Annotated in this window: 415 protein-coding genes, 3 tRNA genes, 3 rRNA genes and 9 pseudogenes (2 of these 430 cut by a window edge); 244 read left to right on the forward strand and 186 right to left on the reverse strand. The window is 71.2% G+C overall.

Annotated features, from left to right (window positions below; all coding sequences use genetic code 11):
* Positions 1–74: the 5' end (the start) of an arsenate reductase ArsC gene (locus tag BLW14_RS16240; protein WP_093707986.1), read on the reverse strand. It extends 334 nt beyond the left edge of the window; 74 of the gene's 408 nt are visible here — the first part of the coding sequence; its start codon is at positions 72–74; the stop codon falls past the left edge of the window.
* A 67-nt stretch (positions 75–141) separates the two neighbouring features.
* Here BLW14_RS16240 and BLW14_RS16245 point away from each other — a divergent pair, with 67 nt between their 5' ends.
* Together BLW14_RS16245 and arsB are read left to right on the forward strand one after the other, a co-directional pair.
* Positions 142–450, forward strand: coding sequence for an ArsR/SmtB family transcription factor (locus tag BLW14_RS16245; RefSeq protein ID WP_093707987.1), 309 nt, complete (start codon positions 142–144; stop codon positions 448–450).
* Entirely contained in the window at positions 441–1,523 is a 1,083-nt protein-coding gene (arsB, locus tag BLW14_RS16250; protein WP_093707988.1) for an ACR3 family arsenite efflux transporter, read from the forward strand. The genes BLW14_RS16245 and arsB overlap by 10 nt, the downstream gene beginning before the upstream one ends.
* Positions 1,524–1,548: 25 nt before the next feature.
* On the opposite strand, the gene BLW14_RS16255 is transcribed toward arsB, so the two are convergent.
* Together BLW14_RS16255 and BLW14_RS16260 are read right to left on the reverse strand one after the other, a co-directional pair.
* Positions 1,549–2,043, reverse strand: coding sequence for a GNAT family N-acetyltransferase (locus BLW14_RS16255; protein ID WP_093707989.1), 495 nt, complete (start codon positions 2,041–2,043; stop codon positions 1,549–1,551).
* Positions 2,040–2,420 carry an ArsR/SmtB family transcription factor gene (locus BLW14_RS16260; protein WP_093707990.1) on the reverse strand — a complete coding sequence of 127 codons (381 nt, stop codon included), beginning with the start codon at positions 2,418–2,420 and terminating at the stop codon, positions 2,040–2,042. The genes BLW14_RS16255 and BLW14_RS16260 overlap by 4 nt, the downstream gene beginning before the upstream one ends.
* 130 nt (positions 2,421–2,550) lie before the next feature.
* Here BLW14_RS16260 and BLW14_RS16265 point away from each other — a divergent pair, with 130 nt between their 5' ends.
* Positions 2,551–3,921: an FAD-dependent oxidoreductase gene (locus BLW14_RS16265; RefSeq protein WP_093707991.1), complete on the forward strand. Its 1,371-nt coding sequence runs from the start codon at positions 2,551–2,553 to the stop codon at positions 3,919–3,921.
* Between the two features lie 299 nt (positions 3,922–4,220).
* Here the strand turns inward: BLW14_RS16265 and eno are convergent, their stop codons facing one another.
* Complete coding sequence (gene eno, locus BLW14_RS16270; RefSeq protein WP_093707992.1) at positions 4,221–5,501, reverse strand: phosphopyruvate hydratase; 1,281 nt, start codon at positions 5,499–5,501, stop codon at positions 4,221–4,223.
* Between the two features lie 184 nt (positions 5,502–5,685).
* On the opposite strand from eno, the gene BLW14_RS16275 reads away from it, so the two are divergent.
* Positions 5,686–6,108 (forward strand): MarR family winged helix-turn-helix transcriptional regulator, encoded by a 423-nt coding sequence (locus BLW14_RS16275; protein ID WP_018522162.1) that lies wholly within the window; start codon positions 5,686–5,688, stop codon positions 6,106–6,108.
* Between the two features lie 53 nt (positions 6,109–6,161).
* Here BLW14_RS16275 and BLW14_RS16280 read toward each other — a convergent pair whose 3' ends face one another.
* Together BLW14_RS16280 and BLW14_RS16285 are read right to left on the reverse strand one after the other, a co-directional pair.
* The gene (locus tag BLW14_RS16280; RefSeq protein ID WP_093707993.1) at positions 6,162–6,710 is read right to left on the reverse strand and encodes a DUF1062 domain-containing protein; all 549 of its coding nucleotides are present in this window, start codon (positions 6,708–6,710) and stop codon (positions 6,162–6,164) included.
* Between the two features lie 273 nt (positions 6,711–6,983).
* Complete coding sequence (locus tag BLW14_RS16285; RefSeq protein WP_177153997.1) at positions 6,984–7,886, reverse strand: D-alanyl-D-alanine carboxypeptidase family protein; 903 nt, start codon at positions 7,884–7,886, stop codon at positions 6,984–6,986.
* A gap of 290 nt (positions 7,887–8,176) precedes the next feature.
* On the opposite strand from BLW14_RS16285, the gene BLW14_RS16290 reads away from it, so the two are divergent.
* The 4 genes from BLW14_RS16290 to BLW14_RS16305 all read left to right on the forward strand — a co-directional run bounded on the left by BLW14_RS16290 (position 8,177) and on the right by BLW14_RS16305 (position 11,092).
* Positions 8,177–8,497: a hypothetical protein gene (locus tag BLW14_RS16290; protein WP_093707995.1), complete on the forward strand. Its 321-nt coding sequence runs from the start codon at positions 8,177–8,179 to the stop codon at positions 8,495–8,497.
* Between the two features lie 23 nt (positions 8,498–8,520).
* Positions 8,521–9,021, forward strand: a complete 501-nt coding sequence (locus BLW14_RS16295; RefSeq protein ID WP_093707996.1) for a GNAT family N-acetyltransferase — start codon at positions 8,521–8,523, stop codon at positions 9,019–9,021.
* 71 nt (positions 9,022–9,092) lie between these two features.
* Positions 9,093–9,785 carry a GntR family transcriptional regulator gene (locus tag BLW14_RS16300; protein WP_093707997.1) on the forward strand — a complete coding sequence of 231 codons (693 nt, stop codon included), beginning with the start codon at positions 9,093–9,095 and terminating at the stop codon, positions 9,783–9,785.
* Positions 9,782–11,092 (forward strand): MFS transporter, encoded by a 1,311-nt coding sequence (locus BLW14_RS16305; RefSeq protein WP_093707998.1) that lies wholly within the window; start codon positions 9,782–9,784, stop codon positions 11,090–11,092. The genes BLW14_RS16300 and BLW14_RS16305 overlap by 4 nt, the downstream gene beginning before the upstream one ends.
* Before the next feature lie 73 nt (positions 11,093–11,165).
* Here the strand turns inward: BLW14_RS16305 and BLW14_RS16310 are convergent, their stop codons facing one another.
* On the reverse strand, positions 11,166–11,990 hold the full coding sequence (locus tag BLW14_RS16310; protein ID WP_093707999.1) for a maleylpyruvate isomerase family mycothiol-dependent enzyme: 825 nt from the start codon (positions 11,988–11,990) through the stop codon (positions 11,166–11,168).
* A gap of 178 nt (positions 11,991–12,168) precedes the next feature.
* On the opposite strand from BLW14_RS16310, the gene BLW14_RS16315 reads away from it, so the two are divergent.
* Positions 12,169–12,954, forward strand: coding sequence for a carbon-nitrogen family hydrolase (locus BLW14_RS16315; protein WP_093708000.1), 786 nt, complete (start codon positions 12,169–12,171; stop codon positions 12,952–12,954).
* A 68-nt stretch (positions 12,955–13,022) separates the two neighbouring features.
* Here BLW14_RS16315 and BLW14_RS16320 read toward each other — a convergent pair whose 3' ends face one another.
* The gene (locus BLW14_RS16320) at positions 13,023–13,514 is read right to left on the reverse strand and encodes an LURP-one-related/scramblase family protein (protein WP_026243016.1); all 492 of its coding nucleotides are present in this window, start codon (positions 13,512–13,514) and stop codon (positions 13,023–13,025) included.
* Positions 13,515–13,578: 64 nt separating this feature from the next.
* On the opposite strand from BLW14_RS16320, the gene BLW14_RS16325 reads away from it, so the two are divergent.
* The gene (locus BLW14_RS16325) at positions 13,579–15,384 is read left to right on the forward strand and encodes an NHL domain-containing thioredoxin family protein (RefSeq protein WP_093708001.1); all 1,806 of its coding nucleotides are present in this window, start codon (positions 13,579–13,581) and stop codon (positions 15,382–15,384) included.
* A 4-nt stretch (positions 15,385–15,388) separates the two neighbouring features.
* On the opposite strand, the gene BLW14_RS16330 is transcribed toward BLW14_RS16325, so the two are convergent.
* The 4 genes from BLW14_RS16330 to BLW14_RS16345 form a co-directional block, all read right to left on the reverse strand.
* Positions 15,389–18,535, reverse strand: coding sequence for an AfsR/SARP family transcriptional regulator (locus BLW14_RS16330; protein ID WP_093708002.1), 3,147 nt, complete (start codon positions 18,533–18,535; stop codon positions 15,389–15,391).
* 111 nt (positions 18,536–18,646) lie between these two features.
* The gene (locus BLW14_RS16335; protein ID WP_073966566.1) at positions 18,647–18,865 is read right to left on the reverse strand and encodes a DUF6458 family protein; all 219 of its coding nucleotides are present in this window, start codon (positions 18,863–18,865) and stop codon (positions 18,647–18,649) included.
* 112 nt (positions 18,866–18,977) lie between these two features.
* A complete protein-coding gene (locus tag BLW14_RS16340; RefSeq protein ID WP_093710752.1) occupies positions 18,978–20,276 on the reverse strand; it encodes a M18 family aminopeptidase in 1,299 nt (432 codons plus the stop codon).
* Between the two features lie 129 nt (positions 20,277–20,405).
* A complete protein-coding gene (locus BLW14_RS16345; RefSeq protein WP_093708003.1) occupies positions 20,406–22,232 on the reverse strand; it encodes an acyl-CoA dehydrogenase in 1,827 nt (608 codons plus the stop codon).
* 148 nt (positions 22,233–22,380) lie between these two features.
* On the opposite strand from BLW14_RS16345, the gene BLW14_RS16350 reads away from it, so the two are divergent.
* From BLW14_RS16350 to BLW14_RS16360, 3 genes are all read left to right on the forward strand, one after another.
* The gene (locus BLW14_RS16350) at positions 22,381–22,821 is read left to right on the forward strand and encodes an SseB family protein (protein ID WP_018522179.1); all 441 of its coding nucleotides are present in this window, start codon (positions 22,381–22,383) and stop codon (positions 22,819–22,821) included.
* A 210-nt stretch (positions 22,822–23,031) separates the two neighbouring features.
* Complete coding sequence (locus BLW14_RS16355) at positions 23,032–23,988, forward strand: pirin family protein (protein WP_093708004.1); 957 nt, start codon at positions 23,032–23,034, stop codon at positions 23,986–23,988.
* Positions 23,989–24,122: 134 nt separating this feature from the next.
* Positions 24,123–25,184, forward strand: a complete 1,062-nt coding sequence (locus tag BLW14_RS16360; RefSeq protein WP_093708005.1) for an AI-2E family transporter — start codon at positions 24,123–24,125, stop codon at positions 25,182–25,184.
* Between the two features lie 45 nt (positions 25,185–25,229).
* Here BLW14_RS16360 and BLW14_RS16365 read toward each other — a convergent pair whose 3' ends face one another.
* Positions 25,230–27,359, reverse strand: coding sequence for an ATP-binding SpoIIE family protein phosphatase (locus BLW14_RS16365; protein WP_093708006.1), 2,130 nt, complete (start codon positions 27,357–27,359; stop codon positions 25,230–25,232).
* A 151-nt stretch (positions 27,360–27,510) separates the two neighbouring features.
* Here BLW14_RS16365 and aspS point away from each other — a divergent pair, with 151 nt between their 5' ends.
* The 4 genes from aspS to BLW14_RS16385 all read left to right on the forward strand — a co-directional run bounded on the left by aspS (position 27,511) and on the right by BLW14_RS16385 (position 32,288).
* Positions 27,511–29,292 (forward strand): aspartate--tRNA ligase, encoded by a 1,782-nt coding sequence (gene aspS / locus BLW14_RS16370; RefSeq protein ID WP_093708007.1) that lies wholly within the window; start codon positions 27,511–27,513, stop codon positions 29,290–29,292.
* A gap of 203 nt (positions 29,293–29,495) precedes the next feature.
* Positions 29,496–30,341, forward strand: coding sequence for a hypothetical protein (locus BLW14_RS16375; protein ID WP_093708008.1), 846 nt, complete (start codon positions 29,496–29,498; stop codon positions 30,339–30,341).
* A 100-nt stretch (positions 30,342–30,441) separates the two neighbouring features.
* Entirely contained in the window at positions 30,442–31,095 is a 654-nt protein-coding gene (locus BLW14_RS16380) for a response regulator transcription factor (protein ID WP_191134337.1), read from the forward strand.
* Positions 31,092–32,288 (forward strand): sensor histidine kinase, encoded by a 1,197-nt coding sequence (locus BLW14_RS16385; RefSeq protein WP_093708010.1) that lies wholly within the window; start codon positions 31,092–31,094, stop codon positions 32,286–32,288. The genes BLW14_RS16380 and BLW14_RS16385 overlap by 4 nt, the downstream gene beginning before the upstream one ends.
* Here BLW14_RS16385 and BLW14_RS16390 read toward each other — a convergent pair.
* On the reverse strand, positions 32,237–33,766 hold the full coding sequence (locus tag BLW14_RS16390) for a VWA domain-containing protein (protein WP_177153998.1): 1,530 nt from the start codon (positions 33,764–33,766) through the stop codon (positions 32,237–32,239). The genes BLW14_RS16385 and BLW14_RS16390 overlap by 52 nt on opposite strands.
* 268 nt (positions 33,767–34,034) lie before the next feature.
* On the opposite strand from BLW14_RS16390, the gene BLW14_RS16395 reads away from it, so the two are divergent.
* Positions 34,035–34,442 carry an RNA-binding S4 domain-containing protein gene (locus tag BLW14_RS16395; RefSeq protein ID WP_093708012.1) on the forward strand — a complete coding sequence of 136 codons (408 nt, stop codon included), beginning with the start codon at positions 34,035–34,037 and terminating at the stop codon, positions 34,440–34,442.
* A gap of 12 nt (positions 34,443–34,454) precedes the next feature.
* Here BLW14_RS16395 and BLW14_RS16400 read toward each other — a convergent pair whose 3' ends face one another.
* A complete protein-coding gene (locus BLW14_RS16400) occupies positions 34,455–35,420 on the reverse strand; it encodes an NADP-dependent oxidoreductase (protein ID WP_093708013.1) in 966 nt (321 codons plus the stop codon).
* 44 nt (positions 35,421–35,464) lie between these two features.
* Positions 35,465–36,370, reverse strand: a complete 906-nt coding sequence (locus tag BLW14_RS16405; RefSeq protein WP_093708014.1) for a hypothetical protein — start codon at positions 36,368–36,370, stop codon at positions 35,465–35,467.
* A 121-nt stretch (positions 36,371–36,491) separates the two neighbouring features.
* Here BLW14_RS16405 and BLW14_RS16410 point away from each other — a divergent pair, with 121 nt between their 5' ends.
* Positions 36,492–36,890, forward strand: coding sequence for a hypothetical protein (locus BLW14_RS16410; protein WP_093708015.1), 399 nt, complete (start codon positions 36,492–36,494; stop codon positions 36,888–36,890).
* Between the two features lie 93 nt (positions 36,891–36,983).
* Positions 36,984–38,108: a MerR family transcriptional regulator gene (locus BLW14_RS16415; protein ID WP_093708016.1), complete on the forward strand. Its 1,125-nt coding sequence runs from the start codon at positions 36,984–36,986 to the stop codon at positions 38,106–38,108.
* 57 nt (positions 38,109–38,165) lie between these two features.
* Here BLW14_RS16415 and BLW14_RS16420 read toward each other — a convergent pair whose 3' ends face one another.
* The 7 genes from BLW14_RS16420 to BLW14_RS16450 form a co-directional block, all read right to left on the reverse strand.
* Entirely contained in the window at positions 38,166–38,588 is a 423-nt protein-coding gene (locus BLW14_RS16420; RefSeq protein ID WP_093708017.1) for a universal stress protein, read from the reverse strand.
* Between the two features lie 125 nt (positions 38,589–38,713).
* A complete protein-coding gene (locus tag BLW14_RS16425) occupies positions 38,714–39,367 on the reverse strand; it encodes an FMN reductase (RefSeq protein WP_093708018.1) in 654 nt (217 codons plus the stop codon).
* A 2-nt stretch (positions 39,368–39,369) separates the two neighbouring features.
* The gene (locus tag BLW14_RS16430; protein ID WP_093708019.1) at positions 39,370–40,455 is read right to left on the reverse strand and encodes an LLM class flavin-dependent oxidoreductase; all 1,086 of its coding nucleotides are present in this window, start codon (positions 40,453–40,455) and stop codon (positions 39,370–39,372) included.
* Positions 40,456–40,661: 206 nt separating this feature from the next.
* The gene (locus tag BLW14_RS16435; RefSeq protein ID WP_093708020.1) at positions 40,662–42,608 is read right to left on the reverse strand and encodes an NAD-binding protein; all 1,947 of its coding nucleotides are present in this window, start codon (positions 42,606–42,608) and stop codon (positions 40,662–40,664) included.
* 30 nt (positions 42,609–42,638) lie between these two features.
* Positions 42,639–47,525 carry a DNA repair ATPase gene (locus BLW14_RS16440; protein WP_093708021.1) on the reverse strand — a complete coding sequence of 1,629 codons (4,887 nt, stop codon included), beginning with the start codon at positions 47,523–47,525 and terminating at the stop codon, positions 42,639–42,641.
* A gap of 131 nt (positions 47,526–47,656) precedes the next feature.
* Entirely contained in the window at positions 47,657–49,756 is a 2,100-nt protein-coding gene (locus tag BLW14_RS16445; RefSeq protein WP_093708022.1) for a flotillin family protein, read from the reverse strand.
* 131 nt (positions 49,757–49,887) lie between these two features.
* Entirely contained in the window at positions 49,888–50,535 is a 648-nt protein-coding gene (locus BLW14_RS16450) for a hypothetical protein (protein ID WP_093708023.1), read from the reverse strand.
* 308 nt (positions 50,536–50,843) lie between these two features.
* Between BLW14_RS16450 and BLW14_RS16455 the strand changes: the two genes are divergently transcribed.
* Both BLW14_RS16455 and BLW14_RS16460 read left to right on the forward strand, forming a co-directional pair.
* Positions 50,844–51,929 (forward strand): PucR family transcriptional regulator, encoded by a 1,086-nt coding sequence (locus BLW14_RS16455; protein WP_093708024.1) that lies wholly within the window; start codon positions 50,844–50,846, stop codon positions 51,927–51,929.
* A 96-nt stretch (positions 51,930–52,025) separates the two neighbouring features.
* Positions 52,026–53,513, forward strand: a complete 1,488-nt coding sequence (locus tag BLW14_RS16460) for an MFS transporter (RefSeq protein ID WP_093708025.1) — start codon at positions 52,026–52,028, stop codon at positions 53,511–53,513.
* Between the two features lie 6 nt (positions 53,514–53,519).
* Here BLW14_RS16460 and BLW14_RS16465 read toward each other — a convergent pair whose 3' ends face one another.
* Positions 53,520–54,032, reverse strand: a complete 513-nt coding sequence (locus tag BLW14_RS16465) for a nitroreductase family deazaflavin-dependent oxidoreductase (RefSeq protein ID WP_093708026.1) — start codon at positions 54,030–54,032, stop codon at positions 53,520–53,522.
* A gap of 131 nt (positions 54,033–54,163) precedes the next feature.
* Between BLW14_RS16465 and BLW14_RS16470 the strand changes: the two genes are divergently transcribed.
* On the forward strand, positions 54,164–54,709 hold the full coding sequence (locus tag BLW14_RS16470) for a MarR family winged helix-turn-helix transcriptional regulator (protein ID WP_093708027.1): 546 nt from the start codon (positions 54,164–54,166) through the stop codon (positions 54,707–54,709).
* A 90-nt stretch (positions 54,710–54,799) separates the two neighbouring features.
* Here BLW14_RS16470 and BLW14_RS16475 read toward each other — a convergent pair whose 3' ends face one another.
* The 6 genes from BLW14_RS16475 to BLW14_RS16500 form a co-directional block, all read right to left on the reverse strand.
* Positions 54,800–56,035 carry a cation:proton antiporter gene (locus BLW14_RS16475; RefSeq protein WP_093708028.1) on the reverse strand — a complete coding sequence of 412 codons (1,236 nt, stop codon included), beginning with the start codon at positions 56,033–56,035 and terminating at the stop codon, positions 54,800–54,802.
* Positions 56,036–56,037: 2 nt separating this feature from the next.
* Complete coding sequence (locus BLW14_RS16480) at positions 56,038–56,508, reverse strand: cation:proton antiporter regulatory subunit (RefSeq protein ID WP_018102023.1); 471 nt, start codon at positions 56,506–56,508, stop codon at positions 56,038–56,040.
* A gap of 184 nt (positions 56,509–56,692) precedes the next feature.
* Positions 56,693–58,132, reverse strand: a complete 1,440-nt coding sequence (locus tag BLW14_RS16485) for a flotillin family protein (RefSeq protein WP_177153999.1) — start codon at positions 58,130–58,132, stop codon at positions 56,693–56,695.
* Between the two features lie 69 nt (positions 58,133–58,201).
* On the reverse strand, positions 58,202–58,711 hold the full coding sequence (locus BLW14_RS16490; protein WP_093708030.1) for a hypothetical protein: 510 nt from the start codon (positions 58,709–58,711) through the stop codon (positions 58,202–58,204).
* Between the two features lie 108 nt (positions 58,712–58,819).
* Entirely contained in the window at positions 58,820–59,305 is a 486-nt protein-coding gene (locus BLW14_RS16495; protein WP_093708031.1) for a peroxiredoxin, read from the reverse strand.
* Positions 59,306–59,388: 83 nt separating this feature from the next.
* Positions 59,389–60,600, reverse strand: a complete 1,212-nt coding sequence (locus BLW14_RS16500) for an MFS transporter (RefSeq protein WP_093708032.1) — start codon at positions 60,598–60,600, stop codon at positions 59,389–59,391.
* Between the two features lie 74 nt (positions 60,601–60,674).
* On the opposite strand from BLW14_RS16500, the gene BLW14_RS16505 reads away from it, so the two are divergent.
* Positions 60,675–61,433 carry an AraC family transcriptional regulator gene (locus BLW14_RS16505; RefSeq protein WP_093708033.1) on the forward strand — a complete coding sequence of 253 codons (759 nt, stop codon included), beginning with the start codon at positions 60,675–60,677 and terminating at the stop codon, positions 61,431–61,433.
* Between the two features lie 102 nt (positions 61,434–61,535).
* Complete coding sequence (locus tag BLW14_RS16510; RefSeq protein WP_093708034.1) at positions 61,536–63,239, forward strand: SpoIIE family protein phosphatase; 1,704 nt, start codon at positions 61,536–61,538, stop codon at positions 63,237–63,239.
* Between the two features lie 29 nt (positions 63,240–63,268).
* On the opposite strand, the gene BLW14_RS16515 is transcribed toward BLW14_RS16510, so the two are convergent.
* Genes BLW14_RS16515 through BLW14_RS16535 form a run of 5 tightly spaced genes read right to left on the reverse strand, consistent with a single transcriptional unit; the run spans position 63,269 to position 67,067 of the window.
* A complete protein-coding gene (locus BLW14_RS16515) occupies positions 63,269–64,117 on the reverse strand; it encodes a GNAT family N-acetyltransferase (protein WP_093708035.1) in 849 nt (282 codons plus the stop codon).
* 51 nt (positions 64,118–64,168) lie between these two features.
* A complete protein-coding gene (locus BLW14_RS16520) occupies positions 64,169–64,765 on the reverse strand; it encodes a hypothetical protein (RefSeq protein WP_093708036.1) in 597 nt (198 codons plus the stop codon).
* Complete coding sequence (locus BLW14_RS16525; protein ID WP_093708037.1) at positions 64,762–66,009, reverse strand: MAB_1171c family putative transporter; 1,248 nt, start codon at positions 66,007–66,009, stop codon at positions 64,762–64,764. The genes BLW14_RS16520 and BLW14_RS16525 overlap by 4 nt, the downstream gene beginning before the upstream one ends.
* A 47-nt stretch (positions 66,010–66,056) precedes the next feature.
* Positions 66,057–66,617, reverse strand: coding sequence for a toxin (locus tag BLW14_RS16530; RefSeq protein ID WP_093708038.1), 561 nt, complete (start codon positions 66,615–66,617; stop codon positions 66,057–66,059).
* 3 nt (positions 66,618–66,620) lie between these two features.
* Positions 66,621–67,067: a hypothetical protein gene (locus BLW14_RS16535; protein ID WP_093708039.1), complete on the reverse strand. Its 447-nt coding sequence runs from the start codon at positions 67,065–67,067 to the stop codon at positions 66,621–66,623.
* Between the two features lie 552 nt (positions 67,068–67,619).
* Here BLW14_RS16535 and BLW14_RS16540 point away from each other — a divergent pair.
* The 3 genes from BLW14_RS16540 (at position 67,620) to BLW14_RS16550 (ending at position 70,444) form a co-directional block, all read left to right on the forward strand.
* The gene (locus BLW14_RS16540) at positions 67,620–67,958 is read left to right on the forward strand and encodes a MerR family transcriptional regulator (protein ID WP_093710753.1); all 339 of its coding nucleotides are present in this window, start codon (positions 67,620–67,622) and stop codon (positions 67,956–67,958) included.
* Between the two features lie 315 nt (positions 67,959–68,273).
* On the forward strand, positions 68,274–68,477 hold the full coding sequence (locus BLW14_RS16545; protein ID WP_018522223.1) for a cold-shock protein: 204 nt from the start codon (positions 68,274–68,276) through the stop codon (positions 68,475–68,477).
* A 428-nt stretch (positions 68,478–68,905) separates the two neighbouring features.
* Positions 68,906–70,444, forward strand: coding sequence for a DEAD/DEAH box helicase (locus tag BLW14_RS16550; protein ID WP_093708040.1), 1,539 nt, complete (start codon positions 68,906–68,908; stop codon positions 70,442–70,444).
* Positions 70,445–70,505: 61 nt separating this feature from the next.
* Here BLW14_RS16550 and crcB (BLW14_RS16555) read toward each other — a convergent pair whose 3' ends face one another.
* From crcB (BLW14_RS16555) to crcB (BLW14_RS16565), 3 genes are read right to left on the reverse strand one after another with little or no spacing between them, the layout of a single operon-like run.
* A complete protein-coding gene (gene crcB / locus BLW14_RS16555) occupies positions 70,506–70,880 on the reverse strand; it encodes a fluoride efflux transporter CrcB (protein WP_093708041.1) in 375 nt (124 codons plus the stop codon).
* On the reverse strand, positions 70,877–71,236 hold the full coding sequence (locus BLW14_RS16560; RefSeq protein ID WP_093708042.1) for a DUF190 domain-containing protein: 360 nt from the start codon (positions 71,234–71,236) through the stop codon (positions 70,877–70,879). The genes crcB (BLW14_RS16555) and BLW14_RS16560 overlap by 4 nt, the downstream gene beginning before the upstream one ends.
* Complete coding sequence (gene crcB / locus BLW14_RS16565; RefSeq protein ID WP_093708043.1) at positions 71,233–71,652, reverse strand: fluoride efflux transporter CrcB; 420 nt, start codon at positions 71,650–71,652, stop codon at positions 71,233–71,235. Before crcB (BLW14_RS16565) ends, BLW14_RS16560 begins: the two co-directional genes overlap by 4 nt.
* A 308-nt stretch (positions 71,653–71,960) precedes the next feature.
* Between crcB (BLW14_RS16565) and BLW14_RS16570 the strand changes: the two genes are divergently transcribed.
* The 5 genes from BLW14_RS16570 (at position 71,961) to BLW14_RS16590 (ending at position 77,540) form a co-directional block, all read left to right on the forward strand.
* Positions 71,961–72,752: a peptidoglycan recognition protein family protein gene (locus BLW14_RS16570; protein ID WP_093708044.1), complete on the forward strand. Its 792-nt coding sequence runs from the start codon at positions 71,961–71,963 to the stop codon at positions 72,750–72,752.
* Between the two features lie 46 nt (positions 72,753–72,798).
* Positions 72,799–73,383 (forward strand): GNAT family N-acetyltransferase, encoded by a 585-nt coding sequence (locus BLW14_RS16575; protein ID WP_093708045.1) that lies wholly within the window; start codon positions 72,799–72,801, stop codon positions 73,381–73,383.
* A 130-nt stretch (positions 73,384–73,513) separates the two neighbouring features.
* Complete coding sequence (locus BLW14_RS16580; RefSeq protein WP_093708046.1) at positions 73,514–75,703, forward strand: MMPL family transporter; 2,190 nt, start codon at positions 73,514–73,516, stop codon at positions 75,701–75,703.
* Between the two features lie 5 nt (positions 75,704–75,708).
* Positions 75,709–76,899: a sensor histidine kinase gene (locus tag BLW14_RS16585; RefSeq protein ID WP_093708047.1), complete on the forward strand. Its 1,191-nt coding sequence runs from the start codon at positions 75,709–75,711 to the stop codon at positions 76,897–76,899.
* On the forward strand, positions 76,896–77,540 hold the full coding sequence (locus tag BLW14_RS16590; RefSeq protein ID WP_093708048.1) for a response regulator: 645 nt from the start codon (positions 76,896–76,898) through the stop codon (positions 77,538–77,540). Before BLW14_RS16585 ends, BLW14_RS16590 begins: the two co-directional genes overlap by 4 nt.
* Positions 77,541–77,571: 31 nt before the next feature.
* On the opposite strand, the gene BLW14_RS16595 is transcribed toward BLW14_RS16590, so the two are convergent.
* The 15 genes and pseudogenes from BLW14_RS16595 to BLW14_RS16660 form a co-directional block, all read right to left on the reverse strand.
* Complete coding sequence (locus BLW14_RS16595) at positions 77,572–77,910, reverse strand: P-II family nitrogen regulator (RefSeq protein ID WP_093708049.1); 339 nt, start codon at positions 77,908–77,910, stop codon at positions 77,572–77,574.
* Entirely contained in the window at positions 77,907–79,217 is a 1,311-nt protein-coding gene (locus BLW14_RS16600; RefSeq protein ID WP_093708050.1) for an ammonium transporter, read from the reverse strand. Before BLW14_RS16600 ends, BLW14_RS16595 begins: the two co-directional genes overlap by 4 nt.
* A gap of 176 nt (positions 79,218–79,393) precedes the next feature.
* Positions 79,394–80,938, reverse strand: coding sequence for a hypothetical protein (locus tag BLW14_RS16605; RefSeq protein WP_093708051.1), 1,545 nt, complete (start codon positions 80,936–80,938; stop codon positions 79,394–79,396).
* 175 nt (positions 80,939–81,113) lie between these two features.
* Entirely contained in the window at positions 81,114–82,028 is a 915-nt protein-coding gene (locus BLW14_RS16610; protein WP_093708052.1) for a glycosyltransferase family 2 protein, read from the reverse strand.
* 102 nt (positions 82,029–82,130) lie between these two features.
* Positions 82,131–82,889: an SDR family NAD(P)-dependent oxidoreductase gene (locus tag BLW14_RS16615; RefSeq protein WP_093708053.1), complete on the reverse strand. Its 759-nt coding sequence runs from the start codon at positions 82,887–82,889 to the stop codon at positions 82,131–82,133.
* Between the two features lie 144 nt (positions 82,890–83,033).
* Positions 83,034–83,618, reverse strand: a complete 585-nt coding sequence (locus tag BLW14_RS16620) for a TetR/AcrR family transcriptional regulator (RefSeq protein ID WP_093708054.1) — start codon at positions 83,616–83,618, stop codon at positions 83,034–83,036.
* Positions 83,619–83,804: 186 nt separating this feature from the next.
* Positions 83,805–84,542, reverse strand: coding sequence for a GOLPH3/VPS74 family protein (locus tag BLW14_RS16625; protein ID WP_093710754.1), 738 nt, complete (start codon positions 84,540–84,542; stop codon positions 83,805–83,807).
* 698 nt (positions 84,543–85,240) lie between these two features.
* Positions 85,241–85,450, reverse strand: coding sequence for a hypothetical protein (locus tag BLW14_RS16630; RefSeq protein WP_093708055.1), 210 nt, complete (start codon positions 85,448–85,450; stop codon positions 85,241–85,243).
* Between the two features lie 549 nt (positions 85,451–85,999).
* The gene (locus BLW14_RS35165; protein ID WP_256333041.1) at positions 86,000–86,383 is read right to left on the reverse strand and encodes a hypothetical protein; all 384 of its coding nucleotides are present in this window, start codon (positions 86,381–86,383) and stop codon (positions 86,000–86,002) included.
* Positions 86,384–86,441: 58 nt separating this feature from the next.
* Positions 86,442–87,100: pseudogene (locus BLW14_RS34005) on the reverse strand (nucleotidyl transferase AbiEii/AbiGii toxin family protein); the annotation flags it as partial.
* Positions 87,097–87,540, reverse strand: a pseudogene (locus BLW14_RS35170) (transcriptional regulator). The pseudogenes BLW14_RS34005 and BLW14_RS35170, both read right to left, overlap by 4 nt.
* A gap of 269 nt (positions 87,541–87,809) precedes the next feature.
* Entirely contained in the window at positions 87,810–88,133 is a 324-nt protein-coding gene (locus BLW14_RS16645; RefSeq protein WP_256332805.1) for a hypothetical protein, read from the reverse strand.
* Complete coding sequence (locus BLW14_RS16650) at positions 88,130–88,495, reverse strand: hypothetical protein (protein ID WP_093708057.1); 366 nt, start codon at positions 88,493–88,495, stop codon at positions 88,130–88,132. Before BLW14_RS16650 ends, BLW14_RS16645 begins: the two co-directional genes overlap by 4 nt.
* Before the next feature lie 28 nt (positions 88,496–88,523).
* Positions 88,524–88,709 (reverse strand): type II toxin-antitoxin system Phd/YefM family antitoxin, encoded by a 186-nt coding sequence (locus BLW14_RS16655; RefSeq protein ID WP_093708058.1) that lies wholly within the window; start codon positions 88,707–88,709, stop codon positions 88,524–88,526.
* 160 nt (positions 88,710–88,869) lie between these two features.
* Positions 88,870–88,943: transfer RNA gene (locus tag BLW14_RS16660), tRNA-Gly, on the reverse strand.
* Between the two features lie 470 nt (positions 88,944–89,413).
* Here BLW14_RS16660 and dcd point away from each other — a divergent pair.
* Positions 89,414–89,989, forward strand: coding sequence for a dCTP deaminase (dcd, locus tag BLW14_RS16665; protein WP_018102070.1), 576 nt, complete (start codon positions 89,414–89,416; stop codon positions 89,987–89,989).
* A 7-nt stretch (positions 89,990–89,996) separates the two neighbouring features.
* Positions 89,997–90,497 (forward strand): phosphoribosyltransferase, encoded by a 501-nt coding sequence (locus tag BLW14_RS16670; RefSeq protein WP_018522251.1) that lies wholly within the window; start codon positions 89,997–89,999, stop codon positions 90,495–90,497.
* Between the two features lie 68 nt (positions 90,498–90,565).
* Here BLW14_RS16670 and BLW14_RS16675 read toward each other — a convergent pair whose 3' ends face one another.
* The 3 genes from BLW14_RS16675 to BLW14_RS16685 all read right to left on the reverse strand — a co-directional run bounded on the left by BLW14_RS16675 (position 90,566) and on the right by BLW14_RS16685 (position 94,755).
* Positions 90,566–91,474, reverse strand: a complete 909-nt coding sequence (locus tag BLW14_RS16675; protein WP_093708059.1) for a Yip1 family protein — start codon at positions 91,472–91,474, stop codon at positions 90,566–90,568.
* Between the two features lie 204 nt (positions 91,475–91,678).
* Positions 91,679–93,946, reverse strand: coding sequence for a (Fe-S)-binding protein (locus BLW14_RS16680; RefSeq protein ID WP_093708060.1), 2,268 nt, complete (start codon positions 93,944–93,946; stop codon positions 91,679–91,681).
* Positions 93,947–94,083: 137 nt separating this feature from the next.
* Complete coding sequence (locus BLW14_RS16685; RefSeq protein ID WP_177154000.1) at positions 94,084–94,755, reverse strand: sugar transferase; 672 nt, start codon at positions 94,753–94,755, stop codon at positions 94,084–94,086.
* A 250-nt stretch (positions 94,756–95,005) separates the two neighbouring features.
* Here BLW14_RS16685 and dnaK point away from each other — a divergent pair, with 250 nt between their 5' ends.
* The 4 genes from dnaK (at position 95,006) to BLW14_RS16705 (ending at position 99,280) form a co-directional block, all read left to right on the forward strand.
* Entirely contained in the window at positions 95,006–96,862 is a 1,857-nt protein-coding gene (gene dnaK, locus BLW14_RS16690; protein ID WP_018522255.1) for a molecular chaperone DnaK, read from the forward strand.
* On the forward strand, positions 96,859–97,515 hold the full coding sequence (gene grpE, locus BLW14_RS16695) for a nucleotide exchange factor GrpE (protein WP_093708062.1): 657 nt from the start codon (positions 96,859–96,861) through the stop codon (positions 97,513–97,515). Before dnaK ends, grpE begins: the two co-directional genes overlap by 4 nt.
* 132 nt (positions 97,516–97,647) lie before the next feature.
* Entirely contained in the window at positions 97,648–98,832 is a 1,185-nt protein-coding gene (gene dnaJ / locus BLW14_RS16700) for a molecular chaperone DnaJ (RefSeq protein ID WP_093708063.1), read from the forward strand.
* Between the two features lies 1 nt (position 98,833).
* Positions 98,834–99,280, forward strand: a complete 447-nt coding sequence (locus tag BLW14_RS16705; protein ID WP_018522258.1) for a heat shock protein transcriptional repressor HspR — start codon at positions 98,834–98,836, stop codon at positions 99,278–99,280.
* A gap of 30 nt (positions 99,281–99,310) precedes the next feature.
* On the opposite strand, the gene BLW14_RS16710 is transcribed toward BLW14_RS16705, so the two are convergent.
* The 4 genes from BLW14_RS16710 to BLW14_RS16725 all read right to left on the reverse strand — a co-directional run bounded on the left by BLW14_RS16710 (position 99,311) and on the right by BLW14_RS16725 (position 103,427).
* Entirely contained in the window at positions 99,311–100,318 is a 1,008-nt protein-coding gene (locus BLW14_RS16710) for a helix-turn-helix transcriptional regulator (protein WP_093708064.1), read from the reverse strand.
* Positions 100,315–101,283 (reverse strand): helix-turn-helix transcriptional regulator, encoded by a 969-nt coding sequence (locus tag BLW14_RS16715; RefSeq protein WP_093708065.1) that lies wholly within the window; start codon positions 101,281–101,283, stop codon positions 100,315–100,317. Before BLW14_RS16715 ends, BLW14_RS16710 begins: the two co-directional genes overlap by 4 nt.
* A complete protein-coding gene (locus tag BLW14_RS16720; RefSeq protein ID WP_093708066.1) occupies positions 101,283–102,260 on the reverse strand; it encodes a LuxR C-terminal-related transcriptional regulator in 978 nt (325 codons plus the stop codon). The genes BLW14_RS16715 and BLW14_RS16720 overlap by 1 nt, the downstream gene beginning before the upstream one ends.
* Positions 102,261–102,443: 183 nt before the next feature.
* On the reverse strand, positions 102,444–103,427 hold the full coding sequence (locus tag BLW14_RS16725; protein ID WP_256332807.1) for a helix-turn-helix transcriptional regulator: 984 nt from the start codon (positions 103,425–103,427) through the stop codon (positions 102,444–102,446).
* Positions 103,428–103,782: 355 nt separating this feature from the next.
* Between BLW14_RS16725 and BLW14_RS16735 the strand changes: the two genes are divergently transcribed.
* Positions 103,783–104,103 carry a Rieske (2Fe-2S) protein gene (locus BLW14_RS16735; RefSeq protein WP_018522262.1) on the forward strand — a complete coding sequence of 107 codons (321 nt, stop codon included), beginning with the start codon at positions 103,783–103,785 and terminating at the stop codon, positions 104,101–104,103.
* Positions 104,104–104,210: 107 nt separating this feature from the next.
* On the opposite strand, the gene BLW14_RS16740 is transcribed toward BLW14_RS16735, so the two are convergent.
* On the reverse strand, positions 104,211–104,615 hold the full coding sequence (locus BLW14_RS16740; protein ID WP_093708069.1) for a pyridoxamine 5'-phosphate oxidase family protein: 405 nt from the start codon (positions 104,613–104,615) through the stop codon (positions 104,211–104,213).
* A gap of 213 nt (positions 104,616–104,828) precedes the next feature.
* Between BLW14_RS16740 and clpB the strand changes: the two genes are divergently transcribed.
* The 3 genes from clpB (at position 104,829) to BLW14_RS16755 (ending at position 109,628) form a co-directional block, all read left to right on the forward strand.
* The gene (clpB, locus tag BLW14_RS16745; RefSeq protein ID WP_093708070.1) at positions 104,829–107,423 is read left to right on the forward strand and encodes an ATP-dependent chaperone ClpB; all 2,595 of its coding nucleotides are present in this window, start codon (positions 104,829–104,831) and stop codon (positions 107,421–107,423) included.
* 297 nt (positions 107,424–107,720) lie between these two features.
* The gene (locus tag BLW14_RS16750) at positions 107,721–108,986 is read left to right on the forward strand and encodes an MFS transporter (protein ID WP_256332808.1); all 1,266 of its coding nucleotides are present in this window, start codon (positions 107,721–107,723) and stop codon (positions 108,984–108,986) included.
* Between the two features lie 81 nt (positions 108,987–109,067).
* Positions 109,068–109,628, forward strand: coding sequence for a YbjN domain-containing protein (locus BLW14_RS16755; protein WP_093708071.1), 561 nt, complete (start codon positions 109,068–109,070; stop codon positions 109,626–109,628).
* A gap of 57 nt (positions 109,629–109,685) precedes the next feature.
* On the opposite strand, the gene BLW14_RS16760 is transcribed toward BLW14_RS16755, so the two are convergent.
* Positions 109,686–110,864 (reverse strand): pyridoxal phosphate-dependent aminotransferase, encoded by a 1,179-nt coding sequence (locus BLW14_RS16760; protein WP_093708072.1) that lies wholly within the window; start codon positions 110,862–110,864, stop codon positions 109,686–109,688.
* Positions 110,865–111,666: 802 nt separating this feature from the next.
* On the opposite strand from BLW14_RS16760, the gene BLW14_RS16770 reads away from it, so the two are divergent.
* The 15 genes and pseudogenes from BLW14_RS16770 (at position 111,667) to BLW14_RS16840 (ending at position 127,649) form a co-directional block, all read left to right on the forward strand.
* A complete protein-coding gene (locus BLW14_RS16770; protein ID WP_093708074.1) occupies positions 111,667–112,185 on the forward strand; it encodes a DUF2617 family protein in 519 nt (172 codons plus the stop codon).
* Between the two features lie 84 nt (positions 112,186–112,269).
* On the forward strand, positions 112,270–113,868 hold the full coding sequence (locus BLW14_RS16775; RefSeq protein WP_093708075.1) for a polyamine aminopropyltransferase: 1,599 nt from the start codon (positions 112,270–112,272) through the stop codon (positions 113,866–113,868).
* Positions 113,869–113,950: 82 nt separating this feature from the next.
* Complete coding sequence (locus BLW14_RS16780; protein ID WP_093710756.1) at positions 113,951–115,036, forward strand: SRPBCC domain-containing protein; 1,086 nt, start codon at positions 113,951–113,953, stop codon at positions 115,034–115,036.
* Between the two features lie 21 nt (positions 115,037–115,057).
* A complete protein-coding gene (locus BLW14_RS16785) occupies positions 115,058–115,855 on the forward strand; it encodes an aldose epimerase family protein (protein ID WP_093708076.1) in 798 nt (265 codons plus the stop codon).
* 80 nt (positions 115,856–115,935) lie between these two features.
* The gene (pyrE, locus tag BLW14_RS16790; protein ID WP_093708077.1) at positions 115,936–116,475 is read left to right on the forward strand and encodes an orotate phosphoribosyltransferase; all 540 of its coding nucleotides are present in this window, start codon (positions 115,936–115,938) and stop codon (positions 116,473–116,475) included.
* Positions 116,476–116,675: 200 nt separating this feature from the next.
* Entirely contained in the window at positions 116,676–117,698 is a 1,023-nt protein-coding gene (gene fbaA / locus BLW14_RS16795; protein ID WP_093708078.1) for a class II fructose-bisphosphate aldolase, read from the forward strand.
* An 80-nt stretch (positions 117,699–117,778) separates the two neighbouring features.
* Complete coding sequence (locus BLW14_RS16800) at positions 117,779–118,945, forward strand: MalY/PatB family protein (RefSeq protein ID WP_093708079.1); 1,167 nt, start codon at positions 117,779–117,781, stop codon at positions 118,943–118,945.
* 47 nt (positions 118,946–118,992) lie between these two features.
* Positions 118,993–120,519 (forward strand): MFS transporter, encoded by a 1,527-nt coding sequence (locus BLW14_RS16805; RefSeq protein ID WP_093708080.1) that lies wholly within the window; start codon positions 118,993–118,995, stop codon positions 120,517–120,519.
* 88 nt (positions 120,520–120,607) lie between these two features.
* Complete coding sequence (locus BLW14_RS16810) at positions 120,608–121,021, forward strand: DUF3151 domain-containing protein (protein WP_018522275.1); 414 nt, start codon at positions 120,608–120,610, stop codon at positions 121,019–121,021.
* 143 nt (positions 121,022–121,164) lie between these two features.
* Positions 121,165–122,013 (forward strand): tryptophan 2,3-dioxygenase family protein, encoded by an 849-nt coding sequence (locus tag BLW14_RS16815; protein WP_093708081.1) that lies wholly within the window; start codon positions 121,165–121,167, stop codon positions 122,011–122,013.
* A complete protein-coding gene (kynU, locus tag BLW14_RS16820; protein WP_093708082.1) occupies positions 122,006–123,202 on the forward strand; it encodes a kynureninase in 1,197 nt (398 codons plus the stop codon). The genes BLW14_RS16815 and kynU overlap by 8 nt, the downstream gene beginning before the upstream one ends.
* A gap of 212 nt (positions 123,203–123,414) precedes the next feature.
* Complete coding sequence (locus BLW14_RS16825) at positions 123,415–124,290, forward strand: alpha/beta hydrolase family protein (RefSeq protein ID WP_093708083.1); 876 nt, start codon at positions 123,415–123,417, stop codon at positions 124,288–124,290.
* Positions 124,291–124,393: 103 nt separating this feature from the next.
* Positions 124,394–125,703 (forward strand): annotated as a pseudogene (locus BLW14_RS16830) (sensor histidine kinase).
* Positions 125,700–126,377, forward strand: coding sequence for a response regulator (locus tag BLW14_RS16835; RefSeq protein WP_093708084.1), 678 nt, complete (start codon positions 125,700–125,702; stop codon positions 126,375–126,377). Before BLW14_RS16830 ends, BLW14_RS16835 begins: the two are co-directional and overlap by 4 nt.
* Before the next feature lie 48 nt (positions 126,378–126,425).
* Positions 126,426–127,649 carry a cytochrome P450 gene (locus tag BLW14_RS16840; RefSeq protein WP_093708085.1) on the forward strand — a complete coding sequence of 408 codons (1,224 nt, stop codon included), beginning with the start codon at positions 126,426–126,428 and terminating at the stop codon, positions 127,647–127,649.
* 31 nt (positions 127,650–127,680) lie between these two features.
* On the opposite strand, the gene BLW14_RS16845 is transcribed toward BLW14_RS16840, so the two are convergent.
* Positions 127,681–128,532 (reverse strand): diacylglycerol kinase family protein, encoded by an 852-nt coding sequence (locus BLW14_RS16845; RefSeq protein WP_093708086.1) that lies wholly within the window; start codon positions 128,530–128,532, stop codon positions 127,681–127,683.
* Positions 128,533–128,718: 186 nt separating this feature from the next.
* On the opposite strand from BLW14_RS16845, the gene BLW14_RS16850 reads away from it, so the two are divergent.
* The 4 genes from BLW14_RS16850 (at position 128,719) to dnaN (ending at position 133,458) form a co-directional block, all read left to right on the forward strand.
* Positions 128,719–130,002: an adenylosuccinate synthase gene (locus tag BLW14_RS16850; protein WP_026243029.1), complete on the forward strand. Its 1,284-nt coding sequence runs from the start codon at positions 128,719–128,721 to the stop codon at positions 130,000–130,002.
* A 193-nt stretch (positions 130,003–130,195) separates the two neighbouring features.
* A complete protein-coding gene (locus tag BLW14_RS16855) occupies positions 130,196–131,086 on the forward strand; it encodes a glycoside hydrolase family 19 protein (RefSeq protein WP_177154222.1) in 891 nt (296 codons plus the stop codon).
* Positions 131,087–131,272: 186 nt separating this feature from the next.
* Positions 131,273–132,166 (forward strand): glycoside hydrolase family 19 protein, encoded by an 894-nt coding sequence (locus tag BLW14_RS16860; protein ID WP_093708088.1) that lies wholly within the window; start codon positions 131,273–131,275, stop codon positions 132,164–132,166.
* A gap of 149 nt (positions 132,167–132,315) precedes the next feature.
* Positions 132,316–133,458 carry a DNA polymerase III subunit beta gene (dnaN, locus tag BLW14_RS16865; RefSeq protein ID WP_093708089.1) on the forward strand — a complete coding sequence of 381 codons (1,143 nt, stop codon included), beginning with the start codon at positions 132,316–132,318 and terminating at the stop codon, positions 133,456–133,458.
* A gap of 71 nt (positions 133,459–133,529) precedes the next feature.
* Here dnaN and BLW14_RS16870 read toward each other — a convergent pair whose 3' ends face one another.
* Together BLW14_RS16870 and BLW14_RS16875 are read right to left on the reverse strand one after the other, a co-directional pair.
* Positions 133,530–135,521, reverse strand: coding sequence for a hypothetical protein (locus BLW14_RS16870; protein ID WP_093710757.1), 1,992 nt, complete (start codon positions 135,519–135,521; stop codon positions 133,530–133,532).
* 158 nt (positions 135,522–135,679) lie between these two features.
* On the reverse strand, positions 135,680–137,881 hold the full coding sequence (locus BLW14_RS16875) for a serine/threonine-protein kinase (RefSeq protein ID WP_093708090.1): 2,202 nt from the start codon (positions 137,879–137,881) through the stop codon (positions 135,680–135,682).
* A 142-nt stretch (positions 137,882–138,023) separates the two neighbouring features.
* Between BLW14_RS16875 and BLW14_RS16880 the strand changes: the two genes are divergently transcribed.
* Together BLW14_RS16880 and BLW14_RS16885 are read left to right on the forward strand one after the other, a co-directional pair.
* Complete coding sequence (locus tag BLW14_RS16880; RefSeq protein WP_093708091.1) at positions 138,024–138,740, forward strand: GntR family transcriptional regulator; 717 nt, start codon at positions 138,024–138,026, stop codon at positions 138,738–138,740.
* A 126-nt stretch (positions 138,741–138,866) separates the two neighbouring features.
* Positions 138,867–139,517 (forward strand): hypothetical protein, encoded by a 651-nt coding sequence (locus BLW14_RS16885; protein ID WP_093708092.1) that lies wholly within the window; start codon positions 138,867–138,869, stop codon positions 139,515–139,517.
* Positions 139,518–139,550: 33 nt separating this feature from the next.
* On the opposite strand, the gene BLW14_RS16890 is transcribed toward BLW14_RS16885, so the two are convergent.
* A complete protein-coding gene (locus tag BLW14_RS16890) occupies positions 139,551–140,333 on the reverse strand; it encodes an SLATT domain-containing protein (protein ID WP_093708093.1) in 783 nt (260 codons plus the stop codon).
* 389 nt (positions 140,334–140,722) lie between these two features.
* Between BLW14_RS16890 and BLW14_RS16895 the strand changes: the two genes are divergently transcribed.
* From BLW14_RS16895 to BLW14_RS16925, 7 genes are all read left to right on the forward strand, one after another.
* On the forward strand, positions 140,723–141,061 hold the full coding sequence (locus tag BLW14_RS16895) for a YbaB/EbfC family nucleoid-associated protein (protein WP_093710758.1): 339 nt from the start codon (positions 140,723–140,725) through the stop codon (positions 141,059–141,061).
* A gap of 79 nt (positions 141,062–141,140) precedes the next feature.
* On the forward strand, positions 141,141–141,740 hold the full coding sequence (recR, locus tag BLW14_RS16900) for a recombination mediator RecR (protein ID WP_018514171.1): 600 nt from the start codon (positions 141,141–141,143) through the stop codon (positions 141,738–141,740).
* A gap of 89 nt (positions 141,741–141,829) precedes the next feature.
* On the forward strand, positions 141,830–142,489 hold the full coding sequence (locus BLW14_RS16905) for a DUF5063 domain-containing protein (protein ID WP_093708094.1): 660 nt from the start codon (positions 141,830–141,832) through the stop codon (positions 142,487–142,489).
* A gap of 213 nt (positions 142,490–142,702) precedes the next feature.
* The gene (locus BLW14_RS16910; RefSeq protein ID WP_018520354.1) at positions 142,703–143,974 is read left to right on the forward strand and encodes an aspartate kinase; all 1,272 of its coding nucleotides are present in this window, start codon (positions 142,703–142,705) and stop codon (positions 143,972–143,974) included.
* The gene (locus tag BLW14_RS16915) at positions 143,971–145,035 is read left to right on the forward strand and encodes an aspartate-semialdehyde dehydrogenase (RefSeq protein WP_093708095.1); all 1,065 of its coding nucleotides are present in this window, start codon (positions 143,971–143,973) and stop codon (positions 145,033–145,035) included. Before BLW14_RS16910 ends, BLW14_RS16915 begins: the two co-directional genes overlap by 4 nt.
* Before the next feature lie 383 nt (positions 145,036–145,418).
* Positions 145,419–145,994: a SigE family RNA polymerase sigma factor gene (locus BLW14_RS16920; protein ID WP_093708096.1), complete on the forward strand. Its 576-nt coding sequence runs from the start codon at positions 145,419–145,421 to the stop codon at positions 145,992–145,994.
* A complete protein-coding gene (locus BLW14_RS16925) occupies positions 145,991–147,163 on the forward strand; it encodes a hypothetical protein (RefSeq protein ID WP_093708097.1) in 1,173 nt (390 codons plus the stop codon). Before BLW14_RS16920 ends, BLW14_RS16925 begins: the two co-directional genes overlap by 4 nt.
* A gap of 63 nt (positions 147,164–147,226) precedes the next feature.
* Here the strand turns inward: BLW14_RS16925 and BLW14_RS16930 are convergent, their stop codons facing one another.
* Positions 147,227–148,090, reverse strand: a complete 864-nt coding sequence (locus BLW14_RS16930) for an SURF1 family protein (RefSeq protein WP_093708098.1) — start codon at positions 148,088–148,090, stop codon at positions 147,227–147,229.
* A gap of 72 nt (positions 148,091–148,162) precedes the next feature.
* Positions 148,163–150,049 (reverse strand): S9 family peptidase, encoded by a 1,887-nt coding sequence (locus BLW14_RS16935; RefSeq protein WP_177154003.1) that lies wholly within the window; start codon positions 150,047–150,049, stop codon positions 148,163–148,165.
* A gap of 70 nt (positions 150,050–150,119) precedes the next feature.
* Here BLW14_RS16935 and BLW14_RS16940 point away from each other — a divergent pair, with 70 nt between their 5' ends.
* Positions 150,120–150,956: a class I SAM-dependent methyltransferase gene (locus BLW14_RS16940; RefSeq protein WP_093708100.1), complete on the forward strand. Its 837-nt coding sequence runs from the start codon at positions 150,120–150,122 to the stop codon at positions 150,954–150,956.
* A 76-nt stretch (positions 150,957–151,032) separates the two neighbouring features.
* On the opposite strand, the gene BLW14_RS16945 is transcribed toward BLW14_RS16940, so the two are convergent.
* The 6 genes from BLW14_RS16945 to BLW14_RS16980 all read right to left on the reverse strand — a co-directional run bounded on the left by BLW14_RS16945 (position 151,033) and on the right by BLW14_RS16980 (position 156,763).
* The gene (locus BLW14_RS16945) at positions 151,033–151,839 is read right to left on the reverse strand and encodes an SGNH/GDSL hydrolase family protein (RefSeq protein ID WP_093708101.1); all 807 of its coding nucleotides are present in this window, start codon (positions 151,837–151,839) and stop codon (positions 151,033–151,035) included.
* A gap of 1,180 nt (positions 151,840–153,019) precedes the next feature.
* On the reverse strand, positions 153,020–153,358 hold the full coding sequence (locus BLW14_RS16955; protein ID WP_093708102.1) for a MerR family transcriptional regulator: 339 nt from the start codon (positions 153,356–153,358) through the stop codon (positions 153,020–153,022).
* A 659-nt stretch (positions 153,359–154,017) separates the two neighbouring features.
* Complete coding sequence (locus BLW14_RS16965; protein ID WP_093708104.1) at positions 154,018–154,323, reverse strand: SCO5918 family protein; 306 nt, start codon at positions 154,321–154,323, stop codon at positions 154,018–154,020.
* 46 nt (positions 154,324–154,369) lie between these two features.
* A complete protein-coding gene (locus BLW14_RS16970) occupies positions 154,370–154,669 on the reverse strand; it encodes a CBS domain-containing protein (RefSeq protein WP_371128075.1) in 300 nt (99 codons plus the stop codon).
* Between the two features lie 61 nt (positions 154,670–154,730).
* Positions 154,731–156,203 (reverse strand): DEAD/DEAH box helicase, encoded by a 1,473-nt coding sequence (locus tag BLW14_RS16975; RefSeq protein WP_093708106.1) that lies wholly within the window; start codon positions 156,201–156,203, stop codon positions 154,731–154,733.
* A 356-nt stretch (positions 156,204–156,559) separates the two neighbouring features.
* Positions 156,560–156,763 (reverse strand): cold-shock protein, encoded by a 204-nt coding sequence (locus BLW14_RS16980; RefSeq protein WP_055566644.1) that lies wholly within the window; start codon positions 156,761–156,763, stop codon positions 156,560–156,562.
* 360 nt (positions 156,764–157,123) lie between these two features.
* Here BLW14_RS16980 and BLW14_RS35175 point away from each other — a divergent pair.
* Positions 157,124–157,270: pseudogene (locus BLW14_RS35175) on the forward strand (LacI family transcriptional regulator); the annotation flags it as partial.
* 337 nt (positions 157,271–157,607) lie between these two features.
* Here the strand turns inward: BLW14_RS35175 and BLW14_RS16990 are convergent.
* Positions 157,608–157,681, reverse strand: a tRNA-Pro gene (locus tag BLW14_RS16990).
* 94 nt (positions 157,682–157,775) lie between these two features.
* Positions 157,776–158,717, reverse strand: coding sequence for a metallophosphoesterase (locus tag BLW14_RS16995; protein ID WP_093708107.1), 942 nt, complete (start codon positions 158,715–158,717; stop codon positions 157,776–157,778).
* 79 nt (positions 158,718–158,796) lie between these two features.
* Between BLW14_RS16995 and BLW14_RS17000 the strand changes: the two genes are divergently transcribed.
* The gene (locus BLW14_RS17000; RefSeq protein WP_093708108.1) at positions 158,797–159,261 is read left to right on the forward strand and encodes a GatB/YqeY domain-containing protein; all 465 of its coding nucleotides are present in this window, start codon (positions 158,797–158,799) and stop codon (positions 159,259–159,261) included.
* Between the two features lie 87 nt (positions 159,262–159,348).
* Here BLW14_RS17000 and BLW14_RS17005 read toward each other — a convergent pair whose 3' ends face one another.
* Positions 159,349–161,586, reverse strand: a complete 2,238-nt coding sequence (locus tag BLW14_RS17005; protein ID WP_093708109.1) for a transglycosylase domain-containing protein — start codon at positions 161,584–161,586, stop codon at positions 159,349–159,351.
* A gap of 519 nt (positions 161,587–162,105) precedes the next feature.
* On the opposite strand from BLW14_RS17005, the gene BLW14_RS17015 reads away from it, so the two are divergent.
* A complete protein-coding gene (locus BLW14_RS17015; protein WP_018520371.1) occupies positions 162,106–162,456 on the forward strand; it encodes a WhiB family transcriptional regulator in 351 nt (116 codons plus the stop codon).
* Positions 162,457–162,495: 39 nt separating this feature from the next.
* Here the strand turns inward: BLW14_RS17015 and BLW14_RS17020 are convergent, their stop codons facing one another.
* Together BLW14_RS17020 and BLW14_RS17025 are read right to left on the reverse strand one after the other, a co-directional pair.
* Complete coding sequence (locus BLW14_RS17020; protein WP_093708110.1) at positions 162,496–163,878, reverse strand: ATPase BagB; 1,383 nt, start codon at positions 163,876–163,878, stop codon at positions 162,496–162,498.
* The gene (locus BLW14_RS17025; RefSeq protein ID WP_093708111.1) at positions 163,875–164,864 is read right to left on the reverse strand and encodes an ATPase BagA; all 990 of its coding nucleotides are present in this window, start codon (positions 164,862–164,864) and stop codon (positions 163,875–163,877) included. The genes BLW14_RS17020 and BLW14_RS17025 overlap by 4 nt, the downstream gene beginning before the upstream one ends.
* 82 nt (positions 164,865–164,946) lie before the next feature.
* On the opposite strand from BLW14_RS17025, the gene BLW14_RS17030 reads away from it, so the two are divergent.
* The 4 genes from BLW14_RS17030 to BLW14_RS17045 all read left to right on the forward strand — a co-directional run bounded on the left by BLW14_RS17030 (position 164,947) and on the right by BLW14_RS17045 (position 167,456).
* Positions 164,947–165,105, forward strand: a complete 159-nt coding sequence (locus BLW14_RS17030) for a Sp36 family protein (RefSeq protein WP_093708112.1) — start codon at positions 164,947–164,949, stop codon at positions 165,103–165,105.
* Positions 165,105–165,575 carry a RidA family protein gene (locus BLW14_RS17035; RefSeq protein ID WP_093708113.1) on the forward strand — a complete coding sequence of 157 codons (471 nt, stop codon included), beginning with the start codon at positions 165,105–165,107 and terminating at the stop codon, positions 165,573–165,575. Before BLW14_RS17030 ends, BLW14_RS17035 begins: the two co-directional genes overlap by 1 nt.
* Positions 165,576–165,699: 124 nt before the next feature.
* A complete protein-coding gene (locus BLW14_RS17040) occupies positions 165,700–166,629 on the forward strand; it encodes an NUDIX hydrolase (protein ID WP_093708114.1) in 930 nt (309 codons plus the stop codon).
* Positions 166,626–167,456 carry an MBL fold metallo-hydrolase gene (locus tag BLW14_RS17045; protein ID WP_093708115.1) on the forward strand — a complete coding sequence of 277 codons (831 nt, stop codon included), beginning with the start codon at positions 166,626–166,628 and terminating at the stop codon, positions 167,454–167,456. The genes BLW14_RS17040 and BLW14_RS17045 overlap by 4 nt, the downstream gene beginning before the upstream one ends.
* A gap of 69 nt (positions 167,457–167,525) precedes the next feature.
* On the opposite strand, the gene BLW14_RS17050 is transcribed toward BLW14_RS17045, so the two are convergent.
* On the reverse strand, positions 167,526–168,200 hold the full coding sequence (locus tag BLW14_RS17050; protein WP_014046869.1) for a Crp/Fnr family transcriptional regulator: 675 nt from the start codon (positions 168,198–168,200) through the stop codon (positions 167,526–167,528).
* Positions 168,201–168,453: 253 nt separating this feature from the next.
* Here BLW14_RS17050 and nth point away from each other — a divergent pair, with 253 nt between their 5' ends.
* The 3 genes from nth (at position 168,454) to BLW14_RS17065 (ending at position 171,687) form a co-directional block, all read left to right on the forward strand.
* A complete protein-coding gene (gene nth, locus BLW14_RS17055; RefSeq protein ID WP_371128076.1) occupies positions 168,454–169,485 on the forward strand; it encodes an endonuclease III in 1,032 nt (343 codons plus the stop codon).
* Between the two features lie 62 nt (positions 169,486–169,547).
* Positions 169,548–170,384 (forward strand): NUDIX hydrolase, encoded by an 837-nt coding sequence (locus BLW14_RS17060; RefSeq protein WP_093708117.1) that lies wholly within the window; start codon positions 169,548–169,550, stop codon positions 170,382–170,384.
* Positions 170,385–170,481: 97 nt separating this feature from the next.
* The gene (locus BLW14_RS17065; protein WP_093708118.1) at positions 170,482–171,687 is read left to right on the forward strand and encodes a MarP family serine protease; all 1,206 of its coding nucleotides are present in this window, start codon (positions 170,482–170,484) and stop codon (positions 171,685–171,687) included.
* An 85-nt stretch (positions 171,688–171,772) separates the two neighbouring features.
* On the opposite strand, the gene BLW14_RS35180 is transcribed toward BLW14_RS17065, so the two are convergent.
* From BLW14_RS35180 to BLW14_RS17095, 6 genes are all read right to left on the reverse strand, one after another.
* Positions 171,773–171,976 carry a hypothetical protein gene (locus BLW14_RS35180; protein WP_093708119.1) on the reverse strand — a complete coding sequence of 68 codons (204 nt, stop codon included), beginning with the start codon at positions 171,974–171,976 and terminating at the stop codon, positions 171,773–171,775.
* A gap of 106 nt (positions 171,977–172,082) precedes the next feature.
* A complete protein-coding gene (locus BLW14_RS17075; protein ID WP_093708120.1) occupies positions 172,083–173,108 on the reverse strand; it encodes an alpha/beta fold hydrolase in 1,026 nt (341 codons plus the stop codon).
* The gene (locus BLW14_RS17080) at positions 173,105–173,635 is read right to left on the reverse strand and encodes a phage holin family protein (protein WP_093708121.1); all 531 of its coding nucleotides are present in this window, start codon (positions 173,633–173,635) and stop codon (positions 173,105–173,107) included. The genes BLW14_RS17075 and BLW14_RS17080 overlap by 4 nt, the downstream gene beginning before the upstream one ends.
* A 39-nt stretch (positions 173,636–173,674) precedes the next feature.
* Entirely contained in the window at positions 173,675–175,081 is a 1,407-nt protein-coding gene (gene nhaA, locus BLW14_RS17085) for a Na+/H+ antiporter NhaA (protein WP_093708122.1), read from the reverse strand.
* Between the two features lie 221 nt (positions 175,082–175,302).
* Positions 175,303–177,300 (reverse strand): acetate--CoA ligase, encoded by a 1,998-nt coding sequence (gene acs, locus BLW14_RS17090; protein WP_093708123.1) that lies wholly within the window; start codon positions 177,298–177,300, stop codon positions 175,303–175,305.
* A gap of 231 nt (positions 177,301–177,531) precedes the next feature.
* Entirely contained in the window at positions 177,532–180,360 is a 2,829-nt protein-coding gene (locus BLW14_RS17095; protein ID WP_371128077.1) for a bifunctional SulP family inorganic anion transporter/carbonic anhydrase, read from the reverse strand.
* 282 nt (positions 180,361–180,642) lie between these two features.
* Between BLW14_RS17095 and BLW14_RS17100 the strand changes: the two genes are divergently transcribed.
* A complete protein-coding gene (locus BLW14_RS17100) occupies positions 180,643–181,950 on the forward strand; it encodes a polysaccharide deacetylase family protein (protein WP_093708125.1) in 1,308 nt (435 codons plus the stop codon).
* Positions 181,951–182,050: 100 nt separating this feature from the next.
* On the opposite strand, the gene BLW14_RS17105 is transcribed toward BLW14_RS17100, so the two are convergent.
* Positions 182,051–183,046, reverse strand: a complete 996-nt coding sequence (locus tag BLW14_RS17105; RefSeq protein WP_093710759.1) for an ATP-binding protein — start codon at positions 183,044–183,046, stop codon at positions 182,051–182,053.
* A 102-nt stretch (positions 183,047–183,148) separates the two neighbouring features.
* On the opposite strand from BLW14_RS17105, the gene BLW14_RS17110 reads away from it, so the two are divergent.
* The gene (locus BLW14_RS17110; RefSeq protein ID WP_093710760.1) at positions 183,149–183,973 is read left to right on the forward strand and encodes a Fic family protein; all 825 of its coding nucleotides are present in this window, start codon (positions 183,149–183,151) and stop codon (positions 183,971–183,973) included.
* A gap of 380 nt (positions 183,974–184,353) precedes the next feature.
* On the opposite strand, the gene BLW14_RS17115 is transcribed toward BLW14_RS17110, so the two are convergent.
* Complete coding sequence (locus BLW14_RS17115; protein WP_093708126.1) at positions 184,354–185,193, reverse strand: HAD family hydrolase; 840 nt, start codon at positions 185,191–185,193, stop codon at positions 184,354–184,356.
* A gap of 567 nt (positions 185,194–185,760) precedes the next feature.
* On the opposite strand from BLW14_RS17115, the gene ssd reads away from it, so the two are divergent.
* The 7 genes from ssd to BLW14_RS17150 all read left to right on the forward strand — a co-directional run bounded on the left by ssd (position 185,761) and on the right by BLW14_RS17150 (position 190,898).
* On the forward strand, positions 185,761–186,822 hold the full coding sequence (gene ssd / locus BLW14_RS17120; protein WP_093708127.1) for a septum site-determining protein Ssd: 1,062 nt from the start codon (positions 185,761–185,763) through the stop codon (positions 186,820–186,822).
* The gene (locus tag BLW14_RS17125) at positions 186,819–187,967 is read left to right on the forward strand and encodes a TadA family conjugal transfer-associated ATPase (RefSeq protein WP_093708128.1); all 1,149 of its coding nucleotides are present in this window, start codon (positions 186,819–186,821) and stop codon (positions 187,965–187,967) included. The genes ssd and BLW14_RS17125 overlap by 4 nt, the downstream gene beginning before the upstream one ends.
* A gap of 35 nt (positions 187,968–188,002) precedes the next feature.
* A complete protein-coding gene (locus BLW14_RS17130; protein WP_177154005.1) occupies positions 188,003–188,848 on the forward strand; it encodes a type II secretion system F family protein in 846 nt (281 codons plus the stop codon).
* A complete protein-coding gene (locus BLW14_RS17135) occupies positions 188,845–189,684 on the forward strand; it encodes a type II secretion system F family protein (RefSeq protein ID WP_256332810.1) in 840 nt (279 codons plus the stop codon). The genes BLW14_RS17130 and BLW14_RS17135 overlap by 4 nt, the downstream gene beginning before the upstream one ends.
* Positions 189,685–189,752: 68 nt before the next feature.
* Positions 189,753–189,959 carry a DUF4244 domain-containing protein gene (locus BLW14_RS17140; RefSeq protein ID WP_343238918.1) on the forward strand — a complete coding sequence of 69 codons (207 nt, stop codon included), beginning with the start codon at positions 189,753–189,755 and terminating at the stop codon, positions 189,957–189,959.
* Positions 189,946–190,440, forward strand: a complete 495-nt coding sequence (locus BLW14_RS17145) for a TadE family type IV pilus minor pilin (protein ID WP_256332811.1) — start codon at positions 189,946–189,948, stop codon at positions 190,438–190,440. The genes BLW14_RS17140 and BLW14_RS17145 overlap by 14 nt, the downstream gene beginning before the upstream one ends.
* A 71-nt stretch (positions 190,441–190,511) precedes the next feature.
* On the forward strand, positions 190,512–190,898 hold the full coding sequence (locus BLW14_RS17150; RefSeq protein WP_371128122.1) for an Rv3654c family TadE-like protein: 387 nt from the start codon (positions 190,512–190,514) through the stop codon (positions 190,896–190,898).
* On the opposite strand, the gene BLW14_RS17155 is transcribed toward BLW14_RS17150, so the two are convergent.
* Complete coding sequence (locus tag BLW14_RS17155; protein WP_256332813.1) at positions 190,786–193,317, reverse strand: DEAD/DEAH box helicase; 2,532 nt, start codon at positions 193,315–193,317, stop codon at positions 190,786–190,788. The genes BLW14_RS17150 and BLW14_RS17155 overlap by 113 nt on opposite strands.
* Before the next feature lie 78 nt (positions 193,318–193,395).
* Here BLW14_RS17155 and BLW14_RS17160 point away from each other — a divergent pair, with 78 nt between their 5' ends.
* The 14 genes from BLW14_RS17160 (at position 193,396) to BLW14_RS17225 (ending at position 211,532) form a co-directional block, all read left to right on the forward strand.
* On the forward strand, positions 193,396–193,749 hold the full coding sequence (locus BLW14_RS17160; RefSeq protein WP_003967428.1) for an STAS domain-containing protein: 354 nt from the start codon (positions 193,396–193,398) through the stop codon (positions 193,747–193,749).
* A gap of 306 nt (positions 193,750–194,055) precedes the next feature.
* A complete protein-coding gene (locus tag BLW14_RS17165) occupies positions 194,056–194,526 on the forward strand; it encodes an ATP-binding protein (RefSeq protein ID WP_093708131.1) in 471 nt (156 codons plus the stop codon).
* Between the two features lie 295 nt (positions 194,527–194,821).
* Complete coding sequence (locus tag BLW14_RS17170) at positions 194,822–195,466, forward strand: small secreted protein (RefSeq protein ID WP_093708132.1); 645 nt, start codon at positions 194,822–194,824, stop codon at positions 195,464–195,466.
* 108 nt (positions 195,467–195,574) lie between these two features.
* Positions 195,575–197,125 (forward strand): DUF7059 domain-containing protein, encoded by a 1,551-nt coding sequence (locus tag BLW14_RS17175; RefSeq protein WP_093708133.1) that lies wholly within the window; start codon positions 195,575–195,577, stop codon positions 197,123–197,125.
* Entirely contained in the window at positions 197,122–198,129 is a 1,008-nt protein-coding gene (locus BLW14_RS17180) for a helix-turn-helix domain-containing protein (RefSeq protein ID WP_093708134.1), read from the forward strand. Before BLW14_RS17175 ends, BLW14_RS17180 begins: the two co-directional genes overlap by 4 nt.
* 81 nt (positions 198,130–198,210) lie before the next feature.
* Positions 198,211–199,263, forward strand: coding sequence for an ABC transporter ATP-binding protein (locus BLW14_RS17185; protein ID WP_093708135.1), 1,053 nt, complete (start codon positions 198,211–198,213; stop codon positions 199,261–199,263).
* Positions 199,260–200,051 (forward strand): ABC transporter permease, encoded by a 792-nt coding sequence (locus BLW14_RS17190; protein WP_093708136.1) that lies wholly within the window; start codon positions 199,260–199,262, stop codon positions 200,049–200,051. The genes BLW14_RS17185 and BLW14_RS17190 overlap by 4 nt, the downstream gene beginning before the upstream one ends.
* A gap of 79 nt (positions 200,052–200,130) precedes the next feature.
* A complete protein-coding gene (locus BLW14_RS17195; protein ID WP_093708137.1) occupies positions 200,131–200,970 on the forward strand; it encodes an ABC transporter permease in 840 nt (279 codons plus the stop codon).
* A gap of 99 nt (positions 200,971–201,069) precedes the next feature.
* Positions 201,070–201,267 carry a hypothetical protein gene (locus tag BLW14_RS17200; RefSeq protein ID WP_093708138.1) on the forward strand — a complete coding sequence of 66 codons (198 nt, stop codon included), beginning with the start codon at positions 201,070–201,072 and terminating at the stop codon, positions 201,265–201,267.
* Positions 201,268–201,603: 336 nt separating this feature from the next.
* On the forward strand, positions 201,604–204,432 hold the full coding sequence (topA, locus tag BLW14_RS17205; protein ID WP_093708139.1) for a type I DNA topoisomerase: 2,829 nt from the start codon (positions 201,604–201,606) through the stop codon (positions 204,430–204,432).
* Between the two features lie 339 nt (positions 204,433–204,771).
* Complete coding sequence (gene tmk, locus BLW14_RS17210; protein WP_177154007.1) at positions 204,772–208,161, forward strand: dTMP kinase; 3,390 nt, start codon at positions 204,772–204,774, stop codon at positions 208,159–208,161.
* Positions 208,162–208,505: 344 nt separating this feature from the next.
* Positions 208,506–209,711 carry a DNA polymerase III subunit delta' gene (locus BLW14_RS17215; protein ID WP_093708141.1) on the forward strand — a complete coding sequence of 402 codons (1,206 nt, stop codon included), beginning with the start codon at positions 208,506–208,508 and terminating at the stop codon, positions 209,709–209,711.
* Between the two features lie 99 nt (positions 209,712–209,810).
* Positions 209,811–211,358 carry an alpha/beta hydrolase gene (locus BLW14_RS17220; RefSeq protein ID WP_093708142.1) on the forward strand — a complete coding sequence of 516 codons (1,548 nt, stop codon included), beginning with the start codon at positions 209,811–209,813 and terminating at the stop codon, positions 211,356–211,358.
* Positions 211,359–211,458: 100 nt separating this feature from the next.
* Positions 211,459–211,532: transfer RNA gene (locus BLW14_RS17225), tRNA-Thr, on the forward strand.
* A 128-nt stretch (positions 211,533–211,660) separates the two neighbouring features.
* On the opposite strand, the gene BLW14_RS34525 is transcribed toward BLW14_RS17225, so the two are convergent.
* Entirely contained in the window at positions 211,661–211,858 is a 198-nt protein-coding gene (locus BLW14_RS34525; protein WP_093708143.1) for a hypothetical protein, read from the reverse strand.
* A 191-nt stretch (positions 211,859–212,049) separates the two neighbouring features.
* Between BLW14_RS34525 and BLW14_RS34240 the strand changes: the two genes are divergently transcribed.
* Positions 212,050–212,847 (forward strand): hypothetical protein, encoded by a 798-nt coding sequence (locus BLW14_RS34240; RefSeq protein WP_143052010.1) that lies wholly within the window; start codon positions 212,050–212,052, stop codon positions 212,845–212,847.
* A gap of 87 nt (positions 212,848–212,934) precedes the next feature.
* Here BLW14_RS34240 and BLW14_RS17235 read toward each other — a convergent pair whose 3' ends face one another.
* From BLW14_RS17235 to BLW14_RS17255, 5 genes and pseudogenes are all read right to left on the reverse strand, one after another.
* Positions 212,935–215,370: a hypothetical protein gene (locus BLW14_RS17235; protein ID WP_093708144.1), complete on the reverse strand. Its 2,436-nt coding sequence runs from the start codon at positions 215,368–215,370 to the stop codon at positions 212,935–212,937.
* Positions 215,367–215,708, reverse strand: coding sequence for a helix-turn-helix domain-containing protein (locus BLW14_RS17240; RefSeq protein WP_177154008.1), 342 nt, complete (start codon positions 215,706–215,708; stop codon positions 215,367–215,369). Before BLW14_RS17240 ends, BLW14_RS17235 begins: the two co-directional genes overlap by 4 nt.
* Positions 215,708–216,829: a tyrosine-type recombinase/integrase gene (locus BLW14_RS17245; RefSeq protein WP_093708146.1), complete on the reverse strand. Its 1,122-nt coding sequence runs from the start codon at positions 216,827–216,829 to the stop codon at positions 215,708–215,710. Before BLW14_RS17245 ends, BLW14_RS17240 begins: the two co-directional genes overlap by 1 nt.
* Before the next feature lie 64 nt (positions 216,830–216,893).
* A pseudogene (locus BLW14_RS17250) lies at positions 216,894–218,419 on the reverse strand (tyrosine-type recombinase/integrase).
* Positions 218,416–219,117, reverse strand: a complete 702-nt coding sequence (locus tag BLW14_RS17255) for a helix-turn-helix domain-containing protein (RefSeq protein ID WP_093708147.1) — start codon at positions 219,115–219,117, stop codon at positions 218,416–218,418. The pseudogene BLW14_RS17250 and the gene BLW14_RS17255 overlap by 4 nt, the downstream one beginning before the upstream one ends.
* Positions 219,118–219,196: 79 nt before the next feature.
* Between BLW14_RS17255 and BLW14_RS17260 the strand changes: the two genes are divergently transcribed.
* The 6 genes from BLW14_RS17260 (at position 219,197) to BLW14_RS17285 (ending at position 225,650) form a co-directional block, all read left to right on the forward strand.
* Positions 219,197–219,442, forward strand: coding sequence for a hypothetical protein (locus BLW14_RS17260; RefSeq protein ID WP_371128078.1), 246 nt, complete (start codon positions 219,197–219,199; stop codon positions 219,440–219,442).
* 232 nt (positions 219,443–219,674) lie between these two features.
* The gene (locus BLW14_RS17265) at positions 219,675–220,985 is read left to right on the forward strand and encodes a DUF3631 domain-containing protein (protein ID WP_093708149.1); all 1,311 of its coding nucleotides are present in this window, start codon (positions 219,675–219,677) and stop codon (positions 220,983–220,985) included.
* A 363-nt stretch (positions 220,986–221,348) separates the two neighbouring features.
* Positions 221,349–222,257 (forward strand): DUF2637 domain-containing protein, encoded by a 909-nt coding sequence (locus tag BLW14_RS17270; RefSeq protein ID WP_371128079.1) that lies wholly within the window; start codon positions 221,349–221,351, stop codon positions 222,255–222,257.
* A gap of 345 nt (positions 222,258–222,602) precedes the next feature.
* On the forward strand, positions 222,603–223,169 hold the full coding sequence (locus BLW14_RS17275; protein ID WP_093708151.1) for a MobC family plasmid mobilization relaxosome protein: 567 nt from the start codon (positions 222,603–222,605) through the stop codon (positions 223,167–223,169).
* Complete coding sequence (locus tag BLW14_RS17280) at positions 223,166–224,728, forward strand: relaxase/mobilization nuclease domain-containing protein (RefSeq protein WP_256332814.1); 1,563 nt, start codon at positions 223,166–223,168, stop codon at positions 224,726–224,728. The genes BLW14_RS17275 and BLW14_RS17280 overlap by 4 nt, the downstream gene beginning before the upstream one ends.
* Before the next feature lie 157 nt (positions 224,729–224,885).
* Positions 224,886–225,650 carry a hypothetical protein gene (locus BLW14_RS17285; RefSeq protein ID WP_093708152.1) on the forward strand — a complete coding sequence of 255 codons (765 nt, stop codon included), beginning with the start codon at positions 224,886–224,888 and terminating at the stop codon, positions 225,648–225,650.
* A 71-nt stretch (positions 225,651–225,721) separates the two neighbouring features.
* On the opposite strand, the gene BLW14_RS17290 is transcribed toward BLW14_RS17285, so the two are convergent.
* The 3 genes from BLW14_RS17290 to BLW14_RS17300 are packed head-to-tail and all read right to left on the reverse strand — an operon-like array spanning position 225,722 to position 229,519.
* Complete coding sequence (locus tag BLW14_RS17290) at positions 225,722–226,123, reverse strand: DUF6262 family protein (protein ID WP_093708153.1); 402 nt, start codon at positions 226,121–226,123, stop codon at positions 225,722–225,724.
* Positions 226,110–228,404, reverse strand: a complete 2,295-nt coding sequence (locus BLW14_RS17295; RefSeq protein ID WP_256332815.1) for a tyrosine-type recombinase/integrase — start codon at positions 228,402–228,404, stop codon at positions 226,110–226,112. The genes BLW14_RS17290 and BLW14_RS17295 overlap by 14 nt, the downstream gene beginning before the upstream one ends.
* The gene (locus tag BLW14_RS17300) at positions 228,401–229,519 is read right to left on the reverse strand and encodes a tyrosine-type recombinase/integrase (RefSeq protein WP_256332816.1); all 1,119 of its coding nucleotides are present in this window, start codon (positions 229,517–229,519) and stop codon (positions 228,401–228,403) included. The genes BLW14_RS17295 and BLW14_RS17300 overlap by 4 nt, the downstream gene beginning before the upstream one ends.
* A 116-nt stretch (positions 229,520–229,635) precedes the next feature.
* Between BLW14_RS17300 and BLW14_RS35755 the strand changes: the two are divergent.
* From BLW14_RS35755 to BLW14_RS17310, 3 genes and pseudogenes are all read left to right on the forward strand, one after another.
* A pseudogene (locus BLW14_RS35755) lies at positions 229,636–229,824 on the forward strand (mobilization protein); the annotation flags it as partial.
* A gap of 74 nt (positions 229,825–229,898) precedes the next feature.
* Positions 229,899–230,336, forward strand: coding sequence for a hypothetical protein (locus BLW14_RS17305; protein WP_093708155.1), 438 nt, complete (start codon positions 229,899–229,901; stop codon positions 230,334–230,336).
* A gap of 67 nt (positions 230,337–230,403) precedes the next feature.
* A complete protein-coding gene (locus BLW14_RS17310; RefSeq protein WP_093708156.1) occupies positions 230,404–231,264 on the forward strand; it encodes a hypothetical protein in 861 nt (286 codons plus the stop codon).
* Here the strand turns inward: BLW14_RS17310 and BLW14_RS17315 are convergent.
* From BLW14_RS17315 to BLW14_RS17330, 5 genes are all read right to left on the reverse strand, one after another.
* Positions 231,252–232,109: an aldo/keto reductase gene (locus tag BLW14_RS17315; protein ID WP_093708157.1), complete on the reverse strand. Its 858-nt coding sequence runs from the start codon at positions 232,107–232,109 to the stop codon at positions 231,252–231,254. The genes BLW14_RS17310 and BLW14_RS17315 overlap by 13 nt on opposite strands.
* The gene (locus BLW14_RS17320) at positions 232,043–233,254 is read right to left on the reverse strand and encodes a JmjC domain-containing protein (RefSeq protein ID WP_093708158.1); all 1,212 of its coding nucleotides are present in this window, start codon (positions 233,252–233,254) and stop codon (positions 232,043–232,045) included. Before BLW14_RS17320 ends, BLW14_RS17315 begins: the two co-directional genes overlap by 67 nt.
* 96 nt (positions 233,255–233,350) lie before the next feature.
* Complete coding sequence (locus BLW14_RS34530; protein ID WP_177153847.1) at positions 233,351–233,521, reverse strand: hypothetical protein; 171 nt, start codon at positions 233,519–233,521, stop codon at positions 233,351–233,353.
* Positions 233,522–233,614: 93 nt separating this feature from the next.
* Positions 233,615–233,911: a hypothetical protein gene (locus BLW14_RS17325; RefSeq protein ID WP_256332817.1), complete on the reverse strand. Its 297-nt coding sequence runs from the start codon at positions 233,909–233,911 to the stop codon at positions 233,615–233,617.
* A gap of 44 nt (positions 233,912–233,955) precedes the next feature.
* Positions 233,956–234,447 carry an ATP-binding protein gene (locus BLW14_RS17330; protein WP_256332818.1) on the reverse strand — a complete coding sequence of 164 codons (492 nt, stop codon included), beginning with the start codon at positions 234,445–234,447 and terminating at the stop codon, positions 233,956–233,958.
* Between the two features lie 233 nt (positions 234,448–234,680).
* Between BLW14_RS17330 and BLW14_RS17335 the strand changes: the two genes are divergently transcribed.
* From BLW14_RS17335 to BLW14_RS17345, 3 genes are all read left to right on the forward strand, one after another.
* Positions 234,681–236,042 (forward strand): NsdA family TPR-like regulatory protein, encoded by a 1,362-nt coding sequence (locus BLW14_RS17335; protein ID WP_093708161.1) that lies wholly within the window; start codon positions 234,681–234,683, stop codon positions 236,040–236,042.
* 76 nt (positions 236,043–236,118) lie between these two features.
* Positions 236,119–237,291 carry a serine hydrolase domain-containing protein gene (locus BLW14_RS17340; protein WP_093710766.1) on the forward strand — a complete coding sequence of 391 codons (1,173 nt, stop codon included), beginning with the start codon at positions 236,119–236,121 and terminating at the stop codon, positions 237,289–237,291.
* Positions 237,292–237,837: 546 nt separating this feature from the next.
* Entirely contained in the window at positions 237,838–239,787 is a 1,950-nt protein-coding gene (locus BLW14_RS17345) for a DNA cytosine methyltransferase (RefSeq protein WP_093708162.1), read from the forward strand.
* Positions 239,788–239,881: 94 nt separating this feature from the next.
* Here BLW14_RS17345 and BLW14_RS35185 read toward each other — a convergent pair.
* Positions 239,882–240,253: pseudogene (locus BLW14_RS35185) on the reverse strand (very short patch repair endonuclease); the annotation flags it as partial.
* 48 nt (positions 240,254–240,301) lie between these two features.
* On the opposite strand from BLW14_RS35185, the gene BLW14_RS17355 reads away from it, so the two are divergent.
* Positions 240,302–240,496, forward strand: coding sequence for a hypothetical protein (locus BLW14_RS17355; protein WP_256332819.1), 195 nt, complete (start codon positions 240,302–240,304; stop codon positions 240,494–240,496).
* A 63-nt stretch (positions 240,497–240,559) separates the two neighbouring features.
* Here BLW14_RS17355 and BLW14_RS17360 read toward each other — a convergent pair whose 3' ends face one another.
* The 7 genes from BLW14_RS17360 to BLW14_RS17390 form a co-directional block, all read right to left on the reverse strand.
* Positions 240,560–242,569 (reverse strand): AIPR family protein, encoded by a 2,010-nt coding sequence (locus BLW14_RS17360; protein WP_093708163.1) that lies wholly within the window; start codon positions 242,567–242,569, stop codon positions 240,560–240,562.
* On the reverse strand, positions 242,562–243,572 hold the full coding sequence (locus BLW14_RS17365; protein WP_093708164.1) for a PD-(D/E)XK motif protein: 1,011 nt from the start codon (positions 243,570–243,572) through the stop codon (positions 242,562–242,564). The genes BLW14_RS17360 and BLW14_RS17365 overlap by 8 nt, the downstream gene beginning before the upstream one ends.
* Positions 243,569–246,346 (reverse strand): Z1 domain-containing protein, encoded by a 2,778-nt coding sequence (locus tag BLW14_RS17370; RefSeq protein ID WP_093708165.1) that lies wholly within the window; start codon positions 246,344–246,346, stop codon positions 243,569–243,571. Before BLW14_RS17370 ends, BLW14_RS17365 begins: the two co-directional genes overlap by 4 nt.
* Positions 246,347–246,408: 62 nt before the next feature.
* Positions 246,409–247,884 carry an ATP-binding protein gene (locus BLW14_RS17375; protein WP_093708166.1) on the reverse strand — a complete coding sequence of 492 codons (1,476 nt, stop codon included), beginning with the start codon at positions 247,882–247,884 and terminating at the stop codon, positions 246,409–246,411.
* A 301-nt stretch (positions 247,885–248,185) separates the two neighbouring features.
* On the reverse strand, positions 248,186–249,730 hold the full coding sequence (locus tag BLW14_RS17380) for a hypothetical protein (protein WP_093708167.1): 1,545 nt from the start codon (positions 249,728–249,730) through the stop codon (positions 248,186–248,188).
* Between the two features lie 108 nt (positions 249,731–249,838).
* Positions 249,839–251,737 carry a hypothetical protein gene (locus tag BLW14_RS17385; RefSeq protein WP_093708168.1) on the reverse strand — a complete coding sequence of 633 codons (1,899 nt, stop codon included), beginning with the start codon at positions 251,735–251,737 and terminating at the stop codon, positions 249,839–249,841.
* The gene (locus BLW14_RS17390; protein WP_177154010.1) at positions 251,737–255,189 is read right to left on the reverse strand and encodes a helicase-related protein; all 3,453 of its coding nucleotides are present in this window, start codon (positions 255,187–255,189) and stop codon (positions 251,737–251,739) included. Before BLW14_RS17390 ends, BLW14_RS17385 begins: the two co-directional genes overlap by 1 nt.
* Before the next feature lie 438 nt (positions 255,190–255,627).
* On the opposite strand from BLW14_RS17390, the gene BLW14_RS17395 reads away from it, so the two are divergent.
* Positions 255,628–256,641: an HNH endonuclease gene (locus BLW14_RS17395; protein WP_256332820.1), complete on the forward strand. Its 1,014-nt coding sequence runs from the start codon at positions 255,628–255,630 to the stop codon at positions 256,639–256,641.
* Between the two features lie 31 nt (positions 256,642–256,672).
* Here the strand turns inward: BLW14_RS17395 and BLW14_RS17400 are convergent, their stop codons facing one another.
* Complete coding sequence (locus BLW14_RS17400; protein WP_093708170.1) at positions 256,673–256,903, reverse strand: hypothetical protein; 231 nt, start codon at positions 256,901–256,903, stop codon at positions 256,673–256,675.
* Between the two features lie 319 nt (positions 256,904–257,222).
* On the opposite strand from BLW14_RS17400, the gene BLW14_RS17405 reads away from it, so the two are divergent.
* The 4 genes from BLW14_RS17405 to BLW14_RS17420 all read left to right on the forward strand — a co-directional run bounded on the left by BLW14_RS17405 (position 257,223) and on the right by BLW14_RS17420 (position 259,899).
* Positions 257,223–258,209 carry a TIGR02391 family protein gene (locus BLW14_RS17405; RefSeq protein ID WP_143052011.1) on the forward strand — a complete coding sequence of 329 codons (987 nt, stop codon included), beginning with the start codon at positions 257,223–257,225 and terminating at the stop codon, positions 258,207–258,209.
* 393 nt (positions 258,210–258,602) lie between these two features.
* Positions 258,603–259,013, forward strand: a complete 411-nt coding sequence (locus tag BLW14_RS35190; protein ID WP_256332821.1) for a hypothetical protein — start codon at positions 258,603–258,605, stop codon at positions 259,011–259,013.
* Between the two features lie 24 nt (positions 259,014–259,037).
* A complete protein-coding gene (locus BLW14_RS17415) occupies positions 259,038–259,550 on the forward strand; it encodes an Imm50 family immunity protein (RefSeq protein WP_093708172.1) in 513 nt (170 codons plus the stop codon).
* The gene (locus tag BLW14_RS17420; RefSeq protein ID WP_093708173.1) at positions 259,537–259,899 is read left to right on the forward strand and encodes a hypothetical protein; all 363 of its coding nucleotides are present in this window, start codon (positions 259,537–259,539) and stop codon (positions 259,897–259,899) included. Before BLW14_RS17415 ends, BLW14_RS17420 begins: the two co-directional genes overlap by 14 nt.
* Before the next feature lie 27 nt (positions 259,900–259,926).
* On the opposite strand, the gene BLW14_RS17425 is transcribed toward BLW14_RS17420, so the two are convergent.
* Both BLW14_RS17425 and BLW14_RS17430 read right to left on the reverse strand, forming a co-directional pair.
* Positions 259,927–260,229 carry a hypothetical protein gene (locus BLW14_RS17425; protein WP_093708174.1) on the reverse strand — a complete coding sequence of 101 codons (303 nt, stop codon included), beginning with the start codon at positions 260,227–260,229 and terminating at the stop codon, positions 259,927–259,929.
* Positions 260,226–260,630 (reverse strand): DUF4345 domain-containing protein, encoded by a 405-nt coding sequence (locus tag BLW14_RS17430; protein WP_093708175.1) that lies wholly within the window; start codon positions 260,628–260,630, stop codon positions 260,226–260,228. The genes BLW14_RS17425 and BLW14_RS17430 overlap by 4 nt, the downstream gene beginning before the upstream one ends.
* Before the next feature lie 84 nt (positions 260,631–260,714).
* On the opposite strand from BLW14_RS17430, the gene BLW14_RS17435 reads away from it, so the two are divergent.
* A complete protein-coding gene (locus BLW14_RS17435; RefSeq protein WP_093708176.1) occupies positions 260,715–261,341 on the forward strand; it encodes a TetR/AcrR family transcriptional regulator in 627 nt (208 codons plus the stop codon).
* Here the strand turns inward: BLW14_RS17435 and BLW14_RS17440 are convergent.
* Together BLW14_RS17440 and BLW14_RS17445 are read right to left on the reverse strand one after the other, a co-directional pair.
* Positions 261,338–262,846, reverse strand: coding sequence for a glycoside hydrolase family 43 protein (locus BLW14_RS17440; RefSeq protein ID WP_093708177.1), 1,509 nt, complete (start codon positions 262,844–262,846; stop codon positions 261,338–261,340). The two genes, BLW14_RS17435 and BLW14_RS17440, sit on opposite strands and share 4 nt — an antisense overlap.
* Positions 262,847–262,981: 135 nt before the next feature.
* On the reverse strand, positions 262,982–263,758 hold the full coding sequence (locus BLW14_RS17445; protein WP_177154224.1) for an SDR family oxidoreductase: 777 nt from the start codon (positions 263,756–263,758) through the stop codon (positions 262,982–262,984).
* 384 nt (positions 263,759–264,142) lie between these two features.
* Here BLW14_RS17445 and BLW14_RS17450 point away from each other — a divergent pair, with 384 nt between their 5' ends.
* Complete coding sequence (locus BLW14_RS17450) at positions 264,143–264,730, forward strand: DUF2165 family protein (RefSeq protein ID WP_093708179.1); 588 nt, start codon at positions 264,143–264,145, stop codon at positions 264,728–264,730.
* A gap of 163 nt (positions 264,731–264,893) precedes the next feature.
* Positions 264,894–265,835, forward strand: a complete 942-nt coding sequence (locus BLW14_RS17455; protein WP_256332822.1) for a UbiA family prenyltransferase — start codon at positions 264,894–264,896, stop codon at positions 265,833–265,835.
* A gap of 60 nt (positions 265,836–265,895) precedes the next feature.
* Here BLW14_RS17455 and BLW14_RS17460 read toward each other — a convergent pair whose 3' ends face one another.
* The 3 genes from BLW14_RS17460 to BLW14_RS17470 all read right to left on the reverse strand — a co-directional run bounded on the left by BLW14_RS17460 (position 265,896) and on the right by BLW14_RS17470 (position 268,102).
* On the reverse strand, positions 265,896–266,576 hold the full coding sequence (locus BLW14_RS17460; RefSeq protein ID WP_093708180.1) for a response regulator: 681 nt from the start codon (positions 266,574–266,576) through the stop codon (positions 265,896–265,898).
* Positions 266,573–267,682 (reverse strand): sensor histidine kinase, encoded by a 1,110-nt coding sequence (locus BLW14_RS17465; RefSeq protein ID WP_093708181.1) that lies wholly within the window; start codon positions 267,680–267,682, stop codon positions 266,573–266,575. The genes BLW14_RS17460 and BLW14_RS17465 overlap by 4 nt, the downstream gene beginning before the upstream one ends.
* 114 nt (positions 267,683–267,796) lie before the next feature.
* Complete coding sequence (locus BLW14_RS17470) at positions 267,797–268,102, reverse strand: putative antibiotic biosynthesis monooxygenase (RefSeq protein WP_093708182.1); 306 nt, start codon at positions 268,100–268,102, stop codon at positions 267,797–267,799.
* Between the two features lie 189 nt (positions 268,103–268,291).
* Here BLW14_RS17470 and BLW14_RS17475 point away from each other — a divergent pair, with 189 nt between their 5' ends.
* From BLW14_RS17475 to BLW14_RS17485, 3 genes are all read left to right on the forward strand, one after another.
* On the forward strand, positions 268,292–268,891 hold the full coding sequence (locus tag BLW14_RS17475; RefSeq protein ID WP_018102204.1) for a TetR/AcrR family transcriptional regulator: 600 nt from the start codon (positions 268,292–268,294) through the stop codon (positions 268,889–268,891).
* A 182-nt stretch (positions 268,892–269,073) separates the two neighbouring features.
* On the forward strand, positions 269,074–269,877 hold the full coding sequence (locus tag BLW14_RS17480) for a response regulator transcription factor (protein ID WP_093708183.1): 804 nt from the start codon (positions 269,074–269,076) through the stop codon (positions 269,875–269,877).
* 8 nt (positions 269,878–269,885) lie between these two features.
* Complete coding sequence (locus BLW14_RS17485) at positions 269,886–270,680, forward strand: HAD family hydrolase (protein WP_256332823.1); 795 nt, start codon at positions 269,886–269,888, stop codon at positions 270,678–270,680.
* Here the strand turns inward: BLW14_RS17485 and BLW14_RS17490 are convergent.
* Positions 270,649–271,311, reverse strand: a complete 663-nt coding sequence (locus tag BLW14_RS17490; protein ID WP_093708185.1) for a 4'-phosphopantetheinyl transferase family protein — start codon at positions 271,309–271,311, stop codon at positions 270,649–270,651. The genes BLW14_RS17485 and BLW14_RS17490 overlap by 32 nt on opposite strands.
* Positions 271,312–271,619: 308 nt before the next feature.
* Here BLW14_RS17490 and BLW14_RS17495 point away from each other — a divergent pair, with 308 nt between their 5' ends.
* From BLW14_RS17495 to BLW14_RS17530, 8 genes are read left to right on the forward strand one after another with little or no spacing between them, the layout of a single operon-like run.
* Positions 271,620–272,963 (forward strand): ANL family adenylate-forming protein, encoded by a 1,344-nt coding sequence (locus BLW14_RS17495; RefSeq protein WP_093708186.1) that lies wholly within the window; start codon positions 271,620–271,622, stop codon positions 272,961–272,963.
* A complete protein-coding gene (locus BLW14_RS17500) occupies positions 272,960–273,712 on the forward strand; it encodes an SDR family NAD(P)-dependent oxidoreductase (protein ID WP_093708187.1) in 753 nt (250 codons plus the stop codon). The genes BLW14_RS17495 and BLW14_RS17500 overlap by 4 nt, the downstream gene beginning before the upstream one ends.
* Positions 273,706–273,987: a phosphopantetheine-binding protein gene (locus BLW14_RS17505; RefSeq protein WP_018102210.1), complete on the forward strand. Its 282-nt coding sequence runs from the start codon at positions 273,706–273,708 to the stop codon at positions 273,985–273,987. Before BLW14_RS17500 ends, BLW14_RS17505 begins: the two co-directional genes overlap by 7 nt.
* A gap of 45 nt (positions 273,988–274,032) precedes the next feature.
* Positions 274,033–274,797 carry an AfsA-related hotdog domain-containing protein gene (locus BLW14_RS17510; protein ID WP_093708188.1) on the forward strand — a complete coding sequence of 255 codons (765 nt, stop codon included), beginning with the start codon at positions 274,033–274,035 and terminating at the stop codon, positions 274,795–274,797.
* 53 nt (positions 274,798–274,850) lie between these two features.
* The gene (locus tag BLW14_RS17515) at positions 274,851–275,159 is read left to right on the forward strand and encodes a YciI family protein (protein WP_093708189.1); all 309 of its coding nucleotides are present in this window, start codon (positions 274,851–274,853) and stop codon (positions 275,157–275,159) included.
* Positions 275,156–276,694 carry an FAD-binding oxidoreductase gene (locus BLW14_RS17520; RefSeq protein WP_093708190.1) on the forward strand — a complete coding sequence of 513 codons (1,539 nt, stop codon included), beginning with the start codon at positions 275,156–275,158 and terminating at the stop codon, positions 276,692–276,694. Before BLW14_RS17515 ends, BLW14_RS17520 begins: the two co-directional genes overlap by 4 nt.
* Before the next feature lie 53 nt (positions 276,695–276,747).
* Positions 276,748–278,328 (forward strand): acyl-CoA carboxylase subunit beta, encoded by a 1,581-nt coding sequence (locus BLW14_RS17525; RefSeq protein ID WP_371128124.1) that lies wholly within the window; start codon positions 276,748–276,750, stop codon positions 278,326–278,328.
* Complete coding sequence (locus tag BLW14_RS17530; RefSeq protein ID WP_093708192.1) at positions 278,325–278,534, forward strand: acyl-CoA carboxylase subunit epsilon; 210 nt, start codon at positions 278,325–278,327, stop codon at positions 278,532–278,534. Before BLW14_RS17525 ends, BLW14_RS17530 begins: the two co-directional genes overlap by 4 nt.
* Here BLW14_RS17530 and BLW14_RS17535 read toward each other — a convergent pair.
* Both BLW14_RS17535 and BLW14_RS17540 read right to left on the reverse strand, forming a co-directional pair.
* Positions 278,524–279,165 carry a response regulator transcription factor gene (locus tag BLW14_RS17535; protein WP_093708193.1) on the reverse strand — a complete coding sequence of 214 codons (642 nt, stop codon included), beginning with the start codon at positions 279,163–279,165 and terminating at the stop codon, positions 278,524–278,526. The genes BLW14_RS17530 and BLW14_RS17535 overlap by 11 nt on opposite strands.
* A 2-nt stretch (positions 279,166–279,167) precedes the next feature.
* Positions 279,168–280,451, reverse strand: a complete 1,284-nt coding sequence (locus BLW14_RS17540) for a sensor histidine kinase (RefSeq protein WP_177154011.1) — start codon at positions 280,449–280,451, stop codon at positions 279,168–279,170.
* A gap of 131 nt (positions 280,452–280,582) precedes the next feature.
* On the opposite strand from BLW14_RS17540, the gene BLW14_RS17545 reads away from it, so the two are divergent.
* Positions 280,583–281,317 carry an ABC transporter ATP-binding protein gene (locus BLW14_RS17545; RefSeq protein ID WP_093708195.1) on the forward strand — a complete coding sequence of 245 codons (735 nt, stop codon included), beginning with the start codon at positions 280,583–280,585 and terminating at the stop codon, positions 281,315–281,317.
* Complete coding sequence (locus BLW14_RS17550) at positions 281,311–283,767, forward strand: FtsX-like permease family protein (RefSeq protein WP_093708196.1); 2,457 nt, start codon at positions 281,311–281,313, stop codon at positions 283,765–283,767. Before BLW14_RS17545 ends, BLW14_RS17550 begins: the two co-directional genes overlap by 7 nt.
* A gap of 6 nt (positions 283,768–283,773) precedes the next feature.
* On the opposite strand, the gene BLW14_RS17555 is transcribed toward BLW14_RS17550, so the two are convergent.
* Positions 283,774–284,457 carry a phosphotransferase gene (locus BLW14_RS17555; protein WP_177154012.1) on the reverse strand — a complete coding sequence of 228 codons (684 nt, stop codon included), beginning with the start codon at positions 284,455–284,457 and terminating at the stop codon, positions 283,774–283,776.
* 210 nt (positions 284,458–284,667) lie between these two features.
* On the opposite strand from BLW14_RS17555, the gene BLW14_RS17560 reads away from it, so the two are divergent.
* Entirely contained in the window at positions 284,668–286,020 is a 1,353-nt protein-coding gene (locus BLW14_RS17560) for an alpha-lytic protease prodomain-containing protein (RefSeq protein ID WP_093708198.1), read from the forward strand.
* A 112-nt stretch (positions 286,021–286,132) separates the two neighbouring features.
* Positions 286,133–287,005 (forward strand): dioxygenase family protein, encoded by an 873-nt coding sequence (locus BLW14_RS17565; RefSeq protein WP_093708199.1) that lies wholly within the window; start codon positions 286,133–286,135, stop codon positions 287,003–287,005.
* Between the two features lie 131 nt (positions 287,006–287,136).
* On the opposite strand, the gene BLW14_RS17570 is transcribed toward BLW14_RS17565, so the two are convergent.
* A complete protein-coding gene (locus tag BLW14_RS17570) occupies positions 287,137–288,822 on the reverse strand; it encodes a bifunctional 3'-5' exonuclease/DNA polymerase (RefSeq protein ID WP_093708200.1) in 1,686 nt (561 codons plus the stop codon).
* Positions 288,823–288,939: 117 nt separating this feature from the next.
* On the opposite strand from BLW14_RS17570, the gene BLW14_RS17575 reads away from it, so the two are divergent.
* Both BLW14_RS17575 and BLW14_RS17580 read left to right on the forward strand, forming a co-directional pair.
* A complete protein-coding gene (locus BLW14_RS17575) occupies positions 288,940–290,097 on the forward strand; it encodes a DUF2786 domain-containing protein (RefSeq protein ID WP_093708201.1) in 1,158 nt (385 codons plus the stop codon).
* A gap of 68 nt (positions 290,098–290,165) precedes the next feature.
* Positions 290,166–292,304, forward strand: coding sequence for an FUSC family protein (locus BLW14_RS17580; RefSeq protein WP_093708202.1), 2,139 nt, complete (start codon positions 290,166–290,168; stop codon positions 292,302–292,304).
* Positions 292,305–292,306: 2 nt separating this feature from the next.
* On the opposite strand, the gene BLW14_RS17585 is transcribed toward BLW14_RS17580, so the two are convergent.
* The gene (locus tag BLW14_RS17585) at positions 292,307–292,807 is read right to left on the reverse strand and encodes a hypothetical protein (RefSeq protein WP_093708203.1); all 501 of its coding nucleotides are present in this window, start codon (positions 292,805–292,807) and stop codon (positions 292,307–292,309) included.
* A gap of 249 nt (positions 292,808–293,056) precedes the next feature.
* Here BLW14_RS17585 and BLW14_RS17590 point away from each other — a divergent pair, with 249 nt between their 5' ends.
* Entirely contained in the window at positions 293,057–293,293 is a 237-nt protein-coding gene (locus tag BLW14_RS17590; protein WP_018102227.1) for a DUF397 domain-containing protein, read from the forward strand.
* A 130-nt stretch (positions 293,294–293,423) separates the two neighbouring features.
* Here the strand turns inward: BLW14_RS17590 and BLW14_RS17595 are convergent.
* Positions 293,424–293,923: pseudogene (locus BLW14_RS17595) on the reverse strand (ATP-binding protein).
* Positions 293,924–294,252: 329 nt separating this feature from the next.
* On the opposite strand from BLW14_RS17595, the gene BLW14_RS17600 reads away from it, so the two are divergent.
* The 3 genes from BLW14_RS17600 to BLW14_RS17610 all read left to right on the forward strand — a co-directional run bounded on the left by BLW14_RS17600 (position 294,253) and on the right by BLW14_RS17610 (position 297,319).
* Positions 294,253–295,134, forward strand: coding sequence for a helix-turn-helix domain-containing protein (locus BLW14_RS17600; protein ID WP_093708204.1), 882 nt, complete (start codon positions 294,253–294,255; stop codon positions 295,132–295,134).
* A 54-nt stretch (positions 295,135–295,188) separates the two neighbouring features.
* A complete protein-coding gene (locus tag BLW14_RS17605) occupies positions 295,189–296,646 on the forward strand; it encodes an aldehyde dehydrogenase family protein (RefSeq protein ID WP_093708205.1) in 1,458 nt (485 codons plus the stop codon).
* A 67-nt stretch (positions 296,647–296,713) separates the two neighbouring features.
* Positions 296,714–297,319: a PadR family transcriptional regulator gene (locus tag BLW14_RS17610; RefSeq protein ID WP_093708206.1), complete on the forward strand. Its 606-nt coding sequence runs from the start codon at positions 296,714–296,716 to the stop codon at positions 297,317–297,319.
* A 9-nt stretch (positions 297,320–297,328) separates the two neighbouring features.
* On the opposite strand, the gene BLW14_RS17615 is transcribed toward BLW14_RS17610, so the two are convergent.
* Positions 297,329–298,753, reverse strand: a complete 1,425-nt coding sequence (locus BLW14_RS17615) for a glutamate decarboxylase (protein ID WP_093708207.1) — start codon at positions 298,751–298,753, stop codon at positions 297,329–297,331.
* A 97-nt stretch (positions 298,754–298,850) separates the two neighbouring features.
* Positions 298,851–300,128 (reverse strand): ion channel protein, encoded by a 1,278-nt coding sequence (locus BLW14_RS17620; RefSeq protein ID WP_093708208.1) that lies wholly within the window; start codon positions 300,126–300,128, stop codon positions 298,851–298,853.
* 129 nt (positions 300,129–300,257) lie between these two features.
* On the opposite strand from BLW14_RS17620, the gene BLW14_RS17625 reads away from it, so the two are divergent.
* Positions 300,258–301,016 carry a MerR family transcriptional regulator gene (locus tag BLW14_RS17625; RefSeq protein WP_093708209.1) on the forward strand — a complete coding sequence of 253 codons (759 nt, stop codon included), beginning with the start codon at positions 300,258–300,260 and terminating at the stop codon, positions 301,014–301,016.
* A 100-nt stretch (positions 301,017–301,116) separates the two neighbouring features.
* Complete coding sequence (locus BLW14_RS17630) at positions 301,117–301,815, forward strand: DedA family protein (RefSeq protein WP_093708210.1); 699 nt, start codon at positions 301,117–301,119, stop codon at positions 301,813–301,815.
* 64 nt (positions 301,816–301,879) lie between these two features.
* On the opposite strand, the gene BLW14_RS17635 is transcribed toward BLW14_RS17630, so the two are convergent.
* Both BLW14_RS17635 and BLW14_RS17640 read right to left on the reverse strand, forming a co-directional pair.
* Positions 301,880–303,577 (reverse strand): threonine/serine exporter family protein, encoded by a 1,698-nt coding sequence (locus tag BLW14_RS17635; RefSeq protein WP_093708211.1) that lies wholly within the window; start codon positions 303,575–303,577, stop codon positions 301,880–301,882.
* A gap of 142 nt (positions 303,578–303,719) precedes the next feature.
* Complete coding sequence (locus BLW14_RS17640) at positions 303,720–304,214, reverse strand: inorganic diphosphatase (protein ID WP_018520452.1); 495 nt, start codon at positions 304,212–304,214, stop codon at positions 303,720–303,722.
* An 86-nt stretch (positions 304,215–304,300) separates the two neighbouring features.
* On the opposite strand from BLW14_RS17640, the gene dacB reads away from it, so the two are divergent.
* The 6 genes from dacB (at position 304,301) to folE (ending at position 311,956) form a co-directional block, all read left to right on the forward strand.
* On the forward strand, positions 304,301–305,785 hold the full coding sequence (dacB, locus tag BLW14_RS17645; protein WP_093708212.1) for a D-alanyl-D-alanine carboxypeptidase/D-alanyl-D-alanine endopeptidase: 1,485 nt from the start codon (positions 304,301–304,303) through the stop codon (positions 305,783–305,785).
* A 143-nt stretch (positions 305,786–305,928) separates the two neighbouring features.
* On the forward strand, positions 305,929–307,062 hold the full coding sequence (locus tag BLW14_RS17650; protein WP_093708213.1) for a zinc-dependent metalloprotease: 1,134 nt from the start codon (positions 305,929–305,931) through the stop codon (positions 307,060–307,062).
* Positions 307,063–307,250: 188 nt separating this feature from the next.
* Positions 307,251–308,336, forward strand: coding sequence for a tRNA lysidine(34) synthetase TilS (tilS, locus tag BLW14_RS17655; protein ID WP_093708214.1), 1,086 nt, complete (start codon positions 307,251–307,253; stop codon positions 308,334–308,336).
* Positions 308,337–308,441: 105 nt separating this feature from the next.
* Positions 308,442–308,981 carry a hypoxanthine phosphoribosyltransferase gene (hpt, locus tag BLW14_RS17660; RefSeq protein WP_037777945.1) on the forward strand — a complete coding sequence of 180 codons (540 nt, stop codon included), beginning with the start codon at positions 308,442–308,444 and terminating at the stop codon, positions 308,979–308,981.
* 195 nt (positions 308,982–309,176) lie between these two features.
* A complete protein-coding gene (gene ftsH, locus BLW14_RS17665) occupies positions 309,177–311,201 on the forward strand; it encodes an ATP-dependent zinc metalloprotease FtsH (RefSeq protein WP_093708215.1) in 2,025 nt (674 codons plus the stop codon).
* 149 nt (positions 311,202–311,350) lie between these two features.
* Positions 311,351–311,956 (forward strand): GTP cyclohydrolase I FolE, encoded by a 606-nt coding sequence (folE, locus tag BLW14_RS17670; RefSeq protein ID WP_093708216.1) that lies wholly within the window; start codon positions 311,351–311,353, stop codon positions 311,954–311,956.
* Positions 311,957–312,005: 49 nt separating this feature from the next.
* On the opposite strand, the gene BLW14_RS17675 is transcribed toward folE, so the two are convergent.
* The 6 genes from BLW14_RS17675 to BLW14_RS17700 form a co-directional block, all read right to left on the reverse strand.
* Positions 312,006–312,491: a DUF3180 domain-containing protein gene (locus BLW14_RS17675; protein ID WP_093708217.1), complete on the reverse strand. Its 486-nt coding sequence runs from the start codon at positions 312,489–312,491 to the stop codon at positions 312,006–312,008.
* A gap of 59 nt (positions 312,492–312,550) precedes the next feature.
* The gene (gene folK / locus BLW14_RS17680; RefSeq protein ID WP_093708218.1) at positions 312,551–313,162 is read right to left on the reverse strand and encodes a 2-amino-4-hydroxy-6-hydroxymethyldihydropteridine diphosphokinase; all 612 of its coding nucleotides are present in this window, start codon (positions 313,160–313,162) and stop codon (positions 312,551–312,553) included.
* Positions 313,159–313,518, reverse strand: a complete 360-nt coding sequence (gene folB, locus BLW14_RS17685; protein ID WP_018520460.1) for a dihydroneopterin aldolase — start codon at positions 313,516–313,518, stop codon at positions 313,159–313,161. The genes folK and folB overlap by 4 nt, the downstream gene beginning before the upstream one ends.
* Before the next feature lie 211 nt (positions 313,519–313,729).
* Positions 313,730–314,209, reverse strand: a complete 480-nt coding sequence (locus BLW14_RS17690) for a nuclear transport factor 2 family protein (protein ID WP_093708219.1) — start codon at positions 314,207–314,209, stop codon at positions 313,730–313,732.
* Positions 314,206–315,003: a dihydropteroate synthase gene (gene folP / locus BLW14_RS17695; RefSeq protein ID WP_177154225.1), complete on the reverse strand. Its 798-nt coding sequence runs from the start codon at positions 315,001–315,003 to the stop codon at positions 314,206–314,208. The genes BLW14_RS17690 and folP overlap by 4 nt, the downstream gene beginning before the upstream one ends.
* 87 nt (positions 315,004–315,090) lie before the next feature.
* The gene (locus BLW14_RS17700) at positions 315,091–316,932 is read right to left on the reverse strand and encodes a phosphatidylglycerol lysyltransferase domain-containing protein (RefSeq protein WP_177154013.1); all 1,842 of its coding nucleotides are present in this window, start codon (positions 316,930–316,932) and stop codon (positions 315,091–315,093) included.
* A gap of 138 nt (positions 316,933–317,070) precedes the next feature.
* On the opposite strand from BLW14_RS17700, the gene BLW14_RS17705 reads away from it, so the two are divergent.
* Positions 317,071–318,192: an alpha/beta hydrolase gene (locus BLW14_RS17705; protein ID WP_093708222.1), complete on the forward strand. Its 1,122-nt coding sequence runs from the start codon at positions 317,071–317,073 to the stop codon at positions 318,190–318,192.
* Between the two features lie 19 nt (positions 318,193–318,211).
* Here the strand turns inward: BLW14_RS17705 and BLW14_RS17710 are convergent, their stop codons facing one another.
* Entirely contained in the window at positions 318,212–319,399 is a 1,188-nt protein-coding gene (locus BLW14_RS17710; RefSeq protein ID WP_093708223.1) for an ABC transporter ATP-binding protein, read from the reverse strand.
* Between the two features lie 131 nt (positions 319,400–319,530).
* Here BLW14_RS17710 and BLW14_RS17715 point away from each other — a divergent pair, with 131 nt between their 5' ends.
* From BLW14_RS17715 to BLW14_RS17730, 4 genes are all read left to right on the forward strand, one after another.
* Complete coding sequence (locus tag BLW14_RS17715) at positions 319,531–320,232, forward strand: ABC transporter permease (RefSeq protein ID WP_093708224.1); 702 nt, start codon at positions 319,531–319,533, stop codon at positions 320,230–320,232.
* Position 320,233: 1 nt separating this feature from the next.
* On the forward strand, positions 320,234–320,908 hold the full coding sequence (locus BLW14_RS17720) for an ABC transporter permease (RefSeq protein ID WP_093708225.1): 675 nt from the start codon (positions 320,234–320,236) through the stop codon (positions 320,906–320,908).
* Between the two features lie 98 nt (positions 320,909–321,006).
* Positions 321,007–321,984 carry an ABC transporter substrate-binding protein gene (locus BLW14_RS17725; protein WP_093708226.1) on the forward strand — a complete coding sequence of 326 codons (978 nt, stop codon included), beginning with the start codon at positions 321,007–321,009 and terminating at the stop codon, positions 321,982–321,984.
* Between the two features lie 230 nt (positions 321,985–322,214).
* Positions 322,215–323,138 carry a coiled-coil domain-containing protein gene (locus BLW14_RS17730; protein ID WP_093708227.1) on the forward strand — a complete coding sequence of 308 codons (924 nt, stop codon included), beginning with the start codon at positions 322,215–322,217 and terminating at the stop codon, positions 323,136–323,138.
* Positions 323,139–323,225: 87 nt separating this feature from the next.
* Here BLW14_RS17730 and BLW14_RS17735 read toward each other — a convergent pair whose 3' ends face one another.
* Both BLW14_RS17735 and BLW14_RS17740 read right to left on the reverse strand, forming a co-directional pair.
* Positions 323,226–324,368, reverse strand: a complete 1,143-nt coding sequence (locus BLW14_RS17735; protein WP_018520470.1) for an NADH-quinone oxidoreductase subunit D — start codon at positions 324,366–324,368, stop codon at positions 323,226–323,228.
* A 56-nt stretch (positions 324,369–324,424) separates the two neighbouring features.
* Positions 324,425–325,405, reverse strand: coding sequence for an SAM-dependent methyltransferase (locus tag BLW14_RS17740; RefSeq protein WP_177154015.1), 981 nt, complete (start codon positions 325,403–325,405; stop codon positions 324,425–324,427).
* Positions 325,406–325,500: 95 nt separating this feature from the next.
* Here BLW14_RS17740 and BLW14_RS17745 point away from each other — a divergent pair, with 95 nt between their 5' ends.
* Together BLW14_RS17745 and BLW14_RS17750 are read left to right on the forward strand one after the other, a co-directional pair.
* Complete coding sequence (locus tag BLW14_RS17745; protein WP_093710771.1) at positions 325,501–326,718, forward strand: sensor histidine kinase; 1,218 nt, start codon at positions 325,501–325,503, stop codon at positions 326,716–326,718.
* 25 nt (positions 326,719–326,743) lie between these two features.
* Complete coding sequence (locus tag BLW14_RS17750; protein ID WP_093708229.1) at positions 326,744–327,418, forward strand: response regulator; 675 nt, start codon at positions 326,744–326,746, stop codon at positions 327,416–327,418.
* A 12-nt stretch (positions 327,419–327,430) separates the two neighbouring features.
* Here the strand turns inward: BLW14_RS17750 and BLW14_RS17755 are convergent, their stop codons facing one another.
* Together BLW14_RS17755 and BLW14_RS17760 are read right to left on the reverse strand one after the other, a co-directional pair.
* Positions 327,431–328,549, reverse strand: coding sequence for a DUF5937 family protein (locus BLW14_RS17755; RefSeq protein WP_093708230.1), 1,119 nt, complete (start codon positions 328,547–328,549; stop codon positions 327,431–327,433).
* Between the two features lie 155 nt (positions 328,550–328,704).
* Entirely contained in the window at positions 328,705–329,901 is a 1,197-nt protein-coding gene (locus BLW14_RS17760) for a threonine aldolase family protein (RefSeq protein ID WP_093708231.1), read from the reverse strand.
* Between the two features lie 166 nt (positions 329,902–330,067).
* Between BLW14_RS17760 and BLW14_RS17765 the strand changes: the two genes are divergently transcribed.
* The 10 genes from BLW14_RS17765 to BLW14_RS17810 all read left to right on the forward strand — a co-directional run bounded on the left by BLW14_RS17765 (position 330,068) and on the right by BLW14_RS17810 (position 338,159).
* Entirely contained in the window at positions 330,068–331,048 is a 981-nt protein-coding gene (locus BLW14_RS17765; protein WP_093708232.1) for a Rossmann-like and DUF2520 domain-containing protein, read from the forward strand.
* Positions 331,048–332,061, forward strand: coding sequence for a pantoate--beta-alanine ligase (gene panC / locus BLW14_RS17770; RefSeq protein WP_093708233.1), 1,014 nt, complete (start codon positions 331,048–331,050; stop codon positions 332,059–332,061). Before BLW14_RS17765 ends, panC begins: the two co-directional genes overlap by 1 nt.
* Positions 332,058–333,791 carry an L-aspartate oxidase gene (locus BLW14_RS17775; protein WP_093708234.1) on the forward strand — a complete coding sequence of 578 codons (1,734 nt, stop codon included), beginning with the start codon at positions 332,058–332,060 and terminating at the stop codon, positions 333,789–333,791. The genes panC and BLW14_RS17775 overlap by 4 nt, the downstream gene beginning before the upstream one ends.
* A gap of 2 nt (positions 333,792–333,793) precedes the next feature.
* Positions 333,794–334,825 carry a carboxylating nicotinate-nucleotide diphosphorylase gene (gene nadC, locus BLW14_RS17780; protein WP_093708235.1) on the forward strand — a complete coding sequence of 344 codons (1,032 nt, stop codon included), beginning with the start codon at positions 333,794–333,796 and terminating at the stop codon, positions 334,823–334,825.
* Positions 334,825–335,622: a type III pantothenate kinase gene (locus BLW14_RS17785; RefSeq protein ID WP_093708236.1), complete on the forward strand. Its 798-nt coding sequence runs from the start codon at positions 334,825–334,827 to the stop codon at positions 335,620–335,622. Before nadC ends, BLW14_RS17785 begins: the two co-directional genes overlap by 1 nt.
* 138 nt (positions 335,623–335,760) lie before the next feature.
* Positions 335,761–336,333 carry a hypothetical protein gene (locus BLW14_RS17790; RefSeq protein WP_093708237.1) on the forward strand — a complete coding sequence of 191 codons (573 nt, stop codon included), beginning with the start codon at positions 335,761–335,763 and terminating at the stop codon, positions 336,331–336,333.
* Positions 336,334–336,376: 43 nt separating this feature from the next.
* Positions 336,377–336,556, forward strand: a complete 180-nt coding sequence (locus BLW14_RS17795) for a hypothetical protein (protein WP_093708238.1) — start codon at positions 336,377–336,379, stop codon at positions 336,554–336,556.
* A 124-nt stretch (positions 336,557–336,680) separates the two neighbouring features.
* A complete protein-coding gene (locus tag BLW14_RS17800; RefSeq protein ID WP_093708239.1) occupies positions 336,681–337,112 on the forward strand; it encodes a BlaI/MecI/CopY family transcriptional regulator in 432 nt (143 codons plus the stop codon).
* A 9-nt stretch (positions 337,113–337,121) separates the two neighbouring features.
* On the forward strand, positions 337,122–337,679 hold the full coding sequence (locus BLW14_RS17805; RefSeq protein WP_093708240.1) for an amino-acid N-acetyltransferase: 558 nt from the start codon (positions 337,122–337,124) through the stop codon (positions 337,677–337,679).
* A gap of 144 nt (positions 337,680–337,823) precedes the next feature.
* The gene (locus tag BLW14_RS17810; RefSeq protein ID WP_093708241.1) at positions 337,824–338,159 is read left to right on the forward strand and encodes a histone-like nucleoid-structuring protein Lsr2; all 336 of its coding nucleotides are present in this window, start codon (positions 337,824–337,826) and stop codon (positions 338,157–338,159) included.
* On the opposite strand, the gene BLW14_RS17815 is transcribed toward BLW14_RS17810, so the two are convergent.
* On the reverse strand, positions 338,138–338,749 hold the full coding sequence (locus BLW14_RS17815) for an SCO3374 family protein (RefSeq protein WP_093708242.1): 612 nt from the start codon (positions 338,747–338,749) through the stop codon (positions 338,138–338,140). The genes BLW14_RS17810 and BLW14_RS17815 overlap by 22 nt on opposite strands.
* Before the next feature lie 441 nt (positions 338,750–339,190).
* Here BLW14_RS17815 and BLW14_RS17825 point away from each other — a divergent pair, with 441 nt between their 5' ends.
* The 3 genes from BLW14_RS17825 (at position 339,191) to BLW14_RS17835 (ending at position 344,355) form a co-directional block, all read left to right on the forward strand.
* Positions 339,191–341,719 (forward strand): ATP-dependent Clp protease ATP-binding subunit, encoded by a 2,529-nt coding sequence (locus BLW14_RS17825; protein ID WP_093708243.1) that lies wholly within the window; start codon positions 339,191–339,193, stop codon positions 341,717–341,719.
* A 299-nt stretch (positions 341,720–342,018) separates the two neighbouring features.
* Positions 342,019–343,212: a PQQ-binding-like beta-propeller repeat protein gene (locus tag BLW14_RS17830; protein ID WP_093710772.1), complete on the forward strand. Its 1,194-nt coding sequence runs from the start codon at positions 342,019–342,021 to the stop codon at positions 343,210–343,212.
* Positions 343,213–343,629: 417 nt separating this feature from the next.
* Positions 343,630–344,355 (forward strand): M23 family metallopeptidase, encoded by a 726-nt coding sequence (locus BLW14_RS17835; protein ID WP_177154016.1) that lies wholly within the window; start codon positions 343,630–343,632, stop codon positions 344,353–344,355.
* A gap of 33 nt (positions 344,356–344,388) precedes the next feature.
* Here the strand turns inward: BLW14_RS17835 and BLW14_RS17840 are convergent, their stop codons facing one another.
* The gene (locus tag BLW14_RS17840; protein ID WP_093708245.1) at positions 344,389–344,973 is read right to left on the reverse strand and encodes a TetR/AcrR family transcriptional regulator; all 585 of its coding nucleotides are present in this window, start codon (positions 344,971–344,973) and stop codon (positions 344,389–344,391) included.
* A gap of 125 nt (positions 344,974–345,098) precedes the next feature.
* On the opposite strand from BLW14_RS17840, the gene BLW14_RS17845 reads away from it, so the two are divergent.
* The gene (locus tag BLW14_RS17845) at positions 345,099–346,682 is read left to right on the forward strand and encodes an MDR family MFS transporter (RefSeq protein ID WP_093708246.1); all 1,584 of its coding nucleotides are present in this window, start codon (positions 345,099–345,101) and stop codon (positions 346,680–346,682) included.
* Positions 346,683–346,744: 62 nt separating this feature from the next.
* Here the strand turns inward: BLW14_RS17845 and cseC are convergent, their stop codons facing one another.
* The 5 genes from cseC to BLW14_RS17870 all read right to left on the reverse strand — a co-directional run bounded on the left by cseC (position 346,745) and on the right by BLW14_RS17870 (position 351,289).
* Positions 346,745–348,103 carry a two-component system sensor histidine kinase CseC gene (cseC, locus tag BLW14_RS17850; protein ID WP_093708247.1) on the reverse strand — a complete coding sequence of 453 codons (1,359 nt, stop codon included), beginning with the start codon at positions 348,101–348,103 and terminating at the stop codon, positions 346,745–346,747.
* A complete protein-coding gene (cseB, locus tag BLW14_RS17855; RefSeq protein WP_093708248.1) occupies positions 348,100–348,804 on the reverse strand; it encodes a two-component system response regulator CseB in 705 nt (234 codons plus the stop codon). The genes cseC and cseB overlap by 4 nt, the downstream gene beginning before the upstream one ends.
* A gap of 10 nt (positions 348,805–348,814) precedes the next feature.
* On the reverse strand, positions 348,815–349,534 hold the full coding sequence (locus BLW14_RS17860) for a hypothetical protein (RefSeq protein ID WP_093708249.1): 720 nt from the start codon (positions 349,532–349,534) through the stop codon (positions 348,815–348,817).
* Positions 349,522–350,070, reverse strand: a complete 549-nt coding sequence (locus tag BLW14_RS17865; RefSeq protein WP_093708250.1) for a SigE family RNA polymerase sigma factor — start codon at positions 350,068–350,070, stop codon at positions 349,522–349,524. Before BLW14_RS17865 ends, BLW14_RS17860 begins: the two co-directional genes overlap by 13 nt.
* Positions 350,071–350,386: 316 nt before the next feature.
* A complete protein-coding gene (locus tag BLW14_RS17870; RefSeq protein WP_093708251.1) occupies positions 350,387–351,289 on the reverse strand; it encodes an HhH-GPD family protein in 903 nt (300 codons plus the stop codon).
* A gap of 333 nt (positions 351,290–351,622) precedes the next feature.
* Between BLW14_RS17870 and BLW14_RS17875 the strand changes: the two genes are divergently transcribed.
* Entirely contained in the window at positions 351,623–352,399 is a 777-nt protein-coding gene (locus BLW14_RS17875; protein WP_093708252.1) for a hypothetical protein, read from the forward strand.
* A 50-nt stretch (positions 352,400–352,449) separates the two neighbouring features.
* On the opposite strand, the gene disA is transcribed toward BLW14_RS17875, so the two are convergent.
* Together disA and radA are read right to left on the reverse strand one after the other, a co-directional pair.
* Positions 352,450–353,574, reverse strand: coding sequence for a DNA integrity scanning diadenylate cyclase DisA (gene disA, locus BLW14_RS17880; protein ID WP_026171409.1), 1,125 nt, complete (start codon positions 353,572–353,574; stop codon positions 352,450–352,452).
* A 145-nt stretch (positions 353,575–353,719) separates the two neighbouring features.
* Complete coding sequence (gene radA / locus BLW14_RS17885; RefSeq protein WP_018520499.1) at positions 353,720–355,132, reverse strand: DNA repair protein RadA; 1,413 nt, start codon at positions 355,130–355,132, stop codon at positions 353,720–353,722.
* 135 nt (positions 355,133–355,267) lie between these two features.
* On the opposite strand from radA, the gene BLW14_RS17890 reads away from it, so the two are divergent.
* Entirely contained in the window at positions 355,268–357,106 is a 1,839-nt protein-coding gene (locus tag BLW14_RS17890; protein WP_093708253.1) for a sigma-70 family RNA polymerase sigma factor, read from the forward strand.
* Positions 357,107–357,119: 13 nt separating this feature from the next.
* Here BLW14_RS17890 and BLW14_RS17895 read toward each other — a convergent pair whose 3' ends face one another.
* Positions 357,120–357,893, reverse strand: a complete 774-nt coding sequence (locus BLW14_RS17895) for a DUF3109 family protein (RefSeq protein ID WP_371128125.1) — start codon at positions 357,891–357,893, stop codon at positions 357,120–357,122.
* 140 nt (positions 357,894–358,033) lie between these two features.
* Here BLW14_RS17895 and BLW14_RS17900 point away from each other — a divergent pair, with 140 nt between their 5' ends.
* The 20 genes from BLW14_RS17900 (at position 358,034) to BLW14_RS18000 (ending at position 379,136) form a co-directional block, all read left to right on the forward strand.
* Complete coding sequence (locus tag BLW14_RS17900) at positions 358,034–358,984, forward strand: Ppx/GppA family phosphatase (protein ID WP_093708255.1); 951 nt, start codon at positions 358,034–358,036, stop codon at positions 358,982–358,984.
* Positions 358,985–359,066: 82 nt separating this feature from the next.
* On the forward strand, positions 359,067–359,894 hold the full coding sequence (locus BLW14_RS17905) for a sugar phosphate isomerase/epimerase family protein (RefSeq protein WP_093708256.1): 828 nt from the start codon (positions 359,067–359,069) through the stop codon (positions 359,892–359,894).
* On the forward strand, positions 359,891–360,514 hold the full coding sequence (locus BLW14_RS17910) for a TetR/AcrR family transcriptional regulator (protein WP_093708257.1): 624 nt from the start codon (positions 359,891–359,893) through the stop codon (positions 360,512–360,514). Before BLW14_RS17905 ends, BLW14_RS17910 begins: the two co-directional genes overlap by 4 nt.
* A 212-nt stretch (positions 360,515–360,726) precedes the next feature.
* A complete protein-coding gene (gene ilvD / locus BLW14_RS17915; RefSeq protein WP_093708258.1) occupies positions 360,727–362,577 on the forward strand; it encodes a dihydroxy-acid dehydratase in 1,851 nt (616 codons plus the stop codon).
* Positions 362,578–362,661: 84 nt separating this feature from the next.
* Positions 362,662–363,198, forward strand: a complete 537-nt coding sequence (locus tag BLW14_RS17920; protein WP_093708259.1) for a hypothetical protein — start codon at positions 362,662–362,664, stop codon at positions 363,196–363,198.
* Positions 363,199–363,231: 33 nt separating this feature from the next.
* Positions 363,232–364,020: a class I SAM-dependent methyltransferase gene (locus BLW14_RS17925; protein WP_093708260.1), complete on the forward strand. Its 789-nt coding sequence runs from the start codon at positions 363,232–363,234 to the stop codon at positions 364,018–364,020.
* A gap of 39 nt (positions 364,021–364,059) precedes the next feature.
* Positions 364,060–364,827, forward strand: a complete 768-nt coding sequence (locus BLW14_RS17930; RefSeq protein ID WP_093708261.1) for an ABC transporter ATP-binding protein — start codon at positions 364,060–364,062, stop codon at positions 364,825–364,827.
* Positions 364,824–365,588: an ABC transporter permease gene (locus BLW14_RS17935; protein WP_093708262.1), complete on the forward strand. Its 765-nt coding sequence runs from the start codon at positions 364,824–364,826 to the stop codon at positions 365,586–365,588. The genes BLW14_RS17930 and BLW14_RS17935 overlap by 4 nt, the downstream gene beginning before the upstream one ends.
* Before the next feature lie 67 nt (positions 365,589–365,655).
* A complete protein-coding gene (gene proC / locus BLW14_RS17940; protein WP_093708263.1) occupies positions 365,656–366,465 on the forward strand; it encodes a pyrroline-5-carboxylate reductase in 810 nt (269 codons plus the stop codon).
* Between the two features lie 697 nt (positions 366,466–367,162).
* Positions 367,163–368,688: ribosomal RNA gene (locus tag BLW14_RS17950) — 16S ribosomal RNA — on the forward strand.
* A gap of 302 nt (positions 368,689–368,990) precedes the next feature.
* Positions 368,991–372,116 (forward strand): 23S ribosomal RNA (locus tag BLW14_RS17955).
* Between the two features lie 77 nt (positions 372,117–372,193).
* Positions 372,194–372,310 (forward strand): 5S ribosomal RNA (rrf, locus tag BLW14_RS17960).
* Together the 16S, 23S and 5S rRNA genes form the textbook arrangement of a ribosomal RNA operon.
* Before the next feature lie 71 nt (positions 372,311–372,381).
* Positions 372,382–373,026, forward strand: coding sequence for an HAD family hydrolase (locus BLW14_RS17965; protein WP_093708264.1), 645 nt, complete (start codon positions 372,382–372,384; stop codon positions 373,024–373,026).
* A gap of 42 nt (positions 373,027–373,068) precedes the next feature.
* Entirely contained in the window at positions 373,069–374,274 is a 1,206-nt protein-coding gene (locus tag BLW14_RS17970; RefSeq protein WP_093708265.1) for an MFS transporter, read from the forward strand.
* A complete protein-coding gene (locus BLW14_RS17975) occupies positions 374,243–375,415 on the forward strand; it encodes an acetoin utilization protein AcuC (RefSeq protein ID WP_093708266.1) in 1,173 nt (390 codons plus the stop codon). The genes BLW14_RS17970 and BLW14_RS17975 overlap by 32 nt, the downstream gene beginning before the upstream one ends.
* A 112-nt stretch (positions 375,416–375,527) precedes the next feature.
* Entirely contained in the window at positions 375,528–376,343 is an 816-nt protein-coding gene (locus BLW14_RS17980) for a phosphatase (RefSeq protein ID WP_093708267.1), read from the forward strand.
* A 127-nt stretch (positions 376,344–376,470) separates the two neighbouring features.
* A complete protein-coding gene (locus tag BLW14_RS17985; protein ID WP_018525026.1) occupies positions 376,471–376,683 on the forward strand; it encodes a helix-turn-helix domain-containing protein in 213 nt (70 codons plus the stop codon).
* Positions 376,684–376,793: 110 nt separating this feature from the next.
* Positions 376,794–376,892, forward strand: a complete 99-nt coding sequence (locus BLW14_RS17990; protein WP_003948845.1) for a 30S ribosomal protein bS22 — start codon at positions 376,794–376,796, stop codon at positions 376,890–376,892.
* A 135-nt stretch (positions 376,893–377,027) separates the two neighbouring features.
* Positions 377,028–378,101, forward strand: coding sequence for an NAD-dependent epimerase/dehydratase family protein (locus tag BLW14_RS17995; RefSeq protein WP_093708268.1), 1,074 nt, complete (start codon positions 377,028–377,030; stop codon positions 378,099–378,101).
* A 15-nt stretch (positions 378,102–378,116) separates the two neighbouring features.
* A complete protein-coding gene (locus tag BLW14_RS18000; RefSeq protein ID WP_093708269.1) occupies positions 378,117–379,136 on the forward strand; it encodes a lysophospholipid acyltransferase family protein in 1,020 nt (339 codons plus the stop codon).
* Positions 379,137–379,166: 30 nt separating this feature from the next.
* Here the strand turns inward: BLW14_RS18000 and BLW14_RS18005 are convergent, their stop codons facing one another.
* The 3 genes from BLW14_RS18005 to BLW14_RS18015 all read right to left on the reverse strand — a co-directional run bounded on the left by BLW14_RS18005 (position 379,167) and on the right by BLW14_RS18015 (position 382,594).
* On the reverse strand, positions 379,167–380,369 hold the full coding sequence (locus tag BLW14_RS18005) for a DUF5667 domain-containing protein (RefSeq protein ID WP_093708270.1): 1,203 nt from the start codon (positions 380,367–380,369) through the stop codon (positions 379,167–379,169).
* A gap of 228 nt (positions 380,370–380,597) precedes the next feature.
* Positions 380,598–381,374, reverse strand: coding sequence for an ECF subfamily RNA polymerase sigma factor, BldN family (locus BLW14_RS18010; protein ID WP_093708271.1), 777 nt, complete (start codon positions 381,372–381,374; stop codon positions 380,598–380,600).
* Between the two features lie 287 nt (positions 381,375–381,661).
* Positions 381,662–382,594: an HAD family hydrolase gene (locus BLW14_RS18015; protein WP_093708272.1), complete on the reverse strand. Its 933-nt coding sequence runs from the start codon at positions 382,592–382,594 to the stop codon at positions 381,662–381,664.
* Between the two features lie 105 nt (positions 382,595–382,699).
* On the opposite strand from BLW14_RS18015, the gene BLW14_RS18020 reads away from it, so the two are divergent.
* From BLW14_RS18020 to hemB, 6 genes are all read left to right on the forward strand, one after another.
* The gene (locus BLW14_RS18020; protein WP_093708273.1) at positions 382,700–382,975 is read left to right on the forward strand and encodes a glutaredoxin family protein; all 276 of its coding nucleotides are present in this window, start codon (positions 382,700–382,702) and stop codon (positions 382,973–382,975) included.
* 272 nt (positions 382,976–383,247) lie between these two features.
* Positions 383,248–384,012: a redox-sensing transcriptional repressor Rex gene (locus BLW14_RS18025; RefSeq protein ID WP_019521240.1), complete on the forward strand. Its 765-nt coding sequence runs from the start codon at positions 383,248–383,250 to the stop codon at positions 384,010–384,012.
* Positions 384,009–385,403 (forward strand): glutamyl-tRNA reductase, encoded by a 1,395-nt coding sequence (locus BLW14_RS18030; protein ID WP_093708274.1) that lies wholly within the window; start codon positions 384,009–384,011, stop codon positions 385,401–385,403. Before BLW14_RS18025 ends, BLW14_RS18030 begins: the two co-directional genes overlap by 4 nt.
* Complete coding sequence (hemC, locus tag BLW14_RS18035; RefSeq protein WP_093708275.1) at positions 385,400–386,362, forward strand: hydroxymethylbilane synthase; 963 nt, start codon at positions 385,400–385,402, stop codon at positions 386,360–386,362. The genes BLW14_RS18030 and hemC overlap by 4 nt, the downstream gene beginning before the upstream one ends.
* Positions 386,359–388,026, forward strand: coding sequence for a bifunctional uroporphyrinogen-III C-methyltransferase/uroporphyrinogen-III synthase (locus tag BLW14_RS18040; RefSeq protein WP_026243272.1), 1,668 nt, complete (start codon positions 386,359–386,361; stop codon positions 388,024–388,026). The genes hemC and BLW14_RS18040 overlap by 4 nt, the downstream gene beginning before the upstream one ends.
* A gap of 111 nt (positions 388,027–388,137) precedes the next feature.
* Complete coding sequence (gene hemB, locus BLW14_RS18045; protein WP_093708276.1) at positions 388,138–389,133, forward strand: porphobilinogen synthase; 996 nt, start codon at positions 388,138–388,140, stop codon at positions 389,131–389,133.
* 31 nt (positions 389,134–389,164) lie between these two features.
* On the opposite strand, the pseudogene BLW14_RS18050 reads toward hemB, so the two are convergent.
* Positions 389,165–389,585, reverse strand: a pseudogene (locus BLW14_RS18050) (PIN domain nuclease).
* A gap of 427 nt (positions 389,586–390,012) precedes the next feature.
* Between BLW14_RS18050 and BLW14_RS18055 the strand changes: the two are divergent.
* Positions 390,013–391,020, forward strand: a complete 1,008-nt coding sequence (locus tag BLW14_RS18055; RefSeq protein WP_093708277.1) for a MarR family transcriptional regulator — start codon at positions 390,013–390,015, stop codon at positions 391,018–391,020.
* 19 nt (positions 391,021–391,039) lie between these two features.
* Here BLW14_RS18055 and BLW14_RS18060 read toward each other — a convergent pair whose 3' ends face one another.
* Both BLW14_RS18060 and BLW14_RS18065 read right to left on the reverse strand, forming a co-directional pair.
* On the reverse strand, positions 391,040–391,279 hold the full coding sequence (locus BLW14_RS18060; RefSeq protein WP_093708278.1) for a DUF397 domain-containing protein: 240 nt from the start codon (positions 391,277–391,279) through the stop codon (positions 391,040–391,042).
* Positions 391,276–392,061, reverse strand: a complete 786-nt coding sequence (locus tag BLW14_RS18065; RefSeq protein ID WP_371128080.1) for a helix-turn-helix domain-containing protein — start codon at positions 392,059–392,061, stop codon at positions 391,276–391,278. The genes BLW14_RS18060 and BLW14_RS18065 overlap by 4 nt, the downstream gene beginning before the upstream one ends.
* A 152-nt stretch (positions 392,062–392,213) precedes the next feature.
* Between BLW14_RS18065 and BLW14_RS18070 the strand changes: the two genes are divergently transcribed.
* Entirely contained in the window at positions 392,214–392,648 is a 435-nt protein-coding gene (locus BLW14_RS18070) for an ATP-binding protein (RefSeq protein ID WP_093708280.1), read from the forward strand.
* On the opposite strand, the gene BLW14_RS18075 is transcribed toward BLW14_RS18070, so the two are convergent.
* Positions 392,623–392,967 (reverse strand): hypothetical protein, encoded by a 345-nt coding sequence (locus BLW14_RS18075; RefSeq protein WP_093708281.1) that lies wholly within the window; start codon positions 392,965–392,967, stop codon positions 392,623–392,625. The two genes, BLW14_RS18070 and BLW14_RS18075, sit on opposite strands and share 26 nt — an antisense overlap.
* Positions 392,968–393,057: 90 nt before the next feature.
* On the opposite strand from BLW14_RS18075, the gene BLW14_RS18080 reads away from it, so the two are divergent.
* On the forward strand, positions 393,058–393,471 hold the full coding sequence (locus BLW14_RS18080; RefSeq protein WP_093708282.1) for a DUF3224 domain-containing protein: 414 nt from the start codon (positions 393,058–393,060) through the stop codon (positions 393,469–393,471).
* Here BLW14_RS18080 and BLW14_RS18085 read toward each other — a convergent pair.
* On the reverse strand, positions 393,465–394,169 hold the full coding sequence (locus tag BLW14_RS18085; RefSeq protein ID WP_093708283.1) for a DUF4232 domain-containing protein: 705 nt from the start codon (positions 394,167–394,169) through the stop codon (positions 393,465–393,467). The genes BLW14_RS18080 and BLW14_RS18085 overlap by 7 nt on opposite strands.
* A 342-nt stretch (positions 394,170–394,511) precedes the next feature.
* On the opposite strand from BLW14_RS18085, the gene BLW14_RS18090 reads away from it, so the two are divergent.
* Complete coding sequence (locus BLW14_RS18090; protein ID WP_093708284.1) at positions 394,512–395,867, forward strand: helix-turn-helix domain-containing protein; 1,356 nt, start codon at positions 394,512–394,514, stop codon at positions 395,865–395,867.
* A 42-nt stretch (positions 395,868–395,909) separates the two neighbouring features.
* On the opposite strand, the gene BLW14_RS18095 is transcribed toward BLW14_RS18090, so the two are convergent.
* Positions 395,910–397,172 carry a choice-of-anchor A family protein gene (locus tag BLW14_RS18095; RefSeq protein WP_093708285.1) on the reverse strand — a complete coding sequence of 421 codons (1,263 nt, stop codon included), beginning with the start codon at positions 397,170–397,172 and terminating at the stop codon, positions 395,910–395,912.
* Between the two features lie 143 nt (positions 397,173–397,315).
* On the opposite strand from BLW14_RS18095, the gene BLW14_RS18100 reads away from it, so the two are divergent.
* Positions 397,316–398,551 (forward strand): phospholipase D-like domain-containing protein, encoded by a 1,236-nt coding sequence (locus BLW14_RS18100; protein WP_093708286.1) that lies wholly within the window; start codon positions 397,316–397,318, stop codon positions 398,549–398,551.
* Positions 398,552–398,624: 73 nt separating this feature from the next.
* Here BLW14_RS18100 and BLW14_RS18105 read toward each other — a convergent pair whose 3' ends face one another.
* A complete protein-coding gene (locus BLW14_RS18105) occupies positions 398,625–398,996 on the reverse strand; it encodes an ATP-binding protein (RefSeq protein WP_093710773.1) in 372 nt (123 codons plus the stop codon).
* A gap of 236 nt (positions 398,997–399,232) precedes the next feature.
* Here BLW14_RS18105 and BLW14_RS18110 point away from each other — a divergent pair, with 236 nt between their 5' ends.
* Positions 399,233–399,661 (forward strand): hypothetical protein, encoded by a 429-nt coding sequence (locus BLW14_RS18110; RefSeq protein WP_093708287.1) that lies wholly within the window; start codon positions 399,233–399,235, stop codon positions 399,659–399,661.
* Between the two features lie 68 nt (positions 399,662–399,729).
* Here the strand turns inward: BLW14_RS18110 and argS are convergent, their stop codons facing one another.
* Positions 399,730–401,499: an arginine--tRNA ligase gene (argS, locus tag BLW14_RS18115; RefSeq protein ID WP_093708288.1), complete on the reverse strand. Its 1,770-nt coding sequence runs from the start codon at positions 401,497–401,499 to the stop codon at positions 399,730–399,732.
* 132 nt (positions 401,500–401,631) lie between these two features.
* On the opposite strand from argS, the gene lysS reads away from it, so the two are divergent.
* Positions 401,632–403,392, forward strand: a complete 1,761-nt coding sequence (gene lysS, locus BLW14_RS18120; protein WP_093708289.1) for a lysine--tRNA ligase — start codon at positions 401,632–401,634, stop codon at positions 403,390–403,392.
* A 58-nt stretch (positions 403,393–403,450) separates the two neighbouring features.
* Here the strand turns inward: lysS and BLW14_RS18125 are convergent, their stop codons facing one another.
* The 3 genes from BLW14_RS18125 to BLW14_RS18135 form a co-directional block, all read right to left on the reverse strand.
* On the reverse strand, positions 403,451–404,782 hold the full coding sequence (locus tag BLW14_RS18125) for a DUF2637 domain-containing protein (RefSeq protein WP_093708290.1): 1,332 nt from the start codon (positions 404,780–404,782) through the stop codon (positions 403,451–403,453).
* A 160-nt stretch (positions 404,783–404,942) separates the two neighbouring features.
* Positions 404,943–405,788 carry a DUF3558 family protein gene (locus BLW14_RS18130; RefSeq protein ID WP_093708291.1) on the reverse strand — a complete coding sequence of 282 codons (846 nt, stop codon included), beginning with the start codon at positions 405,786–405,788 and terminating at the stop codon, positions 404,943–404,945.
* A gap of 191 nt (positions 405,789–405,979) precedes the next feature.
* Positions 405,980–406,873, reverse strand: coding sequence for a hypothetical protein (locus BLW14_RS18135; protein WP_093708292.1), 894 nt, complete (start codon positions 406,871–406,873; stop codon positions 405,980–405,982).
* A 171-nt stretch (positions 406,874–407,044) separates the two neighbouring features.
* On the opposite strand from BLW14_RS18135, the gene BLW14_RS18140 reads away from it, so the two are divergent.
* Positions 407,045–408,238, forward strand: a complete 1,194-nt coding sequence (locus tag BLW14_RS18140) for an RtcB family protein (RefSeq protein WP_093708293.1) — start codon at positions 407,045–407,047, stop codon at positions 408,236–408,238.
* 28 nt (positions 408,239–408,266) lie between these two features.
* On the opposite strand, the gene BLW14_RS18145 is transcribed toward BLW14_RS18140, so the two are convergent.
* On the reverse strand, positions 408,267–409,025 hold the full coding sequence (locus BLW14_RS18145; protein WP_093708294.1) for an SDR family NAD(P)-dependent oxidoreductase: 759 nt from the start codon (positions 409,023–409,025) through the stop codon (positions 408,267–408,269).
* Between the two features lie 69 nt (positions 409,026–409,094).
* A complete protein-coding gene (locus BLW14_RS18150) occupies positions 409,095–409,430 on the reverse strand; it encodes a YnfA family protein (RefSeq protein WP_093708295.1) in 336 nt (111 codons plus the stop codon).
* A gap of 145 nt (positions 409,431–409,575) precedes the next feature.
* Here BLW14_RS18150 and BLW14_RS18155 point away from each other — a divergent pair, with 145 nt between their 5' ends.
* Positions 409,576–410,058: a MarR family winged helix-turn-helix transcriptional regulator gene (locus tag BLW14_RS18155; protein WP_093708296.1), complete on the forward strand. Its 483-nt coding sequence runs from the start codon at positions 409,576–409,578 to the stop codon at positions 410,056–410,058.
* A gap of 13 nt (positions 410,059–410,071) precedes the next feature.
* Here BLW14_RS18155 and BLW14_RS18160 read toward each other — a convergent pair whose 3' ends face one another.
* The 6 genes from BLW14_RS18160 to BLW14_RS18185 all read right to left on the reverse strand — a co-directional run bounded on the left by BLW14_RS18160 (position 410,072) and on the right by BLW14_RS18185 (position 414,155).
* On the reverse strand, positions 410,072–410,806 hold the full coding sequence (locus BLW14_RS18160) for a Mut7-C RNAse domain-containing protein (protein WP_093708297.1): 735 nt from the start codon (positions 410,804–410,806) through the stop codon (positions 410,072–410,074).
* 42 nt (positions 410,807–410,848) lie between these two features.
* On the reverse strand, positions 410,849–411,688 hold the full coding sequence (locus BLW14_RS18165) for an NAD(P)H-binding protein (RefSeq protein WP_093708298.1): 840 nt from the start codon (positions 411,686–411,688) through the stop codon (positions 410,849–410,851).
* A gap of 253 nt (positions 411,689–411,941) precedes the next feature.
* Positions 411,942–412,481 carry a GNAT family N-acetyltransferase gene (locus tag BLW14_RS18170; RefSeq protein ID WP_093708299.1) on the reverse strand — a complete coding sequence of 180 codons (540 nt, stop codon included), beginning with the start codon at positions 412,479–412,481 and terminating at the stop codon, positions 411,942–411,944.
* A 37-nt stretch (positions 412,482–412,518) separates the two neighbouring features.
* A complete protein-coding gene (locus BLW14_RS18175) occupies positions 412,519–413,340 on the reverse strand; it encodes an AraC family transcriptional regulator (RefSeq protein ID WP_093708300.1) in 822 nt (273 codons plus the stop codon).
* An 11-nt stretch (positions 413,341–413,351) separates the two neighbouring features.
* Positions 413,352–413,618 carry a hypothetical protein gene (locus BLW14_RS18180; protein WP_093708301.1) on the reverse strand — a complete coding sequence of 89 codons (267 nt, stop codon included), beginning with the start codon at positions 413,616–413,618 and terminating at the stop codon, positions 413,352–413,354.
* Positions 413,619–413,768: 150 nt separating this feature from the next.
* Positions 413,769–414,155: a MerR family transcriptional regulator gene (locus tag BLW14_RS18185; RefSeq protein WP_093708302.1), complete on the reverse strand. Its 387-nt coding sequence runs from the start codon at positions 414,153–414,155 to the stop codon at positions 413,769–413,771.
* 68 nt (positions 414,156–414,223) lie between these two features.
* On the opposite strand from BLW14_RS18185, the gene BLW14_RS18190 reads away from it, so the two are divergent.
* Positions 414,224–415,435, forward strand: a complete 1,212-nt coding sequence (locus BLW14_RS18190; protein WP_093708303.1) for an MFS transporter — start codon at positions 414,224–414,226, stop codon at positions 415,433–415,435.
* 15 nt (positions 415,436–415,450) lie between these two features.
* Here BLW14_RS18190 and BLW14_RS18195 read toward each other — a convergent pair whose 3' ends face one another.
* Complete coding sequence (locus BLW14_RS18195) at positions 415,451–415,990, reverse strand: hypothetical protein (RefSeq protein WP_256332825.1); 540 nt, start codon at positions 415,988–415,990, stop codon at positions 415,451–415,453.
* A gap of 30 nt (positions 415,991–416,020) precedes the next feature.
* The gene (locus BLW14_RS18200) at positions 416,021–416,617 is read right to left on the reverse strand and encodes a hypothetical protein (RefSeq protein ID WP_073865012.1); all 597 of its coding nucleotides are present in this window, start codon (positions 416,615–416,617) and stop codon (positions 416,021–416,023) included.
* 130 nt (positions 416,618–416,747) lie between these two features.
* On the opposite strand from BLW14_RS18200, the gene hemL reads away from it, so the two are divergent.
* From hemL to BLW14_RS18240, 8 genes are all read left to right on the forward strand, one after another.
* On the forward strand, positions 416,748–418,064 hold the full coding sequence (hemL, locus tag BLW14_RS18205) for a glutamate-1-semialdehyde 2,1-aminomutase (protein ID WP_093708304.1): 1,317 nt from the start codon (positions 416,748–416,750) through the stop codon (positions 418,062–418,064).
* Positions 418,061–418,756: a histidine phosphatase family protein gene (locus tag BLW14_RS18210; RefSeq protein WP_093708305.1), complete on the forward strand. Its 696-nt coding sequence runs from the start codon at positions 418,061–418,063 to the stop codon at positions 418,754–418,756. The genes hemL and BLW14_RS18210 overlap by 4 nt, the downstream gene beginning before the upstream one ends.
* Before the next feature lie 180 nt (positions 418,757–418,936).
* The gene (locus BLW14_RS18215) at positions 418,937–420,202 is read left to right on the forward strand and encodes a polysaccharide deacetylase family protein (protein WP_093708306.1); all 1,266 of its coding nucleotides are present in this window, start codon (positions 418,937–418,939) and stop codon (positions 420,200–420,202) included.
* Positions 420,203–420,269: 67 nt separating this feature from the next.
* Entirely contained in the window at positions 420,270–420,878 is a 609-nt protein-coding gene (locus BLW14_RS18220) for a TlpA family protein disulfide reductase (RefSeq protein ID WP_093708307.1), read from the forward strand.
* A gap of 25 nt (positions 420,879–420,903) precedes the next feature.
* Positions 420,904–421,644 (forward strand): cytochrome c biogenesis CcdA family protein, encoded by a 741-nt coding sequence (locus tag BLW14_RS18225; protein ID WP_177154226.1) that lies wholly within the window; start codon positions 420,904–420,906, stop codon positions 421,642–421,644.
* A gap of 6 nt (positions 421,645–421,650) precedes the next feature.
* Positions 421,651–423,372, forward strand: coding sequence for a cytochrome c biogenesis protein ResB (locus BLW14_RS18230; protein WP_093708309.1), 1,722 nt, complete (start codon positions 421,651–421,653; stop codon positions 423,370–423,372).
* Entirely contained in the window at positions 423,369–424,457 is a 1,089-nt protein-coding gene (gene ccsB / locus BLW14_RS18235) for a c-type cytochrome biogenesis protein CcsB (protein WP_093708310.1), read from the forward strand. The genes BLW14_RS18230 and ccsB overlap by 4 nt, the downstream gene beginning before the upstream one ends.
* Positions 424,458–424,596: 139 nt before the next feature.
* Positions 424,597–425,034: a cytidine/deoxycytidylate deaminase family protein gene (locus tag BLW14_RS18240; protein ID WP_093708311.1), complete on the forward strand. Its 438-nt coding sequence runs from the start codon at positions 424,597–424,599 to the stop codon at positions 425,032–425,034.
* Between the two features lie 26 nt (positions 425,035–425,060).
* On the opposite strand, the gene BLW14_RS18245 is transcribed toward BLW14_RS18240, so the two are convergent.
* On the reverse strand, positions 425,061–425,444 hold the full coding sequence (locus BLW14_RS18245) for a PLD nuclease N-terminal domain-containing protein (RefSeq protein WP_093708312.1): 384 nt from the start codon (positions 425,442–425,444) through the stop codon (positions 425,061–425,063).
* Positions 425,445–425,533: 89 nt separating this feature from the next.
* On the opposite strand from BLW14_RS18245, the gene BLW14_RS18250 reads away from it, so the two are divergent.
* Positions 425,534–426,991: a menaquinone biosynthesis decarboxylase gene (locus BLW14_RS18250; protein ID WP_093708313.1), complete on the forward strand. Its 1,458-nt coding sequence runs from the start codon at positions 425,534–425,536 to the stop codon at positions 426,989–426,991.
* On the forward strand, positions 426,988–427,905 hold the full coding sequence (gene mqnP, locus BLW14_RS18255; RefSeq protein WP_093708314.1) for a menaquinone biosynthesis prenyltransferase MqnP: 918 nt from the start codon (positions 426,988–426,990) through the stop codon (positions 427,903–427,905). Before BLW14_RS18250 ends, mqnP begins: the two co-directional genes overlap by 4 nt.
* Here the strand turns inward: mqnP and BLW14_RS18260 are convergent.
* On the reverse strand, positions 427,895–428,488 hold the full coding sequence (locus BLW14_RS18260) for a rhomboid family intramembrane serine protease (RefSeq protein ID WP_093708315.1): 594 nt from the start codon (positions 428,486–428,488) through the stop codon (positions 427,895–427,897). The two genes, mqnP and BLW14_RS18260, sit on opposite strands and share 11 nt — an antisense overlap.
* 100 nt (positions 428,489–428,588) lie before the next feature.
* Here BLW14_RS18260 and BLW14_RS18265 point away from each other — a divergent pair, with 100 nt between their 5' ends.
* A complete protein-coding gene (locus BLW14_RS18265; protein ID WP_093708316.1) occupies positions 428,589–429,254 on the forward strand; it encodes a UbiX family flavin prenyltransferase in 666 nt (221 codons plus the stop codon).
* Positions 429,255–429,262: 8 nt separating this feature from the next.
* On the opposite strand, the gene BLW14_RS34535 is transcribed toward BLW14_RS18265, so the two are convergent.
* On the reverse strand, positions 429,263–429,400 hold the full coding sequence (locus BLW14_RS34535; protein WP_177154017.1) for a hypothetical protein: 138 nt from the start codon (positions 429,398–429,400) through the stop codon (positions 429,263–429,265).
* 132 nt (positions 429,401–429,532) lie between these two features.
* Here BLW14_RS34535 and BLW14_RS18270 point away from each other — a divergent pair, with 132 nt between their 5' ends.
* The 6 genes from BLW14_RS18270 (at position 429,533) to BLW14_RS18295 (ending at position 434,787) form a co-directional block, all read left to right on the forward strand.
* Positions 429,533–429,988, forward strand: a complete 456-nt coding sequence (locus BLW14_RS18270; RefSeq protein WP_018524971.1) for an Lrp/AsnC family transcriptional regulator — start codon at positions 429,533–429,535, stop codon at positions 429,986–429,988.
* Positions 429,989–430,035: 47 nt separating this feature from the next.
* The gene (gene mqnE / locus BLW14_RS18275) at positions 430,036–431,199 is read left to right on the forward strand and encodes an aminofutalosine synthase MqnE (protein ID WP_093708317.1); all 1,164 of its coding nucleotides are present in this window, start codon (positions 430,036–430,038) and stop codon (positions 431,197–431,199) included.
* A gap of 123 nt (positions 431,200–431,322) precedes the next feature.
* Positions 431,323–431,847 carry a GNAT family N-acetyltransferase gene (locus BLW14_RS18280; protein ID WP_177154018.1) on the forward strand — a complete coding sequence of 175 codons (525 nt, stop codon included), beginning with the start codon at positions 431,323–431,325 and terminating at the stop codon, positions 431,845–431,847.
* Between the two features lie 133 nt (positions 431,848–431,980).
* Positions 431,981–432,235 carry a DUF4229 domain-containing protein gene (locus BLW14_RS18285; protein ID WP_019521237.1) on the forward strand — a complete coding sequence of 85 codons (255 nt, stop codon included), beginning with the start codon at positions 431,981–431,983 and terminating at the stop codon, positions 432,233–432,235.
* Positions 432,236–432,672: 437 nt separating this feature from the next.
* On the forward strand, positions 432,673–434,016 hold the full coding sequence (locus BLW14_RS18290; protein ID WP_093708319.1) for a dicarboxylate/amino acid:cation symporter: 1,344 nt from the start codon (positions 432,673–432,675) through the stop codon (positions 434,014–434,016).
* Between the two features lie 150 nt (positions 434,017–434,166).
* Positions 434,167–434,787, forward strand: coding sequence for a TetR/AcrR family transcriptional regulator (locus BLW14_RS18295; protein WP_093708320.1), 621 nt, complete (start codon positions 434,167–434,169; stop codon positions 434,785–434,787).
* Here the strand turns inward: BLW14_RS18295 and BLW14_RS18300 are convergent.
* Positions 434,777–435,586: a MaoC family dehydratase gene (locus tag BLW14_RS18300; RefSeq protein WP_093708321.1), complete on the reverse strand. Its 810-nt coding sequence runs from the start codon at positions 435,584–435,586 to the stop codon at positions 434,777–434,779. The genes BLW14_RS18295 and BLW14_RS18300 overlap by 11 nt on opposite strands.
* 4 nt (positions 435,587–435,590) lie before the next feature.
* Positions 435,591–436,910, reverse strand: a complete 1,320-nt coding sequence (locus tag BLW14_RS18305) for a 3-oxoacyl-ACP reductase (protein WP_093708322.1) — start codon at positions 436,908–436,910, stop codon at positions 435,591–435,593.
* Positions 436,911–436,986: 76 nt separating this feature from the next.
* Here BLW14_RS18305 and BLW14_RS18310 point away from each other — a divergent pair, with 76 nt between their 5' ends.
* Together BLW14_RS18310 and BLW14_RS18315 are read left to right on the forward strand one after the other, a co-directional pair.
* The gene (locus tag BLW14_RS18310) at positions 436,987–438,285 is read left to right on the forward strand and encodes an acetyl-CoA C-acetyltransferase (RefSeq protein ID WP_093708323.1); all 1,299 of its coding nucleotides are present in this window, start codon (positions 436,987–436,989) and stop codon (positions 438,283–438,285) included.
* Between the two features lie 174 nt (positions 438,286–438,459).
* Positions 438,460–440,373, forward strand: a complete 1,914-nt coding sequence (locus BLW14_RS18315) for an AMP-dependent synthetase/ligase (RefSeq protein ID WP_093708324.1) — start codon at positions 438,460–438,462, stop codon at positions 440,371–440,373.
* 7 nt (positions 440,374–440,380) lie between these two features.
* Here BLW14_RS18315 and BLW14_RS18320 read toward each other — a convergent pair whose 3' ends face one another.
* Complete coding sequence (locus BLW14_RS18320; RefSeq protein WP_093708325.1) at positions 440,381–441,103, reverse strand: helix-turn-helix domain-containing protein; 723 nt, start codon at positions 441,101–441,103, stop codon at positions 440,381–440,383.
* 262 nt (positions 441,104–441,365) lie between these two features.
* Here BLW14_RS18320 and BLW14_RS18325 point away from each other — a divergent pair, with 262 nt between their 5' ends.
* From BLW14_RS18325 to BLW14_RS18350, 6 genes are all read left to right on the forward strand, one after another.
* Positions 441,366–442,034: a DUF4097 family beta strand repeat-containing protein gene (locus BLW14_RS18325; protein ID WP_093708326.1), complete on the forward strand. Its 669-nt coding sequence runs from the start codon at positions 441,366–441,368 to the stop codon at positions 442,032–442,034.
* Positions 442,035–442,073: 39 nt separating this feature from the next.
* The gene (locus BLW14_RS18330; protein WP_093708327.1) at positions 442,074–443,060 is read left to right on the forward strand and encodes an ATP-binding cassette domain-containing protein; all 987 of its coding nucleotides are present in this window, start codon (positions 442,074–442,076) and stop codon (positions 443,058–443,060) included.
* The gene (locus BLW14_RS18335; RefSeq protein WP_093708328.1) at positions 443,057–443,833 is read left to right on the forward strand and encodes an ABC transporter permease; all 777 of its coding nucleotides are present in this window, start codon (positions 443,057–443,059) and stop codon (positions 443,831–443,833) included. Before BLW14_RS18330 ends, BLW14_RS18335 begins: the two co-directional genes overlap by 4 nt.
* A gap of 346 nt (positions 443,834–444,179) precedes the next feature.
* Positions 444,180–445,457, forward strand: coding sequence for an MFS transporter (locus BLW14_RS18340; RefSeq protein ID WP_256332826.1), 1,278 nt, complete (start codon positions 444,180–444,182; stop codon positions 445,455–445,457).
* 194 nt (positions 445,458–445,651) lie between these two features.
* The gene (locus tag BLW14_RS18345) at positions 445,652–446,482 is read left to right on the forward strand and encodes an LLM class F420-dependent oxidoreductase (protein ID WP_093708329.1); all 831 of its coding nucleotides are present in this window, start codon (positions 445,652–445,654) and stop codon (positions 446,480–446,482) included.
* Between the two features lie 66 nt (positions 446,483–446,548).
* Positions 446,549–447,154, forward strand: coding sequence for a hypothetical protein (locus tag BLW14_RS18350; protein ID WP_093708330.1), 606 nt, complete (start codon positions 446,549–446,551; stop codon positions 447,152–447,154).
* Positions 447,155–447,165: 11 nt separating this feature from the next.
* On the opposite strand, the gene BLW14_RS18355 is transcribed toward BLW14_RS18350, so the two are convergent.
* Both BLW14_RS18355 and BLW14_RS18360 read right to left on the reverse strand, forming a co-directional pair.
* A complete protein-coding gene (locus BLW14_RS18355) occupies positions 447,166–448,644 on the reverse strand; it encodes a hypothetical protein (protein WP_093708331.1) in 1,479 nt (492 codons plus the stop codon).
* A gap of 34 nt (positions 448,645–448,678) precedes the next feature.
* Positions 448,679–449,404, reverse strand: a complete 726-nt coding sequence (locus BLW14_RS18360; protein ID WP_093708332.1) for a class I SAM-dependent methyltransferase — start codon at positions 449,402–449,404, stop codon at positions 448,679–448,681.
* Between the two features lie 206 nt (positions 449,405–449,610).
* On the opposite strand from BLW14_RS18360, the gene BLW14_RS18365 reads away from it, so the two are divergent.
* A complete protein-coding gene (locus BLW14_RS18365) occupies positions 449,611–450,243 on the forward strand; it encodes a DUF4333 domain-containing protein (RefSeq protein WP_093708333.1) in 633 nt (210 codons plus the stop codon).
* 49 nt (positions 450,244–450,292) lie between these two features.
* Here BLW14_RS18365 and BLW14_RS18370 read toward each other — a convergent pair whose 3' ends face one another.
* Both BLW14_RS18370 and BLW14_RS18375 read right to left on the reverse strand, forming a co-directional pair.
* Positions 450,293–450,538, reverse strand: coding sequence for a DUF397 domain-containing protein (locus BLW14_RS18370; protein ID WP_093708334.1), 246 nt, complete (start codon positions 450,536–450,538; stop codon positions 450,293–450,295).
* Positions 450,535–451,401, reverse strand: coding sequence for a helix-turn-helix domain-containing protein (locus BLW14_RS18375; protein ID WP_093708335.1), 867 nt, complete (start codon positions 451,399–451,401; stop codon positions 450,535–450,537). The genes BLW14_RS18370 and BLW14_RS18375 overlap by 4 nt, the downstream gene beginning before the upstream one ends.
* 133 nt (positions 451,402–451,534) lie before the next feature.
* Here BLW14_RS18375 and BLW14_RS18380 point away from each other — a divergent pair, with 133 nt between their 5' ends.
* Positions 451,535–451,954: an ATP-binding protein gene (locus tag BLW14_RS18380; RefSeq protein WP_093708336.1), complete on the forward strand. Its 420-nt coding sequence runs from the start codon at positions 451,535–451,537 to the stop codon at positions 451,952–451,954.
* 5 nt (positions 451,955–451,959) lie between these two features.
* On the opposite strand, the gene helR is transcribed toward BLW14_RS18380, so the two are convergent.
* Positions 451,960–454,155 (reverse strand): RNA polymerase recycling motor ATPase HelR, encoded by a 2,196-nt coding sequence (helR, locus tag BLW14_RS18385; RefSeq protein ID WP_093708337.1) that lies wholly within the window; start codon positions 454,153–454,155, stop codon positions 451,960–451,962.
* A 248-nt stretch (positions 454,156–454,403) separates the two neighbouring features.
* On the opposite strand from helR, the gene BLW14_RS18390 reads away from it, so the two are divergent.
* Together BLW14_RS18390 and BLW14_RS18395 are read left to right on the forward strand one after the other, a co-directional pair.
* On the forward strand, positions 454,404–455,771 hold the full coding sequence (locus BLW14_RS18390; protein WP_093708338.1) for a serine/threonine-protein kinase: 1,368 nt from the start codon (positions 454,404–454,406) through the stop codon (positions 455,769–455,771).
* A 36-nt stretch (positions 455,772–455,807) separates the two neighbouring features.
* A protein-coding gene (locus BLW14_RS18395; protein WP_177154019.1) for a bifunctional FO biosynthesis protein CofGH crosses the window boundary here: on the forward strand, positions 455,808–456,547 show its 5' portion. The gene runs 1,843 nt beyond the window's last position; only the first 740 of its 2,583 coding nucleotides appear in the window; it begins with the start codon at positions 455,808–455,810; the stop codon falls past the right edge of the window.

Consider the following 456,547-nt stretch of genomic DNA (forward strand, 5'->3'; position numbering starts at 1 on the left):
AGCCAGGCGGCGGCCATCTGGGAGCGGCCGGCGTTGTGGACGCAGACGAACAGGACGGACGGCTTGTCGGCCATGGTGGGCGGGCCCTCTTCTCGCTGGAGGCCATTACATCAGCGCGCGCTGATGTGACAGTATCAGCGCATGCTGACTTCAGTCGATCCTGATGTGATCCGGGCGCTGAGCGATCCGCTCCGGCTGCGGATCGTGAACCTGCTGGCGCGCGAGACGCTGTGCACGACCCATCTGGTCGAGGAGACCGGGGCCCGCCAGACCAACCTGTCGAACCACATGAAGGTGCTGCGCGAGGCGGGGATCGTGGAGACCGAGCCGTGCGGCCGCTACACCTACTACAGGCTCAGGCCCGAGGTGCTGGCCGGGCTCTCCGAGCAGTTCGCCGCGCTGGCCGCCTCGGCGCGCGGGGTCGGCGAGAACAAGCGGGCGTGTCCGTGACCGCCACGCACCCCTCGGTCGTCGGGAGGCTCTCCACCCTCGACCGCTACCTCGCCGTGTGGATCCTGCTGGCCATGGGCGCCGGGCTGGGCCTCGGCCGACTGGTCCCGGGCATGGGCGACGCGCTCGCGAGGATCGAGGTCGGCGGTGTCTCCCTGCCGATCGCGCTCGGCCTGCTGGTCATGATGTACCCGGTGCTGGCCAAGGTCCGGTACGACCGGCTCGACCGCGTCACGGGCGACCGCAGGCTGATGGTGTCGTCGCTGGTCGTCAACTGGCTCGTCGGGCCCGCCGTGATGTTCGCGCTGGCGTGGATCTTCCTGCCGGACCTGCCCGAGTACCGCACCGGCCTGATCATCGTCGGGCTGGCCCGCTGCATCGCCATGGTCATCATCTGGAACGACCTCGCGTGCGGCGACCGCGAGGCCGCGGCCGTGCTGGTCGCGCTCAACTCGGTGTTCCAGGTGGTCGCGTTCGGGCTGCTGGGCTGGTTCTACCTCGATCTGCTGCCGAGGTGGCTGGAGCTCGGCGACGGTCAGGGCCTGGACGTGTCCGTGGGGCACATCGCGCTCAACGTCGTCGTCTTCCTGGGCATCCCGCTGCTGGCCGGCTTCCTGACCCGCCGTGTCGGTGAACGCAGGCTGGGACGCGCCGATTACGAGGAGACGTTCCTGCCGCGCATCGGCCCCTGGGCGCTGTACGGGCTGCTGTTCACGATCGTCGTGCTGTTCGCCCTCCAGGGGCGGGCGATCACCTCGCAACCGCTGGACGTCGTCCGGATCGCGCTGCCGCTGCTCGTGTACTTCGCGCTGATGTTCTTCGGCACCTTCCTGCTCGGCAAGGGCCTCGGGCTCGCGTACGACCGGACCGCGACCCTGGCGTTCACGGCGGCCGGGAACAACTTCGAGCTGGCCATCGCGGTCGCCGTCGCCACCTTCGGCGTCACCTCCGGGCAGGCGCTGTCCGGGGTCGTCGGCCCGCTCATCGAGGTCCCGGTACTGATCGGCCTCGTGCGCGTCGCGCTCGCCTGGCGGCGGAGGTTCACGGCCGACGCGTTGGCGACGGCCCCCTGACCCCGGATGGGCGGCCGCCCGCGGGTCAGGTGATCGCGGGGCTGCGGCGCTCCACGAGGACGACGTCGCGCCAGACGCCGTGGTGGCGGCCGATTCGCTCCCGGGTGCCGATGACGCGGAAGCCGGCGCGCCGGTGCACGGCGAGGCTGGCGGTGTTCTCCGGGAAGATTCCGGACTGGACCGTCCAGATCCCGGCCCGGTCCGTGGAGTCGGTCAGCGCCCGGAGCAGCGCGGAGGCGACCCCGCGGCCCCGGGCGTCCGGGTGGACGTAGACGGAGTGCTCGACCACACCCGCGTACGCGCAGCGGTCGGAGACCCGGCTCGCCGCGACCCAGCCCAGCACCGTGCCCGCCCCGTCCAGGGCGGCGAAGCGGTGGCCGGGGAGTTTCGCGGTGTCGAACGCCGCCCAGGACGGGGCCTCGGTCTCGAAGGTGGCGTTGCCCTCGTCGATCCCCGCCCGGTAGATCGCGAGCACCTGCTCCGCGTACTGCGCCGTCAGGGGCTCGATCACCGGGCTCAACGGCTTCCTTCCGGGGCGGAGGGCCCCAGCAGGCGGCCCATGCCGGCCAGCACGGACGGCTCGACGCGGTAGTAGACCCAGGTGCCGCGCCGCTCGGAGGTGAGGAGCCCGGCCTCCTTCAGCTTCTTCAGGTGGTGCGAGACGGTCGGCTGCGAGACGCCGACATCCGAGATGTCGCACACGCACGCCTCGCCGCCCTCGTGCGAGGCCACGGCGGAGAACAGCCGGAGGCGGACCGGGTCGCCCAGCGCCTTGAACATCCGCGCCGCGGTCTCCGCCTCCTCGGCGGTCATCGGACGCTCGGTCAGCGGCGGGCAGCACGGCACCACGCCTCGGCCGTCGGCTTCCAGTAGCGGCAGCGCGTTCGTGTTCGACATGTGTCTATGTTGACACACTTCGAATCAGAGAGGGCTGATTCGATGGAGGTCTATGTTGACGGTTATCGATGCAAGTGCCACTCTGGTCCGTGTAGCCATCGACAGACGTCGAAACACGCAAGGAGTCGCCATGCACGCGCCCGCCGAGTTGCCCGTCGTCGTCATCGGGGCCGGTCCCACCGGCCTCGCCGCCGCCGCCCACCTGGCCGGCCGGGGCATCGAGCCCCTGGTTCTGGAAGCCGGGCCCCGGGCCGGTGCCGCCGTGCGCGCGTGGTCGCACGTGCGGCTGTTCTCCACCTGGGCGGAGGTCGTCGACCCGGCCGCCGAGAAGCTGCTCGCGCCCACCGGCTGGACCCGCCCCGACCCCGCCTCCTACCCCTCCGGCGGCGACTGGGCCGACCGCTATCTGGAGCCGCTCGCCGAAGTTCTCGGCGACCGCGTCCGCCTGGGAGCCACGGTCACCGGGGTCTCGCGCGCCGGCCGGGACCGCGTCGTCGACGCCGACCGCGAACGGCAGCCGTTCGTCGTCCGGTTCGTCCACGCCGACGGCCGTGAGGAGCAGCTGCTCGCCCGGGCCGTCATCGACGCTTCCGGCACCTGGGCCACGCCGTCCCCGGCCGGCGGCAGCGGCCTCCCCGCCCTCGGGGAACGGGCGGCGGCCGACCGGATCGGCTACCGGGTCCCGGACCTGAAGGACCCCGCGGTCCGCGCCCGGTACGCGGGCAGGCGCACCGCAGTCATCGGTTCCGGGGCCTCCGCCTTCACCGCCCTCGCGTACCTCGCGGACCTGGCGAAGTCCGATGACGGTGCGGGGACGCACGCCACGTGGATCCTGCGGCGCGGGCTCTCCGGCTCCACCTTCGGCGGCGGCGCCGCGGACCAGCTGCCCGCACGCGGTGCCCTGGGCCTCGCGGCGAAGGCCGCCGTGGAGGAGGGGTACGCGGACGCGGTCACCGGTTTCCGCACCGAGGCCGTCGAGCGGGACGCCGAGGGCCGCGTGGTCCTGGCCGGTGAGGACGGGCGCCGCCTGGACGCCGTGGACGAGGTGATCGTGCTGACCGGGCTCCGCCCGGACCTGTCCTTCCTGGGCGAACTCCGCCTGGGCCTGGACGAACGCCTCCAGGCGCCCACCGCCCTCGCCCCGCTCATCGACCCGAACCAGCACTCCTGCGGGACGGTCTACCCCCACGGCCACCGCGAGCTCTCGCATCCCGAGCCGGGCGTCTACCTGGTCGGCATGAAGTCCTACGGCCGGGCGCCGACCTTCCTCGCGATGACCGGCTACGAGCAGGTCCGCTCGGTCGCCGCAGCCCTGGCGGGTGACACGGAGTCCGCCGACCGCGTCGAGCTCACGCTGCCGGAGACCGGTGTGTGCGGCGGCGCGGGACTGTTCGACGCCCCGGCCGGGAACGAGGCGGACGGCGGCGGCTGCTGCGCGCCCGCCCCGCAGCTCGTCCGGCTCGGGGCGCCCGCTCAGGCGGAGGGCTGCTGCGGCTCGTGACGGGACCCGTACGGCAGGATCCAGCGGCGTCGGTCCAGCGGGCGCGCGAGGAGCCCGAGGTCCGAACCGCCGCGGTCAGCGGCCGTTCCCGCGGCCCCCCGTGAACGCCGAGACGATCCAGACCACCAGCAGGGCCAGAAAGACGACGACGATGATCGTGGGAAGCGCTGACATCCTGGTCCCCCTCGGGGTCGGGTGGCCGTAACTCCCATGGCGCACGGGGCTCATGGGGCTCACGGGGCCGGGGCCGACCGGATGTTACGCGCCTGCGGCGAGGGCCGCCAGGGTTCCGGCAGGCCCTACCGGGCGCGCAGCGCCTCCGCCCCCGCGTACCTCGCGCCCGCCCCCAGCTGCTCCTCGATGCGGATCAGCTGGTTGTACTTCGCGGTGCGGTCGGACCGGGACAGGGAGCCCGTCTTGATCTGGCCGCAGCCCGTGGCGACGGCGAGGTCCGCGATCGTGGTGTCCTCCGTCTCGCCGGAGCGGTGGGACATGACGACCGTGTAGCCCGCGCGGTGGGCGGTGGAGACGGTGGTCATCGCCTCCGTCAGCGTGCCGATCTGGTTGACCTTCACCAGGATCGAGTTGGCGACGCCGGATGCGATGCCCTCGCGGAGCAGGGTGTCGTTGGTGCAGAACACGTCGTCGCCGGTGAGCTGGCAGCGGTCGCCGACACGGGCGGTAAGTTCGCGCCAGCCGTCCAGGTCGTCCTCGGCCATCGCGTCCTCGACCGAGACGACCGGGTAGGCGTCGATCAGCTTCACCAGGTAGTCAGCGTGCTCCGCCGGGGTGCGGCGTACGCCCTCGCCCGCGTAGTCGTACACGCCGTCGCGGAAGAACTCCGACGTCGCCGGGTCCATGACCAGGCCGATGTCCGTGCCGGGCCGGTACCCGGAGCGCTCGACGGCGGCCACGACGAAGTCCAGCGCCTCCTCCGCCGTACGGAGGGACGGCGCGAAGCCGCCCTCGTCGCCGACGCCCGTGGAGTGGCCGGCGGCGAGCAGGTCGCCGCGCAGGGTGTGGAAGATCTCCGAGCCCATGCGGACCGCCTCGGCGAAGGTCTCCGCGCCGATCGGGGCGATCATGAACTCCTGGAAGTCCAGCGGATTGTCCGCGTGGGCGCCCCCGTTGACGATGTTCATCATCGGTACGGGCAGCAGCCGGGCGTCCGAACCGCCCAGGTAGCGGTAGAGCGGCAGGCGGTGCGCGGCGGCGGCGGCCTTGGCGGCGGCCAGGGAGACGCCCAGGATCGCGTTGGCGCCCAGCCGGGACTTCGTGGCGGTGCCGTCCGCCGCGTCGAGGGCGGCGTCCAGCCCGGCCTGGTCCTCCGCGTCCCGGCCGATGACGGCCTCGGTCAGCTCGGTGTTGACGTGGTGCACGGCCCGGTCGACGCCCTTGCCGTGCCAGCGGGTGGGGTCGCCGTCGCGCAGTTCGACGGCCTCGCGGGCGCCGGTGGAGGCGCCGGAGGGGACCGCGGCGCGGCCGAGCGAGCCGTCCGACAGCTCCACGTCCACCTCGACGGTGGGGTTGCCCCGGCTGTCCAGGACGCGGCGGCCGGTGACGGAGGTGATGGCGGTCATGGAAGTGGTCCTTCCCGTTGTCGCGTGCCGCGGTCCGGCTGCGACGACGGTGGCGCGGGACCCGGCGACGCAACTCTACAGCAATGCTGTTCAGCGCGGCTGTTTAGCCGTGCTGTTCAGTTTGGCTGTTCAGGTCTGCTGCGCAGTCCATCGGCCTGATTCCGCCCCCGCGCTAAAGTGCGGTATGCCCCTCCCGGAATCCGCCTCCATCGCCGCCGAGCTGCGCACAGCGATGGGCAAGCTCACCCGCCGTGTGAAGCTTGAGGACCAGATGCCGCTAGGCCAGGTGGCCGTCCTCGGCGAGCTGGACCGCAACGGCGCCCTGACGACCAGCGAGCTCGCCGCCAACCAGCGGGTGCGGCCGCAGTCCATGGCGCGGGCCGTCGGACTGCTCATGGACCAGGGGCTGATCACGCGCCGCGCCCATCCCACCGACGGCCGCAAGAGCCTCGTCGAGCTGTCGGGCGCCGGGCGCACGCTCCTGGAGGAGGAGCGGGACCGCCGCGCCGACTGGCTCGCCCGCGCGATCGACGCGGAACTGAGCGAGGAGGAGCGGGAGTTGCTGGCACGCGCGATCGGGCTCGTCGGACGGCTGGCGGCGCACTGACGGTGGTACGGGTGGTGCGGGGGCCGGTCCGCCGGGGGCCGGCCCCCGCCGCCTCACCGCTTCAGCAGGAAGCCGAAGGCGCCGGACGTCCGGCCGGTCAGGCGCGTAGCCGAGACGAGCTTCCCCTCGGCCAGCAGGCGTTCCGCCTCGGCCCGTGAGAGGCCGAAGCCGTCCGCGACCAGGCGCAGCGGACGGACCGGTATCCGGGCCCCGAAGCGGACCGACACGTCGATCGCCTCGTGGTCCGGGAGGGCGTCGCCCCCGGTGTCCAGGCGCCACGCGCCCGTCCAGTCGAGGGCCACATGGTTGCGGCGCCGGATCACGCCGTCCTGGAGGAGTTCGCCCGCCAGGGCCGGGTCGTTGGCGTGCATCCGGTCCAGCAGCTCAGGGCGTACGGAGCGGACGTGCGCCCGCTCCAGGACCGTGAGCTTCGTGGTGTCCCCGCACCCCGTGCAGAGCGCGAGGAGCCAGGCGTCGAGCAGCTTGTGGTTCGCGTTGACACGGAACTTGCCGTGCGGGCGGAAGCTGCCGGACGCGCACGCGTGGCAGCGGCGCAGGACGAGGGGCAGGCGTGTGGGCACGACGGCCCAATGGGTGAGCACAGGAGTACACCGGTTTCAGTGTGAGAAATCCGCAGCAGGAAGCAGCGCGGCGCACAACGGGCGCGACGCGCGACAGATCAGCAGTGGGGAGGTCTCACGCGATGTACAACGGAACGCCCTTCCGGCGGACGGCAGATGCGGGGCCGCGCCGCGAACGGCGGGGCCCGGCTGGACGGTAGCGGCGCCGGCCGGTGGGCCGCCACCGGATTTCGGCCGGACACGCGAAGGGCCCCGCACGGGTTGGTGTGCGGGGCCCTTCCTCGTACAAGAGGGTTACTTCTTGAAGCCGTAGTCCATCAGCTTCTTCGCGTCCGCCGTGCGGTTCGCCTCGGACGACGAGGTGAGGACCGTGCCGATCACCGTCTTGCCCTTGCGGGTCGCGGCGAAGACCAGGCAGTACTTGGCCGCCGGGCCGGAGCCCGTCTTCACGCCGATCGCGCCGCTGTACGAGCTCAGCAGCTTGTTCGTGTTGGTCCACGCCATGTAGCGGTAGCCACCGCTCTTCGTCGTGACCTTCTGCTTCGTCGACTTCGTCTTCACGACCGTGCGGAACGTGGAGTACTTCATCGCGCTGCTCGCGAGCTTCGTCAGGTCGCGCGGGGTCGAGTAGTTGGACCCGTTCCCTATGCCGTCGAACGAGTCGAAGTGCGTGTTCTTCAGGCCCAGCGTCTTGGCCGTGCTGTTCATCTTGCCGATGAACGACTTCACCCGCGCCGCACGCGTCGAACCGGAACCGAACTTGTCGGCCAGCGCGTAGGCGGCGTCGCAGCCCGACGGCAGCATGAGGCCGTAGAGCAGCTGGCGGACGGTGACCTTGTCGCCCACGATCAGACGCGCCGAGGACGCGCCCTTGGAGACGATGTAGTCGCTGTACGCCTTCTGGATCGTGACCTTGGAGTCCAGGTTCAGGCCCTTCTGGGCCAGCACCACGCGGGCGGTCATGATCTTCGTCGTCGAACCGGTGGAGCGGCGGGTGTCCGCGGCCTTGCTGAACAGCGTCTTTCCGGTGCCGTTGTTCATCACGAAGCCGCCCTTGGCGACGATCGAGGGCGCCTTGGGTGCGGCGGCGGCCTGTGCCGTGGAGGCGAACGCGCCGCCCGCGATCAGGGCGCCCGTCGTGAGGGCCACCGTGGCGGTTGCGGATCCGCGCCTTATGCCCTTAATGCCGAGTTTCAACTTAAACGCTCCAAATGCACCTGGAATGCGGCCACATGAGGGTGCCGCGCGCTGATAAGACGACTGACCGCGCCTCTTGGTTGTAATCCATGCGGGGGTGATTTTTTACGACATCCGGGCCCGGGGAACGGGCTTTCGGCTTCCGCGAGGCGATCTCACCCCGTGACCAGGGGCTAACATCGGCGTCACATCCGAGCCCCGGTGCGCGAGGTACGGCACGGGGATCGGCGAGCCGGCCCGACGTACCGCGACGACAGGTGCGCCGAGCGCCCCAGAGGCCGGAGGTATCCGTGGACGATGTCGTACGTGCGCAGGAGTCCGTCAGGGCATATGGCGAGCTCCTCGCCCTCGCCGAGCGTCTCGAGACGCTGCGGCAGTTGGGGGAGGACGGCGTCGAGGCGCACACGACGGCCGCGCTGCACGCGGTCCGGTTCGCCGCGACGATCCTGTGGCGGACCGTGCCCGACGTGCCGTCGCCGGACTACCGCCAGGACGACGAGCGCCTGCTCGAACTGGCCGCGCACTGGCGCGAGGCGGCACTCGGACTCGGCGAGTTCGCCCCGCAGCGCCCCACGTTGCGGCTGGTGGAAAACGACGGGCCCTCCGCCTAGGGGCCGGTATAGCGTCCCTCGGCATGACGCCTTCCCTGCGCAGCGAACGCCTGCTGCTCGAACCGTACGTGCCGGCCGACGAGGAGGACTTCGTCGCCCTCTTCGGTGACGAGCGGGTCTCCCGCCACATGGGCGACGGCCCCGAACCCGAGGACAGCACCCGCGCCCTCTTCGCCCGCGTCTTCACGCACGTGTACGAGCCGGCGGCCTTCGACGTCTGGGCCGTGCGCCGGGACGGGGAGTTCGTGGGCCACGCCGAGATCAAGCCGTCGAAGGCCGTCGAGGGCCATGAGCTGATCTACGCCCTCGCGCACGGGGCGTGGGGGCAGGGCCTCGGCACCGAACTCGCGCGCAGAATCGTCGCGTACGGCTTCGAGACGCTGGGCCTGGAGCAGGTGTACGCGACCGTGGCGGAGCCGAACGCGGCCTCGCGGGCGGCCCTGCGGAAGGTGGGCTTCCGGCACGTCAGGGACATCACCGAGGAGGACGGCAGCACGACCGTTCTCCTGGTCTGCGGGCGGTAGCGCACCGGCTCCGCCGCTCACATCGTGGACGCGGGCGGTGCTTGCGTGCATGTTGTATCTATGCTGTACGCATGTCAGCCCCCGCCCCCGCCACGTCCCCCGGACCCGCCGTCGTCCCCCCGCCCGCGAAGCAGCCCCCGGCCGCCGAGCGCGTCTACGCACACGTCAAGGACGCGGTCCTGGACCGCCGCTACGAGGGCGGCACCCTGCTGACCGAAGGCGGCCTCGCCGAGGCCGTGGGGGTCTCGCGCACCCCCGTGCGCGAGGCGCTGCTGCGCCTGGAGGTCGAGGGGCTGATCAAGCTCTACCCGAAGAAGGGCGCCCTGGTGCTCGCCGTCTCCGCGCAGGAGATCGCGGACGTCGTGGAGACCCGGCTGCTCGTCGAGGAGTTCGCCGCCCGCAAGGCCGTGCCCGCGTCCCCGCAGCTGATCAGCCGGCTGGAAGGGCTCCTGGAGGAGCAGCGGCGGTTCTCCGAGGCCGGCGACCTGGCCACCGTCTCCGTGAAGGACCGCTGCTTCCACGCGGAGATCGTCCGCCACGCGGGCAACGAGATCCTCTCCCGACTCTACGACCAGCTCCGCGACCGCCAGCTGCGGATGGGCGTCGCCGTCATGGAGGCCCACCCCGACAGGATCGCCGCCAACATCGCGGAGCACAGCGAGCTGCTGGAGGCGATCAGAGCCGGTGACGCGGAAGGCGCCGCCCAGGTCGTGCGCCGCCACGTCGGCCGCGTCAAGGTGCTGGTCAGGGGTGAGGACCGGTGAGTTCCGCCGCCGCCCCCACCCTGCCCCTGCCCGGTGACCCGCCCGGCGGCCGGCGTGCCGTCAGGATCTGGGGCATCGGCGTCGCCGTCTACTTCGTCGCCATCATCTTCCGGACCAGCCTCGGCGTCGCCGGACTCGACGCCGCCGACCGGTTCGACGTCAACGCCTCGGCGCTCTCCACCTTCTCGATCCTCCAGCTGCTCGTCTACGCGGGCATGCAGATACCCGTCGGCCTGATGGTCGACCGGCTCGGCACCAAGCGGGTCCTCACCCTCGGGGCCGTCCTGTTCACCCTCGGCCAGCTCGGCTTCGCGCTCTCCCCCTCGTACGGCACGGCGCTCGCCTCCCGCGCGCTGCTGGGCTGCGGCGACGCGATGACGTTCATCAGCGTGCTGCGGCTGGGCTCGCGCTGGTTCCCGGCCCGGCGCGGACCGCTGATCAGCCAGGTCGCCGCCCTCTTCGGGATGGCGGGGAACCTGATCTCGACGCTCGTCATCGCCCGCGCCCTGCACGGCTTCGGCTGGACCACCACCTTCGTCGGCAGCTCGCTGGCCGGAGTCGTGGTGCTGGTGCTGCTCCTGCTCTTCCTGAAGGACCACCCCGAGGGATACGAGCCGCCCCCCGTGCAGCACGCCGGCGGCACGTACGTGCGCAAGCAGATCGCCGCCGCCTGGCGGGAGCCCGGCACCCGTCTGGGGATGTGGGTGCACTTCACGACACAGTTCCCGGCCATGGTGTTCCTGCTGCTGTGGGGCATGCCGTTCTTGGTCGAGGACCAGGGGCTCGGCCGGGGGACCGCCGGTGAGCTGCTGACCCTGGTGGTGCTCTCCAACATGACGCTGGGGCTCGTCTACGGGCAGATCATCGCCCGCCACCAGACGGCCCGGGTCCCGCTCGCGCTGGGCACGGTCGGCACGACGGCCGCGCTGTGGGCCGCGGCGGTCTTCCACCCCGGGGACCACGCGCCCATGTGGCTGCTGGTCGTCCTGTGCCTGGTGCTCGGGGCGTGCGGACCCGCCTCGATGATCGGCTTCGACTTCTCCCGCCCGGCCAATCCGCCGGAGCGCCAGGGCACCGCGTCCGGCATCGTCAACATGGGCGGCTTCGTCGCCTCGATGACCACGCTGCTGGCCGTCGGCGTGCTGCTGGACGCGACCGGCGACAACTACCGGGTGGCGTTCTCGTCCGTCTTCTTCCTGGAGGCGCTGGGCATCGCGCAGATCCTGCGGCTGCGCGTGAAGGCCGCGCGCCGGGAGCGCGAGTACCACGTGGTCAGCCGGGTGGAGGCCGTGCACGTGCCCGCCTGACCGGTCCGGAAACGCGGCGCGCCCGTCCCCCTCGTGGGGGCGGGCGCCGCTGTGAGCCGGGGTGCCGGCGCCGTTACGGGGTGACGGCGAAGTGCTGGAGGATGGAGTCGGCCAGCTCCTGGTCGCCCTCGGCCTTGATCCGGTCCGCGACCGCGGCGGGCCGCACCCGCCCGCAGGCCAGCCGTACGTATGTCTCCCAGTCCATGGACAGCGTCACGACCGGCCCGAGCGACGGGGCGACGTCCAGCGAACCGCGCCCGTCGGCGTCGACCCGTACCGTACGCATGAACTCCAGTGGCCCGTGCACGTCCAGCACCACCGCCGAGTTGACCGGCGCGCCCGCGCTCTTGGCGACCACCTTCGGCAGCCCGAGGAGCAGGATGTCGCGGGCGACCACGGCGCCGGGGGAGTCCAGGTTGCCGGGCTTGCCCAACGTCGTACGCAGGTCCTGCTCGTGCACCCAGACGTCGAACGCGCGCATCCGCAGCGCGGTCTCCAGGGTCTGTTCGGCGCCCAGCGGCGCCCGCACCTTCGTCTCCGGGTCACGCGTCTCGTTGCGCAGCTGCCGGGAGCGGCGAATGATCGTGTACTCCAGCTCGGAGGTCATCTCCGGCGCGGTGTGGTGACGCCTGACGTCGACCTGCATCTCCATGTAGCGGGCGAAGTCGCTCTGCACGTGGAAGAGGTCGCGTGGCAGGGTGTGGATCGGCCGCGGGTCGCCGAGCTGTTCGCACTCCATGCCGATGATGTGCGACACGATGTCGCGCACGGACCAGTTGGGGCAGGGCGTACGGCCGTTCCACTCCCCCTCGGCGAGCGGGCTCACCAGCTCGGCTATCGACTCGATGGAGTGGGTCCAGGCGTCGGCGTAGGTCTGGAGGCTGGGATGGACGGTCACGGGACCCCTCGTGCGGTTCTGCGGTGCATGGGCAACTGGGCGCGGACGGTCGGGCTGCGGCTGTGAGCGGCGATGAGGTTCGGTGGCTAAGTTACGCTGCGAGCAGGCACCCCGGCAGTGCTTTCGTGTGACGATCGTAGGCCCGTGTTGACGGCTCGAATGCCAGGACGGTGGTAGTGTGCGCGCCTCCCTCATCCAGATCGCAGTAGACCCGGACGAACCCGTCGAATCCCGCAGGCAGCGTGCCGCTTCCCTGGTCGTGGCCCAGCGGGGCGCCGATCTGGTGGTGCTTCCCGAGCTGTGGCCGGTGGGGGCCTTCGCGTACACGGCGTTCGAGGACGAGGCCGAGCCCCTGACGGGCCCCACGCACGAGGTGATGGCCAAGGCCGCGGCGGAGGCCGGGGTCTGGCTGCACGCCGGCTCCTTCGTCGAACGGGCCGCCGACGGCACCCTCTACAACACGACCCTCGTCTTCTCCCCCGAGGGCGAACGGGCCGCCTCCTACCGCAAGATCCACCGCTTCGGCTTCGACCAGGGCGAGGCGGTCATGATGGGCGCCGGTGAGGACTTGGTGGCCGTTCCCCTCCCGGAGACCACGCTCGGCCTCGCCACCTGCTACGACCTCCGCTTCCCCGAGCTGTTCCGGGGGTTGGTCGACGCCGGCGCCGAGACCCTGGTCGTCGCGGCCGGCTGGCCCGAGCGCCGCCGCGCCCACTGGACCCTGCTCGCCCGGGCGCGCGCCGTCGAGAACCAGGCGTACGTGCTGGCCGTCGGCTCCGCCGGCACCCACGCGGGCGTCCAGCAGGCCGGGCACTCCCTCGTCGTCGACCCCTGGGGCGAGGTGCTCGCGGAGGCGGGCGCCGGCGAGGAGGTGCTGACCGTGGAGCTGGACCCGGCCAAGGTCGCCACGGTGCGCGAGCAGTTCCCGGCCCTGAAGGACCGGCGGCTGGGCCGGACCCCGTAGAGGGACCATGCACGCCGAAGGGCCCGTGTTTCACGTGAAACACGGGCCCTTCGGCGTGCGTGGCGCGGTCAGTCGTCGTGGTCCTTCTCCGCGAGTACGATCACGCACACCGCGACCGCGATCAGCAGGGACGCGTCGGCGTCGTCCCGCACGATGTCGATGCCGTACGTGTCCCGGATGGACAGCCAGCGACGGGAGATCTGGGCCAGGAGTTCGCCGTCGTAGTCGATGGCGAACTCGCGGTCCAGGATCTTGCCGCTGACGTCCAGCTCGGTGCCGTCCGCCAGGGTCACGCGGTAGTGGTTGCGGAGCAGCGACAGATGCTTCTTCTTGACCTTGGCGAGCTGTTCGCCGTCCCGTTCGATCAGCATCGTGTCGCGCAGGCTGAGCAGCTTCTGACGGATCTCGACGAGGATCCGGCCCTGCGCGTCCTTCAGCTCGAAGGTGTCCCGCACCCGCATGGCCTTGCCGTCGACGAGGAAGACCTTGTGGCCGTCCGCGTCCTCGATCCAGTAGTCGTCACCGATGCCGAAAATGCGCTCGCGCACGAGAAGTCTCATGGCTCACAGGTTCCCCGAGGCACCTGTGGAATGCGGGGACGCCACGGTGATGTTGACTGGTCTCATGGCAACACGTGCGCGCGTCAGGGCCCCCGAACTCATCGGCAAGGGCGGCTGGCTCAATACAGGCGACCGGCAATACACCCTCGCCGACCTGCGAGGACGCATTGTGATCCTCGACTTCTGGACCTTCTGCTGCGTGAACTGCCTGCATGTTCTCGACGAGCTGCGCGAGCTGGAGGAGAAGCACCGCGACACCGTCGTGATCATCGGGGTGCACTCGCCGAAGTTCGTCCACGAGGCGGAGCACCAGGCGGTCGTCGACGCGGTGGAGCGGTACGAGGTGCACCACCCGGTGCTCGACGACCCCGAGCTGGCCACCTGGAAGCAGTACGCCGTACGCGCCTGGCCCACGCTCGTCGTCATCGACCCCGAGGGCTACGTCGTCGCCCAGCACGCCGGTGAGGGGCACGCCCACGCCATCGAGAAGCTGGTCGAGGAGCTGGAGGCGGAGCACGCGGCGAAGGGCACCCTGCGGCGCGGGGACGGGCCCTACGTGGCGCCGGAGCCGGTGGCCACGCACCTGCGCTTCCCCGGCAAGGCGCTGCTCCTGGCCGACGGCGGCTTCCTGGTCTCCGACACCACCCGGCACCGCCTGGTCGAGCTCGACCCGGACGGCGAGACCGTCCGCAGGCACTTCGGGAGGGGGGAGCGCGGGTTCGCCGACGGCGGGCCCGACGAGGTCCGGTTCAGCGAACCGCAGGGCCTCGCCCTGCTGCCCGACGGGCGGATCGCGGTCGCCGACACGGTCAACCACGCCATCCGTGCGCTCGACCTCACGACCGGGGCCACGACCACCCTCGCCGGGACAGGCCGCCAGTGGTGGCAGGGGGCGCCCACCAGCGGCCCGGCCCGCGAGGTCGACCTCTCCTCGCCGTGGGACGTCGCCTGGTTCGACGGGCGGCTCTGGATCGCCATGGCCGGCGTGCACCAGTTGTGGACGTACGACCCCGAGGACGACGCCGTGCGGGTCTCGGCCGGGACCACCAACGAGGGCCTGGTCGACGGGCCCGGCGACGAGGCGTGGTTCGCCCAGCCGTCCGGGCTCGCCGCGACCGAGGAGCGGCTGTGGGTCGCGGACTCCGAGACGTCGGCGCTGCGCTGGGTCGACCACGAGGGTGCCGTGCACACCGCCGTCGGCACCGGCCTCTTCGACTTCGGCCACCGGGACGGAGCCGCCGAGCAGGCCCTGCTCCAGCACCCGCTGGGTGTGACCGCCCTGCCCGACGGGTCCGTGGCCGTCTGCGACACCTACAACCACGCACTGCGCCGCTACGACCCGGCGAGCGGCGAGGTCACCACCCTCGCCACGGACCTGCGGGAGCCCAGCGACGCCGTGCTGGTCGACGGCGACCTGGTCGTCGTCGAGTCCGCCCGGCACCGGCTGACCCGGCTGCGGCTGCCCGAGGAGGCGGTACGCGTCGCCGAGCAGGCGCACCGCACGCAGCGGGCGGCCACCGAGATCGCCCCCGGCGCGCTCCGGCTCGACGTCGTCTTCCAGGCTCCGGCCGGGCAGAAGCTGGACACCCGGTACGGTCCGTCGACCCGCCTGCTGGTCTCCTCGACCCCGCCCGAGCTGCTGGCCCAGGGCGAGGGCGCGGGCACCGACCTCTTCCGTGACCTGGTCCTCGCGGACGGTGTCACCGAGGGCGTCCTGCACGTCTCCGCGATGGCCGCGTCCTGCGACGACGACCCGGCGAACGAGTACCCGGCGTGCCACGTCCACCAGCAGGACTGGGGCGTCCCGGTCCGTGTGGTGGATGGCGGGGCGGGGCGGCTGCCGCTGGTGCTGGCCGGGATGGACGCCTAGGGCCTCAGCCGTCCGCCGTGAGGCGGCGGGCGGCCTCGGCGTGGCGGCGTACGTAGTCCGGGCCCGCCGTGACCCGGAGCAGCGCCTCCAGGGCGCGGACCGCGCCCTCGTCGTAGCCTGCGGCCTCCGCCTCCGTGGCGGCCTGGTCCAGAAGGCGGATGCCCTCCTCCTCCGCGCCGAGGGCCAGGCGGGCCTCGCCGCTGACGGACAGCAGCAGCACCCGGCGGGCCGCCTCCTCGTGCTCGGGGCCGAGGTCGAACGCGGTGCGGGCGGAGTCCAGGGCGTCCTGCGGGCGGCCCGCCGCGAGCTGCATCCGGGCCAGGTGCTGGAGCGCGAGCATCTCCGTGTGGGCGTCGGGCTCCTTCGCGGCCAGTGCGCGGGCGCGCTCGCAGCCCTCCATCGCCTCGCGCAGGCCCCCCTGCTCGGCCTGCACGATGGCCAGGTTGATCAGCGCGGTCGCCTCGCCGAGCCGGTCGTCGGCGCGCCGGGCGAGGCCGGGCGAGGGTTCGAGCATGGCGACGGCCTCGCTGGTCCTGCCCTCCTCCGTCAGGACCCAGCCGAGCAGATTGCGGACCCGGGACTCGGCGTACGGGTCCTCGCGGGCGACGGCCGCCGCCAGGGCGAGCTCCAGCATCGGGGTCCAGCCGTCCCGCACCCGCCACACCACGTGCGGCCACTGGAGCAGGATGATCCGCCAGGCGCGGTCGTCGAGCCCCGCGGACCGGGCGGCCGCGGCGGCCAGGGTCAGGTCCTCGCGTTCGGCGGCCAGCCAGCTCATCGCCGTCGCCCGGTCCGTGAAGTCCCGGGTCGCGGCGGGCGCGCGGAAGTCGTCGGGCAGCACGAAGCAGGGCTCGCCGCCCGGTTCCGCCGTGTCGGCGGCGGCGAGCGCGGTGGCGATGTAGTGGTCGAGCACCCCGATGAGCGCGTCCGGCCCGGCCGCCGGGTCGAGCCCGCGCGCGTACAGCCGCACCAGGTCGTGGAGTATCCAGCGCCCGGGCCCGGCCTCCGAGACCAGATGGGCGGCGGCGAGCCGTTCCAGCGCGGCCCCGCCGGCGACCGGGTCGCTGCCTGCGAGCGCGGCGGCGGTGTACGGGTCGAAGTGGCCGCCCGGGTGGTGGCCGAGCCGGGCCAGGTGGTGGACGGCGTCCGGCGGCAGCTGCTGCACGGTGAGCCGCAGGGCGGCGGAGACACCGGTGTCCTCCACGTCCAGGTAGGACAGCCGGCTGCGCTCGTCCGCGAGTTCGTCGGCCATGGCGGCCAGCGTCCACTGCGGGCGGCCGGCCAGCCGGGCGGCCGTGACCCGCAGGGCGAGGGGCAGTCCGCCGCACAGTTCGGCGAGCCGCCGGGCCGCCACCGGTTCGGCGAGGACCCTTTCCTCGCCGAGGACACCGGCCAGCAGCGCGGTGCCGTCCGGCGGTTCGAGTATGTCCAGGGGGACCGGGACGGCGGCGTCCGAGGCGATGAGCCCTTCGAGCCGGCGCCTGCTGGTGACCAGCGTGACGCAGTCCGCTCCGCCCGGCAGCAGCGGCCTGACCTGGGCGGAGTCGCGGGCGTTGTCGAGGACGACGAGGAGGCTGAGCCGGTCGGTCAGCGAGCGGAACAGGGCCGCCGCGCCCGCCACGGACTCCGGTACCCGGCGGGGCGCGACGCCGAGCGCGAGCAGGAACTCCCGCAGCACTTCGAGCGGGGTCGGCTCGGCGCCGTCCCCGAACCCGCGCAGGTCCGCGAAGAGCCGCCCGTCCGGGAACGCGGCGGGGGTCCGCCGGGCCCAGTGCAGCGCCAGCGCCGTCTTCCCTACCCCGGCAGGGCCGGTGACCAGGCAGACGGGGGCCTCCCCGGCCGCGGCCCGCGAGAGCGCGGTCAGTTCGGCCCCGCGCCCGTGGAACCCGCGCGGCGCACGGGGTAGCAGATCGGCGGCGGGCGCGGATGCGGTGTAGGGGGAGGGCGGGGCGTGCGTGGCCAGGACGGCCGCCCGGGGCGCGACGGCCTGCGGCCTGTCGGACAGGTGCGGTGCGGCAGGGCCGCCCTGCGTCCCGCCGGACGTGGCGGCCGCCGAGCCAGACGTGTCGGCCGGTGCCCCGCCGGTGCCGGGTGCCCCTGCGGGCGACGGGTGGTTGCCCGTTCCACGCGTACCGGCTCCCGGCACGTGGGCCGAGCCGCCCGGCCCCGCTCCGGGGCCGAAGGATCCGGCCCCGCCGGCCGGCACCGCCCCGGCCCCGCCGGCCGGCGCGTCACCGGTAGCGGCGGCCCCGCGCGCAGGCGCACCCGGGTCCTCCGTGCCGCTCTCTGCGCCGGCGCCGCGGGCGTGTACTGAGCCCCCGGGCTCGCTGCCCGGTCCGCCGCGCCCCCCGGGCCACCCCGTGTGTTCGGGTGCGCCCCGGCGACCCGCTCCGACGGGCGCCTCCGCGCTCCCCTCCCCCCGCAGGATCCGCGCGTACGCGTCGGCCAGCTCCCGGCCCGGGTCGATGCCGAGTTCGTCGGCCAGCAGGCGGCGGGTGCGGTGGAACCAGTCCAGGGCCTCGGACTGGCGGCCCGAGAGGTACAGGGCCGTCATCAGGCCCGCCGCCAGGGATTCGCGCATGGGGTGGGCGACGGCCTCCGCGCGCAGGACCGCCGCCGCGCGGTGGTGTTCGCCCAGCTCTCCGTACGCGCGCGCCAGCTGTTCGACCGTCGAGAGGCGGGACTCCTCCAGCGCGTGGGCCGCCGCCTGCAGCGGGGCGCTCGCGTAGGTTCCGGTGAGGGCGGGGCCCTGCCACAGGGACAGGGCCTCCTTCAGCATCAGCACCGCGTCGGCCGGGTCCCGCTGCTCGCGGGCGAGCATCAGCAGTTCCTCGAACCGCTGGGAGTCCAGCAGGGTCTCCGGCGCCCGCAGCACGTACGCGTCGCCGAGCGTCGCCAGCTCGACCCCGTACGCCTGCGAGTCCGCGCCCATCAGCAGGGCGCGGAGCCGGGAGACGTGCCCCTGGATGACCGTGCGGGCGTGGAGCGGTGGTTCGTCGTCCCAGAGGCAGTCCGTCAGCCGGGCCATGGAGACCGGGGTGTTGGCGTGCAGCAGCAGGGCCGCGAGCAGGCTGCGGCGCTTGGCGGGGCCGAGGGGCAGCGGCCCGGTCAGCGTATCGACGCAGACGGTGCCGAGCAGCCGGAACTCCACGAGCGGCTCCCCTTCCGGGTCTGACGCGCCCGGTGCCGGGTCACGGACAAGTGCCCAGAATATCGGGGATTCCGCCGCGGTGGTTCAGGGGTGTGGCCGGATCGCGCCCGGTCACAGGTGCCGTTCGTCGTCGGACACCACCGTCGTGGTGGGCGGCACGACCATGCGGCGGCGCCGGATGACGCTCGCGTAGACGAAGACGCCGATGACGCCGACGATCATCATGATCCAGCCGACCAGGTCGACGTTGACGCTGTCCATGTGCCAGTCGGTCGCGAAGGCCAGGATGGCCCCCACCCCGATGAGGAGAATGCATCCGCCGAGTCCCATGAGTTCCGCCTCCTAGGCGGCCCGGGGCCTCCGGGCCGTGTACGGAGCGCGTACCCGGCCCGGCAACGAGCATGCCTGGGCGGGAGGTTGACGCGTCCTCCCGCCCGGGGGATCAGCCCGTCAGGAACGCCGACAGCGCGTTCGCCAGCAGGTACGGGTCGTCGGCGCCGCACAGCTCACGGGCGCTGTGCATGGACAGGATGGCGACACCGATGTCGACGGTCTTGATGCCGTGCCGGGCCGCGGTGATCGGGCCGATCGTCGTGCCGCAGGGCATCGCGTTGTTGGAGACGAACGTCTGCCACGGCACGCCCGCCTTCTCGCAGGCCGCGGCGAACACGGAGCGGCCCGCGCCGTCCGTCGAGTACCGCATGTTGACGTTGACCTTGAGGATCGGTCCGCCGTTGACGACCGGGTGGTGCGTGGGGTCGTGGCGCTCCGCGTAGTTCGGGTGGATCGCGTGGCCGGTGTCGGAGGAGAGGCAGACCGTGCCGGCGAAGGCGCGGGCGCGGTCCTCGTAACCGCCGCCGCGGGCGAAGACCGAGCGCTCCAGGACCGACCCGAGCAGCGGCCCGTCCGCACCGGTGTCGGACTGCGAGCCGTTCTCCTCGTGGTCGAAGGCGGCCATGACCGGGATGTACGGCAGCTCGGCGTCGGGCTGTCCGGCGACGGCGGCCAGCGCGGCGGTCGCCGCGTGCACCGAGAGCAGGTTGTCCATGCGCGGGCCGGCCACCAGCTCGCGGTCGCGGCCCAGGTAGGACGGCGGCTCGACGGGGTGCGGCATCAGGTCCCAGCCGGTGATGTCCTCGGCGTCGACGCCCGCCTCCTCGGCGACGAACCGGATGAGGTCGCCCTCCTCGACGTCCCCGAGCCCCCAGATCGGCTGCATGTGCTTCTGCCGGTCCAGCTTGAGCCCGTCGGTGTTGGACGACCGGTCCAGGTGGACGGCGAGCTGCGGTACGCGCAGCAGCGGCCGGTCGATCGAGACCAGCCGGTCGCTGCCGTCGCGCAGCGAGATCCGGCCGGCGAGACCGAGGTCGCGATCCAGCCAAGTGTTGAGCAGGGTGCCGCCGTAGATCTCCACGGCGATCTGGCGCCAGCCGTACGCGCCGCTGTCGGGCAGCGGCTTGACCCGGAGGTTCGGTGAGTCGGTGTGCGCGCCGACGATCCGGAACGGGGTGTGCGCCCCGGCTCCCTCCGGCACGTACCAGGCGACGATCGCGCCACCGCGCAGAACGTACCGGCCACCCGTGGTTCCGTCCCAGGCCGCGGTCTCCTCCACCTGCCGGAATCCGGCCTTCTCCAGACGTGCGGCGGCGCTCGCCACGGCGTGGTACGGGGAGGGGGAGGCCATCAGGAAGGCCATCAGATCGTCGGTGTGCCCGCGGTCGAAGCGGGGGGAGGAACTCATGTTCTTCACTGTAGCCAGACGTGGCCGAAAGGATTCCCTGTCGCCCCCCGGCCCGGACAGCTCATCGTACGGCCGCCGCCGCCCGGACGGGGGTCCGGGCGGCGGCGGTCCTCGATCGTGCGGAGCGTCCTAGAACGCGGCCTCGTCCAGCTCCATCAGGGAGTTGTCGACGGCCTCGGCGAGGGCGCGCTCGGCGCCGACGCCGGGGAGGACGTTCGCGGCGAAGAACTTCGCGGCGGCGATCTTGCCCCGGTAGAAGGGGACGTCCTTCGCGGAGGCGGTCGGCAGCTTCTCGGCGGCCACGGCCGCGCCCTTGAGCAGCAGGTAGCCGACGACGACGTCACCGGAGGCCAGCAGCAGGCGGGTGGTGTTGAGGCCCACCTTGTAGATGTTCTTGACGTCCTCGCCGGTCGCGGTGAGGTCGGTGATCATCGTGCCGACGATCGCCTCCAGGTCCACCGCGGCCTTCGCGAGGCTGTCCAGCGCGCCGGACAGCTCCTCGTTGTCCTGGGCGCCCGCGAGGAACTTCTTGATCTCCTCGGAGAGCGCGTTGAGCGAGGCGCCCTGGTCGCGGACGATCTTCCGGAAGAAGAAGTCCTGGCCCTGGATGGCCGTGGTGCCCTCGTACAGGGTGTCGATCTTGGCGTCGCGGATGTACTGCTCGATCGGGTACTCCTGGAGGTACCCGGAGCCGCCGAACGTCTGGAGCGACTGCGCCAGCTGCTCGTACGACTTCTCGGAGCCGTAGCCCTTGACGATCGGGAGCAGCAGGTCGTTGAGGCCGTGCAGCGCCTTGGCGTCCTCGCCCGCGGCCTCCTTCTCCTGGATCGCGTCCTGCACCGAGGCGGTGTAGAGGACGAGGGCGCGCATGCCCTCGGCGTACGCCTTCTGCGTCATGAGGGAGCGGCGCACGTCGGGGTGGTGCGTGATGGTGACCTTGGGCGCCGTCTTGTTCATGAACTCCGACAGGTCGGTGCCCTGGACGCGCTCCTTGGCGTACTCCAGCGCGTTCAGGTAACCCGTGGAGAGCGTGGCGATGGCCTTCGTGCCGACCATCATGCGGGCGAACTCGATGATGCGGAACATCTGGCGGATGCCGTCGTGCTTGTCGCCGATGAGCCAGCCCTTGGCGGGGTGGCGGTCGCCGAACGTCATCTCGCAGGTGTTGGACGCCTTGAGGCCCATCTTGTGCTCGACGTTCGTCGCGTACACGCCGTTGCGCTCGCCCAGCTCGCCGGTGGTCCAGTCGAAGTGGTACTTCGGGACCAGGAAGAGGGAGAGGCCCTTGGTGCCCGGGCCGGCGCCCTCGGGGCGCGCCAGCACGTAGTGGAGGATGTTCTCGGACATGTCGTGCTCGCCCGAGGTGATGAAGCGCTTCACACCCTCGATGTGCCAGGAGCCGTCCTCCTGTTCGACAGCCTTGGTGCGGCCGGCACCGACATCGGAGCCGGCGTCCGGCTCGGTCAGCACCATCGTCGAGCCCCACTGCTTCTCGACGGCGATCTCGGCGATCTTCTTCTGCGCCTCGTTGCCCTCCTCGAAGAGGATGCCGGCGAACGCCGGGCCGGAGGAGTACATCCAGACGGCCGGGTTCGAGCCGAGCAGCAGCTCCGCGTAGCCCCAGATCAGGGAGCGGGGCGAGGTCGTGCCGCCGATCTCCTCGGGCAGGCCGAGGCGCCAGTACTCGGAGTCCATGAAGGCCTGGTACGACTTCTTGAACGTGTCCGGGACCGGGGCGGTGTTGGTCTCCGGGTCGAAGACCGGCGGGTTGCGGTCGGCGTCGGCGTAGGAGTCGGCGAGCTCGTTCTCCGCGAGGCGCGCGACCTCGTCGAGGATGCTCTTCGCGGTGTCGACGTCCATCTCCGCGAACGGTCCGGTGCCGTACAGCTTGTCGCGTCCGAGCACCTCGAAGAGGTTGAACTCGATGTCGCGGAGATTCGACTTGTAGTGCCCCATGGGAAGGCTCCGTAATCAATAGCAGTGGCGCGCAGCGCCCCGTGGAGGGGTGGCCCGGACGTATCAGCTGACCCCTACGATGATGCTACCCGTCAGTAATAAGGCGCAACCCCCCGAGCCATACATGTGGCCGATTACTCTTTGCCCCATGTACGGCTACGACCAGAACCAGGGCGCACAGCAGCCGATGGGTGGCGGCTACGGCGAGCAGCCGCTGTATCCCGAACCCTCGCCGCCCTCGCTGGGCGACGCGGTACGGGCCTTCACGACCGGCTCGCTGGCCGCCGAGGACTTCCAGCAGATCTTCGCGACCTCGAAGGTCTACTGTCCGCGCGGCGACAATCCCGGCTTCCTCGCGCTGCACAACACCCAGCAGCCGGTGATCCCGATGTTCACCACGCTCAAGGAGCTGCGGCTCTACGCGGGCAAGGAGTCCAAGTACTTCGTGATCACCGGCGCCGAGGTGATCGACCTGCTGCCCACCGGCTACGGCTTCGTCCTGGACATGGAGGGCGAGCACCGGATGGTCTTCGACGCGAAGGCAGTCGAACAGATGGTCGATTTCGCGATGCGTCGCATGTATGGCTAGACGCCATTGCCGCGCAGGCGGCTGGACGTCATCGCCGCGGACGACTGATCCGCCACCCGCTCTCCCCAGGCTTCCGGAAGGGGCCCGTACCGCCGTCGGTACGGGCCCCTCCTCGCTGTCCGGAGTGCCGCGGGAATGGATGGCGCCTTGCGGGATGTTCACCATTCAACTAAATTGATGGCAGCACAGTCCCCCACGGAGGTGGCTCCCATGCCCGCAGTGACCGTCGAGAACCCGCTGACCCTGCCCAAGGTGGCCGCTTCCGGCGACGCCGCGGCCCGTCCCGTGCTCGCCGTGACCACGGCGCCGAGCGGCTTCGAGGGCGAGGGCTTCCCCGTCCGCCGCGCCTTCGCGGGGATCAACTACAAGTACCTCGACCCGTTCATCATGATGGACCAGATGGGTGAGGTGGAGTATGCGGCGGGCGAGCCGAAGGGAACGCCCTGGCACCCGCACCGCGGCTTCGAGACCGTGACGTACCTGATCGACGGCACCTTCATCCACCGCGACTCCAACGGGGGCGGCGGCACCATCCAGAACGGTGACACCCAGTGGATGACTGCGGGCAGCGGGCTGCTCCACATCGAGGCGCCGCCGGAGTCCCTGGTCATGTCGGGCGGCCTCTTCCACGGCCTCCAGCTCTGGGTGAACCTTCCCAAGGCCGACAAGATGATGGACCCGCGCTACCAGGACATCCGCGGCGGCCAGGTCCAGCTGCTCGCCTCCCCGGACGGCGGCGCGCTGCTCCGCGTCATCGCCGGTGAGCTCGACGGCCACGAGGGCCCCGGCATCACACACACCCCGATCACGATGATCCACGCCACCGTGCGCCCCGGCGCCGAGGTGACGCTGCCCTGGCGCGAGGACTTCAACGGCCTCGCGTACGTGCTCGCCGGACGCGGGTCCGTCGGTGCGGAGCGCCGGCCGGTCCACATGGGCCAGACCGCCGTCTTCGGTGCAGGCTCCTCGCTGACCGTGCGCGCGGACGAGAAGCAGGACGGCAACACCCCGGACCTGGAGGTCGTCCTGCTCGGCGGCCGTCCCATCCGGGAGCCGATGGCGCACTACGGGCCGTTCGTGATGAACAGCCAGGCCGAACTGAAGCAGGCCTTCGAGGACTTCCAGGCCGGCCGCCTCGGCACCGTCCCCGCCGTCCACGGCATGTGATCCGCCGGCCGGGCCCGTGCCGCTGTCGTGCGGCGGGCGCCCGGCCCTGCCGCCCGCGCCCTCGTGTGACGCCCCGTCACTCGTACGGCGCGCGCGGGCGGGACACCGCCCCCGGGCCGTGATCGGCTGGCAGGGTGCAGACCCCGAAGCCACTCCTGCCCGACGCGGCACGCCGGACGGCCGCCTGGTGCGGTGTCGTCCTGCTGGTCACCGGTGTCGCCGCCGTCGCCGTCTGGCTGTGCGTCGTCTTCAAGACCGCCGTCACCCCGGTGCTGCTCGCGCTGCTCGGTACGGCGCTGCTCGGCCCGGTCCACCGCCGGATGACGAACCACGGGGTGAACCGCTCGGTGGCCGCCGGGGTCACCTGCGCGCTGCTGCTCGCCGTGGTCGGCGGCGCCGCCTACATCGTCGTGGCCGCGCTCGTCGACACCGGGGACCAGATCGTCCAGTCGCTGAAGGACGCCGGGCAGTGGGTCGTCGACCACTTCCAGGTCGCGGACGACCTGAGTGTGGACGACCTGGAGGCCAACGGCCGCAAGCTCGTCGAGAAGTTCGGCGCGAGCGCCGCGGGCGGGCTGCTCACGGGCATCAGCATCGTCGGCTCCCTCGTCGCGACCGCCGTCCTCTCGCTGCTGCTGACCTTCTTCTTCCTGCGCGACTCCGACCGGGCCGTGAAGCTCGCCCACACCATCGCCCCGCGCGGTACCGGGGACATGGTCGAGGCGATGGGCCGGCGGGCCTTCGAGGCCGTCGAGGGCTTCATGCGCGGGACGACGCTCATCGCCCTGATCGACGCCGTCTGCATCACGGTCGGCCTGCTGATCCTGAAGGTGCCGGGCGCGGTGGGGCTCGGCGCGCTGGTGCTCGTCGGCGCCTACATCCCGTACCTCGGCGCGTTCATCTCGGGGGCCGTGGCGGTCCTGGTGGCGCTCGCGGACCGGGGGTTCGTCATCGCGCTCTGGGCGCTCGGCGTCGTACTCGCCGTGCAGGTGCTGGAGGGCCACATCCTCCAGCCGATGATCCAGAGCCGCACGGTCCAGATGCACCCCGCGATGATCCTGATCGCGCTGACGGCGGGCGCGAGCGTGGCGGGCATCCTCGGCATGCTCCTCGCGGTCCCGCTGTGCGCGGCGGCCTTCGGCATCCTCGGCGAACTGCGCAAGGGGGGCGCGGAGACGCCGGAGGAGCCTGCCTGAACGGTTCTACGGGGGTGCCTCAGAGGTCCTCTCTACGGGGGTGCCTCAGAGGTCCTCGAAGGCGTCCAGGTCCGGCGCGGCCGGTTCCGGCCGCTCGCCCTCGCCCTCGTTCAGCTCGAACCAGATCGACTTGCCGGCCCCGCGCGGGTCCACCCCCCACTTGTGCGCGAGCATCTCCATCAGCACCAGGCCCCGGCCGCTGGACGCCATCTCCCCGGGCCTGCGCTTGTGCGGCAGTTCGTCGCTGCCGTCGGCCACGTCCACCCGCAGGCACCGCTCCCCCGGCGACCCGGTCGCCCGGGCGACCATGAACGCGTCGCCGTCCGTGTGCACCAGGACGTTCGTGGCCACCTCGGAGAGCAGCAGCACCGCAGCGTCGACCTGGTCGGGGTCCGCCCAGTCGTGCAGCAGCTCCCGCAGCAGCCCCCGGGCCGCCGAGATCCGCTCCGGTTCGGCCTGGGCGATGGTCAGCGCGGTGCGCCGGGACACCGAGGGCTGCGCGACGGAACCCTCGCGGCGCAGCAGCAGCACCGCGACGTCGTCCTCGCGCCGGTCGGCGAGCGGCCCGGTCGTGTAGTGCGAGCCGGGCCCGTGCACGGCCTGCACCAGCGCGTCCGCGAGCTTCTCCAGGTCGCCGGTGTGCCGCTCCAGGATCGGCCGGAGCCGGGCCCAGCCGGTGGCCAGGTCGTGGCCGCCGGTCTCGATCAGCCCGTCCGTGCACAGCATGATCGTTTCGCCGGGCTCCATCACGATCCGGGTCGTCGGATAGTCCGCGTCCGCCTCGACGCCCAGCGGCAGCCCGCCCTCGGTCTGCCGGACGACGGCGGTGCCGTCGGCGGTCATCACCACGGGATCCGGATGGCCCGCCCGCGCGATGTCCAGGACCCCGGACTCCGGGTCGGCCTCCGCGTACAGGCATGTCGCGAAGCGGGCCGCCGTGCCCTCGTCGTCATCGCCGGGGGCGGTGAGACCGGACAGGAAGCGCGAGGCGCGCGCCAGCACCGCGTCGGGTCGGTGCCCCTCGGAGGCGTACGCGCGCAGGGCGATCCGGAGCTGGCCCATCAGGCCCGCCGCCCGCACGTCGTGCCCCTGGACGTCACCGATGACGAGGGCGATGCGGCCGCTGGGCAGGGGGATCAGGTCGTACCAGTCGCCGCCGACCTGGAGGCCCCCGCCGGTCGGCACATAGCGCGCGGCCACGGTCATTCCCGGGATGCCGGGGCCGAGCGAGGGCATCATCGTGCGCTGGAGGCCCAGCGACAGCTCCCGCTCGGTGTCGGCGGCGCCGGCCCGGGCCAGCGCCTGGGCGAGCATGCGGGCCACGGTCGTCAGCACGGACCGCTCGTCCGGCGAGAACGACACCGGGTGGCGGAAACCGGCCATCCAGGTGCCCATGGTGCGCCCGGAGACGGTCAGCGGCAGAAAGGCCCAGGAGCGGCGCCCGAACTGCCGGGCCATCGGCCAGGTGGCCGGGTAGCGGCTGCGGTAGTCGTCCGGCGTGGGCAGGTAGATCGCCCGGCCCGTCCGTACGACCTCGGTCGCCGGGTAGTCCGTGTCCAGGGGCATGTCGGAGAACGGGCCCTCGTCGCTCAGCGAGTGCCCGTGCTGCCCGACGATGGTCAGCCGCTCGCCCTCGACACCGAAGACCGCGAGGCCGTCCGGCGAGAACCCGGGCATGGACAGCGAGTACGCGACCCGCAGGACCTCCGTCGTCGACCCGGCCTCGGCCAGCGCCCGTCCCGCGTCCAGCAGGAACGCCTCGCGCGAGCGCCTCCAGTCACCGGTGATCGCGGTGCCCGACCCGCCGGCGCCGGGCCGGGGCTCCGCGACCTCCTGGAGGGTGCCGACCAGCACGTAGTCCCCGTCGCCCTCACCACCGGGGACGGGTTTGGAACGGCTGCGCACTGTACGCAGTACCCGGCCGCTGTCGTCCACGATCCTCAGCCTCGCCTCGGCGAGGGTGCCCTCGGCCACGGCGAGGCCGATGACCCCGGCGATCTCGTTCCAGTCGACGGGGTGGAAGCGGGAGCGAACCTCCGACTCGCGGAAGACACCGGGCTTCGGGGGGAGCTCCAGCAGACGGGCGGCCTCCGCGTCCAGCGTGACCGTCCCGGCTCCGTTGTCCCAGCGCCACAGCCCGGTCGCGGTCGCGGCCAGCACATCCTCGGTGCGCATTGCCCCACTTTAGACCGCCATGTGGGCGGAAGGCAGTGGCGCGGGCCCACGGACGATCTTGGTGCGGGCAATGACAATGAAACCCTCCGGTCGCGGGCGGTAGCCTGGGAGGGCTATTCAGCCCCCAACCGCGAAGACTGGATGAACGACGATGCATCGGTACAGGTCCCACACCTGCGGCGAGCTCCGCGCCTCTGACGTCGGCACCGACGTCCGGCTGAGCGGCTGGCTGCACAATCGCCGAGACCTGGGCGGCATCCTCTTCATCGATCTGCGCGACCACTACGGCCTGGTGCAGCTCGTCGCCCGCCCCGGCACCCCGGGCAACGAGGCCCTGGCGAAGCTGACCAAGGAGACCGTCGTCCGGATCGACGGCAAGGTCTCCGCGCGCGGCACCGAGAACGTCAACCCGGACCTGCCGACCGGCGAGATCGAGATCGAGGTCTCAGACGTCGAGGTGCTGGGCGAGGCCGGCCCGCTGCCCTTCACGATCAACGCCGAGGACGGCGTCAACGAGGAGCGGCGCCTGGAGTACCGCTTCCTGGACCTGCGCCGCGAGCGCATGCACCGCAACATCATGCTGCGCTCCGCCGTGATCGCCTCGATCCGGTCCAAGATGGTCGCCCTCGGCTTCAACGAGATGGCGACGCCCATCCTCACCGCGACCTCCCCCGAGGGCGCCCGTGACTTCGTCGTCCCGTCCCGGCTGAACCCCGGCAAGTTCTACGCGCTGCCGCAGGCCCCGCAGCAGTTCAAGCAGCTGCTGATGATCTCGGGCTTCGACCGGTACTTCCAGATCGCGCCCTGCTTCCGTGACGAGGACGCCCGCGCCGACCGTTCGCCCGGCGAGTTCTACCAGCTCGACGTCGAGATGTCCTTCGTCGAGCAGGAAGACGTCTTCCAGCCGATCGAGAAGCTCATGACCGAGCTGTTCGAGGAGTTCGGCAACGGCCGCCACGTCACCTCGCCGTTCCCGCGCATCCCGTTCCGCGAGTCGATGCTGAAGTACGGCAACGACAAGCCGGACCTGCGCGCCAAGCTGGAGCTCGTCGACATCTCCGACGTCTTCGCGGACTCGGGGTTCAAGGCGTTCGCCGGCAAGCACGTCCGCGCCCTGCCGGTGCCGGACACGGCGGGCCAGTCCCGCAAGTTCTTCGACGGCCTCGGCGACTACGCCGTGCAGCACGGCGCCAAGGGCCTGGCCTGGGTCCGCGTCGGCGAGGACGGCACGCTGGCCGGTCCGATCGCCAAGTTCCTCACCGAGACCGACGTCAAGACGCTCACCGAGCGCCTCTCGCTCGTCCCGGGCCACGCCGTCTTCTTCGGCGCCGGCGAGTTCGACGAGGTCTCCAAGATCATGTCCGCCGTCCGCGTCGAGGCCGCCAAGCGGGCCGGCCACTTCGAGGAGGGCGTCTTCCGGTTCTGCTGGGTCGTCGACTTCCCGATGTACGAGAAGGACGAGGAGACCGGGAAGATCGACTTCTCCCACAACCCCTTCTCGATGCCCCAGGGCGGCCTGAAGGACCTGGAGGAGAAGGACCCGCTGGACATCCTCGCCTGGCAGTACGACATCGTCTGCAACGGCATCGAGCTGTCCTCCGGCGCCATCCGGAACCACGAGCCCGAGCTGATGATCAAGGCCTTCGAGATCGCCGGCTACGACCGCGAGACGGTCGAGAAGGAGTTCGCGGGCATGCTCAAGGCCTTCCGCCTCGGCGCCCCGCCGCACGGCGGCATCGCCCCGGGCGTCGACCGCATCGTGATGCTGCTGGCCGACGAGCCCAACATCCGCGAGACCATCGCCTTCCCGCTCAACGGCAACGCCCAGGATCTGATGATGGGCGCGCCCACCGTCCTGGAGGAGACCCGCCTCCGCGAGCTGAACATCCAGCTCCGCAAGCCGGCCGCGCCGGCGAAGGACGCGCAGAAGTAGTTCCACCTGTTTCACGTGAAACAGCCCCCGGCCACCTCCGGCCGGGGGCTGTTCGCGTGACGGGCCCCCGGCCGGTTCCGAATAGGCACACGAATCACCTGAACAGCTACGGCCGGATGGGCTGTGCCACGGATTGGGCGAGGGCGCGGGCGGCAATGACTGGGTGGGCCGACACCGGCGCATTGACTGCTGAGGAGCCCTCCGTGCCCGTGCCCCCTTCGCGTGCTCCCCTGCGCCTGCCGCACGTCGTCTGCTCCTTGCTCCTGCTCGTGCTGCTCGCCGGGTGCGGTGCGGGCGGCCTCGCCGGTACGGAACTGAGCGGTCCCACCACGGAACACACGCCGGTCCAGGGCGTACCGGGCCCGCCCGGAGCCGCCGCGTCCGCCGCCGGGGCGCCGTCGGGCGAGGTGCCGGTCCCGCCCTCGGTGCCCGAGCCCTCGCCGCTGCCCACGGAGATCCCGGGCCTCGGACCGAAGACCCGGGCGGCGATCCCGGCCACGGCGCGGCAGGCGTTCGTGGTGACCGGTGAGGGGCCGGACTCCAACCGGTCGACCGCCGTCCTCTACACCCTGGACGGGCCCGCCGGACCGGGCTGGCGCCCCGCGCTGGGGCCCTGGCCCGCGCACAACGCCCTCAACGGCTGGACCGGCGAGCACTGGGAGGGCGATCTGCGCTCACCCGTCGGCGTCTTCACGCTGACCGCCGCCGGCGGTCGCCTCGATCCCCCGGACACGGCGCTGCTGCCGTACGACCTGAGCCCCGACTTCGCCGTGACCGGCGAGGGGTTCCACGGGGAGCCGCTGGAGGGCTCCTTCGACTACGTCGTCGCCATCGACTACAACCGGGCCCCCGGCACCTCCCCGCTCGACCACACCCGCCCCCTCGGCGAGGAGCGCGGCGGCGGCATCTGGGTGCACGTCGACCACGGGGGGCCCACCCAGGGCTGCGTCTCCGTCACCGAGGACCGGATGAAGGAGCTCCTCGGGGCGCTCGACCCGGAGCAGCGGCCGGTCATCGTGATGGGCGACGCGGAGTCGCTGGGCCGCTGAGCCGCCCCGGGCCGGAGAGCTTTGCGAAACGTCCCTTCCCGTATCAAGGACGCATCCTGGGAGGGAGTGGACACGCATGCACGAGGCAGGGGACATCACGATGCGGGTACTGGTCGCCGAGGACGAGGAGATCCTCGCGGAGCTGGTCGCCACCGGACTGCGGCGGGCCGGCTTCGCCGTCGACACGGTGTACAGCGGTGACGCCGCCCAGGCCTACCTCGGACTGCACGACTACGACGTGGTCGTCCTCGACCGCGATCTGCCCCGGGTGCACGGCGACGACGTGGCGCGCGGACTCGTCGCCTCCGGCTCCCGCACCAGGATCCTGATGCTGACGGCCGCCGGGTCCATGGAGGACCGCGTCGCCGGGCTCGACCTGGGCGCCGACGACTACCTGGGCAAGCCCTTCGAGTTCCCCGAACTCGTCTCACGCGTACGCGCCCTGCGGCGGCGCAGCGCCCGGCCCGTACCGCCGCAGCTGGAGCGGTACGGCATCCGGCTCGACACCGTACGCCGGTCCGCGACCCGGGACGGGCGGGACCTGGACCTGTCGCCGAAGGAGTTCACCGTGCTCCAGCTCCTCCTGGAGGCGGACGGCGGCACGGTCAGCGCGGAGGAGCTGCTGGAGCGGGCCTGGGACGCCAACGCCGACCCCTTCACGGGCGCCGTCCGGGTCTGCATGAGCAAGCTGCGCGGCAAGCTCGGCGAGCCCGCCGTGATCCGGACCGTCCAGGGCGTGGGGTACGCCCTGTGAAGCGTCCGCCCCTGCTGCCGCACTCCACGATCAGGACCCGCATCGCCCTCGTCTACGGCGGGGTCTTCCTGATCCTCGGTACGGCCCTGCTCGCCACCGTCAACCTGGCCTCCCGCGCCGGTACGGACTCGCAGGCCCGCGCCATCGCGGAGACCGCCGTCGTGGTCCAGCCCGGCTACGCGGTCAACGGTCCGCTCGTCAGTCGCCGCCGCCTCGGTCCGCCGACCGTCTACGACCTCACCGACCACGTCAGCGACGCGGCGGGCCACCAGCTGCTCATCTGGTCGGCCGCCGCCCTGCTGGTGATGACGGCGTGCGCGGTGGGCGTCGGCTGGTGGACGGCGGGGCGGGTCCTGCGGCCCGTCCACACCATGACCGCCAAGGCCCGCCAGCTCTCCGAGCACACCCTCCACGAGCGGATCGCCGCCGGCGGGCCCGACGACGAGCTGAAGGAGCTCGGCGACACGCTCGACGCGCTGCTCGCCCGGCTGGAGCGGGCCTTCGACAGCCAGAGGCGGTTCATCGCCAACGCCTCGCACGAGCTGCGCACCCCGCTGGCCACCCAGCGCGCCGCGATCCAGATCGGTCTGGACGACCCGACGCCCGACGACCTCGTCCGCACCCGGCAGACCCTGCTGGACAACAACCGCCGCAGCGAACGGCTCATCGAGGGGCTGCTCGTCCTGGCGCGCAGCGAGCGGGGGCTGGCCAGGAGCGAGCGGGAGCCGGTGGACCTGGCCCGGGTGGCGGCCGAGGAAGCGGCCGGGCACCGGGGCGTCCGGCTGGACACCCGGCCCTGTCAGGTGCGCGGGAACCGGCTGCTGCTGGCCCAGCTGGTGTCGAACCTGCTGGCCAACGCGGTGACGTACAACGTGCCCGGCGGGAGCGTCGACGTGTCGGTGGTCCCGGCCGGCGGCGGGGTCCTCCTGGAGGTCCGCAACACGGGGCCCGTGGTGGACGCGGCGGACGTCCCCGGGCTGTTCGAGCCGTTCCGGCGGGGCGAGGGCAAGGACCGGATGGGGCCGGGCTCGGGGCTCGGCCTGTCCATCGTGCGGTCCATCGCGCTGGCCCACGACGGTACGGTCACGGCGGTGCCGGGCCCAGGGGGCGGGCTCGCCGTGACCGTACGCCTGCCGGCGGTTCAGGAACGCGCGGCCACCCACGCGGGGAGCGCCGCGAGCAGCTCGCGGTAGAACGCGGTGTCCGGGACCTCGCGGGGGGCGGGGCCCGCGTGGAGGAAGCCGGTGTTCGGGGCGTCCAGCTTCCGCAGGAAGTCGAAGCCCTTGCCGTCCTTCTCGCCGAACGCGACGAACTGGAAGAACAGCGGCAGCCGGGCCGCCTCGTCGATCGCCTGACGGGCTGCCTGGCGGACGTCCGGCGGTCCGTCCGTCTGGAAGACCACCAGCGCCGGACCGGTCGATCCGGACGCCTCGTAGTGCGCGACGACCTCCTCGACCGCGCGGTGGTAGTTCGTCCGGCCGAGGCGGCCGAGGCCCGCGTTCAGCTCGTCGATCCGGCCCTCGTGGCCGTCCAGCTCCACCGTGCCGGTGCCGTCGATGTCGGTCGAGAAGAACACGACCCGCACGGTGGCGCTCTCGTCGAGGTGCGCGGCGAGCGCGAGCGTGCGGTCGCCCAGGTGCTGGGCGCTGCCGTCCTTGTAGAACGGACGCATGGAACCGGAACGGTCCAGGACCAGGTAGACCGTGGCCCGCAGCCCGGTCAGCCCGTGCGCCTTGAGTGCGGCCTGCGCGGCCTTGTACGCCCCGGCCAGCTCGGGCGCGCGTGCCTTCACCTTGGCGAGGCCGAGGGCGGGCTTTCCGGTGGTGACGGCGTTGGCGGCGGTGGCGGCCGGGGCCGCCTGGAGGGGTTCCGGGTCGGGCTCCGGGTCCATGTCGATGATGATCGCGGAGGGAGCGGCGGGGGCCGCGACCGGCTCGGGCGCGACGGCGGCCTCGGGCTCGGGGGCCGCGACCGGCTCCGGTGCGACGGCGGCCTTCGATTCGGGGGCTGCGACCGGCTCCGGCTCGACCACGGCCTCCGGCTCGGGGGCCGCTACGGGCGCGGGCTCGGCGACCGGCGCGGGCACCGGCGTCTCGCTCGCGACGACCGGCTCGGGCTCGGGGGTCTCCGAAGCGGTGACCGGCTCCGGGGCCGCGACGGGCTCGGGGGCGACGGCGGCCTCGGGCTCGGGGGCCGGCGTGGCGGCGGGTGCGACGACAGGCTCGGGCTCGACGGCCTCGGCAGCCGGCTCCGGCGCCTCGGAATCCGCGACGGGCGCGGCCGGTTCGGGCGCGACGGTCTCCGCGACCGGCTCCGGGACCCCGGGCGCAGCGGACGCGTCCGGTTCCACAGCGGCCACCGCGTCCGGCTCGGCGGCCTCGGCGGCCCCTCGCGGCCCCTGCCCCTGGGCCGGGACCGTCGGCGTGACCGGGTTGTCGAAGGCCGCGGCCACCAGGTCGGACGCCTTGGCGTCCTCGTCCGAGGTCGCGGGGGCCGGTACCGAGATCCTGACGGGCTGTTCGCCGTCCGCTGCGGGCTCGTCCACCGCGACCGACTCGGACTCCGCGGGCACGGAGCGCTCGCCCTGGGGCGGGACCGTGGCCGTCGTCGGCTCGTCCAGTTCCGTGCGGTCACGGCCGAACACCTTGCGCAGCAAGCTCCGAATGCCCATGGGCGAGGCCTTTCGCGTGAGTTGGGTGCGATGAATGTCCGTACTGCGGGAATTGATCCCTGGCCAGGGCGGATACGTAAGGTTAGCGGCCGGATCAGGCCTGTCGGCGGCATGTCCCGCCTGTGGGACAACTGAGCCGCAACCGAGCCCTGACCGAGTCCCGGGCGCCCGTACGGACGTTCACCGCACCCGCACTTCACCTGCGCCGCAGGGGCGCCGAGTTGACGCGGGGCCGTACCGTCCCGCCGTACGGCATACAGTCGGACGCATGGTTTCCGGTGAGGCTCCGCAGACGGAGGGCAGCGTCCGGGTCGATGTCTGGATCTGGTCGGTCCGGCTCACGAAGACCCGTGCGCAGGCCGCTGCCGCCTGCCGTGCGGGTCATGTGAAGGTCGCCGGCGAACGCGCCAAGCCCGCGCAGCCGGTGCGCGTCGGTGACGAGGTACGGCTGCGGCACGCGGGCCGGGACCGGATCGTCGTCGTGTCGAAGCTGGTGAAGAAGCGGGTCGGGCCGCCCGTGGCCGTCGAGTGCTTCGTCGACAACAGCCCGCCCCCGCCGCCCCGCGAGGCCGCGATCCAGGTGCCGGTCCGGGACCGGGGCGCGGGCCGCCCGACCAAGCGGGACCGGCGCGAGATGGACCGGCTGCGCGGGAAGGGGCCCGGCCCGGAGGAGTGAGGCGAGGACGCCTCAGCAGCGTCCGGGGGCGCGCACCACGATCACGGTCTTGCCGCGCGCACCGCCCGCCCGGTTGCGCTCCAGGGCCTGCGGGGCCTCCTCCAACGGGAGTTCGGCGTCGACGAGCACGCGCAGGACACCGTCCGCGGCGCCCGCCGCCAGCACGTCCAGCAGGACCGGGCTCGGGTCGAGCCGGAAGTCGACGCCCCTGACGCCCTCGGGCAGCCGGGCCCCGGCGGCGGCGCCCCGGGTGGAGAGCGCGATACCGCCCGGCCGGACCGCCGCCGCGTGTCCCGCGAACGCGTCCGGGGCCGCCGACGCCAGGTCCGCCAGCGCGTCGATGCCGTCCGGGCAGGCGTGCGACAGGGCGTCGGCGGACGGACCGGCCGTCAGGTCGACCGTGGCGGCGGCGCCCAGCGACCCCATCCGGGACCGCTCGTCACCGCGCACCGCCGCGATCACCCGGACGTCCCGGGCGCGGGCGAGCTGGGTCAGACAGCAGCCGACGCCGCCCGCCGCCCCGACGACCAGCAGGGTGTCGTGGCCGCGCGGCTCCACCGCCTCCAGGATCTGGGCGGCGGCCATCCCGGCGGAGGGCAGCGCGGCGGCGGCCCGGGGATCGAGCCCGCGCGGGACGAGGGTGATCGCGGAGTCCTGCGGCACGCACAGGTACTCGCCGTACGACCCGCACGTGTCCGTCACCCCCGCCCGCCCGAACACCGCGTCGCCCACCCGGAAGCGGTTCTCGCCGCCGCCGATCATGTCTACCCGGCCCGCGTAGTCGACGCCGACGACGAACGGGAAGGACTGGGGAGCCGGGGCGAGGTCCCCCGCCGAGCCGTCCAGGACCTGCCAGTCCAGCGGGTTGAGCGAGGCGTATTCGACGCGCACCCGGACCTCGCCGGGCCGGGGTTCCGGCTTGGGCAGCTCGACCAGCACCGGGTCGCCCCGCAGCGCGCCGACGGCGATGGCTCGCATCCGTACACCTCCCTGTCGTGCCGCTCCACCGGGAGCGGCCCCCGTCACTCCGCCGTTTCCGCCACCGACGGCGCCGGCAGCACCCGCTGGGCCCAGATCCGGGCCGCCACCGCGCACACCGCGACGGCCAGGCCCAGGCCGAGGACGACCCACACCGTGGTGCGCAGCGAGGAGGTCAGCGCGTCGTAGACGGCCGCGGCGGCGCCGGTGTCGCTGTCCGGGACCTCGTCCAGCACCCGGTCGCGGGCCAGCGCCAGCACCCCGCGCAGCACCAGCGCGCCGAGCGCGAACCCGGCGCCGGTCACGGCGGTGGCGGAAAGCGCGGCCAGGGCCCGGAACCGGCGGCCCGGTCCGCCGCACACCCAGGCGAGCACGATCGCGAGCAGCGCGAACACCAGGGTGCCGACGGCCGGCCACACGCTCGCCGAGCGCAGCCACCGGAAGCTCTGCCGCAACTGGTCCGCGCGGTCGGCGGAGACCAGCTGGATGTCGGTGTGCTGGACGGGGATCCGGTCGGCGAACGGCACCCCGTTGTCCACCAGGTTCTGCTTCACCTGCTCCGTGACGGGTGCCAGGTCGATCGTGACGCTCTCGCCGCTCTGCCCGTCCAGCGCGCCGGTGACCGTCTCGTGGGCGGTGCGGTTGGCGGCGGTCCAGGCGTCCTGGAAGGCCTCGGTGGTGGTGAACGACCGCACCGCCTGGTGCAGGAAGTCGCGGACGGTGCCCTGGAGCGGCCCGACGTCGATCTGCTTCATCGCGTTGTCGGTGATCAGGTCGGCGACGGTGTTCTGCACCTCGGGGTCGTCGGCGAGCGGGGCGACGGCGGACACGTAACGGTCCGTGTCGTCGATCTCCAGATCGACCCACGCGGACAGCGCGCTCAGCGGCACCAGGACGGCCAGCAGCACCACCAGGACCGCCGAGAGAGCCACCGAGAAATACGTCCGCACCCCTCAAGGGAATCCCGGATGGCGGCGGCGCGCCCCGGGCCGTGGGCCATCCGAGTTGCCGGGCGGCGCGACCGGGTGTGCCCTGGAGGGAAAGCGGGGGCGACGGAAGGAGCTTTCTGCCATGGCCGCACACGCTTCGGTGCCGGCACGCGGGAGGCATGCGACGCCCGCCCGGCACCGCCCGGTCCTCAGCTGGGCGATCCCGGTCACGCTCGGCGTGATCATGGGCTGCTACGCGACCGCCATCGTCCGGGGCGGCGGGGTGCTCACCGGCACCAGGCTGGCCCTCGGGCTCGTCTCCGGCGCCGTGCTCGCGGTGCTCTGCTTCGGGCTCGGCCGGATCCAGAACCGGCTGCCGCGCGAGCTGCGGGCCGCCGCGTACGGGGTGCTGACCGGTGGTTCGATCGGCTTCCTCTACAGCCTGTCCGGCGCCAGCATCCTGTCCGCTTCGGTGATCGGCGTGATCCTCGGCCTCGGCGGACTGCTCGTCTCGTACTACTACTTCTATACGCGGGAGTGAGCCCCGCGCCGACCTCGCGCGTCGCCGGTCCTTGACCTTCTCCACGGGGGAAGGCCAAGGATCGAGTGTGCCGGGGCGGGAAGTCCGCCCGGTATGAGGAGGCGTGCGGTGACGACGGACGACGGGCAGGGGCGGGGTCCCGGCGCGGCACTGGTGACGATCGGGGCGTTCGCCCGGCTGTCCCGGCTGTCCGCCAAGGCGCTGCGCCGCTACGACGAGCTCGGTCTGCTCCCGCCGGCCCTGGTCGACCCGGTGAACGGCTACCGGTACTACGACCGGGCCCAGGTGCGGGCGGCCCGGCTGGTGGCCTGGCTCCGCCGGATCGGGATGCCGCTCGCCCGGATCAGGGAGGTGATCGCGCTGGAACCCGGCGCGGCCGCCGCCGCGATCCGGGTGTACTGGGCGCGCGTCGAGGCGGAGACGGCGGCTCGCCGTGATCTCGCGGCCTTCCTCATCGACCAGCTGTCGACGGAGGACGTCATGACATCGGTGGGCACACTCGGAATCCGCTATGCGGCCGGCACCGATACGGGAGCGGTGCGGGAGACCAACCAGGACGCGGTGTACGCCGGTGCCCGGCTGCTCGCGGTCGCCGACGGGTTCGGCGCGGGCGGCGCGGGGGCCAGCACGGCGGCGATCGAGGCCCTGAAGCCGCTGGCGCCCGGCGGGGTGCCGGCGGCGGAGCTGCTGAACAGCCTGCACGACGCGGCGGAGCGGGCCGCGCACGCGGTACGGGACGCGGTCGCGGCGAGCGCGGCGCCGGAGGAGTCCGGCACGACGCTGACGGCGATGGTGTGGACGGGCTCCCAGCTCGGCCTGGTGCACATCGGGGACTCGCGGGCGTATCTGCTGCGCGGGGGCGAGCTGTTCCGGATGACGCACGACCACAGCCTGGTCCAGTCGATGATCGACGACGGCTCGCTGACGGAGGAGGAGGCGTTCTCGCACCCGCAGCGGGCGATGCTCCTGAAGGTGCTGGCCGGGGACGGGACGAGCGGCTCCGGGCCCGATCTGGACGTCCGGGACGCGCGGCCCGGTGACCGCTATCTGCTCTGCTCGGACGGGCTCTCGGCGGTCGTCGACGGCGGTGAGCTGGCGCGGGTGCTGGCCGGGGCGGACGAGCCCGGCACCGCCGTGCGCGAGCTGATCGCCCTCGCGGAGGCGGCCGGCGCCCCGGACAACGTGGCCTGCGCGGTCGCGGACGTCGTGGAGCTGTGAGTACGCGGGAGGGCCCCGCACCACGCGTGGTGCGGGGCCCTCCCGGCTGTCCGGGGGTCAGGCGCGGACGACGGTCACCGGGCACGAGGCGTGCTGGGTGACGTGCAGGCTGACCGAGCCGAGCAGGGTCGCCTTGAAGCCGCTGTACCCGCGCGCGCCCACGACCAGCAGGTTCGCGCCCTCGGCCCGGTCGAGCAGGGCCTGCGCCGGGTTACCGATCACGACGACCTTGGAGACGGCGGCGGCGCCCTGGGCGCCCAGCGCCTCCTCCAGCGTCTCGGTCAGCGACACCGTGGCCATGGCCTGCGGGTCGAAATCCTCCGGCAGGCCCGGCATCATCGACGCCCAGCTGGTGGCGGGGTACTCCCAGCTGTTGACGGCCTCCACCGTGTCACCGGTCAGCTCCGCCTGGCGTACGGCCCAGTGCAGTGCCTTGACCGACGACTCGGAGCCGTCCACGCCCACCACGATCCTGCCCATCTCTGCCTCCAGCTGGGTTCTGCGGTTGTGCTCGGTTCGTGCTCGCGTCACGTCTTCCCGTACGACTCTAGTCAAAACGGGCGAAACGGCGATTCCCGCTGGTCCGGCCGGATCGACCGGTCCGGTCAGGCCGGGCGCAGGGCGGCGAGCTGCTGCTCGAAGGGGACCACCTCGTCGTCCAGCCCGGGGGCGCGTGACGCACCGGAGACGGCGCGGCCGCCCGAGACGGCCCCGGCCAGCTCCCCGCCCGCGCGCCGGATGCGGGCCGGCAGGCCGTCGGCGTACGCGTCGCCCGCCGCGCCCCAGTCCTCCGACGCCGCGTACACCGAGGTCGGCAGCGTGACGGCGCGCAGATAGGCGAAGAGCGGGCGCATCGCGTGCTCCAGGACCAGCGAGTGCCGGGGGGTGCCGCCGGTCGCGGCGACGAGCACGGGCTTGCCGGTCAGCGCGGTGTTCTCGACCAGGTCGAAGAACGACTTGAACAGGCCGCTGTACGAGGCAGTGAACACCGGTGTCACCGCGATCAGCCCGTCCGCGCCCGTCACCGCCGCGAGCGCGTCCTCCAGGGCGGCCGACGGGAAGCCGGACACCAGGTGGCCCGCGATGTCCACGGCCAGGTCGCGCAGTTCGATCACCCGGACGTCGACCGCGCGGTCCTGCGCGGCCTCCAGCTGCTCCCGGGTGGCGGCGGCCAGCCGGTCGGCCAGCAGCCGGGTCGAGGACGGGTTGCTGAGGCCGGCCGAGACGGCGACGATCCTCAGGGGTTCGGTGGCGAACACGGTCAGCTCTCCTTCGTGACGGTGGCGGCGAGGGCGGGGTGCAGCGGCGCGGTCTCGGGGACACCGGCCGGGCGCAGGGCGGCGAACTCCTTGCGCAGGACGGGGACGACCTCCTCGCCGAGGATGTCGAGCTGCTCCAGGACCGTCTTCAGCGGCAGGCCCGCGTGGTCCATCAGGAACAGCTGACGCTGGTAGTCGCCCACGGCGTCCCGGAAGGTCAGCGTCCGCTCGATGACCTCCTGGGGCGATCCCACGGTCAGCGGCGTCTGCTGCGTGAAGTCCTCCATCGACGGTCCGTGCCCGTAGACCGGCGCGTTGTCGAAGTACGGACGGAACTCCCGTACCGCGTCCTGCGAGTTCTTCCGCATGAACACCTGGCCGCCGAGGCCGACGATCGCCTGCTCGGCGGTGCCGTGGCCGTAGTGCGCGTACCGCTGCCGGTACAGCCGCACCATCTTCTTCGTGTGCTCGATGGGCCAGAAGATGTTGTTGTGGAAGAAGCCGTCGCCGTAGTACGCGGCCTGCTCGGCGATCTCCGGCGAGCGGATGGAGCCGTGCCAGACGAACGGGGGCACGCCGTCCAGCGGGCGCGGGGTGGCCGTGAACGACTGGAGCGGCGTACGGAACTTGCCCTCCCAGTCCACGACGTCCTCCCGCCACAGCTTGTGCAGCAGGGCGTAGTTCTCGATGGCGAGCGGGATGCCCTGGCGGATGTCCTTGCCGAACCACGGGTACACCGGGCCGGTGTTCCCGCGCCCCATCATCAGGTCCACGCGACCGTCCGAGAGGTGCTGGAGCGTCGCGTAGTCCTCGGCGATCTTCACCGGGTCGTTGGTGGTGATCAGCGTCGTCGAGGTCGACAGGATGATGTTCTTCGTCTGCGCGGCGATGTAACCGAGCGTGGTGGTCGGTGACGAGGGGACGAACGGCGGGTTGTGGTGCTCACCGGTCGCGAAGACGTCGAGCCCGACCTCCTCGGCCTTCCGCGCAATGGCGACCGTGGCCTTGATCCGCTCGTGCTCGCTCGGCGTCGTACCGGTCGTGGGGTCGGTGGTGACGTCCCCGACGGTGAAGATCCCGAACTGCATGGCGTCCGCCTCCTGCGCTTTTTGTTGAACGTTGAACTAAGTGAACGCATCGTACAACCGGGGGCATGGGCGGCATATTCCTTCCCGGCCACGCGTGCCCCGGTCCGGCGCCGAGGGTTCGTCCTCAAGCGCCGGACGGGCTGGTTTGCCCCGGGTGGGGCGGGTACGCGGCGCCCGGCCGACGGGCTGGACGGCGGCCGGGGCATTCAGCGGCGCGTCAGCGCCCGGCGGCCCATCAGTTCCGCGAGGCCCCGTCGTGTCGCGGCGATGATCACGCGGTCCGTCGGGCGGAGCACGTAGCCGGGGTGGATGTTCCACACGAGGGCGCCCTCGCCGGTGGAGGCGGGCCCGGTCGGGGCCACGTCCAGGGCCAGGACGCGCCACGCGCCCGCGCGGAACGCCTGTTCCACCGTACGGCCCTCCAGCTGGGGATGCCCGGCGACCTCGATCGCGGCGAACAGGAGCACCTTCCGTTCGACCGGGATCGCGCCCAGGATCTGCCGGCCCATCATCGCGACGGCGAAGGACGGCCCGGCCAGGTGGGAGACCGAGCGGGAGCGGGTGATCGCCTGCGGGTGGGCCGTGCGCAGGGTGCGGTAGACCGCCGTGGCGAACTCGTCGTCGAAGAGCCGCACCGTCACCCGCAGGTTCGGCTTGAGCGAGCGGGCGTAGAGCGCGGCCTCCAGGTTCGTCGTGTCGATGCTGGTCAGCGCGAGGAGCCCGCGTGAGCGGCTGATCTTGGCCGCCTCCAGCACCCCTTCGTCCGTGACGTCACCGAGCACCACCGGCACGTGCAGCCGCCGGGCGACGGGGATGCCCCGCGCGTCCGGGTCCTCCTCCACGCACACCACCGGGATGCCCAGCTCCCGCAGGTGCACCAGGACCCGGGTGCCGATCTTGCCGAGGCCGAGCAGCACCACGTGCCCGGACAGGCCGCGCGGCGGGCGCCGCAGCGAGGACGCGGTGCGCAGCGAGCCGAACGCCTCCAGAACACCGGCCACCAGCAGGGGCAGCAGCATCAGGCCCGCGATGCCGGAGAGGATCTGGATGATCTGGCGGGGGGTGGGGTCACCGATCGCCGGGTCGCCCATGGCGAACAGGTCGAGCAGGGTGAGATACGTGGCGTGCAGCGGGTTGTCGCCGGTGGTGATCGTGGAGGCCACCGCGAGCCCGAGGACCGCCAGCCCGACGCCGAGCGCCGACCACCGCAGCCGCCGCGAGAAGAACTGGCTGAGCGGCGCGCTCCGGCCGCTCATCCGGACCTTCGGGGCGGCCGGCCCGGACTGCGTGACGGCCTCCAGGACGACCGCGCCGCGCCCGGCCGCGGCGGCGATCTCCGCCGGGTCCGGGAGCAGTTGCGGCCCCTCCGCACCGCTGCTGTCGGAGCCCTCCGCACCGGCCGGGTCGTGGGTGGTGGAGGACAGCAGGGCCAGCGTGCACAGCCCGGGGTCCGCGACCTGGCCGCCCCGGGGCGGGGTGCGCTCGGCGGCCCGCAGGAACAGGCCCTCCGCCCGGATCACCCGCGTCGACCCGGCGAGCGCGGTGGCCGCGAGGGCGGGCGCGGCGGTGTCGGCGTCGGACAGGACCGTGGTGGAGGCGTCGATCGCGGCCTGGTCGAGCCCGGGGGACGCGACGGCGGCGGCCTGGTCGAGCAGGGTCTCCAGATGCTGGCCGAGCTTGCGGTTGTAGAGCCGGATCACCAGCCGGACACGGGGGTTGAGCCGGCGGGCGGTCAGCGCGGCCCGGATGTTGCGCTCGTCGTCGTCGTAGACGAGGGCGACCGCCGCCGCCCGGCCGATGCCCGCCTCCTCCAGCGCCTCGTCGGACGGCTCGGCCGCCTGGAGGATGCGCACCGCCTCCACTCCGGCGTTGGTGTCCCCGTCCGAACCGTGCGGCAGCCCGCCCCCGTTGCGGTTCATCGCGGACGCCATCCGCCCGAACAGCGCGGCTGCCCTTCCCCGTCCGCTCAGCGGCTCGTCCGGTCCGGCCGTGCCCGGGCCCGGCGGTACGACGAGGGTGACCCGCTCCCCGTAGACGTACCGCAGCTCCACGGCGAGCCGCTGGGCGAGCGCGTCGTCCCCGCAGACGACCATGTGGCCCGTGAACGGGGAGGGTTGGGGTTGCTGGGGGAATGAGGACACGTGTCCCAGCATGCCTTGCTCCCTTCCGGAAGATCGATACCGTCAGCGGCCCTCGGGGTGTCTCGCCAGCAGGTGGCGCGGGTCCGCGGCGCGGCCGATCGCCGTCTCCACGGCGGCGATCCGGTCCGCGAGCAGCCCGAGCGCGGCCACCGCGCGGGTCATCGGGTCGCCCTCGGGACCGCCGAGCGCCTGATTGCGGACGTACGACGAGCAGAGCGCCGCCCAGCGCTCGGCCCGCGCCGGCGTGAGCGTGCCACGCAGGGCGGCCAGCTTCAGCAGGGCCGCCTCGGCGCCGTTGGTGAGCGTCTGCGCCTCGCCCGCGTAGTGGTCGTCGACCACGGCGGACAGCTCGGCGTCGTTCATCACCGGCGCGATCCGCTCCGCGATCCGGTTCATGTTGCGGTACGAACCCTGGAGCCGGAACGGCGGTTCGGTGCGGGTGGCGTCCGTCTGCGCGGCGGAGGCGATGTACGCGGCGTTGACCGCGAGCACCGTGTCCCGGGCGCGTAGCAGATGGCGCAGGACGGCGGTGATCCGGTCCACCTCGGCGGGCGCGTAGGGGTGTTCGAGCTGTTCCGGGCGGGCCGTGGGGTCCTCGTCGGCGAGCCGCAGCAGCAGGGCGAGGTCGTCGCGGGAGCGGCCGGCGAGCGGGGCGAGGACCGGGTTGGCGGTCAGCGCGTTCTCGACGAAGCTCAGCGCGAAGACGTCCTCGCGGCCGGACAGCACCTCGCCCAGGTTCCACACGTCGGCCCGGTTGGCGAGCATGTCGGGCACCTGGAACCGCGCGCCGGACTCGGTGTACGGGTTGCCCGCCATGCACACCGCGAACCGCTTGCCGCGCAGGTCGTAGGTGCGCGGTTCGCCGTCCCGTACGCCCTCGATGCGGCGGGTGGCGTCGCAGAGAGGGATGAACTTCTGGAGGAGTTCCGGCGAGGTGTGCTGGATGTCGTCGAGGTGGAGCAGCGTGTTGTTGCCCGCCTCGAGCGCGAAGTTGATCTTCTCGATCTCCTGGCGCGCGGTGGCGCTGCCCGCCTGCGCCGGGTCCAGCGAGGTCACGTCGTGGCCCAGGTTGGGGCCGCTGATCTTGACGAGGACGAGCCCGAGCCGGTCGGCGACGTACTCCATGAGCGTCGTCTTGCCGTAGCCGGGCGGGGACACGAGCAGCAGCAGGCCCTGCGAGTCGGTGCGGCGGTCGGCGTCGGCGGTGCCCAGCTGCTTGGCGAGGCTGTCGCCGATGAGCGGCAGGTAGACCTCGTCGAGCAGCTGGTTGCGCACGAACGCGGACATCACACGGGGGCGGTGGTCGTCAAGCCGCAGCCGGGTCCGCTCGGCGGCGACCAGGGCGGTGCGCCGTCGCTGGTAGGCGCGGAAGCCGGGCACGACACGGGCGCGGAACTCCTCGGTCCGGAAGAGGAGTTCGTCGATCCGTACGGTGAGCCGGCCGCGCTCGATACGGGGGTGGACGCCGAGGAGCCCGTCGACGGTCTCGGTGAGCGGCGCGTCGGCCTCGTAGCGGGTGAGCAGCGGCTCCGGGCACAGCTCCACGGCGACGGCCTCCGCGAGGTCGCCCGGTTCGATGCCGGTGCCGCTCGCCTCGGCGTACGAGGTGAGCCAGCCCTCCACGAGCTGGCGGCGGGCCGACAGGTCGTCCGCGAGCGCGGCGAGGTCGTCGTCGTACGCGGAAGTGCCGATGGCATGCCGGAACTTGTCCAGGAACGCGCGCACGGAGGCGCTCGTCGCGAAGCCCTCGGGGCCGCCGGACAGCTCCTCGAAGAGGTAGGCGGCGACGGTCCGGGGGCCCTCGCCACCGATCACCGACGCCCACTCCTCCTGGAGCGCGGCGACCGCCGGGGCCAGGCCGAAGGTCTCCCGGGCGCGGGCCAGCGAGCGGGCGCGGCGCGTCCAGGAGGCGCGGCGGGCCTCGTCCGCCTCGTGGGCCCAGAACAGCTGGGCGGCGGCCCGGACGGCGGGCGGGAAGCGCAGCAGCCCGGCGCCCGCGTGCAGCCGCAGCAGCGCGGCCAGGATCGCGGTCGCGTCCTCGTCGTGCACCCCGCGCTGATGGCCCTCGTCGTACGCGGCCGCCGCCGACTCCCGTACGAGCCCGGCGAGGCCGTCGTCGTCCAGGGCGGCCAGGCGGTCCGCGCCGTGCTCGTCGAGGAGGCGGGCGGCCAGGTGCTCGCCCCGGTAGACGGCCCGGGACTCGGACGGCAGCGTCTGGTCCCAGTACGCGCGGGTCGCCGCGAACTCCGGGTCGGTCACCGGCATCCGGTAGTCCGTTCCGGTCACGGCGAACGAGAGCCCGTCGTCCTGCGGCACCAGCGTCAGCTCGAACGGCTGGGTGTTCACCGCGAACCGGTGGCGCCCCAGCCGGATCACGGACCCGCCGTCCGCGTACAGCTCGCTGCGGTCGCGCAGGGCCCGGCCCGCCTCCTGGCGGGCGGCGAGCAGCTGCCCGTCCAGCTCCTCCGCGCGCACGGTGTCGCCGAGCGCGCGCAGCTCCTCGGCGGTGCGGCGGACCTTGGCGACCATCGGGTCGGAGGCGAAGTAGGTGTGGACGGCGTCCGCGTCCGGAAGGGCGGCGCTGCGGCGCGCGACCGTCTCCAGGACGCGCGCGGCGGAGTCCGCGAGGCGCTCGGTGCGGCGGGCCAGCTCGTCCTGGAGGCCCTGCCTGCGGGCCGAGAACGCCTCGTACACCTCGGTCCGGCGCACACCGAGGTCCGCCAGGAAGTCGTCGAACTCGGCGAACCGCGCCTCCAGGTTCTCCAGTTGGAGCAGCAGCCTGGCCAGCTGCTCGTCGCAGGACTCCGGGGTGCCGGCGGCGGCCAGAGCGGCCGTGACGGCCTGCCCGAGCAGCGCGGACTCGGCGGCGAACTCGGCCCGGCCCTCGTGGTCCGCGAGGGCGCGCCGGCGGGCGTCGAGCGTGGCGCGGGCCCGGTTGACGGCGCCCAGTACCTCCGCGATGCGCTCCAGGATCGACGTACGGACCACACCGTCGCCGATGTCGAGACCGGCCACGACGTCCGTGACCGTGCTCAGGCCGTCCGTCATGGAGGCCAGCCGGCCCCCGAGCGCGGCGGCGTCGGTGACCGTGTCGAGTCCGGCGGCCTCCTCGGTGAGGCGGGCGATGTCCTCGTGGTAGCCGGCGAACGCGTCGTCCCTGGCCAGGAAGGCGACCGCGCGGCGGCCCGCCGCGTCGATGTCCTCGGCGGTGGCGGCGGTCAGCTCCGCGATGCGCTCGGTGTCCGCGTACCGCATCTCGGTGAGCGTCGCCAGGTGGCCGTGCGCGCCGCGCAGTTCGGTGAGCCGGTCGACCCAGTCGGCGGCCGTGCGCGGGGCCTCGCCGCGGACCCGGCGGACCAGGGTGGTGATGCGGTCGGCGGTCTCGGTGAGCGCGTCGGCGGCCTGCCGGGTCAGCTCCTGGACCGTCTCGAACTCCGCGACGACCTGGCGCGCGGTCTCCCGCAGCGCGCCCAGGGGCTCGGCCAGGCCGCCCAGTTCGGCGTCGTCCAGCCAGTGGTAGCGGTCGCCGGCCCGCACGCAGTCCGCGACCAGCCGGTCGTACACGGCGGCCGTCGGCGTCGTCTCGGACGCGGCGTGCGCCAGCGCCAGGCAGTCGGAGATCCCGCGCACGAGGTCGGCGTTGCCGACCCGGGCCAGCGGACCTTCGCCCGCCGGGCGGGACGCGGCATAGGTGTCGGAGACGTACGGGGTCTGCCAGCGCTGCAACGGGTGGACGCGCGCCGCGCCCCCGTCGCCGCCCTCCACCGGGTCGCGCAGCACGATCAGCGTGCCGTCGTCGAGCAGCGCGTGGCCCCTGCCCTGGAGCGGGGTCGCCACCTCCTGGCGGATCACGTTGTACGGCAGGAGCAGGCTCCGGCCGTCCTGCCGGGACCGGAAGACGTAGAGCACGTCCTCGCCGTTCGGGGAGCGGACGGCCTCCTCGAAGACCGGGTCGGTGAGCGGCTGCGCGATGTCGAAGGTCCGGGCCTCGCCCGTGGTCAGGTAGAACCCGCCGGGGAAAATGATCCCCTGGTCCTCCGGGAGCCGCTGACAGGCGGGGCCGATGCCGTCGAGGCGGGTGACGGTCCCGAGCAGCGCGTTGAAGACGAGGTGGCGCCTCGCCTCCTCCTTGTACGGGCGCACGCGCAGCAGCACGAGCGGGCCCAGCTCCGCGTACTCGACCTCGGCGTCCGCGAGCGACTGGAGCGGTTCGGTGACCGGCTCCTCGTAGATCCCCTCCGAGGTCTCCGTGTCGTTGACGGTCTTCACCGTGAGCGTGCCGCCGAGCGTGTCGACGTACAGCTCGGCCTCGCAGCCGACGGCGATGTGCGGGTGGCGGCCCGCGACGTGGGACTCGCGCCCGGCGGTCGTCCAGGAGAAGTCGTGCGACGGCGGGAACACGTGGTCGCGCTCGCCGCGCGCGTCGAGGAAGGCGCCGGGGGAGCCGTCCGGGTTCAGCGCCCAGCGCAGGACCCGGATGTCCTTCGCGGTCTCGCCGGTACGGAAGACCGCCAGCAGGCGGCCCTCGGTCCGGCGCAGCCGCAGCAGCCGGGCGTCCCTGAAGTAGCGGTGCAGGCCGTCGAATTCGCGGACGAACGAGGCGTCCGTGAGCGGGGTTCCGGTGCCGGGCGTGAGGTCGGCGGCGTACAGCGCGAGCACGTCGTCGACGGCGGGTGCGCTCTGCTGGCCGGGCCCGCGCTCGAAGCCGAACAGCAGCTCGCCGCCGAGTGCGACGAGGTCTCGGGGGACGGAGGGGCGGGCGGTCCGGATCTGCTCGCTGCCGAGCAGTTGGAGACCGGTGGCGCCGAACGCCTCGGTGCGGCGGGCGTTGAGGGCGGTGGCCCTGCCGGCCAGCTCGGTGGCGTGGGTGCGGAGGCGGCGCCGCAGGACGTCGTAGTCCCCGGCGGTGGGGGTGGTCACGGTGTCCACTGGGTGCTCCTTGCGGTGTGGCTTGCGGCGGTGTCCTCAATCGCCGGACGGGCTTGAGGAGTCCGCCCCACCCAGCCCGCCCGGGGATTGCGGACGGACGGCGCTGGGTGGGGCGTGCGGGCAACGGACCCCTACGACACCGGCGTACCGTTCAGGCCCGCCGGAGCCGGGCCGGCCACCGGGACATCAGCGATCCCCAGCGACTTCGCGTGATCCAGCAGCGCGCGGACCTGGTCCGCACCGACCCCCGCCGACGGCGAAGCCATCATCCGCATCAGCAGCGCCGACACCGTCAGGTTCTGCACGTCACCCGTGGACACCGAGGACAGCACCCGCGTCAGGTCCTCCGTGAACGAGGACTCGCCGTTCAGCCACGGACCGGCCAGGGCCTGCGCCGTGTCCGAGTTCGCGACGAAGCCGTCCAGGCTCTTGCCCATCGAGATGGACGAGACCAGCCGGTCGAAGAAGACCGACTCGCCGCCGACGATGTCGATGTCGGCGTTCTCCAGACCCGTGGCCAGCACCGTCGCCTGCGACTCGGCGACCTGCCGCTGCACGTCCAGCCCGGCGAGCCGGATCTCCTTCTCGGCGGCCAGCCGCAGCCGGTACTCCTCGTGCCCGCGCGACGCGTCGTCCAGCGCCGCCATCGCGGCCGCCTTCTCCGTGAGGCCCGCGGCCTCCGCCTTCAGCTTCTCGCCGATCATCGCCGCGTCGGCCGTCGCCTGCGCCTGCGTACCCTCCGCGTCCGCGAGGGCCTTGAGGCGGGCACCCTCGACCTCCGCCTTGAGCCGCGCGGACGTGGCCTCGGCCTCGGCGAGCCCCGTCTTCTCGATCACCTCTGCCGCCGCGTCCCGCACCTGGACGTCCGCGAGGCCGGGCGCCGCCGACTCCGCCTGAATGCCCTCGGCCAGCCGCAGCTTCGCCTGGGCGTCGAGATCGGCGGTCTTCAGCCGGGCCTCGGCGAGGGTGAGCTGCTCGGCCGCGCGGTGGGTGGCCGCAGCCTCCGCCGCCTCGGCCGCCTTGATGTCCTTGACCAGCTGCTCCTGAGCCTCCGCCTCGGCGGCGATGATGACCGACTTGCGGGTGCGCTCGGACTCCTCGACGGACCGGAGCGTCTTGATGGACTCCTCCTGCTCGGCGACCGTACGGTCCACCGCGATGCGCTCGCGGATGACGTCGGCGACCTCGCGGCGCTCCGCCTCGACCTCCTTCGTCGCGGCGATGCGGTTCAGCTCGGTCTCGCGCTCGCGCCCGATGACCTCCAGCATCCGGTCCTTCTCGATGCGCTCGTTCTCCACGGCGATGACCCGCTCGCGGTTCTTCTGCGCGACGGCGATCTCCCGGGCCTGGTTCTCCCGCTGGATGCCCAGCTGCTCCTCGGTCTTGATGAACGCGGCCTGGGCGCCGAGGCGTTCCTCTTCCTGGACCCGGGCGGTCACGGCCTCCTCGCGGGCCCGCAGCGTCTCGACCTCGCGGCGCTGCTTGATCTCGGCCTCGGCCTGCCGGCGCTCCAGCTCCAGGATGGTCTCCCGGGCGTCGACGTCCTGCCGGGTGATCTCCTTCTGCTCCGTGCGCTGGAATTCGTTGGTGCGCACGTGCTCGATCGCGGTCAGCTCGGTGATCTTCCGGATGCCCTGCGCGTCCAGGATGTTGGCGCCGTCGAGCTGCGCCATCGGCGTCTGCTCAAGGAAGTCGATCGCCGCGTCGTCGAGGTGGTAGCCGTTCAGGTCGGTACCGATGACGCGGATGATCCGGTCCCGGAACTCCTCGCGCTTGGTGTACAGGTCGACGAAGTCCAGCTGCTTGCCGACGGTCTTGAGCGCCTCGGAGAACTTCGCGGCGAAGAACTCCTGGATGGCGACCTTGTCGCTGGCGCGCTCCGTGCCGATGGCCTGGGCGACCTTGATGACGTCCTCGACGGTCTTGTTGACCCGGACGAAGAACGTGATGTGGATGTCGGCGCGGATGTTGTCCTGGCAGATCAGGCCCTCGCGCCCGGTGCGGCGGATCTCGATGGTCTTCACCGAGATGTCCATGGACTCGGCCTTGTGCAGCACCGGCAGGACGACGGCGCCGGTGAAGGTCACGTCGACCTTCTTGGTCTTGGAGATGATGAGCGCCTTGCCCTGCTCCACCTTGCGGAAGAGCCGGGTGACGATCAGCAGCACGGCTACGGCGATGAGCAGGACCACGGCGATGAGCAGGCCGAGGCCCAAGGAGATGGCTTCCATGACAGTCCTTGGCGGCTGAGATGAGGGAAATGAGCGGTTTCACGTGAAACACGGCGCGGCGGCGCACAGCGTCCGGGCAGGCCGGACGGGCACACCGCGCCGGTGCGAGCGGTGATGCGGGCGGCGGAGCCTCAGGCCGTACGGCCGTGCGGCGGCAGCGTGGCGGGCGGCGGACCCGGGTCGAGCGCCTGGTCGTAGGACGAGACCCAGAAGAACTCGCCGGCCTCGTCGTACGCGTACAGCAGCCCCGAGCTTCCCGAGGTCAGCTCCGCGTCGACGGGCTCCAGTTGGCGCACCTGGACGATGGCGGTCGACCCGTCGGCCGCGGTCACCTCGGCCTGGCCGAAGTCCGTGCCGACGGAGCCGGTGCGGATCGTGCAGACCCGGCCCAGGAAGTCCTGGCGCGATGGCGGAGGCTGGTCGGGGAAGTAGCGCCGGAAGTGGTGGACGAGCAGTCGCACCGCGCCCCAGGCGAGCAGCAGCGCCCCGGCCAGCACCGCGCAGGCGAGCGTGGCGCGGACGGCCCCGGTGGTGCCCGATCGATGCACCAGGACCGAACCGGTCAGAGCGGTGAACCAGCCGACGGCGACCATCAGGGACACCGAGACGGTGACCGGTACGCCGCCGACGCCCGCGAGATCGGTGTCGAGGTCCGTGTCGAAGGAGTGGTGGTCGGCCGCGCCGACCAGCACCAGCAGCCAGAAGGCGATGACCACGACGAGCGCCGCGGCGAAGAGTACGGCCGGGAAGGACAGTGCCGCGTCCAGGAACTCCCGCATCGGTTTCCACCCCCTGCCGGTCCCGCCGGCCGTGCTGCCGGCGCCTTACGCGCGGGCCGGCGGCGACCCCGGTGCCGCGGCGCCGCCCAGGGCGGCGCCGCGGCATCCGGGTCTTCCCCCGATCCCCCGTGCACCCCCCGTAGGTCCCCCGTGGTCCCCGGTCGGTGCTGACAGGATCGTGTCATCAGGGGGCGCCCGATCGCATTGCCGGAACGCGGCAACGTTCGCCACTCCTGGATGCCGGGCACCGGCACCGGCCCCCGTGCGTTGGGCAGATGTCGGCATGGAACAGGAACGGAGGCGGACGCGTGGCGGAACCGTTGATTCCCGACAGCTTTCTGGAGGGTTACGCCCACATACTGGGCGAGGCGGCCGCCTCGGGCCGACGGCTGACCCGCGAGGAGCTGGACTCCCGCCGCGACCTGGGCCGGCGGGCGGCCGAGGCCGGACACCAGCTCCGCGCCCTGGTCCGCATGCACCTCGCCGAGACCCGCAACGCCTGGCCGTCCCCCGCCCCCGGCGCCACCCCCGCCTCCGTCGCCGCGTCCACCGACAGCGTCCTGGCCGCCGCGGAACAGGCGGTCGACGCGTTCGCCGACGGCTTCGAGCGCGCCCAGCGCCTCACCGTGCGCCGCGAGGAGGCGGCCAGACGGGAGTTCATCGACGACCTGCTCTACGGGCGCAGCGACCTGGGCCGCCTCGCCGAACGGGCCACCCGCTTCGGGCTGCGCCTCTCCCGCGCCCACGCCGTCGCGGTGGCCACGGGCCCGGAGGCGTACACCGAGACGGACCAGGTCCCGCGGCACGTGGAGTCGGCGCTGCTGGCCCGGTTCAGCGGGCGCAAGATCCTGCTCACGACGAAGGACGGCCGGATGGTGTGCATCGCGCCGGGCAACCAGCCCGACGTCCTGCGCCACTTCGCGAAACAGGCGCACGCGGCGACCGACGGCGGCCGGGTGGCGGTCGGCCGCGCCCACCGGGGCCCGGGCGGTGTCGTCCAGTCGTACGACGAGGCGCTGGACGCACTGGACCTGGCGGACCGGATGGACCTGGACGACCCCGTTCTGTACGCCGCCGACCTGCTGGTCTATCCGGTGCTGACCCGGGACCGGCAGGCCATGGCCGACCTCGTGCGCAGTGAGCTCGGCCCGCTCCAGAAGGCCAGGGGCGGCGCCGAACCGCTCCTGAAGACGCTCGCGGTGTACTTCGACGCGGGCTGTGTCGCCGCCGAGACCGCCCGCCGCCTCTCGTTGAGCGTCCGGGCCCTCACGTACCGGCTGGAACGCATTCACCAGCTGACCGGCTCCGACCCCTCCGACCCCATGCACCGCTACACGCTCCAGACCGCGGTGATCGGCGCCCGGCTGCTGGACTGGCCGGCCAAGGAGGTCTAGGGCCGGCCGGCGCTCCACATGCGGGGACGGCGGCCTCCGCCTAGCGTGATCGTCCGGGGGAGTCCGGCGGTGTGCGCAGCGAGGGAGAACCGCAGCATGGCCCGTGAAGCAGTCGCCCGCAGAGCCAACCCCCGCGAGGAGGGCCCGTCCCATCGCTGGTGGGTGCTCGGGGTGATCGGCCTGGCCCAGCTGATGGTGGTGCTCGACGCGACGATCGTGAACATCGCGCTGCCCTCCGCCCAGCAGGACCTCGGCTTCAGCGACGGCAACCGGCAGTGGATCGTGACGGCGTACGCCCTCGCCTTCGGCTCGCTGCTGCTGCTCGGCGGACGCATCGCCGACCTGGTGGGCCGCCGGGTGGTCTTCCTGACCGGCCTGGTCGGCTTCGCGGTCGCCTCCGCGATCGGCGGCGCGGCCCCGAGCTTCGAGATCCTGGTGCTGGCCCGTGCGCTGCAGGGCCTGTTCGGGGCACTGCTCGCCCCGGCGGCGCTGTCCCTGCTCACCACGACGTTCACCGTGCCGAAGGAACGGGCCAAGGCGTTCGGGATCTACGGCGCCATCGCCGGGGCGGGCGGCGCGGTGGGGCTGCTGCTCGGCGGGGTGCTGACGGAGTACCTGGACTGGCGCTGGTGCCTCTACGTCAACCTGCTCTTCGCGTTCGTGGCGTTCATCGGCGGCTGGCGGCTGCTCGCCCCCGGTGCGCCGGCCGACCGCCCGGGGCTGGACATCCCGGGGACCGTGCTGGTCTCGGCCGGTCTGTTCTGCATCGTGTACGGGTTCTCGGAGGCCGAGTCGCACGCCTGGAGCTCGCCGCTGACCTGGGGGTTCCTGGTGGCGGGCGCGCTGCTGGTGGCGGCGTTCGCGTGGTGGCAGACCCGGGCGGCGCATCCGCTGCTGCCGCTGCGGGTGGTGCTGGACCGGGACCGGGCTGCGTCGTTCCTCGCCATGTTCATCTCCGGTGGCGGGATGTTCGGCGTCTTCCTCTTCCTCACGTACTACCTGCAGAAGAGCCTCGGCTATTCGCCGGTCTCCACCGGTCTCGCGTTCATTCCGATGGTCGCCTGCATGATCGCCTCGTCGGTGACGACGACGAATGTGCTGCTGCTGCGATTCGGCGCCAAGCCGATCGTCCCGACCGGGATGGGCATCGCGGCCGCCGCGATGGTGTGGCTGACCGCCCTGGACCTGAACAGCAGCTACGCCGCCCATGTGCTGCCGCCGTTGCTCTGCCTGGGCATCGGCCTCGGCGCCGTCTTCGCCACGGCGATGAACCTGGCCACCGCGGGGGTCGGGCCGCGGGACGCCGGGGTGGCCTCGGCGACGGTGAACACCAGCCAGCAGGTGGGCGGCTCCATCGGTACGGCCCTGCTGAACACCCTCGCCACCAGCGCGGCCACGAACTACCTGGTGGGCCGCAGGCCGACGCCGCCCGCTGTGGCCCAGGCGCAACTGGAGAGCTACTCGACCGCGTACTGGTGGTCGGCGGGCTTCTTCGCCCTCGGCCTCCTCGTCACCCTGTTCCTGTACCGGCCCGGCGCCCCGCGCCCGCACCCCGTGGGGGAACCCGAGCCGGTACACGCCTGAGCGGCCTCAGCGCTTCGCGCCCTCCGTCAGCCGGACGAACGGAATCGACTCGCCCACCCTGCGGTAGTCCTCCGCGCCGCCGTCGACCGTGAACCCCATGTACGCGCAGAGCCGGCGGGCGACCCGGGGGTGGCGGGGTGCGTACCGCGCCATCAGCTCGCCGCCCTCCTCGGCGGTCAGCACCTGCGCGGTGACGGCGTGGTACCGGCGGCCGACCTGGACCGTGGCGTGCGGGGTCTGCCGCAGATTGCGGAACCAGTCGGCGCCGGGGCCGAAGCCCGACGCCACGGTCCAGCACGCCCTGCCCTCGTGGGTGCCCGCCTCCACGACCTCGACGGCGGTACGGCGCGACAGACCCGAGACGCGGCCGGTGTGCACGAGCAGCAGCAGCCGCCCCCCGAAGAGCGGTCCGAGCCCCATGCGGAACATGTGGACGGGCAGCCGGAAGGCGGCCCGCCGCCAGCTGGTCGGCGGGTCCGGGCGCCGGGGAGCGGGCGTAGCCGCGGGTTCATCCGTCACTGTGCAAACGTTGCACAATCCAAAGGTTGTCGCCAGTGCTCACCGCTGTCGTTCCGGTACCGGTTGGGCGGCGGTTCGGCATCGGATCGCGGCCGGTTCGAGTAAGTCCTTCCCGCGCGGTAAAAAGGGGCATGGCCGCGCACGGACAGGCATCCGATGACCCACCGACCGCCCCGGACCGGGACGACGTCGACGCGGTGACGCGCGCGGTGCTGACGGCGTCGAGACTGCTGGTCGCCGTGTCCGCCCGGTCCCTCGCGGCGGTCGAGGACCGGGTGACGCTGCCCCAGCTCCGGCTGCTCGTGGTGCTCTCCACGCACGGGGACGCCAAGCTCGTGACGCTGGCCGAGCGCCTCGGCGTGAACCCGTCGACCGCGATGCGGATGCTCGACCGGCTGATCGCGGCGGGCCTCGCCGAGCGTCAGGTCAACCAGGCCAACCGCCGCGAGACGGTGCTGCGGGTGACGCCCGAGGGCCACCGGCTGGTCGCGGAGGTCACCGCGGGCCGCCGCCGGGAGGTCGCCGCCATCGTCGAACGCCTCACGCCCGGGCAGCGCGCCGCGCTGATCGACGCGCTGCGGGCGTTCACGGACGCGGGCGGCGAGGCGGCGGCCCCGGCGGAGGGCGCGGACGCGTACCCGCTGGGCTGGACCCCGGACCTGCCGACGGGGGCCTGACCCCGCACGGCCGCTCGGACGGCCGCTCGGACGAGGCGGGCCCTGGCACCGCACGGCTACCCGGGCGAGGCGGGACCTGGCCCCACGCGCCTACTCGGACGAGGCGGAGACCTCTTCCCGGGCCGGGGGGACCGGTGCGGTGCCCGCGGGCGCGGCGGACGCCGCGTCCTTGCCGCGCCACTTCTGGACGCGTTCGACCACCGGCTGGGTCCAGCGCGCGGTGAGCGGGCCGACGATGACCAGGATCAGGACGTACGCGGTGGCGATGGGGCCGATGCGGGGCTCGGTCGCCACGGCCAGACCGGCGATCACGATGGAGAACTCGCCGCGCGCCACGAGCGTGCCGCCCGCCCGCCAGCGCCCGCGCGGTCCGATGCCGGCGCGCCGGGCCGCGTACCAGCCGGTCGCGATCTTCGTGAAGACGGTGACGACGGCGAGCAGCGCGGCCGGCAGCAGCACCGGCGGGATCTCGGCCGGGTTGGTGGAGAGCCCGAAGAACACGAAGAAGACGGCGGCGAACAGGTCCCGCAGCGGGGTCAGCAGCTTGCGGGCGCCCTCCGCGACCTCACCGGACAGGGCGATGCCGACGAGGAACGCGCCGACGGCGGCCGACACCTGGAGCTGCTGGGCGACCCCGGCGACCAGGACGGTCAGCCCGAGCACGACGAGCAGCAGCATCTCCGGGTTGTCCGAGGACACCGCGCGGCTGATGAGGCGGCCGTGCCGGAGCGCGAGGTAGAGCACCAGGCCGACCGTGCCGAGCGCGATCAGCAGGGCCACACTGCCGCCGGCGAGGCCGACGCCCGCGAGCATCGCGGTGAGCAGCGGCAGGTAGACGGCCATCGACAGGTCCTCGATGACCAGCACCCCGAGGATGACCGGGGTCTCCCGGTTGCCGAGGCGTCCGAGATCGGCGAGGACCTTGGCGATCACACCGGAGGAGGAGATCCAGGTGACACCGGCGAGCGCGACGGCTCCGACCGGGCCCCAGCCGAGCATCAGTGCGGCGACCGCGCCCGGGGTCGCGTTGAGCACGAAGTCCACGGCCCCGGACGGGTACTGCGTCTTCAGGCTGGTGACCAGCTCGGACGCGCTGTACTCCAGGCCGAGCAGGAGCAGCAGCAGGATGACGCCGATCTCGGCGCCGACGGCGGTGAACTCCTCGCTGGCGCCGAGCGGCAGCAGCCCGCCGTCACCGAAGGCGAGCCCGGCCAGCAGGTAGAGCGGGATCGGCGAGAGTCCTATCCGGCCGGCGAACCGCCCGATGATGCCGAGTCCCAGGATGACGGAGCCGAGCTCCATGAGCAGTGCGGTCGTGTCGTGCACGGTCAGCCCTCCGCGATGATCTCGGAGAGCGTGTCGACGCCCTCGCGTGTTCCGACGGCGATGAGCGTGTCGCCGATGGCCAGCCGGAAGTCCGGCCCGGGTGACGGATGCGCGCTGTGGGTGCGCAGCACCGCCACGATCGAGGCGCCGGTCCGGGTCCGCGCCTTGGTGTCGCCGAGCAGCCGGCCGCCGTACGGCGAGCGGGTGCCGAGCGGGATGTGCTCGGTGACCAGGTCGATGCCCTCGGTCCGTACGGCGTCGATCGGCGCCGCGTCGATGAGGTGCGCGAGCCCCGTCGCCTCCTGCGGTGTCAGGGGTACGGAGAGCCGGCACGAATCAGGGTCGTCCTGGTCGTAGAAGCCGATGAACCGCCGCCCGTCGTGGTGGACGACCACGGAGATGTGCTGCCCCGATTCGGTGGTGTAGTCGTACTGGACGCCGACTCCGGGCAGCGTGGTGCGGTGGGTTCCCATGGCTTCCTCCAGAGGGGCGCGGTCCGCGCGAGGCACTTGGTGATCTCTTTAGACCCGCATTACCTTATCCGGAGGTCCGAGCCGCCTCCGAGGGGCGAGTTCCGGCCACCCTCCGGAGCCCGGCACACGCGTGCCCGGCCGGTTGCGCAACCGGCCGGGCACGCGATTCGGGTCGTGCGGTGGATCAGTCGCCGATCTCGATCTTCCCGTTCTTCTCGGCCGCGGCCGCCGGGGCGACCGGCTCGGCCGGCTTCGGCACCGCGCCCTTGAGGTTCTGGAGCAGTGCGGCGAGGTCGACCCCGGTGGTGGAGCTGAGCAGCTCCATGCCCTGGGCGACGTTGTCCGTGACCGTACGGGACAACTGGCTGGCCCCGTCCGTGGAGATGACGGTCATCTTGTCGATCGCGCTCATCGGCTCGGCGGCCTTCGCGACGACCTGCGGCAGCACCTCGACGAGCATCTGGAGGACGGCCGCGTCGCCGTACTGCGCGAAGGCGTCGGCCTTCTTCCGCATGGCCTCGGCCTCGGCCGAACCGCGCGCCGCGATGGCCGCGGCCTCCGCCTCGCCCTCGATGCGCACCGCCTCGGCGAGCGCGGAGCGGTGCAGCTTCTCGCCCTGACCGGTCAGCCGGGCGCGCTCGGCGGCCGCCTCGGCCTCCTTGACCTGGGCGATGCGGCGGGCCTCCGCCTCCTGCTCCGCCTGGTAGCGGGCGGCGTCGGCGGGCTTGCGGACCTTGGTGTCGAGCTCGCGGTCGGTCAGCGCGGCCTGGCGCTCGGCGACCTTCTCCTGCTCGGTGAGGACCTCCTGCTGACGGGCGGCCTCGGCGAGCGGACCGGCGGCGTTGGCCTTGGCGGCGGCCGCCTCGGTCTCGGCCTTGATCTCCGCCTGCTTCAGGTAGAAGGTCCGCTCGGCGATCGCGATCTCCTCGGCGGCCTTGAGCCGGGCCTGCTCGGAGGCGCGGCGGGCGATGGCCTCCGCGATGTCGGCCTCCTGCTTGGCGCGGGCGGCCTCGGGGCGGCCGAGGTCCTCCAGGTAGGAGCCCTCGGTGGTGATGTCCTGGATCTGGAAGGCGTCCAGGATCAGGCCCTGGCCGGACAGGCTCGCCTCGGCCTCCTCGGCGACCTGGCCGGCGAACGCGGCGCGGTCGCGGATGATGTCCTCGACCGACATCCGGCCCACGATGGCGCGCAGCGCGCCGGAGAGCACCTCCTGGGTGAAGCCGACGATGCCGTCCTGCTGGCGCAGGAAGCGCTGGGCGGCGGCCCGGATGGCGTCCTCGCTGCCGCCGACCTTGACGATCGCGACGCCTTCGAGGTGCGCCTTGACGCCGCGCAGGGTGACGGCACCGCGCACGGCGACCGGGATGTGCCGGCTGGACAGGTCCAGGGTGAACTTCTGCTGGACGAACGGCACGACGAAGACGCCGCCGCCGACGACGACCTTCTGGCCGCTGTTGTCGATGCTGGTCCGCCCGGTCACCGGGTCGACGGACTTCTTGCCCCGGCGGCCGGTGATGATGAACGCCTGGCTGGGGCCGGCCACCTTGTAACGGGTGATGACGGCGAGGGCGAGCAGGAAGAGGAGTACGACGACTCCGACGATCGCGATCATTACGGGACTCATGCGGTTTCCCCCTCTGCCTCCGGACGGGGGCAGTTGTGAGACGAGCGGTGGTGGGGCCGGCGTACCGGGTCAGCGTTCGACGGGGCGGACCGAGACCGAGGTGCTGGAGAGGGCCGCCTCGACCCAGATCTCCGCACCCCGGGCGACCGGCACCGTGCTCCTGGCCGACAGCTTGACGAGCTGCCCGCCCAGTCGCAGCAGTACCTCGCCGTAGCCGTCGGCCGGAATGGCGGTGACCACGGATCCGGACGTGCCGACCAGGTCCTCGTTGCGCGGGGTCGCGTCGGTCTGGTCGCGCATCAGGGCCCTGCTGAACCTCCAGGTCAGCACGGCGGCGACCAGTCCGGCCGCGACCCCGGCCACGGTGGCCACGAGAGTGCCGGCACCGGTCGTGCCGAGCACGATGGCGCCGCCGAAGCCGAGCATCGAGAGGAAGCCCGCGATCACCGGAAGGGAGACGAGCCCGCCGAACAGGCCCTCCAGGAGACCCCCGAAGAGGCCCTCCAGAATCCCGTCGAAGACCAGGGACAGGGCGAGCAGGGCGACCCCCGCGATGCCGAGACCGAGGAACAAGGTCACGTGATCACCCCTCCCGGCCCCGTCGACCCGCGTGCTGCTTTTCCGTCGAACTGGCTGGATGGTCCCATACGCACCCCCGAAGCAACATTGCCGGAACCCGGCAATCTTTTACTTGTTGTTGATGCCGGAGAGACGGTCGGCCAGGGTGTCCAGGGACTGGAAGGTCGCCCCCAGCAGCGCCACGTGCTTCCACCGCAGCACCCCCTCGCCGTCGATCAGGAAGACCGCGCGCCGCACCCCGATCCCCGGCGCCGCGACGCCGAAGGCCCGGGCCGCCTCCCGGCCAGGGTCCGCCAGCAGCGGCATGCGCAGCCCCTGGGCGCGCGCGAACGACTCGTGGCTGTCCACGCCCTGGGGGCTGATCCCCCACACCTCGGCGTCCAGCTTCTCGAAGGTCTCCATGCCCGAGGAGTACGAGCACAACTGCTTGGTGCACACGGAGGTGTTGTCACCCGGGTAGAAGGCGAGGACCAGGGCCCGGCCGCGCGCGTCCGCGAGCGCGTAGTCGCGCCGCTCGAAGGAGTCCCCGGCGAGCACGCCGCCCGGGAGCGTGAAGTCCGGTACGGGTGAGCCGATCTGCGGTGACGATCCCATGGGCGTGCCCTTCGGTGTGCTGCGCCCGGACGGCGGTGGTGCCGCCCGTGTCGCGTACAGCATGCCTCCGTGACAGGGGACGGTCAGCCACCCGGGGACGGTTCCGGCTCGGTGAGGAACAGTCCGAGGAACAGGGCCAGTACGGGAATGGCGCACAGAATCGTGAACACGCCCTGCGGCCCGTACGCCTGCGCCGCCGCACCCAGCGCCGGGGCGATCAGGCCGCCGATGCTGACGGCCAGGCCGAGCGTGACCCCGGCCGCCGTGCCGGGGCGCCCCGGCAGGTAGTCCTGGCCGAGCTTCACCAGGACGGCGAACGGCACGTTCAGCGCGAGTCCCGCCAGGACCGCGAACACGAGCGGCGGCAGGGTGCCGGGGGTCACCCGCAGCGCGATCAGGGCGGGCACGGCGGCGACACCGCCGAGTTGCACCGTACGGACCATGCCGACGCGGTCCGCGATCCGGCCGCCGAGCAGCGTGCCGGCGACCCCGCCGATCAGGAAGCAGGCGAGCGCGACGCCCGCGACGCCCCGGCCGGAGTGCAGATGGCGGATCCAGAACAGCTCGATGAAGGTGATCGCGCCGAAGAACGCCACCGAGCGCACCACTTCGATCCCGGTCAGGAAGAGGAACGGCCGCCACCGGTCCCGCCCCGTGCGCCCGGCCCTGCGCGCGGGCGCGGCGGCCGGGCGGTGCCGGAGCAGGACGACCGCCATCAGGACGGCGGGCGGGATGAAGAGGGCCGTCGCGCCTACGCCCATCGCGACGAGCGCCGGGGTCGCGAGCACCGGGGCCAGGAAGAACCCGACGCTGCCGCCCGCCGCGAAGATGCTCATCGCGGACGCGCTGTCGCCGGCCGCCTGCCGGGCCGCCTTGCCCGCCGCCGGGTGGAACATCGCCACGCCGAGACCCGACAGCAGGATCAGCAGCCACACGGCGGCGTACGGCCGCACCAGGCCCGACAGCCCGAGCCCCACCCCGGCGACGGCGAGCCCGGCGGGCGCCAGCCGGGGCAGCCGGTAGCGGTCCACCGCGAGGCCGATGAAGGGCTGCGGCACCGAGCTGCCGAGCGCCGCCGCCAGGGTCAGCCCGGACGCGGCGACATAGCTGTAGCCCCGGTCGAGCACGAAGTACGGGACACAGGCGGGCACCAAGCCCTGGTAGAGGTCGTCGACGGCGTGCGCGGCGCCCCACATCCGCATCCGCCGCCAGGCGGAGACGGGGGCGGCGGCAACCCCGGCGGGAAGGGCGTCGGCGGGCGGGACATCGGCCCGGTGGGCCTTGTCGGTGGTCATGCGGGCTCCTTGCTGGGGTCCCTTCGAGGATTCCGGCCGACCAGGGCAGCGGGCTAGCGATAATCTGCCTGCTTATGTCGCCAACCGGCCGAACCCTGCACGGCCCCGCCCGGGTCCCGCTCGCGCACCAGGAACGCATCGAGAGCCACCACCACCTGGAGCACCAGCTCGTCTGCCCCTCGCGCGGGGTGCTGGAGGTCGCCACACCGCTCGGCGTATGGGCCGTGCCCCCGCACCGGGCGGTCTGGATCCCGGCCGGCGTCGTCCACGCCCACCTGGCGTACGGCCCGACCGAGCTGCGCGCCCTCAGCTTCGCCCCGGCCGACAACCCGCTGCGGCTCGACCGGCCGACCGTCCTCGCCGTCACCCCGCTGCTGCGGGAGGTCGTGGCCTGCCTGACCGACGACACGGAGCCGGCCGGCGACGCACGGCAGCGGCGAAACCTGGAGCGGGTCGCGCTCGACCAGCTGCGCCGGGTCGAACCGCTCGGCGTCTGCCTGCCCTCCCCGGCCGACCCCCGGCTGCGGGACATCGCCCGCATCCTCCAGGACGACCCGGCGGACGGCCGGACCCTCACCGAGCTGGGCGCGGCCGTCGGCGCGTCGCCCCGCACCCTGAGCCGGCTCTTCCGCGCGGAGACCGGTATGTCGTTCCCGCAGTGGCGCACCCAGCTGCGGCTGCACCACGCGCTCACCCTGCTGGCTTCCGGCGGCTCGGTCACCTCGGTGGCCGTGGCCTGCGGCTACAGCGGGCCGAGCGCGTTCATCCAGTCCTTCCGGCACGCCTTCGGCACCACCCCGGGGTCCTACGCGGGCGCGGTCCCGGCACGCTGAGCCGCGCGGTCGGAGCCGCTGCGGATGCGGGAGCGGGCGGGGCGTCCGAGGATGAAGGGCCGGGCAGTGTGGCGGCCCGCGCCCTGCCCCAGGAGGTTTGCCTTGCCGGTGCACGCCGACCATCCGCCGTCCATCGACGTCACGGCGCTCGCCGCCGTGCTCGACGGCACGACGGCGGGCGTGGCCGTGTTCGACACCGAGCTGCGCTACCTGTACGTGAACCCCTCGCTCGTACGCCACAACGGCATCCCGCCCGCCGCGCACATCGGCCGCCGCCCCAGCGAGGTCATGCCCGACATCGACGCCCGCGAGGACCTGATGCGCGCGGTCCTCGCCGACGGCCGGGCCCGCGAGGTCACCTCAAGCGGCCGGCTGCCCGCCGCCTCCGGGACCGCCCGCTGCTACTGGCACGGGGCGTACCACCGGCTGGAGATGGACGGCCGGGTCGTCGGCGTCGTCGGGATCGTGCTGGAGGTGGTGGCCTCCGACGAGGACCAGCGGCAGCTCGCCCAGGCCCAGCGCCACCTGTCCCTGCTCGACAGCGCCAACACCCGCATCGGCACCACCCTCGACATGGACACCACCTGCGCCGAGCTGGCCGACCTCGTCGTGCCCGGCCTCGCGGACGTCGCCGTCGTGGAGATCTTCCCGAGGGACGTCGCCCCACCGGTCCGCCCCTCCCCGCCCGGCGTCGTACGGCTGCGCCGCGCGGCGATGTCGGCGGTACGGGGGCTGAGCGGAGGCATCGCCCGGTTCGGCACGGCCGGTGACTACGTGGACCACCAGGAGGGCGCCGCCGTACCGCGCTGCCTGGCCGGCGACCAGCCCGTCGTGGAGAACCTCACCGACGACGAGCAGGTGGACCGCTCGGCCCCGACCCCGGAGCTGGCCGACGCGTACCGGGCGCTCGGCCTGCACTCGGTGGTCGTGGTGCCCGTCTCCGTGCGCGGCGCCCCGATAGGAGTGCTCGCGCTGTTCCGGGCGGGCGGTTCGCCGGTCTTCTCGGACGACGACGTGGTGGTGGCCCGGGAGCTCGCCGGGCGGGCCGCCGTCCACCTCGACCACGCCCGCCGCTTCACCCACGAGCACACCATCGCCCTGGAGCTCCAGCGCTCCCTGCTCTCCGAGCCCCGGCCGCCCCACCCGCACATCGAGGTCGCCACCCGCTATCTGCCGGCCGATCGCAGCGTCCTGGTGGGCGGCGACTGGTTCGACGTGATCCCGCTGCCCGACGGGCGGCATCTCAAGGCCATGGGCGACGTCATGGGCCACGGCGTCGAGGCGGCCGTCGCCATGAGCCACTACCGCTCGCTGCTGCGGCTGCTGGCCGACGAGGAGCTGCCCCCGCACCGCATCCTGGAGCAGCTGGACCGGATGGTGGAGCGCTCCGGGATCGACCGGGCGGCGACCTGTCTGCTGGCGGTGGTGGACGCGGACGGCGGGATGTGCGAAGTGGCGAGCGCGGGCCACCTGCCGCCGGTCTTCCTCGACCCGGGCGAGGCCGGCACCCGGATCTGCGACGTCCCGGCGGCCCCGCCGCTCGGCACCGGCTTCGGCGGCTACCGGTCCACGGTGATGGAGTGCGGCCCGGGCACGGTGCTGTTCATGTACACCGACGGGCTCGTGGAGCGGCGCGACGAGGACATCGACGCCTGCGTCGCCCGGCTCGGCGAGCTGACCCTGCCGGCCGGCGGCGACCTGGAGACCCTGCTGGACCAGGTGCTCGAACGCTTCGCGCCCGGCGCCGAGGACGACATCGCGGTCATGGCCTCGCGCACCCGGTGCGACGCGGACGACATCGCCTGAGGGCCCGCCCGGTCACCCCGCCCGCCCGGTCACCCCAGTTCGAGGCTGGTGATCCCGTACAGCCCGGCCAGGTCGACCTCCGGCGCCGGACCCGTGTACATGCGGGCCGTCTCGAACGACGGGGTGAGTCCGAGCCGTTGGACGAGCCGCACCGCCGCCGGATTGGCGTCGGGAACGTCCACCGCGACCGGCGCGGCCGGGTCGCTCGCGGCGAGCGCGCTCACCAGGGCCTCGGCGATCTCCGGCGTCTCCGCGTACAACGGGCCGATCCGCGAGGACGTACGGCAGGCGCGCAGCACCCCGAGCCCCCGCACCTCGCCCTCGTACAGCGCGACGAGAGCGGTGCGGCCCGGGGCGGTCGTCCACGCGGCCAGGAAGCCGTCGCGCTCGGCGGGGAAGAAGCGGCGGTCGTAGGCGGTGACCAGGCCGAACGGCAGCGTCCGCACGTCCACGAGCGTCACGCCGGCCGGCGGCGCCACGTCCAGCGGGGCCAGGCCCTCGTGGCGGATGTTCGTCCAGGCCGGACGGAAGCCGGACTTCCGGTAGTTGGGCTGCCGCTCCACCACCCCGTCGAGGCCGGTGAGCCGCCCCGCGAGCCGCTCCGTCCCGGCGGCCCACAGCCGGCTCCCGTACCCCTGCCCGCGCAGCTCGGGGCGGGTCAGGTAGAAGCCCAGGAAGCCGAAGCCGGGGCCGTAGCGGACCACGGAGACGCAGGAGACGGGCGTACCGTCGAGCCGGCCGGTGAGGAAGCCGCACGGGTCGGCGGCGAAGAACGCCTGACCGTCCGTCAGGCCCGGGTTCCAGCCCTCGGCATGGGCCCAGTCCGCCATCATCCGGAGGTCGTCCGCGCTCGCTGTGGTGATCTCGAAGTTCGGCACCCGTACACCATGGACCGCGCGCCGGGCGCGTTCAACGACGCCCGGCCCCGCTCACCCGAACAGGAACGCGCCCGCCGTCGCCGCCCCCAGCGCCGTCCCGGCCGTCACCTGGCCCACCGTGTGGTAGCCGAGCGCCACCCGCGACCAGGCCACGGCGGCCGTCATCGCGTACCCGAACAGCCACCACGGCGAGTGCACGGCGGCGAGCAGGGCGATCACGGCCGAGGCCACGGAGGCGTCCACGGAGATCTTCCACACCGTGTTGACGGCCAGCAGCACGACCGTCATCGCCCACAGCGCGAGCATCGCGGTCAGGATGCCGGCCGGCGCCCCGCCCAGCAGCATGACCGCCGAACCGGCGCCGATGGAACCGAGGATGACGAAGAAGATCGGCGCCCGCTTGGTGCGGTCCACGACGTGGCGGTCGCCCCAGGTGCCGCGCCCGCGTTCCCACTCGATGTACCCGGCGGGCACGATCCCCGCGCACAGCGCGCCGAGCAGCCCCCAGAGCAGCCCGGTCCACTCCCCGGCCGCGGCGAGGCCGATCGCGAGCATGCCGACGAGCAGCACGTTGCGCGGCTGGAGGACGTCGGTCACCGTCCGCGCGAGGGCGTGGTCGGGTGCCGCTGTCGTGTCGGTGGTGCTCATGCCGGCTGCTCCTTGCCCGCTGGGGAAGAGGTTTCCAGAATCCGGCGCGCCCGCTCCGGGGTGACCGTGCGGTACGCCGTCGCGACCCGGACCAGCCAGGCGACCTCGCCGTCCTGGTCGGTGGCGTGCTGGGTGGAGACGGCCGCCGCCTCGCCCGCGGGCGCCCCGTCCGCGCGGGCGGCCAGCGCGGCCCTGATCCAGTACGCGTCGGCGAGCGGCGACCCGGAACCGGCCCCGGCGGCCGCCTCGGCGGCGGGCAGCAGGGCGTCCGGCACGTAGTGGCGCAGCTTCTCGACCGCGTCCGCGATGTCCGCCGCCCACCGGTCGACGCGCAGGTCGGCCGGGGTGTCGAAGCGCGTCAGCTCCCGCAGCAGCGGGCGCGGGGGCTCGAACGGCTGCTCCGGGAAGGCCGTCATCAGCTCGTACCAGAGGCCGTGCAGCCGCACCTGCGCCCGCCAGAGCTTGGCGCGGCGGCGGACGTTGCTCAGGGCCGGGATGGAGGCGCCGACCGCGAAGAAGAGGAAGAGGACGACCTGGGCGGCCTCGGTGACCTCGTCGAAGCCCAGCGCGAAGGACTCGCTCGGCCGGTCCACCACGCTGACCCAGAGGAACAGAGTGCGGCTGACGGTGTAGCCGACGCCGATGAACATCGCGAACGTCATCATCCCGAGCCCGACGCGCAGATGACGCATCCGCGCGCTCCTGGTGGCCAGCGCCCACTGGTACGCGCAGACGGCGGAGGCCGCGCCGAGGTAGAGGTAGAACACGCTCATGTACAGCGTGGCGCCCCACTGCCCGGCGTGGTCCGCGACGAAGCGGTCCGAAGGCGTGGAGCGGTCGACGACGGTGAAGAACAGCACCGTCAGCAGCACCAGTGTGGCGACCGACGCCTTGGCGGCCACCTGCTGGATCAGCCGGGCGAACCGCACGTGCCGGGGGACCGTTCCCTCGTCGGCGTACTGGCCGTAGATCGCCACGATGTAGCTGAGAATGGCCAGAATCGCGATGGTGGCCGTGTAGTGCTTGATGAGGACCGAGAGGTCGGTGACCGGGCTGTCGTTGAGCCCGACGCGCACGAACCGGGTCTTGGTCCACAGCGCCAGCGCGAATCCCGCGTAACACCCCCACAGCGCCCGGCGGCGCCGGTCCTCCTCGTCACCCCACAGGGCGGCCGGCATGCGCCACAGGGCGACGGCTGTCATCAGGCCGGCTATGAGATAGCCGGCGAGGTCGAGCGGGGTCACGGCAGACGTCCTCGGGTGTGGGGGAGCGGGATCGTGCGGTACGGATCCTACGTACGCCGGAACAGGCCCCCGCGGCGGTGCGCGACCGGGCGCGAGAGCGAGTTGGCGAGCCGCCCCACCATGTCATCGCTCGTGACGTCCCGGGCCATCCGGGGGATGAGCGAGGCACCGAATTCGGCCATGCGTTCGTCGTGGGTGTCGTACTGCGCGCGCGCCTGCACGGCGTCCGGGACCAGCACCGCGTCCGGGCCGACCATCCGGGAGATGAGCGAGGTGTCGAAGACGGGCAGCAGCCGCTGCAGCTGCTCCGCGTCCAGCGAGGTGCCGTGGTCGAACCACTCGTGGCACAGCTCGTGCAGGATGACGTGCTGCGTCTGGTACTCGGTGGGGCGCCGGCGGTAGAGCACGAAGCTGGTGTCGCCGGTCTTCAGCCGCAGCCCGCAGGCCGCGTTGGCGCGCGCCAGCCGGTCGGGCATCTCGTGCAGCACGATGGTCCGGCCCCGCGCCGCCTCCATGTTGGCCACCAGGCCGGGTATGGAGAACGGCGAGGGCAGCGGCAGCTCCGCGAGCCCCTCCTCGCACTCCCTGCGCAGCTTCCGCATGGACATCGCTCAGCCCCGCTGTCCGTTGCCGGCCGGGGGCCTGCGGTCCTCGGCGTCCTTGAGCAGGGAGAGCGCGAACTGCAGCAGCTCCGGCGGCAGTCCGTCCTCGCCGAGCCCGCGCCCGGCGAGCCCGCTGATCTCGCCGGTCCGCCGCTTGGCCAGGAACTGGAGCCCGGCCACGACGTCGTCGACGACTTCGGACTCCTCCTTGAAGAACCGCCAGTCCACGCCGAAGCCGAGCCCCAGCGCCTTGAGGATCTCCTCGGACGGCTGGGTCACCTTGCCGGCCAGGATGTTGGAGAAGTAGCTGTGGGAGAGCGATCCGCCGCGCTCCCTGACCAGGTCGGCGAAGAACCGGCCCGAGATCTTCCGGCCGGGAAAGGTCTCCTCGACCATGTACTCGACCTTCTGGCGCAGCGTCCGCAGCTCCGGCGCGCGCTCTTCGCCGTTGTCCATCCGGCCCCCACGTTCACGTCCGCCGCAGGCCCCTGTCCGGTCCCGGGCGGCGCTCGATTCGGTCAACGGGCTCGTACTGTAACGAACCCCCGACCGGTCTCCCGGGGGCGGGAGACCGGAGACGACGTGAACCGGAGCATTCTCATCCGGTGTCCGGAGCGGGCTTGCGCAAACACTCTACGTCACTGTTAACTCGAAAAAACATGGGCAGGGGGCCACGAGGGGAGTCCCTTGCCCGTGAAGACGCCGCCGCGCGCCGCCACGGGCGCGCACAAAGGGGTGTAGCCCTTCACGACGGGGGATGCGTGAAGGGCTACCCGTGCATTATGGCCCCTGCCCCCGGCAGTCATCAACTGACCGGCCGGTCAGTGTCCTTGGCCCGAGCCGCCGCAGGTTGCCGGGTCCCGGCAGCCGCCCGCCCCCCTCCGGCCGCGCGCCGATTCCTTCCCTCGCCGGTGCAGGAAATCTGTCGCGGCTATGCTGGAGGCGATGGCTCGCACAATGAGAGATTCTCTGCACGGTGACGACGTCGGTGAGACGCGGCAGGAGACCCTGCCCCCCGAGACGCCCCGGCACGCCGCCGACCGTCTGGACGACGACGACTACCCCGCCTACACCATGGGCCGTGCCGCCGAGATGATCGGCGCCACCCCGCAGTTCCTCCGCGCGATCGGGGAGGCCAGGCTGATCACCCCGCTGCGGTCGGAGGGCGGCCACCGCCGCTACTCCCGCTACCAGCTCCGCATCGCGGCCCGGGCCAGGGAGCTGGTCGACGGGGGCACGCCGATCGAGGCCGCGTGCCGCATCGTGATCCTGGAGGACCAGCTGGAGGAGGCGCTCCGGCTGAACGAGGAGCTGCGCAGGCCCGGCCGGGGCGGCGCAGCGGACTGAGGGTCCGCGGGAAACGCTCGCGCGCGGCTCAACGAATATCTACAGGCGTCGGCACAGTTTTTATTGCCATACGCGGTAAAGATTTATGCCTCGCCGGGCGGAGTGAAATTACTCGACGCACCCGGCCGCTTCCATTGTGCTACGGTGGTTTCAGTTGCAGTTGTGGTTCCCGAATTCCGAGCGCTTTCGACGGCCTAATGGCCGGTGAGTGTGCTGAATGTTCATCCGGCTTCATATCCGGACGGGGTAATCATCGCGGCGATGCGGGGCTCGCGCAGTGCGGGTTCCGGGGATCTGCCCCAGAAGGAGAAAAAAATGGCTACTGGCACCGTGAAGTGGTTCAACTCGGAAAAGGGTTTCGGCTTCATCGAGCAGGACGGCGGCGGCGCCGACGTCTTCGCCCACTACTCGAACATCGCGTCCTCCGGCTTCCGTGAGCTGCAGGAGGGCCAGAAGGTGAACTTCGACGTCACGCAGGGCCAGAAGGGCCCGCAGGCGGAGAACATCACCCCCGCGTGAACCTGATCACGTCGGCGCCGGTGCGCTGACCGTGTATCCCGGCTGGGGCCCGCACCTTGGGTGCGGGCCCCAGCCTGTTGTGTTTTCCGGTACTGCGCAGCCCCTGGCCGTGGCGGTACCATCGCTGTGAGCGCCCCCGAGGGCGCTTCGTCGTGCTCCACCGTCTCCCCCGGGGGACGGATGATCCGCCTCCCCGGACGCAAGGGTCCGGTGGAGCCCGCGACGTGACCCGCAGGCCCGTTTCACGGGCCGGCCCGTCACGTCCTTCGCGAAGCACCGGACCCGGCTCAGGCCCGGCCCGTATCGGCCCGAAACCGGCCGTCGGCTTCGTTCACGTATGCCAACGGCCCGTTCTTGCGCTTTCCGCGCCGCTCACCGGCGCGGAAACGAGTCGATACGCGCCCCGCCCAGCCGAGGAAAGGCCCCGCTTGAACCGCGAACGCACACCCCGTTCCAACGATCGCTATTCCCGCACCCGTGGCGGAGGGCCGGATTCCGGCTCCCGTTCCGGCGGCGGATTCCGTACCCGGGGCGCGGGCCGCTCCGGACAGGGCCGTTTCGGCGCCCCCGACCGCCGCTCCGGCGGGTACGGCCGCAGGCCCGTCGCCCGGCAGGGCGAGTTCGAGCTGCCGAAGACCGTCACCCCGCCGCTGCCGGCCGTCGAGGCCTTCGCCGACCTGGACCTGCCCGACGCCGTGCTGGCGGCGCTGACCGCCCAGGGCGTCACCGAGCCGTTCCCGATCCAGGCGGCCACCCTGCCGAACTCGCTGGCCGGCCGCGACGTGCTGGGCCGGGGCCGTACCGGCTCCGGCAAGACGCTCGCCTTCGGCCTGGCCGTGCTGGCCCGCATGGAGCGCCGCCGCGCCGAGGCCCGCCACCCGCTGGCCCTGATCCTCGTCCCGACCCGCGAGCTGGCCCAGCAGGTGACCGCCGCGCTGACCCCGTACGCCAAGCCGCTGCGGCTGCGCATGGCCACCGTCGTCGGCGGGATGTCCATCGGCCGCCAGGCTGCCTCGCTGCGCGGCGGCACCGAGATCGTCGTCGCGACGCCCGGCCGCCTCAAGGACCTCATCGAGCGCGGCGACTGCATCCTGGACCGGGTCGAGATCACGGTGCTCGACGAGGCCGACCAGATGGCCGACATGGGCTTCATGCCCCAGGTCACCGAGCTGCTGAACCAGGTGCGCACGGACGGCCAGCGCATGCTGTTCTCGGCGACCCTGGACCGCAACGTCGACCTGCTCGTCCGCCGCTACCTGAACGACCCGGTCGTCCACTCGGTGGACCCGGCCGCCGGCGCGGTGACCACGATGGAGCACCACGTGCTCTACGTGCGCGGCGCCGACAAGTACGCCACCACGACGGAGATCGCGGCGCGCGACGGCCGGGTGATCATGTTCCTGGACACCAAGCACGCGGTGGACCAGCTCACCGACCACCTGCTCAGCAGCGGGGTACGGGCGGCCGCGCTGCACGGCGGCAAGTCCCAGCCGCAGCGCAACCGCACCCTGGAGCGCTTCAAGACCGGGCACGTCACGGTCCTGGTGGCGACCAACGTCGCGGCGCGCGGCATCCACGTCGACAACCTCGACCTCGTCGTCAACGTGGACCCGCCGAGCGACCACAAGGACTACCTGCACCGCGGCGGGCGGACCGCCCGGGCCGGCGAGTCCGGCAGCGTCGTCACGCTGGTGCTGCCCAACCAGCGCCGCGAGATGACCCGGCTGATGGCCGACGCGGGCATCACCCCGAAGGTCGCCGAGGTCCGCTCCGGCGAGGCCGAGCTGAGCCGCATCACCGGTGCGCAGGCGCCCTCCGGCGTGCCCGTCACCATCACCGCTCCGCCCTCCGAGCGGTCCGCGGGCGGCTCGCGCGGCCGCCGGCGCCCGGCGCAGGGCCGCCGCGGCCCGGCCCCGGCGGCCGGGAGCGGTGCACCGCGCCGTTCGTCCGGCAAGCACACCGGCTGACGCCCCGGTGCGGAGCCCGGCCACCCCGAGGGGTGGCCGGGCTCCGGCGTGCGCGGGGGAGTCAGGACCAGAGCGCCCCGGCGAGCTCGACGCCCGCGAAGGCGGCGCCCAGGCCCACGACCACGCTCGCCACGACGTTGGCCGCCGCGTAGAACCCGGCCCCGTCCTCGGCCAGCCGCAGCGTCTCGTAGCTGAACGTGGAGTACGTGCTCAGCGCCCCGCACAGACCGGTCCCGAGCAGCAGCTGGAGGTGCGAGGAGGCGGCCCCGGCCGCCGCCGCGCCGGTCAGCGTGCCCAGGATCAGGCAGCCGGCCATGTTCACGGTGAACGTCCCCCACGGGAAGACGGAGTCGTGGCGGGACTGCACGGCCCGGTCGGTCAGATAACGCAGCGGGGCGCCGACCGCCGCGCCGGCGATCACGAGAAGCCAGTTCACTCCTGCTCCCCCTGTATGCCCGGCCCCTGGCTCCGTACGATCTCGCAGATGTCCAGGGTCACCGGGCAGCCGTCGGTCAGCTCCGCGATCCGCGGCAGGAACGCCCGTACCGCCTCCTCCGCGTCCACGACGATCACGGCCACCGGCAGGTCCTCGCTCAGCGAGAGCAGCCGCTGGGTGTGGATCGTCGACGAGGCGCCGAAGCCCTCGATGCCCCGGAAGACGCTGGCGCCGGACAGTCCGGCGGCGTGCGCCCGGTGCACGATCTCCGTGTAGACGGGCTTGTGGTGCCAGCTGTCGGACTCGCCGACCAGCACGGTCAGCCGCAGTCCGGGTTCGGTCACGGGTGTCGTCATGCCTGCCTCCACGCCAGTGCGCGGCGCGTCAGCCACACCGCGCTCCACACCGCCGCGAGGGCCGCGAGCAGTGTCACTCCGAGGTAGACCAGTCCGGTGCCGGCCCGGTCCTTCGAGACGAGCCGTTCGATGTCCACCGCGTAGGTGGAGAAGGTGGTGAACCCGCCGAGCACGCCGGTGCCGAAGAACGGCCGGACCAGCCGGTGCGCCGCCCAGACCTCGCTGGTGATCACCATGAAGACGCCGATGACCGCGCAGCCGACGACGTTGACCACGAGGGTCGTCCAGGGGAAGCCGCCGGTCGCGGTGGGCCACAGCAGCCCGGCGCCGTAGCGGGCGGAGGCCCCGACGGCACCGCCGAGGGCGACCACGCCGACGACAGCCGTCTGCGGATTCCGCGTCCATGAGCCGGGCATACGTCTCCTACCTGCCGGGGCGCCCACCGGTCGCGGGCGCGCTTCTGCGCAAGTAGGGACCGTTGGCGGGCGCGCACGCGCCCGCGGTTCGGGTACGGCGGGCCCCACCGCCGCGCAGCGGCCGGAACCGACCCTCTGCTGCTCCCAGGATATCGCCGGAGCGGCCCGGCCCGGCCCGGCGCCGGCCCGGACCCGGCCCGGCCCGGCGCCGGCCCGGACCCGGCCCGGGAATATTCCTCGTCCGCTGCGTTTTCACCCGTTCGGCCACCTCATCTGCGAGCCGGGCGGTATGGCCGCAGGGTGGAGGCATGTGGCCCCATCGAATATGGCTGGGTGCCGCGGTCCTCCCGCTGGCTCTGCTGGTCCCGCGGGACGCCCCGGTGCCGCACATCCTGGCCGAGCCGCCCGCCGCGCCCGCGCGTGACAGGGCCGGGGCGGCGCCGCAGCCCGTGATCGTCACCAGGGCGGGCTGGCACGCGGACGAGGCCATCGTCCGGGAGCACGCCGTCTACACGGGTGCAGTACGCGCGGTCTTCGTCCACCACACGGGGGAGACGAACGACTACGACTGCGCCGAGGCGCCGGAGCTGATCCGGCGTGTCGAGGAGGCCCACATCAGGGACCGGGGCTGGGACGACATCGGCTACAACTTCCTCGTCGACCGCTGCGGCACGATCTACGAGGGCCGGGCCGGCGGCGTCGCGCGCTCGGTGCGCGGGGCGCACACCACGGGCTTCAACGCCGACAGCGTGGGCATCGCGGTGCTCGGCGACTACTACGACGGCGAGAAGGTCCCGGCCCCCGTCGTCCGGGCGCTGGCGTCGATCGCGGCCTGGAAGCTGCTGCCGGGCGTGGACCCGCGCGGCAAGGTGCGGCTGCGGTCGACGAACGACGCGAGCCGGTATCCCAAGGGCGAGGTGGCCGTGCTGAACGTCATCTCCGGCCACCGCGATACGTATCGGACGAGCTGCCCCGGCCAGGCGCTGTACGACGAGCTGCCCGAGATCCGGACCATGGCGGCGGCCATGCGCGCGGCGGCCGAACGGGACGGCGACGCGGACACCGGGGATGCGGACACGGAGGATGCGAGTACGTACTAGTGCATAAATCTCTTGACGCTAGTACGTACGCGGGTAAGGTGTCTCCATGCCCGCCACGAGCCCGCTCCCCGTGACCCTGACCGGCCGCCACGTCCGCGTCGAACCCCTCGCTCCCGCCCACCTGGACGACCTCTTCGCCGCCGGCGGCAACGACGACGACGTCTGGCGCTGGCTCGGCACCCCGACGCCCCGCACCCCCCAGGAGCTGGAGTCCGAGCTCGACGCGCTGCTCGCGGACGCGTCCTACGTCCCGTTCGCCGTCGTCCACCTGGAGACCGGGCGGGCGGTCGGCTGGACGACGTACATGGACATCGACGTGAAGAACGAGCGCCTGGAGATCGGCTCCACCTGGTACGGCCGCGCCCACTGGCGCACCGCCGTCAACACGGAGACCAAGCTCCTCCTGCTCACCCACGCCTTCGAGGACCTGGGTATGGGCCGCGTCCAGCTGAAGACCGACCACCTCAACGAGCGCTCACAGCGCGCCATTTCTCGTCTCGGCGCCCGCCACGAAGGCGTCCTGCGCCGCCACCGCCGCCGCCCGGACGGCAGTTGGCGCGACACGGTGTACTTCTCGCTGCTGGCCGAGGAGTGGCCGGAAGCGAAGGGGTTTTTGGCGGCCCGGCTCTGACGTCACGTCAGCAGCGTTTTTGCCGCCCAGCTCTGACGTTGCGGCCGGCGCGTGTCCACCGGCCGGTGGACCCCCGGTTCCACCGGTCGAGGCTGCCGGGCGCACCGCCCCGCGCAACAGCATGGAGGGCATGAGACTTCGACCCGTTCACATGGCCCGGTGGAGCGCCCGGCACCCGTGGCGCGCGATCACCGGATGGTTCCTCTTCGTCCTGCTCTGCCTCGGCGCCGGCATCGCGGCGGGCTCCAACGAGGCCACCACAAAGGACTTCTGGGTCGGCGAGGCCGGTCACGCCGAGTCGATGGCCACCGACGCCGGCCTCCAGCGCCGCCCCACCGAGCACATCCTCATCCGGTCCGCGTCCGGCCCCCTGGACACCGCCCGGGCGACTGAGGCGGCCCGCGAACTCACCGTCCGGATGCGCGCCCTGGACGAGGTACGCGATGTTGGGGCGCCGATCCCCTCGAAGGACGGCACCGCCCTGCGGGTGAGCGTCGTCATGGAGGGCGCCGAACTGGACGGCAGGAAGAACGTCGTCCCGCTCCTCGCCGCGACCGCCGAGGTGGCCGCAGCCCACCCGGACCTGGCCGTGGAGGAGACCGGATCACCGGCCATCAGCAAGGGCGTCAACGACCAGCGCGGCGACGACCTCGCGCTCTCCGAACGGCTCTCCCTGCCGGTCACGCTCGTCATCCTGCTCGCGGTCTTCGGCTCGGTGGTCATGGCCGGGGTGCCGCTGCTGCTCGCGCTCTCCTCCATCGCCGCGACCATGGGCCTGTCCATGCTGGCCTCGCACCTGCTGCCCGACCCGGGCGTCGGCACCAACATGATCCTGCTCATGGGTCTCGCCGTCGGCGTCGACTACACCCTCTTCCACCTCAAGCGCGAACGCGAGGAGCGGGCCCGCGCGGGCGGCCGGCTCGGCCCCGAGGCGCTGGTCGAGCTGGCCGCGGCGACGGCCGGCCGGGCCGTGGTGATCTCCGGCCTAGCCGTGATCGTCTGCACCGCGACCCTCTACCTCGCCACGGACGTCATCTTCTCCTCGCTGGCCACAGGCACGATCCTCGTCGTCGCCGTGGCCGTGCTCAGCTCGCTGACCGTGCTGCCCGCCCTGCTGGTCAAGCTCGGCCACCGGGCGGAACGCCGCGCCGCACGGAAAGCCGCCCGGCGGGCCCGGCGCGGGGCACCGGCCACCGCCAAGCCCCCGAAGCCCGAGAACGGCCGGGTGTTCACCGCGCTCATGCGCCCCGCGCAGCGGCACCCCGTGGCCACCCTGTGCGCCTCGGTCCTGGTCATGCTCGCCGTCGCCGCGCCCGCGCTGGGCCTCAGGCTCGTCGACCCGGGCAAGGACACCTTCTCCCGCTCCATCCCCGCCATGCGGGTGTACGACCGGCTGACCGCCGCCTACCCCGAACTCCTCGTGAAGCACGAGGTGGTGACCCGTACGAGCCCCGGCAGGGCGCCCGAGGTCAGGGCGGCGCTGACCGAACTCGGCCGGCGCGCCCAGGCCGACCCGCTCTTCGCCCGGACCGCGGAGCCCCTCGTCCGTACGTCCGCCGACGGACGCGTCACCGTCCTCGAACTGGCCGTGCCGCACCCCGCCCCCTCCGACGAGGCCATCGCCTCGCTGGACCACCTCCGCGACCGCTACATCCCGGCCACCGTCGGCATGTTGAGCGGCGTCGACACGGCGGTCAGCGGTGACGTCGCACGCGGGCAGGACTACGTGCACCACGAACGCGGCAAGCTGCCGCTGGTGATCGGCTTCCTGCTGCTGCTCACCTTCGTCACGACCGCGGTCGCCTTCCGCTCGGCGGTCATCGGCCTGATCGGCGTCGTCCTCAACCTGCTCTCCGCGGCGGCCGCGCTCGGCGCGCTCGTCCTGGTCTTCCAGGGCACCTGGGCCGAAGGGCTCCTCGACTTCGACTCCCTCGGCGCCATCGCGTCCCGCGTGCCGCTCTTCCTGTTCGTGCTCCTCTTCGGCCTCTCGATGGACTACCAGGTCTTCGTCGTCAGCCGGATCAAGGAGGCCATGGACCACGGCATGACCGCCCGAGGAGCCGTCCTCGAGGGCATCGCCCGCTCGGCGAAGGTCGTCACGAGCGCCGCCCTCGTCATGGTCACGATCTTCGCGGCCTTCGTCTTCCTGCACCTCACGGAGATGAAGCAGATGGGCTTCTGCCTCGCCGTCGCGGTCCTGCTGGACGCCGTGGTGATCCGGATGATGATCCTGCCGTCCCTCCTGCTGCTCCTCGGCGAACGCGCCTGGCCCCGGAAGCGCCCGGCCCCGGCCGCTGTCGAACCCCTCCCCGTAGGCTGACGGACATGCTTCAACGGCCCCGGCGCGGCGACCCCTTCTGGATCTGGGCGCTCCACGGGTGGGAGGCCCTGTCCTGGGGCCTCGTCGCCCTGGTCACCCTGGTCACGATGGCAGGCGGGTCGCCCGGGGACCGGAAGCTCGGCATCCTCGCGGTGACGGTCCTGCTCGCTGCCTGTTACGCGGGGGTGCGGTTGCGCCCCGCGAGCCGGGTGCCCGGTCCGTACGGCTATCTGTCGGTGCTCGCCGCGGGGCTCGGGCTCCTCGCCTACCTGGGCGACGGGTTCGGCGCCCTCTACGCCGTGATGCTCGCGCAGTTCATCGTCTTCGTGGACAGCCCCCGGGGTGCCGTCCTCTTCACGGGGCTCGGGGCGCTGGGGATCACGGTCGGGGGCAGCCTGAGGGAGGGCGGGCAGCCGGAGGTCTTCCTCCACAACACCGTCTCCTCGCTGGGCGTCTGGGCGGTCGCCGTCCTGATGGCCGTACTGACGCCCAGGGCTCTGGCGCAGCGCGACGAACGCGCCGCCCTGCGCGCCGAGTTGGCGAGCACCCAGCTCGAACTGGCCGAGACCCAGAAGCGCCAGGGCGCGGCCGAGGAGCGCGAACGCCTCGCCCGCGAGATCCACGACACCCTCGCCCAGGGCTTCGCCTCGATCATCGTGCTCGCCGAGGCGGCCAGGTCCCAGCTCGCCGCGGACCCGGCCCGCAGCGCCCAGCAGCTCCAGTCCATCGAGCAGACGGCCCGGGAGAACCTGGCCGAGGCCCGGGTCCTGGTCGGGGCCGCCCCCAGCAGCGGGGTGGCCGCAGGCTCGGTCGCCGCGACACTCCGGCGCACCCTGGACCGGTTCACCGAGGACACCGGCCTGACGGTCACCGCCGAGCTCGCCGACATCGACTGCGACCAGCCGACCCGGGTCGCCCTGCTCCGCTGCACCCAGGAGTCGCTGGCCAACATACGCAAGCACGCCGCCGCCACCACCGTGGGCGTCGTCCTCACCGCACACCCCGGCGGCGCAGAACTGGAGATCACCGACGACGGACGCGGCTTCGTCGTCGAGGAGTCCCGGGGCTTCGGCCTGGACGGCATGCGCAAGCGCCTCGCGGAGTTCGGCGGCGGGCTCACCGTCACCAGCTCGCTCGGGGACGGCACCCGCGTCCTCGCCACCATCCCTCTGAACGACAGACCCGAGGTGCCATGACGACCACCCCCGCGCCTCTGCGCGTCATCCTGGCCGACGACCACACCGTGATGCGCGCCGGCCTGGTCGCCCTGCTCGGCTCCGAGGAGAGCCTCGACATCGTCGGCGAGGCGAGCAACGGCCGCGAGGCCGTCGACCTCGTCGAACGCCTCCGCCCGGACGTGGCCCTGCTCGACCTGCGCATGCCTGTCCTGGACGGCGTCGGCGCCACCACGGAGATCGTCGCGGGCGCCGCCCCGACCCGGGTGCTGATCCTCACCACGTACGACACCGACGCGGACATCGAACGCGGCGTGGAGGCGGGCGCCACCGGCTACCTGCTCAAGGACGCCACCCGCGAGCAGCTGGTGGAGGCCATCCACGCGGCATCGCGGGGCGAGACGGTCCTCGCCCCGCGCGTCGCGCAGCGCCTGGTGGCGAAGATGCGGCGGTCCGCCCCGGTCACCCTGACCGCCCGCGAGTCGGACGTCCTGGAGGCGGTCGCGGACGGCCTCTCGAACGCGGAGATCGGCCGCAGGCTGTTCATCGGCGAGGCCACGGTCAAGACCCACCTCCTGCGCATCTTCGCCAAGCTGGACGTCAACGACCGCACGCGCGCGGTAGTGGTGGCGCTGGACACGGGCCTGCTGAAACGCCGTTGAGGGCGGGCGGACGCCTGCGGCGCCCGGTGGCCTACAGGGCGTCCGGCCCCCGCTCGCCCGTGCGGACCCGGATCACCGTCTCCACGTGCTGCACCCACACCTTGCCGTCGCCGATGCGGTCCGTCCGGGCGGCGCGGACGATCGCGTCGACGGCCGCCTCCTCGTCGGCGTCGTCCACGACCGCCTCGATCCGGATCTTGGGCACCAGATCGACGCGGTACTCGGCGCCCCGGTAGACCTCGGTGTGCCCGTGCTGGCGGCCGTATCCGCCGGCCTCGGTGACGGTCAGGCCCTGGACACCGGTCTCCCGGAGCGCGGTCTTGACCTCGTCGAGGCGGTGCGGGCGTATGACGGCGGTGATGAGCTTCACGGTCCGGTCTTCCTGTCCCTCGGGAGCGACGCCGACTGCGGGGCCGCGTGGCCCAGCGCGCCGTGATCGTAGGCGCTCTCCGCGTGCAGCGTCTGGTCGAGTCCCGTGACCTCCTCCTCGGCGGTGGCCCGCAGCCCCATCAGCCGGTCGACGGCCTTGCCGATCCCGTACGTCACGAGGAACGTGTACGCCGCCACCGTGACCACGGCGACCGCCTGCCTCAGGAGCTGGGCCGCCCCGCCCCCGTACAGCAGGCCCTCCGCACCGCCGGTCATCGAGGCGGTCGCGAACAGGCCGATGAGCAGGGTGCCGACGATGCCGCCGGCGAAGTGGACCCCGACGACGTCGAGCGAGTCGTCGTATCCGAAGCGGAACTTCCACGCCACGGCGTACGAGCAGACGACGCCCGCCGCGAGCCCGACGGCGGCCCCGCCCAGGATGGAGACCGTGCCGCACGCCGGGGTGATCGCGACCAGCCCGGCGACCGCGCCCGAGGCCGCGCCGAAGGTGGTGGGGTGGCCGTCGCGCCGCTGCTCCACGAAGAGCCAGCCGAGCAGTCCGGTGCAGCCCGCGACGACCGTGTTGAGCATCGAGGCGGCGGCGAGGCCGTTCGCGGCGAGGGCCGAACCGCCGTTGAACCCGAGCCAGCCGAACCAGAGCAGACCCGCGCCGAGCATCACCATCGGCAGGTTGTGCGGGCGCATCGCGTCCTTCCGGAACCCGATGCGCGGCCCCACCACGAGCGCGAGCGCCAGCCCCGACGCACCGGAGGCGATCTCCACGACGAGTCCGCCCGCGAAGTCCAGCGCGCCCAGCGAGTCCTTGATCCAGCCGCCGGGCCCCCAGACCCAGTGCGCGACGGGCGCGTACACGAGCAGCGTCCACACCGGTACGAAGACGAGCCAGGCGGCGAACTTCGTACGGTCCGCCACCGCGCCGCTGATCAGTGCCGCCGTGATGATCGCGAAGGTCAGCTGGAAGGTGGAGAACAGCAGGGTGGGCACCCCGCCGGTCAGCGCGTCCGGCCCGATGCCGGCGAGGCCGAGGTGCGCCAGGTTCCCCACCAGCCCGCCGAACGCGTCGTCGCCGAAGACCAGCGAGTAGCCCGCGACCAGCCAGACCACGGTGACGAGCGCGATCGAGACGAAGCTCATCATCAGCATGTTGAGGACGCTCTTCGTGCGGACCATTCCGCCGTAGAACAGCGCCAGCCCGGGGGTCATCAGCAGGACGAGGGCGGTGGCGGCGAGCAGCCAGGCGGTGTCGCCGGAGTCCAGGCCGGCCGCGGCCGTGGTCACGGGGGTCACGGGGGAGTCCCTCCTCGGGGCGGGGAGCGGTGGGAACGACTGCGAGCGTGACCGGCCCGCGTTTCGTCGGAGGACCCCGTGTGTTTCCGCCGCATTTCATTGCCCGGGTGTTGCCGAGATCTCACGGACCGTGGGAGGGCGCGCGGGCCCGCCCCGTGGCGGCGGGCCGCCCGGTCTCAGCAGCCGTGTCCAGTGAAGCGGGCGAGCCCGTACGCCGAGTCCAGCCGGTACGTCCCCGCCTTCCGCACGGTCAGCCGTGTCCACTCCCCGTCCTGCCGCAGACAGGCCCCGGAGGGCCCGTTCACGCGGAGCCAGGGCGAGTGGGCGAGGCGTACGGTCACCGAGCCCGGGCGCTCCATGCGCATGGTCAGGTCGGCGTCACCGCTGCCGGTCACCGTGGCCGGCGGGGGCGCGAGCGGGGTGGCGTTCCGGACCCGGTAGACCGTCCAGCCGTCGTCCTCCCACACCCGGTCCAGCCACGGCAACCCGCCCCTGACCAGCGCCGCTTCGGCCTCGGCGGGACCATCCGGCTCCCCGTGGTGCAGGACGACGAGGCCCACGGCCCGCTGGTCGAGCCAGGCCCGGTAGCGGTCCGGGGTGAACTCGCCCTCGTAGAAGAAGCGGTTGCGCTCGACGTCGAGCTGGCGGTTCCAGCCCCGGGCCATGTTCACATGCGGGGCGAGGAGGGCGGCCTCCCGGTGGCTGCGGGCGGGGACGACCTCCACGCGGGTCCGGCCGGCGCCCAGCCGGTCGAGCGCGGCGACGACGCCCTCGGTGCGGGACGCCCAGGCCGGCACGGGGGCGGCTGCGCGCAGGTCGTCCAGAGTCCTGTCGACGAGCCAGAGCCCGGAGAGCACGAGGACGGCGGCCAGCGCCCCGGTCCGCACCCAGGCCCTGGCCCGGAACGTGTCGAGGACCGCCGCGCCCAGCACGGGCAAGGCGACGAGGCCGAGCAGCCGCTCCACGTTCGTACCGACGGGAGACGCGACGAGGAACGTGAGCAGCACCCCCACCGCGTATACGACCGCCCCGTACCGCGTCACCCGCCACTCCCGCGCACGCGGGGCGGCGAGCGCGAACACCGCGCAGACGAGGACCGGCAGCCACAACCGGTCCGCGTGCATGGGCTGTTCGCCCCGGAACGGGAACAGCAGCGTGGTGGCCCCGACGACCGCGAAGAACGGCACCGTCAGCGCGATCCCCGTCCGCCACCGGCGGTCCAGCAGGTATGCCCCGCCCGCCACGACCAGGAACAGCCCCGCCACCGGGCTCGCCATCGTGGCCGACGCCCCCGCGACGACGGCCACCACGGTGCGGTCCGCGTACCGGCAGGCGACGAGCCCGATGGCGACGCCGAGCGCGAAGGTAGTACGCCCCGAAGCGACGTTGCACCACAGGGCGAACGCGGCGAGCAGCGCGGGCACGAGCGCGTGGCGCATCCCCGTACGCACGAGGAGGCCGGCCATGACCCAGGTGGCGGCGAGGCCGGCGAGGACGGAGACCGTGCGGACGCCGAGGAGGGCCATCACGTACGAGGAGAAGACGCTGTAGTTGGCGGTGTGCATCCCGCCGTACCAGGAGAGGTTGTACGCCGATCCCGGGTGGCGCGCGGTGAACCCGGCCCAGGCCAGCTGCGCGGCGAGGTCACCGCCTCCGGTGGCCAGGACGGCGGCCCAAACGGCGTACAGCGGCGACACGGTCGCGACACAGATCAGCGGCACACGGTGGACCCGCCACCGCCATACCCGCCGCCTCTGCCACCGCTCGACCCCACCCGCGTCAGCCCGCACCTCTTCAGCGACCACCACGAGCCAAACCCTAGGGCGTGTGGTGGCGGTCGGGGACGGGGCGGTCGGGGCCCGGCCTCGTCCGAGTGCTGTGCTGTTCTGTGCTGTTCTAGAGGATCGGTGGCCGGCCCAGGCGGGTCATGCGCCACACGGTCCGCCAGCGCATCGGCGCCCGCCGCCCGGCCGGTGCCCGGACCCCTTCGGCGAACCCGCCCCACCACGCCTTCAGCCCCGTCAGCGAGCGCATCCGCAGCATGGCCAGTGTGATCCACACGCCGAGGTAGACGGGGACCAGTGGCGCCGGAAGCCGTCTGCGCGCGAGCCACACCCGGTTCCGCGCGGTGAACCGGTAGTAGACCGCGTGCCTGGCCGGAGACGTCCGCGGGTGCTGGAGGACGAGCGTCGGCACGTAGTGGATCTCCCAGTCCCCGTCGAGCGCCCGCCACGCGAGGTCGGTCTCCTCGTGGCCGAAGAAGAACGCCCCGGGCCACAGGCCGATCTGGCGGAGCATCGGCACCGAGAAGGCGTGTCCGCCACCCAGGAACGCGGTCACCTGGCCCCCGCGCATCGGATCGCCCGCCCGCAGCCGGGGGACCCAGCGCCGCTCTGTCCGCCCGTGCTCGTCGGCGACGCGGAACCCGATGACCCCCAGTCGCGGGTTCTGCTCGAAGCGCCGCCGCACCTCGCGGAACACGTCCGTCGCGACGAGCAGCCCGTCGTCGTCCAGCTCGACGACCACATCCACCTCGCCCGCGTCGCGAAGCAGTTCGAGCCCCACGTTGCGTCCCCCGGGGCACCCGAGGTTCTCGGTGAGCGCCACCTTGGTCACGACGGTGGCGCCGGGGGTGCCCGCCGCGTCCAGGGCATCGGTCGAGACGTCGTCGAGCGAGGTGGCGTTGCCGACGAGGACCACCCGCGCGGCCGGCACGTCCTGCTTCGCCACGGACGCGAGCAACGCCTCCAGTTCCCGGGGGCGCGTCCCCATGGTCACGATGACGACCCCGATACGCGGCGACAAGGACATGGTGGCTCACTCCAGCGATCGGCAGGCCCTGATGTTAGGTCAGAGGTACCGAGCCGACCCGTCGACAGCCGGGCCGGTTCCGCCCCGGCAGGTACGCGGCGATCAGGCCGACGCCCCGCTGTCGATGACCAGGTCCGTGCCGACCACCGCGCCGGCGGCGGGTGAGGCGAGGTACAGGACCGCGGCCGCGACCTCCTCCGCCCCCGCGAGCCGCCCGAGCGGGTTCTGCGACTTCACCCGCTCCGCCCGGTCGGCCTCGGTCTCGCCCGGGCGAAGGGACATGGGCGCGTCGGAGGCTCCCGGGCTGACGGCGTTGATGCGGATGCCCTCGTGGACGTGGTCGAGCGCCGCGGCGCGGGTCAGCGCGGAGACGGCCGCTTTCGAGGTGATGTAGGCGGCGGCGTTCGGTATGCGCAGGTGGGCCCCGAGGTTGGAGGCGATGTTGACGATGACGCCGCCCCCGTTGGCGCGCATGTGGGCGATCTCGTGCTTCATCGCCAGCCAGACGCCGGTGACGTTGGTCCTGAGAACCGCGTCCCAGTCCTCTTCGCTCACATCCGCCACCGGACCCGAACCCCGGAGGATTCCAGCGTTGTTGACCGCTATGTGGAGCCCTCCGAAGCGGGCCGCGCCCTCCTCGACCAGTCGGCGGACCTGCTCCGACTCGGTGACGTCGGCGACCACGGCGGCCGCCGTGCCCCCGGCCGCCCCGATGAGGCGCACCGTCTCGTCGAGGGACGCCCGGGTACGCCCCGCGACCACCACGGACGCGCCTTCGGCGGCGAAGGCGAGCGCGGTGCCACGGCCGAGGCCGGAGCCGGCGCCGGTGACGAGGGCGGTCCTGCCGGTGAAGCGGTTCACTTCCACAACTCCTAGCGCGCGTGGGCGTTGAACACCCATAATGGATCGTTCGGTCAAATATGGCGGCGTGCGAGGGTCGCCCCGGCTGACGTCGCGGGCGGGTCGTTCGGTTCGGCAGGGTTCGGTCGTGCGAGGTTGTGGCGTTCAGTCCAGCAGGGCCAATGCCTGCTCGGTGGCGTCCCGTACGCGCGCGGGATCGCTGGAGGCCTTGCCGACGACCCGTACGCCCTGGAGCAGCACGAGCAGCATGCGGGCCAGCGCGCGCGGCTCTCGGTCCTCCGGCAACTCGCCCTGGGCCTGGGCCCGTATGAGCGCGGAGTGCAGCGGCGTTTCGAGGTGCTCCCAGCTGGTCTCGACCCGGCGCGCCACCGCCACGTCGTGGGGCGCCAGCTCGGAAGCGGTGTTGGTGATGAGGCATCCGTGCAGCCGCGCCTCCAGGGAGGTGGCCTCCTCGGCGAAGCGGCGGACCACGGACCGGACGGCGGGCAGGGCCGGTCCCGGCTGGGACAGCTCCGCGAGAAGGGACGGATCCCGGCCCTCCGCGTAACGGTCCATGGCCTTCAGGAACAGCTCGTGCTTGTTGCCGAAGGTGGCGTAGATGCTGGCCCGGCCGATGCCGAGATGCTCGACGAGGTCCGCCATCGACGTCGCCTCGTAACCGCGCTGCCAGAACAGCTCAAGGGCCGACTGCAGCGCGGCCTCCGGATCGAATTCCTTGGTCCTGGCCACAACCAAGAGCGTAGACGGTATTGGAACGATCGGTCAAGAAAATTCTCGACGAACTCGACGAAGCAGTGCTCACGGACTGCGAGCCCGCAGACGGGGGCGGGCCGGAACTCGTCCCCGAGACACCGGGCAGGCTCGGTCAGGCCGCTTCGCATGTACGGCGGTTACGGCGCCGCCCGTCTGCCGGCTTCAGTCCCCGCCGCCGTCCCCGTTTCCGCCGAAGATCCAGTCCAGCGGGTTCCAGCCCGTGCCCTCGGCGATCGGTTCGGCGCCGTTGCGCGGGCGGGGCGCCGGCCCCTGGGACTCGAGCACCAGGTCGCGTACGCATCGGGCTATCGGGTCGTGCCTCGCGGCATCCGCCAACTCGTTGCGCGGCCGGAACTCCTCGTCCCCGGGCAGCACATGCCGGGCCAGCCCCGTCGCGCCGACGAGCGCCGCCAGCAGCCGGGCGCGCTCGTCGGTGGACGCGCCGTGGGCCACGGCGGCCACCCGCTCGCGCGCGGGCGTGGTCCGGTCGTCCGGGCCCACGGGGTGGCGCCGCTGCGGGACGACCACCAGGGACCGGGTGCGTGCCTCGCGCAGGGCCCCGCGCGTGACGAGCCGGTTGCGCCACACCTCGTCGGCCCGGCCCGCGGTGGTCTTCAGGCCCGCGGTGTCGCGTACCCAACGCGGCAGCTTCTGGCCCCTGCGCCGCCCGGCGAGACGCGTCAGCGCCGCGTCCAGCACGAGGTCACCGAGCGGCGGCCCGCCCACGGCGGTGATCCGGCCCTCGTGCACGGTGACCCGCCCCGCGAGCATCAACTCCGCGGCGAGCGCCCCCGCCAGGCCGAGCCGCAGGACATGGGGCCGGCCCAGAACCCGCCCCTCCTCCGGGTCATGGGCGAGGAGCAGCAGTTCCTCGGGAAGGGTGAAGTGCTGTACGAACACGACGGCGTGGCCTCCCCCGGGCGCGACGAACAAGCGGCCATGGTCGCACGCGGCTGCAATGACCGTCACCTCGAGCGGCGGTACACAGGCAGAGGTGCTTCCCAGGTGCCCTCTGGCCGGACGGGACGCAGGAGGTCGAGCCCGCACAGAGCGGCCAGTTCCTCGGCGGTGGAGGTCAGGAGCCCCCTGTGAGCGTTGAGTTGTGCACGCATGCCGACGCCCCTGGCCCAGAGCCTTTCGTGCTCGATGGCACTGCGTCCGGGCGGGCAGGTGTCCTCGTGGCGGCGCAGAGCCGCGTGCCACGTCGCCTGGAAGGGGGCGGAGTTGCTGGTTGGCCAGGACCAACGCGATCCGGGGGCAGCACGAGCAGGGGCGGGGTTCGGCCTTGACCCGCCCGCCTGTTTGCGGTAGCCCGTCACCGTTTCGTCCGGGTACTCCACGGGTGCGAGCCCGAGGGGCTCGGCCGCCGTGTGCGGGTGGTTGACGTAGGTCACGGGATTCGGGGCGGGAGTGAGCTGCCCTGGGTTCCGTAGCGGCCGGCTTTGTGGTTTCGGGCGGTGTTCGTGGTTGCCCGGGATCGGTGGTGTTGGGGCCTCGGACTCTTCGGGTGGGAGGTGGTCGAGGGCGGAGTGCAGGTGTTCGGTGTTGTACCAACCGACCCACCGGACGACGGCACGTTCGACCTGGTCAGCGTCTCGTCAGGAACCTTGGTACTCGATCACTTCGGCTTTGAAGGATCCATTGAGGGCCTCGGCCATCGCGTTGTCGTAACTGTCGGCGACGGAGCCGACCGGTGCGGTGGCGCCGGCCTCGATCAGGCGCTCGCCGTAGCGAATGGGCAGGTCTTGCGATCCGTGGTCGCTGTGACGAATGGGCCCCGAGCCCCTCTTGGTCTCCCGTCGCCACAAGACATTTCCACTGCGTCGAGCGGGAGATCGATGCGCACGTGGGTGGCGAGGTGCCATCCGACGATCATCCGGGAGTACACGTCCAGGACGAAGGCGACGTAGACCCATCCCGATCAGGTGCGGATATACGTCAGTTCCGCGACCCACAACTGATTCGGGCGGTGGGCACGGAAGTGCCGGTTGACCAGGTCGGGTGGCCTTGGGGTGGAGGGTTCGGGGATCGTCGTGCGGCGGCGTTCTGTACTTCACGGACGGCTCGCTCACGGAGCTCGTCGGGATACTTCCGCGGTGCGGGCATCAGACCCGCGCTTCCCATCTGCCGGATCAATCATGGCCGACTTCAGGGCCGCTACGAAACCCCTGATCAGCTCATGTCGGGTTTGGGAGAGGCGGACATTCCGGCGCAGGACCACCCTCCTTGGACGATGCCCAGGCGGCGGAGGCCCTGTTTTATTCTCCGCCGCCCTTCCCGATAGGCACTCGACGGGGGGGCCGAAGCGAAAGACCCCGCCGAGACGGCGGCACACTCGGGGGTATTGGTCCGCCCGCTTATTCGGGCGTGGGCTCGTCTAGAAGCCCGATGCCCCCGCTCCACGGTAGTTCGTCTTCGAAGTCACACGCCGCAACAGCTTGCCCCTGTGCGCCCCACACGGCTTCGAGAATGCGTGAGACGGTCTCCACCGTTGATGCCTCTCCATCCTGCGATACCGGCTCCACCTCAATCTGTACAGGCCACCGGACAAAGTCGTTGGATGGAGCTTCGTCATTCCGGGCATCAGGATTTCGGCGCACCTCGACTTCCACGTCGCCCATTGTCAGCGTACGCCGCTCGAAGGTGCCGTTGAAGAGTGCTTCTAGGAGGATTTGAGCTCTGTCGACCTTCAGCCCGGCGACCAGGATCCTGCAGTAAGAGTATTGGCTCATGGCTGTCACGGGACCCGAATGAAGAGAGGATTGTCAAACGGGCCGCCCCTGCGAATGATGGGCAGATCGGAGTCTCCAGCCCTTGGAGTCGTTCGCTGATGTCGGTGGCCCACGCCTGTGCCCACTGACGCAGCCCGATGATTGCTTGTTCGTCGAGTCCGTAGGCGGCGAATTCCGTGTCGTCGATCCAGTCGGCCCCGCTCAGTCGCGCCTGAAGCTCGCTCAGGTCGAAGGAGTCGCGGGCGTGACGCCGTCCGAGCTCTTCGAGTTCGATGTGGCTCCAGAGGTTCGTGGCGGCCTGTACGTCAATCAGGTCCCTGGCGAGTCCGCGGTCGGCCAGTGCGCGGACCTTGGTGCCGACGACGTCTTCGAGGGACAGCACCAAGCCGTGCTCTGTGTGTACGGGTGGCCGCCAGAGTGCTTCCTTGAGGATGTCGACCTCGCACTCTTCACGGCTGACAGGATCGGTGACGATCAGGCGCGCGGACAGCGGGTCTGTTTCCAGAGCACTGACCTGCCACCCGCGCTGCTCCAAGCCGATGCGCACGGCGGTCGCGATGTCCTCCATGCGCTGGGGATTCTCGGTCGCAACGTCGAGGTCTTGGCTGAGCCGGTCGACCAGGCCGTGCGCCTGGACCGCGTAGCCGCCGGTAAGCGCCAGAGGGTACGCACCGCCTACGGCGAGCACGTCTGAAGCAGGCGACGGTGCAGGCCGGTGAGGTTCACGCAGCCGCCCGGGAGCTGTGAGCCAGCTCGTCGAAGGAGCGTTCCCAGACTTCACGGACATCACGGCTGATCAGCGTGCGCAGAGTGGGCCACAGCCTGACGAGAAGGCTGCGATTGAGGTACCGGACCAGGTCGTCGTGCTGGCCCTCGGCCAGGACGATGCGGTATTAGCTCATCCGTAGACGGGGCTGGTCGAGGTCGAACGTGGTCAGTCCTGACCCCGCCAGGTGAAGCGGCAGGCTTACCGTGCCGTGCTCGGGGCCGGCGAGCTCGGACAGCGCTGCGGGCACGCGCCGGGCGAACTTGGCACGGCGGAGGTCGGAGGGGCTGGGCTGTGATGCCCTACGTCGATTATCCAGGGAAAGGCCACAGAAGCCGACCGGACGGTGACAAGGCGCCGCATACGAAGAAGCCCCGGGCCACTGACCTGGGGCTTTCATGTGGAGCGGGTGACGAGAATCGAACTCGCGCCCTGAGCTTGGGAATCAACGGTTCTTGGGCTGCCAGAGGGCGCCTGAGCTGGGGTTTTGCAGCGGGCGGGTGGATGAGCCCGTGTCTCTGAGAGCCGTATCTGACCGCTGTTGTCCGCTCTGCTGGGCACGGATGGGGCACGTCGGCGGCGGGTCGTCAGTCTGAGGTTCTGCGCTGGAGCGGGTGACGGAAACGGAACGGGACCACCTGTGCTGCAGGTGCTCCGGTGGCGCAGACGTCAGGCCCAGAAGGCTTCGGTGACGACGATCTGGGGATCGGCGTGGCGCCGCATGAAGGTGTAGATGAGCCAGCCGCGTCCGCCGGCCAGGTCCACGATGTGGGGGCCGCCGGGGCTTGTGGAGGCCAGAGGCCGGACGGTCATCCAGTGCGGGAGCGAGGCATCGGCGTCGATCCCCCGGAAGTACGGGTCTTCGGCCGTGATCAGTTCCGCACGGGCGCTCATGATCAGATCACTGCCTTCGACAGGCATGTTCTGGAAGTCGTGCTGCGCCTGCTTCGTCCAGTCCATTTGCCAAGGCGGCCGGAGTGGTTCGTCGGTCACTCTCCGGGCTTCCTCTCAGCGGCTTCGTGCCGGAGGCGGCTGTACTCCTCCAGAAGTCGGCTGGACTCCTCGGGGTCCTCGGACTTAGCGGCGCGGGCTTCGAGTTCGCGAAGGTGCGAGTCGAGGACGGGATTCCGCGCGATGGCGTACTGCGTCCACCACAGGCGCATGAAGGCGGGCACGGGCGTGATGTTGAAGGCGTCGCCGATGACGCGCTTCCAGTGCGCCTCAAAGTCCGGGAGGAGGTGCGGAGTGTGTTCCTGAATCGCCAACCGAAGTGCCTGAGGCGTGTGTTCGGGCATGGGCGGCAACCGCAGGGGTTCCCCCTCGTACCCATCGAAATGGAGTGCGTGGGCGGGCATGGTTCGTGCTCCTTGGTGTGGGGGTGGGTCAGGCCGCCTCGTGTCGGTCCTCGCGCTCGCGGGCCATCTGCTCGAACCACTCGGCCGGCACCAGGTAGGCGACCGTCTTCCCCTTGCGGGTGATGGCGGCGGCCTCGCCGGCGATCCGGGTCCGGTCCAGGATCTCGCCCATCCCCTTGCGCAGGTCGATGGTTGTGTACGTCTTCGTCTCCATACGCTCAAGCGTATAGCAACTATCATAGTTGACATATGTGCCCGCGGGTGCGAGGGCTGGAGGAAACAACGGGCACGCCGGGTGCGGAGCAGGCGCGGGGTGCCTGATGGGACTTACGGCAACAAAAAAGCCCCCGGCCGCTGGCCTGGGGCTCTTTTCATGGAGCGGGTGACGAGAATCGAACTCGCGCTCTGAGCTTGGGAAGCTCATGTTCTACCATTAAACTACACCCGCGAAAATGCCGACCGCTGTCTCCAGCGGTGCATCTTGACACACCTTACCCCATCGCCATCCCGTCGCGGCGTCGTCCGGGAGCGGGGGTGTGCGGGGAGGGTGACGGGGGTGTCGGGGGCGGGAGTTGGGGGCGTAGCGTGGGTGGTCGGAGTGCCGCGTGGAGCGGCGTCCCGTTCATCCCCTAATGTGGCGGTCTCGTCCACGGCTTGATGGGGAAGGGACTTGATGGACTCCATGGAGCGCACCGTCGTCCGCTGTGCCGAAGGGCACGTTTTCGCTACCACCTCGTTTCCGATGCAGCAGCTCGGGGCTGGGCGGATCGGGCCCGGGCGGCTCATCCGGTGTCCTCGCTGCGCCCGGTTGCGGCATGCCGTGCCCGTGGTGTTCGAGCAGCGGTAGGCAGCGGCGGTGACAGGCGCGCGGGGCGGCCCGATGAGGGCGGGTCCGCGCGTTCTGCGTATCCTCGGTGGGTGCTTCTCTCAGACAAGGACATCCGCGCCGAGATCGACGCCGGACGCGTACGCATTGATCCATTCGACGCGTCGATGGTGCAGCCCTCGAGTATCGACGTGCGGCTCGACCGCTACTTCCGGGTGTTCGAGAACCACCGCTATCCGCACATCGACCCGGCCGTCGAGCAGGTGGACCTGACCCGCACCGTCGAACCGGAGGGGGACGACGCGTTCATCCTGCACCCGGGGGAGTTCGTGCTGGCGTCGACGTACGAGGTCATCTCGCTGCCGGACGATCTCGCGTCGCGGCTGGAGGGCAAGAGTTCGCTCGGCCGGCTCGGGCTGGTCACGCATTCCACGGCCGGGTTCATCGACCCCGGTTTCTCCGGCCACGTGACCCTGGAGCTGTCGAATCTGGCGACGCTGCCGATAAAGCTGTGGCCGGGAATGAAGATCGGTCAGCTGTGCATGTTCCGGCTGAGTTCTCCGTCCGAGTTCCCGTACGGCTCCGAGCGGTACGGGTCGCGTTATCAGGGGCAGCGCGGACCCACCGCGTCGCGCTCCTTCATGAATTTCCACCGGACGCAGGTGTGAGGACCCGATGACCGACGATGTGCGGGAGAACCTGACGTACGACGGCTTCGGGCACGCCGTACGCGAGCTGGCGCAGGCCGTGGCCGACGACGGGTACGAGCCGGACGTGGTGCTGAGCATCGCGCGCGGCGGGGTGTTCGTCGCGGGCGGTCTGGCGTACGCGCTGGACTGCAAGAACATCCACCTGGTGAACGTGGAGTTCTACACGGGCGTGGGTACCACGCTGGAAATGCCGGTCATGCTGGCCCCCGTGCCGAACGTCATCGACTTCTCGGACAAGAAGGTCCTGATCGCCGACGACGTCGCCGACACCGGGAAGACGCTGAAGCTCGTCCGCGACTTCTGCATCGACCACGTCGCCGAGGTGCGGTCCGCTGTCATCTACGAGAAGTCGCACTCGCTCGTGAAGTGCGAGTACGTGTGGAAGAAGACCGACAACTGGATCAACTTCCCGTGGAGCGTGGAGAAGCCCGTCGTGCGGCGTAGTGGGCAGGTTCTCGACGCGTAGTAACAGCCTTGTAGCGCGAAAGGGCCCCGGTCACCCCCGGGGCCCTTTCCGTACGCGCGGCGCAGCCGTCAGATCGTGCCCAGCTTCAGGATCGACACGAGCGCCAGCAGCTGGATCGCCGACGCGCCCAGGGCCTTCGGCCACGGCAGGTCGTGCGACTTGCCGACCATCGAGGTGAGCAGCGCCGCCGCGGCGAGCCAGGTGACCCAGCCGAGGATGACGACCAGCGAGTTCTCACCGCCCAGGAACATCGCGAAGACCAGGCGCGGCACGTCCGTGATGGACATGATCAACATGGACAGGCCCACCGTCGGCTGCCACGCGCCGTCGCCGCCGAGCTGGCGGGCCAGGGTGTGGGTGACCGCGCCCAGGACCAGGCCGCCGAGCACGAAGCAGACGCCGGTGAGGATGACGTAGGGGGCGGCGCTGGAGACCGGGGCGTGGATCGCGTCGTCGCGGGCCTGGTCGAAGCCGAAGAGGGCCAGCAGGCCGTAGAGGAACGTCACGATCAGGGCGGGGCCCCAGGCCGGGTAGTCGCGCATCTGCCAGAACGTCGGGCCCGGGCGGGTCACGATGCCGCTGAGGAGCTGCTTCCAGTGCAGGCGCGGGCCCATGGGCGCCGCGGGGGCGTGGCCGGCGCGGTAGGCGCTGCCGTCGCTGTACGGCTCCTCGTCGACGCGGAACGCCTGCGTGTGGCCGGGGCTGTTCGCGTAAGGGTCGCCGTGGTGCGGGCCGCCCTGCTGGGGGTAGGGGTCGCCGAAGTACTCCGGCTCGTCGGGGCCACCGCCCCGGTAGCCGCCGTCGTGGTAGCCCGGTGCGGCGTGGTGCGGGGCGCCGTGGCCTCCTGTCGGCGGCCATTGCTGCCGGCCGTACGGCGGCGGCGGTGCCTGATTGCCGTACGGCTGCTGCCGCGGTTGCTGTTGCCCTTGCTGCGGGGTGCGGTTGTCCCGGCCGCGTCCGATCCTGAATCCAGCCACTCGTCGAACGTACCTGGTCCGCCGGATACAAGGGCCCGGGGCCGGGGAAGTACCGGCCTTTGACGCGTAGATGTGACATCCCCTAAGGGAACCCCGGGGGGCTTTCCCCACCACGCCGGAAGGGAAACCGGGGAAACGCGGAAGCGGCCGGTCCTGCCCCCGAGGCAGGTCCGACCGCTTCGCCGCGCCGTGACGCCGGTCCGGCTACTTCACCGGTTCCGGCTCCGGTTCGTCCGCCGATTCCGGGTCGCCCGCCGGGTCGGCCGGGGTCTTCACGGATTCGAGCAGCAGCTGCGACACGTCCACGACCTGGATGGACTCCTTCGCCTTGCCGTCGTTCTTCTTGCCGTTGACCGAGTCGGTCAGCATGACCAGGCAGAACGGGCAGGCGGTGGAGACGATGTCCGGGTTGAGGGAGAGGGCCTCGTCGACGCGCTCGTTGTTGATGCGCTTGCCGATCCGCTCCTCCATCCACATCCGGGCACCACCGGCGCCGCAGCAGAAGCCGCGCTCCTTGTGGCGGTGCATCTCCTCGTTCCGCAGACCCGGGACCTTCGCGATGATCTCGCGCGGGGGCGTGTAGATCTTGTTGTGACGGCCCAGGTAGCAGGGGTCGTGGTACGTGATCAGGCCCTCGACCGGGGTCACCGGGATCAGCTTGCCCTCGTCGATGAGGTGCTGGAGCAGCTGCGTGTGGTGGATGACCTCGTACTCGCCGCCGAGCTGCGGGTACTCGTTCGCGATCGTGTTGAAGCAGTGCGGACAGGTCGCGACGATCTTCTTGGTGGCCTTGGCCTTCTTCGTCGAGTCGTCCTCGTCGTCTTCGCCGAAGGCCATGTTCAGCATCGCCACGTTCTCCGCGCCGAGCTGCTGGAACAGCGGTTCGTTGCCGAGGCGGCGGGCCGAGTCACCGGTGCACTTCTCGTCGCCGCCCATGATCGCGAACTTGACGCCCGCGATGTGCAGCAGCTCCGCGAAGGCCTTGGTGGTCTTCTTGGCGCGGTCCTCAAGGGCGCCGGCGCAGCCGACCCAGTAGAGGTAGTCGACCTCGGTGAGGTCCTCGACGTCCTTGCCGACGATCGGGACGTCGAAGTCGACCTCCTTGGTCCACTCGACGCGCTGCTTCTTGGCGAGCCCCCAGGGGTTGCCCTTCTTCTCCAGGTTCTTGAGCATGGTTCCCGCCTCGGACGGGAACGCCGACTCGATCATCACCTGGTAGCGGCGCATGTCGACGATGTGGTCGATGTGCTCGATGTCGACCGGGCACTGCTCCACGCACGCACCGCAGGTGGTGCAGGACCAGAGGACGTCCGGGTCGATGACGCCGTTCTCCTCGACCGTGCCGATCAGCGGGCGCTCGGCCTCCGCGAGGGCGGCCGCGGGAACGTCCTTCAGCTGCTCCTCGGTCGCCTTCTCCTCGCCCTCCATGTCCTTGCCGCCGCCGGCCAGCAGGTAGGGGGCCTTGGCGTGCGCGTGGTCGCGCAGGGACATGATCAGGAGCTTCGGCGAGAGCGGCTTGCCGGTGTTCCAGGCGGGGCACTGCGACTGGCAGCGGCCGCACTCGGTGCAGGTGGAGAAGTCGAGGATGCCCTTCCAGGAGAACTGCTCGACCTGGGAGACACCGAAGACGGCGTCTTCGGCCGGGTCCTCCCAGTCGATCTCCTTGCCGCCCGTGGTCATCGGCTGCAGTGCGCCCAGAGCGACCGCGCCGTCGGCGTTCCGCTTGAACCAGATGTTCGGGAAGCCGAGGAAGCGGTGCCAGGCGACACCCATGTTGGTGTTGAGCGAGACCGTGATCATCCAGATCAGCGACGTGCCGATCTTGATCATCGCGACGAAGTAGATGAGGTTCTGCAGCGTGCCGAGCGCCAGTCCCTTGAAGGCGAGGACCAGCGGGTACGAGACGAAGTACGCGGCCTCGTAGCCGTCGACGTGGTGGATCGCGCCCTCGAGACCGCGCAGGGTCAGGATCGCGAGGCCGATGACGAGGATCACGTACTCGACGAAGTACGCCTGCCAGGCCTTGGAGCCCGCGAAGCGGGACTTGCGGCCCGCCCGGGAGGGGAGGTTCAGCAGCCGGATGGCGATCAGCACCAGGATGCCGACCGTCGTCATCAGGCCGATGAACTCGATGTACAGCTCGAACGGCAGCCATTCACCGATGATCGGCAGCACCCAGTCGGCCTTGAACAGCTGCCCGTACGCCTGCAGCAGCGTCGGCGGCAGGGTCAGGAAGCCGATGGCGACGAACCAGTGCGCGAAGCCGACGATTCCCCACCGGTTCATCCGGGTATGGCCGAGGAATTCCCTGACCAGGGTGATCGTGCGCTGCTTCGGGTTGTCGGTGCGACTGCCGGCGGGGACCGGCTGTCCGAGCGTGACGAACCGGTAGATCTGCGCGACGGCTCGGGCGATGAGCGCAACGCCGACCACGGTCAGCACCAGCGACACGATGATCGCGGCGAGTTGCATTGGGGGCTCCTCGGGCCTGCGAGGTGGGATCGATCCAGCGTCTACTGGCGAGTACTGCGCCTTCCAGTGACCACTGGGACTACGAGTATCGCTACTACTAAGCAGTAACTTAATCAGTCCGTGCCGACACTACCCACTTATTCCGCCGTCCTGTAGCCGGGCAGGCGGTGATCTGTGTCGCTCAGGCGTGCCTTGCCGCGCCACGGCAGTGCGTGGACCGCTTCGCAAGCGGGTACGCGTACGGCCTCGGCGAGGACCGCCAGGTCCAGCCGCAGCCCCTGGTGCTCGGCGTAGTGCTGGTCCAGGAGCTCCGCGTCGTCCCACGGCATCCCCGAGCGGTGCCGGACCTGGGCCAGGCCGGTCAGGCCGGGCTTCAGCTCCAGCCGCCAGTGTCGCGCACCGTCCGTTCCGTTCCGGACGTCGCCCGGGGTGAGCGGGGCGGGCCCCACGAGAGAGAGCTCGCCGCGTACCACGTGGTGCAGGCGCGAAACCACGTCCAGCCTCAGCCGTCGGGTGTGCAGCGAGCGCAGGACCAGGGGTCTGCCGTGCAGTCCGGTGCGCGGGGAGCGCGTGGTCACGCGGCGGCCCCGTACGGCGAGCGCCAGGGCGGCGGCCGCCAGTAGAGGGGAGGCGAGGAGCAGCAGGGCCGAACCCAGGACCACGTCGAGGGTGCGTTTGGCGGTCGGGCGGGGAAGGGGCGTGGGGGCCAGGGTGCCCAGTGAGGCGCGCGCGGTCGCGAGACGGGACGGCCGGGGCGGGCGCCACGGGTGCGGCCGGGGTCCTCTTGACCACTGTCCCTGCGTACGCATCGTTCGCACCTGCCCGGAATTCGGCGGATCGGATGCCGGTTTTGCGCTGCTCACGGCATTTTGTGACAGAACGATCCCATGCGGCCATGATGGGGGAGGGCTGTGCGGCCCATGAGGCGCCTGGTGTCGCCGGTGGCGCGGGGTGGATGCACGTAAGTTGAGTCATGGCGACTCAGGTCTGTTGACTCCGTGACGGGAGTCGTGCATCCTTGAGTCAGATCCACTCAAGTAGTCAGTTGGAGGAATCGAAATGGCACGTGCGGTCGGCATCGACCTGGGCACGACTAACTCCGTCGTCAGCGTTCTCGAAGGCGGCGAGCCCACCGTCATCACCAACGCAGAGGGCGCCAGGACCACGCCGTCCGTCGTCGCCTTCGCGAAGAACGGCGAGGTGCTGGTCGGCGAGGTCGCCAAGCGCCAGGCAGTGACCAACGTCGACAGGACCATCCGCTCCGTCAAGCGCCACATGGGCACTGACTGGAAGATCGACCTGGACGGCAAGAGCTTCAACCCGCAGCAGATGAGCGCCTTCATCCTGCAGAAGCTGAAGCGCGACGCCGAGTCGTACCTGGGCGAGAAGGTCACCGACGCGGTGATCACCGTCCCGGCGTACTTCAACGACTCCGAGCGCCAGGCGACCAAGGAGGCCGGCGAGATCGCGGGCCTGAACGTCCTGCGCATCGTCAACGAGCCGACCGCCGCCGCGCTGGCGTACGGGCTCGACAAGGACGACCAGACGATCCTCGTCTTCGACCTCGGTGGCGGCACCTTCGACGTGTCCCTCCTGGAGATCGGCGACGGCGTCGTCGAGGTGAAGGCCACCAACGGTGACAACCACCTCGGTGGTGACGACTGGGACCAGCGCGTCGTCGACTACCTGGTGAAGCAGTTCGCCAACGGCCACGGCGTGGACCTGTCCAAGGACAAGATGGCTCTCCAGCGTCTCCGCGAGGCCGCGGAGAAGGCGAAGATCGAGCTGTCCTCCTCGACGGAGACCACGATCAACCTGCCGTACATCACGGCGTCCGCCGAGGGCCCGCTGCACCTGGACGAGAAGCTCACGCGCTCGCAGTTCCAGCAGCTCACCGCGGACCTCCTGGACCGCTGCAAGACCCCGTTCCACAACGTCATCAAGGACGCGGGCATCCAGCTCTCCGAGATCGACCACGTCGTTCTCGTCGGTGGCTCCACCCGCATGCCGGCCGTCGCCGAGCTCGTCAAGGAGCTGACCGGCGGCCAGGAGGCCAACAAGGGTGTGAACCCGGACGAGGTCGTCGCCATCGGCGCCTCGCTCCAGGCCGGTGTCCTCAAGGGCGAGGTCAAGGACGTCCTGCTCCTCGACGTCACCCCGCTGTCCCTCGGTATCGAGACCAAGGGAGGGATCATGACCAAGCTCATCGAGCGCAACACCACGATCCCGACCAAGCGTTCCGAGATCTTCACGACGGCCGAGGACAACCAGCCGTCCGTGCAGATCCAGGTCTACCAGGGCGAGCGCGAGATCGCGGCGTACAACAAGAAGCTCGGGATGTTCGAGCTGACCGGTCTGCCGCCGGCCCCGCGCGGTGTCCCGCAGATCGAGGTCGCGTTCGACATCGACGCCAACGGCATCATGCACGTCGCCGCGAAGGACCTCGGCACCGGCAAGGAGCAGAAGATGACCGTCACCGGCGGCTCCTCGCTGCCGAAGGACGAGGTCAACCGGATGCGTGAGGAGGCCGAGAAGTACGCGGAGGAGGACCACGCCCGCCGCGAGGCCGCCGAGTCGCGCAACCAGGGCGAGCAGCTCGTCTACCAGACCGAGAAGTTCCTCAAGGACAACGAGGACAAGGTCCCCGGTGACGTGAAGACGGAGGTGGAGACCGCGCTCACCGAGCTGAAGGAGAAGCTCAAGGGCGAGGACACCGCCGAGATCCGCACGGCCACCGAGAAGGTCGCGGCCGTCTCCCAGAAGCTGGGCCAGGCGATGTACGCCAACGCCCAGGCCGAGGGCGGCCCGCAGGACGCGCAGCCGGGTGCCGAGCAGGCGCAGGGCGACGCCCAGGACGATGTCGTCGACGCCGAGATCGTCGACGACGAGAAGGACTCCAAGGGCGGTGCGGCGTGACCGAGGAGACTCCGGGCTTCGAGGAGAAGCCCGACGTCCCCTCCGGCGCCACCCCTGACGACGCCGAGCCGAAGGCCGCCACCCCCTCCGAGGAGGAGGAGGCGGCGGCCCCGGCCGGGGACGACGCGAACCGGGTCACGGCCCTGACCGCGCAGCTGGACCAGGCCCGCACGGCGCTCAACGAGCGCACCGGCGACCTCCAGCGGCTCCAGGCCGAGTACCAGAACTACCGCCGCCGCGTGGAGCGGGACCGGGTCACGGTCAAGGAGATCGCCGTCGCGAACCTCCTGTCCGAGCTGCTGCCCGTGCTCGACGACGTCGGCCGCGCCCGGGAGCACGGTGAGCTCGTGGGCGGGTTCAAGTCGGTGGCCGAATCGCTGGAGACGGTCGTCGCGAAGCTGGGCCTCCAGCAGTTCGGCAAGGAGGGCGAGCCCTTCGACCCGACGGTCCACGAGGCCCTGATGCACAGCTACGCGCCGGACGTCACGGAGACGACCTGCGTGGCGATCCTGCAACCCGGCTATCGGATCGGCGAGCGCACCATCCGTCCCGCGCGGGTCGCGGTCGCCGAACCCCAGCCGGGGGCGGCTCCCGCGGCCGCGAAGGAAGAGAAGGCAGACGACGAGGAGAGCGGTGGCGGCGAGGAGGTCTGACATTCCGTCCGATCACCTGGCAGCACACCGCCCGGCCATCAGGACCTTCCGTCCGGCCGGTGCCGGGGCCTGCGGGCCCGGCACCGGCCGGACGGGGGGCTCCCGGCCGGTCGTCCGGAAGGAGGGACGTCGATGAGTACGAAGGACTTCGTCGAGAAGGACTACTACAAGGTTCTCGGCGTCCCGAAGGACGCCACCGACGCCGAGATCAAGAAGGCGTACCGGAAGCTCGCCCGCGAGTTCCACCCGGACGCCAACAAGGGCGACGACAAGGCGGAGGAGCGCTTCAAGGAGATCTCCGAGGCGAATGACGTCCTCGGCGACACCAAGAAGCGCAAGGAGTACGACGAGGCGCGCGCCCTCTTCGGCAACGGCGGCTTCCGCGCCGGGCCGGGCGGCGCCCAGGGCAACTTCAACTTCGACCTGGGAGACCTCTTCGGAGGCGCCCAGGGCGGGGGCCAGGGCGGCGCCGGCGGTTTCGGCGGGGGCGGACTGGGAGACGTGTTCGGCGGCCTCTTCAACCGCGGCGGCGGCGCCGGTACGAGGGTGCAGCCGCGGCGCGGCCAGGACATCGAGTCCGAGGTGACCCTCAGCTTCACCGAGGCGGTCGACGGGGCCACGGTCCCGCTCAGGATGTCCAGCCAGGCCCCCTGCAAGGCGTGCTCCGGCACCGGCGACAAGAACGGCACCCCCAGGGTCTGCCCGACCTGCGTCGGCACCGGCCAGGTCTCGCGCGGCAGCGGCGGCGGCTTCTCGCTCACCGACCCGTGCGTGGACTGCAAGGGCCGCGGCCTCATCGCCCAGGACCCCTGCGAGGTATGCAAGGGCAGCGGCCGGGCCCGTTCCTCGAAGACCATGCAGGTCCGCATCCCGGCGGGCGTCTCGGACGGGCAGCGCATCCGGCTCCGCGGCAAGGGCGCCCCGGGCGAGCGCGGCGGACCGGCCGGCGACCTCTACGTCGTCGTCCACGTCGACGCCCACCCGGTCTTCGGCCGCAGGGGCGACAACCTCACCGTCACGGTGCCCGTCACGTTCACGGAGGCGGCCCTCGGCGGCGAGGTGAAGGTGCCGACGCTCGGCGGGCCGCCCGTGACGCTGAAGCTTCCGGCCGGTACGCCGAATGGGCGTACGATGCGGGCCCGCGGCAAGGGCGCCGTCCGTAAGGACGGCACCCGGGGCGACCTCCTGGTCACCGTCGAGGTGACCGTGCCCACCGACCTCGGCACCGAGGCGAGGGACGCGCTGGAGGCCTACCGCAAGGCGACCGCGGACCAGGATCCGCGGGCGGAGCTGTTCCAGGCGGCGAAGGGAGCTTGAGGTGGACGGCCGACGGCGTAACCCGTACGAACTGACCGACGAGTCCCCGGTGTACGTGATCTCGATCGCGGCCCAGCTCTCGGGCCTGCACCCGCAGACACTGCGCCAGTACGACCGCCTCGGCCTGGTCTCCCCCGACCGCACGGCCGGACGCGGCCGGCGCTACTCGGCCCGCGACATCGAGCTGCTGCGTACGGTGCAGCAGCTGTCGCAGGACGAGGGCATCAACCTCGCCGGCATCAAGCGCATCATCGAGCTGGAAAACCAGGTCGCGGCGCTCCAGCAGCGCGTCGCCGAACTCTCGGCGGCCGTGGACGGCGCCGCGGCGGCCATGCAGCAGCGCGAGGCCCAGGTCCACGCGTCCTACCGGCGCGACCTGGTCCCGTACCAGGACGTCCAGCAGACGAGCGCCCTGGTGGTCTGGCGCCCGAAGCGCCCGAAGGACTGAGCGCTGCTCCCTGTTCGCCTGTGCGGCCCGTCACTCCCGAGTGGCGGGCCGCTTCGCTGTCCGCGGCGGCGGTACGGGGCCTTCCACGACGCCCGACCGGACGAGCAGGGCGCCGAGGTGGGTGCGGGAGGTGGCGCCGAGGGTCTGCATGAGCCTGGCGATGTGGGCGCGGCAGGTGCGGACGCTGATGCCGAGCTTGTCGGCGATGGTCTGGTCGGTGCAGCCGTCGGCGAGCAGGCGGGCGATGCTCTGCTGGACGGCGGTGGTCGGGGCGCCGGGCATGGCGGTCGGCAGGTTCTGCGTGAAGGGCGTGGCTCCGGCCCAGAGCGTTTCGTAGACGCCTACCAGATACTGGACGAGGGCCGGGTGGCGGATCTCCAGAGCGGCGGTGCCGTCGGGGTTCGCGGGGATGTAGGCGGTCCTGCGGTCGAAGATGAGCAGGCGGCCCACGGTCTGTTCCATGGTGCGGATCTGGACGCGGTCGGAGGGTATCTCCGTCACGTACTCCTTGAGCCGGGGGCTGTAGCGCGCCGGGTGCTGGTAGAGATGCCTGAGCCGGCCGCCGGCCGCGAGGACGAACCCGGCGTTCACCCGCCCCTGCCGTATGTTGTGGGCCAACCGGTTGCCGCCGGGCTGGGCGGTCAGGACCTCCTCCCTGGCGGACTGCGAGGCGCGGTGGAGCGCCGCGCGGATCCGCTCCACCCCTTCGATCACCGTGATCGAGCCATTCGGGTCCTCGTCGCCCGTCGCCGCGAGCGGCAGCAGCGACCGCGTCAGCGCGTCCGTCAGCCGTACCCGGGCGTCGATCTCCCGGCTGAGGGGGCCGAGCAGTCGCCCCAGCACGGAGGACGGCGGCACGGGCCGGAGCCACGTGTCGTCCAGCGGATCGGGGAACAGCAGGGCGAGGTCGAGGAGACAGGGGGCCGTCTCCGTCGCGCTCCGGGCGATGCGCCCGGCCGCCAGGGCCTCCTTGTAGAGGTCCAGCGCGGCCTCGCACAGCTCACGCTCGCCGTGGGGGTGCGGCACCGGAGCGATCATGCCTCGGACTCCTCCATGACGCCCGACCGGACGAGCAGGGCGCCGAGGTGGGTGCGGGAGGTGGCGCCGAGGGTCTGCATGAGCTTGGCGATGTGGGCGCGGCAGGTGCGGACGCTGATGCCGAGCTTGTCGGCGATGGTCTGGTCGGTGCAGCCGTCGGCGAGGAGGCGGGCGACGCTCTGCTGGGCCGCGGTGACCGAGGCATGGGGTGCGGCGCTGCGCAGCGGCTGGGCGAAGGGGGTGGCGCAGGCCCAGAGCGTTTCGTACAGCTGGGCCAGGTAACAAACGACGGCGGGGTGGCGGATCTCCAGCGCTGCGGTGCTTTCGATGTCGGCGGGGATGTACGCGACATCGCGGTCGAAGATCATGAGACGTCCGATGGCCTGCTCCATGGTGCGGACCTGGAGGAGATCCCTGGGCAACCGGGCCGCATAGGCTTTGAGATCCGCACTGTAGCGCGCCGAATGCTGGTAGATGTGCCGCACTCGGACACCCCTGTCGGCCGTGGGCAGCGTCTTGGCCAGCGCGAGCTGAAGCTTGTGGGGCGGCCTCGTACTGCCGGGCTGCACGGTCATGATCTCGTCCCGGACCTTGCGGGCGGAGCCGTTGATGGACGCCTGGATCGTCTCCCTGCCGTCGAGCACGGTGACCGTACGAGCGGCATGTTCCTGCGCCGCGGAGGCGAGTGGTACCAGTGCCTTGGCCAGGACGTCGATCGCGCGTACCTGGTCCAGGACCCGGCTGGCCAGCGGGTGCAGCAGCTGTGCCAGGGCTGCCGAGGGCGGCGTGGGGCGCAGCCAGAGACCGTCGTCGGGGTCCGGGCCGAGCAGGGCACCGTCCAGCAGGCAGGGCACGGTGGCGGTGGCGGCCCGGGCGATGCGGCCTCGTGCCAGGGCCTGTGTGTACAGGTTCAGGGCTTCCTCGCACAGCTCGTCGCTGCTGTGGCCGTGTTCGTGTGACGGCATTAGCGGTCGAGCTCCACGACGCCGGACTGGACGAGCAGGACGCCGAGGTGGGTACGGCTGGTGGCGCCGAGGGCCTGCATGAGCTTGGCGATGTGGGCGCGGCAGGTGCGGACGCTGATGGCCAGTTTGCGGGCCACGATCTGGTCGGTGTTGCCCTCGACCAGCAGGCGGGCGACGCTCAGTTGGGCGGCGGTGACCGGCATCGTGTGGGCCGGCGCCTGGAGGGGCGCCGAGAGGGGCCTGGCCTGGGCCCACAGCACCTCGTACACCTGGATGAGGTAGCGGACGAGTGCCGGGTGGCGGATCTCCAGGGCGACGTCGCGGCGGGCGCTCGCGGGGATGAAGGCCACGGTGCGGTCGAAGACGAAGAGGCGCTCGACCGACTGCTCGATGGTGCGCACCTGGATGTGGCCCGTCGGTACTTCCTGCACGTACGCCTTGATGGCCGGGCTGTGCCGGGCGGGGTGCTGGTAGATGTGGCGCAGGGTCACGCCTCGCTCGGCCATGGACAGGGCGCGCTCCAGCGCCTTCTTGAGCTGGTCCACGGGGCGGCTTCCGCTGGGCTGCAGGGTCAGGACCTCCTCCCGCGCGCTGTCCGTGGCGTTCTGGATGGCCGCCTCGATCAGTGGGAGGCCTTCGAGGACGGTGATGGCGAGGTTGGGGTCGGTGCTGGCGACGGAGGCCAGCGGTGCCAGGGAGTCGGCAAGGGCGGCGGAGAGCCGGATGCGCTCGTGGATCTCCCGGGTGACGGGCTGCAGCAGATGGGTCAGGGCTGCGGACGGCGGCACCGGGCGCATCCAGTCGTCGTCCTGGGGATCGGGGTGGACCAGTGCCAACTCGGTGAGGCACGGCACGGTTTCGAGGGCGGAGCGCGGCAGACGGCCGGCCTCCAGGGCCTCGGTGTACGTCCTGACGCCGGCCTCGCACAGTTCGAGCTCACCGTGCGGGTGGTGCGATATGTCCGCTTCCTCGCTCATTCGTGCCCCCCCTCTTTCGGCAATGCAGCAAGATGACGGTGGTGGAAACGTGGCCCCCCGGCCACTCTGGGTGTGTCGGGGGAGCCGGGAACTCTCCCGGCTGATCAAGGGCGCGGCCATGCTCTCCCCCGTTGCGTGGTGCGCCCGCCCGGCCCGGGGGTGGGGAATTCGGGGCCGGTCCGGTCAGGAATCCTGATCAAGGATTCCTGACCGGGCGATCAGATAGCCGAGCTGGGCGCGGCTGTTGCTGCCGAGCGCGGCGGCGAGTTTGGCGACATGGGCACGGCAGGTGCGGACGTTCATTCCCAGGCGCCGCGCTATCGAGTCGTCGACATGCCCCTCGACGAGCAGTTGGGCTATGGAGTGCTGCACCCCGCTGATCCCCAGGGGCTTCGGCTCGTACTTGATCTCCTCCCGCAGGGGGGAGGCGCGTGTCCACAGTTGTTCGAACACGTTGGCCAGGTACTCGACGAGTCCGGGATGACGCAGTTCGAGGGCGACCTTGCGGTCGTCCTGGGCGGGGATGAAGGCCACCGTCCGGTCGAACACGATCAGACGCTCGATGAGTTCCTCGAGTGTCCGGATCTCCATGTTGTCGTCGGCCATGCGCTCGGCGTATGCGAGCGTGCTGGGACTGTGCCGCATGGTGTGCTGGTAGAGGGTGCGGATGCGAACGCCTCGCTGCACCACGGACAGGCCGCGGTCCAGCGACTTGCTGAGCCGGTCCTCGGGGCGTCCGCCGCCGGGTTGCACGGTGAGGACTTCCGTGCGGCACTCCGCCGTGGCCTGATCGAGCGCGGCATTGATCCGGTTGTCGCCTTCCAGCACGGTGATCGCGTGGGTGACCGGGGGGCCCTGGGTGCTGATGTCCATGAATGGCTCGAACGATTCGGTCAGCTGGACCGAGTTTCTGCGGCGTTCCAGGATCTCCCGCTCCAGGGGCTGCAGGTGCTGGGCCAGCGCGACCGAAGGGGGGACTGGCCGAAGCCATGCCTGGTCGTCGGGGTCGGGGTGCAGCAGGGCGAAGTCGATGAGGCAGGGCGCGGGTTCGATGTCGGCCCGCGCTATACGTCCTAGTCGCAACGCACTGGCGTAAAGACGTGTCCCGTCCTCACAAAGCTCGGCGATCCCATGAGGATGTGCCGGTTTTATGCTGATTGTGGCCATATCTTCACCCCCCAGGTTCCTGAACATACAGGAACATGATGCATCTCCTCAGTGGTGCATGGGTGCCCCTGTAAGACATCGTCTTTTGTGCGGGGGAGATGAATCCACAAGTGAGGACGAAGCCGACTATGTATAAGCGAATGCTTCGCTCGGCGCTTGCCGCCTCGTTCGTTGCGGCCCTGGGTGTGGGGCTGTTGGGCGGCAGCGGCCTTGGGCAGGGCGGTGCGGGAGCTGCCACCGCCGGTGACATTGGCTGGAAAGCCCCGAACGCGGCAGCGGACATAGGCTGGGTTGCCCCCACTGCCAAGTCGGACATCGGTTGGGCGGTCGCGCCGGCCGATTCCGCTCCGGTCGCATGACCACCCCGCCGGACGACCGGACCTTCCGGCGTGAGATGGCGACCGCCTACCGGTCAGGGTGGCATTTCATCGATCTCGTCACGGCGCTGCCCCACCGTGGTGACTCGTTGATGGTCACTCTGTTCGGCGACCCGGTCGTCGTCGCCCGCGAGGACGACGGAGAGGTGCGCGCCTACCGTTGCCTGCGCAAGCCGCGGGGCGCGCCGCAGCCGGTGCGCTGCGCCATCCGGTACGACATGATTTTTGTGAATCTCGCACAGCGTGACCACCAGCTGTTCGAACCAGAAGCCATTTCCGCCACCCCCCGCAGTGCCTGAGCGATCCCCCGTCGTTCCACGTCGCTCAGACACTTCCCCCACACAGCGGCGCCACCGTGACCTGAACACGGTGGCGCCGTTGTGCTGTCCCCGGCCGGGCGGCGCGTTCAGCCGCGGCCGAGGGCCCGGTCCAGGGTGATTTCGATGACGACCCGGTCCGGGTTGGGCGAGGGCACCCGGTCGTAGCGCTCCGTGTGGCGGCGTACGGCCTCCGCGACCCGTTCCGGGTCCGAGCTGATCCGGGCCACGCCCTCCAGGGTCGCCCAGCGGCGGCGGTGCACCTGGCATGCCGCGACGCGGGCGCCGTCCGGGCCGGCGGCCAGGATGTTGGCGACCTTGCGGCTGTGCTTGTTGGTGATCACCCGGGCGAGGCCGGCCTCGGGGTCGTACGTCACACACACCGGGACCACGTGCGGGGTGCCGTCGGGGCGGGGCGTGGTGAGCGTGCACACGTGGCTCTCGCGCCAGAACGCGAGGTACTCGGGGCTCGGCTGGTGTACGTCGACTGCCATGGCCCCAGCGTAGGCCCGCCGCGACGGCCTGCGGTGGCGGGTGCCCGCAGCGGCCGGTTCACTCGAAGAGGGCAGGGCCGCCTTTTCGCCTTGAGTGGAAAGCGCTCAACTTTCGGCGCGCCGTGCCTTGAGTGGAATAGACTCAACTTTGTACACGTTCACCGTGTCAGAAGTGGGAGTCGGACCAGTCGTCGCAAGGAGGAGACAGCGCACGTGGACGCCGAGCTGACCAACAGGAGCCGGGACGCCATCAACGCGGCCACCAGCAGGGCCGTGAAGGACGGCCACCCCGATCTGACCCCGGGGCATCTGCTGCTCGCGCTGCTCTCGGGTGAGGACAACGAGAACCTCGTCGATCTGCTGGCCGCCGTCGAGGCCGACCAGATCGCCGTACGCACCGAGACCGAACGGCTCCTGGGCGCACTGCCCAGCGTGACCGGGTCGACGGTGTCCCCGCCCCAGCCCAACCGCGAGCTGCTCGCCGTCATCGCGGACGCCGCGCAGCGCGCCAAGGAGCTGGGCGACGATTACATCTCCACCGAGCACCTGCTGATCGGGATCGCCGCGAAGGGCGGCCGGGCCGGTGAGATCCTCGACGGGCAGGGTGCCGGTGCGAAGAAGCTGCTGGACGCGTTCGAGAAGAGCAGGGGAGGGCGACGGGTGACCACTCCCGACCCGGAGGGCCAGTACAAGGCCCTGGAGAAATTCGGCACCGACTTCACCGCCGCCGCGCGCGACGGCAAGCTCGACCCGGTCATCGGGCGCGATCAGGAGATCCGGCGGGTCGTCCAGGTGCTCTCGCGGCGCACCAAGAACAACCCGGTGCTCATCGGTGAGCCCGGCGTCGGCAAGACCGCCGTCGTCGAGGGGCTCGCCCAGCGCATCGTCAAGGGCGACGTTCCCGAGTCCCTGAAGAACAAACGGCTCGTCTCGCTCGACCTGGGCGCGATGGTCGCGGGCGCGAAGTACCGCGGCGAGTTCGAGGAGCGCCTGAAGACCGTCCTTTCCGAGATCAAGGAGAGCGACGGCCAGATCATCACGTTCATCGACGAACTGCACACCGTCGTGGGCGCGGGCGCCGGCGGTGACTCCGCGATGGACGCGGGCAACATGCTCAAGCCGATGCTGGCCCGCGGCGAGCTGCGGATGGTCGGCGCGACCACGCTCGACGAGTACCGCGAGCGCATCGAGAAGGACCCCGCTCTGGAGCGCCGCTTCCAGCAGGTGCTGGTGGCGGAGCCGTCCGTCGAGGACACCATCGCGATCCTGCGCGGACTCAAGGGCCGTTACGAGGCCCACCACAAGGTGCAGATCGCGGACGCGTCCCTGGTCGCCGCCGCGACCCTGTCCGACCGCTACATCACCTCGCGCTTCCTTCCCGACAAGGCCATCGACCTCGTCGACGAGGCGGCCTCCCGGCTGCGCATGGAGATCGACTCCTCGCCCGTCGAGATCGACGAACTCCAGCGCTCCGTCGACCGCCTGCACATGGAGGAGCTGGCCCTCAGGAACGAGACCGACCCCGCCTCCAGGCAGCGCCTGGAGAAGCTGCGCCGCGACCTCGCCGACAAGGAGGAGGAGCTGCGCGGTCTCAACGCCCGCTGGGAGAAGGAGAAGCAGGGCCTCAACCGCGTCGGTGAACTGAAGGAACGACTCGACGACCTGCGCGGCCAGGCCGAACGCGCCCAGCGCGACGGCGACTTCGACACCGCCTCCAAGCTGCTGTACGGGGAGATCCCCGGGCTTGAACGCGAGCTCGCCGAGGCCGCCGAGGCCGAGGAGGAAGCAGCGAAGGAGCCCAAGGAGACCCTGGTCAAGGAGGAGGTCGGGCCGGACGACATCGCCGATGTCGTCGGCGCCTGGACCGGCATCCCGGCCGGCCGCCTCCTGGAGGGCGAGACGCAGAAGCTGCTGCGCATGGAGTCGGAGCTGGGCAGGCGCCTGATCGGGCAGACCGAAGCCGTGCAGGCCGTCTCGGACGCGGTACGCCGCACCCGCGCCGGCATCGCCGACCCCGACCGCCCCACCGGCTCGTTCCTGTTCCTCGGGCCGACCGGTGTCGGCAAGACCGAGCTGGCGAAGGCCCTCGCGGACTTCCTCTTCGACGACGAGCGGGCCATGGTCCGCATCGACATGAGCGAGTACAGCGAGAAGCACAGCGTCGCCCGGCTTGTCGGCGCCCCGCCCGGATACGTCGGTTACGAGGAGGGCGGCCAGCTCACGGAGGCGGTCCGCCGCCGCCCGTACACCGTCGTCCTGCTGGACGAGGTCGAGAAGGCCCACCCCGAGGTCTTCGACATCCTGCTCCAGGTCCTCGACGACGGCCGGCTCACCGACGGGCAGGGCCGGACGGTGGACTTCCGGAACACCATCCTGATCCTCACGTCCAACCTCGGCAGCCAGTTCCTGACCGACCCCCTCGCCAAGCCGGAGGAGAAGAAGCGGCAGGTCCTGGAGGTCGTACGGGCCTCGTTCAAGCCGGAGTTCCTCAACCGGCTGGACGACCTGGTGGTCTTCTCGGCGCTGTCGGGCGACGAGCTCGCGCACATCGCGGGCCTCCAGATCGACCGGCTCGCCAAGCGCCTCGCCGACCGCAGGCTCACCCTGGACGTCACGCCGGAGGCCCTGGCCTGGCTGGCCGAGGAGGGCAACGATCCGGCGTACGGCGCCCGGCCGCTGCGCCGTCTCATCCAGACGGCGATCGGTGACCGGCTCGCGAAGGAGATCCTGGCGGGCGAGATCAGGGACGGCGACACGGTCCGCGTGGACCGGTTCGAGGACGGCCTGATCGTCGGCGCGGCGACCTGAGGGGGCGGCCCGTGGGAATGTGACACCCGCAAGCTCGGGTGTCACATTCCGTGCCAGATGTGATCCATTCTTCAACATCGGAATCGAGCCAAACGCTGTGTCCGGCTCCTGCCGCGTCAACTTCTTCCCAGGAGCTGGCGCGGTCCCCTCGTACCCCCTCTGGCAAGGGAGTTCGGGACGTGGCACCGCGCTGTCCGGCCGGGGCCCCGCGCATAAACAGGACACCCTTCCCCACCTGCGGCAACCTTCTCGTGGCTGGGGTTAGAGGTCGGATCGGGTGGCCGGTAGCGTGCCCGCATGAACGAGCGGACAGGCGATGTGGCAACCAATGGACCCAAAAAGTCCAGACCTGACAACCTCTTTCACCTTGGCGAATTCCGTACCCTTTGGGCTGCCTACGCTCAGTCGATCCTGGGCGACCAGCTGGCTCGTGTGGCGCTGTCACTGCTTGTTTTCGAACGGACGGACTCGCCGGGATGGACGGCGGCGACCTACGCGCTGACGACTCTGCCGGCCCTGCTGTCCGGAGTGCTGCTCTCCGGACTGGCGGACCGGTTCCCCCGGCGCACGGTCATGATCAGCTGCGACCTGACCCGGATGGTGCTGGTCGGGCTGATGGCGCTGCCGGGGATGCCTTTGCCGCTGCTCGCCGGACTGCTGGTGCTGGCGCAGCTGGCCGAGGCGCCCTTCGCCGCCGCCCAGGGCGCGCTGCTGCCCACCGTGCTCGGCGTCCAGCGCTACGAGCGCGGTCAGCGGATCATGCAGATCACCCACCAGGCGGGCCAGCTGGTCGGTTTCGCCGGGGGCGGGCTGCTCGTCGCGTGGCTGGGCAGCAACCGCTCGCTGACGGTGAACGCGGCGACCTTCCTGATCTCGGCGGCCCTCGTCCGGTTCGGGGTGAAGGCCCGCCCGGTCGCGAACGCCGAGGCCCGCACGGTGAAGCTCGGTGCCCAGGTCCGCGGTGCCGCCGCACTGATCTGGTCGGACCGCAGGCTGCGCTCGCTGCTCGTACTGGGCTGGCTCGCGGCCTTCATCGTCCTGCCGGAGGGGCTGGCCGCGCCGTTCGCGGACGAGGCGGGCGGCGGGGCCTACGCGGTGGGGCTGTTGCTCGCCTCGCATCCGGCGGGCATGGTCCTGGGGGCGGCCCTGCTGGGACGCTCCGGGGTCGGGGACGGCACCCGGAGCAGACTCCTCGGCCCGCTGGCGGTCGCCGCGAATCTGCCGCTGGTCTTCTACCTGCTCGGTCCCCGTACGGAAGTGGCGATGCTCCTCCTGTTCATCGCCGGGGTGTGTTCGGCGTACCAGATCACCGCCGGGGCCACCTTCGTCCTGCTGACCCCGGCCGACCGGCGGGGCCAGGCTCTGGGGCTCGCCCGGTCGGGGATGATCGCCATGCAGGGCATCGGCGTGGCGGCCGGAGGCGTGGTGACCGAGCTGACCGGGTCACCGGCGAACACCATCGGCGCCTCCGGGCTCCTCGGGGCGGTCTGCGCCGTCCTGGTCGCCATTGCCTGGGCCCGGGCCCGGGGAACCGGGGCGGAGATGATTCCGAAGAACGCGTAGCCCCGGGCGGTCTACGCCCCGGAGGCCAAACGCGGCTAGGGTCGTCGGCAGGAAACCACGAGATCCACAGGAGTACCGGCAATGTCTATCGACCCGTCCTCGATTCCCAACTTCGGGGCTCAGCCCGAACCGCAGGCGACAGGACCGGAGGGCCCCGTCGTCCCCGACCAGGACCTCGTCAAGCAGCTGCTGGACCAGATGGAGCTGAAGTACGTCGTCGACGACGAGGGCGACCTCGCCGCGCCGTGGGAGGAATTCCGCACGTACTTCATGTTCCGGGGCGAGGGCGAGCAGCAGGTCTTCTCGGTCCGTACGTTCTACGACCGCCCGCACGCCACGGACCAGCGCCCGGTCCTGCTCGACGCGATCGACGACTGGAACCGCCGCACCCTGTGGCCCAAGGTCTACACGCACACCCACGAGCACGAGGAGGACTCCGAGGAGACCGGCACCTCGGTCCGCCTGATCGGTGAGGCGCAGATGCTCATCGGCACCGGCGTCTCGCTGGAGCACTTCGTCTCCTCGACGGTGAGCTGGGTGCGCGCCTCCATCGAGTTCGACAAGTGGCTGCTGGAGCGCCTGGGCCTGGCCCCGGCCGAGCAGAAGGCGGAAGGCGCGGAGCAGGACGCTCCGGAGGCCTGAGCGCAGGTGTTTCGACGAGGCCCGGTGCGGGAATCCCGCACCGGGCCTCGTCGTGTGTCACAACTGCTTGAGCCGGGTAACGGCCTCTTCCAGCACATCCGTCCTCTTGCAGAAGGTGAAGCGGACGAAGGGCGCGCCCTGGTCCCGGTGGTCGTAGAAGACGGCGTTGGGGACGCCCACCACCCCGCACCGCTCCGGCAGCGCCCGGCAGAACGCGATGCCGTCGCCGGTGGCGTCGAGCGGGCGGATGTCGGTGGTGACGAAGTACGTGCCGGCCGGGCGGTACACCGCGAACCCGGCCTCGGTGAGCCCCGCGCACAGCAGGTCCCGCTTGGCGCGCAGGCCGGCGCGCAGCTCCTCGTAGAAGCTGTCGGGCAGCCGCAGCGCCTCGGCGACCGCGTACTGGAGGGGGCCGCCGGAGACGTACGTCAGGTACTGCTTGGCCGAGCGGACCGCCGTCACCAGCTCGGCGCTGCCGGTGACCCAGCCGATTTTCCAACCGGTGTACGAAAATGTCTTGCCGGCTGAAGAAATGGTGACCGTGCGCTCGCGCATGCCGGGGAAGCCCGCCAGCGGCAGGTGCTCGCCCTCGAAGACCAGGTGTTCGTAGACCTCGTCCGTGACGACGAGCAGGTCGTGTTCGCACGCCAGCTCGGCGATGGCGCCGAGTTCCTCGCGGCTCAGCACGGTGCCGGTCGGGTTGTGCGGGGTGTTGATCAGCAGCAGCCGGGTACGGCGCGTGACCGCCGCGCGCAGTTCGTCGAGATCCAGCCGGTAGGTGCCGGCGGAGGTGTCGGGACGCAGCGTCACGGGAACGCGCGTGGCGCCCGCCATGGCGATGCAGGCGGCGTACGAGTCGTAGTACGGCTCCAGCGCGACGACCTCGTCACCGGGCTCCAGGAGCGCCAGGAGCGAGGCGGCGATGGCCTCGGTGGCACCCGCCGTGACCAGGACCTCCGTGTCGGGGTCGTAGGCCAGGCCGTAGCGCCGCTGCTGATGCGCGGCGATCGCGGTGCGCAGCTCGGGGACTCCGGGACCGGGCGGGTACTGGTTTCCGTGGCCGGCGCGCAGGGAACGCACCGCGGCTTCGCGGACCTCCTCCGGGCCGTCGGTGTCCGGGAAGCCCTGGCCGAGGTTGATGGCTCCGGTGCGTACGGCCAGCGCGGACATCTCCGCGAAGATCGTCGTTCCGAACTCGGCGAGGCGGCGGTTGAGCAGCGGTCGTCCGTGTGTCATGGCCGCCATCCTGCGCGCAAGCTCTGGAGTTGCTCAAGTCTGCTTTGGCCGTACGGGGGCGGGGGCATCTCCCCTGCACGCCGCTACGGGCGCGGAGCGGGGGCCTCGCTTCGGGGGACGGAAGGACGTGAGGTTCATGGGTGGTGTGCTCTTCGGGGTGATTCTGGTCGTGCTGGTCGTGGGCCTCGTCGGAGGGACCGCGCGGGCCGGCGGGCGGGGGCGCGCGTCGTCGCGCAGGCGACGGCGCGGTGCGGCGGGAGGTTCGGCGGCCGGCGGCAGCTGGTGGGCCGGTGGCGGTGACGGGGGCTCGTCCTGCGGCAGCGGCGGGCACTCGGGCGGCCACTCCGGCGGGGGCGGTCACTCCGGCGGGCACTCCTGCGGCGGGGGCCACTCCTGCGGCGGCGGCTCATCGTGCGGCGGGGGTTCCTCGTGCGGCGGCGGGGGCGGATGCGGCGGAGGCAGCTGACACGGGGCAGTCGGTCCGCGCGGGCGTGTCCCCGGACACGCCGCGGAGCCCGGCGGGACACCCGGCGCGCGTGCCAAGTCCCGTCGGGCACCTTTTTGTTGAGCCGTGCGACGGGTCTGCGGTGAACACGTGAGCGGGTGGCCCCCGAGGGGATGGAAACCCCGGCAAGTTGGTCAAAAACGCTGTGAGTGCGGCGTAGTTCGTGATTCCCTCGTTGGAGAGAACATTCAGCCCTCGGACCCCAGTTGGACCTGATCGGGCGCTTCCCACCTCCCACGCGCACGACGCGGGGGCGTCCCCTGTCCACGTGTCCATGCGTGTTTGCGGAGCCGACCCATGCTCACGACCCTTCATACGGCCTATTCCGACACCCGTGCCGCCGACCTGGCCTGGGCGCTGGGGCGCGAACCGCTCCCCGCGCTGGCCGTCCTCGACCTGGAACTCGCCGGTGCCACCATGCAGTTGCGGCTGCTCGGCGCCTCCCACCAGGTCCTCCTGGAGGAGGAGCGCGGCAGCTGCTCCGAGACCGTCGCCTGTATGCCCGGCAGCAGCACCCCACTGCCCCTGGGCGTGGCCAAGCGGATCGGCGACTGGGAGTACGAGTTCGCGGCGCGCGTCGAGACGCTGGGCGCGGGCTCCTTCGCCGGTCGCGCCCAGGAGCTGCTGGCGCTCGTCGCCGACCACCCGCACGGGCTGGCCGGTACGTTCCCGGGCAGCCCGCACGCCTTCACCGCCATGCTCGCCCAGCGGGCCGAGGGCCAGGTGCGGTGGCGCACCTGGCACGCGTACCCGCAGGAGGGGCAACTCGTGGTGACGCGGACCCGGGTGGGCGTGCGCATGCCGGCGGCGCTGTGACGGAGGGCGACTGCGCCTCGGGTGCGCCAGTTACACCCTTGTGGGTGACAAGCGGCACGCAGTCAGTGACGTAGCGTTCGCGGCATGATCGACCAGCAGGTGTCGCTGCGAGGGGGCGCGGCGCGGCTTCCCGTCAGGCCGAGGACCGGTCGGTATCTCGTGCTGGCCGCCGTATTCGTGTGTGCCGCCTGCGGACTGGTGTACGAACTCGAACTGGTCGCCCTCGCCTCCTACTTGATCGGCGACTCGGTCACCCAGGCGTCCGTCGTGCTCTCCGTGATGGTGTTCGCGATGGGGATCGGCTCGCTCCTCGCGAAACGTTTACGCAGCCGGGCGGCGGTGGGCTTCGGGCTGATCGAGGCGGCGCTCGCCCTGGTCGGGGGCTTCTCGGCGCTGGTGCTCTACGCGTCGTTCGCCTGGTTCGGCGAGTCGAGATACGCGCTGGTCGGGTTCTCGCTGACGATCGGCATCCTGATCGGCGCGGAGATCCCCCTGCTCATGACGCTGATCCAGCGGGTGGACCGGCAGGACGCGGGCGGCGCGGTCGCCGATCTGTTCGCGGCGGACTACGTGGGGGCGCTCGTCGGCGGCCTCGCCTTCCCGTTCCTGCTGCTGCCGATGCTCGGCCAGCTCACCGGCGCGCTGCTGACCGGAGCGGTCAACGCGGCGGCGGGCGGGGCCCTGGTGCTCTGGGTGTTCCGGCGCGACATCGCGCCCCGGTCCCGGTGGCTGCTGATCACCGCCAACGTGACGGTGATCGCCGTGCTCGCCACGGCCGCGGTGCTGGCCGACGACTTCGAGCGGGCGGCGCGGCGCGCGGTGTACGGGGACCAGGTCCGGGTCGCCGTGCAGACCGATGTGCAGGAGGTCGTGCTGACCGGGGCCGGCGGCAGCTCCCTGGACCTCTACCTGGACGGGCGGCTGCGGGTCAGCGCGCGCGACGAGTACCGCTACCACGAGGCGCTGGTGCACCCCGCGATGAACGGGCCGCATGCCCGGGTCCTGGTCCTCGGCGGCGGCGACGGCCTCGCGGCGCGGGAGGTGCTGCGCTACCCGGACGTGCGGAGCGTGACGCTGGTGGAGCTGGACCCCGCCGTCACCCGACTGGCCCGTACGGACCACGCGCTCTCCGCGCTGAACGCGCACGCGCTGGACGACCCCCGCACGACGGTCGTGACCGGTGACGCGTTCACCTGGCTGCGGACCGCCCCCGGCCGCTACGACGTGGTGATCTCCGACCTGCCCGACCCCGGTATCTCGGCGAGCACGAAGCTCTACTCGGCGGAGTTCTACGGCCTGGTCTCCGAGGCCCTCGCGGCGGACGGCCGGCTCGTGGTGCACGCGGGCCCGCCTCTCGCCCGGCCGCGCACGTTCTGGACGGTCGACGCGTCGATGCGGGCGGCCGGAATGCACCCGCGCCCCTATCGGATCAGCGGGCGCTCCTCCGGCTTCGCGGTGGGCCCCGACCGGGCCGGGGGCGGTGCGGACGGGGACCGCGGCTGGGGGTTCCTGCTGGCCGGTACGGCCACGAGGCCCACGCTCGGCCTGGCACCCGACGGGCCCGCGCTGCGCTCGCTGAGCGTCCCGGGGCTGCTGGACGCGGGGCGCCTGGCCGAGGCCGGGCGGCTGCCGGGCCTGGCGCCGTCGACGCTGGTGCACCCGCGCTACTGGGAGGAGCGGTGAGGCGGTCGCGAGCCACTGCGGGGTGCGGAAGCGCTGACGAGTCGGCCGGGGCTGAGTAGGCTCGCTTCCCATGGAGCATGAGGTGTTCGTACCGGTTCCGGTCCCGGCCCTGCGGCGGACGCTGGGTGACCCCGCCCGGGTCGCCCGCTGCGTACCGGGGTTCCAGCAGGACGCCGACGTGTCGGCGGACCCCCTGACGGGCCGGCTCAGAATCCGGGCCGGCGGCCACACCATCACCTACCGGGGGGCGCTGCGCCTCACCGCGCTGCCCGGCGACCCGGACGTGGACTCCGTGCACGCCGTCCTGGTGGAGGGCGAGGGCGCGGAAGCCCGGGGCGGCGGTTCGGCGAAGCTGTCGCTGACCCTCCGGCTGACGGAGGGCGAGGAGGGCACGTCGATCGCCTTCGAGGGCACGGCCGGCGGCGACGGGCGCCTGCGCGACCTCGAACCGGCGGCCGCGCTGTCGACGGTCCACCGCCTGCTGGACCGGTTCGCGCAGCAGCTCGTGACGGAGTCGCTGGCCGCCCGGGGCGAGGGCGCGGCCGACGAGGCGTGGGGCGGTGCCGCAGCGGTCCCGGGCGACGCGGCCGGTGCGTCCGGCAGCGTGCCCTCCGGCGGTGCGGCCGCCGACGAGGAGCCGGGCGCCGCCGAGGTCTCCGCCGATGAGCTGGCGGTCGGGGAAGCCGTGGAGCAGGCGCTCGAAGAGGCCGCCGAGGAGGCGGACCAGACCGGCCCCGAACCCGCGGCCGGCTCCCCGCTCAGCGGATCGGGCCCCGTGAGCGGCGCCGACGAGACGCTGCCCACCCACGAGGCCGCCCCCGATGAGGCCCCGGGCGCCGAGCAGCCGGGGGAGGCGGGCGGGCAGGAGCCGGTGGACCCGGAGTCCCTGTTCGACGCGCCCATCCCGCCGTCGTCGCTGGATCCGGTCGCCGGGATCGAGTTCACCGTGCCGGACGGGCCGCCCGCCGAGGCCGCGCACGCCCGGCGCACCATGATCGGGCGCAGCGCGGAGGAGGTCGACCACGCCCCGCCGCGCGGCCGGTACGCCCCCGTGCCCTCGCCCGACTCGGGCGGTGCGGGTGCCACGCTGCGCTGGGTCGCCCCGGCCGCTGCGCTGGCCATCGCCTCGGCGGTGGTCGTCAGCCGGGCGTTGCGGCGCCGGAGGTAGCGGCGCCAGTAGGGTCGTCCCGTGAGCAGCAGCGAGAAGGACGTCCGGCTCTCCGTCGGCGACACAGAGTTGACCGTGAACCCCGCCAACGGCTGCCGTATCAGCAGCCTGCGGATCGGCGGTACCGAACTGCTGCGGCAGGGGGAGCGGTACGGCTGCTTCCCGATGGTGCCGTGGTGCGGCCGGACCGAGAACGGGCAGTTCCGGGACGGCGGCGTCCTCCACCAGCTGCCGCTGACCGCGCCGCCGCACGCCATCCACGGCACCGGCCGCGACACGGCCTGGCGCACGGCCCTGGAGAGCGGGACGCAGGCGTCGTTCTTCTACGACCTGGCCGACCCCTGGCCGTACCCGGGCCGGGTCACCCAGACCTTCGAACTGGCCGAGGACTCCCTCACGTTGGCCTTCGGCATCGAGACGTACGGGAACTCCTTCCCGGCGCAGGCGGGCTGGCACCCGTGGTTCCACCGCCGCCTGGACGGCGGTGAGGAGGTCCGTATCGACTTCGACGCCGCCTGGCAGGAGGAACGCGGCGAGAACCACCTGCCGACCGGCCGCCGGATCCCGCCCCTGCCCGGCCCCTGGGACGACTGCTTCGGGATGCCGGACGGTGTCGACGTCACGCTGACCTGGCCGCGGCAGCTGGAGCTGACGGTGAAGAGCCGGTCCGAGTGGGTCGTGATCTACGACGAGCAGGACGAGGCGGTCTGCGTGGAGCCGCAGTCCGGCCCGCCGAACGGGCTGAACACCGACCCGCGCTACGTCACCCCGATCGAGCCGCTGGAGATCGCCACCACCTGGAGCTGGCGCCGGCTCTGAGCGCGCAACCCGGCCGGCGGGCGGGCGGGACCGGACTCGGGCGGGCCGCCGCGGGAAACGCGCGCCTTATCCTCGTAGCCATGACTGACGTACGCGCTGAGCTGCTCCAGCAGATCAAGGACAAGGCCGTGGTCCACGGCAAGGTGACGCTCTCCTCCGGCCTGGAGGCCGACTGGTACATCGATCTGCGCCGCATCACGCTGGACGGCAAGGCCGCCCCCATGGTCGGCCAGGTCATGCTCGACGTGACGGCGGAGCTGGACTACGACTGCGTGGGCGGCCTGACGCTCGGCGCCGACCCGGTCGCCACGTCGATGCTGCACGCCTCCGCCGCCCGGGGCCAGGAGCTGGACGCCTTCGTCGTCCGCAAGGCGCAGAAGGCCCACGGGATGCAGCGCCGGATCGAGGGCGCGGACGTCAAGGGCCGTCGCTGCCTCGTTGTTGAGGACACCTCGACGACCGGCGGTTCGCCGCTGACCGCCGTCGAGGCCGTGCGCGAGGCCGGTGGCGAGGTGGTCGCCGTGGCCGTGATCGTGGAGCGCGGTGCGGCCCCGGCCATCGCCGAGGCGGGCCTCCCGTACGTCCACGTCTACACGGTTCCGGACCTCGACCTGGCGTGACCTGCGGGTTTCTTCGGAGGCGGTCGGTTTCACGTGAAACCGGCCGCCTTTGTCGTAACCCTGCGAACGGGGACCGCCGATCCTGGGGGACACCGCCGGGTGGAGCCGGAAGCAGAGTCTGGGAAGATGGGGGCGACGATGACGTCGCCCCCAGGTCAGGGACCCAGCACGCACACCCGCACATCCCAAGGAGCGGACAGATGCCCATCGCAACCCCCGAGGCATACGCCGAGATGCTCGACCGGGCGAAGGCAGGCAAGTTCGCCTACCCGGCCATCAACGTGACGTCGACCCAGACCCTGCACGCCGCCCTGCGCGGCTTCGCGGAGGCCGAGAGCGACGGCATCGTGCAGATCTCGACCGGCGGCGCGGAGTTCCTGGGCGGCCAGTACAACAAGGACATGGTCACGGGCGCCGTCGCGCTGGCCGAGTTCGCGCACATCGTCGCCGCCAAGTACGACATCACCGTCGCGCTGCACACCGACCACTGCCCCAAGGACAAGCTGGACGGCTACGTCCGCCCGCTGCTCGACGTCTCCGCCGAGCGCGTCGCCAAGGGTCTGAACCCGCTGTTCCAGTCGCACATGTGGGACGGCTCGGCCGAGACGCTCTCCGACAACCTGGCCATCGCCCAGGAGCTGCTGGCCAAGGCCGCCGCCGCCAAGATCATCCTTGAGGTCGAGATCACCCCGACCGGTGGCGAGGAGGACGGCGTCACCCACGAGATCAACGACGAGCTCTACACGACCGTCGACGACGCGCTGCGCACCGCCGAGGCGCTCGGCCTGGGCGAGAAGGGCCGCTACCTGCTGGCCGCCTCCTTCGGCAACGTGCACGGCGTCTACAAGCCGGGCAACGTCGTCCTGCGTCCGGAGCTCCTCAAGGACCTCCAGGAGGGCGTCGGCGCCAAGTACGGCAAGACCTCCCCGTTCGACTTCGTCTTCCACGGCGGCTCCGGCTCCACCGCCGAGGAGATCGCCACCGCGCTGGAGAACGGCGTCGTGAAGATGAACCTCGACACCGACACCCAGTACGCCTTCACCCGCCCGGTCGCGGACCACATGTTCCGCAACTACGACGGTGTCCTGAAGGTCGACGGCGAGGTCGGCAACAAGAAGACCTACGACCCCCGCACCTGGGGCAAGGCCGCCGAGGGCGGCATGGCCAAGCGCGTCACGGAGGCCTGCGCCAACCTGCGCTCCACCGGCACCAAGCTGAAGTAATTCCGTACGGATGTGTGGCGTGGGCCCGGCACCCCTCGGGGAGCCGGGCCCACGGCATGTCCCGGCCCCGAGGAAGATCTGTGAGCACGTCCTACGACTTCGACACCGTGATCGACCGCCGCGGAACCTGGTGCGTCCAGTGGGACGGGGTCGCGGACCGCTTCGGCGTGGACGGGCTGCTGCCGTTCACCATCTCCGACATGGACTTCGAGACGGCTCCCGAGGTGCTGGCGGCCCTCCGGGCCCGGCTCGACCACGGGGTGTTCGGCTACACGGACTGGCGGCTGGGCGACTTCCGCTCGGCCGTCGCCCACTGGTACGCGACCCGCTACGGCACCACCATCGACACCGGCCGACTGGTCTACGGGCCGTCGGTGCTCAGCCAGTTCTCCCAGATGCTCCAGATGTGGACGGCCGAGGGCGACGGCGTGGTCCTGCACACCCCCACGTACGACGGTTTCCGCAAGGCGGTCCACGGGCTCGGGCGGGAACTGCGCGGCGTGCCGCTCGGGGACACGGACGCGCTGGAGCGGGAGCTCGCGCGTCCGGACAGCAAGGTCCTCGTGGTGTGCTCCCCGCACAACCCGTCCGGCCGGGTCTGGACGGAGGCGGAGCTCGCCGGGATGGCCGCGCTCGCCGCGCGCCACGGGGTGGCCGTGATCAGCGACGAGATCCACGCGGACTTCGTGCACGACGGACGCCCGCACGTGCCCTGGACCCGGGTGGGCGGTGACGAACGCTGGGCCGTCGTCACCTCGGCCTCGAAGGCGTTCAACTTCCCGGCGCTCACCGGTTCGTACGGGCTCATCGGGCGGCCGGAGGACCGGACCGAGTACCTGCGCCGCATGGAGACGGCGGAGGGCCTCGCCTCACCGGCCGTGCTCTCGCTGACCGCGCACATCGCCGCGTACCGGGAGGGCGGGCCCTGGCTGGACGCGGTGCGCGCGTACGTCGCGGGGAACCTGGCGCTGGTCGCCGAGCGGCTGAACACCGCGTTCCCCGAGCTCGCGTGGGAGCCGCCGCAGGCCGGGTACCTGGCCTGGATCGACCTGGGGCGCGCGGGCGTCCGGGACGACGAGGCGTTGCAGCGGGTGCTGATCGAGCGGGAGAAGGTCGCCGTGATGCCGGGCAGCTCGTACGGGGCGGAGGGCTTCGTGCGGCTGAACGTGGGGTGCGCGCGGGGCAAGGTCGAAGCGGGGCTCGACGCGCTGATCCGGGGGGTCGAGGCGGTACGCGTCTCCCCCTGAGGGCCGTCCCGGTGGCCCGGCGGCGCCGTGCCGACGATGCTGAGGGCATGGAGAAGAGCGAGGCGGACGGGCCCGGCATCCGGGTCGCCTCCGCCGCCGGGCGCTGGGTCGTCCTGACGACGGTGCTCGGGTCCAGCATGGCCATGCTCGACTCCACCGTCATCAACGTGGCCCTGCCCCGCATCGGCGAGGACCTCGGCACCGACCTGGCCGCGCTCCAGTGGACCGTCAACGCCTACATGCTGACCCTCGCCGGGCTGATCCTCCTCGGCGGCTCGCTCGGCGACCGCTACGGGCGGCGGCGGGTCTTCGTCGTCGGCGTCGTCTGGTTCGCCGCCGCCTCGCTGGCCTGCGGCCTCGCGCCGAACGCCGCCGTGCTCATCGCCGCCCGCGCCCTCCAGGGTGTCGGCGGCGCCCTGCTCACGCCCGGGTCCCTGGCCCTGATCCAGGCGAGCTTCCATCCCGACGACCGGGCCCGCGCGGTGGGGCTGTGGTCCGGGTTCGGCGGGGTCGGGGCCGCCGTCGGGCCGTTCGTGGGCGGCTGGCTCGTCGACGGACCCGGCTGGCGCTGGGTGTTCCTGCTCAATCTGCCGCTCGCCGCCGTCTGCGTGCCCGTGGCGCTGCGCCACGTACCGGAGTCCCGTGACCCGCACGCGCACGGGCGCTTCGACGTCGTGGGCGCGGTCCTCGGGGCCCTGGCGCTCGCGCTGGTCACGTACGCGCTGATCGCGGCGCCGGGGCGGGGCGCCTCCCCGGTGGTGATCGGGGCGGCGCTGGGCGGGGTGGCCCTCGGGGTCGCCTTCGTCCAGGTCGAGCGGCGCAGGGCGGATCCGATGCTCCCGCCGTCGGTGTTCGCCTCACGGCAGTTCACCGCCGTCAATGTCGTCACCCTGTGCGTGTACGCGGCGCTGGGCGGCTACTTCTTCCTCTCCGCGATCCAGCTCCAGGTCGTCGCCGGGTACTCCGCCCTGGGCGCGGGCGCCGCGCTGCTGCCGACCACGCTGCTGATGCTGCTGTTCTCGGCCGCGTCCGGCGAGCTGGGCCAGCGCATCGGCCCGCGCGTCCCGCTGACCGCCGGGCCGCTGATCGCCGCCGGGGGGATGCTGCTGATGCTTCGGGTGGGGCCGGGCTCGGGCTCCGTCACCGGCTATCTGACCGACGTGCTGCCCGCCGTGGCCGTCCTCGGCGCCGGGCTGGTCACCGTGGTGGCGCCGCTCACCGCGTCCGTCCTGGCCTCCGTGGACACCGCCCGGGCCGGGCTCGCCAGTGGGATCAACAACGCCGCCGCCCGCGCCGCCGGCCTGATCGCGGTGGCCGCGCTGCCGCTGCTCGCCGGGATGGGGCCGGACGCCTACCGGGACGCCGGGGAGTTCGCCGCGACGTTCCGGCGGGCCATGCCGATGTGCGCCGGGCTGCTGGTGCTCGGAGCGCTGATCGCCTGGTCGACCGTACGCAGGCCGTCCGAGCCCGGGGCGGAGGCCGCACGGCGGCCGGAGTGCGCGGTGCACTGCGGTGTCACGAGCCCGCCGCTGGAACCCGCACCGGAGACCGTTCGCCCGGAGACCACGGGCTGAAGCGGCGCTGACCGGAACCCGTCGCCGCACCGGCCCCACTGCCCGCCTGGTTCCCCGGGAGGGGCCCGTGCCAGGCACACTGGGACCCATGTCGATCCACGAGAACCTGCTCGGGGGCCCGCCCCCGACCCACCTGCCCGACGACCCGGAGCCGCGCGAGCTGCTCGCCGCGGGCACCGCGCCCGCCGATGTCGCCGCGAAGTACCCGACCTCCTCGCTGGCCTGGGCCCAGCTCGCCGACGAGGCGTTCGAGGGCGGCCGGGTCGTCGAGTCGTACGCCTACGCCCGCACCGGCTACCACCGCGGCCTCGACGCGCTGCGCCGGGCCGGCTGGAAGGGCCACGGCCCGGTGCCGTTCGAGCACGAGCCGAACCGCGGCTTCCTGCGTGCCCTGCACGCACTCGCGCGGGCCGCGCAGGCGATCGGTGAGCAGGAGGAGTACGAGCGCTGCTCGACGTTCCTGCGCGACTCCTCGCCGACCGCCGCCGAGACCCTCGGCTAGCCCACTCCGTACCGCAGGCCCCGCGACCGCGGGGCCTGCGCGTCTTCGGGGGTGGCGTTTAGGATGCGAACAGGGGACCGGAGCTCCACTTCCTGATGGAAGGGGCGGACCGCTACCCGGAAGCTCGTGTCGAGGAGACAGCGATGTCGACGATTCCCCCCGACCCCGAAGCCACCGGTGCGGCGACCCCGCACCTGGACTTCGCGGGCACGACTCCGTACGAGGACTATGTCCAGGCGGATGTCCTGACCCACCTCCAGCACCTCCGCTCGGACGATCCCGGCGAGATGGTCTTCCTGGTCACCACCCAGGTCATGGAGCTTTGGTTCACCGTCATCGTCCATGAGTGGGAGACCGCCGCGCACGCGATGCGCGAGGACCGCCTGGACGTCGCGCAGGACGCGCTGAAGCGGTCCCTGCGCGAGCTGGAGGCCCTGAACGCCTCCTGGACGCCGCTCGCCCAGCTCACCCCCGCCCAGTTCAACTCCTACCGGTCCTCGCTCGGCGAGGGTTCCGGTTTCCAGTCGGCGATGTACCGGCGGATGGAGTTCCTGCTCGGCGACAAATCCGCGTCCATGCTGGTGCCGCACCGGGGCGCGCCCCGCGTCCACGCGGAGCTGGAGAAGGCCCTCGCGGAACCCGGTCTGTACGACGAGGCCCTCGCCCTGCTCGCCCGGCGCGGGCATGCGGTCCCCGAGGCCGTGCTCGGCCGGGACCTGACCAAGAAGTACGAGCCGTCGCCCGAGGTCGAGGCCGTCTGGGCGGAGATCTACGCCAACCCGGACCAGAACGACGAGCTGGTCCGCCTCGGCGAGGTGCTCACCGACGTCGGCGAGCTGGTGTGGCGATGGCGCAACGACCATCTCCTCGCCACCCGGCGGGCCATGGGCTCCAAGACCGGCACCGGCGGCTCGGCCGGCGTGGCCTGGCTGGAGAAGCGCGCCACGAAGAACGTCTTCCCCGAGCTCTGGACGGCCCGCAGCCATGTCTGACCTGCGGGAGCGCGCACAGGCGCTCGACACCGACGACACCCTCGCACCGCTGCGCGGGCTGTTCACCCTCGACGACACCGTCTACCTCGACGGCAACTCGCTCGGAGCGCTGCCGCGCCACGTGCCCGCCCGGGTGCAGGAGGTCCTCACCCGCGAGTGGGGCGAGCTGCGCATCCGGTCCTGGGTCGAGAGCGGCTGGTGGACGGCGCCGGAACGGATCGGCGACCGCATCGCCCCGATCGTCGGTGCGGCGGCGGGTCAGATCGTCGTCGGGGACTCGACCAGCGTCAACGTCTTCAAGGCCCTCGTCGCCGCGACCCGGCTGGCGCCGGAAGGCCGCGACGAGATCCTGGTGGACGCGCAGACGTTCCCCACCGACGGCTACATCGCCGCCTCGGCGGCCCGGATGACCGGCCACCGGATCATCCCCGTCGCCCCCGCCGACGTACCGGACGCGCTCGGGTCGCGGACCGCCGCCGTCCTGCTCAACCACGTCGACTACCGCTCGGGCCGGCTGCACGACCTGCCGGGGCTGACCGCCGCGGTGCGGGCCGCGGGCGCGATCGCCGTCTGGGACCTGTGCCACAGCGCGGGCGCGCTTCCCGTCGGCCTCGACGAGCACGGCGTGGACCTGGCGGTCGGCTGCACGTACAAGTACCTCAACGGCGGACCGGGTTCGCCCGCCTACCTGTACGTCGCCGAGCGCCACCAGGCGGCCTTCGACTCGCCCCTGCCGGGGTGGACGTCGCACGCCGACCCGTTCGCGATGACGCCGGGCTACACCCCGGCCGACGGCGCGGTACGGGGCCGGGTCGGCACGCCCGACATCCTGTCGATGCTGGCCCTGGAGGCGTCCCTCGACGTCTGGGACGGGGTCGGGATCGACGCGGTGCGGGCGAAGTCCCTGGCGCTGACGGACTTCTTCCTGGAGTGCGTCGAGGCGTACGCCCCCGAGGGCCGGGTCACCTCGGTCACCCCGGCCGCCCACGCGGAACGCGGCAGCCAGGTCGCGCTGCGGTGCGACGACGCCGAGCCCGTGATGACCGAGCTGATCGCGCGCGGCGTCGTCGGGGACCTGCGCCGGCCGGATGTGCTGCGGTTCGGTTTCACACCGCTGTACGTGGGGTTCGCCGACGCGGAGCGCGCGGCGCGGGTGCTGGCGGAGGTTCTGGGCGCCCCGGCGGCGTAGGCTGCCGCATCCGTCCGGTGACCGGCTCGCCCCGGTCACCGGACGGCGCCGTACCGGGGTTCACGCGGTGCGCCCTCCGGTGCGTTCCCGGCGTGCCGATTCCCAGGCGGTCTCGGCGTGCCGATTCCCGGTGGGCGGGGCCCCTCGCCGTACTGGTACCGTCCCCGCAGGTCAGGCCAGTTGGGCCGGACGACAGGGAGGGTGGGAGCAGGATGTCGGACTCCGCCGCGCGCGAGCGGGACGCCGCCGAGACGGAATCGGCCTTCTCGCATCCGGCCGTCCCCCCGGACGGCTCCGCCGCCTACGGCGGCCACCCGGACCAGGTCATCGACTTCTACGCCCCGCGCGGGGGCCGCACCGGTGCGCCCGTCGTCGTCCTGTTGCACGGCGGTGCGTGGCGGGCCCCGTACGACCGGGCGCATGTGTCGCCGTTCGCGGACTTCCTGGCCCGGCGCGGGTTCGCCGTCGCCAGCGTCGAGTACCGGCGCGGCAGCGAGCTTCCGCAGCAGCGCGGCTCCGGGCCCGTCGCGGGCCGCTGGCCGGAGACCTTCGACGACGTCGCCGCGGCGATGGACGCGCTGCCGGAGCTGCTGGCACGGGAACTGCCCTCGGCGGACGGCCGCCGGATCGTGGTCACCGGGCACTCGGCGGGCGGGCAGCTGGCCCTGTGGGCCGCCGCCCGGCACGTCCTCCCGGAGGGCTCGCCGTGGCGGCTGCCGAGGCCGCCCGCGCTGCGCGGTGTGGTGGCCCTCGCGCCGATCGCGGACTTCGCCTCCGCGGCGGCGCTCGACGTGTGCTCGGGGGCGGTCGGGCAGCTCCTGGGCCCGGCGGAGGACTTCGCCGGGCGGAGCGCGTACGCGGACCCGTCGCGGCTGCTGCCCACGGGCATCGCGACCGTCGTCGTCCAGGGCACCACGGACCTGACGGTGCCGGTGGCCGTCTCCGAGGCGTTCGTGGACACCGCGGCGAAGGAGGGCGAGACGGTGGGGCTGACGCTGCTGCCGGACGTCGGCCACTTCCCGCTGATCGACCCGGCCGCCGACGCGTGCGCGGTGGTCGCCGAGGAGATCGCCCAGCTCGCCTGGTAGGCCGCGCGGTGCCCGTACGGTGCCGCGTAGTACTTGCGACGGACGGCCGGGAATCCGTATCGGGGCCGACGACCCGGCCCGCCGGTCCGCCTACCGTGGACACGTGACCGAGACCAAGACCAGAAGCCCGGAGCTCCGGTTCGCCGACGGTGCGATCGCAGACCTGCGGCAGGACCTCTTCCAGGACGCGTTCGCCTACCGGCCGATGGCGCCGATGCGCACCGACGGGCGCCTGACCCGGCGGCTGCCGGGGAGGCTCGGGGCCGGGGCCGCGTGGATTCCGCACGCCCTGGTACTGGGCGCCGCACTGATCACCTTCATGGCGGGGTTCACCGAGACGGGCAACGCCGGTGTCCTGCTGTCCGGGCTGCTGCCCGCCATCTGTGTGGCGATGACGCTGATCAGGCCGGTCGGGGCGTTCTGGATCGCCATGGCGCTGATGCCGGTGAACGCCGTCCTGAGCGGCGAGGGGCCGTGGGGGCGAGCACCTTCTTCTCCCACCTGGTGGTGCTGTTCGTCGTGGCGGCCAGGACCCGGCCGCGCACCGCCGCCTGGATGTGGGCCCTCACGCTGCTGCTGGGGCTCGTCGTCGAGGGCGTCGTCACCGGCGGGGACGGCGGCTCGAGCACCGCGGCCATGGCGGTGGTCTCGGCGTTCGCGCTGCTCGTGGTGAGCCTGGTCCAGGTCCGGCGGGAGGCGCAGCGCGAGGTCACCGTGCAGCGCACCGTGACCGCCGTCGAGCGCGACCGGCGCACGCTGCTGGAGGAGCGCACCACGATCGCCCGGGAACTGCACGACGTGGTCGCCCACCACATGTCCGTCGTCGCCATCCAGGCCGAGGCCGCCCCGTACCGGGTGGAGAACCCGCCGCCGGAGCTGGAGCAGGTCTTCGTCACGATCAGGGAGAACGCCGTGGCCGCGCTCACCGAACTGCGCCGGGTGCTCGGCGTCGTCCGGGCCGACGACTACGAGGCACCGGACGCGCCGCAGCCCACCCTCGCCGACCTCGACCGGCTGCTCGCCAACGTCGCGGACGCGGGCCTGGTGACGGAGAAGGCGGTGACCGGCGCGGTGCGCGAACTGCCGCAGGGCGTCGAGCTGTCGGCGTACCGGATCATCCAGGAAGCGCTCAGCAACAGCCTGCGGCACGCCCCGGGGGCCACCGCGAGGGTCGAGATCGGCTACGTCCTGGGCGGCCTCGGCCTGCGCGTCGTCAACGGGCCGCCCACGGCTCCGGTGAAGCCGTCGCCGGGGGCCGGACACGGCATCACCGGGATGCGGGAACGGGTCGCGATGCTGAACGGCGAGATGACCGCCGGGGCCACCGCGGAGGGCGGCTACGAGGTCACGGCCTTCATACCGGCTCAGCCCACCGGTTCCGGCGCGTCCGGCGCCGTGGTGGAGCAGGCATGACGACGTCGGCCACCGCCCCGATCCGGGTCCTGATCGTCGACGACCAGATGATGGTCCGCGAAGGCTTCTCGGTCCTGCTCAACGCCATGCCGGGCATCGAGGTCGTCGGCGAGGCGGTGAACGGCCGCGAGGCCGTCACCCAGGTCGCCGCGCTCCGCCCCGACGTGGTGCTGATGGACATCCGCATGCCCGAGCTGAACGGCATCGAGGCGACCCGTGAGATCGTCGCCGCCGACGGGGACGCGAAGGTCCTGGTCCTCACCACCTTCGACCTGGACGAGTACGTCTACCAGGCGCTGCGCGCGGGCGCCTCCGGCTTCCTCCTCAAGGACGCCTCGGCCCGCCAGCTCGCCGACGGCGTACGCGTGGTCGCGTCCGGCGAGGCCCTGCTGGCCCCGACGGTCACCCGGCGCCTGATCACCGAGTTCTCCAAACTGGCGTCGGCCCCGCGCCCGCCAGCCCTCGCCCGGGTCGGTGACCTCACCGAGCGCGAGACGGAGGTGCTGGTCCTCATCGCCCAGGGCCTCTCCAACGCGGAGATCGCCGCGCACCTGGTCGTCGCCGAGTCCACGATCAAGACCCACGTGAGCCGCATCCTGGTCAAACTCGGCCTCCGGGACCGCACGCAGGCCGCCGTCTTCGCGTACGAGGCCCGCTTGGTCACTCCTTCCTGAGCGGGGCGGGGCCGGCCCCGCCCCGGAGCGGCCGGTTAGCGTCGGGTCATGGAACAGCCCAGCGCCTCCCCCGCCCTCTTCGACCCCTGGTCGGCGGCGTTCGTCGCCGATCCGCACCCCGCCTACGCCGAGCTGCGTGCCACCGGCCGGGCACACTGGTTCGAGGCCACCGACCAGTGGCTCGTCCCGCATTACGCCGACGTGTCGGCCCTGCTGCGTGACCGGCGGCTGGGGCGCACGTATCTGCACCGGTTCACGCACGAGGAGTTCGGCCGGACGCCGCCGCCCCCGGAGCACGAGCCGTTCGAGACGCTCAACGGGCAGGGGCTGCTGGACCTCGAAGCGCCGGACCACACGCGCATCCGGCGTCTGGTGTCCAAGGCGTTCACCCCGCGCACTGTCGAACAGCTCGTCCCCACCGTCCGGCGGCTGGCCGCCGGACTCGTCGACGACTTCGTCGAGCAGGGCGGGGGCGACCTGCTCTCCGCCGTCGCCGAGCCGCTGCCCGTCGCCGTGATCGCCGAGATGCTCGGCATTCCGGAGTCCGACCGCGCCCCGCTCCGGCCCTGGTCCGCCGCGATCTGCGGAATGTTCGAGCTCAACCCGTCCGAGGAGACCGCCCGCGCCGCCGTCCGCGCCTCGCTCGAATTCTCCGCGTATCTGCGCGAGCTGATCGCCGAGCGGAGGGCGAACCCGGGTACTGATCTCATCTCGGCCCTCGTCGCCGCCCACGACGAGGGCGAGCGGCTGACCGAGCAGGAGATGGTCTCCACCTGTGTCCTCCTTCTGAACGCCGGGCACGAGGCGACCGTCAACACCACGGTCAACGGCTGGTGGACGCTGCTGCGCCACCCCGGACAACTGGCCGCCCTGCGCGCCGACCACGGTCTGCTGCCGACGGCGCTGGAAGAGCTGATGCGGTACGACACCCCCCTCCAGATGTTCGAGCGCTGGGTCCTGGACGACATCGAGATCGACGGCACGGTCATCCCGCGGGGCTCCGAGGTGGCCCTGCTCTTCGGCTCCGCCAACCGCGACCCGGCCCGTTTCACCGAACCGGACACCCTCGACCTCGCCCGGCGGGAGAACCCGCACATCACCTTCGGCGCCGGTATCCACTTCTGCCTGGGCGCCCCGCTGGCCCGCGTCGAGCTGGCCGCCTCCTTCGGCGAGCTGCTGCGCAAGGCACCGGGCCTGCGACTGGCCGCCGAACCGGAGTGGAACCCCGGCTACGTCATCCGGGGTCTGAAGGAGCTGCGGGTCGAGGTGTGAGCCCGAGGGCGGCGAACCTGCCCCCGCCCCGCTACCGAACCGGAAGCATCAGCCCCCAGGCCCCGGCCCGTACCGTCCACGTCCGCGTCCGCACCGGCCCCGCGACCTGTATGTCCGCCCGGTAGCGGAAATCGGCCCCCGAGACCGTGACCGCCTTGGCCTCCGTGGTGACCGGATCGGCGTCCGGCGCGTCGATCGTCACGGCCGCCACGCCGTCGTCACCGCACCGGGAGGTCACCGTCACCGAGGCGACCGGGCGGTCCAGGTCGTTCAGCACGACGCCGTCGGCCTCCACGCGCAGGCGGTGCGTCGAGGACGCGGCGGGCGGCTCCGGGGGCGCGGGGCGTACCAGGGTACGGACCAGGGAGCGGCAGGTGTCCCAGACGGCGGTCACGCCCGAGCGGTCGGTCCCCGTGCCCGGAGCGCTGTTCAGCGCGGGGATGCGCAGCGCGCCCAGGACCACGCCGTCGCTGTCGTCGACGAGCAGGTCCAGCCGGCGCACCGCCCCGTCCAGCGCCGTGCGCGCCGCCGCCACGGCGCCGTTCGGTACGCCGAGCGAGTGAGCCAGTTCCAGGGCGTCCGAGGCGCCGACCGGGACGAGCGAGAGCGCGCTCATGGCGGGTTCCCGCTCCCGGTGCAGCAGGGACACCGCACGCCGCAGCGCCCGGTCGTCGCCGATCACCACCGGCCGCCGGCCACCCCGGCGGGCCAGCGCCCGGGCGAATTCCCCGGGGCTGTCCGGGAGGCAGATCTTGGCGTGCGAGCCCGCGCTCAGCACGTCCTTCGCGATGCGTACGGACTCGCCGTCCGTGCGGCGGGCGACCGGATCGACCACCACCAGCAGATGGGGCGCGCCGTTACCGGGGGGCTGGGCAGCCGACACCTCGGACCTTCCTCGGGTAGCATCTTGGTGCAAGAGCCCCTTGCGCTATTGCGCCAGGGGTTTCGTCTATTCCGGGGCACCCGGTTCGACGGTTCGGACTGTGCCGTACAACGACGTACGGCATGAACGGCGTTTTCGTACGCCCCCTGACCTTGGACATGCCCCGCCCGGAAGGGGTGTACGCCTGTGCCCGCACTTGTGCTGCTCGGTGCTCAGTGGGGTGACGAGGGCAAGGGAAAGGCCACCGACCTGCTCGGTGGATCCGTGGACTATGTGGTGCGCTACCAGGGCGGCAACAACGCCGGCCACACGGTCGTCGTCGGCGACCAGAAGTACGCACTGCATCTCCTCCCCTCCGGCATCCTGTCACCGGGGTGTACCCCGGTCATCGGTAACGGTGTCGTCGTCGACCCGGCGGTCCTGCTCTCCGAGCTGAGTGGGCTCAACGACCGCGGCGTGGACACGTCCAAGCTGCTGATCAGCGGCAACGCTCATTTGATCACCCCGTACAACGTCACCGTCGACAAGGTGACGGAACGGTTCCTCGGCAAGCGCAAGATCGGCACCACCGGGCGCGGCATCGGCCCGACGTACGCCGACAAGATCAACCGGGTCGGCATCCGCGTCCAGGACCTCTACGACGAGTCGATCCTGGAGCAGAAGGTCGAGGCGGCCCTGGAGCAGAAGAACCAGCTTCTGGCCAAGGTCTTCAACCGGCGCGCCATCGAGGCCGGCAAGGTCGTCGAGGACATGCTCCAGTACGCGGAGCAGATCAAGCCGTACGTCGCGGACACGACGCTCGTCCTGAACAACGCCATTGACGAGGGCAAGGTCGTCCTGTTCGAGGGCGGCCAGGGCACGCTGCTCGACGTCGACCACGGCACGTACCCGTTCGTGACCTCGTCGAACCCGACCGCGGGCGGCGCCTGCACCGGTGCCGGCGTCGGTCCGACCAAGATCAGCCGCGTCATCGGCATCCTCAAGGCGTACACCACCCGCGTCGGCGCCGGCCCGTTCCCCACGGAGCTGCTCGACGAGGACGGCGAGGCGCTGCGCCGGATCGGCGGCGAGCGCGGTGTCACCACCGGCCGTGACCGCCGGTGCGGCTGGTTCGACGCGGTCATCGCGCGGTACGCGACCCGGGTCAACGGCCTCACCGACTTCTTCCTCACCAAGCTGGACGTGCTGACCGGCTGGGAGCAGATCCCGGTGTGCGTGGCGTACGAGATCGACGGCAAGCGCGTCGAGGAGCTCCCGTACAACCAGACCGACTTCCACCACGCGAAGCCGGTCTACGAGATGCTCCCGGGCTGGTCCGAGGACATCACCAAGGCGAAGACGTTCGCCGACCTGCCGAAGAACGCGCAGGCGTACGTGAAGGCGCTGGAGGAGATGTCCGGCGCCCCGATCTCCGCGATCGGTGTCGGTCCCGGCCGGACCGAGACCATCGAGATCAACTCGTTCCTGTAGACACGCAGGTACGCGGGAGGGCCGGGGCGGCGGTTGAGCCCCGGCCCTCCCGCGTGTGTCGTCGCGGCGACTCCGGCTGGTCTAGACCTTGACAGGTCCAGACCAGCGACGGTTGGGTGCAGGGATGCCCGCACGGCCCGCCGCCGAGGTGTGCGGCGAGCCATGCCCGTCCTCGCCGAAGGAGTGAGCAGCGCTGAACCGCATCAAGAGCATCCTGACCGTACTGGGCGCAGTCGTCGCGACGGCTGCCTTTCTGCCCGCGGCCGCCACCGCCGCGCCGGCCGCCGCGGACACCGGCGGTTCCGCCCCGTGCGCACCCCTGTGGGACTCCTCGACCGCCTACCCGGCCGGTGGCGCGGTCTCGCACCACGGCCGCAACTGGACGGCGAAGTGGTGGACGCGGAACGAGAATCCGGGTGCCACCAGCGTCTGGGCGGACGCGGGCGCCTGTACGGGAGGGGTCTCGGACTTCGTCATCAGTGAGGCGGAGTTCGACGAGATCTTCCCCGAGCGCGACTCCTTCTACACGTACCAGGGCCTGATCGACGCGCTGCACGCGTACCCGCGGTTCGCGAACACCGGGACCGAGCAGACCAGGGCCCGGGAGGCCGCGGCCTTCCTGACGCACGCCGACTTCGAGTCGGTCGGCCTGCGGTACGTGAAGGAGATCAACGAGGCCAACTACTGGATCAAGTGCGACTACAGCCAGCCGTTCGGCTGCCCGGCCGGCCAGTCCGCGTACTACGGGCGGGGGCCGATCATGTTCAGCTGGAACTTCAACTACAAGGCGGCCGGGGACGCCCTCGGGCTCGACCTGCTCAACGACCCGTGGATGGTCGAGCGCGATCCGTCGGTCGCCTGGCAGACCGCGCTCTGGTACTGGAACACCCAGAACGGGCCCGGCACGATGACGTCCCACGACGCCATGGTCGGCGGCGCGGGCTTCGGTGAGACCATCCGCTCGCTCAACGGCTCGCTGGAGTGCAACGGCGGCAATCCCGGCTCGGTGCTGGCGCGGGTGGCCAAGTACGAGCACATCACCGACGTCGTCGGGGTGAACCCGGGCTCGGGCCTTACCTGCTGATACGCGTTCAAACCCCAGGGCCGCCGCGATCCCGCCTCGTGGATGGGCCCCGGGGTTCTTCCGTCGGGAGTGTCCCCATTTTTGGTCTAGACCTTGACAGGTCCAGACCAACCGCGCTTGAGTGACGGCAACCCCCCACAGCGGTGCACCGCGACGACCGGTGCTCCGCGCCGAAGGAGTGTGCTGATGTTCCGTCGCATCATGGGCCTGCTCGCCGCGCTGGGCGCGGTCGTCGCCGGGCTCGTCGTACTCCCCGCCGCCACCGCGTCGGCCGCCGACTGCGCGGCCGCCTGGAACGCCTCGTCCGTCTACACGGGCGGCGGTTCCGCCTCGTACAACGGGCACAACTGGACCGCCAAGTGGTGGACGCAGAACGAGAAGCCCGGCAGCTCCGACGTCTGGGCCGACCAGGGCGCCTGCGGAGGCGGCGGCACGGACCCGGGCGGCCCGGGGTCGTCCTCCGGCTTCGTGGTCAGCGAGGCGCAGTTCAACCAGATGTTCCCCGGCCGCAGTTCCTTCTACACGTACAGCGGGCTGGTCGCCGCCCTGGACGCCTACCCGGGCTTCGCCAACACCGGCAGCGACACCGTCAAGAAGCAGGAGGCCGCGGCCTTCCTCGCCAACGTCAGCCACGAGACCGGCGGACTGGTGTACATCGTCGAGCAGAACACCGCCAACTACCCGCACTACTGCGACAGCAGCCAGCCCTACGGGTGCCCGGCGGGCCAGGCCGCGTACTACGGACGCGGACCGATCCAGCTCAGCTGGAACTTCAACTACAAGGCCGCGGGCGACGCCCTCGGCATCGACCTGCTGCACAACCCGAACCTGGTGCAGACGGACGCGGCCGTGGCCTGGAAGACCGGCCTCTGGTACTGGAACACCCAGAACGGCCCCGGCACCATGACGGCCCACAACGCCATGGTCAACGGCGCCGGCTTCGGTGAGACGATCCGCTCCATCAACGGCTCCATCGAGTGCAACGGCGGCAACCCCGCCCAGGTCCAGAGCCGTATCGACAAGTACCAGGCGTTCACGCAGATCCTCGGCACCACGCCCGGATCCAACCTGAGCTGCTGACCAGCGCTTTCATCAGGCTGATTCACACGTGTGGGGGATGCCCCCGGCCCCGCGGCCGGGGGCATCCCCCGTCCCGTTGTCAGTGGTGGCCTCTAGCGTCGTGACCGTCGGGACCGCAGGCGGTCGGCGCACGAGGAGAGGTCACCACGATGGAGTTCCGGATCGAACGCGGCGAGCTGACGGACGCCGTCGCCTGGGCCGCCCGGGTGCTGCCCACCAGATCACCCGTGCCCGTCCTGGGCGGCCTGCTGCTGGAGGCGGCGGACGGCAGGCTGAGCATCTCCGGCCTGGACTACGAGGCGTCCGCCCGCATCGAGGTCGAGGCCAGGACCGACCGGCCCGGGAGGGTCCTGGTCATGGGCCGCCGCCTGCTCGACGTGTGCAAGGTGCTGCCCGAGGGGCCGGTCGAGTGCGCGGTCGAGGGCTCCCGGTTCACGGTCACGGCAGGCGGCGCCGGATTCGGCCTGTCCGTCCTCCCGTTGGACGACTACCCCGCGCTGCCGCCGCTGCCGGAAGTCCTCGGCGAGGTCGACGGGCAGGAGTTCGCGGCAGCCGTCGCCGACGTGTCGGTGGCCGCGGGCCGGGACGACACCCTCCCCACGCTCACCGGTATCCGTCTGGGGCTCGACGGCGGGCGCATGACCCTGGCCGCCACGGACCGCTACCGCTTCGCGGTCCGTACGCTCGACTGGCGTCCCGCCACCCAGGGCGTCACGGCCGACGTCGTCGTATCGGCCCGTCGGCTCAGCGAGATCGCCCGCTCGGTCGGCGCCCGCCCCGGTGCGCTCCGCCTCGCCCTGGACAGCGGCTCGGCCGGGTTCGAGCGCGAGTCCATGCGCACCACGGTCCGGCTGCTCGACGGCCGGCTCCCCCGCCACGACAAGCTGTTCGTACTGGACAGCCCGGTCAGAGCGGTGACCGAGCGAGAGCCGCTGGTCGAGGCCGTGAAGCGGGTCGCGGTGGTGGCGGACGGCGACAGCCCGCTCCAGTTCGCCTTCGCGGACGGCTCCGTCCTGCTCCGGGCCGGTTACGAGGACGACGTGGCCTCCCAGCGCCTGCCCGCCGGCCTCCTGGGCGCCGAGGAGATCACCGTCGCGTTCAACCCCTCGTACCTGATGGACGCGCTGGCCTCGTTCGACACCCCGGTCGTCCGGTTCCAGCTCATCGGCCAGGGCCAGCGCGCCATGATCACCGGGCATCCGGACCACGAGGACGCGGCGGCCGCAGCGGACGGGGCGGGGGACACGGTCCACCAGCACCTGCTCATGTCCGTACGCCCGATGGTCCAGTGAGCACGACGGCCGCGGGGCCGGGGATGACTGTTCTCCCCGGCCCCGCGTTCACAACTTCCCGGAGTCCCGGGTCACTTCGTGAAGATGAAGTACTTCCAGGCGCTGTGCGTCGTCGTGTTGACGTTGTCGCCCGACGTGTTGTTCACGTAGGAGGAACGGATCCGCATCCGGTAGCCCGTCTCATGGGCGCCGGTCAGCGTCACGTAGGTCTTTCCGGCGGTGCCCAGCTTGAAGTACTGCGAGCCCGCGTCGTACCACTTGCCCTGGTAGTAGAGCTCCAGGGACAGGCGGAACTTGCGGTTCTTGTAGTAGCTCATCGTCGTGCCGAAGACCGGGTTGGTCTTCTTGTGGAAGTAGGCGTACGACTGCGAGCCGATCTTCGCCGTCCGGTACTGCTTGGAGACCGAGGTCGAGACCTTCACCTTCGCGTAGGCGACGGAGCTGACCGTCTTGGACGCGGAGCGTCCGTCGCCCTTGAAAACGGCGGTGACGGTCGTGTCCCGGGTCATGTCGACGGTCGTGGACAGGTTGCCCTTGGAGTTGACCTTGCCGGTCTTCGCCAGCTTCTTCGGCTTGTCCTTGCCGAACGGGTCCACCCAGAGTTCGACGGTGCGGTTCTTGTACGTCTTGCCGAGGTGCGCGGTGAACGAGACGTCGGTGCCATAGGCGTAGACCGCCTTGTTGCGGTTCAGGGTCAGCGAGGTGGCTGTCCGGGAGACGGCGACCTTGTCGCTGCCCGACGCCGCGGAGTGCGTGGCGTCACCGGCGTAGGAGACCTTGTACGTGACCGTGCCGCCCGCGGGCGGGGTGTCGCTGAAGGAGAACGTGCCGTCCGACTTCAGCTTAACGGCGGCCAGCGCCTTGCCCTTGGGGGACTCGATGTCGGTACGGGTCACCGTCGCCACGGCGCCCGACGGGAAGGCACCGTCCGACTTCACCTTGCCGGTGACGGTGAGCTTCTTGGCGCGGGTCGCCTTCGACGGGGCGCTGACCGTCACCGTCGTGCGGTACTTGACCGGGTCGGTGAGCACCCGCAACGAGCGGACGCCCGCGCTGTTGACCGTGACGGCGAACAGCCGGCTGGTGTCCGGTGCCCAGGCCAGACCGGACGGGTCCAGGGTGTCCGAGCCGCTGCTGTTCCCGGTGTTGGGGAAGTCGTACGTCCGGACCGGCTTCGTGGCCGAGCCCTGCTTGTAGACGTACACGTCCGGCTCGTACCAGCCGTCGATGCCGGCGGCGACCGTCCCGTCCGGGGCGATGTCGACCGCGTTGGGATACGCGTCGGACGGATAGGCGATCGTCGGTGCGAGGTCCGTGGTGCTGTACGCCTGGTGGACGTACGGGGCGCCGCTGGCGACCACGAGCTGTGTGCCGTCCGGGCTGAGCGCGAGGTCGTGCATGTTGGCGCCGTTTGTGCTCGTCGACGCGGTCCGGACGGCCGTCCCCGAGGCCACGTCGTAGACAGCCAGGTCCGTCGGGCTCTGGGTCTCGATACCGGCGGCCAGCACATTCGGCGCCCCCGGGGTCGAGGCCAGCGTCGGCGCCGCGTACCAGGTGCCGTCGGTGTCCTGCTCCAGGGCCACCACCGGCTCGGCGCCGGACAGGTCGAGCGACCCGATGTGACCCTGGCCGGCCGAGCCGTAGCCGAACCAGAGCTTGCCGCCGGCCAGCGCCGGGAACTTCGGGTCCGTGCCGCCCCCCGTCGCATACCGGGCGGACACGGCGAGTGCCGCCGTGTCGATCGCGACGATGGCGTCGGAGCCCGGGACGGCGGCGTACAACGTGCCGGAGTCCGCGGACAGTTCGAGTCCGGTCACCCCCGGCAGCGAGCCGATCCTGGCGATGACCGTGCCGCTGTAATCGGCGACGACGACCTTGCCCCCGGCCGGATCGCTGATGAAGACGCGCTTGTGCACGCCGTCGGCGACGATGTCGCCGACGGATGCGGCGGCGATCACCTTGCCGGAGTCGGCGGCGGCCGGGTCGGCCGCGCCCCCGATGAGCACAACTGAGCTGAAGAGCACCGCGATCGTGGTCGCGGTGGAGATTCTGCGCGTACGCAAGATGGTGTCTACCCCCACGGTGAAGGGACCGCCCGGCACCTGGAGATGAGAGAGGTGCGCGGTCCGGATCGCAGGTTATGACATGGGAGTGACAACTGGTACGCGCGGTCGGATTTTGACCGGGCCGCGTGGCTCCCGGAGCACCGCGGGACGTCCTGTCAGCCGGTCTTGGTGTACGTGAGCTTCTCGCCGCTGGACGTGTTCTCCCGGCTGAGGCTGCCGTCCGGGAGCAGGGTGAGCGTGGTCGGGGCGCCGGGGGTGCAGGAAGCAGCCGGCTCGCCCTCGGTCACGGTGGAGGGGCCGATCCGCACCGACTCGCCCTCGGCGGCCTCGGCAGTCAGGGGGGCCTCGAAGACGCAGCGGTAGGTGCCGCCGCTGTCGAGCGGGCCCTCGGCGGTCAGGGTGAGGACGGTGTCGCCCGCCTCGCCCTGGCGGATGACCAGTTCACGGGTGGAGTGGCCGGTGGCGTTGTCGATGCTGCCGGACCAGGAGCCGAGGTAGCCCTCGGGGACACCGCCCTCCTCGCCGTTGACCCCGTCGTCGCTCGGCGAGGGGTCGGGGGAGACGTCGGGGGAGGGGGACTCGTCGACGGCCTTCGTCGGGGAGGGACCCGCCGAGTGGGTGGGCCCCGCCGTGGGTGTTCCGTCCTTGTCGTTCATGAGCGCGTACACGGACCCGCCGGCCCCTATGGCGACCAGCAAGGCGACCACGATCAGGGCGATGGTGGAGCCGCTGCCCCTGCGGGCCGGTTCCGGCGCGGGGGCCGGGTGCTGGGTGCCGGCCGGGTAGCCGGGGCCGTACGGAGGAGTGGCGCCGGGACCGGGCTGCTGCGGGTAGCCGTACGGGTAGCCGTGGTCCGGGCTCGGCTGCTGCGGATAGCCGTAGGGCGGGCCCTGGTAGGGCTGCTGCGGATGGCCGAAGCCCTGGACGGGCTGCGGCTGGGCCGGCTGGTGCGGGTAGCCGTAGCCGGGCGGGGGCGGCGTGGCCGGGTGCGCGGCCGGCGGGGGTGTGACCCCGGCGGGGCCGGCCGCGATGGGCAGCGCGTGGACCGGGCCCGGCGTGGGTTGCCCGGGCGCCGGCTGCCCGGGGGAGGGGAGCGGGGTGGTCGGCAAGCTGGGGGCGTCGAGTATCTCGGTGGGCGGCTCGGGCTCCGGGTCGCCAGGGCCGGCTGCCGCCGTGACGGGGGCGGCCGGCTTGGTGAGGGGGACCGTGCCCTGCGGCACCGCGTCCCTCGGGCCCGCGCCCGCGCCGGGCCCCGCGCCGGGCCCCGCGCCCGGCACAGCGTCGGCCGGTGCCGTCTTGTCCGGCACCACGGCACCTGGCACCGCATCGGCCGGCACCGCAGCATCTGGCCCCGCCGCACCCGGCCCCGCAGCACCCGGCCCCCCAGCACCCGGCCCCGCCGCACCCGGCGCCACATGCTCCGGGTCCTCCGAGTCCAGCAGTTCCACCGCATGGCGCCCGAGTTGGGCGATGAGTGCGCCCGGCAGCCAGGGCTCCGAGCTGTCGTCGCCGTCCGCCAGCAGCCCCAGGATGTCGTCCGTGGTCGGCCTGGCCTGCGGGTCCTTGTGGAGGCATCCCCGGATGAGGTCGTCGAGGCCCGCCGTGACCCCGGTCAGGTCCGGGTCCTCCTGCGCGATGCGGAACAGCAGGGCGTGCATCTCGTTGGCCGCGGCGCCGAAGGGGAGCCGCCCGGTCAGGGCGTACGTCAGCACCGACCCCAGGCAGAAGACGTCGCTCGCCGCGCTGACCCGCTCGCCCCGCACCTGCTCCGGGGACATGAAGCCGGGCGAGCCGACCAGCGCGCCGGTGCGGGTGAGACCGCCGTCGGTGACGGTGTCCAGGGCCCGGGCTATCCCGAAGTCGATGACGCGGGGACCGTCGATCGTGAGCAGGATGTTGGAGGGCTTCAGGTCCCGGTGGATGAGGCCGGCCGTGTGGATGGCCTTCAGGGCGTGCGCGAGACCGGCACCGAGGATGCGGACGGACCGTTCCGGCAGGGGGCCGAACGTGCCGGGGGCCGGTCCGGATCCGGTGCCCGGCCCGCCCGAGACGGTGGTGTGGAGGGACGGCCCCGCCACGTATCCGGTGGCGACCCACGGCACGTCGGCCTCGGTGTCGGCGTCCAGCACGGGGGCGGTCCAGGTGGAGCCCACCGTGCGGGCGGCCCGTACCTCCTGCCGGAACCGGTCGCGGAACACCTGCTGGGCGGCGAGTTCCTCGCGTACGAGCTTGAGCGCGACCGTACGGCCGCGGTCGGAACGGGCCAGATAGACCTGGCCCATGCCGCCCGCGCCGAGGCGCCCCAGCAAGCGGTAGGCGCCGATGCGCTGTGGATCGGTGGACCCGAGCTTCTCCATGGTGTGCGGCCTCCCCCGTACGACAACACGCCGGACGGGGACGAGAATAGCGGCGTGGCCCGTCCCGCCGGGGGTGCCGGGGGCTCCTGACCGGTCCGGGGCCGGTCTAAGGTGACCCGGAACCGAATCGGGGAGGGGCGCCATGTGCGCGAGCGGAGCCGTTACCCGCAGCACCCTGCGGCAGCAGATCGCGGACGCGCTGCGTGACGAGGTGCTCGCCGGGCGTCTGCTGCCGGGGCGGGAGTTCACCGTCAAGCAGATCGCCGAGCAGTACGGGGTCTCCGCGACGCCCGTCCGCGAGGCGCTGTTCGACCTGTCCGCGCAGGGGCTCCTCGAATCCGACCAGCACCGCGGCTTCCGGGTGCACCAGTTCACGGTCGCGGACTACCGGGCGATGGTGGAGGCCCGCACCCTGGTCATGGACGGGGTCATCCGGGGCGTCTTCCACGACCCGGTCCCCGAGCGGCGCACCGACTACCGGGACGCACTCGTGTCCGTACGCCGACGTGCCGAGGAGGCCGCCCGCGCCGCGCGCTCCGGGGACCTGGACATCCTCATCGGCTACGACCTGCGCTTCTGGCGCGAGCTGGGCGGCCTCATCGGCAACAGTTACATCAGCGACTTCCTGCACCGGCTGCGCGTCCAGGCATGGGTGTTCGCCGTGCCGTACCTGCGGGGCGACGCGGACCTGCGGGACTGGCTGTGGAACGGCCACGCCGAACTGGTCGCCGCGATCACCCACCGGGACCGCGAGGCCCTGCGCGCGGTGATCGACGGCTACAACGGCCACGCGCTGAGCTGGGCGGACCGCCTGGCCGATCCGGAACCGGGCGCGGAGGAGGACCGGGGGCGCTCCTGACCCCCGCGGGCACCGGCCGCCGCCCCACCGCGCCCCGGTCCGGTCGTGAGCGACCACTGTGCGCGCGCTGCCTGCCGCATTACGCTGTCCCGACCACCGCACGCCCCCGTTGGAGAGCGAGACTTCGTGGCCTGTGACCTGTGGCTGGTCCCCCTCGTCGATGTGCTGTGCCACAGCCCCGACAACCCGTTCGCCGAAGAGATCGCCCTCTACGACAAGGCCCTGGGCGAGGCCGGACTGCCGCCCGTCCCCGTCTACGCGTACATGCCGGGACTGACCGGGGACGTGGCCCCGGTCGCGGGATTCGACTACGACGCCCTGCACTTCCTGCGCCGCGCCTACCTGCTCCGGCTCAGCGGCCTCGCCGTCACACCGGTCGACGAGCTGGGCGGGGACTACGAGCAGTTGCTGGAGATGTTCGAGCAGGCGGCCCGGCAGTCCCACCTGGTGTGGCACTTCGACCACGCGGGCGCGTACGTGCCCCTCGACTTCGCCGCCCCGGTCACCACCGACGACCTGCTGACGGGCGGCGGCCCGCTCGGCTCGGCCCACGGGCTGCTGCGCGAGCTGGAGTTCGTCGCCCCGGCCATCGGCATCGACCCGCTGAACCCGCCGCCCGCCCCGCTGCCGCCCGCCGCCCCCACCGAGCTGGAGGAACCGGCGAGCTCCGTCCCGTACGACGACGACCCCTTCGCCCGGGAGCGCCACGTCTGGCTCGGGCTGCACACCGCGGCCACCCGCAGCCTCGCCCAGGGATCGATGATCGTCTTCAGCTGACGCGGTCCGGCCCCGCCCGGGTCCCCGTACCGGTCAGCGCGGGGACTCCGGCGGCCGCTGCCGCGGCATGTTGGGCCGGCCCATCGACTGGAGCGGGAAGCGTCCCGGCACGCTCCCCGGTTCCGGGCGCCCGTTGCCTGAGCCGCCGGAGACCAGGGCCTGCATGCCCAACGGTGCGGGGCCGGCCCGGAACTCCACCATCCAGTCGGCGGTCTCCGACCGTACGAGCTCCGTGATGTCCTCGGAGAACCGCCGCAGCACCCCCAGGCACCGCTCGGTCGCCTCGCTCGCCGTGCCCTCGGCCGGGCCGAGCACCTCCCGTACGCACTCCGAGGCCCAGTCGAACCGGAGCACCTGGAGGCGCCGCTGCACGGCCTGCGCGGTCGCCAGGTTCCTTATCCAGCCCGAGGTCAGGCCGAAGTACCGGTCGCACGCCATGCACGCGGCGCCCAGCAGCAGCGACAGGTACCCCCAGCCTGCCGCGCCGTGCAGCGCGCCGGTCAGGTCGAGCAGCGGCAGGGCGGCGCCCGCGACCACCCCGGCCGCGGTGCCCATCCGCAGCGCCCTGGCCCCGCGCCGCTTCCAGAGGCGGTCGTTCAGATACCAGTCGGCGGTGCGCAGCGCGTCCGCCTCCAGCCACCGGTAGAGCTCGTCCAGCCGCTGGGCGGGCTCCCCCCAGTCGCCCAGCGGGAACGGCTCCCCGGTCAGGTCACGACCCCGCCCCGCACGGTCCTCGGTGCCGGAGCCCGTACCGGAGGGAGCGGCCGCACCCGGGCCGGACGTGCCGGACTTGCGGGGCGGCACTTCGGGCTGCATCTCCGGCTGACTCACCGGGGTACTCCTCTGCATGCTGCATAGCGACGCGTGCTCTCGACCGCGTACTCGACGACGGGGCGGATCTCTGCTCCCTGGCTGCTCGATGCCCCTGGACGCGACGGGCAGTCCCCCGTGCGTAACCATGCGTGACGGGAAGTATGCGCGTGCGTACCGGGACGCATGCCCTTCCTACCGCCGAATGGTGGGCCATGGGGTCGAAATCGCGGTATTCCCGGGTGCGTACGGCCTCTGGTCAGGTATAGGAGCCCCGGCACCGGTCTCCCGATCTCACCCGAAAGAGTTGCTCCTCGGCGGGTGGGGCGCGTCGCCCGGCGACAACGTAGGCTCGGCGTACCGAAACATTTGTCGTCGAAATGCCTGGAGTGACCGTGATTCCCGGTGGTGGTCAGCCCAATATGCAGCAGCTGCTGCAGCAGGCCCAGAAGATGCAGCAGGAGCTCGCGCAGGCCCAGGAGGAGCTCGCCAGGACCGAGGTCGACGGCCAGGCGGGCGGTGGTCTGGTCAGGGCGACGGTCAACGGCTCGGGTGAGCTGCGCGGCCTGGTGATCGATCCGAAGGCGGTGGACCCGGAGGACACCGAGACCCTCGCCGACCTCGTCGTCGCGGCGGTCCAGGCGGCCAACGAGAACGCCCAGCAGCTCCAGCAGCAGAAGCTCGGCCCGCTGACCGAGGGGCTGGGCGGCGGCATGCCCGGCCTGCGGTTCTGACCGACCGCATACCCAAGACCGTACGTACCCCCTACGGTACGTACCACGACTCGGCCGACTCAGTCAGGAAGGCGTTCCGTTGTACGAAGGCGTGGTTCAGGACCTCATCGACGAACTGGGCAGACTGCCCGGCGTCGGTCCCAAGAGCGCGCAGCGGATCGCCTTCCATGTGCTCCAGGCGGAGCCCACGGACGTACGGCGCCTGGCCCACGCCCTCCTGGAGGTCAAGGACAAGGTCCGCTTCTGCGCGGTCTGCGGCAATGTGGCCCAGCAGGAGGAGTGCGGCATCTGCCGCGACCAGCGCCGCGACCGGTCGGTCATCTGCGTGGTCGAGGAGCCGAAGGACGTCGTCGCGATCGAGCGGACCCGTGAGTTCCGGGGCCGCTACCACGTGCTGGGCGGGGCGATCAGCCCCATCGAGGGCGTCGGTCCGGACGATCTGCGCATCCGCGAGCTGCTGGCACGCCTCGCCGACGGCTCCATCACCGAACTGATCCTGGCGACCGACCCCAACCTGGAGGGCGAGGCCACCGCGACGTACCTGGCGCGGATGGTCAAGCCGATGGGGCTGCGGGTCACCCGGCTGGCCAGCGGTCTGCCGGTGGGCGGCGACCTGGAGTACGCGGACGAGGTCACGCTCGGCCGCGCCTTCGAGGGGAGGCGACTGCTGGATGTCTGACGGTTCCGCCGCCCCTCACGAGGGCTTTACGTTCAGCGCGGTTATCTTCTACTCACCGTCTCCGACCGTGCACACGGGAGGTCTCCTCGATGTCTGACGCCACGTTGAACACCGTCACGCAGGACCCCGGCGATTTCGCGGTCCAGATCGCGGACCAGATCAAGACGTTCATCGTCGCGGTCACCGAGGTGTCCAAGGTCGAGGAACCGGAAGAGGCCGTTCCGGTCCTGCTCCTCCAGGTCTCCCAGCTGCTGCTGGCCGGCGGCCGGCTCGGCGCGTACGAGGACATCGTCCCGGACGAGCGCTACGAGCCGGACCTGGGCGCCGAGCCGGACGCCGACGGCCTGCGCGAGCGCTTCGCGGCCCTCCTGGAGCCGATCGACGTCTACTCCGAGGTCTTCGACCCGTACGAGCCCCGCAAGGCCCCGGTGCCGGCCCGTATCTCCGACGACCTGGCCGACCTCGTCACGGACCTGCGCCACGGCCTGGCCCACTACGAGGAGGGCCGCACCACCGAGGCCCTGTGGTGGTGGCAGTTCTCCTACTTCTCCAACTGGGGCTCCACCGCCTCCGCCACCCTGCGTGCCCTCCAGTCCCTGATCGCCCACATCCGCCTCAACCAGCCCCTCCAGGAGCTGGACGGCCTGGACACCGACCAGGACGCCGGCGACGACGATCTCGCCGAGGAGGCGGGACGCGTCATGTTCGAGGAGATCGCGGGCCCGCTGGGCCTGCGCCCCGCGAAGTAGTCGGTCCCGACCGGCGCGGACGCGTGTGGGCTGGGCCACAAAGGGGAATGTGTACGTGTTCGGTGGGCAGCAGCGCGATACGAGCGGTCCGGAGGCGACACGCCGATGATCACGTGGTGAGCGGGACATCTCACGATGCGGTATCAGCGGGGCGTTTCCGGGCTGCTCGTTAAACTGAGCCGACCGCAGTAATGGACTGAGCGAGGAGCGCACGTGGGCCTTGTCGTGCAGAAGTACGGAGGCTCCTCCGTAGCCGATGCCGAGGGCATCAAGCGCGTCGCCAAGCGAATCGTCGATGCCAAGAAGAACGGCAACCAGGTGGTTGTCGTGGTGTCAGCGATGGGCGACACGACGGACGAGTTGATCGATCTCGCCGAGCAGGTATCCCCGATACCGGCCGGGCGTGAGTTCGACATGCTGCTGACCGCGGGAGAGCGGATCTCCATGGCGCTGCTGGCCATGGCGATCAAGAACCTGGGCCACGAGGCCCAGTCGTTCACCGGCAGCCAGGCAGGCGTCATCACCGACTCGGTCCACAACAAAGCGCGCATCATCGATGTGACGCCGGGCCGTATCCGTACGGCGCTGGACGAGGGGAACATCGCGATCGTCGCGGGGTTCCAGGGTGTGTCCCAGGACAAGAAGGACATCACCACCCTCGGCCGCGGCGGGTCCGACACCACCGCCGTCGCGCTCGCGGCCGCGCTGGAGGCCGAGGTCTGCGAGATCTACACCGATGTGGACGGCGTGTTCACCGCCGACCCGCGAGTCGTGAAGAAGGCTCGCAAGATCGACTGGATCTCCTTCGAGGACATGCTGGAGCTGGCCGCGTCCGGCTCCAAGGTGCTGCTGCACCGGTGCGTCGAGTACGCACGTCGTTACAACATCCCGATCCACGTCCGCTCATCCTTCTCCGGACTGCGCGGCACCTGGGTCAGCAACGAGCCGCAAGGGGACCAGCAGGTGGAGCACGCGATCATCTCCGGAGTCGCCCATGACGTCTCCGAGGCCAAGATCACCGTCGTCGGCGTCCCCGACAAGCCGGGCGAGGCCGCCGCGATCTTCCGTACGATCGCGAACGCCGAGGTAAACATCGACATGGTGGTGCAGAACGTCTCCGCCGCCTCGACCGGCCTGACGGACATCTCGTTCACGCTCCCCAAGTCCGAGGGCCGCAAGGCCATCGACGCACTGGAGCGCAACCGCGGCGTGATCGGCTTCGACTCGCTGCGCTACGACGACCAGATCGCCAAGATCTCCCTGGTCGGCGCAGGTATGAAGACCAACCCCGGGGTCACTGCGGGCTTCTTCGAGGCGCTCTCCGACGCCGGCGTGAACATCGAGCTGATCTCGACATCCGAGATCCGCATCTCGGTGGTCACCCGCGCCGACGACGTCAACGAGGCCGTGCGCGCCGTGCACACCGCCTTCGGCCTCGACAGCGACTCCGACGAGGCGGTCGTGTACGGGGGCACCGGACGATGACCGCACGCCGCCCTTCGCTCGCGGTCGTCGGTGCGACCGGGGCGATCGGTGGCGTCATGCTCCAGATCCTCTCGCAGCACGCGGACGTCTGGGGCGAGGTCAGACTCGTCGCCTCGCCGCGCTCGGCCGGCCGCAAGCTGGTCGTCCGCGGTGAGGAGAGCGAGGTCCTCGGACTCACCGAGGACGTCTTCGAGGGCGTCGACGTGGCGCTCTTCCTGGTACCCGCCGAGGTCTCCGCGCAGTGGGCCCCGGTCGCCGCGTCCAAGGGCGCCGTCGTCATCGACGACTCCGCGGCCTTCCGTACGGACGACGACGTTCCGCTCGTCGTGCCCGAGATCAATCCGCACGCCGTACGGATGAGGCCGCGCGGCATCGTCGCGAACCCGAACTGCACCACGCTCGCGCTGATCGTCGCGGTCGGCGCCCTGCACGCCGAATTCGGCCTGCGCGAGCTGGTCGTCTCCTCGTACCAGGCCGTCAGCGGCGCCGGTCGCGACGGGGTCGCCGCCCTGCGCGAACAGCTGTCGATGGTGGCCGGCACCGAACTCGGTACGAAGCCCGGCGACGTGCGCCGCGTGGTGGGCGACACCCAGGGCGGCCCGTTCGCCGCACCGGTCGCGCTCAACGTCGTCCCCTGGGCCGGTACGGACGCCGGCGACGGCTGGTCGTCGGAGGAGAGGGCCATCCGCGACGAGTGCCGCAAGATCCTCGGCCTCCCGGGGCTGCGGGTGTCGGCGACCTGCGTCTACGTACCCGTCGTCGCCACGCACTCGATGTCCGTGCACGCCCGCTTCGAGAACGAGGTGGCGGTCGACCGCGCCCACGAGATCCTTGCCACGGCTCCCGGCGTGGTGCTGTACGACAGCCCGGGAGCCGGCGACTTCCCCACCCCGTCCGACGTGGTGGGCACCGACCCGACCTGGGTCGGCCGGGTCCGGCGCTCGCTGGACGACCCGCAGGCGCTGGAGCTCTTCGTCTGCGGCGACAACCTCCGCAAGGGCGCGGCGCTCAACGTGGCGCAGATCGCCGAATCGGTGGCCGCCGAATTCCCCCGGCCCTGAGCGATCGTGATCATGGGGTCCGGATCGAACCCGTTTTGTACTTTCTGTGAACGGTCTGTGAGCAAGTTGCTGGTCTGAACCTCTTGAGCTGGGCAGTCGCCGTGACCGACGATGACCTTTCGGTTCGTTGCAACCGCGGGTCGGACGCCAGGCGTCTAAGCGGTCACTTCTTGCGCGGCGGGGCGCATGTGCGGGGCATCTGGGGAAGAACGGGTACGTATGAGGGCATGTCGCAGGGTTTCAAACGCGGTGCCGTATGCGTACAACCCTGACGGGGGGAAGCGTGTCCAACTGGCGTGGCAGAGGTTCTCGATATCACAGTGGTGGGCCCCTTGCGCGGCGCTTCGGTGCGACCGCTCCGACGGGCCCGCGCGGCCGGTGGCATGCCGGTGATCGCGCCCATGCCCGCCGCGCGCCGGACGGGGCTGCCGGCGCAGCGCGAGGGCGCTGAGGAGAGCGTGGCAGCCGGAACAACCGTCGACCACCTCACCGAGACCTACCGCGCCCACTACCGTTCGCTGCTCGGCCTCGCGGCCCTGCTGCTGGACGACACGGCGTCCTGCGAGGACGTCGTGCAGGAGGCGTTCATCCGCGTGCACTCCGCGCGCAGCCGGGTCCGCGAGCCCGAGAAGACCCTCGCGTACCTGCGACAGACCGTCGTCAACCTCTCCCGCTCCGCGCTCCGTCGCCGCATCCTCGGGCTGAAGCTGCTCTCGAAGCCGATGCCGGACATGGCGAGCGCGGAGGAGGGCGCGTACGACCAGTTGGAGCGCGACGCGTTGATCAAGGCGATGCGCGGCCTGCAGAGGCGCCAGCGCGAGGTGCTGGTCCTGCGCTACTTCGCGGACATGACCGAAGCCCAGGTGGCCGAGACGCTGGGGATATCCCTGGGCTCGGTGAAGGCGTACGGGTCCCGCGGCATCGCGGCCCTGCGCGTGGTGATGGAGGCGCAGGTATGAGCCGGCGCGACGACCACCACGAGCACGATCATGAACAGACCTCACGGCCCGGGGGCCGGGGGGCGGAGGACGGCGACACGGTGGGCTTCACGACCCCGGCCGGCCTGTTCGGCGGGAGCAATCCCTTCGGCGGCGGCGACGACGGTGACGAGGACGCGCTGCGCCGCATGATGCACGGCGTGGTGCAGGGCCTGGAGCCGAGCGAGGGCAGCCTCGACCGGTTGCAGCGCGCGGTGCCCGCCCGGCGGGCCCGGCGCCGCCAGGCCCTGGTGGGTGCGGCGGCCGCCGCGCTGCTGATCGGCACCGCCGTTCCCGCGTTCGTCCACGTCGCGAACTCGGAGGGTTCGAGCACCGCAAACCCCGCCATCGCCGGACACGGTGAGCAGGCGCAGGGCGGCAACGGCGACGAGCCCGGCGCGGACTCGGGCACCGGGGGCGGCGGCGAGAGCGGCGGCGGACAGCCGAACGGGGGCCAAGGGCTCCCGGAGAGCACCGTGAGCCCGTCCGCCAGCAGCGGCAAGGGGGAGGACGGCGCCACGGCCGGCGCGTCCGCCGATCCCGCCGTCAGCGCGGCGGGCGTCCTGCCCCCCTGCGACTCCGGGCAGCTCGGCGTGCGGTCCGCCAGTTCCGGCGCGGCGGGTGCCGACGGCACGGTGTACGGGTCCTTCCGCATCGCCAACGTGTCCGGCACCGACTGCTCGGTGAGCAGCGGCGGCACCGTGGGCTTCGCGGCGATGGGCGCCGCCGACCCGGCCCGGATCGTGGTCGTCCGGCACACCGCGGGCGATCCCGCGTCCGGTCTGCCCGACCCGGCCACCGAGGAGGCCACCGTCCTGCTGAAGCCGGACATGGCCTACGAGGTGCAGTTCGCCTGGGTCCCCAACGAGACCTGTCCCTCCACCGGCGGCTCACCCTCCCCGACGCCTACGGACGGCACGACCGGCGCGGGCAGCGGCGGCTCCGCCGGGGCAGTGGCGGCCGGCGGCACGGGGGAGACCGAGACGGGTACGGAGACGCAGTTCGGCACTGACGGCGCGGGCACCGCACAGGGCAGCGTCTCCGTGCAGCACACACCGGAACCGGGGGCCCCGGTCGCCGCGACGACGATCGACAATGCCTGCGCGGGGACGATCTACCGGACGGGCGTCCTGGAGCCCTCGTCCTCGTAGAGGCCGTCGTGAGAGAGGGAGAAGGGGAGGGGCGGCCGGGGGAGCAGCCCGGCCCCTGCCCGTTCACGCTCCGGAACGGGCCTCCGCCTCGGCGCTCTCCGTCCCGGTGCCCGGTGCCTCCGTCCCGGGGACCAGCCCCAACGCCAGGTCCCTGGCAGCCTCGGCCTCGCGGCGCAGCAGGCGGAACCACATGAAGACCACGAACGCGGCGAAGACGAACCACTCACCCGTGTAGCCCAGGTTCTGGAAGGCCTTGAGGTCGAGCCCGCCGCCCTCCGGCGCGGCGGCCGGCACCGGGCGCAGCGCGGTCGCCCCGGCCCGGTCGGCACCGCCGGCCGCCTCCGCCGACGTGCCCTCGCCGTTCTTCGGGAGCGTCACCCAGGCGTCGTACACGTCGTACGGCACGAGGTTGACCAGCGACGCGGCGCTGATCATGCCCACCTGGCCGTCCGGCAGCCCGCCGGTCGCGCCGACCCCCGCGGTGCCCGCGTTCTCCGAGGCCTGGAGGTCGCCGGTCACGGTGACTCGGCCGGCCGGCGCGGGCGGCACCCTGGTCTGTCCGGGCTTCCCGGGCAGCCAGCCGCGTACCACCGGCAGGGCCTTGCCGCTGTCGGTGCGCAGCATGTCCAGGACGTAGAAGCCCTTCCGGTCGTCCAGCTCGCGCCCGGGCACCAGGAAACGGTCCGCGTACCGGCCGCTCGCGGTGGCGGGCCGGCCGGAGGTCTCCGTGTCGACGGGCAGCAGATCGTCGAGCGGCTCGGCGGCCCGGGTGCCGGGGTCGGGCCGCTTCTCGGCGGCCTCGTGCGTGTGCACGCGGTCCTCGAAGCGGCCGAGCTGCCAGGTGCCCATGAACACGCAGAACGGAATGGCCAGCACGACGAAGAGGTTGATCCCCCACCACCGCGGGGTCAGCAGGAACCGGTACACACCTCCACGGTACGGTCCCCGCTCCGCCCGGCCGGAGCGGGGGCACCCGAAAAGCCTCCTTTCATTCGGCCCCTACAGGTCGCCGCCCGGCGCTCCCTCGTCCGGGCCGGTGGGGTCGCCGGGCCCCGCGGGCGAGAGCCCCGCCAGGTGGCGCCGGGCGAAGTCGAGCTCCAGCCGGACCTGCTTGATCCGCTCCTCCACGACGAGCGAGCCGTGCCCGGCGTCGTACCGGTAGACCTCGTGCACCGCGTCGCGTGCCTTCAGCCGGTCCACGTAGTTCTCGACCTGGCGGATCGGGCAGCGCGGGTCGTTCATGCCGGCCGAGATGTAGACGGGGGCCCGCACGGCGTCGACGTACGTCAGGGGCGACGACGCCTCGAACCGCTCGGGCACCTCCTCCGGTGTGCCGCCCAGCAGCGTGCGGTCCATCGCCTTCAGGGCCTCCATCTCGTCGTGATACGCCGTCACGTAGTCCGCGACGGGGACCGCGGCGAGGCCGAGGGCCCAGTCACCGGGCTGCGTACCGACGCCGAGCAGGGTGAGGTAGCCGCCCCAGGAGCCGCCGGCCAGGACCAGTGCGGCCGGGTCCGCGAGGCCGGACTTCACCGCCCACTCCCGCACCGCCGCGATGTCCTCCAGCTCGATCAGCCCCACCCGGTGCTTGAGCGCGTCCGTCCACGCCCGTCCGTAGCCGGTCGAGCCGCGGTAGTTGACCCGGACGACCGCGTAGCCGTGGTCCACCCAGGCGGCGGGGCCCGCGGCGAAGGCGTCGCTGTCGTGCCAGGTCGGGCCGCCGTGGATCTCGAAGACCGTCGGGAACGGGCCCTCGGCGGGGGCGGCCGGGCGCTGGACGAGCGCGTGAATCCGGCCGCCGGGGCCCTCCACCCACACGTCCTCGACCGGCACCGACGCCGGAGCCTTGGCGCCCGGCGGGTCGAGCACCACCGCACCGGTCGTCGACCGGACCACCGGCGGCTCGGCCGCCGACGACCAGAGGTACTCCACCGTCCCGTCCGGCCTGGCCGTGGCGCCCGAGACCGTACCGGTGGGCGTCTCCACCCGCACCAGCCTGCCGTCCGACGTGGCGGGCTCGTACCGCCAGAGCTCGCTGCGCGCCTCGAAGCCGTGCTCGACGAGCAGCGCGGAGCCGTCCGGATACCACTCGGCGCCCACGTCGCCCGGCAGATCGACGGCCAGGTCCGTCTGCGTGCCCGCGACGGGGTCCCAGATCATCGGCTCCCAGCGCCCGCGCCTCTGGTGCCCGACCAGCAGGCGGGTGTCCCCGGCGACCGGGGCGAAGCCGAGGACCGCGAGGCCCAGCTCCTTCGTACCGCCCTCGGTGTCGTCCAGCTCCGCGACCGTCGTCCCGTCCGGCCGCACCACGCGCAGCGCGGAGTGCATCGCGTCCCCGTGCTCGGTGTGCTCCAGGGCGATCAGCGTCCCGTCGTGCGACAGGTCGCCGACCCCGGCCGACTCGCGGTGGCGGTAGATCTCGACGGGCTCCGCGCCCGGCCGTACGACGTGGACCGTCGTGCCGTCCTCGTCCGTCGAACGGCCGATCACCGCCGTGCCGTCCCGCCCGATCGCGAGTCCGGCCGGGTAGGAGGGCGCGAGACCGGGGGCGGCCGGCTCGTTCGCCGCCTCGGTCCCGCCATGGAACGGCCGCCGCATCCACACCCCGAACTCGTCCCCGTCGGTGTCGTCGAACCACCACACGGCCTCGCCGTCCGGCGTCAGCACGCCGTCCGTCGTGCCGTTCGGCCGGTCGGTCACCTGGCGCTGCTCGCCGGTGGCCCGGTCCCATGTGTACAGCTCGTAGGTCCCCGTCGCGTTGGACACGAACAACGCGCGGTCCGGCGCGTCCTCTGCCCAGTCGGGCAGCGATACCCGGGGAGCTCGGAAACGCTGCTCCCACAGCGGGACGGATGTGTTCGTCGACGAACCTGTTGCCTCAGTCATGACCCCATTCTGCGTCGGACGCCCGACAATCCGTTCGCTTCGTCCGCAGCCTGTGGATAACCTCGCGGACATGTCCACCGCTCCGATACCGCCCGACTGGCGCGAGGCCAACCGCAGGATGTGGGATGAGCGTGTGCCCATCCACGCCGGCAGTGACTTCTACGACCTCGACGCCTTCCGTGCCGGGAAGGACGCCCTGAGGCCCTTCGAGCTGGCCGAGGTCGGTGACGTGACCGGCCGGTCGCTGCTGCACCTCCAGTGCCACATCGGACTGGACACGCTCTCCTGGGCGCGGCACGGCGCCGCGCAGGTCGTCGGCCTCGACTTCTCCGAACCGGCCGTCGAGACCGCCCGCGCCCTCGCCGAGGACCTGGGCCTCGGCCCCGACCGCGCGGCCTTCGTCGCCGCCGACGTGTACGACGCGGCCCAGGCCGTACCCGACTCCTCGTACGACATCGTCTACACCGGCGTCGGGGCGCTGAACTGGCTGCCCGACATCGACCGCTGGGCCGAGACGGCCGCGTCACTGGTGGCGCCGGGCGGCTTCCTGTACCTCGCCGAGTTCCATCCGCTCACGGACTGCCTCGACGACGAGACGGGTTCACGGATCGCGCACGACTACTTCAGCCGCGAGGCATGGGTGGACGAGACGCCGGGTACGTACGCGGACTTCGACGCCCCGACCGTCCACAACCGCAGCGTCGAGTGGCAGCACCCGGTGGGCAGTGTGGTGTCGGCGCTGGCCGCCGCGGGACTGCGGATCGAGTTCCTGCACGAGCACGACGCCTCGCTCTTCGCTCGTTTCCCGGTTCTCAAACGCGGATCGGACGACTTCTACCGCTTCCCGTCGGACCGGCCGCGCATCCCCCTGATGTACTCGCTCAAGGCGACCCGGCCGGCGGCATGACGGACAGGGCGGAGGGGCGGCACCGTCCCGGCCTCGCGCCGGGACGGTGCCGCCCCTCGTCCGTGCCCCTTCCGAGTCAGGCCGCGGAGCGGAACGCGGGCAGGTAGCCGCCCGACTGGCCCTCGGGCTTCGGGTGGTACGAGTTGGAGACGGGGATCGAGACGCTGTGCAGCCACGGATCACCGGAGCAGATCTCGTGTCCGGTGAAATCGTCGGCGACCCCGGAGAAGGTGAACCCGGCGTTCGCCGCCTGCTTGGCGATGACGCCGTTCAGCACGTCGGAGGCGTTGTTGATGGCCGTACGCGCCTTGTCGGACAGACCGACGACGCAGCTCCCGCCGATCTTGTAGAAGCGGGGGTATCCCAGTACCACGACATGGGCCTGCGGGGCCTTGGAGTGGATGGAGGCGTACAGCGAACCCAGCCCGGAGGGCAGGTTGTTGTTCATCCTCCCGACGGCCGCGTCGACGGCCGAGATGCACGCGGACTCGCCGGACAGCACGCAGTCCTGCATGACATCGGCGAACCCGACGTCATTCCCGCCCGCCGTGACGCTCACCAGCGAGGTGGACGTACTCAGCGCCCCCAGCTGACCGCTGGAGACGGTGCTCGTGGTGGCGCCCGAACAGGCGACGAAGGTGAACGACGACGGCGAGTTCGCCGCCGCCCAGAGGTACGGGTAGGCCTTGGTGCTGCGCTTGCAGTCACCGCTGTCGGACAGATAGCTCCCCGCGCCGACACCGGACGAGTACGAGTCGCCCAGGGCGACGTACCCGCCGGCGGCGGCCGAGGGGGATGCCGAGGCCGGCTGGGCCAGGCCCAGCGCGGCGGCGGCGGCGAGGAGCAGAGTGGATGCGGACGCCCAGAATCTCCGTACTGACATAGCTGTCAGCCCTCCGAAGTGTGGGGGGTGGGTGGGGGGTTGAGTGAGCGTCCCCTGTTGTAGCAGCTCCCGGTACCGGTCGGTAATAGCTCTGCGAGAACCCGCCGGAATTGCCCGAATGATCGGTCGGTAGCCGTAGCTCCGCGCGTAGATAAACCCACAACTGCCCTTGAATCAAAGGATTTTATGTAATCAGATCACCGCATCGCAGGGTGGAGGCTGGGTTCGTCGGGGGGCGCGGCGGCGGTCGGTGAGGGCCTGCCTGATGCGGCGTCACCCATTGCTCGTCGTTCATCAGATGGGGGGAAGCGCTAACCGATTCTCGGCCGACTGGGGCTCCGGGCTGCCGGAGGCCGGTTGTTCCGAACCCCCATCACTGCCGTGGTGGCCGACTGCGCCCAGCTCGCCGCGTTCACCGCCGTGCCACCCCGAGGCTGCGTGGACAGCAGGATCAGGGCCTTACCGATCCCGAAGCGGCCGAGGCCCCAGCTGTCCGGCCCGGCCACACCCACCCGTCCCCGCTGCACACGGACGGCAAGCAGGAATCCCGTACGAAGAAGTTCCGCGTCACGCTCCCACGCGACCCTCTCGCCCTCCGCGCCCACCAGCCCTCGGCGTTCGTAGCCGCGGACGTACTCATTCCGCCCACCGCCGAGGTGGAGCCACTGGGCGTCGACGTGGAGGCGCTCCAGCACATCAGACACGACTGAGGGGGCGGAAAGCGCACAAGGCCCGGAATCCACTCAGGGGCCCGACCCGCTTTCGCGGATCAGGCCCCTGACCTGGTGTTTCGGCTGTCGGGGTGGCGGGATTTGAACCCACGACCTCTTCGTCCCGAATGAGGATCGGCGAAGATCGACACCAGCTCGGACGGCGTTCAGCCTGGTCAGATCATTGGTGCGGGTCGGCGGGGAGCGGTCTCGCGAGGGCCGGGGGAGCGATTCGGCTCGCACATCGCTCCCAGCTTCCCCTCGTTTCGGGCTGGGTCCACGCGCAGGCTGCTCGACCCCGACCGCCATGACCTGCTCATGTTCTGGCCCCGTCGTATCTGGCGGGTCTGTGCCAACGATCGCTGACCCGGAGGCCGCCTTCGGCGGCTGGGGCATACCGTCGACAGCGCGTTCAGCCGGTTGCCCCTGCAGGCGAGGCCGGCTCCGCCGCGCGGGACCGACGGCTCGCCTCAGGCCGTGGTCGTCGGATCCGAGGATTCGGCGGCGCGCCGATACTGGGCGTTGATGCGTTGGGCCTCTTCGAGCTGATCCTCGAGGATGACGATCCGGCAGGCGGCCTCGATCGGGGTGCCCTGGTCGACGAGCTCACGCGCGCGGGCCGCGATCCGCAGCTGGTAGCGGGAGTAGCGACGGTGCCCTCCGTCGGAGCGCAGCGGCGTGATCAGCCGCGCTTCGCCGATGGCGCGCAGGAAGCCGGGAGTGGCGCCGATCATCTCGGCGGCCCGGCCCATGGTGTAGGCGGGGTAGTCGTCGTCATCGAGACGGCCCAGCGAATCGTCTGCTGTCATTTCACCTCTCTGTGGAACGCGTCGAGGGGCCCTGGTGCCATATGGCACCAGGGCCCCGAAGGAACTACTACACCATCTGCCGACCTTGATGCTGCGCCGGCCTTCTGTTTCCGCACGACCGTCCGGAATGCCGACGGAGTTGCGGGGATCGCGGATGCGTGACCGGAGACCACCTGCCTGTCGATGTCCTGCGGTACCCGGGCTCAGTGGTGCTCCCGGGCGATCCTGATGGCGATCGATTCCTCCGTTCTTCCCTCTGGATCATTCACTCTCTTGCTGCGGCGGCCCCTTATCACTGCGGGCCACCCGGTCCGGCGGTCAGCCCCGTCGCCGTCGTGCAACATCCCTGGCTCCGAAACTCCACCACCGCACCGTGATGCGTGCACCCCGGCAGTTCATGTCTGCCGGGCCTCGCTCGATCTCGGCTACAAGAGAAACCATAGCCAGGTGAAGACCGAATGTCTACTCTGAGCGCGATAGATTTTCGAGCCTACGCCGATCAGGTAAACCTCTTCGATCGTGCACGGATGTCCGAGGGGAGGGCCGAGCCTGCGGCGACAGGCGATCTGAGCAGGGTTCGCCACGCAGTGAGGGCCCGACCGGTCGTACCGGTCGGGCCCTCACTGCGTGCTGGTGTCGTCTCGTACCTGCTCTGCCGCTCAGGCTGCGCTCGTCCCCAGCATGGCGGAGGCTCGCTGGAGTGGGCTGAGAGCGGGTGCGGGCGTGGTCGCCGGGATCGCGCGGCAGATGAACCCGAGCAGGGTCATGGCCCGGACGACCTCGCCCGCGCTGAAGTCGCGGCGGTCCTGGCCGGTGATCAACTGGCCGACCTGCTTGACGGGGTACTGCCGCCGTCCGATGGTCACCGATTCACCGGTGACCGCCTCGGGCTTGACGCCTTTCATTGTCTCCAGCACGCCGGTCTTGGTCAGGTCGAACGGGAAGCGGGCGATGACACAGCGCATGAGACCTCACAAGGAGCGGGGAAGGGGGCCGACCGTGGGAGCCGGTTCAGTGGGCGAGGCCGACGACGGCCGGGGGGAGATGGCCGGCGGCCCCACTGACGTCACGTAGACGGATCCGGTCCGTATATCCGGAACTGTCCCGGACGGTGGTGAGCCGGGCCAGGGTGACCAGGCCGGTGCGCATGTCGTCCTCGTCGCACACGACCAGGTGTCCGACTCGGGCGCCGGCCATGACGGACAGTGCCACCTCGACCGTCATGTCGTCCCAGACTCGTGGACCTGCTTCTTTCGCGGTGTCGGCCATCGTAGTGCGCAGGGCGTCGGCGTCCGTCGGGCGGAGCTGCATCTGAACGAGCGTCAAAAGATGTCTCCTACAGAGAGGGATCAGGTTCCTGATCAAGGAGGTGCTAGGCAGCCTTCTCGACAGGGCGCTGTTGAGCGGACGCACGCCGGTTCGCCGAAGCGGCACGGCGACGGCCCCGGGAGGCGGCGCCGCGCTGGGGCCGTTCGGCCACCGGCGCGGTGACGACGACCGGGATGCCGGAGGGAGTCCGGGCGCCGGTGATGCGATGCAGTTCCGGCTCGCCGGAGCGGACCTGGGTGACCCGCGGACGGATCCCGGCATCCGACATGAGGCGGATCATGCCGCGGCGTTGGTTCGGCGTGACGAGCGTGACGACGCTGCCCGATTCACCGGCGCGGGCTGTGCGGCCGCCGCGGTGGAGGTAGTCCTTGTGGTCGGTCGGCGGGTCGACGTTGACGACGAGGTCGAGGTTGTCGACGTGGATGCCTCGGGCGGCCACGTTCGTGGCGACCAGCACCGTGACGTGCCCGGTCTTGAATTGCTCCAGTGTGCGGGTGCGCTGGGGCTGGGTCTTCCCGCCGTGCAGCGCGGCGGCGCGCACACCGCTGCGGAGCAGATCCTGGGTCAGCCGGTCGACGGCGTGCTTGGTGTCCAGGAACATGATCACGCGGCCGTCGCGGGCGGCGATCTCGGTGGTGGTGGTGTGCTTGTCGGCGCCCTGGACATGCAGAACGTGGTGCTCCATCGTCGTGACCGCGCCGGCCGAGGGGTCGACCGAGTGGACGACGGGGTCGGTCAGGTAGCGGCGCACCAGGAGGTCGACGTTGCGGTCCAGCGTGGCGGAGAACAGCATCCGCTGCCCCTGGGGGCGCACCTGGTCGAGCAGCGCCGTGACCTGGGGCATGAACCCCATGTCCGCCATCTGGTCGGCTTCGTCCAGGACGACGATGCCGACCTGGTCCAGCCTGCATTCACCACGGTCGATGAGGTCCTTGAGACGGCCCGGGGTCGCCACCACGATCTCGGCTCCGCCGCTCAGCGCGCCGGCCTGCCGACGGATGGACACCCCGCCGACGACCGTGGCCAGACGGAGCCTGACGGAGCGGGCGTAGGGAGTGAGTGCGTCGGTCACCTGCTGGGCGAGCTCGCGGGTGGGCACGAGGATCAGTCCCAGTGGTTGGCGGGGCTCGGCGCGCTGTTCGGCGAGGCGCGACAGCAGGGCGAGACCGAAGGCGAGGGTCTTGCCGGAGCCCGTGCGCCCGCGGCCCAGGATGTCGCGGCCCGCGAGGGAGTTCGGCAGCGTCGCGCCCTGGATCGGGAACGGCAGGGCGACGCCCTGCCTGCTGAGTTCGGCGAGCAACTGCGTGGACATGTCGAGATCGGCGAAATGCTCCACCGCGGGAATCGCGGAAGTGATCGTTTCGGGGAGCGCGAACTCTCCCCTGGGCGCAGTGGTCCGACGGCTGCCACCGCCGGTGCGGGCGGCCGACGATCCGCGGTGCCACCCGCCCCCCCCGGCCTCGGCGGGGCCGCCACTGGTCCGGCTGAAACGGTTGTTCGTACGCGTACGGTTCATTCGGGAACCTTCCTCGATGCGGCGCATATCAAGGAATTCCCGCTGCAATGAACGGCGCAGAGAATTACGAGAATGTACCGATGGAAAACGGCGGTCGAGCCGGCCGGAAAACAGAATGCGCGGGCGCAGGAGCCGAAATGATCGGCGTGAGGCAGGCGCGAGATCCGCGGTGCAGATTCATGGCGTGAAGGGGTGCGTCCCCGTCTCCGGGTGATCATTCTTTTGTGCCGAGGCTGCGGATCCTGCCGAGCTCGACCCCGTGGGCGAAGCCACTGCGGAGATCGCTGCGGAGAAACGTACAGCTGGGGCCCGCACCCCGAAGGATGCGGGCCCCAGCTGCGAACTGTGCGTCAGTGTCAGGCCGGAACGATGTTCTCGGCCGTCGGGCCCTTCTGGCCCTGCGCGATGTCGAAGGTCACCTTCTGGCCCTCGAGGAGCTCGCGGAAGCCCTGGGCGGCAATGTTCGAGTAGTGGGCGAAAACGTCCGCGCCGCCACCGTCCTGCTCGATGAAGCCGAATCCCTTTTCCGCGTTGAACCACTTCACGGTGCCATTGGCCATGTCTGTCTCCTTCGGGGCAGTGCATCGGGATCCACGCTCTGCGGATTCCGTGTCGCCGCGATGATCGCCCCGCCGGAAACTACCGGTAAACAAGCTTTGGGAACCACAACTGCAACTGCAACTGCAACGACACTAGCACGTCCCGGAGGTCCGCGAGTGGCGAATTATCCGCTCTGTTCGTCGTGCGAAAAACTCTTACCACGCGGTTCGTCAAACTCTCCCTTCGCGAACACAGAAATAATTATTCGGGAGTTAGACGTTCTTTCCGGGGGCGAGCGTCGCGCGCGGGCGATCTCGGCGGCCAGGGCTGCCACGCGTCGCCGCACCCATGGTGATGACGTAGTTGAAGCCCCTGCCCGCCCCTGCCACGGCAGGACATAAGTCCCCCGAGGCCAAGGCGCTGCGCGCACCGGCGGTCACCTGGGCGCGCAGCCGGCCGATGCCGCACGCCGTGCCGGAGTCCCTACCGGCGCGGTCTCCAACGTCCTTAACGCCCCCGAGCGCGTACGAGGCGACGCCTGCGGCGGAGGCGAGCATGTGGCGCGGGAAGGTGCTGCGGATGTGACTGGCGATCGCCATTGGCGCAACAGCGGGATCGTGCACATCGAGCGGATCTCTGCGGATCTCTATAGAGGAGGCGAGCGTCGACTCTGAGATCGACCACCTCGTCAGCGCCTTCTTGAAGCGGCCCCGCGAGTACAGCTAGGTACAGCAGGGTGCGAGGGGTCGGCTCACAGGGGGAGGGGGAATCCGCATCCCGAAGTCGGCTCCCAACTGGCCCCCGAACGCACATCAGGCCCGGTACTGATCTCTCAGTACCGGGCCTGACCTGGTGTTTCAGCTGTCGGGGTGGCGGGATTTGAACCCACGACCTCTTCGTCCCGAACGAAGCGCGCTGCCAAGCTGCGCTACACCCCGATCGCCGCCGGTCTCCCGGCGACATCGACAACTCTAGCCCACCGGCGCCCGGAGACGAAATCCGGTTTTTGTCGTGATCGGCGGGGCGGTCCGGTCAGGCGTCCCGGGGCGTCAGGGTGAGCAGCGTCGCCTCCGGGGGGCAGGCGATGCGGACCGGGGCGTAGCGGCTCGTGCCGCAGCCGGCCGAGACGTGGAGGTAGGAGCGGTTGCCGCCCGAGGTGTGGGTGGAGAGGCCCTTCACGCGGTCCGTGTCCAGGTCGCAGTTGGTGACCAGGGCGCCGTAGAAGGGGATGCAGACCTGGCCGCCGTGGGTGTGACCGGCGAGGACCAGGGGGTAACCGTCCGTCGTGAACGCGTCGAGGGAGCGCAGGTACGGGGCGTGGACCACGCCGATCGAGAGGTCGGCGCCCGTCTCGGGGCCCCCGGCGACCTCGGCGTAGCGGTCACGCTTGATGTGCGGGTCGTCCAGGCCGGTGAAGGCCAGCTCCAGACCGTCCAGCTTGAGGCGGCCGCGGGTGTTGGACAGGTTGAGCCAGCCCGCCTCGTCGAAGCCGTCGCGCATCGGCTCCCACGGGTTGTGGACGGCGCCGGTCGCCGGGGCGTTGCCGTTGAGGCCGTGCTTGCCCGACGCCTTCTCGAAGAGGTAGCGGACCGGGTTGCGGAGCTTGGGCCCGTAGTAGTCGTTGGAGCCGAACACGTACACGCCCGGGAACTCCATCAGCGGGCCGAGCGCGTCGAGCAGCTCCGGCACCGCCTCGGGGTCGGAGAGGTTGTCCCCTGTGTTCACGACGAAGTCGGGGCGCAGGCCGGCCAGCGACTGGAGCCAGGCCCGCTTCTTGCGCTGTCCGCTGACCATGTGCACGTCCGAGATCTGCAGCACCCGCAACGGGCGTGCCCCTCGCGGGAGCACCGGGACCGTGACCCTGCGCAGGCGGAACGAGCGGACCTCGAAGCCTGCCGCGTAGGCGAGACCGGCGGCGCCGGCCGCGGCGGTGACCGCCGTGATTTTCAGGGGTACTCCGTAGCGTGCGCGCATGCGCCCATCGTCGCAGACGGCGTGCGCCCACAGGAAAACAGGCGGGCGCCGAGCGCCCCGCACCTGCCACAATCTCCTCATGACCACGCTCAAGTCCAAGCTCAAGGAAGACCTCACCACGGCCATGAAGGCGCGTGACGAGCTGACCTCGTCCACGCTCCGGCTGACCCTCACCGCGATCACCAAGGAGGAGGTCGGCGGCACCACCGCCCGCGAACTCTCCGACGACGAGGTGCAGAAGGTGATCGCCAAGGAGGCGAAGAAGCGCCGCGAGGCCGCCGACGCCTTCGCCAAGGGCGGCCGGACCGAGCAGGCGGAGCGGGAGAAGAAGGAGGGCGAGATCCTCGACGCGTACCTCCCGCAGCAGCTGAGCGACGAGGAGCTGACCGCGATCGTGGCCTCCGCCGTCGACGAGGCGAAGGCCGCCGGGGCCGAGGGGCCGCGCGCGATGGGCGCCGTCATGAAGATCGTCAGCCCGAAGGTCGCGGGGCGCGCCGAGGGCGGCCGGGTGGCCGCCGCGGTGAAGAAGCTCCTCGCGGGCTGAGCGGAGCGGGGCCGCGCCACGTACACACGAGGGCGGGGCGCCCCCGATCACTCGGGAGCGCCCCGCCCTCGCACGTGCGACGACCGCTCAGGGGCCGTTCGTGCCGCCGTTCTGACCGCGGCCGTGGCCGTTGTTCCCGCCGAGGATGTCCGGCGGGATGCTGATGCCGGGGAACGGGTTGTCGTCGCCGCCGGGCTTCTCGTCGTCGCCCGGCTTCTTCTTGTCCCCGCCCTTGTCCTTGTCCTCCTTGGGCTTCGCCCGCGGTACGTCGACCGCGTTGAAGGAAGGGGTCTCGGACGAGCTGAGGGCGCCGGTCATCGCCGTCCTCCAGATCGGACCGGGCAGACAGCCACCGCAGACCTTGTCGTAGTACTGGCCGCCGATGATGATGTCGATCATCTTGTTCTGGTGGGCGCCGTCGCTGCCGACCCATACCGCCGTGGACAGGTTCGGCGTGTAGCCGACGAACCAGGCGTTCTTGCGCTCGTCGGTGGTGCCGGTCTTGCCCGCGTTGTCACGGTCGCTGAGGCCGGCCTGCGTACCGGTGCCGTCCTCGACGACTCCCTTGAGCATCTGGTTTATGGTGTCGGCCGTGTGCTCGCTCATCGCGCGGTCGCACCGCGACTTCGGTACGTCGATCGGCTTGCCGTTCGGCTTGGTGGCCGAGAGGAGCGCGACCGGCGTGCAGTACGTGCCGCGGTTGGCGAAGGTCGCGTACACCGAGGCCATGGCCAGGGGGGTCGACTCCTGCCCGCCCAGCGTGGTGTTGGCGACCTCCCACAGCGGCTTGTTGTCGCCGCGTTCGTAACCGACCTTCTTCGCCATCGCGAGCGTCTCGCAGAGGCCGGTCTTCTGTTCCAGCTTCGCGAAGTAGGTGTTGATCGACTTGCCCAGCGCGCTGGTCATGTCGAACGTGCCCTTCTCCGACTCCGTCTCGTTCTGCACCGACCACGGCTTGTCGTCCGTGGGCGCGCCCGCACAGGTGCGGAAGGAGTCGGCCGGCAGGGAGATCTTGCGCGGGGTGTCGAAACTCTGCGCCGGGCTGATGCCCTTCTCCAGCGCCGCCGCCGCGGTGATCGGCTTGAACGTCGACCCGACCTGGAAGCCGGCGTAGCTGCCGCCCATCGCGTGGTCGACGGAGAGGTTCAGCACGGTCTGGTGCTTGGAGGGGTCGAGACCGTACGGCCGGGACTGGGCCATCGCCAGGATCCGCCCGGTGCCGGGCTGGACCTGGACGACCGCGTCCGCGACCTTGTCGTCCTTGTTGACCCGGGAGACCGCGGCCTCGTTGGACGCGGCCTGCGACCTCGGGTCCAGGGTCGTCTTGATGGTCAGACCGCCCGTCGCCCAGAGCTTGGCGCGCTCCTTCTCGGTCTTGCCGAAGGCCGGGTCGTTCTTGACGATCTTCGAGACGTAGTCGCAGAAGAAGCCGGCCCCGCTCACAGCGGTGATGCAGCCGTTCCGCGGCCGCTTGACCTTCAGCTTGATCGGGGTGTTCTTGGCCTTGTCCGCCTGGTCCTGCGAGATCTTGCCGATGTCCGCCATCCGCTGGAGCACGGTGTTGCGGCGCTTGGTCGCTTCCTCCGTGTCGTTGATGGGGTCGTAGCGGCTGGGCGACTGCACGATGCCGGCCAGCAGCGCCGCCTCCTCCAGCTTCAGGTCCTTCGCCGACTTGGAGAAGTAGCGCTGCGACGCCGCCTCGACGCCGTACGCCTGCTGCCCGAAGAAGGTGATGTTGAGGTAGTTCTCCAGGATCTTCTTCTTGCCGAGCTCTTCCTCGACCTGGATCGCGTACTTCAGCTCCTGGACCTTGCGGCCCAGCGTCTGCTGGGTGGCCTCGGCGACCTTGGCCGGGTCGTCGCCCGCCTCCTCGACGAAGACGTTCTTCACGTACTGCTGGGTGAGGGTGGACGCGCCCTCCGCGGTGCCGCCCGCCTGAACGTTGCGGTTCATCGCGCGCAGGATGCCCTTGAGGTCGACCGCCCCGTGCTCGTAGAAGCGGGCGTCCTCGATCGCGACGATCGCGTTCTGCATGTACGGGGAGATGCTCGTCAGCGGCACCACCGTGCGGTCGCGCGAGTAGACCGTGGCGATCAGGCCGCCCTTGCTGTCCAGGATCTTGGTGCGCTGGCTCAGCGGCGGAGTCTTCAGGTTGGCCGGGATCTCGTCGAACCCGTCGACCGTCCCCTTGGCGGCGAGACCCAGTGCTCCGGCGGCCGGCAGCGCGATGCCCGCCAGGACCACTCCGGAAAGTGCGGCGACACCGAGGAACTTGGCGGCCTGCTGGGTCGTGGTGAGACCCCCGCCCGAGCGCTTCTTTGGCATGGGGGCAGCCTAATCCGTAGATATGAGCGTTCCGTAGGACCGGGTGGCCCTCGGAGCGTTCCCGTACCGGACCGTGACATTCAGCGGCGGCGTGTACGCCCCGCTTCGGCGGCCGGACCTGGTGCCATGGCAGCGCGGGGCGGCTGCGTTCCCATTCGCCGGACACAGGGACATGCCTTGGCCTAAGCTGCTCTCAACTGTCACAGCAGTCCGGTTCCGTATCAACCCCCGTGCACGATCCGGCCAACCGCGCGGCGCTCCCGAAATCGCCCCGTGTGTCACCGGACGTCCGTTGTGGTTCTGGTGGACTGTCCCGATTCTGGCGGGATAGTCCCGCATGTCCCCACCTCACTCCCCTGGGTGATCTGCCGCATACGCATAGTCCGTTCGGGCCATTCAAGATTGGGCCCGAAGGGGGTGTTGTGCTGTCGCCACCTTCCGTAACGTCCTCAACTGGCAGCGGTGAATATGCCGCTGCCGCCGTGGGGGAGCCTCGATTCGGGAGAGGACGGCGCCGGGATGGGCTGGGTAACCGACTGGAGTGCGCAGGCAGCCTGCCGCACTACCGATCCGGATGAACTGTTCGTACAAGGGGCAGCGCAGAACAGGGCCAAGGCGGTGTGCACCGGATGCCCGGTGCGGACCGAGTGCCTGGCCGACGCGCTGGACAACCGCGTCGAATTCGGCGTGTGGGGCGGGATGACCGAGCGGGAGCGCCGCGCGCTGCTGCGCAGACGGCCGACGGTGACGTCCTGGCGACGCCTGCTGGAGACCGCCCGCAGCGAGTACGAGCGGTCCTCGGGCATCCTGCCCGTGGCGATCGGGCTGGAGGACGACGAGCTGCACGAGACGTTCGCCGCCGTGGGTTAGCCCGGCGGCGCGTACGTACGGCTTACGGGGTACGAGGGGCTAGACAGCTCCGGCCGGTGCGGAACCGGTCGCGAGCCGGTCCCCGACGGCGCGCAGGCCCGAGAGGTCATGGACGTCTCCGGGCAGCGCGGCCACGGCGGTCACGGGCACCTCGGGATGCAGCGCCGTGAAGCTGTCGCGGGTGTCCTGCTCGCGCGCGACCATCTGCATCCGCTCGGCATGCAGACGGAGCAGGCCGGCGGTCAGCTCTTCGGTTGTGACGGGCCGGCGGTCCGCCTCGGCCTCGGAAGGGGCGGGTGCGTGCCCGGCCGCGGGGGAGTCGGCGGGCTCACGAAGTCCAGCCTTCCCGGCCGCCTGATCCACAATGCCGTCGTTCTCAAGATTTTCTGCTCCGAGGCTTTCCGCGGCGGCCAGGGCCTGTTCGGCGGAGAGCCGGGCGGCCTCACTGCCGTGGACCCGGTTGAGCACCAGCCCGGCCAGGGGCATGTCCTCGGCGGCCAAACGTTCCACGAAGTACGCCGCTTCGCGCAGCGCGTCCCGCTCCGGCGTCGCGACGACGAGGAACGCCGTGCCGGGCGCCTGAAGGAGTTTGTACGTGGCGTCGGCCCGGGTACGGAACCCGCCGAACATGGTGTCCATCGCGGCGACGAAGGTCTGTACGTCCCGCAGGAACTGGCCGCCGAGCAGCTTGCCCAGCGTCCCCGTCATCATCGACATGCCCACGTTGAGGAACTTCATCCCCGCGCGGCCGCCCATCTTCGCCGGGGCCATCAGCAGCTTGATGAACCTCCCGTCGAGGAACGAGCCCAACCGCTTCGGTGCGTCCAGGAAGTCCAGCGCGGACCGCGACGGCGGGGTGTCGACGACGATCAGGTCCCATTCCTCGCGCGCCCGGAGCTGGCCGAGCTTCTCCATCGCCATGTACTCCTGCGTGCCCGCGAATCCGGCCGACAGGGACTGGTAGAACGGGTTCTCCAGAATCGCGCGGGCCCGCTCGGCGTCGGCGTGCGCCTCGACGATCTCGTCGAAGGTCCGCTTCATGTCGAGCATCATGGCGTGCAGCTCACCGGCGCCCTCGCCCTCGATGCCCTTCACCCGGCGCGGGACGTTGTCCAGCGAGTCGATGCCCATGGACTGGGCGAGCCTGCGGGCCGGGTCGATGGTGAGGACGACGACCTTGCGCCCGCGCTCCGCGGCCCGCACCCCGAGCGCCGCCGCGGTCGTCGTCTTGCCGACGCCACCGGAGCCGCAGCAGACGATGATCCGGATGTCCGGGTCGTCGATCAGGGCGTCGGTGTCCAGGGCGGGCACGGCCTCCGTACGCGTACCGCCGTCCGCCCGCGCCTTCGTGCGCGTACCGCCGTCCGCCCCCGCCCCCGTAGGCGTACCGCCGTCCGCCCCCGCCTTCGTGCGCGCTGTCATGAACCCGCCCCTCGTCCGGACTCCCCTTGACCCGCGCCCTGTTCGCGGAGTGCCGCCGCCAGCTCGTCGAGCCCGGCCCGGTCCACCCCCTCGCCGAGCAGCGGAAGCTCGTACCCCGGCAGGCCCAGGCCGGCCAGGACGGTCCGCTGCTCGCGCTCCAGGGCGACCCGCTGGGCGTGTTCGGCGGCCTGCTCGACGAGGGGGCGCACGAGTGCCGCCGAGCCGGTCACGCCCGCCCGCGTCAGCGTCTTGGCGATCTCCTTGCGCCGGCCACCCGAGGCGGTGCGCAGCGCGTCCCCGTCCAGCAGCTGCGGGCGCACCATGTTCACGATGACCCGGCCCACCGGCAGTTCGGCGGCGCGCAGCTCGGCGATGCCGTCCGCGGTCTCCTGGACCGGCATCTCCTCCAGCAGCGTCACCAGGTGCACCGCGGTCTCCGGTGACTTCAGCACCCGCATCACGGCCTGCGCCTGATTGTGTATCGGGCCGATCCGGGCGAGCCCGGCCACCTCGTCGTTCACGTTGAGGAAGCGCGTGATGCGGCCGGTCGGCGGGGCGTCCATGATCACGTAGTCGTAGACGAACCGGTTCTGCCGGTCCTTGCGGCGGACGGCCTCGCAGGCCTTGCCCGTCAGCAGGACGTCCCGCACGCCGGGCGCGATCGTCGTGGCGAAGTCGATCGCGCCGAGCTTCTTGAGCGCCCGGCCCGCGCCGCCGAGCTTGTAGAACATCTGGAGGTAGTCCAGAAGCGCCAGCTCCGCGTCGATCGCGAGCGCGTAGACCTCGCCGCCGCCCGGGGCGACGGCGATCCTGCGCTCCTCGTAGGGGAGGGAATCCGCCCCGAAGAGCTGGGCGATGCCCTGTCTGCCCTCGACCTCCACGATGAGGGTGCGCCTGCCCTCGGTCGCGAGGGCGAGCGCGAGGGCGGCGGCGACCGTGGTCTTACCGGTACCGCCCTTGCCGCTGACGACCTGGAACCTGCTCACGTATTCGAGCCTAACCAGTCACACCGCAGGCTACGCACGAGGCTGCGCGTGCCCGGGATTCCGCAGGCATTACAGTCGGGCCATGACCAAGTGGGAATACGCGACCGTGCCCCTTCTCGTGCACGCGACCAAGCAGATTCTGGACACCTGGGGCGAGGACGGCTGGGAGCTGGTCCAGGTCGTTCCCGGCCCGAACAACCCCGAGCAGCTCGTGGCGTACCTGAAGCGGGCGAAGCAGTAGTGGCGGGCGCCGTCGAGGCGAGACTCGCCGAGCTGGGCCTCCCGCTGCCGGCCTTCGTGCCGCCGCTGGCCTCGTACCAGCCGGCCGTGCAGTCCGGGGTGTACGTGTACACGTCCGGCCAGCTGCCCATGGTGGACGGCAAGCTCGCCGTGACCGGCAAGGTCGGCGCCGAGGTCACGGCCGACGAGGCCAAGGAGCTCGCGAAGACCTGCGCGCTGAACGCCCTGGCCGCCGTGAAGTCGGTCGTGGGCGACCTGGACCGGATCGCACGGGTCGTGAAGGTCGTCGGCTTCGTCGCGTCGGCCACCGACTTCACCGGCCAGCCCGGCGTGATCAACGGCGCGAGCGAGCTGCTGGGCGAGGTCCTGGGGGACAAGGGCGTGCACGCCCGCAGCGCCGTGGGCGTCGCCGTGCTGCCGCTGGACGCCCCGGTCGAGGTCGAGATCCAGGTCGAGCTGACCGGAGCCTGATCCGGCCCGCCCCACCCCCTGATCCCGTCCGGTCCCCGCGACCGGGCGGGATCACGTGTGTACGGGGCATGTACGGGTCGGGGGAGCTCTCGAACATCGTCGCGGTTCCGGATAGCCTCCGGCCATGTCCAATGGTCAGTGGTACCCCCCGGAATGGCCCGGCCGGATCAGGGCCCTCGCCGCAGGCGAGCTGACGGCCGCCGTGCCCCGGCGGGCCGCCACCGTGATGCTGCTCCGGGACGACGCCACCGGCACCGCGGGCGGGCCCGCCGTCCACATGCTGCGCCGGCGCACCTCGATGGCCTTCGCCGGAGGGGCGTACGCCTATCCGGGTGGCGGCGTCGACCCGCGCGACGACGACCGGCTCGTCGGCTGGGCGGGGCCCGCGCTGGAGACCTGGGCGCGCCGGCTGGGCGTGGGCACGCCGGCCGAGGCGCAGGCGGTCGTCTGCGCGGCCGTCCGCGAGACGTACGAGGAGGCGGGGGTCCTGCTCGCCGGGCCGACGCCGGACACCGTCGTCACCGACACCACGGGTGAAGACTGGGAGGCCGATCGCGCGGCACTGGTCGCGCGGGAGCTGTCCTTCGCCGCGTTCCTCGACCGGCGCGGGCTGGTGCTGCGCTCGGACCTGCTCGGCGCGTGGGCACGCTGGATCACGCCCGAGTTCGAGCCGCGCCGCTACGACACGTGGTTCTTCGTCGCCGCGCTCCCCACGGGCCAGCGCACCCGGAACGCCTCGACGGAGGCCGACCGCACGGTGTGGATCACCCCGGGCGACGCGGCCGACGGATACGACCGGGGCGAGCTGCTGATGATGCCCCCGACCGTGGCGACGCTGCGGACGCTCCGGCCGTACGCCACCGCCGCGCGGGCGCTGGAGGCGGCCGCGGACCAGGACCTCACCCCCGTACTCGCGCAGGCCCGTCTGGACGGTGACGAGCTGGTGCTGAGCTGGCCGGGGCACGAGGAGTTCACCAAGCACGTCCCCACGGCCGGCCCGGGCGGGACGCCCGGCGGGCGGAAGGCGAACGACAAGGAAGGCGGTGCGGCATGAGCGACGCCGCGGCACTGCCCGGGCAGCCGCGCGGCGGCGTGCTGTCCGGTCCCGCCACGACCCGTGCGGTCAACGTCCTGGCGCCCAACCCCTCGGCGATGACGCTGGACGGCACCAACACGTGGATCGTCGCCGAGCCCGACTCGGACCTGGCGGTGGTCATCGACCCGGGCCCGCTGGACGACGCCCATCTGCGGGCCGTCATCGACACCGCCGAGCGGGCGGGCCGCCGGATCGCGCTGACACTCCTCACCCACGGTCACCCGGACCACGCGGAGGGCGCGGCGCGGTTCGCGGAACTGACGCGGACGAAGGTGCGGGCGCTCGACCCGCAGTTGCGGCTCGGCGACGAGGGCCTGGGCACGGGTGACGTGATCACGACTGGCGGCCTGGAGATGTACGTGGTGCCGACGCCGGGCCACACGGCGGACTCGCTGTCGTTCCATCTGCCGGCCGATCGCGCGGTGCTGACCGGGGACACGATCCTCGGGCGCGGGACGACGCTGGTGGCGCACCCGGACGGGCGGCTGGGGGACTACCTCGACTCGCTGCGGCGGTTGCGCTCGCTGACCGTCGACGACGGCGTGCACACGGTGCTGCCGGGGCACGGGCCGGTGCTGGAGGACGCGCAGGGCGCGGTCGAGTTCTATCTTGCCCACCGCGCGCACCGGCTGGCCCAGGTGGAGACGGCGGTGGAGTCCGGCTACCGGACCTCATCCGAGGTGGTGGCCCATGTCTACGCGGATGTGGACCGTTCGCTGTGGCCGGCGGCGGAGCTGTCGGTGCGGGCGCAGCTGGAGTACCTGGTCGAGCACGGGCTGATCTGAGGCCACATGCGCGAGAGGGGCCCCGCCGGGTGTCGGCGGGGCCCCTCTCGCACGGCGTACGACGGCGGGTCAGCGCGAGCGCTTGGCGAGCCGTTCCACGTCCAGGAGGATCACCGCGCGGGCCTCCAGGCGCAGCCAGCCGCGGCCGGCGAAGTCGGCGAGGGCCTTGTTGACCGTCTCGCGGGAGGCGCCGACCAGCTGGGCCAGCTCCTCCTGCGTCAGGTCGTGCACCACGTGGATGCCTTCCTCGGACTGGACGCCGAAGCGGCGCGACAGGTCCAGGAGGGCGCGGGCGACACGGCCGGGCACGTCGGAGAAGACCAGGTCGGACATCTGGTCGTTGGTCTTGCGCAGGCGCCGGGCGACGGCGCGCAGGAGGGCCGTGGCCACCTCGGGGCGCGCGTTGAGCCAGGGCTGCAGGTCGCCGTGGCCCAGGCCGAGGAGCTTGACCTCGGTCAGCGCGGTGGCGGTGGCGGTGCGCGGGCCCGGGTCGAAGAGCGAGAGCTCGCCGATCAGCTCGCCGGGGCCGAGGACCGCCAGCATGTTCTCGCGGCCGTCGGGGGAGGTGCGGTGGAGCTTCACCTTGCCCTCGGTGACCACATAGAGGCGGTCGCCGGGGTCACCCTCGTGGAACAGCGCGTCGCCGCGCGCGAGGGTCACCTCACTCATCGAGGCGCGGAGCTCCGCGGCCTGCTCGTCATCGAGCGCCGCGAAAAGCGGGGCGCGCCGCAGAACGTCGTCCACGAGTTCTCTCCTTGTCGGCCTGTTCAGGGAACCGTGGTCCCCATCATGCCGGACGGTAAAACAGTGCGATCAATCACAAACCAGTTTGACGCACGCGCGTGCCGAGGGGTACGGCAGGGGGCCGATTGGGGGCGGATCAACGGTGACCGGGGCGGATGTCAGTGGCGGGCTCTAGGCTGGCCGGGTGTCCAGAATGCCGGTGAGAGCGCAGGCCAAGGGGGCTGATGGAGTGTCGGAGGGCCGTGATTCCGCTGTGGGCGAACAAGGTGCGGGCAACCGGAAGAATGTGAAGAAAACGGCGGAAAACCGGTCCGGATCGGCGAAGAGCCGTCCCGCCGGGGCCACCGGCTCCGGATCGGCCAGGAGAGCGAAGTCGGGCGGTGACGAAGCCGCTCGTGCGCCGAAGCCGAAGGGTGACGAAGCGGCTCGTGCGCCGAAGTCGGGCGGTGACGAAGCTGCCCGTGCGCCGAAGTCGGGCGGTGACGAAGCCGCTCGTGCGCCGAAGAAGAAGCCGGGCCGGCCGGAGTCGCACCTGGCCATGGTCCGCCGCGCCCGCCGGATCAACCGCGAGCTCGCCGAGGTCTACCCGTACGCCCACCCGGAGCTGGACTTCCGCAATCCGTTCGAGCTGCTCGTGGCCACGGTTCTCTCCGCCCAGACCACGGACCTGAGGGTCAACCAGACGACGCCCGCCCTCTTCGCCGCCTATCCCACCCCCGAGGACATGGCCGCCGCCGTCCCGGAGGAGCTGGAGGAGCTCATCCGGCCGACCGGCTTCTTCCGGGCCAAGGCGAAGTCGCTGCTCGGCCTGTCCGCCGCGCTCCGGGACGACTTCGGCGGCGAGGTGCCGGGGCGGCTCGCGGACCTCGTCAAGCTGCCCGGCGTCGGCCGCAAGACGGCCAACGTCGTGCTCGGCAACGCCTTCGGAGTGCCCGGAATCACCGTGGACACCCACTTCGGGCGGCTGGTCCGGCGGTGGAAGTGGACAGACCAGGAGGACCCCGAGAAGGTCGAGGCGGAGATCGCGGCGATCTTCCCTAAGAGCGAGTGGACCATGCTCTCGCACCGCGTGATCTTCCACGGCCGCCGCGTCTGCCACGCCCGCAAGCCCGCCTGTGGCGCCTGCCCGATCGCCCCGCTGTGCCCTTCCTACGGTGAGGGCGAGACGGACCCGGAGAAGGCCCGCAAGCTCCTGAAGTACGAGATGGGCGGCCGTCCGGGCCAGCGGCTGAACCCGCCCGCGGACTACCCGGGCAGCCCGGCACCTCCGCTGGGAACCGACTGACGCGGACCGCTTCTGCGGAACGAATCGCGGGACGGCAGGCGTTGTGAGACGGAGGGGTGCCCATGAAGACGCATGAATCCGGCACGGAGCAGCATGGCGAGCAGCAGTACGGCGGCACGGGACGCGCTGACGCGCAGCGCCGCGGGACGGGGCAGCGCGGCGGCGCGGAGTACGGCGGTGCCCGCGGCGGCCGTACGGACGTCGTGACCGCCGGCGCCGACGGTGACGGAGTGCCGGTCACGGTCTCGGCCGACGGGCTCCCGGAATGGCTCGATCCGGTGGTGAGCGCCGCGCGGACCGTGCGGCCGCAGCAGCTCAGCCGTTTCCTGCCGCCGGAGAGCGGCGCGGGGCGCCAGTCCGCCGTGCTCGTCCTGTTCGGCGAGGGTGCCCGCGGGCCCGAACTCCTCCTGATGGAACGGGCCGGGAGCCTGCGTTCCCACCCGGGCCAGCCGTCGTTTCCGGGCGGCTCGCTCGACCCGGAGGACGGCGACCAGGCGACGACCGGGCCGCTGAGGGCAGCTCTGCGGGAGGCGGAGGAGGAGACCGGCCTCGATCCGGGCGGGGTGCAGATCTTCGGTGTGCTGCCCCGGCTCTACATCCCGGTGAGCAGCTTCGTGGTGACGCCCGTCCTCGGCTGGTGGCGTGAGCCCAGCCCGGTCGGTGTCGTAGACCCCGGCGAGACGGCACGGGTCTTCACGGTCCCCGTGGCGGATCTCACGGACCCGGCCAACCGGGCGACGGCCGTCCATCCAAGCGGCCATCAAGGCCCGGCATTCCTGGTCGAATCGGCCCTCGTCTGGGGGTTCACGGCCGGGGTGATCGACCGGATCCTGCACTTCGCGGGCTGGGAACGCCCGTGGGACAGAGCCAGGCAGGTGCCGCTCGACTGGCGCGCATGACAGGCTGACTTCCGTGTTCCGCCGCTCCGGCCCTGCCCGGACCACGGAGACGACGGAGACAAAGGGGCCCGGTGACGAATCTGCGAGGCTATAGACGGTGAACGTGCTGGACATCCTGCTGCTGGCCGGAGCCGTGTGGTTCGCGGTCATCGGCTACCGCCAGGGGTTCGTCGTCGGCATTCTGTCGGTGATCGGGTTCCTGGGCGGCGGTCTCGTCGCCGTCTACCTGCTTCCGGTCCTGTGGGACCAGATGACGGACGGCTCGGAGGTCTCCTCCACCGCGGCCGTCGTCGCGGTCGTCATCGTGATCGTGTGCGCGTCGATCGGCCAGGCCTTCACCACCCACCTGGGCAACAAACTCCGCCGCCACATCACGTGGTCGCCCGCGCGCGCTCTGGACGCGACCGGCGGAGCCCTGGTCAACGTGGTGGCGATGCTGCTGGTCGCCTGGCTGATCGGCTCGGCCCTGGCCGGCACCTCGCTGCCCACGCTCGGCAAGGAGGTCCGCAGCTCCTCGGTGCTGCTGGGCGTCTCCCGGGTGATGCCGCCCCAGGCGTCCACCTGGTTCACGGACTTCTCGTCCGTCCTCGCGCAGAACGGCTTCCCGCAGGTCTTCAGCCCGTTCGCGAACGAACCGATCACCGAGGTCAGGGCCCCCGACCCGGCGCTCGTCGGCAGCCCCGTCGCCGCGCGCGCCAAGCAGTCCATCGTGAAGGTCGTGGGCACGGCCCCGAGCTGCGGCAAGGTCCTCGAAGGCACTGGATTCGTCTTCTCCGACCGCCGGGTGATGACCAACGCCCACGTCGTCGGCGGCGTCGACGAGCCGACCGTCCAGATCGGCGGCCAGGGACGCCTGTACGACGCCAGGGTCGTCCTCTACGACTGGCGGCGCGACATCGCCGTGCTCGACGTACCGGACCTGGACGTGAAGCCGCTGCGCTTCGCGGACACCGACAGCGACGCGGAGTCGGGCGACAGCGCCATCGTCGCGGGCTTCCCGGAGAACGGCGCGTACGACGTACGCTCCGCGCGCGTCCGGGCCCGCATCGACGCCAACGGCCCCGACATCTACCACCGGGGCACGGTCCGCCGCGACGTGTACTCCCTCTACACCACGGTCCGCCAGGGCAACTCCGGCGGCCCGCTGCTCACCCCCGAGGGCAAGGTGTACGGGGTCGTGTTCGCGAAGTCGCTCGACGACCCGGACACCGGCTACGCGCTGACAGCGGACGAGATCCGCGACGACATCACGCAGGGCCGGGCCGCCAACCAGCAGGTCGACAGCCAGGGGTGCGCGCTCTAGGGCGTGTCCGACGGATCAGGGTCGCGCACCCGGCCATGATCCGCCGGACACGCCCTAGAGGTCCGCGAGGGTGCCCGCCGGTACGTCAGTTGCGGGGGTGGCGCAGCCGCGCCGAGACCCAGCGGGCCCGGCGGCGGAGGATGCGGGAGATGCCGAGCCGAGGATCATGCATGACGTGCAAAGCGTGCACCCGGCCCTGAAGGCCGTCCCCCTCATGAATGCTCGGAACCGCCGTGGCGGTCGAGCGACGGTTGCGTGCTGCGTCACCGAAGTCGTGCGTCCAGCCCATACCCGGACGTCTGCCCGTGCCTCATGGTCCGTAACCGCCTATCCGTCAGCCAATTGGCCTATGCGTCAGGCACGTGGCTGTTCCTCGGAAACACGTGCGCACGGGCTCAGCGATCGGGCTCGGAATCCTTGAGCCAGTTGATGAGTTCGGCCGAGAAGCCGGCCGGATCCTCCTCATGCGGGAAGTGGCCGAGACCGTCGAAAAGTCGCCAACGGTAGGGCGCCTCGACGTACTCACCGGATCCGGCGGAGCTGCGGGTGCGGACCGCCGGATCGAGTGAACCGTGCAGATGCAGCGTCGGCACCCGAACGGGCCGTTTCATGCGCCGGTTGAACTGGATGCCGTCCGGCCGTGCCAGCGAGCGCACCATCCAGCGGTACGGCTCGATCGAGCAGTGCGCGGTCGAGGGGATGGACATGGCGCGCCGGTAGACGTCCAGCGCGGCCTCGTCCGGGAAGTCTTCCCCGCCCGGCCCCGCCCAGTCGCTGATGAGCCGCGCCACCAGGGCGGCGTCGTCGACGACGAGTTGACGCTCCGGCACCCACGGCCGCTGGAAACCCCAGATGTACGAGCCGGCCCGGGACTGCGCGAAGTCGGAGAGCATCGACGAGCGCCACCGCCGCGGGTGGGGCATCGAGGAGACGACCAGCCGGCGCACCAGCTTGGGGCGCATCACGGCGGCCGTCCAGGCCAGGTAGCCGCCCATGTCGTGGCCGACGAGAGCGGCGTCCGGCTCGCCGAGCGACCGGACCACGCCGGTGATGTCCAGCGCCAGGTTGGCGGGATCGTAGCCCCGGGGCGTGCGGTCGCTGCCGCCGACGCCGCGAAGGTCCATCGCCACGGCCCGGAAACCGGCCTCGGCGAGCGCGGGCAGTTGGTGGCGCCAGGTCCACCAGAACTGCGGGAAGCCGTGCAGGAGGAGGACCAGCGGCCCTTCACCCATCTCGGCGATGTGGAAGCGGGCACCGTTCGCCGCGACGTCCCGGTGGATCCAGGGGCCGTCGAGGCGTACGGGGCCGCCGGCCGGGGCGAACGGCGCGGACGCGGCGTCCGCCGGGCCGGAGAGTCCTTCGTGGCCCGCCCGGCCGTCCGGGGCCGGGAGGCCGGATGCGCTGGAATCGGGGACGGTCATGTGGACGAGCGTGCCACAGCCGACGCCTTGTCCTGGACCGGTGCGGTTTCGAGGGCCCGGTCCGCGCGGGTGCTGCCGCCCACCGGGAGGATCGCGTCGGCGGCGATCTCCGGACGGGGGTGCGGCTTGACGCCCTGGAGGACGGCCGCGGTCTGCTTGGCGGACGCGATGGACTTCTCCGGCGGCTTGACCTTCTTGATCTTCGCGTACCCGAAGAGCGCGAGCAGGATGCCCAGCAGGATGAACGCGCCGCCCACGATCAGGAACGACCAGGCGAGTCCCAGCCCCAGGTTGTGGATGCCGTACGCGGCCGCGAAGCTCAGCACCGGGATCGAGAACAGGATCAGCACGCCCGTGACGATGAACGCCACACTGCCGATGACGCCGCGCTTGACGTCCTGCCGCACCTCGGCCTTGGCCAGGGCGATTTCGTCGTGCACCAGCGCCGACAGTTCGGCCGTCGCCGACGCGACCAGCTGGCCGAGACTGCGGTCGGCGCCGCCCGCGTAATTGCCGGGGTCGCTCATCCCTGACTCCCTCTCCTGTTCAACACGTCCGATGTCAGATCATGCCGGACTGTCCGGCTTGCTGCTCGCTGCCCCCGCCAGTCGGGCAAGGCGGCGGTGCTCGGCCGCCTTCGCCTCGTGGATGGCGGCCATCCTCAGGTGGTACGCCGGATCGCCCTGTTCGTAGACGTCCGGTACTCCGGAACCGTCCTCGTCGAGTTCTTCGGCGTCGGACAGCGCCCTGTATCTGCGTACCCGGAGTTTGAGCAGTACACCGGAGAGTACGGCGGCAATCAGGGAGCCGAACAGAACCGACGCCTTGATCTCGTTGATCATGTCGTCGTCACCGGCGAAGGCGAGCTCCCCGATCAGCAGCGAGACGGTGAAGCCGATGCCCGCGAGGGTGGCGATGGCGAAGACGTCCGCCCAGGCCAGGTCCTTGTTCAATTCGGCCTTGGTGAGCCGCGTGGTCAGCCACGTACCGCCGAAGACGCCGATCGTCTTGCCGGCGACGAGTCCCAGGACGACCCCGAGCGTCTCGGGCCTGTCGAAGACACCGGCCACCGCGCCGCCGGAGAGGGAGACTCCGGCGGAGAAGAGCGCGAAGACCGGCACCGCGAACCCCGCCGACAGCGGGTGCACCAGGTGCTCGACGCGTTCCCCGGGCGAGTGCTCCTCGCCCTCGCGCCGGGTGCAGCGCAGCATCAGCCCCATGGCGACACCGGCGATGGTGGCGTGGACGCCGCTGTTGTACATCAGCCCCCAGATGACCAGGGCGAGCGGTACGTAGACGTACCAGCCGCGTACGCCGAGGCGGAGGAGCAGATAGAAGAGGCCGAGACCCAGGAAGGCGCCGCCGAGCGTGAGGAAGTCGATGTCCTCGGTGAAGAAGACGGCGATGATCAGGATCGCGAAGAGGTCGTCCACGACGGCGAGCGTCAGCAGGAAGGCCCGGAGCGCGGCCGGCAGCGAGGCGCCGATGACGGCGAGAACGGCGAGCGCGAAGGCGATGTCGGTGGCGGTGGGAACGGCCCAGCCGTCCGTGGAGCCGTCACCGAGCACGTTCACCAGCGTGTAGACGACCGCCGGGACGGCCATGCCGCAGAGCGCGGCGGCCACGGGGAGCGCGGCGGCCCTGGGGTCGCGCAGTTCGCCCGCGACGAGTTCTCGCTTGAGTTCGACACCGGCGACGAAGAAGAAGACCGCCAGCAGCCCGTCGGCGGCCCAGTGCTCGACGGAGAGGTGCAGCCCGAGGATCTCGGGCCCGAGGCGGAAGTGGCTGACGGCCGAGTAGCTCGAACCTGCGGTGTTCGCCCACACCAGTGCGGCCACGGCGGCGACCAGCAGGATGACACCGCCGACGGTCTCCGTACGCAGGGCGTCGGCGACGTAGTTGCGTTCGGGGAGCGGCAGGCGCCCCAGGAAGGTGCGGCGGGGGCCGGTGGGCGTGGGGGTGGGACGGGCCACGGGGGAAGACCTCCGGGTCGGTACGGCAGCGATGGCATGGCTGATGCACTTGCCGACCAGACTTCCCGGCACCCCTGTGGAGATTTTCCTGTTCTGTTGTCGATCAACTGCCACTGTACCCGTGTGGCGTGGGAGCCGGGGGTGTGGGAGAGCGGTGATCTCGACCCTAGACGCCCGAAGGGCACCCGGCGCGTTGCCGGGTGCCCTTCGGGTCGCCGGTCTCAGTCCTCGGAGGAGGCGGTGGGCAGCTGGCTCTGGATCAGGTCCATGACCGAGGAGTCGGTCAGGGTCGTGACATCGCCCAGGGCCCTGTTCTCCGCCACGTCGCGCAGCAGGCGGCGCATGATCTTGCCGGAACGGGTCTTCGGCAGCTCGGCCACCGGCATGATGCGCTTCGGCTTGGCGATCGGTCCGAGGGTCGCGCCGACGTGGTTGCGCAGCTGGGCCACGAGCTCGTCGGAGGCGGTGGCCGTGCCCCGCAGGATGACGAAGGCGACGATGGCCTGGCCGGTCGTCTCGTCGGCGGCGCCGACCACGGCGGCCTCGGCGACCGAGGGGTGCGAGACGAGCGCCGACTCGACCTCGGTGGTCGAGATGTTGTGCCCGGACACCAGCATCACGTCGTCGACCCGGCCCAGCAGCCAGATGTCGCCGTCCTCGTCCTTCTTGGCGCCGTCGCCGGCGAAGTACTTGCCCTCGAAGCGCGACCAGTAGGTGTCGAGGAACCGCTGGTCGTCGCGCCAGATGGTGCGGAGCATCGACGGCCACGGCTCGGTGAGGACCAGGTAGCCGCCTCCGCCGTTCGCGACCTCGTTGGCCTCGTCGTCGACGACGGTGGCCGAGATGCCCGGCAGGGCACGCTGGGCGCTTCCCGGCTTGGTCTCCGTGACGCCCGGCAGCGGCGAGATCATCATCGTGCCGGTTTCGGTCTGCCACCAGGTGTCCACGATCGGGCACTTGTCGGCACCGATGTGCTTGCGGTACCAGACCCACGCCTCGGGGTTGATCGGCTCACCGACGGAGCCGAGGACGCGCAGGGACGACAGGTCGAACTTGGCGGGGATGTCGTCCCCCCACTTCATGAACGTACGGATCGCGGTCGGCGCGGTGTAGAGGATCGTGACCCCGTACTTCTGGACGATCTCCCAGAAGCGCCCCTGGTGCGGGGTGTCGGGGGTGCCCTCGTACATCACCTGCGTGGCGCCGTTGGCCAGCGGTCCGTAGACGATGTACGAGTGCCCGGTGACCCAGCCGACGTCGGCGGTGCACCAGTAGACATCGGTCTCGGGCTTGAGGTCGAAGACCGCCTGGTGGGTGTAGGCCGCCTGCGTGAGGTAGCCGCCGGAGGTGTGCAGGATGCCCTTGGGCTTCCCGGTCGTGCCCGACGTGTACAGGATGAACAGTGGCTGCTCGGCCTCGAACGCCTCGGGTGTGTGCTCCGCGGACTGGCGGCCGGTGATCTCGTGCCACCAGACGTCGCGGCCCTCGGTCCACGCGGTGTCCTGGCCCGTACGCCGGACCACGAGGACGTGCTCCACGCCGTCGATACGGGAGACGGCGTCGTCGACCGCGGGCTTGAGCGCGGACGGCTTGCCGCGACGGTAGCCGCCGTCGGCGGTGATGACGACCTTCGCGTCCGCGTCCTCGATGCGGGCGGCGATGGCGTCGGCGGAGAACCCGCCGAAGACCACCGAGTGCGCCGCACCGATGCGGGCACAGGCCAGCATCGCTACGGCTGCCTCGGGGATCATCGGGAGGTAGACGGCAACCCGGTCGCCCTTGCCGACACCGAGCTCGGTGAGGGCGTTGGCGGCGCGGGAGACCTCGTCCTTCAGCTCCGCGTAGGTGATGGCGCGGCTGTCGCCGGGCTCGCCCTCGAAGTGGATGGCGACCCGGTCGCCGTTGCCCGCCTCGACGTGACGGTCCACGCAGTTGTAGGCGACGTTGAGCTTGCCGTCCGCGAACCACTTCGCGAAGGGCGGGTTGCTCCAGTCGAGGGTCTCGGTGGGCTCGGTGGCCCAGGTCAGGCGGCGGGCCTGCTCGGCCCAGAAGCCCAGCCGGTCCGCTTCGGCCTGCTCGTACGCCTCAGCGGTGACGTTGGCGTTGGCGGCCAGCTCGGCAGGCGGAGCGAACTTCCGCTCTTCCCGAAGCAGGTTGGCCAGGCTCTCGTTGCTCACGACTTCTCCCAGTCCCAGGGTGTCCGTTGTGTCCCGGGGCATAGCTCATCAGTCCCGAGGCCGGGTGACAAGTGTCTGCCAGGAATTGGTTTAGACCTGTGTCTCGTGTATAGAGGCATGATCCCGCTTCCGCGCCGGGGTGGCGCGGTGGAGTGCGGCGCCGGTGCGGCGGCTCGGCCTGTGCTGCCTCGCCGCCGCGCTGGGCGGTACGTGTGTTGCGGGAAGGCACGGAAGCGGGATCACCAGGTCTCACGGATGCGGGGCCCTGGAGGTTCAGGCACCGGTACGCGCCGGTTCGGCCGGGTGGACGGGTGCGATCGGGTCGAACACATCAGCCGGTCGGCTTCCGGCTCCCCCCTCCTCGGTCAGCAGATACGACTGGGCCTCCGCCACGTGGAAGTACATGCCGTGGAGCCGCAAGGTGCCGTCGGCGATGCGGCGCGCCACCGAGGGGTGAGCCCGCAGGTGGTCGAGCTGCTGGACCACATTGGTCAGGCACAGCCGCTCCACCACGTCGGCGGGAGGCCGGCCGGAGAACCGGACCCGGCAGGCGTCGGCCGAGGTCGCCCGCCCCAGGCTGGGGAGCCCGTGCCGGAGCCAGCGCCACAGCGATGTGTCCGGGGAGTCCGGTGCGCCTTCGAGCAGCGCGTTCATCGCGCCGCAGTCCGAGTGCCCGCAGACGGTGATGGACTCGACGCCGAGCACGTCGACCGCGTACTCGATCGCGGCCCCCACCGAGTGATCCCCCTCCTCGGCATCCGGGAGCGGCACCAGGTTGCCGATGTTGCGTACGGTGAACAGGTCGCCCGGACCGCTGGCCGTGATCATGCTCGTCACCAGGCGGGAGTCCGCGCAGGTGATGAAGAGCTGGGAGGGGCGCTGGCCCTCTCTGGCGAGCCGCGCCAGCTCGCCGCGGACCAAGGGCGCCGTGTCGCGCTGGAACGAGCTGAGGCCTCTGACCAGCCGGTGATCGCCGACCGCGCGCGGGGGCCCGTCGGCGGGCGCGGGGTCCTGAAGGGACGCGGCATGTGAGACTGCCTGTGGGGTGGGCGCCGCGTGGGGCGCGGGGGCTGGTGGTGCGGTGGTCGCGGTCTGCGGGAGGGTTGAGGGCGCCGGGAGTGGCGATGTCGGGCCCGGGGACAGCGTGCTGTGGGTGTGTGGCGGGGGGAGGGCGGGTGCTTTGCCGTCCGTCTCCTGGACCGTGGGCGGGGCGGTCCCTGTCGAGGTGTCGGCGGTGATGAACGGGGTCGGCCGGTCGGCGGCGGGCTGCGGGGGAGGAGCGTGCTCGGGCTGGTCGTGGCAGTGATGGTTGCGCCAGGGAGTCCATGGCCGGCAACAGGCATGAGCCGCAGCGGCTGGCTCTGCGATCCTGCCGCCGAAGCGGCCGGCGAAGGCGACCTGGCCGCCGTGCGCCGTATGGGCGTTGCTCCAGTCCTGAATCGTCTCGTACGCCGCGTGGTCCATGAAGAACCCGTCCAACTCGACGACCACGTCCGCGCCGTGGGGCAGCTGTCCCAGCGCGCGGCTGAGGCGTGGCACGGCCAGGAACGTCAACTGGCCGCGTACCGAGAGGTGATGCTCCCCGTTCCGTTCGGTCATGGAGATCCGCGTCCTGGCCAGGCGGTGCAGGGCGACGATTACCGCGACGGCGATTCCGATCGCCACGCCCTTGAGGACGCCGACCACCAGGACACCTGCGATCGTCGCGCCGTACACCAGGAACTCTCGGTGCTTATGCACGTTGCGGATGTGGGCGAGGCTCACCATCTTCAAACCGACCATCATCACCAGCGCGCCCAGGGCCGCCAGCGGAATGCGCTCCAGGGCCGTGACGAGCAGGGCCGAGGCGAGCAGGATCCACACGCCGTGCAGCACGGTGGAGGTGCGACTGGTCGCACCGGCTCTCACGTTCGCGGAACTGCGCACGGCGCCGCCGGAGACCGCGAGTCCGCCCAGCAGCCCCGATACCACGTTGGCGATGCCTTGTGCGCGGAGTTCACGGTCCAGGTCGGAGCGTTTGAGCGGCGGCGCCGACCGGCTGAGGTCGGCCGGCCCGGCGTGGGATGCGACTTCGGGCTCGGCTTCGGAGGCGGGCATCGCCGGGTCGGCGGGGTGGCGGGCGTTCTCGCTCAACTCCCTCGCCGAGCCGGGCGCGGGGGCTCGTAGCTTCCCGGCCCCGGCAGAGGAATCCGTGGGGTGGGAACGGTTCCGGTCGGCGACCAGCTTGTCCACGGCGACCGCGGCGAGCAGCGACTCCAGGCTGGCCACCAGCATCATCGTGAACACGGCGGTGGCCAGGCCGAGCACGGGACCGTGCGGCATTTCGGGCAGGGCGTGCGAGCGCCAGGAGGGCAGATCCACCCGGGCGATCGACGGTGCCGCCCACGCTGCCACGGCCGTGGCGAGCCCGACGGAGGCCAGGGCCGCCGGGACGCGGCGCAGAATCCGTCCGGCTCGTCCGGGCAGTCGCGGCCACAGGACGAGAACGGTCACGGTGAGCGCGCCGATCAGCGGAGCGGCGGGACTGACACGTGCCAGTCGGTCGGGAAGATGCAGGACGTTGGAGATGGCGGAGCTCTGCGGTGAACCGCCCAGCACGATGTGCAGTTGAGCGAGCGCGATGGCCACGCCGATGCCGGCGAGCGTGCCGTGGACGACGGCGGGGCTGACCGCGAGCGCGCTGCGCGCCGCCCGCAGGGAGCCGAGCGCGAGCTGAAGCAGGCCCGCCCCGATGGTGATGGCGCAAGTGGTGCGCCAGCCGTAGATCTGGATCGTCTCGGCTGTCACCACGGTCAGTCCGGCGGACGGGCCGGAGACCTGGAGCGGAGTCCCGCCGAGAAGCCCGGCGACGATGCCGCCGACCGCGGCGGAGATGAGGCCCGCCTCCAGAGGCGCATCCATGGCCACGGCGAGGCCCAGCGACATGGGGATGGCGAGCAGAAAGACGGGGATGGACGCCGACACGTCTGCGCCCGCGATACGGAATCGGCCGCGGCGCGGCGGCGGCGGGGGCGGGCTGTGTGGTCGCTTGACTCCCGAGGACCGGGAGGGGCGAGAACTGCGCGATGAGTGGTCGTGGCGAGTAGGTACGCAGGCAGACATTTGTCCCGTCTCCTCCTGGGCAGCGCGGTCGCGAAATTCGGTGACGCGGCCGTGGATCACGGCGTGCAGCGGCGGGATATCTCAACTCTCGGTAAACAGACCGTAATGGAGAGTAAAGAACTGTGTCCAGAGTTGAGAGCAAATGGGCCGTTCAGCCACCCATTCCGGTGAATAAGCAGCTTTTCATTCGGCCTGTCGCGCCTGCCTTTCGACCGTGCGTGCGACCTTGGCGGCGCCGTGTCGGCACTCGGCGCAAGCTACCTGCGAGAAAGAGGTGGGCGGATGATGGCCGCCACGAGAAGGATCGCTCTGGGCGTCATGGCTGTGGCGATGGTCGTGGGGGCGGCCGGCTGCTCGGGGGCGGGCTCGGGCTCGGGAGACGCCGGCCTCGGAGCCGTGAACGGCGCCGCGGGCGAGAAGAAGAAGGCCGCGGAAGCAGCGCCCAAGGCGGTGTTCAGGGCTCTCGGTGACGGGTCGACCGCCTTCACGGGAGTTCAGCCCAAGCAGCCGGTGGTGCAACGCCTGACGGCAGGCCAGAAGCCGCCACAGTTCGTGGTGTTCTCGTGGGACGGAGCGGGGGAGGACAGCCAGAAGCTCTTCTCCCACTTCCGTGAGGTGGGCAAGAAGTACAACGCCTCGATGACGTACTTCCTCAGCGGTGTGTACCTGCTGCCGGAGGGCAAGCGGACTCAGTACGACCCGCCCAAGCACAACGTCGGCAGCTCGGACATCGGCTTCAACGACACCAAGGGCATCCGGGACACCCTCACCCAGCTCCGCAGCGCCTGGCAGGACGGCAACGAGATCGGCACCCACTTCAACGGCCACTTCTGCGGCACGGACGGCGGCGTCGGCACCTGGTCCGTCGACGAGTGGAAGAGCGAGATCAGCCAGGCGAAGTCCTTCGTCAAGAGCTGGAAGACGAACGACCCCGTCCTCAAGGGGGAGCAGCCGCTGCCATTCGACTACGACAAGGAACTCGTCGGCGGCCGCACCCCATGCCTTGAGGGCCGGAAGAACATGGTGGAAGCGGCGCGCACCATGGGGTTCCGCTACGACTCCAGTGGCGTCAACGATCAGGTGTGGCCCGAGAAGAAGAGCGGAATCTGGGACCTCTCCATGCAGCTGGTCCCCGTCCCGGGCCGAGAGTTCGAGACGCTCTCGATGGACTACAACTTCATGTTCAACCAGTCCGGTACCACCCAAGGCGACCCGGACAAGCACGCGTACTGGGGAAACCAGATGCGTGACGGCCTGCTCAAGGCCTTCGACCGTGCATACGAGGGTAATCGCGCCCCGCTGATCATCGGCAACCACTTCGAGTCCTGGAACGGCGGCACCTACATGCGTGCCATCGAGGAGACAATCGCGACGGCCTGTACCAAGAAGGACGTCCGCTGCGTCTCGTTCAGGCAGCTGGCGGACTGGCTGGACGCGCAGGACCCGGCGACGCTGGCGAAGCTCCGGACGCTGAAGGTCGGCCAGGAGCCCAAGGTCGGCTGGCCCGCGTTCCTCAAGGCCGGCGTGGGCCGGAACCAGGTTGCCTCGAAGACGCCTGCCGCAGCAGCGGGGAATCCGGCCGGCCGTTAGGAGGCCGCTCCGGGCGCCGGGCAGGGGCGTGCCCGGCGCCGTCCGGTTCGTTCACCGAGGCAGGCGATGCCGTGACCGGCCCGCCCGAAGCCTCGGTCCGTCAGGCGGGCTGGCCGGCCTCGACGCGAATGAGGCGCTCGTCCAGTACGAAGGCCGGGTCGACCTGGGCGGCGAGGTCGGCCCCGGTCTTCTCGTTTCCCCAGCTCTCCGCGTTCCTCAGGTGGAAGTGGACCATCTGACGCGTGTAACGGCCCCAGTCCCGCCGCTCGTACGAGTCCTCCGCGGCGTTCTGCAAGGCCTGCAGGGCCATCCTGTTATCGGCTTCGAGCAACTCGAAGCGCGCGGGACGGCCCTTCTCCATGGCCCGGACCCAGTCGGAGTGGCCGATGGTGACCAGCAGGTCGTCGCCAACCTCGGCGCGCAGGAACTCCAGGTCGTCCTCACCCTGCACCTTGTTCCCGACGACCTTCAGGTCCACGCCGAAGTCCCGCGCGTACTCCTTGTACTGGCGGTACACCGAGACACCCTTGCGCGTCGGCTCGGCGATCAGGAACGTCATGTCGAAGCGGGTGAACATCCCTGACGCGAAGGAGTCCGAACCGGCGGTCATGTCGACCACCACGTACTCGTCCGGGCCGTCGACGAGGTGGTTGAGGCACAGCTCGACCGCGCCGACCTTGGAGTGGTAGCACGCCACGCCGAGGTCCGACTCCGTGAACGGTCCCGTCGCCATCAACCGGATGTCCCCGTCGTCGAGCCGCACCGTGCGGGCGCATGCGTCGTAGATCGGGTTGTCCTCGCGTACACGCAGCAGGCGCGAGCCCTCGCCCGGCGGCGTTGTCTTGATCATCGTCTCTGCCGAGGCGATACGCGGATTGCTGCCGCGCAGATACTCCTTGATCAGGGGCAGTTGCGCCCCCATCGCGGGCAGCGCTGCCGCTGTGTCCTCGTCGAGGCCGAGCGCGGCTCCGAGGTGCTGGTTGATGTCGGCGTCCACCGCGACGACGTGGGCTTCATTGGCGGCGAGGTGGCGGATGAAGAGCGAGGACAGCGTGGTCTTGCCGCTGCCGCCCTTCCCTACGAAAGCGATCTTCATGTTCACCTAGGGTAGTCGATCGATCGCTATGTGTTGTTCGGTTTCGTGAAGAAGGCCACTCCGTGGCGGCAGGCGGGCGGGAGGCGCGTAGCCTCGCTACTTATGAGTACGACTTCCTCGGACCCGCTTGTCGCTCTGGGCGCTCTGCCGGGTGTGACCGACGCGGTGGACTCCGTACGCCAGGCCGTCGACCGGGTCTACGGGCACCGCGTGATGCGGCGCCGCAGCAATGAAGTCACAGCGGAGGCCGCTCTGCGGGGCGCCCGCGGGTCTGCCGCGCTGTCCGGTGCCGACTGGAATCTCGAAGAGGTGCGCCGGCGCACCGACTTCAGCGGTGACGGCGAGGCCCGTGTCGTCGGGTCCGCCCTTCGCCTGACCGCGGAGGCGGGGCAACTTCTCTCCATCTGGCGGCAGTCGCCGTTGCGGGTTCTCGCCCGGCTCCACCTGGTGGCCGCAGGCGGCGCCGCCCCCGAGGACGCTGTCGGGCGGCCCCGCCTCGCGGGCGAACCGGTGGACGAGCCGCTCATCGAGGCGCCGCTGCCGGAAGCGGACGAGGTCGCGGGCCGACTGGACGGACTTGCCCGGCTCATTCTTTCGGGTAGCGAGGCGCCCGCTCTGGTGACCGCCGCCGTCGTCCACGGGGAACTGCTGGCGCTTCGACCCTTCGGGTCGCACAACGGACTGGTGGCGCGGACCGCGGAGCGGATCGTGCTGATCGGGAGCGGGCTGGACCCCAAGTCGATCTGCCCGGCCGAAGTCGGGCACGCCGAGCAGGGGCGGGCGGCCTATGCGGCGGCCTTCGACGGCTATCTGTCCGGTACGCCGGACGGAATGGCCGCCTGGATCACGCATTGTGGGCGCTCTGCGGAACTCGGGGCCAGGGAATCAACGGCGGTGTGCGAGGCCCTTCAGCGAGGCGCCGCGTAGTAGGGCCCGACATGCGGCGGTGTCGTCCTGGGGTGGGCGCGCCGCCCTGGTGAACATGGTTGCGGCGGTACCGGTATCGGTACCGCCGCTGGCATGTCCACCCAGTTACCAAGCGTCCTCGATATGTGCCCATCAGGCCGGGGTCTTTGCCCGCTCCTGGTGCGGCTGGCCCGTAATCGACGGGTCGACGTCGCGTGGGTGCCGGGTATTCATGCGCGGTCCGTGGGGCCTTGCTGCGTAATTCAGGTCATCCTCGCGGATGTCCTTGGTCTCGCGGGCCGTTGAATCCTTTGTACTCCAGGGGCCGGGTGAGCGGTAGGGCTGGCCGCACTTCTTTACTTTTGGGTTCAATTACGGACGAGTTGGTACAACCGCCTGGGTCAGGCGGACGCCGCACCTGCCCTCCGGCGGGCGGTGTACCAGACGACTCCTGCGGTGAGGGCGGCGGCGCTGACCGCTGCCGCGGCCATGAGCGCCGGCCGTGGCGGCAGGGAGAACGCCGAGAGGCGCTGCTTGAGCCGGACGGGCCGGTCGAAGGCGAGAATCGGCCATTCCCGGAGGGTTGCCTCCCGGCGCAGTGCCCGGTCCGGGTTGACCGCGTGCGGATGGCCGACGGACTCCAGCATCGGTACGTCGGTCGCCGAGTCGCTGTACGCGTAGCACCGGTCCAGGTCGTAGCCCTCGGAGACCGCGAGCGCCTTGATGGCCTCGGCCTTCGTGGGCCCGTACGCGTAGTACTCCACCTCGCCCGTGTAGCAGCCGTCGTCGCCGACGACCATGCGGGTGGCGACGACACGGTCCGCACCGAGCAGCTCGCCGATCGGTTCGACCACCTCGGCACCCGAGGTGGAGACGATCACGACGTCGCGTCCGGCGGTGTGATGCTCCTCGATGAGCGTCGCCGCTTCGTCGTAGATGATCGGGTCGATCAGGTCGTGCAGGGTCTCGGCCACGAGTTCCTTGACCTGCTGCACGTTCCAGCCCTTGCAGAGCGCCGAGAGGTATTCGCGCATCCGCTCCATCTGGTCGTGATCCGCACCCCCGGCGAGGAACACGAACTGTGTGTACGCGGTGCGCAGCACGGCGCGGCGGTTGATCAGCCCGCCGTGGTAGAAGGACTTGCTGAAGGTCAGTGTCGAAGACTTCGCAATGACCGTCTTGTCCAGGTCAAAGAAGGCGGCTGTACGCGGCAAGAAGCGGTTTTCCACATGGCAGAGCATAGGGGCCCGCCATTCGGCGTAAACCCCGGCGCGTGGGTTTGCCTGAGATGGGCCTCGGGTACACCATGGAAGTCACGGATCGTTCGCGACCGTGCTAACCCCGGTCCGGCTCCTCCCCCCCCCGAGTCGGCCGTGGGGACGACCCCCGCTCTCCCCCCCGGCGGGGGTCGTCGCATGTCCGGACGCGGTTTCACGCGCGGATTCGACATTTTTCTTCTCCTTCTGCTCCATGTCGGACGCTCTCCGTGGCCGACTCGCTTCAGCGTGCACCGTCACACTGGGTAGCGAAAGCGTCGCGTCGGGAAGTCACCGGTATGAGCTACGGAGTTATTCACAACCGCCGAGTCGTCCACAGTTTTTGAGCAAGATCCACATGATTTCCGGAAGCACGGCACCGTGATTCCACCCGTGAAGTCCACGGGGGCCGGAATCGCCGATCTCGGATGGGCTCCGAGATCGCTGTGAACCGCGGCGAAGGCCAGCGGTGGAGGGGTGGAGAGTGTGGCTGAATCCAGTGCACGGGATCGATCGACGACTGCCGGCGCAGTACGGGGCGGTCCGCTGATCGTGACCGAGGACGTGGACCTGCTCGACGATCTGCTGAGGTTGTGTGCGGCTGCCGGTGCGGAGCCGGAGGTGCACCACACGTTGCCCGAGGGCCGTGGTGACTGGGAGCAGGCACCTGTGGTCCTCATCGGGGACGACGCGGCGGCGCGGTGCCGCGGGGCGGCGCGCAGGCGGGGCGTCATGGTCGTGGGCCGTGGCCGGGAGGCGCCCGATGTCTGGCGCCGAGCCCTGGAGATCGGCGCCGAGTACGTGCTTCGACTGCCCGACTCCGAGAACTGGCTCGTCGACCAGATCGCCAACGCCGCGGAGGGCGTCGGCCGGCCCGCGCTCACGGTGGGAGTGATCGGGGGCCGGGGTGGTGCGGGTGCGTCGACACTGGCCTGTGCCTTGGCGGTGACCGCGGCGAGAGCTGGGCAGCGGACCTTGCTCATCGACGGCGATCCATTGGGTGGCGGTATCGATGTGCTGCTCGGCGGGGAGCGAGCCGAAGGGATGCGGTGGCCTGATTTCGCCCATTCCAAGGGGCGGGTCGGCGGAGGGGCGTTGGAGGAGGCGCTGCCCGCGTTGCACGGGCTGCGGGTCCTCAGCTGGGGCCGCGACGACTGGGTGGTCATTCCGCCACCTGCCATGCGCGCGGTATTGGCCGCCGCCCGGAGGCTCGGTGGGGTGGTGGTTGTCGATCTGCCACGTCGGGTGGACGAAGCGGTGGCAGAAGCCTTGGCCCAGCTCGACCTGGGGCTGGTGGTGGTTCCTGGCGAACTGCGCGCGGTCGCGGCGGCGAAGCGGGTGGTGTCGATGGCCGGAATGGTGCTCGACGACCTGCGCGTCATGTCGCGGGGGCCGTATGCGTCGGGGCTCGACGAGCACTGGGTGGCCCAGGCCGTGGGTCTCCCGCTGGCTGGTGAAGTCCCCCTGGAAAGAGACCTGGCAGCCGAGCAGAACGTGGGCGAACCGCCTGGGGGCAACACACGTGGGCCGCTCGCCAGGTTCTGCGCCGCGTTCTGGGAACAGGCACTTGTTGCGGAGAGCGTCAACGCCCCGGCCGCCGGAGGCACCTCATGACAGAGGCGCTGCTGGACGCCGTCAGGCAACGGCTCGCGCACAGCGGTACGGCTCCGACCCCGGCCGGGGTGGCCGCCGCGCTGCGTGCGCAGGGGCGCCTGCTCGGTACGGCGGAAGTGCTGGGCCGCGCGGACGAGTTGAGAGGCGAACTGATCGGGGCCGGGGTACTGGAACCGCTCCTTGCCGACCCGGACGTCACGGACGTCCTGGTGTCCGCGCCCGACCGGGTCTGGGTGGACCGGGGCCGCGGGCTCGAACTCACCGGGGTGGCGTTCGCGGACGCGGCCGCGGTTCGCAGACTGGCGCAGCGCCTCGCGGCCGTGGCGGGGCGCCGGCTCGACGACGCAAGGCCATGGGTGGACGCCAGGCTTCCTGACGGCACCCGCATGCACGCCGTGCTGCCCCCGGTATCGGTCGGATCGACGTGCCTGTCCCTTCGGGTTGTCAGGCCCAGGGCCTTCGCCCTGACGGAACTGGTCGAAGCGGGGACCGTACCGCCCGGCGGTGACCGAGTGCTCACAGCCCTGGTGGAGGCGCGGGTCTCGTATCTGATCAGCGGCGGGACGGGGGCGGGCAAGACGACACTGCTCGCGAGCCTGTTGGGAGTGGTGGGCGAGCGGGAGCGGATCGTGCTGGCCGAGGACTCTTCGGAGTTGCGCCCCGACCACCCACACGTCGTGAGGCTGGAGTCGCGCCCCGCGAACCAGGAGGGCGCAGGGCGAGTGACCCTCCGGGATTTGGTGCGCCAAGCCCTGCGCATGCGTCCCGACCGGCTGGTGGTCGGTGAGGTGCGTGGCAGCGAGGTGACCGAGCTCCTGGCAGCCCTTAATACCGGGCATGAGGGCGGCTCAGGGACTGTTCATGCCAACGCTGCCTGCCACGTCCCGGCACGGTTGGAGGCGCTCGGAACCGCTGCAGGGCTGGACCGATTGGCGCTCCACAGCCAGCTGGCGGCGGCCTTGTCGGTCGTCGTCCACCTCGTACGGGACCGCACCGGACGCAGACGGATCGCGGACATCCACGTGCTGGAGCGGGACGCCGCGGGGTTGGTGAGGACGGTTCCGGCACTGCGCTGGGGTGCCACGGGCTTCGAGCGACATCAGGGTTGGGAGCGACTGCACGAGCTGATCGGGGGCGCGCTGTGACGGCAGGGGCGGTGCCTGCCGGGATCCCGGAGGCAGTGCGTGCAGCGGCGCTGGGTGCGGCGTTGGCGACGTGGCTGGTTCTGGTGGGGCGTGGGCGACCGCTGCGGAGAGCGCTGACACTGCTCTCCGGCGGTAGCGAACAGTCGGGGGCCAAGGAGAGGTGGGGGAGGGTCCGCAGCCGGATGGAGAAGAGGCTGCGGGGGCGATGGGAGTGGCTCTGTCTCCCGGTGGCTTCGGCCCTGGCCATGCTCGGGCAGTCCGTGCTGCCGTTGATCGTGGGGGCCTTCACGGTTCCTATGGTGCGGCGGTGGCTGCATAAGAGGCAGTCGCGCAAGGACGAGGAAGCGCGGGCGGACGGGGTGGTGGCCCTGTGCGGTGCGCTGGTCGGCGAGTTGAGGGCAGGCCACGAGCCGGGGCAGGCGCTGCTCGTCGCGGTGCGCGGCACGGAAGTGCTGGGCGAAGCAGGCTCCCGGGTGTCGGCTGCGGCGCGGTTCGGCGGCGATGTGCCGAAGGCGTTGGTGCAGGCGGCGGGTGAGCCGGGGCTGGACGGGCTGGCTGGAGTGGCCGCCTGCTGGCGGGTGGCTGTGGGCAGCGGTGCCGGTCTCGCAACGGGCCTGGCCCGGTTGGAAAGCGCGCTGCGGGCCGAACGCCGTCAGAGCGAGGAGTTGCGGGCGCAGCTGGCGGGAGCGTGGTCGACGGTCGCGGTGCTCGCTCTGCTGCCCGCGGTCGGGATGGGGCTCGGCGCCGCGCTCGGGGCGGATCCGCTGAGAGTGCTGCTCCACAGCACCGCCGGGCTGGCCTGCCTGGTGACGGGCGGGCTGCTGGAGGTATGCGGTCTCCTGTGGGCTGCCCGGATCGTACGGGCGGGGGAAGCGGGATGAACGCAGCAGTCGGCGGGGCCGTGCAAGCGGGTGAGGCTGTCGGTGCGGCACTGGCGCTCTACGCCCGAGTGGTCCTGCCCTTGGCCCGGCGTCGAGTGGGCCGACGGGTACGGCGCCGGGGCGAGCGGCTTCTGGCGGTGTCGCCGGTTGTTCCTGTCCTGCGGTCGGGTCCACTCCGGTGGTCCGGCTTCCGGGTGATCCGGACCGTCTCCGCCGGGCCGGTCAAACAGTGGGTGGTGTTGCCGGCAGTCGTGTTGACCGGGTGGTTTCTCTTGGGCGGAACCGTGGGATGGATGGTCGGCCTGGTCTCGGCGTACGGCTGCCGGCGGTGGTGGCGGACCCGGCTCGGGCAGGGCCCGGCGCCCGCCTCGGAAGCGAAGGCGCGGACCGCTGAGGCCGCACGGCAGCTCCCCATGGCGGCTGATCTGCTGGCGGCCTGCATCTCCGCCGGTGCGGGCCCGGTGGAGGCGGCCGAGGCGGTGGGGGAGTCGCTGGGCGGACCGGTGGGCGAGCAGCTCGCCCGCACGGCGGCGGAGATCCGGCTCGGTGGCGACCCCGCCGTGGCCTGGGGGAGGTTCGGCGCGATACCGGGGGCCAACGCCCTGGCCCGCTGCCTGGACCGGGCCGGCTCGACCGGCGCCCCGGCGGCTGAACCGGTCACCAGGATGGCCGAGGCGTTGCGGGCCGAGCGGGCGAGGGCGGCCGTGGCGCGGGCTCAGAGGGCTGCCGTGATGGTCACCGCGCCGGTCGGGCTCTGCTTCCTCCCCGCCTTCTTGGCGGTAGGGGTGGCGCCCGTGGTGATCGGGCTGGCCGGAGGCCTGCTGCAAGCGGCGTGACCGAAATCGAAGGTACAAGAGCAGTTTCAGTTGTTTCTGTACGTAACTGGTACATCGGGGGTTCCGGAATGATGCGCAAGATCAAGAACTGGATGCGATCCGTGGTTCGCCGTGCACGGTCGGGGGCGGACAGCGGAATGACGACATCGGAGTACGCGGTGGGCACGATCGCGGCATGCGCTTTTGCCGCGGTGCTCTACAAGGTGGTGACCAGCGCCGCGGTGATGTCCCAGTTGCAGTCACTGCTGAAGGGCGCGCTCGATGCGAAGTTCTGAGGGCGGTGCGGAGGGGCCCGGCCTCGGGGCTGTGCGCCGCTTCGGGCGAGAGGTGTGCGGGAGCCAGGCCGCAGGCGTCGAGTGGCGGCGCGACCGAGGCGCGGTGACGGCGGAGGCCGCCGTGGTGATCCCGGTGCTGGCGGTGTTCGCCCTGGCGCTGCTCTGGGCGTTGATGGCCGCGTCGGCCCAGATCCGGTGCGTGGACGCGGCGCGCGCCGGAGCTCGGGCGGCGGCGCGTTCGGAGCCGGCGGAGCAGGTGCGGGAGGCAGCTCTCTCCGCGGCGCCCGACGGGGCCTCGGTCGCCGTGGAGCGCGCCGGAACGCTGTGGCGGGTCAACGTGACCGCCCCGACGCCCGGGCCGGGCCCCCTCACCGTGACGCTGAGGGCGGAGGCTGCCGCGGCGGCGGAGGACGCGCCGGTGCCGACTGCTGCGACGGGCCCGGACGCGCCGGACGCCACGGCGGGGGAGGGGAAGCGGTGAGGGGCTGCGGTTGGCCGAAGTGGCGGCCTTGGCGGCGCCGGGTGCCGGTGGCGGATCAGGGGCTGGCAACCGTGTGGGCGGCGGTGACCACGACAACGCTGTGCACCGTGTTCGCAGTGGTCCTGGCGCTCGGGCAGGTGGTGGCCGCTCGGCACCGTGCCGGGGGAGCGGCCGACCTGGCGGCGCTGGCCGCGGCGGACCGGGCCCTGGAGGGCGCGGCTGCGGCCTGCAAGTCGGCGGAGGAGGTGGCCGGGGCGCAGGGGGCGGAGGTGGTGCGCTGCGCGGTTCAGGGGGAGGTCGCCGATGTGACGGCCAGGGTCCGGTTGGGGCTGTACGCGCCGGAGGTCAGGTCCCGGGCGGGCCCTGCGGCGGCCGCTCCTGCGCCCGGGACGGGCCGGCGGAGTCCGGAGCCCCCGGATCGCCCGGAGCCCCCGGAGCGCACCGGAGGAGTTCCGTGAGGAGGCGGACGGCGCCCCGCTTGTGCAGGGGGTCGTTGCCGTTGCCGCACTTGGGGGACTGGATACAGGACGGACATCCCGCGTCGCACTCGCACGAGGCGATGGCCAGGCGCGTGGCCGACAGCCACTCGCGGGCGGTGTGGAACGCGCGCTCGGCGAATCCGGCGCCACCCGGGTGGCCGTCGTACACGAAGACGGTGGGCAGCAGGGTGTCGGGGTGGAGGGGAATGGAGACGCCGCCGATGTCCCAGCGGTCGCAGGTGGCGAAGAGGGGCAGCATCCCGATCGACGCGTGCTCGGCGGCGTGGAGCGCGCCGCCGAGGATCTCCGGGTTGATCCGTGCGGCGTCGAGCTGGTCCTCGGTCACCGTCCACCACACGGCTCGGGTGCGCAGGGTGCGGGGCGGCAGGTCCAGCTTGCTCTCGCCCAGCACCTCCCCGGTGATCAGCTTGCGGCGCAGGAAGGAGACGACCTGGTTGGTGACCTCGACGGACCCGTAGCAGAGGCGCCCGTCCCCCCAGGGGATCTCCGTGTCGGTGTCCAGGACGGCGATGGAGGTGGTGTCGCGTGCGGTGGTCGAGTACGGCGGGTCGGCCTGCTCGACCAGGGCCACGGAGTCGTCCAGGTCCAGTTTCCGGACCAGGTAGGAGCGGCCCTGGTGGAGGTGGACGGCGCCCTCGTGCACGGCGCTGTGGGCGGCGGACTCGTCCACGGTGCCAAGCAGTCGGCCGGTGCCCTCCTCGACGATCTGGACGGGGCGGCCGCCCTCGCCTCGGATGTCGGTGAGGTCGGCGGCGCGCTCGCGCCGGGTCCAGTGCCAGCCGGACGGTCGCCTGCGCAGCAGCCTGGCGGTCTCCAGCTGGGGCAGCAGGCCGGGCGTGGCAGGGCCGAAGAGCTGGAGGTCGGATTCGGTGAGCGGCAGCTCCGCGGCAGCAGCGCAGAGATGGGGGGCGAGGACGTAAGGGTTGTCCGGGTCCAGGACCGTCGACTCCACGGGCTGCTGGAACAGGGCCTCGGGGTGATGCACGAGAAAGGTGTCCAGCGGGTCGTCGCGAGCGACCAGGATGGCGAGGGCCCCCTGGCCCGCCCGGCCGGCGCGGCCCGCCTGCTGCCAGAGGGAGGCTCTGGTGCCCGGGTATCCGGATATGACGACGGCGTCCAGGCCGGACACGTCGATGCCCAGTTCGAGGGCAGTGGTGGCGGCGAGGCCGAGGAGGCGGCCGGAGTGCAGAGCCCGTTCGAGGGCGCGGCGTTCCTCGGGGAGGTACCCCCCGCGGTACGCGGCGACCCGGGGCGGCAGACTCCGGTCGACCTCGGCGAGGCGCTCCTTGGCGATGACGGAGATCAATTCGGCCCCACGCCGGGACCGTACGAAGGCGACCGAGCGGACGCCCTGGACGGTGAGGTCGGTGAGGAGGTCGGCGGTCTCGGCCGTGGCGGTACGGCGTACCGGTGCACCCTTCTCGCCGTGCAGCTCGGTCAGCGGGGGCTCCCACAGGGCGAAGACCAGTTCGCCGCGCGGGGAGGCGTCGTCGGCCACCTCGGTGACGGGGAGGCCGGTGAGGCGGCCGGCCGCGAGGGCGGGCTCGGCGGAGGTGGCGGACGCGAGGAGGAAGACGGGGTCGGAGCCGTAGCGGGCGCACAGACGGCGGAGCCGCCGGACCACCTGGGCGACGTGGGAGCCGAAGACGCCCCGGTAGGTATGGCACTCGTCGATGACCACGTAGCGCAGGGAGCGCAGGAAGGAGGACCAGCGTGCGTGTGACGGGAGGATCCCGCGGTGCAGCATGTCGGGATTGGTGAGGACGTGGTTGGCGTACTGGCGTACCCACTCGCGCTCCTCGACGGGGGTGTCGCCGTCGAAGACCGCGGGGCGGATTCCATTGCCCAGCGGAGCAGCGAGTGCCTTGACGGAACGGAGCTGGTCGGCTGCCAGGGCTTTGGTGGGGGCGAGGTACAGGGCGGTGGCGCCGCGCCCGTTGGGGGCTTCGGAGCCGTCCAGGAGGGCGCTGAGCACCGGGGCGAGGTAGGCCAGCGATTTGCCGGACGCCGTTCCGGTGGCGATCACGACGGAGGTGCCGTCCAGGGCGTGCTCCGCGGCGGCCGCCTGATGGGCCCAGGGATGGTCGATGCCGGCCTTCTGGATGGCGGCGATCACTTCCGGACGGATGCGATCGGGCCAGATGGCATGGGTTCCCGCGCGCGGGGGCAAGTGCTCCGTATGAGTGATGCGCGCGGACCGGCCCGCCCCTGCGGCGAGCCGGTCGAGGACCATGTCCGGAGAGGGGCGGGAACCCCCGCTCTCCGGGGGTGGACTGGGGCATTGATTCTTGGCCATCGGCATCGAGTGTGTCACTGGCAGGACGGACAATGGTCCCAAGGCGTCGTGCATGGCTGCCGGTAAGTGATTGAATGCCATCGCGGCTGGCGATCCGTCCCCCGGCTCCGTCGGGGAGACCGAGGGGCGACCGCTCGATAGCAAGGTGCTGGAGGATCCGTGGACCTGTCCTTGTCGACTCGCAATGTGTCCGGCCCTGGTGGCGACCGTACGGTCGTCGAGGTCGGTGGCGAGATTGATGTGTATACCGCGCCCAAGCTGCGCGAGCAGTTGGTCGAGTTGGTGAATGACGGCAGCTACCACCTGGTTGTCGACATGGAAGGCGTCGACTTCCTCGACTCCACCGGCCTCGGCGTGCTCGTGGGCGGCCTGAAGCGTGTGCGCGCCCATGAGGGCTCGCTGCGCCTGGTGTGCAACCAGGAGCGCATTCTCAAGATTTTCCGGATCACCGGTCTGACCAAGGTGTTCCCGATCCACACCACGGTCGACGAGGCCGTCGCGGCCACCGACTGACGTCCGGCCCGACGCCGGCCCGGCTTCCCGCCGGTCCGGCGGCGGTCTCGGCTGCGGCGGCTCCGGTGGGCGACCGCCCGGGGCGGCAGCCTCTGTTCTGCCGTGGCCGGTGAGGCCCGGTGGGCGTTCGGCGGCTGCCGGATCACCCGGTCGGCGGTCGGTGGCTGATTTATTTGTCAGCCGTCCGACTCGCCCGGGCGAGATCGTCCTGCGGGTCGGGATCAGCGGGCTCGTAGACAGCGCCAGGGGCCCTGGGGCATGGGGCCAGGCCCTGGCATGCACACACGTACGTTCGAGGGGGATCGCATGGCCACCGTTGAACTCCGCTTCAGCGCCCAGCCCGAGCACGTCAGGACCGCCCGTCTCGTGGCGGCGGCCGTGGCGCGCAGGGCCGGGGTCGACGAGGCCGTGCTCGACGAGGTCCGGCTCGCCGTGGGCGAGGCGTGCAGCCGAGCCGTCGGCCTGCACCGCAGCCATGGCATCACGGCTCCTGTCACGGTCGTCCTGATCGAGGAGGAGAAGACGTTCGCCATCGAGGTCGGTGACGAGGTCCCCGGCCCCGGCGCGGACGGCTCGGTTCCGGGCGGTGTCTCCGGGCGACGTGCCGGCACGTCCGGCGGAGGGCTCGACGCGCCCGAGCCGGAGGCGGACGACGAGGACGAGATGGGCCTCGCGGTCATCAGTGGCCTGGTCGACGACGTCGAGGTCAGATCCGGTGCGGGCGGTGGAGTCATCCGGATGAGCTGGCCCAAGACGCCGGTCCCCGTTCTTCCCTGACCGGCGACCCGTGCGGTGTCCTCGGGGGGCCGCACGTCCCTCGATCGGGTGATGTGAGCTCAGATCGCTTTCGTACTGCCTCGCCTGGCGCGCCGTAGGGCTGACGGCTTCTCGCGCGAGTGGGAAATCGCTTGCGCGTTCCCCTTGGCGAGGGCTGTCCGGGTGAGTTGCATATCCCTCATTCCCCTTGGTGCAAATGGCTGCAAAAGCCTGCGCATCGGACGCCCGGCACCCGGATGGAGGGTGTTCGGCGTGTAAGTTCCGGGGCCGAAGAGCCTTGGAAGGGACCAAACCGGTGAACAAGAAGCTTGCAGCCGCGCTGTCCGGCGGTGCGGTACTCGTACTGGCACTGTCGGGCTGCAGCGACGACAGCGACAACAAGGTGAACGACTGGGCCAAGAAGGTCTGCGACCAGGTCCACCCGCAGCTGCAGAAGATCGCGAACGCCAACGCGTCCATCCAGCAGCAGACCGCCGACAACAGCAAGCCCGCCGACGTCCAGGAGACCGACTCGGCCGCCTTCAAGCAGATCTCGCAGGCGTACAAGGCGCTGGGCTCGGCCGTCGAGTCCGCCGGCCCGCCGCCCGTCGACGACGGAGAGACCACGCAGAAGGAGGCCGTCAAGGAGCTCAACGCCTCCTCCGCGGCCTACGCCAAGCTGCAGGAGAAGGTCGATGCCCTGGACACGAAGGACCAGGGCAAGTTCGCCGACGGCCTCAAGGGCATCGCCGACGAGCTGAACAAGATCAGCACCAACGGCGACCAGGCGCTGAAGAAGCTCCAGTCCGGCGAGGTCGGCACCGCGATGGCCAAGCAGGAGGGCTGCCAGAAGCCGACCGCATCGGCATCCCCCTCTGCCGGCAAGTCGGACGACTCCGAGCCGTCGACCGATCCGTCGAAGGAGGCGTCCCCGTCGGCGTCCGCCAGTAAGAAGGCGTGACCACGCGAACGGCGTGACGGCTCGCACACATCGGGAGAGCGGCCCGGCACCCCCTGGGATACCCGGGGCGTGACCGGGTCGCTGCTGTTGTCAGTGGGAGCCGTCACAATGGGGCACGTGAGTAAGACCAGCCTTTTCGCAGCAGACCTTCCCTCGGTGGACCGCGCACAGCAGCTCCGCGAGGCCCTGCTCGCGGCCGCGTTCACGGCCGACGGGCTCCTCGACCTGCTCGGCGCGTCCGCCTACGCCGCGCTGGCGCGCAGCGAAACGGTGCCCGCGCTGCGGGCCACGCGGGGCGATTCGCCGCTCGACACGCTGGTGCGCCTCTTCCTGCTCCAGCGGGCGGTGCCCGCCGAGCGGGTGGCGGCCGTGCTTCCCCTGGCGGAGTGCGTGGCCGACGGCTGGCTGACCGAGACGGCCGGCGAGGTCCGGGCGACCGTAGATGTGCGGCCGTACGGCGGGCCGGACGGCGAGGACTGGTTCATCGTGTCCGACCTGGGCTGCGCCGTGGGCGGCGCGGGCGGGATCGGCTCGCGCGAGAAGGGTGTGGTCCTCGGCATCGGCGGGGCCTCCACCACCCTGGCCGGGATCACCGTCCGTGAGCCCGTCGGATCCGCCCTCGACGTCGGTACGGGCTCCGGCATCCAGGCGCTGCACGCCGCGCAGCACGCCACCAGGGTCACGGCCACCGATCTCAATCCGCGCGCCCTCGAATTCACCCGGCTCACCCTCGCCCTGTCCGGCGCGGCCCCGGCCGATCTGCGCGAGGGCTCCCTGTACGAGCCGGTCGGTGCCGAGACCTTCGACCTGATCGTCTCCAATCCGCCGTTCGTCATCTCGCCCGGCGCCCGGCTCACCTACCGCGACGGCGGCATGGCCGGTGACGACCTGTGCCGGACCTTGGTGCAGCAGACGGGCGACCGGCTCAACGAGGGCGGCTTCGCGCACTTCCTGGCCAACTGGGAGCACAGCGGGGACGAGGAATGGCAGGACCGGCTGCGCGCCTGGGTTCCGGCGGGCTGTGACGCGTGGATCGTGCAGCGTGAGGTGCAGGACGTCACGCAGTACGCCGAGTTGTGGCTGCGCGACAGCGGCGACCACCGCACGGACCCGGCCGAGTACGAGGCGCGGTACGACGCGTGGCTGGACGAGTTCGAGGTGCGGGGGACGAAGGGTGTCGGCTTCGGCTGGATCACGCTGCGGAAGTCCGCCGCCGCGGCCGCCGGGGACGCCTCGGTCGTGATCGAGGAGTGGCCGCACGCGGTGGAGCAGCCGCTCGGCCCCGCCGTCGAGGCGCATTTCGCCCGCCAGGACTATCTGCGTGAGCAGGACGACGCGGCGCTCCTGGCCGCTCACTTCACCCTGGCCACCGAGGTGGTCCAGGAGCAGGTCGGGCTCCCCGGCGCGGAGGACCCGGAGCACGTGGTGCTCCGTCAGAACCGCGGCATGCGCAGGGCCACGAAGGTCGACGCGGTCGGCGCCGGGTTCGCCGGGGTGTGCGACGGCTCGCTGCCCGCCGGGCGCATCCTCGACGCCATCGCGCAGTTGATGAACGAGGACCCGGTGCTGCTGCGCGATCGCACCCCGCAGGCCATCCGGCTGCTGGTCGAGGAGGGGTTCCTGGAGCCGCTGCCCCCGGGCGGACGGGTGGCCGGATGATCCGGATCGAGCTGGACGAGGCGTCGCTCGGCGCGACCCGCATCGCGATCAGCCCGCTGTGGGACGCCTTCTGCAGCCTCCATCTCGCTATGCCGCACCGGCGTCCCTCCCGCCCGTACGAAGAGTGGGTGGTGCGGGCCCGGGAGGTGCTGCGAGAGGACGACCGGACGCATGCGCTCCGGCTGCTGATCGACGGCCCGCACCAGTTCCCCGACTTCATGCTGCCCCGCCCCGTCGGGGCCACGTCCGTGGAGGCGGAGCTGGACGCTGTCCGGACTACCCCTGCCGACCTCGTACGGGCGGGAGTCGCCGAGCACTACGCCGGGATGGAGGACCATCCGCACGTGCGGCCGTTTCTCGACGACCCCGAGACCGCGTGCGCGGCGCTCGCGGATGCCTACGCCGCGTACTGGGAAGGTGCGCTGGCCGGCCATTGGCCCGTCATGCGGCGTCTGGTCGAGGACGAAGTGCTCATACGGGCACGGACGTTCGCTACCGAGGGTGTGGACGCGCTCTTCACCGGCCTGGAGAGCCGGGCCAAGTGGGAGCCGCCCGTGCTGGAGCTGACCAAGCACATCGACGCCGAGTACCGGGCGGGCGAGCGACGGCTGCTCCTCGTGCCCCTCGTCTTCGCGGAGGGCTGCCGGCTCTACTCCACCGACGACCCCGAGGTCCTGACGGTGTCCTTCCAGGCGCGCGGCGCGGGCGCCCTGCGCGAGCGTCCGGCGGAGCGGGCCGACAGCGGCGACCGGCTCGGGCTGCTCCTGGGGCGGGGCCGGGCCTCGGTCCTGCGCCAGCTCGGGGGACCGCTCACCACGGCCGGGATAGCCGACCGGCTCGGCCTCGCGCCGAGCACGGTCTCGGAGCACCTGTCCGTCCTCGCCGGAGCCGACGTCGTCACCCGGCACCGGATCGGGCGCAGCGTCTACTACCAGCTCACCGACACGGGCCGCGCCCTCCTCGCGCTGCTCTCGGGGGAAGACGTGCTGCGCGCGGTGTCGTGAGACGCGGCGGGACGGCGACGACGATTCGGAGGGCTCCGAATCAATGGCGGGGGTGGCGGAGGCGGGCCTAGCGTCCGGGCCATGCTTGCGATCGAGGCGAAGAACCTGCGCCGCACCTACACCAGCCGGACCGGCTTCCTGCGCCCGCGCCGCACCGAGACCGAAGCCGTGCGGGGGATCACCTTCGAGGTGGCCTGCGGGGAGCTGTTCGGGCTCCTCGGGCCCAATGGCGCGGGCAAGACCACCACCATCAAGATGCTCAACACTCTGTTGCTGCCCACCTCCGGCACGGCCAGGGTGCTGGGGCACGACGTGGCGTCCGACCCCGTCGCCGTACGCCGCCGGATCGGTTACGTCTTCGGCGGCGACCGTGGGCTGTACGACCGGCTCTCCGCCCTGGACAACCTGCGGTACTTCGCGGAGCTGTACGGCGTCGAGCCGCGCGACCAGAAGCGGCGGATCGGTGAACTGCTCGACCTGGTCGGCCTCGCCGGCCGGGAGAAGGAACGCGTCGAGGGGTATTCGCGGGGCATGCGGCAGCGGCTGCACATCGCGCGCGGTCTGCTGCACAGGCCCGACGTGCTGTTCCTCGACGAACCGTCCATCGGCGTCGACCCGGTGGCGGCGCGCGACTTGCGTCGCACCGTCGCCGACCTGCGCGCCGGCGGTACCACCGTGCTGCTGACCACGCATTACATGGCGGAGGCCGACGAGCTGTGCGACCGGATCGCCGTCATCGCGGGCGGCACCATCCGGGCCCTCGGAACCCCGGACCGGCTCAAGTCGCGCGTCCAGGAACGCGGCATCCTGGAGATCGAGGCGTACGGAGCGGGCGAGGAGCACCTCGAACGCATCCGTGGCGTGTCGGGAGTGCACGGAGCGGCGGCCGAGGAGCGGGGCAGCCGACAGGCCGTCATCGTGCAGACGGAGCGCGGCGCGGACCTGCACGGCCAGGTTCTGGCAGCGCTCGACGGAGTCCGGGTCGGACGGGTCGTCACCCGGGAACCCACACTGGAGGACGCCTACATCGCCATCGTCGAGGAGGCGGACGCGCTTGCGCCCACGGATGTGCCTGGGCCCACGGATGCGCCTGCGTCCACGGACGCGTCCGGATCCACGGAGGTCGCGGCATGACCCTCGTCAGGGCCGTGCGCCTGATCGGCGTCGGCGTGCGGACACACGTCTCGTACATGAGCCGCTCGCCGCTCGAGATCACCTTCGCGGTCCTCGTGCCCCTGGTGTACGCGACCCTCGCCGTCTACCTCTTCCGCGCCGCCGACGACCCCGACCGGTTGCTGACGGCGGCGGTCGGGGCCGGGCTGATGGGCATCTGGTCGTCGGTGCTCTTCGGTTCGGGCGGCGCCGTCCAGAACCAGCGCTGGCTGGGCACGCTGGAGACGCTCGTCGCCTCGCCCACCCCGCTCTCACTCGTCCTGCTGCCCATCACCCTGGCCACCGCCGTCATCGGCACGTACGCCATGGGCGCGACGGTGCTCTGGGGTGCGGTGCTGTTCGACGTGCCGCTGGACTTCGCGCATCCGCTGCTCTTCCTGGCCGCCGTCCCGGTCTGTGTGCTCTCGCTCGGGATGATGGGGCTGCTGCTCGCCGCCACCTTCGTCCTGCTGCGCAACGCGAACGCGCTGGCCAACCCGCTGGACGCGCCCGTGTGGCTGCTGTCCGGGATGCTCGTGCCCGTCACCGTGCTGCCGGACTGGACGCGTCCGGTTTCCTGGGCGCTCCCCACGACCTGGGGCTCCCGTGCGGTGCACGCCGCCACCTCCGGCGGGGCCGGAGCCGGTGAGGTGCTGGTCCCGATGGGCGTCGCCCTCGGACTCGGGGCGCTCTACGCGCTGCTCGCCGTCCTCGTGCTGGGACGCGTCGAACGGCGCGCCCGGGCCGCCGCGACCCTCGCCCTGGCCTGACCTGCCGAGCGAGCCGTCCCGCCCCGCCGCGCGGGCCCGCGCCCCGTACCCTTCCCCGCCGCACCCAGGAGTTGTCCGCATGCCCACCCGTACCCCTCACACAGATTCCGGTTCCGCCCCGGGCCCGTACCGCCGAACCGTTTCCGCGCTGCGGCTCGTGGTGGTCGGCGGCGCCCTCTCGTACCGGGCACTCTTCAACTGGACGACACCGCCGATGTTCATCGGCACCCTGCTCGTCGGCCCGCTGCTGCAACTCCTCTTCTTCGTCTTCCTCGGACGGCAGCTGCACGTCGCCGACGACCGCTTCTATCTGCTCGGCAATGCCGTCGTCTCCGCGTCCACAGCCTGTGTGTACGGGGGCACGATGGCCGTCGCCAACGAGCGGCGGTACGGGACGCTCGGCGCGGTCCTGCTCAGTCCCCGGAACCGGGCTCCGCTCTGGTTCGGCCGGGCGATCCCGTACGTGCTGAACGGCCTCGTCATCAGTGTCTTCACACTGTCCGCCGCCTGCCTTCTGCTCGGTCTGCGCATTCCGGTTGAGGCTCTGCCGGGGCTCGGTGCGGTCCTGCTCGCCGCCGCGGCCGGGTGCTCCGCCTTCGGCCTGGCGCTGGGGGCGCTGGGGCTGCGTTTCCGGGACGTGTTCCTCGTATCGAACGTGGCCAGTTCCGTACTCCTGCTCCTGACCGGTGCGAACGTGCCGCGGGAGACCCTGCCGGCGTGGATGCGGGCCTTGGGGGACGTACTCCCGCTGACCCACGCCGCCGACGCGGCACGTCAGTTGTCCGCCGGTGGCGGCCTCGACGGCCGGGGCATCGTGGCCGAACTCCTGACGGGAGCGGGGTACGCGCTGCTCGCCGTCGTGCTGCTGGCCCTGTTCGAACGCGGCAGCCGGCGGCGCGCGACGCTCGACGTGATGTGACGGTCCTGCTGTTCACCCCGTGTTGGCGCCCGTGACGCCCCGCGGTGGGAGCCTCCCCCGGTCAGCCGAGGATTTGGCAGGGAGAGGGAGGCGTACGGGATGGAGAGCGGACCCGCTGTCTTCGCCGGAACGACGTTCGCACTGTTCGGCGTGGCGCTGTTGCTGTGGACGGGGGCGCGCGTGCTGCACCGCGCGCCGGTCGCGTACCGGGTGAGCCCCGCCCTCTCCACCGCACTCGCCACTGTGTTCGGCGTACTTTTCCTCGTCCTCGGGGTGTGGTGCCTCGGTCGCGGCTGAGTACGCCTCCGGGGCGCGCGTACGAGTTCGGCCTCCTCCGGAGTCCGCGCCCCGCGCCGGGAACACGCCCGGGCCGTCCGCCTCTGGCTCGCTGCACCGGCAGGACAGTCGGGGCGCCGCCGAAACCCGCAGGCAGGGGCCGTGCGCGAAGCGGACTGAGCGGGCCGGGCGGCAGGAATGCCGGAAGTCGGGTTACCGTTCGAGTGGCCGTTGCGGGCTTTTGCCGTTTGACACGGGGGCGGGTTGTACCGTCACACTCCGCAGCGACAGCACTGTCGGCAGCGCCCTCACGCTGCCCGGATGCCCACCGAGCGTCGACCGGAGAGAAGAGCGAAGTTGTCCCCGACCAGCGAGACCGCACAGGGCGGCCGCCGACTCGTCATCGTCGAGTCGCCTGCCAAGGCGAAGACGATCAAGGGCTATCTCGGCCCCGGATACGTCGTCGAGGCGAGCGTCGGGCACATCCGCGACCTCCCGAACGGCGCCGCCGAGGTACCGGACGAGTACACCGGCGAGGTGCGCCGCCTCGGTGTCGACGTCGAGAACGACTTCGAGCCGATCTACGTCGTCAACGCCGACAAGAAGGCCCAGGTCAGGAAGCTGAAGCAGCTGCTGGCCGAGTCCGACGAACTCTTCCTCGCCACCGATGAGGACCGCGAGGGCGAAGCCATCGCGTGGCACCTCCAGGAAGTCCTGCGGCCCAAGGTCCCGGTCCACCGGATGGTCTTCCACGAGATCACCAAGGACGCGATCCGGGCCGCCGTCGCCAACCCGCGCGAGCTGAATCAGCGCATGGTCGACGCGCAGGAGACCCGCCGCATCCTCGACCGCCTCTACGGCTACGAGGTCTCGCCGGTCCTGTGGAAGAAGGTCATGCCGAAGCTCTCGGCGGGCCGCGTCCAGTCCGTGGCCACCCGCCTCGTCGTCGAACGGGAGCGCGAGCGCATCGCCTTCCGGTCCGCCGAGTACTGGGACCTGACCGGAACCTTCGCCACCGGTCGCGGCGGCGACGCCTCCGACCCGTCCACGCTCACCGCCCGGCTCAGCGCCGTCGACGGACGCCGCATCGCCCAGGGCCGCGACTTCGGTCCAGACGGGCAGCTCAAGTCCGGCTCCGGCCAGACGCTGCACCTGGACGAGGCGAACGCCCGGGCTCTGGCCTCCGCGCTCGCCGACTCCGCGTTCGCCGTGCGGTCCGTCGAGTCGAAGCCGTACCGCCGCTCCCCGTACGCCCCGTTCCGGACGACGACCCTCCAGCAGGAGGCGAGCCGCAAGCTGGGCTTCGGGGCGAAGGCCACCATGCAGGTCGCGCAGAAGCTGTACGAGAACGGCTTCATCACCTATATGCGTACGGACTCCACGACTCTCTCGGACACCGCGGTCGTCGCGGCCCGGGCGCAGGTCACGCAGCTGTACGGGGCCGACTACCTGCCCGAGAAGCCGCGCACCTACGCCGGCAAGGTCAAGAACGCGCAGGAGGCGCACGAGGCGATCCGCCCCTCCGGCGACCGCTTCCGCACCCCCGCCGAGACGGGCCTCACCGGCGACCAGTTCCGGCTGTACGAGCTGATCTGGAAGCGGACCGTCGCCTCCCAGATGAAGGACGCGACCGGTAACTCGGTCACCGTCAAGATCGGTGGCCGGGCGAGCGACGGGCGCGACGCCGAGTTCTCCGCATCCGGCAAGACGATCACCTTCCACGGGTTCATGAAGGCGTACGTCGAGGGCGCGGACGACCCGAACGCCGAGCTGGACGACCGCGAGCGGCGGCTGCCGCAGGTCAGTGAGGGCGACGCGCTGTCCGCCGACGAGATCTCGGTCGACGGCCACGCGACGAAGCCGCCGGCCCGGTACACAGAGGCCTCGCTGGTCAAGGAGCTCGAAGAGCGCGAGATCGGCCGCCCGTCGACGTACGCCTCGATCATCGGGACCATCCTCGACCGCGGCTACGTGTTCAAGAAGGGCACGGCCCTCGTGCCGTCGTTCCTGTCGTTCGCCGTGGTCAACCTGCTGGAGAAGCACTTCGGCCGGCTCGTCGACTACGACTTCACGGCCCGTATGGAGGACGACCTCGACCGCATCGCCCGCGGTGAGGCCCAGTCCGTGCCGTGGCTGAAGCGGTTCTACTTCGGTACGCAGGAAGGGGACGACGCGGCCGGTGCGGGCGCGGCGTCCGACGCGGGCAACGGCGACGGCGACCACCTCGGCGGGCTCAAGGAGCTCGTCACCGACCTCGGCGCGATCGACGCGCGCGAGATCTCGTCCTTCCCCGTCGGCAACGACATCAAGCTCCGCGTCGGCCGCTACGGTCCGTACATCGAGCGCGGCGAGAAGGACTCCGAGGGCCACCAGCGCGCGGACGTGCCCGAGGACCTGGCGCCCGACGAACTGTCCGTCGAGTACGCGGAGGAGCTGCTGGCCAAGCCGAGCGGCGACTTCGAGCTCGGCGCGGACCCGGTCAGCGGGAACCAGATCATCGCCAAGGACGGCCGCTACGGGCCGTACGTGACCGAGGTGCTGCCCGAGGGCACGCCGAAGACCGGCAAGAACGCGGTGAAGCCGCGGACGGCTTCGCTGTTCAAGTCGATGTCGATCGACACGGTGACGCTGGCCGACGCGCTCAAGCTGATGTCGCTCCCGCGGGTGGTCGGCGCGGACGCCGAAGGCGTCGAGATCACCGCGCAGAACGGGCGCTACGGACCGTACCTGAAGAAGGGCACGGACTCGCGGTCGCTGACCTCCGAGGACCAGATCTTCGACATCACCCTCGAAGAGGCGCTGGCGATCTACGCGCAGCCGAAGCAGCGCGGGCGGGCCGCGGCGAAGCCGCCCCTGAAGGAGCTGGGCACGGACCCGGTGAGCGGGGCTCCGGTCGTCGTGAAGGACGGCCGGTTCGGTCCGTACGTCACCGACGGCGAGACGAACGCGACGCTGCGCACGGGTGACAGTGTCGAGGACATCACGCCGGAGCGGGGGTACGAGCTGCTCGCCGAGAAGCGGGCGAAGGGGCCGGCGAAGAAGAAGACGGCCAAGAAGGCTCCTGCGAAGAAGGCGCCCGCGAAGAAGGCTGCGGCGACGAAGAAGGCCGCGGCCAAGAAGACCACGGCGAAGAAGGCTCCTGCCAAGAAGGCGTCTGCGGCGAAGAAGGCTGCCGCAGAGGACTAGGCGTTCCGGTTGGGGCGGTGGTGGGGTGGGTGCGCCTGCGGCGGGCCTTGCCCCTCCCCTCCCCTTCCCGAAACCGGGGCTCTGCCCCGGACCCCGCGCCTCAAACGCCGGCGGGGCTGGATGGTGAGGCGGGGCGTTGCCCCTGGCTCGGCGCCTCAAACGCCGGCGGGGCTGGATGGTGAGGCGGGGCGTTGCCCCTGGCTCTGCGCCTCAAACGCCGGCGGGGCTGGATGGTGTGGCGAGGCTTTGCCCTGGGGGCTGCGCTTCAAACGCCGGACTCGGTGGGCGTTTGTTCGGGTGGGGACACGGTGGGTGGGGACGGGCCGTTAGGCTGGGCGGATGACGCGAGCCGAGCAGCCTACGGTCGTGAGCCCCACCTCCGACACACTTGCCGCAGACTCACGCGAGCGCGCCGTACGAGCCCTGTTGCGTGTTCCCCCGCTGAAGCGGTTGTGGAGCGCACAGCTCGTCGGCAGTACCGGCGATGCACTCGCCCTTCTCGTGCTGGTGTTGCTGTCGCTGCAAGCGGCGGTCCTTGAGGGCTCATTCGGGTCCGGATACCGCGGGGCGGCGTTCGCCGTCGCCGCCGTGTTCGGGGCCCGGATCATTTCCACCCTGCTCTTCGGAGCCGTACTTCTGGGGCCTTTGACGTCCCTCACCGCGCCGGGCGGGCCGATCGACCGGCGGTGGCTGATGATCGGGGCCGACGGGTTGCGGCTCGCGCTGCTGGTCGTCGCGCCGCTGTGGATCGACTGGACGCCGTCCAACGCGCTCACCATGATCCTCGTCACCGTCTTCGTGACCGGTGCCGCCGAACGCCTGTGGACGGTCGCCAAGGAGAGCGCGGCCCCCGCACTGCTGCCCGCCCCACCGATCGAGGGCGCGGCCGTGCGGCCGCTGCCGGACCACCTCGACCCGCTGCGCCGGCTCTCCCTGCGTACGGACTTCGCGGCCGTTCCCCTCGCCGCTGCCGTTCTGCTGGTCGCCACGATCATCGGCAACCTTCTGGGGTCCGGCCTCGACTGGTTCTCGTTCCATCAGGCGGCCCTCGGCTCGTACGTCGCGGCCGGGCTGTTCTCCGCCTCCATCTCCACCCTGTACTTCCTGGAACTGCCCGGTACGCAGACGCCCCGCCCGCGCTCCCCGCTGGAGGGGTTGCGGCGTCCGTCCGCGGGGAACGGCCCCGACAAGGGGCGTACCGGTGCCATCCCGCTGATCGTCGCCACCTGCGCGGCGGTCGCCGGAGCCATCGCCGCGGCGGCCGCGGTCGCCGTGCTGCACGCCAGCGACCTCGGCGGCGGTCCCGTAACCCTCTCTCTGCTGATCCTCGCTCTCACCGGTGCCACAGGTGTCGGCATCCGTACGGCGGGGAAGGTGCTGCCCACGCTGTCGCGGCGGCGGATGCTGTCGCTCGCCACCGCCGTCACCGGCGTCGCCCTCCTGGCGATGGGCCTCGTCCCGGACACCGCGACCGTCGTCCTGCTCGCCGCCCTCGCCGGGTACGCGGCGGGCGTCGCCGCGAACACCGGTCATGTCCTGGTCGACCAGGAGACCGAGGAAGCCCGCCGGACCAGGACCACCGAACACCTCCAGGCCGTCGTCCGGGTCCTGATCGCGCTCGGTGCGGTCGGCGGCCCCCTGGTCGCCGCGGCCATCGGCACCCACCGGCTGACCACGGGCGACTTCGTCTTCGCCCACGGCGGCGCGGCGTTCACGCTGATGCTCGTCGGCGCCCTGCTGCTGCCGGTCGCGGTCATCGTCCTCGCGAAGACGGACGACCGTTCCGGCGTGCCGCTGCGGCGTGACCTGCGCGAGGCGCTGCGCGGCGGCGACCCGGCGGTCGCACCCGCCGCGAACGGCTTCTTCATCGCCCTGGAGGGCGGCGACGGGGCCGGCAAGTCCACCCAGGTCGACGCGCTCGCCGAGTGGATCCGGGCCAAGGGGCACGAGGTCGTCGTCACCCGTGAGCCCGGCGCGACCCCGATCGGCAAGCGGCTGCGGTCCATCCTGCTCGACGTGTCGTCGGCCGGACTCTCCAACCGGGCCGAGGCCCTGCTGTACGCCGCCGACCGCGCCGAGCACGTCGACTCGGTCGTCCGCCCGGCACTGGAGCGCGGCGCGGTCGTCATCTCCGACCGCTACATCGACTCGTCCGTCGCCTACCAGGGCGCGGGCCGGGACCTGGCGCCCACCGAGATCGCCCGCATCTCGCGCTGGGCGACGAGTGGCCTCGTACCGCACCTGACCGTGCTCCTGGACGTCCCGCCCGAGACCGCGAGGGAACGGTTCACCGAGGCGCCCGACCGGCTGGAGTCCGAGCCGCCCGAGTTCCACGCCCGGGTGCGTTCCGGCTTCCTGACCCTGGCCGCCGCCGACCCGACGCGCTACCTCGTGGTGGACGCCGGGCAGGAACCGGAGGCCGTCACCACCGTCGTACGCCACCGCCTCGACCAGGTCCTTCCCCTCTCCGAGGCCGAGATCAAGGCCCGCGAGGAGGCCCGCAAGGCCGCCGAGGAAGAGGCCAGGCGCCGCGCCGAGGAGGAGGCCGCCCGCAAGGCGGAGGAGGAGCGCCTGGAGCGTGAGCGCCAGGAACAGCTCGCCAAGCTCCGCGCGGAGGAGGAGGAGCGCAAGCGCCGCGAGGAGGAGGAAGCTCGCCGCCGCGAGGCCGAGCGCCAGGCCGAGGAGGCCCGGCAGCGCGCCGAGGAGGAAGCCCGCAAGCGTGCCGAGGAAGAGCGGCGGCGTGCTGAGGAGGAGCGGGAGCGTGCCGAGGAGGCACGTCGCGTCGCCGAGGCCGAGCGGGCCCGTCGCGAGGCGGAGGAAGCCGCCTACGAGGCCGAACAGGCCCGGCTGCGCCGACAGGCGGAGGAGGAGGCCCGGCTGCGCAAGGAGGCCGAGGCCAAGCGGCTGGAGAAGCAGCGCCAGGCCGAGGAGTCCCTCCTGCGGGCCGAGGCCGCCCGCCGTCAGGCGGAAGCGGAGGCCCAGGCGAAGGCCGAGGCCGAAGCGGAGCGTGCCCGTGAGAGGGCGGCCCGCGAGGAGGAGGCGCGCGCCCTGGCCGCGCGTCAGGAGGCCCGCACCCGGGCTGCCCAGAAGGAATCCCGGCTGCGGCAGGAGGGCGGCGCGGCGGAATCCGGAAGCGGTGACGAGCCGTCCGGTTCGGCCGCGCGCCCCGACGCCGGCGACGGGCCCTCCGAGCCCGACAACGAGCTGACGGTGCCCACCCCGATCGTCGACCCGAACGAGATCACTCAGCCGGTGCCCTCGCCGACGGACCGGCCGTCGCGCACCGACCGGCCGCGTGGTGCCTCGTCGGCGCCCTGGCCGTCGGACCAGGACGAGACGACGGTGATCCCCAAGTTCTCGGACGCGCCGGAACCCTCCGGAGCCTCGGACGAGACGACGGTGCTCCCGGCGATCCAGGACACCGGGCACGGCGGCGTACGGGATGCCGACCCGGCCGACCGGGTGCCTCGCGGTATTTTCCGGGACGAACGCCCGGCGGAGAGCGAGAACGAGCGCACCCGCGAGCTGCCGCAGATCACCGACCCGCACGCTGACCCGAGGCAGGCCGAGGAGCAGCAGAGTTCCCGCCGCTCCCGGCGCCCCCGGCCCGACTGGGCGGAGGAGACCCCGCTGGACGACCTGCCCAGCCTCGCCGACGAGCTGCTGGGCCGGCACGACGACGAGGGCCCGGAGCCCTCGGGCGGCCGGGGCCGACGGCCGCGCCGCTGACCGGGAGGCCGGGGGTGCTTCCGGCTGGGACGCGCTTCCGGCTGGGACGCGCTTCCGGCCTGGTCGGGCTTCTGGCCTGGGGGTGCTTCCGGCCCGGGGTGAGCTTCTGGCCCGGGGGTGCTTCCGGCCGGGACGAGCCCCGGCCCCGGCCCGCTTGAGGCCTGGGGCCTGCTTGACCCCCGGGGCCGCGCGCGGTCCGGGGCACCCTTACGGGACGACGCCGATGGCCCCGCACCTTTCCCTGGTGTGGGGCCATCGGCATCCGCGTTGTCGGACCCGTCCCTCACAATGGGAGACCGGATCGACGAGAGCGACGCGTCGAGCGAAGTGAAAGGCGGTGCCCCATGTCCGTGTGGGACGACCTGGTCGGCCAGGACCGGGTGCAGGAGCAGCTGGGCGCCGCCGCCCGGGACGCCGACGCGCTGGTCACCGCCGAGGCGGCGCGGGAGCCGGTGCCGGCCGCCTCGAAGATGACGCACGCCTGGCTGTTCACCGGTCCTCCCGGCTCGGGGCGCTCCACCGCCGCCCGGGCGTTCGCCGCCGCGCTGCAGTGCACCAGCCCGGACCGCGCGCTGGGCGGGGCACCGGGCTGCGGCTTCTGCGACGGGTGTCACACCAGCCTCATCGGTACGCACGCCGATGTGGACGTGATCCGCACCGACCTGCTCTCCATCGGTGTGAAGGAGACCCGTGAGCTGGTCCGCCGCGCCCAGCTCTCGCCGGCCGTCGGGCGCTGGCAGGTCATCGTCATGGAGGACGCCGACCGCCTCACCGAGGGCGCGGGCAACGTCCTGCTGAAGGCCGTCGAGGAGCCCGCCCCGCGCACGGTGTGGCTGCTCTGCGCACCCTCGTTGGAGGACGTGCTGCCGACGATCCGGTCCCGGTGTCGCCACCTCACGCTGCGGACACCGCCGGTCGACTCGGTCGCCGATGTCCTGGTCCGCAGGGACGGCATCGATCCCGAGCGGGCCGCTGCCGCCGCCCGCGCCACCCAGGGGCACATCGGCCGGGCGCGTCGCCTCGCCACGGACGAGCGGGCCAGGGCGCGGCGGGCCGCGGTGCTGAAGCTGCCATTGCGCGTGGAGGACATCGGGGGGTGCCTCAAGGCGGCGCAGGAGCTGATCGACACGGCGACCGAGGACGCGAAGCAGGCGTCCGAGGAGATAGATGCCAAGGAGACGGAGGACATGAAGGCGGCGCTCGGAGCCGCCGCCGGGGGCCGGATGCCGCGAGGGACGGCCGGGGTGATGAAGGAGCTGGAGGACAAGCAGAAGCGCCGCAAGACCCGCACCCAGCGCGACAGCCTCGACCTGGCGCTCACCGAGCTGACCGGCTTCTACCGCGATGTGCTCGCCCTGCAGTTCGGCTCACGGATCGCCATAGCCAACGCCGACGCGCAGGACGCCCTGGACCGCGTCGCCCGCGCGTCCACCCCGGAGCGCACGCTGCGCCGGATCGAGGCGGTGTCGGCCTGCCGCCAGGCCCTGGACCGCAACGTGGCGCCGCTGCTGGCGGTGGAGGCGATGACGATGGCCCTGCGCGCGGGCTGAGGAGCCACGGCGCGCCGCCGGGCACCTTGCGCGGCCCGCCGAATCACCCGAAGGAGGAAGGAATCGGGTGGTCGGTGAGGTGGCGGCTACGCTCCGGGCATGGACTCCAGGCGCTCGTTCCGCACTCTCGTCCTCGCGTTGGGCGCTGCCGGCCTGCTCGTTTCCGGGTGCAGCGGCGGCTCGTCGTCAGGCGCCTCGTCCTCCGCCGAGTCGGCGTCCGCCTCGCCCTCGGCCGTGCCGGCGGCCCTGAAGCCGTTCTACTCCCAGCACCTCAGCTGGCGGGACTGCGGTGTCAGCGGCTTCCAGTGCACGACGATGAAGGCGCCGCTCGACTACGCGAAGCCGGACGGCGGCGAGATCAAGCTGGCCGTCTCCCGGAAAAAGGCGACCGGCCCCGGCAAGCGGATCGGCTCCCTCCTGGTGAACCCGGGCGGTCCCGGCGGATCGGCCATCGGCTACCTCCAGGGCTACGCAGCGATCGGCTACCCGGCCCAGGTGCGTGCCCGCTACGACATGGTGGCGATCGATCCGCGCGGGGTGGCACGCAGCGAGCCCGTCGAGTGTCTGACCGGGGCGCAGATGGACGCGTACACACAGGTGGACCAGACCCCGGACGACGACGCCGAGGTCACGAAGCTGAAGGGGGCCTTCGAGAAGTTCGCCTCGGGCTGCGAGAAGCGGTCCGGGGAGGTGTTGCCGCATGTCTCGACCGTGGAGACGGCCCGCGACATGGACATGCTGCGGGCCCTGCTCGGTGACGAGCACCTGAACTATGTGGGGGCGTCGTACGGGACGTTCCTGGGGGCGACGTACGCCGAGCTGTTCCCGGGGCGCACCGGCCGCCTGGTCCTCGACGGGGCGATGGACCCCTCGCTGTCGCCCGTGGAGATGAACCGGGACCAGACGGCGGGGTTCGAGACGGCGTTCCAGTCGTTCGCGCAGGACTGCGTGAAGCAGAAGGACTGCCCGCTCGGCACCACGTCCGCCTCCGACGCGGCGGACCGGCTGAAGAAGCTGTTCACGCGGCTGGACGCGGACCCGATCCGCACCGGCGAGTCCCGCGAACTCGGCGAATCGCTCGCCACGACGGGCGTCATCGCCGCCATGTACGACGAGTCGGCCTGGCCGCAGCTCCGGAGCGCGCTGACCGCCGCCGAGTCGGGCGACGGTTCCGGCCTGCTGACCCTGGCCGACAGCTACTACGAGCGGGAGCCGAGCGGCAAGTACACGAACCTGATGTTCGCCAACGCCGCGGTGAACTGCCTCGATCTTCCGCCCGCGTTCTCCGGTCCGGATGCGGTCGCCAAGGCGCTCCCCTCCTTCGAAAAGGCGTCCCCGGTCTTCGGCAGGGGCTTCGCCTGGGCGGCCCTGAACTGCGCCTACTGGCCCGTCCCCGCCACCGGCTCCGCCCACCGCATCAAGGCCGAGGGCGCGGCCCCCGTCGTCGTGGTCGGCACCACCCGCGACCCGGCCACCCCGTACCGCTGGGCCGAGTCCCTGGCGGACCAGCTCTCCTCCGGCACCCTCCTCACCTACGCGGGCGACGGCCACACCGCGTACGGCCGCGGCAGCGACTGCATCGACACGGCGATCAACACGTACCTCCTGGAGGGCACCCCGCCGGCCTCGGGCAAGAAGTGCCGCTGACCTGCGAGGACGGCCCCTGTACGGGCTGGTACGGAGCACCCTCCGAAACTGTGTAGACTTGGCGTCGCTGCTGATCGCATCATGGTGCGAACAGGGCGGTGCCGCCTTAGCTCAGTTGGCCAGAGCAACGCACTCGTAATGCGTAGGTCTCGGGTTCGAATCCCGAAGGCGGCTCGGATTAACCCCAGGACTCACTCGCCGTGACCTGGGGTTTTTTCATGCCCGGGGCCGGCCGAGCCGCGCGACGGGGATGGCGTGGAAGTGCTTGCGTGAGCGATGCGTGAGCGGAGCGGGGACCGGCCCTACTTCTTGGGCTTCTTCTGCCCGGCCTTCTTCTGCCCGGCCTTCTTCTTGCCCTCTGCCCGGGCCTTCTTGGCGCGCTTGGTCTTCTTCCGGGCCTTCTCGGCCTTGCGTTCGGCCGCTTCGGCGTCCGCCTTGCGCTGGAGCGGGACCAGCTTGGCGGTTGCCTCGGCAGCGCTCTTGCCGACGTGGGGGAGCACGCTTAATGGTGACGTCGGGTATTGGAACTGTCCGAATGCCTCATCCGGCGCTTGATCGACAAAGAGTGATCACGGAGCTGGGAGGGACGTCGCCGCACGTGGCTCAGCGCGAATCGCCTGTGTCAGATGGCCGGAACGCTGATCCTGAAACGCCGGTCGCGGAGGTGGCCTGTCGGTGCAAAATCAACTCCATGACCACGCAGCCGCCAGCGATCACGTTGAAGCACACGTACTACCGGTGCCGCCTTGGCCGCCGTCAACTCGATGGTCTCTTCGCCACCGCTTCGTCGGGCTTCAGCACTGATGCTGTCGAGCTCTCTACTGAAAGCCACAACCGAACTTTTCGCGCCGCCGCCCTGGACGACCTGGTGGCAGCAGTCCGTAGCGCCCCGCTGCCGGGGAACCCAGATCAGTGGAGCAACTTGACCTTCACGGCAAAGGAGGCATCAGGCAGATGTGCAGTCAGTGTGCAACTCACGCCGGAACATGCAGAAGTGACCGTCACAGGCTCGGACCCCACCTGGGTCTATGGCGCTGACGCCCAGATCCGTCTCTTCCTGGAGGATGAGGCTGTGGGCGGAAGCAGCAAGTCCCGCTCCGAAGCGCATCGCAAGATGCGGAGCGCAGTTGGTGGCGTCTTCTTGTGGACCTTCGTGATCGTGTATGCCGTGGTGTGGTACCCAGGCAGCCGTGTTGGCGCACCGCCAGGAGCGACGGGTGCCGAATGGGTCAACAAGCCTCTGCCGCTGAGCAGTCTGTTGGTCCTGGCTATGTTCGCGCTCTACTTTGCCGTTAGGGCGGTCCAGCAATGGGCACGCGACCGCGCTGGTAGAGGCCGCCTTGCTGTGACCGGCGAGCTTCCAGCCGGAAGTTGGTGGAAGACGCTCTCCACTGCCGAACAGCTTTCTGCCGTGGGCCTTCTTGCGGCGACTCTTGCGACACTGGGGACACTTGTTTCGGCTGGAGCCGATGTTTTCAAGAACGGCTGAAGACTCCGTGGCATCGCGCTGAAGCTCGTCTCACGATCCCATCGGTTGGTGCTCAGGCCCCGAGCGGTGGAAGCACAGCCGCGATGGTCAATTGAGGGTTGCCGTGCCAATGTCTCCTTCGCCCCGCCGTCGGCTGACTTCAGCGGCGTAGTCGGCCCAGTCGCCTGCGGAGAGTCGTTGCCAGGCGACGGCGACGTCGGTGTGGATGCCCAGGGTGCGGGCGAGGATCGAGGCGGGGATCTCGGTGGCGAGTTGGAAGAGCGCCGTGCTGCGGGCTTGATTGGGACGGATCCCGAGCCGGTTCAGCCGTTGGGTCAGCTGTGTGGTGCTGATCGGCCGTCCGGGCTGTCCGCCGGGGAAGAGCCATGGAGACGGTGTCAGGGCGCCGATGGTTGCGTGGCCCTTGCGGTTCGCCGTGACGGTGCGGGCGAGGTGGGCGACGGGCTCGGGTAACTGGACGGGGGCGTCGCCGAGGCGGAGACGTACTTCCTGGACCCCGACTTCGACGTCCTCGGTGGTCAACCGGTGGATCGCCGACGGCCCTTGGGCGTAAAGGAGGAGAAGCAGTCCGGCAAGGCGGTCTTCGGGATTGAGGTTGTCGTCGTGCAGGAGCCGACGTGCGACGTTCCAGCGGTGTTCGTCGTCGAGTGGCTGGGTGGGGCCGTTCCAGCGGACAGCGGGGACGTGGACAGTGGTGAGCTTGTTGGTGCGGGCCCAGCGGATGAAGTGCCCGGCTGTGTGGCGGTAGGTGGCGGAGTCGTCGGTGAGCCACCGGTCGAGGTCGGCCTGTCTGCAGGTTTCCAAGGTCAGGCTGTGGGCCGTCAGCCAGTTCAGGAAGGCGACGGCCGCGTGGGTGCGTTGGCGTGTGGAGGCGAACTGCTGCGGAGTGACGGGGCGGCCGTTGTTGCGTCGGCGTAGTCGACGGACCAGGTGCCATATCACGTACCGGTGCAGGACTTTGCGCTGTTCGGGGTCTTGCTGTGATGCGAGAAGGCCGGTGAGGAAACGTTCGAGGCGGACCATGTACTCGTCCCGCTCGGGCAGGGCACCGACGCCGACGAGGACCTGGCGGAGGTGAGCGAGGGGCGGGCTGTCGGGCAGCTCGTCGAGGGCCTCGTGAGTCAGGGCGCGTCTGCCGGCCGCGAGGTCGGCCAGGACCGGAGACACGAACGGCTTGTTCAGCCACCGATTGGCGGTGAGTGGGTGCTCGGTGGTGGCAATGTTGTTCCGCAGGGCTTCGAGACCGGGGTGGAGGGCATCGGACGGAGGGCCCAGGAGTTCGTTGAGGCGCTGATTGATGAGACAACGAGCGCACTGACCGGGGTGCGGGTAATCGGGCTCGCTGCAGGTGGGGCAGGTGTGCCAGACCTCAGGGACGGTGCAGCCCAGGCAAAGGGGCTGGTCGAGAGTGCCGGATACGACCGCCGCGACGCCGCCGCAGGCCGAGCACGGCGCGGTGTGACGCTGGCAGTCCAGGCACCATGGCCGACCCGTAGTCCGGGAGGTGCCGCAGGGTTTCTCCGCGTCGCAGATACTGCAAGTCGCGGTGGGCAAGGAGGGGCAGCTCTGGCAGAGCGGGCCGTCCGGTGTGCGGGTGTTCACGACCCTTCGTCGGCCGCAGTTGATGCAGGTCTCCAGGTTCGCCGGGTCGCTGACCAGGCAGTTCGGACACACTGGCCGACCTTGGTCGTCGCGGGTGGCGGGCTCTCGGCGGGCTCCGCATCCCGAGCACTCCTCGATACGGGAGTGGGAGATGCACATGCGGCAGACCCGCCTTCCGTCCAAAGGCTTGTCGATGCGTACGACTCTGTGGCAGCCGGGGCAGGACGGTCGGACGATCCCGGCGATGCCGGCCTCGTGCAGCAGGTCGATCAACTTGAGGATCGCGCGGTGGGGTGCGAGGTGACCGTCGCCGGTCAGCAGAGCTGGGTGGGATTCCAGAGCCCAGGCAAGTTTCCGCTGGTAGGAGGGACGAGGTGCCGATCGACGGACCGCGTCGGAGACCGCCTCCCGTTCGGCCTGCGGATCCAGTTCAGCGATCAGGGCACCGATCACTGCGATGGGGTCGCGTCCGTCGTCGTCCGGGCACTTGCCGCATCGCGGCCGCCCGGTCCGGTCGCGTGAAGCGACCCGGCGGGTGTTTCCGCAGGCAGCACACGGCTCGGGCTGTGACCGCCCGCAGTTCCAGCAGTACCAGTCCTGGCCGCGGCGCTGGAGCGTTCGTATCTGCCTGCCGCATTCGGCGCAACACGGCGGCGAGACCGTCTGGGCCCCGGCCTCACGCAGGGCGATGAGCAGGTCGCCGACGGCCCTGGGCGCCGGCGAGCGACCGTCATTCAGCACGCGAGGATGCTCAGTGAGATGTGCCGCGAGCAGGCGTGATTTCGAGCGTCCGCCCGCGACGCTGGCGACCACCGCACGGATCCGGTCCGGCTCCAGCCGATGTTCGATGGCCGCGACCAGGTCCGCAATGAGCCCGATCGGGTCGGAGACGGCCCGCTCGGGGTGCCCGGGTGCGGTCACGGCCGCTCGAAACCGCTGATGCGGGCTCGCTTGGGGCGCAGGTCACCGACGCCTGCCTCGGCACCGACAGCCTTCTTTGTTCGGGTAGCGGTTCCGGCACCCGCTGCGGCGGTCGGCTCGATGAGGTCGTCCATGGTGCAGTTGAGGATGTCGAGCAGGGCCATGAGGATCTTCAGGCTGAGCCGCTCGGGGCGCTCGACGACGAGCCGGTAGACCTGGCTGGACGACAGTGTGATGCCGCGTTCGTCCAGCAGCGGGATGAGGTCGGTGGTGGAAAAGAGTCCTCGGTCGGCCATGACCTTGCGCAAGTGCCAGTGGTAGTCGAGCTTCGCGGCCATCAGCGGTCCTTGTTTGCGGGGAACGGGGCGAGCACGGGCGCAAGTGCCCTGTGGAGCATGGTGTTCATGAAGTCGTCGCTGACGTGGGTGTAGATAGCGGTGGAGCTGTCATTCTCGTGACCGACTTGCTGCTGGAGAAACCGGCGGTCAACCCCGTCCTCCGTGAGGTGGGTGACGTAGGAGTGGCGAGCCGAGTGGACGGTCAGGGCCTTCGGGAGCTTCAGCGCGTCGCGGTAGGCGACGAACCGGGCGTTGATCTCCGCCGGCTGGACCCGGCCGCTGCGCTCGGTCACCCACAAGGCGGGGTGATCCTCGCAGCCGAACCGCGGCCGTACGTTCTCCACGTAATCGGCGACCGCGTCCACCGCCCAGTCCATCACCGACAGCACGTTCCGACGGCGCGGCGGCTGCCCCTTCTTCGCTTTGCCGTAGCGGACGTTGAGGGTGCCGTACCGGCCGAACTGCGGCGCCTTCGCGTTCCGCCCGAAGTCGACCACATCCAGCTTCGATGCCTCCGTCCGGCGCAGACCCCACCCATAGATGACCTTGAAGAGGGTGGCATCGCGGTAGGCGGCGAGGGCTCCCTTGCGCTTGGCCCGTACCGCTCGATCGACCTGGTCGTCGGCGTAGTCGAGGAAGCGTTGGATCTCCTCGCGGGTGAACGGCCTCGCCTCGGGGCGCCCCTCGTAGTCGTTGAGGTGGGCGATGGTGTTCCACTCGTGGCAGATGGCCACGGGGTGAGTGCCGAAGGCGTCCTCGCACGCCACCGACCAGCCGTAGCGACCGTCGATCAAGAACTCACTGAACAGGCGCAGGCTGCCCTGATAGCTGCGGATCGTGGACGGCGCGAGGTGCTTCTCGCTGGTCAGCCACAGTGACCACTCATCCACATGGCCAGGAGTCCAGGCCCACGGGTATTCGTTGGTGTGCTCCAGAAACCGCCGTACGAGTCGTTCCCGCGCGGTGACCGTGTCCTCGCGAAGCCCGCGAGCGGCCTGTTGGGCCCGCCAGCCCCGCACCATCGCTTCGACCATCGCGTCCTGCGGACGCAGCTGAGCCACCCCGGAGACCAGCTCCAGGTGAGCCGCCCCCGCCAGGTCGGCGCGTCGCTGTACACCCACTTTCACCCTCCCCTCCAGAGGGCAAATCCTGCATCAGATGGGATCTGATCGCCAAACTCCCAGCTCAAGCCGCAAAGTTGCAGGAGGGTGGGGTCCTCGTCGGCCCCTGCCCTGACGTCGTGACCTTCAATTTCTCGCCCATCTGATGCAATTCCCGAGAGTCCTGGTAGATGTCCCGCGTGATCCGGGTGTCGCTGTGCCCGAGGGTGTCCGACACGATTTTGACGTCGATGCCGGCGGCGAGCATGAGCGTGGCCGCACCGTGGCGGAGGTCGTGCAGCCGGATCGGCGGGAGGCCGGAGGCGGAGATGAGGCGCTCGAAGAGGTCGGTGACCTTGCCCGGGTGGAGCCAGGAGCCGTTCTCCTGGGTGAAGACGAGGCCGGTATCGATCCAGGCCGGGCCCCACTCCTCGCGCTCGGCCTGCTGTTGCTTGCGGTGGCGTTCATGGACGCCGGTGGTGTCGTCGTCCAGGGCGACGACACGGAAGCCGCTGTCCGTCTTCGGTTCGGACGACTCGACCTCCCAGCCGTCCTGCACGAGCTGGCCCGTGACCGTGAGGGAATGCCGGTCGAGGTTCGTCTCTGACCACGGCTGCCCGCACGCCTCACCGCGCCGCAGGCCACGGAAGGCGATCAGGTGCCACATGGCGTACAGGCGGTCGGTCTCCACGAAGTCGAGGAAGGCGCCCGTCTGTTCCGGCGTCCAGACCATGACGGGGGAGGGCTTCTCGCCCGTCTGCCGCCACCGGGCGACGCGCTCGTCCGTCCACACCAGGGCCTTCGGCTTGCGGACCGGATCGATCTCGACGTGGGCCGCCGGGTTGAACGTGATGATCTGCTGGCCGATCGCGTCGTTCAGGGCGGCTCGGAGGGTGGCCTTGATGTGCTGTCGCGTCGACGGCCCGGTGATGCGGCGGAACGGCGGCATGGCGTCGAGTGCGGCCTTCATGGCTTTGCGGCGAGCACGGTTCTCCGCGCCCTTCCACGGCACGGTCGCCAACTCCTCGACAGCAGCCCGACGCTGGGCGTTCTGCTCCAGGATCTCGGCGTTGGCGTCGGAGATGGCGGTGAACATCTCGCTGAGATGACTCACGCGCAGTCGGTCGAGGCGACGGTCTCCGATGCGGGGCTTTAGGTGGACGCGGACGTCGGTCTCGTAGCGGCTGATGCCCGACTTCCGGATGCGCTTGCCGGCGAGCCACCGGTCCAGCCATTCGCCCACGGTCAGGCTGCCCACGAGGTCCTGGCCGGCCATCAGCCGGCGCCTCGTCTCCTCCAGTCAGGCAGGGGCAGCTTCTCGCCGCTCACCTCGGCGAGCATCTCCGCGATCAGCTGGACGCCCTCGGAGTCGTCGGACTCGGCGAGTCCCATGAGAGCGCGTACGTGGTCGAGGTCCGCCTGAGCCGCTTTGAGGCTGCTGTACCCGCCGCGGGCGAACGAGCGTCGGCTGCCGTCATCGCGGGGCGGCAGCTCCTGGCGTATGGAGTACGTGCAGTGGTTCCTGCTGTTGCGCTTGGGGCAGGAGGCGCCGAGTTCCTTGCCGGTCTTCGGGTCGCGGCAGGAACAGCGGCGATAGGTGGAGCCCTTCAAAGATCATTCTCCTCGATGGCGTCGGAGTCGGTTTCGGGTGACTCGATCGCGGCTTCGATGTCGGGCCACAGGAACGGAGGCGTGACGCCTTCTTGCCGGATGAAGGCGCGGACCTTGCGCAGGCGGCTCTCGGCCTCGTCAGCCGCCTCGGCGGCGCGGGCTTGGGAGCGCAGTGCCTCAGCCTTGCGGTCGGCGTTAGGCGCGGTCTTGGCGTGGTAGCGCGCGTACTCCTCGTCGCGCCGCGCGCTCCGCAGCCGCTCCTGGGCGGTGTGGTGGGCACGGAAGTAGCGGAGCATGTCGTCGTCCGCACCGAGGTCGGTCTCCTCCCCTGTGAACCAGCGCAGGGCGTCCAAGGGGGAGGTGGGGTCCTGGAGCGGAAGCCGCTGCACGTCGTCGACGTAGCCGACGGGGTAGACGAGGCAGATGGGCGGGGTGTTCAGCGCCTCGGCCAGGACCATGACCTCGACCAGGGGCAGGTTGGAGCGGCGCCCGGACTCCATGTTGGCGATCACGTTGCGGGGGATCGGGTGACCGATCTCCTCGCATCGGTCGGCCAAGTCCTGTGCACTCCACCCCAGTTCCTTCCGCCGTCTGCGGACCTCGGCGGCCACGGTGGCCATTACCTGGTCCACCCACTCAAGGACGTCGTCCTCGTCGTCGGTCTTCCTGGATCCATGCTCGCCACGGCGTTGTGTCATGGAGACACATTAGCTCGCTTAGCGTTGATTCCATGGCCTGGAGACGGGCGCGACGGTCGCGTTCGCCGAGGGCTCAGTCATGGATGGAGCGCGCGTGCGCGAGAACGAAGAGGTCGGTCGGGCGAAAGGGATGAGTCGAGCGGAGCTTCTGGAGCTCCCCGCTGCCGTTGACCTGGAGACAGGCAATCGGGCGTTGGGGCTTGGGCGCAGCAAGGGGTACGAACTCGCCAAGCGCGGCCAGTACCCGTGCAAGGTGCTGCGGCTGGGCAACGCCTATCGGGTCGTCACTGCGGATCTGTTGGCCCTGCTGGGGTTGGCCGCGTGAGAGGCCGTGCCCGTACGAGATGCTTCTGCGCTGAGCTGACACAGAATCGCTGGACTGCCGCATGGCGTGGACGTACTGTCCGTGGTCCCTCGCGGTCCCGAGACGCCCGCGAGAAGAGGCAGGGCCCCCGGCGGTGCAACGCCGAAGGCCCCGTGACTCCCCAGCAATCCCATGAGATCCGACCCGGCGGCGGGGCGTGCAAGCCCACGGCCGCCAGACGAGGAGCCGCTCGGTGCAACCCGAGAACCCCCAGCCGTATTCCGCCGCCCAGACGAACTGGCCCGCGACGGCCATACCCGGCCGGCCTGGCGCTCACCTCCACGCATCGCAGGCCGAGTCCGATGATCCGGAACTGAGCGCGGACACGGGCGACCACGGCGCCGATGAGACGGAGGCGCGGGCCGAGCCCGTTACGGCGCCAGACGTGGAGCCGACCCGCGGTTCGGCCCTGCTCGACGAACTGCGCTCGCAGATAGCCCAGTTCGTGATTGCCCCCTCACGGGAGGCGCTTGACGCGATCACCTTGTGGGTCGCGGCGACACACCTGCAGGCAGCGTGGCAGCACGCTCCGCGCCTGGCCGTGGTGGGCCCCGCCAAGCGGTGCGGCAAGTCGCGGCTGCTGGACGTGCTGACCGAGACGGTCCACGACCCGATGCTCACCATCAACACCACACCGGCGGCGATCTTCCGGTCCATCACCGAGGACAACCCGCCCACTCTCCTGGTGGACGAGGCGGACACCATCTTCGGCTCCCCGAAGGTGGCCGAGAAGAACGAGGAGATGCGCGGCCTGCTCAACGCCGGCCACCAGCGCAACCGGTACGTCACCCGGGTCGTGGGCAACGACCACACCCCGCACCGCTTCGCCACCTTCGCGATGGCGGCGATCGCGGGAATCGGTGACCTGCCCGACACGATCATGGACCGGGCGATCGTGATCCGCATGCGTCGGCGTGCGGAGGGCGAGAAGGTCAAGCCGTTCCGGTCTCGGCGCGACGTACCGGCCCTGCACGGTCTGCGCGACCGTATCGCCGCGTGGGCCAAGCCACTGCTCGACGAGGCCGCTGACCTGGAGCCGCACATGCCGGTCGAGGACCGGGCCGCGGACACCTGGGAGCCGCTGGTCATCGTTGCCGATCTGGCCGGCGGGGAGTGGCCCCGCCGCGCGCGCCACGCGTGCGCCGTCATGGTCGCCGCCGAAGTGGCAGCTGAGGAGGAGAACCCGAGCGGCGCGAGGATCCTCGCGGACATTCGCCGGGTCTTCCATGCCCAGCGCGACGTGGACAGTCTGTCCACCGAGGAGCTCCTCCACCACCTGCGCCAGGACGACGAGGCTCCGTGGGCGGAGTGGGGCCGTACCGGGCTGACGTCCCGCGAACTGGGAAGGATGCTGCGCGAGTTCGACATTAGGCCCGGCAACGTCCGCATGGCCGACCGGACCCAGCGCAAGGGCTACATGCGCAACAAGTTCCTCGACGCCTGGCGCCGGTACTGCCCCACCATTCACCCCGTCGGGGCCGATCCCAGCCTCCGAGAAGGGTAGCCCGCCCGCCCCTTCGGGATGCCGTCCTTGCCGTCCCTGCCGTGATCTTGCAGGTCAGGCGACCTCCAGCCAAGACGGCATCCAGTGGCAAGACGGCAGCGCGAGCAGCGCCGATGAGCCACTCGCCCAAGACATCGTCCCGATCCGTCTCGTGACGTCCTAGGCGTCCCTGCCGTATCCGTGCAGATCGCGGCCGTGTGCGCCAAGACGGGAGGTGCACGGCGCGCGGGCGCGCAGTCGGGCTGAAACGGCAGCGGCCTCGCAAGACGGACTGCCGTAGCCGCTGCCGTAACGCCCTGACCTGCGCTTGCAACGGCCAAGACGTTCAAGACGCACCACGTCACCACCCCAGGAGAACCCCGCTTGATCACCCTTCCCCACCCTCGACAACCCCACCGCCCGCAATCGGCGCACCACCCCGGAACGCGCCAGCCGTCGGTGCATACGCACGACGCCGAGCGGTACGCGCTCGCCTTGGCCGGCGTCGTCATCGTCGCCCTGACCGCCGGAGCGTTCTGGCTCTCTTACGCGCACCTGGCCGACGTCGCCGGCCAGCACGGGCTCGGCACGTCGCCGATCCGCCGCTGGGCTTGGCCCGCCACGCTGGACGCGTTCATCATCGCTGGCGAACTACTCATGCTGCGTGCCGCCTTGCGCCGCGTCACCGACCGATGGGCCATCGGCGTCACGGCCATCGGATCGTCCGGTTCCATCGCGCTGAACGTCGCCGGGGTCAGCGACACGGGCGGCGCCACAGCTGTCCCGTTCCTCGACTACGTGGTCGCAGCGGTGCCGCCGGCCGCCGCGATGGCCGCCTTCGGCGTCTTGATGCGGCAGATCCACCAGCTCGTCGAGCACCCCGCGGAGCCTGCGGGATCGGGTACCGCGCAGGTGCCGGATCGGCAGGCGACCACATTCGGCCGGTCCACCGAGCCTCCAGCCTCCGTAGTCGGTCGGCCTGCCGAGGAGATCGTCGAACCGAACCATGACGCTCGGCCGCTGGCCGCCATATCCGTTCAGTCGCCGGAACCGTCCTCGGCGCCCGCAGAGAGCAAACCGCGTGGCGGACGCCCACCCGGTGTCCCGCTCGAAGAGCTCGTAGCGATCGGCCGGGCTGCCGTTGCCGAGCAGGGAAAACTCTCCCGCGCTGTCGTCCGAACGGCGGTCGAGGACAAGAACCTGACGGTCGGCAGCGAACGGCTGACCAAGGTGATGGAGGTGCTCCGGGCTGAGCGGGCAACCTCCGCCGAGAACGAGCCCGCCATCGGCTGAGCGGAACCTCTGCCGGGTGACCGGAACCCTTCCGGTCACCCGGCAGCCCGCCGGTCTGAACCGTGGACCGGGCGTTTTCCACACCTGTGGATGCGGCGGGCGGCTCCCCGCTTTCCATCCGCCCCTAGCCCAGAACCGCGCGCTCCCTTCGCCTTCATCCGGAGAACACCTGTGACCCACGACCCGATCCACCGCGAGAGCGCCCACGAAGACGCGTCGGTGTCGACGAAGAGCCAACCCCGAAGGTCGCTCTGGCGCCGTGCGTTCGGACTGCCTGCCCCCGGCGGAGCCAGTAGTACCCCGAGTCCGACTCAAGGCCGGTCTTCGGGGATCTCCGCCCCGGGGGTGGCGGAGGAGGCCCGGCGCCAGGGGGCGCCGAACCGGGAGGTCGAGGCCGAGGGCGGCCGCGACCTGGACACGCTCCACACCGCACAGCGCGAGATCCTCCGCCCCGTTCGCGATGCTACGACTGCTGCCGGCGAGCCCGCCGTAAAGAGCGTGCAGCCCACGATCCGCCGCTTCACCGGTGACAAACGTGGCCAGCGCATCGGCCCTCTGCGCTTCACCGTCGACGAGCTCTCCGCACTTGAGGTAGCTACCGCCGAGCACGGCTACAAGGGCGAGGGCGGCTTCGCTGCCGACGTGGTCGTCGCCTTCATCAGCGGACGGTTCACCGCAAACTTGCCCCTTTCCGAGGATCGCCGCCGCACCCATCACTTCCGCGCCCAGGTGCTGCGCCAGCTCAACCGCATCGGCGTGAACGTCAACCAGATCGCCCGTGCCCTGAACAGCGACCTCACCCCACCCGACATCCGTCAACACCTCGTCGAACTCCAGGCGCTGCTGGAACTCATCGCCGAGACACTGCGCGACCCCGCCGACCCGGTGGAAGAGGAGGAAGCAGCCGCATGATCGCCGCCATCAAGCCGGCCGGTTCCAATACCCGGGGGCTGCTCGCCTATCTCTACGGCCCTGGCCGCCAGGACGAGCACCTGGACCCGCACATCGTCGCGGGTTTCGCGATGCTCGGCATGCCCGACCCTGGTCGCGACGAGAGCGCCACTCTGACCGAACTCGCCCGCTACCTCGACGAGCCCGTGCGCCTGCGGAACGGTGAGTTCGGGCGCAAGGTCACCGATCACGTGTGGCACTGCCCCGTGCGGGCGGCCCCTGAAGACCGGTACCTCTCCGACGTCGAGTGGGGCGAGATAGCTCAGCGCGTCGTCGAAGCCGCCGGCATTGCCCCGCCCGGAGACGACCTGGCCTGCCGCTGGATCGCCGTACGCCACGCTGACGACCACATCCACATCCTCGCCACCACCGTTCGCGAGGACGGCCGCCGCCCCAAGCTGCACGACAGCGGGATCCGTGTCGGCGACGCCTGCCGAGAGATCGAGAAGGACTACGGACTTCGGCAGCTGAAGAAGGGGGACCGCACTGCCGGCCGCCGACCCACCCAAGGGGAGATGCACAAGGCCGAGCGCAAGGGCTGGGAGCAGACCAGCCGGCAATGGCTCGAAGACTCGGTCCGGGCCGCCATCCCGCATGCACGCGACGCCGAAGAGCTCCTCGCCTACCTCGAAGCCCAGGGCGTGGCCGTGAAGTCCAGGCGCGGCCCGTCCGGTGATCTGCTCGGCTACGCGATAGGTCGCCCTGATGACCTGAACAAGGCTGGAGAGCAGATCTTCCATCCGGGCGGAAAGATCGCCCCCGACCTCTCACTGCCCAAGCTGAAGGCCCGTCTGGAAAGCGCTAGCCCGGAAGAACACCCCACCGCCCGTCGCGCCCGTCCTGACACCCCCTGGCAGCAGGCCGTCGACGCGCTCGACACCCTCCACGCTGATCTCGCGCCAACCGACGGCGATGGCGGTACGGAATTGCAGGCCGCCCAGGCGCACATTGCAGCCCTCGGAGAACTGCTCGAAGCCACTGCACAGACGGCCCCCACGACACTGAGCGCGGAACTGCGCGCCAGCGCCAGGGAATTCACTCGCGCGCAGCGCTCCAAGATCCGTGCCGAAGATCGCGTCGCCCACGCGATGCGTTCTGCGGCTCGCGACATCGTGCACACGGCCACAGGCCCGGACGGCAGCGCATTGGCCGCTCTGCTCGCCGCCCTCGTATGGGCCACGGTCATCGCGAAGCGCTGGCACGAGGCCATGGGACACGCCCAGCAGACGGAGGCTGCCGCCCAGGCGCAGCGACACCTCCAAGCCGCTGCGGATAAGGCCGCCACTCCGGTGCTCGCCGACCTCAAAGCTCGTAGCCCACGAGAGGAGAGGCGTCGGGTCCTTGCCCACGACGTTCGAGCCGCGGTCCCGGGACATGCCGATCGAATCCTCGCCGAAGACGCCTGGCCTGCCCTCGCCACTCTCCTTGCCGATGCCGAAGCCCTCGGCCACGAGCCCCACCAACTCATCAAGGAAGCTGCCGCACAGCGAGAACTGGACACGGCCCTGGATTATGGATAGCTCAGTGGCTCTTCAAGGCTCTGATCTGGTGCTTTGCGTGAGAGACATGTCTGTGACGGTTGTTCCCACGATGACCTCGGAGTCCCGCGACTGGGCGGCCCCGAATAACTGTTGGCTCTGCTGACAGAGCGATCACTGAGCCGCTAGGTTCCCTGCCATGACGGAGTGGGGGATGCGCGTTGTGCGTGGTGGCTGCTGGTTCTCGTGGAAGAACTTGGAAGACCTGCTGACGATCTTTGAGGATGCTCTTCCGACCGGTCAGCTGACCGTCCGATACACGAAGAACACCCGCAAGAAGACCAGAGAGGACCTGATCCTCAGTACCGCTGAGACACATGAGTGGGCCGACCTCGCCTCGTTGCGAGTGCACCTGGGCAGCGAGCCCGTGATTACTGAACTGCAGATTGAGGTCTCTGCGCCTTCCGATCCACAGAAGATCAGTTTCAAGATCGGCGGCGACCGCTTGGACAAGATCTTCGACTGGCCGCACATGGCCGTGGCGAGGATCGAAGGTGGATCCAAGGCGTGGGAGGAAGGCGTGGCCCTCAGAGTGGGGGCAGTGTTCAACGAGGCCCGCTTCCTAGGGCGACGCCTAACCAAATGGATCAGCCGTCTGACTGAACTATGCCTACTGATCGCTTTGTGGAGCCTGATTTACGAGCCGTCGGGGACGCCGGGAACAGTTGGGGCCAGTGCTCTCGTGATGGCTCTCGTGTTGTTCCGCACGCACTACCAGCTGACCCGGTCCATGCTCGTCAACGAGCCCAAACGCATCCGGAAGTTCCTGGTGCGACGCAGCCGGAACCACCCGAACGCGAGCGGACCGACTCAGTCACTTGTCGTGGTCGGCGTTCTGGCTAGCCTCGCTGGGATCATCTCCACCCTCGTCGCACTTCTCGACTACTTCTTCCCGCGCGGATGAGCGGTTTTTCTGTGCTTTTGAGTAGCACTAACGAGGATCTGCGGTGTCGTGAGCGGGCTGCCGGGCTCGCTTCAACGGTGCAGGTCAGGGGACCGTTCGCTACATAGTCGGCGGATCTCGCCGTAGGCAGTTTCCAGGCGTCTGGCGAGTTCGCTGTTCTCCGCGCGCAGTTGCTTGATGCGCGCGAGCGCGGTCTCCAACCGTCGCTGGACGGAGGCGACCGACGCGGGCTGTGACCCGGTTCGCTCGGTGGCGGGCTGCCGGTCCTGCAATTGTCGGATGGCGGCGACGAGGTCGGGCTGGGTGTATAGCCACGACCTCGAGACTCCTGCCGCCTTCGCGATCGCCGCGAAGCTGGTCCGGTCGCCGGTGCGTTGTGCTGCCGAGATGGTCTTCTCGGCGTCACTGCGAGCGCGCTCGCTGCGACGCCGGGTGGCCTCGGACAGTGCGGCGGTGTTGTCAGCTGGCGGCATCGACGTCCTCCACCTGGCCGCCAATGACGATCTGGTTCTCGGTAGTCCCCTCGAGGGCGCTGATGATCGTGTCGAGCTTGCCGAGGGTGCGGCGGTTCTTCTCCGCGACCCGGGCGAGCCCGGATTGTTCGGCCTGGGCGATGAGTTCGCTGGTCTCCTGCCGCTGTTGGTGGTGCTGCTGGAGAAAGTCGCCGGTGGTGATGAAGAACCGGCAGTCCAGACAGGGGTTGGCGTACTCGCAGTCGGTCTGCACCGGGGCTCCGCAGTAGCCGTTGGGCAGCGTCACCTTCGCGCGGACCAGGCTCATCTTGGCCCAGGCCGCCCCGGCGAGCGGGTGGTCGGAGGCGATCTCGGCCCTCTGCCCCTCGTGGTTGACCTTGAGGGCGTTCTCCCAGTGCCGCCGCAGCGTCTTGTCGTGGAGCTTGGCGTAGACGGCGGTCATGGCCGGCGACATGTGATCGAGCAGGGTCTGGATCACGGGCTGGGGAACGTCGGCGTTGATCATGCGGGTGGCCAGGGTGTGCCGGAACTGGTGGAAGGTCACCTTCACCGGGGCGCCGTGCTCGTCGGTGAGGCTGAGCCGCTCCAGCCAGATCGCCAGGTGGTCGCGCAGGCGGCGGTCGCTGACCGGCTTGCTGCCGTCGACGTTCTTCAGCGCCGCGGGGAAGAGCCACTTGCAGCCCTGCGGGAAGCGTTCGAGGACGGCTTGCTGCTGGCGGCCGATCTCGGCCGCCAGGTCTTCGCTCAGCGGGAAGAACGCCGGGCGGTCGTGGATCTTGCGGTTGAGCCAGGCCAGGTAGGGGTTGTTCTCGGCGTCCCGGACGATGCAGTCGAAGGGCAGCCAGCGGGCGTCCTTCGTGCGCAGACCGCAGGCCATGAGGATCTTCAGCAGCACCCGTCCGTCGTCGGACGGGAACTGCGCGACGGCCTCGGGAGCCTCCAACTGGCGCATGAGGTGTTCGGGGATGAACCGCGGCTTCAGCCCGCGCGGCTTGGGCGCGTCGTCGTAGATGGCCGCGCTGCGGGCTAGGTCCGGCTGCCACTCGTAGCGATGGACGTCGCGCAGGAAGACACCGACGCAGCTGATGGCGCGCGAGCGGAAGTGCTCGCTGTGTCCTTCGGCCTGCAGGGCAGCGAACCAGGTCTCGATGCGGGCCCGGTTGAGCGCCGCCGGTCCGGCATCGACACCGTCGACGTCGGCGAAGTGGCAGGCCAGGCGGGTGACGGCCTGGACGCTGATGGCCAAGCCGGCCGGGTTGCTGCCGCGGGTCAGCCGCCAGCGGGCCCACCGCTTGGCCAGATCCTGCAGCCAAGGCTGAGGAATGCCACCGAAGTGCAGGCGGCAGCAGTCCTCGTTGGCCAGGCCGAGCAGCCGCAGATCCCAGCTGTCGCGAGGGAACTGGTCGGCCCACGGATCGTCGGCGACCAGCAGCCGCTGCAGCTCGAACCGGGTGTCGCGAATGAAGGCATAGGACAGCGACTGGTAGCCCTTGCGCGCGACGCGGCAGAACTCCCGCCACTGCGTCTCGTCGAAGTCCATCAGGCTGTGCACGCCCGATTCGCGGATCCAGCTCAGCGCGCGGGTCACCGTCCGTGGAGCCGTGTGCCGGTCTCCGATGTCGGCGCGGCGCTGCAACCCGAACTGCACCTCCAGGCGGACCTGGCGCCCCAGGTCGTGAAACCGGATGTAGGGGTCGCGCCGCAGTTCCAGCCGCTCGAACCACTCGATCAACTGGTCGTCCAGCAGCTCGGGATGGCCGTTGTTGCGCCAGCGGATGTAGTGCCGCCGACACAACACCGAACCGGGGCCTGTCGTCCACCACGGGCAGTCGGGCAGCACACAGTCCCGCTCGCCGTGCGGCGGCGCCTCGTAACGCGTGGTGGCCAGCCATTCGTCCAGGTCCGGCGCCCCGGCCGCCTGCCACAGCTCCGTGTGCCGGGTGCAAATCCGCGGCGCGCACCCGTTCATTGAACGGCGGCAGCCCGTCACCGCGCAGCCCCGGATCACACGGTGGTGCCGGTGGTAGGCGTCCTCGCTCGGCACCCACGCCTCGAACTCGGGGCGGCCAGCCTGCACCCACCGCTGGTAGTGCGCGGTACACAGCCGCTTGACCGCGTAGCTCAGCATCCGCTCGCACGACGGGATGCGGCACTCGCCCTGGAAGAACACCCGGCTGGCACGCGGCGGATAGAACTCCTCGCCCCTGAACTCCGGCCGCACGACCTCCATCAGCCGCTCCAGCAGACCGGCCGGCGGCTGGACGCGCTCCAGCGTGCTCACGCCTTCACGCTCCCATTCCTCAACAGCCCTGCCGAGACAAGGACCTCCCGATGATCCTCCACCGTCAGATGCGCGTAGATCTGTTCCGTGACCTGCGACGACGAATGCCCCAGCAACTCAGCCACGACCTCGATAGGCACCTTGGCCCGCAGCAGCCGGGTCGCCCAGCTGTGCCGCAGCACATGCGGCGTGAAGTGCCCGATCCCCGTCCGCTTGCGCAGCCGGGCCGCCAGGTCCTCGACCGCGCTGCGGGTCATCGGCGCCCCCACCGGCGGCCGGAACAGGTTCACGAACACGTAGTCGCAGTCCAGCGTCCCGTACTCACTCTCCATATAGTCGGCGTAGGCGTCGAAAACCTCAGGTCCGGCCGGGACCGTACGGGGCTTCAGCCCTTTCACCCGGGCGGCGTTGACGTTGCTCTCCCGGGGAACGACACGCACCTCCCCGGCCCGCAGCCGCAGGTCCTCGTGCCGCAGCCCGAGCGCCTCCCCGATCCGCAGCCCGGTCTCCGACAGCAGCATGATCAAGAACCGGTCCCGCAGGCGGGCACAGGCGTCCACAAGACGCCGGGTCTCACCGGCGGTCACCGTGGCGGGCGCCTTCGGTGCCGTGGCGATACGGATCGGACTGTAAGCATCCAGCCCCGGTCCGTGGCGCCGGGTGTGCGCCAGCATCGGCACGTACCGGCCCATCGGCCGCGGCCCGGTCAGCTCCCCCAGCAAGGCTGGCACGGTCTCATCCCGGCGGGCATGGAACCGGTAGAGCCCGGCGAGTGCGGCCCGCTTGCGTACGAGCGTGGTGTTGCCGACCGCGGGCGGAGTGCCCGGCAGCTGGTACACGCCGGGCTGACGGGCCGGGCGCGGTCGCTGCAGCCAGACGAAGAACTCCGCGAGGTCCTCCAGGCCCAAGCACCGGAAGTCGGCGTCGCGTTGGCCGGTCCACTCGAAGAAGTCCCGCAGGTCGTGCGCGTACGCCTCCACGGTGTACGGCGAACGTCCCGTCGCGGTCAGGTGGCCCAGGTACACATCCGCCGCCTCGACGGGCAGTCCGCCGTCGTCGATGACGGTGTACGACACCCGATCCGAGTCCGGAACCCGCACCCGCTGCACTCGCATAGCTCACTTCCTTGCGTCGACGACACGACAGCACCGGGTGTCCATGACGGGCCCCCGACACTGCCCACTTCAACGACGAAGACGTCGAAGACGGCACGCAGCGAGCTGTTCATAAACGCCAGCCGGCGCGGGTTCTCATCGCCCGTATGCAGCACACGGGCCGAAACGCTGCCCCGAACCGTGTCGCCGAAGCCGCCCGCCGACGCACCACCGTGGCCTGGAGCCGGGCGGGGGCGACACAGCCGCCGATACAGCCGAGCACCCGTGCTGTGGCTCCGGACCGAGGCAAGTCCCCTCATCGGTAGCGGGGTGGCGGGGATGCAGGCTGCCTGTCATTGAGTATCGAAGTGCGTCAAGTAGCCGAGAGGGAGAGGACCCCGTGGATTTCGACGAGTACAGCACCGCGTACCTGCTCTACGCGCCGGCGAAGAACCCGCAAGGGTGGAATCTGGATCTGGCCGCCTTCGGTCAGGCGCTCGACGACGCTTTCCCCGAGGTCCGCTACCGGCAGGAGGACGGGCACTCGGCTCGCCTGTCCTTCTGGGTGATGACGGCGGAGGGAGAGGAGTTCGACGGATTCGCCGACAACGAGTCTCGCGACACGATCGCCCTGAGCTCGACCACGGTCGACGAAGCTGCCTCATTCATCCTGTGGCTTCGCGACGCGTACCTCCCGGCCCCCGACCTCATCCGCTTCACCTCCGAGCTCGCCTATGAGCGGGACATCGACACCGACTGGCGCATCCCGGCCGGCGGAGACCACGAGCGGGTCGCGGACGAGCTCAAGCAGCACCTACAGGTTGTCGTCGGCGGCTGACAACGGGGGCAGCGCGGCCCGCTCAGGACGCCGATGTGCCGGGCGACTCGCTGCTACGGTCGCTCGCATGACTTTCTCGGTCCCCGCTGGTCGTGCTGTTGATCTACGCGTCGAGTCGGTCGACAAGGTGCTTGCGTGCGTTGAGCGGTCGCTGCAGACGGGGCTGGTCCCAGACACCGTGGTGCGTAAGCGCCGATCCGTGGGGGCTCGGACGGAGCGAGACACCTGGGTCCGGATCGAGCGACGTCGGCTCGACAAGATCGGCGACCAGGGATGGAACGGCACCGAGTGCGCCGCCCGCCTGCAGGGAATCGCCCAGCCTGAGTGGCGGAGGTGTGTGGTCTGGCGCGACCTTGACGACTCCGTGATGTGGCGGGCGGACGAGACGAGCCTGCTGCCCGGAAGGCCGATCGGGACCGCCGTACTGGCGGAGGACCCCGCGCTGCCCGACGACTGGTGGCAGGCGTTCAACGCATCGCTGGACTCGCTCGCGGCCCAGACGACGAACCGCGTCGCCACGCCGGACACCGACCCCATCACGCAGAACCTTGTCACCGAGTCCATTCACAGTGCGGTGCCCGGAGCCTTCGACACGACCATTGAGCAGTGGGTGCCGGCGCACGCGGACCTGAACTGGGCCAACATGACCGGGCCGGTGTTCTGCCTCTTCGACTGGGAGGACTGGGGAAACGCTCCTCGAGGGCTGGACTCCGCGTCGCTGTGGGCGAGTTCGCTCGTCGTCCCGGCCCTGGCCGATCGCATGCGGCGGGAGCGGCACGCGGACTTCGCGAGCCGGGACGGCAAGCTGATGACGCTGTTCGCGTGTTCGAAGATCCTCGGACCGGATGCGCACCCACAGGATCCGCGACGGGAGCCGGCCCTCCGGATGGCCGAGGAGATCGTTCAGGAGCTTCTTCAGGCTGGCTGAGTGATGGTGTGGTCGCGAAGAAGGCGCCGGTACTCACCGATCACCCGCTCGTCGGGCTCCGCGACCAGAGCGCCCAGCAGCTCCCCCAAGTGCGCTGGTTCGTCTGTACCGACGGCCATACTGCTGACCTCGGGCAGCCGGTAGGCGACACGGAACGCGGCCTGTGTGCGGGAGAGTCCGATGCCGTTCCGGATGAAGACCCGAGGGTCGATCCGGCCCCAGACCGGAGCCTTGACGCTGCCGCCGAAGGGGCTCATTCCCCACACCGATGCCGGATCCAGGCCCCAGGCCGTCGTCAGGGCTTCAGCGGCGTCCAGAGTCCTGGAGCCGACCAGCAGGCCGGCGCGGACCATGAGTACGGACGGCTTCGGCATGGTCGGCTCGATCAGGGGTGGCAGTGACGTCGGATCCCAGGTCGCGATGCCCCAGGCCACGCACAGTCCCTTTTCCGCAGCACGGGAGAGGGTTGCGCACGCCTCGGCTAGACGATCCCGTGATCGCGTGCCTTCCGCCGACAGGGAGTGCTCGGGATTGTGCAGGAACACCAGGTCCGGTTCCCTCCCGAGATCCCGTACCGCGTGTTCCACGGCGGCGTGCAGCCGTACGGGGTCAAGCGAGTGCTCGACCCCGCCGACGCCTGGAAAGTAGCCCACCTTCGTGGAGAGCGTGAACTTCGGCAGCAGATCACCGGCGGTGCGTGCCAGGACCTCGTGGGAGCGGAAGCCGAGGTAGTTGGCGCTGGTGTCGATCGCGGTGACGCCGAGGTCCAACGCCCCGGTCAAAAGACGGCGTTCGTGACGAGACCTGTGTAGCCCGAGGACAACTCGGGGGTCAGAGTCGCGCACATCTCCTCCTTCACCAGGATCTCGGCCACCTCCACCACTTCGGTTCCGACGAGCGCCGCCGCCCGTTCCAGGGGGACGGGACGGCCGCTCAGCAGCAGACGCAGCGCCGGAACGGCCTTGGCCGCGAGGGTGAGCTTCTTACCCGAGGCCACGATGTCGACCGTCTCGCCGTTCTCCTGGAGCCGAGGCGGAAAGTGCGTGGTGCACACCACGGCGTCGAGCGAGCCCAGGATGTCGAGGAACGGCACGTGGCGCGGCAGCGCCGCCGCCTGCTCGTATGCCGCCAGGAAGTCGGCCGGAGAGCGGTCGCCGATCAGGCGGGTGGCGGCTTCGGCCAGGGCCTCGCCACGGGTTCCGCCCGGGCGGTCAATGCCGTGGCGATCCAGGTCGTGGCGGAAGATCTCCTCCTCGCGGCACCAGTCGGCCAGCCACGCCAGCCAGCTCGCGCCGGTGCGCTTGGTGATGCCGAACGTGACGTGGAGGCTCTTGCCCGAGCCGCTGCCTGTCCGGGTCGCCTGGTGCCAGTGGCCGCGGGGGATGTGCATGACGTCGCCGGTCCTCATCACGCCGGACCAGACGATCTCGTCGGTCGGGGTGGTGTTGGGGTCGGCATCCCGGTACATAGGTGCCGTTCGGGAGGTGCCGCGCACTTCCCACTCCTTCTCGCCGGCGAGCTGGACGATCACCACGTCGTGGTCGTCCCAGTGCAGCGGGAAGCCCGAGGCGTCGTTCGTGGTCAGGTACGCGTTGACCTGAACCCGCTCGTGCGACCACCACTGGAGTGCGCGGCAGGCGACCTCCATCGTCGGGTCGAAGGTGTTGAGCTGGTCGAGGATGAGCGTCGCGCCCTCGTCGAGCAGCCGGCCGAGACTGCGCATATTGACCATGGGGATGCTCTGTCCCCGCGGGCTGACGCTGTCGGTGTAGTAGATCGCCGGGTGGACTTCCTCGCCCTGCTGGAAGCGCCGGAACTGCGGACGGTTCAGGCTCCGGCGCATCACGATGTCGAGCAGGCGGTTCGGGGTCAGGATGCGGGAGACGAGCGCGGGATCGCCCAGGTTGCCGCGAGCGAAGCCCTTGCCCAGCTCCTCCACCCCGGTCCAACCCAGTGCGCGCTCGATGGCGCCGACCAACTGGTGTTCCATCACAGCCTCCTTGAGTAGTACGGCTTCAGTCATGCGACGACGCGTACGCGGCGGGGGCCGACACAGCGGACCGGGTCGGCCCCCGCCGCGCTGGCGCTACTCGATGTCGGTCAGGTTGCCGTCCCCGCCCGGCCAGGGCGCGTCGCCGGAGTTGCCCTGGTTGTCGGACCGGAGGCTGTCGTACCGGTCATGGACGGCGGTCAGTTCCTCCACCGCCACCAGGAGGCCACTCGGGGCCGGCGGCGTTGTTGTCGTGCTCTGTACCACCTCGTGCTCCTTCCTTTTCGGGTTCTCCCGGCCGGGGTTCCGGCGGGAAGTCTGTGATCGGGGAGGTTTCGATGGTTCGGTCACGCCACGCCCTCAGCGCCGTGGGGGACCGGGCATGGAGGGCATGACGGGCAGAGCGGCTATGTCGCGGCGGATGTTGGACTCCAGGACCCGCTGGTCCAGCTCGTACAGGCACGCCCGGCAGGAGTAGAGGTCCGCGTGCATGCCGCTGGAGCACACGGGCCCGAGCCATGTCACCTCGACGTCCAGCTGCCCGCACCAGAGCCAGCACCGGCCGCTCGGCTCCCATGCGTGGCGGTCCCAGAGCGCATGAGCTGTGGGCTCACCCGTGGAAGGGTCGATGTCTCTACGAGTCGGCCTGAACACCACACCGGAATCCGGCAGACGAACCCGCCCTCCCGCGTGGCGGCCCATCAGGCCGTCGCCGAGCTGGGCGCCTCGGTCCCGGATCGGGCACGAGGCCCCGGCCTGGCCAGGAAGAACCGGCGCAGAACAGCGGCGCGGACGGCAGGAGCTGCCTTGGGGAGAGCCACCTCCGCCCAGACTCGCTTGCCGTGCTCTACGGGCTCCCAGCCTGAGCGGACCGCTAAGAAGCCGACCAACCCGAGTCCGCGCCCGCCTTCAGCACCCAAGGCCGGATGATCGACCTCCGGCATCGCCTCGCTGCTGTCGAACACGCCGATGACCAGGCTGCCCGGCTGATGGCACAACTCCACGGTGACGGGGCCCACCCCATGGAGCACGGCGTTGGTGACCAGCTCGGAGACCACAAGGCGGATCGCGTCCGTCGTCTCGCCATCCAGGCGGACGCCCCACGCCCGAACCTTGTCCACGACCATGCGCCGGGCAGGAGAGACCTCCTCCTTGATACCCGAGAGAACGAATCGAGTGACGAGGGTGGGCATGGTGAACGCCTCCGAAGGACTGGAGAGCGGCTCCATGCCCGATAGGGGGCGCAGACATGGAGCCGCCGATCTGGGAAACCGCCCGAGCAGCGGCGCCTTGCGCACTGCCCCCGACGGCTGACACCAAGTCAACGTCCTGACCTGCAAGCCCGGAACGTTTCCAGGGGGTTTCTCTTGGGGACGCCCTTCCCTGCGCGTACAGGACCAGTAGCCTCGGAGCAACGCCGCGAGCGATGAACGGGAGTGATGACGTGCCCGGTGAGCCGTTAGCCGTCCACCCGCTGACCTTCGTCCGCCAGTCCCGCGGCTGGGGCAAGGCGGAGTTCGCCCGCCTCATGCAAGCCCACGGAAAGTCGCTCGGAATCCCGCTCGCGACCAACCGCACCACCGTATGGAAATGGGAGCAGGGCCAAGAGCCCGACGCAGACGCGCAGCGCGTCCTCGCAGACCTGCTGCGGGTCCCGAGCGAGCAGCTACAGGCCGAGCAGTGGCCGCGCTGGCTGCCCGTATGGGAGGTGACCGGGCTCACCGCTCCATGGAACGAGGCCGGCACCGTCGAAGCGCTCGACGACCTGGTGGGTAGTGGCCGCCTGGACCGCCGGGGGTTCCTCACCATCACCGGTGCCGCCCTCACAGGGCTGGCGGCGAGCTGGGCCGAGGCGCCGTCCGCCTTCGCCTCGGCGCTCAACGGCGATCGCGTCACCGACACGATGGTCTCGACGATCGAGCAGCGCATCACCACCCTCCGCACGCTCGACGACCAGCTCGGCGGTGCCCGTCTCCTGGAACAGTCACGCGGTGACTTCGCCCTGATCACCGGCCTCCTGAGCGCGAGCCGGTACACGGACGAGATCTGCCTTCGCCTCTACGGGCTGGCGGCACAGGTGTCGCATCTGACCGGCTGGATGGCCTACGACGCCGGGCTCCGGTCCGCGGGACAGCAGTACTACGTAGGCGCCTTGCGCAGCGCCCGTACCGCCGGCGACGACGCCTTCGGCGCCTTCGTCCTGGCGGAGATGGGCGTCCACGTTTCCGAAGCCGGCCGGACCGCTGAACGTGTCGACCTCATCTCCACCGCCATCGAGAACGCCCCTCGCACCCTGTCGCCCTACACCCAGTCCTTCCTCCACCTGCACAAGGCCGAAGCGCTCTCCCGCGACGGCGACCACCAGCGGGCTGGCACGGCACTGAATCGCGCCGTCTCCAACTGGGACCGCCACACGGAGGGCGAAGATCCCGACTGGCTCGACTGGTTCGGTGAGGCCCAACTCAAATCCACCGAGGGCAAGGTGCTGCTGCGAGCTGGCCAAGTGGAGCAAGCCACAAGCCTGTTGGAGGTCTCGGTTCAGAAAGCGACGCCCCGAGACAAGGCCGTACGGTCCAGCCGCCTCGCCGAAGCCCGACTGGCCGGCCACGACCTGGACGGGGCACTCGACGCCGCGAACTACGGCGCCTCGCTCCTCGAAGACAAGGTCAGCTCCGTACGGGCACTGGATCGCCTGAAGGAGTTCGCCGAGCGGCTCGAACCGCACAAGGCCATCCCAGCAGTCCGCGAGTTCCGCGATCGCCTCCAGGCCCTGCCCGCCGCGTCCTGAACCGGACGCCCGCGCTCGGGTGCAGGAGGCAACCCGGCTTCTGGAAACGGGCAAGCGGAGTGCCACGATGGGCGGCATGACGACGATCGGCGGTGACGTCGCGGCCGGGTTCGAGCCCGTACGCGAGGCGTTCGCGGAAAACTTCGCCCGGCACGGAGACATCGGCGCGGCGGTCTGCGTGTACCAGGACGGCCGACCGGTGGTGGACCTGTGGGGAGGTATCGCCGACCGCGAAACCAGACGTCCGTGGGAGCGGGACACCCTCCAGCTCGTCTACTCGGCCACCAAGGGGGCAACCGCGACCGCCGCGCACATGCTGGCCCAGCGCGGCCTGCTGGACCTGGACGCGCCGGTGGCCGAGTACTGGCCGGAGTTCGCTGCGAACGGCAAGGCGGACATCCCGGTGCGCTGGCTGCTGTCCCACCAGGCCGGCCTCGTCACGCTGGACCGTCCGGTCCCACTGGCCGAGGCTCTGTCCTGGCACCCGATGACGGCCGCACTGGCCACGCAGCGCCCCGTGTGGACCCCTGGCACCGCGCACGGCTACCACGGCCGAACCTGGGGCTGGCTGGTCGGCGAGGTGATCCGCCGCGTGTCCGGCCGCACTCCCGGCCGCTTCTTCGCCGACGAGATCGCGGCTCCCCTCGGCCAGGACTTCTTCATCGGCCTGCCGGCGAACGAACGCCACCGCGTGAGCCGCATGGCGTACAGAAAGCCGAACGTCGACCTCACCACCTTGCCCGCTGACTCGGTCCCCGAAGAACTACGCGAGCAGGTGGCTGCCTGGCGCGACCCGAATTCCTTCAGCAACAGGGCGTACGCGGTCACGGACCCGGCCGCGATCGACTTCGACTCACCCGAGGTGCAGGCCGCGGAACTGCCAGCCTCGAATGGCATCGGTACGGCGCGCGCCCTGGCTCGGATGTACGCGGCGTTGATCGGCGAGGTGGACGGCGTGCGCCTGCTCAGCCCGGAGACCGTCGCGGCGGCGGCCAAGGAGCAGGCGGCCGGGATGGACCAGGTGCTGGTGGCGCCGAGCCGGTTCGCCTCTGGGTACCAGCTGCCTACCCAGGACAACCCCATGAGTGGGCCAAGCGCCTTCGGTCACAACGGCCGGGGAGGCTCCTTGGCCTTCGCTGACCCGGATCACGGAATTGCCTTCGGCTACGTGATGAACCACATCGTCAGTGGGCGCGATGACCTGCGTGCCGGAGCTCTGATCGACGCAGTAATCAGGACATTGGGGTGATGAGAGCCCAGCTATGTCGGCGCGGGGTAGCCACTGACCTCGTTGGCGTCGGTCGCTCAATTCGGTGGCGTGAACCGATGAGCGACTGAATTTCGTGACAAGACCTGGCGTTCTCGAAGTCCACCCGCGCCCCCGCTTGTCGCGCTGCCAGGGGCGCCATGCCACCGGTTCATGGTGAACTGGCTGGATTTTGACAGCTGGTTCACGCGTGACTCATGTGGCTGAAGGAGCCTGTTGGGCGCTAGTGTTTGGCGATCCCGCGGTAACTCGAACGTGCCTTCTGTGTCCTGGCTTCGTTAGTCGGACGAGTGACCAATCACTCCCGCCAACTGCGCTGAATCAGACGCTGGGCTCGACTATGATCGATCATCTCGGCACGTGGAACACCGGTTCGAGCCCGCAGGTGGCGGGGGTGCGAAAGTCGAGCTGGGGAGCTGTCGGCACCTCCGCTGATCCCGGTGCCCGGAGTGCCAGAATCCTTGCTTCCACCAGTAGGTCTGTGATCTCCTGGTGCTCGTTCATGTCGTGCGTATGGAGGGTTGTGCTGTGAAGGGGAGCGGCTACGGCGTACCTCTTGAACGCAGTGACTACCTCAAGCTGGCCCCACACCCCGACAGCTGCACCCCAGAGACGTTCCAGGAGTGGCTGGAAGGCTTCGGCAAGGGCAAGCGGCTCGCCGTCGATCTCTTCTCCGGTGCCGGGGGGCTCAGCGCCGGAGTGGAGCGGGCGGGCTGGACCACTGCGGCAGCGGTGGACTTTGACGAGCGTGCGCTGGAGACGCACCGGGCGAACTTCCCGGGTCTCAGTCTGCACATGGATCTCGGTGACCCCGCCGAGCGCGACCGGCTCGTGGAGATCCTCGCTTCGGCGAACATCGACCTCGTTGCCGGTGGCCCTCCGTGCCAGCCCTTCAGTCGGGCCGGGCGCAACAAGATCCGCGACCTGGTCAAGAACCACGGGCGTGATCCGGAGGACCGGCGGAAGGAGCTCTGGAGCGCCTACCTGGACATCGTCACGCGGGTCCGGCCCCGAGTGGTCCTCATGGAGAACGTGCCCGACATGGGCCTGCACGACGACTTTTTCGTGATCCGGACGATCGAGGAGAAGCTGGAGGAGCTCGGGTACGCGACGCAGGTACGCCTCGTCGACGCGTGGAACTACGGCGTTCCGCAGCACCGGAAGCGACTGATCCTTCTGGCCCGGAGGGACGTGGCCGAGTTCAACTGGCGGGATCCCGACGTCCAGCCCACCACCCTGCATGACGCCATCGGTGATCTTCCCGAACTGGAGGTCGTGCCCACCGCGCGGGTCGGCGAGCGGGAGATGTCCTATCGCAAGCCGCGCAACCTGTCGCCGTTCGCGGAGATGATGCGCGCGGGCGCTCCCCGGGGGCGCGTGTGGGACCACATGACCCGCAGGGTCCGGAAGGACGACCACCGGATCTTCGAGCTCATGGGATCCAGGACCAAATACTCGGACCTGGGCGAGCTGCTGAAGACCGATGAAGAGAAGACGTATCAGCGCTACGCCACCGACAAGTACACGGACAAGTACAAGAAGCTGGACTGGCAGCAGCTGAGCCGCACGATCACCGCTCACATCGCCAAGGACGGCTACTGGTACATCCACCCGGAGCAGCTGCGCACGCTCACCGTGCGTGAGGCAGCACGCGTCCAGACGTTCCCTGACAGGTTCCGGTTCTCAGGCACTCGCAGCGATGCGTTCCGGCAGATCGGCAACGCCGTCCCTCCCTTGCTGGGCGAGGCGGCCGCCGAGGCTCTCAGGCCGGCCGACGACGCTTCCGGCGATCGGGAGGGCCTTCAGCCCCACTGGCGTGAGGTCCGGGGCGCACTCACGGAGTGGGCGAAGCAGCGCCGGGACGGCGCCGACTGGTATCAGCTCCCCGACGAACCAGACGTGGAGCAGATCTCGCTCCATGCCGCGGTGGTCGCCATACTGTCCGGGGCGAAGATCAGACCAGCCGAGATGGCCGAACTGATGGGCATCGTCCGGCGGGCGAAGAGGCTGACCGCGAAGCTGCTCGACAGGCTGCTGGAGATGGCACCCACGGCACCGGCGCGGTCCCGCCTCGACCGTCTGACCCCACTCGTGGACAAGCCCTATGCCTGGCGCTGGGAAAAGCGGCTCGACATCCCAGGGAAGCTGGGCATGAAGCCAGGCGAGAAGGCCCTCTACCTTCTGCTGATCGGTGAGGACCTCATGCTCGTTGGGCAGGGGACACTGCGGGTTGCGGCCCGGATGAACGGCCTCGACACGAACCATCCGAACCGGCTCAGCGAGGGACGCGTCAACCTGGTGAAGCTCGTGGGCGCGGGTAAGGACGCCCCACTGCGGATGGGGGCGATCCGGCTCATCGGTTCCGATCTGTGCCGGGAGGACGGACCCGTCTGCTCCGACTGCCCGTTCCTCGCGTACTGCCCCGACCGGAAGGCCCGTCCGGACGACCTTCTGACGCTGGCCGCCTCACAGAAGTAGTCGAGGTCTGACGCGGAGCTGCTGTGCCCCTGCCGGTGGCCTCCGCCACCCGTCTCGCAGCGGCCTCCGCGTCCCGACGGATCTCGCACTCCCAGACCCTGACCACGGTCCAGCCGGCGGCTGTGGCCTGCTCCGTGTTCCGCCGGTCCCGGTCCTTGTTGGCGTTGATCTTGTCCCGCCAAAGAGAGGCGTTCGGGCCGCGGAACCCCTCGGGACCGTGCTCCGGGCAGTCGTGCCAGAAGCAGCCGTCGACGAACACGGCGACGTGGTGGCGGGGCAGCACGAAGTCGGCCGTGCATCTGGGGGCCACCCGTTGCTGGAGACGGAACCTGAGGCCCGTCCGGTGGACGGCCTTCCGCAGAAGGATCTCCGGCCTCGTGTTCCGCGCCCGGCGCCCGTGTAGGTGCTCGCCCGCGGCGGTGGAGACCCACCGCCGTCCCGCCCCGCGGCCCACGTCCATGATCATTACCTTTGTAAGCCCGTCGACAGGCCCCGCTTCGGAGGGTGCCACACTTTGCCCATTCCCCGGGAACCAGTCGAAATCAGCGTCGACGACCACGGCCGTGTCGAGTTGCCGCTCGGGTTGCTGGCGGAAGCCGGCATCCCACCGGGCGCCGAGCTCGTCGCCTTCAGTAACGGTGACGGCCGCATCGTGCTGAGGCGAGCGGAGGACTCGATCAAGGACCTGATCGAGAAGGGGCATCCCTGACCCTCTGCTGCGGTGGACCCGCGACCGGCGCATGAGCCTCGTCGCGGGTGTTCCCTCCCCTTCCTACAGAGCTGGGGTGAACCCCAGCCCCAGGGCCTCCTTGCGCGTGTGGAGCGCCTGAACGGCCTGTGCCTCGGGAACGTCCTCGCCGAGCTCGAGGCGTTTGCCCACGAAGTGAGCCAGCTGCCGCTGCCACGGTTCGAGGACCCTAGTCTCCTTGGCCCAGTCCTCGATCGCGTACCACTCGTCGGCAGGAACCAGCGCGGCCTCGTCGCTCGCACCCGTCTCGTCGCCGGTGCCGCCCGCGAGAGCGTCCTCGTCCAGCGGCTTGTCACGCAGCTCGTGCGAGAGTGCGGGAGGGAGGGTCCAGGGCACCTGCGACACGGCGTCCCAGCAGGCGACCTTCTTGGCCCACTCACCGACGTGGTTCCCCGCCAGCGGCGTGGTCACTGCCCTCATGACCCTGGGGCAGAGGTCGTGGACCGCGGCCGTCAGGACCGGCGAGAGGGCCTGCTCCCGCCAGATCTGGTCGAGGTCGATCCGACGGTCGGTCGCCAGGGACAGCCGGGCCACGGTGTATGTGGTGATCATGCTCTTGTGGCTGCCGGCACCGTGGATCGCGGCGATGCGGTCCACGGCCTTGAAAAGGACAGCCATAGCGATCACCCGCTGGCTGTACCGGAGGTCCACACGCGGCGGAGCCTCGTCGACATGCAGCATGAACTCCACGAAGTTCTTCTGGGCACCCCGGCTGACCATGTGCGGCAGTCGGTGCCACGAGTGGACGTACTTGGCCAGATCTGCCTTCGTGAACTTCTGCTTCGAGGGATTGAGCCTCTTGAACTGCTTCTGCCGAGCGGGGGTCCGGGCCTTCGCCAGGGCATCCGTGTACTGGCCACGGGCCCTCTCGTAGAACCAGTGGGTCTCCTGACCACTGCCGTCGGTGGCGGGCGCCCACAGGGAACGGGTGATCCGTTGCATCTCCACGTGGTATTCGTGGTTCGAGCTGAAGTCGACCTGGGTCACCCGGTTCTGGGTGTTGGAGTACTCCGAGATCTTCGGCACGATCTCCGCGAGTCGGTCCGGGGCGACCTCGGTCAGCTTCATCTGAACCCGTACCTCGGACAGGTCGGCCTTGTCCCGCGTGAGGGCATGGTGGAGCGAGGCGGTGGTCTGTCCCCCGTTCACGATCTGGAGGCCGTGCACCCCGGAGATGTGGGTGGGTATGCCATCGGGCCCCCGCACGAGGTCGACCTGCGACGCGGTCGCCGTGATCCCGTTGTTGTAGGCGAGGAACCGGCCCGGCGCGTGGAGCAAGGTCTCTCTGATGCCCTTGTTGACCGCGCCCCGGGTCTGGAGGAAGGAACGGACGTTCAGCTCCAGGAGGCGGGTGTCGTACTCCGCGTACAGCTCGGCGAGCATCTGCCCGGGAACGACTGCCAGGACCACCGAGTGGTCCTCCTCGGAGCTGGGAGCCGCCACGCAAGGAAGCGGTGGGCAGAACGGCACAACGATCGGCTCGCTGAGGGCTCCCGACGTCGCGTGACGGTGCAGCCGTGCCAGGTCCCACACCTCGTGGGTCACCGGCAGGCCGTCGAGTTCCGTGGCGGGGGCCTCGGTGTGGGTGGCCACCCTGTTGCTCAGCAGGAAGAGCCTGACCCGCTGGACCTCGGTGAGTGCCTTGGCGACGGCCGAGCACATGTCGTACACGTCGGAGAACGGCTCGAAGTCCTTCTGGAGCCCGTCCCGGCACCGCACGGCAAACGTCAGAAGACGCCTGAAGTACGTCTCGACCGGTCCCTTGGTGAGCCTGGTGTCCAGGGGAGCGAGGTGGAAGTCCGTCACGAACAGGTCCAGGCACTCACCAGACTCCCCGATGCCATAACCGTGCACGAGGAGGCCGTGTGCCTTGTGGTAGGCGGTGAAGGCGTTGGAAACGACGCCGGCCTCCTCCAAGTCCTCGAAGACACGCCGAGTGAACGTCTCGGGAGTGGTTGCGGCCTCGGCGTCGGCCGTCGCCTGGACGTCGGCCAGCAGGCTCCTGGAGAACTCCGCGAGATCGAGCTCAGCCATCCGATCCCCCGATCAGTTCCTTCACCTCGTCGGTCTCTGCCTTGTAGATGGACAGAGCCGACACGTCCAAGCGGTAGGAGCAGTCGCCGACGCCCTCAGGGAGGTCGGACTCGACCAGCCTCGGGAAGTCGTCCCGCACGTGCCAGAACCTCAGGTCGCGAAGCGTGTAGCGGGGCTCGTCGTACAGGTCCCGCTGTACGGGCAGGTACCCGGCCTGGATGAGCAGGCCGTCGAAGCGGGTCCGGGCGGCGGGGTCGGTGAGCTGCCTGCGTATGCCGTCCACCCGTCTGTTCAGGCTCTCCCCCGTTCCTCCCCGACGCTCGTCGAGCTGGACGAGACCAAGCAGGAGCGCTGCCGTGCCCGCCCCGTCGAGCTGACGCTCGCTGGCGATCCGGATGCTCCGAGGGCGCTTGGCGGTGCTTGCCTTCGTCTCCACGGCCACGTCGGGCATCTCGAAGTCCTGGTTCGTCCCCGTGGGGCCGGTCCATGCTGCTACGGCCTCGGCCGGGGACAGCTGGGTGAGCAGCACGTCCCCCAGCACCAGCAGCTCCCCGTAGAGCCCCCGACGCGCCTCGACGGTCAGCCCGTCCCTGCCCACGGCGCTCAGGAGCTCCTGCCACCTGCCGAACCGCTGCACCGCGGCGGAGAGGGCGCCGGTGGCGTCGGGGGCGTCCCTTGCGACGTCGGCGACGTCGGCGACGAGCGGGTTGAACACCTCGTTGAGATCGTTGGCGGTCAGGACCAACTGGAGTTCGTACTCGACCCGCGACACCGCGCTCAGATTCATCTCGATCCCGGCGGCATTGGGCAGGCGGCTGACCGACCGCACGATCGGGTCGGCCGAGCGGGCGTCCGTACGCAGGACCAGCATGCGCTGGCGGCCAGGGTGGGAGACAGCAAGGTGGATGTCGAGAGGTGAGTCCGTGTACAGACTGATGCTGGACCGCCCCGGAGTGTCCTGCGGGCTCTCCAGCGTCTGCCAGTCGTCTTCGGTGACAGTCACTCGTCGTCCTCCTCTGCGAGGGTGTAGACGTCCTCCTGGAACCAGACCGAGTTGGCGACGTACTCGGTCTTGGACTGGTACTCGGAGTGCGGGAAACTCAGCTGGAAACCGACGAGGGGCGCTTTCGTACCGGCGCTGTCGGCGTCCGGGACCGCGATGGGGTAGATCAGCAGCAGGCCCTGGTCGGTGCGGCGCTGCCGACGGATGTACGGGCCGGCCGGGGTCTTCGACTTCGACTTCTTCTCCTGCTCGTTCGCCGTGATCCCCGCAGCCTTCTCCGCTGCCTTCTTCTGTCCGTCGTCGAGGCCGATCAACTCGTCCGGCGGGCTGAGCACGCGGCGGATCGTGTACCTGCCCTCGGCCCGGAAACCCTCAGGATTGAGGGCCTTGCGCGTAACGAGGCCGACGGTGTGGCCCGCAACATCCATCGGCTCCTTCGACTTCGTGCTGCCGACCAGGACCACGGTCCAGTTGTCGAGCTCGCCGACCTTCGTGCACTGCTCGATGTACTTGGCAATGAGCCGGGGACGCACGCGCTGCGCCATACGGTCGGCCTCGTACGACGTCAGGAACTCGGCAACGACGTCGGCTGGCACACCGTCCCACTTGACGTTGCCGTTCGTGGAGGGTTGCTCGGCGTCACCACTCGCGTCCAAGCGCCGGACGAGGGCTTCCAGCTCCCCGAAGTTGTGGTCGACGGCCCTGTCGGCGAGTTTGAAGATCACGGTCTCCGGTCCCTCACCGGAGTAGCTGAGCATGATCTTCGTACCCTGACGCATCTTGTTCGGCGCGGTCACGGTGAGCCCCAGGGAGGAGGAGCGGACCTTCAGGCCGAACTCCGTCGGGGTGAGGCCACGGGTGGCCATCTCCTCGACCTCCCTGCGCAGCTCGTCCGTCGCGGAGGTGACCTCCACGTAGGCGTCCTCGAGCGCTGGGGTGGTGTACAGGCGGCACAGATCCTCGTGACGGGGACGGTAGCCGAACCAACGGCCCATCTGCAGCAGTGTGTCGTACGTCTTCGAGGCCCGCAGGTAGTAGCTGACGGTCAGTCCCTCGAGCGTGAGACCACGAGAGAGCTTCTGCCCACCGACGGCAATCACGGAGAGCCCGTTCCTCCGGTTCTCGTAGTAGTCGAGGGCGTCCTTTGAAGCTCCGTTGACGGTCTTGACCTGGATCTTTCTGAGGGCAGGTAGAAGCTGTTCCGAGACCTGCTCCCAGGTGACACGCTCGGCCTGGTCCGCGGGGAAGCAGTCGGTGGTGGGTTCGAAGTCCCTTTCCCAGAGGGCTCGGAGCTCGGCACGCAGCTCGGGAGCCTTCCCGTACCGGTCCCGGATCGTGTCCACGATAAGTCGCAGGTGGTCGTCGACCTGGTCTCGGACTCGGGCCTGTACCGAGGTGAAGCGGGTGACGTGCACCAGCATCGAGTTGTGCACCTTCGTCTGCCCTCGGGCCCTCCGGGCGGCGCAGGAGAGCACGAACGAGAGGATCGCCTCGCGCAAGGACCCCGGGAGGATCTCCCCCGGATCATCACCGGCCTTGTGCTTGGGCGGCAGCCAGGCGTCCGCATCGTTCACGTGCCGGACGAGGGGGAGGGGTTCGACGTCGGACTCGTCCTCGTCGTCCACCTGGAGCCCGAAGACCCTCTCGGGACCGAGGTAGTTCGTCGGCGAAGGAAGGCTGCGGATAAAGCTGGCGGGGAAGAGGTCCTCTCCCGCCTCGGAGTGCTCCGCATCCGGGTCGATGTAGATGTTGGCGAAGGGGGTCGCCGTGTAACCGACGTAGGCGGACTTGTCGAAACTCCTCATGAGCTTGCGGATGGCCGCGTTCGTCTTGGTCGGATCCGCCTCAGGATCTCGCACCGTGTTGATGGAGGCGTTGTCGGCCTCGTCGTCGATGACGAACATGGGGAAGTCCTTGACGGTCTCCTCGCCGTTCTCGTCCTTGGTCCCATGGACGTCCAGCACCCACTTGCGGACGTACTCGAGGATCTTGTAGTGCTTCTTGACCACCAGGACGACGGGGAAGCTGCCCAGGGGGAAGTTGATCGTCTTGGCAGTGGCAAGCCCGAAGTCGCCCTTCTCCCCGCTGTTGGTCGGCGACGCGATCTTGAACTCCTTGACCAGCGACGGCATCTTGCCCACACCCATCGCACGGGACCGGCCATCCTGGTCCGACCGGCTCTGGTGCTGGGTGTCAAAACCCAGAAGGCCCTCGTCGATCCGGAGCTGAGTCTGGCTACGGAGGTCGTTGTGGATGCCTGCGAGAACCACGACGAAGCGATATCCGGCGTCCACGGCCTTCGCGGCGAGACCGATGTACTGGCCGGTCTTGCCTGACTGCACCTGCCCGATCACGAGCCCCCGGCGCCGCCACGGACCGGGACGTTGGGGATCCTCCAGCTGGCTCAGCACGTCGTCCGAGCTCTGGTCCAGACGACGCACCACCCAGGGCGGGAGACTCACCACGTCCTCGAGGTACCTGCGGTACCGCTCCCAGAAGTCCCAGTCCCGGTTGATCTTCGCCTCGGACAGCCACGGCTCGTGCCCTTTGGCGTCCGTGAGTGCGACGGAACGCTCCTGGAAGACCGCGACCAGAGTCCGGATCTCCTTGAACAGCAACTCCCGGTCGACCTCCTCCCCCTGCGCAGCCAGCAGGCCGAAGATGGCGTTGACCGCGTTCTGCACCTCTTCCGTCCCCGGCTGCCGGTCCTGTGGCAGGAAGCCGAGGACCAGGCGCTTGGCCTTGGCCATCGAGTCGTCGGACACGTCACTCACGGGGACCTCCAGCAGGACACGACGGTACGTACGGAGAGTAGGGGCGACCGCTGACAGTTGGGTCACCTGCTCCAGAAACCCTGGAGCTGATCGAAGGGCGACATCGTTCGGAGCCTCTCCCGCGCGGCGGCCGGCGAACGCCCGCCCCGGACCAGTGACTCGTAGATGCGCTGGGCGACCTCGATCGCCTCGGCGTCCGCGACGCCAGGACCGCCGAAAGGCTCGGGATCGTCGCTGCTGTCCGCCTCGTGCATCACGCGGAGAGCCGCGACCGGAATCGTCTCCTCCAAGAGCCGGATCAGGGCACGCACGTCCGCGGCGCTGGCACCTCCCGGACGCAGGGCCGCCTCCACCAACGGATGGCTGCGGTTGATCTTGCAGACGACCCTGTCATCGGGGCGACGTACGAGCCATGCGTACGAAAGGGGATCGCCATGCGTCCGCGCGGCCACCTGGCCACGGTGTCTCAGGGCGTCGGCGGCTGTGGACCGCGCCTTGCGTGCGATGCGGTCGAGGTGTGGCCTGAGGCCGACAGGCGGGACGACGCTCGACTTCCTCACGTCCACGCCCCACTCTGCGTCCGTTTCGGCGGGGATGTCGACGGCTATGCGCGCCAGGTTGTACTTCTCCTCCCTGCGCATGCCCCGTTGTCCCAGCCAGTCTCCCGCGAGGATCAGCCGGTTCCTGCGGTAGACGTAGAACCCCTGCTGGTCGAGCCAGCCTCCGGGGCCGGCGGCCCGGTCGTGTTCCTCCGGTGTGAGCCTCTGCACGCTGGGCAGGACGAAAGCCTCGACCCTCACGAGGCTGCCGTTCAGGGGAAGTTCCTCCTCTGGCAGACGCTGCACGGAGGGGTGACTGCTCATGAACGGGTCCCAGGGCTCCACGAGGGCGCCGCGAACCTGCAGCTTCCGACGGCGGGTCCCGGTGAGGAAGCGGGCGAAGACCATACCGAGATGCGACTCCGTGCGCGTCGCCTCGGCGTAGAACTGCTTCTGGGTGCGCTCGTCATCCGTGCTGACGCCGTCGGTGCGGTATCCGTTGAGCCGTCTCCACAGCACGACGGTGCCGTGGTCGGACGAGCTTCGAAGTCTGTCGAGCACGGCCGTGGTGTCGTCGTCGGCCCCGTGAAGAAGGCGCCACTGGCCGGACTCCTCGACGACGTCGAGGTCCCATGTCCGGGTGTGCCATTCCCCATCTCTGGCCGTGGTCACGGTCAGAGACCTGGCCTGGGAAAAGGAGGCCGACTTGAGGCCGACCCCGAAACGTCCCAGGTCGCTGGACGTGCGTGCGGTCGCGGGTCCGCGGGCAGCCACGGTCATGGCCGTGACGAGCTCCTCGGCGGTCATGCCCCAGCCGTCGTCGACCACGGCGATCCACGAGTCTGCTCCCGCCCAGGTGAACTCCACGTCGATGTTCTTCGCCTCGACGGAGATGCTGTTATCCACCAAGTCCGCGACGGCCGCGGGGAGTGAGTACCCTAGGGAGCTGAGCGAGGCCACCATGCCCGCTGGCTCGGGTGCGGCGATGTCGTACTTCATATGTGCCCGGCTCTGCTTCCCCGTGACGTTGCTCTCCGGAGGGTGACCGTCCCGGAGACTCGGTGAAACCGGACGGATGCGACCCCCGACCAAGAGGGACCACTGCGTTCGTTCGCTCAGGGCGACACACCCCACCACCAATCGATGCTACGGGAGCAGCACCGCATGCCAACCGGAGTTTGCCCGACCCGTGGTTTTTCGCGAGATGGGATGGGGCCGAGACTTCCTGTCCGTCCCGGCAACGGTTTCGGGCCTGCTCACGCAGTGACCTCGTCGAACAGGCCGTCCATCTCGTCGACCTTCACAGGAATCGGGGGCGCCAATGGCCAGGGACCAGCCCCAGCACATCGAGATGGACCTGACGACTTCCCACGGGGAAGGATCTCTTGGCGACCTTGAAATGTACCCCCTCGGTCGGTAGGTCGGGCCTCACAAGCGCGTCTGACAAGGTCGCCAGGTCGGGTGGCGTTCCCAGCGCCTGTACGTAGCGAAGGGACGTGACATGCATGGCCTGCGCTGGGAGCGGACGCAGGCAGAGCTGCTGTGGAGTGCCGACGCACCAGATCCAGTCGATCGACTCGAAAGGTGGCCAGCCGCTCGGCAGCAGGGCCGTCGCCGTTCCCGCGCGGAGTTCTTCTCTCAGCCGGTCCAACTGGCGAGCGGCGGAGGTGGCCCAGTTCTCCACCTTCATCGACTCGGGTAGTGACAGCGCCTCGATCGGCCACTTGATCTCGAAGCACTGGCCCACACGCCCGGCCGGGTCCACGGCTACCACGTCCAGGTCGCCAGCAGATCGGCCGTCGGCTCTCGTCACGGGCACTTGCTCGGCGACGAGAGCACCTGGGGTCGTGCGTAGCCATTCGGTCCATGCGGTTGCACGGTTACCTAGTTCACGTCCGATACTTCCGAACCCCCGGGAGTCGTTGGCAGCGGAACGAAGCATGATCGGGTCCACGGCCCGGGGAGTGATCAGGGGCGGGCAGATGATCACGGCGCCACCGTACGGCACGAGAGGGGATGTCCTGCACGAACGTCCGGAGCGGTAGGTGAGCCTCTCCACTGCCAGGGCCTGATGAGCCTCGGACACGGTTGGGCACAGGTCCGCGAGGACGGCCATCAGCCGTGGAATCGGCATGTGAGCGAGCGTCGACTCCAGTCTTGAGAGCCGGTGCGCTGTCTCCTCGCACAGCGAGGCGATCCCCATGATCACCGCCAAGACGCGGGTCATGTCTCCGGCGGTCATCCCCTCGCCGAGGGGGAAGGTGTCGGGAATTTGGCCCTCGGGCACCGCCTTCCGGTAAGCCTCGATGGTCACGGTGGCGCGGTTGACAGCAGCCTCCAACACGTCCCCTGGTGGCCCCTTCCGAGAGCCGGCGCTCCTCGTGGAGATCCACCGGCGTTCCGTCTCGGACAGTTTCGGCAACTGCGTCGGAACCGAGGCTGCTTCGAGGAACGCGTCGGCGACCTCGACGGCGGGGTTCCAGCTGTGACGCACACGGAAGCCCCCTCCAGTCAGGCGGACCTGGTAGGCGCCAGTTCGGACACCGGTCTCCAAGCGGTCCCAGTGCTGGGCTGCGGCAGCCAGCGCCGTGATCTCGCCAGCAGCGGACTCAGAGCATGGACCCGTGCCGAGCGGAAAGTCCTGGTGCCATGCGACGAGTTGGGCGAGAACGCTTTCCCATGGAAGATCGGACTCGACTCCTGAGGCGATCTCCATGGCTCGCAACTTGGTCGCCGTGCGGAGCAGGTCGTAGATCCTTTCCGGCCCGGACTGCCAAGCCGGGTGCGCACCTACACGGGCACGCGCGTCGGAGACGACGTCCAAGAGATCCAGCTCGGGCTTCACGGAGACTCCGAATCATCCATGACCGACGGTCGGTTGGAATTCACGCACGTTCGGAAAGTGGTTAGGGGAGGGTTCTGGTTCAGTTCCCGCCCCCCCACCACCGGTGATTCACAGGGTCGGATCCCAGTATCCGACCCTGGAACCGTCGGGAGATCCGAACAGATGCCAACGGGAGAGGTTCCGGTTCCAGGACTGGCAGGCGGTCTCGGGGAGTTGGAGGCAGCCGTGATCCGCGCCCTCGTTGGTGATCATGCAGTTCGGGTCGTACAGACACGCGTCGTTGTCGACTGCACGGCTGACGACCGCGTCCAGATTCTGTTCGAGTACCGTCCGCATGGCACCGAGGCTGAAGTCGCTCCCACCGTTGGGGTAGATGGCGAATGCCAGGTCGTACGGGAAGAGGTACTCGGACAGGCTCGTCTCGCTGTAGCCGCTGTCGACCGCCAGAGCCCGGAGCAGCTGGTGGGACAGGGAGTGAAGCAGGCCGAACAGCTCGTGAACAGGGAGATCAGGGTGCCCGGGCTCCGGCCGGGTCTCGTGAGAGAGGGCCTGACCATTACTGGGACCCAGCTGGTGCACCAACCACTTCGTGACGCCCCCTGAGTCGTCCAGCGTGCTGCGGCTCACGAGCTCGTTGCGGACCAGCCACCTGCTCACCCGCTCCCGGTCCACGGGGAACAGGAGAGCCTCCGCTTCTGTGGGGTGGGCGTAGAGGAGGGTCTTCTCGGGTGCGCCTCGTGCGGCACGTCCCCGATAGGGCACCAGGTCGGCCTCCTCGGGGCTGAACCCCGTCCGGCTGTATCCGATCGCGAGGTAGGTGATCGGGAGATCACTGATCAGGCATGTCTCCTGACCGAGTCCGGCAGCCCTCAGTACACCGGGGTATCGCTCGTACAGGGCGCGGCGCTCGGGGTTGCGGGCTTCCCGCTGCAGGCGGGGGATACCAAGGCGCTCCAGGTTCAGGACCCGACGATAGGTGTGCAGTTCGGCCGCAAGCCCGCGGGCGTCGTCGCTCTCGGTGTCCAGCCCGAGGGCTTTGCTCACGCTGTCCCGCAGGTGGTCCACCTCGACCGGCATGAAGCGTGCCCGGAGTGCGCGCGCCTGATCGTTCAGGCCGGCCTCCTCCATCGCACGGATGCTCTCGACGACCTCGTCGGGGACGTCCACCGTGTGCCCGTCCGTGAGCCGCCGGAACTCGTCCTCGGTGATCTCACCGAGCCACCAGCCGAGCACGGCAGCCGTGTACAGGGGGTTGCTCTGCCGAGTGGCCTCTTCTGCCGTGGTCACGTTCACGAGCGTCAACCCCTGCCCGACATGCGCCGTGCCCGCGGTGTGGAGCAGGGGGTGCATGAACTTGTCCGGGTAGCTGCACGAGGAGTTGCTGCAACTCCACTGCACGGACAGTGGAAAGCCGCAGGTCATGCACTCCCACCGGAAGTCACGGAACCGACTCGCGCGGTCGTCCAACCTGAACCGGGTGTGTCCCCTGGGGCACTTGCTTGGCGGGTACATGGGCGACATCTCGCCACACTTGTGCGCGAAGACGAACTGAAGCTGTCGATTCCCGACTGTGTTGCCACAGGTCGGGCAGGCCGGTGGCCAGTCGTCCGTTCCGGGCCGTGGGTCACTGGCCGTCCAGACATGCCCGCACCCGCCGCTCGAGCAGCGCACCACCCGAGGCCAGATGCGGCAGAAGACCTTACCCGGGACCACGACTTCGTAGTGGCGATCGGCAAGCCGGTCCTCGTCCCCGGGGAACTCCGGCGCCCGGTCAGCTCCGGCGGAGCGCGCACTCCCGGCGGCTCGCCACCTGCGCACGAACCGCATCGCCTCCTGTACCAGGTGCTCGCGGTCGAGCGAGGGACCGTCAAACTCCTCGTCACGCCCGAACTGGACCACCTGGGCCGTGTAGCCGCCGCGGTGGTCGAAGGTCTGGCCGGGGCGGTATCGGTAGAGAACCTGGCCCCTGTCCCGAGCCATGTCGTCGTTCCTGGGGTTGAACGCCATCACGACCTCCTGCTGTCGGATACGACGTGGAACGGGATTCCCTCGGAGACGTCGCGGAGGCTCGTCATGGGCCGGTACTCGAGGCCCAGGTAGTCGCCAGTCGCGCGGTATCCCCGGTTGTTCCCGCCGGTGAGGCCAGCGGAGGCGCCGGCGGAGCGGAGGCTCGCCAGGGCGTGCTCCACCATGTCCTCGAGGTCAGTACGGAGTTCCTGCCCCTCCGGGCGGTCCGACTGGAAGACGGAGTGCAGCACCTCCAGCAGCTCGGTGAGCTGGACCCCTTCCAGGCCCCCGCTCGAGGGGGTACGGAGGGCGGCCTGCATCTTCGAGAGGTCGTGCAGGTGGCCAGGGGCGTTACCCGCCCGCCACCAGTCACGGTTCGCGATCTGGAGAAGTTGCCCCATCAGTATCCCCGGCAGGGTCTTGCGAACCGCGAACCTGCTCCAGCGGTTGATGGCCACCGGCTCGACCATACGGTCGAGGTACTCGTGGAACTTGCCGTGATAGCGGTAGTGCGACCGGTCTCTCTCCCTCACGGGGTTGAAGAGCATGAAGACGAGGCCGTGGTAGGCGCGGCCCACCCTCGACGACGCCTGGATGTACTCCGCCATGGAGCGGGGCATGCCGTTGAACAGCATCAGGTTCAACCGGTCCACGTCGACTCCGTGGCTGACCATGCTGGTGGCGACGACCATGCCCGTGTTGCCGTTGGTGCTTCCCAGGTCGTCGAGGACGCCGCGTACCTGGTCCAGGCGCGTCTCGCCCTTGAGTTCGGCCACCCTGAGATCCGGAAAGCCCTCCCTGCGCAGGGCCTCGTTGACTTGGGTATCCAGCGAGCGACGGATACGGCCGAAGTCGACCAGAGTGGTGGCGTACGTGAGGCTCGTCCGGTAAAGGTCGACGACTGCGCGGAGCTCATCCTCCGGCCAACTCTCGAGGGCGGGGGGCAGACCCTCTCGCCGGTCGAGTTTCCACAGTGCCCGGTGGGCGGACGTCAGGATCCTGACCAGCGTCATCTCTGCCGTGCCGCGTGTCGGCATGACTCCGACGAAGCGACGGAGCGGGAGACTCCGGTCGAGGCGCCAGTAGAAGCTCTCGTTGAGGTTGGGCCCCGGCAGTGGCACCACCACTGACCTGAGACCGAAGAGGTGCTCACTCTGGCGGTCCTCGCCCCGGATGGTGGCGGTGGTGGCGACCACCTTCATCCGGACACCTCGACCGTCGGCACGCTGTCGGGACGACAGAGTGCGCTGCACCTCGGCCAGCAGGCCCTCGTAGTGGCCGGAAAAAGCTCCGAGCTCTTCGTTGACCATGTGAAGCTCGTCGATGATCTCCAGTGACGGGGAGGGGTCGTAAAGAGGCTCGCCCAGGGGCTGGAGCGGGGTCTTCGGATGACCCGGCGCATGCCGTTCGTGGCACTTACCGCCCCGACCGAAGCCGTGAGGAGGGCACCAGCAGTCCACGTCGCCGAGGAGGGCGCCGAACTTGTCCGACAGCCCTACGTTGGCGAGCTTGTCCAGGGTCCCGACCACGACGGTCGGTAGGTACCGGTAGATCTCGGTGTCGACGACGAGGATCGGCAGAACCTTCCCGCACGCCTCGCTGCCGCAGACGTGCTGGAGCCTGAGTCGCTGTGGGTCGGGCGCCGGGATGCGGACTGACCGTTCACCGCAGTAAGGGCAGTCATGGACAAGGCGGTACGCATGCCGTTCCTCCTCGCTTGAGCGAAGGCGGTCGATCATGCGGTCCGTGATCAGCGAGTTGGGGGTGTTACCACCACCGGCGTAGAAGCCGATGAAGAAGGGCCAGCCGGGATCGCCACCAACCTCCCTGAGCAGGCCGGTGTTTTTGCCACGGACCGTCTCGGCGGCGGCGATCACATCGAGCTGGCGCTGTGTCTGCTGCAAGGTCAGCAGCCGCAGAGGGAACCGGCACCATGCCGAGACTCCGAGCGCCTTTCCCCGCGCACGGTCGTAGAACATGCACACCAGCACCAAGCCGAGATACGCCTCGGTCTTGCCGCCGCCGGTGGGGTACCAGACGACGGTCGCTGCCTCGGTCGGATCCACGTCGTGTTCGTCGCCCCAGAGGCCAGGTGCGAAGAGGTCCTCGGGATGCTCGCGCCAGGCCAGGGAACTGAGCTGACTGACGATGGCGACCAGCTGGAAGAGCCGCCACCCCCGGCTGGGTCGCTTCCGCCGCTTGTTGAGCTCCACCATGGACTCGTTGGCCAGCTGGAACGCTGTCAGGAGACGCCTGTCTCTCCGAAGCCAAGCGACACCGTCACGGAAGCGGGCGACCTCCGCGGCCGCGGCCCTTCGGTCTGCCTCTTTACGCTGGGCCAGTTCGGGCCTGTCCTGGAGATCCTCGGTGCTCCACACAGGAGCCCCCAGGTACGCCTCCATCTCGTCAGCGAGCTCGTCGAGAACGGGAAGAGGGTCGGTCGAAAGCGTCGCGTAACTCCAGCGCTCATCGGTTCTGGCCACGGCCCGATGGGTGTCGTGCTGAGGGACGGGCACGCTGCGTACGGCCACGAGCCTGCCTTCGTGCCACCGGGGCTCGACACCGCAGTTGTTCGCGTACGCCCCGAGCTCCCCGGAGTAGCGGTAGGCGTCGGCACCGAGGTCCATCACGATGGGCAGGAGATGGTCACCCTGGATCTCCAGCTCTGCGCGGAACAGGGCGTTGTCCCTCGCCTCGTCGCGACGGGTACGGCCGGCGTTGCTGCCCCGTCCCTGGACGGTCACGACGGGGTCGGTGGCGAGGTTCTGCAGAGTGACGGTCACGCGGAGCCGCCCGGACGCGACCAGCCTCGACGTGATGACGACGTGCGCGGCGGGGGATGGCACTACGGGGTCCCCGCCCACCTCCCGGGCGAGCCACTGTTCGAAGGTCCGGTCGTCCGCCATCGCGGCAGGAGGAACGAGCCGCTCTCGGCGGTCGTTCCCGACACGACGGTCGATCCGAGGGTCTTGGAGTGCCACTCTTACGGCGTCCTGGAAGGCGCGCTGGAACTCAGCTTCCAAGGTCTGACGCAGGCCGGCCTCTTGTCCCAGCACGACGTCCACGGGACCGACGGTCACAGTCAGTCGCTTGAACAGAGGGGCCAGTCTGTACGGCTCTTCGCGCTCACCAGCCCACTCCAGCTGCTGCGATCGGGTCGGAAGTGCCGCGTAGTAGAACGATGCCCGCGCCTTGACGCTGATGGAGCTGGCATTGCTGGCCTCGAACTCGAACCCGAGACTGTCCGGTGTCGTGCGGCCGTACCGCGGGGCGGCTCCGCCAGGTTCGATGGTGTGGGGGCCGAGGCTCTCCATGAAGTACCGAGCACTTGGAGGCTCGCCCAGGCAGACGTCCCCCCGGGCCTCGCCGGTCGCATCGCTGACCACCGCGTTGACTAGGTGGTCCACGAGAGCAGTCTGCTGGGCAACGCTTGGCTCGAACGGGTTGGTCACGCCGCCTCCCCGTCGGATCCGGCGAGCTCCGCCGGGGCTGGAAGGGGGCGTGCCCCCGCACATGAGGGAAGGTGTGAGAGCCGAGGTGGCTCAGAAGAGCGTGCCAGTTGAGGCAGACATGCCGAACTGGCCCGCGGGACATGGGTGGCCACGGGGTCTCCAGGCTCGCGAGTCAGAAGCCGCCAAGGCACGACGCCAAAGCCGGACATCTTCTGCTGCTTCGAGCCCCAGCAGCATCGAACGTGCCTCGGCGAAGTCGCAAGCGGTTACGTATAGTTGATCGAATCTGTCCGGATCGAGTCCGTCGGTGCCTTGATCTGATGTTCACCACCGCGGCTTTGCCGAACGGAGAAGCGAGGTCGGGCGACGACATCCAGCGGGACCTGCTGCGAAGACGCCCGGGCTGTACGCCGCTGGTCCCTCAGGCATGATTGGCGCATGATTCCGGAGGCCGATATAGGCGCCAGTCGCGACTACGAACTGGTCGATGTGCGAGCCAACTTCACCACCAAGAACGTGGCCGCTGCGTGGTTGATGCTGGCGCTGGGTGCCAACCGGGAGCATGCCGGAAACGACGGTTATGACGACAGAGCGTCTCTGCACTACAGCTGGGACAGCACCGTTCAGAACCATGCTCGTGTGGCGGTGGGGGACGTCATAGCTCTTTGGGACAGGAAGGAGCTCGTCGGCGTTTCGGTGATAGAGGCGATCAACACTGCTTCGGCCGAGAAGGTGCTGTACTCCTGTCCTCGGTGTGGCAAGGCTGACATCAAACGGCGTCACCGAGAGAAGCCAGCCTACCGCTGCGGCAAGTGCGGACACCTCTTTGCCGCCCCACGTCAGAAAACCAAGTCGGTGACTACCTACCGGTCTTCGCACGGCAAGAGATGGATGAACGGGCGTGGTCTGCTCTCGGGCTCCGAGCTGCGGGCCCTCTGCGAATCTCCGAAGTCGCAGTTGAGTATGCGCCCTGCGCGATGGGAGCGGCTACGGCAGGCACTTCTCGACGCCACCGGTCAGGCCAGCACCGTGAAGGACATTGCCGCAGCCGCTCGTCTGGCCATAGCAGGAGGCCACAAGGAATCGTTCGTGCGAACGCGCGTCGGGCAAGAGGCTTTCCGCGCACGTCTGTTGCGCGAGCAGGGCGAAGTGTGCGCCTTCACGGGCCCCACGCCGGCGGACGCCCTGGAAGCGGCTCACCTCTACAGCTATGCCGAGAGTGGCGAGCACCACGAGTATGGCGGGCTGCTCCTGCGCCGTGACATCCACAGGCTCTTTGACCTCGGCCATATCGCGGTGGACGTGGCCTCCGGAACCCTCGACGTGATCCCGAGCCTTCACGGCTATCCGTGTTACGCGCAGCTGCACGGCCAACCTGTGGCGGTGCAGCTGCGACCTGAACATCGGGTCTGGCTTGATGCGCATTGGCTCGGTAAGCGCCCGCGCGCGTGACAGCGTCGGTGGTGGGAGGGGCCGCGACGATCTACTCCGCGCTGGCGTGCTTCCTTCGGGTCCGGGCCAGCCAGGCCCAGCGGGTGAGGGCGCCGACGACGAGGGAGACGAGGATGGCACCCCAGTCGATGACGTGGGGGAGGCCGGGGAAGAAGGCGAAGAACGCGAGCGAGGCGGCGGCGCCAATGGCGAAGGCGATGATGCCGGCGCGGCGGTGCTTCGCTTCCTGGACGGGGTCCTGGGGCGAGGTCTCGGGGGGCACGTGCGGCTCACTTGGTGATGTGGTGGCACTGGCTGACTCGCCGCACACCGTTGATGACGAGGGGGCTGCTGCAGGTGCGAGATGGGCATCGTCGGCTTGGCCGCGCTATTCGCCGTCCGCACCCGTCCGCCCTCGCCCGTTCTCGGCGGCCATCTCAGTGAACTGAAGGGGTGCTGGGTCGCGGTCCGCCGTGATCTACTCGGCGGCCACCAGTGGCGCCAGCTGTACGGGCACGTCGAAGCAGGCAAGGGAACGAGAGGCCGGTCCTGACTCGAAATTCTGCTGCGATCGGGTCCGCGGCTGATGAGATGCTCGTCTCATGAGCGAAGGCGGATCGGACGCTGAGAAGTCCCGCGACCTCTCTGACCACCCCGGTTGGTTTGGGTGGGGCTACGGCGATGGTCGTGGTGGTTTCGTCCTGGCGATTCATGCGGACTGGCCCGCTTACCCATGCTCGCCGGGTGGGGTGCACGGTCTGTTCGACTTGGCGCAGTTCCCGGAGGGCACCCGTTTCGAGCCCATGGATGACATTGATCGCTGTGTCCTGTTCAACGCGTACAACTATGACTCGAAGAAGCCGCACCCTCCCCGGGATCCGTGGTCGCGGGATGCGTTCCAGGTGGCGATCTGGCATGAAGACCTGCTTCGCCTGCGGAAGGAGGGCCTCATCAGCGGCGTTACCCCGATCAGTCATCGCGAGTGGGAGCTCCGCCGGCGCATCGAGATGGGATGGAAGCGGGGAGTCAGGTACTTCACCAAGGACGATCAAGGCAACAGTCGGGAGATCTCGCTTCCAAGCCTGCCCGAGCTACCGGTAGAAGAAGATTTCTGGGATGGCGATCCCTACACGTACCCCGCCTTCGAGGAAGACGGCAACGAGTCTCCTCTGACGATCACCGCCTCGGGTTGGGAAGTCGTCACCCAGCAGCTCTCGGAGCAGGTCGAGCTTCCCGAGTTTCTGCCAGACCTGCGCAAGCTCTTGGACAACGAGCTCTATGACCATGCGGTCCGCGAAGTCGGGATCGCGGTTGAGTCGGCGTTGCGAGACGTGGTGGGCAACGATGATGGGTACGGTCAGAGGCTCGTTGGGGAGTTCATCGACCACCTGCATGACGAAGTCTTCGTCTACAACACGATGCTGAAGATCTACCGACTCCGGCTGCGGACGTTCTTCAAGTTCGTTCGCAACCCGCACGCCCACCGCAAGATCTCCCTGACACGGCCTCACGCCCTCTCCTTGACTGCACATGCCCTCCACCTGCTGAGCGACATCCAGCAGTTTGGCGGCGAGGGAGACCAGCAGTAAGACGCTCAGGTCTGGCACTCCGCTCCCACATCTGCATTCCGCCGAAGCGGTCAGCTGCGTCATTGACGGAGACATCGGCTACCTGGGAACCAAGGGGCACGTAACGGACCAGCGCTGCGTGAGCGCTGCGTGAGCGGACCGGGCGGCACAGGATGGATTTGGTGGCATGTGGAGCGGGGGCTGTGGCTCTCTGACCTGGCGAAATGAGATTCGGCGACATCGTCCGGCATGGGCTGAGATGATCTTGCAGGCCCTCGTAATGCGTAGGTCTCGGGTTCGAATCCCGAAGGCGGCTCCATGATGAACCCCAGGTCGAGCCTTCGGCCTGGGGTTTCTTGTTTGGGGCGATCCTTTTGCTTGCTCGTGGGGGATGGATGCGGAGATCCCCAACGCATGCGTGAAGTGCGGTCACTGGGCCTCCTGAGTTCGCTCGCGAGCCAGCAGGAGTACGCCCGGCACAAGGGCGAAACGGCCGGGCAGACGGGCGCGCCGCGCGAAGAGGACCGGGCCCGTGTTGCCGCGTATCTGCGCAGAGGGCACGTCGTGCCGGCGATCATGGAGTACACGACCGACATCCTTCAGGACCGGTTCGGCACCTCAGGCGGCAGCGGCATCCTGACCGATGGGACGTACTACTGGCGCGGAGATGCTGCGGACTACGTCGAGACGCACGGCGTGAGCCCCGGCGACGCGTTCGTCCGGCATGTGGACGGCTGGAACGGCGGGCCGCCGTCCTTGACCCAGGACGACATCATGGATATCGATGACTACTTCATGCACCTGCGTCGCGAGCGGCCGGCGTGACCGTATCCGGCCAGCACCAGGGCTATGACCGCAAGGCTCTTGGCCCGGAACTGTGAGGTTCTCGCCCCGCTCTACGGCGCGGACCCGTTGGATCTGAGTTGCGTCAGGCTCCGGTCCGTTCACCTCGACTGGCGCGGGCCCACCGTGACGCTGCGGCTGGATCTGCCCGCTCCGTCCTTGCCGCTGCCGGAGGAGTGGGTGGCCGCGGGCGTCGACACGGTACAGGGGCAGCTCCAGTTCCTTGCTGTGGATGATCTGGAGCTGGAGGGCTGGGAGGCCGGGCTGCTCGTGTCTTTCGAGCTGGCGGTGCTCAGTGGGAGTGGCCACAGGATCCGTGTCTCGGTGTCGCGCTGCGGGGAGTCCGAGTTCCTTCGCTTCACCGGCAGTGGCGATGTCCTCGTCGGTCACATCAGCGGGTTTCGGGTGGGCCCGGAAGGTGCGGACAGCGGGCCTCACTGCTTCCGCAGCAGGCTCGACGCCAAGCTGCACACCACTGTTCCCGGCCCGAGTGAAAAGACCTTCCATGAACGACTCTGAGGATGCTGCCGAGAGCGGCCCGGCGCTTCCGGCGCTGTGCGCGAGTGATGTCCTGAGCAGCAGCGATCTCTTCTACGTTCACTTCGACGAACGAGGCTGCTCCGTCACCCTCGGGTTCTCCCGTGTGCACGGCAGCGAGGGCGTCGAGTTCTTTCTGCGCTTCCATGACGCACGCGATGTGCGCGTGCGGGGTTGGGGTGCCCCGGGGCGGAAGGACGTCCTCGTCGAGAGAGGGGGCGACGGGGCAGTACGGGTGTCGGCTTCTTCCGTTGGGTCGTTGGTGCGGTTCCGCGCCACCGGCGTCACCGTGTCGAGGACGCGTGACTTCCGTGCGGCGGGGAGTGGATGAGCGGCATCGTCCCCATCGGCGCCTCCGTCATGGTTCGTCGGTCTCGGCGGAGGTGAGGACGATGCCCTTCGCCAGGGAGTCCGTGCCGTCTCCCGACAGGCGGACCGTCGCGCTGTGGGGTGGGTCGAGGAACTCCATGGCCTTCGCGTAGCAGTTGATGTGGTCGAGGGTCAGGAGGACGGGAGCCGTGGCTGCGGCGGTGGGTGAGTGGACTGTGAAGTGCTGGCCGGTGCGGGCTACGCCGCCTACGCAGCGGACTACGCAGGTGGCGGCCTCGGGGCTTCGCTCCTCCACCGCGTAGATCTGGAGTTCGGACGCGGGAGGGTTCACGGTGTCTCCTGTGCGGGCCGGCGGGTGGTGCGTTCGTCGGCGTCGGCGAGCCAGAGCCAGATCGGCGGCAGGACCAGCTCGATCACGGTCAGTGCTACCTGGAACGGGTGCGGCCAGCCGTGTGCGGCCAGGGACAGCAGGCGGCCCGCCGCACCCAGCAGGAACACCGCCGCGAGCCATCGGACCGCGTGGGCCGGGATGGGGTGTTGGCGGGCAGCCCACAGCCAGGCCAGTCCGTAGCCGGTGAAGATCGCGCCGAAGAAGCGGCCCAGGCTGTCGATCGTGGCGCCCGCGTCGGACTCACCCGGGATCGCGGCGTTGCCGGCGATCACGTGGAACAGGCCGATCGCCACGCACGCGACCCCTGTCACCCAGGCGAACATCCGCAGTGCTCTGCTCATGGCTCCCCCTGCGTTAGTTGACATGCGTCTACTTAGGGTCAGCCTAGGGGGCCTTGGTAGACGTGTGTCAAGTAAGCTGCGGGCGTGCCGCCCCGTCGCCGTCTGAATCCCGCCGACCGCCGCGCCCAGCTGCTGGCCGTCGGCGCGCGCCTCTTCGCCGCATCGCCCTATGACGACGTGCTCATGGAGGACGTGGCGCGCGAGGCGGGGGTGTCACGCGCCCTGCTCTACCAGCACTTCCCCAGCAAGCACGCGCTCTTCGCGGCGGTCTACCAGCAGGCGGCCGAGCAGCTGCTCGTGGCGACCAGGTTCGAGCCGGGGGCCTCGCTCGTCGAGCAGCTCACCCAGGGGCTGGACGCCCACCTCGACTACTTCGTCGCGAACCGCCACGCCGTGCTGGCCGCGAACCGTGTGCTGGCGGGCGATCCGGTCATCCAGACGATCATGACGGACGAACTCGACGCCCTGCGCTCACGCCTGCTCGGCGTGCTCCCGCTGGCCGACGAGCGCGTGCGTGACGCGGTGTCCGCCGCGCTGAAGGCGTGGCTCGTCTTCGTGCAGGTGCTCTGCGTCGACTGGCTCACCCGTGAGACCTGCACCCGCACCGAGTTGCGCGACACCTGCGTCGGGGCCGCGGTGGGGGCGTTGCGCCCGCTGCTCCCCGAGGACCCTGCCGCCGACTGGCCGTCGCCCGCCCCGATCCAGGACTAGCCCTCCAGCGGCTCGTAGTCGAACCAGTCGAAGTGCACCGTCCCGCCGGCCGCGTACAGGCCGATCACGCGGCCCGTGAAGCCGCCGGTCACCTCCGTGGAGAGGTAGCGCCCGTCGAGGGCGCCCAGCACCGTGAACGTGCCGTCCGGTTCCTCGAAGCCCAGGGACACCGTGTCCGGGCCGGTGCAGGGGGCGAGGGGTGGGCGGGTGCGTACGACGTCGACGCCGAGGACCACGGGGCCCGAGGGCGCCGGGCGGGTCGCGACCACTTGGCGGAGGGGGCCGATCCGGGCGAGCAGGCGGATCTCGTCGGCGTCCGCCTCGACCGCGTAGTGGTGGGCCTCGTCGAGGCGGACCGCGAGGCCGCCGCGGCCGTCCGCCGCGTCGGCCAGGGTACGGGCGCGGCACGACAGGTGCTGCTGGCGGCGGCCGGTGAACACCGCGTCCGGGTCGTCCAGCGAGCCGCCCCGGCCGTGCAGGGTCAGCCACCCGGGGCGCTCCGTGGTGCCGGACCGGCCGGCGGTCGAGCGACGGGGCGAGATCCAGTACGGGCGCGGCTCGGCCAGGTCGAAGTCGTCCCGGACCGGGGCGCCGGGGGCGGGCGTCAACGGCCAGGGCGGGGCCGCGAGTTCCGTGGCCACCTCGCCGACGACGGGCCAGCCGTCCACCCAGGTCACCGGGGCCAGGAAGGTCTCGCGGCCCAGCACGTGCCAGCCGGGGGTGCCGCCGCCCGGGCGCACGCCGAGCAGCACCAGCCACCAGGAGCCGTCGGGCCCCTGGACCAGGTCGGCGTGGCCGGTGTTCTGTACCGGGTGCTCGCGGCCCCGGTGGGTGAGCACCGGGTTGTCCGGGCAGGGCTCGAACGGGCCGGCGGGGGAGGGGCCGCGCGCGACCGAGACGGCGTGGCCGCGCTCGGTGCCGCCCTCCGCGATGACCAGGTACCAGTGGTCGCCGATCCGGTACAGGTGCGGGGCCTCCGGCGCCTTCGCCCCGGGGGCGCCGGACCAGATGCGCCGGGGTTCACCGAAGGTCTCGCCGGTGTGCGGGTCGATACGGACCTGGGAGACGCCGGCCACGGTGCACCAGCAGGTGCCGTCCTCGTCCCAGGCCAGGTCCGGGTCGATGCCGGGGACGCCGGGGAGCGGGACCGGGTCCGACCAGGGACCGGTCGGGTCGGTGGTGGTGAACAGCAGGTTGCCCACCTCGACGTTGGTGACGATGAGCCAGAACCGGCCGTCGTGGTGGCGGAGCGTCGGCGCGTAGATGCCGCCGGATGCCCGGGTGCCCACGGGCAGGTGCAACTGCCCGGGCCGGTCCAGGACGTTGCCGATCTGCGTCCAGTGGACGAGGTCGCGGCTGTGGAACAGCGGGATGCCCGGGAAGTACTCGAAGCTGGAGCACGCCAGGTAGTAGTCCTCGCCGACGCGGCAGACGCTCGGGTCGGGGTGGAATCCGGGGATCACCGGGTTGTCGACGGTCGTGCCCGTCTGGTCTCGGACTGGCATGGCATCCGTTCCTGGTACGTCGCGCGCGTGCTGCCGGAGCCGTTGACGGAGCGCCTTCGTCGAAGCGCTTCGACAACGTGGTGACCCGCGTGACCCTAATGACCCGCCGGGCGCACGACAAGGGGTGGCGTCGCCCTACGCGGAGCCGCCGTTGCTCTTGAGCAGCTGGCCGTTGACCCACTGACCCTGCGGTGAGCAGAGGAAGTCGACCAGATGCGCGGTGTCCTGAGGGGTGCCCAGGCGGCCCAGCGGGGTGTCCCGGCGGATCAGTTCCGCCAGCTCCTCGCTCATCCAGCCGGTGTCCACCGGGCCGGGGTTGATCACGTTGGCGGTCACCCCGAGGTGGGCCAGTTCGCGCGCGGCGGCCAGGGTGATGCGGTCCAGGGCGCCCTTGCTGGCCCCGTACGGCAGGTTGCCGACGGTGTGGTCGCTGGTGAGCGCGATGATCCGGCCGGTCCCCGCGGGGGCGCGGAAGCGGAGTGCGTACTCCCGGATCAGGAGCCAGGTGGCGCGGGTGTTCACCGCGAAGTGGCGGTCGAAACTCGCGAGGGTGGTGTCCAGGAGACCGGAGTCCACCGACTCGGCGTGGCTCAGCACGAGCGCGGTGACCGGGCCGATCCGGCGCTCGGCCTCGTCGAAGATCCGGGTGGGGGCGTCCGGATCGATCAGGTCCGCCTCGATCGCGGCGGTGCGGGCGCCGTGCGCGGCGAGCGACGCCTCGATGGCCGCGGTGGAGCCGCGCTCCTCGCCCCAGGTCATGCGGCGGTCATAGGGCGTCCAGTAGGTGAAGGCGATGTCCCAGCCGGAGGAGGCCAGCCGGCGCGCGATGCCGGCGCCGATGCCGACCGTGCGGCCGACGCCGGTGATCAGCGCGAGGGGCCGGGGCGGGGCGGCCGCGGGCGGGGCCGCCACGGGCTGCTCCGCGGTGGGCTGCTCCCCGGTGGGCTGCTCCGGCACGGGCCGCTCCGCCACCGGCCGCTCCGCGGTGGGCAGTACAGCGCTCGGCTCGTCGGTGGCGGGCGGCGCGGCGGCGGGCGATGCGGCGGGCCGTGCGGCGGGGGGTATCTCTGCGGTGGTCACGGGGCCCGATCCTGCTGGACGAACTCGCCCCCGGGCAATGGGATTCGGGGTCGTACCCCTGGCCGGTCGAGGAGCCCGTACGGGCAGTGCGTACGGGCAGGTCCGCAGGCCATGCCCGGCCGGGCAGCCCGAAGAGGGATCTGCCGGGCCGGCGGGAAGCCCGGCACGCTGAAGCCATCGAACTTCCCCTCCCCTTCTGCTCCGAGGAGTCCTCCCATGGCACTGACCGCCGACCGGCCCACCACGACGAAGGACACGACGGCCGCGCGGGCCACCGGTCGGCCGGACCTCGCCGTCCGCTCCCGGCTTGCCGCGCTCAACGCCTTCCTGATGAGCGGGCTCACCCTGTGGCTGGGTCTCGTCACGCTCAACAACGTCAACGACTTCGGCACCAACAAGGCGCTCATAGGCTCCATGCTGACCATGCGGGACCTGGTGAAGGACCCCGTCCGGGGCAACGGTCTTGAGTGGCGCGCGATGCCCGAGTCGATGGCCACACCGGCGCTGATCGGCGTCATCATCTACGAGGTGCTGATCGTGGCCCTGCTGGCCCGTGCGGCGTACGGCCTGTGGCGCCGGGCGCGCGGCGAGGAGACCGGGATCGTCGTGACGCAGCGCGCCAACATCGCGCTGGGCGCCTTCGCCGGGCTGTTCCTGCTCTTCCTCTCCGGCGGCATGTTCTTCGGCTACTGGATCTACATCGGCGCGGCCCAGCAGGTCCACTTCACCGGTCTCATCATCGGCCTGCTCGCCGCCCTGCTGGTCAACCTCCCCTCGGTGACCGGCGCCCAGCAGGAACGCTGATCCCGCACCCCGCCAACTCCCCCCCCACACAGCCCCCGCACACCCCCACGCGCACTGCCCCGTCGGCGGTCCTTCCGATACGGCCCCTTCCCCAAAAGGGGTATCGGAACGCCCGCCGATGGGGCATGTGTGTGTCCGGGGCCCGTCATTAATGTCCCTGGCCATGGGGGCATACACAGCGCAGATCAATTCCGGTACACCGACTTCCACCCTGCGGATCGCAGGTGCGGCACGCGCCGCCGTTCTCTTCGTCGAAGAGGCGCGGGTCTGCGTGCAGATCGTCTTTCTGATGCGTTTCCTGGCAGCCGCCGCCGTCACTGCCGGAGGCCGGCTCGCCGGGATGGGGCCGGAGCTGATCGCACCCGGTGTCAGCTGGGTGCTGGCCACCCTCTTCACGTACGGCATCAACGGGGTGTCGGACGTCAAGGAGGACCGGCTGAACCGGACCGGGCGGCCGATCGCCCGGGGCGACCTCTCACCGAAGGCCGCCGCCCGGCTGACCTGGCTCTCCGCCGCCGGGTCCGTCGTCATCGCGCTGGCCTGCAACAACGTACTGCTGATCACGTTCGTCCTGGCGTTCCTCTTCCTCGGATACGCCTACTCCGCGGCGCCCTTCCAGCTCAAGCGCAGCGCGGCCGGTACCTCCGGGTCCGTGCTGCTGATGGGGCTGCTGACGTACGCGGCGGGCTGGACGGCGGCGGGGGAGGGGCGGCCGCCGGGGGCGATGCTGGTGCTGGCCGCCGCGATGTCGCTGTGGATGTGCGTGGTGGGGGCCGTGACCAAGGACTTCTCCCATGTGCGGGGCGACGCGGCGGCCGGCCGGCGTACGTCGGTGACCGCCTGGGGCGACACCACCGCCCGGCTGGTGGGCGGGGCGGGCGCCCTCCTGGTCGGCGGGGGCTTCCTGGCCGCCGCGCTGACCGGCTGGGCGGCCCTGCTGGGCCCGGCTGCCGCGGTGCTGGCGGGCGGGGGACTGGTGGTGGCGGTGCTCTGCCGGACCACGCGGGGCGACGAGGCCCGGGGCCGAACCCCGTACCGCGCCTTCATGGTGACCCAGCACCTGGTCCATGTGACGCTCTTCGCCGGGCTGTTCGTCGCGGCCTGACCATCCGGCACTCCGGTCCGACCACCCCGCACACAAGAGTGTGTGCGGGGCCGAGCCGTTTCAGAAGCGGCGGCGGGGCGGGTCGGGCTGGGGGAGCAGGCCGCGTTCGACGGCCTTGTTGACGGCGTCGATCCGGGAGACGGCGTCGAGCTTGGTGAAGATGTTCCGCATGTGCCGCTTGATGGTCCCCTCGGCGATGCCGAGTTTCACCGCGATCTGACGGTTGCTCATGGCCTGGGCCACCAGGGTCAGTACTTCGGCCTCGCGGTCGGAGAGGCCGCCCGCGCTGTCGGGAACGGGCTGCGGTGCGCGCAGGCTGTCGGGGGACACGGAGACGGTCACGGTGCGCAGCTCGCCGCCCTCGCGGGAGCGTACGGCGGAGATCAGGGTCTCGCGGCCGGTGCTCTTGTGCAGATAGCCGCTGATGCCGAGGTGCAGCAGCTCCTGGACCAGCTGCTGGCCGTCGTACATGCTCAGCACGATGATCCGCAGGCCGGGGTCGCCCTGGAGCAGCCGGCGCACCGTCGCGGGCGGATCGTTGCGCGGCATCTCGATGTCGAGCAGGACGACGTCGGGGCGGTGCGCGGCGGCCAGCCGGATGGCGTCCTCGCCGTTGCCCGCCTGGGCCACGATCTCGAAGCCGGGCTCGGAGCGCAGCAGGTCGCACAGGGCCTCGCGCAGCAGGGTGTGGTCGTCGGCGACGAGGATGCGGACGGATTCGGGGGTGTCGGGGGCGCTCATCGGAGAGCCTGGTCCTCCTTGATCGGTATCCACATGGTGACGTGCGTCCCCCGCCCGGCCGAGGAGCCGATGTGGAGCGTGCCGCCCAGCAGGTCGGTGCGTTCCTGGAGGCCGGTGAGGCCGTTGGTGCGGCCGCCGGCGAGTACCTGTTCGGCGTCGAAGCCGAGGCCGTCGTCGATGATCTCGCACTGGATCTCGTGCGGGGCGATGTCGATGTGGACGACGATGTTCCCCGCGTCCGCGTGCCGGAAGGCGTTGCGCAGGCACTCGCGGACCATGACGAACACCTCCTCGGCGACCGGGGCCGGAATCCACTCGTCCAGACCCCGCACCCACAGCTGTACGGGGACGCCCTCGTCCCCCATGGAAGCGACGAAGTCGGCGAGCGCCGCCTCCAGGCAGCCGGTGATGGCCGGGCGGCGCAGCTCGGTGACCAGCTCCCTGGTGTGGGCCAGGGTCTCCAGGATGGCGTCCTGAGCCGCCCGCACCTCCTTGGGCACGTCGGCGTTCTGCCGGGCCACCTGGAGCTCGTACAGCTCCAGCTGGCGCATGGCGAGGCTGAGGGAGTTGCCGATCTGGTCGTGGATCTCGCGGGCGAGCTTGCGGTGGCCCTTGTCGTGCACCTCGCGGACCCGGGCGAGCATGAACGAGTCGTACGCGATCGAGCCGACCTCAAGGCGGCGGCCGATGCCCTGCTGGAGGGCCCGGATGGCCGCCGCGTACGCCTTGTCGGCGCCCTCGATGCCGGCGGTGCACTCCAGGAGGCGCTCCAGGACGGTGTCGAAGAGGATGACACCGGCCCGCACCGAGTGCGTGAGGTGGACGCCCTGCTGGACCCGGGCGCTGCCGAGGTCGACGACCTCGGCGATGTGGCTGTCGGAGACCTCCGTCAGGCCGGCCTCCAGGCTGTCGGCGCAGTCACGGAAGACCCGGCGGCCCTGTAACTCGCACTGCGCCCAGACTTCTTGTTCGGCGGCGAGCGGGCTGCTGATCCCGCGGAGCCGGGCGTGGTAGAGGGCGATCACCTCGTCCTCGTACGCCCTGAAGCGGTTCGCGGGCGGGCCGCCCTGGCGGCTGCCGAGGCGGCTCTGCGCCGGTTCTCTCATCACGCTTTCCTCCCCCGGGGCTCAACTGCTTCTCAAGCGCTGAACCGGTGCAGGATAAGCCGATTTGCGGACTGCGTGGCGGTGATGGCTGGAATCAGCCAGGTGTCCCACGTCTCAGTGGCGGCGGCGCAGGACGGCGGCGCGCACCTTCAGCAGGTTGGGCACCAGCGTGTAGACGACGGCCGGCACGACGATCCCGGTGATCACCAGGGTGCGCAGGAGCATCGGGAACCCCTTCACGTAAGGGCCGACCAGCAGCTGCACGACGGTCAGGGCCGAGAAGACCGCGATCCAGGTGAGCAGTGCACGCATGTGGACGGAGGGCAGTCCGGCCGGCTGGGCGGGGGCGGCGGACCGGGGCTGATTCCGGTCGGCGGCGGCGGTGGCGGAAGTGGCGGCGGGGCGGGCGACGGTGGTCATGAGAAGTCCCATCCAGGTTGGTGTGCGGTGCGTACGGAATGCGGTACGGGCGGTGCTGTCGCAGGTCCTGTCCTGGGGCCTGGGCGGTGGTGCTGCCCTCGGCGACGTGTTCCACTCTGCCAACCAACTAGTTGGATGTCAACCATCCAGTTGGTTGGCATCTGCGGGAAGCCGTTCTACGCTGGTGTCATGACCTCGGACACGACCCACACCAAGGAACGGCTCCTCGCTGCGGCGAAGGAGGAATTCGCGGCTCACGGCATTGCCGGGGCGCGCGTCGACCGCATCGCGGAGCTGGCTGGCGTGAACAAGGAACGGATCTACGGCTACTTCGGCAACAAGCAGAAGCTGTTCGACGCCGTCGTGGGGCGTGCGCTGGACGAGCTCGCCGCAGCCGTCCCGCTCAAGGGCGGCGACGACCCCGCCGAGTACGTGGGCCGGGTGTACGACTTCCACCGCGACAACCCGGTCCTCGTCCGCCTCTTCTTCTGGGAGGGCCTGCACTACCGCGACGGCGTCCTGCCCAACGAGGAGGGCCGCCGCAGCCACTACGAGGAGAAGATCGCCGCCCTCGCCGAGAGCTTCGGGACCGAGGCGTCGCCGCAGGTCGCGGCCTGTCTGCTGAGCCTGATCGGGCTCGCCGCCTGGCCGAACGCGGTGCCGCAGCTGGCCCGGCTGATCATCGGCCCCGACGCGGAGGCGGCCGGCGGCCTCGACCTGCGCGCCCACGTCGTGGCCTTCGCCCGGCAGGCCCTCTCCGACGTCCCGCTCGCCGCTCCGGCGGCCTGAAGCGTTCCCCGCCCCGTCCTCCCGGCAGCCGGATACCCCCGAGGTATCCGGCTACTACTTTCGGTCCGCGGCCACCCGGACTAGGAGGCAGTGACGGCCTCCACGGCCCTTCGCGCGTCTAGCGTTCCTTGCATACGGGTGGCCCCAGCGGTCACCGACAAGGACCCCTGGGGGTAAGGGCAATGTCGCAGAACCGCGCGGCTCTAGCAGTCGCCTCTCCGCCGGTACGTTCCACCACCACCGCCACCGCCTCGCCGCTGATCCCGCAGCAGGCGACCCACGTCATCCTCTCCGTCCGAGACGACCTCCAGCGCTACGGCCTGGAGCGCATGCTCGGTGCCGTGGACGCGGCCGGCACCTGCCGGTCCTTCGCGGAGCTCTCGGCCGCCGTGGACGCCGTCCACGACCCGCGGACCGACCTCCTGCTCATCGTCCCGGAGCCGGCGGACCTGGACGGCGACTCCGTACTGCACCGCGTCGCCGCGTACGGCGTGCGGGTGCTGCTGCTCCTGCCGGACACCCGGTCCGTCGACCTCGACCGGGTCGCCTCCGTGGCGGGCGCCTCTCTCCTCTTCTCCGACGGCCTCGACGCGGCGGCCCTCGGCGACATGCTCGGTGCGATGCGGGCCGGCGAGGTCCGGATACCGGCCGCCCTGACCCGGCCCCTCCTGGAGCTGGCCGGGCGCGGCCCCCGCGAGGTCCCGGCCGCGCCCCGGCTCACCCCGCGCGAGCGCGAGGCGCTGACGCTCGTCGTGGACGGCCTCAGCAACAAGCAGATCGGGCGCCGGCTGCGGATCTCCGAGCACGGGGCGAAGCGGCTCGTCGCCAACATCCTCGCCAAGCTCAACTGCCCCAACCGCACGCTCGCCGCGGCCCGCGCCCTGCGCGAGGGCCTGTGCGGCCACCCCGCAGCCGCCCCGCGCGGCCCCCTCGCCCCGCCGGCCGCCACCCACGCGCCGGCAACCCCCTACGAAACCGGCTGGTGAACGACGTGATGAGCCCTGTGACCGGTGCTACCCGCGCCGCCTTCTTCGACGTCGACGAGACGCTGATCAACACCAAGAGCATGTTCGACTTCCTGCGGTTCTGGATGGCCCGCCACGGCGACGACGGCTCAGGACACGCGGCCGTGATGGCCGGCGTCCGCGAGGCCGCCGCCTCCGGCGTCCACCGCTCGGAGATCAACCGCCGCTACTACCGCCGGTTCGCCGGGGTCGCGATGGAGGAGCTGCACACCGCCGGGCGCGAGTGGTACGAGGAGTACCGGCGCGGGCCCGCCGCCGTCACCGTCGCCACCTGGGCAGCGGCGAGCCGGCACCGGGAGGCGGGGGACCTGGTGGTGCTGGTCTCCGGCTCGTTCCGGGGCTGCCTGGACCCGCTGGCCGAGGACCTGGGGGCCGACCTCATCCTCTGCTCGGAGCCGGTGGTGGGGCCCGACGGGCTGCTCACCGGTGAGGTGGTGCGCCCGATGATCGGCTCCGTGAAGGCCGACGCGGTCCGCGAGACCGTCGCCGGACTCGGCCTGAACGCCCAGGAGTCCAGCTGTTACGGGGACCACGCGAGCGACCTCGACATGCTTCTCGCGGTCGGCCGCCCCGTGGTCGTCGGCGGCACGGACCGGGTCCTGATGGAGCACGCCCAGCGCCTGGACTGGCCGGTCCTCTCGGCGGCCCCGGGCCAGCTGCGTACGGCGGGAGCCTGGGCGGCGGCCGAGCTGACGGGCCTCGCGGACCGGGGAGCCGCGACCGGCGCCCGGCTCACCGCGCCCGTCGCAGCGCGATCGCGGTGAGCACCAGCCCCTCGCGCACCGCCCAGTGGCCGGTGAACCAGCCCAGGCGGGCGCCGTCCACCACGGGCCCGGGCACCATCAGCCGGGCCCGGAAGGTGCCGGCCTCCGGGTCGAACGCCAGCCGGGCGTCCCGGAAGCCGAGCCAGCGGCCGGTGAGCGGGTACCACGTCTTGTAGACGGTCTCCTTGGCGCTGAACATCACCGTGGGCCAGTGCACTTCGGGTCTGGCCCGGGCCAGCTCGGCCAGGTGCTCGCGCTCGGACGGCACCGAGATGTGCCGCACCATCGACTCCTCCAGCGGCGCGTGGCGCTCGGCGTCGATCCCGACGCTGTGGAACCGGTCGCTGCGGGACAGCGCCGCCGCCCGGTAGCCGTCGCAGTGCGTCATGCTGCCGGTCACCCCGGCGGGCCAGCGCGGTTCGCCCTTGGCACCCGGCAGGACCGGGGCGGGGGGCACCCCGAGTGCCGACATGGCCGTGCGGGCGCAGTGCCGGGTGGTCGTGAACTCCCGGCGCCGGTGTTCCACGCACTTCGCGAGCAACGGCTCCTCCTCCGGCAGGACTCGGGCTTCGGGGAGGTCGGCGGTGGTGTCGGCGCAGGCGACGGCGGACGGCAGGATCTGCTGGATCACTTCTGCTCCTGGGGGCAACGCGCCGGAAAGCCGGCGCACCGGGGCCGGCCGTATTCGGCGGCCCGCTGCCATCCCAGGACAGGTCACGGCAGTCGTGCGTTACGCCTCCGAGCATGCGCCCGTCGATGCCTCTTCCGCTACATGCCCTTTCGGCTACCCCGTACCCCTGCCCGAACGGGTACCCCGGAAAGCCATTCCGTACGGCCACTCCGTACGGGGGCTCATAAAAGCCATATTGAGCGACGAATTACCCCGGGCTAGCTTCGAATCATCGAAATCCGAAAGAAATCACCCCCCAGGAGAAAACGATGCCCCATCCGTTTCTGACCCGACTGGAATCCTTCCGGGATTCCGAGGCCGTCGCCTTCGAGGGCCGCAGCTACCGCTACGAGGACCTGCTGAGGCTCGTCGGCGAGTGGCGGCTCTTCCTCGACCGGTACGAGGTCCGCGCCGGCGAGGTCGTCACGCTGGAGGGCGCGTACTCCCCGCAGGCATGCGCCGGTCTGCTGGCGCTGATCGAGCGCGGGGTCGTCGTCGTCCCGCTCGGCACCCTGCCGGCCGCGAAGCGCGCGGAGTTCCTGGACGTGGCCGAGGTCGAGGTCGTCGTCAAGGTCGACGAGGGCGGCGTACACCGCTGCGAGCGCACCGGCCGCACCGCGGACCACGCGCTCTACCGGGAGCTGCGGGACGCGGGCCGGCCCGGCCTGGTGCTGTTCAGCTCGGGCACGACCGGCCGCAGCAAGGCGTCGGTGCTCGACTTCGACAAGGTGCTCGCGCGGTACGGCGAGCCCACCCGCCCCTCGCGCATCCTGTCCTTCCTGAGCCTGGACCACATCGGCGGCGTCAACACCCTGCTGTACACGCTCAGCCAGGGCGGCACCGTGGTCACGGTCGCCGAGCGAACCCCGGAGGCCGTCTTCGAGGCGATAGCCGAGCACCGGGTGCAGATCCTGCCGACCACCCCGACCTTCCTGAACATGGTGCTGATCTCCGGCGCCCACGAGCGCTACGCCACCGACTCGCTGAAGCTCGTCACGTACGGCACCGAACCCATGCCGCTCCAGACGCTGCGCCGGCTCGGCGAGGCGCTGCCGGGCGTACGGCTGAAACAGACGTACGGGCTGTCCGAGCTGGGCATCCTGCCGACGCGGTCGCGCGGCGACGACACCCTGTGGGTGAAGCTCGGCTCGGCCGGCTTCGAGCACCGGATCATCGACAACATCCTGTGGATCCGCTCCGAGATGGCCATGCTCGGCTACCTCAACGCGCCCGCGCCCTTCGACGAGGAGGGGTTCTTCAACACGCAGGACGTCGTCGAGGTCGACGGCGACTGGGTGCGCATCCTGGGCCGCAACTCCGAGATCATCAACGTCGGCGGCGAGAAGGTCTACCCCAGCGAGGTCGAGAGCGTCCTGCTGGAGGTCGAGAACATCGCGGAGGCCACCGTCAGCGGCCGCCCGAGCCCGGTCACCGGCATGGTCGTCAAGGCGACCGTGCAGCTCGTCGAGGACGAGGACCGGCGCGCGGTGACGCGCAGGGTGCGGGAGTACTGCGGCCGGCGCCTGGAGGCGTACAAGGTCCCGGTGCTCGTGGAGATCTCCGCCGCCCCGCAGCACTCGGAGCGGTACAAGAAGATCCGGAGCGCCGCATGAGCGCCGACGGGGCGACCGCCCCCGAGGACCGGGTCGCCCTCGTCAGCGGCGGCAGCCGCGGGCTCGGCCGGCTGCTCGTCGAGCGACTGCTCGCGGATGGCTGGCGGGTCGCCACCTTCAGCCGGTCCGCCAACGACTTCGTCAAGGACCTCCAGGCCGAGCGGGGCGACCGCTTCCTGTGGGAGGCCGCCGACCTCGGGGACCCCGATGCGCTGCGCGGGGTCGTGCGGACGACGGTGCGCAGCTTCGGCCGGGTCGACCTGCTCGTCAACAACGCGGCCGTGCTGCACCAGGAACTCTTCCTGACCACCTCCCGCAAGCAGACCGAGACGCTGATCGCGAGCAACCTGCTCGCCCCGATCACCCTCGCCCAGGCCTGCGCCCGCGCGATGACGCGCCAGGGCGGCGGCCAGATCCTCAACATCTCGTCCATCAACGCCATCCGCGGCTACCGGGGCGTGGCGGTCTACGCCGCCACCAAGGCCGGACTCGACGGATTCAGCCGCAGTCTGGCCCGGGAACTCGGGGCCTTCAATATCCGGGTGAATTCGCTGGTCCCCGGATTCTTCGACAGTGACATGACCGAGGAAGTCACCGAGAGGAACCGGGAACGAATTCAGCGACGCACCCCGCTCGGCCGGCTCGGCACCATGAACGAAATCGCCGACGCCGTTCTCTATCTCATCTCGCCCGCCTCTTCATTCATCACCGGACAGTCGATCGTCGTAGACGGAGGAATCACATGCTGATCGCAGCCGACATCACCGCCCTGGTCCACCAGGAGATCAACGCCCTGCTCGCCGAGGCCGAGCGCCCGACGCACCCCACGCTCACCGGCTCGGAGTTCCTGCACGAGCTGGGGCTCAACTCCCTGCTGCTGGCCCGCCTCGTCATCCAGCTGGAGATGGAGCTCGGCGTCGACCCCTTCGAGGAGGAGTACGTCATCTCCGACGTCCGCACGGTCGGCGCCCTGTCCGACGCGTACGTCCGCACCGTCGAGCAGTTGGCGGCCACCGCCGTCTGAGCACGGCACCCGCCCGCACCAGCCCCACACTCTGGAGGGATCGACATGTCGCACGAAGCACTCATCGCCGTCGGGGACCGTTTCGAGGACTTCCTCGCCAACCGCGGGACCGTCCCGGTCTCCGAGCTGATCGCCCGGCTGCGCACCGGGGAGCTGACCGAGAGCCTGTCGGTGAGCATCGGCCAGGGCCTCAGCGCCGGTCAGCTCGCCGAGATACGCGCCCTGGCCGAGGAGCACGGGCCGGCCGTCTCGCTGGGCAAGGGCGGGGTCCCGGAACCCGCCGAGCAGCGGCTCACCCACAAGCACGACGCGAAGAACGTCCTGATCGGCCCGGTCGGCCAGACCGGCGAGAAGCGCTTCGTCGCCGACCTCGTCATCGACGAGCGCGTCGAGGTCCTGGAGGACCACCTCACCGGGCAGCACATCCCGGCCATCACCCTGCTTGAGGCGGCCCGTCAGATGTGGACGGTCGTCACCGAGCAGTTCTTCGTCACCGGCCCGGAGAAGACCCGCTTCGTGATCAGCTCGGTCAACTCCGAGTTCCACAGCTTCGTCTTCCCGCTGCCCGCGACCGCCCAGTACGAGTTGCTCGAACACACCCGCAGCCCGGTCGGATCGGTCTTCCGGTGCCGGATCGGCTTCCATCACGGCGAGAAGCTCGCCAGCGTCGTCGAGGCCGAGTACCGGGTCATCCCGGAGAAGTTCTCCGTCAAGCAGGAGAAGCTCGCCGCCCGCCAGGCCGTCGTCAGCGAACTGACCCGCCTCCGCGAGCAGTCGGCCCCGGCGTTCAGCGCCGACCGCGCCGCCTGACCGGGCCGCGCCTCTTGTCACGACGAGTCAGGACGAACGGAAGGAGTAAGGACATGCTGTGGGCGATCCACTGCCTGGACGCGCCGGGAAGCGCCGCACTGCGCGCGGCCCAGCGCCCGGCCCACTCGGCCCGGCTGCGGGAGGCGAGCGTACGGCCCGTGCTGTACGGCCCCCTGGTGGCCGCCGACGGGACCACCGCCGTCGGCAGCCTGATCGTGGTGGAGGCCGGGACCCGGGACGAGGTGGAGGAGTTCGCCACGGGTGACCCGTTCGCCGTCTCCGGGGTGTGGGAACGCATCGACATCCAGGCGTTCGCGCCCTCGGAGCGGTCCCCGGTCCGGATCGGGGCAGGCACGCCGTGAAGGTCCGCCGGCTCCCGCCCGGGGTGGACGGCCGGGAGTTCACCCGGGCCCTGGCCGCCTTCCGGGTGGCCCTGGGCCCGCGGTGGGTCCTGACCGAGGGCGCGGTCGGCCTGCCGGGCTACACCGACCCGCAACCAGTCCTGGGCGACGCGCACTTCGGCGCATCCGCCGCCCTGATGCCCGGCTCGGTCGAGGACGTCCGGGCGGCGGTGCGGATCGCCGGCGCCTTCGGGGTCCCGCTCTCACCCGTGCTGCCGGGGCGCGACCCGGGCTTCGGCGGCCCGGCGCCCCGGCTCCCGGGGGCCGTCGCCGTCGACCTGGCCCGGCTGAACCGGGTCGTCGAGGTGGACCCGGCCGGCGGCTACGCGGTCGTCGAGCCCGGGGTCACCTTCCACGACCTGGCGGGGCACATCGCCGGACTCGGCCTGGACCAGCGGGTGGACCTGGACGGACCCCGCTGGGGCAGCGTCCTCGGCGAGGTCCTGGAGCGCTCCACCGGCGGCCCCGGATACGAGGGCGCCGACGCGTCCCCGTACGGCATGGAGGTCGTGCTCGCCGACGGGGACGTGGTGCGCACCGGGACGGCCGCCCTGACCGGTTCAGGGCCCTGGGCGCCCTACGGCTGCGGGCCGGCGCTCGGCGCGATGTTCGCCCGGTCCGCGTTCGGGATCGTCACCAAGCTCGGGGTGCGGCTGCGCCCCGAACCGGCCGCCCGACGGGCCTACGCGGTCGCCGTCCCGGCGGAGGACGGGCTCGGGCCCTTGGTCGACGCCCTGCGCCCGCTGCTGAGGGACCGCACCCTCACCGGGACGCCGACCGTCCGCAGCGTGCTCCTCGACGCGGCGGCGGCCGGCAGCCGCGCCACGTACCACCGTGGCACCGGGCCGGTCCCCGACAGCGCCGTCCGCGCGCTGATGGCGGACCTCGGCATCGGCCGCTGGAACCTGTACGGGGAGCTGGCGGGGGCGCCCGCGGTGATCGACGCCCAGTGGTCCGTGATCCGGGACGCGCTCGCCGCCGTCCCCGGCGCCCGGTTCTCCCGCGCCGAGGGGGGCGACGGCGAGGCGGGGTACGCACGGCCGCCCGCGGACGAGGCCGACGGCTGGCTGCCGTACGGGGGCCGGCTCGACCTCACCCCCGTGTCACCGGTGACCGGCGCGGACGCCCTCGCGCAGTACGCGCTGGCCCGCGACCACGCGCACGCGTACGGCAGGGACTACCTGGGCGCCTTCGCGGTCGGGGCGCGGGCACTGCACCACCGGGTCACCGCCGTCTTCGACACGCGGGACGCGGACGACCGGGCGCGGGCCCTGGAGCTGTGCGAGGCACTGGTCCGGGCCGCGGCGGAGGCCGGTTACGGCGTCCAGCGCGCCCACCCCGCGCTGATGGACCGGGTCGCCGCGACCTACGGCTTCAACGACCACGCCGTGCGCAGGCTCGGCGAACGCATCAAGGACGCACTCGACGCGGAGGGCATTCTCGCCCCCGGCAAGCACGGCATCTGGCCACGCCGCTACCGCGGCCTCGGCCTCTGACCAGTCCGAGCAGACAAGGGAGTCGAACCGTGGAAACCCAGACGTTGGCAGAGCTGGAGGAGGAGTTCGCGGCGCCCGACGCGGTGCTCTCGCTCCGCACCCGTACCGCCGAACTGAACGGCCTGCACGCCACCGTGGCCGCCGGGGACGCGGCCGCCACCGAACGCCAGCACGCCAAGGGCAAGCTCACCGCCCGCGAGCGCATCGGCCTGCTGCTCGACCCGGGCACCTTCGAGGAGGTCGAGCCGCTGCGCCGGCACCGCGCCACAGGCTTCGGCCTGGAGGACCGGCGCCCGCACACCGACGGCGTCGTCGGCGGCTGGGGCACCGTCGAGGGCCGCACGGTCTTCGTCTACGCCCACGACTTCCGGATCTTCGGCGGGGCCCTGGGCGAGGCGCACGCCGCGAAGATCCACAAGGTGATGGACCTGGCCCTGGCGGCCGGCGCGCCGCTCGTCTCGCTCAACGACGGGGCCGGCGCCCGCATCCAGGAGGGCGTCACCGCGCTCGCCGGCTACGGCGGCATCTTCCAGCGCAACACCCGCGCCTCCGGGGTGATCCCGCAGATCAGTGTGATGCTCGGCCCGTGCGCGGGCGGCGCCGCCTACTCACCGGCGCTCACCGACTTCGTCTTCATGGTCCGCGAGACCTCCCAGATGTTCATCACCGGCCCCGACGTCATCCAGGCCGTCACCGGCGAGAAGGTCACGCAGAACGGCCTCGGCGGCGCCGACGTCCACGCCGGCACCTCCGGCGTCGCGCACTTCGCGTACGACGACGAGGAGACCTGCCTGGAGGAGGTCCGCCACCTGATCACGCTGCTCCCGGCCAACAGCACCGAGGAACCGCCCGCCGTCGCCTGCGACGACCCGGCCGACCGCCCCGGGGACGACCTGCTCGACCTGGTCCCGGCAGACCCGCAACGCCCTTACGACATGCGCCAGGTGGTCCGCGAGGTGGTGGACGACGGCGACCTGATGGAGGTCCACGAGCACTGGGCCGGGAACGTCATCTGCGCCCTCGGCCGGATCGACGGGCGCACGGTCGGCGTCGTCGCGAACCAGCCCATGGTGCTGGCCGGGGTGCTCGACATCCACGCCTCGGAGAAGGCCGCGCGCTTCGTGCAGCTGTGCGACGCCTTCAACATCCCGCTCGTCACGTTGGTCGACGTGCCCGGCTTCCTACCCGGCGTCGACCAGGAGCACGGCGGCATCATCCGGCACGGGGCGAAGCTGCTGTACGCGTACTGCAACGCGACCGTGCCCCGTATCCAGGTCATCCTGCGCAAGGCCTACGGCGGCGCGTACATCGTCATGGACTCCCGGTCCATCGGCACCGACCTCTCCTACGCCTGGCCCGCCAACGAGATCGCGGTCATGGGCGCGGAGGGCGCGGCCAACGTCGTCTTCCGCCGGCAGATCGCCGCGTCCGACGACCCGGAGGCGACCCGGCAGCAGCTGGTCAAGGAGTACAAGGCGGAGCTGATGCACCCCTACTACGCGGCCGAGCGCGGGCTCGTCGACGACGTCATCGACCCGGCGCGCACCCGGGCCGTCCTCGCCGCCGGTCTCGCCATGCTCCGGACCAAGACGGTGGCGCTCCCGCACCGCAAGCACGGGAACCAGCCGGCATGACCATCCGCCTCCTGTCCGGAGACCCCACGCCCGAGGAACTGGCCGCCGTCCTCACTGTCCTGCACGCCCTGGCCCACCACCGCGCCGAGGACCTTCCCGCCGACGTGGTCCGCCCGGCCCCGTGGTCGCGCGCGGGCCGCCGCGTCCGGCCCGGCGGCCGGAGCGAGGCGGGCTGGGCGCGCCGGGCCGGAGGGGTCAGCCCCTGAGATACGCCAGCACCGCGAGTACCCGGCGATTGGTGGTGTCGTCCACGGACAGGTCCAGCTTGCCGAGGATGGAGCCGAAGTGCTTGCTCACCGTGCCCTCGCTCACCGAAAGGGCCGCCGCGACCGAGGCGTTGGACTTGCCCTCCGCCATCAGGGCCAGCACCTCCAGCTCGCGCGCGGTCAGCCGGGACAGCGGGTCCCGGCGGTGCCGGATCAGCTGCCGGACCACCTCCGGGTCCACCACGGTGTCCCCGGCGGCGACCCGGGCGAGGGCGTCCACGAACTCCTCGACGTGGCCGATGCGTTCCTTGAGGAGATAGCCGACGCCCCGCCCGTCCGCCGAGTCGAGCAGATCCTCCGCATAGGCGCGCTGCACGTACTGGCTGAGCACGAGCACCGGCAACCCGGGCTGCTTCGCGCGCAGTTCGAGCGCGGCACGCAGGCCTTCGTCGGAGAAGCCGGGCGGCATGCGGACATCGGTCACCACGATGTCCGGGCCGTGCTCGGCGACCGCCGCGATCAGCTCGTCCGCCGTCCCCGCGCCCGCCACCACCTGGTGGCCGAACCGTTCGAGGAGACCGACGAGCCCTTCGCGCAGGAGCACGCTGTCCTCGGCCAGTACGATCCGCACGCTCAGGGCCTCCCGCTCGCGCCCGGTACGGGGACTTCCAGGCGGAACACCGTGGGCCCGCCGGGGGGACTGGACAGTACCAAACGGCCGTCCAGCACCGAGAGACGGTCGGAAACGCCCTGGAGCCCCGTCCCGTCCTCGGCCGATGCGCCGCCCCGCCCGTCGTCCGCCACCTCCACCACCAGCCGCCCGCGCGCCACCTGCCCGGACACCCGGACCCGCTCCGCCCCACTGTGTCGCGTCGCGTTCGCCAACGCCTCGCACACCGCGAAGTAGACCCCGCTCTCCACGGCCCCCGGCAGCCGCTCCGGCAGCTCCAGCTCCACATCGACCGGTATCACCGAGCGGTCCGCGACGTCCTCGACGGCCGCTTCCAGCCCCCGGTCGGTGAGGACCTGGGGGTGGATGCCCCGGATCAGCTCCCGGATCTCCACCAGCGCGGTGTCCGCCTCGCTGTGCGCCTTGGCCAGCAGCCCGGCCAGCGGCTCCGGCGGGCCCTCCAGCCGGGCCAGTCCGAGCGCCATCGACAGGGCCACCAGCCGCTGCTGCGCCCCGTCGTGCAGATCGCGCTCGATGCGCCGCCGCTCGGCCTCGAAGGCGTCCACCAGCCGGGTGCGCGACCGGTCCAGCTCCCGCAGCCGCGCCCCGGCACCGGAGTCCGCGAGCAGCGCCCGGGCCAGCGTCGCGCGCCAGGCCGCCAGCACCCCCACCGGATACGCGAACACCGGGAGCAGTACCAGCCCGGCGAGCAGCGTCCCGAAGGCGGCCGGATAGGAGTGGACGAGCCACAGCTTCAGCACCCGGGCCTCCTCGCCGCCGCTCACGGCCAGCACCACGGGCGCCGCGATCAGCCCGCCGCACACAGTGAGCGCCGCCCCCACGGTCACCGCTTCCAGCGGCCACAGGACGATTGCGGTGAGCAGCGCGTACCCCAACTCCCGCCAGGTCGCCCGCTCCCGCAGCCGGGTCTTCAGCCAGGCGGTGAGCCCGGTGCCGTCCGGTTCGCCGTGGACCGGGGCGAGCGGGCGGGGGTCCACCAGCCGCAGCCTGCGGCGCTCCAGGGCGGCGAGCGGGATGCCGGAGAGGGCCAGGGTGAGCAGGAGCGGCAGGCCGACGAGGAGCACGGCGAGCGCGCCGCCCGCGACCGCGAGCAGCAGGAGGACGGCGAACGCCAGGACGCCGACGATTGCGCCGGTCAGCAGGTAGAGCGCCGCCCGCCACGGCCAGGGGCCGCGCAGGTAACGCCGCTGCCACAGGGCCTGGTGGAGGCCGGAGGACGAGGACATGGGGGAACCGTAGGCGGCGCCCACGGACCCGGACCACCCAGCGGTTTCCACTTCTGAGGTGGAGCTACCTCCACCTCAGAAGTGGAAACCGCTGCGATGTGCCGGGCGGCCGACGGCGGTTGGCTGAAGGCATGAATCACGCAGCCGTCCAACTCCGCTCGGTCACCCGGTCCTACGCCGGGAAGTCCGGTGCCGTCACCGCGCTCGACGCGGTCAGCCTGGACATCCCCCGGGGCTCCTTCACCGCCGTCATGGGCCCCTCCGGCTCCGGCAAGTCCACCCTGCTCCAGTGCACCGCCGGGCTCGACCGGCCCACCGCGGGGCAGGTGTTCCTCGGAGACACGGAGCTGACCGGGCTGAGCGAACGCCGGCTGACCCTGCTCCGCCGCAGCCGCATAGGCTTCGTCTTCCAGGCGTTCAACCTGCTCCCCGCCCTCACCGCCGAGCAGAACGTGGCCCTCCCGCTGAGACTCGCGGGCCGCCGCCCGAAGCGCGCCGACGTCCTCGGAGTCCTGGACCGGGTGGGCCTCGGCGGGCGGGCCGGGCACCGCCCCGGTGAGCTGTCGGGCGGCCAGCAGCAGCGGGTGGCGCTCGCCCGCGCCCTGGTCACCCGGCCCGACGTCCTGTTCGGCGACGAGCCGACCGGCGCGCTGGACTCCACGACCGGCCGCGAGGTGCTGACGCTGCTCCGGACCATGGCGGACGACGGCCAGACCGTGATCATGGTGACCCACGACCCGGTCGCCGCCTCCTACGCGGACCGGGTGCTGTTCCTCGCTGACGGCAGGGTGCGCGACGAGCTGCACGCCCCGGTGGCCGAGGAGATCGCGGCCCGCATGACGCGGATGGGGGCCGTCCCGTGCTGAAGCTCGTCCTTCAAGGCATAAGGAACCGCTGGGTCACCCTCGCCGGCTCCTTCCTCGCGCTGGCCCTCGGCGTGGGGATCATCGCCACGACGGGGCTGGCCCTCGCCGCCACCTTCGCCGGACCGGACCAGGCACCGGAGCGGTTCGCCGCCGCGCCGGTGGTGGTGCGGGGCGAGGACGAGGTGCGCGTACGCACGTCGGTCGGCGTCCGTACGCAGAAGCTCACCGATCCCCGGCCCGTTCCGGCCGAAGTGGCCGAGCGGCTGGCGGGGCTGGGGCGGACGGCGGTGGACCGTACGTTCCCGGTGGTGGCGGGGGACGGGTCCGGCGAGGCGGCCGGGCACCCCTGGCCCGTCGCCGCCGCGGCCCCGTACCGGCTGCTCTCCGGTCATCCGCCCGCCGCGTCCGGCGAGGTCGTGGTCGCGGCGGGGGAGGGGGTCGTGGGGGACCGCATCACCCTCACCACGCCTGCGGGCAGGGGGCGTTGGGCGGTGACCGGGACCGTGCGCCCCGCCCCCGTCGAGCGCGCGGTGTTCTTCGGCGAGGCGGAGGCCGCTCGGCTCTCCCCGGACATCGACGCCGTCGTGGTGCACGCCGACCCGGCCGCCGTGCGCGCCGCCGTCGGCCCGGGCCTGGACGTCCTCACCGGCGACGACCGGCGCAGGGCCGACCCCGACCCGGACCGGGACGCCGAGGCGCTGGTCTCCGTGAACGCCCTGCTCGGCACCGCCGCCGGCATCACCGCCTTCGTCTCCGTGTTCGTCGTCGCCTCCACGTTCTCCTTCGCCGTGGCCCAGCGCCGTCGCGAGTTCGGCCTGCTGCGCATGGCGGGCGCGACGCCGGGCCAGGTGCGGCGGCTGGTGTACGCGGAGGCCGCACTCGTCGGCCTCCTCGCCTCGGCGGCGGGCTGCCGGCTCGGGCTGTCCGGGGCGCCCCGGCTCGCGCACTGGATGGCCCAACAGGGGCTCGCGCCGGCCTGGTTCGCCATCGGTGACCAGAACTGGCCGCTGCACACCGCGTTCTGGACCGGCCTCGCCGTCGCCCTCACCGGGGCGGTCGCCGCAGCCCACCGCGCCGGACGGGTGCGCCCCGCCGAGGCCCTGCGGGACGCCGCCGTGGACAGCGGCACGATGCCGCCGGTACGGGTGGTGCTCGGGACCGCAGTCCTGCTCACCGGGGCGGTGCTGGTGGTGCTCGGCCTCGTCCAGGACCCGGCGGGCCTGCTCAAGCGCAAGACGTACACCACACAGCCGATGCTCCTGATCACTGGATGCGCCTTGTTCGCCCCCGTCCTGGTCCGCCCCGCGCTCCGCCTCCTGACCTGGCTGCCGGCCCGGCTGCCGGGCGCCACCGGCCTGCTGGTCCGGGAGAACGCCTCAGCCGGGCTGCGCCGGACGGCCGCGGTCGCCGCGCCCGTGCTCGTCACCGTCGCCCTGGCCGCGTCGCTGATGGGCACCAAGGCCACGATCGACGCGGCCAAGGCGGCCGAGGCGCACGGCCAGGTCACCGCGGACTTCGTCGCCACGGATGAACACGGCGATGTACCGGAGGCGTTCGTGGACCGCGCCCGCCGGATCGAGGGCGTCCGGGTCAGCGCCTCGCGGGCCACCTCCGTGAGCGTGCTCGAAGAGGGCACCGCGCTCATCCGCTCCGACGCCAGGGCGGTGGACCCGTCCGACGCGGCCGCCGTGTCCGCGCTGCCCGTGGTGGCGGGCCGGCTCACCGGCCTGGACGACGACTCGATCGTCGTGAACGAGGAGTGGGTGACCCACCGGGTCGGCGAGCGCGTCCGCGTCTGGCTGGGCGACGGCCGCGAGGTCACCCTGCGCGTGGCGGCCGTGCTCGCCACCGGCACCGGTGACAACGGCGTCTACCTCACCCGGCGCCACGCGGCGGGCGCCGGTGTCGACCGCGTCGAGATCGCCGTACGCGCCGGCGCGGACCGGAGAGCCGTCGAGCGGGAGCTGCGCGCGGTGGGGCGGGCCACCGGCACCGAGGTGCTGACCCGGGACGCGTGGGCGGCGGCCGAGGCGCCGGGCGGGGGCAGCACCCGGGCCGGGCTGCTGATGATCCTCGCCATCGCCCTCGTCTACACCGGGATCGCGCTGGCCAACACCCAGGTCATGGCCACGGCGGACCGGGTCCGCGACTTCGCGGTCCTGCGCCTCGCCGGGGCGACCTGGGCGCAGGTGCTGCGGCTGGCCGGGGCGGAGGCGCTGGCCGTGGTGGCGGTGGGCGCGGGGCTCGGCGGGGCGGTGGCCGCGCTCAACCTGCTCGGCGTACGGGCAGCGCTCGGGCGGCTCGGGGTCCCGGCGGCGGTCGTCGTGCCGTGGGAGGCCGTCGGGCTGGTGGTGGCGGTGAGCGCGGCCCTCGCGGTGGTCTTCGCCGTGCTGCCGGCCTCGCTCGCCCTGCGCACCCGGCCGGTGGAGCTCGCCGGGGCGCGCGAATAGGGCCTGCTACCGGTCCGCGCGTCGGGCGACCAGGGCCGCCGCCTCCCCGATCAGGGCCTTCTCCGCGGGGGACATCGTCGGGTTGAGGGTGCGTCGGGCCGCCGCGTCGGCGAGGTGGTGGGCGGGGATGCCGTCGTCGGCGGCGAGGCGGGGCAGCAGGGCGGTTACCAGTTGCCGGGCACCGTCCGCCGCCGGGTGCGCGGTGTCCACCGCCACCTGCGCCAGGATCAGCGCCGACATGGCCCGGTCCAGGGCGGGCGGGCCCTCCTCGGTGTTGCTCCAGTCGATCACCATCGGCCCGTCCAGCGTCAGCACCACGTTGTCCGGGTGCAGGTCCAGGTGGAGGATGCGGTCGTCCGGGTCGGGCGAGAGCCGGGCCGGGACCGTGTGGAGGTCGGCGAGCAGCCCGGTCAGCAGCGCGGCGCCCTCCTCGGCACCGACCGCCCCGGACATCAGGGACTCCAGCATCGTCGGACCGTGCAGGCGCTGGAGGACCAGGTCGCCGGGGCCGGCCGACGGGGGCTGCGGGCCGAGCCGGGGCACCGGATAGCCGGAGGCCGACAGGTAGGACATGACGGGCAGTTCGCGGGTGGCGTCCATCCCGTCCCGGTAACGCCGCAGGACCCACGCTTCGTCCAGCTCGTACACGTCCGCGTTGCGTCCACTGCCCAGCAGCCGGCCTATTCGCATGAGGGGAACCTACTCGGGCCCTGTATACGGAGACAGCCTGGCCCCGGCGCGGTCCGCCCCATAACGCGGTGCGATGGGGCGGACGGGATCTCCTGGAGCCGGTGTGCACGCGGCTACTTTGGCGGCGAATCCCCCGGCAGTGCTTCCGCCGAAGCATTCCCCCCCCGCAGCAATCCCCCCGAATCCAAGGAGAGTTCCGTGGAGAGATCCATGCTCCGCAGACGGGCCCTGGCCGCGTGTACCGCCACCGTGGCCGTCGGCGCGCTCGCGCTCGCCGGGCTGACCGGCACCGCGTCCGCCGATCCCGCATCCCCCACCCCCGCGGCGGAGGCCGCCCCGCTCTCGCCCGGCCTGCTGAAGGCCATGCAACGGGACCTCGGGCTCACCGCCGCCGAGGCCCGCGGCCGCATCGGCAATGAGTCGCGCGCCGCCGCCGTCACCGCCGGGCTGCGGTACTCGCTCGGCGACCGGTTCGCCGGGGCCCGGGTCGGCGGTGACGCCGCGGACCTGACCGTCGCCACCACCGACGCCGCGGACGCCGCCCGCATCGCGAAGGCCGGCGCCCGCGCCGAGGTCGTCGACCACAGCCTCGCCGAACTCGACGCGGCCAAGGCAGCCCTGGACCGGGTCGCGCTGCGCACCGCCCCGAAGGGCATACCCGCCTGGTACGTGGACGTACGTACCAACCGCGTCGTCGTCCAGGCCGGAAAGGCCTCCGCCGCCGACGCGTTCCTCGCGAAGGCCGGGGTCTCCGCCGGCCTGGTGACGGTCACCCGCTCCACCGAGCAGCCCCGCACCTTCGCGGACCTGCGCGGCGGCGACGCGTACTACATGAACGGCTCCGGCCGCTGTTCCATCGGCTTCCCCGTCAAGCGCGGCACCCAGGGCGGCTTCGTGAGCGCCGGCCACTGCGGTACGCCGGGCGTCTCCACCAGCGGCTACAACCAGCAGGCGCAGGGCTCCTTCCAGGGCTCCACCTTCCCAGGCCGCGACTACTCCTGGGTCGCCGCCAACACCAACTGGACCCCGCGCCCGCTGGTCAACGGCTACGGCAACGGCGATGTGACCGTCACCGGTTCCACCGAGGCGATCGAGGGCTCCTCCGTCTGCCGGTCCGGTTCGACGACCGGCTGGCACTGCGGCACGGTCCAGCAGCGCAACAGCAGCGTCACCTACCAGGAGGGCACCGTCTCAGGGGTGACCCGGACCAACGTGTGCGCCGAACCGGGCGACTCCGGCGGCTCGTTCATCTCGGGCAGCCAGGCCCAGGGCGTCACCTCCGGCGGCACCGGCAACTGCTCGCAGGGCGGTGTGACGTACTTCCAGCCGCTGAACCCCGCGCTCCAGGCGTACGGGCTGAGCCTGGTCACCAACGGCTCCACCACCCCGCCCGACCCGACCGACCCGCCGACGAACCCGGGCGGCACCTGGGCGGCCGGGACCACCTACGCGGCGGGTGCCGTGGTGACGTACGGCTCGGCGAGCTACCGCTGCCTCCAGGGCCACCTGGCGCAGCCCGGCTGGACCCCGCCGAACGTCCCCGCCCTGTGGCAGGCCCTGTAACCACCGCCACCCCAGCCCCTCAGGCGAGAGGAACGGGCCCGGGGCGACGCCGCCCCGGGCCCCCGCACCGCGCACGTGCCCTTCCCCCACCACCCCGAGGAGTCCGTCAGCCATGCCCCCCGCATCCCCCGAGTCCTCCGAGAGCAACGAGCCCACCGCCTCCGCCGAAGCCGCCGGCGGCCCGGCGATCAGCCGCAAGTCCCTCCTGAAGGCCGCGCTCGTGGCCACCGCCGTACCGCTGTTCGCGGGCGGCGGGGTGGCGCTGGCGCGCGACACCGGGGCGAGCGGGGCACCGCTCGCCCCGACCCCTGACTGCGACGACGGCGACGAGCCGACGCACGACCAGATCGAGGGCCCGTACTTCAAGCCCAACTCCCCGCTCCGCACCAGCCTGGTGACCTCGTCGACGCCCGGCGTCCCACTGACCGTCAGCGGTTACGTCTTCGGCCGCGAGTGCCGCCCCATCTCCGGCGTGCTGCTCGACTTCTGGCAGGCGGACACCAACGGCGCGTACGACATGAGCGGTTACGGCTTCCGCGGCCACCAGTTCACCGATCAGAACGGCGCGTTCACGCTGACCACGATCGTGCCGGGGCTCTACCCGGGCCGCACCCGGCACATTCACGTGAAGGCCCAGGCGCCCGGCTCCGGCATCCTCACCACGCAGCTGTACTTCCCGGGCGAGCCGCGCAACAACACCGACATGCTGTACGACGCGGCGCTGCTGATGAACGTACGGGCGGTCGGCTCCGGCAAGGAAGGCAGCTTCGACTTCGTCCTCGACGTCTCCCAGAACCCGACCGATCCCCCCACCGACCCGACCGATCCGCCGACCGAACCGGGCGGCACCTGGAGGGCCGGGACGTCCTACACCGCGGGAAACCGCGTCACATACGGCGGGGTCGCGTATCGCTGTCTGCAGGCTCACACCGCCCTGACCGGCTGGGAGCCGCCGAATGTCCCCGCGTTGTGGGAACGCGGGTAGACAGGCAGACCTGCGGCGCGACCGCAACCGCCGCGCCTCCGTGCCCGGGCTCTCTCCCCGGGCACGGAGGCGGCACGGCCCGGGCCGGAGGGGGTTCGGCTCGGGCCGTACGCACGCCCCTCACTGCGCGCTCACTTCGCGTCCGAGTAGCGCTCCACCACCGCCGTGGTGAACGGGAAGCGCACCGGGGTCTCGCCGAAGACCGTGCGGCCGGCCAGTTCGGCGGCCTCCCGGATCGCCGCCGCGACCGTCGCCGCCTCCGCCGCCGGGCAGTGCACGATCACCTCGTCGTGCTGGAAGAAGACCAGCTCGGCCCGGAGCCCGGCCTCCGCGATCGACCGGCGCAGGGCCGCCAGGACCAGCAGCGTCCAGTCCGCGGCGCTGCCCTGGACCACGAAGTTGCGCGTGAACCGGCCGCGCGCCCTCGCGTCCGACGAGGCGTAACCGGGCGTGAACTCGGAGCGCGCGCCGTCCTCCTCCTGTGGGATGCCCGCCTCGCCGTCCTCCCCGTGCCCCGCCGCCGGCGGACTGGTGCGGCCCAGCCAGGTACGTACGAGACGGCCCTCCTCGCCCGCCTTCGCGGCGTCGTCCACATAGGCCACCGCGCGCGGGAACCTGCGGCGCAGGGCCGCCAGGTTCTTCAGGCCGTCTCCGGACGTCTGGCCATAGACCGCGCCGAGCAGCGCGATCTTGGCGTGGTCGCGGTCGCCGTGGAAGGCGCGGTCGGACAGGGCCGTGTAGAGGTCGCCGTCGTGGCCCGCGACCTCCATGAGGCCCGGGTCGCGGGAGATCGCCGCCAGCACCCGCGGCTCCATCTGGTCGGCGTCCGCGACCACCAGGCGCCAGCCCTCGTCGGCGACGACGGCCCGCCGTATCACCTTCGGGATCTGGAGCGCCCCGCCGCCGTTGGTCGTCCAGCGCCCGCTGACCGTGCCGCCCGGCTGGTACTCGGGGCGGAAGCGGCCGTCGCGCACCCAGTCCTGGAGCCAGCTCCAGCCGTGCGCCGTCCAGATCCGGTACAGCTTCTTGTACGCGACGAGCGGCTGGACCGCCGGGTGGTCCAGGGTCTCCAGCTCCCAGCGGCGCGTCGAGCGGACCTTGATCCCGGCCCGCGCGAAGGCCCGCACCACGTCGGCCGGCAGGTCCGGGCGGACCCGGCGGCCGAAAGCGGCGGACACCTCGTCGGCCAGCTCGGCCAGCCGGCGGGGCTCGCCCCCGCCCGCGTACCGCTCGCCGAGCAGCTCGTGCAGCACCTCGCGGTGGACGTCCGCCCGCCAGGGCAGGCCCGCACGGTTCATCTCGGCCGCGACCAGCATTCCCGCCGATTCGGCGGCCGTCAGCAGCCGCATCCGGTCCGGCCGGTCCGTCGCGTCGTGCCGCGCGAGCTGGGCCGCGTACACCTCGGTCAGGGCGTCGAACGGCAGCTCCGGACCCGAGGCGGGCTCGAACAGGGAGGACTGGGAGCCGGGCTCCGCGGACCGGGGCGGCGGATCGGGCGGCACCGGACCGCCGCGCAGCCGGGCCAGCGCGGCGGCGGCCGAGCGGGGCTCGCCGAGCCGGCCCTCGTGCCCGAGCAGCAGGGACTCCGCCGCCTCCACGTCGTAGGCGCGCTCCACCCGCACCCCGGCGGCCAGCAGGCGCGGGTAGACCTCCGCCGTCGAGCGCCAGACCCAGCGGGCGACGTCCGGGCGGGAGCGGACCGCGCCGGCCAGGTCCGGTTCGGTCAGGACCGGGCCCGCGGGGCGGCCGGCGCGGTCCAGCGGGGCGAGGCGCGCGCCCCCGCTCTCCGTGACGGCCAGCGCCCAGCGTTCGGTCATACGAGCGAGTCTGGCACCCGGCACTGACAACGGCGGGAGCACCGGACCGCCCACCCGACATCGGTCGCGTGTTCGATATCCACAGGCTGTGGACAGATGGACGCCTACGCTGGGCGCATGGAATCGGTGATCGACCGGGCGTTCGCGGCCGCCCTCTACACGGAGGGCGACGCCGGTCTCGACACAGGCGCCTCGCTGCTCGCCGCCGCCCCGGAGGCCGACGCCGAGCTGGCCCGCCGGGGCGAGGAGTCCGTCCGCCGGGCCTGGGAGCGCGGCTGGCTGCCCGCCGACGTCGTCCGCCTCGTCCGCCGCGACCTCGACGAGCACGCGGCCGGCCTGGCCGCCGGGCTGATCGCCTCCGAGGTCCGCCGATACGACGAGCTGCCGCCGCGCTGGCGCTCCCAGCTCGACGAGCTGCCCGCCGTGCCGCCCCCGGGCAGGCCCGACCGGTTCTCGTACGCCTCCGCGCTCCTCGCGCTCCACCGGCTGCTGCTGAACCTCCCGGTCATCGAGCCCGTCGGGCCCCCGCCGGGCGCGGCGCGCGACGTCCTGCACCGGCCGCCCGTCGCCGGTGAGCCCCGCATGCTGACCCGCATCCGCGCGCTGCTGGCGAAGGCGGAGGCGACCGGCTATCCCGAGGAGGCGGAGGCGCTGACCACCAAGGCGCAGGAGCTGATGGCCCGGCACAGCATCGACGAGGCCCTGCTCGCCGCCCGTACGCACGGTGACCGCACCCCGGGCGCCTGCCGGATCGGCGTGGACGCCCCGTACGAGACGGCCAAGGCGATCCTGCTGGACGCGGTGGCCTCGGCGAACCGCTGCCGGGCCGTGTGGAACAGCGACCTCGGCTTCACGACGGTGGTGGGGTTCGAGGCGGACCTGGAGGCCGTGGAACTGCTCCACACCTCGCTCCTCGTGCAGGGCACCGCCGCGATGACCCGGGCGGAGGCGGGCCAGCGGGCCGGAGGACGCAAACGGACCAAGACGTTCCGGCAGTCCTTCCTGATGGCGTACGCCCAGCGCCTGGGCAGCCGGCTGGCCGACGGGACCGCCCGCGCCACGGCCGAGGCGGAGAACGACACGGCGGCCGGTACCGCGCTGCTCCCGGTGCTCGCCGCCCGCGACCTGGCGGTCACCGAGACCGCCGACCAGATGTTCCCGCGCACCACGACCACCCGGGTCAGGGGCGCCACGGACCTGGACGGCTGGACCCACGGCACGGCGGCGGCGGACCGTGCCCGGATGGGCGGGGACGCACCGGGTATCCGGGGCTGAGTGACCGCCTACGAGACCCCTTGCTCCGACAACTCGGGCGAAACGGTAATTCCGGTTAGGCTCGGTCCATGAGCTGGCTCCGGGCGCTGAAGGAGACCGCCCGCTCCGGCCTGAAGATCGAGCGGCGCCGCCTCGAACCGCTGATCGCGCTGCGCGGCGCGGCCGGGCTCGCCCTGGTCATCGGGGTGAGCCTGGCGCTCTTCGGGCCCGTGGTCGCCGCCAGCTCCGCGTTCGGCGCGTTCCAGGCCGCCATCGCCACCTTCCAGCGCAGCTGGCGCCCCCGCCCCGTGCTCGCCCTGATCTCCGGCGTGAGCCTCGGCCTGTCCACCTTCGTGGGCTATGTGACCGGCACCCATCTCCTGCTCTTCGTGGCCCTCCTCGTCGTCTGGACCTTCCTCGCCGGGCTCGCCTGGGCGGCGGGCCCGACCGGGGGCATCATCGCCGCGTCCAACGTCGCGATCATGCTCGTCACCATCACCCTGCCCACCTCCGCCGCCGAGGCGGCCCTGCACGGCGCGATGATCATGTTCGGCGGGGTCGTCCAGGCGGCGCTGATCGTGCTCTTCCCGATCCGCAGATGGGGCGCCCAGCGCGACGCGCTCGCCGACGCCCTGGCCGCCGAGGCCGACTACGCCCGGCGGCTGCGCCACGACCCGGCCGCCCACTTCGACCCGGTGCCGCTGATGCTCGCCCGCCGGGCCGCCGCCGTCACCGTGCGCGAGGCCCGCCGCCGCCCCGCCGAACTGCACGGCTCACGCGGGGTCGCCGAGCGCATCAGGCCCGTGCTGGCCTCGCTCGCCGACCCGGCCATGGGCGTGCCCGCCGAGGGCCCCGAGCGCGACCGCGTCCGCGAACTGCTGGGCGCCGCGGGATCACTGCTCGACGCTGCGGCCCGGGCGATCCGCAAGGGCGACCCGGTCACGCTGCCCGCGCCCGCCGTCGCCGCGCTGAAGACCCCGGACACCGGGGCCCTGCTCACCGGCCCGCCGCTGCGCGCCGCCGACCGGCTCACCGCTCTGCTCTCCGACGTGATCGAGGCGGCCGAGGGCGACGGCACCAAGGAGGAGCGGGCCGGGGCGGAGGAGGCCGCCGACGCCATCAAGGAGAGCCGGCTGCCCCCCGAGCACCACCACCGGCGGCCCACCCTGTTGCGGCTGGTGCCGGTGATCCTCGGGGCGATGCGCCGAGAGGCGCACCGCGGCTCCCCGATCCTGCGCCACGCCGTCCGGCTCGCCGCGGTGGCGGCGGTCGGCTACCTCATCGGCCGCCTGCTGCCGCTCGGGCACGGCTACTGGGCGCCGCTCGCGGCGGTGATGGTGATGCGGCCGGAGTTCTCGCAGACCTACTCCCGCGCGGTCGCCCGCTTCGGCGGCACCCTCGTCGGGGTGTCCCTCGCCTCCGCGATCGTCGAGGCCGCGCACCCGCGCACCGGACCGCTCGCCGCCCTCGCCGTGGCCTGCGCCCTGCTGATGTACCTGCTGATGCGGACCGGCTACGCGGTCGGCCAGGCGTGCGTCGGCGCGTACGTCGTCTTCCTGCTCGGCATGGCCGGCGACGACCTCTCCCAGACCGTGTTCGAGCGGGTGCTCCTCACCCTGGCGGGCGGGCTCCTGGCGATGATCTCGTACGCCGTCTACCCGGCCTGGGAGACCCCGCGCCTGCGCAGCCGGCTCGGGGACTGGCTCAAGGAGGGCGGCCGGTACGCGGCGGCGGTCGTCGACCAGTATGCGGACCCGGCCGAGCGCGGCCAGGACGACGTGCGGCGGGCGCTGCTCGCGACCCGGGAGGCCAGGGTCGCCTGGCAGGAGGCGGTGGCGACCGCCCGGCACGAACCGGTGCGCCACCGGGGCCTCTCGCACGGCGCCGCCGACGCCACCCAGCACGCCCTGGCCCAGCTCGGCCGGGTGGCGATGCTCCTGGAGGCGCACATCCCGAGGAAGGGGGCCGCGTCCGTACCGGGGGCCGCCCCGCTCGCCGAGGCGCTGCGCCGGGCCACCGACCGGGGCGCCAAGGCGGTGCGGGAGCGGCGGGTGCCGGACTGGAGGCCGGTGCGGGAGGCCCTGGAGAGCTGGGAGGCGGAGTGCCGGGAGCGGGAGGAGGCGCCGGAGGCCGGGGCGTCGCCTCCCGCCGGGACCGAACTCGTACGCAACAACGTCACGTTGCTCCTCGAAACCCTGGAGGACTTCTCACAGGGGCTGGCGTCGTGACGTCAGGGCGTCGGCAGCTCGGGAAGATTGGACATGTCCGGCAGGTCCGGGAGGTTCTCCAGCGCGTCCGAGTCGGTCTTGACGAGTGTGTCCTTGGTCCCGGAGCCCCACGCGACGACCACGGTCCTGCCGTCGTTGGACTCGACGGCACCCGTAATGCGGGTGGTGTCGCCGTCGACGCACTTCAGTTCCAGCTCCGGCTTGCCCGTGCCGGAGACGGTGCCCGAGCAGACATGGGAATCGGCGACGACGACCGCCTTCCCGCCGGAGACCGAGAGCACCACGGGCTTGTCGTCGCTCTTGCCCGCCCAGGCGCCCTCCAGGTCCTTCGCGTCGCCCGCGGAGTCCCCGCCGGAGGACGCGCCGCCGGACGCGGGGGCCGCCGTGGATCCGGAGTCCTTGCCCGAGTCGTCCTTGTCGCCGTCGCTCCCGCAACCCGTGAGCGCGAGCGCGGTCAGCAGACCGGTGGCGAGGACTGCGCCGGTACGTGCGAGTTTGTGCATGTGGAATTCCCCCTGGAAGACGAATGGCCGTCCAAGCTACCAGTGGGTCGCCGGGGATGCCGAGGAGTCAACTTCCGGAATCGGGAGCCGAAGAGCCCGTTCGTACGTCTATCCCGGCAGGAGCTGTAATCGCGGGAACACCCCGCGTGCACGTGCATCTGCCCGTGCATCCGCTCATGCACTGCGAATTGAACACAGCTATGATCCGGGTCAGTTGACACTTGCACCTTGCAACTCGGGGAGCGTCCTGTGCACCACGTGTACAACGGCATGGCGGCCACAGAGCTTCGCGGAGTCGTCTGGCAGAAGAGCAGACACAGCAACTCCCAGGGTTCCTGCGTGGAGTTCGCGAAACTGCCCGACGGGGATGTGGCGATGCGCAATTCCCGCCATCCCGACGGGCCCGCGCTCGTCTACACGCCGGCGGAGATAGAGGCGTTGCTGCTGGGTGTGAAAGACGGCGAGTTCGACCATCTCGTGGGCTGAGGGCCATCGCGTGCGCTGAGAACCGCGATTTCCGGACATGACGGAGGGCCGGGTTCCGCTCGCTCGGAGCGGAACCCGGCCCTCGGGTCGGTGTGCCACGCGGTCCGACCGGCCGGTCGCACCGCCCCCGTCACACCGGGTCGGCCAGCCTGAACAGCGCCCAGACGACCTTGCCCCGCGCCGCCGCCGTGCCCGGGGTGCTCTCGGTGCTCAGTACGGGCGAGGGGTGCCAGCCCCAGCAGTCGCTGAAGGACTCCACCAGGAAGAGGCCGCGCCCCGACTCCGCGGAGTCCGCCGCCTCGGAGGCCACCGGGCTCGCCCGGCTCGGGTCGCGCACCGCGCACACCAGCCGCGAGGTCCAGCGCATCAGGTGCAGCCGTACGGCGGGTTCCTGGGATTCGCGCGGGGCGTCGGCCGGCAGGGCGTGCCGCAGGGCGTTGGTGACCAGCTCGGAGACGACCAGCGCGACGTCGTCGAAGCGCTCGTTCAGTCCCCATCCCCCAGGGTCGACCGGGTGAACTGCCTGGCCCCGCCCACCGCTTCGTAGCGCGGTGGGAGTGTGCAGGTGGCGGATCCGGAGACGGCTGAGGGATCGATGGGGGGAAGCCCCTGCCGTAACGGCTCGAGCATCGTCGATCCATTCGTCCCCATGCGAGGCACTCCCGGGAATCGCGGCTGCGCCGGCACTTGCGTACCGGGTACAGCGGCACAACACGAACGAGCACGCAGGTGCGCGGGCTCCATGGTTCCGAATGCGCACAGCAGATGCAAGGGCAGATGCACGTGCACGCGCCGGACCTGTCCGACCCCGTCCGGTTCTTGCTCATTTCTTCCCGCCCGTGGTTTCGCCCTCTTCCCAAGGTCTTCCCATTTCAGTAATCGAATGAGTACGGGCTGAAGCGTTTTGATGGCAGAATCCGGCTCTTGGGGTTCAGGGGGGACCTCGATGCCAGGAAGCGATGGGGAGGGTTGGACCAGTGGCGGCAGGCGAGTCGAGTGGGTCCGTGGTGCGGCGCATCCTGCTGGGCTCCCAGCTCAGGAGACTGCGTGACTCGCGCGGCATCACGCGCGAGGCGGCCGGCTACTCGATCCGGGCCTCCGAGTCGAAGATCAGCCGCATGGAGTTGGGACGGGTGAGCTTCAAGGCCAGGGACGTCGAGGATCTGCTCACGCTCTACGGCGTCACGGACGAGGCGGAGCGCGATGCCCTGCTCTCCCTGGCGCGTGAGGCCAACGTGGCGGGCTGGTGGCACAGTTACGGGGACGTGCTGCCCGGCTGGTTCCAGACGTACGTCGGTCTGGAGGGAGCCGCCTCGCTCATCAGGACCTACGAGGTCCAGTTCGTGCACGGACTGCTCCAGACCGAGGACTACGCCCATGCCGTCGTCTCGCGCGGCATGCGCGGCGCACCCGCCGCCGAGGTAGAACGCCGGGTCGCGCTCCGGCTGGAGCGGCAGAAGGTCCTCGTGTCCGAGCGCGCGCCCCGCTTCCACGCCGTCCTGGACGAGGCGGCGCTGCGCCGTCCGTACGGCGGGCGGGAAGTGATGCGGGCGCAATTGCGGCATCTGATCGAAATGTCGGAGCAGCCGAACATCACGCTCCAGGTGATGCCGTTCAGTTTCGGCGGACACGCCGGGGAGAGCGGCTCCTTCACGATGCTGCGATTCCCGGAATCCGATCTGTCGGACATCGTGTATTTGGAGCAGCTGACAAGCGCGCTCTATCTGGACAAGGAAGAAGAAGTCGCCCAGTACGAAAAGGCGATGACGCTGCTCCACGAGGACAGCCCCGGCCCGGAAGAGAGCCGTGACCTGCTTCGGGGACTTCTCCAACTCTCCTGAAATTTCAGTACGATGACACTCCTACAGGAGTCTGCACCTGAGTTAAGGGATCGCATGTCCTTCTTCCAAGAGCTGGCCGGCCAGTACATCGACGGTGAATGGCGGACGGGCACCGGCTCCTGGGACATCATCGATTTCAACCCCTACAACGGGGAGAAGCTCGCCGCGATCACCATCGCCACCGCCGCCGAGGTGGACCTCGCCTACCGCGCCGCCGAGCGCGCGCAGGGGGAGTGGGCGGAGGCCGGCCCCTTCCGGCGCCGTGACGTCCTGGAGCGCGCGCAGCGGGTCACCGAGCGGCTGGCCGGCGAGATCACCGAGGCGATCATCGACGAGTTGGGCGGCACCCGCGCCAAGGCCGAGTACGAACTGGGCCTCACCCAGGAGTTCCTGCGCGAGGCCGCCCGGCAGGCGACGGCCGCGGAAGGGCGCATCCTGCCCTCCGTCACCGACGGCAAGGAGAACCTCCTCCACCGGCTGCCCGTCGGCGTCGTCGGCGTCATCAGCCCGTTCAACTTCCCGCTCCTGGTGACGATGAAGTCGGTCGCACCGGCCCTCGCGCTCGGCAACGCGGTCGTCGTGAAGGCCAACCAGAACTCGCCCGTCGTCGGCGGCGGCCTGATCGCGAAGATCTTCGAGGAGGCCGGACTGCCGGCCGGACTGCTCAACGTGGTCGTCACCGACATCGCCGAGATAGGCGACGCGTTCATCGAGCACCCCGTGCCCCAGGTGATCTCCTTCGCCGGCTCCGACCGGGTCGGCCGGCACGTCGCCGCCACCGCGGGCGGCCTCTTCAAGCGCACCATCCTCGAACTCAGCGGCAACAGCGCCCTGGTGGTCCTGGCGGACGCGGACATCGACTACGCCGTCGACGCGGCCGTCTTCAGCCGGTTCGTCTTCCAGGGCCAGGTCTGCATGGCCGCCAACCGCATCCTGGTGGACCGCCCGGTGGCCGCGGAGTTCACCGAGAAGTTCTGCGCCCGGGTGGCCGCCCTGAAGACCGGCGACCCGCGCGAGCCCGACACCTGTATAGGCCCGGTCATCAACACCTTCCACGCCGACTCGCTGGCCGCCCTCGTCGACCAGGCCATCGCCGAGGGCGCCGAGGCGCCGGTGCGCGGCCGGGTGCGCGGCAACCTCGTTGAACCCACCGTGCTCACCGGGCTGCCCGACGGCTCCCCGCTGCTACACCAGGAGATCTTCGGCCCGGTCGCGCTGCTGGTGCCCTTCGACGGCGAGGACGAGGCCGTGCGGATCGTCAACGACAGCCCGTACGGGCTCAGCGGTGCCGTGCACACCGCGGACACCGGGCGGGGCGTGCGCTTCGCCCGGCGCATCCGGGCCGGGATGTTCCACGTCAACGACTCCACCGTCCACGACGACCCGGGCATCGCCTTCGGCGGCGAAAAGGACTCCGGACTCGGCCGGATGAACGGGGACGCGGCGGTGGACGCCTTCACCACCCAGAAGTGGATCTCCGTCCAGCACGGTCGCAGCGTCTTCCCCTTCTGACCTCGCCGTACGCCCCCGAGGGCGCGCCCCCGCTACGCTGGCCGGGTTGACCAGAGAGGTGGAGGGCATGTCCGCGATCCGGCTGCTGGTCCTCGGCGCCGTGCGCCAGCACGGCCGGGCCCACGGCTACCAGGTCCGCAACGACCTGGAGTACTGGGGCGCCCACGAGTGGTCCAACGCCAAGCCCGGCTCCGTCTACCACGCGCTGAAGCAGTTGGCGAAGCAGGGCATGCTGCTCGCCCACGAGGTCGCCCCGAGCACCGCGGGCGGCCCGCCGCGCATCGAGTACGAGCTCACCGAGCGCGGCACCGAGGAGTACCTCGCCCTGCTGCGCGCCTCGCTGACCTCGTACGACCAGCGGATGGACGTGCTCTCGGCGGGCATCGGCTTCATCGTCGACCTGGAACGCTCCGAGGCGGTGTCCCTGCTCCGGGAGCGGCTGGCCCACCTGGCGGCCTGGCGCACCGACGTCACCGACCGCTACACCCCGGGGTCGGCCGGGCACATCGGCGAGATCATGAACATGTGGGTCCACGCGGCGGACGCCGGAGCCGAGTGGACGCGCGGGCTGATCGAGCGGATCGAGGGCGGGGCGTACGTCTTCGCGGGCGAGGGCGACCCGTTCGTGGGGGTGCTCGCCGAGGGTGAGGAGAACCCGTACGCGACCGGGTAGCGGCCCGCCTCAGTGGTGGAACGACGTCGCCGCGTTCTGGTCCCGGGTCAGCGGGTGCGGCTGGGCGCGCAGTTCGGGCATCAGCAGCCGCAGGTCCTCCAGGAGCAGTTCCGCCAGGTCGGACGAGAAGCCGTTGCGGCAGACGATGCGGAGCACCGCCAGGTCCTCCCGGTTGGCCGGGAAGGTGTACGCGGGCACCAGCCAGCCCCGCTCGCGCAGCCGCCGCGACACGTCGAAGACGTCGTACTCCGTCACCTCGGGCTTGGTCGTCAGCGCGAAGACGGGGAGCTGGTCGCCCCGGGTGAGCAGCCGGAAGTCGCCCAGTTCCTCGATCTTCGCGGCCAGCCCGGTCGCCACGTCCCGGGCCGCCTGCTGCACCGCCCGGTAGCCGTCGCGGCCCAGTCGCAGGAAGGTGTAGTACTGCGCGACGACCTGGGCGCCGGGCCGGGAGAAGTTCAGCGCGAAGGTGGGCATCTCGCCGCCCAGGTAGTTCACCCGGAAGACCAGCTCCTCGGGCAGGTTGTCGGGCGAGCGCCACAGCACCCAGCCGACGCCCGGGTAGACCAGGCCGTACTTGTGGCCGGAGGTGTTGATGGAGGCGACCCGGGGGAGCCGGAAGTCCCACACCAGGTCGGGGTCGAGGAACGGCGCCACCATCGCCCCGGAGGCCCCGTCCACGTGGACGGGGATGTCGAGGCCGGTCCGCTTCTGGAGGTCGTCCAGCGCCGCGCACAGCTCCTCGATGGGCTCGTAGCTGCCGTCGAAGGTGGACCCGAGGATGCCCACGACCCCGATGGTGTTCTCGTCGCACAGCTCGACGGCGGCCTGCGGGTCGAGGTGGAAGCGGTCGCCGTCCATGGGCACGAGGCGCGGCTCCACCTCCCAGAACGTGCAGAACTTGTCCCAGCAGACCTGCACGTTCACCCCCATCACGAGATTGGGCTTGGCGGTCGCCGGGTAGCGGTCGGCGTTCCTGGCCGACCAGCGCCGTTTGAGGGCCAGCGCGGCGAGCATGCAGGCCTCGCTCGACCCGGTCGTGGAGCAGCCGACGGTCGCCGAGGGGTCCGGCGCGTGCCAGAGGTCGGCGAGCATCGACACACAGCGCCGTTCCAGCTCGGCGGTGCGCGGGTACTCGTCCTTGTCGATCATGTTCTTGTCTCGGCACTCGGCCATCAGCACCCCGGCCTGGGGCTCCATCCAGGTGGTCACGAAGGTGGCGAGGTTGAGCCGCGAGTTGCCGTCCAGCATCAGTTCGTCGTGGACGAGCCCGTACGCGGTGTGGGGCGGCAGCGGCCCGTCCGGCATCCGGTGCCGCGGCGGCGCGGTCTCCATTCCGGCGACCGGGTCGGCGACCCCGTAGAACGGGTTGAGCGCCAGCTTGCTCTGCTGCGCCGACGGTTCTTCCTGGTGCGCGGAGCCCCGGTGGAGCGGCATCACGGACCTGCCCTTCTCGGCTCGCGCCCGCGAGACCGGATGAATCCGACAATACGGGCGGGGGCCGCGCGCGCCATCCGTTGCTGGTCCGTACGGATCAGCGCAGCGGCGTACCGTCCTCGCGCAGCTGCATCAGCGGCCGGCCGGTCACCAGCAGCCACGCGGGCAGCGAGGCGACGCACAGGATCGGGAGCAGGGCCGTGTCGGCGGCCAGCACCGCCGCCGTGAACAGGCTCAGCCAGCCCTGCCGGGTGACGGCCAGCAGGACGCCCAGCACCCCGCACGTCACCGCCAGTGCCACCGGCACCCCGTCCACGAGGGCGTGGGCGCACAGGCCGAGCGCGACGCCGGAGAACACCGCCGGGAAGATCCGGCCGCCCCGGAAGCCGCAGGTCGCCGCGATCAGCAGGGCCGCGGTCTTCACCACCGCCATCGCCCCGAACTCGGCGGCCGACCAGCCGTCCGGGTCGGCGGCGAGCGTCTTCACCTCGTCCAGCCCCTTGAAGAGGGTGAGGTGCCCGCCCAGCGCCCCGAGCAGGCCCAGCACCAGACCGCCCAGGGTCAGGGCGAGCACCGGGTGCGGCAGGGCCCGGAAGAAGCGGTGCGCCAGGGGGAACGCGTACACCGCCGCGAGTCCCAGCACCGCTCCGGCGGACGCGATCACGAGGGCGGCGAGCAGGTCGCCCCAGTGCGCGTGTGTGTACGCCGGCAGCGACAGGTCGAAGCTGGGGTGGGCGGCCAGCGACATGGTGAGCGACCCGGCGGCCCCGGCCGCGAGCGGCCCGAAGAGCTTGTCCCAGAGCGCGCCGGGGCCCGGCGTCGAGGCCAGCGTCTCGGTGAGGATCAGGGCGGCGGCGACCGGGGTGCCGAAGAGGGCACCGATGGTGCCGGCGGCGGCGAGCGCGAGCCACAGCTCACCGGGCGCGTCCGGGGCGATCCGGCGGCCCGCCCAGGCGGCCAGGGCGATGTTGGCGGCGGTGATCGGGTTCTCCGGGCCGAGGCTGACCCCGCCGGCCAGGGCCAGGACGGTGACCACCAGCAGGCCGGGCACCACGTACGGGGGCAGCGGCGGGTCGACGAGCCCCATGGTCGACGGGTCGGGCCCGGCCCGGCCGGGAACCGCCCGGACTACCAGGCCGGTCACCAGTCCGGTGACCGTGAGCATGACGATCATCCAGAGCGAGGAGTACCGCCCGACCGACAGCGCGTCGGGCAGCGTCTCCCACAGCACGTCCTGGAGCTGGTCGGCGAGCAGGCTGACCCCGAGGAGGATCAAGGCCGAGGCCACGCCGACGGCCAGGGCGGGCACGATGAGCGCGAGCAGCCGGCGGGCGGGGGCCGGCGGGGCGGCGGCGACGGCGGAATCGGTCGGCATCGGCACACCATAGCGACGCGAAAGCCGTAAAACCCTCTAAAAGGTGCGGGCGGCGGGCGGGACTTGCACCTCACGTCGCGTGAGGACCCAGGCTCGTACCCGTACCCATACAGGAAGGAGCGGGGAGCCATGGAGCACTCCGTGGGACAGGTCGCCGGCTTCGCCGGGGTCACGGTGCGCACCCTGCACCATTACGACACCATCGGCCTGCTCTCACCGGGCGGGCGCAGCCACGCGGGCCACCGGCGCTACGACGACGCCGATCTGGACCGGCTGCAGCAGATCCTCTTCTACCGGGAGCTCGGCTTCCCGCTGGACGAGATCGCGGACCTGCTCGACGACCCGGACGCGGACCCGCAGGAGCACCTGCGGCGCCAGCACGCGCTGCTGTCGCACCGGATCGAGGAGTTGCAGCGGATGGCCGCCGCCGTAGAGACAGCGATGGAGGCACGCAGGATGGGCATCAACCTCACCCCCGAGGAGAAGTTCGAGGTCTTCGGCGACAAGGACCCCGACCAGTACGCGGAGGAGGCCGAGCGCCGCTGGGGCGGGACCGACACCTACGCCGAGTCGCAGCGCCGGGCCGCCCGCTACACCAAGGAGGACTGGCAGCGGATCAAGGCCGAGGTCGCCTCCTGGGGCGAGCGCTACGACGCGCTGATGGAGGCCGGTGAGCCGGCCGGCGGCGAGCGCGCCACGGACCTCGCGGAGGAGCACCGGCTCCACATCTGCACCTGGTACTACGAGTGCACCTACGAGATCCACCGGGGCCTCGGAGAGATGTACGTCGCCGATCCGCAGTTCAAGGCGTTCTACGACGCCATGCGGCCCGGCCTCGCCGAGCACCTGCGCGACGCGATCGAGGCCAACGCGCGCCGCCGGTCGTAAACGGTCACGGAGGCGGGTGGAACCCGGGGCCGTCCCAAGGCGTTGATAGCTTGGGGCGGCCACGCAGCCGCTTATCGACCTCATCCTGGAGCCCGGACCCTTGAATACGCTTGCGCTCGGACCGAGCTGGCTGGACCCGGACTATCTCATCGGTCAGTTCGGCCTGGCCGGCGTGCTGGTCATCGTCTTCGCCGAGTCCGGGCTGCTGATCGGGTTCTTCCTGCCCGGTGACTCCCTGCTGTTCACCACGGGCCTCCTGGTGACCACGGACAAGCTCCACACCCCGCTGTGGCTGGTCTGCGTGCTGGTCGCGCTGGCGGCGATCATCGGTGACCAGGTGGGGTATCTCTTCGGCCGCAAGGTCGGCCCCTCGCTCTTCAGCCGGCCCGACTCGCGCCTCTTCAAGCAGGAGAACGTCGAGAAGGCCCACGAGTTCTTCGAGAAGCACGGCCCGAAGTCGCTGATCCTGGCCCGCTTCGTGCCGATCGTGCGCACCTTCACCCCGATCATCGCCGGGGTCAGCCGGATGAACTACCGCTCGTTCATCGTGTTCAACGTCATCGGCGGCGTTCTGTGGGGCGTCGGCGTGACGCTGCTCGGCGCCGCCCTCGGCAACGTCGAGTTCGTGCACAAGAACATCGAGGCGATGCTCGTCCTGATCGTGCTGATCTCGGTCGTCCCGATCGCGATCGAGTTCCTGCGCGCCCGGAGCAAGGCCAAGAAGGAGGGCCCCGTCGCCGGCGAGGTGCCCCCGCAGGACCCGGCCGCCGGCCGCCGCGGCCGTCACGCCAAGCGCTGAGCGCCGTACCCCCGTAAGCCGTATCCCGTAGGCCGCGAGCCGCGCGGTCCGGCGGGCCGCGCGGTCAGAAGCCGCGCGTCCGCTTGGCCGCGCGGCGGTTCGCGCCGCCGACCGCGCCCGGCACCCGCATGAACAGCCGGGAGATCTCGCTCCCCAGATTCACCCCGATGGCGATGGCCAGGGCCGTCGCCACCGCCGTGGACAGCGAGGCGAGCCCCCGGTCCAGCTCGTTCTGCGCGACGCCCAGCAGACCGAAGTACGTCGCCGAACCGGGCAGCAGCGGCCCGATCGCCGCCGTGATGAACGGCAGCGACGACGTGTAGCGGTACCGCGAGAACAGCTGCCCGAACAGCCCGACGAGCCCGGCCGCCGCAGCAGTGGCGGCCACCGCCGAGAGCTTGCCCGTCCGGGCCATCGCCCCGAAGACGATCCAGGCCACGCCGCCGTTCAGGGTCACCGCGAGCACCGTCGCCCGCTCCTGCTGGAGCAGGATCGCGAAGGCCAGGGTCAGCAGCATCGACGCGAAGATCTGGATCACCGGCCGGTCGTGCGTGATGAACCGCGCCTCCGGATCCAGCTCCGCGCCCAGCTGGAGGCCCCCGTACAGGGCCAGCAGCACCCCGGTCACGATGGCGATGAAGAAGTACATGACCTCCAGGAGCCGCGCCGAGGCCGTGATGTAGTAGCCGGTCAGACCGTCCTGCACGCCCGCCACCAGCGCCCGCCCCGGCAGCAGCGCGAACAGCCCACCGGTGATCACCGCCGACGGCCGTACGTCCGACCAGTGGGTCAGCGTCAGCGCCACGCCCATCGCGGCGGGCGGCATCGCCGCCACCACGAACTGGTAGAACTCCGGGAGCCCGCGCCCCGCGCACAGCCAGGCCAGCCGGTCACCGAGCATCGCCCCCAGCGCCGCGATCACGAACACCAGCGGACCACCGCCGACCAGCACGGACGCCGCCCCGGCCAGCCCGCCGGCGGCCATCGTGAGCACCCAGCCGGGATACGGGTGCCGGTTGCGCCGGATCTCCGCCAGCCGCCGGTACGCCTCCTCCAGCGAGATCTCGTCGTCGGCCGTGGTGATGTCGTCGATGAGCCGGAAGACCGCCGCCAGACGGGTGTAGTCGGTGCCCCGGCGGCGTACCGTACGGCTCGCCGTCACCGGGTCGTCCACCAGCGACGGCTGGTGCGAGATCGACAGCAGGGTGAACGTCACGGTCGGCTCGCAGCGGTCGAGCCCGTAGCTGCGCATCACCGCGAACATCGCCGCCTCGACGTCCTCGGCGCCCTCACCGCCCGCCAGCAGCAGCTCCCCGATACGCAGCGTCAGGTCGAGCACGCGCGGCACCGCGGGGCCCGAGTCGTCGTGTCGCTGGACCGGCTCCGGAGCCGGGCGCTCGGCGACCGGCATCCGCAGCATCGTGCGCATCCGGTCCTGCCAGGGCGCCTCCTTGGTCAGCCTGACCATCGGCACGCCGTGCGCCGGAGTGAAGGCCGGCGGTGAGTCCCGGAAGCTGTACGTGCTCGGCAGGGCGAAGGCCGAACCGGTCGTCTCGGACCCGGAAGCGGAACCCGTACCGGAACCGGAACCCGGGGCCGGCGAGTCCGGTGTCACACCGGCCGGAAGGGCGAATTCCGACGTCGGGTGGTCCTCCTCCGGCGGGGCAGCGGGCGGCTCGGTCCCGGCCGGTTGCGAGAAGGCGCTGTGCGCCTCGTCGGACTGGGGCTTCTCGTCCTCGGGCCCGCCCGGTTCCGCCACCACTCGACCTCGTTCCTCCTCGGCTGCGCGTCCTCGGCCGCACTCCTGCCCAGTATGGCCAAGCCCAAGGGAGGCCACACGAAACGGGCGGCACACCGGTGAGGTGTACCGCCCGTATCAAAGCCCGCTCACAGGAAGCGGAACGTCAGTGCGCGCCGCCCTGCGCCTCAAGGCGCTTGCGGGAGGCGACGATCTCGGCCTCGGCCTCGGCGCGGCCGACCCAGTCGGCGCCCTCGACGGACTTGCCCGGCTCCAGGTCCTTGTAGACCTCGAAGAAGTGCTGGATCTCCAGGCGGTCGAACTCCGACACGTGCTGGATGTCCTGAAGGTGTTCCACCCGGGGGTCGGACGCCGGGACGCACAGCAGCTTGTCGTCGCCGCCGGCCTCGTCGGTCATCCGGAACATGCCGATCGCGCGGCACTTGATGAGGCAGCCCGGGAAGGTCGGCTCCTCCAGGATCACCAGCGCGTCCAGCGGGTCGCCGTCCTCACCGAGGGTGTCCTCGACGAAGCCGTAGTCCGCCGGGTAGCTGGTCGAGGTGAAGAGCCGACGGTCCAGACGAATCCGGCCGGTCTCGTGATCCACCTCGTACTTGTTGCGCGAACCCTTCGGGATCTCGATAACGACGTCGAACTCCACGGGTGGCTCCTCCATGATCAACACATACGACTGGTGGTTAAGTGTCCCTCACGCAGATGTGTGCTCGCGAAAGGGGCTGGTCAACGGTGGCCGAGCCGGTGGAAAGACCGTCGACCGAACCGCCCGGCGCGCCGGGCGGAGGCCTCAAGGCCCGCCTGGGCGTACGCGGCGGAGCGAACAACTGGCAGTTCACAGCCGTCTCCGCCGTCGCGGGGCTGGCCCTCGCGGCCGGCGTCGTCCTCGCCGCCGGCCCCTGGGACTCGGGTCAGCGTAAGGCCGAGCGGGACCGGGCGGCCGCCGCCGAACGCACAGGTGGCGCACATCACGACGCCGGCGACCCCGAGGGCCCCGCACCCGCCCCCAGCGCCCCCGCCGTCCTCGCCGCACTGTCCGGCACCGTCACGCAGGACGCCCCGGCCGGAGCCGTCCGCGACCTGCGCTCCGTCCTGGACCCGCTGATGGGGAACGACGCGCTCGGCGACCGGCGCGCCGCCGTCGTCATCGACACCGCCACCGGCAAACGGCTGTACGGCAAGGGCGCCGACGCCCCCATGACGCCCGCCTCCACCGTCAAGATCGCCACCACCGTCGCCGCCCTCAGCGCGCTCGGCCCCGCCCACCGCATCCCCACCACCGTCCGCGTCTCCGACGACCTGCGCACCGTCACCCTCGTCGGCGGCGGCGACCCCACCCTCGACAAGGCCGCCCTGCGCGCCCTGGCCACCGAGACCGCCCGCGCCCTCAAGGCGGGCAAGGTCCCTTCCGTACGGCTCCGCTACGACGCCTCCGGCTATTCGGGGCCCTCGCACCACCCGATCGGCCCCAACGAGAACATCGCGCCGATGAGCGCCCTCATGGTGAACGAGGGCCGCCAGGACGACTCCTCCAAGGGCCCCGCCCCGCGCACCGAGGACCCGGCCGGCGACGCCGCCCGCACCTTCGCCGGGCTCCTCGACCACGCGGGCGTCAGCACGAAGGGCGCACCCGCCCCCGGCCGCCCCGCCAGGAAGTCCCGCACCGTCGCCACGCACCTCTCCGCCCCCCTCTCCGGCCTCGTCGAACGGGCGCTGACCAACAGCGACAACGACATCGCCGAAGCCCTGGCCCGCCAGACCGCCGTCGCCGCCGGCGAACCCGCCGACTTCAACGGCGGCCGACGAGCCGTCACCGCCCAGCTCAAGAAGCTCCGGCTGCCCATCAAGGGGGTGAACGTCGCCGACGGCAGCGGCCTCGACCGCGACGACAAGGTGACCGCCGCCCTGCTGGCCGGTCTCCTCGCCCGGGCGGCCGACCCGGCCCACCCCGAACTGCGCCCCGTCCTCACGGGCCTCCCGGTGGCCGGCTTCAGCGGCACGCTCAGCGGCCGCTACACCACCAAGGCAGGCGGCACCGGCTTCATCCGCGCCAAGACCGGCACCCTCACCGGCGTCAACAGCCTCGCCGGAACGGTCGTCGACACCCGGGGCCGGCTCCTCGCCTTCGCCTTCCTCGCCTCCGGCACCACCGCCCCCACCGAGGCCCAGGCCGCCCTCGACAAACTCGCCACCGCCCTCGGCGCCGGCAAGCGATGAGCCGGTCAACACCTCACCGCATCAAGGAGTGAGCGGCAATGGGGGGTGGGTGAAGGAGCGGGGCTGGATGCGCGTGCCCAGCCCCGTGACGCCGCCCCCCCATTTGCCGCTCACTCCCAGGGCAGAGCACGTACGGTTGACGCATGACGAGCATCGGTGGTGCAGGGATGGTCGACTGGAACCTCGCGGTCGCGACCGCGACCCGGCTGGTGCGGCCGGGTCCCGAGATCAGCCGCGAGGAGGCCCGCGAGGTCGTCGCGGAGCTGCGCAGGCACGCGAAGGCCGCGGAGGAGCACGTCCGTTCCTTCACCCGGATGATCCCCGAGGGAACCGAGCCCGAGGACACCCCCGTCCTGGTCGTCGACCGCACGGGCTGGATCAAGGCCAACGTCGCGGGCTTCCGCGAACTGCTGCGCCCCCTCCTGGAGAAGATGGAGGAACGCCGCAGCGGCGGCGCGGGCGGCGCCGTGCTCGGCGCGGTCGGCTCCAAGGTGACCGGCGTCGAGGTCGGCATGCTGCTGTCCTTCCTCGCCTCGCGCGTCCTCGGCCAGTACGAGACCTTCGCCCCCGCCACCCGGGACCTCCCCGCCTCCGCCGACGGCGGCGGCCGGCTCCTGCTCGTCGCGCCGAACATCGTCCACGTCGAACGCGAGCTGGAGGCCGACCCGCACGACTTCCGGCTCTGGGTCGCCCTCCACGAGGAGACCCACCGCACCCAGTTCACCGCGGTGCCCTGGCTCCGCGACCACCTCCAGGGCGAGATCCAGTCGTTCCTGGACGAGACCGACGTCGACCCGATGACCTTCCTGGAGCGGCTGCGCGAAGCCGTCCAGTCCCTCTCCGGCGGCAGGCCCGAGGGCGAGGAGGGCGAAGACGGCGGCCGCAGCCTCGTCGAACTCGTCCAGACCCCCGCCCAGCGCGAGATCCTCGGCCGGCTCACCGCCGTCATGTCCCTCCTGGAGGGGCACGCCGACTACGTCATGGACGGCGTCGGCCCCGAGGTCGTCTCCTCCGTCGCCGAGATCCGGGAGAAGTTCCAGCAGCGCCGCGCCCGCGGTGCGAGCCGTCTCGACCAGGCCCTGCGCAAGCTCCTCGGCCTCGACGCGAAGCTCCGCCAGTACCGGGACGGCGAACGGTTCGTACGGGCCGTCGTTGACGAGGTCGGCATGGACGGCTTCAACCGCGTGTGGACCTCGCCCAACACACTCCCCACCAAGGCCGAGATCGCCCGGCCCGCCGACTGGATCGCGAGGGTGCACCGTAAGGCAGAGTCGTGATCAAGGCCCCGGACCCGAAGGCAACGCGCCGGTAATCACCCATCCGAGGGACCGTAGGGGCATGGGAAGGCGTGCAATGCTCGATGAACGGCATTGCTCTGTCACCATCGACGCACTCTGAGTGACGGCACTCCTTTCCGTCCCGGCACTCCGAGACACCCCGAAGAACTTCACGAAGGGCACCGGACATGGGTCCCCATCCTGCGGTCGCGGCGATACGCCTGGCGGTCCGCCGCGTACTCCACGACGTCATCGCCGAACACGCCGAACAGACCGAACGCGCCGGGCACGTCGCCCCGCACCCCGAGCTGGTGCGGGCCGGGGCCGGCAGCCGCCGCGGCGCACTCCCCGACCGCCCCGACACCCCCCTGGTGCTCGTCGCCTGCTCCGGTGGCGCCGACTCCATGGCACTCGCCTCCGCACTCGCCTTCGAGGCCCGCAAACTCCCCGTCCGCGCCGGCGGCATCACCGTCGACCACGGCCTCCAGGACGGCTCCGACACCCGCGCCTCCGAGGTCGCCGCCCGGCTCGCCGCCATGGACCTCGGCCCCGTCGAGGCCGTCGCCGTCCGCGTCGGCCGCGAGGGAGGCCCCGAGGCCGCCGCCCGCGACGCCCGCTACGCCGCCCTCGACGCCGCCGCAGAACGCCACGGCGCCGCCGCGGTCCTCCTCGGCCACACCCGCGACGACCAGGCCGAGACCGTCCTGCTGGGCCTCGCCCGCGGCTCCGGCATCCGCTCCCTGTCCGGCATGGCCGCCGCCTCCGGCCCGGCCCGCCGCTACCGCCGCCCCTTCCTCCACCTCGACCGGCAGACCGCCCGCACCGCCTGCCTCGCCCAGTCCCTGCCCGTCTGGGACGACCCCCACAACATCGACCCCGCCTACACCCGCTCCCGGCTGCGCCACGAGGGGCTGCCCGCCCTGGAGAAGGCCCTCGGCAAGGGCGTCGTCGAAGCCCTCGCCCGTACGGCCCAGCTCTCCCGCGACGATGCCGACGCCCTCGACACCTGGGCCGCCGAGGCCGACCGTGACGTACGCGACGACGCGGGCCGGCTGGAGTGCGCCAAGCTGTACGCGCTGCCCCCCGCCGTACGCCGCCGGGTGCTGCGCCGGGCCGCCATAGAGGCGGGTTCCCCGGCAGGTTCGCTGTTCGCCCGGCACATCGAGGAAGTGGACCGCCTCGTCACCGGCTGGCGCGGCCAGCAGGCCATCAACCTCCCCGGCCGCGTCGAAGCCCTGCGGCAGGGTGGCAGACTGGTCATCCGGCAGAGCTGACGCACGAGCGGCTGACATGCAGGGCGAGCGGCCGCGCAGGCCCGGGACTGGACTACACCCCGGGCCCGGCAGGCACAGAAAGAGACGCGGGTGAACGAGAAGGACATGGGCACCGACCTCCAGTCGGTGCTCCTCACCAAGGAAGAGATCGACGCGAAGCTCGTCGAGCTGGCCGCGAAGATCGACGCGGAGTACGCCGGCAAGGACCTGCTCCTCGTCGGGGTCCTCAAGGGCGCGGTCATGGTCATGGCGGACCTGGCGCGCGCGCTGTCCACCCCCGTCACCATGGACTGGATGGCCGTCTCCTCGTACGGCGCCGGCACCCAGTCCTCCGGTGTCGTCCGCATCCTCAAGGACCTCGACACCGACATCAAGGGCAAGCACGTCCTGATCGTCGAGGACATCATCGACTCCGGCCTGACGCTGTCCTGGCTGATGTCGAACCTCGGCTCGCGCGAGCCCGCCTCGCTGGAGATCTGCACCCTGCTGCGCAAGCCGGACGCGGCCAAGGTCGCGCTCGACTGCAAGTGGGTCGGCTTCGACATCCCCAACGAATTCGTCGTCGGCTACGGGCTGGACTACGCGGAGAAGTACCGCAACCTGCCCTTCGTCGGGACCCTCGCTCCGCACGTATACGGAGGCTGAGGGCGCGCGGCCCCGCCGCCGGGAACGCCGGGAACCCTCGCGGGCTTCCCGCCGTTGAGCCTTCGAAGGCGGGATTGCCGGACGTCCGAGGCGGACGCCGGTGACCTTGCTGGGGTACCGTCCGAAGAACAGTCTTTACTCACAGCAGCATTTACCTACGGGCAGGAGGGACGGGGCGAACTTCGCTCCGTATGGATGGACGTGAAGCGATACTTCCGTGGGCCGGTCATGTGGATCGTGCTGGCCGTCCTCGCCGTGGTCGTGTTGATGAATGTCGTCGGCTCGGGCGGCGGCTACAAGACGGTGGACACCGGCCAGGTGATCCAGGCGATCAGCAAGAACCAGGTGGACCAGGCCAAGCTCACCACCGGTGACGACCAGATCATCAAGATCGAGATGAAGGACGGCCAGAAGCTGGCCGACGAGTCCGGCAGCAAGTTCCAGGCGAGCTACATCGGCAACCAGGGCGTACAGCTCGCCGACCTGCTCCAGAAGAAGTTCGAGAGCGGCGACATCAAGGACGGGTACACCGTCTCGCCGTCGAAGCAGTCCCCGTTCGTCTCGATCCTCTTCTCGCTGCTGCCCTTCGTCCTCATCGTCGTCGTCTTCCTGTTCCTGATGAATCAGATGCAGGGCGGCGGCTCCAAGGTCATGCAGTTCGGCAAGTCCAAGGCCAAGCTGATCACCAAGGACACCCCCAAGACGACGTTCGCCGACGTCGCGGGCTCGGACGAGGCGGTCGAGGAGCTCCACGAGATCAAGGAGTTCCTCCAGGAGCCGGCCAAGTTCCAGGCCGTCGGCGCCAAGATTCCCAAGGGCGTCCTGCTCTACGGGCCTCCCGGTACGGGCAAGACCCTGCTCGCGCGCGCCGTCGCGGGCGAGGCGGGCGTCCCGTTCTACTCGATCTCCGGTTCCGACTTCGTCGAGATGTTCGTCGGTGTCGGTGCCTCCCGGGTCCGCGACCTCTTCGAGCAGGCCAAGGCGAACGCCCCGGCGATCGTCTTCGTCGACGAGATCGACGCCGTCGGCCGCCACCGCGGGGCCGGCATGGGCGGCGGTCACGACGAGCGCGAGCAGACGCTCAACCAGCTCCTTGTGGAGATGGACGGCTTCGACGTGAAGGGCGGCGTCATCCTGATCGCCGCCACGAACCGGCCGGACATCCTCGACCCGGCGCTGCTGCGCCCGGGACGCTTCGACCGGCAGATCGCCGTCGACCGCCCGGACATGCAGGGCCGTCTGGAGATCCTCAAGGTCCACCAGAAGGGCAAGCCGGTCGCCCCGGACGTCGACCTCGGCGCCGTCGCCCGCCGCACGCCCGGCTTCACCGGTGCCGACCTGTCGAACGTGCTGAACGAGGCCGCGCTCCTGACGGCGCGCAGCAACCAGAAGCTCATCGACAACGCGATGCTGGACGAGGCCATCGACCGCGTCGTGGCGGGCCCGCAGAAGCGGACCCGGATCATGTCCGAGAAGGAGAAGAAGATCACCGCGTACCACGAGGGCGGACACGCCCTGGTCGCGGCGGCTTCCCCCCAGTCGGACCCGGTCCACAAGATCACGATCCTCTCCCGCGGCCGCGCCCTCGGTTACACGATGGTGCTGCCGGAGGAGGACAAGTACTCCACGACGCGCAACGAGATGCTCGACCAGCTGGCATACATGCTGGGCGGGCGCGCGGCCGAGGAGCTGGTCTTCCACGACCCGACCACCGGCGCCGCGAACGACATCGAGAAGGCCACGGCAACGGCCCGCGCGATGGTCACGCAGTACGGCATGACGGAGCGGCTCGGCGCGATCAAGTTCGGCGGCGACAACACCGAACCCTTCGTCGGCCGCGAGATGGGCCACCAGCGCGACTACTCGGAAGAGGTCGCCGCGCTGGTCGACGAAGAGGTCAAGAAGCTCATCGAGACCGCCCACAACGACGCGTGGGAGATCCTCGTCGAGAACCGCGACGTGCTGGACACCCTGGTCCTCCGCCTCCTGGAGAAGGAGACCCTGGGCAAGGAGGAGATCGCCGAGATCTTCGCCCCGATCGTCAAGCGCCCGGCCCGCCCCGCGTGGACCGGCTCCGCCCGGCGTACCCCGTCCACGCGTCCCCCGGTCCTCTCCCCGAAGGAGCTCGCCCTCACCAACGGCGCGAGCACCGCGAACGGCTCGGTCACGGACACCGTCCCGGCCACCGAGACGCTTCCCGAGGAGCGCCCCGAGAGCTAGTCACCGACCCGGTGTGGCCCCTGTCACGGGGCTTCCGCCGGGCCCGGAATGGATGCCGCGTCCCCCAGGTTCTAGCCTGTTGGGGGCGCGGCATTTCCGTTTACCCACGCGGATGTCCCCGCGGTGACGGCTCAAGGAACGAGGCACACATGACCGACCCGGTGACGCTGGACACCCAGGGCCCGATCGGCGAGTTCGACGAGAAGCGTGCCGAGGCCGCCGTCCGAGAGCTGCTCATCGCCGTCGGCGAGAACCCGGACCGCGAGGGCCTGAAGGAGACGCCGGGGCGCGTGGCGCGGGCGTACAAGGAGATATTCGCGGGCCTCTACCAGGAGCCCGAGGACGTCCTGACGACCACGTTCGACCTCGGTCACGACGAGATGGTGCTGGTCAAGGACATCGAAGTGTTCAGTACGTGTGAACACCATCTGGTCCCCTTCCGGGGCGTGGCGCACGTGGGGTACATCCCGGCCACCAGCGGCAAGATCACCGGCCTGTCGAAGCTGGCCCGGCTGGTCGACGTCTACGCCCGGCGGCCGCAGGTGCAGGAGCGGCTGACCACGCAGATCGCCGAGTCCCTGATGGAGATCCTGGAGCCGCGCGGTGTCATCGTCGTCATCGAGTGCGAGCACATGTGCATGTCGATGCGCGGAATCCGCAAGCCCGGGGCGAAGACGCTGACCTCGGCGGTCCGCGGACAGCTCCGCGACCCCGCGACGCGCGCCGAGGCCATGAGCCTCATCATGGCCCGCTGACGCCCCTTCGATGCCGCGCGGCGGTGGTGTGGGGGGCGGTGACCCGCCCCTACGCCGCCGCCGCGTTCGGTTTGTTGTCGTCCTTGTCGTCCGGGAGCTTGCAGACGTGCTCCAGGAAGAGGGCGGCGGCGATGACGGCGATGCCGGCCAGGACCGCGAAGGCGGCGTAGACCGCCTGGTCGCGGCGGGGCGGGATGTCCAGGGAGCCGAGCAGGAAGACGGCCGTGCCGCCGTACATGCCGGAGACCAGGGCCACGACGAGGGCGCTGGCCTGGGCGAAGACCAGGGCGCGGGCGGCCATCATGGGCTCGACGCCCTTCGCACCCGGGCGCCGCTCGCGCTGGGCGCGCAGGCGGGAGCGGATGGACAGGGCCGTGGCCAGCAGGACGACGGCGATCACCGCGAGCACGATCGGTGCGGCCAGCGGGACGCTCGGCAGCGTGCCGAAGGAGTCCCACAGGCGGGCAGCGCCCCAGGACAGGACCCCGGCGGCGGCGAAGAGGCCGGCCAGGACGCCGATCCGTAGTTGCTTCACCGGGTGAGCCGCCCTTCGCCGCCTGTGGTCCGTCGTGCTGTGTTCTGTGAGCCTAACGACTACTCGGGCAGCCGGAGTTCCAGGTCGGCCCGGGGGAGCACGCCGTCGCGCCCGACACCGGCCAGCAGATCGGCCACCGGTCCCGCGCCGGGCAGCTGCGCCTCGGGGTCCACGTCGTGCCACGGGGCGAGGACGAAGGCGCGCTCACGGGCCCGGGGGTGGGGGAGGGTCAGCTCCGGGTCGTCCGATACGACGTCCGCGTACGCGACGATGTCGACGTCGATGGTGCGCGGGCCCCAGCGCTCCTCGCGCACCCGCTCGAAGGCCTCCTCGATGGCCTGGCCGCGCTCCAGGAGGGACGACGGGGGCAGCGTCGTCTTCACGACGATCACCGCGTTGAAGTACGACGGCTGGGAGCCGGGGTCGACGCCCCAGGGCTCCGTCTCGTACACCGGGGAGACGGCCTTGACCCGCAGGCCGGGCGTGTCCTCCAGGGCGTCGATGGCGCCCTGGAGCGTCTCCAGCCGGTTGCCCAGGTTGGCGCCGAGCGAGAGCACGGCGAGTTTGGGGTTGGAAAGCGTGATGTCCGCCGCGTCCACCTGCTCGACCACGGAGGCGGGCACCGGCTGTACGGTCGGGTCGCTCTGCCCTTCGGTGGAAAATGCAGTCATGCTCGGCTCCGGGTGATGGTGATGGTGACGTCGTCGAACGGGACGGTGATGGGCGCGTCCGGCTTGTGCACCACGACCTCCACCTCCTCGACGCCGTCGTGCTTCAGGCACTGCTGGGCGATGCGCTCCGCGAGCGTCTCGATCAGGTCGACCGGCTCGCCCTGGACCACGCCGACGACCTCCTCCGCGACCACGCCGTAGTGAACGGTCTTCGTCAGGTCGTCGGCGGCTGCCGCGGGGCGGGTGTCGAGGCCGAGCACCAGGTCCACGATGAACGTCTGTCCCTCTTCCCGTTCCCGGGGGAAGACGCCATGGTGCCCACGGGCCTTGAGGCCGCGCAGCGCGACACGATCCACGCGAATCACTCCTGCTGTCGTTGGTCGTAGGGCACGGGGCCGCGTGCGGGCGGCCGGGTGCCCGATTTCGAATCTACCTGCGGGCACCGACATGCCTCCCCCGCGGGGGCCCGGGCCTGCGGCCACGGGTCAGATGCCCGCTGATACCCCGGTCCGGCCGGTTCCAATCGCGCCGGGTGGGCATTCCTGCCCGAAAGAGGACCGGGCGGGGTCACGACGTGGTGTCTTCGTCCTCTTCCTCACCGGTTTCGGCCAGTACGGGCGAACCGTGATGGGACCAGAGCTTCCAGCCCTCCGGCGTGCGGCGGAACACATTCGTGGCGACCACGAGCTGCCCGACGAGCGGGCCGAGCGAGGCGCCCTCCTCGGCGGGGCCGCCGCTGAGGATGTTCTCGGTGCAGGTCACCAGGGCGGTGTCGCCCGTCATGGAGACCCCGACGTCGGTCAGGAAGAACTGGATGTACTCGGTGTTCGCCATGATCAGCGCGTAGCTGCGCAGCACCTCGCCCCGGCCGCTGAGCACCGGCCACCCCGGATGGACGCAGGAGACCGTCAGGTCCTCGCCCGGCAGCCAGGCGGCGGTCAGCGCCTCCAGGTCGCCGCGCTCCACGGCCTCGTAGTAGGCGGTGTTCGCCTGCTCGACGGCCGCGATGTCGGCGGCGGCCCCCGCGTCGTCCCCAGGCCCGTTCACGCGGCTCCCTCGATGGCGCGGGCGACCCGGACGGCGTCGGCGGTGGCCCGTACCTCGTGGACGCGGACGGCCCAGGCGCCGGCCCGGGCGGAGAGCGCGGAGACGGCGGCGGTGGCCGCGTCGCGCTCGCGGGCGGGCGGTGGGGCGGCCCCCTCGCCGGCCAGCACACGGCCGAGGAACCGTTTGCGGGAGGCGGCGACCAGCAGGGGGCGGCCCAGGGCGTGGAGCGCGTCCAGCCGGGCGAGGAGCGCGAGGTCGTGCGGGGCGTCCTTGGCGAAGCCGAGCCCGGGGTCGAAGACGACGCGTTCCGGCGCGATGCCGCCGGCGACCACCGCGTCCATCCGGGCGCGCAGCTCGTCGACGACCTCGCCCACCACGTCCCCGTACACGGCCCGGCTGTTCATCGACTCGCTGAAGCCGCGCCAGTGCATGACGACGAAGGGGGCGCCGGCCGCGGCGACGACGGGGACCATGTCCGGGTCGGCCTGGCCGCCGCTCACGTCGTTGACGAGGACCGCGCCGGCGGCGATCGCCTGCTCGGCGACGCGGGCGCGCATGGTGTCGACGGAGACGGCGACCCCTTCGGACACCAGGCCGCGGACCACCGGGATCACCCGGCGCAGCTCCTCGGACTCGTCCACCCGGCTGGCGCCGGGGCGGGTCGACTCGCCGCCGACGTCCACGAGGTCGGCGCCCTCGGCGACCAGGTCGAGGCCGCGCTTGACGGCCGTCGTGGTGTCGAACCAGCGGCCCCCGTCGGAGAAGGAGTCGGGCGTCACATTGACGACGCCCATGACCGCGCAGCGGTCCCACTCCGGCAGACCCTGGACCGTTCCACGCAACGTACTCATATGACCAGCGTAGGCCCGTACCCGGACCCTTTACGCCGTACGAGCTCCCTGTTCGCCCGCGGGCGGGCGTACGTGGGCGCAGGGGCGTCGGGGGCCGACCGGGAGGCGGCGGGCCAGGGGGTGGGGAAGGGCGAGGTTGACGAAGCCCTCGGCCTGCATCGCGGCGAACGAGATGCGGGGCAGGTCGCGGGCGTTGCGGTAGACCACGAAGCGGGGCTCCCAGCGCGGCCGGAACTTGGCGTTGAACTTGTACAGCGACTCGATCTGGAACCAGCGCGAGAGGAAGATCAGCAGCCCGCGCCAGACCCGCAGGACGGGTCCCGCGCCCAGCTTCTCGCCGCGGGCGAGGGCGGAGCGGAACATCGCGAAGTTCAGCGAGACGCGGCTGATGCCGAGCCTGGGCGCGGCCTGGAGGGAGGCGACGATGAGCAGTTCGTTCATGCCGGGGTCGGCGGACCGGTCGCGGCGCATGAGGTCGAGGGACATGCCGTCGGTGCCCCAGGGCACGAAGTGGAGGACGGCCTTCAGGTCGCCGTGGGGGGAGTCGGTGCTGTGCTCGTCGGCCTTGTGGGCGGTGGCGACGAAGCAGTCCGCGTCGGCGGCGTCCCCGATCCGGCCGAGCGCCATGGAGAAGCCGCGTTCGGTGTCGGTGCCGCGCCAGTCGGCGGCGGCCCGGCGGATGCGGGCCAGCTCGGTCTCGCCGATGTCGGCCACGCGCCGGACGCGGGTCTCGTAGCCGTTCCGCTCAATGCGCTTCACCATCTGGCGTACGTTGCGCATCGCGCGGCCGGCGAGGGAGAAATCCGCGACGTCGACCACCGCCTCGTCGCCGAGTTCCAGCGCGGTGAGCCCGGTCTCGCGGGTCCAGACCTCGCCGCCGGTCTCGCCGCAGCCCATGACGGCGGGGGCCCAGGAGTGCGCCCGGGCCTCGTCCATGAAGCGTTCGATGGCGCCGGGCCAGGCCTCCACGTCGCCGATCGGGTCGCCGCTGGCGAGCATCACGCCGGAGACCACGCGGTAGCAGACGGCGGCCTTGCCGCTGGGCGAGAAGACGACGGCCTTGTCGCGGCGGAGCGCGAAGTGGCCGAGCGAGTCGCGCCCGCCGTGCCGCTCCAGCAGGGCGCGCAGCCGGGCCTCGTCGTCCTCGGTGAGGCGGGCGGCCGGGTGTTCGGGGCGGAAGGCCAGGTAGATGGTGGTGATGGCGGTCAGCAGGCCGAGGGCGCCGAGCGAGTAGGCGACGGTCCAGGAGGTGTCACCGGCGTAGTCGACGGGCCCCTCGAAGCCGAACAGGCCGTACAGCACGTGCTGGAGGCGGTCGGCGATGCTGGGGCTGCCGACCATGCGGCGGGGGTGGGCGCTGACGATGACCAGGCCGAGGCCGAGCGAGCCGGCGCCGAGCAGGACGAAGTTGGCCAGGGCCCGCCACCGGCTGCGCGGGTCGGGCAGGGCGGCGAATTCACTCCGATGGCGTACGAGCAGGTAGCACAGCGTCAGCGATACGAGTGTGCCGAGGACCGAGTGCCGGTAGGTGAACTGGGCCAGCGCGCCGGCCGGCAGCAGCACGACGGCGGCCCGCCAGGCGCGGCGCTTGTGGCGCTTGAGGCCGTGGGCCAGCAGGAGCAGCAGGACGCCGGCGCTGAGCGAGAGCGCGGCGGCGAAGGGGCCGAGGGCCCCGGGGAGCACCTCGGCCAGACTGTGCATGCGGCTGTGCCGGAAGCGCGGGAAGACCCCGGCCGCGACGTCGATCAGTCCGACGGCGGTGCAGGCGGCGCCGACGAGCGCCGGTACGGCTTCCGGCCGGGGGCCGCGCACGAACGTACGTGCGCGAACCGGAACCGATCCTGATTTATCCCCATCTAGCGTGACAGACATCGCTTCCCGTGGTTCCGCGTGAGATTCCTGGAGTCCGGCGGCCGGGGCCCTGCGGACGATGTGCGACCTCTAGGACGAGCCTTCCGGGCCGCGGGTTCACCGCTGCCCGGAAATTTCCTGACAGAAAGTTCACCGGTCATGGGCCTTACGGGCAAGCCACTGCTGATCCTCGCGATCGCGCTGGCCGTCGTGCTGTTCACCGTCACCGTCTGGTGCTGGCCGAGGCTCGCCCGGCGCGGCGTGCCGGCGGTCCTCGGCCGGGTGGGCATGCTGCTCGCGACCCAGGTGGCGGTGTTCGCCACGGTCGCCCTGCTCGCCAACAACAGCTTCCTGTTCTACGGCTCCTGGGCGGACCTGTTCGGCCGCAAGCAGGACATGGGCGTGGTGACCGACCACGCTGCCGGGACGCTGGCCGCGAAGAACATCGTGCGGGTGGGGACGCAGCGCCCGGACGTGCCGGGCGGTGCGCTGCCGAGGGTGGGCGGCCGGATCGACAAGGTCGTGATCGCGGGCAAGCGCTCGGGCATCGAGAGTTCGGCGTACGTGTACTTGCCGCCGGAGTACTTCCAGCCGGCGTTCGCCCACCGCAAGTTCCCGGCGGCGGTGGTGCTCACCGGCTACCCGGGCACCGCGGAGAACCTCATCAAGGGGCTGGCCTATCCGCGTACGGCGCTCGACCGGGTGAAGGCGGGACGGGCGCAGCCCATGGTCCTGGTGATGCTGCGTCCGACCGTGGCGCCGCCCCGGGACACGGAGTGCGTGGACATAAAGGGCGGCCCGCAGACGGAGACGTTCTTCGCCGATGACCTGCCCAGGGCGGTCTCGGCCGGCTACCGGGTCGGCAAGCACGCCCGCAACTGGGGCATCATCGGCAACTCGACCGGCGGGTACTGCGCGCTGAAGATCGGGCTGCACCACCCGGAGAGGTTCACCGCGAGCGTGGGGCTCTCCGCGTACTACAAGGCGGCCGAGGACCCGACGACGGGCGACCTCTTCCACGGCGACCAGTCGGCCCGGCACCGCGCGGACCTGCTGTGGAGCCTGGACAACCGGCCGCAGCCGGACTCCTCGTTCCTGGTCACGAGCTCCCGCCACGGCGAGTCGAACTACGCCGACACGCGGAAGTTCGTCGCCAAGGTGAAGCAGCCGGCACAGGTCTCCTCGATCGTGCTGGACAGCGGCGGCCACAACTTCAACACGTGGCGCCGGGAGATTCCGGCGGCGCTGGAATGGCTGAGCAGCCGGCTGAGCGAGAACTGAGCGGACCCCCTCGGCCCGTTCAGCCCGCCGCCGTCTCCGCCACGCCGGTGACGCTCTCGACCTTCACCTCCGCGCGCGGTACCGCGCGGCCGTCCGCGCCGACCGAGCGGCGCAGCGCCTCGTGGAGGCGGGCCGGGGTGAGCACGCCCAGGAAGCGGCCCTCGCCCGCCTCGTCGATGACGGCGATCCAGCCGGCGTCGTGCTGGAGCATGGTGGCGAATGCCTGTTTGAGCGGGGCGCCGAGGGGAAGCCACGCCTCCATCCGGCGGGCGTGGTCGCGGACGGTGCCCTTGGAGCCCGTACGCGTGTCGTCGGCGGCGATCCAGCCGTGCAGGTGCTCGTCGCCGTCCAGGACGACGGCCCAGCGGGCGCCCTCGGCGCGGAGGCGCTCGGTCGCGGCGGCCAGCGGGTCGTCGAGGTGGACGACCGGAGGGTGGTCGAGGTCGCTCTCCTCGACGGGGGTGACGGAGAGTCGCTTCAGGCCCCGGTCGGCGCCGACGAAGTCCGCGACGTAGCCGGTGGCGGGGGCGCCGAGCACGGTCGCCGGGGTGTCGAACTGCTCGATCGCGCCCTGCCCGTAGACGGCGATGCGGTCGCCGAGGCGGACCGCTTCCTCGATGTCGTGGGTGACGAACAGCACGGTTTTGCGGACCTGCTCCTGGAGCTTCAGGAATTCGTTCTGGAGGTGCTCGCGCACCACGGGGTCCACCGCGCCGAAAGGTTCGTCCATCAGCAGGACCGGCGGGTCGGCCGCCAGTGCCCTTGCCACGCCGACGCGTTGGCGCTGGCCGCCGGAGAGCTGCTCGGGATAGCGGTCGCCATAAACGGAAGGATCGAGTCCGACCAGATCGAGGAGTTCGGCCGCCCGGGCGCGGCCCTTTCCGCGTTTCCACCCGAGGAGATGGGGAACGGTGGCGGTGTTCTCCAGGACCGTCCGGTGCGGGAAGAGGCCCACTTGCTGGATCACATAGCCGATGCGGCGGCGCAGCCGGACGGGGTCGATGGCGGATATGTCGTCCCCGTCGAGGAATATCCGGCCCTCGGTCGGTTCGATCAGCCGGTTCACCATCTTCATGGTGGTCGTCTTGCCGCAGCCCGACGGTCCGACGAGCGTGACCAGTTCACCCTCGGCGACCTCGAAGGAAAGGTCGTCGACGGCGGTGGTGCCGTCCGCATACCGCTTGGTGACGTGCTCGAAACGGATCATGGTTCCCCATTGTCGCGGGTGTTCTGTGAAGGACATGTTGCTGGAATACAACGTCTCCGGCGATTGTCAGTGGTCGAGGATAGGCTCGCCGGACATCAGTACGAGAAGGCGAACGGGAGGTGGGGGGACGGATGGCCGGACAGAACTGCCTGGTGACGAACGACTGGATCTGCGGGGAGTATCTCCGTTCCCGCAGCCAGGAGTTGACGGACGCGACCGTCCAGCACATCTGGATCACCGCCGTCTCGGTCGCGATCGGAGTGGCTGTCGCCTTCCCGCTGGCACTCCTCGCACGCCGCGGCCGGCATTTCGCCGGACCGGTCCTCGGGCTGACGACGGTGCTCTACACCGTGCCCTCGCTCGCGATGTTCTCGCTGCTGCTGCCCCTGTTCGGGCTCTCCGCGGCGCTGGTGGTCACCGGTCTCGTGCTGTATTCACTGACCATCCTCGTACGCAACATCCTGGCGGGCCTGGAAGCGGTCCCCGAGGAGGCCAAGGAGGCCGCGCACGGCATGGGGTACGGGCCGGCCCGCCTGCTGTGGGAGGTCGAACTGCCGCTCGCGCTGCCCGCGCTGATGGCGGGGATACGGATCGCCACGGTGTCCACGATCGCGCTCACCACGGTCGGGTCGATCGTAGGACGGGGCGGTCTCGGCAATCTCATCGAGGACGCGCTGCCCAGCTTCTTCAAGGCCCAGGTGCTGGCCGCCTCGGTGCTCTGCGTGCTGCTCGCGGTCGTCGCGGACCTGCTGCTGCTCGGACTGCAACGGCTGCTGACGCCCTGGACGCGGATACGCGCCGCGCACGGCCCGGCCGAGGCGGAGGCGGTCTGACATGGGGGTTCTCGGGGACGCCTGGACCTGGCTCACCACCGGTGCCAACTGGTCCGGGGAGAGCGGGGTCGGCCACCGGCTCGGCGAGCACCTGTACGTGAGCGGTGTGGCGCTCGCCCTGTCCTGCGGCATCGCCCTGCCCGTCGCGCTGTACCTGGGCCACATCAGGAAGGGCGGCGCGCTCGCGGTCAACCTGGCCAACGTCGGCCGGGCGGTCCCCGTCTTCGCGGTGCTGGCCCTCTTCATGGTCTCGCCCCTGCGCAACGCGGGCTACATACCCACGATCACCGCCCTGGTGCTGTTCGCCGTGCCGCCGCTGCTCACCAACGCCTACGTCGGGATGACCGAGGTGGACCGTTCGGTGACGGAGGCCGCGCGCGGGATGGGCATGTCGGGCGGCCAGCTCTTCCTGCGCGTCGAGCTCCCGCTGGCGTACCCGCTGATCATGACCGGGCTGCGGTCGGCCGCGGTCCAGGTCGTGGCCACGGCGACGATCGCGGCCATGGTCGGCCAGGGCGGCCTCGGCCGCATCATCACGGCGGGTTTCAACACGTACGACACCGCGCAGGTGGTGGCGGGGGCGCTGCTCGTGGCCGTGCTCGCGCTGCTGGTGGAGACGGTCCTGGTGGCCCTCGACCGCCTGCTGTCCCCGCTGCGCCGCCGCCGGCCCGCGTAGGACGCCTCCCGAGAAGTATTGGCTCGCCCCACCCGTAAATCCTGTCGCATACGCACCACTTGTCGCATACGGCCTCGCCGCCGTGGACGGAGAAGAACATGACCAGCACCTCACGCATGGCCGGCGCCGTCATCGGCATCCTCGCGCTGGCGGGCTCGCTCGCCGCGTGCGGCGGAGACAGCCTGGAGAAGGACAAGGGCGCCCCGGCCGGGGGCGGGGACTCGGGCAAGAAGGGTTCGCTCGTCGTCGGCGCCGCCGCCTTCACCGAGTCCAAGGTGCTCGCCGAGCTGTACGCGCAGATCCTCGGGGACGCCGGATACAGCACCTCGGTCACCACCGTGAAGAACCGCGAACTCTACGAACCCTCGCTGGAGAAGGGCGAGATCGACGTCGTACCGGAATACGCGGCGACCATCGCGGAATTCCTCAACGCCAAGGTGAACGGCGCGAAGGCCGCCGAGTCGAAGCCGGTCGCCTCGGGCGACACCGCCGCCACCGTGGCCGCCCTGAAGAAGCTCGCCGAGCCGCGCGGACTGAAGGTGCTTCCGGCGGGGAAGGCCGTCGACCAGAACGCCTTCGCGGTGACCAAGGAATTCGCCGACAAGCACAAGCTGAAGACCCTTTCGGATCTCGGCGCGGCGAAGATCGGCGTCAAGGTCGCGGCGGGCGACGAGTGCGAGGTGCGGCCCTTCTGCGCGCCCGGGCTGAAGAAGACGTACGGCATCGACGTCACCGGAATCGACCCCAAGGGCGTCGGCACCCCGCAGTCCAAGCAGGCGGTGAAGGACGGCAAGGACCAGCTCGTTCTCACCACGACCACCGACGCCGTGCTGGACACCTACGACCTGGTGTTCCTCGACGACGACAAGAAGCTCCAGAACGCGGACAACGTGCTGCCGGTTCTCAACGCGAAGGACGCCGGTGCCCAGGACATAGCCGACGCACTCGGCAAGCTCACCGGCGCGCTCACCACCGACGACCTCGCCCAACTCAACCGCAAGGTCGACGCGGAGCGCGCCAAGCCGGCCGATGTGGCCCGCGAATATCTGCAGTCGAAGGGGCTGATCAAGAAGTAGAAAGGCCCCCGGGGAAGCGCCCGGGGAAGGAGTCGCGGGAGCCGCCGGGTAACTTGCCGGGCACAGATTGCCGGGCGGCTCCCCAAGTACGCCGCGCACACGGTAAATTTCGGGCCATGCCACGTGGACGCCATCGCCATTCGCCACCACTGCACAGAATCCTTCCGCCTTCGGCAGTCGCCGGGGCAGCGGTCGTCTGTGCCGCGGGAGCCTGGCTGCTGACCGAGCCCATGGTCCTGCGCACCCTGGTCGCCGCGGCAGCGGCCGCCGCCGTCACCGGCGCGGTCCTGATGCGCAGCTGGGACCGCGAGGCGGGCCGCCGCGTCGCCGAGCTGACGCGCGCCCGCGCCAGTGACGAGTGGCGTGCCGAGGAACGCGTGGCGGAGCTCGAAGCGGACCTGGAGGAGGCGCGCGAGATCCGCGCCCGCCTGGAGACGAAGCTGCGCCGCAAGCGGGTCGAGCTGGCCGGACTGCGCGGCGAACACGCGGCGCTGCTGCGGCGGTACGCCAACGCGGAGACCGAGCGCGCCAGCGTCCTGGAGAGCCGGCGTCAGCTCGCGATCGAGGCGTCCGAGCCCGCCCGCGAACTGCCTGCCGCCCGCTCCACCCCCACGCCCGACGCGTACGCCCGCGCCGCCCGCGCGCTGGCCGACCTCCCGCGCAACGCGGCGCTCCAGAAGGCCCGCCGCATCGCCGACGACGCCCGGCAGCGGGACCTCGCGGAGCGCGCCCGGGAGACGGACGAGCGCCGGGGGAAGCACGCGGCGGCCGAGCCGTCCGGGCCCGGCACCGGCGATGACCGCCGTCCGTCCGCCGCCCTGCCCGCGACCAGGCCCGCCGCCCAGGCGCCCGCCACGCGCCCGGTCCCGGCCGCCAGCGCGGTCGTCCCGTACGCGGCGGCCCGACGGCACCTGGTGCCGCAGGGCAGCTTCGACTTCTTCGGTACGCAGAAGGCCGCGCCCGCCGCGATCGAGCGGGCCGCGATCGAATCCGTGCAGAACGAGGACCTGGCCGACGTGGTGGGCGAGGAGGCGCTGGCCGAGCACCGCTCGGACGCCTCGCAGGAGCGTGCCGTCGGCAAGGTCATCGACCTCACCGCGCACGACGAGACGGAGCAGCTCGACGTGGCGGAGCTGCGCAGCGCCATTTCGTAGCGCCCACGGCAGCGGCGTACGGCACGAGGCAGCGCGAAGGCCGCCACCCGGACTCCGGGCGGCGGCCTTCGCGTCGTTCCGGCCCGCCTACTTGTCGATGTCGCCGACGACGAAGAACAAGGAGCCCAGGATCGCCACCATGTCCGCGACCAGCGTCCCCGGCAGCAGTTCGGTGAGCGCCTGGATGTTGTTGAACGACGCCGAGCGCAGCTTCAGCCGGTACGGGGTCTTCTCGCCCTTGGACACCAGGTAGTAGCCGTTGACGCCGAGCGGGTTCTCGGTCCACGCGTAGGTGTGGCCCTCGGGGGCCTTGAGGACCTTGGGCAGCCGCTGGTTGACGGGCCCCGGCGCGAGGCCGGCCATCCGGTCCAGGCAGGCGTCCGCGAGGTCCAGGGCGTTGTGCGTCTGCTCCAGCAGGCACTCGAACCGGGCCAGGCAGTCGCCCTCGGTCCGGGTGACGACCTTCAGGGTGTCCCGCAGCTCCCCGTACGCGAGATACGGCTCGTCGCGCCGCAGGTCGAAGTCGACGCCCGAGGCGCGCGCGATCGGCCCCGACACCCCGTACGCGTGCACCGCTTCGGCCGACAGCACGCCGACGCCCCGGGTGCGGGCCCGGAAGATCTCGTTGCCGAGCACGAGTCCGTCGTACACGTCCATCCGGGAGCGGACCGAGGCGACGGCGTCCCGGGCGCGGCCGAGCCAGCCGGCCGGCAGGTCCTCCTTGAGGCCGCCCACCCGGTTGAACATGTAGTGCATGCGGCCGCCGGAGACCTCCTCCATCACGGCCTGGAGTTCCTCGCGCTCGCGGAACGCGTGGAACACCGGGGTGATCCCGCCCAGTTCGAGCGGGTACGAGCCGAGGAACATCAGGTGGTTGAGGACACGGTTCAGCTCGGCGAGCAGGGTGCGGGTCCAGACGGCGCGCTCGGGGACCTCCATGCCGAGCATGCGCTCGACGGCCATCACGACGCCCAGCTCGTTGGAGAACGCGGAGAGCCAGTCGTGGCGGTTGGCGAGCATGATGATCTGGCGGTAGTCGCGGGCCTCGAACAGCTTCTCCGCGCCGCGGTGCATGTAGCCGACGACCGGTTCGGCGTGCTGGACGCGTTCGCCGTCCAGGACGATGCGGAGTCGGAGCACGCCGTGGGTGGAGGGGTGCTGGGGGCCGATGTTGAGCACCATGTCGGTGCTCTCGGCCGCGCCGCCGATGCCGATGGTCGTCTCCGTCATGGGGCCAGTATTCCTTGCGCGCCGTTGCCGCGGGGCTCTGCCCCGGACCCCGCTCCTCAATCGCCGGAGGGGCTGACCACGTGGCTCAGCCAGCCGAAGTCGCCCAGGCCGCCCCTGGCCGTCAGTTCCGCCGCCTCGCCCGCCGAGGACAGGGCGCGGACGTACGCGGCCGGGTCCGTCGACGCCAGGGTCAACGGCGGGCGTTCGCCCGTGACGCCCAGGTCCGCCAGGGCCTCGCGCTGGGTGCGGACGGTCGCGTCCGGGGTGGCCGCCGCACACGCGTCCAGCGCCACGTGGGCCGTCAGGTCGCAGGTGCCGTCCGGCACGGGCCGGACCTCGCGGCCCGCGCGGAAGCCGGTGAGCGTGCCGAAGGGCGGGCGTTCCCCGCGTACGTGCGTGTAGTCCACCGCCACCGCGAGCCCCGCGGACAGGGACGCCACCGCGGCCGCCCACGCCTCGTCGCGCGGGCGGCCGATCTCCGCCCGGCTGCCAGGACCCGCCGACGGCCACCAGCGCCGCAGCCACTCCGCGTCCGCCCCGGTCACCGGGGCGCCCAGCCGCTCCGCGCCGTCACGGGTGCGCACCTCGACGTACCGTTCGACGCCCTCGTCGTCGGTCTCCGCGACGGGCAGCGGCACGTTGTCCAGCCACTCGTTGGCGAACAGCAGCCCGCGCGCCCCGGGCGGCGGCTCCGCGCACCACTCCACCCGGGGGTCCAGGCCGTCGGGGCGGGCGGCGAGCTCGACGGCGTACGCGCGCACGGTGAGGTGCGCCCCGCCCTCGGCGGGCAGGGCGGCGAGCACGCCGGTGACCAGCTCCCCGCGCCCGGCGCCCATGTCGACCAGGTCCACGTCCGCGGTGCCGAGTCCGGCCGCCGTACGGACCAGCAGCCGGGCGACGGCGGCGGCGAAGAGCGGGGAGGCGTGCACGGAGGTACGGAAGTGGCCCGCGGGGCCCTCGGGGCTCCGGTAGAAGCCCTCGTCACCGTAGAGCGCGGCCTCGGCCGCCTCCTGCCACCCGCGCCACTCATCCATCACGTTTCCCAGTCTCCACCTTGGGGAGTACGGTCCCAGGACCCGGATCGGCCCTTCGGTTGACCCGGCACCCCTCGGCCTTCTTTACGCTGGGTTACGTGCAGCGCCTCTACGATTTCATCCGCAGACACCCGACGGGCGTCGACAGCTTCTGGGCTGTCTTCCTCCTAGGGCTCTCCGGCATGACCATCGTGGTCGGCGACGTCGGGCACGGCGGCCGTCTCGAACGCATCGCGATCGTGCCGATCGTCATCGGTCTCTGCCTCGTCGTCGCCCTGCGACGGCGCGCGCCGGAGAAGATGCTGCTGCTCGCCATCGCGATGGGCGTCCTGCAACTGGTCTGCGGCGTCCGGCCGACCGTCGCCAACTTCGCGATGCTCGTGATCACCTTCACGGTGGCCACCGTCGGTGAGCGCTGGGCCTCCCGGCTCGCCCTGGCGTGCAGCCTGACCGCGGCCGCGATGTCCCAGCTCCGCTGGCCGAACGAGGAGGGCGACCCGCGCAACTGGGCGCAGACGGTCTTCGTCGTCGTCGTGCTCACGGTCCCGTTCGTGCTGGCCTGGGTGCTCGGCGACTCGATGCGGACGCGGCGGGCCTACTTCGACCAGCTGGAGGAGCGGGCGGCCCGGCTGGAGCGGGAGCGGGAGGCCCAGTCGAAGGTCGCGGTGGCCGCCGAACGGGCCCGGATCGCCCGCGAGCTGCACGACGTCGTCGCGCACAACGTCTCCGTGATGGTGGTGCAGGCAGACGGCGCCGCCTACGTCATGGACGCGGCGCCCGACCAGGCCCGGCAGGCGCTTGAGACCATCTCCGGCACCGGTAGGCAGGCCCTCGCGGAGATGCGGCGGCTGCTCGGCGTGCTCAGGACGGGGGACGCGCAGGAGACCGGGGAGTACGTCCCGCAGCCCGACGTCGAGCAGATCGAGGAGCTGATCGACCAGGTCAGGGCGGCCGGTCTGGCGGTGGACTTCAAGGTCGAGGGGACCGCCCGCCCGCTGCCCAGCGGCGTCGAGCTGACCGCGTACCGGATCGTGCAGGAGGCCCTGACCAACACCCGCAAGCACGGCGGCCCGCACGCCGGGGCCAGTGTGCGGCTGGTCTACTTCGACGACGGGCTCGGCCTGCTCGTCGAGGACGACGGCCGGGGCGCGGCGCACGAGCTGTACGAGGACGGGGGCGCCGACGGCGCCGGCCACGGCATGATCGGCATGCGGGAACGCGTCGGCATGGTCGGCGGCACACTGGACGCCGGGCCGCGCCCCGGCGGAGGATTCCGGATCAGCGCACTGCTGCCGCTCAAGGCCGCCGACCGCTGAACGAACGAGGAGAGAACAGGCCCCCATGGCGATCCGCGTGATGCTCGTCGACGACCAGGTGCTGCTGCGCACCGGATTCCGGATGGTGCTGGCGGCCCAGCCCGACATGGAGGTGGTCGCCGAGGCCGGTGACGGCGCGGAGGCGATCGAGATCCTGCGTGCCACCGCCGTGGACGTGGTGCTGATGGACGTCCGCATGCCCCGGCTGGACGGTGTCGAGGCCACCCGCCGCATCTGCGAGCAGCCCGATCCGCCGAAGGTGCTGATCCTGACGACGTTCGACCTCGACGAGTACGCGTTCTCCGGGCTGAAGGCCGGGGCCAGCGGCTTCATGCTCAAGGACGTGCCGCCGGGCGAACTGCTCGCCGCGATCCGCTCCGTGCACAGCGGGGACGCGGTCGTCGCCCCGTCCACCACCCGCCGGCTGCTCGACCGGTTCTCGCCGATGCTTCCCAGCGGCACGCCGGAACCCCAGCACAAGGACATCGCCAAGCTCACCGAGCGCGAGCGCGAGGTGATGCTGCTGGTCGCCCAGGGCCTGTCGAACGGCGAGATCGCGGGCCGCCTGGTGCTCTCCGAGGCGACCGTGAAGACGCATGTCGGCCGCATCCTGACCAAGCTGGCGCTGCGCGACCGGGTGCAGGTCGTCGTCCTCGCGTACGAGACGGGCCTGGTGCGCGCGGGCGGCGGCGCGGGCTGAGTAAGGCCCTGCCTAACGCAGGATGCCCTCCAGGAAGTCGCTGCCGAGCCGGGCCACCACGGTCAGGTCCAGCTGGTGCAGCACGTACCGGCCGCGCCGCCGGGTCGTGACCAGGCCCGCCTTCTTGAGCACCGCGAGATGGCGGGAGACCTCGGGCGCCGTGATCCCGTTGGTGTCGGCCAGTTCGCCGGTCGTGTACGGGGAGCGCGCGATGTTCCGGCACAGCCGCATCCGCATCGGGTGCGCCAGCGCGTCCATCCTGAGCTGGAGCAGCTCCACGGAGGCGGGCACGGGCAGTTCGGGCCGGTGCACCGGGTAGTGGATCACCGGGCGCCAGCCCGGGGCGTGCAGCACCATCAGATGCGGCCAGCCGAAGCTGGTCGGGATCAGCGTGAGCCCGGGGCCGACGGCCGGGTCCGTGGCGTCGGTCGACCCCTCGGTCAGCTTGTCCACGCTGATCCTGCCGCCGTCCGCGTCGAGCGAGAGCGCGGGGGAGACCGCCCGTATCGCCTCGCCGAGGCCCTTGCGCCGCAGCAGGTCGGTCTTGTGCCGCGCGTCCGCCACCAGCTGGATCCGCGTCCGCTCCCAGGTGTCCGCGAAGAACGCCCGGTCGCAGTCCTCGAACAGGCGGCGCAGCCAGCGGCGTACCGGGGCGGGGTCGGCCAGCAGCCGCTGGGTGAACTCCACCTGGCGCGGGCCGCGCGCCGCCGCCATGTCCAGGGCCCGGGCGCGCGCACCCGCGTTGCGCAGCGGGGAGTCGGCGCCGGTCCCGTAGAAGGCGGCGCAGGTGAACTCCAGGGCGGCGGAGACGAACCGGTCGTCGTCGAGCCGGTCCAGGATGTCCAGGTCGGCGGCGAGGTCGGCGCCCGTCGCGGCGTCGCCCCCGGTGATCCCGGCGAACGGCATGAATATGTCCGAGAAGGTGTTCCGCCACAGGAACTCCGCCTCGTGCAGCCGGTCGGCGAGGTCGGGCTCCAGGGCCGTGGTGGTGGCCGTCGCCCAGCCGTGCAGGCCCGGATGGTGCCCCGGCTCGGAGAGCGCGTGAAGGGCGACCCCCAGCTCGACGAGCGGGGAGGTCGCGAAGACGATGCGGGCGGGGTCGAGCCCCGCGATGTCGATGGTGACGCTCACCCGTCCATGGTGCCGGGTGGGTACGACAGCCCGGACGCGGATTGACGGCGGGCGTCAAACGGCGGGCGTTGACGGCGGGCGCCGAACGGCAGGCGTTGACGGCGGGCGGCGTCAATCCGCGTCCCCGACCGGATCCGTCCGGGGGACGGGCCGGCTCAGCTCTTCCCCGGCACCCGCTCCAGAAACGCGGCCACCGCGTCCCGTACGTCCTGGGCCGTCCACTCCAGCCCGGCCTCCGTCACGGTCACCTCGGTGAACGACACCCCGGGCGCACCGGTGGAGGGCGTGAACCAGCGGCGGAAGAGGGCCGTGCCCGTCTCCTCCGCCTGCCGCACCGACGCCTCCGTCAGCTCGTCGGCCCCGTACGGCAGCCACACCTGGAACTGGTGGGTCTGCGGCGGTTCCGGATGCACCCGGAACCAGCCCGCGCCGGCCTGCGTGAACCCCTCGGTCAGCGCCTCGGCCACCACCTTGGCGTGGGCCACGTACGAGGGCAGCTTCGGCAGCTCGCGGTCCAGCCCCGCCAGGGCCGCCACCGCCGCCGGGAACTGCTGGAACGGCAGGCCGCCGTACCGGTGCCGCCAGACGCGGGCCTCCTCGACCAGCGAGGCGGAACCGGCGAGCACGGCCCCGGAGATCCCGCCGAGGGACTTGTAGAACGACACGTACACGCTGTCCGCGAGTGCGGCGATCTCCGGCAGCCCGCGTCCGAAGTGCGTGGCGCACTCCCACAGCCGGGCCCCGTCGAAGTGGACCACCGCGTCCCGCTCGCGCGCGGCGGCCACCACGGCTTCCAGCTCTTCCCAGGCGGGCAGCAGGAAACCGGGGTCCCGCAGCGGCAGCTCCAGCATCAGCGTGCCGAACGGCTCCGGGAAGTCGCGGACCTCGTCAGCCGTGGGCAGCCTCGGATCGGACGTCGGGTGGACGGTGCGCAGCCCGCTCACCGCCCCCAGGGCGCCGCCCTCGTGCATCTCGGGGTGGGCGAGGGGGTGCAGGGCCACGGTGGCGTTGCCGGTGCGGCCCGCCCAGCAGCGCAGCGCGACCTGCTGGGCCATCGTCCCGGTCGGGAAGAACACGGCGGCCTCCGTGCCCAGCAGCCCGGCGACCCGCTGCTCCAGCTCGCCGACGACGCCGTTCCCGTAGATGTCCGCGGGCAGATCGAGGTCGGTGACCGTCCCGGCGTCCGCCAGGGCGGTCAGCTGCTCGCCGAGCGTGCCGTCCTGGGGGAGGCGGGACAGGACGCGCCCGGCCTGCCGCCACGCGCTGAGCTGCCGCAGCCGCCGGGCCTCGACGTCCCCGGCCGCGCCCTCGTCCGCCGCCCCGTCCTTCACCTGCGTGTTCATGTATGCCATGGGACGATCATCACGCAGAACGCCGGACCTGCCCAGGCGGTTTCCGGCGCCCGCCGAGCGCGGTATCCACAGCCTGTGGACAGCCGGGATGGCGGGGCGGACGCTGGCGTAGCATGCAGAGGAATCGTCCGGTACCCCCCGCGGACTGGAACGGAAGGCCCGCAGTGTGAACGCAACAGCTCCCAAGGACCCCCTCGACGCGAGGGACCGCCCCGCCCGGCTCACCGTCGGCGTGGTGGGGGCGGGCCGTGTCGGCCCCGCCCTGGCCGCGTCCCTCGCCCTCGCCGGACACCGCCCGGTCGCCGTCTCGGGCGTCTCCGACGCCTCGGTGCGGCGCGCCGCCGCCCTGCTCCCCGACGTGCCCCTCGTGACGCCCGCCGACGTCCTCGCGCGCGCCGAGCTCGTCCTGCTGACCGTCCCCGACGACGCCCTGCCCGGGCTCGTCGAAGGGCTGGCCGAAACCGGGGCCGTCCGCCCCGGACAGCTCCTCGTCCACACCTCCGGGCGGTACGGGACGAAGGTGCTGGACCCCGCGCGGCGGGCCGGCGCCCTGCCGCTCGCCCTGCACCCCGCGATGACGTTCACCGGTACCTCCGTGGACGTCCAGCGGCTGGCCGGCTGCTCCTTCGGCGTCACCGCGCCCGACGAGCTGCGGCTCGCCGCCGAGGCGCTGGTGATCGAGATGGGCGGCGAACCGGAGTGGGTCGCGGAGGAGTCCCGCCCGCTCTACCACGCGGCCCTCGCCCTCGGCGCGAACCACCTGATCACGCTGGTCGCCCAGTCGATGGAGCTGCTGCGCACCGCCGGGGTCACCGCCCCCGACCGGATGCTCGGCCCGCTGCTCGGCGCCGCCCTGGACAACGCCCTGCGCTCCGGCGACGCGGCGCTCACCGGCCCGGTCGCGCGCGGCGACGCCGGCACGGTCGCCGCGCACATCGGCGAGTTGCGCGCCCATGCCCCGCAGGCGGTCGCCGGTTACGTCGCGATGGCCCGCGCCACGGCGGACCGCGCCCTGGCCCACGGCCTGCTCAAGCCGGAGCTGGCGGAGGACCTGCTCGACGTCCTCGCGGACGGCGGCTCCGGCCCGTCCGGCCCCGGCGGCCCGACCCCTTCCGGCGACACCGGCAGCGGACCGGAGGAGTCCTGATGACCGCGACCGCATCCACCCCGGCCCTGCTCCACACGGCCGCCGAGCTGCACGCGTACGCCTCCGGGGGGCGGCGGGCCGTCGTCATGACCATGGGCGCCCTGCACGAGGGCCACGCCTCCCTGATCCGCGCCGCCCGCGCCCACGCGGGCCCCGCCGGGCAGGTCGTCGTCACCGTCTTCGTCAACCCGCTCCAGTTCGGTGAGGCCGCCGACCTCGACCGCTACCCGCGCACGCTCGACGCCGACCTCGCGGTGGCCGGGGCGGCGGGCGCCGACGTGGTCTTCGCCCCGTCCGTCGACGAGGTCTACCCGGGCGGCGAGCCTCAGGTCCGGATCTCGGCGGGCCCGATGGGCGAGCGGCTGGAGGGGGCCTCGCGCCCCGGGCACTTCGACGGCATGCTCACCGTCGTCGCCAAGCTCCTCCACCTCACCCGCCCCGACACCGCGTTCTACGGGCAGAAGGACGCCCAGCAGCTAGCGCTGATCCGGCGCATGGTGCGCGACCTGAACTTCCCGGTGGAGATCGTCGGCGTCGAGACGGTCCGCGAGCCGGACGGCCTCGCGCTCTCCAGCCGCAACCGCTTCCTCGACGCGCACGAGCGCCGCACCGCGCTCGCCCTGTCCCGGGCCCTGTTCGCGGCCCGCGACCGCCTCGCCGCCCAGGCCGCGCTGCACGCCCGCGCGCGGGCCACCGGCGCGACCGAGGACAGGGCCGCCGGGCTCAACCGGCTCGGCGAGGCCCGCCTCGCGGCCGACGCCCAGGCGGTGGCCCGCGCCCGCCCGGACGCCGGACCCGCCGCCGTGCGCGCCGCGGCCCGCACGGTCCTGGAGGACGCGGAGGCCGCGAGCCCGCCGCTCGACCTGGACTACGTGGCGCTCGTGGACCCGTCCGACTTCACCGAGATCCCCGACGACCGCACGGCCGGCGAGGCGATCCTCGCCGTGGCCGCCCGGGTCGGCGCCACCCGCCTCATCGACAACATCCACCTCACCTTCGGAGCGACCCCGTGACCGGAATACGGCTGACCGCCCCCGCACCCGGCTGGTCCATCGACGCCGATGTCGTGGTCGTCGGCTCCGGCGTCGCCGGGCTCACCACCGCGCTGCGCTGCGCGGCGGCGGGCCTCGCCACCGTCGTCGTCACCAAGGCCCGCCTGGAGGCCGGCTCCACCCGCTGGGCCCAGGGCGGCATCGCCGCGGCCCTCGGCGAGGGAGACACCCCCGAACAGCACCTGGACGACACCCTGGTCGCCGGCGCCGGCCTCTGCGACGAGGCCGCCGTGCGCGCCCTGGTCACGGACGGCCCCGACGCGGTGCGCCGGCTCATGGAGACCGGCGCCCGCTTCGACACCGCCGAGGACGGCTCCGTCGCCCTGACCCGCGAGGGCGGCCACCACCGCCGCCGCATCATCCACGCGGGCGGCGACGCGACCGGCGCCGAGGTCTCCCGCGCCCTGGTCGAGGCGGTCCGCGAGGCCGCCCTGCACACCGTCGAGAACGCCCTCGTGCTCGACCTCCTCACCGACGCCGAAGGCCGTACCGCCGGTGTCACCCTGCACGTCATGGGCGAGGGCCAGCACGACGGCGTGGGCGCGGTCAATGCCCCGGCCGTGGTCCTGGCCACCGGCGGCATGGGCCAGGTCTTCTCCGCCACCACCAACCCCTCGGTCTCCACCGGCGACGGCGTGGCTCTGGCGCTGCGGGCCGGCGCGGAGGTCTCCGACCTGGAGTTCGTCCAGTTCCACCCCACGGTCCTCTTCCTCGGCGCCGGCTCCGAGGGCCAGCAGCCGCTGGTCTCCGAAGCGGTACGCGGCGAGGGCGCCCACCTCGTCGACGCGTCCGGTACGCGCTTCATGCTCGGGCAGCACGAACTGGCGGAATTGGCCCCGCGCGACATCGTCGCCAAGGGCATCACGCGTCAGATGCAGCTCAAGGGCACCGACCACATGTACCTCGACGGCCGCCACTTCGGCGCCGAGATGTGGGAGCGGCGCTTCCCGACCATCCTGGCCGCCTGCCGGTCCCACGGCATCGACCCCGTCACCGAGCCGATCCCCATCGCCCCCGCCGCGCACTACGCCTCCGGCGGCGTCCGCGCCGACCTGCGGGGCCGTACGACCGTGCCCGGCCTGTACGCCTGCGGCGAGGCCGCCTGCACCGGGGTGCAGGGGGCCAACCGGCTGGCCTCCAACTCGCTGCTCGAAGGACTGGTCTTCGCCGAGCGCATCGCGGCCGACATCGTCGCCACCCGCCCCCGCGCGGGCGACGCCGTCGAGGCGGACCGGGGTCACGTCCCGCTCCTGGCCCCCGAGACCCGGACCACCATCCAGCGCGTCATGAGCCGGGGAGCCGGAGTGCTGCGCTCCGGCGAGAGCCTGGCCGCCGCCGACGAGGCGCTCGACGCACTGCACCGCGGCGCCGGCCACCCCACCGCGGCCGCCGAGGCGAAGCCCGCCGTGCCCGGGGTCGAGGCGTGGGAGGCCACGAACCTGCTGCTGGTCTCCCGGGTCCTGGTCGCCGCGGCCCGCCGCCGCGAGGAGACCCGCGGCTGCCACTGGCGCGAGGACCGCCCCGAGCGCGACGACGCGAACTGGCGCCGCCACCTCGTCGTACGGCTCGGCCCCGACGGCGGTCTCGTCCTCCGTCGGACGGATACCGAGGCGTTCGGGCCCGTGGACGCGCCCGGGGCAGCAGACTGCGCAGCGACGAGCACCACCCACCCCACTCCCGAGGAGCCGTAACCGTGAGCACGCCCGAAGAGAATCCGCGCCCCACTCCCGTGGACGTACCGCTGATCCGGGTCGGCGCGCCCGCACCCGCCGCCGGCGGCTGCGGTGACGGCTGCGGCTGCGGCGGCGACGAGGAGTACGAGGAGTGCGGGCTCGACCCCGCGCTCGCCCAGCTCCTCGTCGAATCCGGCCTGGACCCCATCCAGGTCGAGGACATCGCGCACCTGGCCATCGCGGAGGACCTGGACGGCGGGGTGGACGTCACGACCGTCGCCACCGTCGCCGAGGACGCCATGGCCACCGGTGACTTCACGGCCCGCGAGGCCGGCGTGGTGGCCGGTCTGCGCGTCGCGGAGGCGGTCCTGTCGATCGTCTGCACCTCCGAGTTCGAGGTCGAGCGGCACGTCGAGGACGGCGACCGCGTCGTCCCCGGCCAGAAGCTGCTGACCGTCACCACCCGCACCCGCGACCTCCTCACCGGCGAGCGCAGCGCCCTCAACCTGCTCTGCCGCCTCTCCGGCATCGCCACCGCCACCCGCGCCTGGGCCGACGTACTGGAGGGCACCAAGGCGGAGGTCCGCGACACCCGCAAGACGACCCCGGGCCTGCGCGCACTGGAGAAGTACGCGGTGCGCTGCGGCGGCGGCGTCAACCACCGGTTCTCGCTGTCCGACGCCGCGCTTGTCAAGGACAACCACGTCATCGCGGCGGGCGGGGTCGCCGAGGCGTTCAAGCGGGTCAGGGAGGAGTTCCCGGACGTCCCGATCGAGGTCGAGGTGGACACGCCGGCCCAGCTCGCCGAGGTGCTGGACGCGGGCGCCGACCTGATCCTGCTGGACAACTTCACCCCGGCCGAGACCGCCGACGCGGTCGCCCTGACCGCCGGGCGGGCGGTCCTGGAGTCCTCCGGCCGGCTCACGCTCGACTCGGCCCGCGCCTACGCGGAGGCCGGGGTCGACTACCTGGCCGTCGGCGCGCTGACCCACTCCTCGCCGATCCTGGACATCGGCCTGGACTTCCGCGACACCGACGGGGCCGGCGCCTGATGCTGCTCACCATCGACGTCGGGAACACCCACACCGTCCTCGGCCTGTTCGACGGCGAGGAGATCGTCGAGCACTGGCGGATCTCCACCGACGCCCGCCGCACCGCGGACGAACTCGCCGTGCTGCTCCAGGGCCTGATGGGCATGCACCCGCTGCTCGGCATGGAGCTGGGTGACGGCATCGAGGGCATCGCGATCTGCTCCACGGTCCCGGCCGTGCTGCACGAGCTGCGCGAGGTGACCCGCCGCTACTACGGCGACGTCCCGGCCGTGCTCGTGGAGCCCGGCATCAAGACCGGGGTGCCGATCCTGATGGACAACCCGAAGGAGGTCGGCGCGGACCGCATCATCAACGCGGTCGCCGCCGTCGACCTGTACGGCGGTCCGGCGATCGTCGTCGACTTCGGCACGGCCACCACCTTCGACGCGGTCTCGGCCAGGGGCGAGTACACCGGGGGCGTCATCGCGCCCGGCATCGAGATCTCCGTCGAGGCGCTGGGCGTCAAGGGCGCACAGCTGCGCAAGATCGAGCTGGCCCGGCCGCGCAGCGTCATCGGCAAGAACACCGTCGAGGCCATGCAGGCGGGCATCATCTACGGCTTCGCGGGCCAGGTCGACGGCGTCGTGGACCGGATGAAGAAGGAGCTGGCGGACGACCCGGACGACGTCACCGTCATCGCGACGGGCGGCCTTGCTCCGATGGTGCTGAACGAGTCCTCCGTCATCGACGAGCACGAGCCCTGGCTGACCCTCATCGGGCTGCGCCTGGTGTACGAGCGCAACGTGTCGCGCCTCTAGCGGAAGGGGCCCTGACCGGCGGTTCCGTGCGCGGCGGCTCTCCGGAGCCGCCGCGCCACCGACGACCAGTTAAGCGGATTTTGTCCCTTTAGCACGTATTGTCGCGTCATGCCCACGCCCTACGGATCACGTGGCGGTATGGCGTTCAGCGCGGACGAGCTGCGAGTGCTCCGACGCGCCCTCGCCTTCGCCCTGCACCCCGCGCCCCTGCCCGACGAGGATGTCCAGGACTGCCTGCGGCTGGCGGGCAGTGTGGACGACGCCGTCGCCGAGGCCGGACGGCTGCGCGCCTTCCTCCTCGCCGACCTCGTCCGCTACCGCGACTCCCTCCCCGGCTCCCTCACCGGCTACCTGGAACTCCTCCAGGACGCCCTGGCCGCCGGCTACGACCCCCGCCCCGAGGATCTGGCCGCGCTGCGCGCCCTGCGCGGCGGACCGCTCGCCGCCGCGCTCCTGGAGCGCTGCCAGATGATCGCGGAGCGCTCGGTACGCGCCCGCCTCGCCGGACGGGCCGTGCACGCGACCGCCCCCGCACCCCGCAGCCGCCTCACCGCGCTCCCCGGCGGGCGCGCCGCGGAGCCGGACAAGCCGAAGACGCCGGCGGCCCCGGGCCGTCCCGTACCCCCGCCGGAGCGGCCGGCCCCGAAGCCCTCGGAGGTCTTCCCGCCGCGCCGTCCCGTGCCCCAGCCCCCGCAGCGCCGCGCGGGGTAGGGCCTCTCCGGGGGGCCGGGAGGGGCTCGCTACTCTGGACGGCATGGACTACGTATCCGCGCTCGTGCCCCCCGTGGTGATGGCCGCCTTCTTCATCGGCCTGGTCGTGACGATCGTCAAGAGCCAGGGCGGTCCCAACAAGGCCAAGGAGGACGCGGCCGTGGACGCGGCGATCAGCCGCGCCGAGTCGGTCCACCAGACCCCGCGCGCCGAAGGGGCCTGACCCTCCCGAGGCGCGTACCCGCACACCCGGCGTACCGAAAGGGCGTACGGCTCCCGAAGAGCCGTACGCCCTTTTGCTGTGTAAATAACCACGCATTCCAGACATGTGGCACTAAGGTGACGCTGTGCCCCGTCAATTGGGAGAGCTCGAGGACGCCGTGATGACACGGGTCTGGGAATGGAACCGTCCGGTCACTGTGCGGGAAGTCCTGGAGGACCTTCAGCAGGAGCGGTCCATCGCCTACACCACCGTCATGACGGTAATGGACAATCTCCATCAGAAGGGCTGGGTCCGCCGCGAAGTGGAGGGCCGCGCATATCGATATACGGCCGTCTCCACCCGCGCCGCATACGCCGCCGCCCTGATGAACGAAGCCTGGTCGCGCAGCGACAACCCGGCGGCCGCGCTGGTCGCGTTCTTCGGGATGATGTCGGCCGAGCAGCGCGAGGCGCTGCGGGACGCGATGCGGATCGTTCTGCCCACTCTTCCCGAGGACGGCTCGGCGCCCGACCCCGGGGAAGCGGCCGATGACGCGGAGCCGGAGTCCGGGCGATAGCGTCTGCGTATGTCCTCAGAGCTTCCGCAAACCGATTTGCAGACCGAACCGTCGGTTATAAACGTGGCCATCACCGTCCGGCGCGCACGGACGAGCGATGTGCCGGCCGTCCGCCGTCTCCTCGACGGCTACGTGCGGGAAGGCATCCTCCTCGACAAAGCCACGGTGACGCTTTACGAGGACATCCAGGAGTTCTGGATCGCCGAACGGGACGAGGACGCCTCGGTCGTCGGCTGCGGCGCACTGCACGTGATGTGGGAAGACCTCGCCGAAGTCCGTACGCTCGCCGTGGACCACGGCCTCAAGGGCGCCGGAGTGGGGCATCAAGTCCTCGACAAGCTGCTGCGGACCGCCCGCTGGCTGGGCGTCCGCCGGGTTTTCTGCCTCACCTTCGAAGTCGAGTTCTTCGCGAAGCACGGCTTCGTGGAGATCGGAGAGACGCCGGTCGACGGAGATGTCTACAGCGAGCTGCTGCGTTCCTATGACGAGGGAGTCGCGGAGTTCCTGGGTCTCGAACGAGTGAAGCCGAACACCTTGGGCAACAGCCGGATGCTTCTGCACCTGTGACCGCGGGAAGTAGGGCGATCCCTATGTCCGAATCGCGTACGTTTCCCGTCTCCTTGAGCAGTCGAACCCCTACCGGGGGTTTGTGTTTTCCGGGGAAAAGCGGTTTCCTTTCCGCGTACTCCATTTTCGATGAAAGGAAATCCAGTGGCACAGAAGGTTCAGGTCCTTCTTGTTGACGACCTCGACGGTGGCGAGGCGGACGAGACGGTGACGTTCGCGCTGGATGGCAAGTCCTACGAGATCGACCTCACCACCGCCAACGCGGACAAGCTGCGTTCCCTTCTTGAGCCCTACGCGAAGAGCGGCCGGCGTACCGGTGGCCGTACGGCGTCGGGCCGCGGCAAGGGCCGTGCCGTCTCCGGCGGCAGCAAGGACACCGCCGAGATCCGCAAGTGGGCCCGCGAGAACGGCCACGACGTGAACGACCGCGGCCGCGTTCCCGCCGGGATCCGCGAGGCCTACGAGAAGGCCAACGGCTGAGCGGCGGGTTCATCGGGGGAGACACCCGCCCGGGCGCGCGCCAGCCGCGCCCGGTGGCATTCCGTCGCCACGGCGTCCACGAGCCGGACGAGGTCGGGAGCATCGCCACGACTGCTCCCGAAGCCGGAGAAGGCCGGGAGAACCGGCACTTCGTCCTGTTTCCGTGACGGCCGGGGGGGTCGCAGCCATGAGGCGGCCCCCGGCTCCGCCGGATGCCCGGGCGGCGGCGGAGCGGTGATCCGCCCGCCCGCGCCCAGCCGGCCCAGCGAGAGCGCGACCCCGCTCCACTCCAGCCAGTCGAGCAGCCCCGGCAGCTCCTCCGCGCTCCCCGGCGCCACCAGCAGCGTCATCCGTAGTCCCATGAGCGCCACCGGCCCGGTCGGGCCCACCCGCCGCAGTGCCGCGTGACCGGCGACGGCGGGGACGACGAGCGCGTCGAACCGCAGCCCGGTCAGCAGCCGCACCGGCGAGGTGCCCGCCGTGGCCCAGCCCAGCTCCCGCTCGTACCACCCGCCCCAGGGCTCGCCCCGTACCTCACCGCCCCGCTCGGCGGGAGGCGGGACACGGGGCGGCGGGACGGTGAGGGCCATGACGGAACAACCCCCGACCGGCCCTCCGGGTTACGCGGCGCTTACGGGCAAACGCATAGGGTGTCCGGGTTGGGGGCGTACGGGCGCATTCAGGAGTACGAAGATGTTCGCCCGTAGCGGAGGGAACCCGCGTACGCCGCATGGACTGTCTGTAATTGCGGGTAAGACATCCCTAGTGGGGAGGGGCGACACGCAAGCCATGCACGTCTCACGTTCGCCATCGGCGTACTGGCGACTGGGGTATTGGCCTGGCCTGCGGGAACATCGTCTCGCACCATCGGGTTGGAGGAGTTGTCGGCGTTCGGGGCGGAGGAACCGCCAGGAAGCAAGGCCGGGTGTCGGCAGTTGAAATGAGCGGTCCCCGCTTGCGGGACTAAGCTGCGGAAGGACAGGGAGGGGACCGACCCCTTACTGCCTGACCGCTCTGAGGAGCGATTAACGATGTTCGAGAGGTTCACCGACCGCGCGCGGCGGGTTGTCGTCCTGGCTCAGGAAGAAGCCCGGATGCTCAACCACAACTACATCGGCACCGAGCACATCCTCCTGGGCCTGATCCACGAGGGTGAGGGTGTCGCCGCTAAGGCCCTGGAGAGCCTCGGGATTTCGCTCGAGGCGGTCCGCCAGCAGGTGGAGGAGATCATCGGTCAGGGCCAGCAGGCCCCGTCCGGCCACATCCCCTTCACGCCCCGAGCCAAGAAGGTCCTGGAGCTGTCGCTCCGCGAGGCCCTCCAGCTCGGCCACAACTACATCGGTACGGAGCACATCCTGCTCGGCCTGATCCGCGAGGGCGAGGGCGTCGCCGCCCAGGTCCTCGTGAAGCTCGGCGCCGACCTGAACCGGGTGCGCCAGCAGGTCATCCAGCTGCTGTCCGGGTACTCGGGCGGCAAGGAGGCGGCCACGGCGGGCGGCCCCGCGGAGGGCACGCCCTCCACGTCGCTGGTGCTCGACCAGTTCGGCCGCAACCTCACGCAGGCCGCTCGCGAATCCAAGCTCGACCCGGTCATCGGGCGCGAGAAGGAGATCGAGCGGGTCATGCAGGTGCTCTCCCGCCGTACCAAGAACAACCCGGTCCTCATCGGCGAGCCCGGCGTCGGCAAGACGGCGGTCGTCGAGGGCCTGGCGCAGGCCATCGTCAAGGGCGAGGTGCCCGAGACCCTCAAGGACAAGCACCTCTACACCCTGGACCTCGGCGCGCTGGTCGCCGGCTCCCGCTACCGCGGTGACTTCGAGGAGCGCCTGAAGAAGGTCCTCAAGGAGATCCGCACCCGCGGCGACATCATCCTGTTCATCGACGAGCTCCACACCCTGGTGGGTGCGGGCGCCGCCGAGGGCGCGATCGACGCCGCGAGCATCCTCAAGCCCATGCTGGCGCGAGGCGAGCTCCAGACCATCGGTGCCACCACGCTCGACGAGTACCGCAAGCACCTGGAGAAGGACGCCGCGCTCGAGCGCCGCTTCCAGCCCATCCAGGTCGCGGAGCCGTCGCTGCCGCACACCATCGAGATCCTCAAGGGCCTGCGCGACCGCTACGAGGCCCACCACCGCGTGTCCATCACGGACGAGGCGCTGGTCCAGGCCGCGACGCTGGCCGACCGCTACATCTCGGACCGCTTCCTGCCGGACAAGGCGATCGACCTGATCGACGAGGCCGGTTCCCGGATGCGCATCCGCCGGATGACCGCGCCGCCGGACCTCCGCGAGTTCGACGAGAAGATCGCGGGCGTGCGCCGCGACAAGGAGTCGGCCATCGACTCCCAGGACTTCGAGAAGGCAGCCTCCCTCCGCGACAAGGAGAAGCAGCTGCTGGCGGCGAAGACCAAGCGCGAGAAGGAGTGGAAGGCCGGCGACATGGACGTCGTGGCCGAGGTCGACGGCGAGCTCATCGCCGAGGTCCTCGCCACCGCCACCGGCATCCCGGTCTTCAAGCTGACCGAGGAGGAGTCCTCCCGGCTGCTGCGCATGGAGGACGAGCTCCACAAGCGCGTCATCGGCCAGAAGGACGCCATCAAGGCGCTCTCGCAGGCGATCCGCCGTACGCGGGCCGGCCTGAAGGACCCGAAGCGCCCCGGTGGCTCGTTCATCTTCGCCGGCCCGTCCGGTGTCGGTAAGACCGAGCTTTCCAAGACGCTCGCCGAGTTCCTCTTCGGTGACGAGGACGCGCTGATCTCCCTCGACATGTCGGAGTTCAGCGAGAAGCACACGGTCTCGCGTCTCTTCGGTTCGCCTCCCGGCTACGTGGGCTACGAGGAGGGCGGGCAGCTCACCGAGAAGGTGCGCCGCAAGCCGTTCTCCGTCGTCCTCTTCGACGAGGTCGAGAAGGCCCACCCCGACATCTTCAACTCCCTGCTCCAGATCCTGGAGGACGGTCGCCTGACCGACTCCCAGGGCCGGGTCGTGGACTTCAAGAACACGGTCATCATCATGACGACCAACCTCGGGACCCGGGACATCTCCAAGGGCTTCAACCTGGGCTTCGCCGCCCAGGGCGACGTCAAGACGAACTACGAGCGGATGAAGGTCAAGGTCAACGAAGAGCTCAAGCAGCACTTCCGGCCCGAGTTCCTCAACCGTGTCGACGACACCGTCGTCTTCCACCAGCTCAGCCAGGAAGACATCATCGAGATCGTCGACCTGATGGTCGCGAAGGTGGACGAGCGGCTCAAGGACCGTGACATGGGCATCGAGCTCAGCACGGACGCCAAGAAGCTGCTCGCGAAGAAGGGCTACGACCCCGTGATGGGCGCCCGGCCGCTGCGCCGGACGATCCAGCGCGAGATCGAGGACGTCCTCTCCGAGAAGATCCTCTTCGGCGAGCTGCGCCCCGGCCACATCGTGGTCGTCGGCAGCGAGGGCGAGGGTGACGACCAGAAGTTCACCTTCCGCGGCGAGGAGAAGTCGGCTCTGCCCGACGTCCCGCCGATCGAGCAGGCGGCAGGCGGCGCCGGCCCGAACATGTCGAAGGAGGCGTGACAGGCGCCCGCTGCCCCTCCCGGCAGTAGCGCCCGAACGTCCGAAAGGGGCGGCCCCGGACCGGTTTCGACCGGCCGGGGCCGCCCCTTTCGCGCGTCGCGGACACGGTGACAGCGGCGTCACAGGAACGTTCCGGTCGCGTTCGCTACGCGCATTGATCGAAAAACGCTCGTTAGTCTGGCCCCGCTTCGGGCGGCCTGCCCGGATGGGCTTCTCGATTGCGAATGAAGAGCCCGGATCACGCGACGAACGAGGGGGACGGGCACGCCATGGGCAGAGGCGACGTGTCACGCAGGCGGATGATCAGGCTGGCCGGTGCCGGGGCAGGACTGTCCCTGCTGGGCGCCGGGGCCGCGGCCTGCGGACCGGAGGAGGAGCCGGCCGGGGGCGGCGGCTCGGGATCGCAGAAGCCGGGGGAGTCCGGGAAGCCGGGAGGGGCGGCCCCCGCACCCGGTGAGAAGCCGAAGCCCGCCTGGCAGCACACCACCACCTTCGACGGACTGGCGTGGATATCCGCGGTCGCCGTGGTCGACGACGTGGTGCTCGTCTCCGGCGACCCGCTGGTCGCCCGCGACCTGGCCACCGGCAAGGAGATCTGGTCCCGCGCCGAGGTGACCACCCCCGGCGCGAGCATGCTGATCGGCGACGGCACCCTCTACCTGGCCAGCGCCAAGTACGACGGCAACATCATCGGACTCGACCCGAAGACCGGCCGGGACACCTGGCGCAGCCGGCTGGGCGACAAGGAGTACTCCCAGCCCCGGGTCATCGCCGCCGACGCCGACCACGTCTACGTCGTCGCGGGAATCCTGGACAAGGAGTTCCGGACCCCCGACAACGTCATCGCCGCCATCTCCACCGGCTCCGGCAAGGTCGTCTGGCGCGAGCAGCGCGACCACGGCACCGAGCAGAACGGCATCACCGCGCAGACCTCCGGCAAGCGCCTCGTCTACACGGACTTCCGCAAGAACCTCACGGTCCGCGACACCGCGACCGGCCACCAGGTCTGGACGAAGAAGATCGGCCGCACCAGCAACCGCGGCTTCGTGGTCCACGAGGGCCTCGTCATCATCGCCATCGACGAGGAGCTGCGCGCCTTCGACCTGGAGACGGGCGCCGACCGCTGGTCCCTGGCGACCGAGAAGTACAGCCGGTTCAACGACCCGGCGGTGCTGGACGGCGTCCTCTACGCCTCCGACACGGTGCACGCCCTGTGGGCCGTCGACCCGGCGACCGGGAAGCGCCACTGGCACAACAAGGAAAGCCTGGACGTGGCCGCCCCCTGGCAGTTCGCCAAGGTGGGCGACGTCCTCTACGGGGCGACCGAGTTCGACGACAACGGCGGCGTCCACGCCTTCGCCCCGGACAGCGGCAAGCTGCTGTGGACGTACAACGACGGTTCCGGCGACATCGACCGCTGGTACCTGGCCTCGGGCGGCAAGCGACTGGTCGCCGTACACGCCAAGAAGGTGACCGCACTGCCCGTCGGGTAGGTGTCGGCACCGGGCTGAAGGTCCCGAAACGGACGGCCTTCGGTCCCACCGCCGGTGACAAGGCGCACAGGCCATTCGAGGCCTACTAGCCGCCATAGGAGTAACGGGCCCGATCCGGCGGGGGCCTTTCGGCCCTGCGGCGGACGGGCCCTCGGCATGAGAGGTGCCGTATGCCCGCACAGGGGGCGTATGTCCGGTTGGGGCGGTTTGGGACTGGCTCTAAACCTGTTCCGGCGAGGACTTTCGGGAGCCCTTCGGAGGGGCTCGGACCGGAGTCCGACGCGTGAATTCCCGGGGGGCCTTCTACGGCTTTTGGTCGTAGATGGGGTGTTTGAGCCCCGGTGGGGGTGCGGGTTACCAAGGTATGGCCAGCCCGGCACGCCGCCGGGTCCAGTCATCTTCGGAGGATTTCCGCTTATGTCGAAGCGCGTTACGTTCCAGTCCCGCCGCCCGTCCGTGTCCCGTGTTCGCGGCGCTGTGGTGGCAGCCGGTCTGGGGACATCGATGGTTCTCGGTGCGGGTGCTGCGTTCGCGGCCGGCACTGCGGACGCCCCCCGGGCCTCGAACCCGGTGGCCACCACCACCGCCGACTCGGTCGCCCAGCAGGCTGCCGCGCAGGGCAAGGCCGCCAAGCACAAGGCGGAGGAGGCCAAGAAGAAGGCCGACGCCGCGAAGAAGAAGGCCGCCGCCAAGAAGAAGGCCGCTGCCAAGCGCGCCGCGAAGCTCCCCTGGGAGACCCCGGTCAGCAAGTACGAGCTGAGCGCGAGCTTCGGCAACGACGGCAGCCGCTGGGCGCACAAGCACTCCGGCCAGGACTTCGCCGTGCCGATCGGCACCAAGGTCGATGCCGCCCACTCCGGCACGATCGTCAAGGCCGGCCCGAACGGCGGCGGCGACGGCCCCGCGTACGGCAACGCCATCGTGATCTCGCACGGCAACGGCACGTACTCCCAGTACGCGCACCTGTCCAAGATCGACGTGCACATCGGCCAGCACGTGAAGAAGGGCGAGAAGATCGCCCTGTCCGGCAACACCGGCAACTCCAGCGGCCCGCACCTGCACTTCGAGATCCGGACCACCCCGAACTACGGTTCGGCGGTCAACCCGGTCAACTTCCTGCACAAGCACGGCATCAACGTCTGATACGTCCGATCCGGCCGTCCCCCCGCCCCCCGGCTACCGGGGGGTTTCCGGGTCATGGGCCCGGGTGACCAGTTCGACGGCGACTTCGAGAGCGGCCTTGCGCTTCTCCTCGGGGTCGCCGTCGACGTCTTTCAGGGCGAGCATCCCCGCGTGCAGGGTGAAGAGCGCGCTGAAGCACCGCACCTGGTCGGTGAGCGGCGCGTCGGGTTCCTTGATCAGGTCCACCAGACCCAGGACCCGGTGCTTGATGGTCTCGCCGATGCTCAGATCGCGTACCGTCGCCTGGTTCTCCTGCATGAAGCGGAAGAGCGGGGCCGCGTGCGCCATCGCGTTGCTGTAGCGGCGCAGGATCTCCGTCTTCGTCTCCAGGGTCCGCGGCTGGGTCTCGCCCCAGGCGATCAGTTCCTCCACCGGCCGGTTCAGGTCCTCGAAGATGGAGACGAGGATGTCTTCCTTCGTCTTGAAGTGGTAGTAGAGCGCCGCCTTGGTGACGTCCAGCTTCTCGGCGATCTCCCGCAGCGAGGTCTTCTCGTACCCCTGCTCGGCGAAGAGCTCCAGGGCGACGTCCTGGATGCGCTGACGGGTGTTGCCCCGGCGCGGCTGCGGCGTGCTGCCCATGGTGCTCTCCCAAAAAAACTTACTTGACGCCCGGCTAGTTACGGGTCTACCTTCCTCCAGTGTAATCAACTAGCCGGGCGGCAAGTAAGGGCCCGGTGAGCAGGGTGACTGGGGAGTTGGGGAAGATGGCGGACCTGATCAAGACGGCCGACGGGAAGGCGGACGGCCCACCGGCCACGAAGGCGGAACCCTCGGCTCCGCAGCAGCGCAGCGTCCGGGTGGTGGTCCTCGCCCTGATGATCGCCATGCTGCTGGCGATGCTCGACAACCTGATCGTCGGCACCGCGATGCCGACCATCGTCGGCGACCTCGGCGGCCTCGAACACCTCTCGTGGGTCGTCACCGCCTACACCCTGGCCACCGCCGCGGCCACCCCCATCTGGGGCAAGCTCGGCGACATGTACGGGCGCAAGGGCATCTTCCTCACGTCCATCGTGATCTTCCTGATCGGCTCGGTCCTCAGTGGCATGGCCCAGGACATGGGCCAGCTCATCGGCTTCCGGGCCGTCCAGGGCCTCGGCGCCGGCGGCCTGATGGTCGGCGTCATGGCGATCATCGGCGACCTCGTGCCACCCCGTGAGCGCGGCAAGTACCAGGGCATGATGGCCGGTGTGATGGCCATCGCCATGATCGGCGGACCGCTGGTCGGCGGCACCATTACCGACCACCTCGGCTGGCGCTGGAGCTTCTACATCAATCTGCCGCTCGGCGCCGTCGCCCTGTTCATGATCACCACGGTCCTGCACCTGCCCAAGCGGGAGCGCACCAAGCGGAACGTCGACTACCTCGGCGCCGCGCTGCTCACCGTCGGCATCACCGCGATCGTGCTGGTCACCACCTGGGGCGGTTCCGAGTACGACTGGAACTCCGCGGTCATCATGGAGCTCATCGCGATCGGCGTCGCCGCGCTGGCCGGCTTCCTCTTCGTCGAGACGAAGGCCGCCGAGCCGATCATCCCGCTCCACATCTTCCGCAACCGCAACTTCACGCTCATGTCCGTGGTCGGCTTCATGGCCGGGTTCGTGATGTTCGGCGCGGTGCTCTTCCTGCCGCTGTTCCAGCAGTCCGTCCAGGGCGCCTCCGCGACCAACTCCGGACTGCTGCTCCTGCCGATGCTGCTGTCGATGATGGTCGTCTCGCTCGTCGCGGGCCGCGTCACCACCAGCACCGGCAAGTACAAGATCTTCCCCATCGTGGGCTCGATCCTCATGGTCATCGGCCTCTTCCTGCTCGCGCAGATGGACACCGGTACGACCCGCTTCACCTCGGGGCTCTACATGGCGGTGCTCGGCGCCGGCATGGGCTTCCTGATGCAGATCACGATGCTCGTCGCGCAGAACAGCGTCGAGCTGAAGGACATGGGCGTCGCCTCCTCCTCCACCACCCTCTTCCGGACCCTCGGCAGCTCCTTCGGCGTCGCCATCATGGGCGCGCTGTTCACCGGCAGGGTCCAGGACGAGATGGCGGCCCACGGCGGCGGCGGGGCCACCGCGCACTCCGCCCAGCTGGACGCGGCGAGCCTGGCCAAGCTGCCGGTGCCGGTGCGCGAGGCGTACGAGTTCGCGGTGTCCTCCGGTACGCACATCGCCTTCCTGGTCGGCGCGTCCGTCGGCCTGGTCGCGGTCGTCGCCTCCTTCTTCGTCAAGGAGGTCCCGCTGCGGGGCGCCGGCCCGGAGGCCAAGGCCGCCCCGGCGGTCGCGGAGATCTGATCCGGTCACGTACGTACGCGAAGGGCCCCGGGACACGCGTCCCGGGGCCCTCTTTGTAGTCGTCAGACCCGCTTCCCGGCCCCCGGCTCCACGGCCGGGCCCCGCTGCTCCGCGAACTGGAGCATCGGGTAGCTCCCCGTGTCCGTCGGCGCGTGCTCGGGCAGCCACAACACCGCGACCGCCCCGCCGCTGCCCTCCGCCGCGCCCGCCGGCGCCGCGTTCCGGAAGGTCAGCCGGGCCCCCAGCACCCGGGCCTGCCCGGCCGCGATGGTCAGCCCGAGCCCGTGCCCGTGCCCGGCCCGGTCCGTCGACCCGGTACGGAACCGGCTCGGCCCCTCCTTCAGCAGCGCCGCCGGGAACCCGGACCCGTGATCGCGGACCCGGACCACCCGCCCCTCGACCGTGACCTCCACCGGGGTCGACCCGTGCTTGGCCGCGTTGCCCAGCAGGTTGCCCAGGATGCGCTCCAGGCGGCGGGGGTCCGTGTTCACCCAGGACTCGTGGACCACCTGCACCCGCACCTCCGGGTCCAGCAGCGCGACCCGGCGGCTGACGAACTCGCCGAGCGCGATCTCCTGGAGCTCGGCCCGCTCCGACGCGCTGTCCAGCCGGGCCACCTCAAGGACGTCCTCGACCAGCGTGCGCATCGCCTGCGCCCGGTCGCGCACCAGCTCCGTCGGGCGGCCCGGCGGCAGCAGCTCCGCCGCCGTGAGCAGCCCGGTCACCGGGGTCCGCAGCTCGTGCGCGATGTCCGCGGTGACCCGGCGCTCCGCCTCGATCCGCTCGTTCAGCGCGTCGGTCAGCGCGTCCACCGCACCGGCCAGCTCATCGGTCTCGTCGCGCACGACACCGCCGACCGCGTCCCTGACCCGGACGTCCGTGTTGCCCTGGGCGACCTTCCCCGCCGCCGCGGCCGCCTTGCGCAGCCGGCGCGAGAGCTGGCCGCCGATCAGGACGCCCAGCGCGGAGCCGCCGAGGACCACCGAGACGGAACCGATGATCAGGGCCCGGTCCAGATCGCCCATGATCGTGGTCGAGCGGTCCGCGAACCGGGTGTGCAGCGACAGCACGTTCCCGTTGCCCACCGGCACGGCGGCCCAGACGTCGGGCACCCCGCCGGCATCCTCGACGTGCGTGGCGCGGCGGTTGCGGCGGGTCTCCGCGCGCAGGCTCTGCGGCATCGTGGGGTCGTTGAGCTTCGCCCCGAACCGGGGGTCGGCCTTCTTCGTCCTCTTCGCCTCGTACAGCAGCTGCGCGTACGTCAGCCGCTCCAGCTGCACCTCGCGGGCGTTCTCCAGCATCGAGACGCGGGCCGCGTTGTGCACCACCAGGCTCAGCGCGACCGCGATCAGGGCGCCGACGGAGGCGATCGCGATGCTGATCTTCCAGCGGACACCCGTCCGCAGGGATGGCCGCCTCATGCCCGGAGCTTGTAGCCGAAGCCGCGGACGGTCTCGATGCGGTCCTGGCCGATCTTCGTCCGCAGCCGCTGCACATGGACGTCCACGACCCGGGTGTCGCCGCCCCAGCCGTAGTCCCAGACCCGCTCAAGGAGCTTGTCGCGGGAGAGAACCGTGCCGGGCGCCGACGAGAACTCGAGCAGCAGCCGCATCTCGGTCGGGGTCAGCCCCACCTGCGCACCGCCCCTGCGGACCTCCATGCCCTCGGTGTCGACCTCCAGGTCCCCGAAGACGAGCACCCCGCCCTCGGCCGCGGGCTCCGGCTGCCCGCCGCCGGCCCGGCCGCCCGACGCGTGGCCGAAGCGGCGCAGCACGGCCCGGATCCGGGCGACCAGGACGGCCCCGTCGAAGGGCTTGGTCACGTAGTCGTCGGCGCCGGCCTCCAGGCCGAGGACCACGTCGATGGAGTCGGCCCGCGCCGACAGCATGATCACCGGGACCGTCGACTCGTCCCGGATGCGGCGGCAGAGGCTGACCCCGTCCAGACCGGGGACCATCACGTCGAGCAGTGCGATGTCGGGCTGCTTCGCCCGGAACGCCTCCAGGCCGGTCAGCCCGTCGGGCACCGCGGTGACCGCGAAGCCGTCCCGCTCCAGCGCCAGCTGGGTGGCCTCGCGGATGACGTCGTCGTCCTCGACGAACAGCACATGGGTCTCGGCCATCGGAAAGCTCTCAGTTCCTCGACGGTTCCGTGGGCGCGGGAAGGTCTCCGTCACCGCCGCCCACGGCTCGGTTGAAGTCGTTGTGCACCCGGTCCAGCTCGCCGAACCGGCCGCTCGCCCAGTGGTACGTGATCACTTCCTCGCCCGAGGGATAGACCACGGAGTCCTTCTTCTCGTACACCTGGGTCGTCACCACCAGGTCCCCCCGGTCGATGGTGCCGTAGACGGCGGGCTGCTCGACGGCGAAGACGTTCTCGTACGTGCCGTCGGCGCGCGGCCGGTAGACGTACGTGCCGACGCCCACGGAATCGCCGCAGGTCATCACGTTCACCACGACGTCCGGGGAGGCGCCGCCGGTGAGTTTCCCGTACGAGGAGTCCACCGGGTACTCGTCGCCGCTGCACGGCTTCAGGCCCATCCGGACCTGCCCGCTCACCTTGGGGTCCGCCTTGAGCAGCGACACGGCGTCCACCCGGGGCGCGGGCTTCGCCGTGGACGCGGGCGTGGTGCTCGGGGTGACGCGGACCACCGGCTCGGCACCCGCGGGGCCCTCGTCCCTGGTGCCGGTACCACCGGTGGAGCAGCTGACGGCGAACAGCCCGAAGACGGCGAGCCCGGCAAGTGCCGCACTGCTCGCCGCCCAGCCGGACAGCCGGCGTCCGCCGGCCGTTCCCCCGCCCGTACCGCCGGTGACCGTGACCTCGTCACCGCTGCCTGTCAGGCCGCGCACCGCTCCCGCCCCCGCTCCTCGGCGAGCCGGGCATCCCGGCTCGCCGCTTCCCTGTTCTCCAGCTCCTGGCGCAGTCGTGCCAGGGCACGGTGCAGCGTGCTCTTCACCGTACCGGCCGACATGCCGAGCGCCGCGGCCGTCTCCTCCGTGCTCATCTGCTCCCAGTGTCGCAGGACCACGACACTGCGCTGCTTGGGAGCGAGCACGCCCAGGATGTCCATCAGCAGGGCGCGGTCGGCGCGCTGCTCGCTGCCGTCCTCGATGCTCGCGTCGGGCAGCTGCTCGGTGGGCACCTCGTCGAGCTTGCGGGCCCGCCACCACTCGGTGCGGGTGTTGATCATGACGCGGCGCAGATAGGCGTCGGCGAGGGACTTGTCCTCGATGCGGTCCCAGCGGCCGTACGTCCTGGCCAGCGCGGTCTGGAGCAGGTCCTGGGCGTCCACCGGGTCCGGGACGAGCCGGCGCGCACTGCGCAGCAGCGCCTCCTGCCTGGTCCGTACGTACTCCTCGAAGCCGAGCACCTCGCCCTGCGCCATCACAACCGCCTCCATCCCCGTGGAACCCCGTAGTACCGCTCGTACCGCCGCCGGCCGCTGGTCGTGCGGCCGACGTCGCAGACGCTACGGAGCGGTTGTCACGAGGCTGTGCGGAGCAGCCATAGGAGGGCGCACGGCTGTCCATCGGTTGTGTAACAGCGCGAGGACGAGCCCGGACAAAGGGCCCCGCGCCGGACGCGGAAAGGGCCCGCCCACCCCGTCATTGTGACGAGGAGGACGGGCCCTGTCCGCGTTTGTTACGAAGGCGGGCGGGGCCGGTCGTCCCCTTGTTACGAAGACGGCCCGGCCCGGTCCGTCAGGTCAGCGGCAGCCGGTAGCGCCCGCCGGACAGCGGCTCGACCAGCCCGTCGGAGACCAGCCCGTCCAGCGCGCGGGCGCGCTGCACCGGCTCGTCCCACACCGCGTCGAGCGCCGCCTGAGGCACCGGCCCGACCGCGTCCCGCAACACGGCGAGCAGCCTGCCGCGCACCTGCCGGTCCGTGCCGGCGTACGTCTGGCCCCGGCGCGGCGGCCCCTGGTGCGCGGGCTTCCCGGCGAGCCGCCAGGCGCACTGCTCCGCGATCGGGCAGCGAGAGCAGTCCTCGTTCTTCGCGGTGCAGACGAGGGCGCCCAGCTCCATCGTGGCCGCCGCCCACCGGGCCGCCCGCTCGTCCTCGTCGGGCAGCAGTTCCCGGGCGAGCCTGCGTTCGGCGGCGGTGGTCGCGTTCGGCGGGTACTGGATGCCGGCCGCGGCCCGGGCGAAGACCCGGCGGACGTTGGTGTCCAGGACGGCGTGCCGCTGCCGGTACGCGAACGAGGCCACGGCCGCCGCCGTGTACTCGCCGATGCCGGGCAGCGCGAGCAGCTGGGCGTGCTCGCTCGGTACGTCGCCGCCATGGCGTTCCGTTATCGCCTGGGCGGCGCCGTGGAGCCGCAGTGCCCGGCGCGGGTAGCCGAGCCGGCCCCAGGCGCGGACCGCCTCACCGGGCGGCTCGGCCGCGAGGTCGGCGGGGCGCGGCCAGCGGGCCAGCCACTGCTCGTACACCGGGAGCACCCGGCTGACGGGGGTCTGCTGCAGCATGAACTCGCTCACCATCACACCCCAGGCACCCGCTTCGGGGCGGCGCCAGGGAAGATCGCGGGCGTGCTGGTCGAACCACCCGATGACGGGGGTGTGGAGGGCGGAGGGGGGCGTCTGGGTCGCAGTCGTGGCAGTCATCGCACCATCGATCCTGACACGGCCTTCCGGTAAGAGGCCTCACGCCCCGCGAGCCGTTGCGGCAACTGGCCGATGGGCCGTTTTCCGCGCCATCGAGGGGGATGCCCCTGCGTAAACGTTTCATCGCTCAGGGTCATTTCGGGCGTGCTCGGCGGCCGAACTGGCCTTCGCGGAATGATGATCCGGAAAACTTGGTGCCCAAGGCGGCGGGTGGGGCGGGAGTTGGGCCGGATCTCTCGTACAGTTTGCGCCGTGGGATCTCTGCGCAATCCGATCGGTCCGCTACCCTCCAGCATCTACTGGCGACGGAGGGCGGTCGCTGCGGCCCTGGTCGTGCTCCTCGCGGTACTGATCGCATGGGCCGTCACCTCGGGCGGCGGCAAGGGCGGGTCCCACGACGACTCCAAGGCGCCCGGCTCGAGTCCGGCCGGTTCGATCACACCCGGGCCTTCCGGTTCCGGCCCCGCTATCAGTGAACAGCCCGGCGGGGGCGGCGAGTCGAACGGCTCCGGCGGCAGCGACGGTGACGAGGACGGCAGTTCGGGCGGCGGGTCCAACGGTGCGGGCGGCTCGTCCGGCTCGTCGGACGCCAACGGCGGTGGCCAGGAAACCGGTTCGGGTTCCGCCTCCGGCTCCGGTTCGGGTTCCGGTTCGGGTTCCGGTTCCGGCGCGCAGGTCGCGCGGCAGGTACCGGCGGGCTCCTCGCTCCCGGACTGCGCCGCGGGTTCGATCCGGCTCACCCTGAAGACCGAACTCAGCTACTCGCCCGACGAGAAGCCGAAGTTCCGCCTGTTCGCCACCAACACCTCGTCCACCGCCTGCAAGGCCGACTTCGGCCCTGAGAGCGCGGTGTTCACCGTCACCGAGGCGGGCGGGGACGACGACGAGGTGTGGTCCTCGAAGGACTGCCCGCGCAAGCCGGCGCCCGTGCTCCTCGAGGTGCCCGCCGGGACGACCGTCGTGCACACCGTGGAGTGGGACCGGGCCAAGAGCGCCCCCAAGTGCGCGACGCCGCCGCCGGGGAAGGCGAAGCCGGGCACGTACCTCGTGGAGGCCAAGGCGCCGGGCGAGCCGGTGCAGCGCGCCTCGTTCGTCCTCGCGAAGGACTGAGCCCGCGGGGTTCCGGCCGCCGGCCCGGGGGAGCGGTGCAGGGGCCGCCCCTACACGTAGCGTTCGAGGATCGACGACTCGGCCAGCCGGGACAGCCCCTCGCGCACGCTGCGCGCCCGCGCCTCGCCGACCCCGTCCACCGTCTGGAGGTCGTCCACGCTCGCCGCGAGCAGCTTCTGCAGACCGCCGAAGTGCTCCACGAGCCGGTCGATGATCGCACCGGGCAGCCGCGGCACCTTCGCCAGCAGCCGGAAACCGCGCGGCGACACCGCCGAGTCCAGCGTCTCGGGCGAACCGCTGTAGCCCAGCGCCCTCGCCACCACCGGGAGTTCGAGCAGCTCGGTGTGGGTCAGCGAGTCCAGCTCGGTCAGCGCTTCCGCCACCGTGCGCGAACGCTTCGCGGTCGGCTCCGGCACGTAGTCCCGCACGACCAGCTCGCGCTCCGGCTCCACGCCCGCGATCAGCTCGTCCAGCTGGAGCGACAGCAGCCGCCCGTCGGTGCCGAGCTCCACCACGTACTCCGCGATCTCCGTCGCGATCCGGCGGACCATCTCCAGGCGCTGGGCCACCGCCGTCACGTCCCGGACGGTCACCAGGTCCTCGATCTCCAGCGCGGAGAGCGTCCCGGCGACCTCGTCGAGCCGCAGCTTGTACCGCTCCAGCGTCGCGAGCGCCTGGTTGGCGCGGGACAGGATCGCCGCCGACTCCTCCAGGACCCGGCGCTCCCCGTTCACGTACAGCGCGATCAGGCGCATCGACTGGGAGACCGAGACCACCGGGAAATTGCACTGCTTGGAGACCCGGTCCGCCGTGCGGTGCCGGGTGCCGGTCTCCTCGGTGGGGATCGACGCGTCCGGGACCAGCTGCACGCCGGCCCGCAGGATCTTCGTCATGTCCTTGTCGAGAATCAGGGCCCCGTCGAGCTTGGCGAGCTCCCGCAGCCGGGTCGCGGTGAACTCCACGTCCAGCACGAAGCCGCCGGTACACATCGACTCGACGGTCTTGTCCATGCCGAGCACGATCAGACCCCCGGTGTTGCCGCGGAGAATGCGCTCCAGGCCGTCCCGCAGGGCCATACCGGGCGCGACGGCGCTCAACGAGGCGCGCATGAGCGCCTCGTTACCGGTGGTTTGGCCGGACTTTCCGGGCGATGCTGCCCGGTCGCTGGCTGCCACTGCACTCCTCCGGTCACAGGTTTGCGGTGCCCTCGTGGCCTGTCGCTACGGAGCAGGCCGGGTCCAGTCGAAGGACCCGGGGGTGTCTGACGCACCCCGTGGTCCCTCGTACCGTTCGTACGGACGGGCGAGACCAGGGCAAAGTCTACCGGCGCGCGTCCTCCTCCCGGGGGGCCTGTGCTCGGGACCGGCGCGGGAGCGCCCTGAGCGCGTCCCCCATGTCGGCCACTTCCGTGACCTTCATGCCCGCCGGGACCTTGCCCGGATCGGTCGGGACCAGGGCGTGCGTGAAACCGAGCCGGTGCGCCTCGGCCAGCCTGCGCTGCACGCCCGTGACCCGCCTGACCTCGCCCGCGAGCCCCACCTCACCGATCGCCACCAGGTTCTTCGGCAGCGGTGTGTCGCTCGCCGCGCTCGCCAGCGCCAGCGCGATGGCCAGGTCGGCGGCAGGCTCGGACAGCTTCACGCCGCCCACCGTCGCGCTGTAGATGTCCCGCTTGCCCAGCGAGCTGATCCGGCCGCGCTGCTCCAGGACCGCGAGCATCATCGACACCCGGGACGTCTCCAGGCCCGACGTGGTGCGCCGCGGCGAGGGGATCTGCGAGTCCACCGTCAGCGCCTGCACCTCCGCGACCAGGGGCCGCTTGCCCTCCAGGGTCACGGTCAGGCAGGTGCCCGGCACCGGCTCGTCGCGCCGCGTGAGGAACAGGCCGGACGGATCGGCGAGGCCCGTGATGCCCTCGTCGTGCAGCTCGAAGCAGCCGACCTCGTCGGTCGCCCCGTACCGGTTCTTGACGCCGCGCACCAGACGCAGCCGGGCATGGCGGTCGCCCTCGAAGGACAGCACCACGTCCACCAGGTGCTCCAGGAGCCGGGGCCCGGCGATCGCGCCCTCCTTGGTGACGTGGCCCACGAGCAGCGTCGACATCCCGCGCTCCTTGGAGGCCCGGATCAGCGCCCCCGCCACCTCGCGGACCTGCGCCATCCCGCCCGGCGCGCCCTCGATCTCCGGCGAGGCCACGGTCTGCACCGAGTCCAGGATCAGCAGCGAGGGCTTGACCGCGTCGAGGTGGGCGAGCACCGCCGACAGGTCGGTCTCCGCCGCCAGGTACAGGTGGTCGTTGATCGCGTGGATGCGGTCGGCCCGCATCCGGACCTGGGAGGCGGACTCCTCGCCCGTCACGTACAGGGTGCGGTGCTCGTCGCTCGCCGCCTTCGCCGCCACGTCGAGCAGCAGCGTGGACTTCCCGACGCCCGGCTCACCCGCGAGCAGCACGACGGCCCCGGGCACCAGACCGCCGCCCAGCACCCGGTCGAGCTCGCCCACGCCGGTGGGCCGGGCCGTGGCCTGCCGGCTGTCGACCTGGCCGATGGGCAGGGCGGCGGTGGACACCCGGCCCGCGGCCGTGGTCCGGACGGCGGGGGCGCCGCCGAACTCCTCGACCGTCCCCCACGCCTGGCACTCGGGGCAACGGCCGAGCCACTTCGCGGTGGTCCAGCCGCATTCGGTGCAGCGGTAGGACGGCCGGTCCTTCGCGGATTTCGTACGGGCAGCCATGGCGCCACCGTATAGGCGGGGTCGGACAACGCGGCGGGGGACGCCTGCCCTTTGTCGCGCGATACGTTCACCCGAAAGGGTTAAATCTACTCAAGGAGCACCAGGCGCCCGCCCCGCCCTGCCTACGGTCGCAAGGTGACGAGCAGCAGGCTGCAGACCCCCACGGACACCCCCGGCGCGCACTGGGGCCGGCATCGCGCGCCCCACGCCTCGCCGAAGCAGCCGCCCGCCCGTTACGAGCCCCATCTCGACGGTCTGTTCACCTACTGCCTCTCCGTCCTCTGCGACCACGAAGCGGCCACCGAGGCGCTCGGCGGCGTCCTCGCCCTGGCCGAACGGCAGGGCGCCCGCCGCCCGGCCGACGCGGAGGCACGCAAAACCTGGCTGTACGCCCTGGCCCGGTGGACGTGCCTGCGCCGGCTCACCGAGCAGAAGCAGGGCCGCCGCGCCCACCGCCGCCCCGACCCCGCCCGCCCGCACCGCGGGCCCGCCGCCGAGGACCGCCGCCCCGCGCCCGCCCGCCGCGCGCACCGCGCCGCGCCCTCGGCCGCCCACGCCGCGTCGCCGGAAAGCCCGGCCTGGAGCCCCACCGGGAGCCCGGTCGAGGGCCCCACCGCCGAGGCCCACCGCCGGGAGCTGGCCCAGCTCGCCTGGCCCGAGGCGGCGGGCACCACGCCGGAGCAGCGCGAGGCCCTGGAGCTGGCCGTACGGCACGGGCTGACCCCGCGCGCGGTCGCCGCCGTCCTCGGCCTCGACGCCACGTCCGCCCGCGAGCTGCTGGCCGGCGCCGCCTGCGAGGTCGAGCGCACCCGGGCCGCCTTGGCCGTCGTCGAGAAGGGCAACTGCCCCACGGCCGGCCGGCTCACCGGGGACCACCGCGCGCTGCTCTCCGCCACCCTCCGCCGCGAGCTCGTACGGCACGTGGACGACTGCCCGTGCTGCCGCCGCGCCGCCGAGCGCGCCGGGGCCGAGGGGCCGTGGCCGGGGAAGACGGTGACACCGGCGGCCGTGCTGCCCGTCGTGGAGGCGCCGAGGCCGTCCGCTTACGTGGCCATGCTGCACGCGCAGAAACACCAGAAGAATCGGTCCGCCACACCGCGTTTCGACCGCACCGGCTTCCCCGTGGACCCCAAGGACCATGCCGCGCGCCGCGACCGGCTGCGCTCCCGGGTCATGACGACGACGGTCGTCGCCACCGTCGTAGCCGCCCCCGTCATCGCCCTGTGGTCCGCCTACCGGGGCGCCCCGCTCACCGGCGAGGGCCGCGAGGGCCCGGCGGTCAGCGCCGCCGCCGGCGACACCGGCGCCGGCGAGACCCCCTCCGACCACTACGAGAACGCCGGCAACGCCCGCCCCGACGCGGGCAGCCGCTTCAAGGACCGCGACACCCTCCCGGAAGTCTCCGCCGAGATCGTCAGCCCCGGCCCGTCCCGCGCCCCGGACCACGGCGAGGGCCGGCTCACCGTCGAGGCCCGCACCTCCGGCTCCACCACCTTCGTCACGCTCACCGCGTCGAAGGCGGGACCGGTCTCCTGGTCCGCGGCAACCGACCGCTCCTGGGTGCGCCTGAGCCGGACCTCCGGGAAGCTCGCGGCGGGCGGCAGCGTCACGATCCGGGCCGCCGTGGACCACGCGCGGGAGCCCTCGGGCCCCTGGACCGCCCACCTCACGCTCGCCCCCTCGGGCGCGGTCGTCGCCCTGCACGGCCACGGGGCCGCGGCGCCCGGCACCCCGACGCGCCCCGGACGCCCGCCGCACGGGACCCACACCCCGCGCCCGACGGTCCCGGCCGACCCGACGCCCACCCCGACGGAGCCCGAGCCCACCCCGGACCCCTCCGAGCCGACACCGGACCCGACCGACCCCACGCCCACCCCGACGGAATCCGCGCCGAGCCCGACCCCGGACCCGACCGACGCCTCGGAACCGCCCGCGCCGCCGAAGGGCCCGAGCACCCCGCCCCCGGCGGACTGACCGTGGAACGGCGCTACGCCGGGTCCGCCGGGTGCGGGGCCATCGGCAGCAGCGAGGCGAGCCGCTGCTCGCACAGCTCGGTCAGCGCCTCGTACCCCTTCTCGCCCATCAGCTCGATCAGCTCCGGCCGGTACGACACGTACACCGGATCGCCGGCCCCGTGCGCCGAGGTCGCCGAGGTGCACCACCAGTGCAGGTCGTGCCCGCCCGGACCCCAGCCGCGCCGGTCGTACTCGCCGATCGACACCTGGAGCACCCGCGTGTCGTCGGGCCGGTCGATCCACTCGTACGTACGCCGCACGGGCAGCTGCCAGCACACGTCCGGCTTGGTCTCCAGCGGCTCGCGGCCCTCCCGCAGCGCCAGGATGTGCAGCGAGCAGCCCGCTCCGGCGGGGAAGCCCGGCCGGTTCTGGAAGATGCACGAGCCCTGCCAGCGCCGGGTCTGGCGCTCCCCGTCGTCGTCGGTCTGCGTCCAGCCCGTCTCCGTGCCGACGTCGTGGAACTGCCACAGCTCCGGAGTGAGGCGCGCGACATGACCGGCCACCCGCTTCTCGTCGTCCTCGTCCGAGAAGTGCGCGCCCAGGGTGCAGCAGCCGTCGTCCGCGCGGCCCGCCTGGATGCCCTGGCAGCCGCTGCCGAAGATGCACGTCCACCTGGACGTCAGCCAGGTCAGGTCGCAGCGGAAGACCTGCTCGTCGTCGGCGGGGTCGGGGAACTCCACCCAGGCGCGCGCGAAATCGAGGCCCGTCTCGTCGGAGGGATCCGGCTCCGCGGCCGGCGTGTGCATCTCCACCTTCTCGACATGCTTGATGTCCTGCGGCACGTCCGGCTCGACGTCCCGCTTCTTCGTGGCTTTGCCCGGCTTCGCCTTTTTCGTCTTTGGCACGGGCCCAGAGTAAGTCCGCCACCGGCAGTAGCGTTCGCCGTATGAGACTCGGAGTCCTCGACGTGGGGTCGAACACGGTTCATCTGCTGGTGGTCGACGCGCACCCCGGCGCCCGCCCGCTGCCCGCGCACTCGCACAAGGCCGAACTGCGCCTCGCCGAACTCCTCGATGAGGACGGCGCGATCGGCCCGCTCGGCGTGGACCGGCTGGTCGGCACGATCGCCGGCGCGCTCGAAGCCGCCGAGGACAAGGGCTGCGAGGACGTCCTCGCCTTCGCCACCTCCGCGGTGCGCGACGCGAGCAACGCCGACCAGGTGCTCGACCGGGTACGGGACGAGACGGGCGTCGACCTCACGGTCCTCAGCGGCACGGAGGAGGCCCGGCTCACCTTCCTCGCCGCCCGCCGCTGGTACGGCTGGTCCGCCGGCAAGCTGCTGGTCCTCGACATCGGGGGCGGCTCGCTGGAGATCGCGTACGGCATGGACGAGGAACCGGCCGCCGCGGTCTCGCTGCCGCTGGGCGCCGGGCGCCTCACCGCCGGCTGGCTGCCGGGCGACCCGCCGGACCCGGCCGAGGTCAAGGCGCTGCGCCGGCACGTACGGGCGCGCATCGCCCGCAGCGTCGGCGACTTCACCCGCATCGGCCGCCCGGAGCACGTGGTGGCCACCTCCAAGACGTTCAAGCAGCTCGCCAGGATCGCGGGCGCGGCCCGTTCCGCCGAGGGCCATTACGTGCAGCGCACCCTCACCCGTAAGGCGCTGGAGGAGTGGGTGCCCAAGCTGGCCGCGATGACCGCCGAGGAGCGCCAGACCCTCCCCGGCGTCTCCGAGGGCCGCGCCGCGCAGCTGCTGGCCGGGGCGCTGGTCGCGGAGGGCGCGATGGACCTGCTGGACGTCGACGAGCTGGAGATCTGCCCCTGGGCGCTGCGCGAGGGCGTCATCCTGCGTCGCCTGGACCACCTGCCGTCGGACGGCGGAGCGGTGCTGGACTGACCGGCCCGGCGGCCGGTGCGGCCCTTCTCACTTTCCGCCGCTCTCCCTCGGCGGGGCGCACCAGTGCCCGTACGCTGTCTGCGTGGCAGAACCAGTGGTGCGCGTCCCGGATGCGAAGGTCGCCCTGTCGACGGCCTCGGTCTATCCGGAGTCGACGGCGACGGCCTTCGAGATCGCCGCGCGCCTCGGCTACGACGGTGTCGAGGTCATGGTCTGGACGGACCCGGTCAGCCAGGACATCGAGGCCCTGCGCCGGCTCTCGGACTACCACCAGGTGCCGATACTCGCCGTCCACGCGCCGTGTCTGCTGATCACCCAGCGGGTCTGGTCCACCGATCCGTGGGTCAAGCTCCAGCGGGCCCGCGCCGCCGCCGAGAAGCTCGGCGCTTCCACGGTCGTCGTGCACCCCCCGTTCCGGTGGCAGCGCAACTACGCCCGTGACTTCGTCACCGGGATCTGGCGGATGGCCGACGAGACGGACGTCCGGTTCGCCGTCGAGAACATGTACCCGTGGCGCTACCGGGACCGCGAGATGCTCGCGTACGCCCCCGACTGGGACGTCACGAACGACGACTACCGGCACTTCACGGTGGACCTGTCGCACACCGCCACCGCCCGCACGGACGGCCTGGCCATGGTCGACCGGATGGGCGACCGGCTGGCCCACGTCCACCTGGCCGACGGCAAGGGCTCCAACAAGGACGAGCACCTGGTGCCCGGCCGGGGCGACCAGCCCTGCGCGGAGCTGCTGGAGCGGCTGGCCGGTTCCGGCTTCGACGGGCACGTGGTCATCGAGGTCAACACCCGCCGCGCGATGTCCACCGCCGAACGCGAGGCCGACCTCGCCGAGGCCCTCGCCTTCACCCGGCTCCACCTCGCCTCGTCCGCCGAGCGCGCCCCCCGCTCATGACCGAGGACGCACCGGCCCCCAGGCGCCGGGGCCGCCCCGCCCGTACGGCGGCGGGCCCCGGCCCCGACGCCCGCACCCGCATCCTGGAGGCCGCCCGCACGGAGTTCTCCGAGCGCGGGTACGACAAGACCTCGGTCCGGGGCATCGCCCGCGCGGCCGGCGTCGACTCCGCGCTGGTCCACCACTACTTCGGTACGAAGGACGAGGTCTTCGCCGCCGCGATCGAGCTGTCCTTCGAGCCGGCCCTGCTCGTCCCGGCGGTCCTGGAGGGCGACCCGGGGGACGTGGGCGAACGCCTGGCCCGCGCCTTCATCGCGATCTGGGAGAACCCGGCCACCCGCGCCCCCCTCCTCGCCGTACTCCGCTCCGCCCTCACCCACGAGGCCGCCGCGAAGGTCCTGCGGAGCTTCGTACTCCGCCGCCTCCTCGAACGCGTGGCCGCGGGGCTGAACGTCCCGGACGCGACGTTCCGGGCGGAGCTGGCGGCGTCGCACATGGTGGGGATCGCGATAGTGCGGTACGTCCTGAAGGCGGAGCCGTTGGCGTCGGCGCCGCCGGAACGGATTATCGAAATGGTCGCGCCCACGCTGCAGCGCTACCTGACGGAACCGCCCGCGTAACCACTTTCAGCCCCGTCGGCGTTCGAGGCGCGGGGCCCGGGGCGGAGCCCCGGTTTCGGGAAGGGGCGGGGTGGGGAACAGGCCCGCCGCAGGTACCCCCACCCCACCCGCACCCCGCAAAAACATTCCGCATAGCGGACACCCGGTCCACATCCTGGCACCACGGGCGTACGCTCAAGAACGGTCTTCAACGCAGAAGGAGCGAAAAGACGATGCCCACGCTGAGGTCCCGCACAGTCACCCACGGCCGCAACATGGCCGGCGCCCGCGCCCTCATGCGGGCCTCCGGCGTAGCGAGCGAGGACATCGGCAAGCCGATCATCGCCGTCGCCAACTCCTTCACCGAGTTCGTCCCCGGCCACACCCACCTCGCGCCCGTCGGCCGCATCGTCTCCGAGGCGATCAAGGCCGCCGGCGCGGTGCCCCGCGAGTTCAACACGATCGCGGTGGACGACGGCATCGCCATGGGCCACGGCGGCATGCTCTACAGCCTGCCCTCCCGCGACCTGATCGCGGACAGCGTCGAGTACATGGTCGAGGCCCACTGCGCCGACGCCCTCATCTGCATCTCGAACTGCGACAAGATCACGCCGGGCATGCTGAACGCCGCGATGCGGCTGAACATCCCGACGGTCTTCGTCTCCGGCGGCCCGATGGAGGCCGGCAAGGCCACGCTCGTCGACGGCACGGTCCGCAAGCTGGACCTGATCAACGCGATCAGCGACGCGGTCGACGAGAGCGTCTCCGACGAGGACATGCTCCGTATCGAGGAGAACGCCTGTCCCACCTGCGGCAGCTGTTCCGGCATGTTCACCGCCAACTCGATGAACTGCCTGACCGAGGCCCTCGGCCTCTCCCTCCCCGGCAACGGCTCGACGCTCGCCACGCACACCGCCCGCAGGGCGCTGTACGAGAACGCCGGCCGCACGATCGTGGACATCACCAAGCGGTACTACGAGCAGGACGACGAGACGGTCCTGCCCCGCTCCATCGGCAGCCGCGCCGCGTTCGGCAACGCGATGGCGCTGGACATCGCGATGGGCGGCTCCACCAACACGATCCTGCACCTGCTGGCCGCCGCCCAGGAGGCGGAGCTGGACTTCGGCCTGGACGACATCAACGAGGTCTCCCGCCGCGTCCCCTGCCTCTCCAAGGTCGCCCCCAACGTGGCGCCCGGCGGGACGTACTACATGGAGGACGTGCACCGCGCCGGCGGCATCCCCGCCCTCCTGGGCGAACTGAACCGCGGCGGACTGCTCAACGAGGACGTGCACGCGGTGCACGCCGACACCCTCGGCGACTGGCTGAAGAACTGGGACGTGCGCGGCGGCTCCGCGTCGCCCGAGGCCGTCGAGCTGTGGCACGCGGCCCCCGGCTGCGTCCGCTCCGCGACCGCGTTCTCGCAGTCGGAGCGCTGGGACACCCTCGACGTGGACGCCGAGGGCGGCTGCATCCGCGACGTGGCCCACGCGTACTCCAAGGACGGCGGCCTCGCGGTCCTCAAGGGCAACATCGCCCTGGACGGCTGCGTGGTGAAGACGGCCGGCGTCGACGAGTCGATCTGGACCTTCGAGGGCCCGGCGGTCGTCTGCGAGTCGCAGGAGGACGCCGTCGACAAGATCCTCCGCAAGGAGATCACGCACGGCGACGTCGTCGTCATCCGCTACGAGGGCCCGCGCGGCGGCCCCGGCATGCAGGAGATGCTCTACCCGACGTCCTTCCTGAAGGGCCGCGGCCTCGGCAAGTCCTGCGCCCTGATCACGGACGGCCGCTTCTCCGGCGGTACGTCGGGCCTGTCCATCGGCCACGCCTCGCCCGAGGCGGCCTCCGGCGGCGCCATCGCGCTCGTCGAGGACGGCGACCGCATCCGGATCGACATCCCGAACCGCTCGATCGACCTCCTGGTCTCCGACGAGGAGCTGGCCACCCGCCGCGAGGCGCTGAACGGCGTGTACGCGCCGAAGAACCGCGACCGCAAGGTCTCGGCCGCGCTGCGGGCGTACGCGGCGATGGCGACGAGCGCCGACCGCGGCGCGGTCCGCGACGTCTCGAAGCTGGGCTGACCCCGGTGTGCGGCCCCCCGCGTCCGCGGGGGGCCGCACCCATGCCTGACCGGTCCGCTCCTCGCCTGCGGGATAATCGGCCCCGTGAGCGAGAACAGCGAGACCCCCGACGGCGCGGCCCCCGGCCCGTCCGAGCCCGCGACCCCGCAGGGCCCGCAGCCCGAGCCCCTCCGCTTCTTCGGGACCACCTGGGTCGCCCACGACGGCCACTACGGCCTGCGCCGCGTCGGCGCCGCCGTCGGTTCGCTCGCCGCGGCCGTCGCCGCCTGCTTCGTCCTCCGCTTCGCCTACCAGGGCCTCCAGATCGCCGACGTCGGCGGCTTCGTCGGCGTGCTGGTCGTCGCGATGTTCGCCATCTGCAGCGCGGTCGCCTTCCGCAAGACCTGGGAGGGCTTCGGCAGCCGCCCCGCCGACCCGGCCCGCGAGGAGACCTTGCGCGGCCTGAAGGCCATCGGCTTCATCGGCTCGCTGCTCGCGTACTTCTTCCGTACGTTCACCGAGGCGCCGGGCGAGAAACTGCGGCGCACGGAGTACGAGGAGGCCACGGCCCGGTACGCGAAGCGCCGCGCCGCCCGCACCGGCAACCCCTCCGCCCGCAGGAAGAAGGGCCGCCGCGGCTGACGCGCCCGGGGGCCGGGCGGGCACGATGGCCGCATGACCACGACACACTCACCGGATGCCGTCCCGGGCCCCTCGCGCGCCCTGTCCTTCGACCGGGCCGCCGCGCAGTACGCCGCCGCCCGCCCCAGTTACCCGGACGCCCTGTTCGACGCCGTCGAGGACATGGCCGGGCGCCCCCTGCGCGGTGCCCGCACCCTGGACGTGGGCGCGGGCACCGGCATCTCGACCCGACGCCTCCACGACCGGGGCGCCCGCGTCGTCGCCGTCGAACCCGGGCCGGGCATGGCCGCCCAGCTGCGCCGGGACCTCCCGGACGTCCCGCTCGTGCGGGGCGACGGCAACCGGCTCCCGTTCGCGAACGCCTCGGCCGACCTGATCACGTACGCCCAGTCCTGGCACTGGACCGACCACGCCCGCGCGGGCGCCGAGGTCCGGCGCGTCCTGCGGCCGGGCGGCACGCTGGCCCTCTGGTGGAACGTCGCCGACAGCACGGTCCCGTGGCTCGCCGCCCAGGGCGAACGGCTCCAGCGGTTCTTCGGCGTCGGGCCGGAGGAACTGGGCCGGGGCGCCCACGGCGCGGCCGACCAGGACCGCGGCCTGCCGCCCGAGCTCGACTTCACGCACCGCCGCGTCCCGTGGACCCGGCGCGTCCCCCTCGCCACCCACGTCGACAACCTCGGCAGCCACTCCGCGTTCCTGACCATCGAGGACAAGGCGGCCCGGGACTTCCTCGCCGAGGAGCGCGACCGGCTCCTGGCGGAGTTCCCCGACGGCACGGTGGAAGAGGCATACGTCGTCGAGCTGAGCGCGGCCGTGCGCTGAACCTTGACGGCGGCGCCCTGCGGAGAGAATATTCATCACATGATGAATTCTTCGGGCGTCGCCGTCGAGGCCCGTGGCCTCACCGTCCAACGAGGCAGCCGCACGGTCCTGCGGGGCCTCGACTTCACCGTCGAACCCGGCAGGATCACCGGCCTCCTCGGCCCCTCCGGCTGCGGCAAATCCACCCTCATGCGTGCCGTCGTCGGCACCCAGGCCAAGGTCACCGGGACCCTCCAGGTCCTCGGCAGCCCCGCCGGCCACCCCTCCCTCCGCCCCCGCGTCGGGTACGTCACCCAGGCGCCCTCCGTCTACACGGACCTCACCGTCCGGCAGAACCTGGACTACTTCGCGGCGGTCCTCCGACCGGGCCGCGCCCACCGCGACACCCGACGCGACGCCGTCACCCGCGCGCTCACCGAGGTCGACCTGACCAGCCACGAGGACGCCCTCGCCGGCAACCTCTCCGGCGGCCAGCGCACCCGCGTCTCCCTCGCCGTCGCCCTGCTCGGCACCCCGGACCTGCTCGTCCTGGACGAACCGACCGTCGGCCTCGACCCGGTCCTGCGCCGCGACCTGTGGCAGCTGTTCCACACCCTCGCCGCCGAACGCTCCACCACGCTCCTCATCTCCTCCCACGTCATGGACGAGGCCGAGCGCTGCCACCGCCTCCTCCTCATGCGCGAGGGCGAGATCCTCGCCGACGACACCCCGGACGCCCTGCGCACCGCCGCCGGCACCGACACCGTCGAAGAGGCATTCCTCCACCTGGTCGACGCGGCCGCCACCCGCAAGGAGAACGCCCGATGAGCGGCACCACCGCCACCGCACCCCTGAACCCGGCCCGCACCCTCGCCACCGCCGCCCGCGTCCTGCGCCAGCTCGCCCACGACCCCCGCACGGTCGGCCTGCTCCTGCTGGTCCCGGTCCTGCTGATCACCCTGCTGCGGTACGTCTTCGACGGCAGCCCGCGGACCTTCGACTCCATCGGGGCCTCACTGCTCGGCATCTTCCCGCTGATCACGATGTTCCTGGTGACCTCGATCGCCACCCTGCGCGAACGCACCTCCGGCACCCTGGAACGCCTGCTCGCCATGCCCCTCGGCAAGGGCGACCTGATCGCCGGTTACGCGCTCGCCTTCGGCGCCGTCGCCGTCCTCCAGTCGCTCCTGGCCACCGGCCTGTCGGTGTGGGCCCTCGGCCTGGACGTCATGGGCTCGCCCTGGCTGCTGCTCCTGGTCGCCGTGCTCGACGCGCTGCTCGGCACGGCACTCGGGCTGTTCGTCTCGGCGTTCGCTGCCTCCGAGTTCCAGGCCGTCCAGTTCATGCCCGCGGTGATCTTCCCGCAGCTGCTGCTCTGCGGGCTCTTCATCCCGCGCGACCAGATGGCACCGCTCCTGGAGGCCATCTCGGACGTGCTGCCGATGTCGTACGCCGTGGACGGCATGAACGAGGTCCTCCAGCACACCGACATCACCGGCGACTTCGTGCGCGACATCCTGATCGTGGCCGGGTGCGCCCTGCTCGTACTGGCCCTTGGCGCCGCCACCCTCCGCCGCCGCACCGCCTGACGGGGCGGTGCGAAGATGGCGCCGACGAGCACCGCGCACATCGAGCACCGCCCGGAGGGTGAACGGCATGACCCAGACAGTTGCAGTCCTCGGCGCCGGCAAGATCGGCGAGGCCCTGCTCAGCGGGATGATCCGGGCCGGCTGGCGCCCGTCGAACCTGCTGGTCACCACCCGCCGCTCGGACCGGGCCGCCGAACTCCGCGACCGCTACGGCGTGGACGCGGTCACCAACGCGGAGGCGGCGAAGCGGGCCGACATCCTCATCCTCGCGGTCAAGCCCCAGGACATGGGCCGCCTCCTCGACGAGCTGGCCCCGCACCTCACCGCCGACCGCCTGGTCATCAGCGCGGCGGCCGGCATCACGACCGCCTTCATCGAGGAGCGCCTCGCCGCCGGCACCCCGGTGGTCCGCGTCATGCCGAACACCCCGGTCCTGGTCGACGAGGGCATGTCCGTCATCTCCGGGGGCAGCCACGCCACCGGCGAGCACCTCGCCTCGGCGGACACCATCTTCAAGGGCGTCGGCAAGACCCTGCGCGTCCCGGAGTCCCAGCAGGACGCGGCCACCGCCCTGTCCGGCTCGGGCCCCGCGTACTTCTACTTCCTCGTCGAGGCGATGACGGACGCCGGCATCCTCCTCGGCCTGCCGCGCGCCCAGGCCCATGACCTCATCGTCCAGGCCGCGATCGGCGCCGCCGTGATGCTCCGCGACAGCGGCGAGCACCCGGTCAAGCTCCGCGAGGCCGTCACCAGCCCGGCCGGTACCACCATCAGCGCCATCCGCGAACTGGAGAACCACGGCGTACGCGCAGCCCTCATCGCCGCCCTCGAAGCGGCCCGGGACCGCAGCCGCCAGCTCGCCTCCGGCAACGGCTGAGACACACGCGTCGGCCCCGGTCGACCGGGGTTGACACACCCCTCCCGCATCCGTAGTGTGCTCCGAGTTGTCCGACGTGAGCGCCGACTCCGGTCGGTCCCCGGACAGCCATTCCGCAGTAAACACAACGAGCACGCGACAGCTGTCGCATGACTTGGCGTGCGCTTATGCGAAATGAGGAATCCGCGTTCGAAAGAGCGCGACCCCGATTGGCGTCGGGGCCCAGGATTCCGCTAATGTTCACTCGTCGGAACGGCTCAACGGCCGGGAAGACAAGCCCCGCTGACTGGGAATCAGGCCCGAAAGGATCTGATAGAGTCGGAGTCGCCGGAAAGGGAAACGCGAAAGCGAAGAACTGGAAAGCGAAAATCGCTTGACCCGCTTCGACCGGGAATCGGACACGAAAGAGTCTGATAGAGTCGGAAACGCAAGACCGAAGGGAAGCGCCCGGAGGAAAGCCCGAGAGGGTGAGTACAAAGGAAGCGTCCGTTCCTTGAGAACTCAACAGCGTGCCAAAAGTCAACGCCAGATATGTTGATACCCCGGCCTGCTACGGCAGGTTGGTGGTTCCTTTGAAAGTCCTGCGAAACCTTCGGGTTCGGCAGGCAAAAACACAGCGAGGACGCAGTGGACAACGGGTCTTATTCCGACCTTGTTGTTCCGCTCTCGTGATGTGTTCCCCGATTACGGGAAAACATTCACGGAGAGTTTGATCCTGGCTCAGGACGAACGCTGGCGGCGTGCTTAACACATGCAAGTCGAACGATGAAGCCCTTCGGGGTGGATTAGTGGCGAACGGGTGAGTAACACGTGGGCAATCTGCCCTTCACTCTGGGACAAGCCCTGGAAACGGGGTCTAATACCGGATAATACTTTCCTCCTCCTGGAGGAAGGTTGAAAGCTCCGGCGGTGAAGGATGAGCCCGCGGCCTATCAGCTAGTTGGTGGGGTAATGGCCTACCAAGGCGACGACGGGTAGCCGGCCTGAGAGGGCGACCGGCCACACTGGGACTGAGACACGGCCCAGACTCCTACGGGAGGCAGCAGTGGGGAATATTGCACAATGGGCGAAAGCCTGATGCAGCGACGCCGCGTGAGGGATGACGGCCTTCGGGTTGTAAACCTCTTTCAGCAGGGAAGAAGCGAAAGTGACGGTACCTGCAGAAGAAGCGCCGGCTAACTACGTGCCAGCAGCCGCGGTAATACGTAGGGCGCAAGCGTTGTCCGGAATTATTGGGCGTAAAGAGCTCGTAGGCGGCTTGTCACGTCGGTTGTGAAAGCCCGGGGCTTAACCCCGGGTCTGCAGTCGATACGGGCAGGCTAGAGTGTGGTAGGGGAGATCGGAATTCCTGGTGTAGCGGTGAAATGCGCAGATATCAGGAGGAACACCGGTGGCGAAGGCGGATCTCTGGGCCATTACTGACGCTGAGGAGCGAAAGCGTGGGGAGCGAACAGGATTAGATACCCTGGTAGTCCACGCCGTAAACGTTGGGAACTAGGTGTTGGCGACATTCCACGTCGTCGGTGCCGCAGCTAACGCATTAAGTTCCCCGCCTGGGGAGTACGGCCGCAAGGCTAAAACTCAAAGGAATTGACGGGGGCCCGCACAAGCAGCGGAGCATGTGGCTTAATTCGACGCAACGCGAAGAACCTTACCAAGGCTTGACATACACCGGAAAGCATCAGAGATGGTGCCCCCCTTGTGGTCGGTGTACAGGTGGTGCATGGCTGTCGTCAGCTCGTGTCGTGAGATGTTGGGTTAAGTCCCGCAACGAGCGCAACCCTTGTTCTGTGTTGCCAGCATGCCCTTCGGGGTGATGGGGACTCACAGGAGACTGCCGGGGTCAACTCGGAGGAAGGTGGGGACGACGTCAAGTCATCATGCCCCTTATGTCTTGGGCTGCACACGTGCTACAATGGCCGGTACAATGAGCTGCGATGCCGCGAGGCGGAGCGAATCTCAAAAAGCCGGTCTCAGTTCGGATTGGGGTCTGCAACTCGACCCCATGAAGTCGGAGTTGCTAGTAATCGCAGATCAGCATTGCTGCGGTGAATACGTTCCCGGGCCTTGTACACACCGCCCGTCACGTCACGAAAGTCGGTAACACCCGAAGCCGGTGGCCCAACCCCTTGTGGGAGGGAGCTGTCGAAGGTGGGACTGGCGATTGGGACGAAGTCGTAACAAGGTAGCCGTACCGGAAGGTGCGGCTGGATCACCTCCTTTCTAAGGAGCATCTAGATTCCGCAAGGAATCCAGAGCCACTACGTCGGCAAATGTTCGACGGTGGTCAGCTCATGGGTGGAACGTTGACTACTCGGCACAGCACATGGGTCTTCACTAGTACTGCTTCGGCGTGGAACGTGAGGGTTGATGGGTTGGGTCGGGCACGCTGTTGGGTATCTGAAGGTACGGGCTCGTTTGAGTCTGTCCTTCGGTTGCCGGCCCCAGTGCACTCACCTGGTAAGGGTGGGGTGATGGGTGGCTGGTCGTTGTTTGAGAACTGCACAGTGGACGCGAGCATCTGTGGCCAAGTTTTTAAGGGCGCACGGTGGATGCCTTGGCACCAGGAACCGATGAAGGACGTGGGAGGCCACGATAGTCCCCGGGGAGTCGTCAACCAGACTTTGATCCGGGGGTTTCCGAATGGGGAAACCCGGCAGTCGTCATGGGCTGTCACCCGCTGCTGAACACATAGGCAGTGTGGAGGGAACGAGGGGAAGTGAAACATCTCAGTACCCTCAGGAAGAGAAAACAACCGTGATTCCGGGAGTAGTGGCGAGCGAAACTGGATCAGGCCAAACCGTATGCGTGTGATACCCGGCAGGGGTTGCGTATGCGGGGTTGTGGGATCTCTCTTTCACAGTCTGCCGGCTGTGAGACGAGTCAGAAACCGTTGATGTAGGCGAAGGACATGCGAAAGGTCCGGCGTAGAGGGTAAGACCCCCGTAGCTGAAACATCAGCGGCTTGTTTGAGAGACACCCAAGTAGCACGGGGCCCGAGAAATCCCGTGTGAATCTGGCGGGACCACCCGTTAAGCCTAAATATTCCCTGGTGACCGATAGCGGATAGTACCGTGAGGGAATGGTGAAAAGTACCGCGGGAGCGGAGTGAAATAGTACCTGAAACCGTGTGCCTACAAGCCGTGGGAGCGTCGCTGTGTGTGCTTGCACATGCAGTCGTGACTGCGTGCCTTTTGAAGAATGAGCCTGCGAGTTTGCGGTGTGTTGCGAGGTTAACCCGTGTGGGGAAGCCGTAGCGAAAGCGAGTCCGAATAGGGCGATTCAGTAGCGCGCTCAAGACCCGAAGCGGAGTGATCTAGCCATGGGCAGGTTGAAGCGGAGGTAAGACTTCGTGGAGGACCGAACCCACCAGGGTTGAAAACCTGGGGGATGACCTGTGGTTAGGGGTGAAAGGCCAATCAAACTCCGTGATAGCTGGTTCTCCCCGAAATGCATTTAGGTGCAGCGTCGTGTGTTTCTTGCCGGAGGTAGAGCACTGGATAGGCGATGGGCCCTACCGGGTTACTGACCTTAGCCAAACTCCGAATGCCGGTAAGTGAGAGCGCGGCAGTGAGACTGTGGGGGATAAGCTCCATGGTCGAGAGGGAAACAGCCCAGAGCATCGACTAAGGCCCCTAAGCGTACGCTAAGTGGGAAAGGATGTGGAGTCGCAGAGACAACCAGGAGGTTGGCTTAGAAGCAGCCACCCTTGAAAGAGTGCGTAATAGCTCACTGGTCAAGTGATTCCGCGCCGACAATGTAGCGGGGCTCAAGCGTACCGCCGAAGTCGTGTCATTCATACGCATAGGGCCAACGCCTGTATGGATGGGTAGGGGAGCGTCGTGTGCCGGGTGAAGCAGCCGCGGAAGCGAGTTGTGGACGGTTCACGAGTGAGAATGCAGGCATGAGTAGCGATACACACGTGAGAAACGTGTGCGCCGATTGACTAAGGGTTCCTGGGTCAAGCTGATCTGCCCAGGGTAAGTCGGGACCTAAGGCGAGGCCGACAGGCGTAGTCGATGGACAACCGGTTGATATTCCGGTACCCGCTTTGAAACGCCCAATACTGAATCAGGCGATGCTAAGTCCGTGAAGCCGGCCCGATCTCTTCGGAGTTGAGGGTAGTGGTGGAGCCGACGAACCAGACTTGTAGTAGGTAAGCGATGGGGTGACGCAGGAAGGTAGTCCAGCCCGGGCGGTGGTTGTCCCGGGGTAAGGGTGTAGGACGCACGGTAGGCAAATCCGTCGTGCATGTAAGTCTGAGACCTGATGCCGAGCCGATTGTGGTGAAGTGGATGATCCTATGCTGTCGAGAAAAGCCTCTAGCGAGTTTCATGGCGGCCCGTACCCTAAACCGACTCAGGTGGTCAGGTAGAGAATACCGAGGCGTTCGGGTGAACTATGGTTAAGGAACTCGGCAAAATGCCCCCGTAACTTCGGGAGAAGGGGGGCCATCACTGGTGATCCGATTTACTCGGTGAGCTGGGGGTGGCCGCAGAGACCAGCGAGAAGCGACTGTTTACTAAAAACACAGGTCCGTGCGAAGCCGTAAGGCGATGTATACGGACTGACGCCTGCCCGGTGCTGGAACGTTAAGGGGACCGGTTAGCTGCTCTTCGGGGTGGCGAAGCTGAGAACTTAAGCGCCAGTAAACGGCGGTGGTAACTATAACCATCCTAAGGTAGCGAAATTCCTTGTCGGGTAAGTTCCGACCTGCACGAATGGCGTAACGACTTCTCGACTGTCTCAACCATAGGCCCGGTGAAATTGCACTACGAGTAAAGATGCTCGTTTCGCGCAGCAGGACGGAAAGACCCCGGGACCTTTACTATAGTTTGATATTGGTGTTCGGTTCGGCTTGTGTAGGATAGGTGGGAGACTTTGAAGCGGCCACGCCAGTGGTTGTGGAGTCGTCGTTGAAATACCACTCTGGTCGTGCTGGATGTCTAACCTGGGTCCGTGATCCGGATCAGGGACAGTGTCTGATGGGTAGTTTAACTGGGGCGGTTGCCTCCTAAAGAGTAACGGAGGCGCCCAAAGGTTCCCTCAGCCTGGTTGGCAATCAGGTGTTGAGTGTAAGTGCACAAGGGAGCTTGACTGTGAGACCGACGGGTCGAGCAGGGACGAAAGTCGGGACTAGTGATCCGGCAGTGGCTTGTGGAAGCGCTGTCGCTCAACGGATAAAAGGTACCCCGGGGATAACAGGCTGATCTTCCCCAAGAGTCCATATCGACGGGATGGTTTGGCACCTCGATGTCGGCTCGTCGCATCCTGGGGCTGGAGTCGGTCCCAAGGGTTGGGCTGTTCGCCCATTAAAGCGGTACGCGAGCTGGGTTTAGAACGTCGTGAGACAGTTCGGTCCCTATCCGCTGTGCGCGTAGGAATATTGAGAAGGGCTGTCCCTAGTACGAGAGGACCGGGACGGACGAACCTCTGGTGTGCCAGTTGTTCTGCCAAGGGCATGGCTGGTTGGCTACGTTCGGAAAGGATAACCGCTGAAAGCATCTAAGCGGGAAGCCTGCTTCGAGATGAGTATTCCCACCCTCTTGAAGGGTTAAGGCTCCCAGTAGACGACTGGGTTGATAGGCCAGATGTGGAAGCCCGGTAACGGGTGGAGCTGACTGGTACTAATAGGCCGAGGGCTTGTCCTCAGTTGCTCGCGTCCACTGTGTTAGTTCTGAAATAACGAACAGCCGTGTTGTTGCCCGGTGTTCAAATTTCATAGTGTTTCGGTGGTCATTGCGTTAGGGAAACGCCCGGTTACATTCCGAACCCGGAAGCTAAGCCTTTCAGCGCCGATGGTACTGCAGGGGGGACCCTGTGGGAGAGTAGGACGCCGCCGAACTCCTTTTAGGAAGAGCCCCGTGCCCTTGTGGCACGGGGCTCTTTCGCGTTCTGACCCTTTAAGGTCGTGCTATGCGCTACGAACTTGTCATCTTCGACAACGACGGTGTGCTCGTCGACAGCGAGCCGATCGCCAACACCATCCTGGCCGGCTACCTCACGGAGCTCGGGCACCCCACCTCGTACGAGGAATCCCTGCGCGACTACATGGGATCCGCCGTGCATCGCGTCCACGACCTCGTCCAGGAGCGGTCCGGGACGAAACTGCCGGAGGACTTCGACGTCACCCTCCACTCGCGGGTCTTCGCCGCGTTCGAGGCGGAACTGGAGCCGGTCCCCGGCGTCAGCGACCTGCTGGGCAAGCTCGTCGCCGACGGCGTCCCCTACTGTGTCGCGTCCTCCAGCAGCCACCAGCGCATCCGGGTCAGCCACCGGACGACCGGGCTCGACCAGTGGTTCGAGGAGGAGTGGATCTTCAGTGCGGAGGACGTCGGCCGGGGCAAGCCCGCACCCGACCTCTTCCTCCTCGCCGCCGAGCGCATGGGCGTCGCCCCCGACCGGTGCGTGGTCATCGAGGACAGCCCGCTCGGCGTCGAGGCGGCGCGGGCGGCCGGCATGGACGTGTACGGGTTCACGTCGATGATGCCCGCGGACCGGTTGACCGGTGTGACCGGGTATTTCTCCGACATGGGACAGCTGCCGGAATTGCTTGCCTGACGCGTCTACCCATGGGTAGAAAGTGGCTCTACGCTCGCGGCCATGACAGATGCACGGTTGCGGCACGGCAGGGCGTCCCTCGCGTTGAGCTTCTTCGTGCAGGGGGTCACCTTCGCCCTTCTGGTGACGCGGATCCCGGCCATCCAGGACCGGTACGGGATATCCGACGGCCTGCTGCCCGTGTTCCTCGCCGCCGTGCCGATCCTGGCCGGGGTGGGCAGTGTGCTCACCGAGAAGGTGGTCGCGCGGGTGCGGCCGCGTGTGGTCCTGCGGTGGGCCCAGCCCGTCGTGCTCCTCGCGCTCCTCGGCGTCGGCGCCGGCAGCGAGCTGTGGGCGGCCGCCCTGGCGCTCGGGGCGTTCGGGCTGGCCGTCGGCGCGCTGGACGCGTCCATGAACATGATGGGCGTCAGCCTCCAGAGGGCGTACGGGCGCTCCATCATGCTCGGCTTCCATGCCGCGTACAGCCTGGGCGGGATCGCCGGGGCCTCGATGGCGTGGGCGGGGGCGCACTGGGACCTGTCGCTGCTGGTCTCGTACCTTCCGGCGGTCGTGGTGCTGCTGCCCGCGGCGTTCATCGGGAGCCGGTGGTACGTCGAGGGGGCGGACGAGGAGCAGGACCGGGGCGGCGAGGCGGTCAAGGGGGCCGGGGCGGTCTCGTTCCGGCTGCTGCTGCCGCTGTGCCTGGTGATGAGCTTCGCGTACATCGGGGACTCGACGGTCTCCAATTGGAGCGCGAAGTACCTCCAGGACGTGCTGGGCAGTTCGGAGCAGCTGGCCACCGTGCCGTACAACGTCTACATGGTCACGACGCTGCTGGGGCGGGCCGTCGGGGACCTCGGCGTGCGGCGGTTCGGGGCTGTGGCCGTGGTGCGCGGTGGGACCGTGCTCGCGGCGGCCGGGTTCGCCGTGGTGGCGGTCGCCGGCGGGGCGTGGACGGGGATGCTCGGGTTCACCATGCTGGGGCTCGGGCTGTGCGTGATCGTGCCGCAGACCTTCGCGGCGGCCGGGCGGATGTTCCCCGGGGCGAGCGACACCGCGATCGCGCGGCTGAACATCTTCAACTACGTGGGCTTCCTGGTCGGCTCCCCGTTGGTCGGGGCGCTCGGGGACGCCTGGAGCTACCGGGGCGCGATGCTGGTGCCGATGGTGCTGGTGCTCGCGACGCTCCTGTACGCCAAGTCGTTCGGCGCGGAACCCGCCCGATACGGTGGCGGGCATGAGCGGCCGCGCACAGCTGATGTGGGATGACGCAGTAACGGGCTACGACTTCGGGGAGAGCCACCCGATGGACCCGGTCCGGCTGGCCCTGACGATGGGGCTGGTGCGGGCGTTCGGTCTCGACCGGGCGGTGGACGTGGTGGCGGCGAAGTCCGCCGGGGACTCCACGCTCCGGCTCGTGCACCGGCCGGACTACGTGGCGGCGGTGAAGGCCGCCTCGGCCGATCCGCGTGCTGCGGACCAGAAGTACGGCCTGGGGACCGTCGACGATCCCGCGTTCGCCGGGATGCACGAGGTGTCCGCACTGATCGCCGGGCAGTCCGTGGCCGCCGCCGAGGCGGTGTGGCGGGGCGAGACCCGGCACGCGGTGAACTTCACCGGCGGGCTGCACCACGCGATGCCCGGGGGAGCGGCGGGCTTCTGCATCTACAACGACCCGGCGCTGGCCATCGCCCGGCTCCTGGAGCTCGGGGCCGAACGCGTCGCGTACGTCGATGTGGACGTGCACCACGGTGACGGGGTGCAGGCGGCCTTCTGGGAGGACCCGAGGGTCCTGACGATCTCCCTGCACGAGCACCCGCGGACGCTCTTCCCGCAGACGGGGTGGCCGGAGGAGACCGGGGCGGGGCCCGGCGAGGGCGGGGCCGTCAACGTGGCGCTGCCGGCCGGTACCGGGGACGCCGGGTGGCTGCGGGCGTTCCACGCCGTGGTGCCGGAGCTGCTGGCGGACTTCCGGCCCCAGGTGCTCGTGACGCAGCACGGGGCGGACACCCACTTCGAGGACCCGCTGGCGCACCTGGCGGTGTCGCTGGACGCGCAGCGGTCCGTGATGGCGGCCTGCCACGACCTGGCCCACTCCTACGCCGACGACGGCCGCTGGGTCGCGCTCGGCGGCGGCGGTTACGCGGTGGTGGACGTGGTGCCCCGGTCCTGGACGCACCTCGTGGGCATCGCCGCGCACGCGCCGGTCGACCCGGAGTCGGTGATCCCGTCCTCGTGGCGTGACGAGGTGTACGCGCGCACGCGGCAGTTGGGGCCGGCGCGGATGACGGACGGGCGGGAGCCCGCGTGGTCGGCGTGGGAGGACGGGTACGACCCGGCGGACCGGCTGGACCAGGCGGTGCTGGCGACGCGGCGGGCGGCGTTCCCGCTGCGGGGCCTGCTGACCTGAATCGGGCACGGGAGGCCCTGGGGGTTACGGGGTTGAGCACGGGTTACGCCGACTGTGGGGCGTAATCGGGCTTTTGGCCCCCGGGAGGGCCGGTTCGGGCAGCATCGGTGGGGTGTTGAGCACCGGAGCGTTGCGTGCGCATCTGCTGGCGGCCCGGCTGGCCGGGCCCGTGGCGACCTCGCGTGAGGTGAGCCTGCGGAGTTATCGGCTGTTCGCGGCCCGCGATCCCCGGGTGACGCTCGGCCTCGACCCCGGACGGGGCTGGGGCGAGCGGGAGTTGCTGGAGCTGATGGCTGACAGGTGCGGGGTCTCGGACGACCCCGCGCATGTGTCGGGGCCCGATGTGATCGATCCGGAGCGGACGGTGGCGGGGCTCGACGCGTTCGCCGCGCGGCTGTCGCAGGCGGCGGCGGGACGGGTGCCGGTGCTCTTCGGGACCGGGCACCCGCACCGGCTGATCGGCTTCTACGCAGCGCTGGCGGACGCCTTGGCGTCGGCGGGCTGTCCCGTTCTCACCCCGGCGCAGGGGCGATGTATCGACATAACGACTCGGTTTGGCGTACGTACGTACCACCTCGACTACGTACGGGGCGTCGCGCTGGTGCGTGAACCCGGCGCGGGGGCGGCCGGTGGTGGCACCGGCGCACACTCCCACTCGCCGCTGCCCGTGCGGGTCGCCCTGGAGGCCGCAGCGGCCGGGTGCGGGCCGGTTCCGGAACTCGTCGTCGGGGACCACGGGTGGGTCTGCGGCGCAGGTCAGTTGGGCATCGAGGCAATCGGGCTCGCCGATACGGACGATCCCGCGCTGTTCGTCGGGGAGGCCGACGGGCGGGTGGCGGTGGCCGTTCCGCTGGACGACGCGGTGCGGTCGGCGTACTACCTGCCGCTCACGCGCTATGTACTCAATCGGGCCTGTCTGTCACAGTAGCGGCCGATCGTCTCTCCTCTTCCCCACTCGCATCACCCGCCCCTAACCTGGGGAGTGAGCGCACAACGACGAAGAGTCACCGGAGGGGAAGCCGGTGCGCGTCTCGTGCGGAAGGTACAGGTGAGTCATGGCTGCTGACAGCGAGAGGCCTCTGAACGAGGTCAAGTTTCTGACCGTGGCGGAAGTCGCCTCGGTCATGCGGGTGTCGAAGATGACCGTGTACCGCCTGGTGCACAGCGGCCATCTGCCGGCGATCCGGGTGGGAAGGTCCTTCCGGGTGCCGGAGCAAGCGGTTCACGAGTATCTGCGCGAGTCCTTCGTGGGGGTGGCATCGGCCTGACATTCCCCTCGGATTACGTCCCTCACGCGGTGGCGGGTAGGCTAGGCCGACGTAGGTCGTGTGGGCCCAGACGCCCCGCACCAGTGAAGAAGAAGTGAGCGAGGGTAGTCGTGGGCTCTGTTATCAAGAAGCGGCGTAAGCGGATGGCCAAGAAGAAGCACCGCAAGCTGCTCAAGCGCACGCGCGTTCAGCGTCGCAACAAGAAGTAAGCGAACGCAGTTCGTGAATCCGCAGCCCTCCCGCCGTTCCGGCGGGAGGGCTGCGGTGCTGTGTACGGGGATGCTCACCGGTTACGGTGACGTCCTGACCGACCGAATACGGGAGACCGACGGAAGGCGCTGATCTTGGGGAAGGTCGTGCTCGTCACGGGAGCGGCCCGGCAGCTGGGCGGCCGTTTCGTGCGGCGTGTCCAGCGTGATCCGGACGTGGAACGGGTGATCGCCGTCGACGCGGTCGAGCCGGGGCACGAACTGGGCGACGCCCTCTTCGTACGGGCGGACATCCGCCGCCCCGCCATCGCCAGAGTCCTCGCCGAGCACGCGGTGGACACCGTCGTGCACCTGGACGTCAGCGGCTTCGCGCTCGGGGCCCAGGCGCGTACGGCGGTCAAGGAGACCAACGTCATCGGGACCATGCAGCTGCTCGGCGCCTGCCAGAAGGCACCGGCCGTGCGGCGGCTCGTGGTGAAGTCCAGCACCGGTGTGTACGGCTCGGCGCCGCGCGATCCGGCGGTCTTCCACGAGACGACCCCGCCCAAGTCGCTGCCGGGCGGCGGCTTCGCGAAGGACGCGGCGGAGGTCGAGGGGTACGTACGCGGCTTCGCGCGCCGCCGGCCGGACGTGGCCGTGTGCGTGCTGCGGTTCGCGAACATCCTGGGGCCGGGCGCGGACTCGCCGCTCGCCGACTACCTGTCGCTGCCGGTGCTGCCGACCGTCCTCGGGTACGACCCGCGGCTGCAGTTCGTCCACGAGGACGACGTCATGGACGTCCTGTCCATCGCGGCCGGCGAACCGAGGCGCGGGACGCTGAACAGCGGCACGTTCAACATCGCGGGCGACGGGGTGCTGTTGCTCTCCCAGTGCGCGCGGCGGCTGGGGCGGCCCACGGTGCCGATGCTGCTGCCGGCCGTCACCTGGGTCGGGCAGGCGCTGCGCGCGGTCGGCATGACCGACTTCTCTCCGGAGCAGATCCGGCTGCTCACCCATGGCAGGGTGGTCTCCACGGTCCAGATGCGCGAGACGCTGGGGTTCGTGCCGAAGTACTCCACGGGGGAGACGTTCGCGGACTTCGCGCGCAGCCGGACCCCGGGCCTCCTGCCGCCAGACACGGTCGGCCGGGCCGTGGACCGCGTGGCCGCGGCGGTGCCCCGGATCGCCGGCACGGACGGCGACACCCACCCGACCCCGAGCGCCAGGTAGAGGAGCGCAGCGACGATGGCGGATGCGAAGGTCATTCCGTTCGACGACGACCGTTCGCGGCCGGGAGGTCTGCCGCGCGCCGCGCGCCGGCGGCCTCCGGTGGGCGGTACGGCGTCCGTGAGCGCCCTGCCGGGGCAGGCGGACGCCCCGCCCGGGCCCGAGGAGCCGCGTGAGGGCCCCGGGGACGGTGAGCGGGGTGCCTGGGACCGGCGGATCGCGGGCGGGCTGGCGTTCCTGCGGCGGCGGGTCACCGGCGAGTACGACGTCGACGAGTTCGGCTACGACGAGGAGCTGACCGACCAGGTCCTGATGTCGCTGCTGCGGCCGGTGTACGAGAAGTACTTCCGGGTCGAGGTGAAGGGCGTCGAGAACATCCCGGCCGAGGGCGGGGCGCTCATCGTGTCGAACCACTCCGGGACGCTGCCGCTGGACGGGCTGATGCTCCAGGTCGCGGTGCACGACCACCACCCGGCGGGGCGCCATCTGCGGCTGCTGGCCGCGGACCTGGTCTTCATGCTGCCGGTCGTCAACGAGCTGGCCCGCAAGGCCGGGCACACCCTGGCGTGCGCGGAGGACGCGGAGCGGCTGCTGCGCAAGGGCGAGGTCGTCGGTGTGATGCCGGAGGGCTTCAAGGGGATCGGCAAGCCGTTCGGCGAGCGGTACAAGCTGCAGCGCTTCGGGCGGGGCGGCTTCGTGTCGACGGCGCTGAAGGCCGGGGTGCCGATCGTGCCGTGCTCGATCGTGGGCGCCGAGGAGATCTACCCGATGATCGGGAACTCGAAGACGCTCGCGCGGCTGCTGGGTTTCCCGTACTTCCCGCTCACGCCGACGTTTCCCTGGCTGGGGCCGCTCGGGGCGGTGCCGCTGCCGACGAAGTGGACGATCCAGTTCGGCGAGCCGATTCCGACGGACGGCTATCCGCTGGAGGCGGCGGAGGATCCGATGCTGATGTTCAACCTGACGGACCAGGTGCGGGAGCAGATCCAGCACACGCTGTACAAGCTGCTGGTGCAGCGGCGGTCGGTCTTCTTCTGACGGCCGCCGCCGCACCGCTGTGCCGGGGTCTCAGCCCTTCTCGTTCTCCGCGTCGATGCCGAGGCCGCCGATCAGGCCCGGGAGCAGCGGCGGGATGGTGATGTCCGGTGACGGCGTCGAGCTCGGGGTCTCCTTCGACGGGCTGCTCGCGTCGGGGGACGGCGGGTCGAAGAGGCCGTCCGCGCCGCCGCCGATCAGGCCGCCGGCCGGGCTGCTGCCGGTGTCCGAGGGGCGCGGCGACGTGCTGCTGCCGCCCGTGCCGTCGGCGTCCTCGTGGCGCGCGGAGGACGACGGGGACGGGGTGCGGGTGCCGGTGGAGGGGTCCGCGCTGGTGCCGGTGGAGCCGGAGCGCTGGGATTCGGCGCGCTTCTCCGGGGGGCGGGGGAGCAGCGACTGAAGCGGGGCGACCTCTTCGTCTATGGCGTCGAAGACCGAGCTGACCTGGTTGCCCACGTCGGTCAGCTGGACGGGGAGGCGGTCGCGGAGGCTGGTCCAGCTGTCGCGGTGGGAGCGGGAGAAGGTGTCCAGGGCCTGGATCGGGCCGAGGGCGCCGTCCCGTTCGTACGCGGCGTGGAGAAGGCGGTGGCCCTCGGTGGCGTCGTGGGTCATGCCGTTGAGCGTGCGGCGGATCTCGCCGAGCTGCTCGTGGTCGAGGTCGCCCGAGCGGGCGCGCTCCATGAGCCTGCGGGCCTCGCTGAGGCGGGTCGACGCCTGGTCGAGGTAGATCTCTCCGCGGTCGGTGTCGTCGCGGGTGAGGCCGAGGTGGATGTCCTCCATGCCGCGCTTCAGCCCGTAGAGCGAGTCACCGGGGAGGGCGTCGGAGCTGGCAGCGGCGACTCCGCCGAAGGCTCCCGCGGCCACTCCTACGGTGAGCCCGCCGGCGGCGAGGCCCTTGGTCCAGCGGGATCTGGGGCGCAGCTTGCGGAGCGGGGAGGCGCGGTGGCTGCCCCTGCTCCGCTGCCCGGGCACCGTAGGGTCCGCGGATGCGCCTCCCTGGGCGAACATGGCTTCCATGGCGGCGACGAGCTGGGCTCGCTGCACCACTTTGACCTCGGGGTCCAATACCGGCTTCGGCAGTTCACCGAGGCCGTTCGCCAGGGCCAACAGCGGTCCTTGGTCGGCCTGTTCGGCCGGGTCCTCGGGCTGTACGGCCGCCGCACCGCGGAGCGACTGCTCCTCCAGGGCCTGGGCGAAGGCGTTCGCCCGCCGGTGTGCCGAGACGTTTGCGATCACTGGCGGCACCTCCTCTCGTCATGACGGTCGACTCCCCTGGCTGTCCGGAAGGTTGCACACCTTGAGCGCTTCCACACGATCGAGTGAGCGTCTGCGGACATGGTGTGACGACAGGGGGCCTGCAACCGGCACAACGATTGGCGCGGCACTTGGGTTACGCACGAAAGATGATCGGACCAGTGCGTGATGAACCTACCGTCGGAACCGGCCGGGCCGGGGGAGCCGGGGTCAGCGGGCATCGTCCGGGAGGAGCCGGGCGAGGGTGCGGACCGCGCGGTACTGGAGGGTCTTGATCGCGCCCTCGTTCTTGCCCATGACACGGGCCGTCTCGGCGACCGAGAGGCCCTGCAGGAAGCGCAGGGTCACGCACTCCTGCTGCTGGGGGTTGAGCCGGCGCACGGCCTGGAGGAGTGCCTCGTTGGAGAGGTGCTCCAGGACGGAGTCCTCGGGGCTGCGGGCGACCTCGTTGGCGTCGAGCATTTCGCCGGTGGTCACTTCCAGTCGGAAACGACTGGATTTGAAGTGGTCGGCGACCAGGTTGCGCGCGATCGTGACCAGCCAGGCGCCGAAGTCGCGGCCCTGCCAGGTGAACGTGGAGATGCGGCGCAGGGCGCGCAGGAAGGTCTCGCTGGTGAGGTCCTCCGCCGTCGCCTTGCTGCCCACGCGGTAGTAGATGTAGCGGTAGACGGTGTCGCTGTACTGGTCGTAGAGGCGGCCGAAGGCGTCGGCCTCGCCGGCCTGGGCGCGTTCGACGAGCTCCATCATGCGCGCGCTGTCGCTGTCGGCGGCGGGCCGCCGGACCGGGGCAGCGGTCGCCGAGCCGCGGCTGCCGCGTCTTCCGACCGCTGCGGAGCGTTCGGCCAGGGCGTAGCAGGGGCCGGCAGGTGCAGGGGTGGCGAATGCGGGTACGGCGTACGCGGTGGGGACGAAGCCGCGCATGCGTTCGGCTACTGATGCGCGCAGCGTAGCCAGGCCCGAGGCGTCAACCCCGACGTGTGGGTACACGGGACTCCCAGAGGCAGAGCTTCCATCACGAGCAGTGCGAAACCGTCACTCGTCGTAGTGAGCGGCGGGTCCGGAATGCGTCTGAGGAGAATAACGCTTCGTACAGGCGGCGCTACGCCGAGTTGCGCAAATCACCGATTGGGTCGCTTCGGTGCCAACTTTTCGACGCACCAAGTGGCACATCGTGACCGCTTGTTGATCGATTTGCTTCGGTATCTGTCTGCGGGTGCGACGGGTTGTGGTCGGTGAAAAGAGTGCCCGGTGTTGACGTACGCAGACGCGGAGAGTCAGCGGCGGCGGCGGTGCAGGGCGACGGCCGCGGCCGTGCCGCCCGCGAGGGCGCCGACACCGGCGGCGGCCGGGATGCCGACCTTGGCCGCCTTGCGGCCGGTTCGGTAGTCGCGCAGCCGCCAGTCCAGGGCGCGGGCGTGCTTGCGGAGCTTGGTGTCCGGGTTGATCGCGTACGGGTGGCCCACCAGCGACAGCATCGGGATGTCGTTGTGCGAGTCGCTGTACGCGGCGCAGCGCGCCAGGTCCAGGCCCTCCGCCGCCGCCAGGGCGCGGACCGCCTCGGCCTTCGCGGGGCCGTGCAGGGGCTCGCCCACCAGGCGTCCGGTGTAGACGCCGTCGACCGACTCGGCGACCGTCCCGAGCGCCCCGGTCAGGCCGAGGCGGCGGGCGATGATCGTGGCGGTCTCCACCGGGGCGGCGGTGACCAGCCAGACCTTCTGGCCGGCGTCGAGGTGGGCCTGGGCGAGGGCGCGGGTGCCGGGCCAGATGCGGTCGGCCATGTACTCGTCGTAGATCTCCTCGCCGATGGACATCAGCTCGGAGACGCGGTGGCCCTTGACGATGGACAGGGCGCTGTCGCGGGCGTCCTGCATGTGCTCGGGGTCCTCGACGCCGGCCAGCCGGAACCACGCCTGCTGCCAGGCGAACCGGGTGAGTTCGCGGCGCTCGAAGAACTTCCGCTTGTAGAGGCCGCGGCCGAAGTGGAAGATCGCGGCGCCCTGCATCACGGTGTTGTCGAGGTCGAAGAAGGCGGCGGCCCGTTCGTCGCCGACGACGGGGAACTCGGGCTCCTCCGCCGCGCTCTCCTCGGCGGCGGATTCGGCTTCGAGCGAGGACTTCCGCGCGGCCTCCGCCGCGGCCTCGCCGGCCAGCACGCTGCGTGCGGTCGCGGAACGCCTGCGGGGGGTGAGCCATCCAAGAGCGGCCATGCGGTGAGCATAGCCAGTCGGTCCGGCCCTTCCGGTTCCGCCGTGGTGCCGCGGTGTGAACTCCTGGTGTCCGGGGCATCGCCGCGGGGGCCGCAGAATGAGGGCATGAGTGCCCTGCTGCGTCGTAGGAAGAAGAACCCCGCCGAGCGTGTGGTGACCCTGGTGGGGAAGCCCGGCTGTCACCTCTGCGACGACGCCCGCGCGGTCGTGCGCGCCGTGTGCGAGGAGACCGGTGCCTCCTGGGAGGAGAAGGACATCACCCGGGACGAGGAGCTGTACCGCGAGTACTGGGAGCAGATCCCCGTCGTGCTGGTGGATGACGAACAGCACACGTTCTGGCGGGTCGACCCGGCGAGACTGCGCAGCGCGCTGCTTTCCTGAGTGAAACGCGGTTACCATCGTGGGCGTTTTGAGTGGTCTCGGGGGCGTGGCTGTGAGGAGTGTGTGCTGCTTTGCCCCCTTCGGGCCTGCAACGGGCTGATGCGGTCCATGGTTCCTGGATCGCGCGACGGATGTGCGTGACCCCGGTCACTTTGACCGGACAAACCGGACACAATCTTTGTGCACGCGTTCACAAAGACATAGCCTGCATTCGACGGGGCGGTCTTGGGACATACGGCCGCCTGCAGCCCCGCTCATCCCGCAGGAGCACCGTGGCAACTGGCCGAAATCACCGACCGGCGACCCGTAGCCGAGGAATTCCCGAGGCCACCGTCGCCCGACTTCCGCTGTATCTCCGCGCGCTGACCGCGCTCTCCGAGCGCTCGGTCCCCACGGTCTCCTCCGAGGAGCTCGCCGCGGCGGCGGGGGTCAACTCCGCGAAGCTGCGCAAGGACTTCAGCTATCTCGGCTCGTACGGGACGCGCGGCGTCGGCTACGACGTCGAGTACCTCGTCTACCAGATCTCGCGCGAACTGGGCCTCACCCAGGACTGGCCGGTCGCCATCGTCGGCATCGGAAACCTCGGCGCGGCCCTCGCCAACTACGGCGGCTTCGCCTCGCGTGGCTTCCGGGTCGCCGCCCTGATCGACGCCGACCCGGCGATGGCCGGTACGCCCGTCGCGGGCATCCCCGTCCAGCACGCAGACGACCTCGACCGCATCATCAGCGAGAACGGCGTCTCCATCGGCGTGATCACCACGCCGCCCGGCGCCGCCCAGCAGGTGTGCGACCGGCTCGTCGCCGCCGGGGTCACCTCGATCCTGAACTTCGCCCCGACCGTCCTCTCCGTGCCCGACGGCGTCGACGTGCGCAAGGTCGACCTCTCCATCGAGCTCCAGATCCTCGCCTTCCACGAGCAGCGCAAGGCCGGTGAGGAGGGCGTCGACACCGCGCCCGACCCGGCCGCGCCGCCCGTGCGCGCCACCACCGGCCGGAAGGGACCCGACGGGGACATGCCCGCCGTGATGCCGGCATGAGCCTGCTCCTCGTGGGTCTGAGCCACCGCAGCGCCCCCGTCTCCCTGCTGGAACGGGCCTCGCTGGCCGCCGACACCCAGGCCAAGCTGCTCCAGGACACCCTGGCCGCCGAGCCCGCCGCCGAGGCCACGGTCCTCGCCACCTGCAACCGCATCGAGCTGTACGCCGACGTGGACAAGTTCCACGCGGGCGTCGCCGAGCTGTCCACGCTCCTCGCCCAGCACAGCGGCGTCGGGCTCGACGAGCTCACCCCGTATCTCTATGTGCACTACGAGGACCGGGCCGTCCACCACCTCTTCTCGGTGGCCTGCGGGCTGGACTCGATGGTCGTCGGCGAGGGCCAGATCCTCGGCCAGATCAAGGACGCGCTGGCCCTCGGGCAGGAGCTGCACACCGCGGGCCGGCTGCTCAATGACCTCTTCCAGCAGGCCCTGCGGGTCGGCAAGCGCGCCCACAGCGAGACCGGGATCGACCGGGCCGGGCAGTCGCTCGTCACCTTCGGCCTGGAACAGCTCGCCGACGGCCCCGACACCGCTGCCTGGGCCAAGGGCAAGCGCGCCCTCGTCATCGGCGCCGGCTCCATGTCCTCGCTGGCCGCCGCGACCCTGGCCCGCACCGGCGTCGCCGAGATCGTCGTCGCCAACCGCACCCGGGCCCGCGCCGACCGCCTGGTCGAGATCCTGAACCAGCCCGGCGGGACCGGAGTGCGCGCGCACGCCGTGGAGATGGGCGAGGTCACGGGCGAACTGACACGTGCCGACATCGCCGTCTCGTGCACCGGCGCCACCGGCCTCGTGCTCACCGCCGACGCCGTGGCCGACGCCCTCGGCCTCGCCCCCGCCCGGGACGCGGCGAGCGGCCTGATCCCGGCGCAGTCCACCGGACCGGTGCGCCTGGCGCTGCTCGACCTCGCCATGCCGCGCGACATCGACGCGGGCGCCGGACGCCTCGACGGTGTGCGCCTCGTCGACATCGAGTCGCTCGCGGAGGCGTCGGCCGACGCCCCGATGGCCGCCGATGTGGACCAGGTGCGCACCATCGTCGCCGACGAGGTCGCCGCCTTCGGTGCCGCCCAGCGCGCCGCCCACATCACCCCGACCGTCGTCGCCCTGCGCACGATGGCCGCCGGTGTGGTCGCGGACGAGATCGCGCGGCTGGACGGACGCCTCCCCGACCTGGACGAGAAGCAGCGCGCCGAGATCACGCAGACCGTGCGCCGCGTCGTCGACAAGCTCCTGCACGCGCCCACCGTGCGGGTCAAGCAGCTCGCCAGCGAGCCCGGCGGAGCCGGGTACGCGGACGCGCTGCGAGAACTCTTCGACCTCGACCCGCAGACGGTCGCCGCCGTCTCCCGGGCAGACCTGAACGACCCGAATCGAGGGCGGTCATGACCGACAACTCACCCCTGCGACTGGGGACCAGGCGCAGCAAGCTCGCCATGGCGCAGTCCGGGCACGTCGCCGACGCGGTCAGCGAGGTGACCGGCCGCGCCGTCGAACTCGTCGAGATCACCACGTACGGGGACACCTCGCGGGAGCACCTGGCGCAGATCGGCGGCACCGGCGTGTTCGTCGCCGCGCTGCGCGACGCGCTGCTGCGGGGCGAGGTGGACTTCGCCGTCCACTCGCTCAAGGACCTGCCGACCGCGCAGCCCGAGGGCCTCGTGCTGGCCGCCGTGCCGGTCCGCGAGGACCCGCGAGACGTGCTGATCGCCCGGGACGGGCTGACCTTCGCGCAGCTGCCGGCCGGCGCCCGTGTCGGCACCGGCTCGCCGCGCCGCATGGCCCAGCTCAACGCGTACGCCCGGAGCCACGGCCTCGACATCGAGACCGTGCCGATCCGGGGCAACGTCGACACCCGGATCGGGTTCGTACGTGACGGCGAGCTGGACGCGGTGGTTCTCGCCGCGGCCGGGCTCAGCCGCCTCGGCCGCAGCGGTGAGGTGACCGACTTCCTTTCGGTCGACACCGTGCTGCCCGCTCCCGGCCAGGGAGCACTGGCGATCGAGTGCGCTGCGAGCAGCGCCGACCTCGCCGCCGCGCTCGCCGAGCTCGACGACCCGTACACCCGGGCCGCCGTGACCGCCGAGCGTGCCCTGCTCGCCGCCCTGGAGGCCGGCTGCTCCGCACCCGTGGGTGCGCTGGCCGACCTCCTCGCCGACGGTCAGGCTGTCAACGAACTGCGCCTGCGCGGTGTCGTCGGTTCCACCGACGGTGCCTCGCTGGTGCAGATGTCCACCACCGGTCCCGTTCCCACGTCGCACGACGACGCGGCGGCGATCGGTCGCGAACTCGCGGCCGACATGCTTGCCAAGGGTGCGGCCGGTCTTATGGGGGAGCGAGCACTTTGAGCCCCACCGGCCCCGCCGCATCCGATTTCCCGGTCCAGTCCGCAGGGCACGTCACCTTCCTCGGTGCCGGTCCCGGCGACCCGGGACTGCTGACCCTGCGCGCCGTCGAGGCGCTTGCGAGCGCGGACGTCCTTGTCGCCGAACCGGATGTCCTCGGCGTCGTCCGCTGCCATGCGCGGGCAGGCGTAAGCACGCCTGAGCTGACGGTTGTTGACGCCCAGTCAACAGCCGCCGGGGTGCCCGTTCTCAGGGATGCGGCCAATCTTGTCATGGAGGCCGCGAAGGGCGGCAGGCGGGTCGTCCGTGCCGTGGCCGGCGACCCCGGCCTGGACGGGAACGCGGCCGGCGAGATGCTCGCCTGCGCCTCGGCCGGCATTCCCTTCGAGGTCGTCCCGGGCATCGCCAATGCCGTGGGGGTGCCCGCGTACGCAGGGGTGCCGCTGCGGGACGCGCAGGGCGCGGACGTACGGTTCGTCGACGCCCGTACGGCCAGTGACCGGTGCTGGAGCGAGGTCGGCGCGAGCGACGCCACGTGCGTCATCTCGACGTCGCTCGACGCGGTGGCCGCCGCCGCCGGTGAGCTGGTCGCGGCGGGCCGCAAGCCCGACACCCCGCTGACCGTCACGGCCGCCGGTACGACGACGCGCCAGCGCACCTGGACGGCGACCCTCGGGACGATCGCCCAGGTCTTCAAGCAGGGCAAGGTGCTGCCGTCGCCGGAGGGGCACCAGCCGGTCATAGCCGTGGTCGGGGAGCGCAGCTCCGCCGCCCAGCGCGACCAGCTCGCGTGGTTCGAGTCCAAGCCGATGTTCGGCTGGAAGGTGCTCGTGCCGCGTACGAAGGAGCAGGCGGCCTCGCTCTCCGACCAGCTGCGTTCCTACGGTGCGGTGCCGCACGAGGTGCCGACGATCGCCGTCGAGCCGCCGCGTACGCCCCAGCAGATGGAGCGCGCGGTCAAGGGCCTGGTCACCGGCCGGTACGAGTGGATCGCCTTCACCAGCGTCAACGCCGTGAAGGCCGTCCGGGAGAAGTTCGAGGAGTACGGGCTCGACGCCCGGGCCTTCGCCGGGATCAAGGTCGCGGCCGTCGGCGAGCAGACCGCCGCCGCGCTGATCGACTTCGGCGTGAAGCCGGACCTGGTGCCCTCGGGCGAGCAGTCCGCCGCCGGGCTGCTTGAGGACTGGCCGCCGTACGACCCGGTCTTCGACCCGATCGACCGCGTCTTCCTGCCGCGTGCCGACATCGCCACGGAGACCCTGGTGGCCGGGCTGATCGAGCTGGGCTGGGAGGTCGACGACGTCACCGCGTACCGCACGGTCCGCGCCTCGCCGCCGCCCGCCGAGACCCGCGAGGCGATCAAGGGCGGCGGCTTCGACGCGGTGCTCTTCACCTCGTCCTCGACCGTGCGCAACCTGGTCGGCATCGCCGGCAAGCCGCACAACGTGACGGTCATCGCGTGCATCGGCCCCGCCACGGCGAAGACCGCCGAGGAGCACGGGCTGCGCGTGGACGTCCTGTCGCCGGAGCCCTCGGTGCACAAGCTGGCCGAGGCGCTGGCCGAGTTCGGCGCGCGGCGCCGGGACGCGGCGCGGGAGGCCGGTGACCCGGTGACCCGGCCCAGCGAGCGCCGTCCGGGTGCGCGCAGGCGGCGTACGACGACCTGACCGGTGCTGTGACGCGGGGCCCGCCGCCTCTTCGTGAGGCGGGCGGGCCCCGTCGCTTTCCCGGCACGGGTGTCGGTAAGAGCGTGGGGCGGGCGGGTCTACGCTCGAAGGATGACTGTGTACGGAAACTTCCCCGGCTCGCGGCCCCGTCGGCTGCGGACGACCCCCGCGATGCGGCGGATGGTCGCCGAGACACGGCTCGATCCGGCCAACCTGATCCTGCCCGCGTTCGTCCGCGAGGGCATCGACGCCCCGGTCCCGGTCTCGGCCATGCCCGGCGTGCAGCAGCACACCCTGGACACCCTGCGGAAGGCCGCCGTCGAGGCGGTCTCGGCCGGGGTCTCGGGGCTCATGCTGTTCGGCGTCCCGCTGGACGAGAAGAAGGACGGCCGGGGCACGGCGGGCACCGACCCGGACGGCATCCTCCAGGTCGCACTGCGCGCGGTGCGCGAGGAGGTGGGCGACGACCTCATCGTCATGTCGGACCTGTGCCTGGACGAGTTCACCGACCACGGCCACTGCGGTGTGCTGACCGGGGACGGCCGCGTCGACAACGACGCCACCCTGGAGCGGTACGCGGAGATGGCCCAGGTCCAGGCCGACGCGGGCGCCCATGTGGTCGGCCCCAGCGGGATGATGGACGGCCAGGTCGGCGTCATCCGCGACGCGCTCGACCAGACGGGCCACGAGGACGTCTCGGTCCTCGCGTACACGGTGAAGTACTCCTCCGCGTTCTACGGCCCGTTCCGCGAGGCCGTCGGCTCCTCGCTCCAGGGCGACCGCAAGACCTACCAGCAGGACCCGGCCAACATCCGCGAGTCCCTGCGCGAGCTGGCGCTGGACCTCGAAGAGGGCGCGGACATGGTCATGGTCAAGCCGGCCGGCCCGTACCTGGACATCGTGGCCAAGGTCGCCGAGGCGTCGGACGTGCCGGTCGCCGCGTACCAGATCAGCGGCGAGTACTCCATGATCGAGGCCGCCGCCGAGAAGGGCTGGATCGACCGGGACGCGGCGATCATGGAGAGCCTGACCGGCATCCGCCGCGCGGGCGCCCAGCTGATCCTGACGTACTGGGCGACGGAGGTCGCGCAGCGGCTGGGGCGTTGACGGCCGGGCGGTGATCTTCGGGGTTCCCCGGCTACTTGCGCCGCTCGGGCCCGTACCACTGGAGGGGCTGGCCGGTCACTGCGGCGATGCACTCGAAATCGTGGTCAGTGCAGCAGGGTGAGCCCCTGCAATTCGGCCGTCGCGGCGACGACGAGATCCACCGCACCGGCGCTGCGGTGCTTGCCTTGCTTGGTGAGGGCCTCCTGAACCTGCGAGGCCCGGTCGTAGGCCCGGGCGTCGACCGGGACCCAGCCGAAGATCAGGCGGACGTCCTCGATGCCGCGTGCCCTGTCGGCGGCGGACCGGGCGCTGTAGAAGAACTCGAGTTCGGTGATCGGGCACGTGGCGATGAGTCCGGCGGCCGCAGCCTGGTCCCAGCCGTGCTGCTCCGCGTCGCTCCGCATGAACCGGGCGAGGGCGCTGGTGTCGATCAGGTAGAGAGCAGCGTTCACCGGCGGTAGTTCCGCTTGTCCTCGAAGAGCGCCCCATCTGTCACTGGCGGTAGGGCTTGGGTGGGGGCCCGGGGCCCGGGTCTCGGGGTGCGAGTTTCGGGGTGCGAGTTTCGGGACGGTCCTGTTCCCTCTTTCGTGTGTACGGAAAGGGGGCTCCGCCCGAGTCTTGGGACCCGGGTGCCGGGCGTCGGGATTCGGGCTTCGGGAGTCGAGCGCTGTTGTACAACCGGTAGGGAAAAGAAGGGTTGGGGAAAACCTCCCCGCCCTCCCTGCCCCGTCACGGCGAGCAAGTGTGACTATTCGTGACCGACTTGCGACGCGGCGTCGCGGCTGCTTACGGTGCCGCCAGACGAAGCGACCCCGACGCGGTGTTGGCACACCGGCCGGGGTCTCACCTCAAGATCGCCCAAGCGAAAGTTCCGATCCTGTGGCTGCACAAAACTTTAGCCCCGTCCTGTCGACGTCCGCTCGTTCGGCCCCGTATCCGAAGGCCAGTCCCGGCTACGGAAAGCGAGCTGTTCCTGGTCAACGCCCGGCTCAGGCCGACGACTTCGCGTTCCTCCCGGAGCGGGAGCGGTACATCGCGGGTTACGTAGACCGCCTTCCCGACGGTGCGGCGATGGGCATCAAGTCCCTGGCCAAGTGCCAGCCCCTGTACGGGCAGATGGCTGTCGGCAGCGCGCTGCGGGCTCTGGCAGTGGCCGGGCATCTGCGTCAGGTCCGGTGCGCGGTCGATGGCGGCGAGGGTATTCGCTGGGTGACCCGCACGTTCTGGTCGCGTACGGCCCGGGACAACGAGTGGTGGACCGCCTTCCTCGGCGCCGAGGAGAGCCGCTGCGCGCCGCAGCCGGCCGTGGCGCCCGTGGGCCCGCCGCCGTGGGTTCCGGCCGAACCCGCCGCCATGGACGCGGCGGGGGCCCGGCCATCCGCCCCGGTCCTGCCGAAGCAGCGCACCGAGGAGCCGCAGGTCCCGTCACCCGCGTACCTCGCCCTGGCAGGGCTGGGCCGTACCGACGCGCGGCTGGCGCTTTCCGCCGCCGACTGTGCGGTGCTGGAGCAGCTGGCCGGCCAGTGGTTCGCACGCGGTGTGGACGCGGACTACCTCACCCGTGCCCTCATCGCCGGGCTTCCCGAAGCCGTCGACTCACCCGTGGGCTTCGTCCGGCGCCGCCTAGTCGACAAGCTCCCGCCGCAGCTCCCCGCCCCCGCTCCTGCCTCCGCCGCGCAGGACGGCCCCGCCCGCCACCTGATGATCGAGTGCGCCGACTGCCGCACACCCGGCCCGCCCGAGGTCTTCCGCGACGGGCTGTGCGGCCCCTGCCTCCGCAGCACCCATAGCCCCGCCGCCGACCCCGCACCCGAGAAGGACCCCGGCGCCGGGTGCGACGTCCAAGGCCACGTACAACGCATCCGCGAGCAGTTGCGGGCGCGCTGAACCACTGCCTGCCGGGCGCTCAGGAGCCGAGGTGCGCGGCGAAGGCCGTCCAGGTGGTGGGGTCGAGGGTGAGCGTGGGGCCTTCGGGGTTCTTCGAGTCGCGGACGTGGACGGCGGAGGGGTGGGCGGCGACCTCTACGCAGGCGCCGCCCTGTTCGCTGCTGTAGCTCGACTTCTTCCAGTCGTAGGCGACTTCGAGGCACTCCCCACCGTCGCTGCCGCTGTAGCTGGACTTGAACCACTCAAGTGCGGTGCTCATAACTCTCCTAGAAGCCTGTCCAGCAGGGCCCTCGTTTCCTCGGTGTTGAGAGCCTGCGTTCGCAGCATCGCATACCTCTGCGCGAGGATGCTGATCTCATCCGGATCGGAGATGAGCTGGCTGCCCCGCTGACTTTCCGTGTAGGCGATGCGTTGATAGTCAGGCGTCTCCAGCAGGATGAACGGTCCATCGAGACCCGCGTGATGCGTCCGAGCCAATGGCATGATCTGGAGCGAGATGCCTGGCCTTTCGGCGTAGGCCCGCAGGTGGCGAAGTGTTTCGCGATACGTCTCCTCGCCGCCGATGCGGTCTCGGACGACCGCCTCGGAGATGACGAAGCTGGTGGTGGGCGGCACATCGCGACGCAGGATCTCCTGGCGCTCCAGACGCTTGGCCACGTGCGCCTCGATCTCGTCCCGGCTGAACGTGGGCACTCGGCTGTCGAACACGGCCCGCGCGTAGCGCTCGGTCTGGAGCAGGCCGGGTAGGACCTGATTGGCGAAGAAGCAGAGAGCAAGGGCGCTCTGCTCCAGGTCCATGTACTCCTCCGCCCAAGCCGGGATCAGGTCCACCTCCGGCAGGTTCTCCACCGCCGTCGCCAGCGCCCCCTTCGTGTCCAGCAGGTCGTCCATGCGGCGGGCCAGGGGCAGTTGGAGGGCGCGTCTGCCCTGCTCGACGGAGGCGATGGTCTCCGGCTGGGTGCAGGTCTCCTCGGCCAGTTGGCGCTGGGTCATTTCTGCCGCGATGCGGAACCGGGCGACCAGCGCGCCCACCAGTTTCATTGCCGACGCGTTCCTGCGCTGCCGCTTCCTGGGTTGCATAGGGTCCCCACTTCCCACCCGCGTTCGTACTTCACGCGCGCCCGACCCGTACAAGAAAGGTGTACGGGTCTGCGCACTGCGACAGCCTAGTCACCGAGTGTGACGCTCGTCGCATGAACGAGACGATGCAACTCCCACACATCCCACAGCTGCGCGAGCGGTTCTTCCGGCGGGAGCGCCGGTCGGTCCGGGAGGCCAGGGAGTACGTACGGAGCGCGCTGGCCGACTGGGGGTTCGGTGAGGCGCGGGCGGACGACGTGGTGGTGTGTGTGAGCGAGCTGGCCACCAACGCGCTGGTGCACGGGGTGCCGCCGGGGCGTGGATACCGGCTGATGCTGTGGCTGCACGAGGGTCAGGTGCGGGTCGAGGTGCACGACACCGGGGACGGCGAGCCCGGGGTGCGGGAGCCCGACGGGGAGTCGGGGCGGGGGCTGGTGATCGTCGACGCGCTGGCGGACCGGTGGGGGGTGGGGGAGCGGGTGCCGGGCAAGGTCGTGTGGTGCGAGTTCGGTGTCCAGGCGCCTACGGCCAGTCCACGACGGCCATGAAGAGCGCACACGAGAGGAAGACGGTGACGGGTGCGGCCAGGGCGAGGAGGACCGTGGTCACCGGCCGGCGCTGGGCGAACACCCAGCTCGCGACCATCGTGAGGAACGCCAGCGCCAGGCCGCAGAGGAACAGGATCCAGCCCGTGTTGAAGCTCGTGGCGAAGCCGTGGTTCTCCGCCTCCGAGCACGCCTCGCAGGCCACCGAAGCGAACACGCCCAACACCCAGGTGTAGAAGGCGAGCGGCGGCGTCACGATCGTGGAGATCAGCGGGGCGATCCAGGTCTTGCGGCGGCGGTTGGGCACGGCGGGATACGACATGCGTGCGATTCCACCAGTCGGGGTGTTCCGGCACATGAGTTGTCGTACCTAGGCCCTCGACTGTCGTACCCGGTCCCTACGATCGGGCGCATGAGAGCTTCCGGAACCTTCACCGTCAACTCCTTCGTGCCGTCCGAGCTGAAGCCCGAGCCCGAGGTGGTCACCGCGCTGCCCGTCGGGGTGGCGACCATCGTGAAGACCTTCGAGGGCGAGGTGGCGGGGCGGTCGACGACGCTGTTCACTGCTGCCTTCGACCAGGAGAGCGGCGCCGGTACGTACATCGCCATGGAGTCCTTCGAGGGCGCGCTCGCCGGGCGTGAGGGGACGTTCAACTTCGTGCACGCGGCCTCGACCACCGGCGATGACCGGGTGGACGAGTTCTTCACGATCGTGCCGTCGAGCGGGACCGCCGCCCTCGCCGGGATCAGCGGGGGCGGCGGTCTCGCCGTCGACGAGGACGGCACGCACCGGATCTGGTTCGACTTCGAGCTCGCCGGTCAGTAGGTGAGCGCGTCGGCCATCTCGCTCTGCCAGTAGGTGACGAAGCCGTTGTCGTCCCAGTAGGTCCCGGCGGGCAGCGTCAGTTCGGTCGACGCGGAGTTGATGGGCCCGTCGTTGCGGTCGGCGAAGGTGACCCCGAGGTGCTTGCTCGGGTAGGGCTTCTGACCGGTGGGCTCACCGGTCAGGCCGATCCCGGCGTACGCCGCCTGGCCCGGGGCCAGCGTCACCACGGCCTGCGGCTTGCTGTCCTGGAGCACCCGGAAGACCGCCTGCGCGCCGTCGAAGCGGAGCATGGGCGCGTGGTACGCGTAGCAGGGGCGGTCGCCCGTGTTGGTGACCGTGAGCAGCAGGTGGTTGATGGGACGGCTCACCTTGGTGACGGTGACCTTCGTGTTGGCGCCGGTGCAGGTGACCGGGGTCTTCGGCTTGGGCTTCGGCTTGGCGGCGGGGGCCTCGGTCCTCGGAGTGGTGGCCGGGGCCTTCGGCTTGGAGTCGGAGGCCGGTTCGGTGTCCGTCGGGGACGTCGAGTCCTTCTCGGGCGCGGTCGTGGCCTCCGGCGTCGGCGAGCCGGAGACGTCCTGGACTGCCTGCGCCGGCTTCTTCGCGTCGGTGCCGTCGTCTCCGCCGCACGCCGTGAGCGAGAGCGCGGCGAGCAGGGTGGTGGCTGCCAGGACGGTGGTGCGGATGCGGTTGCTGCGCATGGTGGTACTCCCCGTGAGTGTGCTCGGTCGGTGGTCGGTGGTCGGTGGTTCGTATGCTGCGGTCAGTTGCGGCAGATCAGGAGCAGGACGATCGCGGTCGTCACGATCACCACTCCGATGGCCAGCGCATCGGTCAGCCCGATGCGGAAGAGGGTTCGCATGAAGCCGGTCCCCCGTGGTCGCTGTGCTGTGGTCTGGTCCGAGCTTGTGGCACGGCCGATTCCAGCCGCAACGCCCGCCGCACCATTGGGGATGCTGGAATGGCTGCGCGTACTGTGACCTGGGCAGATTCCACGTCCCTGGAACGGTGATCCGGGACGGACCAGGAGGGGGAACGCCGCAGTGACGACGCCGGAGGCCGAGGAGTTCGCGGCCCTGCTGAAGAAACTGAAGGACCGTTCGGGGCGCAGTTACGGGGTGCTGGCCGGGCGGCTGCACGTCAGTACGTCGACGCTCCACCGGTACTGCAACGGGGACGCGGTGCCGGGTGAGTTCGCGCCGGTTGAGCGGTTCGCCCGCCTCTGCGGGGCCACGGCCGACGAGTTGGTGGAGATCCACCGGCGCTGGATCCTGGCCGACGCGGCGCGGGGGCGGGGGAAGGCGGAGACGGCGGTTGCGGGCACGGTCGCGGCTGCGGAATCGGATGCTCCGGTTCCGGCGCCACCTGTCGAGCCCGAGCCGGAGCCCGTGAGCGCGGAGCCGGAGCCCGCTCCCGAGGACCCGGAGCCCGACCCCGTACGCGTGGCCCCCGCCCCCGCGCCCTCTTCCCGCTGGCGCCGGGCGTCCGCCCGTACGCGGGTGCTGCTCGCCGCCGCCGCGGTCGTCGCGCTCACCGTGCCCACCGCCGTGGTCGTCGACCAGTTGAAGGGGACCGGTTCCGACGCGGCCGTCGGCCTGACGGACACGCGGAGCACCGGGGAGGGGAAGGGCGCCGACGCCGTCTCCGCGTCCCCGCACAGCCCGTCGCCGTCCGTCAGCGCGTCGAGGAGCCCGAGCCCGTCCGTGAGCGCGGGGTCCGCCAGTCCCTCCGTACGGTCGTCACCGTCCGCCTCGCGCACCACCGGCGGGACGGAGACCGAGACCGGGCGGCCGCCCACGGTGACCATCAGCTCGTACAACTGGGAGGCGCCGTGCGGGCAGTACTACCTGCTCGCCCAGGACCCGAAGACCGTGCCGCCCCCGCCGCCGCCGGACAGCACCCGGGGCTGGGCGCGGGCGCTCGGCGGGGTGGACGGCGGTGGCATGCGGCTGGAGCTGACCGTGCAGGGCACCTCCCAGCAGGCGGTCGTCCTGAACAGCCTCCGGGTGAAGGTGCTGAGCCGGCGGGCGCCCGTGCAGCAGCCCGCGTTCTCGATGGGCGAGGGGTGCGGCAGCGGCATCGAGCCCCAGTCCTTCGACGTGGACCTGGACGACAGCCGCCCCTCGCTCACCCCGGTCGCCGGGCAGCAGGGCGACGAGGTCGTGCCGGCCAAGGACTTCCCGTTCCGGGTGTCGTCCAGCGATGTGGAGGTCTTCGACCTGGACGCGCACGTGGAGGGCCACGACGTCAGCTGGTACCTGGAGCTGGAGTGGAGCAGCGGCGGCCGCACGGGCACGCTGCGCGTCGACGAGGGCGGCAAGCCGTTCCGTACGAGCAGCATCGCGGGGCGGCCGGAGTACTACTACCGCTACGACACGTCGGTCTGGGAGAAGCGCTGAGCGGTACGCGGACCCGGTGGACCGCGTACCGCTCGCGCGGGGTCAGGCGCGCTTGCGGCGGCGCGCCACGACGACCAGGGCAGCACCGGCGGCGACGACGGCGGCGCCTCCGACGGTGATCGGGATCATGTTGCCGCTACCGGTCGTGGCCAGGTCGCCCTCGGGCTGCGAGGGGCTGGCGGACGGCGCCGGGGCGCCGGGAGTCGCCGAGCCCGACGGGGTGCCGGACGGCGTCGCGGTGCCGGACGGGGTGGCCGAGGGCGCCGGGGTGGTGGTAGCCGGGGGCGTGGTCGACGGCGTGCCGCTCGGGGTGGTACCGGGCGTCGGGGTGCCGGTGCCGGGGACCTCGGGGAGGCAGCCGGTGAACGGGAAGTGGTGCGTCTCCGCGCCGCCCGAGCCGTGCAGCGAGGCCACCCAGACCGAGCCGTTGACGGGGGCGGCCGTGCCCAGCTCCAGGTGGGCACGGGGCGCGAGCACGCTGCCGGGCCAGGCGGCCTGGCTGTTCTTGACGATCTTGTCGGCGTTCGGGAAGTTCCACAGGAGCTTGGCGCGGACCGCGCCGTCGTCCGCGCTCTGCAGCTTGTCGTCCAGGACGAAGTCCTTGCCGCCCGACAGGAAGAAGCCCGTCGTGCCGGCGGTCGCCATGTCGTACGACTGGCCCGTGACGTTGACGATCGTCGTCGCGCCTGCCGGAACCTTGACGAAGACCTCCTTCGCCTTCTCCAGCTTCGACGCGTCCACGGAGAACACGTTGCGACCGCTGTCCGTGCCGGTCAGCGTCAGCCGGTTCCCGTCGAGGCTCACCGAGGCGCCGGACGTGGCCGCTTCCTTGGCCAGGGCGTCCGAGTAGGCGCGCAGCTTGGCGAACTCGCCGTCGAAGTCGATGAGATCGGCCTTCTTGGCGAAGGTGCCGTTGTGCATTTCGAGGGCCCGGTCCTTGACCGCGCCGCCGACGACGGCGTTGCCCTTCATCACGACGGTGGCCGAACCGCCGTTGACCAGGTCGCCGCGCACGACGAGCGACGTGCGGCCGGGCAGCGCGTCGACCTGGGCGGCCGTCAGCTCGTTGCCGACGCTGAACCCGCCGCTGAAGTCGGCGTTGCCGCCGACGGCCACGGCGCCCTCGGCATCGGGGGAGTGGACGTCGTCCCCGAGGACGAACTCGCCGTACTTCCCGGCGATCCCGAAGGCGTCGGTGGTGCAGTCCGCGGTGGCGGGGGCGGCCTGGGCGGCCGGAGCGACGGTGAGCCCGAGAACGAGGGCACCGCCGAGCGCCGCGAGTGCGGCGGAGGTCGGTATGCGCATAGTGCGTGGTTCTCCTGCTGAGCAGTTATGAAGGTTCTGTGGCGACTTCGGCCATGATTCTCACACTTACGGAAATTGGTCAAGACCAATGGGGCGATCGATGGGGCGGGTTGGGCCGGGGGCGCCGGGGAAGATGGTGAGCCATGACGAGCAGCACGGACGACAGACCGGAACTCCGCCCGACCCTTTCCGGCACACCCCTCGCCCCCGGGGACGCGGCCCTCACCGAGCGCGCCCACCGGCTCCGGCGACGGCTGGAACGGCTCATCGGGATCGCCGCGACCGAGGGGAACGAGCTCATCCCGTTGCGGAACGGCGACGCCATCTTCACCGCGATGCTGGACGCCATCCGGGGCGCCGGGCACACCGTGGACATGATGACCTTCGTCTACTGGCGCGGTGACATAGCCGAGGAGTTCGCGGCCACGCTGGCGGAACGGGCGCGCGCCGGGGTGCGGGTGCGGCTGCTGCTCGACGGGTTCGGGAGCAGGCTCATAGAGAAGGACCAGCTCCGCGCCATGGAGGACGCGGGCGTCCAGGTCGCCTGGTTCCGCAAGCCGTTGTACCTCTCCCCGCTGAAGCAGAACCACCGCTGCCACCGCAAGGTCCTCGTGGTGGACGAGGAGACCGCGTTCACCGGCGGCGTGGGCATCGCCGAGGAGTGGTGCGGGGACGCGCGCGACGAGAACGAGTGGCGCGACACGCACGTACAGGTGCGGGGCCCCGCGGTGGACGGCCTGGCCGCCGCGTTCGCGCAGAACTGGGCCGAATGCCACGACGAACTCTTCGACGACCGCGACCGGTTCCGGAACATCCCGCCGCACGGCGACGCCGTGGTGCAGGTCGTGCGCGGCTCGGCCAGCGTCGGCTGGCAGGACATGCAGACGCTGCTCAGGGTCGTCCTGGAGTCCGCCGAGGAGCGCGTCAGGATCGCCACGGCCTATTTCGCGCCGGACGTCTTCTTCATCGAACTCCTGTGCGCGGCGGCGCGGCGCGGAGTCGAGGTCGAGATCCTGCTTCCCGGCCCGCACACCGACAAGCGGGTCTGCCAGCTCGCCGGCCAGCTCTACTACGAGCAGCTGACGGAGTGCGGGGTGAAGATCTACCACTACCAGCCGACGATGATGCACGCCAAGGTCGTCACCGTGGACCGGGTGGCCGCGCTGATCGGGTCCACCAACATCAACCGCCGCTCCCTCGACCACGACGAGGAGGTCATGCTCGCGGTCATGGACCGGACGTTCACCGAGAAGCTGGACGCCCACTTCGAGCAGGACCTGGCGGTCAGCGAGCGGATCGAGGGGCGGCGGTGGCGGCGCCGGCCGGTCGTCCAGCGGCTTCGCGAGGCCGCGGTCGTACCGCTGCGCCGCTTCCTGTGAGAAGGCGCTGATTTCCCCGAAAGGGACGGGCCGCGGGGTCCCGTTCCGGATTTCCCGCGGACCTGTCCCGTCCTCAGCGCGCCATTTCGATGCAAATGATCTTGCCCTGGGATGAATGGTCGCGAATTTCGGCCCTCTTGGCCAAGCGCGTGATCAGGGGCCAGCCGAAACCCCCCGTGCCCCCGCGGAGGTCGGGTGTCCGCTGCTTCGGCCGCTCGGGACTGGGGTCGGTGACCGACACGTACAGAGTGGTGTCGTCCGCTCCGAACGCCAGCCCGGTCACCGCCCCCGCGTGCCGGATCGCGTTCGTCACCAGTTCGGACACCAGCAGCAACAGGTCCTGCACGGTCGTCGCCGCCGGCCGCGGGACGAGGGTCGCGATGAATGCCTTGGCTGCCGCGCGCGCGTCGGCGGCCCGGGCGGGCGGCGGCTCGGACGCCGTCATCGCGTGCGGCGAGGGAGACACGGTCGCTGATTCGAGGTCAGACATCTTCTCCCCCGGAGAACTGATCGTTGAACGGTCTGAATTCTTCTTCTGCCCTCCCGCCCCAGGCGTATCCGGCTTTTTTCGACTTCACGGCACGAGAGATTGCACACGCCCCGGTCCGGGCATACGGGGCAGAGAAATTCCGGCCTGCCGGATCCACCCGGACACATGGCCGCGGGCGAAGGGAACACTTCATGACCGACCCAGCCGGAGCCGCCGGGGAAACGATCGGGATGATCACCCAGCCGGTGCCCGATCTCCAGCTTCAGCTCCTGATCCAGCTGCTCGACCGGGAGACCCGGTCCGGCCTGCCTCTGACGCTCGCCGTTCCCGCCGGGGTGCTGCACGGCGACGTGATCGGTCATGAGGCGTGGAAGGCGGAGTGGGCCCGCAGCCTGCGTCAGGTCGAGGGCGAGGGGGCGAACCTCCTCGCGGAGTTCCCCGAGACGGTGGACCAGGGCCTCAAGGAGATGGCGGCCGAGGAGGAAGCCCCGTTCCTGCCCCGGTGGATCCACCTGCGGGACGCGACCCTCGTCTGCGGCGGCGTGGCCCCGCTGCGGCTGCCCCTGTGGCGCGGCCGGCTGGCAGACGTCTCCGGATGGGCGCTGGGACGGCCCGAGTAGGCAAGCCGGGACGGGCGCCGAGCAGGCAAGAGGGGCGGGGCCGCGAAAGCCCCGCCCCTCCCTTCGCCTCAGAGCCGCTCGGGCGTCCGGATGCCGAGCAGCTCCATGCCCCGGTGCAGGGTCCGGGCGGTGATGTCGCAGAGGAACAGCCGGTTCTCGACGACCTCGGCCGTGTTGTCCTCGCTCAGCACGTGGCACTGGTCGTAGAACGTCGTGTACAGCGACGCGAGCTGGTAGAGGTACGCGGCCAGCTTGTGCGGCTCGTAACCGGCGGCCACCTCTGCCAGTACCTCGCCGAACTGGTCCAGATGCAGGCCGAGCGCCCGCTCCGCCGGGGCCAGCTCCAGCTCCGGGTGCGCCACCGGCTTCGCGTCGCCCGCGTTGCGCAGGATCGACTGGATGCGCGCGAACGCGTACTGGATGTACACCGACGTGTCGCCGTTCAGCGCCACCATCTGGTCCAGGTCGAACTTGTAGTCCCGCACGGCGGAGGTCGACAGGTCCGCGTACTTCACGGCGCCCACGCCGACGTACCGGCCGTTCTCGGCGATCTCCTCCTCGGTCAGGCCCACCTTGTCGGCCTTGCCCCGGACCACGTCGGTGGCCCGCTCGACGGCCTCGTCCAGCAGGTCCTCCAGCCGGACCGTGACGCCCTCACGGGTCTTGAACGGCTTGCCGTCCTTGCCGAGCACCGTGCCGAACGCCAGCTGGTGCGCCTTCACGCCCTCGTTCAGCCAGCCCGCCCGCCGGGCCGTCTCGAAGACCATCTTGAAGTGCAGCGACTGCCGTACGTCCACCACGTACAGCAGGCTGTCCGCCTTGAGGTTCTGCACCCGGTCCCGGATCGCGGAGAGGTCGGTCGCCGCGTAGCCGTAGCCGCCGTTCGACTTCTTGACGATCAGCGGGACCTTGTTGCCGTCCGGGCCCAGCACGTCGTCGAAGAAGACGCACAGCGCACCCTCGGAGCGGACCGCGACGCCCGTTTCCTCCAGGATCCGGCAGGTCTCCTCCAGCATGTCGTTGTACCCGGACTCACCGACGATGTCGGGGTCGCTGATCTCCATGTCCAGCTTGTCGAAGACCGAGTAGAAGTAGATCTTCGACTCGTCCACGAACCGCTGCCACATGGCCAGCGTCTCCGCGTCGCCCGCCTGGAGCGCGACCACCCGGTCCCGGGAGCGCGCCTTGAACTCCTCGTCCGAGTCGAACAGGGCCCGCGACGCCTTGTACAGCCGGTTCAGCGAGGACATCGCGGCCTCGCCGTCCTGCGCGGCACCCTCGTGGTCCAGCTCGTGCGGGTGCTCCACGAGGTACTGGATGAGCATGCCGAACTGGGTGCCCCAGTCACCGATGTGGTGCCGCCGGACCACGGACTCGCCCGTGAACTCCAGGATCCGCACCATCGCGTCACCGATCACCGCGGACCGCAGGTGGCCGACGTGCATCTCCTTGGCCACGTTCGGCTGCGCGTAGTCGACGACCGTCGTGCCCGCCGCCGCGTTCACCGGCACACCCAGCCGGTCGCCGTCAGCGGCGCGCGCGGCCAGCGTCCCGGTGATCGCCCGGTCGGTGAGCGTGACGTTCAGGAAGCCCGGGCCCGAGACCTCGACGTCCTTGATCAGGTCCGAGGCCGGGAGCGCGTCGGTGACCTTCGCGGCCAGCTCGCGCGGGTTGCCCTTGAGCTTCTTGGCCAGCGCCAGGATGCCGTTGGCCTGGAAGTCGGCCCGGTCGCTTCGGCGCAGCAGCGGATCGGCGGTGCCCGCATCCGGCAGAGCTGCCGTCAGGGCGTCCGCCAGCTGCTGCTGGAGCGTGGAAGCGAGGGAATTGACCGAGGCCATGAGCTGGCTGCCGTTTCGGTAGAGGACACAGGATCGGTCCAGTATTCCACGGGGTGTAAAGCCGTTTTCGTTGTGCGGCCCGCACCTGGGAGAATGGGCGGTGCCCCTACGAGTCCTACACGAGAGAAGGACGTGCCGACCGTGGCTCAGAGTCAGAGCAGCACCGAGACCGACTGGGTCTCCCGCTTCGCGGACGATGTCATCGCCGAATCGGAGCGTCGTGCGCCTGGCAAACCGGTCGTCGTCGCCTCCGGCCTCTCCCCGTCCGGCCCGATCCACCTGGGCAACCTCCGCGAGGTCATGACCCCGCACCTGGTCGCCGACGAGATCCGCCGCCGCGGGTACACCGTGCGCCACCTGATCTCCTGGGACGACTACGACCGCTACCGCAAGGTGCCGAACGGCGTCCCCGGCGTCGACGAGACCTGGGCCGAGCACATCGGCAAGCCGCTGACCTCCGTGCCCGCCCCGGCCGGGTCCGCGTACCCGAACTGGGCCGAGCACTTCAAGGCCGCGATGACCGCGTCCCTGGACGAGCTGGGCGTCGAGTACGACGCCATCAGCCAGACGGAGCAGTACCTCGCGGGCACCTACCGCGAGCAGATCCTGCACGCCATGCGCCACCGCGCGGACATCGACGCCGTCCTCGACCGCTACCGCACCAAGAAGGACCCGGCGGCCGGCGGCAAGGGCGGCAAGAAGCCCCAGCAGAAGAAGGTCGACGAGGCCGAGCTGGAGGCCGAGACCGGCTCCGGCGCGGCGAGCGAGGACGACGGCTCCGGCGGTTCCGGCGGCTACTTCCCGTACAAGCCCTACTGCGGCAACTGCGAGAAGGACCTCACCACCGTCACCTCGTACGACGACGACACCACCGAGCTGAACTACACCTGCACGGCCTGCGGCTTCGCCGAGACCGTCCGGCTGAACGAGTTCAACCGCGGCAAGCTCGTCTGGAAGGTCGACTGGCCCATGCGCTGGGCCTACGAGGGCGTGATCTTCGAGCCCAGCGGCGTCGACCACTCCTCGCCCGGCTCCTCGTTCGTCGTCGGCGGCCAGATCGTCCGCGAGATCTTCGACGGCGTCCAGCCGATCGGCCCGATGTACGCCTTCGTCGGCATCTCCGGCATGGCCAAGATGTCCTCCAGCAAGGGCGGCGTGCCCACCCCGGCCGACGCCCTGAAGATCATGGAGGCCCCGCTGCTGCGCTGGCTCTACGCCCGCCGCAGGCCCAACCAGTCCTTCAAGATCGCCTTCGACCAGGAGATCCAGCGGCTCTACGACGAGTGGGACTCGCTGGCCCGCAAGGTCGCCGACGGCACGGTCCTCCCGGCCGACGCCGCCGCGTACGCCCGCGCGATCGGCACCGCCGCCGGTGAGCTGCCGAGCACGCCGCGCCCGCTGCCGTACCGCACGCTCGCCTCGGTCGCCGACATCACCGCCGGCGCCGAGGACCAGACGCTGCGCATCCTCAGCGAACTGGACCCGGAGAACCCGCTCACCTCGCTGGACGAGGCACGCCCGCGCCTCGACCGCGCGGAGAGCTGGATCACCACCCAGGTGCCCGCCGACGCCCGCACCGTCGTCCGCGACGAGCCCGACAAGGACCTCCTCGGCTCGCTCGACGACGAGGGCCGCGAGTCGCTGCGGCTCCTCCTGGAGGGCCTGGACACCCACTGGTCCCTCGACGGCCTGACCACGCTCGTCTACGGCGTGCCGAAGGTCCTCGCGGGCCTGGAGCCCGACGCCAAGCCGACGCCCGAGCTGAAGACCGCCCAGCGGTCCTTCTTCGCCCTGCTCTACCGGCTGCTCGTCAGCCGCGACACGGGCCCGCGCCTGCCCACGCTGCTGCTCGCCGTGGGCGCGGACCGGGTGCGCAGGCTGCTGGGCGCCTAGTACGGATGCGCCGAGGGGCCGTCTCCCGGTGGGAGGCGGCCCCTCGTGCGTTACGCGCTCACGCGATGTGGTCGGCTTCCAGCTCCGCGTGGTAGCGCTGCTTGAAGGCCGGCATCAGCTGCCGGAGCAGCGCCTCGCTGCGCGGGTGGCGGACGTTGTGGCCGTCCGAGAGGTGTATGTCGAGCACCGCGACGCTCGGGTAGTCGTTGTGCTCGGCGACGAACGCGGAGAACACCTCGTACGCGATCTGCGCGAACTCCTCGTCCTCCTGCGCCCATTCGTCGACGGGCGCGGGTGCGGACGCGGGCGTGGATACGGGCACCTCGTCCTGGGCGTCCGGGCCGCCGTTGCCGACCGTGCCCACGTTGCCCAGGGGCCGGGTGCGGCCGCCGGGGCCCGTGGGGACCTGGTGCGGCGTGGGGCCCTCGACCTCGAAGTCCGGGTCGTACCCGCCCTCGTACACCTTGGCGGTCGCCTGGGACGGGAACCAGGGGTTGTCGTCGCCGGCGGGCTGCCCGGGGCCCTGGGGGTGTTCCTGGGGCTGCTCCTGGGGCTGCTGGAACTCCGCCGGTACGGCCTGGGCCTCCGGGGTCGCGGTGTGGGGCAGCTCGGGGTGCTGCTGGGCGGTCTCGACCGCGGCCGGGACCGCCTGGTCCCGGGACGCCGCGCCGGGGGCGGCGGGCGTCTGCGGGGCGGGGGGCAGCAGGGCCGGTTCGATTCCGGCGGCGGCCAGGCCGGCGGGGCCGGTCTCGGCGAGCGGGACGCCGTACTTCGCGAGGCGCAGCGGCATCAGGGACTCGACGGGGGCCCTGCGCCGCCAGGCGCGGCCGTAGCGGGCCTGGAGGCGGGCCTGGTAGATCAGCCGGTCCTGTTCGAGCTTGATGACCTGCTCGTAGCTGCGCAGCTCCCACAGCTTCATCCGGCGCCAGAGCCGGAAGGTGGGGATGGGGGAGAGCAGCCAGCGGGTGAGGCGGACGCCCTCCATGTGCTTGTCGGCCGTGATGTCCGCGATCCGGCCCACCGCGTGGCGGGCGGCCTCGACGGCGACGACGAACAGGACGGGGATGACCGCGTGCATCCCAACGCCGAGCGGGTCGGGCCAGGCGGCTGCGCCGTTGAACGCGATCGTCGCGGCCGTCAGCAGCCAGGCGGTCTGGCGCAGCAGCGGGAACGGGATGCGCAGCCAGGTCAGCAGCAGGTCCAGCGCCAGCAGGACGCAGATGCCCGCGTCGATGCCGATCGGGAAGACCAGCGAGAAGTCCCCGAACCCCTTGCTCAGGGCCAGCTCGCGCACCGCCGCGTACGAACCGGCGAAGCCGATCCCGGCGATCAGCACCGCGCCGGCCACGACCAGCCCGATCAGCACCCGGTGCGTGCGCGTCAGCTGCATCGCAGCCACCCCCCATCCCCTCCCTGTTCCCTTGTCCCTCGGTGCCTTGGCGTCGTCTTGGCGCCGACTTGGCACCGCCTTGGCTTGTTTCCGGCGGGCACAGCCTGGCACATGTGTGCGACGGGTGTCGCGGGGGGAGGGGCGGGGGCGGCCCCCGGGGTCAGTCCGAGGACTTCGACCCGGCCGACGAACTGGGCTTCTTCGACGGCTTCTTGGAGGAGTCGTCCGATGCCTTGTCAGTCGCCTTGTCAGTCGTCTTGCCGGTCGGCTCCGGGCTCTCGGCCGCACCGGCGTTCGCCTCGGCGACGGCGGAGACCGCGTCCTTGGCCGCCGTCGTGGCGCCCTTCAGGATCGACTCCTCGGACGGGGTCTTAGAACCCGCGTAGCCGGCGCCGTTGTAGTTGACGACCACGACGACGTTCCCCGTACGGGCCACGATCGTGGCGAACCTGAAGTCCTCGCCCGTCTTCGACTGGTCGTACGTGACCTTGGTGGCCTGCTCGCCGATGCCGCTGACGGGCTCCGTCTTCACGTTCTTCGCGCCGTCGGTCGCCTCGGTCTTCTTGACCTGCTTGGAGAGTTCGTCCCCGGCGCGGGCGGCCCCGCTGCCCAGGGTCTGGTCCGAGGCGAAGCGGGTGAAGCCGACGTCCAGCCAGCGGTACTGGGAGCCCTTGACGCCCTTGTCGGCCAGGCCGTTCCAGGAGCAGCCGCCCCGGACGGACGCGTCGCTGGACTTGCTGCGGGTGCCCTTCTTGCTCTTGGCCGAGGGGACCAGGGTCTTGATGGTCTTCGCCTCGACCGAGGAACAGGGGTCGGGCAGCTCTGCGAACTTCGCCGCCTCGACGGCCGGTTCCGACTTCGTCGCGTCCGGCGAGGCGGAGGCGGAGGCGGAGGAGCCAGCCGCCTTGTCGCCGTCGGAGTCCGACGAGCAGCCGGCGACGAGGAGCATCACCGGAACGGCGGCGCAGGCGAGTATGCGGGTGAGTCGCGGGGCGGATCGGTGCATGGTTCCTTCACTCGGATGGCGCGGCGGTCGGGGGACGGTTGTGCGGCGGTAGCCGTACGGAGACAGGCCGCGGCGATCGGCCGCCGGTGTCTCCGGAGGGCCACGGTACGACGGACGGCGCGCGGATGCCGCCTCCGCGGGAGGGTGCGGGGAGCGGTGCGCCGGGGGCCGGGACGGGCCGGCAGGCGGTGTCAGTCGTCGAACGAATCGACCAGCTGACCGGCCAGTGCCTGGGCCTTCTCCTGGAGTTCCTTGCTGTCGGGCACCTCGGTGGTGAGGGCCGGCTGGGCCGTGTACTCGACGGTCACGATGACGTTGGATGTGCGGAACACCACGCTCACGGTGCGGTGCCGGGCGGTGGACCCGGCCTGGACGAGCGCGTCGTCGAGGAAGGCGCTGTCGCCGAGCTTGTCGAGCAGGCGGGGCTGGAGGCTGTCGCCGGGGCTGCCGGACGCGGGGTCGTCGGAGCTGTCGGCGGAGGCGTCGTCGGTGGCTTCCGTGTCGGTGCTCTCCGTGGAACCGTCGTCGTTCGCGCTGCCCTTCTTGCCGGGCTTGTCCTCGGTCTTGCCGTCCTCCGTCCTGCCGTCCGTGCCGGAGTCCGCGTGCCCGGAGCCGGTCGGGGAGGCGTCGGGGCTTCCCTCCGGCGGCAGGCCGGAGTCGGGGAGGTCGGCGGCGGTCTCCTTCTTCGCGTACACCTCGCGGGCGCGGTCGTCATCGCTCACGGAGGTGTCGTAGGAGACGACGCGCTCGAAGTCGAGGTGGATGCTGCGGGCGCCCTCGGGGGCGTCGGACTTCCAGCGGCAGCCGATCCGCCGGTCGGTGTCGTACGTGACCGTGGCGGCGCCCTCCAACACCTTGTCCTGCTGGGCCTCCGGCATGTCGGCGGTGCCGGGCAGGAGATCCTTGAGAGTGGCCAGCGGGATGGCGCGGCAGGCGTCCGGGAGGGTGCGGTACCTGCCCGGGGGAGCGGCGGAGACGGTCGGGGTGCCCGGCTTGCCGTCGGGGACGGAGTCGCTGGTTCCGGAATTGCCGGTGCAGCCGGCGGCGAGCGCCGCGATGAGCACGGCGCCGGTCGCGTACGCCATTCGTCGCACGGTCCTGGGCTCCCTTCGTGCGAAAAACGGTTGCCGCTCGATGACGGCCGGTGGACACAATGTGTATCGCACGCGCCGCTGTGAACGCCGGTCGGCCGACCTATTTGGCCGATCCTGGCGCCGGTTTTGCGCTTCAGACTTTTTCGGGGGAATCGAGGGGTTATGTCGTATGTAGAGGTACCGGGTGCGAAGGTTCCCATCCGGATGTGGACCGACCCGGAGTCGGTCGAGGACGTGGCGATGCAGCAGCTGCGCAACGTCGCCACCCTGCCGTGGATCAAGGGCCTGGCCGTCATGCCCGACGTCCACTTCGGCAAGGGCGCCACGGTCGGCTCCGTGATCGCCATGCACGGCGCGGTCTGCCCGGCGGCGGTCGGCGTGGACATCGGCTGCGGCATGTCCGCGGTGAAGACCTCGCTGACCGCGAACGACCTCCCCGGTGACCTCTCCCGCCTCCGCTCGAAGATCGAGCAGGCGATCCCGGTCGGCCGTGGCATGCACGACGACCCGGTGGACCCGTCCGGCCTGTACGGCCTCGCGGCGCGGGGCTGGGACGACTTCTGGGAGCGGTTCGACGGGGTTGCCGAAGCGGTCAAATTCCGTCAGGAACGTGCAACGAAGCAGATGGGGACGCTCGGAAGCGGGAACCACTTCATCGAGTTCTGTCTCGACGAGTCGGGTTCGGTCTGGCTGATGCTGCACTCCGGGTCGCGGAACATCGGCAAGGAACTCGCCGACTTCCATATCGGCCGGGCACAGGGGCTGTCGCACAACCAGGGCCTCGTCGACCGTGACCTCGCGGTGTTCCTCGCGGACACCGAGCCCATGCGCGAGTACCGCAACGACCTCTTCTGGGCGCAGGAGTACGCGAAGCACAACCGCGCGGTCATGATGGCGCTCTTCCAGAACGTCGTCCGCAAGGAGTTCAAGAAGGCCAAGGTGACCTTCGAACCGGTCATCTCCTGCCACCACAACTACGTGGCGGAGGAGCGGTACGACGGGATGGACCTGCTGGTCACCCGTAAGGGCGCGATCCGGGCGGGCTCCGGCGACTACGGGATCATCCCGGGCTCCATGGGCACCGGCTCGTACATCGTGAAGGGCCTCGGCAACGAGAAGTCCTTCAACTCGGCCTCGCACGGCGCCGGCCGCAGGATGAGCCGGAACGCGGCGAAGAAGCGCTTCTCCACGAAGGACCTGGAGGACCAGACGCGGGGCGTCGAGTGCCGCAAGGACTCCGGCGTCGTCGACGAGATCCCGGGCGCCTACAAGCCGATCGAGAAGGTCATCGACCAGCAGCGCGACCTGGTCGAGGTCGTCGCCAAGCTGAAGCAGGTCATCTGCGTGAAGGGCTGAGGCGCCCCGCCCGGGGCGCCCGGCCGCTTCACGCCGTGCGGTGCACCTTCGAGTTGGAGGCCTGGGCGCGGGGGCGGACCACCAGGAGGTCGATGTTGACGTGGCTGGGGCGGGTGACCGCCCAGTTGATCGTGTCGGCCACGTCGTCGGCGGTGAGGGGGGCGTCGACGCCCGCGTAGACCTTGGCGGCCTTCTCCTTGTCGCCGCGGAACCGCGTGGTGGCGAACTCCTCGGTCCTGACCATGCCGGGGGCGATCTCGATCACGCGGACCGGGGTGCCGACGATCTCCAGGCGCAGGGTCTCGGCCAGGACGTGTTCGCCGTGCTTGGCGGCCACGTAGCCGCCGCCGCCCTCGTACGTGGACAGACCGGCCGTCGAGGAGAGGATGACCACCGTGCCGTCGCCGCTCGCGGTGAGGGCGGGGAGCAGGGCCTGGGTCACGTTGAGGGTGCCGATGACGTTGGTCTCGTACATCTGGCGCCAGTCCTGCGGGTCGCCCGTGGCGACCGGGTCGGCCCCGAGCGCGCCGCCCGCGTTGTTCACCAGGACGGCGAGGCTGCGGAAGGCGGTGGCGAACTCGTCGACCGCGGCCCGGTCCGTGACGTCCAGCGCGTAGGCCGTCGCCTGGTGGCCGGCCTCGGTGATCTCGGCGGCCAGGGCCTCGATGCGGTCCTTGCGACGGGCGGTGAGCACGACGCGGTAGCCGGAGGCCGCCAGCTGCCGGGCGGTCGCGGCACCGATGCCGCTGCTCGCTCCGGTGATGACGGCGATGGGGGTTGCGGCCATGGTCGGGCTCTCCTCGGACGGCTGATCGGTACGGTCCAACGGGGCCAGGATAGGCAGGTCCGGCGGGGGTCAGTGGTTGCGGGGGGCGTACATGATCACGGCCATCCCGGCCAGGCAGATCAGCGCGCCGGTCACGTCCCAGCGGTCCGGCCGGTAGCCGTCGGCGGCCATGCCCCAGGCGATGGAGCCCGCCACGAAGACCCCGCCGTACGCCGCGAGCACCCGCCCGAACTCGCCGTCCGGCTGGAGCGTCGCCACGAAGCCGTACGTGCCGAGCGCGATGATTCCCGCGCCGATCCATGCCCAGCCGCGGTTCTCCCGTACGCCCTGCCAGACGAGCCAGGCGCCGCCGATCTCGAAGAGTGCGGCGAGGACGAACAGGGCGATGGAGCGGAGCACGGACATGGGGGCAGGGTGTCATGGCCCGCGGAGTGCCATGGCCCGCGGACCGGCAGGAACCGCCCGGCCCCGGCCGCCGGCGCCCCGTGCGAGTTCCGGTGGCCGGGTCGCCCGGACCGCCCCGTGACCCCGGTCTTCGTACACTTTTCGCATGCCGCCGAAGCCGTCCCCCCGCCGCAGCGCACTGCTGGCCGAGCTGTCCACCGTGTCGCGGCGCTACATGGCCGCCTACGCGCTGTTCAACCAGGCCGTCGCCGACCGGCTGGGGGTACACCCCACCGACCTCCAGTGCCTGAACCTGCTCAGCCTGGAGGCGGGGCCCGTCACCACGGGGCGCATCGCGGAGCTGACCGGGCTCACGACGGGCTCGGCGACCCGGCTGGTGGACCGCCTGGAGCGGGCCGGTTACGTGACGCGTGCCCGGGACACCGAGGACCGGCGGCGGGTGCTCGTGGCGACGGTGCCCGCGCGGATGGCGGAGGTCGGCGCGGTCTGGCAGCGGCTGAACAGCGGCTGGGACGGGCTGTTCGACGCGTACGACGACGAGGAGGCGGCCCTGCTCCTCACCCATATGCGGCGCACGGTGGAGCTGAGCGCGACCCAGATCGCCCGGCTGCGCGAGGGCGACGCCTGAGCGCGCACGTCCCTCAGCCCGCCACCGGGCCGAAGTCGCGGACGGCTTCCGCGACGATCGCCTCCAGCCGGGCGTGGTGCGCGCCGCGCCAGTAGACCCGGCCGCACTCCACGCACTGCGCGAACACGTCGTACGAGCGGCGCGTGCCGTGCTCCAGGTGCGGGCCGACCGAGTCCTTGTCGGCATCCGTCAGGGGGCCGTTGCACGCGGTGCACCGGGTCCACGGGGCGAGCACCGGCGCGAACCGTTCCAGTACGTCGCGCAGCTGCTCGTCCGGGCGGTCGCTGTAGACGTACGCGCCCGCCCAGATCTCCCGGCGGTGCAGCAGCCCCCGGTCCCGGGAGAGCAGGACGCGCTTCTCCTTCGCAGAGAGCGCGGCCAGGGCCGGGTCGCCGATGTCCTCGCTCTCGTACGCGGCGTCGACGCCGAGCAGCCGCAGCCGTCGGGCGAGCGTGCCGAGGTGGACGTCGAGCAGGAAGCGCAGGGGCGCGCCCGGGACGTCCTGCGGGCGGGTCACCGGGCGGACCTGGACGAGCTCCCCGGCCGCCGGGATGTGCGAGACGGGGGCCGGGTGGCCGTCGACGAGGAGTTCGCCCGCCTCGGTGAGCGGGATGCCCAGGGACTCGACGACGTGGCCGAGCGTGGACGAGCCGTCGGTGGTCACCGGCGTCCGCCCCTGCCGGCGCCCGTGGGCCACGAAGAGCCGCAGCTCGGGGGCGACTTCGAGATGGATCTCCGGTCCGTTCACCCGGTCAGCATGTCATCGGGGGCCGAGGGGCGCCCCTGGATTTCAGGGGCGGAAGGCGGCGGCGTGCCGGGCGGCCCAGTCGGCGAACGTGCGGGCCGGGTGGCCGGTCAGCTTCTCGACCCCGCCGGCGACTTCGGCGGGGATGCCGTCGGTGGTCGCCCAGTAGGAGAGCAGCCCGTCGGCGACCTCGGCCGGCATGAAGGGGGACATCGCCTCCTTCCAGGCGGCCGGGGTCACCTCGTTGACGGCGACCGGGGTGCCGGCGGCCTCGGCCAGGATGCGGACCTGCTCGGCGGCGCTGAGGGATTCGGGGCCGGTGAGGTGGTACGCGGCGCCTTGGAGCGCCGGGTCGGTGAGCGCGGCACAGGCGGCCTCGGCGATGTCGGTCTCGTCGATGGGGCTGCCCTCGCTGCGCGGGTGGGGCAGGTCGACGGGGCGCCCGGAGCGGAAGGAGCCGGCCCAGCCGTAGGCGTTGGTGGCGAAGGCGCCGGGGCGCAGCAGGGTCGCGGTGATCGGTGAGGCGAGCAGCGCCTGCTCCACCGCGTGGTGGGAGGCGGCGATGGGGTTGTCCGCCGGCTCCGGGGCGAGGACCGAGCTGGAGGACAGCAGCACGATGTGGCGTACTCCGGCCTCCTGGGCGGCGGTGAGGAAGGCGTCGATGTGCGCGGGTTCCGCGTACAGGAAGACGGAGTCGACGCCCTTCAGGGCCTCGGGGAACGTGTACGGGTCGCCGAGGTCGCAGGTCACGGCGGGTACGCCGGGCGGCGGGGTCAGTTCGGCGGCGTTGCGCGAGGCGGCGCGGACGGGGTGGCCGCCCTGGTGGAGGAGGGCGGCGAGGGCGGAGCCGACGCGGCCGCGGCATCCGGTGACGAGCGTGAGCATGAGGTGGTCTCCCCGAAGGTTCGAATGCGTCACACAAAGACTGCGTAACACAGGTAAATATCCAGGAGGTGGCGCCGGCCGTCAAACGCGTTTGCGCCCGCCGGGCGTTCTCGGGCCGTGAACGTCCGCCGGGCGGGCCGTGCCCCGCCCCCTCAGTCGTCCGCCGGACGGGTCCTGCCCCGCCCTCAGTCGTCCGCCGGACGGGCCCTGCCCCGCCCTCAGTCGTCCGCCGGACGGGTCCTGCCCCGCCCTCTCAGTCGTCCGCGCGCAGGTCCAGCCGCCAGTCGTTGGTCAGGAGCGGGTGGCCCGGCGGGTACTCGATCTCGCACTCGCCGAGCAGCGTGAAGCCCGCCTTGCGGCAGACCCCGTTCGACGGCCCGTTGTCCACGGACGGGTAGGCGTGCAGATAGCGGTGCTTGCGCTGGGCGCGCGCCGCGTCGGCCACCGCCCGCGTCGCGGCCGACGCGATGCCCCGGCCCTGGAACTCCGGCAGGACCGTCCAGCCCGTCTCGTACACCTCCTGGTCCTGCCATGGCCGCTCCCAGAAACCGACGGTCCCGACGGCCTCCGCCTCGCCGGCCAGGGCGACGCGGAACATCCGGCCCCGGCCCGTCCGGTCGGCGCTCAGCGCGACATAGCGGGCATGGCGTCCCATCAGCTGCTCCTCCGTCTCGGGGCCGCCCAGATGGGCCATCAGCTCCGGCGCGTTGGCCCGGCGCAGGAGGTCCAGGTCGTCCTGCGACCAGGGCTCGATCCGTACGGATGACGCTGTGGTGCGCTTCACATCGGCCATGACCGCACTGTAGGACGCGGCACTGACAGCGTGGCCCTCAGCGGGCGCCCAGCGCCGTCGGCGGGACGCCGAGCGTGGCGGTGAAGTCCCTGACCAGGTGCGCCTGGTCGCTGTAGCCGAGGTCGGCGGCGAGGGCCGCCCAGTCCACGTCCGGGCCGGCCCCGGCGCGCTCCAGCGCCTCGTGGATGCGGTAGCGCAGGATGACCCACTTGGGCCCGACGCCCACGTACGCGGCGAACAGCCGTTGCAGCGAGCGGGCCGACACCCCCTCGGCGCGGGCGAGTCCGTCGACCCGCAGGACCGAGCGGTCGGTGCGCACCAGGTCCACCAGGGCCATCGCCAGGTCGGCGCGCGGATCGGGCTCGGGGCCGAGCGCCAGCAGGTACGCGTCGAGCGCGGCGACCCGGTCGTCCTCCGCCTCCGGGTCCAGCACGGCGGCGGGCGGGGCGGGCGGCGCGAACACGTCGGCCACCGGAAGCCGCCGGCCCGTCCACCGCGCCACGGGCGCCCCGGGCGCGAACGGCCGGAAGCCGCCGGGCCGGAACTGCACCCCGCAGACCCGCCCGCGCCCCTCCAGCTTCTGCGTGAACAGCTCCAGGCCGATGCCCGAGACCTCGGCGTACCCCGCGTCCTCGTCGCCGCAGCCCGCGTACCGCTCGAAGACGAGGTTGACGCTGGGGTGCGGGACGAGGTGGGAGGCGTACGGCTGGGAGAGGTCCCAGTCGATCAGCCAGTAGTGCTCCAGATACGCCCGCAGCTCGGGCGCGGGCTCGCGGCGCCGGAACTGTACGTGCGCGAACAGCTCGGGCGCGTCGACGATGCCCCGGGTGTCGCGCCGCGGACCTTCGTGACCGGCCATGACGGCCGATCCTAGGCGGCGGTGGCGCTCGCGGGGCTCTGTTGCGCTTCCGTACCGGGGTGCCGGTCGTCGTAGAGCCCGCCGAGCGTCCCGTACGCCTCGTCGACGATCCGCCCGGCGTCGGTCAGCGCCGCATCGCCGGCCAGCCGGGCGGCCTGGTGGGTGTACGGGGACGGGGGCGCGGGATGCCCGCGCCGCCACCGGGCCCTGGCCGCCGCGTACAGACCACTGGAGAGCAGCAGCGCGGGGATGGACAGGGTCAGGAGAGTGTCGCCCATGGCAGCCTCCTTCAGGGGCACGGTGTCTCCTGCATCGGCAGGTCGGACGGGCTCTCTGGAGATCATTCTTCGGCCATTGAATGGCCGGATGTGAAGGGCCTACATCTGTCCTTCGAGCACATGCCCGCAGGTCGGCGCTTCATGCGGGGGCTACTGGGTGCCGCAGTCCTCGGGCGCGCGGCACCGCGCGACCTCCGCCAGGTACTCGCTCATCGCGTCGCGGTTGCGGACGAGGACGTCGATCCGCTCGCTGAGCCGGTCCCGCTCGGTGGCCAGCAGGGCCAGCATCTGCGGCGTCGCGTCCGGGAAGTGGATCGACCGGGGCTTGTCCAGGCAGGGGAGGATCTGCTTGATGATGCGCGTGGGGAGCCCGGCGTCCAGCAGGCCGCGGATCTGGTTGATCCGGTCCACGTACCGCTCGTCGTACTCCCGGTACCCGTTCGGACCCCGGTCCGGGACGATCAGCGCCTGCTCCTCGTAGTAGCGGAGCAGCCGGCGGGAGGCGCCCGTACGCCGCGACAGCTCACCGATCCTCATCCCGCCGAAGCTACCCGGCACTTGACGGCTTGACCATCACATCAATGTGAACGTTTCAGGATGCCGCCATGACCACCACAGCCTCCGGTGCGCCGCCCCGGACGCGCGAGGCAGGGCTGCCATGGCCCGCGCTCCTCGCGCTCGCGACCGCCGTCTTCATCACCAGCCTGACCGAGACCCTGCCCGCCGGTGTGCTGCCCGGGATGGCGGATTCCCTGGACGTCGGCGCGGGCGCCGCGGGCCAGGCCGTCACCGTCTACGCGGCCGGTACGGCCCTGACCGCGATCCCGCTTGCGGCGGCGACGGCGTCCGTGCCTCGCAAGCCCCTGCTGCTCGGCGCCATGGCCGTGTTCCTGGTGGCCAACACGCTGACCGCGCTCGCGCCCGGGTACGCCGTCCTGCTCGCGGCCCGGTTCCTCGCCGGGGTGGCCGCCGGCCTGGCATGGGCGATCCTCGCCGGTTACGCACGGCGCATCGCACCCGCCGGATCGGAGGGGCGGGCCATCGCCGTGGCCATGACCGGCATCCCGGTGGCGCTGTCCCTGGGCGTGCCCGCCGGGACGCTGATCGGTGAACAGGTCGGCTGGCGGGCGGCGTTCGGGGCGGTCTCGCTGGCCACCCTGGCCGTCGTCGGCTGGATCGCGGTGTCCGTCCCGGCGGTGGGGCGGCCCGCCGCGGGGGGAGCGGGAGGGGACCGGCCCGGCCTGCGCCGGACCCTGGCCGTGCCCGGAGTCGCGGCGGTCATGGTGACGGTGGCGGTGTTCGTCCTCGGGCACACGGTCGTGTACGCGTACGTCGCGCCCTACCTGCGGCACGCGGGTCTCGGCTCGGTGACCGACGCGGTGCTCCTCGCCTTCGGGGTCGCCTCCCTGCTGAGCATCTGGTGCGTCGGGCGCCTCGTCGACCGCCGGCCGCGGGCGCTGATGGTCACCGGAGCGGCGCTGTTCACCCTGGCCACCTCCGCCCTCGCCCTCACCGGGGCCCACCCGGTCGTCTGGGTCGCCGCCGTCCTGTGGGGCCTTGGGTGGGGCGGCGCGCCGACCCTGTTGCAGACCGCCGCCGGGCGGGCCGCGTCCCGGCACGGCGCGGCCGCCGCCGACACCGCGCAGGCCGTCCTGGTCACCCTGTGGAACGCGGCGATGGCCCTCGGGGGCGTGGTCGGCGGCCTCCTGCTCGACAGCTCGGGCGCCGGTGCGGTCGCCGCGACGGCCGCCGTGCTCGGGGCTGTCGCGCTGCTCGTCGTCACCGGGGGGCGGCGGCACGCGTTCCCGGGCGCGTGAGCCCCGCCGGGGCTCTCAGTGCGCGGGCGCCGGGTGCGGCCGGCGGAGCCACTGGCGTTCGCCGGGGCGGCGAGCAGACTCGCCCCCTGCCGCCCGCTCAGCACCCCGGGGTGGATCAGCGCCATGGTCCCCGCCATCAGCAGCGCGATCTGCACCGCCGTGACGAAGAACGACGCCAGGCCAGGTACGGGTGAGCGCCCAGGCCACCCGGTTGCCGCCCATGAAGAGCAGCGGCGCGAACAGCGCGGCCCGCGCGTACCGGAGGTGCAGGGCGCAGCCGGAGATCACGATCTCCAGGTTCTGCATGCCCCACGCCGCGGTGACCGCCACCACGGCGGTCTGGATGTCACGCGTGGACGCCCCGGCGCCGAACAGCTCGCGCCCCAGCCGCAGCGAGAACCGGAGCACCCCGGCCGCCGCGTCCTCGCCGTACTCCCGCACCGGCGGGAAGACCACGTTCTCGTACGGCGTCGCGTGCAGCCGGTCCGGCAGCGTCGCGTCGTCCTGCCGCAACCGGTCGAGCCGCGCCTGGGCCCGCGCCCGCCACCGCTCCACGCCCCGTCCCTCCGCGGCAGGCGGGGCGGGTCACGGCCAGACCAGGCAGTACGCCTGATGCCCCGCGTCGTGCAGCCGGTGGCTGAAGTCCTGCCACTCGTGGAGCAGCTGGTAGACGTTGAACGCGTCGCGCGGGCCGCCGCGGTCGGGGACCGTGGACCAGATGAAGGCGGCGGCGCCCACGGACTCCTCGCCGACGCCGCGCAGCGGGTCGACGACCGTCATCGGGAGCTTGACCACCGCGTAGTCGGGGTGCAGGACGACCAGTTCGAGCGGGGGGACCTTGTGCAGGGGTATGCCCTGTATGCCGGTGAGGACCATGGCGGCCACCGTCTCGGGCTTGATCTTGGTGAACATGCCGCCCATGCCGAGCTCGTCGCCGCCGAGCTCCTCGGGACGCATGGAGATGGGCACGCGTGCGGCGGTGGCCCCGTCGGGGGCACCGAAATACTTGTAGGTCACCCCCACCCGGCCACCACTTCCGCTCCCGGCTCCGCCGCCTGTCCGCGCCTCACCGGCCTGTATGCCCTGCGTGTGCTCGGCCTCGCGCCGCCGGTGCCTGCCACGCCGGGCAGGCTCGGGCCCCGGGCCGTCGGTCCCTTCGCCCACTCCGCCACCGCGATGCATATCTCATCCACCCGACTACTCACTAGGAGGCACAGCCCCCGCCGCGCAACCCGATCATCGTGTCAGTGACCTCCCCCACGGGCGTGCGGTGAAACACCTGTCCGCAAAGACCGTCCGTGGCTCTGACACCATGGCATGTGTGAGCTTTCCCTATGACGCCCCAGTTTCGCAGACGCTTTTCGACCGCGCGTCCCTCGTGACGCCCGGCGGCGTGAACTCTCCCGTCCGTGCCTTCCGGGCCGTGGGCGGTACGCCCCGGTTCATGGTGTCCGGTACCGGTCCGTACCTGACCGACGCCGACGGGCGGGAGTACGTCGACCTCGTGTGCTCGTGGGGGCCGATGATTCTCGGCCACTCCCACCCCGAGGTGATCGCCGCAGTTCAGGAGGCTGTCGCCCGCGGCACCTCGTTCGGTACGCCCGGTGAGGGCGAGGTCGCGCTCGCCGAGGAGATCGTCGCGCGCGTCGAGCCGGTCGAGCAGGTGCGGCTGGTGTCGTCGGGGACCGAGGCGACCATGTCCGCGATCCGCCTCGCCCGCGGGTTCACCGGCCGGGCCAAGGTCGTGAAGTTCGCCGGCTGCTACCACGGCCACGTGGACGCCCTGCTCGCCGCGGCCGGGTCCGGCGTCGCGACCTTCGGCCTCCCGGACACCCCGGGGGTCACCGGCGCGCAGGCGGGCGACACGATCGTGCTGCCGTACAACGACCTGGAGGCCGTGCGCGCCGCGTTCGCCGCGCAGCCCGGCGAGATCGCGTGCGTGATCACCGAGGCGTCGCCCGGCAACATGGGCGTCGTCCCGCCGCTGGACGGGTTCAACGCGGGGCTCAAGGAGCTCTGCGCCGCCAACGGGGCCCTGTACATCTCCGACGAGGTGATGACCGGGTTCCGTACGTCGAAGGCCGGCTGGTTCGGCGTCGACGGGGTCCGCCCGGACCTGATGACCTTCGGCAAGGTCATGGGCGGCGGATTCCCGGCCGCGGCGTTCGGCGGGCGCGCCGACGTGATGGCGCACCTGGCCCCGGCCGGCCCGGTCTACCAGGCGGGCACGTTGTCCGGGAACCCGGTCGCCACCGCCGCCGGGCTCGCGCAGCTGCGGCTGCTGGACGACGCCGCGTACGCGAAGGTGGACGCGGTCTCCGCCGAGATCCGGGGCCTGGTGAGCGCCGCCCTGGACAAGGAGGGCGTCGCGCACACCGTCCAGGCGGCGAGCAACATGTTCTCCGTCTTCTTCACCGACGGACCCGTCCGCGACTACGAGGACGCCAAGCGACAGGAAGCCTTCCGCTTCACCCCGTTCTTCCACTCGATGCTGGCGCAGGGTGTCTACCTTCCGCCGTCCGCGTTCGAGTCGTGGTTCGTATCCACCGCCCACGACACGCAGGCCGTCGAGCGCATCGCCGCCGCCCTGCCCGCCGCCGCCCGCGCCGCCTCGGAGGCCACCGCATGAGCGAGAAGCCCGACGACAGCACCGACATCACCGTGGTCCACCTGATGCGCCACGGCGAGGTGCACAATCCGGAGGGCGTGCTGTACGGCCGCCGGCCCGGGTACCACCTCTCCGAGCTGGGCCGGCAGATGGCCGACCGGGTCGCCGAGCACCTGGAGAAGCGCGACATCACGTACGTCGTCGCCTCCCCGCTGGAGCGCGCCCAGGAGACGGCGACCCCGATCGCCAAGTCGCACGGCCTGGACCTGGCGACCGACGGCCGACTCATCGAGGCCGCCAACGTCTTCGAGGGCAAGACCTTCGGCGTCGGCGACGGCGCGCTGCGCAAACCGGACAACTGGAAGCACCTGACGAACCCTTTCCGCCCGTCGTGGGGCGAGCCGTACATCGAGCAGGTCGTCCGCATGATGGGCGCGCTCGACGCGGCACGGGACGCGGCGCGGGGCCACGAGGCGGTCTGCGTCAGCCACCAGCTGCCGGTCTGGATCGTCCGCAGCTTCGTGGAGCGGCGCCGGCTGTGGCACGACCCGCGCAAGCGGCAGTGCACCCTCGCCTCGCTGACCAGCTTCACGTACCGGGGCGACAAGATCGTGTCCGTCGGCTACTCGGAGCCGGCCCGCGACCTGGTCCCGGCGCACCTGCGGGCGGGCGCGAAGCCGGTGAAGGGCGCGTCGAAGGGGTTCGGCGCGTAGCGGTCATCCAGGAGTGACGCGGCCCCCAGCGGGGATCCGGTTCTATGTTCGGTCAACGCTGGGGGCTGGTTTCGTAAAGAATTATGTGCTAATCGGGGGAACCCCCGTGTGGCTACGCCCATCTAAGCGGTTGCCAGTTTGTATGTACTTAGGGCAAAACGACCGCAGATGGGATGCCGCATGCGTGAGATCAGCCGAAGGGGATTGCTCGGAGCCGGTCTCGGTGCCGCGGCCGCCGTCGGAATGGCGGGGTGCAGCATCAAGGGGTCCTCCGGCGCGAGCGCCGGGGACGGGAGCCCCAGTCCCGACAACGGCTCCACCGGCCAGAAGGGCGGGACGTCGAAGGGCTCCGGCACCAAGAAGGAAGTCCGCGCCATCGGCGACGGCTCCACGGCCTACACCGGGAAACAGCCCAAGCAGCCGAAGGCCCCCGAACCCCTGGAGCCCGGCCAGAAGCCCCCGCAGTTCGTGATCTTTTCCTGGGACGGCGCCGGCGAGGTCGGCAACGGACTCTTCCCCCGCTTTCTGGAACTCGCCCGCGAACACGACGCGTCGATGACCTTCTTCCTCTCCGGCCTCTATCTCCTCCCGGAATCGAAGAAAACGCTCTACCGCCCGCCGAACAACCCCGTCGGCGCCTCCGACATCGGCTATCTCACCGACGGCCACGTCAAGGAGACGCTCAAGAACGTCCGGAACGCCTGGCTCGACGGCCACGAGATCGGCACCCACTTCAACGGCCATTTCTGCGCCGGTTCCGGATCGGTCGGCAACTGGACCCCCGCCCAGTGGCAGAGCGAAATCGACCAGGCGATCTCCTTCGTCACCGAATGGCGCACCAACACCGGCTGGAACGACGAGGAATCGCTCCCCTTCGATTACCGCAAGGAACTCGTCGGAGGCCGCACCCCCTGTCTGCTCGGCCAGGACAACCTGCTGCCCACCGCCAAGAAGCTCGGCTGGCGCTACGACGCCAGCTCACCCGGCGGCACCCAGGTCTGGCCCAGCAAGCGCCAGGGCGTCTGGGACCTGCCGCTCCAGGGCATCCCCTTCCCCGGGCACACCTTCGAAGTCCTCTCCATGGACTACAACATCCTCGCCAACCAGTCGCAGAACTCCACCAAGGGAATGCCCTCGCGCTATCCCGGCTGGCGCGAACAGGCCACGCAGTCGTACCTCAGCGGATTCAAGCGCGCCTACGAGACGAACCGCGCGCCCTTCTACATCGGAAACCACTTCGAGGAGTGGAACGGCGGCATCTATATGGACGCCGTCGAGGACACGCTCAAGCACATCGCCGGAAAACCGGATGTGCGCCTCGTCTCATTCCGGCAGTTCGTCGACTGGCTCGACGTCCAGGACCCGGCCGTCCTCGCCAAGCTCCGCACACTCCAGGTCGGCGAGGCCCCCTCAGGCGGCTGGAACACCTTCTTTAAACAAGCCTGACAACGGGCTTTACGGGCACCGAGGGGGGTGCCCAAGATCCCCGGAACCGCCATGCGAAACTTTTCACATGAGCCATGGCCGCGCACCCCGACGCCGCTTCACCCTGCTCGCCGCCCCCCTGGCGGCCGCCGCTCTCGCACTGACGCTGACCGCGTGCGACTCCGGCAACCAGACCAGCAGCGGCGGCGACACCAACTTCGTCGCGGGCAAGGGCGGCATCGCCACCGCCCCCAAGGGCGAGCGCGCCGACGCACCGAACCTCGACGGCGAGACCGTGGACGGCAAGCAACTCGACCTCGCCGACTACAAGGGCAAGGTCATCGTCCTCAACGCCTGGGGCTCCTGGTGCGCGCCCTGCCGGCTGGAATCGAAGTACTTCAACAAGGTGGCCAAGGAGACCAAGGACCAGGGCGTCCAGTTCGTGGGAATCAACACCCGCGACAACTCCCGGGGCAACGCCCTCAGCTTCGAGAAGGACCACGGGGTCGTCTACCCCAGCTTCTACGACCGGACCGGGAAGCTCCTGCTGCGCTTCCCCAAGGGCACCTTCCGCCTCCAGTCCATCCCGTCGACCGTCGTCATCGACCGGGACGGCAAGCTCGCCGCCCGCGTCGTGGGCCCGGTCGACGACACCCAGCTGCACAAGATGCTCGACCCGCTGATCGCGGAGAAGTGATCAGGTGAGCACCCTCGCCGCCGCCATGCAGAACGGCACGGTCATGAACGGGGCCCTCCTGGTCGCCCTGCCCATCGCCCTGCTCGGCGGACTCGTCTCCTTCTTCTCGCCCTGCGTGCTGCCGCTCGTCCCCGGCTACCTCAGCTACGTGACCGGGGTCAGCGGCGCCGACCTCGCCGAGGCCCGGCGCGGCCGCATGGTCGCCGGCGCCTCGCTGTTCGTCGCGGGCTTCACCGCCGTCTTCGTCTCCGGCGGTGCCCTCTTCGGCTACTTCGGCGACACGCTCCAGGCCAACAGCGGGCCCCTCACCAAGGTCCTCGGCGTGCTGATGATCCTCATGGGCGTCTTCTTCATGGGCCTCATGCCGTGGATGACACAGCGCGAATTCCGTATCCACAAAAAGCCCGTGACCGGCCTGGTCGGCGCCCCGCTGCTCGGCGCCCTCTTCGGCATCGGCTGGACCCCGTGCCTCGGGCCCACCCTCAGCTCGGTGTCCATCCTCGCGATGAACCAGGGCACCGCCGGACGCGGCGCCATACTGACCGTCGCCTACTGCATGGGCCTGGGCATCCCCTTCGTGCTCGCCGCCGTCGCCTTCCGCAAGGCACTCGGCGCATTCGGCTGGGTCAAGCGCCACTACGCCTGGGTCATGCGCATCGGCGGCGGCATGATGATCGTGACCGGGCTGCTCCTGCTCACCGGGGCGTGGGGCAGCATGATGCAGGAACTACAGGGCTGGTCGAACGGCTTCCAGGTGGGGATCTGAGTACGAATGAGCAACACCACGTCCAACCCCTCCCAGGAGCGGGACGAGGAGAACGCGACTGAACTGGGCGCCGCCGGCTCCCAGCTCTCCACCGCCCCCCGCGAGGAGACCCTCGCCGGCCTCCCCGCCATGGGCGTCATCGGCTGGATCCGCTGGTTCTGGCGCCAGCTCACCTCCATGCGGGTCGCCCTGATCCTGCTCTTCCTGCTCTCGCTCGGAGCCATCCCCGGCTCGCTGATCCCGCAGAACAGTGTCGACGAACTCAAGGTGCAGACGTTCAAGGACGCCCACACCGTCGTCACCCCGATCTACGAGAAGCTCCAGTTCTTCGACGTCTACAGCTCGGTGTGGTTCTCCGCGATCTACATCCTGCTGTTCGTCTCGCTCATCGGCTGCATCGTCCCGCGCACCGGCACCTTCGTCGGCCAGCTCCGCAGCCGCCCGCCGGGCGCCCCCAAGCGCCTCACCCGGCTGCCCGCGTACACCACCTGGCGCACCGAGGCCACGCCCGAGCAGGTCCACGAGGCCGCCCTCGCCATCGTGCGCAAGCGCCGCTTCCGGGCCCACATCGCGGGAGACGCAGTCGCCGCCGAGAAGGGGTACCTGCGCGAGGCCGGCAACCTGATCTTCCACGTCGCGCTCATCGTGATGCTCGTCGCCTTCGCCTGGGGCCAGCTCTTCAAGTACGAGGGCGCCAAGCTGGTCGTCGAGGGCGACGGGTTCTCCAACACCATCACCCAGTACGACAACTTCAAGTCCGGGTCGCTCTACGACAACGACTCGCTGACCCCGTTCAGCTTCACCCTCGACGACTTCGTCGGCACGTACGAGCGCAAGGGCCCCCAGATCGGCACCCCGCGCACGTACGAGGCGCGCGTGACCTTCTCCGACGGCGCGTACGGCAAGGAGGAGAAGAGGGTCATCAAGGTCAACGAGCCCCTCGTCGTCCACGGCACCAAGGTCTACCTCAACGCCCACGGCTACGCGCCCGTCGTCTCCGTCAAGGACGGCCGGGGCAAGGAGGTCTACAAGGACGCCGTACCTCTGCTGCCCATCGACAACAACGTCACGTCGAGCGGCGCCATCAAGGTCCTGGACGGCTACCGCGACAAGAACGGCAAGAAGGACCAGCTCGGCTTCCAGGCGTTCTTCGTGCCGACCTTCGCCGGCAACGGCAAGGGCACGATGTTCTCGCAGTTCCCCGCCGCCGACTTCCCCGTCCTCGCGCTCAACGGCTACCACGGCTCCATCGGCGTCAACTCCGGCATCGCGCAGAACGTGTACCAGCTGGACACGAGCAAGATGAAGGAGTTCAAGGACGCCAAGGGCAAGCAGCTCAAGCAGCGGCTCCTCGTCGGCGAGACCATGAAGCTGCCCGACGGGGCCGGCTCCATCACCTTCGAGGGCATCCAGGAGTGGGCGAGCTTCCAGATCTCCGAACAGCCCGCCAGCGGCTGGGCGCTCACCGGCGCCGTCGCCGCCATCGCCGGCCTCGCCGGCTCCCTCTTCATCCAGCGCCGCCGCGTCTGGGTGCGGGCCGTACGCGGCGACGACGGCACCACCGTCGTCGAGATGGCCGGACTCGGCCGCAGCGAGTCCGCGAAGCTTCCCGAGGAGCTGGCCGACCTCGCGGTCAAGCTCAACGCCGAGGCGCCCACGGCGCCCGGCACCGACAGCGACGTCGACGAGGCGTCCTCCGTAGAACCTGCCGAAGGGGCTGAGAAGTGAATCTCGCCGCCGCAACCAACGAGAACCTGGCGCACACCAGCAATGTGCTGATCTATTCGTCGATGGCCGTCTACACCCTGGCCTTCTTCGCGCACATCGCGGAGTGGGTGTTCGGCAGCCGCAGCAAGGTCGGCCGCACCGCCGCCGCGCTCACCACCGTGGAGGCCGCCGCGGCGGCCTCCACGGTGAAGGTCCAGGTCGCCCAGAAGGGGGGGACCACCGCCGTACTGGAACGGCCGAAGGTCATCACCCGGGCCGCGGCCGGTTCGCGTGACGTCCCGGACGGCCCCGGTGCCGCCGGCGGCACCTTCAAGGGCGACCTCTACGGGCGGATGGCGGTCTCGCTGACCGTGCTCGCGTTCCTCGTCGAGGCGGGCGGCGTCGTCGCCCGCGCGCTCTCCGTGCAGCGCGCCCCCTGGGGCAACATGTACGAGTTCTCCATCACCTTCTCCACGGTGGCGGTCGGCGCGTACCTGATCCTGCTCGCGCTGAAGAAGAACGTCCGCTGGATGGGGCTGATCCTGGTCACCGCGGTCCTGCTGGACCTCGGTCTCGCGACCACGGTGCTCTACACCTCCAGCGACCAGCTGGTGCCCGCGCTCCACTCGTACTGGCTGTGGATTCACGTCTCCACCGCCATCATCTGCGGCGCCGTGTTCTTCATCGGCGGCATCGGCACCTTCATCTACCTCTTCCGCGACAGCTACGAGAACAAGATCGCGAATGGTGGGGAGCCGGGCTCCTTCGCCCACTCGGTGCTCTCCCGGATGCCGTCCGCTTCCACCCTCGACAAGTTCTCGTACCGGGTCAACGCGGCCGTCTTCCCGCTCTGGACGTTCACGATCATCGCGGGCGCGATCTGGGCCGGGGACGCCTGGGGCCGCTACTGGGGCTGGGACCCCAAGGAGGTCTGGTCCTTCATCACCTGGGTCGCCTACGCCGCCTACCTCCACGCCCGCGCCACCGCCGGCTGGAAGGGCCGCAAGGCCGCGTACCTGGCCCTGATCGCCTTCGGCTGCTGGATCTTCAACTACTACGGCGTCAACATCTTCGTCACCGGCAAGCACTCGTACGCCGGCGTCTGACCCCGCACCTACGACGACTGCCCGCCACCCGGAGGACCGGGGGCGGGCAGTCGTCGTACGCGGCCTCGATGGGTTCAGAGTCGACGCCTGCGCCGCGAGAGCGGCATGATCACGTCATTACCTCACCAAGGCGGAGAAGATGACCAAGCAGACCCACGACGTCGACCACGAACTCATCGAGGCCGCGACCCACATCGCACGCACGCGCTGCCGGGGCGACAACCACACCATGGCGGCAGCGGCTCGCGCCCGGGACGGCCGGATCGTCACCGCCGTGAACGCCTACCACTTCACCGGCGGGCCCTGTGCAGAGCTGGTTCTCCTAGGCGCCGCAGCCGCCCAGGGTGCGTACGAACTGGACACGATCGTGGCCGTGGGCGACCGCGACCGGGGGGTCGTGCCCCCGTGCGGACGGTGTCGCCAGGTCCTTCTCGACTACTTCCCGAGCCTGCGCGTCATCGTCGGGGGAGGCGAGCGGCTCCGGACCGTCGCCATCGCCGAGCTGCTCCCCGAGAGCTACGTCTGGGCCGAGCACCAGCTGGATGCCGAGGAGGCCGAGCGACTCGGCACGAGCTGAGCCCGGCAGACGTGAACCCGCGGCCGCTACGAGGCCTCCGGGCCGTTCTCGCGGCGCTTCAGTTCCTCCTCGCGGCGGCGGAGGTCCGCCTCCCAGTCCTTGAGGAGCGCCTCGTCCTTCTTGTTCTCTTCCTTCAGCGACTTCAGGAAGTCCGGGTTGTCGTCCGGCGCCACCCACTGCTGGCGGTGGCTGCGGTGCCACTCGGAGGGCGTACGGCCTCCGGCGGGCACCTCGCGGACCTTGCCCGCGGCCAGCCAGACGATCGGGCCGACGATCCAGAACAGCAGGATGATGAAGACCCAGGCGATCTTCGGCAGGTGTTTGGCCTCGTCCTCCGGGGTGTTCAGGCAGTCGATGAACGCGAAGATCGTCAGCGCCAGCGGCAGAAGGTAGATCAGAGCCCGGAGCATGGTGGAAAGGTCCCCCCGAGGAGAGTTGGCGGGGCTTTGCCCCGCCCCGGTGACGGGCCCAGGGTAGCGGGTGGCCGATACTGGGCCCTATGGCTTACGACGATCTTCGATCCCTTCTCCGGGCTCTGGAGCGCGAGGGCGAGCTCAAGCGCATCAAGGCCGAGGTCGACCCCTACCTGGAGGTCGGTGAGATCGTCGACCGGGTGAACAAGGCCGGCGGGCCCGCGCTGCTCTTCGAGAACGTCAAGGGGTCCTCGATGCCCCTGGCCATGAACGTCTTCGGGACCGACAAGCGGCTGCTCAAGGCGCTCGGGCTCAAGTCCTACGGGGAGATCAGCGAGAAGATCGGCGGGCTGCTCAAGCCCGAGCTGCCGCACGGGTTCGTCGGGGTGCGGGAGGCCTTCGGGAAGCTCGGGTCGATGGTGCACGTGCCGCCGAAGAAGGTGAAGGGGGAGAACGCGCCCGTCCAGGAGGTCGTCCTGACCGGCGACGACGTGGACCTGGACCTGCTGCCCGCGCTGTTCACCTGGCCCAAGGACGGCGGCTCCTTCTTCAACCTGGGGCTCACGCACACCAAGCACCCGGAGACCGGCGTCCGCAACCTCGGGCTCTACCGGCTCCAGCGGCACGACCGGCGCACCATCGGGATGCACTGGCAGATCCACAAGGACAGCCGCAACCACTACCAGGTCGCCGCCCGGCGCGGGGAGCGGCTGCCGGTCGCCATCGCGTTCGGCGCCCCGCCCGCCGTGACGTACGCCTCGACCGCGCCGCTGCCCGGGGACATCGACGAGTACCTGTTCGCCGGGTTCATCCAGGGCAAGCGGATCGAGATGGTCGACTGCAAGACCGTGCCGTTGCAGGTCCCGGCCAACGCCGAGGTCGTCATCGAGGGCTGGCTGGAGCCGGGCAAGACGCTGCCCGAGGGGCCGTTCGGCGACCACACCGGGTTCTACACCCCGCAGGAACCGTTCCCCGCACTGACCATCGACTGCGTGACCATGCGCAAGCGCCCACTGCTCCAGTCGATCGTGGTGGGCCGGCCGCCGACCGAGGACGGGCCGCTGGGGCGGGCCACCGAGCGGTTCTTCCTGCCGCTGCTGAAGATCATCGTGCCGGACATCGTGGACTACCACCTGCCGGAGTCGGGCGGCTTCCACAACTGCGCGATCGTCTCGATCGACAAGAAGTACCCGAAGCACGCGCAGAAGGTGATGAGCGCCATCTGGGGCGCCCACATGATGTCGCTGACGAAGCTGATCGTCGTCGTGGACTCCGACTGCGACGTCCACGACCTGCACGAGGTGGCCTGGCGGGCGCTCGGCAACACGGACTACGCGCGCGACCTGACGGTGTCCGAGGGCCCCGTCGACCACCTGGACCACGCCTCCTATCAGCAGTTCTGGGGTGGCAAGGCGGGCATCGACGCGACGAAGAAGTGGCCCGAGGAGGGGTACACGCGAGACGGGGGCTGGCCCGACATGGTCGAGTCGGACCCGGATACGGCGGCGCTGGTCGACCGCCGGTGGAAGGAGTACGGGCTGTGAGCGCCGCAGAAGCGACCCTGGGATCGGGGCCCGCGCAACCCAGCAGCAAGGTGAAGGCGTTCCTCAGGCTCGTGATGATCGAGCACTCGGTCTTCGCGCTGCCCTTCGCCTACATCGCCGCCCTGACCGCGATGTTCCGGGTGGACGGGACGATCCACTGGGGCACGCTGCTGCTCGTGACCCTCGCGATGGTCGGGCTGCGGACGTTCGCGATGGCCGCGAACCGGATCATCGACCGCGAGATCGACGCCCGGAACCCGCGCACCGCGAGCCGTGAGCTGGTGACCGGCGCGGTGTCGGTGAAGTCGGCGTGGACGGGGGCGCTCGTCGCCGTCGTCGTGTTCCTCGGGGCCGCCGCCCTGCTGAACCCCCTCTGTCTGGCGCTGGCGCCGGTCGCGGTGGTCCCGATGGTGGTCTACCCGTACGGCAAGCGGTTCACGAACTTCCCGCACGCGATCCTGGGGCTCGCGCAGGCCATCGGGCCGATCGGCGCCTGGCTGGCGGTGACCGGGAGCTGGTCGTGGGACGCGGTGATCCTGGGGCTCGCCGTCGGCATCTGGATCGGCGGCTTCGACCTGATCTTCGCCTGCCAGGACGTGCAGGCGGACCGGGCGCACGGGGTGCTCTCCTTCCCGGCCCGCTTCGGCATCCCGGCCGCGCTGTGGGGCGCGCGGGTGTGCCACGTGGTGACGACGGGCCTGCTGGTGTGGTTCGGCCTCGCCACGGACGCGGAGGCGTTCTACTGGATCGGCATGGTGATCGTCGCGGTGGCCTTCGTGTACGAGCACCGCGTGGTGCGGCCGCACGACCTGTCCCGGCTGAACCGGGCGTTCTTCTCGGTCAACGGCTTCATCGGCATAGCGCTGTTCGTCTGCGCGCTGCTGGACCTGGTGGTGCGCGGCCTCACGGTGTGAGCGCGCGCGGGGCGGTGGGGCGGCGCAGTGCGAAGGCCGCCACCACCCCGCCTATGAGTCCGAAGAGGTGGCCCTGCCAGCTGACGCCGGAGTCGGTGGGCAGGACGCCCAGGAGCAGCGAGCCGTACACCGCGGCGACGACCAGGCCGACGACCACGTCGAGCGGGCGGCGGTCCACGAAGCCGCGGACCAGCAGGTAGCCGAAGAGGCCGAAGACGACGCCCGAAGCGCCGAGCGTGATGGTGTTCGCGGGGGCGGTGAGCCAGACGCCGAGGCCGCCGACGAGGATCACGGTGAGCACGGCACCGGCGAAGCGGCGCAGGCCGCCGAGCGCGGCTATGAAGCCCAGGACCAGCAGCGGGAGGCTGTTGGAAGCGACATGGCCCCAGCCGTCGTGGAGGAACGCGGCGGGCACGATGTCGAGCAGCTCGCCCGGCTCGCGGGGGGAGATGCCGTGGTCGTCCAGGCCGTGCCCGGTCGCGAGGTCGACGGCCTCCAGGATCCAGAGCAGCGCGATCCAGCCGAGCACGAGCGCTCCGGCCACGAGAGCCCGGTCACGGGTTCTCATCTGTACGTCGTCCATGACAGGACCCCCCTTCACCCGACGGAACGTACCAAGGCCCTCGGACAGTTCCCTGTGCGGGGCGCCGGATAGGCTCGGGGGTGTGGATTCCGGGTCTTCAGTGAGTCAGCAGCAGCGAATGCCTTGGATTGTCGGGGTTTCCGGTGCTTCGGGTACGCCATTCGCCGCCGCGGTGCTGCGTGGGCTGCTGGCCGCGGGGGAGAGCGTGGACCTGGTCGTGAGCCGGGCCTCGCGGCTGACGCTGCTGGACGAGACGGGTATCTCCTTCCGCGACGCGCACTGGCGCGAGGACCTGGCGGCCTGGCTGGCGCGGGGTGCGGACGGGAAGCCGGAGACCTTCGACGTGGACGTGTCGGGTGTGCGGCACTGGGCGGCCGGTGATCTGGCGGCGGGCCCGTCCTCGGGGTCGTACCCGGCGAAGGGGATGCTCATCGTGCCGGCGTCGACGGCGTGTGTGGCGGGGGTGGCGCTCGGGCTGTCGAAGGACCTGTTGCAGCGGGCGGCGAGCGTGACGCTGAAGGAGCGGCGCAAGCTGGTGGTCGCGGTGCGGGAGACGCCGTTGAGCGGGGCGACGCTGAAGCAGCTGGTGGCCCTGGACGAGGCGGGCGCGGTCGTGCTGCCCGCCTCGCCGGGGTTCTACGCGGGAGCGACGCACATCCAGGATCTGGTGGACTTCGTCGCGGGGCGGGTGCTGGACGCGGCGGGGGTGCCGCACCGGCTGTACCGCCGTTGGGAGGGGGAGCTCGGTGGCGGCTCCCCGGGCTGATCCGGGGGTCAGCGCTTCTTGGGCGTGCGCCGCGGACCGCGGGCGCGGTCGACGCGGAGGGCGGCGGCGGGCTGGTGGGCACGCGAGCGGTTGGCCAGGTCCTGAAGCTCGCGCATCCGGGCGTAGGCCATCTCGATCGTGTACACGGTGTCGTCACTCCTGAAGATTCGTAAGCGATTTTTGATTGAGCGAGAAGATTTGCAGGCTTCAATGCCTGTGTGCCTTAGATTCTACACGTAGACTTGCTGTACTGCTGAACAATGGAAGGTTTCAGTCACATGGACGCGGTGGACAGGCAGCTCATCCAGGCCCTCCGGGAGAACGGCAGGGCGTCGTACGCCGAGCTCGGGCGGCTCGTCGGGCTCTCCGGGCCCAGCGTCACCGACCGCATCAACCGGCTGGAATCCGCCGGTGTGATCACCGGTTACCGCGCCACCGTCGACGCGGCCTCGCTCGGCCTCGGGGTCACGGCCCTGATCGGCATCTCGCTCTCCGACGCCGCCGACCACGAGGACGTGGCGCGCCGGCTGAAGGACCTCGCGGAGATCGAGGACGCCTGGTTCATCGCGGGCGACGACTCGTACATGCTCAAGGTGCGCGTCGGCGACGTGGACGGGCTGGAGAAGACGATCCGCCGGCTCAGCGGTACCAAGGGCGTCTCGCGGACCCGTACCACCATCGTGCTCTCCACGAAGTGGGAGAACCGGGTCGGAGACCTCCCCGAGGAGCACTAGGCGTACGGTGGCGGGGTCCGTTAAGGCGAGGAATTGCGAGGAGCACGGTGGACGCGGGACTCAAGCGCGAGCTGGAGCAGAAGGTCCGGGACGGTGAGCGGCTGACCCGCGAGGACGGGATCGCGCTCTACGAGTCCGACGACTTGGCCTGGCTCGGCGGGCTGGCCCATGAGGTGCGTACGCGCAAGAACGGCGACGTCGTCCACTTCAACGTCAACCGGCACCTCAACATGACCAACGTATGTACCGCCTCGTGCGCGTACTGCTCCTTCCAGCGCAAGCCGGGGGAGAAGGACGCGTACACGATGCGCATCGAGGAGGCGGTGAAGCTCGCCAAGGCGATGGAGGGCGAGAACCTCACCGAGCTGCACATCGTCAACGGGCTGCACCCCTCGCTGCCGTGGCGCTACTACCCGCGCTCGCTGAGCGCGCTGAAGGAAGCACTGCCGCAGGTCTCCCTCAAGGCGTTCACCGCCACCGAGATCCACCACTTCGAGACCATCTCCGGGATGTCCGCGTCGGACATCCTCGACGAGCTGATCGAGGCCGGTCTGGAGTCGCTGACCGGCGGCGGCGCGGAGATCTTCGACTGGGAGGTCCGCCAGCACATCGTGGACCACCGGACGCACTGGGAGGACTGGTCGCGCATCCACCGGCTCGCCCACGAGAAGGGGCTGAAGACGCCGGCGACCATGCTGTACGGGCACATCGAGGAGCCCCGGCACCGCGTCGACCACGTGCTGCGGCTGCGCGAGCTCCAGGACGAGACCGGCGGCTTCCAGGTCTTCATCCCGCTGCGCTACCAGCACGACTTCGTGGACATGAAGGACGGCAAGGTCCGCAACAAGCTCCAGGCGCGGACCACGATGGCGACCGGCGCCGAGGCGCTGAAGACCTTCGCCGTCTCCCGGCTGCTGTTCGACAACGTGCCGCACGTCAAGGTGTTCTGGGTGATGCACGGCGTGCAGACCGCGCAGCTCGCGCTCCAGCACGGCGCGGACGACATGGACGGCTCGGTCGTCGAGTACAAGATCACGCACGACGCGGACAACTACGGCACGCCGAACAAGCTGACCCGTGAGGACCTGCTCGACCTGATCCGCGACGCCGGTTTCCGGCCGGTGGAGCGCAACACCCGGTACGAGATCATCCGCGAGTACCCGGGCCCGGACGCGGAGCGGCGCGAGGCGCCGCAGCCGATGCGGGTCTGACCCGGCGCGCGCCGCGCGCGCGACGCTGCACGTACGAAAGCTCCGGCCACCGTCCCCGGCCGGAGCTTTCTCGCGTTCCGGACACCGCTTGAGCGAGCGCCCTGTAATAGTTAATCTGCGCCTATGAGTCTTACATTTGAGGTGGATCCGACGTTCGACCGGTCCGTGCGGGACGGCATCGTCACGCTCTGGGCCGACGTCTCCAACGCGGGCGGCGCGGTGGGCTTCGTGCCGCCGGTGTCGGAGAAGGACGTCCGGCCCGAGCTGCTCAAGCACCAGGTCGCCCTGACCGAGGGCCGCACCCGGCTGGTCGTCGGCCGCGACGAGGAGGGGCGCGTCGCCGCCACCGCGTTCCTGACGCGCAACACGCACCGGCTCATGACGCACTGGCTGTGGGCCTACACCGTGATGGTCCACCCCCGTCACCAGGGCAAGGGGTACGGCCGCGACCTGATGGAAGTGGTCGCGGACGCCGCGCGGGCGACGGAGGGCATCGAGGCCGTCCGGCTCACCTGCCGGGGCGGCACGGGCGCCGATCGCTTCTACGCCGCCTGCGGCTACAAGGAGGTCGGGCGGGTTCCGGGGGCGATCCGGGTCGCCGAGGGCGACGACCGGGACGACGTCATCATGCTGCTGCCGCTGGGCTGAGCGCGTACGGGTGCGGCCCAGCGAATCGATCGATTGCGGGGCATGCTTCACTGGTCGGGCAGGACTGTCGTACGTAGAGAGAGGGCCAGCCGTGTCCGCTGCCAAGCCGAGCGCAACGATCCGGTACACCGCGATGCGTCTCAGCATCTTCGTCGGCTGCTTCGTCGTCGCCGCCATCGCCGTCAATTTCGGAGTGGTGCCGTCCGGGGTCGGGGGGTCCAACGTCGTCTGGGTCATCCTGCTAGCCCTGGTGCTGTCCGCGCCGCTCAGCTTCGTCCTGCTGCGCAAGCAGCGCGACGAGATGTCCGAGCAGCTCGTCTCCTCGGTCGACCGCGCCAAGGCCCGGCTGGAGGCCAACCGCACGCGCGAGGACGGCGTTACGCAGTAAGGGAAAGCCAGTAAGGGGCCGGCAGTAAGGGGAAGGTAAGCTTCCTCACACCCCTCGCTTTTTTCCGTCGAACCCCGGCACGGGAGCGTCTGCTCCTGTACTGGGGTTTTTCGTTGCTCCAGGCGGAGTTGGGGATTCCGGTGGGTCGCGGACGGGTGCGGAGCGCTCTCTCGTACCAAAGAAGACCTTTGAGGTTCTCAAAGTTCAAGTGTTAACGTGTTCGGCATGAAGACTGATGTGCGCCTCCGATCTGCCACGAGCATCCCGCTCGTGGAGCGCCTTCACGTCGATCTCTGCCGCTGTATGTCCGCGGTCTGTTGCCGCAACGTCTGATACCGGCACCATGCAGCGGCGCCGCCCCCTGACGCGGGCGCCGCATCCCCGTCCCCCGCACACCGTCCCCGTGCGTCCCGATGCGTCACATCTGGAGTGTGTCCGTGTCCGCGAACTCCGCGTCCACCGCCGAGAAGCCCGCAAGCTCCGGCTTCCGTATACCCAAGGTCCCGTTCTGGGCCCAGATCGTCGCCGGTCTGATCCTCGGCGTCCTGCTCGGCTGGCTCGCCCGCAGCCAGGACATCGACTGGCTGTACACCACGCTCGACAAGGTCGGCCACATCTTCGTCCAGCTGCTGAAGCTGGCCGTCGCGCCCCTCGTCTTCTTCGCGATCCTGGTGTCGATCACCAACCTGCGCAAGGTCAACAACGCCGCCCGGCTGGCGTCCCGCACCGTGCTCTGGTTCATGATCACCTCGCTGATCGCCGTCGCCATCGGCCTCGCGATCGGCTTGATCACCAACCCGGGCTCCGGCACCGGCCTCACCCCGAAGGACGGCAAGCTCCCCGAGCACGCCGGCTCCTGGCTCGACTTCCTGACCGGCATCATCCCGGACAACGTCATCACGCCGTTCGCCGAGCTGAACGTCCTGCAGATCGTCTTCATGGCCGCCGTCGCCGGTATCGCCGCCCTCCAGCTGGGTGAGAAGGCGCAGCCGATCCTCACCCTCAGCGAAGCCGTCCTGGAGCTCCTCCAGAAGGCCCTGTGGTGGGTCATCCGCCTCGCCCCGCTCGGCACCGTCGGCCTCATCGGCTACGCCATCGCGGACTACGGCTGGGACCTGATCGGCAAGTACGCGACGTTCACCGCCGACGTCTACATCGGCTGCGCCCTGGTGCTGTTCGGCGTCTACCCGCTGCTGCTCGCCACCGTCGCCAAGGTCAGCCCGCTCCAGTTCTTCAAGGGCGCCTGGCCCGCGATCCAGCTGGCGTTCGTCTCGCGCTCCTCGGTCGGCACCATGCCGGTCACCCAGAAGGTCACCGAGCGCCTCGGCGTCCCGAAGGAGTACGCCTCCTTCTCCGTCCCGTTCGGCGCCACCACCAAGATGGACGGCTGCGCCGCGATCTACCCGGCGCTCGCCGCGATCTTCATCGCGCAGATCTTCGACGTGCAGCTGGGCGTCGGCGACTACATCCTGATCGCGTTCGTCTCGGTCATCGGTTCGGCGGCCACCGCCGGTCTGACCGGCGCCACGGTCATGCTGACGCTGACCCTGTCGACCCTGGGCCTCCCGCTGGAGGGCGTCGGCCTGCTGATGGCCATCGACCCGATCCTGGACATGATGCGCACCGCCACCAACGTGGCCGGCCAGGCGCTCGTCCCGGTGATCGTCTCGGCCCGCGAGAAGATCCTGGACCACGACGCCTACAACTCGGCCTCGGCCTCCCCGGTCGACGACGCCGAGGTCCGCGACACCGAGCCGGAGCGCCTCCCGGTCGCCGCCTGACCGCCCGGTCCCACCCCGAGGGCCCCTTCTCCGCGCGGAGGAGGGGCCCTCGGGCGTACGCGGCTGCTCCCCCGCGCCCCGTACCCTTACCAGGGAGTAGTGCTGCGGGGGCGGGAGGGAGTCGACGTGGGTGCTGTGCGGAACAAGCGGATGCCGCGCGCCGTGCGCGAGCAGCAGATGATGGACGCCGCGGTGCAGACGTTCGGGCAGCGGGGGTACCGGGCCGCCTCGATGGACGAGATCGCCGAGCTGGCCGGGGTGTCCAAGCCGCTGGTCTACCTGTACCTGAATTCAAAGGACGAGCTGTTCACCGCGTGCATCCGGCGCGAGGCGCAGGCGCTGCTCGCCGCCGTGCAGGCGGGCGTGGAGCCGGGGCTGCCGGCCGACCGGCAACTGTGGGACGGGCTGCGGGCGTTCTTCACGCACACCGCGGAGAACCCGGACGGCTGGGCGGTGCTGTACCGGCAGGCGCGGACCCACGGGGAGCCGTTCGCCACCGAGGTCAACGTGATGCGCGAGGAGATCGTCGCGTTCGTGACCGGGCTGATCGGCGCCGCCGCCCGCGAGGCGCACCACGACCCGGCGCTCCCGGACCGGGACGTGGCGGGCCTCGCGCAGGCGCTGGTGGGCGCCGCGGAGGCGCTGGCCGGCTGGGCCAACGAGACCCCGGGCGTCTCGGCCCGGGAGGCGGCGGCCACGATGATGAACTTCTCCTGGGCGGGCCTGGAGAACCTGATGAACGGCCGCCCTTGGCAGGCGCCTAGCCCGTAGTGCCGGTGAGGTGCAGCCGTTCGCCGTCCGGGCCGCCGCGCAGCTGGAACGCGTGGCCATCGGAGGCGTACGTGACCGTGCCGGGCAGCAGGACCGGGGCGCGGAAGTCGGCCCGTACGGTGCGGAGCGTGGCCGGGTCGGGGGCTTCGGCGAGGCAGCGGGCGACGGTCCACATGCCGTGTGCGATGGCCCGGGGAAAGCCGAACAGCCGGGCGGTCAGCGGGTGGAGGTGGATCGGGTTGCGGTCGCCGGATGCGGCCCCGTACCGCCGCCCGAGGTTGCCGGGCAGCCGCCACTCGGCGACGGCGGGGAGTGGCGCGGAGGGTGCCTCCGGTGCCGGTGCCTCGATATGCGTCGTGTGCCGGGACAGGTAGCCGCTGCGGGACTCCCACACCAGCTCGCCCGCGAGGCGCGCCTCGGTCACCACCGTGACTTCGGTGCCGCGCCGGTGCGGCTTCAACTCATGTGCGTACACCGTGAGCTCGAGCATGTCCTGCGGCTGGAAGGTACGGTGGGCGGTGATCTCGATCCAGGTGTGGACGAGGCCGGTGACGGGAAGCGGGAAGTCACCGCGGGTCATCAGCCGCATGGCCAGCGGGAACGCCAGGACGTGCGGGTACGTCACCGGCAGCGGCCCGGTCGCCGGGAAGCCGCAAATCGTGCGGTACGCGGCCAGCGGGCCGGGGGCGATGGCGGCGGGCAGGCGGAGGCGGTCGGCGGGGAGGGTGGCGCCGGGGCGCCCGGCCCGCTTGAAGGGCGAGGTGACGGCGCCCCGGGCCAGCGAGAGGGTGAGGCTCATCGCGTCACGCCCCCAGCAGGCTCTGACCGCAGACCCGGACGACCTGGCCGTTGACGGCCGTCGACGCGGGCTGGGCGAACCAGGCGGTGGTCTCGGCCACGTCGACCGGGAGGCCGCCCTGCGAGAGGGAGTTCATGCGGCGGCCCGCCTCGCGGATGAAGAGGGGGACGGCGGCGGTCATCTTCGTCTCGATGAAGCCGGGGGCCACCGCGTTGACCGTGACGCCGTGGCCGGCGGCGGCGCGCGGGGCCAGTGAGCGGACGAGGCCGATGATGCCGGCCTTGCTGGCCGCGTAGTTGGTCTGGCCGTTGTTGCCGGCGATGCCCGCGATGGAGGCGGTGGCGACGATCCGGCCGCCCCGGTTGAGCGTCCCGGCCTTCAGCAGCGCGTCGGTGGTGCGCAGCACGCTGTCCAGGTTGACGTCGATGACCGAGGTCCAGCGTTCGGCGGGCATGTTGGCGAGCCGTCGGTCGCGGGTGATGCCGGCGTTGTGGACGAGGATGTCGAGCCCGTCCGGGACGGCGGCCGCGATGCGTTCGGCGGCGTCCTCGGCGGTGATGTCGAGGGGGAGCGCGGTGGCGCCGAGGCGGTCCGCGGTGCGCACCAGGTCCTCCTGGGCCTGCGGGATGTCCAGGCAGACGACGCGGGCGCCGTCGCGGGCCAGCACCGAGGCGACGGAGGCCCCGATGCCCCGGGCGGCTCCGGTGACCAGGGCGGTGCGGCCGGCGAGCGGGGCGGCCCAGTCGGCGACCTCGTCGGGGGCGGCGTCGGTGACCTCGATGACCTGGCCGCTGACGTACGCGGAGCGGGGCGAGAGCAGGAAGCGCAGCGTGGACTCGGCGGAGGCGACGGCCCCGGGGGCGACGCGCACCAGCTGCGCGGTGGCGCCCTTGCCGATCTCCTTGCCAAGGGAGCGGACGAAGCCCTCCAGGGCCTGCTGGGCGGCGGCCTGGTGGTGGTCGTCCGGTGAGGGCCGCACCCCGAGGACGACAACCCGGCCGCCGGGGGCGAGCGAGCGGACGACGGGGTGGAGGGCGGCGTGCACGGCGGCGAGCCCGGCCGCGGTGTCGACGGCGGTCGCGTCGAGCACCAGCGCGGCGGGCCGGTCCGCGCGGGCGGTGACCTCCAGGCCGGTCGCGGTGAGGATCGCGGCCAGCTCCCGGGTGACGGCGGAGTCCCCGGCGGTGAGGTGGAGGACCGGGCCGGTCAGTGCCGGTGTCTCCAGGGTCCAGCGTCGCAGCCGGGTGGGCTGCGGGAGGCCGAGCTTGCGGGTGAGGAACTTGCCGGGTGCCGTGCCGGTCAGGTGCAGATAGCGGTCGGCCATTGTCCAGACTCCCTGCTCGGTCGTAGATTTACTCCGGAGTAAGGTTACTCAAGAGTCAGGAGCTGGTCGAGATGAGTTGGTCGAGTTGATTCCCCTCGCACTCCCGCAGCCCCGCCGCGTCGCGGTCATCGGTGGCAGCCGCATTCCCTTTGCCCGCTCCGACGGGCCCTACGCGCAGGCCTCCAACCAGCAGATGCTGACCGCCGCGCTCGACGGTCTCGTCGAGCGGTTCGGGCTCCAGGGCGAGCGCGTCGGCGAGTTCGCGGCGGGCGCGGTCCTCAAGCACAGCCGCGACTTCAACCTGGCCCGCGAGACGGTCCTCGGCTCCCGGCTCGACCCGCGCACCCCCGCGTACGACGTCCAGCAGGCCTGCGGCACGGGTCTCCAGGCGGTGATCGCCGCCGCGAACAAGATCATGCTCGGGGCGATCGACTCGGCCGTCGCGGGCGGCACGGACACCACGAGCGACGCCCCGCTCGGCGTCAACGACGAACTGCGCAGGCTGCTGCTGTCCGTCCGCCGCGCGAAGTCGGCGGGCGCCCGCGCCAAGGCCCTGACGGGCGTACGGCCCCGGCACCTCGTCCCGGACATCCCGCGCAACGCCGAACCACGCACCGGCCTCTCGATGGGCGACCACGCGGCGCTCACCGCCCGGCAGTGGGACATCGCCCGCGCCGATCAGGACCTCCTCGCCGCCACCAGCCACCAGCGGCTCGCCGCCGCGTACGAACGGGGCTTCCTGGACGACCTCGTCGTCCCGTACCGGGGTCTCGACCGGGACCAGAACCTGCGTCCCGGCTCCACGGTGGAGAAACTCGCCACGCTGAAGCCGGTGTTCGGCACGGACCACCCGGACGCGACGATGACGGCGGGCAACTCGACGCCGCTCACGGACGGGGCCGCGACCGTCCTCCTGGCGAGCGAGGAGTGGGCCGAGGCGCACGGCCTGGAGCCGCAGGCGTACCTCTCGCTGTACGAGACCGCCGCGGTGGACTACGTGAACGGCGAGGACGGGCTGCTGATGGCGCCCGCGTACGCCGTGCCCCGGATGCTGGAGCGGGCCGGGCTCGGGACCGAGGACTTCGACCTCTTCGAGATCCACGAGGCGTTCGCCTCCCAGGTGCTGGCCACGCTGGCCGCCTGGGAGAAGCAGGGGCTGGCGCCCGTCGACCGGGATCGGCTGAACGTGGCGGGGTCCTCCCTCGCCACCGGCCACCCCTTCGCCGCGACGGGCGCCCGCATCGTCGCCACCCTGGCCAAGCTCCTCGCGGAGCGGGACGCCCCGGGCCGCGGGCTGATCTCGATCTGCGCGGCGGGTGGCCAAGGGGTCACGGCCATTCTCGAACGCGGCGCCTCGTCGTCCGACGGGGCGTAGGGGGCCGCCGCGCGGGGCCTTCTCCCCTCCCCGCCCCTTCCCGGAACCGGGGCTCCGCCCCGGACCCCGCGCCTCAAACGCCGGCGGGGCTGGATGTGTCGCCGTCCGGCCCCGCCTCGCACGACCGGTCGTCCCCCAGTGAACCGCCCGTCCCCCTTGCCAGAGGAGCCGCACGTGTCCACGCCACCCGCACCTTCCCCCGCACCCGCCGTTCCCGCCCTGGTCGAGCCGACGCTTGAGCGGGACGCCCACGGGACCGTCCGGCAGGCCTCCGTACCGGCGTTCGCCCCGCCCGTCCGGCGCGGCTCGCTCGCCGAGATTCCGTTCGACAACGCCCGCGAGGCCCCCGGCGACGCCGTCCTCAGCCGCAAGCAGCCGGACGGCAGCTGGCAGGACGTGACGGCCGCCGAGTTCGCCGCCGAGGTGCTGGCCGTCGCCAAGGGCCTGATCGCGGAGGGCCTGCGCGGCGGCGACCGGATCGCGATCATGGCCCGTACGACGTACGAGTGGACGCTGCTCGACTTCGCGGCGTGGGCGGCGGGCCTCGTCACCGTGCCCATCTACCCGACCTCGTCCGCCTTCCAGGCCCGCTGGATCCTCCAGGACTCCGGGTCCGTCGCCTGCGCGGTCGAGACGGCCGACCAGGGCCGCATCATCAGCCAGGAACGCAAGCAGCTCCCCGGGCTCACCCACCTCTGGCAGTTCGACACCGGCGCGCTCGGCCGGCTGAAGAAGCTCGGGCAGCACCTCCCGGACGACGTCGTCGCCGAGCGCCGCGCCACCCTGGAACCGGAGACCCCGGCCACCCTGATCTACACCTCGGGCACCACGGGCCGCCCCAAGGGCTGCGTACTGACCCACGGCAACTTCTTCGCCGAGGTCGACAACGCCATCGAACTGCTGCACCCGGTCTTCAAGTCGGTGAGCAAGTACCCCGCGTCCACGCTGCTGTTCCTGCCGCTGTCGCACGTCTTTGGCCGGATGGTCGCCATCGGCTGCCTGCGCGCCCGGGTCCGCCTGGGCCACGCCCCGTCGATCCGGACCGAGGACCTGCTCGCCGACCTGGCCGGTTTCAAGCCGTCGTTCCTGCTGGCGATCCCGTACGTCCTGGAGAAGGTCTACAACACGGGCCGGGCCACCGCCGAGAAGATGGGCCGCGCCTCCTCCTTCGACCGCGCCGCCCGGATCGCCCAGCGCTACGGCCGGGCCGTCGAGGCCGCCGAACACGGCACGGGCCCCGGGCCCGGCCTCGGGCTGCGCGCCGCCCGGGCGCTCTACGACCCGCTGGTCTACCGCCGCATCCGGGCCGCGCTCGGCGGGCACGTCCGGTACGCGATCTGCGGCGGCTCCCCGCTGGGGCGGCGGCTCGCCGCGTTCTACGCGGGCGCGGGCATCGAGATCTTCGAGGGGTACGGCCTGACCGAGACGACGGCCGCCGCCACGGTCACCCCGCCGCTCAAGCCCCGCCTGGGCACGGTCGGCTGGCCGATGCCCGGCACCGCCGTACGCATAGCCGGTGACGGGGAGGTGCTGCTGAGCGGCGGGCAGGTGTTCCAGGGGTACTGGGACGCCGAGCGCGGGTTGTCCGTGCCCGTGCTCGACGGCGGCTGGTTCGCGACCGGGGACCTCGGCGCGCTCGACGAGGACGGCTACCTCACGATCACCGGCCGCAAGAAGGACATCATCATCACCTCGGGCGGCAAGAACGTCACCCCGGCCCCGCTGGAGGACTGGCTGCGCGCCCATCCGCTGGTCAGCCAGTGCATGGTGGTCGGCGACAACCGCTCCTTCATCACCGCCCTGATCACGCTGGAGGCGGACGGGATCGCGCACTGGTGCCGGATGCGCAAGAAGCAGGACGTCCCGATGCGTGAACTCGTCCACGACGAGGAGCTGCGCACGGCCCTCCAGCGCGCGGTCGACGAGGCCAACCGGCTGGTCTCCCGGGCCGAGTCGATCCGCAAGTTCACCGTGCTGCCGGTGGACTTCACCGAGGAGCGCGGCCACCTCACGCCGTCGCTGAAGCTGAAGCGGGCGGCGATAGCACGGGACTTCGCGGAGGAGATCGAGGCGCTGTACCGGAAGTGATGCCCTGTCAGGCCTCCGGGTCCGGGGCCTTCGTGTGCAGGATGGCTCTGGCCTGGTCGGCGGCTCGGGCTATTGATTCGGAGACGAAGTCCAGGTAGCGGGCCATGTTCTCCAGGCGGGTGCCCGCCGCCGTGTCCGCGCCCAGGACGGGGACGCCCTTGCGGGCGGTCTCGGCGAGCTGGGCCGTGGAGCGGGCGCTCGCCATCATCGAGTCGTGCATGAGGTCGTTGTCGACGACATAGCGTTCGCGGCGTCCCTCGCGCTCGCGGCGGACCATGCTCTGGGTCTCCAGGAACGCGACCGCCTTGGACACGGAGGCCGGGCTGACCTTCAGGTGTGCGGAGAGTTCGCCGGCGGTGAGGCTGCCGGTGTCGCTGAGGGTCAGGGCCGCGAGGACCCTCGACATCATCAGGGGTGCGCCCGAGGCCGTCATGGCCGTCGTGAACAGCTCCTCGTACGCGCGCACCGCCTCGGCGTCCCGGCCGTGGGGCTGCGGGTCCGGGCGCGCGTCGCGGGGCGCGGGGTTCTTGCGACGGTGGGCGCGCTGCTCGGCGGTGCGGTGGGCGACGTCGGCGCGGTAGCCGGCGGGACCGCCGTTGCGCGTCACCTCGCGGGTGATGGTCGAGGTGGGGCGGTCCAGCTGCCTCGCGATCTCGGCGTAGGCCAGGCCGTCGGCCAGGCCCCGGGCGATCTGGCGGCGTTCCTGCTGGGTGAGCCTGCCTCCCGGCATCGCGTACTCCTTCGTGGCGCGGGTGCGGCCGTGCGGTGGCCGGTGCGCCGACTATAGCGTTCGCTGGCAGTTCATTGCAACGAATCGTGGCGCGGCTGTTGCGTTACCTTCGAGCTCATTGCTCCAACATCCCTGTTTTGACGTGCAATTACGCGATCTCGATGCAGCAAGTGTGTTGCCGAGATAGTGAATGCAACGTAGCGTTTCTCTCGTCGGAAAGAGCGAGCCACTCCGGTTCGCACCACCGCAGAAGGAGCGCACCATGCCGAAGTTCGACACCCCCGCCGCCGTCACCGCCCGCGTCGACATCCCCGCAGGCATCATCCGGTTCATCGCCGCCGACCGCGCCGACACCGTCGTCGAGGTCCTGCCCGCCGACCCCGCCAAGAGCCGCGACGCCAAGGCCGCCGAGCGCACCGAGGTCACCTGCGCCGACGGCGTCCTGGACATCCGGACCGCCAAGGGCGCGAAGAGCCGCCTCCTCGGCGACTCCGGGTCCGTCGAGATCACCGTCCAGCTGCCCGCCGGGTCGCACGTCGAGGCGAAGGCCGGCGCCGCCGAGTTCCGGGGCGTCGGACGCCTCGGGGACGTCGTGTTCGAGGGCGGCTACCGCTCGGTCAAGGTGGACGAGGCCGCGAGCGCCCGGATCGCCGCTCACGACGGCGCCGTCATCGTCCGCCGCCTCACCGGGCCCGGCGACCTCAGCACCCAGCGCGGCGACGTGACCGTCGAGGAGGCCGCCCGCGGCGAGCTCACCCTCAGCACCCAGCTGGGCGACATCAGGGTCGGCGCGGCGCGCGGCGTCCCGGCCGTGCTCGACGCGGGCACCGTCCTCGGCCGCATCGACAACGCCCTGACGAACGACGGCGCGCCCGTCCTGACCATCCGGGCGACCACCACCAAGGGCGACATCACCGCCCGCAGCCTCTGACACCTCCCCCCCACCTCGTACAAGCAGAAGGAGCCCACCATGACGAACCCGGCCATCGCGGCGAACGGACTGCGCAAGGCGTACGGCGAGAAGACCGTGCTCGACGGGATCGACCTCAGCATCCCGGCCGGAACGGTGTTCGCATTGCTCGGCCCGAACGGCGCCGGCAAGACGACCGCCGTCAAGATCCTCTCCACGCTGATCCCACCCGGACAAGGGTCCGGCGCGATCAGCGTCGGGGGCCACGACCTGGCCACCGACGCGCAGGCGGTGCGCGCCGCCATCGGTGTCACCGGGCAGTTCTCCGCCGTCGACGGCCTCATCACCGGCGAGGAGAACATGCTCCTGATGGCGGACCTGCACCACCTGTCCAAGGCGGAGGGCCGCCGGGTCGCGGCGGACCTCCTGGAGCGGTTCGACCTCACCGAAGCGGCGAAGAAGCCCGCCTCCACCTACTCCGGCGGCATGAAGCGCCGCCTCGACATCGCGATGACCCTCGTCGGCGGCCCCAGGATCATCTTCCTGGACGAGCCGACCACCGGTCTCGACCCGCGCTCCCGGCACAGCATGTGGCAGATGATCCGGGGCCTGGTCGCGGACGGCGTGACCGTCTTCCTCACCACCCAGTACCTGGAGGAGGCCGACGAACTCGCCGACCGCATCGCCGTCCTGCACCACGGGAAGATCGCCGCCGAGGGCACCGCCGACGAGCTCAAGCGGATCGTCCCCGGCGGGCACGTCCGCCTCCGCTTCACCGACCCGACCGCCTACCGTGCGGCTGCCGCCGCGCTCGGCGACGAGACCGTCCGGGACGACGAGGTGCTGGCCCTGCAACTCCCCAGCGACGGCACCCAGCGCGACCTGCGCGCGGTCCTCGACCGGCTGGACGCCGCCGGCATCGAGGCCGACGAGCTCACCGTCCACACCCCCGACCTCGACGACGTCTTCTTCGCCCTGACGGAGACCGAAGCCGCCACCGACACCGCCGCCGGCATCCCCGCCCCGAGCAAGGAGACCGTCCGATGAGCACCCTCTCCCTCGCCGTCCGCGACTCGGCCACCATGCTGCGCCGCAACCTGCTGCACGCCCGCCGCTACCCGTCGCTCACCCTGAACGTGCTGCTCACCCCGGTGATGATGCTCCTGCTGTTCGTCTACATCTTCGGCGACACCATGAGCGGTGGCGCGGGCCGCGACGCGTACATCGCGTACATCGTGCCGGGCATCCTGCTCATGACCATCGGCTCGACCACCGTCGGCACCGCGGTCTCGATCTGCACCGACATGAGCGAGGGCATCATCGCCCGGTTCCGCACCATGGCCATCCACCGCGGCTCCATCCTCTTCGGCCACGTCGTGGGCAGCCTCCTGCAGACCCTCATGAGCGTGGTGTTCGTCGGGGCCATCGGGGTGGCCATGGGCTTCCGCTCCACCGACGCCACGGTCCTGGAGTGGTTCGCCGCCTTCGGTCTCCTGGCCCTCTTCACCCTGGCGTTCACCTGGATCGCCCTGGGCATGGGGCTGGGCAGCCCGAACGCCGAGGCCGCGGGCAACAGCGCGATGCCGCTGATCCTGCTGCCGCTCATCTCCAGCGCGTTCGTCCCGCTGGGCTCGATGCCCGGCTGGTTCCGGCCGATCGCCGAGTACCAGCCGTTCACCCCGGCCATCGAGACCCTGCGCGGGCTGCTGCTCGGCACGGAGATCGGCCACAACGGGTGGCTCGCGGTGGCCTGGTGCGTCGGCCTGACCGTCCTCGGGTACTTCTGGTCCAGGTCGCAGTTCGACCGCGAACCGAAGTAGTCACTCCCTCGGCCGGCCGGGGTTCTCACCCCGGCCGGCCGACACGTGCGTCCAGGCGGGCCAGCACCTTGCGGCCCGCCCTTCGCACGCCCACCGGCACCAGGGCCGCTTGCGCAGTGCGGTGCCGCAAGCGGCGGTGCGGGTGGTGAGGGACATGCTGACTTCTCGCGTGAGGGTGCGGCCGGGCGCCGGGATCACCCCGCAGAGGAGCCGGGACGCGGAATCGTTCCCGCGCCGCACGGGCCTCATTTACCTCGCCTTCAAGCATCTTGACATCAAGAGAATGCCGGGGCAGGCTTCCGCGGGTCGGTAGGTCTCTTGATGTCGAGATACTTGGAGGTACGGGGTGGGGCGCGTCCGGGAACAGGCTGGTCTGCTCGCCCAGTTGCGCAACCCGCCGGGCGGCAGGGACGCCCGGATCATGCTGCGCGCCCTGGCCGTCGACCGCACCGGCACCGGTCTGTGGGCGGCCTCCTCGGTCCTCTACCTCACCTTCGTCACCCACCTCGGCGCCCAGCAGATCGGCGTCCTCCTCGGCACGGCCGGTGTCGCCGGCATCGCGGGCTCACCCCTCGCCGGACGCCTCGCCTGCCGCTTCCCGGTGCGCCCGCTGCTGATCGGGTGCCACCTGCTGCGCCTGGTCACGCTGACGCTTGTGCTGCTCTGTACGCGGTTCGACGCGCTGCTCGTCGTGGTCGCCGTGACCTACCTCGGGGACAGGGCGGCCAAGACCCTGGAGATGCTCTTCGCCACCCGCGCGGCCGGCGAACGCCGGGCCGCCTACCAGGCGTTGTCCCGCAGCGCCGCCAACGCGGGCTACGGCCTCGGCGCGGGCCTCGCCGCGATCGGCCTGGCGGTCGGCACGGCGGACGCCTACCGCGCGCTGATCCTCGGCAACGCGCTCTCCTTCCTCGTCGCCGCCGTACTCGTGTGGCGTACGGAGGAGGCGGGCGGCCGGGCGGTGTCCACCGGGTCCGCCGGGGGGCCGCTACGCGCCAAGGGGCCCTGGAGGGACCGGGGTTACCTGCGCTTCGTGCTCCTCGACATCTCCATGAACCTCGACGACTCGGTGCTCGGCGTCGGCCTCCCGCTGTGGCTCGTCGACCGCACCTCCGCCCCGCACGCCCTCGTCCCGGCCTTCCTGGTCATCAACACCGTGCTCGTCGTCCTGCTCCAACTCGCCGTCTCCCGAAGGGCGGACGGCCCACGGGGCGCGGTGCGGGCGGTGGCGCTGTACGGGGTCCTGATGTTCGTCACCTGCGCCCTGCTGGCCGGCGCGAGCGGCTGCGGCACCTGGACGGCGGCCGCAGTCCTGCTCGCGGCGGCGGTCCTGGTCACTATGGCGGAACTCATGCGCTCGGTCAGCTCCTGGGAACTGGCCGTCCTGCTGGCCCCGCCGGACGAGCGCGCCGCCTACCTCGGTGTGGCCGGCATGTCCCAGTCCATCCAGAAGTCCGCAGGCCCGCCGCTGCTCACGAGCGTCGTGATGGCGGCCGGTCCGGCGGGCTGGCTGGCGCTCGGGGCGGCGGTGGCGGTGCTCGCGGTGACCCAGCAGCGCGGCTGTGCGAGGCGGCTGGAGTCGTTGGAGGTCTCCGGGGCCGAGCGCCAGCCCGCGCGCCAGTAACCGGGCGCGTGCACCAGCTCCCCGGGGACGGCCGGGCAGCGAGGAGCCGGTGCCCCGGAACGTGGCGTCGATGGTGTCGCCCGGGCGCGCCCCGCCGCGAGCGGTGTACGAGGTCGGGGAGGCCGGAGACGCCCCTTCGCGCCCCCGACCGCATACGTTGGAGCGCCACGGGACTACGACGGAGGTGCCTTCGTATGCGGATCGCGACCACGATCTTCCTCACCGACGAGACCATCACCCCGGTGCGGCTGGCGCACCAGCTCGAACAGCGCGGGTTCGCCGGGCTCTACCTGCCCGAGCACACCCACATTCCGGTGAGCAGGGACACCCCCTACCCGGCGGGCGGCGAGCTGCCCCGCGAGTACGGCCGCACCCTGGACCCGTTCGTCGCCCTCGCGCAGGCAGCGGCGGTGACCGAGCGGCTGGCCCTGGGCACCGGGATCACCCTGATCGCCCAGCACGACCCGATCGACCTGGCCAAGCAGATCGCCACCCTCGACCACCTCTCCGCCGGCCGCTTCACCCTGGGCGTCGGCTACGGCTGGAACGTAGAGGAGGCGGCGGACCACGGCGTCGAGTGGTCGACCCGCCGCAGCCTGGGCCGCGAACGCCTGGCGCTGATGCGGGCGCTGTGGGCGGCGGAACCCACGGCGTACGAGGGCGAGTTCGGCTCGGTCCGCGCCAGCCACGCGTACCCGAAGCCGCACCGCCCGCAGGGCCCCCGCACCCTCATCGGCGGCGCGGCGGGCCCCAAGCTGTTCGAGCGCATCGCGGAGTCGGCGGACGGCTGGCTGCCCATCGGAGGCCGGGGCCTCACGGAGTCCGTCCCCCGCCTCCGCACCGCCTGGGAGGAGGCCGGCCGCGACCCGAAGGACCTCCACGTCGTCCCGTACGCGGTCGTCCCGGCCCCGGGGAAGCTGGCCCACTACGCGGACCTGGGCATCGAGGAGGTCGTCCTCCAGCTGCCTCCGGCCCCGGAACCGGAGGTGCTGCGGACGCTGGACGCGTACGCGGCGTACCTGTAGGGACCGGCTGTCCGACCCCGCTGTTACGTTGCGGCCAGGATCGGGACCGACCCCCGGGAGGGGCACATGGACGGCACGTACGGCGAGCGGCTCGCCGAGTTCTCGCGGGAGCGGCTGGACGGCCGCCCGGTCCCCGACGACCTGCGCGCGCTGCTGATCGCGCAGTGGGAGGGCCGCGACGACTTCGCCCGCCTGCTCGGCCTGGAGTTCTTCGAGGCGGGCGAACTCCACCCGTTCCTGGACACCGACTACCTGAGCGCGGAGGAGCTCGCCGACCCGGAGATGCGGGCCGTCAACGCCGGGGCCGCGCGGATGGCGGCGCACGTGAAGCTCGTCGCCAAGGGCGGCAAGGGCTGGGTCGGCTACTGGCTCCACCCGGACGAGCCCACGGCCCCGGCCTGGCGCCTCATCGAGCTGGACACCGAATTCACCCTCTGGCACGCCTCCGGCTCCACCCTGTCCGAGGGCGCCGCAGCCGAACAGGCCGGCTACCAGGACGAACCCGACGAGCGCCTCGCGTACGCACAGCTGGCCGCCGAGCTGGCCGCGCTGGGACTGCCGCTGAGCACGGCGGACTTCGACGCGCTGGACGACTCCGAGTACGCCGTGGACCCGGAGAAACTGATGGAGACCCTGATCGAGGAGGAGCGCGCGAAGCTCGGGCTGGGGTGAGGGGGCGCCGGTTACGGCACCAGCGCGTTCATCGTTGCGAGCGGCAGGGACGGGTTCCCGGCGGCCCTAGGGGCCAGTTCTGCGTCGTCGAGCAGCGCGGTGAGCCGGGCCAGGGGGAGCCGGGGGTGCCGGGCCGCGTCGGCGCGGACCAGCGGGTCGGGGTCGCGGGTGAGCCGGTCCACCGTCTCCGGGGCGAGCCGGGGATCGAGCGGGGCGAGGCGGCGGACGGCCGGGTCCTCGTCGTCCGCGAAGCGGGCGAGCCCTGTCCGGGGGAAGCCGGGGCGGCGTGTGAGGTGCCATCGGTGGGGTCCGGTGTACTCCAGGAAGCTGCGGAGCAACAGCGCGGCCGGCGCGTCCGGGTGGTTCTGGCTCAGCAGCACGCGCACGCCGAGGTCCGGGTCGTCAGCCAGCTCCGCCACCAGCTCGGCCGGTAGCCCGGGGTCCCGCGCCGCCCGCCGCCGCAGACAGGGGTGCCCGGACCGCGAGTCCCGGCGCAGTTGTTCGGGGTCCGGGTCCGCATCTGGAAGCCAGCAGTGTCCGCAGTCCTCGTGCTCGGGCACCTCGTAGTCGATCGCGGCGCGTTCCGCCTCGGTCAGCGCCGGGTGGACGGAGAGGGCCAGGCGTACGCCCGGATCGGAGTCCACCGCGAGGGCGCGGCGCAGGGCGGGGGCGAGATCGGGGCGCTCGGCGACCCGTATCCGTACCTTCGGGTCGGCGTGCCCTGCGAGGACGGCGACGAACTCGGCCGGTGTGCTGGTGTTGCCCGCCACCGCCCATGCGCCGTCCGTCTCCAGGGCGGCTGCCGTGACGTCGGGGGCGAGGGCGCCGTACATCAGCAGGCTCAACCGCGTGTGGCAGGGGTGCTCGGGCAGGTCCTCCCGCACGGCGTCCGGGTCCCGGCGCCGCTCGTGGAGCCGGTCGGTGCGGGCCGCCGCCTCACTGACACCCGGAACCGGGTCGGCCAGCAGGGCGGCCCGCGCCCGGGGCCCCAGTGAATGCCAGTGCAGCAGAGCCCCCATCCTTCGTACACCGGCCACGGGATGGGTTGCCATGGTGCGCCGGAACGCCGAGGACATCTGCCGCAGCAGCCCGGTCCCGAGCAGTTCGGCGTCGTACGTCTCGATGATCCGCACCACGGTCCGGTCCGGAAGCAGCCGTGCCGGGCAACCGTCCTCGTCCGGCTTGGGCCCGTCGGCCAGATGCGCCCGCACGAACCACTCGGGGTCGTCCACCAGCCGGGCCCGCTGCTCCGGTTCGGCGTGCGGGCTGCGGGCGAGGAAACTCCGCGTGTACCGGTCCGGGTGCGCGACCACCGCGGCCACCACGGCATCGGGCAGCACCCGGTCCCGGCACAGCACCATCCGTACGGCCGCCGACTCACCCGCGAGCAGGCGCAGCAGGATGTCGTCGGGGGCGGCCGGGTTGAGCGCGAGGCCGCCGAGCCGGCGCTCGGCGGGCGTGGCGGACCGTGCGATGTCGTCGGGAGTCACGGCGGGATGATGCCATGTACGCGGTTTCTCCGGGTCAGGCCCGTCGCGCCACGAAGACGTACTCCCGCCCCGGCCGGTCCGGGGCCTCGCGGACGTCCTCCACGACGTATCCCGCCGCCGCCAAGTCCGCCTCGACCTCCTCCCGTTCACGGAAGCGCAGCGTCGAGTCCGAGGTCAGCACCTGGCCGTCCGCCGCGAACCGGTAGGTCCAGCGGAAGGTCACCAGGGGCCCGGCCACCTCGGTCACGTCGACCCAGGTCTCGACGGCGCCGGTCCCGGGCACCTCGGTCACGCTGCGGGACTCCTCCCGGGTCCACTCCTCCCAGGCCCGCCGCGCCGGCACCCGCGTCTCGAACACCAGCCGCCCGCCGGGCCGCAGCGCCTCATGGGCCCCCCGCAGGGTCGCCCGCCAGGCGCCGGGGTCCACGATGGCCTGCGCGACGTTCGCGGTCATCGTCGCGAGGTCGACGCGCAACGGCGGAAGGCCCGTGGCGTCACCGCAGATCCAACGGACGCGCTCACCGCCCGGCTTGGCCCGGGCGACATCGAGGGATGCCCGCGCGGGCTCGACCCCGACGACCTCCTTCCCGCGATCCGCCAGCATCAGGGCGAAGACCCCGGTCCCGCAGCCGATGTCCAGGACGCGCTGCGCCCCGAACTCCTCCGCCATCCCGAGGTAGGCGTCGAGGTCGCTGCGGTCGGGGTCGAGGGGGTCGTAGAGCGCGGCGAGGCGCGGGTGTGCGAAGGCGTCGTCGGTCATGGCGACGAACGTAGGCGGGAGGCGCCGGGAGGGCGAGCGGGTTTCGGGGCGGGGGCCCGGAAGGGTTCTGCGCCGCCCAGGGGCGCGAAGGCTGACGGAATCCGGCGCTCGGCCGGGTGTTCGGGGCCGGTGGTAGCTTGGCAGGCCAGTTCTTGGCGTGTACATCGAGCTAGGGGGACCTCATGCACCAGTCCGTACGGAGCCGGATGGTGGCCGCGGCCGCGTCCGGGGCGCTGGTCATGCTCTTCGCGTCGGGCTGCTCGTTCAGTTTCGGCGGCGACGTGGTCGTCAAGAAGGAGGAGGTCGCCAAGCAGGCCTCCGCCGGTCTGGAGAAGCAGGTCGGGCGCGCCCCCGAGGACGTGAACTGCGAGAAGGACCTCAAGGGGAAGGTCGGTGAGTCGGTGCGCTGCACGCTCACCGACAGCGGCAAGAAGCTCGGTATGACGGCGACCGTGAAGTCCGTCGACGGCAAGAAGGTGAACCTGGACTTCAAGGTGGACGACAACGCCGGGGCCGGCAGCGGCGCCTCCGCCGACCCCCAGCCCAGCGACTCGGCACAGCCGTCCGACTCGACGGCCGGCGGCAGCGACACCGGCGCCTCCGGCTCCGTGGACAAGGCCGAGGTCGCCCGCCAGGGCAAGGCCGCCCTCGCCGCCCAGGTGGGCAAGCAGCCCGACGCCTTCTCCTGCCCGGAGAACCTGCCCGCCAAGGTCGGCGCCACGATCCGCTGCCGGCTCGCGGACGACGGCAAGCAGTACGGAGTAACCGTCACCGCGAAGTCGGTCGTCGGCGGCAAGGTGAACATGGACTTCAAGGTGGACCAGACGCCGGGCGGCTGAGGGGCCGGGCGGACGGCGAGCGCCCGGGTGGGGCTCGCCGTCCGGCTTTTCAGCCCTGGCGCGCGTACGTGACGAACGCGGACCAGGCCGTGGGCGCCACTTCGAAGTGGGGGCCGGGGATGTTCTTCGAGTCGCGGACGTGGACGGCGGTCGCGCAGGACGCGACCTCGATGCAGTTGCCGCCCTCGCCACCGCTGTAGCTGGACTTGCGCCAGTCATAGGCGACCTCGATGCAGTTGCCGCCCTCGCCGCTGCTGTAGCTGCTCTTGAACCAGTGGAGTTGCTCGGTGTTCATCGGTCTCCCAACATCTTCTCAATGAGCATGAGGGACTCCCTGGGGGAGAGAGCCTGCGCCCGCATAATTCCATTGCGTTCGGTGAAGATTCGCACCTCAGCCGGGTCCGTGATCAGCCTCGCATGCCCGTATGCCTCGGTGTACGCAACCTCTTGGCGGCCCCTCGGCGTGACCAGAGTGAACGCCGCGTCCAGGCTGGGGTGTTCGTGCCGGTCGGTGGTCATGATCTGGAGCTCAACCGTTCGCATCCGTCCCACGGTAAGCAGTCGTTGTAACTGCGCCCGGTGGACTTCTCGTCCGCCGATCGGGCGTTGCAGGGCGGCCTCCTCCACGACGAAGCTGAGCGTCGGAGCGGGCCAACGCTCGAAGATCTGCTGGCGCGCCATGCGGTCCGCCACGCGTTTCTCGATCGTCTGCTCGTCCAGCAGCGGCCGCCGGTGGGTGAACACCGCTCGCGCGTACTCCTCCGTCTGGAGCAGGCCGGGGATCACCTGGTTGTTGTAGTCATGCAGGGCCACCGCCTCCGCCTCTGTCCTGGCGAAGTCCCGGAACCATCCCGGATGCCGCAGGCGCGTCCGCTTCAGCGCCTCCCGTACCTCCTCCGCCGTCGCCTCCAGCAAACCCCCCGTGTTCAGGGCCCGGTCCGCGAGCATCAGGAACTCCACCTGCGGGGTCCGCACCCCCCGTTCCATCGCGGAGATCAGGTCCTCGCCGCAATGCGTCTCCGTCGCCAGTTGCTTCTGGTTCATCCCCGCGCGTTCGCGCAAGAACTTCAGCTGGCGGCCCAGCGCCCTGAACAGGTGCGCCGTGCCGTCCGATTCGGCCGGGCGTTCCGGCCGTTCCTCACGTTGCGTGTTCGTCATCTGCCCCGTACCGCCTCTGTCCGTCCGGTCACGGCCGACGCCCCGTACAGCCGGTCGGGCAGGCCCGTACAGCTAGCTGGAGTCGTGTGGTCACTCCTGGTCAGCGTACGAGCAGGCGGACACGCTGGGTCACATGAACGCCGAAATCACCCTCGTGGGTAACGACTTCGTCCAGCGCTTCAGCGCCACCCGCCGAGGTGCGCGCCTCGCCCGCCGACTCGCCGTGCAGCAACTCGACGCCTGGGGCGTGGCGTACGGGAGCCGGCTCTCCGACGACGTGGCGGTGGTCGTGGCCGAGCTGGCCGCCAACGCCGTGCTGCACGGCCACGTCACCGGCCGTGACTTCGAGCTGCGCGTGCTCCCCGAGGCGGACGGCATCCGCGTCGAGGTGTCGGACGCGCGCGGCGAGCGGCGCCCGGAGCTGCGCGCGGGCGGGCCCGTTGCCGAGAGCGGGCACGGGCTGCGGCTGGTCGAGGCGCTGGCGGCGGAGTGGGGCGTCGCCGAGCGCATCGTCGGCAAGACGGTGTGGGCGCGGGCGGCCCCGGGGCGGTGAGGCCCTTACGCCCCCGACAGCACCACCAACTCCCGCGTAGCCCGGGTCATCGCCACGTACCGGTCCACCGCCCCGCCGACCCCCGTCCCGAAGGATTCCGGCTCGACCAGGACCACGAGGTCGAACTCCAGGCCCTTCGACAGCGTCGGGGTCAGCGCGCGGACGCGGGGCGACGGCGGGCGGAAGGACGCAGGCGCGCCGATGACGCATGCCGTGCCCTCGGGGTGGGTGGTCAGCCAGGTGTCCAGGACCGTGGGGAGGTCCGCGAGCGGGCCCCGGCGCACGGGGATGCCGCTGCTGCGGATGGACACCGGGACGTTGGCGGTCGGCAGGGCGGCCCGGATCACCGGCTCCGCGGCGGCCATGATCTCCTCCGGTGTGCGGTAGTTGACGGTCAGCGCGGACAGCGTGATCCGGTCCAGGCCGACCCTCTCCAGCCGCTCCCGCCACGACTCCGTGAAGCCGCGCCGGGCCTGTGCGCGGTCGCCGACGATCGTGAAGCTGCGCGAGGGACACCGCTGGATCAGCATCTGCCACTCCGCGTCGGTCAGTTCCTGCGCCTCGTCCACCACCACATGCGCGAACGGGCCCGCCAGCAGGTCCGGTTCGGCGGTGGACAGCGCGTCCGGGTCGACCAGCGTGTCCTGGAGGTCCCGGCCGCGCAGCATCCCCACCGCGCCCTGGCTCTCGTCGATCTCGGCGTTCTCCAGGAGGCTGTCGATGGCAGCGGCCCGGTGCGCCCGCTCGGCGGCGGCCGTCGCCTCGTTGCGGCGCCGGCGGCGGGCCGCGTCGGGGTCACCGAGCCGCTGCCGGGCCGCGTCCAGCACCGGCAGGTCGGAGACCGTCCACGCCTGGGGCTCGGAGCGCTGGAGCCGGGCCACCTCCTCGCGGGTGAGTCCCGGCGCACAGCTGCGCAGGTAGGCCGGGACGGACCAGAGGTCACCGACCAGGTCCGTCGCCTCCAGCAGGGGCCACGCCCGGTCGAAGGCCGCGATCAGCTCGCGGTCGCGCAGCAGCGCCCGGCGGACCAGGTGGTCCGGGACCTCCTCCTGCCGGTCGGCGTGCTTGTCGGCCAGGATCGTCACGACCTCCTCCAGGACCGCGTCCCGCGCCTCGTTGTGCGGGACGCCCGGCGCCGACTCGAAGGCCACGGCCCACTCGGCGGAGGTCAGCCGGACGTCCGCCCAGGGCGTCGTGACGGTGAGGCCCTTGGCGGGCGGTTCCTCGTAGAACGCGACGGCCGCCTCGACCGCCCGCACCAGCTCCGCCGACGCCTTCAGCCCGGCCACCTCCGGATCGGCCTCGGGCAGGGCCGCCCCGCCCTCCGGCACGAGGTCGCGCAGCGTGCACGTACGCACCCCGTCCTCACCGAGGCTCGGCAGCACATCGGCGACGTACCCCAGGTACGGCTGGTGCGGGCCGACGAACAGGACGCCGCCGCGCCGGTTTCCGAGGCGTGGGTCGGCGTACAGGAGGTACGCGGCGCGGTGCAGGGCGACGACCGTCTTGCCGGTGCCCGGGCCGCCGTCGACGACCAGCGCCCCGCGCGAACCGGCGCGGATGATGGCGTCCTGGTCCGCCTGGATGGTGCCGAGCACGTCCCGCATCCGGGCAGACCTGTTGGTGCCCAGGCTCGCGATGAACGCCGACTGGTCGTCGAGCGCGGCGTGCCCGGCGAAGGCGTCCGGGGTGAACACCTCGTCCCAGTAGTCGCTGATCCGGCCGCCGGTCCACCGGTAGCGGCGGCGGCTCGCCAGGCCCATCGGGTTGCCGTGCGTCGCCCCGAAGAACGGTTCGGCGGCGGGGGAGCGCCAGTCGGTCAGCAGCCGGCGGCCCTCGCTGTCCGTGAGGCCGAGCCGTCCCACGTACACCGGCTCGGAGCCGTCCGCACCGGCCATGTGGCCGAGGCACAGGTCCAGGCCGAAGCGGCGCAGGGTGCGCAGCCGGGCGGACAGCCGGTGGATCTCCGCGTCCCGGTCCAGCCCCTGCCTGCCCAGGCCGCCCGGGGCGCGGCGGGCGGTGTCGAGGGCGGCGGTCAGTTCGGCGACGGTCTCCTCCAGGCAGCGCGCGATCGCGGCGAAGTGGAGCTCGTCACCGGCGGTCAGGGCGGGATCGGCCTTGGCTTCGGCGCGGTCGCCGGTCAGCGCGAAGGCGCTCGTGGTGAGGGTGGGGGAGGGGGTGACAGGACTCAGGTCGGGCACTACGCATAACTCCCAAATGCCGCAGGTGGCTGGCTCAGGTCAGCGATTGTGCGGGACGAGGGGGGCCTTGCGGCAAGGCCCCCCTTGCGCTATACGTTGAGAGTGGCCGGAGGTGGCAGTTCCCTCCCGGCCCGCCGGTGAACGCACCCGGCCCCCGCACCGCCTCTCCCGCCTCCGCCCACCTCGCCCCGCATTGGCAGGCACACGGCATACTGGGCCGCCGGATCACCGGGGGGAGCGCCCAGCGCATGGCGTACGGAACGGACGGGGCGGAGCTGCCCGAGAAGGTCGGCGGTTACGCCGTCGAACGGGAACTGGGCGCCGGCGGGATGGGCGTCGTCTATCTCGCGCGGTCGCGGGGCGGCCGTGCGGTGGCCGTGAAGGTTGCCCGGCCCGAACTGGCCGCCGATCCGCACTTCCGTACGCGGTTCCGGGCCGAGGTCGAGGCGGCGCGGAGCGTCGGCGGCTTCCACACGGCGCCCGTGGTCGACGCGGACCCGGACGCGACCGCGCCCTGGCTGGCGACGGCGTACATCCCCGGGCCCACGCTCGGCGCGCTCGTCGAGGCGGAGGGGCCGATGGACGAGGCGCGGCTGCGGCGGCTGGGTGCCGCCCTCGCCGAGGCGCTGGCCGCCATCCACGGCTGCGGGCTCGTCCACCGGGACCTCAAGCCCGGCAACATCATCATGGCGTCGGACGGGCCGCGCGTCCTCGACTTCGGGATCGCCCGCGCCCTGGAGTCGAGCCGGCTCACCGCCACCGGGGTGGCCTTCGGGACGCCCGGGTTCCTCGCCCCCGAGCAGGCGCAGGGCCTCGAAGTCGGTGGCCCGGCCGACGTGTTCGCCCTGGGGGCCGTGCTCGTCGCGGCCGCGGGCGGCAGCGCGTTCGGTGCCGGGACGCCCATGGGGCTGATGTACCGGTCGGTGCACGAGGCGCCCGACCTCCGGGCGGTGCCGGAAGGAGTGCGGGACGTCGTGGCGTCCTGCCTGGAGAAGGAGCCCGGCGACCGGCCCACCCCCGACGCCCTACTGGACCTCTTCGCGCCCGGCGGCCCGGCGCCCGCCGCGGCCCGGGTCGCGCCGACGGAGCCGGCCGACGCGGTCCCGCCGGGCCACGCGCACCCGCCCGCCGACGCGACCCCGCCGCCGCCCGCCTACCCGCCGGTCGCACCGACCACCCCGTACCCGTCCCCGTATCCGCCGGCCGCCGCGGTCCCGAACCCGTACGCGCAGTCCCCGTACGGTTCTTCGCCGTACCCGCAACACGCCACCCCGAACCCGTACGCGCAGGGGGCACCGGCCAACCCGTGGCAGAACGCACCTGCCCGGGCCGCCGATCCCGAGGGAGACATCGGGTTCGTCGGTGTGGGCACGGACACCTCGCTGGTGATCGACGCGCTGGGGGTCGAGTACGAGGCGGCCGACCGGGCCGCCCTCCAGTTCACGTGGCACGAGATCGGCAGGATCGAATACGCGGTGCGGGGGCCCAAGCTCCTCGGCGTCGTCGTCCATCTGCGCACGGGTGCCGTCCACACCTGGATGCTGGCCGCCCGCAACCGGTCCCGCCTGCGGGAATGGACGCAGGACCTGCCGCTGATCCTGGAGTACTACGGGTAGCGGGGGCGCCGGCTACCCGTCCGTATGCTCGGGTGCATGACCGATCCTCAAGCCGGACTCCCCACCACCAACTCGATGCGACGGGCGCTCAGGCGCGCCCGTGACGGTGTCGCCCTCGACCGGGCGGAGGCCGCCGTGCTGCTGCGGGCGCGCGGCGGCGACCTGACGGATCTCGCCGCGTCCGCCGCCCGGGTGCGGGACGCGGGCCTGGAGGCGGCGGGGCGGCCGGGGGTCATCACGTACTCCCGCAAGGTGTTCATCCCGCTGACCCGGCTCTGCCGCGACAAGTGCCACTACTGCACCTTCGTCACCGTCCCCGGCAAGCTCCGCCGGGCCGGGCACGGCATGTTCCTGTCGCCGGACGAGGTGCTGGCCATCGCCCGTGAGGGCGCCGCGATGGGCTGCAAGGAGGCGCTGTTCACGCTGGGGGACCGGCCGGAGGACCGCTGGCCCGAGGCGCGCGAGTGGCTGGAGGCCGAGGGGTACGACGACACCCTGGCGTACGTACGCGCCATGGCGATCCGCGTCCTGGAGGAGACCGGTCTGCTGCCGCACCTCAACCCCGGGGTGATGAGCTGGACCGACCTCCAGCGGCTCAAGCCGGTCGCGCCCTCCATGGGCATGATGCTGGAGACCACGGCGACCCGGCTCTGGTCCGAGCCCGGCGGCCCGCACCACGGCTCCCCGGACAAGGAACCCGCCGTCCGCCTGCGGGTCCTGGAGGACGCGGGCCGGTCCAACGTGCCGTTCACCACGGGCATCCTCATCGGCATCGG

Source organism: Streptomyces sp. 2131.1 (assembly GCF_900105515.1).
Lineage (GTDB): Bacteria > Actinomycetota > Actinomycetes > Streptomycetales > Streptomycetaceae > Streptomyces > Streptomyces drozdowiczii.

Coding starts and splice junctions, on each gene's coding strand:
- BLW14_RS16245 (WP_093707987.1), top strand. CDS start 142: ATGCTGACTTCAGTCGATCCTGATGTGATCCGGGCGCTGAGCGATCCG.
- BLW14_RS16260 (WP_093707990.1), bottom strand. CDS start 2,420: ATGTCGAACACGAACGCGCTGCCGCTACTGGAAGCCGACGGCCGAGGC.
- BLW14_RS16265 (WP_093707991.1), top strand. CDS start 2,551: ATGCACGCGCCCGCCGAGTTGCCCGTCGTCGTCATCGGGGCCGGTCCC.
- eno (WP_093707992.1), bottom strand. CDS start 5,501: ATGACCGCCATCACCTCCGTCACCGGCCGCCGCGTCCTGGACAGCCGG.
- BLW14_RS16275 (WP_018522162.1), top strand. CDS start 5,686: ATGCCCCTCCCGGAATCCGCCTCCATCGCCGCCGAGCTGCGCACAGCG.
- BLW14_RS16295 (WP_093707996.1), top strand. CDS start 8,521: ATGACGCCTTCCCTGCGCAGCGAACGCCTGCTGCTCGAACCGTACGTG.
- BLW14_RS16300 (WP_093707997.1), top strand. CDS start 9,093: ATGTCAGCCCCCGCCCCCGCCACGTCCCCCGGACCCGCCGTCGTCCCC.
- BLW14_RS16320 (WP_026243016.1), bottom strand. CDS start 13,514: ATGAGACTTCTCGTGCGCGAGCGCATTTTCGGCATCGGTGACGACTAC.
- BLW14_RS16325 (WP_093708001.1), top strand. CDS start 13,579: ATGGCAACACGTGCGCGCGTCAGGGCCCCCGAACTCATCGGCAAGGGC.
- BLW14_RS16335 (WP_073966566.1), bottom strand. CDS start 18,865: ATGGGACTCGGCGGATGCATTCTCCTCATCGGGGTGGGGGCCATCCTG.
- BLW14_RS16340 (WP_093710752.1), bottom strand. CDS start 20,276: ATGAGTTCCTCCCCCCGCTTCGACCGCGGGCACACCGACGATCTGATG.
- BLW14_RS16345 (WP_093708003.1), bottom strand. CDS start 22,232: ATGGGGCACTACAAGTCGAATCTCCGCGACATCGAGTTCAACCTCTTC.
- BLW14_RS16350 (WP_018522179.1), top strand. CDS start 22,381: ATGTACGGCTACGACCAGAACCAGGGCGCACAGCAGCCGATGGGTGGC.
- BLW14_RS16355 (WP_093708004.1), top strand. CDS start 23,032: ATGCCCGCAGTGACCGTCGAGAACCCGCTGACCCTGCCCAAGGTGGCC.
- BLW14_RS16365 (WP_093708006.1), bottom strand. CDS start 27,359: ATGCGCACCGAGGATGTGCTGGCCGCGACCGCGACCGGGCTGTGGCGC.
- aspS (WP_093708007.1), top strand. CDS start 27,511: ATGCATCGGTACAGGTCCCACACCTGCGGCGAGCTCCGCGCCTCTGAC.
- BLW14_RS16380 (WP_191134337.1), top strand. CDS start 30,442: ATGCGGGTACTGGTCGCCGAGGACGAGGAGATCCTCGCGGAGCTGGTC.
- BLW14_RS16390 (WP_177153998.1), bottom strand. CDS start 33,766: ATGGGCATTCGGAGCTTGCTGCGCAAGGTGTTCGGCCGTGACCGCACG.
- BLW14_RS16395 (WP_093708012.1), top strand. CDS start 34,035: ATGGTTTCCGGTGAGGCTCCGCAGACGGAGGGCAGCGTCCGGGTCGAT.
- BLW14_RS16400 (WP_093708013.1), bottom strand. CDS start 35,420: ATGCGAGCCATCGCCGTCGGCGCGCTGCGGGGCGACCCGGTGCTGGTC.
- BLW14_RS16410 (WP_093708015.1), top strand. CDS start 36,492: ATGGCCGCACACGCTTCGGTGCCGGCACGCGGGAGGCATGCGACGCCC.
- BLW14_RS16415 (WP_093708016.1), top strand. CDS start 36,984: ATGAGGAGGCGTGCGGTGACGACGGACGACGGGCAGGGGCGGGGTCCC.
- BLW14_RS16420 (WP_093708017.1), bottom strand. CDS start 38,588: ATGGGCAGGATCGTGGTGGGCGTGGACGGCTCCGAGTCGTCGGTCAAG.
- BLW14_RS16430 (WP_093708019.1), bottom strand. CDS start 40,455: ATGCAGTTCGGGATCTTCACCGTCGGGGACGTCACCACCGACCCCACG.
- BLW14_RS16435 (WP_093708020.1), bottom strand. CDS start 42,608: ATGCTGGGACACGTGTCCTCATTCCCCCAGCAACCCCAACCCTCCCCG.
- BLW14_RS16445 (WP_093708022.1), bottom strand. CDS start 49,756: ATGGAAGCCATCTCCTTGGGCCTCGGCCTGCTCATCGCCGTGGTCCTG.
- BLW14_RS16450 (WP_093708023.1), bottom strand. CDS start 50,535: ATGCGGGAGTTCCTGGACGCGGCACTGTCCTTCCCGGCCGTACTCTTC.
- BLW14_RS16460 (WP_093708025.1), top strand. CDS start 52,026: ATGGCCCGTGAAGCAGTCGCCCGCAGAGCCAACCCCCGCGAGGAGGGC.
- BLW14_RS16470 (WP_093708027.1), top strand. CDS start 54,164: ATGGCCGCGCACGGACAGGCATCCGATGACCCACCGACCGCCCCGGAC.
- BLW14_RS16480 (WP_018102023.1), bottom strand. CDS start 56,508: ATGGGAACCCACCGCACCACGCTGCCCGGAGTCGGCGTCCAGTACGAC.
- BLW14_RS16485 (WP_177153999.1), bottom strand. CDS start 58,132: ATGAGTCCCGTAATGATCGCGATCGTCGGAGTCGTCGTACTCCTCTTC.
- BLW14_RS16495 (WP_093708031.1), bottom strand. CDS start 59,305: ATGGGATCGTCACCGCAGATCGGCTCACCCGTACCGGACTTCACGCTC.
- BLW14_RS16500 (WP_093708032.1), bottom strand. CDS start 60,600: ATGACCACCGACAAGGCCCACCGGGCCGATGTCCCGCCCGCCGACGCC.
- BLW14_RS16505 (WP_093708033.1), top strand. CDS start 60,675: ATGTCGCCAACCGGCCGAACCCTGCACGGCCCCGCCCGGGTCCCGCTC.
- BLW14_RS16520 (WP_093708036.1), bottom strand. CDS start 64,765: ATGAGCACCACCGACACGACAGCGGCACCCGACCACGCCCTCGCGCGG.
- BLW14_RS16530 (WP_093708038.1), bottom strand. CDS start 66,617: ATGTCCATGCGGAAGCTGCGCAGGGAGTGCGAGGAGGGGCTCGCGGAG.
- BLW14_RS16535 (WP_093708039.1), bottom strand. CDS start 67,067: ATGGACAACGGCGAAGAGCGCGCGCCGGAGCTGCGGACGCTGCGCCAG.
- BLW14_RS16545 (WP_018522223.1), top strand. CDS start 68,274: ATGGCTACTGGCACCGTGAAGTGGTTCAACTCGGAAAAGGGTTTCGGC.
- BLW14_RS16560 (WP_093708042.1), bottom strand. CDS start 71,236: ATGACGACACCCGTGACCGAACCCGGACTGCGGCTGACCGTGCTGGTC.
- crcB (WP_093708043.1), bottom strand. CDS start 71,652: ATGCCCGGCTCATGGACGCGGAATCCGCAGACGGCTGTCGTCGGCGTG.
- BLW14_RS16570 (WP_093708044.1), top strand. CDS start 71,961: ATGTGGCCCCATCGAATATGGCTGGGTGCCGCGGTCCTCCCGCTGGCT.
- BLW14_RS16575 (WP_093708045.1), top strand. CDS start 72,799: ATGCCCGCCACGAGCCCGCTCCCCGTGACCCTGACCGGCCGCCACGTC.
- BLW14_RS16580 (WP_093708046.1), top strand. CDS start 73,514: ATGAGACTTCGACCCGTTCACATGGCCCGGTGGAGCGCCCGGCACCCG.
- BLW14_RS16585 (WP_093708047.1), top strand. CDS start 75,709: ATGCTTCAACGGCCCCGGCGCGGCGACCCCTTCTGGATCTGGGCGCTC.
- BLW14_RS16590 (WP_093708048.1), top strand. CDS start 76,896: ATGACGACCACCCCCGCGCCTCTGCGCGTCATCCTGGCCGACGACCAC.
- BLW14_RS16610 (WP_093708052.1), bottom strand. CDS start 82,028: ATGTCCTTGTCGCCGCGTATCGGGGTCGTCATCGTGACCATGGGGACG.
- BLW14_RS16650 (WP_093708057.1), bottom strand. CDS start 88,495: ATGCCCGCCCACGCACTCCATTTCGATGGGTACGAGGGGGAACCCCTG.
- BLW14_RS16655 (WP_093708058.1), bottom strand. CDS start 88,709: ATGGAGACGAAGACGTACACAACCATCGACCTGCGCAAGGGGATGGGC.
- BLW14_RS16670 (WP_018522251.1), top strand. CDS start 89,997: ATGACCGACGATGTGCGGGAGAACCTGACGTACGACGGCTTCGGGCAC.
- BLW14_RS16680 (WP_093708060.1), bottom strand. CDS start 93,946: ATGCAACTCGCCGCGATCATCGTGTCGCTGGTGCTGACCGTGGTCGGC.
- BLW14_RS16685 (WP_177154000.1), bottom strand. CDS start 94,755: ATGCGTACGCAGGGACAGTGGTCAAGAGGACCCCGGCCGCACCCGTGG.
- dnaK (WP_018522255.1), top strand. CDS start 95,006: ATGGCACGTGCGGTCGGCATCGACCTGGGCACGACTAACTCCGTCGTC.
- dnaJ (WP_093708063.1), top strand. CDS start 97,648: ATGAGTACGAAGGACTTCGTCGAGAAGGACTACTACAAGGTTCTCGGC.
- BLW14_RS16710 (WP_093708064.1), bottom strand. CDS start 100,318: ATGATCGCTCCGGTGCCGCACCCCCACGGCGAGCGTGAGCTGTGCGAG.
- BLW14_RS16715 (WP_093708065.1), bottom strand. CDS start 101,283: ATGCCGTCACACGAACACGGCCACAGCAGCGACGAGCTGTGCGAGGAA.
- BLW14_RS16720 (WP_093708066.1), bottom strand. CDS start 102,260: ATGAGCGAGGAAGCGGACATATCGCACCACCCGCACGGTGAGCTCGAA.
- BLW14_RS16725 (WP_256332807.1), bottom strand. CDS start 103,427: ATGGCCACAATCAGCATAAAACCGGCACATCCTCATGGGATCGCCGAG.
- BLW14_RS16735 (WP_018522262.1), top strand. CDS start 103,783: ATGACCACCCCGCCGGACGACCGGACCTTCCGGCGTGAGATGGCGACC.
- BLW14_RS16740 (WP_093708069.1), bottom strand. CDS start 104,615: ATGGCAGTCGACGTACACCAGCCGAGCCCCGAGTACCTCGCGTTCTGG.
- BLW14_RS16750 (WP_256332808.1), top strand. CDS start 107,721: ATGAACGAGCGGACAGGCGATGTGGCAACCAATGGACCCAAAAAGTCC.
- BLW14_RS16755 (WP_093708071.1), top strand. CDS start 109,068: ATGTCTATCGACCCGTCCTCGATTCCCAACTTCGGGGCTCAGCCCGAA.
- BLW14_RS16760 (WP_093708072.1), bottom strand. CDS start 110,864: ATGACACACGGACGACCGCTGCTCAACCGCCGCCTCGCCGAGTTCGGA.
- BLW14_RS16770 (WP_093708074.1), top strand. CDS start 111,667: ATGCTCACGACCCTTCATACGGCCTATTCCGACACCCGTGCCGCCGAC.
- BLW14_RS16775 (WP_093708075.1), top strand. CDS start 112,270: ATGATCGACCAGCAGGTGTCGCTGCGAGGGGGCGCGGCGCGGCTTCCC.
- pyrE (WP_093708077.1), top strand. CDS start 115,936: ATGACTGACGTACGCGCTGAGCTGCTCCAGCAGATCAAGGACAAGGCC.
- fbaA (WP_093708078.1), top strand. CDS start 116,676: ATGCCCATCGCAACCCCCGAGGCATACGCCGAGATGCTCGACCGGGCG.
- BLW14_RS16805 (WP_093708080.1), top strand. CDS start 118,993: ATGGAGAAGAGCGAGGCGGACGGGCCCGGCATCCGGGTCGCCTCCGCC.
- BLW14_RS16810 (WP_018522275.1), top strand. CDS start 120,608: ATGTCGATCCACGAGAACCTGCTCGGGGGCCCGCCCCCGACCCACCTG.
- BLW14_RS16815 (WP_093708081.1), top strand. CDS start 121,165: ATGTCGACGATTCCCCCCGACCCCGAAGCCACCGGTGCGGCGACCCCG.
- kynU (WP_093708082.1), top strand. CDS start 122,006: ATGTCTGACCTGCGGGAGCGCGCACAGGCGCTCGACACCGACGACACC.
- BLW14_RS16825 (WP_093708083.1), top strand. CDS start 123,415: ATGTCGGACTCCGCCGCGCGCGAGCGGGACGCCGCCGAGACGGAATCG.
- BLW14_RS16835 (WP_093708084.1), top strand. CDS start 125,700: ATGACGACGTCGGCCACCGCCCCGATCCGGGTCCTGATCGTCGACGAC.
- BLW14_RS16840 (WP_093708085.1), top strand. CDS start 126,426: ATGGAACAGCCCAGCGCCTCCCCCGCCCTCTTCGACCCCTGGTCGGCG.
- BLW14_RS16860 (WP_093708088.1), top strand. CDS start 131,273: ATGTTCCGTCGCATCATGGGCCTGCTCGCCGCGCTGGGCGCGGTCGTC.
- dnaN (WP_093708089.1), top strand. CDS start 132,316: ATGGAGTTCCGGATCGAACGCGGCGAGCTGACGGACGCCGTCGCCTGG.
- BLW14_RS16875 (WP_093708090.1), bottom strand. CDS start 137,881: ATGGAGAAGCTCGGGTCCACCGATCCACAGCGCATCGGCGCCTACCGC.
- BLW14_RS16880 (WP_093708091.1), top strand. CDS start 138,024: ATGTGCGCGAGCGGAGCCGTTACCCGCAGCACCCTGCGGCAGCAGATC.
- BLW14_RS16890 (WP_093708093.1), bottom strand. CDS start 140,333: ATGCAGCCCGAAGTGCCGCCCCGCAAGTCCGGCACGTCCGGCCCGGGT.
- BLW14_RS16905 (WP_093708094.1), top strand. CDS start 141,830: ATGTCTGACGCCACGTTGAACACCGTCACGCAGGACCCCGGCGATTTC.
- BLW14_RS16915 (WP_093708095.1), top strand. CDS start 143,971: ATGACCGCACGCCGCCCTTCGCTCGCGGTCGTCGGTGCGACCGGGGCG.
- BLW14_RS16920 (WP_093708096.1), top strand. CDS start 145,419: ATGCCGGTGATCGCGCCCATGCCCGCCGCGCGCCGGACGGGGCTGCCG.
- BLW14_RS16925 (WP_093708097.1), top strand. CDS start 145,991: ATGAGCCGGCGCGACGACCACCACGAGCACGATCATGAACAGACCTCA.
- BLW14_RS16935 (WP_177154003.1), bottom strand. CDS start 150,049: ATGACTGAGGCAACAGGTTCGTCGACGAACACATCCGTCCCGCTGTGG.
- BLW14_RS16940 (WP_093708100.1), top strand. CDS start 150,120: ATGTCCACCGCTCCGATACCGCCCGACTGGCGCGAGGCCAACCGCAGG.
- BLW14_RS16945 (WP_093708101.1), bottom strand. CDS start 151,839: ATGTCAGTACGGAGATTCTGGGCGTCCGCATCCACTCTGCTCCTCGCC.
- BLW14_RS16955 (WP_093708102.1), bottom strand. CDS start 153,358: ATGACAGCAGACGATTCGCTGGGCCGTCTCGATGACGACGACTACCCC.
- BLW14_RS16965 (WP_093708104.1), bottom strand. CDS start 154,323: ATGCGCTGTGTCATCGCCCGCTTCCCGTTCGACCTGACCAAGACCGGC.
- BLW14_RS16970 (WP_371128075.1), bottom strand. CDS start 154,669: ATGCAGCTCCGCCCGACGGACGCCGACGCCCTGCGCACTACGATGGCC.
- BLW14_RS16975 (WP_093708106.1), bottom strand. CDS start 156,203: ATGAACCGTACGCGTACGAACAACCGTTTCAGCCGGACCAGTGGCGGC.
- BLW14_RS16980 (WP_055566644.1), bottom strand. CDS start 156,763: ATGGCCAATGGCACCGTGAAGTGGTTCAACGCGGAAAAGGGATTCGGC.
- BLW14_RS16995 (WP_093708107.1), bottom strand. CDS start 158,717: ATGCGCGCACGCTACGGAGTACCCCTGAAAATCACGGCGGTCACCGCC.
- BLW14_RS17000 (WP_093708108.1), top strand. CDS start 158,797: ATGACCACGCTCAAGTCCAAGCTCAAGGAAGACCTCACCACGGCCATG.
- BLW14_RS17005 (WP_093708109.1), bottom strand. CDS start 161,586: ATGCCAAAGAAGCGCTCGGGCGGGGGTCTCACCACGACCCAGCAGGCC.
- BLW14_RS17015 (WP_018520371.1), top strand. CDS start 162,106: ATGGGCTGGGTAACCGACTGGAGTGCGCAGGCAGCCTGCCGCACTACC.
- BLW14_RS17020 (WP_093708110.1), bottom strand. CDS start 163,878: ATGACAGCGCGCACGAAGGCGGGGGCGGACGGCGGTACGCCTACGGGG.
- BLW14_RS17030 (WP_093708112.1), top strand. CDS start 164,947: ATGACCAAGTGGGAATACGCGACCGTGCCCCTTCTCGTGCACGCGACC.
- BLW14_RS17040 (WP_093708114.1), top strand. CDS start 165,700: ATGTCCAATGGTCAGTGGTACCCCCCGGAATGGCCCGGCCGGATCAGG.
- BLW14_RS17045 (WP_093708115.1), top strand. CDS start 166,626: ATGAGCGACGCCGCGGCACTGCCCGGGCAGCCGCGCGGCGGCGTGCTG.
- BLW14_RS17060 (WP_093708117.1), top strand. CDS start 169,548: ATGAAGACGCATGAATCCGGCACGGAGCAGCATGGCGAGCAGCAGTAC.
- BLW14_RS35180 (WP_093708119.1), bottom strand. CDS start 171,976: ATGGGCTGGACGCACGACTTCGGTGACGCAGCACGCAACCGTCGCTCG.
- BLW14_RS17075 (WP_093708120.1), bottom strand. CDS start 173,108: ATGACCGTCCCCGATTCCAGCGCATCCGGCCTCCCGGCCCCGGACGGC.
- BLW14_RS17080 (WP_093708121.1), bottom strand. CDS start 173,635: ATGAGCGACCCCGGCAATTACGCGGGCGGCGCCGACCGCAGTCTCGGC.
- acs (WP_093708123.1), bottom strand. CDS start 177,300: ATGCCCCGGGACACAACGGACACCCTGGGACTGGGAGAAGTCGTGAGC.
- BLW14_RS17095 (WP_371128077.1), bottom strand. CDS start 180,360: ATGTCTGCCTGCGTACCTACTCGCCACGACCACTCATCGCGCAGTTCT.
- BLW14_RS17100 (WP_093708125.1), top strand. CDS start 180,643: ATGATGGCCGCCACGAGAAGGATCGCTCTGGGCGTCATGGCTGTGGCG.
- BLW14_RS17105 (WP_093710759.1), bottom strand. CDS start 183,046: ATGAAGATCGCTTTCGTAGGGAAGGGCGGCAGCGGCAAGACCACGCTG.
- BLW14_RS17110 (WP_093710760.1), top strand. CDS start 183,149: ATGAGTACGACTTCCTCGGACCCGCTTGTCGCTCTGGGCGCTCTGCCG.
- BLW14_RS17115 (WP_093708126.1), bottom strand. CDS start 185,193: ATGCTCTGCCATGTGGAAAACCGCTTCTTGCCGCGTACAGCCGCCTTC.
- BLW14_RS17125 (WP_093708128.1), top strand. CDS start 186,819: ATGACAGAGGCGCTGCTGGACGCCGTCAGGCAACGGCTCGCGCACAGC.
- BLW14_RS17135 (WP_256332810.1), top strand. CDS start 188,845: ATGAACGCAGCAGTCGGCGGGGCCGTGCAAGCGGGTGAGGCTGTCGGT.
- BLW14_RS17140 (WP_343238918.1), top strand. CDS start 189,753: ATGATGCGCAAGATCAAGAACTGGATGCGATCCGTGGTTCGCCGTGCA.
- BLW14_RS17145 (WP_256332811.1), top strand. CDS start 189,946: ATGCGAAGTTCTGAGGGCGGTGCGGAGGGGCCCGGCCTCGGGGCTGTG.
- BLW14_RS17155 (WP_256332813.1), bottom strand. CDS start 193,317: ATGGCATTCAATCACTTACCGGCAGCCATGCACGACGCCTTGGGACCA.
- BLW14_RS17165 (WP_093708131.1), top strand. CDS start 194,056: ATGGCCACCGTTGAACTCCGCTTCAGCGCCCAGCCCGAGCACGTCAGG.
- BLW14_RS17175 (WP_093708133.1), top strand. CDS start 195,575: ATGGGGCACGTGAGTAAGACCAGCCTTTTCGCAGCAGACCTTCCCTCG.
- BLW14_RS17180 (WP_093708134.1), top strand. CDS start 197,122: ATGATCCGGATCGAGCTGGACGAGGCGTCGCTCGGCGCGACCCGCATC.
- BLW14_RS17185 (WP_093708135.1), top strand. CDS start 198,211: ATGCTTGCGATCGAGGCGAAGAACCTGCGCCGCACCTACACCAGCCGG.
- BLW14_RS17190 (WP_093708136.1), top strand. CDS start 199,260: ATGACCCTCGTCAGGGCCGTGCGCCTGATCGGCGTCGGCGTGCGGACA.
- BLW14_RS17195 (WP_093708137.1), top strand. CDS start 200,131: ATGCCCACCCGTACCCCTCACACAGATTCCGGTTCCGCCCCGGGCCCG.
- BLW14_RS17200 (WP_093708138.1), top strand. CDS start 201,070: ATGGAGAGCGGACCCGCTGTCTTCGCCGGAACGACGTTCGCACTGTTC.
- tmk (WP_177154007.1), top strand. CDS start 204,772: ATGACGCGAGCCGAGCAGCCTACGGTCGTGAGCCCCACCTCCGACACA.
- BLW14_RS17215 (WP_093708141.1), top strand. CDS start 208,506: ATGTCCGTGTGGGACGACCTGGTCGGCCAGGACCGGGTGCAGGAGCAG.
- BLW14_RS17220 (WP_093708142.1), top strand. CDS start 209,811: ATGGACTCCAGGCGCTCGTTCCGCACTCTCGTCCTCGCGTTGGGCGCT.
- BLW14_RS34240 (WP_143052010.1), top strand. CDS start 212,050: ATGACCACGCAGCCGCCAGCGATCACGTTGAAGCACACGTACTACCGG.
- BLW14_RS17240 (WP_177154008.1), bottom strand. CDS start 215,708: ATGGCCGCGAAGCTCGACTACCACTGGCACTTGCGCAAGGTCATGGCC.
- BLW14_RS17255 (WP_093708147.1), bottom strand. CDS start 219,117: ATGACACAACGCCGTGGCGAGCATGGATCCAGGAAGACCGACGACGAG.
- BLW14_RS17260 (WP_371128078.1), top strand. CDS start 219,197: ATGGATGGAGCGCGCGTGCGCGAGAACGAAGAGGTCGGTCGGGCGAAA.
- BLW14_RS17280 (WP_256332814.1), top strand. CDS start 223,166: ATGATCGCCGCCATCAAGCCGGCCGGTTCCAATACCCGGGGGCTGCTC.
- BLW14_RS17285 (WP_093708152.1), top strand. CDS start 224,886: ATGACGGAGTGGGGGATGCGCGTTGTGCGTGGTGGCTGCTGGTTCTCG.
- BLW14_RS17290 (WP_093708153.1), bottom strand. CDS start 226,123: ATGCCGCCAGCTGACAACACCGCCGCACTGTCCGAGGCCACCCGGCGT.
- BLW14_RS17300 (WP_256332816.1), bottom strand. CDS start 229,519: ATGCGAGTGCAGCGGGTGCGGGTTCCGGACTCGGATCGGGTGTCGTAC.
- BLW14_RS17310 (WP_093708156.1), top strand. CDS start 230,404: ATGACTTTCTCGGTCCCCGCTGGTCGTGCTGTTGATCTACGCGTCGAG.
- BLW14_RS17320 (WP_093708158.1), bottom strand. CDS start 233,254: ATGGAACACCAGTTGGTCGGCGCCATCGAGCGCGCACTGGGTTGGACC.
- BLW14_RS17330 (WP_256332818.1), bottom strand. CDS start 234,447: ATGCCCACCCTCGTCACTCGATTCGTTCTCTCGGGTATCAAGGAGGAG.
- BLW14_RS17335 (WP_093708161.1), top strand. CDS start 234,681: ATGAACGGGAGTGATGACGTGCCCGGTGAGCCGTTAGCCGTCCACCCG.
- BLW14_RS17340 (WP_093710766.1), top strand. CDS start 236,119: ATGACGACGATCGGCGGTGACGTCGCGGCCGGGTTCGAGCCCGTACGC.
- BLW14_RS17360 (WP_093708163.1), bottom strand. CDS start 242,569: ATGGCTGAGCTCGATCTCGCGGAGTTCTCCAGGAGCCTGCTGGCCGAC.
- BLW14_RS17375 (WP_093708166.1), bottom strand. CDS start 247,884: ATGAAGTACGACATCGCCGCACCCGAGCCAGCGGGCATGGTGGCCTCG.
- BLW14_RS17385 (WP_093708168.1), bottom strand. CDS start 251,737: ATGGCGTTCAACCCCAGGAACGACGACATGGCTCGGGACAGGGGCCAG.
- BLW14_RS17395 (WP_256332820.1), top strand. CDS start 255,628: ATGATTCCGGAGGCCGATATAGGCGCCAGTCGCGACTACGAACTGGTC.
- BLW14_RS17405 (WP_143052011.1), top strand. CDS start 257,223: ATGAGCGAAGGCGGATCGGACGCTGAGAAGTCCCGCGACCTCTCTGAC.
- BLW14_RS35190 (WP_256332821.1), top strand. CDS start 258,603: ATGCGTGAAGTGCGGTCACTGGGCCTCCTGAGTTCGCTCGCGAGCCAG.
- BLW14_RS17415 (WP_093708172.1), top strand. CDS start 259,038: ATGACCGCAAGGCTCTTGGCCCGGAACTGTGAGGTTCTCGCCCCGCTC.
- BLW14_RS17420 (WP_093708173.1), top strand. CDS start 259,537: ATGAACGACTCTGAGGATGCTGCCGAGAGCGGCCCGGCGCTTCCGGCG.
- BLW14_RS17430 (WP_093708175.1), bottom strand. CDS start 260,630: ATGAGCAGAGCACTGCGGATGTTCGCCTGGGTGACAGGGGTCGCGTGC.
- BLW14_RS17440 (WP_093708177.1), bottom strand. CDS start 262,846: ATGCCAGTCCGAGACCAGACGGGCACGACCGTCGACAACCCGGTGATC.
- BLW14_RS17450 (WP_093708179.1), top strand. CDS start 264,143: ATGGCACTGACCGCCGACCGGCCCACCACGACGAAGGACACGACGGCC.
- BLW14_RS17455 (WP_256332822.1), top strand. CDS start 264,894: ATGGGGGCATACACAGCGCAGATCAATTCCGGTACACCGACTTCCACC.
- BLW14_RS17460 (WP_093708180.1), bottom strand. CDS start 266,576: ATGAGCGCCCCCGACACCCCCGAATCCGTCCGCATCCTCGTCGCCGAC.
- BLW14_RS17465 (WP_093708181.1), bottom strand. CDS start 267,682: ATGAGAGAACCGGCGCAGAGCCGCCTCGGCAGCCGCCAGGGCGGCCCG.
- BLW14_RS17470 (WP_093708182.1), bottom strand. CDS start 268,102: ATGACCACCGTCGCCCGCCCCGCCGCCACTTCCGCCACCGCCGCCGCC.
- BLW14_RS17475 (WP_018102204.1), top strand. CDS start 268,292: ATGACCTCGGACACGACCCACACCAAGGAACGGCTCCTCGCTGCGGCG.
- BLW14_RS17480 (WP_093708183.1), top strand. CDS start 269,074: ATGTCGCAGAACCGCGCGGCTCTAGCAGTCGCCTCTCCGCCGGTACGT.
- BLW14_RS17485 (WP_256332823.1), top strand. CDS start 269,886: ATGAGCCCTGTGACCGGTGCTACCCGCGCCGCCTTCTTCGACGTCGAC.
- BLW14_RS17495 (WP_093708186.1), top strand. CDS start 271,620: ATGCCCCATCCGTTTCTGACCCGACTGGAATCCTTCCGGGATTCCGAG.
- BLW14_RS17500 (WP_093708187.1), top strand. CDS start 272,960: ATGAGCGCCGACGGGGCGACCGCCCCCGAGGACCGGGTCGCCCTCGTC.
- BLW14_RS17505 (WP_018102210.1), top strand. CDS start 273,706: ATGCTGATCGCAGCCGACATCACCGCCCTGGTCCACCAGGAGATCAAC.
- BLW14_RS17510 (WP_093708188.1), top strand. CDS start 274,033: ATGTCGCACGAAGCACTCATCGCCGTCGGGGACCGTTTCGAGGACTTC.
- BLW14_RS17515 (WP_093708189.1), top strand. CDS start 274,851: ATGCTGTGGGCGATCCACTGCCTGGACGCGCCGGGAAGCGCCGCACTG.
- BLW14_RS17530 (WP_093708192.1), top strand. CDS start 278,325: ATGACCATCCGCCTCCTGTCCGGAGACCCCACGCCCGAGGAACTGGCC.
- BLW14_RS17540 (WP_177154011.1), bottom strand. CDS start 280,451: ATGTCCTCGTCCTCCGGCCTCCACCAGGCCCTGTGGCAGCGGCGTTAC.
- BLW14_RS17545 (WP_093708195.1), top strand. CDS start 280,583: ATGAATCACGCAGCCGTCCAACTCCGCTCGGTCACCCGGTCCTACGCC.
- BLW14_RS17555 (WP_177154012.1), bottom strand. CDS start 284,457: ATGCGAATAGGCCGGCTGCTGGGCAGTGGACGCAACGCGGACGTGTAC.
- BLW14_RS17560 (WP_093708198.1), top strand. CDS start 284,668: ATGCTCCGCAGACGGGCCCTGGCCGCGTGTACCGCCACCGTGGCCGTC.
- BLW14_RS17565 (WP_093708199.1), top strand. CDS start 286,133: ATGCCCCCCGCATCCCCCGAGTCCTCCGAGAGCAACGAGCCCACCGCC.
- BLW14_RS17570 (WP_093708200.1), bottom strand. CDS start 288,822: ATGACCGAACGCTGGGCGCTGGCCGTCACGGAGAGCGGGGGCGCGCGC.
- BLW14_RS17575 (WP_093708201.1), top strand. CDS start 288,940: ATGGAATCGGTGATCGACCGGGCGTTCGCGGCCGCCCTCTACACGGAG.
- BLW14_RS17580 (WP_093708202.1), top strand. CDS start 290,166: ATGAGCTGGCTCCGGGCGCTGAAGGAGACCGCCCGCTCCGGCCTGAAG.
- BLW14_RS17585 (WP_093708203.1), bottom strand. CDS start 292,807: ATGCACAAACTCGCACGTACCGGCGCAGTCCTCGCCACCGGTCTGCTG.
- BLW14_RS17600 (WP_093708204.1), top strand. CDS start 294,253: ATGGGGAGGGTTGGACCAGTGGCGGCAGGCGAGTCGAGTGGGTCCGTG.
- BLW14_RS17605 (WP_093708205.1), top strand. CDS start 295,189: ATGTCCTTCTTCCAAGAGCTGGCCGGCCAGTACATCGACGGTGAATGG.
- BLW14_RS17610 (WP_093708206.1), top strand. CDS start 296,714: ATGTCCGCGATCCGGCTGCTGGTCCTCGGCGCCGTGCGCCAGCACGGC.
- BLW14_RS17615 (WP_093708207.1), bottom strand. CDS start 298,753: ATGCCGCTCCACCGGGGCTCCGCGCACCAGGAAGAACCGTCGGCGCAG.
- BLW14_RS17620 (WP_093708208.1), bottom strand. CDS start 300,128: ATGCCGACCGATTCCGCCGTCGCCGCCGCCCCGCCGGCCCCCGCCCGC.
- BLW14_RS17625 (WP_093708209.1), top strand. CDS start 300,258: ATGGAGCACTCCGTGGGACAGGTCGCCGGCTTCGCCGGGGTCACGGTG.
- BLW14_RS17650 (WP_093708213.1), top strand. CDS start 305,929: ATGACGAGCATCGGTGGTGCAGGGATGGTCGACTGGAACCTCGCGGTC.
- tilS (WP_093708214.1), top strand. CDS start 307,251: ATGGGTCCCCATCCTGCGGTCGCGGCGATACGCCTGGCGGTCCGCCGC.
- hpt (WP_037777945.1), top strand. CDS start 308,442: ATGGGCACCGACCTCCAGTCGGTGCTCCTCACCAAGGAAGAGATCGAC.
- ftsH (WP_093708215.1), top strand. CDS start 309,177: ATGGACGTGAAGCGATACTTCCGTGGGCCGGTCATGTGGATCGTGCTG.
- folE (WP_093708216.1), top strand. CDS start 311,351: ATGACCGACCCGGTGACGCTGGACACCCAGGGCCCGATCGGCGAGTTC.
- folK (WP_093708218.1), bottom strand. CDS start 313,162: ATGACTGCATTTTCCACCGAAGGGCAGAGCGACCCGACCGTACAGCCG.
- folP (WP_177154225.1), bottom strand. CDS start 315,003: ATGGGCGTCGTCAATGTGACGCCCGACTCCTTCTCCGACGGGGGCCGC.
- BLW14_RS17700 (WP_177154013.1), bottom strand. CDS start 316,932: ATGTCTGTCACGCTAGATGGGGATAAATCAGGATCGGTTCCGGTTCGC.
- BLW14_RS17705 (WP_093708222.1), top strand. CDS start 317,071: ATGGGCCTTACGGGCAAGCCACTGCTGATCCTCGCGATCGCGCTGGCC.
- BLW14_RS17710 (WP_093708223.1), bottom strand. CDS start 319,399: ATGATCCGTTTCGAGCACGTCACCAAGCGGTATGCGGACGGCACCACC.
- BLW14_RS17715 (WP_093708224.1), top strand. CDS start 319,531: ATGGCCGGACAGAACTGCCTGGTGACGAACGACTGGATCTGCGGGGAG.
- BLW14_RS17720 (WP_093708225.1), top strand. CDS start 320,234: ATGGGGGTTCTCGGGGACGCCTGGACCTGGCTCACCACCGGTGCCAAC.
- BLW14_RS17725 (WP_093708226.1), top strand. CDS start 321,007: ATGACCAGCACCTCACGCATGGCCGGCGCCGTCATCGGCATCCTCGCG.
- BLW14_RS17730 (WP_093708227.1), top strand. CDS start 322,215: ATGGTCCTGCGCACCCTGGTCGCCGCGGCAGCGGCCGCCGCCGTCACC.
- BLW14_RS17735 (WP_018520470.1), bottom strand. CDS start 324,368: ATGACGGAGACGACCATCGGCATCGGCGGCGCGGCCGAGAGCACCGAC.
- BLW14_RS17750 (WP_093708229.1), top strand. CDS start 326,744: ATGGCGATCCGCGTGATGCTCGTCGACGACCAGGTGCTGCTGCGCACC.
- BLW14_RS17760 (WP_093708231.1), bottom strand. CDS start 329,901: ATGGCATACATGAACACGCAGGTGAAGGACGGGGCGGCGGACGAGGGC.
- panC (WP_093708233.1), top strand. CDS start 331,048: ATGACCGCGACCGCATCCACCCCGGCCCTGCTCCACACGGCCGCCGAG.
- BLW14_RS17785 (WP_093708236.1), top strand. CDS start 334,825: ATGCTGCTCACCATCGACGTCGGGAACACCCACACCGTCCTCGGCCTG.
- BLW14_RS17790 (WP_093708237.1), top strand. CDS start 335,761: ATGGCGTTCAGCGCGGACGAGCTGCGAGTGCTCCGACGCGCCCTCGCC.
- BLW14_RS17795 (WP_093708238.1), top strand. CDS start 336,377: ATGGACTACGTATCCGCGCTCGTGCCCCCCGTGGTGATGGCCGCCTTC.
- BLW14_RS17805 (WP_093708240.1), top strand. CDS start 337,122: ATGTCCTCAGAGCTTCCGCAAACCGATTTGCAGACCGAACCGTCGGTT.
- BLW14_RS17815 (WP_093708242.1), bottom strand. CDS start 338,749: ATGGCCCTCACCGTCCCGCCGCCCCGTGTCCCGCCTCCCGCCGAGCGG.
- BLW14_RS17825 (WP_093708243.1), top strand. CDS start 339,191: ATGTTCGAGAGGTTCACCGACCGCGCGCGGCGGGTTGTCGTCCTGGCT.
- BLW14_RS17830 (WP_093710772.1), top strand. CDS start 342,019: ATGATCAGGCTGGCCGGTGCCGGGGCAGGACTGTCCCTGCTGGGCGCC.
- BLW14_RS17835 (WP_177154016.1), top strand. CDS start 343,630: ATGTCGAAGCGCGTTACGTTCCAGTCCCGCCGCCCGTCCGTGTCCCGT.
- BLW14_RS17840 (WP_093708245.1), bottom strand. CDS start 344,973: ATGGGCAGCACGCCGCAGCCGCGCCGGGGCAACACCCGTCAGCGCATC.
- BLW14_RS17845 (WP_093708246.1), top strand. CDS start 345,099: ATGGCGGACCTGATCAAGACGGCCGACGGGAAGGCGGACGGCCCACCG.
- cseC (WP_093708247.1), bottom strand. CDS start 348,103: ATGAGGCGGCCATCCCTGCGGACGGGTGTCCGCTGGAAGATCAGCATC.
- cseB (WP_093708248.1), bottom strand. CDS start 348,804: ATGGCCGAGACCCATGTGCTGTTCGTCGAGGACGACGACGTCATCCGC.
- BLW14_RS17865 (WP_093708250.1), bottom strand. CDS start 350,070: ATGGCGCAGGGCGAGGTGCTCGGCTTCGAGGAGTACGTACGGACCAGG.
- BLW14_RS17870 (WP_093708251.1), bottom strand. CDS start 351,289: ATGACTGCCACGACTGCGACCCAGACGCCCCCCTCCGCCCTCCACACC.
- radA (WP_018520499.1), bottom strand. CDS start 355,132: ATGGCTGCCCGTACGAAATCCGCGAAGGACCGGCCGTCCTACCGCTGC.
- BLW14_RS17895 (WP_371128125.1), bottom strand. CDS start 357,893: ATGCACACGCCGGCCGCGGAGCCGGATCCCTCCGACGAGACGGGCCTC.
- BLW14_RS17900 (WP_093708255.1), top strand. CDS start 358,034: ATGAGACTCGGAGTCCTCGACGTGGGGTCGAACACGGTTCATCTGCTG.
- BLW14_RS17910 (WP_093708257.1), top strand. CDS start 359,891: ATGACCGAGGACGCACCGGCCCCCAGGCGCCGGGGCCGCCCCGCCCGT.
- ilvD (WP_093708258.1), top strand. CDS start 360,727: ATGCCCACGCTGAGGTCCCGCACAGTCACCCACGGCCGCAACATGGCC.
- BLW14_RS17925 (WP_093708260.1), top strand. CDS start 363,232: ATGACCACGACACACTCACCGGATGCCGTCCCGGGCCCCTCGCGCGCC.
- BLW14_RS17930 (WP_093708261.1), top strand. CDS start 364,060: ATGATGAATTCTTCGGGCGTCGCCGTCGAGGCCCGTGGCCTCACCGTC.
- BLW14_RS17935 (WP_093708262.1), top strand. CDS start 364,824: ATGAGCGGCACCACCGCCACCGCACCCCTGAACCCGGCCCGCACCCTC.
- proC (WP_093708263.1), top strand. CDS start 365,656: ATGACCCAGACAGTTGCAGTCCTCGGCGCCGGCAAGATCGGCGAGGCC.
- BLW14_RS17965 (WP_093708264.1), top strand. CDS start 372,382: ATGCGCTACGAACTTGTCATCTTCGACAACGACGGTGTGCTCGTCGAC.
- BLW14_RS17970 (WP_093708265.1), top strand. CDS start 373,069: ATGACAGATGCACGGTTGCGGCACGGCAGGGCGTCCCTCGCGTTGAGC.
- BLW14_RS17975 (WP_093708266.1), top strand. CDS start 374,243: ATGAGCGGCCGCGCACAGCTGATGTGGGATGACGCAGTAACGGGCTAC.
- BLW14_RS17985 (WP_018525026.1), top strand. CDS start 376,471: ATGGCTGCTGACAGCGAGAGGCCTCTGAACGAGGTCAAGTTTCTGACC.
- BLW14_RS18000 (WP_093708269.1), top strand. CDS start 378,117: ATGGCGGATGCGAAGGTCATTCCGTTCGACGACGACCGTTCGCGGCCG.
- BLW14_RS18015 (WP_093708272.1), bottom strand. CDS start 382,594: ATGGCCGCTCTTGGATGGCTCACCCCCCGCAGGCGTTCCGCGACCGCA.
- BLW14_RS18020 (WP_093708273.1), top strand. CDS start 382,700: ATGAGTGCCCTGCTGCGTCGTAGGAAGAAGAACCCCGCCGAGCGTGTG.
- BLW14_RS18030 (WP_093708274.1), top strand. CDS start 384,009: ATGAGCCTGCTCCTCGTGGGTCTGAGCCACCGCAGCGCCCCCGTCTCC.
- hemC (WP_093708275.1), top strand. CDS start 385,400: ATGACCGACAACTCACCCCTGCGACTGGGGACCAGGCGCAGCAAGCTC.
- hemB (WP_093708276.1), top strand. CDS start 388,138: ATGACTGTGTACGGAAACTTCCCCGGCTCGCGGCCCCGTCGGCTGCGG.
- BLW14_RS18060 (WP_093708278.1), bottom strand. CDS start 391,279: ATGAGCACCGCACTTGAGTGGTTCAAGTCCAGCTACAGCGGCAGCGAC.
- BLW14_RS18065 (WP_371128080.1), bottom strand. CDS start 392,061: ATGAAACTGGTGGGCGCGCTGGTCGCCCGGTTCCGCATCGCGGCAGAA.
- BLW14_RS18070 (WP_093708280.1), top strand. CDS start 392,214: ATGAACGAGACGATGCAACTCCCACACATCCCACAGCTGCGCGAGCGG.
- BLW14_RS18075 (WP_093708281.1), bottom strand. CDS start 392,967: ATGTCGTATCCCGCCGTGCCCAACCGCCGCCGCAAGACCTGGATCGCC.
- BLW14_RS18080 (WP_093708282.1), top strand. CDS start 393,058: ATGAGAGCTTCCGGAACCTTCACCGTCAACTCCTTCGTGCCGTCCGAG.
- BLW14_RS18085 (WP_093708283.1), bottom strand. CDS start 394,169: ATGCGCAGCAACCGCATCCGCACCACCGTCCTGGCAGCCACCACCCTG.
- BLW14_RS18095 (WP_093708285.1), bottom strand. CDS start 397,172: ATGCGCATACCGACCTCCGCCGCACTCGCGGCGCTCGGCGGTGCCCTC.
- BLW14_RS18100 (WP_093708286.1), top strand. CDS start 397,316: ATGACGAGCAGCACGGACGACAGACCGGAACTCCGCCCGACCCTTTCC.
- BLW14_RS18105 (WP_093710773.1), bottom strand. CDS start 398,996: ATGACGGCGTCCGAGCCGCCGCCCGCCCGGGCCGCCGACGCGCGCGCG.
- BLW14_RS18110 (WP_093708287.1), top strand. CDS start 399,233: ATGACCGACCCAGCCGGAGCCGCCGGGGAAACGATCGGGATGATCACC.
- argS (WP_093708288.1), bottom strand. CDS start 401,499: ATGGCCTCGGTCAATTCCCTCGCTTCCACGCTCCAGCAGCAGCTGGCG.
- BLW14_RS18125 (WP_093708290.1), bottom strand. CDS start 404,782: ATGCAGCTGACGCGCACGCACCGGGTGCTGATCGGGCTGGTCGTGGCC.
- BLW14_RS18130 (WP_093708291.1), bottom strand. CDS start 405,788: ATGCACCGATCCGCCCCGCGACTCACCCGCATACTCGCCTGCGCCGCC.
- BLW14_RS18135 (WP_093708292.1), bottom strand. CDS start 406,873: ATGGCGTACGCGACCGGCGCCGTGCTCATCGCGGCGCTCGCCGCCGGC.
- BLW14_RS18140 (WP_093708293.1), top strand. CDS start 407,045: ATGTCGTATGTAGAGGTACCGGGTGCGAAGGTTCCCATCCGGATGTGG.
- BLW14_RS18145 (WP_093708294.1), bottom strand. CDS start 409,025: ATGGCCGCAACCCCCATCGCCGTCATCACCGGAGCGAGCAGCGGCATC.
- BLW14_RS18150 (WP_093708295.1), bottom strand. CDS start 409,430: ATGTCCGTGCTCCGCTCCATCGCCCTGTTCGTCCTCGCCGCACTCTTC.
- BLW14_RS18155 (WP_093708296.1), top strand. CDS start 409,576: ATGCCGCCGAAGCCGTCCCCCCGCCGCAGCGCACTGCTGGCCGAGCTG.
- BLW14_RS18165 (WP_093708298.1), bottom strand. CDS start 411,688: ATGCTCACGCTCGTCACCGGATGCCGCGGCCGCGTCGGCTCCGCCCTC.
- BLW14_RS18170 (WP_093708299.1), bottom strand. CDS start 412,481: ATGGCCGATGTGAAGCGCACCACAGCGTCATCCGTACGGATCGAGCCC.
- BLW14_RS18175 (WP_093708300.1), bottom strand. CDS start 413,340: ATGGCCGGTCACGAAGGTCCGCGGCGCGACACCCGGGGCATCGTCGAC.
- BLW14_RS18180 (WP_093708301.1), bottom strand. CDS start 413,618: ATGGGCGACACTCTCCTGACCCTGTCCATCCCCGCGCTGCTGCTCTCC.
- BLW14_RS18185 (WP_093708302.1), bottom strand. CDS start 414,155: ATGAGGATCGGTGAGCTGTCGCGGCGTACGGGCGCCTCCCGCCGGCTG.
- BLW14_RS18190 (WP_093708303.1), top strand. CDS start 414,224: ATGACCACCACAGCCTCCGGTGCGCCGCCCCGGACGCGCGAGGCAGGG.
- BLW14_RS18200 (WP_073865012.1), bottom strand. CDS start 416,617: ATGCATCGCGGTGGCGGAGTGGGCGAAGGGACCGACGGCCCGGGGCCC.
- hemL (WP_093708304.1), top strand. CDS start 416,748: ATGGCATGTGTGAGCTTTCCCTATGACGCCCCAGTTTCGCAGACGCTT.
- BLW14_RS18210 (WP_093708305.1), top strand. CDS start 418,061: ATGAGCGAGAAGCCCGACGACAGCACCGACATCACCGTGGTCCACCTG.
- BLW14_RS18215 (WP_093708306.1), top strand. CDS start 418,937: ATGCGTGAGATCAGCCGAAGGGGATTGCTCGGAGCCGGTCTCGGTGCC.
- BLW14_RS18220 (WP_093708307.1), top strand. CDS start 420,270: ATGAGCCATGGCCGCGCACCCCGACGCCGCTTCACCCTGCTCGCCGCC.
- BLW14_RS18225 (WP_177154226.1), top strand. CDS start 420,904: ATGCAGAACGGCACGGTCATGAACGGGGCCCTCCTGGTCGCCCTGCCC.
- BLW14_RS18230 (WP_093708309.1), top strand. CDS start 421,651: ATGAGCAACACCACGTCCAACCCCTCCCAGGAGCGGGACGAGGAGAAC.
- BLW14_RS18240 (WP_093708311.1), top strand. CDS start 424,597: ATGACCAAGCAGACCCACGACGTCGACCACGAACTCATCGAGGCCGCG.
- BLW14_RS18245 (WP_093708312.1), bottom strand. CDS start 425,444: ATGCTCCGGGCTCTGATCTACCTTCTGCCGCTGGCGCTGACGATCTTC.
- BLW14_RS18250 (WP_093708313.1), top strand. CDS start 425,534: ATGGCTTACGACGATCTTCGATCCCTTCTCCGGGCTCTGGAGCGCGAG.
- BLW14_RS18260 (WP_093708315.1), bottom strand. CDS start 428,488: ATGGACGACGTACAGATGAGAACCCGTGACCGGGCTCTCGTGGCCGGA.
- BLW14_RS18270 (WP_018524971.1), top strand. CDS start 429,533: ATGGACGCGGTGGACAGGCAGCTCATCCAGGCCCTCCGGGAGAACGGC.
- BLW14_RS18280 (WP_177154018.1), top strand. CDS start 431,323: ATGAGTCTTACATTTGAGGTGGATCCGACGTTCGACCGGTCCGTGCGG.
- BLW14_RS18285 (WP_019521237.1), top strand. CDS start 431,981: ATGCGTCTCAGCATCTTCGTCGGCTGCTTCGTCGTCGCCGCCATCGCC.
- BLW14_RS18295 (WP_093708320.1), top strand. CDS start 434,167: ATGCCGCGCGCCGTGCGCGAGCAGCAGATGATGGACGCCGCGGTGCAG.
- BLW14_RS18300 (WP_093708321.1), bottom strand. CDS start 435,586: ATGAGCCTCACCCTCTCGCTGGCCCGGGGCGCCGTCACCTCGCCCTTC.
- BLW14_RS18305 (WP_093708322.1), bottom strand. CDS start 436,910: ATGGCCGACCGCTATCTGCACCTGACCGGCACGGCACCCGGCAAGTTC.
- BLW14_RS18320 (WP_093708325.1), bottom strand. CDS start 441,103: ATGCCGGGAGGCAGGCTCACCCAGCAGGAACGCCGCCAGATCGCCCGG.
- BLW14_RS18325 (WP_093708326.1), top strand. CDS start 441,366: ATGCCGAAGTTCGACACCCCCGCCGCCGTCACCGCCCGCGTCGACATC.
- BLW14_RS18330 (WP_093708327.1), top strand. CDS start 442,074: ATGACGAACCCGGCCATCGCGGCGAACGGACTGCGCAAGGCGTACGGC.
- BLW14_RS18335 (WP_093708328.1), top strand. CDS start 443,057: ATGAGCACCCTCTCCCTCGCCGTCCGCGACTCGGCCACCATGCTGCGC.
- BLW14_RS18345 (WP_093708329.1), top strand. CDS start 445,652: ATGCGGATCGCGACCACGATCTTCCTCACCGACGAGACCATCACCCCG.
- BLW14_RS18350 (WP_093708330.1), top strand. CDS start 446,549: ATGGACGGCACGTACGGCGAGCGGCTCGCCGAGTTCTCGCGGGAGCGG.
- BLW14_RS18360 (WP_093708332.1), bottom strand. CDS start 449,404: ATGACCGACGACGCCTTCGCACACCCGCGCCTCGCCGCGCTCTACGAC.
- BLW14_RS18365 (WP_093708333.1), top strand. CDS start 449,611: ATGGTGGCCGCGGCCGCGTCCGGGGCGCTGGTCATGCTCTTCGCGTCG.
- BLW14_RS18370 (WP_093708334.1), bottom strand. CDS start 450,538: ATGAACACCGAGCAACTCCACTGGTTCAAGAGCAGCTACAGCAGCGGC.
- BLW14_RS18375 (WP_093708335.1), bottom strand. CDS start 451,401: ATGACGAACACGCAACGTGAGGAACGGCCGGAACGCCCGGCCGAATCG.
- BLW14_RS18380 (WP_093708336.1), top strand. CDS start 451,535: ATGAACGCCGAAATCACCCTCGTGGGTAACGACTTCGTCCAGCGCTTC.
- BLW14_RS18390 (WP_093708338.1), top strand. CDS start 454,404: ATGGCGTACGGAACGGACGGGGCGGAGCTGCCCGAGAAGGTCGGCGGT.